Here is a 453078-nt window from a genome sequence, read left to right as displayed (position 1 = left end):
CCGACGCGGTGCGTGTGGCAATGCTGCGCATGCGGCGAACAGGTGCGCGTCGGTGAGCTGACGGAGCTCGGCGCGTATGCCTTCTGGGGCATTGACGATCATCGATTTCAGTTGTGTGACCGCTTCGACGTTGCCGTCGTGGGCCTTCGGTGTGGTGGTGGCCTTTCCGGTCAATGCTGCGCGCGCTGCGGAATGGGCATCGAGTGGGTCGGATTTGCCGTGGAAGCGGCGAGAGCGTCGGTCGGGGCGATCGACATCGACGACCTCGAGCCCGCTCAGGCGTAGCGCAGTGGCCAGAGTCGATCCATAACTGCCGGTACCTTCGACTCCGATTCGCTCGACCTTTCCGGCCGCGGTGATCCAGGCGATCAGGTCCACGTGGCCGGCGGCGGTGGTGGGGAATTCTCGGTCGCCGACCTCGCGTCCGAGGTGGTCGATGATCGCGGCGTGATTGGTGTTCTTGTGTGTGTCGACGCCGACGAAGACGGTGGTGCTGACATCGGGTGGATTGTCGGTCATGCTGGACATGGCTATCCCTTCGTGGTGGTGGCCACGCACCGGCCGGGGACGGCGGACAAGACTGTGATGGGACTCTTTGGACAGGCTCCTATGAAGTCACTTCGCCCCACCGGTCGCGTGTGAGCAGCAACAGCGGGTCGGGTACCGACACATCGTTCGAAGGACAGCCCACCGGGCGTCGGTCACATTGAGAGTCAGGCCCCAACCCACCGCAGATATCCAGTATCACCGGACACATTCATACTCACAGTCACATTGAGTACCCACCGGACCCCGCCCTGGTGGTGAACTCGGCCGCTGTTTCTCCACTACTGTGGTTACTCGTGCTGTCTGTCGTTCCCACACCCGTCGTCGTTCGGGCCCCGTCGAAGGTGAATCTGCATCTCTCGGTCGGTGACCTGCGCCCCGATGGCTTCCACGAGCTGACGACTGTGTTCCAGGCGCTCTCGCTCTCGGACGAACTGTCGGTGATTCCGGCCAAGGCACTCTCGGTTCGGGTGCGCGGCGACGACGCGAGAGTGGTTCCCACCGATTCACGGAATCTGGTGTGGAAGGCCGCGGAGTTGCTGGGGCGTCGGGTCGGGCGGGAGCCGTCGGTGGAGATCACCATCGACAAGGGAATTCCGGTGGCCGGTGGGATGGCAGGCGGAAGTGCCGATGCTGCCGCGACTCTGGTGGCACTGAACGCGATGTGGCATCTCGATCTCTCCCGTGACGAGCTCGACGAGGTGGCGGCCGAGCTCGGCAGCGACGTGCCGTTCTCGTTGCACGGCGGCACCGCGGTCGGAACCGGGCGCGGGGAGAAGCTGCTTCCGGTGCTCTCGCGCAACAGTTTTCACTGGGTGCTGGCGTTGGCGAAGGGCGGTCTGCAGACGCCTGCCGTCTACAACGAACTCGACGAGCTGCGCGCCAAGGGCAATCCGCCTCGCCTCGGCGGCACCGAGGATCTGATGCATGCGCTGGCGTCCGGCGATGCGCGTGCGCTCGCGCCGTTGCTCGGCAACGACCTGCAAGCCGCTGCGGTGTCGTTGATGCCGCAGTTGCGTCGCACGCTGCGCGCGGGAGTCACCGCCGGGGCGTTGGCCGGCATCGTGTCCGGTTCGGGCCCCACCTGCGCGTTCCTGTGCGCCGACGCCGACGCGGCGGTGTCGGTGAGCGCTGAATTGTCCGGTGCCGGCGTGTGCCGCACCGTCCGTGTTGCGAGTGGACCGGTTCCCGGTGCTCGTGTTGTCACTAGCGAATCGATTGGTTTTTCCTGATGGTCAATCTCGTCAATCTCGAAAACGTCAGTAAGTCCTTCGGCGTGAAACCGCTGCTCGACGGCGTCTCTCTCGGCGTGCAGGAGGGTGAACGCATCGGCATGGTCGGCCTCAACGGCGGCGGTAAGACCACGACCCTCGAAGTTCTCGCCGGCATCGAGCCGCCCGATTCGGGACGCGTCAGCCGAGTCAACGGCCTGCGGATGGCCGTCGTCACCCAGCGTGGTGTGTTGCCGCCCGGGTCGACCGTCGGCCAGGTGGTCCTCGACCCACTCGGAATGGCCGAGCACGAGTGGGCCGGAGATTCTCGGGTGCGAAACATCCTGACGGGCATCGGTATTGCCGATCTCGGACCCGCAGGCAGCTCGGGACTCGACGCGCCGATCGACAATCTCTCCGGTGGTGAGCGTCGACGAGTTGCGTTGGCAGCGGCCCTGGTTCAGGATCTCGACCTCGTGGTCCTCGACGAGCCGACCAACCACCTCGACGTCGAGGGCGTGCAATGGTTGGCTGCACACCTGGTCAGCCGTCGCAGTGCGCTGGTGGTCGTCACCCACGATCGCTGGTTCCTCGACACCGTCGCCAATCGCACGTGGGAAGTGGTCGGCGGCGGCGTCGAGGCCTACGAGGGCGGCTACAACGACTGGGTGTTCGCTCGCGCCGAGCGGTCCCGTCAGGCCGACGCGTCCGAGGAGCGTCGACGCAACCTCGCGCGCAAGGAACTGGCGTGGCTGCGCCGCGGCGCCCCGGCCCGTACCTCCAAGCCGAAGTACCGCATCGAGGCGGCCGAGGCTCTGATCGCCGACGTCCCCGCCCCGCGTGACTCCGTCGCGTTGTCCTCCTTTGCTCAGCGCCGACTCGGCAAGGTCGTCATCGAACTCGAGGACGCGCGCCTGGAGACCCCCGACGGCCGCGAATTGGTGAAGGACTTCACCTGGCGACTTGCTCCCGGTGAGCGCGTCGGTCTCGTCGGCGTCAACGGTTCGGGTAAGACGACGATGCTCCGCACGCTCGCCGGTGAACTGCAGCCGGCTTCCGGTAAGCGCATCCAGGGCCAGACCGTCAAGATCGGTTGGCTGAAGCAGGAATTGGACGACCTACCCAAGAAGCTGCGGGTTCTCGATGCGGTCAAGGAAGTGGCCGAGCGGATCACCCTGGGCGACCGAGAGATCTCTGCCGGGCAGCTCGCGGAACGGCTCGGCTTCACCCCGGCGCGGCAGCGCACCCCCGTCGGAGACCTCTCCGGCGGTGAGCGCCGTCGGCTGCAGCTGACGCGCGTGTTGATGGCCGAACCGAACGTGCTGCTGCTCGACGAGCCCACCAACGACCTGGACATCGACACCCTGCAGCAGCTCGAGGACATCCTCGACGGCTGGGCGGGCACTCTCGTCGTCATCAGTCACGATCGGTACCTGATCGAGCGCATCTGCGATTCCACCTGGGCACTGTTCGGCGACGGCAAGCTCACCAACCTGCCCGGCGGTATCGACGAGTACCTGCGCCGGCGGGCCGTCCTCGCGGCCGACGCAACGCCGGACTCGCTGACCACCGGCGGCACACCGCGGAAGGCAACCCGAGATGCCGCCTCCGAACGCGCGGCTCGCAAGGAACTCAGCAAGCTCGAGAAGCTCGTGATTCGACTCTCCAAGCGTGAGGTGGAGCTGCACGCCGAACTCGTCGACGCGTCCACCGAGCCGGGCAAGCTCGTCGCCCTCGACACCGAACTCAAGCAGGTCCTCGCCGACAAGGATGTCGCCGAGGAACGATGGATGGAACTGGCCGCCGAGCTGGAGTGAGCGGCTCCGCCGCATGTGAACGGAACTTCGTAGTCCACTACGAAGTTTCGTGCACGTGCGCGCAGCGCATACTGGAGTCATGACATCGGTCGTCGCGGAAGTACTCGGTTCGGATTTCGCCCGTCTGCATCCCAAGGTCCAGTGGCGTTTCGGATTGCAGTCCTCGGATCATCTCGCTCAGTTCGGGGTGGGCGTGATGGAGGAGATGACCCATTCTCGGCTGGTTCCGCCGCCGTTGCTGTGGGCCGGACGCAAGCGTGGTCTGTTCCCCGCAGGTGTAGGCAAGGACGTGCCGTTCACCATCGCCAACTATGCGTATGTCGACGAACTGGGCCGGGAGACACTGTCTTTCGTGCGTCGCTTCGCCTTCCCCGGTCGCCCGCAGGGAATGAATTCGGTGATGGTGTCCTCCGCCGAGTCCGACGCGTATGCCCTGGACTATCTGGGCTTCTCCTCGGACATGGTGGTGCACACCAGATGTGAGGTGGACGCCGAGGGCGGTCTGATTCTCGAGAGCGAGGTGCCGCGATTCCTCCTCGGCCCTGTGGCACCGAAATTGCCGAAGGTGGCCTCGGCGCTGACCATCGGCCGGGAGTGGTGGGACGCGTCGGAGGAACGGCATCGCATCGAGATCAAGGTCGAGAGTCCCGTGATGGGTCAGCTGTTCCTGTACCGCGGGTGGTTCACTGCGGAGGAGCGGCCCTGTGCGCCTGCCGATATCCCGGGTGACGCGCGTCCGCGGTCGGTCGAGTCTCGCGAATAGCGCTACTGTTACGCGTCGAACGATCTGCGTGTGAAGGAGTCAACAGTGGCCGTTGTCGAAGCCGAGATCGCGGGTGGCGTGGGGCATATCGTCCTGAACCGGCCGGAGGCACTGAACTCCTTGAACGGTGCCATGATCGAGGGCATCCGCGACGCCCTAGAGGCGTGGCGTGACGACGACGCGGTCAGTTCCGTTCTGGTGACCAGTAGTTCGCCGCGGGCGTTCTGCGCGGGCGGAGACATCAAGGCCATTCGGCAGGCCGTCGTCGACGGTGACGACGAGGCAGGTCGGGAGTACTTCGCGGCCGAGTACGACCTCGACGAGGTGATTGCCGGCTACCCCAAGCCGTACATCGCCGTCATCGAGGCTGCGGCCTTCGGTGGTGGGTTGGGTATCTCGATCCATGGCAGCATCCGCATCGTCACCGAGAACGCGGTGTTGGCCATGCCCGAGACGGCGATCGGCTTCGTGCCGGATGTGGGGTCGAGCTATTTTCTCTCGCGCCTACCGGGCCGTGTCGGACGGTACTTGGCGCTGACGGGAACTCGGATCACCGGTTCCGATGCGCTCGCACTGGGTTTGGCGACGCACTTCTGCCCCAGCGAGTCGGTGTCTGCTCTGAAGGCGGACATCCTCGCAGGCGTCAACGTGCACGAGGTGTTGGATCGCTACACCGCCGCACCGCCGACGGCTGAGCTGTCCTTCGACGCGGAGGCGGTGGCGGCAGTGTTCGAGAAGGAATCTCTTGTCGACATCATCGACGCGTTGGTGTGCGACACATCGTGGTCACGGACGACGAAGACTCAACTGGCGACGCTGTCGCCGACGTCCCTGATGGCCACCGACGCGCTGATCGCACGCGGGGCCGACAGTACGTTGCGCGAATGCCTCGATCGCGAACTACGGGTGGCGACGTGGATCATCACCGAGCCGGACTTCGCCGAGGGTGTTCGTGCGGTGTTGGTCGACAAGGATCGAGCGCCGCAATGGAAGCCTCTGGTACTCGAGATGGTGCGACCAGAGGCGTTCCAGCGACTGCTGTGACCGGCAGAGGTCAGCGGTAGCCCTTGGCGGGGTTCTGCAGGTCGAGCACGATGGTCTGGCCGTTGGAGCGAACGTGGATCTCGGGGTTCTGCAGGCCGCCCGAGACGAGGTACTCGCCCAGGAGCTGGAGAAGCTCGTCGGGGCCGACGGAGGTGTCGGGAGTGCGGATGTCGCCGGTGCGGCTGCCGAGCTCGTTCTGGGTCAAGCGTCCTGCGATACGGACCGATGCGACGCCCATGGCGGTGCGACGGTCGGGTGCCTGACCCCGACCGAGCGACGGCGAGGTGCCGGCGCTGGAGCCGTGAGATGTGGAGCGGCCGTTGGTGGGCAGGCCGTGTTCTGAGATCTGATCGCTTGTAGTCACTTCAACCTCGTTCGATTCCGTGGCGGGCTTATCTGGACGACGTCGATCCGCGCGGGTGGGCGCTGAAACGGTGGCGGTCGACGGTGCTGGTGCAGGCGTTGTTGCGGACGCCTTCTCGGTGGACGTGGCCTCTGTCGTCGACTTCTCGATCGAAGAGGTCTCGGCCGCCTTCTCGGCGGGCGCTGCCGCCGAAGAATCGGTGCGACCACTGATGGGTGAAGTGGAATCGGACGTCGGCGGCGTCGCCAAACGATGCGCGGGAGCGCCACCGACCTTGATCCCGGCCAATGGGTAGTTCGATCCCTTTGTCATGTCGTCTTCCACTTCATCGTGATTCCCAGGTGGTTCCGCGCCGAGATGTCACGATCGGATATCGATCAGGACGAGTCGCTCGGCGTCGAGCACGCCAAAACGTACTCTGAGTTTGTTCGGACCCGCTGAGAGTAGCATCACGATTGTTTATGACGCCATTTTTTGACCGATGTATTTGTTCTGGATCCTCAACCACACGGCAAATCCCCAGGCGACGAACGCGGCGTACACCAGGTACAGAGCGGCGGACGGGTAGAAACCGGCGATGATGAGCAGTGGTACGCCCACTACGTCCACTGCGATCCAGATCAACCAGAATTCGGTCAGTCCCCGCGCCATTCCGAAGGTTGCCAACATGGATCCGGTGAAGATCCACGCGTCGGCCCACTTGCCGAACGAGCCGAGATAGCCGAACAACTGCGCGAACACCACCGTGCCGACGATCGCGACGACGACCATCGCCATCCGCTCCCTCGTCGTGCCCCACCGTGGGAGAACGGCGGACCCCGTCTGCTTGGAATCGCGCATCCAGCGCACCAGGCCGTAGACGCTCACGGCGATGAACATCAATTGCCGACCGGCCTGGCCGTACAGGTCCAACGCTTGCGGCGTATGGAACACGCCGCCGAGAAAGACGGTGAACAGCAACGCATTTCCGATGATCCCCACCGGCCACGCCCACACGACGCGTCGCATCCCACCGATCGCGGAGAGCAACCCGAAGCCGTTTCCGACCACCTCACGCCACAGCACCGGGTTGCCGAAGACACTGAATTCGGCGTCGAGCAGCTCGATCAGCACCTGAAGAGGCTACTGATCGCCGGCGGCGACGAGTGGTTCGAGAGTCAGCTCGGGCATCTCTTTCTGGATGTACTGCAGCCGCCACTTGTCGCTGACGAGTGCCAACAGCGCGCCGTCGGTGCGAGTGAACACCTCGACACCGCGTTGGCGACCCAACTCGACCGCCGAGGCCGCGTCGGTGCGTCGGGCCAAGGAGTATCCGAGTGGTTCCATTCGAGCGTCGACGCCGAATTCGGTCTTCATTCGTGCGGTGACCACCTCGAACTGCATGGGTCCGACGGCGGCGAGAACCGGGGACGCATCGCCGCGAATGTCGTTGCGCAACACCTGCACGACGCCTTCGGAGTCGAGCTGCTCGACGGCCCGGCGGAACTTCTTGTACTTGTCGGCGCTGTCGACGCGCAGTGCGGAGAAGTGCTCGGGTGCGAACGACGGGATCGGGGGGAACTCGACCTTCTTGTCGGTGTAGAGCGTGTGGCCCGGAGCCAGGGCGGTCGCGTTCACGAGGCCGACGATGTCTCCGGGGTAGGCATTCTCGACGGTCGTTCGATCGCGACCGAACACCGTCAACGCGTACTTGGTGGTGAACGGCTTCTTGGTCTGCGAGTGCGTGACGACCATGCCGCGCTCGAACACTCCGGAGACCACGCGCATGAATGCCAGTCGGTCGCGGTGGGCGGTGTCCATGCCTGCCTGCACCTTGAACACGACGGCGCTGAACGGGTCGGTGACCTCGCGTACGCCGCCGGAGACGTCGTCACGTGGGCCGGGTGACGGCGCGAGAGCCACGAGGGTGTCGAGAATCTGCCGGACGCCGAAGTTGAGCATGGCCGAGCCGAAGATCACCGGCGACGTCTGGCCGGCCAGGAACATCTCCTGATCGTGTTGCTGACCGCTCGAGATCAGCAGATCGCTCTCCTCGACGGCGGTGTCCCAGTCGACGCCCTCGCGTTCGGCGGCTGCCTCGGCCGACATGAATTCCTCGGGCGCGATGGTTGCACCGCCGGCGGTACGGGTGAAGCGAATGTAGCTGCCGTCCTGCACGTCGAGCAGCCCGCGGAAATCGCCGGCAATGCCGACGGGCCAGTAGAGGGGCGTCGGCGTCAGGCCGATCCGCGACTCGATCTCGTCGAGCAGCTCGAGCGGCGACTGGCCCGGGCGATCCCACTTGTTGATGACGGTGATGACCGGGATGCCGAACTGGCGGCACACCTGGAACAGTTTGAGGGTCTGCGGCTCGAGGCCCTTTGCGGCGTCGATCAGCATCACGGCCGCGTCGACGGCGGTGAGCACGCGGTAGGTGTCCTCGGAGAAGTCGGCGTGGCCCGGGGTGTCGACGAGGTTGATGACGTTGGTGATCTCGGCGTCGGGGGAGGTCTGGTAATTGAACTGCAGCGCAGTCGAACTCACCGAGATACCGCGGGCCTTCTCCATCTCCATCCAGTCCGAGACGGTGGAGCGGCGGCCGGCCTTGCCGTGAATGGCACCGGCCTCGGAGATGACGCGTGCGTGCAGGGCGAGAGCTTCGGTGAGCGTCGACTTACCGGCGTCCGGGTGCGAGATCACCGCGAATGTTCGACGCCTCGCGACCTCGGTCTCGAGCTCCTTGGCCGGGCTCTTGGAGGGGCCGGGCTCGTCGAGCGTTGCCGGTCCGGACCCGTCGAGCGTTGCGTCGACGTCGGGGGTGCTGGACGGGGTACTCACGAAAACCTCATTCTCCTAGCAAGGGCGGCACCGAATCGGTCGCCGGGGCAGAAATCAAGGATACGCGGCCCGTTGTCCCCCTCGGTCGGGGCGGGAGTGCCTACTGTGAACGGTGGGCCGGGAGATCCCTCACGAGGAGATGCGCGTTGAGCAAGTTCACCGAAGAGATGTTCGAGACCGCGAGCACCAGCAAGCACGGTCTGGTCACCGGCGAGCCCGACGAGGCGCTGCGGCAGTCCTGGGGTGAGATCCACGAGCAGGCGCGTCGGATGGCCGGTGCTCTCGCGGACGCAGGCGTCGAACACGGGGACGCGATCGGCATCCTGGCCGGTCAGCCGGTGGACATCGCGCCCGCGTGCCAGGCGACGTGGATGCGCGGGGGATCGGTGACCATGCTGCACCAGCCCACTCCGAGGACCGACCTCGCCGTCTGGGGCGAGGACACCGAGACCGTCGTGCGGATGATCGAGGCCAAGGCCGTGATTCTGGGGGCTCCGTTCGACATCGCCGCACCGGTGCTCGAGGAGCGCGGCATCACCGTGCTGAAGATCGAGGACATGAAGACCGGTCGCGACATCGATCCGGTGCCGACGGCCGAATCCGATATCGCGCTGCAGCAACTCACGTCCGGTTCGACGGGTTCGCCGAAGGCGGTGCGGATCACGCACGAGAACTTCTACGTCAATGCGTACGCGATGATCGACCGCATCGAATTCGATGTCGACTCCGACGTGATGATCAGCTGGCTGCCACTGTTCCACGACATGGGGATGGTGGGCTTTCTGTCGGTGCCGATGCAGGTCGGTGCCGAGGTCGTCAGTATCACTCCGCTGGACTTTCTGCGCTCACCACTGTTGTGGGCCAAGCTGATTCACAAATACCGTGGAACTGTCACGGCAGCACCGAATTTCGCGTACTCGCTGCTGGCGCGGCGCTTGCGTCAGGCCGAGGACGATCTGGATCTCGATCTGTCGACTCTGCGGTACGCCTGGAACGGAGCCGAGCCGGTCGATCCGGACACCATGATCGCCCTCGCCGAGGCAGGTGCTCGGTACAAGCTGAACCCGTTGGCGCTCGCTCCGGTGTACGGCATGGCGGAAACAACTCTGGCAGTGTCGATTCCGGATCCCGACCAGGGGCAGGTGATCGACGTGGTCGACGCGGATCTGCTCGAAACCCTGGGACGCGCCGTCCCGTCCACCCGTGGCAACACCCGATCTCTCGCCACGCTCGGCAAGTTCGTTCCCGGGTTGGAGGGTCGCGTCGTGGACAAGGAAGGGCAGGTGCTGACCGCCCGTGGCGTCGGCATCATCGAGGTGCGGGGCAAGGCCGTCACGCCCGGATACATCACCGTCGAAGGCCCGGTGTCGACGCAAGACGCCGACGGCTGGCTCGATACCGGCGACGTCGGCTACATCACCGAGGACGAACTGGTGGTCGTGTGCGGACGCATCAAGGACGTCATCATCATGGGTGGTCGCAACATCTATCCGACCGACATCGAACGGGCCGCGGGCACTGTCGCAGGTGTGCGGCCGGGCAATGCCGTCGCCATTCGGCTCGATGCAGGCGACAAGCGTGAAAGTTTCGCCGTGGCAGTGGAAACCAACGACATCGACAATCCGGACGAAGTCAAGCGCATCGAACGCGAAGTGATCCACGCGGTGCACTCGGAGGTGGGTGTGCGGCCACGCACCGTTGCGGTGTTGGGCCCGGGCAGTATTCCGAAGACGTCGAGCGGCAAATTGCGACGGGCGAATTCGGTGTCGCTGTTGAACTGACACTGGGGGAGACCTCACACCCTTTGTGCGGGGTGCGCGTGCGCCCTCGGAAGCGAGAAGGGGCGCGCGCCTCAGAAAAAGGGTGTGAGGTTCAGCGAGGGTGCACCCTGTTCTGGGCCGCTTCGAGGCCGGCGGAGAGCAGGAGTTCGGCGGCGTCTGCGGCTTCTTCGACCACGACGCCGAGATCCTTGCGCTCGGCGGCCGAGAACGGCTTGAGCACGAACGACGCAGGATCCATTCGTCCGGGCGGACGTCCGACGCCCACGCGAACCCTCAGGTAGTCCTTGGTGCTCAGATGCTGCGAGATCGAGCGCAGCCCGTTGTGGCCGCCTTCGCCGCCGCCGAGCTTGAGCCGCAGAGAACCGAAGTCGATGTCCAATTCGTCGTGCACCACCACGACGTTCGCCGGGTCGACGGAGAAGAATCGAGCCAAGGCCGCGACCGGCTGGCCCGAGAGATTCATGAAGGTGCGCGGTTTGGCGATGATCACCGAGCGACTGCCGAGGCGAGCCTGCACGATGTCGGAGTTGGACTTCTTGTGCGAGGAGAACGTCGATCCGACGCGTCCGGCCAGGGCGTCGGCGACCATGAATCCGACGTTGTGGCGGGTCTTTTCGTACTGCGGGCCGGGATTGCCGAGGCCTACGATCAGGGCCGGCGCTTCGGGGTCAACACTCACGGTCGTCATTCTCTCATCGGTCATTCGAAACGAACGACGCGCTGCACCCGGCGTGGGAGCAGCGCGTCGTACGCGGTTCGCGGAGCGAGATCAGCTGTCGCTGTCCTTGCTGTCCTTGCTGTCCTCGTCCGAACCCTCGTGGCTCTCCGCCTCTTCCTGAGTCTCGGCTTCGCCTTCCTCGGAGATCGGCTCGGTGCCTTCGCCTTCGGCCTCGAGCTCTTCCTCGGACGGTGCCTCGGTGACGTTGACGAGCAGCTGCTCGGGGTCGGACATCAAGGTGACACCGTCAGGCAGCTGGACATCGCTCGCGTAGTACTGCGTGTCGATCTGGGCGTCCTCGACGGAGATGACGAAGTTCTCGGGGATCTCCAGAGCGTCGGCCTCGATCTCGATGTACGTAGAGTCGGTGACGACCAGGGTGCCCGGAGCGGCATCGCCTTCGACGATGATGTTGACCTCGACGGTGACGCGCTCGCCCTTGTTCAGGACGAGGAGGTCGGCGTGCTCGATGCTGCGACGGATCGGGTGCACGACGATCGACTTGGTCAGTGCCAGCTGCGACTTGCCGTCGATGTCGAGGGTCAGCACAGCGTTGGTGCCATCGTTACGCAGCACGGCTGCGAACGCGCGAGCGTCGAGCGCGAGGTGCTGGGGGTCGGTGCCGTGTCCGTAGAGAACGGCCGGAACCTGGCCGTCACGGCGGGTGCGGCGAGCCGCGCCCTTGCCGAATTCGGTGCGGACCTGCGCGGTGAGATTGTTTACCTTCGATGCCATGGTGCTGAATGCTCCTGATAAAAGTGGTTCGTGCGGCGTACTTCGTCGGGCGGTCAAGCTCGTCGGGGCGGACACGAACGAGCGCGGCCAACGGGGCCGAGCCGCGTCGATAACGGTGGATCCGGAATTCATCGGATCTACCCTCGCCGAGACAACCTGGAAGACAATACACGACCAGGTCATGTGCGCGGAAGTTCGACCCCTGCTACGAACTACCGTGCACGTGCGAGCGCAGCGAGCAACTCGGCAGCTATGCCGCGCGCCACGGAGACCGCATCGTCTCGGCCACCTGCCGTCCCCATCACCACCGCACCCTCGTGCACTACCGACAGTCGGGTTCCCAGCTGCTCGGCATCGGGGTATCCGGCCTCGGCGGCCAGTCGCGCGAACAACGATCTCGTCCAGTTCTTCTCCGACTCGATGATCGCGACCACCGGACTGTCGGTGCCGCCGAACTCGGCGAACGCATTGACGAATCCGCAGCCGCGATGGTTGTCGCGCATCCACAGGTCGAGTGCGTCGTACACCCCGAGGATGCGCGCGTCGCCGGGCTCGAGGGACTCGACGTACTGCGTCACGTGATCGCACCACAGGCCGTATCGGCGGGTGAGGTAGTGCTGTACCAGGCCGTCCTTCGAGCCGAAGCGGTCGTACAGGGTCTTCTTCGTGGTGCCGGCCTCCTCGGCGATGAGGTCGACTCCGACGGCGCGGATGCCGCGGGCGTAGAACAGCTCGCTGGCGACGGTGAGGATGCGTTCCCCTGCGGGGGTGAGCGGCTTGTCGAGCATGACGACCTTTCGAAAGCGCTGGTCAGCGGTAGGTGCACTGCAAGTATACAGACCTGTATGTTTACATCGATTCATGAAAGCAAATGTCGACGTCATCGCGGGTACGGCCCTGGTGGTGCTGTGGAGTTCGGGATTCATCGGTGGCGAGCTCGGTACGGCCCAAGCGCCCGCTCATACCCTGCTGGCCTGGCGATACCTTGCCGCTGCACTGCTGCTGATCGCCTGGTGCGGATACCGGCACCTGACGCCCACCTGGCATGCGGTCCGCATCCACACGGTCATCGGCCTGTTCTGCCAGTTCCTCTACCTCGGTGCCACGATCACCGGCATCGGGATGGGCGTGCCACCCGGCGTCGCCGCCCTGATCGCCGCGCTGCAGCCCCTGGTGGTCGCGATGGCGTCGAGCAGGATGTTCGGTGAACGCGTCGGCGGCCGGCAGACGCTGGGACTCGTCGTCGGGATCGCGGGTGTCTCGTTGGTGGTGGTCGGAGACATGTCCGGTGCCGATCTCGCGTGGCCGGTCTACCTACTCCCCGCCGCGGGGATGCTGGCGCTGTCGGTGGGCACGATCGGTCAACGGATGCTGGCACCGAAGGAGCCGATCGCGCTGGCAATGGCCATCCAATGTTCCATCAGCGCAGTCGGATTCATGACGTGGAGTGCGCTGGCCGGAGACGTCGCACCGCCGATGACGTCGGGCTTTCTCGCGGCTGTTGCCTGGACGGTCGTGCTCTCGACCTTCGGGGCATACAGCGCGTACCTGTTCGTCGTGCGTCGCAACGGACCGACTCGCGCCAGCGTGCTGCTCTACCTGACCCCGCCGACGACCATGCTGTGGGCATTCGTGATGTTCGGCGACGCGATCACCTGGCTCGGAATCGGTGGACTCCTGGTTTCTGCAATCGGTGTGGCTGCCTATGTGAGCGACGGTTCGACGGGTCGTTCCGCCGGCTCCACTCCTGCCGACCCTGCTACGAAGTGTCACTCACGTGCGAGCGCAGCGAGCATCGTGTCCAGTTCGGCGAATGTGACGAAATAGTGGGGAGACGCGCGGACGACGGCGTCGAGTCCCCGGCCCTCCATGTCCACTCGCGTCGAGCCCCGGTGGCTGACCGTCACCGTCACCGAGCTGTCGGAGAGTCGGTCGCGCACGGCCACGGGATCTTCGCCGTCGACGGTGAAGGAGACGATGCCACTCCTGTGATCGCCGAGGTCCCGCACTGTCACTCCGGGAATTCGTCCGAGCCCGGCACGTAGGTATTCGGCGCGTTCGACAACTGCTTCTTCGACGTGGTCGACGCCGAGCTCGAGGAGATAGTCGACGGCAGCACCGAGCGCGAGCCTGGCCGCGACGTCGCATTCCCAGAACTCGAATCGCGTGGCGTCGTCGGCCATTCGATACGTCTGTCGGTCGACCCATTGGGCGCTGTGCAGGTCCAGGGCCGGCGGATGCAGCGTCGACGCCAATCCGGGACGCAGGTACAGGAAGCCGGTTCCGCGGGGGCCGCGAAGCCATTTGCGACCGGTGGCGGAGAGCGCATCGACGCCCAATTCCTCGACGTCGACGCGCATCTGCCCGATGGATTGGCAGGCGTCGAGCAGCACCAGAGCCCCGTGGCGGTGCGCGAGATCTGCGACGGCACGAGCAGGGTTGATCAGGCCCCCGTTGGTCGGCGCGTGTACCACCGAGACCAGTTTCACGCGGTCGTCGAGCATGGTTGTCAGCGCGTCGACGTCGATCCGTCCCGACCCGTCACTCGGGACGATCTCCACCGTCGCGCCCGTGACCTCGGCGCGGTGGAGTGCGGAGATGGCATTGCTGGCGTACTCGGCCTCGCACAGCAGGATCCGATCACCAGGGGAGAGGGGTACCGAGTAGAAGAAGTCCGTCCAGGCCCGCGTCGCAGAATCACTCAGTGCGATGCTCGACGCCGGGGCTCCGATCAGATTTCCGATCGAGGTCTTGACGGCTGCGAGGTCGTCGAGCCGCTCGTTCGCGGCCCGGTAGCCACCGATTTCTGCTTCTCGCCGCAGATGTGCGATCGCGGTATCGAGGACGACGGTCGGGGGCAACGAGGACCCGGCGCTGTCGAGAAACACCCGGCCTGACGCACCGGGGGTGTCACGTCGAATGCGGTCGTGATCGAGCATCGGTGGTCCTTTCGGTAGCGAACTCTCGGGCACCAGAGTTCCACAATCGGTAGCCTCGACAGGGCGCGGGATCGCGGCGTTTTCGATCCCCGCAGCTGGGTACGTTCGGTAGCGAAGAACGTGTTGAGTGCGGAAAGAAGGAATGAGTGTCGTCCAACGAGAAGTCCCTCGAGCTGAGCTCACGCCCGGCAGCAGAGGCATACGTGTCGAAGGTGTGTTTCAAGCTGGGGCCACCGGCCCTGATCGGTGCCGAACTCGAGTGGCTCACCGCCCTCGACGACGGAACGCGTCCCACCCTTTCTGCGCTCGCAGCCGCGCTCGGTGATCATTCCCCGCGCAGTATCGCTCCCGAGTCGCCCGCCCAGGCGTTGCCGGGCGGAAGCATCGTCACCGTCGAACCCGGCGGCCAAGTCGAATTGTCCAGTTCGCCTTATACATCCGTTTCCGATCTCGCGCCGATGCTCGACGCGGATGCCCGGTTGTTGCGCGAGATGCTCAACGGCTCCGGCATCGACATCCTCGCTGTTCCGGCCGACGCGACTCGCGCCCCCGAACGGCTTCTCGCCCTGCCGCGGTACTGCGCGATGGAAAGCCGATTCACCACCATCGGCCCGTACGGCAAGCTGATGATGTGCAACACCGCAGCGACACAGGTGAGCGTCGACGCCGGCCGGGATCGCGCCGACGTTGCCGCGCGTTGGCGGATGCTCCACGTGATCGGCCCTGCATTCGTGGCTGCCTTCGCGCGCTCGCCCGAACTCGCCGGAGCTCCCGATGGAGCGTGGGCATCCCAGCGCATGCGGACGTGGCTCGAACTGGACTCCAGCAGAACGGATTCCAGTAGAACTGCGGTACCGAACACCGGTGACCCGATCGCGGACTATGCCAGCTGGGCACTCGACGTGCCACTGCTCTGCATCCAGGGCACCACGCAGAACTGGGAAGCGCCGGCGGGCACCACGTTCGCTCAGTGGTTGGACGATCCCGACATCGTCGGCCGCACAGCGACTCACGGTGATCTCGACTATCACCTGACCACCTTGTTCCCTCGGGTGCGCGCCTGCGGCTACTTCGAGATTCGCTATCTCGACACCCAGCCGGACGGCCAGTGGGTGGTTCCCGCAGCCGCGTTCGAGGCGTTGCTGTCCACACCCGAGCTGGTGGCTCGCGCCACCGAGATCGGACTTGGGACGGCCGGACGCTGGCTCGACGCGGCTCGCGTCGGGCTGGCAGATCGCGATCTTCGCACTGCCGCAACCGAACTGCTCGATCTCGCAGCGGAGGTCGGCGGGGAGTACTCCGATCACCTCGCTGCGGCATCTCGCCGGTGCAGTTCAGGCGAGCCTCCCAGTGAATTCGATATGGCATCGCCGGATTTTCGGAATCGAAAGGAATCGGTGTGAGCGCCGAACAACTCAGGAGCAGGATCGAAACGGTCCTCACTCGCAGTCGTGCCCGCAGTGCGGCACTCACCGATTGTGTGGACGAGACCGAACTGATGGCACAGCATTCGCCGTTGATGAGTCCGCTGGTCTGGGACCTCGCGCACATCGGCAGTCAGGAAGAGCTCTGGCTCGTCCGTGACGTCGGCGGTCGTGATCCGGTGCGTCCCGATATCGACGAGCTGTACGACGCGTTCAAGCACTCGCGTTCGTCGCGCACGTCGCTTCCGATGCTCACTCCGGACGAGGCGCGCGTCTATGTGCAGACCGTCCGCGACAAGGCCTGGGACGTGTTGGATCGCAGTACGTTTCAAGGTAGGCCCGTCGAGAAGCACGGTTTTGCTTTCGGGATGATTGCCCAGCACGAACAGCAGCACGACGAGACCATGCTCGCGACCCATCAATTGCGCGTCGGGCCTGCGGTTCTGACGGCTCCTGCTCCGCCTGCCTCCACGGTGCCGGTGTCGGGTGAGGCCGTCATCGCCGGTGGCCCGTTCTCGATGGGGACCTCGCTCGACCCGTGGGCACTGGACAACGAGCGCCCGGCTCATGCCGTGCACGTACCGACGTTCGCCATCGACCGAGCCCCGATCACCAACGCGCAGTTCACGGATTTCATCGCCGACGGCGGTTACGAACGCCGTGAACTGTGGACCGAGAAGGGCTGGCAACATCGCGTCGATGCGAATCTGACGGCTCCTCAGTTCTGGGAGACCGATTCCGACGGCACGTGGTGGCGTCGCAGCTTCGGCGTGCGTAAGCCGGTGCGCCCGCATCAGGCTGTGGTGCACGTCAGCTGGTTCGAGGCCGACGCCTACGCCCGCTGGGCAGGTAAGCGTCTGCCGACGGAGGCCGAGTGGGAGAAGGCCGCGCGCTTCGACGCCGCGACCGGCACCAGCCGGGCGTACCCGTGGGGTGACGCCGAACCCACTGCTGCACATGCCAATCTGAATCAGCGGCATCTGGAACCGGCGGACATCGGTGCGTATCCCGACGGTGCCTCCCCCTCCGGTGTGCATCACCTCATCGGTGACGTGTGGGAGTGGACGTCCTCGGACTTCGAGCCGTACCCCGGCTTCGAGGCGTTCCCCTACGCCGAATACTCCGAGGTGTTTCTTCGCGGCGACTACAAGGTGTTGCGCGGCGGCTCGTTCGGAACCGACGAGGTGGCGTGCCGAGGCACGTTCCGCAACTGGGACCATCCGATTCGCCGGCAGATCTTCAGTGGGTTCCGGTTGGCCCGCGACGTCGAGCCCAGCTGAATGTGCCGTCACCTCGGGTATCTCGGCCCTCGCACCTCCGTCGGGGGAGTGCTCACGGACGGCGATCACAGCCTGCGTGTGCAGTCGTATGCCCCCGACGACATGCGCGGCGGCGGCACCATCAACGCCGACGGATTCGGTGTGGCCTGGTGGCAGGCCGGTTCCGTTCGCAGCTACCGCAATCCCATGCCCATCTGGACCGACCCGGCAGTGGATGACGTTCTGCCGCAGCTCGAGTCGACGTCGGTGATCGCCGCGGTGCGATCGGCCACGGTGGGAATGCCGGTGGAACGCTCGGCTTGCGCCCCGTTCACCGACGGCCGCTGGGCATTCAGTCACAACGGTGTGGTCCGCGGCTGGCCATACTCGCTGACCGATCTGTGGTCCGAGGTACCACCCGAGGATGCACTCACGTTGCCGGCTCCGACCGACGCAGCGGCTGTCTGGATAGTGTTGCGGCAGTTGCTCGCAACCCTGGAGCCGGCAGTGGCCCTGGCCACTTTGGTGCGGCGCATCGAAGCGCGGGCGCCGGGCTCCAGGCTCAACTTCCTCCTCGGTGATGGGGAAAACCTGTACGCCACCGCAGTGCATCACGCATTGTCCGTCCGCAGTTCCGGCGACGCCGTCACTATTGCGTCCGAACCCACCGACGACCACTCCGACTGGACGCCCATCGACGACCGCAGTCTTGTCGTCGCCACGGCATCGGATTTCACCGTTTCCCGTCTCGATGAAGAGGAGCACAGATGAGCACTGTCGAGGTACACCTCGCAGACACGGCACTGGTGGACGAATTACGCAAGGACGTGCGGGACGGGCTCACATCCGATCCGAAGTGGCTCTCGCCCAAGTACTTCTACGACGCCGTGGGCAGCGAGTTGTTCGAGCAGATCACCGTCCTGCCGGAGTACTACCCGACCCGAACCGAGCGGGCACTGCTCGAAGAACATGCCCTCGATATCGCCGAGGCAACCGAATCCACGATGTTGATCGAGCTGGGCTCGGGTTCATCGGAGAAGACGAAGATCCTGCTCGCGGCCGGGGTCAAGCATGGCTCATTGCAAACGTATGTGCCGCAGGATGTATCGGTCACGGCGCTGGAAGGTGCAATCGAGCAGCTCTCGCTGGAGTTCCCCGCCCTCGACGTGCGCGGCATCGTCAGCGATTTCACCGACACTCTGAGCAATCTGCCGGACGGCCTTCGGCGGACGATTGCGTTCCTCGGTGGAACCCTGGGCAACCTCATTCCCGAGGAGCGCGACGAGTTCCTGGGGGCTATCGCCGGTGCCCTGGATTCGGGCGAGTACCTGTTGCTCGGTGTCGGGCTGGTCATCGACCCGGACGTGCTGGTCCCGGCATACGACGACGCCGCAGGGGTGACTGCGCAGTTCAATCGAAACGTGCTGTCGGTGATCAACTCTCGGCTCGGTGGGAACTTCGATGTCGATGCGTTCGAGCACGTCGCCCTGTGGAACGCCGAGCAGGAGTGGATCGAGATGCGGCTCCGCGCCACGTCGGCGCAGGAGGTGTACCTCACCGATCTCGATCTGCACGTGCACTTCGATGAGGGCGAGGAACTGCGCACCGAGATCTCGGCGAAGTTTCGACCGGAAGGCATCACCGAAGAACTCGCCGCAGCGGGATTCGACGTCGAGCATCTGTGGTCCGACGCAGATTCCCGCTTCGCGCTCATCCTCGCGCGCAAGGTCTAGTAGCTCGCGCCAAGTGGGCACCAGTGCACGCTACTGCCGCCGATCGACGGCATCCCGTCGATCGGCGTCGGTAGTGCGCAACCCTGCCCGCCACATCCGCGCGTTCACGGGAGTCGACGGTCCGTTGCCGCGATCGACTTTCGGCGACGCCGCACCACGGTGATGATTTCGTCCACGACGCGATCGAGGTCCGCAAGTGCCGTCGCTGCCGAGTATCGCAGCACCAACCAGCCGTCGAGCACCAACTCGTTCTGCCGTCGACGATCGTTGTTGAACGTGGCGGGATCCGTATGGAACTCTCGGCCATCGATTTCGACTATGACTCGTGCGGAAAAGTCGACCAGGTCGCCGTAGAACTTTCCTACGCGCGCATTGATCTCCATTGTGAAGTGGCGAGCCCTCAACGCCCGCGCTACCACGCGCTCCGGCTCGGATTGTGTTCTCGGGCAGCATGTTCGAAGCTGCTTCCGGACGGCAGCCATACCGTGCATTCCCTTCGCCGTGTCACACAATTCGGCGACCCGTCGCCACGGCAGATGATGGTCGATGGCGTTGTCGAAGAACTTCTCGAGATCGGGCGGCGACAACGAGGTCGCGACGTCGACGAATGTCTGTTCCAGTGACACGACTCGCAGGCCTCGGTGGAGTACGGCATCGAGCAGGAGGCGTCGGCGATGGATTCGAATCCAGGGCACCGACCTCGACTGGGTGTTCGGGGCTACCGTGACAGAGACGAGACGCGGTTCGTAGTCGATCAGCCCCCATAACCAGGCCGCACTTTCGTGGCTCAGCACGGCATCCGGTCTCCACAGAGTCGCACCGGTGCACAGGTCGAAGTAGTCCGGTTTCTCAGTCGCGTAGACCTTCGGCAGTAGGCGCACGAGTTCGCCCGACTGCGATCGCCTCGAAATCGTGCTCGTACTGAGCCCTTGCGCCACCAATTGCTGCACCGTGTAAACCCCCATTGGTACACCGTTGCGGTTATGGAGACCCTGCAACAGTGGCAATCTCGCAATTGTGGATAACTCGATGACGCTATCCACAGGCAATGCCCGGCAGAGTGGGCACCAGTGCACGCTACGACCGCCGATCGACGGCATCCCGTCGATCGGCGTCGGTAGTGCGCAACCCTGCCCGAAGCCTCGCGATCAAGCATCCGCCAGCGCAACGACCGGCGAGATCTGATTCGCACGTCGCGCCGGTGTCAGTGACGCACCGAGCGCGAGGAGGCCACCGCACAACACCGTTCCGGCGATGACGGCCCACGGAAGGGTGGGTGCGGTGAGCCCGCGTGAATCCAGGGAACCCAGCAGCGATTGTGCTGCGGCCCAGCCGTAGACGATGCCGAGGATCAGACCGAAGCCCATCGATGCGACCACCATCTGGCTGCTCTCCGAGAGGATCATCGCCCGAATCTGCTTGCGGGTGAATCCGAGAGCGCGGAGCAGACCGATCTCTCGGGTGCGCTGCAGAATGCTCAGCAGCAAATTGTTCACCATCCCGACCGCCGCGATCACAGCCGAGAACCCGATCAGTCCGGTCATGATTCCCACCGTCACGGTGAGGACCTGGTCGACCGATGCTTCGTCGAACTCGTTGACGAGCATCGACCGGTAGCTGTACATCGCGACCGCGAACGTCGTCACCAACGTCACCCCGATCAGCAATCCCACCGCGGTGCGGGTGCTGCGATCCGGATAGCGAATTGCGTTGGCCGAGGCCAATCTCGCCGCTGGTCCGCGGCCGAACAGTCTGCCTACCGCCTTCAGCGTCGCGGGCAGAATTCGGTAGGCACCGACCATGATCCCGGTGAACGACGCGACACCACCGAGGAAGGCGACCAGAACACCGCCCGGGTTGAGCATCCCGACCAAGATCCCGAGCCCGAGCAGCGCTGTTCCGCCGGCGATCAGCACGATCGACAACACCGTCCTGACACGACGTGACCGCGGGGCCTCCACTCCCGTGTCGACGGCACCTCCGGTTGCCTGGACAGGCGTCACGTCCAGGACTTTTCTGGATCCGATGTACGACGCCAACGTCGTCGTCAGCACCACGATGACAACCGGCAGGATCACCAGCGGTTGAACGGACGTGTACTGCACGTCCGGCAGCTGACCGGCCGAGACCGCAACGGCCCGGGCCAGGTGACTCGCGCCGACGCCGAGGACCATACCGACTGCGCCACCGAACAATCCGACGACGAGGCCCTCGCGTGCTACCGATCGGCGCAGGTCTCGAGAGCGGGCTCCCAGCAGTCGAAGTAGTGCGATGGTGCGGGTGCGCCCCGCGACGATCGTCGCGAACGTGTTCGAGGTGACCACCGCCGCGACGTACAACGCGAGGCCGATGAACACCAGCGCCACGCTGTACAGCGCAGTGACGGCTGCACCGTCGGCGTCCCCGAAGATATCGACGAGAAACGCCGTGGCCTGGATCAAGACCACACCGAAGAACGACGCCAGCGAGGTGACCAGAATGCTGGCACCGTGCTCTTTCGACGCCCGAGCAGAAGTCAACGCACTCATCGGACGCTCTCCATTCCCAGCATGTAGCTCGAAATCTGCTCCGCACTGGAACGTCTCAGCTCGTCGACGATGTGCCCGTCGGCGAGGAAGACGATGCGATCGGCGTAGCTGGCCGCGATGGGGTCGTGGGTGACCATGACGATCGACTGGCCGTACTCGCGCACCGCTGCAGCGAGTAGGCCGAGAACCTCACGGCCGGTGCGGGAGTCGAGGTTGCCGGTGGGTTCGTCGGCGAAGATCAGATGCGGCCGTGTGCCCAGCGCGCGGGCGATCGCAACGCGCTGTTGCTGCCCGCCCGAGAGCTGATGCGGGCGGTGGTTCACCCGCTCCTGCAGTCCGAGGGTATCGATGAGCTGCTCGATCCATGCCGACTCCTGCGCTGTGGGCGCACGGCCGTCGAGCTCGAACGGCAGCAGGATGTTGCCCCGAACATCGAGGGTGGGGACGAGATTGAAGGACTGAAAGATGAAGCCGACCTGCTTGCGCCGCAACGTCGTCAGAGCGTCGTCGTTCGCCGAGGTGATGTCTGCACCGGCCAACATCAGGTGACCTGAACTGGCGTTGTCCAAGCCCGCCATGACATGCATCAGGGTCGATTTTCCGGAACCGGACGGACCCATGATGGCAGTGAACTGTCCGCTGTGAATATCGAGAGACACGTTGTCGAGGGCGCTCACCGGATTGGAGGAGTCGCCGAAATACTTGCTGACCTGAAATGCCCGGGCGACCGGGGGATGTGTTGTCGTCATGTCCACAACGCTATGAACTCGGCGGACCGGAGTAATCAGGCGCGAGTCTTCGCCTCGTACATCTGCAGAATGACTTCGGTGTCAGTCCCCAGTGAGTCCGTGCTCGAACGCGTAGACCACCAGCTGCACCCGATCACGCAGATGGAGCTTGGCGAATATGCGGCTGATGTGCGTTTTCACCGTCGCCTCGCTCAGGTACTCCAGCTCGGCTATCTCCGAGTTGCTCAACCCGCGGGCGGTGAGCCTGAAGAGCTCCTTCTCCCGCGCAGTGAGCGTGGCGAACGCACCCGGAACCTTCGGCACCACCGGCGTCGGCGTGAAATGAGCCAGCAAACCCGTCGTCGCGGACGCGGCGATCACCGAATTACCCGCGTGCACCGTGCGGATCGCGGCGAGCAGGAATTCCGGGTCCGCATCCTTGAGTACGAATCCGCTTGCCCCCGAACGAATCGCCCGTGCCGCACTCTCGTCGAGGTCGAACGTCGTCAGGACCAGGATCCGCGGAGGAGTATCGGAGGCAGCCAGAATCTGCTCGGTCGCGGCGATACCGTCGAGCACCGGCATCCGGACGTCCATGAGCATCACGTCCGGAGTCGCCGACGCGGCGAGCTCGACGGCTTCTCGTCCGTTACCCGCCTCGCCGACGAATTCCAGATCGGCCTGCGAGGAGATGAGCATGCGAATGCCCGCCCGGAACAGTTGCTGGTCGTCGACCAGCGCCACCTTGATTCGATCGGCCATCAGTCGATTCCCTTCGTGGACGATCCGGCGGCAGGAAGCCAGGCAGTCACGGTCCACGACGAGCCGTCGCCGGTCGCGGTGCACATGCCACCGGCGAGGCTGGCGCGCTCTTTCATTCCTGCGACTCCGTGACCGGAGGATTCGGGGCTGTCACGCCCGGGGAGAACGCTGTTGCGCACCGTCAGTTCGATGCCGGCAGAATCGGATTCGATGGTCACGGTTACCGGTCGGTCCGGATCACCGTGCCGCAGGGCGTTGGTCAGCGATTCTTGGGCAATGCGATACAGCGCCAAGTGCGTTCCGGCACCCAACGACACTTCGGTGGGGTCGATCGAGGAGTCGATGTTCAGGCCGGTGGCACGCATCTGATCGAACAGGCGCTCCAGATCGCCGGGGCCAGGGGTCGGTAGATCACCCTGACTGTGCCGAAGCTGTCCCAGTAGCACCCGAACGTCGGACAGAGCCTCGCGGGCGGTGTCGGAGATGGTCGTCAGTGCGGTGTCGACGGCAGCGGGGTCCACGGCGCGCACGTAGCGTGCACCGTCGGCCTGAGCGATCACCACGGCGAGCGAGTGCGCCACGATGTCGTGCATGTCGCGGGCAATTCGGTTGCGCTCCTGCTCGATTGCCACTTCGTGTTCGGCGCGGGCCTGATGTACCTCGGCAAGCTCGCGCGCGTGTGCGGATTCGATGGCCGAGCGGCGCGCGTAGGCGAGCCGGCCCAGGGCCCAGGACAGACCGAGCATCGCCCACAGGCCCGCGAGAAGTAGGGCGAACTGTAGGAACCGAGGTTCCTGGTAGACCTCTTCGGTCGGCGAGCCGAATGGATTGCCGTCCACGTAGGCCAGATACAACGCTGCGATCACTCCGCCGCCGACGGCCGACGCCAGCCCGAGGCGTCGAATCACGTTGTCGCCGTACGCGGCCGTGCAATACAGGATCGCGAAGATCGCTGTATCGGCCGAGAGGTCGAGTACCCCGCCGACCATCTGTACGACGGCGAGCACCCAGGCGAGCGCCAACGACAGTCGCGGTGATCGGCGCCGAACTGCCAGTGCGAGGCCGAACCCGATCAGGACAACCACGGCGGGAGAGCCGTAGGGTCCGCTCAGGGTTGACGGCAGCAGCAGAAGAACGAAGACGACGGCGTAGGTGACGTCGAGCACCTGCCGTGAGATCGAACGCTTGCGTAGCACTCGATCAGACTACGTGGATCAGTTCGTGCGGCGACGAGCCTTCTCGAGCGCGGCCAGAGTGGACAGCACGGTTGTCCGCTGCCGTTCGAGATCCTTCATGCGAGCACGTGCAGGCAGGCCCTGCACGCCGTCGAGCGCGCTGATCTGCTCGTCGACGGAGGTGAGCTGGCCGAGCAGCTTCTCCACGCGGGACTGCAGTTCGATCGCATCGATTCCGGTGACACCGGCCTGCGACTTCTTCGTCGGTGCCTTCGCCGGAGCGGACGCCGGCGAGGCCGGTGCGTTCCCTGCGGCAGCGGCCCTGGGACGCAACGCTTTGCGGACGGCAGCCGGATCGGGCAGCTTCTCGAGCCGAATACGGTTGAGCACCTCACGTGCATCCCGAGCGGTGACGCGGTATTCGCGCTCCTCCTCGTCCTCGGACGCCAGCGTGCCGCCCAGAGGGCGCAGGCCGTACATCCCGATGAAGTGCTTGGCCTCGTCGATGACGGCTTCCTTCTCGCGGCACAGACCACAGCGCGGCTCGTTTCGGAAGTCCTCGACGCTGTCGGTGCTACCGCACCAGACGCATCCGCCCGGCGTCCATCGGGCGATTCTGACCGTAGTAGTTCCAGTCGGGCCGTGGGAAGAGTCTGCGTCGATCACGACGAGTCATCTTAGGTGACAACAAAACCCGCCCCACACACCCCCGTCTCGCGAGCTGCATGTTCGGGTCACGGACGTGACGTAGTTCATGCGACGCGGACGGAGAGTGGGCGGGGCGGGTTTCGGATCGAGCGAAACAGACCTGGAGGTCGGGAGTGGAGGCTGCGGAACGACCCAGGCGGTGCTAGGAGTGGAGCCTGCGGAAGGACCCAGGGGTACTAGGCGCTGCCGTTGAACAAGCTTGTCACCGAACCGTTTTCGAAGACCTCGCGGATGGTGCGAGCCAGCAGCGGAGCGATCGAGAGCTCGGTCAGCGTGTCGAAGCGCTTCTCGTCGCTGATCGGCAGGGTGTTGGTGACGACGACTTCCTTGGCACCGCAGTTGGCGAGGCGCTCGGCGGCCGGGTTGGACAGCACGCCGTGGGTTGCAGCGATGACGACGTCACCCGCTCCGGCTTCCTTGAGCACCTTGACTGCTCCGGCGATGGTGCCGCCGGTGTCGATCATGTCGTCGATGAGGATGCAGGTGCGGCCTTCGACGTCACCGACCACGCGGTTGGACTTGACCTGGTTGGGCACCAACGGGTCACGCGTCTTGTGGATGAAGGCGAGCGGTGCGCCGCCGAACGAGTCGGCCCACTTCTCGGCGACGCGCACACGGCCGGAGTCGGGGGAGACGACGGTGATGTGCTCGAGGCTGTACTTACCGCGGATGTGATCGGCGAGCTGGCTGTGTGCATGCATGTGATCGACGGGGCCGTCGAAGAAGCCCTGGATCTGATCGGTGTGCAGGTCGACGGTGATGATGCGGTCGGCTCCTGCTGTCTTGAGCAGGTCGGCGACCAGGCGGGCGGAGATGGGCTCGCGGCCGCGGTGCTTCTTGTCCTGTCGCGCATAGGGATAGAACGGCAGGATCGCGGTGATGCGCTTGGCCGATCCGCGCTTGAGCGCGTCGATCATGATGAGCTGTTCCATCAGCCAGGTGTTGAGCGGGAACGGATGCGACTGCAGCACGAAGGCGTCCGATCCGCGGACCGACTCCTCGAAGCGAACGAAGATCTCGCCGTTGGCGAAGTCACGCGCGGTCTGCGGGGTGACGTCGATTCCGAGTTCCTTGGCGACCTGCTCGGCCAACTCCGGATGTGCTCGACCAGAAAACAACATCAGGTTCTTCTGGTTGTCGATCCAATTAGGGGTGGTCACTGCTCTTCGCCGTCCTTTTGTTCTTGCCGATCACGATCTGCGAGCGCCGCTGCTTTCGCAGCTTCGGTTCCGGGCCTGTTGTCGATGACCCAGCCTTCGATATTGCGTTGCTTGCCACCGGAGACAGCCAGCGCGCCGGGAGGAACATCGTCCCGAACCACTGTTCCTGCACCGGTGTAAGCGCCGTCGCCCACATGCACGGGTGCGACGAACGTCGAGTCGGAACCGGTCCGTACGTGGGATCCGATTTCCGTACGGCTCTTGTTGACGCCGTCGTAGTTGGCGAAGACGTTGGAGCAACCGATGTTGCTGTGGTGCCCGATCGTGGCGTCGCCGACGTACGTGAGGTGCGGAACCTTGGTGTGGTTGCCGATCGTGGCGTTCTTCGTCTCGACGTAGGCACCGAGTTTGCCGCCTTCGCCCAGCACCGTGCCGGGACGAAGGTAGGTGAACGGCCCGACGGTGGCGTCAGGTCCGATCACGGCCTGCTCGGCGTGGGTTCGTACGACCGACGCGCGCTCGCCGATCTCGACGTCACGCAGGGTCGAGTCCGGCCCGACGATGGCGTCGTCGGCGATGTGGGTCTTGCCGTGGAGTTGGACGCCGGGTTCGATGCGGACGTCCGCGCCGAGGGTGACGTCGATGTCGATCCAGGTGGTCGACGGGTCGACGACGGTGACTCCGGCCCGCATGTGCCGTTCGACGATGTGGCGGTTGAGCACGGACGTGACGTGCGCGAGCTGGACGCGGTCGTTGACGCCCACCACCAGATCGGGATCGGCGAGCTGGGTGCCGTAGACGGCTTTGCCGTCGGCCTTGCTGATCTTGACGACGTCGGTCAAGTACAGCTCGTGCTGAGCGTTGGCGGTGCTGAGTTTGCCCAGGGCGGTACGCAGTGCAACGGCGTCGAATGCGTAGACGCCGGAGTTGACCTCACCGATCAGCACTTGAGCGGGGGTGGCGTCGGCGTGCTCGACGATCTCGGCCACTTCACCGTCGTCGGTGCGGACGATGCGGCCGTAGCCGTTGGCATCGTCCGGAAGAAAGGTCAGCACTGTTGCGGCCGCGGGCCGCGGGGCGCTCAGATGCTCGTCGAGCAGAGCTTTGAGTGTGTGGCCGTCGAGCAGGGGAACATCGGCCGCGGTGACGAGGATCGTGCCCTCGAAGTCGTCGGGAAGGGCTGCGAGGCCGCACTGGACGGCGTGTCCGGTGCCGAGCTGGCGATCCTGGACGGCGGTGTGAATCGTGCGACCGAAGGTGGCCGCGAGGTCGTTGACGGCGTCGGTCACTCGCTCGCGATCGTGCCCGACGACGGTCACCAGATGGTCGGGGCCGAGGTCGGCGGCTGCGTGGAGAGCGTGCGCGAGCATCGTGCGGCCGGCGAGGGGATGCAGAACTTTCGGAGTCTTCGACCGCATTCGGGTACCTGCACCCGCAGCGAGAACGACCACGGCGGTCTGCACAGGCATTGAGCTCCTCAGGCGGTAACGCGAAGACGGTATGCACGAATGATGTTGCTCGCTCCGCCGCCAGGACTCGAACCTGAACTATCTGAACCAAAATCAGAGGTGCTGCCATTACACCACGGCGGATAAACGGCCAGCGGTTTCATCAGTGGCCGACGAATCGAACGACTCATTCGTTTGCCGCTGCGCTCCCACTGAGCGCAACGATCCTCGCACGCGAGGTGGTGGTGAGTCGAACCGCGACGTAATAGAGACCACCCGACCCGTTCTCGTACCCGCACTCCCGACGCTCGAAACCGGATGGTTCGGGCATGGTTAGGGTGAAGGAAGGCGTCGAATGCGGCGTCCGACAGTGCACACGGTCGGCAACGGAAGCGGTTTTCCATGACAGGCGCAGCCTCCGAGCAGGAACGCTCACCTCGGGTCCGGATGACAGGGACGCAACGGCGCGAACAGTTGATAGAGGTGGGCCGGACGCTGTTCGCCGAACGCGGGTACGAGGCTGCCTCGGTGGAGGAGATCGCCGGACGTGCGAACGTGTCCAAGCCGGTCGTCTACGAACACTTCGGCGGCAAGGAAGGCCTCTATGCCGTCATCGTCGACCGAGAGATGTCGACGCTTCTCGGCATGATCACCAAGTCACTCGACCTCAATCGGTCGCGGATTCGCGTCGAACGTGTCGCACTTGCACTGCTGACCTACATCGAGGACCGGACCGACGGTTTTCGCATTCTCGTCCGTGATTCCCCTGCCGCTGCCGAGGACGGTAAGTACTCGTCGTTGCTCAACGAGGCCATCGGTCGCGTCGGGCACATGCTGGCCGGGGACTTCTCACGCCGCGGACTGGATCCCGAGTTCGCGCCCATGTACGCCCAGGCCTTGGTGGGAATGGTGTCGATGACGGCGCAATGGTGGCTCGATGTGCGCACACCGTCGAAAGAGGTGGTTGCGGCGCACGTGGTCAACCTGTGCTGGAACGGACTGACGAATCTGGAGGCCGACCCTCGATTGACCGAGGAATGAGACTCGGTTTCGACTCTTGCCTGGGAAAGAGGGGGTATCGTCCCCTTTGTCGGCCGTGAGAGCTCTGTCACTCCCCGCAGGGTTCTCGATCGGACCGATGCATGTTGGCACAAGACGTAAAGCCACTCAGTGGTACCGTTCGGGCGTAATTTGCGCAGTGGCAGTTCTGAACTTGCGAAGGCGGATCCTATGGTCAGGCAGGCTCGCGCTGAAATCACTCGCGACACCGTGCTGGCTGGCGCAGCGAACGTATTCTTGCGCCTCGGGTACGCGAACGCGAGCCTCAGCGAAATCATCTCTCAGTCACAGGTCACCAAGGGCGCTCTGTACTTCCACTTCGGATCCAAGGAAGAACTTGCGCGGGCGGTCATCGACGAGGGTAATTCCCGCCTGATCACTGCATGCCAGCAGTTCAACGACGGCCGCATCCCGGCGCTGGAAGCGGCCATCGGCATCTCCTACATCGTCGTCGACCTCTCGGTCAGCGATCCCATGGTCTCGGCCATGCTCCGGCTGAGCCACCAGATCGGCGACTACCGGGGGACCGAGGGCAACGTCATGGCCGGGTGGAGCGAATCGTTCGACAAGCTCGCCGCCAAGGCCATCGCGCAGGGTGACATCGACCCCAACTCGGACCCCAAGACCATCGGATCCCTCGTGCTCGAGATTCTCACGGGTGTGCACATGGTCGCCGTTGCCACCTCCACCACCGAGGAACTGCCGTCGCGCATGGAGCGCCTCTGGTACTACCTTCTTCCGGCTTTGGTGCCTGCCAACAAGCTCGACTACTTCCGCGAATTCGCAGCACGTCGAGTCATTCGCTTCGGGCCGTAAATCACGAGTTTCTCGAAACGAAGTCCGCAATATCGTCTCGGAGTCGATCCGGGTACGCACCGTTGATCGCAGGCGACGCGATCGTCACCGAGTGCCTGCACGATCCGGGTCACGACTCGGCCGCTGCCGCCGAGTCTCTCGCAGCGATGCTCGATGCAGCTCTGACGTAGCCCGTCCTCGTCTCCCGCCTGCCGGGCAGTCGGTGTACTCCCATAGACTCGGTGGTGACTGTGCGTGAGCAGCCATCGCCTCGAATCGCTTGTAGGAGCATTGCTGTTGTCTTCCGATTCTCTGCCTGCCATTTCTCCATCCGGGCCGGCCCCGATCGTTCCCGACGCGGCGCTGCAACTCTCGGGTCTGGCGAGCGTGGCGCTGACGGATTCGTCGATGGTGGCCGTTGCCGACGCAATCGGAACCGCTGAGCACACGCTCATCGGACCGCACTCGGTTCGCCCATTCGTCGCCGCTGCAATCGCGCAGCACACCCAGCTGTTGATCGTGACCGCCACCGGGCGTGAAGCGGACGATCTGACCGACGAACTCCGCCAGATTCTCGGCGGCGGAGTGGTCATGTTCCCGTCGTGGGAGACCCTTCCGCACGAGCGACTCTCACCGAGCGCCGACACCGTCGGCAAACGCCTCGACGTGCTCCGACGGCTCGCGCGCCCCGGCGACGCCGACTACGGCGATCCCCTGCGCGTCATCGTCACCACCGTCCGCTCGCTGGTGCAACCGATGGCCCCGGGTCTCGGCGAGATCGAGCCCGTGACCTTGAAGGTCGGTCTGGACATCGATTTCGACGGTTTGATCCACCGACTCGTCGAGTTCGGATACGTGCGCGTGGACATGGTCGGCAAGCGCGGCGAGTTCGCCGTCCGCGGCGGCATCCTCGACCTCTTCTCGCCGACGGCAGATCATCCGGTGCGCGTGGAATTCTGGGGCGACGAGATCACCGAGCTCCGTGCGTTCGCAGTCTCCGATCAGCGTTCGTTGCCCGATCACGAGGTAGATCTGGTCATCGCGCCGCCGTGCCGCGAACTGCTGCTCACCCAGGAAGTCCGCGATCGCGCCGCAGTACTCGCAGCCGACAATGCCGGCGACACCGCGTTGGTCGAGATGCTCGACAAGCTGTCCGCAGGCGTCCCGGTCGAGGGCATGGAGGCGTTGCTGCCGCTGCTGCAGCCGGGTGAGCTGCAATTGCTCGCCGATACCCTCCCCGCAGGAACGCACGTGTTGCTGTGCGACCCCGAGCGAATTCGCACGCGCGCAACAGATCTGGTACGCACGGGCCAGGAGTTCCTCGAAGCATCCTGGACGGCTGCATCGATCGGTGGAGCTGCGCCCCTCGACACCTCCACCCTCGACACGTCCAGCCTCGAAGGGGCGTCACTCGACCTCGGGGCCTCGGCCTACCGTTCCCTGCGGCAGGTTCGCGAGTCTGCGCAGATCCACGGCCGTCCGTGGTGGACCATCAGCCCGCTCGCATCCGGAAACGGTGAGGAAGTCGAACTCGCCGTCGATTCGGTTCCGGAGGTTCGGGGGTCCGAGGAGGCGCTGACGGCCCTGTTCGCGACTTTGCGAGCGCACATCGCCACCGGTGGTCGCGCCGTCATCTCCGTGGCAGGCGCAGGTACCGCCACCCGCATCATCGAACGCCTCGCCGAGGCGGAAGTTCCTGCAGCACATCTCGATTCCGGTGCGGTCCCGGCCGCTGACATCGTGAACGTCCTGTGCGGATCGTTGCACGACGGCCTGGTGTTTCCCGACGCGAAGCTCGTGGTCGTCACCGAGAGTGATCTGACCGGCAACCGCGTGGCCGCGGCGGGCGAGGGACGCAAGCTCCCGGCGAAGCGTCGCAATCAGGTCGATCCGCTCGCCCTGGTGGCCGGCGACAGCGTCGTGCACGATCAGCACGGCATCGGCCGATTCGTCGAGATGGTCGAGCGCACCATCGGCGGTGCGCGACGCGAATATCTCGTCGTCGAATATGCACCCAGTAAGCGCGGTCATCCCGGAGATCGACTCTTCGTCCCCATGGACTCGCTCGACCAGCTCTCGCGTTACGTCGGCGGTGAGCTGCCGTCTCTGAGCAAACTTGGCGGATCCGATTGGGCCAACACCAAACGCAAGGCGCGCAAGGCAGTTCGCGAGATCGCCGGAGAGCTCGTGCAGCTGTACGCGGCTCGGCAGGCCGCTCCCGGGCACGCTTTCGGACCCGACACCCCGTGGCAGCTCGAAATGGAAGATGCGTTCGGCTTCACCGAGACGGTCGACCAGATGACGGCCATCACCGACGTCAAGGCGGACATGGAGAAGGCGGTTCCGATGGACCGTGTCATTCTCGGTGACGTCGGGTACGGCAAGACCGAGATCGCGGTGCGCGCCGCGTTCAAGGCGGTGCAGGACGGCAAGCAGGTCGCCGTGCTCGTGCCGACAACGCTTCTGGCGCAACAGCATCTGCAGACCTTCACCGCACGGATGGCGTCGTTCCCGGTGACCGTCAGGGGGCTCTCGCGCTTCACGCACGGCTCCGAGTCCAAGGAGGTCATGGCCGGGTTGGCCGACGGGACGGTGGACATCGTCGTCGGTACGCACCGGTTGCTGCAGACCGGTGTCGCGTGGAAGGACCTCGGCTTGGTCATCGTCGACGAGGAGCAGCGCTTCGGCGTCGAGCACAAGGAGCACATCAAGTCGCTCCGAACCCACGTCGACGTGCTGACGATGTCGGCGACTCCGATTCCGCGAACGCTCGAGATGAGCCTCGCCGGAATCCGTGAGATGTCTACCATTCTCACCCCGCCCGAGGAGCGGCACCCGGTGCTGACCTATGTGGGCGCGTACAACGACAAGCAGGTCGCGGCGGCCATCAGGCGTGAGTTGCTGCGTGACGGTCAGGTGTTCTTCGTCCACAACCGAGTCAGCTCGATCGACAAGGCCGCCAAGAAGATCCGCGATCTGGTCCCCGAGGCCCGGGTGGCGACGGCACACGGTCAGATGAACGAGGAGACCCTCGAGCGCACCGTGCAGGGGTTCTGGCAACGCGAGACCGATGTGTTGGTGTGTACCACCATCATCGAGACCGGTCTCGACATCTCCAACGCCAACACACTGATCGTGGAGCGGTCCGATTCGCTCGGCCTGTCGCAGTTGCATCAGCTCCGCGGTCGCGTGGGGCGTAGCCGCGAGCGTGGCTACGCGTACTTCCTGTATCCGCCCGAGAAGCCGCTCACCGAGACTGCCTACGACCGGCTGGCGACCATCTCGCAGAACTCCGACCTCGGTGCCGGTATGGCCGTGGCGATGAAGGACCTCGAAATCCGTGGTGCCGGAAACGTTCTGGGCGCGGAGCAGTCCGGCCACGTCGCAGGCGTCGGATTCGACCTGTACGTGCGGCTCGTCGGTGAGGCGGTCGAGGCGTACCGCGCGGCCGCCGACGGAAAGCCCATCACCACCGACGAGGCACCCAAGGAAGTTCGTATCGACCTCCCCGTCGACGCCAACATTCCACCCGATTACGTCACCAGCGATCGGTTGCGACTCGAGGGCTATCGAAAGCTCGCTGCGGCAGCCGATTCCGAGGGCATCGACGCCGTCATCGAAGAACTCGTCGACCGGTACGGCCCGTTGCCCGAGGAGGTCGGCCGACTGGTCTCCATCGCCAAGCTGCGCCTGATCGCCAAGGAATACGGCCTCACCGACGTCAACGTTGCCGGAACGCAGGTGAAGCTGGCGCCGATGGACTTGCCCGACTCCAAGCAGATCCGCCTCAAGCGGCTCTACCCGAGCGCTGCGTACCGGGCCACGACCGGAGTGGTCCAGTTGCCGCTGCCGCGCGTCGAAGGGGGCGGCGTGGGGGCGGCGCGCGTACGCGACGTCGAATTGGTGCAGTTCATCGCCGATCTCATCCTATCCTTGGACGGGAAGCCATCTCGGTCGGTGTTGTTGGAGCAAACAGTGGGGGTGTAGCGGTGACGGTAGTTCTGCTCGACCCTGTTCGACCCACACAAGTGCCGGTGGACGCTGTCGAATTCCTCGGCGGCGCGGTGCAATTCACCGAAGAGGTACCGGTGCGGGTGCGGTGGCTGTTCTCGGGAACCGCCGCGCCCGACGCCGTCGACGCAGTGCTGGTGAGCACCGACCCGGCCAACCCCGACGTCCAGGAACGGATCGCGCGCGGCGAACGCGTCGTTGCTGCTGAGAAGCTACCCGGTGACGACGTCATCGCAGCCGTGCAACTCATGGATCGCCTGCGCACCCTCGGCGGTTGGGAAGCGCAGCAGACCCACGAGTCGTTGCGTGGCTACCTTCTGGAAGAAACCTACGAGCTGCTCGACGCCATCGCCGCGGGCAACCTGGTGGACCTGCGCGAGGAACTCGGAGACCTGTTGCTGCAGGTGCTCTTTCATTCCCGGATCGCCCAGGATGCCGCCGAGAACGCGTTCGATGTCGACGACGTCGCTGCCGGACTCGTCGCCAAGCTCACTCACCGCAGCCCGCACCTCGGTCGAACGGATGCCGGTCCCATCGACATCGCCGAACAAGAGCGGGCCTGGGAAGAGAAGAAGGCATCGGAGAAGGCACGCGGGTCCTGCGTCGACGGAATCGCCCTGTCTCAGCCCTCACTCGCACTGGCGCAGAAAGTGATCGGACGAGCCACCAAGGCAGGCCTGCCCGACGAGCTGATTCCCGACGGCCTACGCGTCGTACACATCGGGGTCGATCACTCGCACGGAGGAGACAGTGCCGAGGACCTGCTGAGGCGTCGGGTATTGGATTTCGCAACCCTGATCCGCAATGCCGAAGCGTCGGCCCGCAACGCCGGCATCGAGTCGGGGGAGATGTCTGCACTGGACTGGATAGAGCACTGGGGTCTGCGGGGCTGACACTCCCGTCCGGACCGCCCACCCCCCCGGACGCCCACCCCCCCGAACGCGTCAATGGACCACTGCACTGCCCAGACGTATGCAGTGCGCCATTCACGCGAACCAGGCTGCTGCGTCAATGAACCCTTGCAGCGGTCAGACGCATGCAAGGGTCCATTGACGCGGACGGGGTGGGGTTGGACGGGGACGGGGTGGGGGCGGCGGCCGAACTACTCGAACAGCGTCGAACCCCAGTATTCGGATTCTCCGACGCCGGGTGGGCAGGCGAATACCGCGGATCCCACGTGTTGGATGTATTCGTTCAATGCGTCTTTGCGGGAGAGGGCCAATTGCATCGGGACGAATTGGGTCAGTGGGTCGCGGCAGTAGGCGATGAAGAACAGTCCGGCGTCGAGGTGGCCGAAGCCGTCGGAGCCGTCGGTGAAGTTGTATCCCCGACGCAGGAGCTGGACGCCGCCGAGGTTCTCCTTCGACGCCAGGCGCACGTGCGCGGTCTTGTCGATGAACGTGCCCTCGGGGCCCTGGGACTCGAAATCGAGTGCGTCGAATTCGTCTTTCTGCCCGAGCGGCGCACCAGTTCCCTTGCTGCGGCCGATCACTCGCTCTTGTTCCTTCAACGTGGTGCGGTCCCACGATTCGATCAACATTCGGATTCGACGCGCCACGAGGTACGAGCCACCCGCCATCCACTCTTGATCATCGTCGGCAGAGACCCACACGTTCTCGTCCAGCAACGACGGATCCTCGGCCTTGAGGTTGGCCGTTCCGTCCTTGAATCCGAACAGGTTTCGCGGAGTTGCCTGGGTGGTCGAGGTGGAGGAGGTTCGACCGAAGCCGAGTTGCGACCATTTCACCGACACCGTGCCGAAACCTACGCGAGCAAGGTTGCGGATGGCGTGGACGGCAACCTGCGGGTCGTCGGCGCAGGCCTGGATGCACAGGTCTCCGCCGGAGCGGCGGGGATCGAGGTTGTCGGCCGGAAAATGCTGCAGATCGGCAAGTGATGCAGGCTTTTTCGAGGCCAGATCGAATCGGTCGAACATCGACGGACCGAAGCCGATCGTCAACGTCAGCGACGACGCCGTCAGGCCGAGTGCTTCGCCGGTATCGGCGGGCACGTTGTACTCGCCGCCGTCGACCGCGCCGCCGTCGAATGTCTCCTCGCCATGCACCAACCGCTCGGCCATCAGCGTCCACTTCTTCAGCAGCGCAACGAAGTCCTCGCGAGAATCGGTGGTGATGTCGAACGCGACGAAGTGCATACGGTCCTGCGCCGGTGTGACTATTCCGGCTTGATGGTCTCCGCGAAAGTCGACGACGTCCGATGTGGGCACCTCGGCACCGGAGGCCGTTGCATGTCCTGCGAGGGCCCCGACTCCCACGAGCGCAGCACCGGTCCCGACGGCGCCGAAGAGGCGCCGTCGGGAGAACTGCCCGGTCTTACTGTCCGGCGACGACACCCTGCACCTGACTCACTTCGGCGGACAAGGCGTCGATCTTGTTCGAGAGTTCCTGGCGCTGCGGCTCGGTCACGGTGTCGTAGAACACGAAGCCGTCCCCGCTGCGGTACTTGGCGAGTTCGGCATCGAGCTCGGCGAAGCGGGCGTCGATGGCGGTGCCGAGCTCGGCGTTGCGCTCGTCGAGGATGGGGCGGACGGCAGCAATGGCCGCCTGTGAGCCGTCGACGTTGGCCTGGAAGTCCCACAGGTCGGTGTGCGAGAAGAAGTCCTCTTCACCGCTGATCTTGGTCTTGGCGACCTCGTCGAGCAATCCCTGTGCGCCACCGGCGACCTGGATGGGGTCGATCGTGAAATCCTCGGCCTTGATCTTGTCTGCGAGTTCGGTGATGTCGGCCTCGAGCTGATCGGCCATCGCGTTCGTGTCGGGCTGCATTCCCTGCGTCCACAGGTCCTTCTCGATGCGGTGGAAGCCGGTCCATTCGGCTCCGGGCTCCACGTCGGGCTCACGCAGGTCGATGCGCGGGTCGAGGTCGTCGGGGAAGCTCTCGGCGACTGGCTCGATGCGCTCGTAATAGCTACGCGCGATGGGGAACTGGGCCTTGGCTGCGGCCACGTCCCCGCTCTTGACGGCGGTGACGAACGACGTCGTGGTCTCCTGCAGTGCATCGATCTGGCTGACGACGTAGCGCTTGTAGCCCGCAGCCGCCTCGGTGAGCAAGCCGTCCTCGTCTGTCGAACGTACCGAGTCGCCAGTGACGACGTAATCGGCGCGGATGCCGTCGCCCACCATGCCTGCCTTGCAGGCGGTTTGGTATGTGCCGGGGTCGGGCAGGGCGACGATGAGCTGCCGCGTCAGGCCGGGTCCGATGTTCTCCACTTCGCCCATGACGCGGTCACCCTCGCCGTAGACGTAGAACTCGGTGACCTTGCTGCCGTTGTTGGTGATCTGGAACGTCGAGTTTCCGGTGGTGCCCTCGGAAGCGCCGACGTCGCAGGAGGAGTCGGTTGCGGTGACGGCAATATCGCCCGACGCGGCCTCGGTGGAGGACTTCTCTGTGCATCCGGCCAGAGCCATCGGCAGAACCGCGACGGCGGCCAGAGCGTAGGTGGAACGACGCATGGTGGTGGTGCCTTTCAGGAGGATTGCAGAGCAGGCTCGGGAGTCGCGGGAACGCGAACCGGGCGGAGGAAGAGGTAGAGGACGACCACGATGTAGAGCACCCACGCGATCGCTTGGAACACAGTGGGTTCGGGCCGGAAGTTGAAGATGCCGGCGAGCACGGTGCCGTACCAGCTCGAGGCGTCGAAGTGTGCGGTGATGTCGAAGGCGACAGCACCGCCGCCGGGCAGGATGCCGCCGATCTGCAGCGCGCGGATGCCGTAGGCGAGGATTCCGGCGGCGACCACGATGAGGAAGATGCCCGTGTATTTGAAGAACACGGCGAAGTTGATGCGCACGGCACCGAAGTACAGAAACACCGTCAGCACGGCAGCGACGACGATGCCGAGCAGGAGTCCGAGCAGTGGCCACAGGCTGCCGTTGGTGTTCTCGGCGTAGCCGACCATGAGCAACGCGGTTTCGACGCCTTCGCGGCCGACGGCGAAGAATGCCAGCGTCAGCACCGCGGCGGGGCCGACGGTCAGGGCCTTCTCCATGTTCGCCCGCAGTTCGCCGGAGATGTTCTTCGCGGCAGTGCGCATCCAGAGGACCATCGCGGTCACGATGACCACGGCCACGAGCGATGCTGCTCCGGCGATGATCTCGGCGGTCAATCCGGTGACGGTGGACGTGCCGTAGTGGATCACGAAGAAGATGGCGGCCACCATCGCGACGGCCAAGCCGACTCCCAGCCAGACCCATTTGAGAGCGTCGCGTCGGTCGGCCTTGACGAGGAACGCGACGAGGATCATCACCACGATGCCGGTCTCGAGGCCCTCGCGCAGCCCGATCAGGCCACTGCCGAACATCTGGGTGGCGATCGACGGCGCAGATCCTGCGGCGGCCAGTACAGACACGGATGGTGCTCCTGTTGTGCGTCGAACATTGGTACGCCTTGCCTCGCGAAGGGTAGGCGACCCTCATGCGTGAAGGTTGACAGAAACATACACCCTGGAGCACCGTCCGAATGCACGTTGACCTGGGGTTTTCTCCGCCTTTAGCTTTCTATTACCTTGCGTGTGCAGGATGGTGAGGTGATCTCACGAATCTGCGTGCTCGCCACCGCGTCGGTCCTCCTTGCGCTCACCGCGTGTGGCAGCGGCGACCCGAAGCGTGAGATTCCCGAGGGCATTCCGCCCGGGCCCGGCACCGAGGTGCCTGCCATCGACTTCAATGCCCCGGGCCGGACAGCGGATCTGCTGCTCGCGTGGGCCGAACCTCAGACCGAGGCGCTGGGCATCTCGGTGACGGCCCTCGCGTCGTACGGGCACGCTGCCGCGATCATGACCGAGACCGATGCCGACTGCGGAATAGCCTGGACGACGCTGGCGGGCATCGGATACATCGAGAGTAGACACGGGACCTACCAGGGTTCGTCCGTGCAGCCCGACGGACTCGTCGCGCCGCCGATCCGCGGTATTCCGCTCGACGGCGGGCCGGGCGTGGCGGAGATTCCGGATACCGACGGCGGCGTCATGGACGGTGACACCGTGTTCGATCGGGCCATGGGCCCCATGCAGTTCATCCCGGAGACGTGGAAGAAATGGGGCGTCGACGCCAACGGGGACGGCATCGCAGATCCGGACAACATCGACGACGCGGCGCTGACCGCGGCGCGATATCTGTGTGCACGCGGCGGTGATCTGCGGACAGCGCAGGGCTGGGAGAGCGCCTTGATGGCGTACAACCTCTCGGGTCAGTATCTGCGTGACGTGCGTGATCGAGCGGCCGCGTACTCGGTGGGCACCAGGCCGTAGAAACTCCGTGCATCGCGGGCAGTGCGGGGGAGCGGCTAGTCTTGCACCCGGCACAGTCCGCCGGTCCCCGTTACTAGGAGAAGCATTCGTGGCCATCATTGAGCAGGTCGGAGCTCGCGAGATCCTCGATTCCCGTGGCAACCCCACGGTTGAGGTCGAGGTCGCATTGGACGACGGGACGTTGACCCGTGCAGCCGTTCCCTCCGGCGCATCCACCGGTGAGCACGAGGCCGTCGAGCTTCGTGACGGCGGAGACCGCTACGGCGGCAAGGGCGTCGAGAAGGCCGTGAACGCGGTGCTCGACGAGATCGCGCCCGCGGTCATCGGCCTCGACGCCATCGAGCAGCGCACCGTCGACCAGGCTCTGCTCGACCTCGACGGCACCCCCGACAAGTCCCGCCTCGGCGCGAACTCCCTGCTGGGTGTCTCGCTCGCCGTCGCGAAGGCCGCCGCAGAGTCCACCGGCCTCGAGCTGTTCCGCTACCTCGGCGGCCCGAACGCCCACATTCTGCCCGTCCCGATGATGAACATCATCAACGGTGGCGCACACGCAGACAGTGGCGTCGACGTGCAGGAATTCATGATCGCGCCGATCGGTGCGCCCACGTTCAAGGAGTCGCTGCGCTGGGGTGCCGAGGTCTACCACGCACTCAAGTCCGTGCTCAAGGCCAAGGGCCTGTCCACCGGACTCGGTGACGAGGGCGGCTTCGCTCCCGATCTCGCCGGCACCAAGGCGGCCCTCGATCTCATCCTCGAGGCCATCGGCAAGACCGGCCTGAAGCCCGGCCAGGACGTCGCCCTCGCCCTCGACGTGGCGGCCACCGAGTTCTACACGGCAGGCACCGGCTACGCCTTCGAGCGTGAGACCAAGACCGCCGAGCAGATGTCGGCGTTCTACGGCGAGCTCGTCGACGCCTACCCGCTGGTCTCCATCGAGGATCCGCTCGACGAGAACGACTGGGACGGCTGGGTTGCACTCACCGAGTCGATCGGCGACAAGGTGCAGCTCGTCGGTGACGATCTCTTCGTCACCAACCCCGAGCGTCTCGAAGACGGCATCGTGAAGGGTGCGGCGAACGCGCTGCTGGTCAAGGTCAACCAGATCGGCACGCTCACCGAGACCCTCGACGCCGTCGATCTTGCGCACCGCAACGGCTACAAGACGATGATGAGCCACCGGTCCGGCGAGACCGAGGACACCACCATCGCTGACCTGGCAGTTGCCGTCGGCAGCGGCCAGATCAAGACCGGTGCTCCGGCTCGAAGCGAGCGCGTGGCCAAGTACAACCAGTTGCTGCGTATCGAAGAAGCTCTGGGCGATGCGGCGCGTTACGCCGGCGAGTTGTCTTTCCCCCGGTTCAATTACGAGGGATAGCGAACAGGTACGTATGGCACGAAGTGGAGAGTGAATGATGGCACGGCGCGGCAGGTCCGGGACCAGTCCAGGTGGACGTGATCCCCGACCCCGCGGCCGCTCCTCCTCTTCGAGTCGGTCCAAGGCCGGGGGCGTCTCTCGCGACGGGAACGCCTCCGGCCGGCAGGCCACCCCACCGGAACCTTCCGAGCAGGTGCGCGACGCGGTGGTCGGCGGCAAGGCCGCTCCCCGGCGCGTCGGTGCCCGTCGACCGAAGATGCCCGAACGGACGTTCTTCGGACTGTCCACGGGACGAGCCGTCGTTCTCGGTGTCGTGGTGTGTGCGCTGGCGTTGACGCTGGCTGTGCCGCTGCGCACGTACTTCTCGCAACGCAGTGAGCTCGAGTCCGTGTTGGCCGAGCGGGCAGCGCTGGAGAAGGACGTAGAGGCTCTGCGGGTGCAGAAGTCTCAGCTCGACGAGCCGTCCCGCATTGCGGCCGATGCACGTGAACGACTGCGTTTCGTCATGCCCGGGGAGACGCCGTACCAGGTGCAGCTGCCCGGCGACTACTCGCCGAGCTCCGAGGACCTCGCGGTGGACGACACTCCGACGGGTCCGTGGTTCACCGAACTGTGGAACACCGCGGTCGAGCCCCAGGGTTCGGACGAGCCGCAGGAGCCGACGTCCGCACCGATGCCCCTCGTACAGCCAGAACCCGCACCGGCTCCGCCGCCGGTGCCAGAACCAGAAGGAGGACCGGTCGGGTGAATTCCTCGGCAGTCTCGCAGGAAGATCTCGATGCGGTCGCATCGCAGCTCGGACGTGAACCGCGTGGCGTACTCGAGATCGCGTACCGATCTCCGGACGGCAGGCCGGGTGTGGTGAAAACCGCCCCGAAGCTGCCCGACGGCACGCCTTTTCCCACCCTGTTCTATTTGACGGATCCGCGGCTGACGGCCGAGGCCAGTCGGCAGGAATCGGCGGGAGTGATGCGGGAGATGACCGAGCGTCTGGGTACCGATCCCGAATTGGCTGCCGCATACCTGCGCGCCCACCAGTCCTATCTGGCCGAGCGCGACGAGATCGAATCTCTCGGAACGGATTTCACCGGCGGCGGCATGCCCGACCGTGTCAAGTGTTTGCACGTACTGATCGCGCACTCGTTGGCCAAGGGGCCGGGCGTCAACCCGCTCGGTGACGAGTCCGTTGCGTTGGCAGCCGAGAACTCGTTGCGCGGCAAGGCTATTCCGGCCGATTGGCCGACCATCGAAGAACTACGTGCGGAGAAACAATGACCAGGGTTGCAGCAATAGATTGCGGCACCAACTCGATCCGCCTGCTCGTCGCCGACAACAACGGCAAGTCCCTCGCCGACGTCTCGCGTGAGATGCGAGTGGTGCGGCTCGGGCAAGGCGTCGACGCGACGGGAGCTTTCGTGCCCGAGGCGATCGAGCGCACCCGGGTGGCATTGGTGGAGTACGCAGAGATCATCCGAAAGACTGGGGCGACGGCGGTGCGGATGGTCGCAACCTCGGCCACCCGAGACGCGTCGAATCGCGAGGACTTCTTCTCGATGGTGCGGGAGGTACTCGGCAAGGTCATCCCCGGTGCCGAGGCCGAGGTGATCACCGGAGACGAAGAGGCGCGGTTGTCCTTCGCCGGTGCGGTCGGTGAACTCGACTCTGCTGCAGGGCCTTTCCTGGTCGTCGATCTGGGCGGCGGTTCTACCGAGCTCGTGCTAGGCGACGCCAAAGGCGTGAAGTCGGCGTTCTCGGCGAACATCGGTTGTGTGCGCCTGACCGAACGATTCCTGCATTCGGATCCTCCCACCGCGGACGAGATCAACGGTGCGCGTGAGTATGCCCGCGAGAAGTTGGCGGAGGCATTCGAGGAAGTGTCGATCGGCGACGCGTCGAGCTGGGTGGGGGTGGCCGGCACGATGACGACTATCGCGGCTATCGCCAAGGAACTGCCCGAGTACGATGCAGACGCGGTGCACCTGTCACGTGTGCCCTTCGATCAGCTCTTCGAGGTGTGCGAGCGACTGATCGGCATGACGCATACGCAGCGAAGTGCGTTGGGCCCCATGCATCCCGGACGGGTCGACGTCATCGGCGGCGGTGCAATTGTGTGCAGCGTATTGGCCGAGGAATTCGAGCGACGCGGTGCCGTGAGCTCGTTGACCGTCAGTGAGCACGACATCCTCGACGGCATCGCGATGTCCATCAAGATCTGATCTGCAATTCTGCAGATGCGGTCTGCAGCGATGTAGGTTGCATCGCTGCATGTTTCGGTGAAACCTTGCAGGTGCTGTGGCCCACGTCACGGCTCCCTTCGAGGTGAGGACCACCGATGACGTCACCCGCCGAACAAGCACCGGCACCGGCCGACCAGGCGCCGGCCGAGAAAGGGCTGGCTCGCGTAGCGCAAGCGCTCGCCAAGGGGACCGAGAAGTGGTTCCCCGATGCGTACATCTTCGCCCTCGTCGGCGTGGTGGTCGTTGCCGTCGCCGCCTTCGCCAACGGCTCGTCCCCGCAGAATGTGGTCGACGCGTTCGGAAACGGCTTCTGGGACCTGACTGCGTTCACGCTGCAGATGGCGATGGTCGTTCTGACCGGCTACGTCGTGGCCACATCTCCACCGGTCGCCAGATTGATCACCCGATTGGCGCAGGTGCCTAAGAGTTCCAGTAGCGCAGTCAGTTTCGTGGCTCTGCTGTCCTGCTCGGTGTCCTTCCTGAACTGGGGCCTGAGCCTGGTGTTCGCCGGGCTGCTGGCCCGGGCCATCGCGCGACGCGACGATCTGCGGACGGACTACCGAGCACTCGGAGCTGCGGCATTCATGGGACTCGGAGCCGTGTGGGCCCTCGGAATGTCGTCCTCGGCTGCGCAGTTGCAGGCGACGGCCAGTTCGCTTCCGGCGACGCTGCTTTCGGTGACGGGTGTACTCGACTTCGGAACCACCATTTTCACGTGGCAGTCGTTGCTGATGTGCGTGATCATCATCGTTCTCACGGTGGCCATCGCGCACTTCTCTGCACCCAAGGGCGCGGCGATCAAAACCGCCGAGGACATGAACGTCAGTTTGGACGACACCGTGTCCGAGCCTGCTCCGCGCAGTCGACCAGGGGAATGGCTCGAGTACAGCAGAATTCTTCCACTCTTCGTGGGCGCGATGACCCTGGGATGGCTTGTCTCCCAACTGTTGACGCTGCCGGTGCTGTCGGTGGTCAGTAGCCTCAACGGGTATCTCCTGGTGTTCCTGATGCTCGGGCTCGTACTGCACGGCACTCCGCGGCGCTTCCTCGATTCGGTCAGCAAAGCGGTGCCCGCGACCGCCGGCATCCTGGTGCAGTTCCCGCTCTACGCCGCAATGGCGGCGATGTTGACCGAAGCGGAGGGTCGGGGAGGCGTCACGATCTCCGAGCACCTTGCGAACTTCTTCACCGACATCGGCAGCGGTGGCGGATTCGCCGTGGTCATCGCGATCTATACCGTCGTGCTCGGCCTGTTCGTTCCATCCGGCGGCGGCAAGTGGCTCGTCGAAGCGCCGTACGTCATGCAATCCGCGACAGACGTGCAGATGAACCTCGGCTGGACCGTCCAGATCTACAACGTGGCCGAGGCGCTGCCGAACCTGATCAACCCGTTCTTCATGTTGCCCTTGCTGGCAGTTCTGGGTCTGCGAGCGCGAGATCTGATCGGATTCACGTTCCTGCAGTTCATCTTTCACTTCCCGGTGGTGCTGCTGCTCGTGTGGCTCCTCGGTATGACCTTCGACTTCGTGCCGCCGGTCATCCCGGCGCAGTAGTAGCCCGATATGATCGTCACCGCTGGAGGCAGTCTCCGGCGGTGGCCCCTATAGCCCAATTGGCAGAGGCAGCGGACTTAAAATCCGCACAGTGTCGGTTCGAGTCCGACTGGGGGCACCAGAGTCCATATGGATCCAGATTTCTGAACCAGGACAGTGCTTTTCGGGTGGTAGCGTGGACGTCAGCGGCCAACCATGGATCTGAGTGGACCACTGGGGCAGCGGATTTGAGATCCGCGATGTGTGCAGGTTCTTCGTCCTCGCATCTTGCAATTTGTGCAGCTCAGAGCCGGTTTTTGTGTTCGACGGCCGTGTTCGCGCTTGTCTGGGTGTCACGAGGCTGTCACAACTGGCGTGATTTCCGCGTGTTGTGGACGCGGGGACTACCTGCGGGGAGAGTTGCAGGGACGTGGTCGAGCACGGGATGCATAGTGCGGGTCTAGTCGTTCTTCTGCATGAAAGCGAAGAACGACTCGATCGCGGCATTGTCACTGCACGCCCCGACCTGCCCCACTGAACCTCGTAACCCTCAGCGAGACAGGGAATGCAGGAAATTCCTGGACCGGAACTGACTACGGAGATCCGAGTGTGTGATCGTCCGCACCGAGCCTCATTGCGCCCCAGTATCATTCAAAGCGGAAACCGCCAACGAGGCAATTTTTACTGGCGTCGATCGATTAACCTGCCCTGCCTGTGCGTGCGCGGCAGAGGGATCCCTTCGTGGTCGATGGTCTGATGCTCGCGGCAGGTGTGGTCAGAGGCTGCATCGGGATCCGGCGGGTGGTGTCTCGAGTTGGAGTAGGTAGTTGCTGACGATTCGGTCGACGCATTCGCTGCCGCCTACGAGGTAGGCGCCGTGTTGTTTTCCTTCGACCGTGAGAAGGCTTCCGCCGAGGGCATCGGCCATTTCGATGCCGCCTTCGTGTGGGGTGGCGGGGTCGCCGGTGACGGACACGATGAGCGTTTCGGGTAGGTCGGCTTTGCCCTCGAGCCACGGCTGTTCACGGGTGGGCGGTGCGGGCCACGACCCACACTCGCCGTAGTACTGCCCTCCGGTGAAGGACTCGATGTCGTACATCGGCGCGATCTGCCCATGCTCGCGCGCGGCTGCGGTCTGTTCCTCCGGTGTCAGTCGGGGCCAGTCCATGCAGCGCACGATGTTTTGGGTGTCCAGATCGGTCGTGTAGGTGCCGTCCTCGGTACGGCCGTACCAACTGTCGCGCAGAGCAAGCATCATGTCGGGATTTCCCTTGTCGAGCTCGGTCAGGGCGGAGATGATCTGGGCCAAGTGGCCTCGGAGTACAGTCCGGAGCTGATGCCGTTGTAGACGTCCCAGATGTTGAGTTCTCGGCCGTCCGTGCTTCGAGCCGGCGAGACGACCAACGGTTCGACGATCTCGTGCAGGCGCTCGTTCACCGCTGTGGGATCGACTCCGAGCACACAGTCACTCGATTGCGCGCACAGTGCGGCGAGGTCGTCGAAGCGGTCCTGAAAGGCTGCGAACTGGGCCGCCCGCAACTGCGTCGGTGTCATCTTGGGGGACACAGCACCGTCGAGTACGACTGCACGGACGTTCTCGGGATACCTCTCGGTGTACATCGCGCCGATCTCGGAGCCGTAGCTGTAGCCGAGGAACGTCAACTTCTCGTCTCCGAGGACCTCGCGCATGAGGTCCATGTCGCGAACGACGTTCATCGACCCGGCGTTGACCAGGTTCTCCACACTGCCTGAGCCGTCGATGCAGCGTTCGGCGAACTCTGTTGCCTCCTCGGCGGAATTGATGTCGTTGACTACCCCGAATCGGAGGCCTTTGCCGGTGTCGTACTCCTCGTCGGTGTAGCAGTCCAGCGCGGGGGTGGACCCTCCTATTCCGCGTGGGTCGAACCCGACGATGTCGAAGCGCTCGATGACGGGGCTTTCCTGCCACAGCGTGGAGGTAGATGCAACGAGGCCGGTGCCGGAACCTCCGGGTCCGCCCGGGTTGATCAGTACGGATCCTTCGGATTCACCCGTGGCGGGGATGCGCAGGAGAGCGATCTGCGCCTGGTCACCGTCGGGCTCGTCGTAGTCGATGGGAACCTCGACCGAGGCACACTCGAGGGCAGGGTTGGCGAACAGTTCGGCCTCGGCGCTGTTGCTAGCGGTATCCTCGCACGTGCCCCAGTCGAGTGATTGCTCGAGGTACGCGCCAAGTTCTGCATCGGTTTCGGGCTCGGGGGACGGTGTCGTCGAGGTGCAGGCGGACAGTAGAAGTGCTGCGGTCACGGTTGCAGCGACACCTGCCACCGGATGTCTGCTGGGGTTCTGGTTACGGCGCTGCAGTGGCATTCATTTCTCCTCGGTTGGGGCTACTCGTGGGCGAGGGGCCGGTGGGTTCGAGCGATCCCGGGTTCTTTCGGGGTGGTCATTGGTGCCCCGCCCAGGTGGGGACGTCATGCCTCGATCCCATCGGTGTCGACGTCCAGGAGGCGGTTGTGGCGGAAGGTAAGTGCTCGTTCGATAGCGACAAGACCTGCGGTGACCGTAAGTGCGGAGTTCGTCCATGCCGGCAAGTCGATCGGTGAGCGCAACGGTGTGAATCGGTCCGACCAGAGCGGCAGCTCGGAGATCAGTTCGAGCGCTTGGGGCGCGAGCATGACCAGGTTGACCGTCAGCACGATGACGGCGCACAAGGACAGGGCACGGCTGATTCTCGGGTGTCGACGGTCGAGACGGGCGCGCCAGAATTCAGGCGTTCCGGGTGCCGGGTCGAGGCGTCGCTCACCACCGTCAGCGCGGATCAGGTGAATCCTGTGCATGCCGTATCTGCCCGCGACGACCTCGATGCTGTCAGCCCCGAGCGGGAATCGGACCGGCATAGCGGACGTCTGTGCATGTCGACCGTCTCGGTAGAGCGACGCACTCCCCGACACGTGGTCTACATCGACTATGACTTTCGACGTGCCGGACAGGTCGACGAAAAATCGCGTGCGTTCCAACGTTAGCGACGGGCGAAACGGCGGCAATGTCGCGCCCGGTGCGGGAGCGGGCGTCGACCATGCTCGGTCGTCCCCGAGATCGTCGATTCCACCAGAGTCGCCGGCGTCATCGAGTCCGTCGGCGTCGCGAGAACCTTGTTGCAACGCCCAGGTCCTGGGGTCCAGCCAATTACTCACGTCCGGTCCTCGTTGGCAGCGACGCCGAAGGGCGCAACGTCGGAATTTCTAGCATCGTCATGCTAATAAAACTAGCACGCTTATGCTATCCGCGGCTAGAGTGGAGCAATGCCTCAACGAGTTGACCCGGATGCTCGCCGGGAACAGGTCGCCGACGCCGTGATCGACGAGATCGCTGAACGAGGTCTGCAGTCGGTGACCCTCGCTCGTATTGCCGCACGTACGGGCTTGGCCATCGGGAGCATCCGGCACTATTTCGGCAACAATGTCCGCGAGCTCATGCGGTTCACCTTGAGCGTCCTGATCCAACGCGCAGAAAATCGTGTCCCCGCCCTGTCTCTCGACCCAGCGGCACGGATCGTGGACGTGATCACCTTTACTGCTCCGACCAGCGAACAGGAGCACAAAGAGAACATCGCCCTCGTCCAATACCGAGTGATGGGACGCGTTGACGCTGAGATCGGTACCGAAATCGCCGTCTCGAGCGCCGCGGCTGCGACCGCGATAACCTCACTCCTGCGCGCGGCGCTGGCCGACCGCATCATCGACGAACACGCTTTGCAGCGCGAGACGCTGCTGCTCATCGCTCTGGTCGAAGGCTTCTCGCTCAGCTCCGCCCTGGCCTCCACTCCGTTGCACACAGCAGATGTGCGAGCCATCGCGGAGTCCAGCATGGAACGCCTCCGCGATGCCTATCCGCCATTGCGGAAGGACAAGGCGTGATTCGCGGACATGCCCTCGGAGACCGTTCTCGAGGCGACAGACCGAGCGAGAAACGCGTGCCTGTAGCGATTCGCGTCGATCTCACTCTGTTCGAGCATCCTCGGACGCACGCCCGCGTTGGCAGATGTCATATGCAGACTGCTCAGCAAAACCGTTGACGGCCAGCTCGATACTTCAGGCAATGAACCGCTTGCTCGTGCATCACGATTGCCAAGATGATGCGATCGGGGTTGATCGATGTACGCGGGACGGTCCACCCGACTTGCCCTCGTTCGCGTGACACGCGAACGTCGCCTACGTGCTCGCGCTCGGGGCAGTTCTGGTCCCGGTTGCGCGTGGCGGGCTCCGATGACCGAATCCGTGGACGGAAAGCGATGTTTCGCCGCCTATGCCGTCGACTGCTTCAGTGGTTGTAGTCGCAGAGGACCAAATCGAGAGTCTGTATCTCGAACGGACCGGTGTCTGCGATGTACCACTGTGCTCGAACAAGTTGATTGCCGTTCGGAGTAACGAATCGTGAATGGTGTTGCGTCCGAACTGAAATGAATCATTGTCGCCTCTGGTTAGCGAATGTTCGCAATATTTCAGCCATTTTCGAGGTGTCATCTTGCCTGGTGCACAGGCAGACCGGGGACGGGGCCAGATCTTCGACGGGGACAAAGGTCACGCCGGGGTGGCGGTGAAAGTCGGGAACGTATTGGCTGGTGATCGCGATGGCGTCACCGGTTGCTACGACCTCGAGGAGTTCGTCGATGGTTCGCACCGATGGTCCGTAGGTGACGGGTCGCCCGCTCGGGCGAGGGTCGCAGGCCCACCAGCGCACCCAGTCGGGGTCTGCTTCGGTGTCGCTCACGTGGGGTTCGCCGTCGAGGTCGTCGATCGATACCGATGTTCGCGTAGCGAGAGGATGTGTGGATGCGAGGGCGACGACTCGCTCTTCGGTGTAGAGGATATCGAAGCGCAACCCCCGGTCGTCGGCAACGGGTGGGCGAACGATCGCAGCATCCACGACTCCGCGTCTGACCGCTGGTGCCTGATCGGGCCAGGCAAGTTCGACCAGCTCTAGGGTCGAGCGCAGAAATTCCCGGCGCACTCGATCCAGCAACGGCCCTGTCTGCATTCCGATGGCAGCGGTCATGAAGCCGATACGAAGTCGACCACCTTCATTTGTCGCCTGTACTGCTCTCTCGGCGGCTGCGACGGCCTGTCGGGCGTGCGGAATGAAGTGCGTTCCAATTTCGGTGGGCCTCAACGGGTGCATGGATCTGTCGATCAGTTCGACGCCCAACTTACGTTCGAGTGCGCGGACTTGTTGGGTGAGCGCAGGTGGGCTGATGAAGAGTTTTTCTGCTGCGCGTCCGAAGTGGCCCTCGTCGATCACTGCGAGGAGGCAGGCGACTTGGCGGAGGTTGAGTTCGACCACGCCTGACTCTCTTTCCTCAGTAAGCGCCAACCCCGTGAGTTAAGCGAATGCTTAACACCTCGAGCAAATTCGTAATGTACATCACAGGTCTTGACGCGCGATAGTGAAACGGCCATCACAGTCAACCTCGTCGATTGGGCCCGTTCAGGTTCCGTCTCGGACCGAGCCGGCTTTCGCTTCGTCGCTAATTCAAGGAGGGCACCACCATGCCTGCCACTACTTCCGTCGGCCCCGCGTTCTGGATGACCAATCCGGGAACAACTCCGAAAGGTACTCGTCGAGAGTTCGTGGACCACAACGATATTCCGTGGACCGACTGGCTGATGCCGGGCACCCGGTTCCGTCTGCTGTACGCCAATCTCGTCACCGGAAGCTTCACCGTGGTGCTGCAGGTCGATCCGGGTGTGCAAGCGACCCCGCACTGGCACATGGGCAACGTGCAGGCGTACATCCTCGACGGAGGATTTCACTATCACGAGGACGATCCCGGCTTGACCGGCACATACACCTGCGAAGTTGCCGGCGCCGTCCACGAGCCGATAGCCCCTGAGGGTACGACCATGCTTGCCTTCGTGGAGGGCCCTATCGCTGGCTACATGCCGGACGGCAGCCTCGGCGTCATCGCCGACGCTCGCCTGCACTACTACATGGCTCGCGACAACGACGCCATAGCGCGGGTTCAACTTGTCGACTACGCCACCGACCCTTCGACCGAGCTGCACGACAAGAGCGGCCACTGATGGGGCGACTGGCAGGGAAGGTTGCTTTCATCACCGGTGGTGCCCGCGGTCAAGGCCGCGCACACGCGCTCCGCTTCGCAGAGGAGGGTGCCGACATCGTCGTCGTCGACGCGTGCACCCAGATCGAGACGGTTCCCTACGCACTGGCGACAACGGAGGATCTCGAGGAAACCGTGCGGCTGGTCAAGGAGCGCGGCACCTCGGTGATCGGTGTACAGGCCGACGTTCGTGACCTCTCGTCGCTCGAGCACGCGCACCACCTGGCACTCGAGCAGTTCGGGAAAGTCGACATCCTGGTCGCAAACGCCGGTGTCGGAAGTTTCGGCGGTGCCGCCGAGATCACCGAACGGCAATGGCAGGACGTCATCGATATCGATCTGACCGGAGTATGGAAGACCGCCCGAACGGTCATTCCCGCCATGCGTGACCGCGGAGAGGGAGGATCGCTGATACTGACCAGTTCGGTGGCGGGCTTGGTTGCCTTCTTGAACTTGGCGCACTACACCGCAGCAAAACACGGAGTAGTAGGCCTGATGCGGGCTCTCGCTGCTGAGTTGGCACCCCACAACATTCGGGTCAACTCCATCCACCCCACCACAGTCGACACACCCATGATCGACAACGTCGAAACCCGAGAGCTGTTCCTCCCCGGAGTTGACAATCCCAGTCGGGAGGTCGCATCCGAATTGATGAAAGGCCTCAACGCGCTACCAGTCCCCTGGATCGAGGACATCGACGTCAGCAACGCAGCCCTGTGGCTCGCCTCCGACGAGGCACGGTACGTCACCGGTGTGGCGTTACCCATCGACGCCGGCGCAAGCGCTCCATTCAAGATTCCACACCAGTAACCCCGTGATGTCACCGCCGAAGTAGGACAAAGGAAGTGAGTAAATGAGTACCCTCGACACAGTGCGAACGATCTCTCCACGCTCCTCGTACGAGGATGAGTTCGTTCACATGATGGACGACGTCGATCTGATGATCGACACATTGGACAACCCCCTTCACCGCAAGATCCTCATCAACTACCGACGTCACGGATTACTCGAGGTGTCCGGGCGCTACGAAGAATTGATCTCCCCGTCCATGACGGTGCCGCACCCGCACTACCGTCTCTTCGAAGGCGGGCAGGGCACGATCATCGACGGTAGGGAATCCGTCCGCGCGTTCTACACGCAGCTTGCGAAGATGGACATGTTGGTGATGTGGACCGGGAAACAAAAGATGGCGGTCAACGATTGGGGGTTCGCGGGCGAAGCCGAGTTCAGTCAATTCGTACCAGGACACCTGTTGCGAGAGAACGTCTTCGATGGAATCAAAGAGGGCGATGTGGATGAGGTGTCGACGTACGATTCCAGCGTTTACTACCTCGTCCGGCGCACGCTCGCGTTCGTCTGGCCCTACGACGAGCACGGGAAGATGATCGGCGAGCACGTCTACGAAGATGTCGAGTCGAAAGTTGTGACCGAGGTGAGCATCGACGATGTCATCACTGCACCTCGCGCCGCGGAACTACTTGCACCCATCATCGACAAGTACGGCATCCCGAGCTAGTTCGCGACTACGCAGTCGATCCGGGCCATATCGCGAGCGCCGATGCAGCAGAACAGTTCTGGATCGGTGGCTCGCGGTTGCGACTTGTGGGGCACACCCCTGTTCAGCCGAGGAGGATTTTGCTTTGACGACACGTGCGCCCAGCTCTGCCTGCGGGGCCGGCGATGTTCCTATGTTGCACGAAACGATCGGTGCCAACCTGGATCGCACTGTCGCGCGTTACGGTTCGCGCGATGCGATGGTGGACCTGCGTACCGAACGCCGGTGGACGTACGACGAGTTCGACGCTGACGTAACAGCGCTCGCCGCGGGTTTGCTTGCCCGGGGAGTGCGGACGGGTGATCGCGTAGGCATCTGGGCGCCAAACTGCCCGGAGTGGACCCTTGTGCAGTACGCAACGGCGCGGATAGGGGCAATTCTGGTCAGTGTCAACCCCGCCTATCGATCGCACGAGCTTCGGTACGTCCTGAATCAGGCCGGGGTGTCGGTACTGGTTTCGGCTCGAATGTTCAAGACATCGGACTACGGCCAGATGGTCGAGGCGATGCGCAGCGAGTGCCCTGCTCTCGTTTCGGTCTACTACCTTGGTTCTTCTGAGTGGGACTCTCTGCCGGTCGACGGGCGGGCGGCCTTGAAACAGAACGCAGACATGGTCGCCGACATCGCATCATCACTGTCGACCGACGACCCGATCAATATTCAGTACACCTCGGGCACAACGGGTTTCCCGAAAGGGGCCACGCTGAGTCACCGCAATATTTTGAACAACGGGTACTTCGTCGGCGAACTGTGCGGGTACGACGAACGCGACCGGGTGTGCATTCCGGTGCCGTTCTATCACTGCTTCGGAATGGTCATGGGAAACCTCGCCTGCACAAGCCACGGAGCCGCGATGATCGTCCCCGGGCCGTCGTTCGACCCAGCCGCCACACTCCACGCTGTGCAGGCCGAACGTTGCACTTCGCTGTACGGCGTTCCAACGATGTTCATTGCCGAGCTGGACCTGCCCGAGTTCGAATCGTTCGACCTGTCCAGCCTGCGAACCGGGATAATGGCCGGGTCACCGTGCCCGGTCGAGGTGATGAAACAAGTCATCGACAAAATGGGCATGGTCGAGGTGTCGATCTGTTACGGAATGACCGAAACGTCTCCGGTATCCCTGCAGACCAGACCCGCAGACACAATCGAACAACGCACAGCGACCGTGGGTCGTGTCGGCCCGCACCTCGAGGTCAAGATCGTCGATCCGATCGACGGTGATGTCCTCGGCCGGGGCACACCGGGGGAGCTGTGCACCCGCGGTTACTCGGTGATGCTCGGATACTGGGAGGACGAGGGAAAGACGGCGGAGGCGATCGACGCTGACGGATGGATGCACACCGGCGACCTCGGGGTGATGGACGAGGACGGCTATGTCGCAATTACAGGTCGCATCAAGGACATGGTCATTCGCGGCGGAGAGAACATCTATCCGCGCGAGATCGAAGAATTCCTCTACACTCACCCCGACGTCGCCGACGCTCAGGTCATTGGGGTGCCGGACGCGAACTACGGCGAAGAACTTATGGCCTTCCTTCGATTGCGCGAGGGTGCCCCCGTCATTGACGGCGACGACGTACGTAAATTCAGCGCGGGTAAGCTCGCACACTACAAGATTCCTCGATACGTCGTTATCGTGGAGGAGTTTCCGATGACGGTAACCGGGAAGGTCCGTAAGGTTGACTTGAGAGAAAAGGCGTTGAAATTACTCGGCAGAAGGTGACCATGTCCGATCATGTCAACGACAGTCAGCCGACGTGTTCGAAATTGTGCGGGTTTTAGCGATCATCACGTCTGAACGGCATTGATCCGTCCGTCCCACGACGACAATAAATGTCGGCTTTGTAGCGTCACTTTATGTCACTTCGTCGCAGCTGTGCAGGTCGACAGTCGCGTCCCGAGTCTTCATTTTTACAGGCAGCGCAATATCATTATCGGCGCTGCCTAAATACCCTTAAGAAAGGCATTGATGTCCACTCCAGTTCGAGAATCCCGGCGGGCCCTGGTTACCGGTGCCGCATCAGGCATCGGTCGCGCGATTGCCGAAGCCGTGGTCAAGTCCGGCGGCCGAGTGGTCGCCTTCGACCTCAACGAGGATGCACTCGCCGCAGCCGCCACCGAAATCGGAACGTCATACATTCCGTTCACCGGCAGTGTCGCTGAAGAGGAGGCGGTGCGAAGTGCCGTCGCATTCGCAGATCAGGAAATGGAGGGAATCGACAGTCTCTTCAACGTCGCTGGTGCGCTGCGACCTGCGCCAATCGTCGATATGGCCCAGCAGGACTGGGACTTCACCCTCGACGTCGTGCTTCGTGGCGTGTTTCTTTGCACGAAGCACGTGGCTCAGCGAATGATCTCTCGCGAAGCCTGCGGAGCGATAGTCAACGTAGCGTCGGTGAACGCGCACCTGCCGCTGTACGGCGGCAGCGCTTACTCTGCGGCTAAATCCGGTGTTGAAATGTTCGGGAGAAACGCCGCGCTCGAATTGGGCCGGTTCGGTATCAGAGTCAACACTGTCTTGCCTGGACTGGTCGCAACACCCATGACTGCATTTATCCTCGACAACAAGAGCATCATGGCCGAGTTCAACGCTAACGCAGTACTGAAGCGGCCAGCGCAGCCGTCTGAAATTGCTGGCCCTGCGCTCTTTCTTGCGAGTTCCGCCGCGAGCTATATCACCGGAACCGGCCTTGTTGTCGACGGTGGATACGAAATTGGCGGATATCCAGATCTGAGCAAGTATCTTTGATGCGATTGTCAGGGTTGAACCGTTTCCGGGCCTGATATTCGCGGCCCAGCAACTACAAGACGGATCGAGCAGGCAGTCGGGTCTCGAAATTCCGGCCGCGCAATGGCTGTGACGAATCTTGCCCGTCCGACGCCGAAGTGCGCTGATGCAAAGTCTTCGCAGGATCGCGGGTGCCTGGCCTGGAGCAGTAGTTGTCCAACAAAGTTGTTGGACAACTGCGTGGGGCCCGCAGCTGCACCTTCCCACTGACTCGAGGGCGATATGGGTGCGCGACGAATGAGTCTCGTTGCTTCGAGGCCGCACGGACCGTCGATCGCTAGGACGCCCTCCGTCCCCTGTTACCGTGGCTGTCCGACACCGGTCAGGACTGTTCGGTGCCACAGGATCGGCGGCAGTTCGGTGTCACGAGGCTGTCACAACTGGATCTGACTGACCTGTTCAACCTGCTCGACACCCGCGGCCTCTGATCTTCACTCATCGAAGAATTTGTGACTGTTCCCGCCCCGGTAAGCACGAACCCAGCGATGATGCACAGCCGAGGCGCGCGGCGTTCCATGCCGGTGCGCTACACGCCGATATGATTGCGGCAGTTCGTGATTGAGCGCCGGGACGGTTGAGCCATCGAGCGGATCAGGGCACGTTCGATGGCTCAGCAGGGTCAGATGGTGCAGCGTGCACCTTTAGCCGGTAGTTCGAGGTCTATCAGGTAGTCGGCGATCGCTCCGTCGACACAGGCGTTGGCGGAGATAATCGTTCCGTGCTGGTTGGCCTCGACCGTGAGCAACCGCGCCCCGAGGGTGTCGGCGAGGCTGATGCCTCCTTCGTGAGGTGTTACGGGGTCTCCGGTGGCAGAGACCACGAGCACCTCGGGAAGCCCGTCGATGTCGGTGGCGTAGGGGTAGCCGAGCGTGGGCTCGGCCGGCCAGAACTCGCACCCGTCCTGCGTAGGGGGAGTGGATCCGGGGTCGAGGAACGGCACTGCCTCGTTGAGATCGCGGCCGAGCTGGGCCATCTCTTCCTCGGTGAACCGTTCCTCGTCGAGGCAGTTGATGGCGAAGAGAGCTTCGAACGAATTGCTGTACTCCCCACCGTCGGACCGGCCGTAGTACCCGTCGCGAATCGCGAGCAGAGCGTCGGGTCGTCCGGCTTTCAGTTCCGTCAGCCCCGCGATGATGGCGGGCCAGCTGGCTTCGGAGTATAGGCTGGAGACGATGCCTTCACCGGCGGCGAGGAAGCCGACCTCTCGTCCGTCGGCGGACATCAGCGGCTCTTCCTCGAGAGGTTGGAGGAGCTCCTGCACTGCAGCGGTCTTCTGCGCCGGGTCGGTGCCGAGCGGGCACGCGGCCTGCGTGACGCAGAAGTCTGCGAAACGCTGGAACGAAGACTGCAGTCCTTCACTGAGCTGGATCCTGCGATCCGCGGTGTCCATGAGCGGATCCACCGCGCCGTCGAGAACGAGCGCACGAACATTCTCGGGGAACATCTCGGCGTACACCGAACCGAGTCGAGTGCCGTAGCTGACTCCCGCATAGGTGAGCTTGTCATCGCCGAGTGCGGAGCGGAGCACATCCATGTCGCGAGCGACATCCCGTGTTCCGAGGTGGGCGAGTACCTCTTCGCTTCCGGAGCCGTCGGCGCATTTGTCGACAATGGCACGCGCGGATTCTTCCGTCCACTTACCGAGAGCCGACAGGGGTGCGTCGGCGTCGCGCTCCTCATCGGAGTAGCAGTCGATTGCCGGTGTGCTGAGACCGACTCCGCGCGGATCGAAGCCGACGATGTCGAAGCGTTCGGGGATGGGGCCTCCGGTCCACAGGGCGTTGACGAGCGGGGCGAGCGTCGTCCCCGCCGCTCCGGGACCGCCCGGGTTCAGTAGGACGGAGCCGATCGGGTTGCCGCCGGTGGCGGAAATGCGCGAGATGGCGATCTCGATGGTCGCGCCGTCGAGGTTGTCGTAATCCATCGGCACGGTGAGCATCGCGCATTCCGTCTTCTCTGCCGCCTCGACGACTTGGGGAACGGGAGGCTGGGAGTCCACGATGCTGGCATCGCACGCCCCGAACTCGAGCTCCTGCGCCATGAAACGTTCGAGGCCCACCTCGTTCGCGCTGTCATCATTGTTCGGTGCCGCACCGGAACATCCGGTGAGCATGAGCACTGAGGCAGCCGCCGCCATCACCGACTTCGGCCATCGCCGTCGTTCGTCGTCCTTCGATCGTGAATCTGGGGGAGTCGTGCGGGTCATGGTGGTGTTCCTTCGGTGGGGTTCAGCTGGCGAGTTCGTCGATCCAGCTCGATCGCATCCGTAGAGCTCGTTCCGTGCTCCCGATGACAGCGGCGAATCCGATGATCAGGTTGACGTGGAGCGGCAGTCCGATGGGTGAGGTGAATGTTCCGATCGAGTCGGCGATGGGGGGAATGAGAGAGAGGGATGCGATGATCTGCGGCACCTCCACGCAGAGGCCGCCGATGACGAGCAGGATCGAGATGAGACCGATGACGCGACTCGGACCGGGGTGCCGGTGGTGCAGCCGAGCGCGGCGTCCTTCTGCGGATGCGGGATCGGGAGACAGCTGCTGTTCGGTGCCGTCCTCACGCACGTAATGGCAGCGCTTGAGCCCGAATCCGGTAGCTGCGACCTCGATGCGCCCACCGGGGACGGGGAAGCGGGTCGGCATTTTTGCGTACGACTGCAGTGCGCCGTCGACGTAGAGGCGAGCGCGCACCTCACCGTCCTTCGCGTCGCCCATGTGGCGAACATCGACTGCGTAGACCGATGTTGTGCCGTCGTGTGCGGACAGTGATATGGATCGGAGCGATCTGCCGAACATCTGCCACCAGCGGTACCGGCGGAGCGGTTCACCCGATCCGGCGCGAACGCGGCGGTAGCGCCACTGCTTGATGCCCATCTGCTCGATCCTCGCCCTCTACTAGTACAGCGTGATAGTCGCTGATGACGCTAGCACACTGTGATGGAAAATGGTCACGGAAAAGCAGGCGCGAATGTTGAGTAGAAGCAACCAGGCGCGTGCCCAGATCCGCAGGGCGCAGCGATGCTGGGCGAGACACCCACGGTGTGCTCGAGCATGGCTCTACAGAGCGCAACGCAAGTCGCCGTCGGGAGTGGTGAGATCGACGAGATAGCGTTCGACGATCGAGTTGACGCATGGGTTCGCTGCGGTGGTGGCACCGTGCTGTTCGCCGTCCACGGTGAGGAGTCGCCCGCCGAGGTTCTCTGCCAGTGCCACGCCGCCTTCGTGTGGTGTCAGTCCGTCGCCGGTGACCGATACCACGAGTGTCTGCGGGAGGCCGGTGATGTTCTCGCCGTAGGGATAGTCGAGTATGTGTTCGTCAGGCCAGCCCTCGCATCCGTAATGTGTGTCCACGTCGAAACCTGGGTCCATGTACGGTGCCGCGGAATTGATCTCGGCGACTGTGGATGTCGTGTGCTCCGGTGTCGGTCGTATTTCGTCGAGGCAGTTGATGGCGAGCGTAGCTTCGGAAGAGTTGGTGTACGTTCCGTCGGGTCCCCGCTGCGCCGAGAGATCTCGCAGCGCAAGCAGTACCTCACCACGTCCGGCTCGTAGCTCTGCCAAACCGCGGATGACGCTGTCCCAGGCCTGGTTCGAGTAGAGACCGAGGGTGATGGCCTCGATCGCCGAGTAGTAGGTCAGCCGACGACCGTCAGCAGTCCGGACCGGATTGTCGACAAGTGGTCGAAGCAAGTCCTGGGCCGCATCGGTCGCTCGGGCCGGATCGCTTCCCAAGGGGCAATTGCCTCGTTCGATGCAGTAGCGAGCCAGCTCGTCGAAGGAACGCTGCACGCCGGAAAACGTCTGGATCTGGCGTTCGAGAACATTCTTGCGCGGGTCGACTGCGCCGTCGAGAACCATCGCGCGGACCCGGTGCGGAAACTGTTGCGCATAGATTGTGCCCAAACGTGTTCCGTAGCTGGCACCGAGGAACGTCAGCTGCTCGTCGCCGAGCGCCGCGCGCAGGACATCGAGATCTCGGGCCACGTTCTGGGTACCCATCTGGCCCAGGACATTCATACCGCCGCTGCGTCGAGCGCACTGATCGAGAACCGAGCGGGTCGATTCCGCGCTCCAGGCCAACGCCCCAGCGGGAACTCCGGACACGATGGCGTCATCGTCTCGTTCCTGGTCGGTGTAGCAGTCGATGGCCGGTTGCGAGGTCCCGACTCCGCGTGGGTCCATCGATACGATGTCGAAGTGTTCGCGAGCGGGACCGTTGCCCCAGGAGTCTGCGACCGCGGTCACGAATCCGAGACTCGGGGCTCCCGGGCCGCCGGGGTTGACCACGACCGATCCGACGCGATCGTTCCCGGTGGCTCGAATGCGGGAAATCCCGAGTTCGATGGTGGGCCCGTCGACAGTCGCGTAGTCGAGCGGTACTTCGAGCGTTGTGCACTCGACCCTGTCGTCGGCAATGCCAGTGACAGCAGGGTCGCACGCAGAGAAATCGAGCATTTGCTGTTCGTAAGGTGTCGGTGCAGGCGAAGGCTGCGGCTGAACCGAGGGCGGTGCGCTGCACGAGGTGAGAGCCCACAATCCGGCCATCGTCACTGCGGCCGTTTCGAGCATTGCCGTCCGGCGGCTGTGATCCTTCCGATTCCGGTGGGATCGACTGTGAAGCATCGTAATTCCTCTCTCGGAGGCTCGGCGGCGCAGGTGCGAGCGCTGTGTGGTTCTCTTCCAACGGCGCGACTAGTACGGCGTGATAGTGAGCTCAAGGTATCACGCTGTACTAGAGTCGGGGAGGTGTCGGACAATGTGGAGACTCGAAAAAGCGAACCCAGTACCAAGGACCGAATTCTGATCGCGGCCGCGACGATGGTGTCCGAGGATCCGGGTACCCGGATCAGCGTCCGAGCGGTCGCCGCGCGAGCAGGGGTCAGTACCGGATCACTGCGTCATTTCTTTCCCACGCAGCGAGCGTTGATGGACGAAGTCGCCGCGGGAATCACCGGACTGGTGGCGAGCAAAAATGTCATCGAAGACGGCACTGTGCCTGCCGAGGAGAGACTGTTGGCGTGTATGCAGCAGGTGTTGTCAGCCACCGGGACCGGTGAGCAAGCCCGAGATACGTGGCGACGGACGTTCGGCACGTACCTCAGCGCGGAGCTCAACGCCGATGCCATCGACACGTACCTCGCTTTCAGCGCGGCCGGACTCCGGCACATAGAACACTGGCTGGACGTCCTCGACAAAGAAGGTGCCCTGCCGCCGGGTGACAACACCCAGCGCGCCGCCTACCTCAACGTGGTACTGGACGGGCTCTCCGTAGCACGAGCCCTCCCGACCGACGCTACTCGAATTCGCTCGGAAACAGACGTTCTGCAGCACGCCATTTCGATGCTTTTTCACACCGCTGCACCCATGCCGAAGGGCGACTCGGACTGACTTCGACGACGAGCTTCCGATCCACATCCACTGTGCTTCCGATCATGGCAGACTACGGCCGCCGAGGTGTTGGGCGAGAAATTTCTCCACCTCGCGGTAGTAGCGAATACTGTTCTCCGGGTTGACGAATCCGTGGCCTTCGTCGTCGAACACGAGGTAGTCGACGTCGACGCCACGTGACCGCAGTCGCTCGACGACGTTGTCCGATTCTGCCTTGACGACCCGAGGATCGTTGGCACCCTGCGCAATCAGGAGCGGCGCGCGAATCGCGTCGAGCTTGGAGATGGGTGATCGTGCGAGCATGTCGGCCAGTTGATCGGGATCAGTGGGGTCGCCGACGAATCGGTGCCAGCTGTTGACGATTCCGGGACCGATGAAGGCCGGTTGGGTGCGCATGAAGTTCGACAGGTCCGAGATGCCGACGCAGTCGATCGCGGCGGCAAACGTGTCGGGGGTGAACGATGCGCCCACCAGCGCCGCATAGCCGCCGTAGGAACCACCCATGATGGCCACCCGCTCGCGATCGGCGTACCCCGCCTCGACTGCCCAGTTCACTGCATCGATCAGATCGTCGTGCATCGCGCCCGCAAATTCGCCGACCCCGGCGTTCATGTGCGCTGTGCCGTATCCGACCGACCCGCGAAAGTTGACCTGCAACACTGCATATCCGCGGTTCGCCAGCATTTGCGCGATGGGATCGAAGTTCCATGAATCCCGATACCAGGGGCCGCCGTGCACCACCAGAACCATCGGGAGATTCTCGGGTTCCACGCCGACCGGAAGCGTCAGATACGACGGCAGAGGCAGACCGTCACGCGCCTGGATACTCACCGGCACCATCGGGGCCATGTCTCCGGGATCCAGGTGTGGGTAGGGGCGGAAGAGTCGGCGACTCGATCCCGTGTTGTGATTGTAAAAGTAGGTGACGGACGGATCGCGGTCGTGGACGAAGCTGACAATCCATTTCTGTCCGCTCTCGTCGCAGGACAGTGCTCCGATGTCACCGTCGAACAGTTGCTCCAGATTCTTCAGTATCTCTGCGAAACCCGGTTCCAATGCATGGATCACCTGGCGTTCTCCCAGGTACCGAACACCGATGAGCTCTCCGGTTGCACTGTCGCAGATCAGCGGTGGCGAGGTCTGCTCGACGGCTCGTCGCGCACCGTCGAGTTCGAGTGTCGGGTGACTGTCGACGACGGTCTCCTCACCGGTCTCGAGGTCGAGGCGGATCAGATGGGCCAAGTCGCGCCCACGATTGGAACCGAGCCACATGCCGGTACCGTCTGCGGTGATCTGCATCGGATTGATGCCCATCGGGTAATCGGTGCCGTCGAACGACGCCACCGTGGTTTCTGCGCCGGACCCGTCCAACCGGGTGATGTCGATGGTGCCGTCGGCGGTCATCGCGAAGACGAACACCTTGCCGTCGGAACCGAGCATCGGATACCGGCCGACGCCCGGGCTCTGCCGGATCATCGTCAATTCACCTGTGGCGATCTCGATTTCGTAGAGATCGAACTCGGCGATGTTTCTCGCATTGATCAGGACGGTGTACACCCCTGCCTTGCCCCGCACCGGTTCGATGGCCACCGCGCGAGAACCGGGGAACGGCGTCAGATCGACTGTCGTCGCATCTGGATCCTCCAGGTCGACCCGGAACACGTGGTTGTTCTCGTCACCGCCGGTGTCCTGCAGATACAGCAGCCAGCGAGGGTCGTCCGTCCACCGGAAATCGTGCACACTGCGAGTCTCGTCCGCGGTGACGCAGCGTGGTTCGCTGCCGGGCGCGAGGTCCTCGATCCACACGTTCAGTCGGTTCTTCCACGGCGCGAGAAACGCCATCGTGCTGCCGTCCGGTGACATCGTGGCACCGGAGCGAACGGGTGGGCCGAAGAAGTCCTCGACCGAGATCAGTGGGGGTGCAGTCATGATTCGTCCTTTCGTTCGGCTGCTACAGAGCGCAGCGAGCCTCTGCCGGTGGGGATTGGAGATCGACGAGGTAGTTCTCGACGATGTCGTTGACGCAGGCGCTCGTTGCACCGAACGCCACGGTGTGTTGTTCGCCGTCGACGGTGAGAAGCGAGCCGCCCAAGGTGTTCGCCAAGTTGACGCCTCCCTCGTACGGTGTGGACGGGTCGCCGGTGATCGAGATGGTCAGAGTGTCGGGGAGTCCGTCGATGTCGGTGGCGTAGGGGATGTCGAGAGTCGGTTCTGTAGGCCAGAATTCGCAAGGGTCGCGTGCGCCGTCCGGTCCGAGGCCTGCGTCGGTGAACGGTGCTATCTCCTGGATCTGCCGCTTGAGATCGACTTCTTGTTCCGGAGTGTTGCGCTGTTCGTCCATGCAGTTGATCGCATACAGCGCTTCGGAGAAGTTCGGGACGGTGCCGTCGGCGTCGCGCCCGCCGAAGATATCGTTGATCTTGAGAAGCGTATCGGCCTGTCCTGCTTGGAGTTCGGCGATGCCCTTGGTGATGACCGGCCATGCCGAGGAGTCGTAGAGCCCAGCAATGACGGCACCGTATGCGGCGTCGAAGTCCATGACGCGGCCATCGCCGGTGACAATGGGGTTGTCGATCAGCGGCCTGACGATCTGTTGGAAGTTGTCGACAGCCTTGCTCGGGTCGGTGCCCAGCGGGCAGTCAGGGGCGCTCGTGCATGCCGCGGCCATGTCGTCGAAGGCCTTTTGGAAGTTGGTGTATTGGTAGATCCGGCGCTCTGCGGTGCCCTGGCCCGGATCGATTCCGCCGTCCAGAACCATCGCGCGCACGTTCTCCGGGAACATCTCCGCGTAGACCGCGCCGAGTCGTGTTCCGTAGCTCTGGCCGAGGTAGCTCAGGGTGTCGTCGCCGAGCACTGCCCGGAGAATGTCCATGTCGCGGGCAGCGTCGCGGGTACCGACGTGTTGGAGGACGTCGTCGCCGCCGGATCGTTCGGAGCACTGGCTCACCAGCTGCCGTGCACCGTCCTCGGTGAGGGTTCTCGAGCCGGTGAGTACCGTGGTGTAGGCCTGTCCTGCCTCATACTCCTCATCGGTGAAGCAGTCAATGGCAGGGGTGGACGCACCGACGCCGCGGGGATCGAATCCGATCAGATCGAATTTTTCGGTCAGCGGGCTCTGCGCCCACGTCGCCGTCGCACCTGACGCCGCCATACTCATTCCAGGCCCGCCCGGTCCGCCGGAGTTGAGCAGGAGCGAGCCCACTTTCTCGCCTCGGGCGGGTGCTTTCAGCAGCGCGATCTGCGCCGCCCGCCCATCCGGGTTCTCGTAGTCGAGTGGCACGTCCACGCGGGCGCACTCGAATCCGGGGTCACTGGAAAACAGTTGCTCGTCGGTCGTGGTGGTGCCGTAGCCTTCGCACGGCTCGAATGTCACGCTCTGGTCGTAGAACTGCTGCAGATCGGCCGACGGCTCGGAGTCGGCGTCCGGTTCCGGCGGCGACTGGCTGCAGGCACCGAGCAGCAGCATCGACGCCGACGCTGCAGCGAAGAGTTTCGCTCTCCTGTTGTCGATTAGGGGCATGATCGGTCGACTCCTGTCGAATTGCAGTGTGTTGATGTTCTATTCGGGATCGGCGGCGTTGAGTGCCGCGACCTGTCGCAGCACGTCGCGTTGGGCGGGGTTGTACAGGTCTTCCACGGCGACTGCGAGTGCGCGAGTCACCCGTCGTCTGTCGCCGTCGGTTTCTGTGTCGTCGAACAGGGCCGGGAAACGAGCCGCCAGCTGACGAACATGCGGAGCCATTCGTTCCGCCAGATCCCTGGTGGTGGCGCTGTCGGCGTCGGCCGGGAGGTCGTCGAACTCTGGATCTGTGGGCAGCTGAGGAGTGGACCGCAATAGGTCGCAGTAGGCGTCGAGGGCCGTCGGATTCAGTACAGTGCTGGCGAAGGTGATGAACTGCCGGTCTGCTGTCGTCAGATGTCTTGCAGCAGATCCGAGTTCGGGTGGCAGATCGGTCGGAAGGGAGTCGTGGAGAAGCATCGCGATCTCCAACCGTGCTCGCTGCAGGCGATCGATCGTTGCGCCGAGTTCTGCATCCAGGGTGCGCAGTGCTTGTTCGGGATGGTCGCGCCCATCACCCTGAGCGGCGATGTCGGCCAACGAGAATCCCAGTTCGGTGAGGCGTTTGATCTGCATCAGCCGTACGAGATGCGTGACGCTGTACTGCTTGTAGCCGTTCGAGGCACGCTCGGGCTCATCGAGTAGTCCGACATCGTGGTAGTGCCGCACCGACTTCAGGGTGGTGCCGGCGAGATCGGCGATCTGTCGAGTGCTCCAGCCCATGTCGCTCTCCTCCGGTTCGATCGGGTCGGGATCAGTGTCGACTGTGACCCAACGGCATAGTCAAGTGTCAACTGCGCACAGGAGGTCCTACGCAGGGGTCGAGTGAACCAACTGCGCCGTGGAGCGGCGGAAGGCCCAGACGGTGACGAGCACTGCCGCCGCGAGCAACGGGGTGCCCATTGCGATCCGAGCAAACGCGAGCCACCCGGTGGCGTCGGTGTCGTACAACCAGTCCTGAACGACGTAGCGGGCACCGAACAACACGGCGAATGTCGACGTCGCGATGTAGTGGGCGCGGGCGACCGAGCGATTGGATCGCCAGGCGTACTCGTTGCTGTGCAACGCATTCCATAGCAGTCCGGTCAACGGTCGTCGAGCGAGTATCGAGGCCAGCATCAGCGCAGCTCCGGCCAGGCTCAGCCAGATGCCGATGAGGAAGTAGCCGCCTGCCGACCCCGTCCAGGCGGCGATACCGCCTGCGACGACGACACCCAGTAGTCCGCCACTGGCTTGCGCGGTCGGCTCGCCTCGCTTGACGCGAAGAACAGTGATCACCAGAGCGATGGCGATCGCGACGCCGACGGCGACCGGAAGAGCCACCAGAGCGTTGGCTGTCACGAATGCGACGACTGGAATGGCTGTGTAGATCATTCCGCTGGTTCCGCCGAAGCTGTCGAGCAGAAGCTGTGTGGCATTGACCTTTTCAGTGGTCTTGCCACCGGGAACTGTCTGCGTCTCGTTGTTGTCGGCCGATGTCGATTCCGGCGTGTTCATGGTGCCCTCCTCGTCGATGCGTCGGTTCGCTCTGTGCATCCCCTACTGTCGTCTCGGCGACCGGGGCACAACAGTGCACACAAACATTGGATGTGGTGACAACATCATCGGCAGGACATGACAGATGTCATGTCCTGGCAGTGTGACCGCTAGGTCGGTGGCCCGAGAACAGCGTCGACTGCGTCAGAGAGAATTGGTTTTTTGCTGAACCGCCAGAGCACTCCAGGCGCAACGCGGCTCTGGCGGCTCCGCAACTCCAAGACAGATCAAGCAGGCGGCCGGGTAGCGAAACCCGGCCGTACAAGGGCAGCGACGAAACCTGCCCGTTCGACGCTGAAGTGCGCTGATGCAAAGTCGTCGCGGTGGATCCCGCAGTTGCACAGTCCTACTGAGTCGAGGGCGATATGGGTTCGCGACGAATGAGTCTCGGTGTCACGCGTCGGCACGGAGCGTCGATCGCCAGGGCGCTCTGCGTCCACCCGATACCGTGGCTGTCCGACACCGATCAGGACCGTCCGATGTCGGAGGATCGGCGGCAGTTCGGTGTCACGAGAGTGTCACAAGTCGGTACGTTCGGACCTGGACTCGTCCGGACAACTATGCACAAAAAACGTTGCAAATAAGCAAATATCAGGTCCATTGAAGTTCGTGCAGATCCACTTCTAGGGACTTGAAATCCGCACAGCTTCGGTGCGAGTCCGACTGTGGGCACCGGATTTGCGCGTGGAAGATGCTCAACTGGCTTTTCGGACGATTCTCATTGGACCGCCACAGTACACAACAAGTTCGAGGGAGCTGGTCAACTGAATCATCCCAGGCTCGATGACGATCAGGATGCGATGTGCGCACGGAGTTCGAGGTGTTCGGGCGCGAGGGTGTCGATGACGGCTCGGTCGTGGCTGACCACAGCGAGTCCGGCTCCGTCTGCGGCGAGTGCAGTGAGTAGTCGCATCACGTCGCGGGTGGCGATCGGGTCGAGCATGGACGTCGGCTCGTCGCACAGGATGTACAGCGGCCGTTGCACGAGGATGCGCGCGAGGCATGCGCGTTGGAGTTGCCCATCGCTCACCTGGGCCGGGAATCGCTTCAGTAGAGCAGTATCGAGGCCGACGCGGTCGCACACCGTCTCGAGATCGATCGCCTCCCGGTGAATGGTTGCGGGCTCGGCCACGATCGCGGCCAGGGTCCACCGCGGATTGCACACCAGTCTCGGGTGCTGAGCAAGGAGAGCGATCGACCCTCGCGAGGGCCGTGCCTGCTCATCCCATGTCACGGTGCCTGTGTCTGGCTGCACCAACCCGGCCAGTACCCCGAGCAGTGTCGTCTTTCCGACGCCGGACGGGCCGGTGATGCCGGTTGTCGTGCCGGGGGTAATGGTCACCGAGACCTGTTGTAGGACAGCGGTGTCGTCGTACGTCACGCACACATTCCGAGCTTCGATCATATCCTCACGCCTTCGAAGAGAGCGCGGACGTAGTCGTCGTCGTGCGAGAGGACTGTCGTCGGTGTGGCCTGGAGGACCGTCGTCCCCGCCCTCATCACGGCGATGGATCCACAGGTGCCGGAGCGCATCATCGAGGTCAGATCGTGAGTGACGATCAGCACGGCTCGACCGTCTGCCGCGATGTCGCTCAACAGTGCCCAGACCTGTTCTGCCAGAGCTGGATCGAGTGCCGATGTCGGCTCGTCCGCAATTACCAGATCCGGTGATCCGGCGAGCGCCGCGGCGATCGCGGCGCGCTGCGCCATCCCGCCGGACAATTCGTGCGGGTACAGCCGCGCGGTCGATGGTGGGAGTGCTACCCGATCCAATAGCTCCGACAGGGTGTTTCGGCTTCCCAGGGTTCGCGCGACCTCGGCGAGCTGGGAGCCGACAGTGCGCACGGGTGTGAACGAGGTAGCGGGCGACTGCGGAATCAGCCCGATGCGGTGCCCGCGGAGTATTCGCCAGTCGGCCTCGGTCGGCACCGCGCGTCCGGCTATGTCGAGAGTCCCGGTCGTGTATGAACCCGGCGGCAGCAGCCCGCACAGTGCGGCCGCAACGAGGGATTTGCCACATCCCGATTCGCCGACGAGGGCGGTGACTCGGCCGGAGTCGACGTCGAGATCGACGGAGTCCAGTGTGCGAACGAGAGTGCCTCCGCGGCTACGTGAGTCGATGTCCACGGTGTATTCGCGAAGTCTGGCCGCCGTCACCACACCGAACCCCCGGGTGGAGTGAGTCGTCGTCGCAGCATCGACAGTCCCAGGGTGAACGCGAGCGCCGTCACCACCAGCGCCGTGGCCGGAACGGCGAGTGTCCACCACGCGCCGAGCATCACATCGCCGCGGGCCTGCCCGAGCAGCGTGCCCAGGCTCGCGCGATCGGGTGACAGACCGACACCGAGAAACGACAACGTCGATTCGTGCCAGATGGCGTGCGGGATCAGCATCGCCAGCGCGACCAGAATCTGCCCACCTACCGACGGCGCCAGGTGTCTGCGTGCAACGAACCATCGGGACGCGCCGGCCAGGCGGGAGGTACGTACCCACCCGGAATCTGCCGTCGCCAAGACCTCGGCCCGCACTATCCGGGCAACAGAAGGCCAGTGCGTCAACGAGATCGACGCCACCACGGCAAGTGGTTCACCTCGCCACAGCGCCGCGATGACGATACCCAGCACCAGGTGGGGGAGGGCGTTGACCGTATCGACCACGCGCATGACGACGGCATCGAACCACCCGCCGGCAGCCGCCGAGGCAACCCCGATGACCACTCCGATAGCGCACGCGATCACCGCGCAGAGTACTGCGATCAACAGCGAGATCCGCAGCCCCTCTGCTGTTCTGGTGAGCATGTCGTATCCGGAGTGATCGGTGCCCAGCAGGTTCGAGGCGCTCGGCGGCAGCAGAGCGGAAGCGAAATCCGCGGTCTGCCGACCGGCGATCATCGGGATCAGCACTGCGCCGAGTGTGATCGCGAGAACCACGAACCACGGCGAATCCGGAATGTATCGACGCCGATAGTCGAGCTCATCGTCTCGGGCGGTCATGCAGCGATCCGCACTCGTGGGTCGATCGCGGCGGTCGCTGCGTCGGACAATGCCGATCCCAGCAATACGGCGAGGGCCGCGGCGGTCGTGGTCGCCGCCATCAACGAGAAGTCCAGTGCCGCAGCCGATTGGACCAGCGCCTCGGCCATCCCTGGCCACCCGAACACGGTCTCGACAATCGCAGCACCCGCGATCAGCTCGGGTAGCCGGGTGCCGAGCAGCGCCAGAGTAGGAGCCACCGACGTCGGCAGTACGTGCCCACGCAACAGAGCCCACCCGTAGATCCCGCGTGCCCGCGCCGCGCGCACCGCATCGGAGTCGGCCGAGTCGACAACCGCAGCCCGCATGGACAGAAGAAGCCACGGGATCTGCGACACGGTGAGCGCGATCAGCGGAAGAACGGCATGCGCGGCGATCCCCGCGGCCGAGTACGTAGTGCCCGGTGCCCGTGCACCCGAGGTGGGAAACCACCGGAAGGTCACTGCGAACACCGAGACCAGAACCAGCGATACGACGAACGGCGGCACGGCCGCGAAAGTCGTGGACAGGACCGAGCACGCCCGATCGAGCATGCCGCCGCGGCGCATCCCGGCCGACGAACCCACTACGACGGCGGTCACGGTGGCCAGAATCAGGGCGAGAGCAGACAGTCCGAGCGTGAAGGGCAGACGTTCGGCAAGGACTGTCGAGACCGGGAGGGACTGGGTCGAGGACCATCCGAGATCGCCGTGCAGTAGGTCGGTCAGCCAGGTCCACCATGCGGTGTACCACGGTGTTTCCGTTCCGTACGCGTCTCGAAGTTGCTGCCGCTGAGACAGAGTCGCACTCTGGTAGCTGTCACCGAGGTACGCGGCGAGCGGGTCGAGAGGTGATAGCGACGCGAGTGCGAACATGGCCGCCGAGACAGCGACGACCGTCGGGATCGCGATACCGGTACGGACGGCGAGGATTCGGCCCACTGTCCGGGCTCGAGTTCTACTGCGCACGTGCCCACGCCGCCAGGTGCCACCATGGACCCCACGAGACGCCGTGCGAGTGCGGTTCGAGAATGGGTGGGGTCTGGTTCCAGCCGAGATCGCGATACGCGTATGCATGGTCGAGAAAAGTGAGAAACACCGAGGACGGCTGCTCCACGTAGAGCTGCTGGATCAGCCGGTATCGAGCGTCGTTCTCGGGTCCGGACGCGGAATCGCGAGCTTGCTGCAGTGCTTCGTCGAGACCCGGCGCGGTGAAGTTGCCGGGGTTGGCATAGGGCGAGGAGTCGTCGACGCGGGTGTGCAGGGTGTCGAACACCTGCGAGTCGATGCTGTACGGGGTGTCGCCGCCGCCGAGCAGCACTGCCGAGTCGCCGAGGCGGGTCTCGATCTCGTCCCACCCGGTTCCTCGGGGCCGGACATCGATACCGACGGGTTGCATGGCGGCGGCAAAGGCTACCGCCAGATCCCTCCGCACAGAATCCTGAGCGTTGTAGAGAAGCTCGAACGACGCTGTGGCACCGTCTTTCTGGCGTACACCGCTTGCGCCGACGCGCCACCCGGCGGCATCGAGGGTGGACTCGGCGGCGGAAAGGTCGAACGGGAATACTGCTGTCGGCTCGTAGGCGTCGCCGTAGACATCGGCCACCGGTGTGCTCGCGGGGCGACCGTACCCACCGAGAACGTCGTCGACCATGCCCCTTCGATCGACGGCGAGATTCATCGCGATCCGGGCTTGGAGGTCGGACGTGAACGCATTGCCCGCCGGAAGCGAGACACCGCGCCAATCAGCAGATTTCACGCCGACCGTCTTCACGTCGTCGTTTCCGTCGAGCGCGGCGACGGCAGTCGGAGGCAGTGACGTGCCGGAGACCTCGCCCGTGGCGACGCGCTGCACTCGGGTGTTGTCGTCCGGGGTGTAGGTGATCACCAGTCGCGTCACGTGGGGAGCCTCGCCCCAGTAGTCCTCGCGTGCGGTGAACACGGCCTGATCTGCGCGCAGGCTGTCCAGCATGTACGGCCCGGTTCCGACCGGCTCGGTGTTCAGTAACCAATCGGCCGCGGGTGCCTGCTCGACCCGCTCCGACGGAGCGATGCCGAGCAGGAGGTACGGTGACGGGTCTGCGTCGGTGGTCATCGTTATCACCACGGCATCGGATCCATCGGCGACGACATCGACGATCGGATCGAAATCCGTCGAGATCTCGGATGCGACACTGGGATTCTTCACGGCTTCGTAGGTGGCCACTACGTCCGCGGAGTCGAAGTCGGTGCCGTCCGAGAATGCGACGTCCGCACGCAACGCCACTCGCCACTGCCGCGGTGCAATATTCGTCGGGACCGAGTCGGCCAGGGACGGAACGAGATCGGGAAGCGCGGAGTCGGAATCGGCATCGGGGCGGAGCAACCCCTCGTAGACCGGGGAGACGCCGAGTGCCCCGTAGCCGGACACCGGACTGAACCCGCCGAGTTCCTGGCTGTCGGCCAGCACGATCGCCCCGCCGGAGCTCTCGTCGGACGGTGACGCGCATCCCGCGGCGGTGAGGGCGAGGGCAACAGCTGCACCCAGAATGCGGGCGATGGACGGTGTCACGGACTGCTCCCCGGGTGCATGCTCGATCGAAATATGTGTCCAGGCAGACACATGTTGTGTGCCGTAGCGTAGCAGCAGCATTGGGAACCAGCAGCGCGGGAGAATCGATGACCGATAGCGACGACATCGAGGAATGGTCGACCCGCTTTGCCGTCCTGTCCGATCCGACGCGGCTCCGTCTGGTCAGCTACATGCACGAGAAATCCGGTGCCACTGTCGCCGAACTCGCTGCCGCCGTGGGCATCACCGAGAACGCGGCGTCGCAATCGCTCCGCGCTCTCAGGGCCCGTGGGTGGGTCGAGACCACGAAGTCGGGTCGGACGGTGCACTACCGGGTAGTCGCCGACGCGATCGTGCACCGGATCCTGCACGACATCATGGGCGCGGAACACCGCCATGACTGACACCCTCGACGTCAGTCGTGGTGTTACAGTCGCGCTGCGTTGGTTTCCGGCGGCCCTCTCTGTGAGGTTCGTCGGATCGCAAGAGGGAATCCGGTGTGAAGCCGGAACTGCCCCGCAGCGGTATGTGAAAACGACCGCGGTCAACAGCACTGAGCCCACGGGCTCGGGAAGCGACCGCCACTAGGTTGTCATCGGGAGCATCCGGTGACGTGTTCACGAGTCCGAAGACCTGCCAACGCGGCCGCGCCACCGGTGCGGTCGCTTGTCGACTCCGTGGGACATGGTCGACGAGATGCAGACCGTGTTGGGACAAGTCTGTCGTCTTCGTCTGGGCTCGTGTCATGAGAGCCGCCACGCCTGACGTCGACGACCTGCAAGGAACGTGCCAACGAGATGCGCCGAATGTCGGTGACTGCTCTGACCGCGACCGCCCTCCTGGTGTTGGTAGCGGTGTCGGTGATCGCGTTGATGCTCGGCACCGCACATGTCCCGTGGCGCGAGGTCTGCCACATCGCGTGGGCAGAGATCACCGGTGGCACCATCGCTACGGACGATGTACCCAACTACCGCATCATCGTCGATTCACGCCTGCCTCGGGTGCTGCTGGCCATTCTCATCGGCGGCGGCCTCAGCGCCGTCGGACTGGTTGTTCAGGCGATGGTGCGCAATGCCCTCGCGGACCCGTACGTGCTGGGTATATCCTCCGGTGCGTCCGTCGGCGCGACGTCGGTGGTGCTGTTCGGAACCTTCGGTGCTCTCGGAATCTACGCCCTCTCCACGGCCGCGTTCGTCGGTGCGTTGGCTGCGACGTTGCTGGTGTACCTCATGGCCAGATCTGCGGCGGGGCTTGTTCCTCTGCGGCTGGTTCTCACCGGAACGGCTCTCGGGTACGGCTTCTCGGCCATCACCACTGTCCTGGTATTCCTTGCACCCCACGGCGACGGCGCACGAAGTGTCATGTTCTGGCTCCTCGGAAGCCTGTCGGCGGCGACCTGGCAGATGGTCCCGCTCGCGGCCGTCGTCACCGTAGTGGGCTTGGTGATCATCGCCGCCTGCGCCCGCCGCCTCAACGCATTGTCGATGGGCGATGAAGTCAGCGCCGCTCTCGGCCTCGACGCCTCGAAGTTCCGGCTACTGCTGTTCGTCGTCGCGGCGGCGATGACCGGATGTTTCGTATCTATCTGCGGTGCAGTCGGGTTCGTCGGACTCGTCGTCCCGCATGTCGCCCGAATGCTCGTCGGTGCCGACCATAGGCGCTTGATCGTGGTGGTCCCGGTCCTTGGATCGGTCTTTCTGGTCAGCGCCGACCTTCTCGCCCGAACCTTGGTGCCTCCGCAGGAACTTCCGCTCGGCGCGATCACCGCGGCGGTCGGAGTCCCGGTGTTCGTGCTGCTGATGCGCCGCCGCGGTGCGCTGATGGGTTCCGACTGATGCGGGTCGAGTACGACGCCGTCGACGTCACCATCGATGGTGCCACGATCGTGCACGACGTCACCGTCTCGATCCCGTCGGGACACGTCGTCGGGATCGTAGGGCCCAACGGCAGCGGAAAATCGACACTATTGCGATGCCTCTACCGGGCGCTGACCCCGTCGGCGGGAACGGTGCGGGTCGACGGCGTCGACAATCTGACTGTCAGCATGCGCCTGAACGCTCTGCAGGTGGCCGCGCTTACCCAGGATTCGCCCCTGCAATTCGACTTCACCGCCGCCGAAGTCGTTGCGACCGGCCGACTTCCCCACGGACGCGCATTCTCGCGAGATCGGGCACACGATCACCTGGTCTGTCGGGAAGCGATGCTGCTCGCCGACGCACAACATCTGTCGGAGCGGAGCTTTCTCTCACTGTCCGGCGGGGAGCGGCAACGAGTCCTGATCGCACGCGCGTTCGCGCAGGAACCGAAGGTGCTGGTACTGGACGAGCCGACCAACCATCTCGACGTCCACCATCAATATGCCGTGCTCTCCGCCGCGAAAAAGCTCGGTGTCACCGTCGTCGCTGCCCTGCACGACCTCAACCTCGCAGCCCAGTACTGCGACCAGCTGTTCGTGCTCGGTGCCGGCCGGCTGGTGTGCTCGGGCACCCCCGCCGAGGTCATCACCGTCGACGTTCTGCGCCGATGGTTCGAGATCGGCGGCCACATCATCACCCACCCCCGACTGGGCGTCCCCCAGATCATTTTCGACGAGAAAGAGTACCGATGACACATCCGAGACGGACCTGGGCGCTGATCGCTGCAACCACCCTGGCGCTGAGCGCCTGCGGCGCGGAGGTGGAGACCACAGCAGAACCAGGCGGCGCGACCGTCACCGTCACCAACTGCGACGAGCCGTTGACCGTTGATGGCGTTCCGCAGCGCGTGGTCACCAACGACACCGGAATCACCGAGATGATGTTCGCGCTCGGCCTGGCCGACCGAGTCGTCGGCTTCTCCGCGCAGGCCTCCAAGGACGGGGACATCGAATCCTCGCCCTGGAAAGCCGATTTCGAGTCCACCCCCGATATCGGTGACACCTTCACCCGTGAAGCGGTCCAGGCCGCGAATCCGGACTTCGTCTTCGCCGGCTGGAACTACGGATACAAGGAATCGACCGGTCTGACACCGGACTGGGTGCGCAGCATCGGTGCCACCCCGTATCAGCTCACCGAGGCATGCCGTCAACCCGGCACCACGCAGCGCGGAATCATGGACCCGCTCGACGCGCTGTACGCCGACATCGAAAACCTCGGCGATATCTTCGACGTCCGTGACCGCGCCGACGATCTCGTCGCCGGGTACCGCGAACAAGTTGCGGACGCGAACGCGACAGCACCGGCCGGGCAGGATCCGACGCGAATGTTCTTGTTCGACAGTGCGACCCCGGAACCGTTCACCGCCGGCCGTACAGCAGCCCCATCGCAGATCTTCCGAGAGGCCGGTGGCAGCAACATCTTCGACGACATCGACAACTCGTGGACCACCGCATCCTGGGAGGCCGCGGCTCAGCGCGATCCGCAAGCGATCGTCATAGTCGACTACAACTCGGGCGCGGGGGAGACCGTCGAGGCGAAAATCGAACAGCTACGGCAACATCCGCTGATGTCGGGAACGACCGCGGTCCGCGAGAACAACATCACGGCCCTTCCCTACGCGGCGCTCGTCGAAGGCCCACGCAACCCGCAGGCGGTGACTTCAGTCGCGGATTTTTTGCGGTCGAAAGGTCTGTGACTGCGATCGCGGCAGAGGGCGCTTTTCACCTTTGTGACCGGTACGTCGGAGCGACTCGAAACGCTGCATGTGGATAGGAGATGAACAGAGTGGCAATGGATCGATCCAGACCGACAGTCATCGTATGCCGCGGATGCTGCTGCGGCACTACCGACAAGCATCCGGACATCGACCACGACGCCGAACTCGAGAGTTTGCGTCACCTGGTCGATGGTGTCGGTAACTTTCGCGTCACCGAGTGCCTTGGACCATGCGAACGATCGAACGTTGTCGTGGTTGCCCCATCGAGATGCGGACATCGAACCGGTGGCCGACCAACGTGGCTCGGTTTCGTTCTGGGCGCAGGAATGAAGGAGCAGATTGCAGGTTGGCTCTGCAACGGAGGACCTGGGCTTGCCGAGATGCCGACGTCTCTCGCTTCGCACTGCTTCGACCAGCGTCGAAAATAAGCTCGGGGCGAACGACTTTCCTGTCAGTGTCCTCCCCGTCGCTGCGATCACCCGGTGCCGCATCCGAGTCCGGATGGCATCGGCGCTGTGGGCGCCTGTGCTGCTGTGGACGAACTGCTGGACTCGTGTGTCTCGAAAGTAACGCACACACCACGCCGTCGGCTTTCTCCGCACTGCCGTGGGAGTATTCATCCGGTGGCCTGGAACAGTGAGGTCAAGAGGCCGGCGAAGCAGGGTCGTGATCGGTTCGCGGTGGGGGAGTCAGCTCCGTCGATCGGGGATTGGACGATCTCACGGGAAAGAAGCCTCACTGCTGACCCCGAATACGATGCAGTACAACTGATATCAGATTCGACTGGCAATTCTGAATGTCACGACTGGTCGGACTGTGCAACCTGTTCGGCAGCTCGGAACGCGACTGACTCGCGTCGTGGTCTTGCAGTCGACACCTGATTGTCCGACTCGATGTCAATGGCCGATCATGTTGTCGCCGGTGACTCGAGTCCGCTCGACGTTCCTCCTAGCCGTGGAAGCGATCATCGGAGTGTTCTTCCGGAATGCGACGCGCACTTGATTCCGTCAGGTGCGGGGGAGTTCGATCGACAAGTCGTGCCGGAACAGGTTGCCGGGATCCCACGCCGCCTTGATCTCCTGCAGCCTCGAGTAGTTGTCCCCGTAGTACAGCGTGGACCACGACACCCCCGAGGTGTTCCAGGCGGGATCCTTCAAGTCGGAGTCCGGATAGTTGATGTAAGCGCCGGCGTTGGCGTCGTTCGGTACCGGAACGCCGCCGGTGTCGGCGTAGATGTCGCGATACATGTTTCGGGACCACTCGACATGGGCGGCCTCGTCTGCGGGATTGCGCCAGGCGGTGACGAAGACGGCCTTCATGAACGAATTTCTGGTCGGCATCGCCGTCGCGTCGGCGGGTCGGTCGTTGATTGCACCACCGGCAGGGAAGAGCTCGATTCCCGAGTCCAGGCTCTGAAAACGCGGGTCCGACAGGTACCTGTGCAGGGTGCGCAGCTGCTCGTCGGTGTGTGCCCGACGCAAGTTCGCACTCTTGTATTTGCCCGAGAACGGTGCCCGGCCACGGGGTGCCGACAATTGTGTCGAAACATCCAGAAACGGTCCTTGCGAAGCGGGCACCGCGACGGGTGGTGGCCACACACCCTCGCCCAGTGCGGCGACGAACTCGTCGAGCAGCGCGCGCGAGTTGGGCAGGTCGGCATCGAGCCGTGGGGTGAGCTGGCACAGGTGTGCGCTGGCGAAGAACTGCGCGTACAGGCTCGCGAATCTCGACCCAGGTTCGCTGTTGCGCTCGAAGAATCGCTGAAAATTGCCGACGAACCGCACGAAAGCGTCTTCGCTGACCACGGGCAGTACGACCTGTGTGCTGAGCAGGTTCGCCGGAGGGGTCGGTAGGGCCAGCGTGGGATCCGACCCGTCCGCGTCGTGCGTGCGGAGTAGGTACCGGGTCACGACGCCGAAGTTTCCTCCGCCGCCGCCCGTGTGCGCCCACCACAGATCGGAGTTCCGACCGTCGCGAGTTGCCAGGACGGACGAGGCACGTCCGTCGGCGTCGACGACGACAACTTCCACGCCGTAGAGGTGGTCGACAACAGACCCGAAGGCCCGCGACAGAGGGCCGAAGCCGCCTCCCGCGGCGTGGCCTCCCATGCCGACGCCCAGGCAACTTCCGCCGGGTAGCGACACACCCCAGCCTCGGTACAGCTGCTCGTACACTGCGCCCAGATCCGCTCCGGCCCCGACGGAGAAGGCGTTGTTTTCCGCATCGAACTCCACGGCTGTAAGCCGACTCAGATCGATGATGGCCTGAGTAGAGGCGTTGTCGACGAAGTTCTCGACGCAGTGTCCACCCGATCGGACGGCGATGCGCAGACCGCGCATGACCGCCGTCTCTACCGCGGCCACGGTCTCTTCGGTGTTCACGGGCACAAAAATAGTTTCGGGCTGCGCGAGGAATCGCGGGTTGTAACCGCGCTGCACCAACCGCACGAACTCCGGGTCCGGAGGGCTCAATTCCGTGACGGCTGTCGACGCGACGAGCGGATCGGCGGACGCGCCGAAGGGACGCAAGTTCGGCAAAGCGCCACCGGCCAAGGCGGCTGCACCGAACAACAGGTGGCGTCGCGTCAGTTTGGGCATCGCACGAGTGTACTTCCGACTCGTGCACAATCGGCTGTCGCGCGGCACCGACCGGTACACGCGGCAGGTATTCGTGTGCGCAGTCGCATCCTGAGACCGTCATTGGCAGACTTCGATCACGCAGTTCGACGGTATTCAGCGGTAACACGAGCATGGCCGTCTGCTTGGACGGCATCGAGCTCGGGGATCGGCAACAATGCATGCGCCGACGGTCCGTTCCTCGCTGGTTGTCCAGGTTGATAGAGATTTGGGCGCTCCTGCCGCCAACGAACCGATCCCGTTCGAAGTCCGAGGGGGCGGACAGCACACGGTACAGATGGGCTTTCTACGTGTCGTTCGGTGATGTCGGAACATCGACGGACCGTACCTAGGGCGATGACGAGAGTCATACGCGTGAGGGACCTTCCGCCCTGTCTCTTCCACTGTGTGGTCGCGACAATGGGACCGTGACCTACTGCGACGCTGAGAGCTGACGTCGTGACGGAAATGTCAGATCACAGCAGAGACGGATGGGGCTCGGCTGTGTTCGCCGCTCGAGGCGAACTGGTCCGAAACCGGACCGACCGTGGATGCAAATTCGATTCGACCGCAGGATCCGTCGACGACTCGTGCGGTAGAAGGTGGGCGGTGCGGCAAATCCGTTCCAGTACTGCACGATCGGTGCAACTGTCGTGAGCTGGATGGACGTCGAGCCCTTCCTGGTGGCGCTCGCCATCGGGCTGCTGCTCGGGTTCGAGCGTGAACGCAGCCATATCCGCACGCTCCCGGCCGGGTCGCGTTCATTCGCGCTGTTGTCTCTTGCCGGAGCCGCCGCCGCCAGCTTCGACAACTGGGCAGTCTCAGCCGGCATCGTCGTCGTCGGGCTGCTCATGGCGCTTGCCTACTTCCGCACCAGCGAGCAGGACCCGGGGACCACTACCGAGATCGCCGCGCTGGTGGCCTATCTACTCGGCGCGCTCGCCTATACCGCCCCGTCGGTAGCGGTCGCTCTTTCCGTGATCGTGGCCGGACTGCTGACGTCGAAGTCTCGCATTCATCGGTTCGCCCGTCAGATGGTCAGCGAGATCGAGCTCGAAGACGCCATCAAGTTCCTCGTGGCGGCATTTGTCATCCTGCCGTTGTTGCCCGATCGCGGAATCGGACCCTACGGCGTACTGAACCCGGCCAAGGTATGGCTCCTCGTCGTTCTGCTCACCGGTATCGGATGGATCGGATACATCGGCGTTCGGGCGCTTGGGCCCCAGCGTGGTCTGCTCGTCACGGGTCTGGCCGGCGGATTCGTATCCGCAAGTGCAACAACCGCGTCGATGGGCCGGCTGAGCCGGACGGCCGATGAAATGCGGGCACCGCTCGCCGGGGCGCTCATTGCGAGCCTCGCCACTTTCATACAGTTGCTCGTCGTCATCGGGTTCGTCGAGCCAGAGGTGCTTCGACGACTGTGGCCCCCGGTAGTGGCGGGAGCCATGGTGCTCGTTGTAGTCGCCGCCGCCGTCTACCGCGGTGCCGCAGTGGCTCCACAAGACGCTGAGGTGATCAGCGCAGGTGTCGAGCCGCATACCTCGGCGCGGCCGTTTTCGTTGCGGCCGGCACTCGTCTTGGCCGCTGTTCTCGTCTTTGCCCTGTTTGTCGGCCGATGGGGTGCTGACGTGCTGGGTTCCCGAGGAGCGGTGCTCGCCGCAGCTGCGGCGGGTCTCGCCGATGCTCACGCCGGTGCTCTCGGTGCTGCGAGCCTTGCTGCGAAAGGCACCATCACGGTCGACAGCGCGCTGCAGGCGATCGCCGCTGCGCTCGGATCGAACCTACTGGTCAAGAGCGTGCTGGCCTTCACTTCAGGTGGGCATCGCTTCGGTCTCGGGTTTCTTGCGGCCATGGCTCTGCCGACCGTCGTCTTCTCCGTCGCGATGACCATCGTGGTGACGATGGGATGAACTGCAGCGGACCTTTCCGCTCGTCGGTCGCCGTGTCCGCGCCCCCGGGACACGCCTGTGGCCGGCCTCGCTTGCGCAAGCGTCCTCGGTACTGCGGCATCTCTGAATCTGAAGAAACCTCGCCCTGCCGGCGGGGGTCGTTTCGCCACTCGACCGAATCATCCGTGCGCCCCGCAGCTGGCTTGTATCTCGCTCGCGCAGTGCGCTCGGAGCCGCAACGCGGGGAATGTCTGTCGCTGATGGCGCTCATCACTCACAGCTCATCGATGTTGCCGCGATTGTCAACGCGTTGCGTGCACTACGGAACGATGCGAAGAAGCAGGCCGAACTCCCCACCGTTACCCCGAGATAGTGCGCAGGTTCTCGGCCGAGCAGGTCGCAATGAAACGGTGACCTCGCTCTTCTGCGCAGATCGGCGCAGTTGGGGCGATCGGCCACCTCGACCAAGCCCCTGTTTCGTGACGGATCGTGGACGCATTTCTGTTCGGTACCCGTGCTGCCGCACGAAGCTTGTGCGGCCTGCATTCACTGGTGCGGTTGCACTAGGTGCGAGAGGAGGAGAACTGCTTCACTCTGGTCCACGAGACGAGTCCATGAGTGGTCTTTGTGCTCTCCACAAACCTGAAACCGGGTGCAATCGTGGTTTGTCACAGTGAGGCGCAGAATCGACCGTTGGGGAATGCCATGAAGCCACCGCGCTCGCCATTCAAGCTGGTACTCGTCTCCGGACTGTTCGTCGCTTGTCTATTCGCGGGCGCACCTTTGCTCGTTGTCGTCTTCTTCGGACTCCTGGTAGCAGCACAGGGTCTGCTGGTTCTGACCGATGTCGGTTCGGGATGGCAACAATGATCTGGTCCACACCCTCGACCCGTCCGCTGTCATCACCCACCGATTCGCGATGGGCGAGTTCGTCGAGGGATACCGAGTCTTCGGGAACGCCGCTGTCACAGGGGCATTGGAGGTCACTGCAGTTTTTCCCCGCAGGCCGGGACGATGACGACCGGGATGTCGGCTCGATGGAGTACCGCGCGGCTGGTCGATCCGCCGAACAGCGGTGAGATCGCACCACGGCTCCTGGCCCCGAGGACGATGAGTTGCGCGTGGGATGCGTCCTCGAGAAGCGCGTGTGACGGTCTGTCTTGTGTGGCGTGAGCGGTGACTTCGACGTCGGGGTACTTCTCGGACCACGAGGCGATGAGGTGGTCGATCCACCGCTGTGGAGCAGAATCGACACGCATGCGAGGCCCCAGGTCGATGTGTCGGGTGAACCCGGTTCGCGGTTGTAACGACTCGTACGCGTGCACGGCACGAAGGGGGACGCCGAGACGTGATGCCTGGTCGAAGGCGAGGTCGAGTACTGCATCATCGTTGGGTGAACAGTCGACGCCCACCACTGCGGGAGCGGTCTCGGACTCCGTCGCCGTTCGTGTGAAAGTTTGGGGGACAACGGCAATAGGGCACCGTGCGTGAGTGGCGACATCGGTACTGACCGAGCCCAGTACTGCCCGCGCAACGGTTCCCTTTCGACGAGAACCCAGCACGAGCATCCGAGCTGTGTCCGCGTACCCGTTCAGCACCTCGTGGGGTGGGCCGGGATCCAGCACAGTTTTCACATCGGCGTCGTCGCCCAGGATCGACAGCGCGATGACGCGGGCGGCGGCAAGCGCGGACTGCGCACGAGCGCGAGCACCCGACGCGGTGCCACTGTTCGCGCCCGGTGCTCCGGTGCGCGTGATGTCCTGATCGACACCGGCGTAGACGAGCACCAGTGTGGTGTCTCGGCCGACTACGTCCGTGGCAGCCCAACGCACAGCGTTCCGAGCCGACACGGAGCCGTCGACACCTACTACCGTGAGATTCTTTCGATGGTCGATCGCAGTGGTCATGCATCGATCCTCTGGGGTCGGGTCGAACGGGACGAGAGGCTTCGGACCTGTCGCACGGTGCCGAAGGCCTTGAATTCGGCACGACGGTCTGCACTGCTCGCCGGTTCGATCGAAGGTCCTGACAATCGGGGACGTAATACCCTGGGTTGCCCGATCCACCTGGGATGCAATGGGACTGCGTACCGATGAGTCCGCACGGAGTGGCCGAAATCCTGTCGGACATTCGCCCATCGCAGATCGGAGAGGACACCATGGTTCTGGCCAATCGTCAGCGAGTCGTCGTCGGAGTGGACGGTTCGGAGAGCAGTGACGCTGCAGCACGGTGGGCGGCGGAGATGGCGGCCCGATTGCATTCGCCGCTGCACCTCGTGAGCGCAGTCCGAGAGCCCACGTTCTACATGGCCGAGGAGGCCATGGTCGTGCCCGTCGAGGTGTGGAATCAGCAGAAGGAGAACGCCCGAAAGATCGTCGACGACCTGTCCGAGTCTGTGGTCGGTATTCATCCTCACCTCGAAGTGAGCACCGAAGTCGGCACCACTTCTGCCGCCGCGTTACTGAAAGAGTGCTCACATACGGCGCGATTGGTCGTGGTGGGAAACTCGGGCTCCGGTGCCATCAGTTCGTTCTTGTTGGGAAGTACGGCGAAAGCAGTCACTCACGATGCGGACTGCCCGGTCGTCGTATGGCGGGAGAGTCGCTCGACGTTCGACGCGCCGGTCGTCGTCGGAATCGACGGTAGCGCTGCGAGTGAGTCCGCGGTCGGACACGCATTCGAGGTTGCGTCGGCGTTGGGGGTTGCGCTCGTTGCCGTTCACTCCTGGAACCCGGCGTCCAAAGCCGGCGGAGTCGCACTTCCGGGATTCGTCGACTGGGCCGCCTACGAACGAGAGGAGGCTGCACTACTGTCCGAGAGCTTGGCCGGATGGGCCGAGAAATACCCGGACGTGCAGATCGAACGCGAACTGCGCCGGGGGAATGCCTCCCACGCACTCGTGGATCTTTCCACGCAGTCGCAGCTCGTCATCGTGGGCAGCCACGGTCGCGGATCGATCGCCTCGCTTGTGCTGGGGTCGACCGGTTCCAATCTCGTTCATCACGCGCACTGTCCCGTCATGATCTGCCGCGACGGACGATGACTGGACCTGCGACGACACGAAGCTGACTGGGTAGGACTGGCGCGAAAGAGCCCCGAGGATCCGGTGGTCCCAGAGATCGGCGATGGGCTTGCCATCGCGCGAGCACTGTCGGATCTTGCTCATCAGCTGCTCGAATGCAGTGCGCAAGACCTGGAACAGGTTGTCCACGAACCTGTTCGAGTGAGAATGTGAACGCATTACGCGATCCATCGTGGCTGTCTGCAAGCACACAAGAGGAGGGTGAACGACGTGTCGAAACCGAGCTCGCGATCGTGGAAGGACATGAGCGAACGACGTCGCCGCGGCATCGTCGTTCTCGGCGCGATTCAGGTGGCAATGGCTATGGCCGCTTGGCTCGATCTTGCACGACGCAGTAGCGGACAGGTTGCTGGCAGCAAGCGACTTTGGGCGGCGGTCATATGCGTCAATTTCTTCGGTCCGATCACGTACTTCGTTCTCGGCCGACGGTCGGATCCGCCCCAGCAAGCGTCGCCGCTGTAGCGGTGCTACGTTCGACCGATCGACCCTGCGGCACAGCATATTTCTGGTCTTGACCGCAATTGCGTTGCGCTGGGCCCCATCTACGGACACAGTCGGTGGTGCAACGTCGAACGCGGGCCCGAGTCAGGGGCGCGCCCACACCCGCGACGCGATGCAGACCTATCACGCCGAACTCGGGAGCTGGCGAGCTAGCCCGAACCGTTGACCTCGAATTGCTGTGCAGTCCAACGTAACACGAACGGCAGACCGGTCATGGCACCGATGAAGTGGTCGCCTGCCACGGGCTCGTAGTGCACGTCGGCACCCTTGCTTCGCCAGTGCTCGATCAGGGCGGTCACGCCTGCCTCGGGGATGAAGCGATCGCCGATCCACTTGCTCGCGGAACCGTGGAAGAACGCGACCGGTGCCGAGGGAGCGTCGGCACCCGGGCGGTTCGCGGCGATCACCCGCCGCGCGATGTCGGAGTCGAACGGGTCGGGCTCGGACGCCAAGTCCTCGATTCGCATGCGTGCCAACCCGCCCAAGGCCAGGGGGAGGACGGACATGTCCTTCACCCAGGACGCAAACAGCAGCGCCTTCGGACCGAACAACTCCACCATCTCGGGGTGCTCACGCGCGAGACCCATGGTCGCCGCACCCAGCAGGCCGGCCGCGACGGTGCCGTTCATGGTGTCGAGCAGCATTGAGAAGTCGGTGGGCGTTCCACCGGCGACGGCACCCACCAACTTCACGTCCGGCGCGTACCTCGGCTGCAGCTGCGCCGTCCATGTGGTGGCGATCGCGCCGCCGCTGTAGCCGTAGGCCACCACCTGGCTGTCGGCGAGCTCCGGGGCGACGACCGTCATCCCGCGTAGCGAGTCCAGGACGGCATGCGCGGCCATCGTGCCTTCGGAGTACGACATCCGCGGGCCTTGGTGATCGGCGACGAGGACGGCGTATCCGCGGGCGAGCCAGAGCGGCATCACCGGTGGGAGGTCGGCGCCGACACCGTGCACGAGTCGGTACGACGGCGTGCTCTTGGCTCCGAGGGAATCGATGGCCACGTTGTGGGCGACGACGGGCCGCGGTCCGCGTCCGGTCCACGGCCGCCTCGGGATCAGCAGCGAGGCGGTGACGCCGGCGGGGAGACCCCGTGCGTCGGTCGATCGCACCATGAACTGATGCAGGCCGGTTCGCGGCCGAGGCACCAGACCGCGGGTCGTGCGCTGCCGGATCACTACGCCGGGTGCGAGGTCCTCGATGCCGGGAGGGGTGAGGAAGAAGGCGTCGTTGTCGATCGGGGTCGGAAGGATCGCGGCATGGGGATCGTCCGGAGGCTCCAGGGGCAGTCGTCGAGTCAGGACGCGATCGAGCACACCGAACAGAGTCATGATCCCCCGACATTCATCTCGAGCCGTACCGATCCCCGCGATCACCGTACCGCGTGAGGGCGTCGGTGAACGCAATCATGGAGACGTTTCCGCAGACCACCCCCACGGTCTTCGGCTCCCGTGTCGAGCGGGTTCTCTGACCGCGGCCCGTCGACGACGTGGTGCACCCCGAACCCGCCCGCTGCCGCGTCCAGGTCGACGGTGACCCGGACACAGATCACGAAGCTCGGACTCGAGTTCGGATCGAAAGTGCGTTTGACCGCTTGGGTGGTGTCATGCGCTGTGACAACCTGCCTTACGAATTCGTGCCAATTGGCCGATTCTTGCGACGGACCGCAAGTAATCGCTGAAGAATCAGTGCGACAACAACTGCGCAACATTCTTGGTCGCACTACCGAGGATGGCGTCCCAGATCCCCGGTATTCTCGGATGCCGATTCTGTCGAGTGAAAAGCGTGAGAGGTCCTGCACAGCAACCGATGACAAAGATGTTCGTGGCACTGCTCGCCCCGACTCGGTTCACAAGACGGTGGCCGCATACGCCACGAACACCACGAACATGGCCGCGCCGCCGAGGGCTGCGCCGATCATGGCCTCGCGGCCATTCGTCGCCAGGCCCTCCTCGTCCCGGCCCACGCCGACCCACCCACACACCACAGCGGCGATACCTGTTGGGACAGCGACAAAGTCGCCGATGAAGGGTACGAACGCGCAGAACAGGGCGATGATGCCCAGGATCAGCGCGGCACTGCCGGCACCGTTGCGAAACAGCGGCCGTGTGGAGTGTTCCTCGGCCATGCCGCCTCCCTCTGTGCGGTCTTCATACTCGTCGCACAAGATACGACGAGCAGACCTACCAGAAAGATACCCTCGATATGCGCAGAGGCGCGATGTCACCGAGGCACCGCATCTCGCGACGTGTGCGCCCTCGGGCCGAGGACGCCAGTTAGGCTCGGTCGGTGACGGACTCAACGTGGGACGGGTATGTCCGAGTGCGCGGCGCCACCGAGCACAACCTGGCCGCTGTCGATGTCGACATACCCCGCAATGCATTCGTCGCGTTCACAGGGGTGTCGGGGTCCGGGAAGTCGTCACTGGCTTTCAGCACGTTGTATGCCGAAGCGCAGCGACGCTACTTCGAGTCTGTTGCCCCCTACGCGCGTCGACTGCTTCAGCAAGTGGGCGCACCCCACGTCGCCTCCATCACCGGCCTTCCTCCAGCCGTTGCATTGCAGCAACGCCGGGGTTCGCCCAGTTCACGCTCCAGCGTCGGCACCATCACCACCATGTCCAACCTGCTCCGCATGCTCTACTCCCGGGCGGGTACCTATCCCGACGGTGCGTCGCTGCTGTCGGCGGAAGCGTTCTCACCCAATACCGTCGCCGGTGCCTGCCCGCGATGCGGCGGGTTGGGTGAGTTCCACGATGTGACAACGGAACTGCTCGTTCCCGACCCGTCGCTGAGCATTCGTGAGGGCGCGATCGCGGCGTGGCCGGGTGCCTGGCAGGGTGCAAACCTGCGCAGCATCGTCAGCGGCATGGGTATCGACATCGACGTGCCGTGGCGCACGCTGAAGAAGAAGGACCGAGAGTGGCTTCTCTTCACCGACGAGCACCCCAAGGTGTGGATCGACCCGGAAGAGGGCCGAGTCGACCACAGTTACGAAGGTAAGTTCTGGAGCGCCCGCAGCCATGTCATGCATGTTCTGGCCGACTCGAACAGCGAGCGCATGCGGGACCGCGCTCTCCAATTCACCGAGACCGTCCGCTGCCCGATGTGCTCCGGCAGCGGACTGCGCGCCGACGCGCTGGCCGTCACCATCGCCGGCCGGTCGATCTCTGAGATCAATGCGCTCTCGCTGACAGAACTTGCCGCAGTCCTGCGCCCGGTAGCCGAACAGTCGGGGGAGGCCGCGGAGGTAGCAGTACGCATCACCGCCGACCTGCTGGCCAGAATCGACGTGTTGCTCGAGTTGGGCTTGGGATACTTGGCGCTCGGGCGTAGCTCGACGACGCTGTCGCCCGGCGAGACGCAGCGGTTGCGGATCGCCACTCAGCTTCGTTCCGGTCTTTTCGGGGTGGTCTACGTGTTGGACGAACCTTCCGCGGGACTGCATCCGGCGGATGCCGAGCCACTGCTCGACGTCCTGGACCAGCTGAAGGCGTCGGGAAACTCCTTGTTCGTCGTCGAACACGACATGGACGTGGTCCGGCGCGCCGATTGGGTGGTCGATATCGGACCCGCGGCCGGCGAGGGCGGCGGCAGAGTCGTCTACAGCGGCCCCGTCGCCGGCTTGGAGGAGATCGAGGAGTCGGTCACCGGCAGGCACCTCTTCGGTCGAGCGGAATCCGTGCAGCGGGAGACGCGCCCCACCCAGGGCTGGCTCACGCTGGCCGGAGTCACCCGGCACAATCTGCAGGACTTGACCGCGGAATTCCCACACGCGGTGCTCACGGCAGTGACGGGTGTGTCGGGCTCCGGTAAGTCGACACTCGTCAGCCAGGTCCTGTTCGAAGTGGCACGTCACCGACTCGAGACCGCGGCAGACGAGGACGAAGACGCGCAGATCGAAGTCGACGTGGCCGAGGTGTCCGGAATCGAGACATTCACTCGTCTGGTCCGGGTGGATCAACGCCCCATCGGCCGAACCCCCCGATCGACTCTGGCCACCTACGTCGGAATGTTCGACATCGTCCGTAAACTGTTTGCCGCCACCGATGAGGCGAAGGCCCGCGGATGGGCACCTGGACGGTTCTCCTTCAACGTCGCCGACGGACGATGCCCTACATGCCAGGGCGACGGTTTCGTCGAGGTGGAGCTGCTGTTCCTTCCCGGCACCTATGGCCCTTGCCCCACTTGTCATGGTGACCGGTACAACCCGGAAACTCTCGAAATAATGTGGCGTGACAAGACAATTGCCGAGGTACTCCACATGTCGGTGGACGAGGCTGCGATGTTCTTCGCCGATATCACGGGAGCATCGCGCAGTCTGGAGACCTTGCGCGACATCGGTCTCGGCTACCTTCGACTCGGTCAACCCGCCACGGAGCTGAGCGGCGGAGAAGCGCAGCGCATCAAGATTGCCACCGAATTGCAGCGCACCCGCCGCGGCACTGCCCTCTACTTACTGGACGAACCGACCGCAGGGCTGCATCCCTCCGATGTCGCACTGCTCATGCGTCAGCTGCACCTGCTCGTCGACGCGGGCAACACCGTGGTGATGGTGGAACACGACTTGGATGCCATAGCGTCCGCAGACTGGGTCATCGATCTCGGCCCCGGCGGCGGCGACAACGGGGGCACCGTCGTTGCCACCGGGACGCCCGCCGAAGTCGCGGCGTCCCCGGACAGCATCACGGGACCATACCTGGCCCGACGGCTCCAATCCTGAACTGTCGCTTCGTCTTGTCGTGCTCGAGCTTTCAGCCTGACGGTCGATTCCGGACCGTAGCTGTCCGCGATAGGTCTCATGATGACGTCATGACAATCACTGAAGCTCCCATCCCGTTCGTTGTCGACGTCCCGCAGTCGGAGCTCGACGACTTGGCCCGGCGTGTTCGGGACGCACGTCTGCCCGAACCCCTCGGTGCCGATGACTGGAGCACCGGAGTCCCGATCTCCGTTCTGCGGTCGATGGCGACCAGCTGGGTCGACGACTTCAGCTGGCGAGAGGTGGAGAAGCAGCTCGCGTCGTTTCCTCAGTACGTGGTGGAGATCGACGGGCAGCGCATCCACTACCTGCACGTGCGGTCGTCGCGAGCCGACTCCACTCCTGTTCTGCTGTGTCACGGGTGGCCGGGTTCGTACATGGAGTTCCTCGATCTCATTCCGCTGCTGACCGAGCCGGACGATGTCGATCTTCAGGCCTTCGACGTGATCGTGCCGTCTGTCCCCGGATTCGCCTTCTCCACGCCGCTGTCGGGCGACGGCTGGAGTACCGACCGCGTGGCTCAGGCTTTCGTCGAATTGATGAGCTGCCTCGGGTACGGCTCGTACGTCGTGCAGGGCGGCGACTACGGTGCCGGAGTGGCACCGGCGATGGGTCGTCTCGATCCGGAGCATTGCGCCGCCATTCATGTCAACGGGTCCATCGGTGCACCCTTCCAAGAACCCGACGAGGAGGAGCAGAAGCGTTGCACCGAAACCGAATTGGACCGCTACCGGCGTGTGGGCGAGTTCATGAAGTCGGAGTTCGGGTACATCTCCATCCAGTCGACTCGTCCGCAACTGATCGGTGCTGCTCTGACCGACAGTCCCATCGGTCAGTTGTCATGGATGCTGGACAAATTCCGCGCGTGGACCTACCCGTTCGACGAGGAACCGGATGGTGCTCTCGGCCGTAGCCGGATTCTCGCCCACGTCACCCTGTATTGGTTGACGCGGAGCGCCGGTAGCGCCGCTTATACCGTCTACGCGGCCGATGGAGGGGCCTGGGGCGATCCGCAGGCGAAGCCGTCGCAACCGGTCGGTGCCATCATGTTCGCGCACGACATCGGCATCAGGCACCTTGCGGAACAAGAGTTCGACATCGTGCACTGGACCGAGATTCCGGATCACGGTGGGCACTTCGCGGCGATGGAGGAGCCGGAGCGCCTTGCCGCGGATCTGCGCTTGTTTCTGTCCGCCTTACCGTCGGGTCGCTGACCGGTGTCTTTGACCGGCTCGCGTAAGGCGCTTTCGGATTTCGATGTGGTTGTGCATCAACCGATCCGGCCGGCGAATGCGCGTCCGGTGGAAACAGCGAGACCGAGCAATCCGCGCAACCCTGGCAACGATCCGGCCAGTGACCACACCGTGTTCGTCGACGATTCGTCGGTCGGCTTGCCCGCGAAGCGGTCCGCGAGCCAATTCAGAGTGACGGGGGCTGCGATCGGGTGCAGCGACAGGTGCTCGCTGAGGCGATCGCGGATGTACGTGACGTTCGCTCCGGCAGCGCGATACCGGCGTACTTGCCCGTCCACGTCGTCCACGTCGATCATCGGATCATGCACCGCCTGCACCACCAGAAGTGGAAAGTCGGGTGCCGACTTGCCGGGCTGGATATCTTGGAAGATCTGCACCATCTCGGGTGTCGCCAGGAGGTCTGCCATCGGGATATCGAGGTGCCGCTCCAGATCGTGCATCACCATCGACATGACGGCGTGGACTGTCGTCTTTCGGTGGAGGGATGAGAGTGTGTCGAGCCCCGCAGCGGCGACGTGTTCGCGAACGAGCCGGTCGAGCACGGGGTAGGTGCGTCGCAGGCCCTCCACCACCATCGCGGGCAGCGCCGCGAAGATCGTGCCGTTGAGGCGGGAAAATGCGGACCCGGGATCGCCGACGGGTGATCCGAGCGCAGCGCCGACGATGTCGAGTTCAGGGGCGTAGTCGGCCGCAGCCTCGGCGGCCCATGACGTCGCCAATCCGCCACCCGAGTACCCCCACAGAGCGACAGGGGTGGTGTCGGTGAGGTCGAGCGGCTCGAAAGACAGCGCCGCGCGGACGCCGTCGAGGGCGCAGTAACCGGGCTCGATGGGTGCTCCCCACTGCCCGTCCATGCCCTCGTGATCGGGGAGGGACAGAACCCATCCGCGGCGCAGGGCATACAGGATGATCATGAACTCGAACTGCGGTACGGAGCCGACGGCTCGAGCGCCCGCCCGCAGGACGTAAGACGGGAAGCATCGATCCGACACGGCGTCGATCGCGCACTGGTAGGACAGCAGGGCGCGTTGCGGTCGCTGTCGGTCCCCGACCGGAAGCACCACCGTCGTGACCGCGACACGCGCTGCCCCGTCGAGGCTGGTGGTCCGGTACAGAAGTTGCCAGGCCGACACCTTCTGACGAATGACGCCGAACAACGCGAGGGTCACCTCGCGGGACCGCAACACGGTCCCCGGCTCCGCGCGCTCGAAACCGGCCGGTGCCCGATAGAACGGGTCCATACTCGGAATCGCGATGATCGATTCCGAGTCGGCATGGTCGGCCGTTGCTCGCGGACGAGCGGTCGACGCGGAATCGGGTTCGATACTCATGGTTGATCACTTCCTGGTGCGGGTGCGATGGTGTCGACGAGTTGGTCGATGACTGCTCGGGAGGCTTCAGGTGACGCCGCGTGAGTCAGCAATCCCTCGACGACGAACGTACCGATGCGGAGCATGGCATCGGCCGCCTCACCGGACAGGCCTGCAGCGTCGATATCGGCGGCGAACAGCGATTCCGCGAAGGCATGAAATCCGTTGTGCCACTCATTGATTGCCTCGGACTCGGTCACCCGATCGTGCACGGTGGAGACCAGCGGGCCTACTTTTCTCAGCCGCTCCACCAGCCAGAACAGCCGGTCGGCCAGCGGTAGGTCGACGATGTCGAGATAGTCCGTGGCATCTTCGGCGGCGATGGCCGTCAGGACAGCGACCAGGATGTCGTCCTTGTCTCCGAAGTACCAGTACAGCGTGTTCGCGGTGACACCCGCTGCTTTCGCGAGACGGCTGATCGAGGTGCGATCGAAGCCGTCGGACACGAACATCTCGCGGGCGGCGACCACGATGTCCTCGCGCTTGCTATCCCGGTCGTGAAGTCCGCGATTCCTGGGCATACGACCAACCTTATCTTGAATGGTCTTCAAGACCCTGCTACGGTCCTTGAATACCGTTCAAGAGTGGAGGCCCGTCGATGTCGAAGACCGGAAGAACTGCACTGATCACCGGAGCGTCAGCGGGTATAGGCGCGGCTTTTGCTCGACACCTCGCGGCCGAGGGGCACAACCTCGTTCTCGTCGCGCGGCGCGAGGACCGACTCACCGCACTGGCGGACGAGCTGTCGTCCCAGCACGGTGTGCGATGCGATGTCGTGCCTGCGGACCTCGCCGATCGCTCTGCGCCCCGGGCCATCTTCGAGAAAATGACATCCCTCGGTGTCGACGTCGATATCCTCGTCAACAACGCGGGCATGTCGGGGAACTCCACGTTCGCAGATGCGCCGTTCGACGCACACGCCGCGGAGATACAGGTGATGATCACTGCCGTCACCGAACTCGCTCATCTCACGGTGCCCGGCATGAAAGAACGCGGATACGGCCGAATCGTGAATCTGTCGTCGTTGGCGGCGTTGCTTCCTCCAGGTGCAAGTCTGCTGTACACCGGAATCAAGTCCTATGTGCTCGACATGTCGCAAGCACTCGACATGGAGTTGCGGCCGCACGGCATCCACGTGACTGCGCTCTGTCCCGGTTTCACCCACAGTGAGTTCCACGACGTCATGGGAACTCGAGATGCAGCGACCTCCAAGCTGCCCTCCCTTCTGTGGCAGACCCCCGAGGATGTCGTGCGAGAAGGATGGCGGGCAGTGAACAACGGCACGCCGGTATGCGTACCCGGGATGGTCAACAAAGTGACAGCCGCTGCAGCGAAGCCGATTCCGACTCGCATCGGGTACTACCTCGGTAAAACCCTCAACCCTTTCAAGCAGTGAGATCCGATCACTGCCCCGCCGCAGAACAGAGAGACACACGCATGACCACCGACGAACACGCCGGCTTCACCCGTACCGAAACATCGTTCATGTCGGACGGAGTTCGTTGCGCGGCTACGGTCTTCCGTCCCGACACTTCTGCCGCCAGGGACTTGCCGGCAATCGTGATGGCGCACGGATTCGGCTCTCCCCGGGCGATGCGCCTCTACGCGTACGCCGAGCGTTTCGTTGCGGCCGGCTACGTGGTCTGCGTCTTCGACTATCGGTACTTCGGGGACAGCGACGGCGAACCCCGCCAACTGTTGGACGTGGATTCGCAGCTTGCCGATTGGCGAAGCGCAGTCGACTTCGCTCGCTCGCTCGACGGCGTCGACGAGAACCGAATCGTCGGATGGGGTACGTCCTTCGCCGGCGGCCACGTACTCACGCTGGCGGGCAACGGCGTTCGGTTCGCCGCGATCATCGCCCAGGTGCCCCACATCGACGGCATCGCCGCCGTTCGCGCGACCGGGTTCAGGCAGGCGTTGCGGCTGGCACCGGCCGCCATCAGCGACAGCGTCAGCGCAGTCCTCGGACGATCGCCGCACTACGTCGACAGTGTCGGGCTTCCTGGCACGCGAGCAGTGATGGTCTCACCCGACGCGATGACAGGGCGTGACCGCTTGGTTCTCGAGTCGGGCCTGACCGACGGCGACTACCCGGAGACCGTGGCGGCGCGGATATTGCTGAAGATCTGGCGGTATTCCCCAGGCCGTACGATGTCCGCGATCGACTGCCCCACACTGGTGCAGATCGCGTCCGACGATTCCGTGACCCCGGCTGCCGTCGCACAGCGCGCCGCGGCAAAGGTTCGCAAGGCCACGGTACGGACCTACGACGGTGGCCATTTCGATCCGTACGTCGAGCCACTGTTCTCCTCGGTGATACGAGATCAACTGACGTTTCTGGCCGACAACGTGCCCCTGCAACTCCGGGCCGTCCCCTCCGCCTGACCGAACGGTTCGGTGCACCCCACAGTTCTCGGATTGGATCTCCATGGCCGACGGTACGAACAACTCCGAACTGTGGCTGTTGCGAACATATTTCGATGATGACGACGATATCGCGTGGGCCACCCTGGCGGAGCAGGCCTGTTCAGAGAGGCGATCCGTCGGTCGTGGCCATAGCTCCGGCGACACCGCCGTCTGCGCAGCGGGCGACGGCGACGACGAGGGGGCCGTACGGTGCCCGCCACGCACTGTGCAGGGCGTCGTACGAACCCTGCGGAATCGATACCGTCCCGGTGGCAGCGCTGCCCGTCATGTGGAGCGGCACTCGCACCCCGTCGACGAAAGCCTGTACGTCATCGACGGAACCGCCGTCGATCCGGACGACGAAGGTGAGCTCTTCGCCCGCGGAGCCCGGCTTTATCTGCACGTCGGTCACTGCGATGGCGGCATCCGATTCACCGGCGTGGCCGATACCGTCGAACACTTGCTCGTCGGTCAGTGCCGGGGTGCGTGCGGGTGCCACTCGTCGTGCCCCGAGGGCGTCGACGGAACGAGCGATCTGCAGCAGTGTCGTATCGGAGTAGGCAGCACCGGCGAGGGTCAAGCCGACCGGCATCGACGTGTCGTTCATCGACCCCATGGGAACGGTGACGGTGGGTATGCCGAGGTGGCGGGGCACGAGATTGCCGTTGGCCACCCAGACTCCGTTGCGCCAGGCGATATCGGCGGACGCGACGTCGACATCGGCGTCGGCGGGGCCCACGTCGGCAACGGCAGGAAAGATGACGGCGTCGAACCGATTGTCCTGCAACCACTTCTCGAAATCGACGCGGCGGACCTCTTCCAGTCCGCGCATCCCCGCCTCCACGGACGGAATACGGTCGAACGGCGTCACGCCTGCCGCCGCCATGGGAACGTAATCCGCCAGATCGTAGGACGTGTCGAACGGCAGGATGCCGTAGCGATCGGGTAGCGCGCCGGTGGGGTGGGGGAAAATGCGCGCCCCGTCGGTCTCGGCCAGGCCGCTGAGTCCGGGTTGACCGTTCGCGGCCAAAAAGCTGTCGAACGCCCACACCGAGAGTTCCTCCAGCTCGCGTTCGAGGAACTCGGCGGGAACCAGGCCGCGGTCGACCATGGTCTGCGAATCCGGATGCAGGCCTTCGTAATTCTCCACGACGGGGAAGTCGGTTTCGATGACTTCTGCACCTGCAGCCACCAGATCGTCGCGCATGGTGTGCCACAGAGCCATCACCGAATCGCGGGTGTGGATCGGATACGCACTGTCGGGATCGCCGTTGACGTACAGGCGCGGGACGGCGAGTCGAAGTCCCTGCAGCGGCAGCGGCGGCAGATCGGTGAAGGACGTGGGCCTGACCTCCGACGCCCGGGGGATCGGAACCCAGTCCTGCATACGCCACAGGTCGCCCTCGGTGACCGCGTCGTCGGCCACGACCACGTCCAGCAGTTGCAGTAGGTCGTCGACCGTACGCGCATGTGGCACAACGACATCCATCGTAGGCACCAGCGGCCAATTACCCCGCACCGAAATCACCCCGCGAGAGGGCGTGTAAGCGACGAGAGCGTTGTTCGACGCGGGGGCGCGCCCAGAGGACCAGGTCTCCTCGGCGAGCCCGAAGGTAGCGAAGCTGGCAGCTGTCGCCGTACCCGAGCCGTTGGACGATCCCGAGCCGAATGCCGAGGTGAGAAACTCTGCGGCGTAGGGGCTTTCGGCACGCCCGTAGAGCCCGCGCTGCATCCCGCCCGCGGCCATCGGAGGCATGTTGGTCAGGCCCAGGCAGATCGCACCGGCCGCTCGGAGTTGGGCCACCGCGAACGCGTCGTCGGTCGCGATGAGACCCTCGAATGCGGGCGATCCGGCCGTCGCAGGAAGGCCGCGCACCTTGTAGCTGGCCTTGGCGGTGTAGGGAATTCCGTCCATCGGGCCGAGAGCCTGTCCAGCGCTCCGACGTCGGTCGGCTGCGCGGGCTTCCTCGAACGCGTCGGGGTTGAGTACCGGTACGGCGTTCAGTGCGATTCCGGTGCGGTCGTAGTGGCCGATTCGATTGAGGTAGCGCGCCACCAGTTCGACGCTCGTCACGGTGCCCTCGGCGAGCGCAGCGGAAACTCCGGCGACATCGGCCTCGACCACGGTGAAGGATGAAGAATTCATGACAAAACTAAAACACACACTGTCGGTTTTGGGAACGGGTGAATCGAAAAAATCCTCGACATGCAAGGCTGTCCGTACTCGACGACCGTCAAGGAGGAGACGACCATGGCACGACCACCTCGCGCCATTCTCAGCCGTGACCTGATTGCCCGCACAGCATTGGCGCTGGTCGATCGGGACGGAGCCGAGGGCGCGAGCATGCGGGGCGTGGCGCTGAAATTGGGCGTGAACCCTACCTCCCTCTACAACCACGTCGCCGACCGCGCGGCGATGATCGAAGACGTCCGAGCTCTGGTCTCGGCCCGGATCGACTCGGCACCTCTACGCGAATTGCCCTGGGAAGACGGCCTTGTCGTATGGGCGAGGTCCTACCGATTGGCCTTCGCGGAGCATCACCGCGCCGTTCCCCTCCTCATGGCCACGCGCGCATCGACACCGGTGTTGTTGGCGGAGTACGAGGATTTCTCTGTTGCTGCCGAGGCCGTCGGCTGGGCCAGCAGGGACGTATTGCCTTTGCTGACCGCGTTCGAATCGTTCATCCTCGGCAGTGTGCTCGACATGTCCGGCCCGAGTGTCGTGTTCGATCCGGCGGGCCAGGAGGAGGCTTTCCCGCGATTGGCCGCGGCCTACCAGACGGTGCAGGACGAGGATGCCGACGATCCCATTGCCACCCGCGCCTTCGAGATGGGTCTGGCGATGCTGGTCGCCTCGGCACGCCCGCGGCGGTGAGATCGCCGTAGCCCTTCCCGGCGACGTCGACGAGATCCCGCGCAATCCGACGGGCAAGATTCGCAAGAACGAGTTGCGGGAGCAGTATTCGATACCCGCTCCCGCGTCCGCTCAGTCCGTCTGAGCCTCTGGCTGATTCTGTGTGATGCAGTGAATTCCGCCCCCGCGGGCGAAGAGCGGCCGAGCGTCGACGGTGACGACGCTGCGACCCGGGTACGCCGCAGAGAGAATTGCAGCAGCCTCGTCGTCCGCGGGATCGCCGTAGCTACAGGCGATCACACCGTCGTTGACGACGTAGTGATTGATGTAGCTGTAGTCGACGAAGCCCTCCGCGTCGCGGAGAATCTCCGGTGCGGGAACTTTGACGATGGTCCACCTCTCGCCGCGTGCGTCGGTGCTGTTCTCGAAGATCTCGAACACGGTCTTGCTGACCTCGTGATCGGGGTGTTCGGGGTTGCGTTGGTCGTGCACCAGAACGACGCCGGGCGAGGGAATGGCAGCGACGATGTCGACGTGGCCTCGGGTTCCGAACTCCTCCGCGTCACGGGTGAGGCCTCGGGGAAGCCAGATCACCGTGGTGGCACCGATCGTGCGGGCCAGTTCGGCCTCGATATCGACCTTGGACAGCGTGGGATTGCGACCGGGATCGAGTTGTACCGTCTCGGTGACGAGAACTGTTCCCAGCCCGTCCACCTGAATACCGCCGCCCTCGTTGACGATCGGTGAATCGATCATCTCGGCACCGGACTTCTCGACGACGAGCGCGCCGATCTTCGAGTCCTTGTCCCAACGCGCCCAATCCTGCGCACCCCAGCCGTTGAACACCCAGTCGACGCCGCCGAGACGACCGTCCTCGGACAGCACGAACGTGGGCCCGATGTCGCGCATCCAGGCGTCGTTCAACGGAGCCTCGAGGATGTCGATCGGGTATGCGGTCTCGGACGAGAGGTATGTGCGTGCGACCGCACTTTCGGCGGGGTCGACGACGACGGTGACCGGTTCGAATCGTGCGACCGCCTGCGCGACCTCGGCCCACGTGGTGCGAGCCTCGTGCTGCTCCTCGGGCGTCTCACCGAGCGAATACCCCTCGCGCGGATAGGCCATCCAGGTCCGTTCGTGTCGGATACCTTCCGCCGGCATCGTCCACTGCATCACTGCCTCCCGAACGTCGTGGCCGCAGAGGCGGGCGAATTGTGTTCTGTGACAATGCGCATGTGTGTCCTCGGTTGTAGGTGGAGGGTGTGCTCGTTGCAGTCTCTGTCGGGAGGCGAGCGACCTGGTGTTCGGCGCTATCCGCCGATTCTCGACACGATGTCCGCCGCGGTGCGATGGCCCATACGAACTGCGCCGTCGACGTGTTGGTAGCCCTCCGCGGCAATATCGGAGCAGGAGAAGTGAATCGGGCCGACAGGAGTGCGGCTGTCCTTGCCGTACCGGTGCAGTCCGCCGAGGTCGAAGCTGGCCGCGTACGCCCCGCGGGTCCATTCTTCCGAACCCCAGTCCGACTCGTAGTAGACGACCGGCTCGGTCGCCTTGGGCCCCAGGTAGTGCGCGATGGATTCGAGAATTTTCGTGCGGCGATCCTGCTCGTCGAGTTCGAACATCGCGTCGGCCTTGGCGTCGGACACGAAGCCGACCAGTGTTCCGCGGCTGTCCTGATGATTGGTGTTGTCGTACACCTCCTGCACGATCTCGGAGGCACCGAAGCCGGTTCCCGACAGCCCGTCCTCGCGCCAGAACGGGGTGTCGTAGACGGCGTGAACCTTGATCACCAGTCCCAGCGACTGATGCTGGTGCATCTGATGCTGGCGACGCGGAAGCGGCGGGTCGTAGGAGATGCGCGAGTACAGGTTCGGCGGAACGGCGAGAACGACGCGTTTGGCCTGTACCTCGATGTCGCCGTCGGCGAATACCGTTGCGCCGTCGGGGTTCCACCGCACCGTACGCACCGGCGCGTCGAGGAAGATGTCTTCTCCGAGGGCGGCCGCCATACGGATCGACACCTGCTGCATGCCACCGACGACGCGCTTGTCGAGGATGAAGTTCTCGTCCACCAGGTGGGAGAACGAACCTGCCGATGCGGCCATCAGCACTGCTTGCAGAGCCGAGAACGCGTGCGCAGGTTTGGTCAACATGCCACCGGCGATGAACATGCCGATGTTGCCTCGTGCTTCGGGATCGTCGGACTCACGAATCAGCCACTGCTCGAACGAGATCGTGTCCAGTTCACGCGCTAGCGGGTGCGCCCACGGCTCTTCGGGGCCGACCTGGGCGGCCAAGTCGTCGAGCAGCGCGACGAGTCGGTCCATCTCCTTGTCCGTGGTCTCGTCGACGGGGAACGAGTCACCCGAGTAGCGGGTCCGCTCGCCCGCGGCGGAGATGTAGACGGACTGGCCCTCGCGGTACCGGTCGAACGTTTCGAGGCCGAGTTCGTCTATCAACGCGATCAGTGACTCCTGATCGGGCGAGACCCACTGACCGCCGATTTCGAGGCTCGCGCCGTCGATGGTGTTCGTCCACGTGCGCCCACCGACGCGGTCGCGTGCCTCGAGAACCGCGACGGTCAGCCCCGCCTTGCGTAGTTCGGTTGCTGCGGCCAGGCCGGAAGGGCCGGCCCCGACGATAGCGACGTCGCGTTCGAGGGTGGGCACTGTCGAGCTCCTTTGATCGCGGTACATCGGTTTCGGCCGATAGCACCTCGATTGTGTCCGGAATCCACCCGAGGCGCACACGACGAAGTGGCTACTAAAGCGCAATCCTGCACTCCGTTTCGAACATTCAGGCCTCCACGGGGTAGGAAATCAGTGCTCGAGGGGCGCGATCGCCTCGAGCACGTCGGCGAGGTGGTCGTGTATCGCTTTGCGACTGCGACAGGGCTGGATCACTCGCCCCGCAGCGCCTCGTCGATTGTTGCTCCCACCGCAGCGGCACCGGACGACGTCATGATCGTGCCGGCATGATCGAGTCCCATCATCGGGGTGATGGACGTCAGGTCGAGCGCATCGATGTCCTCGGACGAGTACATCGGTGCCGAGTTCTCCCCAACGCTCCACTGCGCGTGCAGGAATCGAATCGGCATCGTCAGTTCTCGGAACCGCGACTCGCCGAAGAACACATCCTCGGCGTCGGAGACGACCGCATCGGTCGACAGCCGCACCGAGCCGTCGACCAGATCGTGTTCGGCGTACGCCCGGAGGAGCGGATCGGCTGGGTCGAGTAGTGGCAGCGACGTCGACACCAAGAAGTCGACGTATTCGTCGACGGTCTCGAAGTGCTGCTGAGTTCGAGCGATCCTCTCTGCGAACACGGCCCCGACCGACTCCCGGGTCAGGCCGGCCGGCGGTGCCACCGGCACGCCCCCGTCGACGAGAACGAGACTCTTCACTCGAGATGGATACCGGGCTGCGAACTCGACTGCCACGAACCCGCCCATGGACATTCCGCACACGTGCACGGAGTCGAGACCGAGGGCATCCAAGACAGTGGCCAGGTCGTCCGCGTGTCGACCCAACGAGGACGCTCCCGCGACGCCCACGCTGTCACCTCTACCGCGCAGCTCCGGGGCGAGGAGTGTCAGGTGCGGCGACTCCGCCCGCAGCCAACCCCACAACATGCGTTGGCTGGACACTCCGTGCACCACGAGGACGGGCTCACTGCTGCCGGTGTGTGTTTCGACGACGATGTCGCCGCCGGATACCGCTACTCGATCGATGGTCATGATGCCGACAGTATGGGAAGCCGGCTCCGGAGGGCATGGATTGGACACCCACTGCGCACGTAGAAATATGGATGGTTCCTCTGTATCGCGGTGTGGTCTCCGTCACTATCGTCAGTTTTCGACGCTGCAGCAGGCAGTGCTGGTCCGACCAACCGAAGGTGATCGAAGATGATTCCACAGCGCCGACATGTCCGAACGCGATCGATTGCTGCGACGGCGGGAATTCTGCTGGCGCTGACCGCGACCGCATGCGGCGGAACGCAGAGCGCCCCGGCGGCGTCGGAGAACGGACTGACTACCGTCCGTCTCGGCAACGTTCAACTGTCGGACTACGCAGCAGTGTTGCTGGGTGTCGACCAGGGGATCTTCGAACGCAACGGACTGAACATCGAACTCGTCGACATCACGCCGGCGGACCTGGTCGGTGGTCTCCTCAGCGGTCAGGTCGACATGAACCCCAACACCGGACCCGGCGTCGTGATGGCGGCGGGCAAGGGAATCCCCCTCGCCGTGGTCGGCGGCGTCTCCACGTTCCAGGCCGGCCCGGACGGACGCACCGGCTCCACCCTGCTCGTCGAGGCCGGGAGTCCTATTCGCACCGCTGCCGATCTGGAAGGCAAGACGGTAGGGGTGAACCTACTGGCATCGGCATCCGAGTACGGGGTCCGAGGCGTCGTCGACCAAGCAGGCGGTGACGGCAGCGGGGTGTCGATCATCGAGGTTCCGTTCTCCGCCATGGGCGAATCGATCACCGCGGATCGAATCGACGCCGCTCTGATCGGTGATCCCTTCGCCAGTCTCCTGTTGAAGACGGGACAATTCGAGGCACCCCTTGGCGACCCCATCGAGCAGGTCTTCGGCCCCGCGCCACGAGTCGTGGTCACCGGGACCCGCGACTATGTCGAGACCAACCCCGAGGTGGTCGACAAGTTTCGGACAGCGCTCGACGAGGCAGTGGAGTACGCGGACTCGCACCCCGACGACATGCGCGCCGCCATGGTCCAACATTTCGGCACCCCTGCCGACACCGTCGGTGACACCGGGTACCCGGCACTCGAAAGCCGCGTCGACGCAACGGGAATCGACGAGATTGCCACCATTCTCCGCGAGAACGGCGCTCTCGATTCCTCGGCCGACGTCAGTGGGCTCACCCGATGACCGTCGCGGCGCTGCGCACCGTGCCGACGTTCCGCGTGCGAACGGCGATGCCCGCCGCAGCGACGAAGGCAATCGCACCCATCGTGCTGATACTCGGCTGGACCGCCCTGTCGTCGTCGGGCCTGTTCGCCGCCGACACGATCCCCGGGCCCGTTCCGGTGGTCGGCCGAGTACTCGAGATGGCGACGACGTCGTCGTTCTGGACCGATATCGCGTCGACCATGACCGGGTGGGCACTGGGCCTGCTGTACTCGACGATCATCGCCGTACCGGTGGGAATTCTGCTCGGCACGAGCGACTTCGCCTACCGCAGTTGCCGATTCATCATCGAATTTCTTCGGTCCATTCCGACGTTGGGAATCATTCCCCTCGTCGCGCTCATCTACGGAACCACCCGTCAGACGGAACTGACGGTGGTGGTGGCTGCCTGCGTCTGGCCGATCCTGCTCCAGACGATGTACGGGGTCCGTGACGTCGACGGTGCCGCGCTCGAAGCGGCTCGGTCCTATCGCCTGACCAAGTTCCAGGTCATCCGCTTCGTGATCGTGCCGTCCGCTACTCCGTTCGTGGCCACCGGCTTTCGTATCGCCGCGGTCATGGCGATGCTCCTGGCGATCGGCATCGAGCTACTGGCCTCGGTACCCGGTATCGGCAAGACGCTTGCGCAGGCTCAGATGAACGCGCAGATGGTCGATGTGTTCGCGTTGACTCTGGTGACCGCCCTGATGGGTGTCGCCGTGCTGTATCTGTTCGCGGCGGTCGAACGCAGGCTGTGCCGCTGGCACCCGTCGCAGAGGATCCCGTCGTGACCCGCATTCGTTCCCTCGCCGTCGAGGCCTGGCTGCCGATTCTTCTCGTCGGGGTGTGGTGGTTCGCGTCGAGCAACAGTTCGTCGTTCTACTTCCCGTCGCTCGACGAGATCATGACGCGTTTCGCTGACCTGTGGTTCTCCGATGCCTTCGTCGTGCACGTGGTGCCCAGCCTCCGAAACTTCGGGCTCGGGTTCGTCCTGGGCGTCACGATCGGGATTCTGTTCGGACTTGCCTTGGGCTCGATGCCGCAGACACATCGTGCGCTGTCTCCGACACTCGAATTCATCCGGGCCACACCGGTTATCGCCCTCATACCGCTGACGATCGTGCTGCTCGGCACGGACGTCGTGCAGAAGGTGGCCATCATCGCCTTCGCCTGTATGTGGCCTACGTTGCTCAACACCGTCGACGGGGTGCGCGCCGTCGACCCTCTGGTACGCGACGTCACACGGAGTTATCGCGTCGGCGTCTGGGATTCGAGCGTGCGCGTGTTCCTTCGTTCCGCCACACCGCAGATCATCGCGGGAATGCGAACCAGCGTTGCCGTTGCCGTCGTGGCAATGGTGGGCAGCGAGCTGTTCGCGTCGTCCGAAGGCATCGGCTACTTCGTCCTGCAATCGCAGCGCACATATGCGATGACGGACATGTGGGCAGGACTCATCATGCTCGGCCTGCTGGGCTATGGACTCAACCTATTGTTCGCTCTAGTGGAGAGAAGGACCCTTCGGTGGCATCGTCTACGACTGGAAACGACGGCAGCACAATGAACAACCTACCCACGCCCGCAGTGGCCGTTCGTGGACTTTGCAAGACCTACGCCGGTGCACCGGGGCCCGTGCTCGAAAATGTCGACTTCACCATCGACGAACGTGAATTGGTCTGCATCGTAGGCCATTCCGGGACCGGCAAATCCACCCTGCTTCGTGCTGTTGCCGGGCTCACTTCGGCGAGCGGTGAGGTGTCGATCAACGGAAGAACGGTCGACGGGCCACCGGCGGATCTGGCCGTTGTGTTCCAGGACTACGGCCGCTCGTTGCTGCCGTGGATGCGCGTCAGGGAAAACGTGGAACTTCCGTTGCGCCGCACGACAGGGAAGGCAGAGCGGCGTCGACGCGCCGAATCCGCCCTCGAATCGGTCGGACTGGCAGGTCGCGGTGACTACTATCCCTGGGAGATGTCCGGCGGAATGCAGCAACGGGCCGCCATCGCACGGGCGCTCGCGTTCGAGCCACGTGTGCTGTTGATGGACGAGCCGTTCGCATCCGTCGACGCCCAGACCCGCGCCGATCTCGAAGACCTGACGATGAAGGTGCAACGCGAGTTCGGAATGACGGTCATCATCGTCACCCACGACGTCGACGAAGCGGTGTACATGTCCAACAAGGTCATCGTTCTCGGTGGATCACCGGCATCGGTGACGGCTACCGTTCCGGTGCCACTGCCGGATGCACGAGATCAGTTGAGTACCAAGAGTTCGGGCCTGTTCGGCTCACTCCGGATGGACGTACTCCGGCGTATTCGCCCGGATCTCGCCGACCCCGCCGTGTCGGTGGCCTGACAAGAATGGAAGCGAGAGGCGAGTCGATGTCCGACCCCGTCGACCCGAACGGATCGCGGACGCATCGGAGGCTGCCTCGTTGGCGCGAGGTGGCGCCGTTCCTCAAAGTGCGCGCGATGGAGCACGATCCTGTCGAACGACGTCTTTCGCGCGCGCACACCATCGGTGATCTCGCCGAGATTGCTCGTCGGCGTACCCCGAAGTCGGTGTTCGAGTACGTCTCCGGTGGTGCCGAGGGGGAGATCGGCATCGAACGTGCGCGCGAGGGGTACGACAGAGTCGAGTTCAGACCACATGTGCTGCGAGACGTGAGCTCGGTCGACACGTCGACCTCGATTCTCGGCAGGACAGCGTCGCTCCCGTTGATCCTCGCCCCCACCGGATTCACCAGAATGATGCAACACGAAGGTGAAACAGCGGTGGCGAGAGCAGCGGCGGCATCGGGTGTGCCGTACGCGCTGTCGACGATGGGTACCGCGACGATCGAGGACGTGACGAGAACGGCACCGACCGGTGCCACGTGGTTTCAGCTGTATCTGTGGAAGGACAGGGCGGCCAGTAAGGACCTCGTCGAACGAGCAGTCCAGGCCGGGGTCGACGTCTTGGTTCTGACCGTGGACACACCCGTTCCCGGTAACCGCCTGCGCGATGTCCGCAATGGAATGACGATCCCGCCGACGCTCAACATGCGCACCCTGGCCGACATGACGCGGCACCCCAGTTGGTGGATGAATCTGCTGACCACCGAACCGCTGGAGTTCGCGAATCTGACGTCTTTCGAAGGCACCGTCGGCGAACTGGTGAAAAGTATGTTCGACCCCTCTCTGAGGGTGGCCGATCTCGAATGGCTGCGCTCCGAATGGCCTGGAAAGCTTGTGGTCAAGGGGATTCAGGACATCGATGACGCCCGGATCGTCGTCGATGCCGGTGCGGATGCGTTGGTGGTGTCCAATCATGGAGGTCGTCAGCTCGACCGCGCCCCGACTCCTCTCGAACTGCTACCGCAGGTAGTCGACGCGGTCGGATCAGATGCCGAGGTGTACGTCGACACCGGCATCTCGACCGGTGCCGATCTGATTGCCGCAGTGGGATTGGGGGCCACGGCCGGGATGGTGGGGCGCGCGTACTTGTACGGACTGATGGCCGGCGGACAGCGTGGCGTCACCACCGCCCTGGACATCTTTCGGTCGGAGGCGACTCGGACGATGCAGCTGATGGGTGCACAGACACTGACGGACGTTCGGGGACGGGTGACACTGCGGAGGTAGGCCAGGAAGGGGCGACGCCGCACTACCTCAGCGGCGCTGATCTTTTCGCATTGTGACCCGTGGGATACCGCCCGATAGCGCGGTTACGGTGGCCGGCTTTCACGCGGAAGCACCAGGCCGCCCAGACCGGCAGATCGCCGACGTGCGGAATCTTGTTGGACCGCGCGAACGGCAACTCCGCGCGTGGTGCAACCGCAGCCCAGTCGACCCCCAGCCGCGGTGCCGTACTGCTGGGCCGGCGTGCGGTGTGTTTCGAGACGGTACGGTCGAAGCGTGAAAACTTCGATCGTCGGCACCGGTGCCTAGTGAGTATCTCTTCGAGTGACCGTTCATTCCTGGCCCGTGCTGTCGAGTTGGCGGCAGAGGCGGCGCGCACGGGCAACGATCCGTTCGGCTCGGTTCTGGTGTCGGACAGCGGCGAGCTGCTGGCCGAGGACCGGAACAGGGTCGGCGACCTGAACGATCTCACCCAGCACCCCGAGATCGCACTGTCTCGGTGGGCCGCGACCAACCTGAACCCCGATCAGCGTCGATCGGCGACGGTCTACACCTCCGGTGAACACTGCGTGATGTGCTCTGCAAGCCACGGCATAGTCGGACTCGGCCGCATCGTCTATGCCACGTCAACGGCTCAATTGCTCACGTGGCTCGAAGAATTCGGCGCAGCACCTCTTGCGATCACGCCGTCACCGATTCAGCAGATCGTTCCGGGGATCGTCGTGGAAGGGCCGGTAGCCGAGTTCAGCGACGCCGTTCGCGAACTGCACAGACGACGTCACACGTCTGCGGAGTAGTGGGGGAGTGATCGTAAAGGAAGGCGTCGAGATCGGCGGCGTTCAGCGCACGAGAGTGATGACGACTGCGCTCGCACTGACCGGCGGCGTCAGCGTCGGACTCGCATGGCTCGAGTTTCTTCTCATCCGTCAGCAGCTCGTGGTGGGACTGTGGCTCATCGCCGTTGCGGTGGTGGCGATATGCCTTGTCTCGTCGAATGCCGGTAAGCATGTAGCCGTGGGGACTTCGCTCGGGGCCGTCACCGTCGTCACTCAGGTGGCCTGGCTGGTGACGGGTATGCACGCACTGTGGGTCACGGCCTTGGTTGCGTCGATAGCGCTCGGCTTCTTTCTGCTTGCATCGGCGTGGACGGGCCGTTCGGCGGCCTCCACTCGTCGGGCGGCCACCGCCATCCCCGCCGGCCTCGCTGCGGCGATTGCGTTGGTGGGCTCCGCCGCGGTCGTCGGCATGGCGGCAGATCCGGCACCGCTGGTTCGATCGCTGCATGCGTTGGGGCAGAGCAATTCCTTCGAGCCCGACACGCAGACCACGACGACGGTCGTCGACGGTGCACGACTCACCAACGACGTCGAATACGGCTCGACGCTTCCGAATTCGTTTCTCGACATCTACATCGCCGACGACGATCCATCTGTCGGTCGGCCCACGTACGTCACGGTGCACGGCGGTGGCTGGATCGTCGGGGACAAAACGGATGGTGCTCCCAGCGCAGATTCCGACGGCGCATCATGGGCCGGCCCCATGCTCGACGCCGGCTACAACGTGGTGTCGGTGAACTATGCGTTCGCGCCGCAGTACCGGTTTCCCACCCAGACAATCCAACTGGGCCAGGCCATGCAGTTCCTGGAAACGAACGCCGACCGCTACGGACTCGACATGAGTCGCGTCGTGCTCGCCGGAACCAGTGCGGGAGGCCACATCGTCGGCAACTACGCCACTGTGCAGACCAACTCCGATTACGCACGAGCACTGGGCATCGAACCCACCATGGACCGAAGTGCCCTGAAGGCGATCGTGTTCGAGAGTGCTGCCCTCGATGTCGGTAGAGCGGGCGCACCGCAATCACCGAGCCCGTCGAACGGTTTCTTCTTCGACGTCGCCGCCCGAAGCTACCTCGACACCACCGACACAGCATTGATGGCGCAGGCGAACGTCATCGACAATGTCACAGCCGACTTTCCACCGAGCTTCATCTCCGACGGCAACACCGGCACCTTCCCCGACCAGGCAGCGGAACTGAGCGCCGGACTGGACAGAGTAGGCGTCGACAATCGCCTCAACCTGTACAGCAAGAACGAGGCGAGACTCGACCATTCGTTCATGTCGGTGGATTCGGAGTGGACCGACGACTACAGCCGCCTCAAGCTCGAATTCCTCCGCGGCATCGTCTGATTCACAGCCCCTCAGCTCGGTCCGAAACGCTCCGTTCGGATGTTCGCTGCCGAGTGGCCACGCTTCACCAACATGTCGGCCACGGTATCGACGAAGCTCGTGGGGCCGCAGATGTAGCATCGCGGCTCGAACTCCGCCGGCCATCCGTGAGCATCGATGTCGTCCAACGTGATCCGGCCGAGTGGTCGCGCGTTGCCTGCGGGTGCACGCCGCGTGTGAATCATGGTGACGTCCACGCCGGCCGGAGGGCGAGCCCACTCGTCCGCGAAGTAGACCTCGGCGGGTTCGCGCACGGAGTACAGGACTCGGAAGGGCACTCGTCCGCCCGTCGCGGACGCCTGCGCCCGAACCATCGCGCGGAGCGGCACGATGCCGGAACCGCCACCCACCAGCAGAATCGGGGGAGACGGGGTCTCGGAGGGCTGGGACGGCCGCCAGACGAACCATCGACCCACCGGCCCGCGGAGTTCTATGCGGTCGCCGACTTCGACGGACTCGACCAGATACGGCGACACCTCGCCGTCCGGGACGTTCTGGACCGCGATCTCGATGCGCGACGTGCCGTCGGGTGCCGACGCCAGAGAGTAGCTTCGCTGCGCGCTGTAGCCGTCCTCGGCGGTGAGCTTGACGTCCACGTGCTGCCCGGCAAGATGGCCGGGCCATCCGTCGACGTCGAGAACGAGGGTGGACGCGGTGGGAGTCTCTCGCCGCACCGTCTGCACCGTGGCCACGAGCCAGGGTTTCGCCCCGGCCGTCACGGACACGTCAGTCGCCCTGGTACCGCTGCTCGCGCCACGGATCTCCGTAATCGTGGTATCCGCCGCGCTCCCAGAAGCCTTGTTCGTTCTCCAGCGTGAGTTCGATACGTGAGATCCACTTCGCCGATTTCCAGAAGTACAGATGCGGAACGAGAAGCCGTGCCGGACCGCCGTGTTCGCGAGCCAGGGGAGCGCCGTCGAACTCGGTGACCAGCCAGGCCTTCCCGTCCCTGAGATCCTCGAGGGGGAGGTTGGTGGTGTAACCGTCGAAGCCGTGCACCACGACGTACCCGGCATCGGTGTCGAGACCGTCGAGCAGAACGTCCAGGCCCACGCCCTTCCAGGTGGTGTCGAGCTTCGACCACTTGGTGACGCAGTGGATGTCGACGGTCGGGGTTTCGTGCGGCAGTGCCGCGAATTCGTCCCAGGTCCAGCTGCGAGTCTCGCCCCGTTCGGTGGTGACCGAGAACGACCACGTGTCGGTCGCGACCACGGGCGCGGGCCCGATTGCGAGGACGGGAAAATCCTTGGTCAGATACTGACCGGGGGGAGTGCGCCCGTCGTCGTCGCGACGGCGGCCCACGAAGCCCTTCGAGATCAATGCCATGGTGGCAAATTGTGCTCTCGTGGTCGGGAGTCTGACAAGTCGGACGGCACGCCGGGGGTGGAACGGACCGTCATCGATCGCGCCATGATTCGACTGCGGAGAGAAAGTACGAATTCGACGGCCTGCCAGTACAGAATCCCGACAACGATCGACAAGACGAATGCCAACCACGGGTGGTCGTCGCGCAGCGGCAGGTAGACCTGGAAGTGGGTCAGGTAGATGAAGAGGGAGGCGCTCGCCAACGTTCCTGCCACCCGGCTCAGCAACGCGGGGAACGGAATCGACGACAGCCACACCAGCATGCACAGACCGATGGTGACGATGACTTCTCGTTGCGTGTCGCCGAAGAAGAACCCGGGCACCGTACCCACGATGGCCGCCGTCACACTCAGGCGTTGCCGGATCGTGTTCGCCTGCGCCGCAGCCCAACCCACTGCGAACAACCAGAAGACGACCGACGCGGTCAGGATGCGGTTGGGACTGTCGTCGATGTCGATCAGCCCATAGCGGGTCACGAGTCCGAGGCCCACGAGTCCCATCGGGAACCAGAACGGGTGACAGCGCTCGACACGATCGAGAAACGGCACGAAAAGCAGAGCAGCAGCGGCGAGAACGATGTACACGATCGCCTCGACAAACCAGTACCGCCATTCCGCGGACCACCCGTCGGGGCCGAGGATCCCGTTGAGCAGAAATGCACTGGTGATTCGATAGTCCCCGGTGAGGGCGATGACCAACCCGATCCACACCATGCTGGGGACGGCTATCCGGGCAACGCTTCGGAGCACACGTCGCGTCCGTTCGGTGCGATCTGCTGACCCGAGGTGAAAGCGGGCGAAGTTGTAGCCGGCTATCCCGAGAAGAACGTGAGCCCCGCCGAGCACCGCGAAAAGGTGAATGTGCGAGCCGACGATCGCGACGATCGCGAGGGCGCGCAGCAGAACGTTGGTCTCCACTCGGTGCCAACCGCGGCGTGAGCGCGGACCTCGATCGAATTCTTGCACCGGTGTGGTGTGCCAGTTCTCGGGCAGATGGCCGAGCATGGCCTCCAGCCGCAGGGACATACGGACGTACGACAGCGAGTCACCGCCCAGGCTCACGAACGTACTGTCATCCTCCACCTGTGAGCAGTGCAGGATCTCGGCGAACAGCGCTTTCACATCGGCGGTGGTCGGGACGGTGTCCGACGGGTCGAGATCGTGCCGGGCAGCGATGTCCGCAACCGCTCGCAGATCGGGTTTACCGGTGGGTGTTCGCGGAACTTGGTCGACGAGACACACCCGTACCGCTGCAACGGGAAGGCCACTGGTCTGCGCGGCCGTGCGGCGGACTGCGTCGATGTCTCCGTTCTCCATGACGACGACAAGCTCGTCGGTTCCCCCGGCGCAGCACGCCGTCAGCCCGTGCTGAGCGAGCGCGGATTCGACGCGCTGCAGATCGATGCGCAGGCCGAACACCTTCGCGAATCGACTTCGGCGGCCCACCACCTCGTAGAATCCGTCGTCCGTGAGCCGCGCGAGATCGCCGGTGTGCAGTTCGCCGCCGAGGGTGTCACCGAGGCGAAGGTCGTCGGGACCCTCGGCGTAACCGAGCATGACATTCGGCCCCGAGTAGACGAGTTCACCTGTCCGGCTTGGGGAGTCGTCGACGCTTTCCAGGCGGAAGGATCCCCCGGGAATCGCACGACCGATGGTGTGCGGGTGAGTGGCGGCGAGATCGGATGGCAGATAAGCCATTCGGGCGGTTGCCTCGGTCTGCCCGTACATGACGAACAGATCCCATCCCCGACGTCGGCCGAGCTCGGCATATTTCCGGACGCGATCCGGCGGCATCTTGCCACCGGCCTGCGTGATGTAGCGCAGCTCGGGTAGATCCAGCTCGTCGAATCCCGTCCGGTCGAGCAGATCGAAGGTATACGGCACGCCGGCGAACGTGGTTCCGCGCTGGGTCCGCACGAGGGTCCAGAATTCGGGATCGGTGACGGACGAATCGGTCAGAATCAACGCGGCACCGCGTAAGAGGTGGCTGTGCACGACCGACAGTCCGTAGCAGTAGTGCACGGGCAGCGTCGTCACTGCTCGGTCGGTGGCGCGGATGCCGAGGTACTCGGCGATCGACTCGGCGTTGGACTGCACGTTTCGGTGCGAGAGTCGGACGAGTTTGGGTGAACCGGTCGAGCCGGATGTGCTGAGGAGCAACGCGAGGTCGGGGTGCAGGTGATGCTCGGGTCGTCGGTTGTCCTTCTCGATGACGGTGCGGCCGGCGACGGTGCGCACCACCACATCGGGCCTGTAGGCGTCGATCAGGCCGTCGACGTGACCGGAACTGTCGCCCGGAGCCATCAGCACCGGATGCCCGGCCCGCAACGCCGCCAGATACGTGACGATCACGTCGACGTCGTTGGAACCGGCGATCATCACGAGACGACGCGTCGTCCCGAGTTCCGAAGCCCGACGCTCGACGTGTTCGTCGAGGTCACGGTAGGTGAGCGTCTCGTCGGCCGTGATCAGAGCTGGTTCGTCGCCGAAGCGACCGAGTTCGCGCGCGAAGCGCACACCGGGGCGGTCGACGTGGGTCATCTCGCTGAGCACCGACGGAGTCTATATAAGGAATGCCGAACCTAACTAGACGGCATCGCGCTGAATGCTTCCTCAGGCGTCGGATCCGTCGACTGCGCCGGGTGCGGACCCCAACGCGTCGGCGAGCATATGCATTGCCGCGGTGGTGGACAGTGCACGCACACTTGCCCGGTCGCCGGGGAGATGAAGGGTGCGAGTGACGGTCGGGTGGCCGGCGACGGCGATACCGAAGCAAACGGTCCCGACCGGCTTGGTCTCTGTGCCGCCGCCCGGTCCGGCGACGCCGCTGGTCGATACCGCGATGTCGACGTTCAGCCGCTTCAGTGCGCCTTCGGCCATCAGTGCGGCCACCGGCTCGCTGATGGCTCCGTGTCGATCGATGACCTCGGCTGGGACGTCGAGCAAGCCCGTCTTCGCCTCGTTGGCGTAGGACACCACCGCGCCGATGACGTACGCCGACGATCCTGCGCGGTCGGTGAGGCGTGCGGCGATCATTCCGCCGGTGCACGATTCCGCCGTGGCGATGCGATGCCCGGACAAGCGGTTCGCGACGATATCGTCGATGGTGGAACCGTCGGTCGAAAAGACCTGTGCACCATGGCTCTTCTCGATGAGACGTTCGAGATCCGTGTATGCGGTTCTCGCGGATTCGGTGTAACGGGTCACCATCTCGAGCTCGCCGAGACTCAGGCAGGTGGTGATCTCGAGGTCGCCGAATCCCGCGATCTCGCTTTCGGCCGTGCGCAGGGTTGCGGCGAGGTCGGCCTCGGACAGTCGATAGCCGCGAATGGTGTCCTGACGCATCTGCGTGCGGTGGGCGAGAACTGCGGCGACGGGTGCGCTGTCGAGGGCCTCCGACCACATCGCCTGCAGTTCGCGAGGCGGGCCGGGGAGGATGAGGACGGCGGGCAGTGACCTGGAGTCGTCGGCCGGTATCGCGACCCCGGGTGCGGTTCCGGTCGGTGAAATAGACTGCGCGCCTTGGGGAACCATCGCCTGCTTTCGGATACCGGCCCGTAGGGGCTCGGAGTCGGCTGCAGAACTCATCCGGCTTCGCCACCGTTGCACGATCGCGTGGATCCGATCTTCGAGCTCGGCGTCCAGCGTCAATTCGCGTCCGTACAGCGCGGCGACGGTCGGAACGGTGAGGTCGTCGGCGGTCGGACCCAACCCCCCGGTGGTGACGATCAAGTCGACGCGTTGGTCGGCCAGAAACCGAACCTGCGCAGTCAGATCGTCCGGCCGATCACCGCACACGGTGATGTGGGCAACGTCGACACCCATCTCGAGAAGTCGTTGAGCCACCCACGGACCGTTCCGGTCGGTGACCCGACCGGCCAGAACCTCGGTCCCCGTGACCACCACACCCGCTCGCACAGTCATCCTTCGACCTTACTGACTGGGCGCGTGCGGTGACTTTTGCGGTTGGCGCGGGTCCAAGACGTGACATCGACCGCTACCGAGGAGACAGCCATGACCACCACTCGCACTGCCGCACCGGGAAGGACCGCCCAGCGGATCGGCCTCGTTCTACAGGTCCTCGTGATCGCCTTCCTCCTGTTCGACGCGATCAGCCATATTCTGAATCTGCAGGTGGTGAAGGATGCATCGGTCGAACTCGGCCTTCGCGACGAGATGGCACCGATCACCGGGATCGTCATGCTGGTCATCTTGGTTCTGTACGCCGTTCCCGCGACGTCGATCCTGGGTGCCATCGTGCTCACCGGTTATCTCGGCGGCGCGGTGCTGACCAACTGGCGCGTCGAGAAGCCGTTGCTGAGCACCGTGTTCTTTGCGATCTACGTGGGTATCGCAGCGTGGGGAGCGCTGTACCTTCGGGACGAGCGGGTTCGCAACATCATTCCGTTGCGTCGAACATAGAAATCGGCGTTCGATAAGTCCGCGCCGCTACTTGACTGTTCGGGTTGCCGAGGTCGTCCCTGTTCTCCGCAAACGCGCGCGCGTTCGCCATATGCTCGCGAAGTAGTTGACGAGCTCGCGCGCGACTGACGGATGCGCGCGCGTTTGCCGCGAATTCGTTGTTCGCGAGTCGAACTCGTGTTGGCCGCTCGTCCGGATTTCGATAGCGGTGGTGCCGCTGTCATCCACTGGTTGATTCGGCTGCCGCAGACGACCGATACGTCCCTGTCCGAAGGCTAAGCTCCACGTGCGCGAACCGATGTGTGACGCGGTGGGGCGTGGATGGACGTCGCGGTGGTCGTTGCGATCGTGTCCGTCGGAACAGCCGAGCGAGTGGTTGAGCGTGCTCCGGCCGTCGAACACGCTCGTGCAGTTCAGTTTCGGAGACGGAATCGAGGCTGATTCACTCGTCGAGCTCGCGTCGACTCCTGGCTTGGATCTGTGAATCCATGCGATCGAAGGGCGAGGCCCTCGATCCGGACAAGAAAGTAAAGCTTCGAACTCGAACGGTCGCCCAGCGTCGAAGAGACGACTGGGCCAACCGGCGAATGTGCTCGACGTTCGTGATCATCTACCGACCATGGCGTCGAGCAGCGCTTCAGTTTTGCACGTCTCCGTTCTCCGGAGGGTGTGGCACGTTCTCCTCGTCCACGTGCGCGCCCTCGACCGCGTCGGTCTCGGCAGTGTGCTCTCGGGGGCCGTCGTTGCTGCCGTCGGACGGGACTGCATCGCTTGCGTCGGTCGGCATCGTCATGAAGTCTCCACAAGGTCGGGGCGAGGGGTCGCCGTAGGTTGGACAATCTTGGTGTGCCCCGCTGGGCACAGAACTACACCCCCGAGATGCCAGAATGACGACACACCCCATCCCGAGACGGCAAGGACTGTATGAAATCGACAGGTACGCGGGGCTCGGTGTGGTCGACGGTTGCGGTGATCGTGGGCATTGTTGCTGCCGGCACGGTCGTGGCCGGCTTGCTCCACGAACCGCAGCCCGAACCGATCGCGATTCCAGGTTGCGAGGAGGTCATTCAGCCAGAGGACTTGGTGCGAGTGAACTTCGCATTCGTCAGCGAGGGGGACGTCGACAGTTCCGAGGTGCCGTGGAGGTTCGAGGCCAAATCGCAGGCAATGACCGATGCCTTGATCGCGGCGCTACCCGACGGGTCAGTAGTCGAACCCGAGCCGTTCGCACCTGCCTTCGGCTTCGACGCCCTCGCAGTACGGCAGTCGTTCGACGGCGAGGCCCAAGCGTTCGGAACCATTACCGCCGCCGATCGGACCGGCACGTTGGCAGTCACCGTGGGTCTTTCCGACCAGCCTGCCGGTCCGTGCTTTGCGGGCGTCGTCGACGAGCGCTCGACGCAAGCAGACGGAACAGTGCTCGACATTCAGGACGGCACGGACACGACTCGCGTCGTTGCAGTGGCCACCGACGGCACCCGAATCGATGTGAACGCCAACGGCGTACTGACGCTCGAGCACGTCATCGATATCGCACTGGCACCCGGCCTTCGCGCGAGCGCGCCGGCCTGACGGGTTCGGCGCTCACTCGGGCTGCACCTGAGCGTTCACTACCGTCGCCCACCGGTGGCATCCCGCGCATGACGCCCGATCGCGAACACTGACGTCCGCGTGCGTCCGGTGGCCTATCTTGAGTTCGATGCGAATAGCTGTGGTGGAAGACGACGATGGGCTCGGCGAGGCGTTGGTGGACGCGTTGACCGAGGTGGGCCACACGCCTGTCCGCATGCGCCGCGGTGCTGACGCCCTACTCGGCTACCACGAGATGGACGTCGTGCTGCTCGACCTCGGACTACCCGACATGGATGGTCTCGAAGTCCTCCGAAAGCTCAGGACGCTGAGTTCGGTTCCGGTGGTGGTGCTGACGGCGCGGGACGACGAGCGCTCGGTGGTACGGGCCCTGCGCGGCGGTGCCGACGACTACGTCGTCAAGCCGGCTCGATTGGGTGAACTGCACGCGAGACTCGAGGTGGCCGCGCATCGTCGAAGCGCGGCGAGCGAACCCATGGCAGACAGGCTGACACTCGGTGACGTCGTCGTCGATCTCTCCGGCCGTGCCGTCGAAGTCGACGGACGCGCTGTTGCACTGACCACCAAAGAGTTCGACCTGTTGGCGCATCTCGTGACGCGACGCGGCGAAGCAGTGAGCCGGGAACAATTGATGGACGCGATCTGGGGTGACGCCTATGTCGCGATTTCACGAACGCTCGACGTGCACATGACGGCGTTGCGTTCCAAGCTCGCTCGCCCGGGTGCGATCGTCACCATCCGCGGCTTCGGCTACCGCTGGGATACCTGACGTGCGGCGGCGAGTCCTGTTGGTGTTGATGATCTACTCCACCGTCGTCGTGCTTGCTCTGTCGGTTCCTCTCGCGCTGTTGGTCGGCCGCGAACGGGCCCAACGATTCGGCGAGAATCGAGCCGCTGCAGCATCGTTCTTTGCAGAACTCAGCTCGCGAGAAGACGAATCCGGTGTAGCCCGTATCCGAGAATCGTTGCAGCGCTACAACAGTCTCTACGACGAGGGAGTCGCCGTCGTCGATCGCACCGGAGTGGCGCGGGCGGTGTCCGGCCTGGACGTGCAGCGTGCGGACGTCCAGCAGGCGGTGGCAGGAGCGTTGCGCAATCAGCGCGGCGACCTACCGTCGAGCCTGACGCCGTGGTCGGATTCCTCGGTGTTGATCGCCGCCCCGGTCGGTGGGGGAACGCAAGTGGACGGCGCGGTGGTCCTCGCGGCATCCACCGATTCTGCGCGCAGGGACGTCGCACTTGCCTGGGTGATCATCGCTTTCGGTGCCATGCTGATTCTCGCGACGGTGGCGGCGATTGCTGTTGCGTTGTCACGCTGGGTCGTTCGTCCGCTGAGCGCATTGTCCTCCCGAGTCCACTCGTTCGGCGACAAGTTCCACGATCAGGTATCGATCGAAGAATCGCACCGACTCGAGCCGGTGCCCTACGTCGGGCCACCGGAGGTGCGTGAGCTGTCCAGTGCCTTCGAGGCCATGGCCGACGAAGTCGAGGCCGCCACCGCTGCGCAACGTCGATTGGTGGCCGACACTGCGCATGCTCTTCGGAACCCGCTGGCAGCGTTGCGAATTCGGATGGACGTTCTGGGCATGCGGGTGCCGGATTCGGCCACCGATGCGCACCTGCGGACCACACTCGAGGTGGATCGCCTGAGCTCGGTGGTGGAAGGCCTGCTCGTTCTCGCAGCTGCCGAAACACCGGCGAGCACTCGATCTCCGGGTTGTGACCTCGGTGCCGTCGTTGCAGATCGAGTCGAATTCTGGTCGAGCACGATAGTCGTGGCCGGAATGACCGTTCATGTCTCGGAGCCGAATGCCGAGACGGACAGTCGAGTTGCGATGTCCGAGGACGACCTGACTCGAATTCTCGACGCTCTGCTGAGCAATGCAACCAAGTACGCCGGCTCCGGGTCCGCCATCGAGATCGGCTACCGAACCAGTGACGCGGACGTCACGATGTGGCTGTCCGACAACGGGCCCGGTGTGCCAGCAACCGAACTCGACAAGGTCGTCGATCGGTTCTATCGAGCGTCGAGTGCGCACGGCGACGGCACCGGTCTGGGGCTGTCGATCGTCCACGCCCTGACCGAGCGAGCCGGCGGATCCCTTCGAGTCATGGCGAGTCGACCGGTGGGACTGCGGATCGAACTGCGGCTTCCGAAAGTCGTTTCCTAAGGGAGTGTTAGGAAATCCGAAACGGCTTGGTCTCGGGCTGTGCTTGCGGTCACAGTAGGGAGGCTTCGGTTGTCGATCGTTGACCGGCAGCCCAATTGCCCGCTGAATGTGGAAGGACCAAACCATGGCCAACGAGGCCACCTCGATCACCGGTTCGACGCTCCCGAGTCCACCCGTTTCCTCTCGCGCTGCCACCCGCCGTGCCGTCTTCAACACGTTGCGGGGGTCGTCCGGAAATCTGGTCGAGTGGTACGACGTGTACGTCTACACCGTCTTCGCGACGTATTTCGAGAATCAATTCTTCGACTCTGCCGACAAGAACTCCACCATCTACGTGTACGGGATCTTTGCCGTCACGTTCTTGATGCGACCTGTCGGGTCGTGGTTCTTCGGCCGCTACGCGGACCGTAACGGGCGCAGGGCTGCGCTGACATTCAGCGTCTCGATGATGGCGGCCTGCTCGATGGTCATCGCGTTCACCCCAGGGCGGGAGAGCATCGGCGTGTGGGCCGCCGTCATCCTCATCCTGTGCCGTCTGGTGCAGGGCTTCGCCACCGGTGGTGAGTACGGTGCGTCGGCGACGTACATGTCCGAGGCCGCCACCCGCGAGCGTCGTGGATTCTTCTCCTCGTTCCAGTACGTCACCCTGGTCGGTGGGCATGTGCTCGCGCAGGTGACTCTGTTGCTGATGCAGGTGTTCCTCGAGCGCGAACAGATCGAGGACTTCGGTTGGCGCATAGCCTTCTTCATCGGCGGAGTGGCGGCAGTGGTCGTCTTCTGGCTGCGCCGCAGCATGGACGAATCCTTGACCGAGGATCAACTGGACGCCGTTCGCAGCGGTGCGGACAAAGCCTCCGGTTCCTTGAAGGAGTTGGTCGCCAACCACTGGCGGGCGTTGCTGATCTGCTTCATGGTGACGGCCGGCGGCACCATTGCGTTCTACACTTACAGCGTCAACGCACCCTCGATGGTCAAGACCGCGTACGAGGACCGGGGGATGACCGGTACCTGGATCAACCTCGCCGGTCTGGTCTTCCTCATGCTGCTGCAGCCCATCGGCGGAATGATCAGTGACAGGGTGGGCCGCAAGCCGCTGCTCGTGTTCTTCGGCATCGGTGGCGTGCTGTACACCTACGTACTCATCACGTACCTGCCGACGGCGACGTCGGTGGTGCAGTCGCTCGCACTGGTATGCGTCGGCTACGTCATCCTCACCGGTTACACCTCGATCAATGCGATCGTCAAAGCGGAGCTGTTCCCCTCGCACGTCCGCGCACTCGGCGTCGGATTGGGATATGCGCTCGCCAACTCGGCCTTCGGCGGCACAGCGCCACTGATCTATCAAGCCGCGAAGAACGGCGGACACGTGGGTTGGTTCATCCTCTACGTGACGGTCGTGATCGCCATCTCGCTGCTGGTGTACATCTTCGTGCTGCGCAACAAGTCCGAGACCGTGCTCGACAGAGAGCAGGGTCGAGCGTTCCAGTGATTTACAGTGACTGACATGGTCGAGCCTGCAGCGTCGTTCTCACGTAGAACGGCGCTGCAGGCCGGTCTGTTGGCCCTGAGCGCTGCCGTCGTGGGTGCCTGCTCCTCGGACCCGCCGATGCAGCTGCGACTCGCGGCGGGCGAGATCGGCGGATTCTTCTGGGAGTTCGCCGGACTACTCTCCGACGCTGCCGCTGAAACCGATGCAGCGGAGATCGTTCCACTCTCGACGGCCGGCTCCGTCGACAACCTCGAGGCGTTGGGTTCTCGGGAGGCCGAGCTGGCCCTGACGCTCATGGACGCCGCCTACAGCCATCCCAGCGCAGAGCTGGCGGCGGTCGGGTGCGTCTACGAGAACTACTTTCAAGTGGCAGTGCGTGCGGACTCGGCTATCGAGTCCATGGAGGATCTGCGAGGGCGAAACGTGAGCATCGGTGCCCCGGGGTCCGGTGCCACCGAAGTATCGCAGCGAGTCCTGCGGGCAGCGGGTGTGGCGGAAGCAGGTGCTGTAGAACAGGTTCAGCTGTCGATGAGCTCGGCGGCAGATGCCCTGACGACCAACGAAATCGACGCCGTGATGTGGGCGGGCGGGCTGCCGACTCCGGCGTTTGCCGAGCCTCGAACCGGGATCCGGCTACTCGATCTGGGTACCGTCGTTGCTGATCTCAGACGCGAGTTCGGTACCGCGTACGAGGCGGTGCTGGTTCCAGCGAACGTGTACGGCGAGCATCCGGAGGTCACCACAGTCGGTATTCCGAACATTCTGCTGGCGCATCCTCAGGTGCCGGACCGCGTTGTCGCTGCACTGGTGAGCGTGCTTCTCGATCAGTCGTCCGGGCTGGTTCCCGGTCAGGCGATCGGCAGCCAGTTTCTCGACGCGCGGTCGCTCGTCATGACCGGCAGCATCCCCCTTCACCCCGGAGCCGAGCAGGAATATCGAAAACGGCACGGGTGATCTACAGAGCCGGTTGGCGGCGCGCCCATGATTCGCGCACGCGCTGCTATCGGAAGCCCCGGAATACTCCATCGTCGTCTGCACTGTTCGCGAAATCCTCGAAGTCCATGTTCGCGATCGATAGATTGTTTTCGACGCTGGACATTTCCGAAGGAACGACACGAAAGGTCCTGCCGCGTGGTCGTTCCGGCTCGTCGGGGCCGGTATGGACGCAGATGATCGGCTTCTCGGGGTTGCTCATGGTTTCGGCGTCGACCAGAAAGGCGTAGTAGGGCGGCGGTTCACCGATTGCGTCGAGGAGGCCGTCGACGGTCATGCCGTCGTTCTCGCGATTGTCGATGCAGGTCAGGTAGGCCGCGAATTCCGTATCGTCGCCCTGCGGCACCGGTGCCATGGCAGCGACTGCTGTATCGCGCCATGCGACATCATCACTGAAATCGGTTCGTATCAAGAGTGATTCGCTCATCAGATGATTCCTGAGCGAACGTCCGGTACCCAGGGTTGCGAGGACCTCCGCTTCCTGCCGGTCACTCTCCTCGGCAGCGAGCTCGGCTGCGATCTCCTCGGCGTCTCGTGCAGGTGGGTCCACCGCAACGATCGATTCCACAATCCGGGCACAGTCGTCCGGACCCATCTCCTGGTAGCTACGGATCTCGTAAGTCCAGACGCCGATCGACCGCCGGAACCGTTCGGGAGTGCTGTCGTTCGGCCATTCGAGAGCGGTCTCCCCGATCGCGGTGACCCAGCGGCGCAGGTTGAATTGTGGCGACTGGCCGTGGATCGACAACGTGAGCTCGCCGGTGCGAGGATTGCCCGACGTCGACTGGGCGTTGATCTTGGTCGGTAGCCACAACGGCACAGCCTGAGGTATGCCCGCGACTGCGCGTTCTCGTTCTTGCTGTGCACGCTGCATTTTCGCGATTTCGTCCTCGATCGATCGCGCAGGGCCGTCCCACTCGAACAGCGCGGACTCGAATTCTCCGTCCAGGACCGGCTTTTCGAGTTCCAGCGATTCCTGGCCCTGCTGCCAGCGCAACGCGACACCGAGTTCGGCGTCGAACACATAGGTCACCGGCTCGTTCGAGAACTGATCTCTCCCCGTGACTTCCCAACCGTCACGGCCACGAACCGAGACCGGTCGGGGCTCGCTGGGTTCGACGAAGCGCTGCTCGTCGAACCCACGGCCCGGCCGGGGAGGAAAGGCGTCGTATGCGCGCAACAACGCTGCAGGCGATCCGCCGCCGACCGCTACGAACATCGTGCCGTCGGACTTGTCGGTGTGGATCATCGTGCCGTCGGAGTCGCGCGACCAGCTTGCCGACGGGTTCTCGAGGAATGTCGGTTGCCCGGATTCGTCCTCGTAGCGCCACGTCGCCTCGGGGAGATGAATCACCCGTTGCCAGGTCCCCTCCGGTCGGTGGACGATGCCGCTGACGGATCGGCCCATCGTGCCGTAGTTCGAACCTCGGATCTGTTCCCACGTCGGAGCCATGGGTCGAAACGTACCCGACGGTCGCGAACGTCGAGGGCGTTCCGATCGGCGTTCAGAGAAAAGACGTCACAACTTGGCCGCGAGTCGGTGGTACGCCGCGTTCCAGCGCAGTGTCTGCTGGAACCCTCGTGTCGTGGTGCCGGAATCGATAGCGAGCAACTCGACCCCGATCATGTCCGAGAATGCCTCCAGCACAGGCAGACCGATGGCCGTACTCAGAACCGTGTGGTGGGGTGCCCCGGCCGTGAGCCAGGATTCGGCCGACACCGCGAGTGACGGCTGCGGCTCCCACACTGCACACGCCACCGGTAGCTTCGGCAATGCCTGGTCGGGCTCGACCACGTCGATCACGTTGGCCGTCAACCGGAACCGCTCACCTACGTCGGACAGTCCGACGACTACGCCGTGGCCGGGATCCGCCGTGAAGCGCAGTCGCACCGGGTCCTCGCGGCCGCCGATGGACAGCGGATGGATCTCCAGGGTGGGCCGCGAGGTGGTGATGGACGGGCACACCTCCAGCATGTGTGCTCCGAGGATCTTCTCTTCCCCGGGGACCAGGTGGTAGGTGTAGTCCTCCATGAACGACGTTCCACCGTCGAGACCCTCGGCCATCACCTTCATGGCGCGCAACAACATCGAGGTCTTCCAGTCACCCTCGCCGCCGAAGCCGTACCCGTCGGCCATCAGCCGTTGCACTGCGAGCCCCGGTAACTGACGAAGCCCACCGAGATCCTCGAAGTTCGTGGTGAAGGCCTTGAAGCCCCCCTCGGTCAGGAACTGCCGTAGGCCGGCCTCGACGCGGGCACCGTAGCGGAGGGATTCATGACGGTCACCGCCCTTGTCGAGACTCGGTGCGATGTCGTACGACGACCGATACTCGTCGATGAGGTCCGACACCGCCGAATCGCTCACGTTGTCCACTACCGCGACGAGATCGTTGACCCCGTAGGTGTTGACGGACACTCCGAATCGCAACTGCGCTTCGACCTTGTCGCCCTCGGTCACCGCGACATCACGCATGTTGTCGCCGAAACGTGCCAGGCACAGCGACCTCAGCTCCGCGCGACCGAGAGCCGCTCGCACCCACTGCTCCGCACGCTCCAGAACCGCAGGATTGTCGACGTGGCCCGCCACGATCGTGCGCAGAACACCCACCCGAGATTCGACGTGTCCGAACTCACGGTCGCCGTGGGCGGCCTGGTTGAGATTCATGAACTCCATGTCGATCGTCGACCACGGCAACGACATTCCGGCCTGCGTGTGCAGATGAAGCAGCGGGACGTCCAACGCGTCGAGCCCGGCAATCCACATCTTGGCGGGGGAGAAGGTGTGCATCCACGTCACGACGCCCACGCATTCGTCGGCGGCGTTCGCCTCGCGCATGCACCGCAGGATGGACGACGCGTCGAGCAGTACCGGCTTCCACACCACCGAGACCGGAAGTGCCGCATCGAGTTTGTTTGCGATCTCGCGAGACTGGACTGCTACCTGCTCGAGGGTTTCGGGGCCGTACAGGCTTTGGCTGCCGGTGAGAAACCATACTTCGGACATGGAGAATGTACCTTCCGTGGAAAAGATGTGGTGCGCCGGTCAGCGCTGGCCGTAGACGTTCTGGTAGCGGTCGTACAGTGCGTCGACCTTCGAGTTCGGAATGCGAAGTGGTTGTCCCAGTTGGTAGGACAGATGTACCGATCGCGCGACGTCCTCGCACATGACCGCCGCCTTCACCGCCGATCGAGCGGTGGGTCCCACTGCGAACACTCCGTGGTTCTGCATCAACACTGCCGGAGATCGACTGTCCGCGAGGGTGTCGACTATCCCCCGGCCGATCGAGTCGTCGCCGATCGTCGCGAAGGGACCGACCGGAATGTCCCCGCCGAACTCGTCCGCGCACATCGTGGTGACCACGGGAATGGGTTCGCCGCGGGCCGCCCACGCAACGGCGTACGGCGAATGTGTGTGCACCACACCGCCGACGTGCTCGAGGTGCCGGTAGACATAGGCTTGCGCCTCGGTGTCGGAGGACGGTGCATGGTCACCGTCGACCACCTTGCCGTACAGATCGCATACCACCATGTTGCCGGGCGTGAGGTCGTCGTAGGAGACGCCACTGGGCTTGATGACCAGCAGGTCCCGCCCGGGAACCCGCGCCGAGACGTTGCCGGCCGTCCACACCACCAGGCCGTACCGCACCAGCTCGGAGTGCAAGGCGCACACATCCTTGCGTATCTCTTCGACGACCTCGCGGACTTCCTCGACAACCGTCATTTCGCATCCACCTTCCTGGTGAGGGCAGCGCGCCGGAGTGATCGCAGCCGGCGCATCGTCGGTACGTCCCGACCGAAGCGGCCGTGCAGTTCCAGGTAGATCTCGTAGAGCGAGTCGTAGGTCTTCGATCGGGACTCGTCCGGTACGAAGGCATTGCGCCGGACCTTGCCCATCGATTTCGACGCGACCGGCACGTCGGGATAGCAGCCGGCGGCCACCGCGGCATGGATGGCAGATCCCAGCGCCGGGCCCTGTGCAGATGCGATGACGGACAACGGTATTCGCAGGACGTCCGCGTAGATCTGCATGAGCAGCGGGTTGCGGGCCAGACCTCCCGCCACGACGAACTCCTCGACGGGAACGCCGCTGTTGCGGAACGTCTCGACGATGACGCGGGTGCCGAATGCCGTCGCCTCCAGCAGAGCGCGGTAGGTGTCCTCGGGCCGCGTCGCGAGCGTCGAGCCGATGACCAGACCGGACAGCTCGTGATCGACCAGGATCGACCTGTTGCCGCTGTGCCAGTCGAGCGCGACGAGGCCGTGTTCGCCCACGTGTTGCGTCTCCGCCAGTCGCGTCAGATACTCGTGTATCGACTCACCTGCCGCGGATGCCGCCTCGCTGTAGGACGCAGGAACTCCGGTGCGGGTGAACCAACCGAAGATGTCGCCGACGCCGCTCTGTCCCGCTTCGTAGCCGAAGGATCCGGCGATGATGCCGCCGTCGACGACCCCGCACATACCTGGAACGTCCTTCAGGACCGTCGAACTCATGACGTGGCACGTCGAGGTCCCCATGATGGCGACCATCCGGCCTGGTTCCACAGCGCCCGCGGCGGGTGCAGTCACATGCGCGTCGACGTTGCCGACCGCCACGGCGATGCCTTCGGGTAGCCCGGTCCATTGCGCGGCCTCGGCGGTCAAGGAGCCTGCCCGTGAACCCAACTCGCCCAACGGCTGATCGAGCTTGTCTGCGACGAACGAGCCGAAGCCCGGTGCCAGTTCGGTGAGAAAGTCCACCGAGGGATAGTGACCGTCCTGGTAGATGCCCTTGTATCCGGCGGTGCAGGCGTTGCGCACGTAGCGTCCACACAGCTGCCAGACGATCCAGTCGGCCGCCTCGACCCATCTGTCCATGGCCTGGTAGATCTCGGCGTCTTCCTCGTGAATCTGCAAGGCCTTGGCAAATTCCCATTCCGACGAGATCAAGCCGCCGTAGCGGGGGAGCCAACTCTCGCCGCGACGGGCGGCCAGTTCGTTGATGCGGTCTGCCTGGCCCTGCGCCGCATGGTGTTTCCACAGTTTGACGTACGCATGTGGTCGATCGACGAACCGAGGGTCCTCGCTCAACGGGGTGCCGTCCGCGTATGTGGGCACCATGGTGCATGCGGTGAAGTCGGTACCGATGCCGACCACCTGCTCGGGTGCGATGCCTGCGGCGGCCAGTGCGGCCGGAACCGCACGACGCAGGACGTCGCGATAGTCGTCGGGCACCTGCAGAGCCCACGCGTCGGGCAAACGCACCGTGCCGTCGGGCAGCGTCTCCTCGAGCACGGCGTGTCGGTATTCGTGTACGGCAGAAGCTATTTCGGCACCGTCGGACACGCGGACCACGACGGCCCGGCCGGAGAGGGTGCCGAAGTCGACTCCTACCGTGTAGCGGTCAACCGGCATGCAGAACTCCTTCGTGTTGCCACCCACTGTGACGTGTGCAACACAGTGTGAGCGCTAACATCGGGTGAGTCAAGTAGCGCTTATTCCTGGTTCTGCGCAGACGCGCATATGCAAAACTGTGCATACTGGTGTGATGCGGGCCACAGGCGTAGATCGGATCGATGATCCCGGCCCGCTGGTCACCCAGCTCACTCGACGAAGAGGAGAAACCATGGCAGACAACCGCGCAGTGACGTACGCCGGACCGGGCAAGGTGGAGGTTCAGGACATCGCCTTTCCGGGCCTCGAATTGACCGACGGTCCCGGAGTGAACCCGGCGAACGTCGGTCGTAAGTGCGAGCACGGTGTGATTCTGAAGGTCGTCTCGACCAACATCTGCGGTAGCGATCAGCACATGGTTCGTGGGCGTACGACCGCTCCCGAGGGTCTGGTGCTCGGCCACGAGATCACCGGCGAGATCGTCGAGGTCGGACGGGATGTCGAGTTTCTGAAGGTCGGAGACATCTGCTCCGTTCCGTTCAACATCGCGTGCGGGCGGTGTCGAAACTGTAAGGAACGCAAGACCGGCATCTGTCTCAACGTCAACCCTGATCGACCGGGCTCGGCGTTCGGCTACGTGGATATGGGCGGTTGGGTCGGAGGCCAGGCCGAGTACGTCATGGCTCCCTACGCGGACTTCAATCTGCTGAGATTTCCCGATCGTGACCAGGCACTGGAGAAGATTCTGGATCTGACCATGCTGTCCGACATCTTTCCCACCGGTTTCCACGGAGCGGTGACCGCTGGTGTCAAACCTGGTGCGACGGTGTACATCGCGGGTGCGGGACCGGTCGGCCTCGCCGCCGCCGTCGGCGCGCAATTGCTGGGAGCGTCGGTGGTGATCGTCGGTGACATGAACGCCGACAGGTTGGCCCAGGCGCGCACGTTCGGTTGCGAGACCGTGGACGTGGGCAAGGGTGCGCCGCAGGATCAGATCGAACAGATTCTCGGTGTTCCCGAGGTCGACGCCGCGGTGGATGCCGTGGGGTTCGAGGCCCGCGGCCACGGCGGAGACTCGTCCCGCGAGGCACCGGCCACGGTGCTCAACTCGCTGATGGACATCACCACTGCGGGCGGTGGCATCGGCATTCCCGGGTTGTATGTCACCGGAGATCCCGGCGGTGTCGACGAAGCTGCCCAGCGTGGTGCTCTGTCGCTCAGCCTGGGCACCGGTTGGGCGAAGTCGCTCTCGTTCGCCACCGGTCAGTGCCCGGTGATGAGCTACCACCGTGAACTGATGAATGCCATTCTCTCGGATCGGGTTTCGATCGCGAAGGCGGTCAACGCAACCGTGATCTCGCTCGACGACGCGCCACGGGGTTACCGCGAGTTCGACAGCGGTGTCGCGCAGAAATTCGTCATCGATCCACACGGCATGATCGCGAGCTGACACCACCGCGACCACGGCCGCCCTCGCTGCGAAGTATGCGAGGGCGGCCGTGCTGCACCGAGCCCAGCAACGGTCGGGCCACCTATGCTGGAGTGATGTTCCTACTCTTCGGTTTCGGCAGCAAGCGCAAACACGTCGGCTCGGGCGCTACGCGAAACTGCCCGCGGTGCCACAACACCACTCAGTGGGTGCGGATGAAGCAGTACCAGCAATTCACGCTGTTCTTCCTACCCGTCGCCCGCTGGAAGCGCGTCGAATTCGAAGAATGCGGAATTTGCGGTGCTGCCACCGAGGTGTGAGAAACGCACGTCACGCAGGAGCCAACACCACCACCGAGTTGTGTCCTCCCATTCCCAATGACGACTTCACCGTCAATCCTGGCTCTGCTCTGGTGAATCCGTCGAGCAGTAGGTGATGACCATCCGAGACCTGCGGGGCCGCAGGCACGAGTCCACGTTCGAATCCCATGACCGCCGACGCGGTTTCGATTGCCGACGCGGCCCCCTGGCAATGTCCCGTCAACGGCTTCACCGAGTACACCTGCGCGTTGGACCGAAGTACCGTCTCCAACATCGCCGTCTCCGCCGCATCGCATTGCGCGGTGCCGGGGCCGTGAGCGTTGAGGTAGCGCACCTGTTCGGGGACGACATCGGCGTCGGCCAATGCCTCCTCGAAACAGGCCCGTACCCGGGTGAGTGAAGGGTCGATCGAGGTTGCATGAAACGCGTCGTGCGTCATCGATCCGCCCAATACCCGCGCGTATGCAGCATCGCTACGGTTGGTGAGTACGAAAGCAGTTGCTGCTTCGCCCATTCCGAATCCACGACTGCCTTCCTGGAACGGTCGGCAGCCCTCCTGAGGTTCCACGTCCACCACACCGACTCCGAGCTTCACGAAGTGGTCGATGTTCTCCGGAGTGAGAGACAGGTCCGTGGCCACGAACACGACGTCGTCGACGAATCCGGTATCGAGCCACATCTTGGCGGTGAGCAGACCTGCATTGCCCGACGCGCACATCGCCGAGACGTTCATGGCCGGGCCGTGAAAGCCGTATTCCTGCATCAGCAGAGACACCGGAGTGGACGGCATCAGTGTCAGGTAGTCGCGTACACGGCGTTCTCCGCCGTCGCGCAGATAGAAGTTGCGCCACTCGTCCACTTCACCCAGGACGACGGCATGGATCAGACCCACCCGCCGACCCGGCTGCCAGCCCCGCGCCATCGCGTCGTCGACGGCCTCGCGTGCGGCCGCGCGAAGTGCCCGTCCGAATCGGCTGGTGCCGTCGCTCCGGTCCCCGTCGTCGGGGACCTTCGCGAGCCACACCGGATTCTGTCCCGGTCGCGTGTGGTCGTGGTGCAGGCCGGCCGCTGCCTTGCCCGTTGCGAGGCCGTCCCACAGGGCGGACGCACCCCAGCCGTAGCCGGACAGTGCGCCGATACCGGTGATGTCGATGCCGTGAGAGCTCATCGTCGAAATCCGTTTCTTGTCGAGGTATGCGGACCGGATTCGGCTCGCGCCTCGATTTAGCCCCGCAAACCGTCATCAGGTCCAGTCGACAAACGGACATACGGACTGAAACGGACACAGCTCGCCAACGGCACGGTCGTAAGTGGTTCAATCGAGTGTCGACCGTCTGTCTACGAACGTGAGGACCGATCATGGCCCCAGGGGAGCGCGAAGGCGTCGGCGACCCTGAATCACGTTCCGCGTCGCCAGGACTTGCCGACCGCTACCGGGTTCTGATCGAGCATTCACCGGACGCGATCGGTGTCCATCGACGAGGCGTTCTGGTGTATCTCAACCCCGCCGGGATGCAGTATCTGCGCGCCGAGGATGCCGCCGACGTCATCGGACATCCGATCACCGAGTTCATCGCCGCCGAGTCGGTGGGCCCGATGCTCGAACGGATCGCCGCCCTCGACGCACACGGCAGCGCCAGCGCCGCATCGGAGGCGACAGTGCTGGCCCTGGACGGGACGACGCTGACGATGGAAGCGGTCTCGGTGCGCACGGTGTGGAACGGCGAGCCGGCGTACCAGGTCATACTGCGAGACCTCACCGAACACAAAGCGGCGCAGAAGGCGCTGCAGAAGCAAGCCGCACTGGTCCAGCACGTCAGCGATGCCATCGTCGGGGTTTCCCCCGACGGTTTGGTGTCGACCTGGAATCCTGCTGCCGAGTCGGTCTACGGACGACCGGCCGCGGATGTACTCGGTCGCCACGTCTCGTATGCGGTGGGAGTGCCCTGCGATCCGGCGGCGATCCTTGCTGTCGGCGGTCGGCAGTACGAGTCGCATCGGCACGCGGACGGGTCGACGCTGGCGGTGATGGTGTCGGCGGCCCAGATGCCCGACGGCTACGTGTTGGTCTGCGCCGACCAGAGTGCGGTACGCAGAGCCGAGGAACACTTCACAGCGGTCGTGGAATCGCTGGAGGCGGGCGTGGTCGTGCTCGATCACGCCGGACGCATCGAGTCGGCGAACCTCGCAGCGAAGACGATTCTCGACATCCGGGTCGGGGTGGCGACGGCGGGTCAGGCGTCGGTGCTTCCGTTCCGGGTGTACGGCACCGACGAAGGGCCGATTCACCCGCTCGAGCATCCTGTTGCCATCACCAGGAAAACCGGACAGCCCTGCCAAGCGGTGATCGGAATCGAACGCCGCCGGGACGGCCGCAACTTCTGGCTGTCGTTGACGGCGACCATGTTGAACGGGGGCGATCCGGAACCCTCGATCGTCGCGACGTTCGTCGACGTCACCGAGACATACCGGATGAGCATGCAGCTCGAACACGCGGCGACGCACGACGACCTGACCGGTCTGCCGAACAGGCCGCTGATCCTGGCGCGCCTGGACGAAGAACTGGCAAGGCCCGCGCGCGAGGACTCCATCGCCGTGTTGTTCATCGACCTCGACAACTTCAAGACCATCAACGACTTGCACGGACATACCGTCGGCGACGCAGTTCTCGGTGTGGTCGCAGACCGTCTGACGCGAGCCCTCCCGGCCGAAGCCTTCGTGGGCCGGATAGGCGGTGACGAGTTCGTGGCGGTCGTCTCCCGTTGCGTCGGTACCGAGGCCGACGACCTGCGCGCCGAACTGACGACACCCATCGAGACCGCAGGACGAGTGTTGACGGTGACCGCGAGCATCGGCGGTGTCACCGTCGACTGCGGTGACACCCGTAGTGCGCTGGACATACTCGACGATGCCGATCACGAGATGTACCAGGCCAAGCCACTGGGTCAGTACCTCGTGAATCCGTGACGACTCGAATAACGATCGGTTCGTCCCGATGTCGAAGTGACGCACGATGCTGATGGGTCGTACATACTGTCTCGGTGATACCGACCGGTCGTAAGTTCCTCGCCGTACCCATGGTGATCGTCGCTGTCGCCGGACTGTTGTTCTCCGCTGCGGGAACCGGTGCCGCAGCACCCTCCGCGTGGCAGTACACGATGGTGGCGTTCAGCAACGACAGTGACCGTGACATGGATGTCTACGAATCCACCGACGGCACGGACTTCACCGCCGTGCAGAGCGGGGCCTATCGACCGCCGTCCGGGGTGGTCCGTGACGCGAGTATCTTCAGAGCTGCGGACGGTATGTACTACGTGACCTACACGAACGGCGGCGGGGCCGAGATCGGGTTTGCGCGCAGCGCCGATCGCGTCAATTGGACATTCGTGCAGAACCTTCCGATCCCGTATTGCTGCCTACTCCTGCCTGGCACTGGACCAGGAACCGGCTCGGCAGGCTCCTCGGAACTTCCGTCACTGTCGCCGTTCACCACCAAGGCGTGGGCACCCGAGTGGTTCATCGAGGGCGACCGCGTGAGCATCATCGTGTCGTTGTCCACCGGCGGAGGGTTCGTGCCGTACCTCATGACGGCCACCGATCCCGGTCTGACGCAATGGAGCCCGCCGGTTCCGCTGACGGGGATCATCAACGACCACATCGATACCACGGTGGTGAAGGCCGGGGCGCTCTACCATGCGTTCACGAAGGGCGAGAGCGAGAAGGTCATCGAGCATTGGATCGCACCGTCTTTGGGTGGTCCGTACGTTCTGGACCCCACCTTCCGTGACTTCGGCCCCTTGAAGGAAGGACCTGCAGTCGTTCAGTTGCCCGACGGCACCTGGCGGCTGTACTACGACGACTACACCAACCAGAAGTACTTCTACTCCGACAGCACGGACCTGCTCGGATGGTCCGAACCGAAGGAGCTCTCGGGGCTTTCCGGAACCGTGCGCCACATCGGCGTGATGCGGGAGCCTGCCTGACGCAACATCACCCGTCCGATCCCGAGAGCGCTCTGAGCCCGGCTGCGATGAACTCCTGCGTCGCGTCGGCGGCATTGCGGGCTCCGGCACCGGTATCGGAGCCCGACAGTGCTCGATGGGTGATGCCCTCGCCGATCACCCCGAGCTTGAAATTGGCCAACGCCAGGTAGAAGCCCCAGTTGTCCACGTCGCGTCCCGATCGAACGGCGTACTGCTGCACCAGATCCGCTGCCGAGGGATACCGGTCGCTCGTCCACGCGGCATCGGCACCGAGAACGGCGTCGAACACGGGTTGCCGGTACACACACATCAGCGCCACATCGGTCAACGGATCGCCGAGCGTGGACATCTCCCAGTCCACCACCGCTGCAACAGAACTGGGATCCTCTGCGTCGAGGATGGTGTTGTCGACGCGATAGTCGCCGTGCACGATGGACGCGGCCGAGCGGGTGGGCACCGCAGCTTCGAGCGCACGGTGCAGTCGGTCGACGTCGGGTAGCTCACGAGTCTTAACCGTCTGCCACTGCCGAGCCCACGTGGCGACCTGACGGGTGACGAAACCGTCGGGGCGGCCGAACTTCTCGAGACCCACCGACATGGGATCGACGGCATGAAGTGCGGCGAGTACGCGCACCAACTCGGCGGCGTTGCCCGCGACCTGCGTATCCGTCAGATCGTCGAGGTCCTCGCGCGTGCGGACGACTCGCCCCGGAACGAACTCCACGACGGTCATGGGCGCGCCCAGTGCGGAACCGTCACGGTCGAATGCGACGGTCCGCGCGACCGGTACATCGGTGGATGCGAGTGCGTCGGTGACGGCCCACTCGCGGGCCATATCGTGTGCGGAGGGCGTGAGCCCACTGGTGGGAGGTCGACGGACGACCCAGGTGGAGGTGTCGTCGTACGCCCTGTAGGTGAGGTTCGATCGCCCGCCGCTGATCATTTCGACGAGCAACGTGCCGTCGACCTCGATCCCGTTCTCCCGCAGGAACCGTTCCAGCGCATCACGATTCATGCCCGGCAATTCGCTCACGACTGTGCCTCCCGCGCTGCGCGCTTGGCTGCACCGATCGTTCGCTTGGCGATGGCCCACCGGTGCACCTCGGACGGGCCGTCGTAGACGCGGAACGGACGTACCTCACGCGAAAGCCTGGCCAACGGAAGATCGTCGGAAACCCCGAGACCCCCGCACATCTGGATGCTGCGGTCGACGATTCGGAAGATGGCTTCGGCGGCGAACGTCTTGGCGATGGACGTCTCGTTGCTCGCGTGCCCGCCTCGATCCAACTCGAAGCAGGCAACGGTCAGCAGTGCCCGGGTAGCTGCGATGTCGATCTCGTTGTCCGCGACCATCTTCTGCACCATGCCGAGATCCCCGAGCTTTCCGCCGAACCCTTCACGCTGGGCCACCTGAGCGACGGCGATGTCGTGGGCCCGTCTGGAGGCTCCGAGCCAGCGCATCACATGTGTCATGCGAGCGGGCCCCAGGCGCACCTGTGCGTAGGCGAAGCCCTCGTCGACGGCCCCCAGGACGTTCTCGTCGGGGACGAACACGTTCTCGAAGAACACCTCGCAATGTCCACCGATCATCGCTTTGTCGAGAGTGCCGATGTGGCGGCCGACGGCGATGCCCGCGGTGTCGGCGGGTGCCAGGAACATCGTGGCACCGCCTCGGTCGCCGGGCTTGCCGGATGTCCGAGCCATGATGATGAAGAACCCCGCACCGTCGGCACCGGTGATGAACCACTTGTGCCCGTTGATCTTCCAACCACCGTCGACCCGGACGGCGGCAGTGGTGAGGGCAGCGGGATCCGAGCCCGCACCCGGTGCCGGCTCGGTCATCGCGAAGGCCGATCGTTGGTCACCGCGAGCGAGGGGAGCGAGAAACTGCTCCTTCTGCGCTGCAGACGCGATGTGAGCGAGCATGTGGACGTTGCCCTCGTCCGGCGCGCCGAGGTTGAGGGCGATCGGACCGAACAGTGAGTAGCCGGCTTCCTCGAACACAGGCGCGCGGTCGCTCATCGAGAGCCCGTGGCCTCCGTACTGGACCGGCGCATGCGGCGCGAACACGCCGGCATCTCGAGCGGCTGCCTGCATCTCGATGCGCAGCTCGTCGCCGCCGGCGTCGGCGATGTTGCCCAGGAACCGGTCCTCGATGGGGAGTACGTACTCGCGAGTGAACGTCCGAGTCCGATCGATCAGCTTCTCGATGTCGGGGTCGTACGTCAGATCGATGGCCACGATATGCTCCCTGTCCGGTACCGACCGAACACTCGCTCGGTCTCTGGAAGGTTGACACAATCGCTCGATCGGGTCAAGGATTCCGGGGCAGCTACTGCTGCCCGCCGGTCGCAGCACCGACCGTACGACGGGCAATGTCGAGGTAGACCGCCACCAGCTCGCTCGGAGGCAGCGGCCCCTCGGGGCGATACCACGTGGCGACGCCGATGCACATCGTCGTGACGGCTCGACTGGCGTCTCTCGGGTGTGGAGTGTCGAACAGGCCTGCATCGACACCGGCGGCGACGATCGCGTCGAGCAGTCGCTGTTCCTCGTCGCGTTTGGAGATGTAGGCGGCGCGATTCGCAGGATCGAGGCTGCGGATTTCCGTCGAGCACACGAAGGCGGCGTCGCGCCTGTGAATGTGGAACAGCAGCAGGGCTTCGACGACGGCGTCGAAACGGTCACTCGGCGACGAGCCGGCACCGGCCTCTGCCGATCGGGTTCGTTCCAACAGCTCGTCCATCGACGCGTCCATGATGCCGACCAGCAGAGCCTGCTTCGACGGAAAGTGGTGGTAGAGACCGGGAACGGACAGGCCGGCTCCGGCCGCGATCTGCCGTACCGACGTTCCGTGATAGCCCTGCTCGACAAACTTGTTCAACGCCGACGCCAAGGCAGGGGAGAGGTTCGAGCCCTCGTACGTTCGCCAGGTGCCGGTCGCGGTCATGCGCTTACCGTAGATGCCCGGGCGACGGGTGTGGTCCCGGAAGCACCCGGTTGACACTTTCGCTGTGATCCGTAACACTCGAAGAAGTGACCGAGCGAGTGCTCGGTCGGTCGATCTCGGTCAGGTCAATGTTCGATCGAAAGAGTCCTCGATGCCCCTCATCATCCTCGATGCCTGGCGCGCCCGGGTGCGCCGGTCGCCCGATCGGCCCGCGTTGGCGTACTTCGACGCCGTTCTCTCTGCCCGCGAGGTCGACGAGGCCTCGGACGCTCTCGCCGCCGCGTTCGCGGACCGCGGAGTCACTCGTGGCGACCGCGTCGGGATCTATCTGCAGAACGTTCCCCATTACGCCCTGACGTTCTTGGCGCTGTGGAAGATCGGCGCTGTGGCTCTGATCCTGAATCCGATGTACCGCAACAGAGAACTACGGCACCTGCTCGACGACGCGGAGCCCGTCGCCCTCGTGTGCGACGAGGCTGATCTCGAGGCGCTCGAAACCTCGTTGCAGGGCAGTACGATTCGGTTCTTCGTGAGCACAAGCGGACTGGATCTGCAGACTCGCGACGATCCGCGTGTGTTCACCGCGACGACGCGCATCACGCCGACGCCCGAGAACGACCTGCTCGGTCTCGTCGAGGCCTACCGAGGTCGCGTGATGGACGAATTCGCACCGCAGCCGGACGATCTGGCGCTGTTGGCCTACACCTCCGGAACCACGGGGCCGCCCAAGGGGGCTCGGATCTCGCACGCCAACGCGTTCGCGACGGCCTCGGACTTCGGTGAGCGTGCGGGTACGGAGGACGGGGACGTCGTGTTCGCCGTCGCGCCGCTGTTCCACATCACCGGGGCCATGCTCGATGCCGCTGTGGCTATGGTGCGGGACTGCGTGCTCGTGTTCGCTCACCGCTTCCATGCGGGCGTCACGTTGGACGCTTTCGTCGAGCATCGGGTCACGTACACCATCGGGTCCATCACCGTGTTCAACGCGATCTCCGAGAGCCCGGGCGCCGACCGCGCGCATTTTGCCTCGGTGAAGGCGCTGTACTCGGGCGGCGCGCCCATTCCTCCGGCCACCGTCTCCGCGTTCGAGGCGAAGTTCGGGTGCTACATCCACAATGCGTACGGAATGACCGAGACCACCGCCGGTGTGATCGCGGTGCCGCCCGGACTCCGGGCACCCGTGGACACGTCGAGCGGATCGCTGTCCGTCGGACTGCCGCTTCCTCGCGTGCGGCTGCGCACACTCGACCCCACCGGGCGACCCACCGAGCCGGGAGTTGCCGGCGAGTTGGAAGTGTCCGGGCCACAGGTGGTCTCGGGATACTGGAAGAACCCGGAGGCGTCGGCGTCGACGATGCCCGAAGGTCGCCTGCACACCGGGGACGTAGCGGTCATCGACGAACAGGGATGGGTCTATCTCGTCGACCGGCTGAAGGACCAGATCAACGTCTCCGGATACAAGGTCTGGCCCCGAGAGGTCGAGGACGCCCTCTACGAACACCCGACGGTATTCGAAGCCGCCGTGGTCGGTCGTCCCGACACCTATCAAGGGGAGTCGGTGGTCGCGTACGTGTCGGTCCGCAGTGGTTCGGCCGTGACCACCGACGAGCTGATGGCCTTCGCGCGCGATCGGCTCGCTGCCTACAAGCGTCCGAAAGAAATACACATCATCGACGAGCTGCCCAAGACACAGACCGGGAAAATTCGTCGCGCAGCACTCAAACCTGTTTCAGCACTGACTCACTCGAGCGAAAGTGGTACCTCATGACCGTCGGATCACCCCGCGACACACGCTCGACACCGGACATCTCCTCGCGGAAGAAGTCGTTGTTCGCCAGCACGATCGGCAACGTACTCGAGTGGTACGAGTGGAGCGCCTACGCGGTGTTCGCACCGTTCATCGCCGCGGCGATGTTCAGCCAGACCGATCCGGTCTCGGCCCTACTGTCCACGTTGGCGGTGTTCGCCGTCGGATTCCTGATGCGGCCGCTCGGCGGCATCGTGTTCGGACGGATCGCAGACAAGAAGGGGCGCAAGTTCGTCCTCGTCACCACCATGTTGATGATGGCCGCCGGAAGCCTGCTGATCGGCATCATGCCCACCTACGGTGCGATCGGGGCCTGGGCGTCGGTGCTGCTGCTGCTCGCACGCGTCATGCAAGGTTTCGCCCACGGCGGCGAGTCGGCGACGGCCTACTCGTACGTCGGCGAGATCGCGCCACCGAACCGACGTGGGATGTGGGGAAGCGTCGCATTCGTTGCGATCTTCGGCGGCTCGGCACTGGCGTACACCGTCGGTGGCGTCATCACCTCGACACTGTCCGAATCGGCTGTCGGTCAATGGGGTTGGCGTATCCCGTTCCTGCTCGGTGCAGTTCTGGCACTGTTCGCGTTGTACCTGCGCAAGAACATGGACGAGAGCGACGTCTTCGATTCGGAGCAGAACAAGGTGAAACAGGCACCGATCGCACGAAAGACGGTTGTGAAGGCAATCGTGTTGATGATCGGCATGACGTCGGGAATCACAGCGGCGCATTACACCTGGACCTCGTACGTGTCGACATTCGCCATCACGCAGCGCGGGATGAATCCCGATACCGCGTACTGGATGCTCGTCATCGCGCAGTTGATTGCGTTGGTGTCGCTGCCGTTCTTCGGTCGTCTCTCGGACTCGATCGGTCGCCGGCCGATGCTGGCTGCCTTCGCCGTGTTGATGTTCGTTCTGCAGATCCCTCTGACGATGATGATCTCGACGCAGTGGTGGACGTTGCTGCTCCCGTCGACAGTTGCCCTGCTCGTCATCGCCGTCCCGGCTTCGATTCTGTCGTCGACGTTGTCGGAGAGTTTTCCCACCCGACTCCGCACGCAGGCAATCGGATTCGCGTACTCGTTCTCGGTAGCGGTGTTCGGTGGAACAGCGCCCTATCTCAACCAACTCTTCCTCGGCCTCGATCTGGGCTGGGTGTTCGGCGTGTACATCATGTTCCTGGCCGCCTTGACCGGTGTCGCCTGCTTCTTCATGAAGGAAACCAAGGGAATTCGACTCGAGGACGTCTGATTCGACCTCGGCCGATCTTGCTCCTGACGCGACGTGAGGTTCTACCGTCTGGTTCATGAACAGCAAAGGTCCGATCACCTGGGGAATCGGTGACGTCGCGCGTCGAACCGGCGTCACCGAACGCACGTTGCGGTACTACGAAGAACTGGGTTTGCTCGCCCCGGACCGAGACGGAGGGGGTAGGCGTCGGTACGACGGAGGAGATATCGATCGGCTGTACCGTATTCGACTGCTTCGAGAATTGGGAACTCCGCTCGCCGATGTCGATCCGGACGCGGCGGATTTCCAGCACCTGACTCGGCAACATCTGGCCGACCTGGACCGTCGGCTGGCGGAGCTTGCTCGGGTGCGCGAACGGGTTCGTGCGGTCGAGGACCGACTACTGCACGGTGCTCTTCTCGGCGACGACGCGCTGTTGGATCTACTCTCGTGCCTGTCGACCGAAGAGCCGGCGGTGACCGGTCGGACCACGTTGTTGGTCTACCGCGACATCGCAGCGGCCCACTCCTACCTCGTAGACGTGCTGGGACTGGCTCCGGGACCGATCGAATACGACGGTGACCGAGCGGTCCACGGAGAGGTTCACGCCGGTGACGGTGTTGTCTGGTTGCACCGCGAGGCTCCTGAACATCGAATGGTTTCGCCCCTGACCAACGGCATGGTCACCGCCTCGCTCGCGGTCCTGATCGACGACGTCGACGGCCATCACGCTCGAGTGGCCGCAACCGGGGCAGCGATCGACTACGCGCCCGCCGATATGCCCTACGGCGTCAGGGAGTACGGCGTTCGTGATCCGGAGGGGCATCTGTGGTCCTTCCAGACGCCGATCGCAGAACCTGTGGTGTCCTGAACCCGCTCTGCCCCAGCGGATCTATCGGTGATCGAGCAGTGACGTCGATGCCGTGTCGGCGAGGTCACTGCCTCCCAGCAGACGCATGAGCAGAAGGCCGTCGAGCACAGCCACAGCAGCGGCAGCCTCTCTGCGTCGGTAGTCCTGGTCCCCGACGACGAAGCCTCCGAGCCATTCGATCCAGCCCTCCACCAAGTGCGAGGCCACGGATTTGTAAGGCTCGATTCCTGCTGTTGCTTGTCCGATGGCCTCGAAGTAGAGCCCGAACAGCGGATCGCACTCGGGCTGTGCCACCACCGGCCACGCCGTCGCGACGAGTGAGCGGTGGTCGTTCATCGGCATCGAGAACGCGGCGGCCAACACGTGTTGCAGTCGATCTCCGACTACCGACAGAACGGACGTGACGAGCTCGTCCTTCGTCGGGAAGTAGTAGACGACCATGCGATCACTGATCTTCAAACGCGATGCGAGTCTGCCGAAGGTCAAGCGGCTCAGGCCGTCTTCCAGGGCGGCCTCGAGTGCCACGGACAGTATCTCTTCGCGTGAATGTTTCTTGACCACACCTTGATCGTAGTGGTCACTACAGGTACCTTCTCTTGTAGTGACCACTACAACTCGAAGGAGACGTCATGCGTACACGTTCGACTCCCTTGCTCGCACTGTCGGTTCTGCGATCGACCGCCGGACTGATCTCGTGGGCGAGTCCCGCACATTCGTGGCGTGCCTTCGGCCTCGGACCCATGCATCAAGTCGGAAGTGCGGGGGTGGCGACGCGCCTGTTCGGAGTCCGCGATCTCGCGCTGGGAATGGCGCTGCACCACCCATCCGCGGACGTTCGCAAAGCAGCCGTGGAGGCCGGCATCGCGATCGATGTCCTCGACGTCGCGGCAAGTGTGATCGGTCGTCGGGCAGGTGCGCCGGCTGCGAGTCTGGCCGGAGTGGCGGCCGGCGCAACGCTGTTCGTCGTACTGGGCGTGACGATCATCGCGGACTCGGCCGCTTCGTGATCATCCGCATCACCGGCGTCTCGTTCGGGTCGCTGTACTCTCTTGTGCGCGGTGAGGGGCGGTACTGCGGTGTTCTCGCCGTAGTCCATCCGATGATCTAGCTTTGACGGTATGCGTCGGCTCGGCGCGGTGGACCTCCGGCAGAAGGACGCACTCCCATGACCGATGACACGCTGGCCGACTTCGAGCGAACCGAGTTCACCGCGGACGGGCGGACAGCGCCCGTGTATCGCATCGGAACCGGACCGGCTGTGATCGTGATGTCGGAAATGCCGGGCATCACTCCGAGGGTCGCGGACTTCGCGAGAACCGTCGCCGGAATCGGTTGTACGGCCGTCGTTCCGCACCTGTTCGGAGTCGACGGCAAGGATCCGCTGGCTGCGCCACTGGGAGCGCTCGGCACCGTTGCCACCATGTCCCGCGCCATGGTGCCGGCGTGCATCAGTCGCGAGTTCACCATCCTGGCCACCGGGAAATCGTCACGGGTCGTGGTGTGGCTGCGCGCCCTGGCAGCGCAGGAGCACGAGCGCTGCGGCGGACCAGGCGTCGGTGCCATCGGAATGTGCTTCACCGGCGGGTTCGCTCTCGCCATGGCGGCGGACGATCGACTGATCGCACCGGTGCTCTCGCAGCCGTCACTTCCGTTCGCGGCATCGAAGTCCCGCAGTCGATCGATCGACATCACCCAGGGCGACCTGGACAAGGTGAAAAGTCGTTGTGCGGCAGGCGAGCTCACGGTCCTGGGGATGCGTTTCGAAGGCGACAAGATGTGTCCGCCCGCGCGATTCCAGTGGCTGCGTGAGCAACTCGGCGACGCATTCGTCTCGGTGGAATTGCCCGACTCCGCCTTCAACCCGGAAGCATTCGGACCGCCGCATTCCGTCGTCACCGAAGGACTGATCGACGAGCCGGGGGAGCCGACACGGCAGGCGCTGGATCAGGTACTCGATCTGTTCCGTAAGCGGTTGCTCACGACAGATTGAGCAAGCGAACGTCCGGCCGGTGGACCGAGATTCATGCCCAGGGAACGGTGGCCTGTAGAACCGCCTCCGTCAACGCGCCGGTCCGCAGTGCCGTCACCGTCTGATATTCCGGATCGGCCACCATCTCGCTGAATGCCGTGCGCGAGGGGTACTGCACCAGCAGGACCGCATCCCAGGCCTGACCGTCGTCGGCTACCAACGCCGTCGAACCGTCGCCCGCATACAGCACCGTCGCGCCGTAGCGCGGAAGGAACGTCTCGTCCAGTGCTTTCGCATATTCTGCGTATGAATCGCGGCCATCGTCGGCGAACCGCAGCAGGTTGAGCATCACCACAGGACCACCGGGGTCTTCTTCCAGATAGCGCTTGAGGTCTCTTCCACGGGGATCTACAGCCATCGATCGAGTATGCGTCAGCCGACGATCCGATGGAGCAGAAACCACACTCGCAACGACTTACCGGTCGGCGGCGGCGACCCCGAGCGACAGATGTCCCCACGGGCGCAGCAGTCGGGGCCCGGGTAGCCGGTCGGTGTCCAATTCCTCCATCGTGAAGCCGGCGTCCGTCACCAATTCGGGGACATTACGAACGAGGTGGCATCCGCCGGCGACGCGTTGCTCGATGCCGTCGAGGCGACGCTGCCACGCGGCAACGCGTGGGTCCGGGGACAGACCGTGCTCGAGGAAGAACAACTTGCCGCCAGGACGAAGCACGCGTCCGATCTCACGCAGTGCACGAGCGGGGTCTGGCACAGTACACAGCGTGAACGTGCTGACCGCGGCGTCGCAGCTGTTGTCGGGCAGCGGAAGCGACTGTCCGTCGAGTCCCACGAAATGGATCGGAATCGATGACGCAGCAATGCGGTCGGCTGCCAGATGCCGCGCACCGAGAGACGGCTCGACGGCGGCGACGGACGTCACCGCACTCGGGTACACCGGAACGTTGGTGCCGGAGCCGAACCCGATCTCCACGACGTCGCCGCTGAGCCCGGAGAGGGCGCGGGTCCGCAAGCGGTGCACGTAGGACCCGTCGAGCACGACGTCGATCAGTCGGGGGAGTAGGCGGTCGGACCACAAGGCCACGGTGTTTGGCTTTCGTCGTCGGTGCGGTGTCTGTCTGTTCACTGCATCGGTTCCCCGGTGGTATCGAAAACCCAGCACGGACAGCGGCGAAGCGCCACCGGATGCAGATACAACCGACAGTATCGGTGACACCGCTGCGTGACAGCTCCTCGGGGAAACTCGACCAGTCGTTCAGCGAATCGAGCCGCTGTGGGACCCCCGAGACGGTGGTTCCATGGTCAACGGTAGAACTGGAAGAGCGGGAAAACCGGTGACTCGATGAATGGGAAGTGTGTCGTCCATGACCGATGTTGAGAAAGTGACCGTATTCGGAACTGGAGTGCTCGGTTCACAGATCATGATGCAGGCTGCGTACCACGGAAAAACCGTTGTGGGATACGACATTTCCGACGAATTGCTGGCCAAACTGCCGGATCGCTGGGAATGGATGCGCGGATACTACAAGCGTGACCTGAAGACCTTCGACGAGGCGCGCTTCGACGAGGCCATCGAATCCATCACGACCACCACCAGCGTCGCGGAAGCCGTTTCGGACGCCGACCTGGTGATCGAAGCAGTTCCGGAGGATCTCGAGCTGAAGAAAAGTGTCTGGTCGGATATCGGCGCGTCCGCCCCGCCGAAAACCATCTTCGTGACCAACTCGTCGTCGCTACTGCCCAGCAGTTTTGCGGAGGCTACCGGGCGGCCGGAAAAGTTTCTTGCACTGCACTTCGCCAATCTCGTGTGGCGGTACAACACAGGTGAGGTGATGGCAACTGCTGCAACAGATCCCGTTTATTTCGATACCGCATTGAGCTTCGCTTCGGAGATCGGTCTCGTTCCCGTTCCGGTCCGAAAGGAAGTTCCGGGATACGTGTTGAACAGTCTTTTGATTCCGCTGCTGCAAGCAGGAGCCAACCTCTACGTCGGCGGGGTTGCCAATCCGGCGGACATCGACAACGTGTGGCGCATAGCCACCGGGGCGCCCGCCGGTCCGTTCCAGATATACGACACGGTCGGCTTCAACGTCGCAGCACACATCGCCCGCGCACACGGCGGCGAGGATCAGGTCAAGTTCGCCGATCTTCTGCAGAAGGGTATCGACGCGGGAAAGACGGGCCTCGGGGACGGTGAGGGCTTCTACACGTACGATTCCGACGGCAAGCGTCTCGATGCTGTCGAGTCGTGGAACATCAACTGAATCGCTCGATCACTGTCCCATTCAGGTGGACGAGACCGCGAAAAGATTCATGCATGGGTGCCCATTGTTCGACGGTCTCGTTGTCGGTGTCTCCAGCATGCCACCGCTTGGATCGTCGGACATTCGTGCGCCGCAGCGATGGCCGCCGAGCCGGATCAACCGAGTTGCCGCAGTTGAATCGCAGTGTCCAACGCGAGTCGATGCCATGCAGATCGCGGATCTCGGCCGGTCAGTTCCTGGGCTCGGCGCAGTCGGTAGCGCAGAGTCTGCGGATGCACATGCAACTGTGCCGCGGCGGCCGTGGCGGTGCCGGTGGCGATGAAGGCCGAAAGCCCGTCGAGGATATGCTTGTTCGCCGACTCGGTGAGCGAGCCGAGAACGGTGCGCACCACCTCGCTCGTGTCCGCGGTTGACCGTGCGGTCAACAGTGCCAGCAACTGGACGTCGCCACTGTCGAGCACGGCACGGTCGTCGAACGCGTGGTCCGGTGCCGTGTCCAGCGCCTCCGAAGCGAGTCTCCACGCACGTCCGACACCGGCAATGGTCGATCGCACTACCAGGCACCCGCGCAGCATCATCTCGTTACAGGCGGCCTCGACCTCGGTGCGCTCGATGGCATTGGGCAACAACAGGATTGCGCGCTGATCACGCCGAGTGCACAGATGGCTTCGTCGAGTAGACTGTGCCGTGCGGTCGGGTGGGGTGAGTCCCAGTGCGAGAACGAGAGATTCGACGGTGTCGTCGGTGAGTGACCTGCCTGCGTCCATCGGCTCCACCACCAGCACATTCGGGTGAGTAGGCAGCTCGAGGTCCAGTTCGCGGACGCGATCGGCCAGCGCCCCGGGCGAATTCTGCCTGCCTGCCACGAGGTCGTCGAGCAAGAGCGCATGCGCCTGTGCACGATTGGATGTGAGCTGTTCGCGGGCAACGATATACGCGCCGATGATCTCCTCGGATATCGCATCGATGGCGTCGAGCACGCCGAGGCTGAGTTCGGCGATGTCCGGCGGTTCGAGTGCATCGAGATACTCGGTGGTCACGTGCCGAACGAACACGCTCGACGCGACTCGGTACGCTCGGAGCACGTCGGCCAACGGCCGCCCGTCGGCGGCGCGCGCGGCACCGATTGCGCGGAATCTACTGTGATCTCGCTCGTCGATGGTCGAGTCGCCGCCCGCCCACAACGTCATCAGGCGTCGCAACGACCAATACGCGATTGCCTCCACATCGGCCAGTTGAGGCCCGTGCAGGTTGCGGTATACCGGGATTGCGTCGCGAACGGCCTGCACTGCCGACGCCACGACGGCGACCAGCTCCCCTTCGATCTCGGCGACCACCGCGGCTCGGGCTGGGTACATCGCGGCATCGTGTCACAGTTTGTCAGTTGCTGATAGACCGATTCATCATTGGTGCAGATTTCCTTGAGTTACGGTGCTCACGACAGCACAGTCGAGGGAGACAGCCGAGTCGAACAGAAGAGTGGGGCCAATGGACGCAGACGTGATCGTGGTGGGTGCCGGCCTGGCAGGTCTGGTGGCAACCGCCGAATTGGCCGACGCCGGAAAACGGGTCCTCCTCCTCGACCAGGAGCCCGAACAGAACCTGGGTGGTCAGGCGTTCTGGTCGCTCGGCGGTTTGTTCATGGTCGATACGCCGGAGCAGCGGCGCATGGGTATCAAGGACTCTGCAGAACTGGCGTGGCAAGACTGGCTCGGCACCGCGACATTCGACCGCGGCATCGACGATCCCGCAGGCGAGGACTACTGGGGTCACCAGTGGGCGCGCGCGTACCTCGACTTCGCAGCGGGGGAGAAGCGCTCGTGGCTGCATGCACAGGGGATGCGCTGGGTTCCCATCGTCGGATGGGCCGAACGCGGTGGATACCTCGCCGAGGGCCACGGCAATTCTGTGCCGCGTTTCCACCTCACCTGGGGGACCGGCCCCGGCGTTGTCGCACCGTTCGAGCGGCGCGTGCGCGAGGCGGCCGACAAGGGATTGGTGCGCTTCGGTTTTCGGCACCGGGTGGACGAGTTCGTCGTCAGTGCAGGTGCGGTCGAAGGCGTCCGCGGCGCTGTCCTCGAAGCCAGTGCAGCAGAGCGCGGTACGGGTAGTACTCGCGTCGAGGTGAGGGAGTTCGAGCTGCGCGCCGGGGCCGTGCTCGTCACCGCTGGAGGCATCGGTGCCAATCACGATCTGGTGCGGGAGAACTGGCCGGCCCGGTTGGGATCAGCTCCGAAGTCTCTGATCTCGGGAGTTCCCGAACATGTCGACGGCCGGATGCTCGGCATCACCGAGAAAGTCGGGGGCCGTCTGGTCAACAAGGACCGCATGTGGCACTACACCGAGGGAATCAAGAACTGGAACCCGATCTGGAAGAACCACGGAATCCGAATCATTCCCGGTCCCTCGTCCATGTGGTTCGACGCGCGTGGTCGACGCTTCCCGGTTCCGAACTTCCCGGGATTCGACACCCTCGGAACGTTGAAAGCCATCCAGGACAGCGGATTCGAGTACTCCTGGTTCGTCCTCACCCAGAAGATCATCGAAAAGGAGTTCGCGCTCTCGGGATCGGAACAGAATCCGGACATCACCGGCAAGAACCTCAAGCTCGTTCTCAGCCGGGTGTTGCCCGGTGCCAGCGAACCGGTCGAGGCGTTCAAGAAGAACGGCGAGGATTTCGTCGTCGCCGACTCCCTCGGCGACCTCGTCCAGGGAATGAACAAGATTGCCGGTGAGGACCTGATCGACCTCGCCGATCTGCGGCGGCAGATCGAGGCCCGCGACCGTGAGGTCGACAACCCCTTCACCAAGGATCTACAGATCTCTGCTATCCACAACTCGCGTCGTTCGCGCGGAGAGCGGATCGCGCGTACCGCGTCACCCCACAAGATCCTCGATCCCAAGTCGGGTCCGTTGATTGCCGTGCGCCTGAATATCATCACGCGAAAGACATTGGGCGGCATTCAAACCGACCTGCAGGGGCGCGTCCTCGACGGCGACGGACAGGCGATCGAGGGACTGTGGGCGGCCGGTGAGATCGCCGGATTCGGCGGCGGAGGCGTGCACGGATACCGCTCACTGGAAGGAACGTTCCTGGGTGGGTGCATCTTCGGTGGCCGACAGGCCGGACGTGCGCTCGCAGCGCAAGCGTGACGAGCTCTCGCGTCAGCCAGCGGAGTCTCCGATCGACTCGATGATCGTTCGGGCACACAGAGCCGGGTCGTCGATCATCGGAACATGGCCGACGCCGGGCAAGGTGACGAACCGGGCATGAGGGAGCCGCTGCTGGGCAACGGGAACGAATTCCGCCGAGGGGAAGATTCGATCGTGAGCGGCCCACGCGACGGTGACCGGGCACGGTGGATCGACGAGTGGATCCATGCTCTCGCGGGTGTTCAGCAACTCGTACGCCGCGTCGCACCCTACGAGATCCTGGAACGATCGACGGGCCTGCTGCGTCGTCATTCGGTATCCGTGTACCGCGATGTCACGCATGGCAATTCGGCGAACGAGGCCGAACGTCATCAGCGGCGGGGCGAGACGCCGAGTGGCGTCGGCCAACTTCTTGGTGCGGATCAAGGTGGCTCGGCTGGCCCCGGGCTTCCCGTCCTTCGCCCACAGTCCTGCAGGTGAGAAAGCGCAGACCGATCGTGCGCGCCCCCGCCTCGCCAGTTCGACGGCCATCCATCCGCCCATCGAGTTTCCGGCGACGTGAACTGCACCCAGCCCACGCTCGTCGAGTTGGCGTTCAGCAGCGTCGGTGACGGCCGCAATCGTCGCTTCGGTGCCGAGCTCCGGACCTCCGCGGTGACCGGCCGCGGTGGGAACGATGACGTCGAACCTATCGGTGAGAAGCGGCACGACGTCGTCCCACGCTGCTCCCGACATGGTGACGCCGTGCAGCAACATCAATGCAGGTTTGTCGGTCATCGGCTGAACTCGGCCAGTCGAGTCGAAACCTGTTCCGGGAGGCCATTGTTCTGCTTCTGCGCCGCCGTCAGAACATCGAGGTGGTTGTAGCCGGGCAGCGTGATCGGAATGTCGTTCGGGCTGTCGGACGCACCCAGATCCAGACCACCGTCGCCTTGCAGGGTCAGCACGGGGTTGCGGCTCACGCCGTCGCGGTAGAGGTAGTGGGCGGCAATCGACGGCGCGGTCGGTTGCCCCAGATCGGTGGTGATGGCCGTCGGGAAGTACCACTCGGTGAAGTCGAGTGGTGGTTCGCTCAGGCTCCGCGCGATCTGCGAGATGGAGGTGACTTCCTTCGAGGGATCGGTGTACGAGTTCGGGGTCATCTCGTCGTAGTCCTGCCACGTGTAGACGACGGACGGATCTCCGTAGCTCGTCGGTGCTGCCTTGCGGTCGCTGCCGAACACCTGACCCAAGAACGGAATGGTCGCGATCACGTCGTTCGGCATCGGGAAGTATTTGTCCTGAACGGGTCCGTTGCCGATGAAGCCGACGCTGGTCTGCAGAAATCCGAGTGGCTGAGAATTGTCGTCGAGCAACGCGCCGACGACGGCTTCGTTTGTGGCGTACAGCGTTCTGATGTCGGGCAGCCCGGTCGTGGCCATCAAGGTGTCCTTGGACAGCAAGGTCCGTAGTGTCGCATCGAAGTTGAGGCTGCGCGGTAGTCGGTCGACGACGTCGTTGACTCCCGTCGGGTCCAATCGAGCGGCAAGTCCCGCTATCGCAAGCAGATTCGTCGTTTCCGGATTGATGACGGCGGGCAATCGCGTCACCGGGTACACGTCGGTCAAGGTGCCCGACGCGGCCTCGATCGGCCCGGCGAGCGCCGGCGGGAGTTCTGGAATGTCGAGGTTGCGGATGGGGTTCGGAGGACCGGCCTTGATCACGGTGTCGAGTGCGAAGTACCCGGAGCACTGGTTGTATCCGGCATCATCGGTGGTTGCCGGGTTGCCGTCGAAATCCCAGTTCGCGAAATAACCGGTCAGGAATCCACCGAGGGAATGGCCACCGCACAGCACCTTCTGCTTGCGGATGTTCTGGTCGGGGAGTTCGAGACGCAGCACGTCGTACTGGTCGCGCATCGTCTGCACCAGTCCCTGGTCCTTCAACCACGCGGTGCCTGCGCCGTCGGTGTATCCGGCGAAAGTGCGGCCGTCGGCGGTTCCCCCGGCGAAGTAGTAGTCCGTGGCGATGTCGAGGTCGTTCGCGGCGAGTGCCGCCTGGCTTCCGGTGTGATCCTCCAGGCAGTTCGAGCGACGGTCCAGGGCCCAGAATTCGATGTGTCTGCCCTCGGCAGCTGCTGCGGCGACAGTGTTGCGTGCGACGGACTCGAAGGCACCCGCACCTTCGAACACTCCAGGCTGTGCCACGAGCACTCGGTCGGCGTCCGCTGAATTCTCGGGACCGTCCACGGCTCGGTATCGCAGATAGGAGAGCCGATCGCACTCCGCCGGGTGCGGTTCAGAACCCACGGGAAGCGGGGCATCGAGAACGACCACCGACGCGACGACCCCGGTGACGGGTGAGGACGACGAGATCTCGCGTTCGGTGCGGCCCGGCACAGGCGCCGCAGACACTGCGGCAGGTACCACGGCTGAAATCGACACCACCAGCGACGTGCACACGGCACCACGCACGAACGAACGCCGCGCGAATTCCCCCAGAATTGTCATGGCCCCCACCATCGGCATGAATACATCGTGCGTCTGGGAATCTAGCATCGGACCGCGCCGCGGCGAACGGCTATCGGTCAGAGATCGTCGAGGGTGACCAAGCCGTCCTGCAGTGCGCGGGCCACGAGAGACGCTTTGGTGGGTGCCGCTCGCCCGACAGTGGAATACTTCGCGCGAATTCGAGTCAGGTGGGTGTTGACTGTGCCGAGCGCAATGTGCAGAACCGCACACACTTCCTGCTTGGAGTCGCAGCGCAACCACGCACCCAGGACTGCGATCTCGCGCGCGGTGAGGCCAGGATCGGCGAAGTCGGACGTCTTGCCATGTGACCGGGATCTGTCGGTGCTGGGGGTCGAGACGGTCCGAGACCTCATGGTCGATGCGCTGCGGCGTGGTGCAAAGCGCTGCGAGGGCTGAGCCGTCGGAACGGGTATGGGCTGGATCGGTGTGGTGGTAACACCCGAATCCATCGTTCGCATCACATTCGCCCCCGCTGTCCGTGTTGGGTGTTTCGATCATCCGACCACGGCGGAAAACATGAAACAACACCACCGAGTTCGAGCTCGAGCACGGTTTTGTAGCGGGTTATCGGGCATTTTTTATAGAGTTGTAAAACTCATGGCCGGGCAAATCCGGTTGCTATGGTTCGATGTCCACAAGGTCACACATTCGTAGGCGGCTGTCGTTGAGCACGAAATCCACACCACGTGAACAACTGCTCGGGGCGGGGCTGCGTTTGCTGGCCGACCTCGATATGTCGGTGCTGGCCAAATCGTTGTCCATTGCCGCGATCGTGGACGAGGCGGGACTGTCGCATCAGACTTTCCACAACGTGTATCCCGGCTCCTCCCGCGCCGAGGAGCGCGGCGGCAAGGAAGCGTTCGTGGAGGATCTACTCACACACGTGTCGTTGCAGTACTCACCGCCCGATGAATCCGGCGAGCAGCCTTCCGTCGAACTCGCGGTCTATTTCGAGCACCTGATCTCGGGCTTGATGCGGAGAAGGATGATCGGCGGCATGATCGCCTCCGATCATGCCGGGGACCGATCGTCGCTGGCACCGGAATTCGATGCCATGGATCGCGCCGCCGAGAGCACAATCCGCAACCGACTTCGTGCTCGCGGCGGTTCGGTGAAAAGGCCTTTGACGGTAGCCGACCTGTCCACGGTTTTCGTCGCTCTGCTCGACGGGCTTGCCTTCCGGGAGACGCTCAGCCCGGGAACGATCTCCGCGGCACGGGTGTCCGAGGTAGTCGACTCGTTACTGGACTGGGCGGTGGACCCGGTGCACTCGGATCGATGGCAGGGCACCGCGCAGCAGGTCGATACTCCGCCATCACTCGAATCCCTCGATCTTTCCAGGGTCGATATCGAATCCGATGTCATCGCGGCCACCGAGGCGCTGTTCTCGGAACACGGCTATTTCTCGGTCACTCTTGCCGACATCGCGTCGGCCTCCTCTCTGAGCGTCACCGATCTCAAACGATTGTTTCCCAGCAAAGTCGACATCATCGTTGCCGCGCTGACACCCGAGTTCGAGCGGGTCCTCCGACTGGGTCGCGCAGATGCTCGTCTCGAAGTGGAACCGGTTGTCGCCCTTACCCGTACGGTGAACCGGCTGGCGGAGTTCGTGGCGAGTAATCGGGCGATGAGCTCGGGAATGTTGCTGGCGCTGAGTTTCGAGCAGTTTCACGAGCCCGGTACCGTCACCACCATCAGGGAACATCTTCCGGTGCCGTCAGCGCTCATTCCGGTCATCGAAAGCGGGCAGCGCCGAGGTGATTTCGCCACCGATGCGTCTGCACTCGAATTGGCCACGATACTCGCCAACAACGTGGTGATCAGATCTGTGACGCGGTCTGCCGAGCCCCCAGAGGAGGTCGCCGACGTTGTTCTGAGGGTGTTCCTGTCCGGAATGCTGTCTCGGTGATCGAGGCCTGGTGCGATAATCACGCCTCGGCCGAGCTTCAGTCAGGAAGAGGGACCTCGAAGGCGAGCAGTGCGACGTCGTCCTGCAGGCCGTCCCCGAAGGAGGCCAAGAGCGACGTGAGGTCGTCGACGATCTTCGGTGCCGTCGTCGGACCCTTTCCGGCAGCGAAAGATTCGAGGCCACCGTCGTCGTCGAAGCGCGTCCGCCCGGGTCCGACGATCGCCTCGGTCAACCCGTCGGTGTAGAAGGCCATGACGTCACCGGGTCGCAGCGTCACCGATGCAGACGCGAAATGCGGTTCGGCCAATGCTCCGACCAACTGGCCACCGGTGGTGTCGACGAAGTCCACGACCGCGTCGCGAGTGACGCGCAGCGCAGGCGGGTGCCCGCCGCTGGCGAGGTGAACCTCTGCGCCGTCGGGTCCGGGCGAGATGGTGCCGAACACCACCGTGCAGAATCGCGGGTCGTCGCCGTGAAACTCGTGGTGCAGAACGGTGTTGAGGTTTTCCAGCACGGAGATCGGATTGCGGTCGAACACTGCAGCTGCGCGCAGGGTGTATCGGGTCAGCGAGGTGACGGCGGCGGCTCCCGCGCCCTTGCCGCTGACGTCGCCGAGGAAGAATCCCCATGTGTCCTTGTCGAGTGGGAACACGTCGTAGAAGTCGCCACCGACCTCGTCGATCGATGCGGGGTGATAGTGGGCCGCGACGTTCATGCCTGTCGGAGCGGACAGGATCGGGGGCAGCAGGGTGCGTTGCAGGGTCGACGCAAGAATCTGCACCTGCGTTTTCTCCGCCTCTGCCTGCTTGCGTGCTTGTTCCGAGGCGCCGAGTGCGTCCTGTGATCTGTCCAGTGCGGCCTCGGCGGTGTCCTGCGCGGCCTCGGCATTGTCGCGGGCGTCGATCAGATCCTTTTCGCGCACGTGACGCTCGGTCTCGTTGTGCAGCGTCATCGTCACCGTCATGGCCCCCGCGGACGTGCGGAAACTGTTGGCGAGTATCGACACGGCAATTGCGGAGTTGCGTTCGGCGGAGATGGTCAACTTCGCGGAGGCCCCGATCGGAGAGTCGTCCGGTGAGCCCGACGCAACGTCCATCAGCGCCGTCAGTACCGGCTCGAACTCGATCGTGAACAAATCGGTGACCGCTGTTCCTACGAGAGCGTCACGACTGCGTGCAGTGATCCGCGCGGCGGCCGCATTGGCGTACAGGATCCGTGCGGTGGCGACGTCGACCGAGAACACGCCACACGGTGCCGTGTCGAGTAGTTCAGCGGCGGTGGCAGACATGGGCACTCCCTTCGGTCATGACGAGCGGGTGGCAGATCTCGAACGGCCGGCGGAGACCGGGTTCATCCACGTTGCAGTCACGATGGTGCCGAACCCCGGCCGGTGGTCGACGACGAGATCGTCGGCCACCGCAGCAGCGAGTTGCAGACCGTGGCTGCGGTTGGTCGTCGGTGTCGGTGGCCGCCATGTTCCGGTGTCGGAGACCGTGACGGTCAGTGTCTCGTGTTCGTACGCGGCGGTGATGGTCATCGTTCCGGGCTCCGGTGCCGAGCGGTAGGCGTGCTCGACGACGTTGGCGAGTGCCTCGTAGACCCCGAGCACGATGTCGTCGACCAAGGAGTCGCTCACCCCCAGTTCGAGAGCCCAGCTATGCAACCGTCGGCGAACAAATGTCGCTACGGTCGACTCCGCAGGAGCGGTGTGCGTCCAACGCCGAGTCGACGGCGTGGGAGTGACCCCGCTCATGAGCACAGTCCGGACGGGTATCGGCCGTTCATCGAGCGGCCTCGTCGTCGAGGGTCGCCGACTGCACGTGAGCAACCGCATCCGGCACCGTTGTGAACGTGGCCATCACCCGGTCGATTCCACTCAGCTGAACGGGTCGAGTGACGACGCCGTTGACCGCCACCAGCGCCATGCGCGACGCGTCCGGCATGCGGTCGCATACTCGCACCAGCACCGTGATCGCGCTCGACGACAGAAAGCTCACGTCGGTCAGATCGACCACGAGTCCGCCCCTGGCCGTGTCGGCCGCAGGGAAGGCAGTGGCCGACAGCTCCGGGATGGTGTCGAGATCGAGTTCGCCTCGAACGGTCAGCACGGTGGTGGCCTCGTGCTCGGCCGACACGATCTCGAACGGTCCTCCGGTCGGCTCCTCTGACATGCGTTCGACGTTACCTGTTATCGAGTCGGATTCACGACCGAGAGGAATCGACGAACAGCTCGCCCGCGCCCAGCACGTCCAACACCATGCGCACTGATCGTGCGGGGGCAAGTACTCGGATCTTGTCCGGATGCACGTAGGTGGCATCGATGATTGCATTGGCGACGCCGGAGTAGATGAACGACACCTCCGACAGATCGACCGAGACCCGAGTCGATACGGAGGCCAGAAGGTCGAGACTGTGCACGAATTCGGCGCGAGTGGACATGTCCAATTCGCCGAAGGCACGCAGTGTGTTGTGGCCGTTCGGTCGAGTTGTCGTCTCGAGTCGGAACACGCCCTCGTCGTCGCGAATGGAGCGTTCCATGGTTGCGGTGCTCGTCAACATTTGTCTACCTCTTCCCCGAAGCGCTCGTTCCGGTCGGTGACCGCCGGCTGCGAGACGCTGAGTTGTTGTGCAATGAACGATGCCAGTGCGTCATTGCGGAAGGCTCCGTGGTTGAATCTCGAACTGGTAACACAAGGTCACGGTTCGGTAACGGCGCTACCGGGTCAGCGCATCGATGAGGGAACCGGTGATCTTTTTCTTCACCCAGCCGCGCGCACCTCGTTGGCCGAGCGCGGCCCGGGCAGCATTGAGGCCGGCTGCACCGTGCACTCCGCCACCCGGGTGCGCCGATGCCGATCCCAGAAACAGCCCTTCCACCGGGGTTTCCGACCGGCCCAAGCCAGGCGTTGGGCGAAATATCAACTGCTGCTGCAATTGCGCGGTCCCGCCGTTCACCGCACCACCGTGCAGATTGGCATCCGCACCGTGCAGATCGCTCGGGCGTTGCACGACCCGGCCCACGACCGAATCGAGAAAGCCCGGTGCGTGCGCATCGAGGACGTCGTCCACTCGGCCCGCCACGGTGTCTGCCGAGGCATCGTCGACGACGCCCCGCGGGAGATGCGTGTAGGCCCAGGCGCTTTCGGTGCCCTCCGGCGACCTGCTGCGATCGGCGGTGGTCATCTGGCCGAACAGCATGAACGGGCTCTCGGGGAGTACACCGGTGGTGAGATCTGCCGCCCAGTGCACGAGACCGTTGTCGTCCGCACCGAGATGGACGGTGCCGGCATCGGCCAAAGACGGCGAATTCCACGCTATTCGGCGATCGAGAGCGTAGTTCACCTTCACCACCGGGGTGTCCCACTCGAAGGTGCGCAAGTCGTCGTGCACGCGGCGCGGTACGGCGTCGAATGGAAGCAGCGATCCGTACAGCGCCGGTGCGGATACGTCGGCGACGATCGCTCTGCGTGCCCGGAACGTATCTCCGGCCGCGGTGTGCACGGCACGAGCGCGGCCGCCTAGTACATCGATGAGCTCGACCGCTTGACCGCACTCGAGCACCGCACCCGACGCGGCACCACGGCGAATCAACGCGCTCGTCAATGCCGACGATCCACCGACCGGGGCGGGATACCCGACATCCTGGGCCAGCATCGTGAGCAGCCAACCCATCATGCCGCTCACCGGGGCATCGGTCGGGACGTCACCGTGCATCGCGTTACCCAGCAGGAGGCAGCGAGCAGCCTCGCTGTGGAAGAGCTCGTGTGCCATCACCCGGGCGGGGAGGGCCGCGAATCGAGCGAAACGCAGTGTCTCGGGCACCCCGAGGGTGCGGGCGAGGCGAGCCGCGGGGACGACGGGTGGAAACGGGCCGAACAGCGAATTCATGAAGGGCTCGCGAATGCGTTGCCATTGCTCGAAGAGCTCCAGCCAGGTGCGGCCGTCGCGCTTGTCGTGTTCGGAAAGCATTGCCGCAGTGGTCTCCACGTCGTGGTGAACGACCGGTGCGTCGGTGTCCTGCGGAGACAGCGCGTGCCCGTACGCCGCGGGGGAGTGCGACCACTGCAGCCCGTGGCTTTCCAACTCGAGTGCCGTCATGGCAGGCGAGGCGAGAGCCAGTGGGTAGAACGCGCTGAAGAGATCGCTGGTGAATCCAGGAACCAGCGTCGCGCTGCGCACAGCCCCGCCGGGATGTTCGGCAGCCTCGAGGACCACGACGTCCCAGCCGGCGTCTGCCATCGCGGCCGCCGCGACCAAGCCGTTGTGGCCACTGCCGATCACGATCGCGTCGACCTCGGTGGTGGTCATCGGACGGCACTCCTCTGGTCGGTGGTGGTCTTCCCGGTCAGCACGTTACCGGCGACGTACAACGCAACTCCTACGGCGAGGAGCAGTCCGGCACGGAGCCACGTTGCCGCGGACTGTTGAGTCAACAACACAGCGCACGTGATCAGCGCCAGGACGGGGAGCACTGTCGGCGTACGGAAATGGTCGGAGTCGGCCCGATCGCCACGGAGTACGAGCACCGCGATGTTGGTGCTGACGAAGACGAACAGCAGAAGCAGCACGACCGTCTCCGCCAGCGCGGCGACGGAACCGGTGCTGCACAACACCATCGCGACGACCGTGGTGGCGACGATCGCTGCCCACGGAGTCCTGCGGCCCGGCAGAACCTTGGCCAATACGCCCGGAAGCAGACCGTCACGAGCCATGCCGAAGGTCAGTCGCGACGCCATGATCATGGTCAGCAGTGCACCGTTGGCTACCGCTACCAGCGCGACGAGGCTGAAGACCCACGGCGGAATGCCGGCATCGGCAGCGGCGACGACCTCGAGCAATGGGCCGGTCGATTGCGCCAGGGTGTCGGCAGGCACGACCGTCGAGACGGCAAGACCTACGAGCACGTACACCACCCCGGCGATGGTGACGGCACCGAGCAGAGCACGCGGATAGACCCGGCGTACGTCCTCGACTTCCTCGGCGATGTTCGCGGATGTCTCGAATCCTACGAACGAATAGAACGCGAGCAGAGCCGCACCGAGCACTGCGAGCGTCGGAGTTGTCTCGTCGGTGAATTCGAGGACCCTGGACGGCGTGCCGTCGCCCCGGCTCAGGACGAGACCGGCGAGGGCGACGATGAGCACCAGCCCCGATACCTCGACGATCGTCATGGCGAGATTCGCCCGCAACGATTCGGTGATCCCGCGGGCGTTGAGCAGCCCGACCAGTAGCAGGAAGACGACCGCCGCCGGCACAGAAGGCACGTCGAGGAACACGCCCAGGTAGTCGCCCGAGAAGGCGAGCGCCAAGCCTGCGGCGCTGGTGACGCCTGCCGCGAGCATCGAGAATCCCACCAGAAACGACACGAGCGGGCACCCGTAGGCCTGTTGCGCGAACACGGCCGCGCCACCTGCCCTCGGGTACTTGGTGACGAGCTCGGCGTACGAGGCCGCGGTGAGCAGGGCCATCAGCAGCGCCACGAGCATCGGTAGCCAGATCGCTCCGCCGACCTCGCCTGCGATCTCGCCGACCAGCGCGTAGATTCCGGCACCCAGCACATCGCCGAGTATGAACACGAACAGCATTTTGCCCGAGACTGCCTGTCGCAGTGGGGTCTTGCTCATGGAGTCGTGGACCGCTCTGCCAGCAGAGCGAGCCGACGGAGCGCTTCGGCGTTGCGCGGATGTGCCAACAGATATTGCACTCGATTCGGCACCAGGTCGAACGGTGGGGTGATCGCGTGCTCGATGATCTTCATGCGGCAACCGGTGGCAATCGGGTGCAGCCGCACCGTGATCGAGGCCTTGCCGAACGGCAGCGCCCGCGCTTCCAGTCGAAGTTCTCGGTTGACGTGAAGTCCCACCGAACGCGTGACGTCGCTCAGGACCGCGGGCCATGCGCCCACCGAATGGTGGATCGCGGAGCCCGGGGCGGGCCAGGTGTCGTCGACCGCGCGAATACGGGATGCGCCGACCACCCAGGTGGCGTACGTCCATCCGTTCGCGAGAACGTTCCACACGTCCTCGCAACTGGCTGTCGTGTTCCTGCTGGTGGGCACTGTTCGGCCTCCGAACTCTCGTCGTGTCGCGTGATCGCACGATCACAGATCGTGCGCCGCTGCTCCTGGGCTCGAAGTCGATGTATCGCGCGGCGTGGTCGTCGGAGACGACCCGAAGTGGTCATATGCCCCGAAACTGCCGGACCCAATCGGATGCGACCACCTGATTCGCCGTCGATTCCGCGTTGTCATACTGATGGCATGTCGACAATCGCGTATGTCATCGCAGGTTCGGAAGCCACCGGCGGAGCTGGTCTGCAGGCCGATCTCAAGACATTCGAGCGACTCGGGGTGTACGGCGTCGGAACGATCACGTGCATCGTGTCGTTCGACCCCAAGTCGGGCTGGAGCCACCGTTTCGTTCCCATCGACAGCTCGGTCATCGCCGATCAGATCGAAGTGGCCACGGCCGCACACGATCTCGACGTCGTCAAGATCGGCATGCTCGGTACGCCCGGTACCGTCGAGACAGTGGCGACCTCGTTGCGTCTGCAGCCGTGGCGGCATGTGGTGGTCGATCCGGTACTGATCTGCAAGGGCCAGGAGCCGGGCGCTGCACTCGACACCGACAACGCTCTCCGGCGCGACATTCTCCCGCTGGCCACCGTGATCACGCCCAACCTGTTCGAGGCGCAGACGTTGTCCGGAATGGACGCCATCTCGACCGTCGACGACTTGCGCGAGGCTGCGAAGCGCATTGCCGAACTCGGGCCCCGCTACGTGGTGGTCAAGGGTGGTGCAGGGTTGCCCGGCGACGAAGCCGTCGATGTCGTCTACGACGGTTCCGAACTGACAGTGCTGCGCGCCCCCAAAGTGGGCGACGAGCGGGTCTCGGGAGCTGGATGTGTGTTCGCGGCTGCCATCACCGCCGAGCTTGCCAAGGGCGCGGAGGTGCAGGATGCGGTGGCCACGGCCAAGAGCTTCGCGCACGCGGGCATCGTCGGCCGACTGACGAGCAACGCTCCGTTCGCCGCGGTGAGTTGGCACGACTGACAATCGCTTCCGCCGTCAGGTTTATCTCCGGTCTCGAGCGGGCAGCCGTCGTGGACGGTTTGTCTCGATTGGGATGAACGGTCCGCATCCGGAGGGGATCCTTATGTCAGACGAGAACACGAGCGAAGCCGACGCCGGAGCCACTGACGACGATCGGACGACCCGCGGGCACGCGGGTGAGGCGATCGTCGACACGCGGAACTGGCCGGGCTACATCTGCATCGGAGTGGCGCTGGTGAGCCTCGGTCTCACCCTCACCGCAGCTGGTTACGGCTTCACCGGTTGGGTGTGGATCGGGGCAATTGCCGCGACGGTTCTGCTGTTGGCCGGAGTTACCTTGGTGCTTCTGGAGCGTAGGCGCGTCAAGGCTCGGGAGGGCAAATCCCTCACCGACCCGGCGGGTCATTGACCCAGTCCGCGGCCGACGGATCCCGGAGTCGACAGGCCGAGTTGTCGGTGCGACGCCGTAGGCCCTCGCAGCGGAGATCGCCGAACCCGACGATGTTGTCGTTGTCGCGGGCCGAGGCTGCGATACAGAGCAGCCCTACGGCCGAGAACTTGTCGAGTTCGACGATCGAACTGTGCTTCGGGAAGCGTTGAACGATCTCTACCGAGACCCGGCCTGGCCGAGGGTGTGTCGGGATTTGCGTTCCTTCTTGCCCTGCGACTTATCGGCTCGTTTCTGCGCAAATCTGCCGGCCGATTTCAAGCCCTTGGACACGACGTTGTCCTTTCCCGTTCGCTTTTCGAGGCTCTGACCGGCGAAGGCCAAGAGTCGAGCGAGGATCGGTAGGCCGATCGCGACGATGAGGTATCGGTACAGGTACTTGCGTGCGAGCAAAGGAATCATCGGACTGCGCGTCGAACCTTGAGCGCAGCGGTCGCAGTCAGCGTGATGACGGCTCCGACGACTGCTGCGCCGAGTAGGGAGACGCCCTGGGCGAGATCGAAGTTCCAGCCCAGGAAGTTGATGTTCGTGTGAATCGTGTTCTGTAGCACGAAGATCACGAGTGCTGCCACGAGCACGAGCGTGATGAGGAGGGCGAACTTCGAGGCGAATCCGCCGCGACGCTTGGTGGTCTTGGTCGTGTCCGTCGATGTGGTCATGAGGGGAATCCGTTTCCTGGTGTGCAGTGGGTGGGGTGAAAGGCGAGTGCCGCCGATCATCGAGATCGGCGGCACTCGATGAGATCGGGGGTTACTTGAAGGTGTCCTTGATGTTCTCGCCGACCTTCTTCACGCCTGCCGAACCCTGGTCCTTCTTGCCTTCGGCCTCGAGGTCGTTGTTGTTCGTGGCGTCGCCGACAACTTCCTTCGCCTTGCCGATTGCGTCTTCTGCTGCGTTCTTGGCCTTGTCGATGAAGCTCATGCTGTTGCCCTCTCAGGTGGCTGTGATTGTTGGTAACGGATACTTAGTCGGTTTTCACGGCCGAAAACAAACGCTGCTGTGATGTAGCTCACATAACGGCCCTGTCGGTCGGCGGATCAGGTGAGGGAGATCAGCTCGGTGATGTCATCCTGGGGGAGTTCGCCGTCGACCACGGCTGTGACCACGGAACTGTTCAGTGTGATGGCACCCTTGTGGTTGTCCAGGAATGCGGTGTCGGCGGCATCGCGACCCACCGAGATCCGGACCAGTGTCGAGCGAGGTGCCAGGCACGTGGCATCGACGACACGCCACTGCCCGCCCACGAACGCTTCGGCAACAGCGTGAAAGTCCATCGGATCGCAGCCGGGTGCGTACACCGCAACCAGTCGAGCCGGAACGTTGACCGCACGCAGCATGGCGACCACGAGGTGCGAGTAGTCCCGGCAGACGCCCTGTCCGGCGAGCAGCGTGTCGACGGCACCGTCGATCGGATCACTGCTTCCCGGAACGTAATTCAGGCGTGCGCCCACCCAGGCAGAGATCTTGGCCAGCAGTTCCTCGGAATCGGCGTAGTCGCCGAATTCTGTTGCGGCGAAGCCGTAGAACTTGTCTGCTTCGGCGTAACGGCTGGGCCGGAGGTAGAGCGACATGTCGTAGTCGGTGACGGGGGCCGGGGTGGTGTTGCCCAGGATGGTGGCGTCGTACGAGACCTGCAAGTTGCCGACGTCGGCGGGCATGACGTGAATGCGGTTGCCGTGCGGTCCGCTCACTTCCTTCGCCTCGACGGGGTTACCGTCGAGAACGAAGGAGAGCGATTCGGTGACCGTCGTACCGGGGTGCGGTGCGATGGCGATCTGGAATTCGAGAGTGGTGGCGGCGGTGATGTCTACATCGAGGCGCGCGGATACGTCGCGTTTGAGCATGGGGACTCCTGGCAGGTGGGGGCGGGTGAACCTGCTGCCAGTACCCGTATCCGCCGAAACCAATCGCCCATGGTCACCGAGTGATCAACGCCACCCCAGTGCGGGGGCCACGTCGCGCAGCAGTGTCTCCAGAACATGCGCGCAGTATTCGACGCCCAACTGGTTCGGGACGGTGAGCAGCAGAGTGTCCGCGGCGGCGATCGCTTCGTCCGCTGCCAGTTCTTCGATCAGGCGATCGGGCTCTCCGGCGTATGTCTTGCCGAATCGGGCTTTGCCGCCGTCGAGGTAGCCGACCTGATCGTCGCCGCTTCCGTCTCGGCCGAAGTAGGCGCGATCGAGGTCGTTCACTATCGGAAAGATACTGCGGCTCACGGACGTTCGTGGAGCGAAATCGTGCCCGGCGTCGCTCCACGTCTTGTGGAATCGTTCGATCTGCTCGGCCTGCAGCTGATGGAACGGCACCCCGGTGTCCTCGCTCAACAGCGTCGAACTCATCAGATTCATACCCTGTCGTGCTGTCCATTCGGCCGTCTCGCGGGTGCCTGCTCCCCACCAGATGCGCTGACGCAGACCCGGTGCGTGCGGTTCGAGGCGCAGCAGGCCGGGCGGATTGGGGAACATCGGCCGCGGGTTCGGTTGCGCGAAGCCCTTGCCTTCTAGGAGATCGAGATAGATGCGGGTGTGCTCGCGCGCCATGTCTGCATGATCGGAGCCCTCGGCGGGTGCGTAGCCGAAGTACCTGTAGCCCTCGATGACCTGCTCGGGCGATCCCCGGCTGACGCCGAGCTGCAAACGCCCGCCCGAGATGAGGTCGGCGGAGCCGGAGTCCTCGGCCATGTAGAACGGATTCTCGTAGCGCATGTCGATGACACCGGTGCCGATCTCGATGGTGTTCGTCTTGGCACCGACGGCGGCAAGCAGCGGAAACGGAGAGGCGAGCTGGTTGGCGAAGTGATGGACGCGGTAGTACGCGCCGTCGGCTCCGAGTTCCTCGGCCGCGACCGCCAGGTCGATCGACTGCAACAGCACATCCGATGCCGATCGTGTCTGCGACTGCGGGGACGGTGACCAATGTCCGAAGGACAGGAATCCGATCTTCTTCATCGTGTGCTCTCTCGTTGAAGGATCAACTACGTTCGTAGAACTCAGCGCTCGGCGGGGTCGATTCATTCCCAGGTTCCGGCACTACGCTCCGATGCCCGCCGTCAACAACTTCGCCAATTCGAGGTAGGCGTCTCCGTCACTGAGGCCGGTCAGGCGGAACACCTCGCGAGTCTGAATTCGGACCATGACAGAGGAAGCGACATCGCCGACGAAGGCCGCGTGCACATCACGTACTTCGCCACTGGCCACGCCCTCGCTGATCAACTCCTGGACGCGGCGCGCAGCGATCGCGGTATTGCGCTCGTACACCGAGCGGGCGGCCTCGAGAGACGCCAGGTCGGTCATGAATTGCTCGGACGCCGATTCCAGCGCTGCGCCTACCGCAGTCAAGTACGTGGTGATGCGATTGCGGGTGCCGTCGACCTCGGCGACGGCGTTTTCGACCTGGGTCGTCATGGACTTGAAGTAGTGCACGGTGGCCCCGCCGACCAGCTGATCCTTGCTCGACGCCAGGGTGTACAGGGTGGACTTGGAGCACCGAAGCCGGGCCGCGATGGTATCGAGCGTCAGGTGTGCGAAGCCCTCCGCCAGAAACAGGCTGACGAGCTGGTCGAAGAGTTCGGAACGGCGCGCCGTGGCATGCGAGGTCACGGGTGCGTTCACAGAGGAGATGGTACTGCATCGACTTGTGCAGTACTGTGCATCAGTACTGCGGATCATTCTTCAGTACTGATGCCGAACATCCCGGAGGTTCACGTGCCCGTCGATCGTCTGTTGCCCACCGCCGAAGCGCGCGACCTCATCGCGCTGACCCGCGACGTGGCAGACAAGGTGCTCGACCCGATCGTCGACGAACACGAGCGCAGCGAGACCTATCCGACAGGCGTGTTCGCCACTCTCGGTGAAGCAGGGCTGCTGAGCCTGCCGTACGCGGAGGAGTGGGGCGGTGGTGGCCAGCCGTACGAGGTGTACCTCCAGGTACTCGAAGAGCTGGCATCGCGTTGGGCAGCAGTGGCCGTTGCAGTGAGCGTGCACGGTTTGGCCTGCTATCCCGTGATGGCGTTCGGGACCGACCAGCAGAAAGCCGACAAACTTCCCGACATGCTCGGTGGGGCGCAGATCGGTGCCTACTCGCTGTCCGAGGCGCAGGCCGGTTCGGACGCAGCAGCCTTGAGCTGCAAGGCCACCCCGACCGAGGGCGGCTACACGGTGAACGGTTCGAAGGCGTGGATCACGCACGGCGGAGTGGCCGACTTCTACAACCTGTTCGCCCGGACCGGCGAAGGATCGAAGGGCATCTCGTGCTTTCTCGTTCCGGATGGAACCGACGGCCTGAGCTTCGGCAAGCCCGAGGAGAAGATGGGGCTGCACGCGATCCCGACGACCTCGGCGCACTACGACGACGTGCACGTACCGACCGAGTGGCGCATCGGTGCGGAGGGGCAGGGGCTGCAGATCGCCTTCAGCGCGCTCGATGCAGGGCGGCTCGGAATCGCTGCTGTTGCAGTCGGAATCGCGCAAGCCGCACTCGACGATGCTGTGAAGTACGCGCAGGAGCGCACAGCGTTCGGCAAGAAGATCATCGACCACCAGGGCCTGGGATTCGTGCTGGCGGACATGGCGGCGGCAGTGGACTCCGCACGCGCGACGTATCTCGACGCGGCTCGCCGCCGGGACGCCGGACTTCCTTACTCCCGCAATGCTTCTGTGGCCAAGCTGATCGCCACCGATGCAGCCATGAAGGTGACCACCGACGCGGTGCAGGTGTTCGGTGGTTACGGGTACACCCGCGACTTCCGCGTCGAGCGATACATGCGCGACGCCAAGATCACGCAGATCTTCGAGGGCACCAACCAGATTCAGCGTCTGGTGATTGCCCGCTCGCTTGCAACGAACTGACGATCTCAATCTCCCATTCCATACAACGTAGGGGACATCTGCATGACAACGACCGAACCCGATATCCATACCACTGCGGGTAAGTTGGCCGATCTTCGTAAACGTCTCGCGGTTGCGGAGATTCCGTCCGGTGAGGCAGCGGTGGAGCGGGTCCATGCCAAGGGCAAGCTGACCGCGCGGGAGCGGATCACCGCCCTGCTGGACGAGGGCTCGTTCGTCGAACTCGACGCGTTGGCGCGGCACCGCTCACAAAATTTCGGGTTGGCCGACAACCGGCCGTTCGGTGACGGTGTCGTCACCGGCTACGGCACCGTCGACGGCCGCGATGTGTGCGTGTTCTCCCAGGACGCGACCGTCTTCGGTGGCTCGCTCGGGGAGATCTACGGCGAGAAGATCGTCAAGGTGATGGACCTGGCGATCAAGACCGGCCGGCCCCTGGTCGGGATCAACGAAGGTGCCGGAGCCCGCATCCAGGAAGGTGTGGTCTCCCTCGGGTTGTACGGGGAGATCTTCCACCGCAACGTCCGCGCGTCCGGGGTGATCCCGCAGATCTCGGTGATCATGGGACCCGCCGCAGGCGGGCACGTCTACTCTCCGGCCCTGACCGATTTCGTGGTCATGGTCGACGGCACGAGCCAGATGTTCGTCACCGGCCCCGACGTCATCAAAACCGTCACCGGCGAGAACGTCACCATGGAAGAACTCGGTGGCGCACACACCCACATGGAGAAATCCGGGGTCGCGCACTACGTCGCGTCCGGCGAACAGGACGCCCTCGACTACGTCCGAGACCTCCTGTCCTACCTCCCGAGCAACAATCGGGCCGACGCCCCGCGCACCGTGGCGTCGGATCCGATCGTCGGGGCGATCGAGGATTCGTTGACCGCCGAGGATCTCGAACTCGACACCCTGATCCCCGATTCGCCGAACACTCCGTACGACATGCACGAGGTGATCACCCGGATCCTCGACGACGACGAGTTCTTGGAAGTCCAGGAAGGTCGGGCCCGCAACATCATCGTCGGGTTCGGGCGGATCGACGGCCGGTCGGTGGGGATCGTGGCCAATCAACCCACCCAGTTCGCGGGCACCCTCGATATCGATGCCTCCGAGAAAGCAGCCCGGTTCGTCCGCACGTGCGACTGCTTCAACGTCCCGATCATCACCCTGGTCGATGTACCCGGGTTTCTGCCCGGGACGGGGCAGGAGTTCAACGGCATCATCCGGCGTGGGGCGAAACTGTTGTACGCCTACGGGGAAGCGACGGTCGGGAAGATCACCGTCATCACCCGCAAAGCGTACGGCGGGGCGTACGACGTGATGGGGTCCAAGCACATGGGAGCAGACGTGAATTTGGCGTGGCCGACCGCGCAGATCGCCGTCATGGGAGCCTCCGGTGCTGTCGGGTTCGTCTACCGCAAGAAACTGTTGGAGGCCGCGAAGAACGGTGAGGACGTCGACGCCCTCCGGTTGACACTGCAGCAGGAATACGAGGACACCCTCGTCAACCCCTACATCGCTGCCGAACGCGGCTACCTCGATGCCGTCATCCCGCCGAGCCACACACGCGGCCAGATCGTCACCGCGCTACGACTGCTCGAACGCAAACAAGTCACCCTCCCACCCAAGAAACACGGAAACATCCCACTATGAGCGCAGAAGCGAATCATGACGCAGCGAGCGCAGAAGCGAATCATGACGCAGCGAGCGCAGAAGCGAATCATGACGCAGTGAGCGCAGAAGCGAATCATGTTGCTGCGTCGCCCAGTTGGTCGTTTCGTGGACAGCCCACCGACACCGACATCGCCGCCGTGGTTGCTGTTCTGACCGCTGCGCAAACGTCGGTGGTCGCCGAAGCTCCGGCGGTATCGGATCTGTGGGGCCGGCCCGAGGATCAGCATCGCTACGGACTCGCCAGTGCCCCAGCTCTTTTCGTCAATGCCCGATTCGGCCAGTGAAGGACTTCGCACATATGACCACCTCTACCTCCCATAAGAAGATTTCCAAGGTTCTTGTCGCCAATCGTGGTGAGATCGCGGTGCGGGTGATCCGGGCGGCCGCCGATGCCGGGTTGGCCAGTGTCGCTGTGTACGCCGAGCCCGACGGCGATGCCCCGTTCGTACGCCTGGCCGACGAAGCCTTCGCCCTCGGCGGGCAGACCTCCGCGGAGTCGTATCTGGTGATCGACAAGATCCTCGACGCCGCCGCCAAGTCCGGTGCCGACGCCATCCACCCCGGCTACGGGTTCCTCTCCGAGAACGCCGACTTCGCCCAGGCCGTCATCGACGCCGGACTGATCTGGATCGGACCGTCCCCGCAGTCCATCCGCGACCTCGGCGACAAGGTCACCGCCCGCCACATCGCCGCCCGCGCCAAAGCACCGTCCGTCCCCGGCACCTCCGAACCGGTCAAGGACGCCGACGAAATCTTGGCGTTCGTCGACGAACACGGCCTCCCGATCGCGATCAAAGCCGCATTCGGTGGCGGCGGACGCGGCATGAAAGTCGCCCGCACCCGCGAGGAAATCCCCGAACTGTTCGACTCGGCCACCCGCGAAGCCGTCGCCGCATTCGGGCGTGGAGAATGCTTCGTCGAACGCTACCTCGACAAGCCACGCCACGTCGAAGCCCAGGTCATCGCCGACCAACACGGCAACGTCATCGTCGCCGGTACCCGCGACTGCTCCTTGCAACGCCGCTTCCAGAAACTCGTCGAGGAAGCCCCCGCCCCGTTCCTCACCGACGCCCAACGCAAAGAAATTCACTCCTCCGCCAAAGCCATCTGCCTCGAAGCCGGCTACTACGGTGCCGGCACGGTGGAATACCTCGTCGGCCAAGACGGGCTCGTCTCGTTCCTGGAGGTGAACACCCGCCTGCAGGTCGAGCACCCCGTCACCGAGGAAACCTCCGGCATCGACCTGGTGCTGCAGCAGTTCCGCATCGCCAACGGTGAGGAACTGTCCATCACCGAAGATCCCGAACCACGCGGGCATTCGTTCGAGTTCCGGATCAACGGCGAAGACGCCGGGCGCGGGTTCCTGCCCGCCCCCGGACCGGTCACCACCTTCACCGCCCCCTCCGGCCCGGGTGTGCGCGTCGATTCCGGTGTCGAATCCGGCAGTGTGATCGGGGGCCAGTTCGATTCGATGCTCGCCAAACTCATCGTCACCGGAGCCACCCGCGACGAAGCCCTCGCCCGCTCCCGTCGGGCGTTGGCCGAATTCACCGTCGACGGCCTGGCGACGGTCATCCCGTTCCACGCCGCGGTGGTCTCCGATCCCGCGTTCATCGGCGACGGCGACTCCTTCGACGTGCACACTCGCTGGATCGAAACCGAATGGGACAACCAGGTTCCCCCGTTCACCGCCGGACAGCCGATCGACGACGACGAGGTCCTACCCCGTCAGTCCGTGGTCGTCGAGGTCGGCGGCCGACGCGTCGAGGTCTCCCTGCCCGGGGAACTGACCCTCGGCGGCAACAACGGCGGGAATGCCGGTGCGGTGCGCCGTAAACCCAAAGCGCGTACCCGCGGCGGTGCCGGAGCGGGCGCGGCATCCGGAGATTCGGTCACCGCACCCATGCAGGGCACCGTGGTCAAAGTCGCCGTCACCGAAGGCCAGGAAGTCGCCGCCGGTGACCTCGTCGCCGTCCTCGAAGCGATGAAAATGGAAAACCCCGTCAACGCCCACAAAGCAGGCACCATCACCGGCCTGACCGTCACCGCAGGCGACGCCATCACCCAAGGCACCGTCCTCGCCGAGATCAAGTAGGGGAGTGTTCCGATGACTGCCCTCGCTGAATCGTTCGACGGTGGTACCTCGCCGGTGCATTCCACCGAGCTCGAAATCGTGTCCACGGTGCTGCGCATGGCGTCGGCCGCGCGGGTTCGTCTGGCGGAGGCGCTGGACGCACAGGGGCTGAGCTGGGCGAGGTACGAAGTGCTGGAACTGGTGTCCAGGCGAGGGCCGATGTCCTACAGTGCGCTGTCGCGGGAGTTGGTGCGGCACCGGACGAGTATCACCGCCACGACGGCCAGTCTCGTCGAGGCGGGACTGCTGGTGCGGAGCGTCAATCCGCGAAATCGACAGCAATACATGGTCGAAGCGACCGACTCGGGCCATCGCGCGGTGGCGCGGGCCGAGCGTGCGCTCGAGCGCGCTCGGTCGAGGATGGCCGTCGATGCCGATTCTGCTCGGACGCTCGAGGTGCTGCGTGGCATCGAGAAGCAGTGGAACGGTCGGCGCTGATCGACGGGTGACGACACCGGTCCGTCGGCTCTGAAACAAGTACCCCTGGGGTGATACCCCCAGGGGTACTTGCATACCCCGTTGGGTATGTGCGAAGGTGGGCACGTTCGTTCGTTTCGAGGGTCTCGTCTGCCCTGTTCGATACCCCCACCCGTATAGGAGCACAATGTCGCTGCGTGATGCCGAAGTTCTTCGTCCACCGGATGATCGACCTGTAGCCGGGCCGGGCTTGCTCGGTCGCGCGGGTGGCTCGATGGTGACTCACCGACGTTGGGTGTTCGGTGTGTGGCTCATCGTGCTCGTGGGCCTAGGTTCGTTTGCGCCCTCGGTGTTCTCGTCGCTGGCCGGAGCGGGATGGCAGGCGAACGGATCGGAATCCGTACAGGTTCGGGAATTGGCCCAGCAGCACTTCGGCGGTAATTCCTCGGCAGCGGTGCAGGTGGTCGTCCACTCCGACTCGGCACCCATCACCGATCCCGCTGTTCAGGATGTGATTGCCGACGTGTCCGACGTATTCACCGGCGACACCAGATTCGGCGACGTCGTTGCGCCGCAACCGGGTATGACGATCAGCCCGGACGGCCGAACCGGCATCGTCATCGCCGGGGCAAACGGCACCACCGACGAGATGGTCAAAGCCGTCGACGATGTGAAGGAGCGGTTGACCGGGCTCTCGGGTGACGGAATCGAGGTGTATCCCACCGGTTCGTCGGCCCTGTGGTCGGACTTCAACAAGGCGAACCACGATGCGATGATCCAAGCCGAACTGTTCTCGTGGCCGGTCACATTGGCGATCATGGTGCTTGCGTTCGGGTCACTGGTCGCCGCGGGGTTGCCGCTGCTGCTCACCGTCGCCGGGCTCGTTGCGTCCGCTGGTGGTCTCGTTCTACTCAACGGTGTGACGCCGATCTCGGTGTGGGCCATGAACTTCGCGATGATGTTCGCCCTCGCTCTGGGAATCGACTACGCGCTGTTCATCGTCGCTCGATTCCGCGACGCGTTGCGCAACGCCGACCCTCGGGCGGCCGTCGCCGAAACCATGGACACCGCCGGCAAAGCCGTTGTGCTGTCCGGTCTGACGGTACTGGTGAGTCTGTCGGCTGTGCTGCTCGTCCCCGCACCTGCAGTGCGCACCATGGCGGTCGGGATCATGCTGGCCGTCGCCTTCGTGTTGCTGGCGACGATGACACTGCTGCCCGCCGCTCTGGGGGCGCTCGGCCCCAAGGTCAACGCAGCTTCGTTGCCGTATGCCAAGCGTCAGGCGCATCGATCGCCGAAGTTCGCGGCATGGGGCGAGTTGTTGCACAAGCACCCGTGGCCGTTCGCTCTCGTCTCCGTGGGAATTCTGATCGCCCTGGCGCTTCCGGTGCTCGGCTTGAAGGTGGCGATGCCGTCGATCGCGGTGGTGCCCGAGGATGCACCGGTGCGTCAGGGCTACGCGCTCGTGCAGGCCCAGTTCGGGCCGGGTGCACCGGGTGCGTTGCAAGTCGTGGTTCCCGACGCGGATGCCGTCGAGACCGCAACCGTCGCTGCGGGGGTCGACGGGATCTCGATGGTGACGCCGCCGCAGAGTGCCGCTGACGATTCGGGATATGCACTTCTGCAGGCAATTCCGTCGGTGGATCCGTCCGACGAAGCGATGGGTTCCATTCTCGCCGATCTGCGATCGACACTGCCCGATTCGGCACTCGTCGGCGGAGCGCCGGCAGAGAACCTGGACCTGCAGCAGGCCTTGAACGACTATCTGCCGATAGTCGTCGGGATCATCCTGGTCCTCGGATTCGTGCTGCTTCTGGTGGCGCTTCAGGCTCCGCTCATCGCGTTGCTCGGCACCGTGGTGAGCCTGCTGTCCACCGCGGCGGCGTTCGGCGTCGCCAAGCTGATCTTCCAGGACGGTCACGGATCCTCTCTGCTGGGCTTCACGCCTCAGGGATTCCTCGACGGTTGGGGCCCGGTGTTCTTCTTCGCGATGATCTTCGCCATCGCCATGGACTACACCGTGTTCCTGCTGGCCACCGCCAAGGAACACTACGAACGCTCGGGTGACTTCAAGGTTGCTCAGGTCGACGGGTTGGCCCACTCGGGGCGCGTCATCTTTGCCGCAGCAGCGGTGATGGTGGCAGTGTTCTTCACGTTCGCACTGTCCGATCCGTTGCCACCCAAGGAGATGGGCATCATCCTAGGTGTCGCTGTACTGCTCGACGCGTTCCTCGTTCGACTCGTGCTGCTTCCTGTCCTCTTGCGGTTGACCAGGCACGGTGCCTGGTGGTCGCCGGCGTGGCTGCGCGCGGTGCTGCCCTCCATCCGCTTTTCTCACTGACACAACAATTTTCGAGGAGACACCATGAACATCGCATTGTCCACCACGCTGAACGACACCGACTTCGACACCGCGATCGACAGCACGAGAAAAGCGTTGTCGGAGCAGGGTTTCGGAGTCCTCACCGAGATCGATATGCAGGCGACTCTGAAAGCGAAGCTCGACGAGGACATGGAGCGCTACGTGATCCTCGGTGCATGCAACCCGGGACTGGCTCACCGTGCGGTGGGCGTCATGAAGCAGATCGGTCTGCTGTTGCCGTGCAACGTGGTGGTTCGCGAGAACACGGCAGTAGCGGGATCCGTCGTCGTCGAGGCCATGAACCCGGCCATCATGGTCGAGGTCACCGGTGAGTCCGGGTTGGATGCGGTTGCTTCCGAGGCCACGACGAAGCTGCAGGCGGCCATCGCGGCACTGGGCGGTACCGGATCCGATCCCGCCTGATGCCCCCGGGGGTACCATTGGGGGCACTATCACCACCATCGAGGGGATCGACATGATCGGCGACGAAGACAGCATCGCACTGGTATTGAATCGACTCAAGCGCGCGCACGGTCAGCTTGCCGGGGTCATCGGGATGATCGAGAACGGTCGCGATTGCAAGGATGTCGTCACCCAGCTCGCCGCCGTCTCGCGCGCACTGGACAAGGCGGGGTTCAAGATCGTGGCCACCGGTCTGCGCGAGTGCATGACGGGGGAAAGTGCGGGTGAGAAGGAGCCGATGACCGAGGCCGAACTCGAGAAACTGTTCCTGGCACTGGCCTGAGGCCGGGTCGAATCCCACGAGGGAGCGACGGGAGGGCGAACAGTGGGAGTCGTGTTTGCCCCGTGACGACGCTGTTGTGCGACGTCGGGGTCGACATCCGACGAGTTCGGCTGCATACTTGACTTTGTCCAGAAAAGCGGAGGATAGTATTGCTGTGATGCCGATCTCACCGTATGCGGAGCAGTTACGCGCCGCCGATATGCGCGTGACCCGTCCCCGGGTCGCGGTGCTCGAGGTCGTCGGATCCAATCCTCATGCGGACACCGACACGATCCTCGGACTCGTGCGATCGGTGCTGCCCGAGGTGTCTCGGCAAACCGTGTACGACGTTCTCAATGCGTTGAGCACGGCGCGCCTCGTACGGCGAATCGAACCGGCAGGATCTCCTGCTCGGTACGAATCTCGTGTCGGCGACAACCACCACCACGCTGTGTGTCGCGCCTGTGGCGTGATCGCAGACGTGGATTGCGCGGTGGGTGAGACGCCGTGTCTCACCGCATCGGACTCCGTCGGTTTCACGATCGACGAGGCGGAAGTCATCTACTGGGGCTTCTGCGCACAGTGTTCGGCTGCTCGCGAGCAGCCGGCAGTTCCCGTTCAGTTCCCTCCCCGGTCTCGAGCACACCGAAGTTCGTGACCACCGATCACAGCCCGATCGTCACACCCTGGAAGGAAGCACGTGTCTGAAGATCACGTAACACGCGAAAAAGAGATGAACGAGGATCAGCCGCAGGAGAGCGGTGGCAAGTGTCCGGTCATGCACGACTCGATGCCGACTCCCGTCGAAGGCGGAGGCAACCGTGAGTGGTGGCCCAAGGCCCTGAATCTGAAGATTCTCAAGAAGAACCCGGCTGTCGGCGATCCGATGGGTGCGGATTACGACTACGCTGCCGAGTTCAACTCCTTGGACCTCGCCGAGGTCAAGCGTGACATCGAAGCCCTCATGACGAACTCGCAGCCCTGGTGGCCTGCAGACTTCGGTCACTACGGCCCGTTCTTCATCCGCATGGCGTGGCACGCAGCGGGCACGTACCGCAAGCAGGACGGTCGCGGCGGTGCCGGTGCAGGCATGCAGCGTTTCGCGCCTCTCAACAGCTGGCCCGACAACGCGTCGCTGGACAAGGCGCGCCGCCTGATCTGGCCGGTCAAGCAGAAGTACGGCCGCAAGCTCTCCTGGGCCGACCTGATCGTGCTCACCGGCAATGTCGCCATCGAGTCCATGGGCCTGCCGACCTACGGTTTCGCCGGCGGACGCGTCGACGCCTGGGAGCCGGACGAGGACGTCTACTGGGGCCCAGAGCAGACCTGGCTCGGCGACGAGCGCTACAACGGTGATCGCACGAGCCTCGAGAACCCGCTCGCCGCAGTGCAGATGGGCCTGATCTACGTCAATCCCGAAGGCCCCAACGGCAACCCGGATCCCGTTCAGTCCGCGTTGGACATTCGCGAGACCTTCGGCCGCATGGCCATGAACGACATCGAAACTGCGGCACTGGCCGTCGGCGGACACACCTTCGGCAAGACGCACGGTGCAGCGGATCCCGACGAGCACATCAGTGCCGAGCCCGAGGGCGCACCCATCGAACAGATGGGCCTCGGCTGGAAGAACAGCTACCAGAGCGGTGTCGGTGCGGACGCGATCACCAGTGGCCTCGAGGTCATCTGGACTCCGACGCCGACCCAGTGGGACAACAGCTTCCTCGAGACCCTGTACGGATTCGAGTGGGAGCTCACCAAGAGCCCCGCAGGTGCGCACCAGTGGCGTCCGAAGAACGGCGAGGGTGCGGATCTCGTTCCCGATCCCGCCGATCCCACGAAGCGTCGCCACCCGTCGATGCTGACCTCCGACATCGCGATGCGCGTCGACCCGATCTACGAGCAGATCACCCGTCGCTGGCTCGACCATCCCGAGGAGCTCGCGGAAGAGTTCCAGAAGGCCTGGTTCAAGCTCACGCACCGCGACATGGGACCGGTCTCGCGCTACCTCGGCCCCGAGGTTCCGGCGGAGCCACTGCTCTGGCAGGACCCGATCCCGGCCGTCGATCACGAGCTGATCGACGACGCTCAGATTGCCGAGCTCAAGCAGACCATCCTCGGTTCCGAACTGACTCAGGACCAGCTGATCTCGGCTGCCTGGGCAGCGGCATCGTCGTTCCGTGTGAGCGACAAGCGCGGCGGAGCCAACGGTGGCCGTCTGCGCCTGCAGCCGCAGGCCGGCTGGGAGGTCAACGAGCCCGACGAGATCGCACAGGTCATCCGAGTCCTCGAAGGTGTCCAGCAGTCGTTCTCCGGAACGGTCTCGTTCGCCGACCTCGTCGTTCTCGGTGGTGTCGCAGCCGTGGAGCAGGCGGCCAAGAACGCGGGCGTCGACGTCACGGTGCCGTTCACTCCGGGCCGCATGGATGCCACGCAGGAGAAGACGGACGTCGACTCGTTCTCCGATCTGGAGCCCAAGGTCGATGGTTTCCGCAACTTCCTGGGCAAGGGCCAGAAGCTGCCGGCCGAGTTCAACCTCGTCGATCGCGCAAACCTGTTGTCGCTCAGTGCGCCCGAGATGACCGTGCTCGTCGGCGGTCTGCGTGTGCTCGGCGCGAACTACAAGCAGTCGTCGCACGGCGTTCTGACCGACAAGGTCGGCACGCTCACCAACGACTTCTTCGTCAACCTCCTCGACATGGGCACCGAATGGGTTCCCACCGCGGAGGACGGCATCTACGAGGCCAAGGACGCGGCCACCGGTGAGAAGAAGTGGACCGGAACCCGCAACGATCTGGTCTTCGGCTCGAATTCCGAATTGCGCGCTCTCGCAGAGGTATACGCCTGCGATGACGCCAAGGAGAAGTTCGTCCGCGACTTCGTCGCGGCCTGGGACAAGGTCATGATGCTCGATCGCTTCGAGCTCGCTTAGTCTTCACTGCTCCACCGAACTCGGAGCTATGGACGAATCCTCGTCCGTAGCTCCGAGTTCGTCGTTATAGGTCCGTTATCTTTCGTTGCCAATTCGTGTCCTCGGTCCCAGGCTCGCTGCAATTTCCGAGCGGCAGGCTACAAGACATGACACACGACGAGGGGGCGGCGGGAGCCGTCGACAACAACATGGACGAATCGCGCAAGGGAGCCTCCGGGTTCGGATCGTTCCTGGAGATGTTCCAGGATGCCTCTACCGACAAATCCGACTTCGAGCGCTGAATCGTCAGCGAGTCCCGATCGTATTGGTGACCGAGCCGATTCCTTCGATGCTCAGTTCGACGCGATCGCCCGGGGCGATCCAGCGGTCGAGTTCGAGGCCGCATCCGCGCGGCAGCGTGCCGGACGTCAACAGCTCACCGGGGTAGACGTTTTCACCGCGACACGCGTACGAGAGTGATTCGCCGATCGAGTACCGCATGCCTGCAGTGCCGGTCGTCGACCACAGCTCGCCGTCGACCGTGACGGTGGCCGTCAACGAGTCCAGCCGTGGCGTGATCTCGTCGGCGGTGACGATATCGGCTCCCATGGAGCTGGCGAAGGTCTTGGTCTTGACCACCGGTCCGAACGGAGTGCGGCGCTGCTCCTCCCATTGAGTGTCGCGAGCACTGATGTCGTCGAACACCACGTACCCGCCGATCGCAGCGGCGGCCTCGCGCGCGGACACGTCGCGAACGGGCCTGGTCACCACGGCTCCGAACTCCAGCTCGAAATCCAGCGCCCGGCTGTAGGACGGCCACTCGACGGCGGCTTCGTCGGCGACAACGGTGAGGTGGTTGCCGGTGTAGTAGACCGGGTGGTCGTCGAATCCCGGACCCGGGCGGAGTGCCGGAAACGTCGATCGAGTGACGGTCTCGAATCCGCGGATGAAGGGGACGGCTTTCGGAAGGTTGCGGCGAACCAGGTTGTGCGCGGCCAGGTCCCAGTGCGCCTCCCAACCGAGGAAGCAGCGGAGCGACGCCGGGGCGACGGGAAGCGTCGGTGTCGGTCGGTCGACCACCGCGACACCTTCGGAGACCGCGCGCTGCACCACGGCAGTGGCCGCGTCGCGCACGCGTTCACCGGCGTCGAGGAACCCGAGCACGGTGCGGGTGAGTGGGCGCAGAGCCTCGTCGGCACCCAACGTCGACACCGCGGCGTCGAGATCGACCCATGAATTCGTGTCGGGCGCGTACACGGCGAGACGGTCTGCCGAGTCGGCAGCGATCAGGCGTCGTAATCGCACTGGTTGATCCGATCTTCGCGGGAGGGGCTCCACAACGGTTGAGGAACCAGGAGTGTAAACGGCGGTACGGCTGTGGTGTCAAGACCTGCTCGGCGGGGACTAGCGTGGACCCATGAGATCGCCTGTTCCCGAGTACCTTGCTTCCGTGTTGGAGGACTGTCGACGGTTCGACGGAGGGGCGGTGACCGAGGGCAACCCGGTAGTGGCCTCGGCAGATCCCGATACGTTCGCAGTCTCCCTCGCCACCGTCGCGGGATCGCTGCACGAGGCGGGCGATACCGACACCGAATTCTCGATCCAGTCGATCGCGAAGGCGATCGCGTATGCACTGGCCATCGAGGACAACGGCATCGAGGCGGTGCTCGAGGCCGTCGACGTCGAACCCTCGGGCGACTCGTTCAACGAGATCTCCCTGGAAGCGGAAACCGGAAGACCGCGGAACCCGTTGATCAATGCCGGTGCGCTGGCGGTGCATTCGATGATCAGAGGCAGCGGGAGCGAGGAGCGCGCCGCGCGTATGACTGCTCTGCTGTCCACGATGGCCGACCGCGAACTCTCGATCGACCAATCGGTGTACGAGGCCGAACTCGCATCCGATGACCGGAACACTGCCATTGCACACCTGCTGAAGTCGGTCGGCCACCTCGACGCCGAGCCCGCCGATGTCGTCGACGGCTACGCGCGTCAGTGCGCGGTGAGCGTGACCTGTAGCGACTTGGCGAGGATCGCCGCGGTGATGGCGAACGGCGGCAAGAATCCCGAGACGGGTGTGCAGATACTCGACCCGGAGGTCGATCGCCACGTTCTCGCCGTCATGGCGACCTGCGGAATGTACGACGGCAGCGGCAGCTGGCTTGCGAGCGTGGGTATCCCGGCCAAGAGTGGGGTGGCCGGCGCGATCATCGGCGTGCTGCCGGGCCAGGTGGGCATTGCCGTTCTGTCGCCGAGACTGAACGAGCACGGCAACAGTGTGCGCGGGGTGGCGGTGTTCGAGCGACTCTCGCGCGATCTGGGCCTGCACATGATGCACGTGGCACCCAGCGGTGAATCGGCGATCAGGAGCGTGACCGAGAGCGAGGACATGACCAGCGTGGAACTGCAGGGAGATCTGCGGTTCGCCGGTGCGGAGGCCGTCATATCGCGGTTGCTGGCCGCAGTTACCGAAAATCGCAGTGTGGCAATTGATTTCAAGGAGGTTCGGGCCGTCGACGGTGCGGCTCGACGGCTCCTCACCGAAGCGGTCCACGCACTGGAGGACGACGGCCATCGAGTTTCCGTGGAGGACCCCGACGGATTCATGGATTCACCCGACCGGTCAGAGACGACCGGCGAGAATCATGTTCCAGTAGGACAACGGTAGGCCGTATCGGTCGAACGCCCAGGCCGATCGCCTGGGTTTCGGTGAATCGAGAAACGACGGCAACGATGGCGTCAAGGTCCCGGTGCGGTCGAACTCGGCCGCGATCAACTTGTGTGCGCCGACTGCGATGGGGGCGACGGTGTAGCCGTCGTACTCCGTCGACGGTTGCCCGTTGCGAGCTGCGATCAGATTGTCGACGAGAACCGAAACCTGTTTGCGCAGTGCGCCACCCGAGGAGTCGGTGTCGATGGCTGCACCGTCACCCGCGGCCCAGACATTCGGGTACACCCGATGGCGCAGAGTTCGTCCGTCGATGTCCACCACACCGTGCGGCGCAGAGCCGGTCAGATTCGATTCCTCCAACCACGTCGGACCTCGGAACGGCGGTACCAGGTGCAGCATGTCGTAGTTCAGACGCTCGTCGATGCCGTCCTGGTCCGTGACCGTGATGTGCCTGCTCTCCGGGTGCAGTGCCGTCACCGCGGTACGGTTCAGAATTCGCGCGCCGAGCTCGCGGAGCCGCGCGATGACCATGGCGTCGAGTTCCGGCACGCCCAGGAGTCGATGCCGATCCAACACCAGCGTGATGTCGATTCCCGGCATACGCCCGGTACGACTCCAGTGATCCGCGGCGAGAAACAACGGCTTGAGTGTGGTGCCGGTGCACCCGACGGGCGGGCGAGGGACGGTGAACACAGCACTGCTGTGAGCAGGTAGGTCACGCACGAGCTGCCAGGTGCGTTCGGCTCGGTCGAGGTAATTGCTGGCGACACCGGGGAATGCGAGCGCAGCCCACACCCCGGGCAGCGCATCGGTATCGACGACGAGTCCCTGGCCGAGTACGAGATCGCGGTAGCCGTAGTCCGAACCCGACGCACATCGCACCACGCGATTCACCGGGTCGATCGCCACCGCCGAATCCTCCAGCCAGCGGCATCCAGCCGGGATCACCGAACGCTGAGTTCGCTCGGCCTCGGCCAAAGACGCCTGCCCGGAACCCACGTACGAGAGCAGGGGGCGATACGTGTGCACCTGCTTGGGTTCGATGACCGCGACGTCGGAGATGCCCTTCTTCAGCAATCGCGCGGCCGCGCTGATGCCTGCGTTGCCGCCGCCGACAACGAGGACGTCGTACGTTCTGCGCGGGGCGCTCACAGAACCGACCGACGCACCACGACTCGGTCGGTCACGAGACCGACTTCGGATTCCAAGGCGGGTGAAAGCACCACGGTCAGCTGTTGATTCCATCGACCCAGGCGAATGGCGGTGGCGTCGAGCACGGAATGGACACCTGCGGCGACACCTGTCACCGAAGACAGGTCGAGAATCAAGGCTCGGCCACGCTCGGCGACCTCACCGAGCGTTTCGGCAAGTACCGGAACGTCCGAATCGCCCACTGCGCCGATCACTCGCACGACGATGTCGGCACCTGCACTTTCGTCCACTGACAGCCTCATCTCGGTAGCGAGGCTCTGCGAGTCGGTCAGCGACGGAACCACTTCCGCGACCGGGGGCGTAATGGACGGTACGACGATCATGGGCAACTCCTGTGGAGCCGAACCCCTGAGCCTGTGGAGCAGGAGTGCGGCAGTCGACGGTGAGGACTGCGGGCTGCTCCTCAACCGCGCATCCAAGGGCTTACCCCGCTGATCGTGTTCGTAAGCATGTTCCGGGCAACCGGTTTGCGGGACTTCGGGGCGGGAATACGAATCCGACAATCGATACTTGGAGGAACATCCGTGACGACAGCCGAATTCGACTCCGTCCGCTCACTGGCCGGAGTGCACGCTGATCCCGGAGTGTACGAGCCCCAGCAGGATTCACTCCTGCTGTGCGACGTTGCAGCCGAGTCGGGGCTCGTCTCCGGAGCACGCGTACTCGACATGTGTACCGGTAGCGGCGCAGTGGCCATCACCGCGGCACTGCTCGGTGCCCGCGACGTGATGGCCTTCGACATCTCTCCGCGGGCAGTTGCCTGCGCACAGCGCAATGCCCGGTCGGTCGGAGTCGATGTGGATGTGCGTCTCGGGTCGTTCTCGGACGCAGCCGAGGTGGAGCCGTTCGACGTTCTGCTGTGCAATCCTCCATATGTCCCGTCGGAGAACGCGCCCACCGGAATGGGTGTGCATCGCGCGTGGGATGCAGGCGAGGACGGACGAGTGGTGCTCGATCCACTGTGTACGCGAGGCGCGGAACTGCTGGTGCCCGGCGGTGTGATTCTGGTGGTCCACTCGGAGTTCTCGGGTTCGCAGCGGACACGGGAGATGCTCGGTGCTCACGGTTTCGGCGTATCGGACGCGGCATGCCGCACAATCGACTTCGGGCCGGTCATGATGTCTCGCGCCGAATGGCTCGAGGCGAGGGGCTTGCTCGAACCAGGCCGCAGAACCGAAGAATTGGTGGTGTTACGTGGCGACAAGCGATGAGCCGACGGGTGGAGACGCCGCGCCCGCGCGCACTCGGGTGAGACTCGTCCGGGGCGGACCCATGCTGATCGACGGGCCGGTGGAGATCGAACTCGATGACGGCTCCGTCGTCACCTCGGATCGGTTCGTCGTAGCGCTGTGTACGTGTAAGCGCAGCAAGACGTACCCGCTGTGCGATACGAGCCATCGCGCGAAGCGACGGGTGCCTCAGTCCAGCGACGACTGACCGGCGGACCACCGCTGCATCACGTGGTCCGCAAGCTCGTTCTCGACGAAGTCGAGTGCGCGCATACCGAATACGATGTCGGATTCGATGTGTGGTTCCTGACCGATCAGATTTCCCACCACGTCGTGGCGCAGTACCTGCTCGTGTACGGCATCGGCCTCGACATGCTCGGCGTAGAACGCGATGCACGCGGCCGGTGCAGCCAGCCTGCGGAGTCCCTGCACGAACCGTTGCGAACCCGGCGAGGACGTGATCTCCGTGGCGGCGAAATGACCCACGGTGGCACCTCGGCGGCTGCGGTGCAGTCCGAACAACGACATGAGGTTCACCCACGCGAGCGTCTGGGCGGGAACGCGGTCCACGTATCCGAGGTAGGACGCATCGAGGTCGGCGGCCCTCATCGACTCGGCCCACAGATGTTGGTGCACGCGATCGCCCCTGCCACCGCCGTACTCGTCGAATTCCACGGCGACGTACGAGGCTTTGACCTGGCCGGTCAATCGGGGGATCGCCCATGCATGGGGATCTGCTTCCTTGAGGTGGTAGACGGACCGATGAACGAAGTACTCGCGCATCTGCTCCCACGATCCTTCGTCCTGCAGGAACCACGAGGGTCCGGTACCCGACGACGTCTCGATCGACAGGCGATCCATCTCGGCGACGACGTCGTCGCCGGGTTCGACACCCGAACGAACGTAGTCCAGAAACGCGGATTCGAGTCGAGCCCTGAACTGCAACAGAGCCGGATCCCATTCCAAATCGTCGTCGACGCCCTCGAATCCGCGGTAGTGCAGTTCGTAGGTCATGAGCAACGCCAGTTGCAGATCACGCGAGGTCGGATCGGCAGCCGATGCGCTGGGCAGTGCAGTGCCGCCTCCGGTCGAGAGGTATCGGACCACGGCGTCCGACAGCGGACCACAGGGCACCGGCAGGCTAGGCGCTACGAGGGTGCGGGCGATGGCGGGGGTCACGACACTCATTGTTCTCGCCTACCCGCTCCCGGTCACGGTCAATCGTGTCGGTCCAATGCGTTTGCACGCATACGAACGAGGTAATCCGTTTCGTGCGACGCCGAGTTTCGGGGTCGAGCAACAGAGAGGAGCCTCCATGCGCGCAGTGACATGGCAGGGCAAGAGGAACGTCAGCGTCGATACGGTTCCCGATCCGCGGATAGAACTGCCGACGGACGCGATCGTGAAGATCACGACCACCAACATTTGCGGATCGGACCTGCACCTGTACGAAACCCTCGGTGCCTTCATGGACCAGGGTGACATTCTGGGCCACGAGCCGATGGGAATTGTCGAGGAAGTGGGTTCGGAGACAGGCGATCTCGCCGTCGGCGACCGCGTGGTCATCCCGTTCCAGATCTCGTGTGGACATTGCTACATGTGCAATTCGAGTCTGTACACCCAGTGCGAGACCACTCAGGTTCGTGAGCAAGGGATGGGCGCAGCTCTGTTCGGCTTCTCCAAGCTGTACGGCCAAGTTCCCGGCGGTCAAGCCGAGTATCTGCGCGTCCCGCAGGCGCAGTTCACCCACATCAAAGTTCCGGAGGGGCCGCCGGATTCGCGCTTCGTCTACCTTTCCGACGTATTGCCCACCGCATGGCAGTCTGTCGAATACGCCGCCATTCCGGACGGGGGATCGGTGACGGTTCTCGGTCTCGGGCCCATCGGAGACATGGCGGCGCGCATCGCACAGCACAAGGGCGCTCGTGTCATAGCCGTCGACCTCGTTCCCGAGCGCTTGGCGCGGGCCGCGGCCCGGGGAATCGAAACGGTGAACCTGGCCGAGCACAGCGGGGGCGTCGGCGACGTCATCCGCGAGATGACCGACGGCAGAGGCACGGACTCGGTGATCGATGCGGTGGGCATGGAGGCACACGGGTCTCCGGTCGGTAAACTGGCGCAGCAGATAGTCGGCATGCTCCCGGATGCCGTGGCAGCGCCGATGATGCAGAAGGCCGGTGTCGACCGACTGGGCGCGCTCTACTCGGCAATCGATATCGTTCGACGCGGCGGAACCATCTCGATCATCGGCGTGTACGGCGGCATGGCCGACCCGCTCCCGCTGATGACCATGTTCGACAAGCAGATTCAGCTTCGCATGGGTCAGGCGAACATCAAGAAGTGGGTCGACGACATCATGCCGCTACTCGGCGACGACGATCCTCTGGGCGTCGATTCGTTTGCCACGCATGAGCTTTCCCTCGAAGAGGCTCCGCACGCATACGACATCTTCCAGAAGAAGCAGGACGGTGCCATCAAGGTGTTGCTGAAACCCTGACGCACTGCTTCGAATACAGCGATGCGGCCCGGAAGTTCACGGGCCGCATCGGTATTCGCAGAAGGGTCAGTCGATCGAGATGACATCCTTGGCGATGGCTGCCACGCGCGTCTGTCCTGCGGACACGACTCCGTGGCGGTTCTTGTGCGCCTCTTCGTACGTCACGACGGTGCGAACGTCGGTCGGGTTCGTGAGGTCCTTGATGGCGGCAACAGCGTCCGAGACATTGAGGTCGTCGTAGTCTGCGATCGGAAGCTCGTCGGCGTCGAGGATTCCGCCGGCCGACCGCGCGGTGTGGATCGCGTCGGCGACGGTGTCGACTCCCTCGCTACGGGTGACGTCCTCGGCTGCTTCGAGTGCGGCGTCGCGGCTTGCCGTCAGAGTCTTGACGGCCACGTCACCGGCGTGAGCGCCACGGCCCAGGAGCGCTCCGAGGCGGTCCGGGGTGGAGCGAGCCGCGTCCAGCGCGCGATCGAGTCCACGTGCCGACCACGTCGCCGGTGCGTTGACGATCTTCACGGCAGTGCCTGCGGCCGCTTGGAACGGAGTGCGTCGCAGTGCTGCGGGTCCGCCGAGCGCGTCTTCCGCGAGCACCGTCTCCAGCCATTCCACCGTTGCGCTGTGCGCTGTGGCCAGCCGGGTCGCCAGTGCGACGACGGTGGGCTCGTTCGCTGCCGTGGCCAGTGCCTTGATGTACTTGGCGCGGCCCAGCAGTTGCTGCTCGAGTGCGAGATCGCCCAACAGTGCCTCGTCGAACGGCTGTGCCTGCTCTGCGACCGTCTTGACGGCAGCGAGCGTGCGCCCCAGGAACGGCGCGACGAGTTCGGGCAGTCCACCGAGACCGCGAAGGGCCTCCTCGATGGCTGCCGCGCGCTCACGTCCGTTCGCGGCGTTCTGTGTCAACTCCCTGCGTACCGCCTCGGTGCGCGCCTGAACGACGCGAGTTTCCGCGATCTGGATCTCGGTGTTCGTCAGCTGCAGTGCAACGCGCAACTGCGCGATCAACGTGGATGTGCTCATGGTGCTCCCCTTTCGGTCGGGTGGTCGACTGTTTCTGGCCGATGCCTGTGGGTCACAGCGTGATGCCCGGCCCTGTTCGTGTCATTACCCGTGAGTAGGTTCGGTCAAACGGGTGCTGTCGATGTGTGAGCATCGACACGTGGGGCTCCGCGGCAGTCCGAGAGTCCAGTGATCGACGGTTTCGATCGACCGATCACTGGACATTCGACAGGCATGAACACCGAGCTCTACACCGCGACCGTCTCCGCCACCGCGACCGGCGTCACCTCCGACGACGGCGTCCTGTCACTGGGCGTGCGTGAGCCCGAACAGCTGGGTGGGCCCGGAGGGAGCACCAACCCCGAACAGCTGATGGCAGCCGCACTGTCGAGCTGCCTCGTCGAATCCCTTCGTATCGCGCTCGGAACGGTCGGCGGCAGCGTCGACGAACTGGCGGTCAAGGGGACTGTCGTTCTCACCGACTCCGAGGCATCCGGATACGACGCGACGTTCGCGCTCTCGGTCTCCCTGCCCGGTACGGACGACCCCGAAGCGGTACTGGCTCAGGCGACATCGATCTGCCCGTTCCTCAAGGCCATCGACGGGGTCGACGTCACCCTTGCCTGACGCCGCGTCGGGATCCTGTGGCACATTTCCGGCATGACAACGATTCGAACCCGGGTGGCCGACGCTCTCGCCGCCATCAAAGCCGGGTTTGCTCGTGAGGACACCACCCTGATAGCGGGTGGCCTGACGTTCTATGCCGTCATAGCGGTAATTCCGCTGCTGCTCCTCACCATCCGCGCCTGTGCACTACTGGTGTCGGAGGAGTGGGTCCGCGGAGGGTTCGACGCGATGTCGGGGTTGCTGCCGGACGCTCTGGGGGCTCGCGCGGCGGTGGATGGATTGGCCACGGCAGGAATCGAGCTCGGCCCGCTCGGGGTCCTGATCGCCGTCTTCCCTGCGACGTTCTACGGGGAGGGCCTGCGCAGGGCGATCGTACGGTTCGCACCGATTCGAGAATCGTTCACCGGCTGGCGCGGTCGGCTGGCAATGGTGCCGTTCTTCGCCGCCGCACCGGTACTGCTCGCGGGCGTACTCGGCGTGGCTCGATTGCTCGATGCATCGACCGGGGGCGGTGGAATCGGAGACATGGCGCTACGCGTGTTCCTCGGCTTCAATTGCCTGTGGCTCATTCTGTCGGTCCCTCTGGCGTGGACCTACCGAGTGATAGCGCCACGAGCGGTGGGCTGGCGGGCGCTCATCGTCGGATCGCTCGTCACCTCGTCCATCGTCACCGGGTTCGTCCACGGATTCATCTTGTTCCTGGCGATTCCGGTGGATCTGGGTGCACCGTTCGGCGGCCTCACCGCGATCGGCGGCGGAGTAGCAATCATGTTGTGGATGTTCGTGTTCCACGTCCTGGCGCTTGCCGGCTGGCTGATCACCGCGGAATTCGATCGGCCCGCCGACGCAAGCCGAACATCAACTGGGTGAACCCGACCACCGCGAGCGCACACGTGACGGAAACACCGATCGTTGCCGACGTTCCGGCAGCCGCCGGTGCGGCTCCGGCAACCGTTGCCGTGACCGCAGCCGCGATCACCCGCGAAGGACGCTCCCACACCGTCAGAAAGCCGACGTCCTCGATTCCGGAACCCACCGCTCGAGCCCGGGCCATCTCGTGCAGCAACGTCGTCACGCCGACCGCCACCACCAGTGGCATCGGCGCTCCCAAAGCAAGGCCGCTCGCCACGAGGAGCAGGTCGCTGCAGCGATCGGCGACGGTGTCGAGTAGGTAGCCCCACTGGGACTGGGAGCGGCCGATCATCGCGACTCCGCCGTCGATACCGTCGAGCAGGCCGGAGACCACGATCAGCACGGCTGCGATCAGTGGTGCCGAGGTCCCCGGTCTGGACAGAGCCACTGCCGCCCCGGCCACGACAACGGCTGTGAGGGTGACGGCATGGGCGGACACGGACGCACGAACCAGGGGAGCGCTCAGCGCGTACACGATGCGAAGCCAGCCCGAGACCAACGCGGACGAGGACGGATCGATGCCGTTGTGCAGTGTCGACCAGGTCGACAGATACTCCTCGCGCGTCGCCGGCCGTACCGTCGTGACGTTTTGCTTCGCAGAACTGCGCTGATTGACCATCGAGGACCCTTGCTCGGCACCGACTGAGAGGAACTCGACGAGCAGGTGACCGGCGACTGCACGTCGAGACTTCGAAGCGGAGTACCCGTCCACGACGTTCTCAATCCGCACCTCGGTGCCGTCAGTCGTCGTCGGAGTTGCTCGCGCGCCTGCGTGCCTTCAGACGCGAAATCTTGATACCCACGGCCGCGAGCACGATCAGCCATCCCGAGATCAGAACTCCGCCACCGACGAATGCCGCTCGACGCAGCGGATGTTCGTCGGCGTACACGTAACCGACTGTGCCCCAGATCAATGCAACGAAAGCGATGATCGCCATCATCCAGATCATCGAATACAGAGTTCTGTTCATCGTCCACCCGACCTTGCTCTTCCGCCGTCCCCGACGACTGCCGACATGCATTCTTTCATCAATCGCCACCGCACTGTCTTCCCATCACCAGGCCAGGTTCGGCTGTTGTTCACCGGGCGAGATCCCGAATTCGAGTCCCGTGCGGTGCATATGACCGAACAGCGATTCGGCCACGTCCTGGTGTTCACGGCCCAGCGCGCCGGCCCACCTCGCTGCGCGGGCATTCGACCGCGAACTGCGTAGCTCGACGGAGCCGATACCGCCGACGTCTATGGTCAGGCGATCGGCTTCGATTGCCAGCATTCGGCGCAGAGCCTGCTCACCGAACAGCACGAATCCACGCACGTGCACGACGATGTGGCTGCGGCAGGTGTCGCCGGGCCTGCCCAGATGGACGCGTGGGTCGATGTCGCCCCACCGCTGTCGCAACTGCGCCGCGTCCGGCCCGGCTATCCACACCGCGCAATTTCTCTCGTGCAGAACGGATCCGACGGTGACAAGGAGCGACGCAGAGCTGTGCCCGGTCGAATCGACGACGACGACGATCTCGGGGACGGCGTAGACGAGGCCGTGAGTGCGAGCGGCAGGGTCGGTGATCCTGGAGGACAGCATCAGGGCCTCGAGATTCTTTCGTTCGCGATCTCCGCCTGTCCGCTCGGCCCATTCGGGCCCGTCGTGCCATGCGACCGCGTGGGGCAGGTGCGCCAGGACGGCACCGGCGTCGTAGGCGCGATGTGCGAAATCCCAGTCCTCTCCGCCGTATCCGACGAATGTCTCGTCGAATCCGCCGATCTCGGAGAACAGCTCACGGCTGCACGACATCACAGCGCTGATGATGTACCGGTACGAGCGCCGATCTGCGTCGAGTAGGTGGCGTGAACGGCGATACCCGTCGCGGAGCCATTGCGGCTCCGTCAATTCCGGCGGAGCGGCCGACTCTCCGCGGAACCACCCCGCCACGTCCTCGGCGGACCGACCCGTGAGATCGGCGTGCCGCCGACGACCGACGGTGAGGGCGTCGGGCAGGGACGCGAGCAGCCGAACCGATTCCGCGATGTACCCGGGCTCGGGAACGGTATCCGCATCCAGAAAACACAGAATCTCGCCTTCGGCGACCGAGGCACCGAGATTCCGGGCCGCCGCCGCACGAAAGCCGAGATCGGGCTGCCGCACGACGGTGATGTCGAGCGCGGAACGAAAGCCGTCGACGGTCGGTGCTTCGGGGGAGCCGTCGTCGGCCACGATCACCTGAAGTCGGCGGGCCGGGTAGCTCTGCAGGGTCAGCGCGCCGAGGACGAGTTCGAGCTGGCGTTGCTGGCGAAAGTACGGGATCACCACGGACACTCGTGGATCCAGATCCACGGTCTCGGCGAGATCCCACCGATTGCCCGGTACCACCCACCGGCCGTCGGGTAGCCGGTCTGCCGTCTTCGCGCGCTGTTCGTCGAACAGTGCGCGGTACAGCGCGGCGGCCTGGCCCAGCGTGGGGTAGGTGACTACGTCGTCCTGCTGCCATGTCCTGTCGGGATGGCGGAGAGCCTCCGCCATCGCAGCGGCGAGGCCCTCGACCGAATTTTCGTGAATCCACAGTGCCCCGGGAGAATTGGTCTCCATCTCTTCCACGTACCGTCCACGGGGGACGAGTGGGCGACGGCCTGCCGCGATCCAGGAATTGATCGAACCCGATGCCGATACGTGGCGATGGAACGCGACGGGAACTGCAACGGATCGAAGGACCTCGTCGAGCTCGTCGTCGGGGACGAAGCCGGTCGACACGAACGATCGATCGAGTTGATCTGCAGTACAAGCGAGTTCGCCGATCATGGATTCGTGGCCCGGTGACGCGGACCCGATCGACAGAAAGTCGACGTCGCTGTCCAGCGACGTCATGGCACCGAGTACCTCCTCGTGCCCCTTGCCCGGATAGACGAACCCGAGAACACCGACGACTCGTCGAGGGGTGACGCGGTCCTCGATCGACGGCACCGCGCGTCCGATCGGCAGCGGAATCACCCGCACATCGTGTTGCAGATCCACGACGTCGTCGAGCAGCAGTCGCTCGTGCATGCTGGAGACGACGACGGCAGCGGCGCAGTCGATCACCCGCCGGTAGCAGTCCGTACGCACCTCGAAGGCATGGCCGTCCGATGGTTGCGGTACATCGTGCACCGTGACGGTGACCGGCGCGCGGTGCCGCCGTGCGAAGTCGACGAACGCATCCGCGGCCTCCGTCGCGGTGCGGCCGAACAGCCTGTCGGTGAAGTGCACGTGGATCGGCGCGTCGAGGGGGACCTGCTCGATATCGGAGATCACCGGATTCGCTGTTGCAGCGGCCAACTCGCGCGCACAACGCACCACCCCATGTTCGGGTGGGCCGAGGGCGAGGTGCAGAGTAGGCCGGGTCACGGTGCCAGCTCCAGTGTTCGGATCAGTTCTGCATGACGTTCCAGCGCGGCACCGATGAATTCGGGACGTTCGGCGTACCAGAGCAGGTGAGCGCGGTGAACGGAATCCGGCGACAGAGGATTGCCGTCGACCGACCAATTCGCACGCGGCTCGCCGTCCAGGCCGAGTGCGTCCAGCACTCGCCGCTCGACCGGCGCACGAACACCTCCGAGCAATTCGCGCCCCGGATCTCGGACCGTGCTACCGGTTCCCAGATGATCGAGTATCCGCTGGGCCAGAGCAGTGAGCACCGTGTTGGTCGCATGGTTGATCGTGTGGGTGGCGTTGCTCCCGGCTGCGCAGAACAGGTCGGACGCAGCGATGTCGGTGTCCCGGCTCTCGCGTCGCCGCAACTCGTCGAGGCTCGACTCGGCTGCCTGTCGAAGACCGTCGTCCGAGACCGATCGATCCCAGTCCTCATGGCTGCCGAGGCCGCGACGAGCGGCCAGGATGGTGCGTAAGTCGTGGTAGGGCACCGTGTTCGGGACTGCGGACGGGTCGCTCGGATGTCGAACGATGACCTGAAAGGGATGCAGTGCCGCGTATCTCAGCACCGGCCAGCGGATGACGGTGGCGTCGGGTGGGAGCGCTTCGGTGAGATCGGGCACCCCCAGCGGCAGTGAACGATAGCCGGCTCGAACCGGTTGGGTGAGTAGCACCGACGTCCGGCGCACGAGTCGGTCGACGTGTACCAGGTCCGAGGACTCGAGCTCGTGCACGGGGGGAATCCGCACAGTCCGCAGCGGCATGGACGGATCGGAACCGAGAAGGATGCGAAGTGCCTCGGCCTGGCAATTTCCCCAGACGAGCAGGAGGGGTCTGTCGTCGTCGGATCGACCCGGATCGTGCGCTGCTGCGTAGAAATCGCCGTAGTGGCGGGTGCGACCGTCCATGCTTGCCCCGACGTCGTGTGCGTGTTGATGGTGGACCATTCACTCGTCAACGTAGACCCGGTGAACCTGCTGCGCCAACCCCGATTGAACCCCGGCACAAGTGGGTACAGGCCACGTATCGCGTGTCGGGACCAGGCACGATCGTCCTGCCCGTACCCGAAGGAATTCATGATTCGCGTTGCATCGGTTCCGTCCTCGCATGCCTACGTCCAACACCTCCTGCCCGTCCGCTCCGGCTCCGAGCGCGAGCCGCTGTCCGCCGGATCGGTGCAGCTGCTTCCTGATCCAGCACCCGTCCGGGTCGACGTACCCGGGCAGTGGTGGCCACCCCGACTGCTCGATGCCCGGTGGCTCGCCGAACAGACCGAGGTGCACTTCGATGTTCTGCACGTGCATTTCGGATTCGAGTCCTTCGCGCCGGAGGAACTCACGCGCACCGTCGACCATCTGCACGGCCGCCGCCTGCCCTTGGTACTGACGGTCCACGACCTGCACAACCCTCATTTCACGGACAACGTGCAGCATCTGAGGCAACTCGACGTACTCGTGCGGGCAGCCGATGCCGTGATCACCCTGACTCCGGGTGCGGCCGCCTGGATCCACGATCGGTGGGGCGTTCGATCCACGGTGGTGGAGCATCCGCATGTCGTGCCTCTCGATCGAATGGATCGCCCGCGCCCGCCGTCGGAGTCGTTCGTCATCGGTGTCCACGCCAAGAACCTGCGGTCCAACATGGACCCGTTGGCCGTGATGGATGCGGTCGTCGAGGCCGCACGTTCGCTCCCCGACGCAACCGTCCGGCTGGACATCGACGAGGACGTCTTCGAACACTCCAGCCACTGGTACAACCCCACCATCGGCGCGAAGTTGCTGGACTACACCAGCTTTCCCGACGTGGACGTACGCGTGCACGGACGGTTCGACGACGACGCGCTGTGGGACTACCTGTCGGCGATCGATGTGTCGGTGCTTCCGTATCGCTTCGGAACGCATTCCGGCTGGCTGGAGGCCTGCCGCGATCTCGGAACGGCCGTTGTTGCGTCGGACTGCGGGTTCTACGCGGACCAGGCTCGGGTACACAGCTTCCGAATGGGGGTCGACTCGTTCGATCCCGCCACCCTCGTCGCTGCACTGCGCGCATCGCACGCAGATCGCACTCCGGCCGTCGACTCCGGCACCAGAGCGCAACAGCGACAACGAATTGCAGATACCCATGCAGCGATCTATCGAGCAGTGATCAAGGAGATGCGTTGAACGAGAAGCCACTTCGCATCGCGGTGCTGGCGTCATCGAGTTTTCCGGTGGCGCAGCCTTTCGCGGGCGGTCTGGAGGCACATGTCTACAACCTGGTGCGGGCACTCACCGAGCGTGGGCATCAGGTGAGTCTGTTCGCTGCGGACGGGTCGAGTGTCGATCTGGATGCGACGCTGCTACCGGTGCGAACGTTGGACCTGACGCCGATTTCGATCGCGGACGTCGCGATCACTCCCACCGCGATCCGCGAGCATCATGCGTATCTGGCGGTGATGATGGAGCTCGCCGGGACGATGTCTCGGTCCTTCGACATCGTGCACAACCACAGCCTGCACTATCTGCCGCTCGCCATGTCGTCGACGCTGCCGATACCGATGGTGACGACACTGCACACACCGCCGTTCGCGTGGCTCGAGTCCGCGGTGGCGTTGGCCCCGCCAGGTGCCAATACTTTTGCTGCGGTCAGTGAGTTCGCCGCCTCGCAGTGGGCAGATGTCACCACCGGAACCGTCGTGGTTCGCAACGGAATTTCGTTGGAGGAGTGGCCGTTCGGTGTGGGCGGCGACTACGTGGTGTGGTCGGGTCGGGTCGTCCCGGAGAAGGGACTCCACCTGGCCATTGCGGCTGCGAAGGAGGCAGGCCGCTCGCTGCGTATCGCCGGGCCGCTGAGCAATCTCGACTACTTTCACGAGTTCGTCGAGCCGATGCTCGACGAGAACATCCGCTACGTCGGGCACCTCGATCAGCCCGCGCTTGCGGCGTTGGTGGCCGGTGCCGAGGTAGCGCTCGTCTCACCGGTCTGGTCCGAGCCGTACGGCCTGGTGGTGGCGGAAGCACTGGCGTGCGGGACTCCCGTCGCTGCGTTCGCCAGGGGTGGGATTCCGGAGATCGTCGATGCCTCGTCGGGAGTGCTGGTTGCGGCCGACGACGTACACGGGCTGGCCGCAGCGATTCCCGAGGCGGCGGCGCTGAAGAGATCCGACGTTCGTGCGCGGGCGGAGAAGGTGTGCTCCATGCACCGCATGGTGGACGAGTACGAGGCGCTGTACCACTCGACCTTGGCCGCCGCTGCCGACCCGATCGAGGATCGGCTCGCGATCGCATGATCGGCTACTACGCGCACCACCACGGGGTCGGCCACATCACGCGCTCCGACGCCATCGCTCGGTCGATGGCCGAGCCGATGACAGTGCTGTCCTCGCGGTCTCGACCGGCAGGGCATGCGGCGGCCGAGTGGATCACTCTGCCTCTCGATGTCGACGAGGACTCGGACAATGCTTCTCCAGATGATCCTTCCGCTGGAGGCGTACTGCACTGGGCTCCGCACGACGTGGACGGACTGACCGAACGGATGGCGATCATCGCGGAGTGGGTGGCTCGCGAGCGCCCGCGGGCGGTGGTGGTCGACGTTTCGGTGGAAGTGGCGATGTTCCTGCGGCTCATGGGAGTTCGCGTCGTCGTGATGGCGGTGCCGGGAGAGAGGGCGGATCCGGTCCACAGCCTCGCGTACCGGTCGGCAACGCACATCGTCGCGCCGTGGTCGCAGCAGGTCTACGACCCGGCCTGGCTGCATCCCTACAGCGAGAAGACCACCTACGCGGGCTCGATCAGTCGATTCGCCGGACGTGAGCGAACCGCGAGAAACGCCGACCCCACCGTGGTGGTGCTGGGTGCTGCCGGTGGTACGTCGCTGACCGACGATCTGGTGGACTCGTGGTCGGCGGTGGATCCTCGCTTCCGGTTCCGCGCACTCGGCGTCGCAGGCGGCGACTGGGTGGACGACGTCTGGCCGGTGTTGTGCTCGGCAGCACTCGTCGTCACGCACGCCGGGCAGAATGCGATCGCCGACGTCGCCGCGTCGGGCGCGCCCGCCATCGTGGTGCCGCAGGCTCGACCCTTCGACGAGCAGTCGGCCACCGGACGGGCCCTGGCCGACGGTGCGGTGGCAGAAGTGCTCGATACATGGCCGTCCGTCGCGCGATGGCACGCGGCGGCGGGCCGCGCCCTCGAGCTCGGTGGTCGGCGCTGGTCTGCCCTGCGCACCGACGGCGCTCCCGCCCGCGCCGCCCGGGCTATCGAGCAGGCCGCACCTCGAACGGTGCGACAGTGAAGATCGTCGTCGTCACCGTGGTGTCGGGTCGCCACGCACACTTGGCCGCGCAGGTGCGCGGTCTGAACGACTCGACCGGGGGACCGGTCGAGCACATCGTCGTCTCGATGGGCGACACCGCGATCGTCGATGTGCTCGCTCGGGCGGGTTCGACGGCAACGTGCATCGAGATGCCCCAGCAGCACCCGTTGCCGTTGGCACGGGCCCGCAACCTGGGCGCGGCCGCGGCACTGGATCGTGGTGGGGAGTTGCTGGTGTTCCTCGATGTGGACTGCATCCCCGGCCCGGAGATGATCGAGAGATACCGTTGCGCGGCAACGTTGCCCGACAACGAGCGTGCGCTGCTCTGCGGCCCGGTGACGTACCTGAAAGAGAAGGACCTCGGCGCCGAGGGTGAGACGCTGACATTGCTGACTGCGCCGCACCGAGCGCGGCCCGACCCGCCGGCGAACACCGTGGAGCGCGGAGACAACTTCGACCTGTTCTGGTCCCTGTCCTTCGCGATCGGTGCGGCGAATTGGATCGAACTCGGTGGCTTCTGCGAGGACTACACCGGCTACGGCGGTGAGGACACCGATTTCGCGGCCACCGCGGAGGCGTCGGGCATGGGGTTGCGGTGGGTCGGCGGGGCGCATGCGTATCACCAGTTCCATCCGGTCTCCGATCCTCCGGTGGAACATCTCGACGACATCGTCGCCAATGCACGCACGTTCTTCGATCGATGGGGCCGGTGGCCCATGATCGGTTGGCTGGATGCCTTCGCCGCGCGCGGACTCGTGGAGTTCGACGGCTCCGAGCTTCGTCGCTTGCGTCCGACGAGCGTGGATCGACGGCAATGAGGGCGATCGGCGTCGACGGCCGATCGCCCTCATCGGGGGTTGAGCCCTACCGATGGCTATCCGCCGGTGATGGGTGAGTTGTACGCACACGGGATCGACTTCGTGGGGAAGCCCTTCGGATCCAGTGCATTCTTCACGATGCCGATCGCGCGTAGCGAGACCGAGATCGACAGGTGATCGGACAGATCGATTCCGCAGCCGTCCTGCAGGGTGACGTTGTTGACCGTGGCACCGGGACCCGCGGCGAGGAACGTCGTCTTGTACGGGGTGACGACCTCGTCGTACTTGGTGCCGATCACGGTGTATTTGATGCCGGGGTCGGTGTCACCGCCCACAGCCAGTCCCTTGACCAGTGGAGAGTCGATGACCTGGTCCGAGGCCGCGGGGCCCGCGATGGCACCGACGACGCCCAGCACGTTCAGGCCCAGGTTGTTGATGGTGCGACCCAGAGTGCCGATTCCGACGAGAGTCGTGCCGTGGTTCGAGCCGGCGACGCTGACGACAGTGTTCACCTTGTTCTTGGTGGGATCGGCCGGGTTGGCACCGCCCTCGAAGCGAAGGTACTGACGCGTGACGAGGCCACCCTGGGAGTGACCGACGATGTCGACCTGGGCGGAGCCGGTGGCGGCCCGCACTGCGTCGATGTACGTTGCGATTTCCTTGGCGCTGGAGGCAACGGAGTCCGTGCCGCGCAGTGACTTGATCTGACCGACGGCACTCGAATCGGTGTCACCGTAGTTCAGTGCGAAGACGCAGTACCCTTCCTTCTTCAAGGCAGGCGACATACGCGCGAAGTTGTTGAACGCGTTCTCCCAGGTGCCGTGCAGCAGCACGACCGGCCGCGGATGCGCAGCGGACGGCTTGCAGTTCCAGTCGTTGGCACCCTGCGGTGCCACGTTCGGATTGACGACGCTGTACAGGAAGCCGGCGAGGAAGTTCGTGAATGCCGGGCCGTACCCCTTCGTCTCGGCCTGTGGATCGTAGGTGCTGGTCGCAGGAGCTGCGGAATCGATACTCGGGGGAACGATGCCCTGGTCGGCGGCCTTGGGTGACGCCTCGGTCGGTGCGGGCGGGATGACGTCGTCGCCCTGCACGGTGGCGGGCGGGGCGGGCGCGGTCGTGGGCTGAGCGTGGGCTGCAACACCGGAACCGAGGGCAAGCGAGCACGCCATTGCCGCGATCACTGCAGCGCGCACCGTGGTGGCCTTCCGCGTTGCGCGGAAGGTGGACCGAGAAGTGGTCATGAAGGCTGACTTTCGACGAAGGTTGTTGGACAAGGCGGAACAGTAGGCGGCAATTTCGGCCGATTGTGGGCTCCGATCGGGCGTTTGGAATCTGCCCGTAACCGACACGTCATCGGTGAGGGAGCGTCACAAGTGACGCAGGCCCGGCCGAATCAGGATGCAGTGCCGGATATGTTGACCAAAACAATCCCAAGGTTTTATTTTTGTTCTATTGTTCGATGACCACGTTCACTCCGGTGCCGATCGGTGTGGATGTGGGTGTCGAACGTCGAGACCGTGCACGGTGTGCGAGAGATCGGTCCGACTCGACAACAGACCAGAAGTAGCTGTCGAATTCGGGGGGTGGGGTCGGGGTGACGGCAACAGGGAGCGTGCACGTGCCGCAGGAGGAATACGTCAACGGGCGGCGTGCCTCCGACCGTCTGCGGACGCCGCGGGAGACTGCTGCGCGGATGTTGGATCAGTACATCGGCGAACCCGAGGACACGCCACCGCCGCGCGAGTGCGCCCGCGGTGAACTCGACGACATGGCAACGACCTGTTGCCAATTGGCAACAGGGGTGATCGAGTCGGGTCGACTGCCGACACCCGGTGCGTTGGACGTATTTCGCGATGCCGCCACGCGATGGGCTCGCGACGGTGTGCCGCTCGGACGCATCCAGCACGCGATCAGCGACGGCTGTGTGTCGGGGGTGCGCACTGCACCACGTTCGGTCGACGGGGCCGTCCTGGTCATGGAACTGTTGGACGTCCTGACCGAGGCCGTCTCCGATGCATATCTGGCGGAGTTCCGAACGTTGACTCAGAGCGGTCCCCGGCACGATGCGGAACTGCTCGACGCGCTGCTGACCGGAGACGGGACCGCTCGTAAGATCGCCGATCGCATGGGAGCGCTGCTCGCCGAGGACTATCACGTTGTCGCTCTGCACTTCCCGGCTCACGCAGAGGAAGGCGGACGCCGAATCGACGCCACGATGATGGCAGCGCGAAAGCTCCGCAGGATCCACGCTGCGCTGGCAACGGTCGACGCGGCCTGCACTCCCATCGCGTCCCTCAGCCCCACCGGCGGAACCGTGCTGCTGCCCGACGTCCCCGGTGTCGACGTCGGTGACCTCGTCGGTCGACTCGCCGAAGCGGGTGAGGTTGCAGTGACTGCGACAACCGGATCGGCCTCCATCGACGACATCGCCTCGACTGCGCCTCACCTGTACGAACTTCTGAGCCTCGTACGCCGGCTGCGGTACGCCCCCGGGACCTACGATATTTCGGATCTGGTGTTCGAGTACCAGGTGAGCAGGCCGGGTCTGGGCCGCAAACACCTTGTGACACTGATCGATCCGCTCCGCGACTCGGTCGATCTGTTGCCCACGCTGCAAGCGTTCGTCGACTCGGATTCCAACCGAAAGAAAACGGCCACCTGGCTGACGGTGCACCCCAACACCGTCGACTACCGCTTGAAGCGAGTCGAACAGCTCACCGGGCTCGATCCGATGAAGCCGTCCGGGCTCAGACGGTTGCATGCTGCCCTGATCGCCGACCGCCTGGAGGCACGTCGTGTTCCGGTGGGCGAGCGATCACTGTGACCGTGTCGGACGGCGCGGTGCTCGCAGCATCGGCGGCGCTCGATTCGGTGGAATCCGTGGCTGCGATGTTCCAGCCTGTCGTCGAACTGTCCACAGGAACAGTCGTCGGATACGAGGCCCTGGCGAGGTGGCCCTCGCCGAGCCTGGCTCTACCCGAAGACGTGTTCGCTCTCGCTCGAGAACGCGGCATGGTGGGTCGCGTCGACGTCGCGTGCCGGGCGGCGGCGCTCCGGGCGGCGCGCGAGCGCTCGTACTCGCGTCGGGTTCGCTTCTTTCTCAACATCGAGCCGGGGTGCTTCGTCGACGAACGCGATGTCGACACCCACCTCGATGCGATCGGCGACGATCTGGACGTCGTCCTCGAAATCACCGAGAGAGATCTCGACCGAAACGTTCCGATGTTGATGGCGCTGGTTCGAGGAGCGCGGGCCCGCGGAATGGCGGTAGCCATGGACGACGTCGGTGCGACGCCTGCGACGTTGCATCTGTTGGCTTCGGTCGCGCCGGACATCGTCAAACTCGACGCGTCGATCGTCCGGTCACCGTATCGGTCGCGCGCCGCGATGAGGCAGGTGCGCGACTACGTCCGGTCCAGCGACGCAGTTCTGTTGGCCGAGGGAATCGAAACCACCAGGCATCTGCGTCGTGCAACGGCCTTGGGAGCAACGCTCGGTCAGGGCTGGATGTTCGGCCGCCCGATGCCACTGCCGAATCCATCGGTCTGACCGTTCGGCCGGGAACCGACAACGACGAACCCCGCACCCTCGACGGCCTGTGGGCCGGGGTGCGGGGTTCGAATACTTCCGATTCGGAAGATCAGTTCGTGAACTTGTCCTTGATGTTGCCTGCGGCGTCCGAGACGTCGTCGCCGACCTGCTTGGTCTTGCCCGACGCCTGATCCGTTGCGCCCTCGGCAGCAAGATCGTCGTTGTCGGTCTTGTGGCCGATCTTTTCCTTGGCTTCGCCCACGAGCTCTTCTGCCTTGTGCTTTGCCTTGTCGATGAAATCAGCCATGTGAACTCCTCGAAATCGATTGTTCGTTCCGTGCCCGAGAGCTATACCCGCGATCGGAGACGGTAATCATGGGTGGACCGTGCGGATTGTGCCGACGTGATCCGGGTAACCGGGACCCATGGATTCAGAGACCGACAACCCGTCCGCCCCAGACATGCAGTCGCCCGAGCATCGGCGCCCGAGTGGTGTGGACGACGCGACCGTTGCTGCGGCGGGGAAACTGTCCGAGGCACTCGAATGCGTCGAGCGTGCCCGGGGCCACCTATATTCGTTTCATCAACTGATGGGGCACTCCGACCTGCTGTTGGGAGAGGCTGTGGACGCGCTCGCCGATGCCGGCCACGCAACGATCTCGCAGCGGATCGACGCGGACATGATCGGCCGCAACATCGCGCCGGGACGCTGGACGTTTCAGCTCGTCGAGGAATTCGACGACGGCTATTGGGGTCCGCTTCGCGAACATGACCGGGCGGTGCGAGACGAGCTGATGGATGGGCGTCGCCACGTCTTCGAGGCCGAGATGAAGGAACGGCGTCGGACCCACGGACGCAGCGGGCACGAGGCGAGACCGGCCGACTGACGCCGATCGGACAAAGAAAAGCACCGATCTCGCCGGCGAACGGCGAGATCGGTGCTTTGCGGTGAGTTTCTAGCCTGCCTTTTGCGCGGCGTCGACCTCACTGGATGCGTTCGCGGTGGAGAGCTGGCCGCCCGAGTTCTCCAGGTGTGCCCGCACGAACCAGTGGAAAAGTTCGAGCTGCGCGCTCTGTCCGATGAGCATGTCCTCGGTGACGGGGTCGATCTCGCCGACCTCTTCGATGTTCTTGCGAGTGGTCTCGATGACTCCGGTGTAGACGAGGTCGAGTGCTCCGAGGTGCTCGATGGCCGTCGCGCGGCCGATCGAGTAGTCGTCCCAGCTGCGCTCGGAGACGATGGTGCCCGGTGTGCCCTTTGCCGAGGAGCCGAGGGTCGCGATGCGCTCGGCGACGTCGTCCGCGAAACCGCGAACCGCTTCGACCTGAGGATCGAGCATCTCGTGAACCGAGATGAAGTTGGGTCCGACGACATTCCAGTGAATGTGCTTGAGAGTCAGATGAAGATCGTTGTAGGCGTTCAGTCGATCCTGAAGGATCGCGGCGACGCGCGCGCCCACTTCCGAGGTGAGTCCGGGAACGGTGTACGAGTTCTTTTCAGCCATGTGCATGGTTTGCCCCATCCCCCCGGAACACAAACATGCCCCGCCGAATCGAATTCGGCGGGGCACGAGTGGTGAGCGGCTAGGACTTGTCGAGTCGCGGTGAATCCGTGCCCGACGTTCCGGTCGTCGAGGTGCCGGCCGAGGAGCTTCCGTCCGTCGGATCGACGATCGGGCTGTCGGCAGCGACCTCGTCGATCACGTCCGCACCGTCCTCCTCCGGGGGATTCTTCAGGCTCAGGATGATCGAGCCTGCCAGGACCACGATGATGACCACCAGGCTGACCAGCGAGGGGATCTCGGGGATCGACGTGCTGATCACCTTGTGTCCGGCCTGGAGGATCAGCTTGACGCCGATGAAGGCGAGGATGATCGCCAGTCCCTTGGACAGGTAGTGGAACTTCTCGAGCAACCCTGCGAGCAGGAAGTACAGAGCGCGAAGGCCGAGGATGGCGAACGCGTTCGAGGAGTAGACGATGAACGGGTCGTCGGTCACGGCGAGGACGGCGGGAACGCTGTCGACGGCGAACACCAGGTCAGCGGCTTCGATGGCGACCACGACGGCGAGAAGTGGCGTGGCCACCCGCTTGCCGGCTTCCTTGACGAAGAACTTGGTACCGGAGTACTCGTCTTGGACCGGGATGATCTTGCGCAGCAAACGAACCGCGATCGAGTTGCCCGGGTCGTACGACTCCTCCTCGTCCTTCATCAGCTTGTAGGCGCTGTACAGCAGGATGGCTGCGAAGACGAAGAGAACGGCAGCGAACTTGCTGACGATGGCCACACCTGCAGCCAGGAAGATCGCGCGGAAGACCAGGGCGCCGATCACACCGAAGAACAGCACGCGGTGCTGGTACTCACGGGGAACCTTGAAGTAGCCGAAGATCAGTGCGAAGACGAACAGATTGTCGACGGACAGACTCTTCTCGAGCAACCAGGCCGTCGTGTATTCGACTCCCGCCGTGGTTCCCAAGGTGAAGAACACCACGATGCCGAAGATGATGGCCACGCCGACCCACAGTGCGCTCCACCATGCGGCTTCCTTGAAACCGATGATGTGGGCACCGCGGTGCGCCAGCAGGTCGATGGCCAACAGGATGAGGACGACGGCACCGAATGCCGCCCATGCCCACCACGGGACGACGTTCATGAACGGCCACCTCTACTCGTGAATTTGCTGCCGAGTTGCTTCAACTTCGCCTGATTCTCGGGCTTGGTCGCGTACCGACGCGCCTGGTCGATCATCTTCTTGCCCTGTGGGCTGCGAGCGAACGATGTCAACTTCTGTGTCAACGACGCCATCTGTCACACGCTCCTTTTCGTTCTCGTCTGTCTTCGTCTTACCGGTGTTCCGGCCGTGCGTTCGGGCCTCGGCGGAAAACTTCGGGTCATTCCGCAACTACTCCAGTGTGACTGTTCGCTTTCCTGCAGGCATGGTCGTTTTGCGGACACGTTTCGACCGATTTCGTTGCCGGGTTACGGCAACCTCGGCGGCCCCGATGTGTCACGAGGACGAACGAACCTCGGGCCAGTCGAGCAGCTTCGCCCCGAGCACCGCTGTGTGCAGGGCGAACGCCTCGACCGGGTTGCCCACATTCTGCCCGGTCAAATCCTTGATTCGGGACAATCTGTAGGTGACGGCCCGCACCGACAGGTGCATGCGGCGTGCAGTCGACGCGGTGTTTGCGCCCGTGTCGAAGTACGCCTGCAAGGTTTCCAGCAATGGACCCGCTCCGCCTCGCGCGCCCATCAACGGCGTCAGCAACGTGTCGACCAGATCGGCGATCGCCGCGCGATCGCTGATCAGAACGCGATAGACGAGCAGATCCCGAGCATCGACCACGGGCGCGTCCAGTCCGAGCGAGGACGCCAGATCGAGGGCATCGAGCGCTTCCCGGTACGACGCCGCCACACCGACCGCACCGCTGCGGGCACGGCCGACCCCGATCTGAGTCCGGCCGTATTCTCCTCTGCGCCGAAGATCGACCGATTCCCTCGAGGCCGGTGCCGACGACGTGGTGAGGACGCGCCCCACCCGGGTCAATACATGGTCGACGGCCTCGAGGTCGGGAGCCGGGAACACCAGGATCAACCGGCCCTGCTTGGTGGCGACGAGCAATTCCGCGTCGCCCTTGCTGCCCTGCACGCTGCGCTCGACGAGGCCGATGGCAGAACTGGCGTCGGTGAACGGCTTGGACGACGTCACCACAGCTACGACGTGCGGACTCGACAGATCGAGCCCGAACGTCTGCGCTCGCCCGAGCACCCCGGCGACGTCGGAGGTGCCCGAGAGCAGATCGTCGACGAATTCGCGGCGTGCGAGAACCTCGGCTCTGACGAGAGTTCTGCGGGCGAGCTGAAATCCTTCGGCCAGTTCGGCCACCGCGTCGTCGACGGCGCGCAGCATCACCTCGCCCGCCGTGACGACCCCGGCCGGGTCGTCGGCGGCTGCGACCACCGCGGGCAGCTCGCGCCACAGCCGCCACGCGGAGGTCAGGTACAGGTCGAGCAACGCGCGCAGGGCAACGCCCGCGCGCGCCGCGGCGTCCCCCTGCGAGCGAAACTCGCGCAGCTGTGCCCGGCTCAGTGGGACACCCGCGTCCACGGCGTCGGTGAGGACGTCGAGGAAGCTGCCCAGGAGTGCCACGTCGAGCCCGCCGGCATCGGCAGCGGCCCGGGCAGCGACCGAGTCGAGCGGTAGCGCATCCCGCTGTGTGGCCATCTGTTCTCGTGTCTCCCATCCGACTGAAGGTCAATGGTAGGCATCGCGGCGTCGGTGGTGAAACGGATCGCTGTCCGCGTCTTCCGATTGCGCGGCGTGTTCGACGTGCAGGAGCCGGTATCCGGGAGCACAATCACCCGATCCGCACAGTTCGTATCCACGTTGGGAGTGTCGGCCATGACCTCGTCGAACAGGCCTGCAGCGAGTCTGCGGTCGCAGTTGCTTCGCAAGAAACCGATCGTGGATGCAGAGCAGCAGACCGGAGGCTTGCAACGAACCATCGGCACCTTTCAGCTGACGATGTTCGGCGTCGGTGCGACCATCGGAACCGGCATCTTCTTCGTCCTGTCGCTCGCGGTTCCCGAAGCCGGTCCCGCAGTGGTGCTCTCGTTCCTGGCCGCGGGTATCGCGGCCGGTCTCGCGGCTATCTGTTACGCCGAAATGGCATCGGCGGTACCGGTTTCGGGCTCGACCTACTCCTATGCCTACGTGACGATGGGCGAGGTGGTCGCGATGGGCGTCGCGGCCTGCCTGTTGCTCGAGTACGGAGTGTCCAGTGCTGCCGTCGCCGTCGGGTGGAGCGGGTACCTCAACGAGCTGTTGAACAACCTGTTCGGGTTCACCATCCCGCACGCGCTGTCCGCTGCGCCGGGTGACTCCGATCCCGGCATCATGAATCTGCCTGCAGTCGTACTGATCGTGCTGTGCGCCGTTCTGCTCATTCGCGGTGCGAGCGAGTCGGCGGCCGTCAACGCAGTCATGGTCGTCATCAAACTCGGTGTGTTGGCCCTGTTCGCGATCGTCGGATTCACCGCCTTCGACTCCGGCAACTTCTCGGACTTCATGCCGTTGGGCGCAGCAGGGGTGACGGCGGCCGCCGGCACGATCTTCTTCTCGTTCATCGGACTCGACGCGGTGTCCACCGCGGGCGACGAGGTGAAAGATCCGCAGAAGACCATGCCGCGCGCCATCATTGCGGCGCTGATCGTCGTCATCGTGTTCTATCTCGTGGTGGCCGTGGCCGCCCTGGGAACTCAGCCCTGGACCGACTTCGCCGGCCAGGAGGAAGCCGGGCTGGCGGAGATCCTGCGGAACGTCACCGGGCAGGCCTGGCCGGCAACGATTCTGGCCGCAGGTGCGGTCATCTCGATCTTCTCGGTGACCCTGGTGACGATGTACGGGCAGACTCGCATTCTGTTCGCCATGGGCCGAGACGGCATGTTGCCGAAAGCGTTTGCCGAAGTCAGTCCGCGCACGCACACCCCGGTCAACAACACGATCGTGGTCGCGGTGATCATCTCGATTCTCGCTGCGTTCATTCCGCTCGACAAGCTGGCCGATCTGGTGTCGATCGGTACCCTCGTCGCGTTCATCGTCGTGGCGATCGGGGTGATCGTGCTTCGTCGGACGATGCCGGACCTGGAGCGTCCGTTCAAGGTGCCGGGCTATCCGGTGACTCCGGTGTTGTCGGTCGCCGCTTGCGTGTACATCCTGTCCGGTCTGCGGTGGACCACGTGGTTCTGGTTCGGCCTCTGGCTCGCCGTGGTTCTCGCGTTCTATTTCCTGTGGGGTCGGCATCATTCGGCGCTCCGATCGGTTGGAAAGGACGCGGAATGAGCGTTCTGATCGCCTTCGCGCCGGGAAAAGGCAGTGTCGGTGCTCTCGATCTCGGTGCCCAACTCGCTCGGTCGTCGGGCAGCGACATCGATGTGGCGACGGTGGTGCCCAAGCCGTGGTCGACGCCGTCGATGGCACGGGTGGATGCCGAATTCGCGGATTGGGCGGCGGCGACGGCAGCCGAATCGGAGGCGAAGGCGCGGCACTACCTGGAGGACCGGGCTCCCGACATCACCGCATCGTTCCATCGCTTGGCACACCGATCGGTGTCGACGGCGTTGACCGAAGCGGCCGAGAGCATCTCGGCCTCGGTTCTGGTGCTCGGCTCCTCGGGCGACGGCGCTCTCGGACAGGTGGTCGTCGGGTCGACCGCAGACAAGCTGCTGCACTCGTCCCCGGTGACGGTTGCCCTCGCTCCGCGCGGCTACCGCATGCGCGAACGCGCAACTCTGACCCGGATCACCTGCGCCTTCTCCGGTGACAGCGAGGCCTCGCGCGTGGTGGGACCCACCGCGGAACTGGCTCGGGCTGCGGGCATTCCACTGCGCTTGGCCTCGTTCGTCGTTCGCGGGGCGACGATGTACCCGCCCGAGATCGGACTACGCGCCGAGGACGACGTTGCCGCCGAACTCGCCCGAGGGCTGAGTGAGGCGCTGACCGCTGCGGTGGACGACGCTGTCGCGGTGGGACTCCCGGCGGACCAGGTGACGACGGAGTTGGCCTCGGCAGGCAGTTGGCGCGAGGCCCTCGACGAAGTGCAGTGGCAGGACGGTGAGGTGCTGACCATCGGATCGTCCGGGCCGCTGGGGCCGATCGCTCGGGTGTTCCTCGGGTCGCGGGCCACCAAGATCATCCGTCATTCACCGGTGCCGATCCTGGTGCTGCCGCGTCGGTGACGGTCTATCGGTTGAGGGCCAGCACCGAGAGCAGTTCGTAGGCCACGTGAGCCGCGGCGATGCCGGTGATTTCGGCGTGGTCGTACGCGGGTGCGACCTCGACGATGTCGGCACCGACCACGTTCAGGCCGACCAGTCCGCGCAAGGTGTTGAGCAACTCTCGGGACGTCATGCCACCGGCCTCGGGCGTGCCGGTACCGGGCGCGTGCGCCGGGTCGAGAACGTCGATGTCGACCGAGACGTAGACCGGACCGCCGCCGAGTCGTCTGCGCATCCTCTCGACGATGCTGGCCACCCCGTCGACCTCGTAATCGTCGGAGCGAATCACCTGGAAGCCGAGCACACGATCGTCCTCGAGATCCTGCTCGCTGTAGAGCGGGCCGCGAATGCCGATGTGCTGTGAGCGTTCCAGATCGATCAGACCTTCTTCGCTGGCTCGTCGGAACGGGGTGCCGTGAGTGTAGGGGGCACCGAAGTACGTGTCCCAGGTATCGAGGTGGGCATCGAAGTGCAGGACCGCTATCGGCCCGTGATCACGCGCGAGCGACCGCAGGATCGGCAGTGCGATGGTGTGGTCACCGCCGAGGGTGAGAACCGACGAGCCGTCGGCGCGCAGGTCGGTCACCGCGTCGTGCACCGTGTTCAGGGCCTCGGTGATGTCGAACGGATTGACCCCGATGTCGCCGAAGTCCGCGACTTGTTGACGGGCGAAGGGCGACACCTTCAGCGCAGGGTTGTACGGCCGCAACAGTTTCGAGGCCGCTCGGATGTGACCCGGGCCGAAACGTGCGCCGGGGCGGTAGCTGACGCCGGAATCGAACGGGACACCGAGGACGGTCACGTCGGCCCGAGACACCTGGTCCAGTCGGGGCAGCCGGGCGAAGGTGGTCGGCTCGGCGAAGCGGGGGACCTTGGTGGCGTCGACCGGACCGATCGGTGGGTGCTCGGGATTGCTCGGGCTCATCGAGAATTCCTTCCGAAGTGGGGTGACGGGTCGACCAGGTCGCCCGGCAAGCGTTACTCTGATGCACGGTCTTGTCAACATGAGTTTCCTGAGAGGCGAGAACGGTGTCGGTGGCTTCGCAGGTCGACAACGACGCGCCGCGTATCGGCGCGCGGCTGAAAGAGGCGCGCCAGAAGAAGCGGTTGACGCTCGACGCGCTCGCCGATACCTGCGGGGTGACCAAGGGGTACCTGTCCAAACTCGAACGAGATCAGGTGAACGCCTCGGTGGCGTCGCTGGTTCGCGTCTGCGCGGCCCTGGACGTACCGGTCGGCTCCCTGTTCGACGACGCCCCGTCCGGCGAGGTGGTCCGCGCACAGTCGTTACCGCGCATCATGTTCGGCGGTGAGGCGATGACGGAGTACCTACTGACACCGGTGGGGGAGCGTCGCGTGCAGGTGCTGTTGGGCCACATCGACGATGGCGGCGGGAGCGGAGCCGAGGCGTACACCCTTCCGCTCGACGTCACGTTCGTGCACGTGATCGAGGGTGAGTTACGGGTGACCTTCGAAGCCGAGGCGGACGGCACGTTCGCGGGTGAGGAGGTACTGCTCGGTCCCGGAGATGCGTTCACCTTCTCGCCGCGGCGCAGGCACAGCTTCCGTACCGAAGGCAGCGGCGGCGCTCGAGTTCTCTGGGTGCTGGCACCGGCGCTGCCCGAGGAGTTGGCAATGAGGAAACAGGAGTTGCATCGATGACGATCACCGTATCGCTCTTCCAAGGCCCCGAACTGGCCGGCGACGTCGACGCCAACCTCGCGGCACTCGACGACGCCGTCATGCGAGCGGCCGCAGCCGGCGCGTCGATCCTGGTGACCCCGGAGATGTCGGTCAGCGGATACGACATCGGCGATCTCGTGCTCCAACGAGCCGAACCGTTCGACGGGCCGATCTTCGAGAGGGTGGCGGCAATCGCTCGATCTCGCTGCGTTGCAATCGTGTACGGATACCCCGAGCTTGCTGGCGAGACGGTGTACAACGCGGTACAGGTGGTCGACGCAACCGGGTTGTCGGTCGCGCGCTACCGCAAGACCCACCTGTTCGGTGAACTCGACCGCGCGCACTTCACTTCCGGCCCGGAACTGCTGGTGCAGTTCGATTTCGGCGGGCTTCGCTGCGGTCTGCTCACCTGCTACGACGTCGAATTCCCGGAAACCGTTCGTGCGCACGCCGACGCCGGAACGCAGTGGTTGATCGTTCCGACCGGCCTGATGACCCCGTTCGAGATCATCGCAACACACGTCGTCCCGACACGGGCCTACGAGAGCCAGCTGTTCGTCACCTACGTCAACCGCTGTGGCGCGGAGACGAGTCTGACGTACTGCGGACTGACCTGCGCCGTCGCGCCGGACGGCACCGACCTTGCGCGCGCCGGTGGGCACGAACAACTTCTGACGGTGGATCTGGATCCGGCCGAGCTCGCTCGATCCCGCGCCGTCAACACACATCTGGCCGATCGCCGCTATGATCTCTACCCGACAGGGTCCTCGCGGCCCGAGCAGGAGACCGACCGATGAGCACACCCGTCACCCCGGACAGCGCAATCGAATCCGGGGACGACCAGCCGCTGACGATGTTCGGCCCGGACTTTCCGTTCGCGTACGACGATTACCTCGCGCATCCGGCCGGCCTGGGACGTGTTCCCGACGCGGCCCTCGGTACCCGGGTCGCGGTGATCGGCGGCGGATTGGCAGGCATGGTCGTCGCTCGCGAACTGCTCGAGCTCGGTTTGGAACCCGTTGTGTACGAATCGGATCAAATCGGTGGCCGGATGCGGTCGGTGCCGTTCGAGGGGCATCCAGGCGTGGTGGCCGAAATGGGTGCGATGCGGTTTCCGCCGTCGTCGACCGCGCTGTTCCACTACCTCGACGCCGTCGGACTCGACACCACACCGTTTCCGAATCCGCTGGCCGAGGTGACGCCCAGTACGGTGATCGATCTCAAGGGTGAGAGCTACTACGCACGCAAACTCGACGATCTTCCACCGGTGTTCGCCGAGGTCGCCGAGGCGTGGAACCGAACGCTGGAGGACCACGCCGAACTGATTCCGTTGCAGCGTGCGATCCGCAAGCGGGACGTGGCCGAGATCAAACGAATCTGGAACGAGCTGATCGTGAAGTTCGACGATCAGACCTTCTACGGTTTTCTTGCCGCCTCCGAGCACTTCTCGTCGTTTCGGATGCGGGAGTTGTTCGGCCAGGTCGGTTTCGGAACGGGCGGATGGGACACCGATTATCCCAACTCGATCCTCGAGATCCTTCGCGTCGTCATCACGGCAGCGGACGACCACCACCGCGGAATCGTCGGAGGTTCACAGCAACTGCCGATGCGGCTGTGGACCGACTCGCCGGCGAACATGGCGCACTGGCCCGCCGGCACGTCGGTGGCCTCGCTGAACGGCGGCACCACGATGTCGCGTGTCACCGAGATCAGGCGCACCGACGGCGGCACCACGATCCACGACGACCGCGGCAACATCCGCACCTACGCCGCCGCCGTCGTGACCGCTCAGAGCTGGATGTTGTTGAGCAACATCAGGTGTGACGACGACCTGTTCCCCATCGACCACTGGACCGCCATCGAACGGACCCACTACATGGGGTCGACCAAGGTGTTCGCGCTCGTCGATCGACCGTTCTGGAAGGACAAGGATCCGGTCACCGGCCGCGATCTGGTGAGCATGACTCTGACCGACCGGATGAGCCGCGGCACGTATCTGCTCGACCAGGGCGAGGGCCGTCCCGGACTGATCTGCCTGTCGTACACGTGGTCCGACGACTCGCTCAAGCTACTGGCCCTCGACCCCACCGAACGCATGAACATCATGCTGCGATCGCTCGAGGAGATCTATCCCGGTGTCGATTTCCGCAGCCACATCATCTCCACACCGGTGACGTTGTCCTGGGAGACCGAACGTGACTTCATGGGTGCCTTCAAAGCCAACCTGCCGGGCCATTACCGCTACCAGGAAAGGTTGTTCACGCACTTCGTCCAGCACGAGCTCGACCCACGACATCGAGGCATCTTCCTTGCCGGCGACGACATCTCGTGGACTGCAGGCTGGGCCGAGGGTGCTATTCACACCGCACTGAATGCGGTGTGGGGCGTCGTGCATCACCTGGGCGGCACGTCGGCACCCGGTAACCCGGGACCTGGCGATGTCTTCGACGCCATCGCGCCGCTTCGGTTGGGTGACTAGCGCTTCGGTCGCAGCGGCCGGGGGGAGCGCTCGTCGAACACGAACAGCGCCAGCGCGATGGTCAGCATGAGGGCAACCATCCAGATCGCCCGCAGCCCGAACAGCTCGACCGCGACTGCGCCGATCAGTGCCCCGCCGAAGAATCCGGAGATGACTGCGCCGAACCGTCGGGCGCGCGTTCCGGCCTCCAGATCGTGTTCGACCACCCGATGAAATGCGGCCATCGCCATGCTGCGGAGATTCCCGGTCGTCATGGTGGTGTTGAACGGCGAATCCACCAGCACGCGAAAGGTGGTCACCTGCACGCCGGCAACGTGAGCGAGGATCACCGAGACCACGGCGTCGGGCACGGTTCCCGGCAGAAAACCGACGACGAGGACGACCAGGATCTCGAACACCAGCACTGCCCGCACCGGTCGTCGCACGATTTTCGCCACCGCGGGCAACGCGATGAACTCCGCGGTTGCAACTCCCAGCACGAAGGCCGCCAGCGGAGGCAGAAAAGCCAGCGCCTCGACCCACCGACCGCCGGCGACATCGACCCCGAGCAGCACCACGTTTCCGGTCTGCGCGCCGGCGAACACGCCGCCGCGGGTGATGTAGGTGTACGCGTCGAGGAATCCACCGACCGCCGCCAGCAGTACTCCGAGCCGAACCGATTTTGCGGTTGCGACGGCGATGTGGGGCTGCGGCGTGGTCACCGACAGAGCTTGGCACACAGGCATGCGGTCACGAGCGCACTCACGCCTGTACCGCAAGGAGTACGAGCAACAATTCCGCTCGCACCCGCGCCGATGTCAGATCGACCGCGAGCAACTCCTCGCAGCGAGTGATCCGGTTTCGCAGGGTGTGCCGGTGGACGGCGAGATGCGTCGCAGCAGTCTCCCAATGCCCGTTGGCCTCGAGAAAAGCCCGGAGCGAGCCGACCAGATCCGCGGTGTGGGTGCGGTCGTACTCGGCCAGCACCGAGATGGTGACGGCCGCCATGGCGCGCAACGACTCCTGGACCGGTTCGGCGGCGAGCAGCATCGATCCGGTGAATTCGACGACGCGATCGTTCGACCCGGCCGCAGCACACGCGAGAGACGCCTGCTTCGACGCCACGGTGGCATCGGCGATGTGGTGGCTGGAGCTGAGGCCGACATAGACCGATCGGGGCAGTGAATCGAGCAGGTGTGCAACGAAATCGGAGTCGTCCGTACCGCGCAACAACACCACGGCTCCGGTGTCGGTCTTCCGGGCGAACGTCGGACGGGCCCGGGAGCGACATTCCACATCGATCGCCTCGACGATGCGTGCCGACGGTCCGCGGAGCACCGCCACCCTGATCCGCGAGTCGTCGTCGGCGGCCTCGACGAGATAGCTCGGCACCTGTGTGTCGTCGGGGGAGGGCAGGTGCCCGTCGAGCAACAAACCGAGAGCCAGCGTGTTGAGCCGGGACTGCTCGGCGCGCAGCCGCGTGGGCTTTTCGAGTTCGAGAGTCACCAGCGACACGGCATGCCCGAGCAGGATCTGTTCGATGCCCGTCACCGGACCCGTCGTGCGAATGGCGAGAAAACTCGATGCTCCGCCGGAGGCCGCGACGGAATGCAGGGTGACGGTGCAGCCCGGTTCGCTGACCGACACGGTGGCCGGCGACGCAGACGGTCGAATGCTCCGCGCAATCTGGCGGGAACTCTCGACGAGGTCGGCTGCCGCTGCCGGATGGAACGATTCGGTGCGGTTGCCGATCAGCGCCACCGATGTCGAGGTGGCGACGGCCAGCTCACGGACGATCGCGTCGACGCCGCCGTGCAGGGCTGCCCGCGTGATTCGGGTCTGTACCGAGGCGGCCCGCAGCACCTGCTCGTACTCCTGCTCGGCGATCCGCTTCATGACCGATCTGATGACGGCGGCGAACGGGGTGTCGTAGGGAACCTCCACGACGGGAAGTCCGACCTCCTCGGCGGCGTCGAGCAGATGACGGGGAACAGTGCTGTGGGACAACCCGACTCCGAATCCCAGGCAGGCGACACCAGCGGCGGCCAGGGTGCGGACGTACGCGCCGAGTGCCGGACCGTCGGAGTCGAATCCCAGTCCTGTCGTCAGGATCAGTTCGCCGCCGGACAACCACGGACTCGGATCGGTGAGTTCGGTCGCCTGCGCGAAGGTGATGGGTGAAGGACTGCGCTCGGGCCCGCCGCGGTGACTCAGGCGGAGGTGTTGCTGTCTCAGCAGCCAGGACATCTCGATGCTCACCGAACGAACTGTAACGCCCTGGCTGCCGAATTGGAGTGCAATCGAACCCTGGGGTGTACACAATGGCACCGGACTTTCAGGTGGGAGCGGTCGCATACTGACTCGACCAGCCCACACGAAAGGTGCGACCATGGCCTCGATCGAGTACCGACTTCCGCAGGAACGCAGGATCGTCACCGCCTTCCCAGGGCCGAAATCGGCGGCGCTGGCACAGCGCCGCAAGGCCGTCGTGGGTGCAGGGGTGGCGTCGACGCTGCCGGTGTACGTGGCCGATGCCGACGGTGGCGTTGTGGTCGACGTCGACGGGAACTCACTGATCGACCTCGGGGCCGGAATCGCCGTGACGACAGTCGGTGCATCCAACCCGGCAGTCGTTGCCGCCGTGCAGGATCAGGTCGCGCACTTCACCCACACGTGCTTCATGATCGCACCGTACGAGGGTTACATCGAGGTCGCCGAGAAGCTGGCCGAGCTGACGCCCGGCGATCACGACAAGCGCAGCGTCCTGTTCAACAGCGGTGCCGAAGCCGTCGAGAACGCGGTCAAGATCGCGCGGCACGCCACCGGACGCTCCGCTGTCGTCGTGTTCGACCACGCGTACCACGGTCGCACCAACCTGACGATGGCACTGACCTCGAAGTCGATGCCGTACAAGAGTGGATTCGGGCCGTTCGCTCCCGAGATCTACCGCGCTCCTATGTCGTATCCGTTCCGCGAAGGTCTGAACGCCGACGGTTCCGCGGTCACCGGTGCTCAGGCTGCGGCGAGGGCGATCTCCGTCATCGAAAAGCAGGTCGGCGCAGGCAATCTCGCGGCCATCCTGATCGAGCCTATTCAGGGTGAGGGCGGCTTCGTCGTGCCTGCCGAAGGATTCCTGCCTGCACTGGCGAACTGGGCGCGGGAGAACGACGTCGTGTTCATCGCCGACGAGGTGCAGTCCGGATTCACCCGCACCGGAGCTTGGTTCGCGAGCGAGCACGAAGGCGTCGTGCCGGACCTGATCACCATGGCCAAGGGCATCGCAGGTGGTATGCCGCTGGCCGCCGTCACCGGCCGAGCCGATCTGATCGACGCCGTGCACCCCGGTGGACTCGGCGGCACCTACGGCGGCAACCCGGTGGCCTGCGCCGCGGCCATCGCATCCATCGAGCAGATGGAGACGCTCGACCTCAATGCCCGTGCCCGCGACATCGAACGCACCGTGTCCGAGCGACTGAACGCGTTGGCGTCCGAGCTCGGCATCATCGGCGACGTGCGTGGCCGCGGAGCCATGCTCGCGATCGAGCTCGTGGTGCCGGGTGGACGTGAGCCCAATCCCGAGGCCACCAAAGCCGTTGCGGCTGCGGCACTCGAGGCCGGGGTGATCGTGCTGACATGCGGTACCTACGGCAACGTCATCCGCCTGCTGCCGCCCCTGGTGATCTCCGACGAGCTGCTGGACGACGCGCTCACCGTCCTCGAAGGCGCGCTTCGCACTGTGGCACAGGGGAACTGACATGTCGGCCCACGATCTGATCTCCTCGCTGCCCACCGATCTGTGGCTCGGCGGTGAGCAGACCCCGTCGGCGTCGGGTGGCCGATTCTCCGTACTGAACCCGGCGACCGGCGAAGAACTCACCACCGTCGCCGACGCCACCGCGGCCGACGGCATCTCCGCGCTCGATCTGGCCGCTGCGGTGCAACCGCTGTGGGCGGCGACGCCCGCTCGTGAGCGAGCAGAGATTCTGCGGCGTGCGTTCGATCTGCTGCAGGAGCGCGCGGACGACTTCGCTCTGCTGATGACCCTCGAAATGGGAAAGTCGTTGGTGGAAAGCCGGGGTGAGGTGACCTACGGCGGCGAATTCCTGCGCTGGTTCAGCGAGGAAGCCGTTCGGATCGGTGGTCGGTTCACCCCAGCGCCTGCGGGCAACGGCCGAATCATGGTGACCAAGGTGCCCGTCGGCCCGGTGCTGGCCATCACGCCGTGGAACTTTCCGCTGGCGATGGGTACCCGCAAGATCGGCCCCGCACTCGCGGCGGGCTGCACCGTCATCGTCAAGCCGGCCGAGGACACCCCGTTGACGATGCTGCTGCTCGGGCAGGTGTTCGCCGACGCCGGGTTGCCCAGTGGGGTGCTCTCGATCCTTCCGGCCTCCGACGCCGCGGCGGTCACCGGACCGTTGATGGACGACCCGAGACTGAGGAAGGTCACGTTCACCGGATCGACCGGCGTGGGAAAGCTGTTGGTGCGCAACGCAGCCGACCGCCTGCTGCGGACGTCGATGGAGCTCGGCGGCAATGCTCCGTTCATCGTGTTCGACGATGCGGACATCGATGCGGCCGTCGACGGGGCGATGCTCGCCAAGATGCGCAACGGCGGAGAAGCATGCACGGCGGCCAACCGTCTGTACGTCGCGAACTCGGTGCGGGAGGAATTCACCACGAAACTGACCGCGCGGATCGAGGCCCTGACGGTCGGTGCGGGTGACCGAGAGGGCACCGACATCGGGCCGCTCATCAACGACAAGCAGCGTAGAACGGTGACGGCACTGGTGGACGACGCCGTGGCGAAGGGGGCACGGGTACGCACCGGAGGTACGACGCCCGATGGTCCCGGATTCTTCTACACGCCGACGGTTCTCGACCGCATCCCGGCCGATGCGAATCTGTTGCAGGACGAGATTTTCGGCCCGGTGGCAGCGATCATCGGATTCGACACCGAGGACGAGGCAGTGGCCGCAGCCAACGACACCCGGTACGGACTGGTGGCCTACTTCTACACCGAGAACCTCGACCGTGTCCTGCGGGTATCGGCAGCACTGGACACCGGCATGGTCGGGGTCAATCGAGGTGCCATCTCGGATGCGGCTGCTCCGTTCGGTGGCGTCAAGGAATCGGGTTTCGGCCGCGAAGGCGGGTCCGAAGGCATCGAGGAATACCTCGAGACGAAGTACATCGCGCTTCGGTAGTCCTGCACGTGTCGCTCCACTCCTCGACCGTCAGCGCGGGAATTCCCGATCGACGGCCGGAAGTGGAGCGATACGTGCCGGTGCGTTCTCAGCCCTCGGCGGCCGTGATCCGGTCTTCGGCCAGACGATCGGCGGCGGCTCCCAGCAGAATGCCCTCCGCACGCGCGATGGCGAAGATGCCGGCGACGGTGTCGCGGATCTTCCCGATCGTGGCCATCACCTCGGCCGAATCCTTGCCGCGCAGTTCGCCTTCCACCTGGATCAGGCCGCCGGCGTTGGCGACGTAGTCCGGTATCCAGACGATTCCGCGCGCAGCCAGCATCGCTTCGACATCGGGTGTGAGCAACTGATTGTTCGCTGCACCGCACACGATGGACGCCGACAATCGAGCCACCGACGAGGCGTCGAGCGTGGCACCCATGGCGCACGGCGCGTAGACGTCGATGTCGGCACCGATGATGTCGGATCCGATGGTGACCCCCGGGAAGTCCAGGGCGATGCGATCGAGCGCGGGTACGTAGGAGTCGCTGACGATCACCTCGGCACCGGCCTCACGAAGCAGCGCGACGAGGTTGTACCCCACCTTGCCTGCGCCCTCGACGCCGACACGCTTGCCGGTCAGATCTTCCGAGCCCCATACCGATTCGGCTGCGGCCCGAAGCGAGAGAAAGACTCCGAGTGCAGTCTGCGGGCCGCTGTCGCCGGTGCCGCCCGCGGTGGTGTTCTTGCCGACGACGTGCGCCGTCTCCTCACCGATGATGTCGAGATCGTCGCTGTTGGTCCCCACATCGCCCGCCGTGACGTAGGTCCCGCCGAGCGAGTCGACGAACCGGCCGTAGGCGCTCAACAGTGTCGGGGTCTTGATGGCGTTGGGGTTGCCGATGATCACCGCTTTACCGCCGCCGAGGTCGACTCCGGCGACGGCTGCCTTGTACGTCATTCCGCGGGAGAGCCGTAGAACATCGGTCAGCGCATCCTGCTCGGATGCGTAGGGGTAGAACCGAGTTCCGCCGAGGGCAGGACCGAGCGTCGTGGAGTGGACTGCGATGATCGCACGCAGACCGGTGTCACGATCCTGGCAGAACACGACGCGCTCGTGGGCAGAGTCGTGCGGCATGTCGGAACGATCGAAGACCCCTGCCGGCAAGGGATCGATCGAGGTGGGTACGGCGGCGGGGCGGTCGGCAACGACGGACACAGGCAGTCTCTTTCGGTGATGAGGCGGCGGTACCCGGAAATGGATGGTATCCGGGAACATGTCCGTCGAAGAGTGCCGTGAGCATGCACGCTGGTCAACCGCCGCTGCCGAGAACGTGCATGTTGCACGGTGGTGCGTTGATCGACTCGGCAGAGCTGGTCTGGCTGCTCAGCGTCGGCCCTCCTCGGCGAGCTGTTCGAGCAACGGCTTGGTGCGGTACTGGATCAACTCCGACATCGCGATGGACATGTTGGTGCGCTCGACTCCGGGGATATCGAGAATGAGACCCGCGATGCGATACAGGTCGTCGGCGTCGACGGCCGCGATGCGGATGTGCATGTCTGCGGCTCCGGACAGCCCGAACACCTCGAGCACTTCCGGGATGGTGCGCAGGTGCTCGGTCACCGCGGCCAGCGTGTGTTGGTTGACCTGTGCGGTGACGAATGCCTGCAGCGGGCGTCCCAGCGACTTCGGTGGGATGCGGTGATCGATCGGAGTGAGCGACCCCTTGTCGTCCCATCGACCGAGGCGCGCCTGGACGGTGTTTCGAGACAGTCCCAATGTGGTGGCGAGTTCGACGCCGGTGGCTCGCGGCCTCGCGCAGAGGGCGAGCAGAAGTCGAGCGTCGGTCTTGTCCAGATCGGTCATTGCGCACTTCCTGTAGCTCGGTCGTTACCCAATATTGTGCACGCTGCGCAGTTCTGAAGTCATCACTTGTGCAGTGTGGATGCCGGTGGTGTTCTTGTGAAGGACATCACATCAGGACGGAGAGTGCCACGACCATGAACACCAACTCGCTGGTTCAGCTGATCAAAGAATCGGGAACAGTGGTGCGCAACGAGACCTACTCGCCCCTTGTCGCCGATATCGACACAGCCGCGATGATGGAGATGTACCGCGATCTCGTTGTCGTCCGGCGCATCGATTCCGAGGCCACCGCACTGCAGCGACAGGGCGAACTGGGCTTGTGGGCGCCGTTGCTCGGACAGGAAGCGGCACAGGTCGGATCCGCTCGTGCACTCGACACCGAGGACTTCGTGTTCGCCAGCTACCGCGAGCACGGTGTCGCTTACTGCCGCGGAGTAGACCCCACCCAGATGCTGCGGTTCTGGCGCGGATCGACGCTGTCGGGGTGGGACCCGTACGAGTACCGCATGACGACACCGGCGATCATCGTGGGATCGCAGGGTCTGCACGCGACCGGGTACGCGATCGGCATGCAGCTCGAGGGTGCCGAGGGCGCAGCCATCACCTACTTCGGCGACGGCGCAACCAGCCAGGGTGACATTTCCGAGGCACTCGGTTTCGCCGCGAGTTTTCACGCGCCGGTGGTGTTCTTCTGCCAGAACAACCAGTGGGCCATCTCCGAACCGGTGACGGTGCAGACGAAGGCGACGATCGCCGCCCGCGGCGAGGGATACGGAATCCCGTCGGTCCGCGTCGACGGAAACGACGTTCTCGCGGTTCTGGCCGTGACCCGGGCAGCGCTGGCGCGGGCGCGTGAAGGCAGCGGCCCGACGCTCATCGAGGCCGTCACCTACCGCATGGGCCCGCACACGACCTCGGACGATCCGACGCGATACCGCTCGGGTGCCACCGACGACGAGTGGCGCGCCAAGGATCCGATCGACCGAATCGAGAAGCTGCTCAGGCGAATCGGCGTGTTCGACGACGCGTTCGCCGCCTCGGTGAAGCAGACGGCCGACGACGTGGCCGCCGAGCTTCGCCGCGGTTGCCTCGAGACCGTCGAACCGGCCGCGATGTCGGTGTTCGACAACGTCTACGCAGATCCCCACCCTCTCCTGGACGACGAGCGCGCTCAATTCGCCTCGTACCAAGCCGGATTCGAAGGAGCCATGTCATGACCACCCTGGAACGGCCCACCAGTCTTCCGTTGGGCAAGGCCATCAACGCAGGTCTGCGGCGAGCGATGGAGAACGATCCGAAAGTCCTGCTGATGGGCGAGGACATCGGCAAGCTCGGCGGCGTCTTCCGCATCACCGACGGCCTGCAGAAGGACTTCGGACCCGGTCGTGTTCTCGACATGCCGTTGGCGGAATCGGGCATCATCGGTACCGCCGTCGGTCTGGCGATGCGGGGATTCCGACCGGTGTGCGAGATCCAGTTCGACGGTTTCATCTATCCGGCGTTCGACCAGATCGTTTCGCAGGTGGCCAAACTGCACTACCGCACCAGTGGAAACGTGAAGATCCCGATGACGATCAGAGTGCCCTACGGTGGCGGAATCGGTGCCGTCGAGCACCACTCCGAATCCCCCGAAGGCTATTTCGCGCAGACCGCAGGTCTTCGCGTCGTCACGTGCAGCAACGCTGCCGACGGCTATTCGATGATCCAGCAGGCCATCGCCAGCGATGATCCGGTGCTGTTCTTCGAGCCGAAGCGACGGTACTGGGAGAAGAGCCCGATCGACCTCGACGCCGACGCGTCGTACCCACTGCACCGAGCGCGGGTCGTCACCGAGGGCACCGACGTCACCCTCATCGCCTACGGACCACTCGTCGCCACCGCGCGCAAGGCCGCCGAAGTGGCTGCCCACGAGGGACTGTCGATCGAGGTCATCGATCTTCGCTCACTCTCGCCGATCGACTTCGAGACCATCGAGGCCTCGGTGCGCAAGACCGGACGACTGGTCGTCACCCACGAGGCTCCGGTGTTCATGGGCCTCGGCTCGGAGATCGCAGCGCGAGTATCCGAACGGTGCTTCTACAACCTCGAGGCACCGGTGATGCGCGTCGGTGGTTTCGCAACCCCGTACCCGGCGTCGAAACTGGAGAAGTTCTACCTCCCCGACGTCGACCGCATTCTCGACGCAGTCGACCGCTGCCGCTCGCACTGACCTCGCGCTCACCGACCGCCGATTTCGACCGAACAGGATTCGACGATGCCCACGATCAAGAGCTTTCCACTACCCGACCTCGGGGAGGGCCTCACCGAGGCCGACCTGCTGACCTGGCTCGTCGCGGTCGGCGACACCATCGAGCTGAATCAGAACATCGCCGAGGTCGAAACGGCCAAGGCAGCCGTCGAACTTCCGTCACCGTTCGCCGGTGTCGTTGCTGCGCTGCATGTCTCGGAGGGCGATACCGTCGAAGTCGGGGTGCCGATCATAGATATCAGGGTCGGTGCCGACAACGAGGACGGTGTGGAGTCGGAGCCCGCCGCGTCCGAGGTGGACGAGGTGGTTGCGGCCGAGGACGAGGACGAACGCGTACCGGTTCTGGTCGGCTACGGAGTGGCGAAGGAAGGCTCCAGTCGACGCGGCGGCCGTGGAACTGCAGCGGTCACCCCGACACCGACCGCGCAGAACGGAAAACCGCTGGCGGCACCGCCGGTGCGAAAGATCGCCAAGGACAACGCCGTCGACCTCGCCGACGTGCCGCCCACCGGGGACCGCGGCGACGTCACCCGCGACGATGTCGAGTCGTATCTGCACGGAGCCGACACTGCAGGGGAGCAGATCCCGTCCCGGGTCGGCCGCGAAGTGCGCACCCCGATCAAGGGAGTGCGCAAGCACACGGCGGATGCAATGGTGCGCAGTGCATTCACCGCTCCACACGTCACCGAGTTCGTGACCGTGGACGTCACCGAAACCCTGACACTGCTGGAGTCCCTACGGTCCTCGGCTCACTTCGCCGACGTACGGCTGACTCCGCTGGCTCTGGTCGCCAAGGCGGTTCTCGTTGCGCTGAAATCGAATCCGTCGCTGAACTCGTCCTGGGACGAGGCCGCTCAGGAGATCGTCACCAAGTACTACGTGAACCTCGGCATCGCCGCGGCGACCCCGCGCGGATTGATGGTGCCCAACATCAAGGACGCCCACGAACTCTCGTTGGTGGATATCGCGCGCGCGCTGTCGGAGCTGACGCGCACGGCCAAGGAGGGCAAGAGCAGTCCTGCCGACCTGGCCGACGGCACCATCACGATCACCAACGTCGGAGTGTTCGGTGTCGATGCAGGCACTCCCATCCTCAATCCTGGCGAAGCTGCCATCCTGTGCTTCGGTTCGATCCGCCGCATGCCCTGGGAACACGAGGGCGAGATCGCGTTGCGGACCGTGACGACACTGTCACTGTCGTTCGATCATCGGCTCGTCGACGGCCAGCAGGGATCGCAATTCCTTGCGCTCGTCGGCCGGTTGCTGAGTGCTCCCATGGATATGATCGCCCTGAGCTGATGTCCCAGCTCGGCTAGAGGGAGAAACAGGTGCGAGCGTGGCCGAGGCGATCGACGAGTACTTCCTGCAGCAGGTTCGTTCGACCGGACTCAATGGGTCGGTCGTCGCCGAACCGCAGCGACTGATCCGGTACTTCGACGCGCAACTCGCGAGTCGGCATCTCGACTTCGCCGCTCGCTGGTTGCAGTCCACGGGCTCCGGCTATTACACCATCGGTTCGTCCGGCCACGAGGCCAACGCAGCTGTCGGGGCCGCGACCGAGGTGTCCGACCCGGCGTTGCTGCACTACCGCTCCGGCGGCTTCTATGCTGCACGCGCACAACAGTATCCGGGTTCGACACCGATCCAGGATGTGCTGGCGAGTCTGGTCGCCTCGACTCGAGATCCCATGTCCGGCGGACGACACAAGGTGTTCGGGCACCCGGATCTGGGCATCGTCCCGCAGACGTCGACGATCGGTTCGCAGGTTCCACGCGCAGTCGGTCTGGCGTTCTCTCTCGGTCGCGCGAAGGCGCTGCGTCATCGCACTCCGTGGCCCGAGGATGCCATCGTGGTGTGCAGCTTCGGCGATGCCTCGGCCAACCATTCGACGACGGTGGGTGCGCTGAACTCGGCTGCGTACTGTGCGCACCAGTCGATCCCGATGCCGATCCTGTTCGTCTGCGAGGACAACGGCATCGGCATCAGTACCCGGTCGCCCAAGGGATGGATCGAGCAGTCGCTCGGCCGGTTCGCCTCGATCGAGTACCTCCGAGCCGACGGCAGCGACCCTGTCTCGTTGATGCGCACCGTCGATGCGGCCGTCGCGGCCGCGCGGTCGGGGCGCAGGCCGGTGGTTCTGCATCTCGAGACGGTGCGGTTGATGGGCCACGCCGGCTCCGACGCCGAACTCGCGTATCGAACGAGCGCAGACATCGTCGGCGACTACGCGCGAGATCCTCTGCTGGCCAGTGCCCGTGCATTGATCGCTGCCGGAGTGCTGACTGCCGCCGACGTCGAGGGCCGCTACGAGGCGATGCGCGAGACCGTCATGTCCGAGGCCGAGGCGACGGTCCACTCACTGCGATCCGGAGCGTCGACACGCCTCGCGACCGCGGACGCGGTGATGTTTCCGCTCACCGAACGGCGACCGGGAGCGGTGGCGGCAACCGAGCGAAGCCTGCGAGCTGCGCACGGCGAGGAGCGTCTGACTCTTGCCGCGATGATCGGCAGGACGCTCACCGACGTCATGGCGGCGCGACCGGAGGTCCTCGTGTTCGGGGAGGACGTGGCGGTCAAGGGCGGCGTCTACGGAGTCACGAAGGGTTTGCGCAAGAAGTTCGGCGCAGCAAGAGTTTTCGACACGTTGCTCGATGAGCAGACCGTGCTCGGCACCGCACTGGGTGCCGCGCTCGCGGGCTTCGTTCCGATACCGGAGATTCAGTATCTGGCGTACCTGCACAACGCCGAGGATCAATTACGCGGTGAGGCGGCGTCGCTGAGGTTCTTCTCCGATGCGCAGTTCACCAACGGGATGGTGGTGCGCATCGCCGGTCTGGCGTATCAACGCGGCTTCGGTGGGCACTTCCACAACGACAATGCGGTGGCCGTCCTGCGCGACATTCCGGGAATCGTCGTCGCCGTTCCGAGTTCGGCGGCAGAGGCTGCCGGTCTCCTGAGAACCTGTGTGGCACTGGCTGTCGAGGAGGGGCGGGTGTGCGTCTTCCTGGAGCCGATTGCGCTGTACCACCGAGCCGATCTGCACGACGGCGACGGGGCATTGCGGAGCAGGGATGATTCGGACGCCGAATTCGGCACCGTCGCAACCTGTTCGGACGGTCCGGACCTGGCCATCGTCACCTTCGGCAACGGGGTGGTGATGAGCATGCGGGCAGCGTCGAGGTTGCGCGAGAGGGGGATCGGCGTGACGGTCGTCGATCTGCGCTGGATCGTTCCTTTGCCGGTCGACGACCTTCTGCGCCGGTTGGTCGGCTTCGATCGAGTGTTGATCGCGGACGAGACTCGGCACGACGGGGGAGTGGGCGAAGGTGTCGTGACTGCCCTGATCGAGGGTGGATACGAGGGTACGGTCGGCCGAGTGGCGAGCAAGAACTCGTTCGTTCCGCTCGGCGGCGCGGCCGATCTCGTCCTCCTCTCGGAGGACGAGATCGTTTCTGCCGCTGTGGAGATGGCCGAATCGAGGTGACTCAGTGCACCGGCTGTGCCGGAGCGACCTCGTCCCGATCACTGTGAGCCGGGGCGCGAATGAAGAACGACGCTGCCACCGCCACCAGTGACACGGCTCCGCCGTAGAGGAAGGCGGTGTGGATACCGGCCTCGGAGCCGCCCACAGCGGTTGCGCCGTCGGCGATACGGGCCGCTGCGGTGTTCGACATCACGGTGACGAACAGTGCGGTACCTGCGGCACCTGCCAATTGCTGAACCGTGCTGAAGATGGCGCTACCGTGCGAGTACAGCTGGGTGGGGAGCGATCCCAGCGAGGAGGTCATGAGCGGCGTCATGATGAGCGCGAGACCTGCCGAGAGCAGCATGTGGATACCGATCACGAGCGGAAGGGCGGACTGCGCGTCCAGGACGGTCATCGACCACAACGCGGCGCTCACCACCATTGCACCTGGAATGACCAACGGGCGCGGACCGATTCGGTCGAAGATCCGGCCGACGAACGGCGCGAGCAGGCCCATCAGCAGTCCGCCGGGGAGCAGCATCAGTCCGGTGTCGAGGGTGTCGAGACCACGGACGTTCTGCAGGTACATCGGTAGCAGGATCAGAGCGCCGAACAGTGCCATCATCGAGATCGCGATCATGCCGAGGCCGATGCTGAAGGTGGGGGTGCGGAACGGACGCATGTCCAGCAGGGCTCCACCCTGATCCTGCCGGGCGATCTGACGCAGCACGAACACCACGAGTGCGATCGCTCCGACCACCAGTGGCAGCCATACCGGCATGATGGATTCCTCTGCCGAGTGTCCCAGGCTGCTCAAGCCGTAGACGATCCCGCCGAAAGCCAACGCGGACAACACGACCGACGGCGGATCGAACGACGGCCGACTGGTTCGGGTCACGTTCTTCACCAGAGTGGTACCGATGGCGAACGCGACGAGTGCGATGGGGAGCACGAGCCAGAACATCCAACGCCAGTCCAGCGAGTTCAGGATGATTCCGGAGATGGTCGGGCCGACGGCGGGGGCAACGGCGATGACGATCGAGATCACGCCCATCATTGCGCCGCGCTTGTTCGCCGGAACGACGGTGAGCACCGTGGTCATCAGCAGCGGCAGCATGATCGCCGTACCGCTGGCCTGGGTGATGCGGCCGAGCAAGAGGAGCTCGAAGCCCGGGGCGGAGGCCGCGAGCAGCGTGCCGATGGTGAACAGAGTCATCGCCGCCGCGAATACCTGGCGCAAGGTGAAGCGCTGGAACAGGAATCCGGTGACGGGGATGACCACCGCCATCGTCAGCAGAAATCCGGTGGTGAGCCATTGCGCGGTGGTCGCCGTGATGCTCAGGTCGACCATCAAGGTGGGCAGCGCCACGCTCATGATCGTCTCGTTGAGGATCATCACGAACGCCGCGATGACGAGGATGCCGATCAGTAATTTGCTGCCCGGCGCGAGCTGCCCGTCGGGTGCGTGGTCGGTCTCAGGTGTGGTCATGTGTCGAGAACTTTCGCGTATGGGCTCGAAGTATGAAGTGAAATCGTATTGAGACAGCCTGACTCATTGTGACAGTGACTGTCAACTTGAACATTGCTGGTAAGTTGACGGCGAGAATACCGAGGTGTAGTCGATGGTTGGAGGACGATGAGCGAGCACGTACCGGATCTGCGCGAGCGACGTCGTCGAGAAACCCAGCTCGAGATCACCCGCGCCGCGCTCGATCTGTTCGAGACGCAGGGCTGCGCCGCGACGACGGTCGACCAGATCGCGCGCCGGGCCGGTGTATCGCCCAGCACGTTCTTTCGTAGCTTTGCATCCAAGGAAGAATCGGTACTCGGCCTCGCCCCCGAGTTCGAGCTCGATATCGACGCCTGGCTGGCATCGAGGGCACCCGAGGACGTCACCCTCGCTGCAATCGAAGCACTGTACGAGCAATCCGTCGAACGATTTTCCGCTGCACCGGACGAGGCGCGAGATCGCCTGCTGCGTACCCGGCGGCTGATCGGGCGCGACGACCACCTGCGTGCCGCCGCCTTCGCCACCGACGCCATGACGTTGTGTCGCGTCACCGACTCGGTGGCCGCCACGCTCAGTGGCCACGAATCACGTTCGTACGCAAGGTTGCTGATCGAGGGGGCTGGGATGGCGATGCGGATTGCCTTCGACGACTGGGCCGAGCGCATCGACGCCGGGCAGGACGCCGATCTGGTGGACATCTACCGAACCACGCTGCGCGATCTACGACGCGTCGTCGGTAGAGCGGCTGCGCCGCACGTGAGTGGAACTTCGTAGCAGGGGTCGAACTTTCGTGCACGTGGCGCGGAGCGCCTCTACCCGAAGCGGTGCGGAGCCAAGTCGCCTGCCCGTAGCCCGCGCTCGGTGACATCGGCCGGAAGCGGTTCTCCGCGAACGATTGCCGCGCCCACCCGCGCCAGTGCCGCGCACGTCTGGATCCCGTATCCGCCCTGGCCGGCGCACCAGAAGAATCCCTCGACTGCCGGATCGAATCCCACGACCGGAGTGCGATCGGGAACGAAGCTGCGTAGGCCTGCCCAGGACGACCGAACACGGCGCGCCGTCAACGTGGTCGCCTCGGCGATGTCGTCGAACGCACGCGCTATCTCCAACTCGTCGGGGCGGGCATCGCTCGGCTCGGTGGGCGTCTCGTCCGCAGGCGAGCACAAAAGTTGTGCGCCTTCGGGTTTGATGTAGAACTTCTCGTCGATATCGCTCAGTGTCGCAAGCTTCGCGGTGTCGAGATCCTCGGGCGCGGCGACCATGAAGACCGACCGACGCATCGGGACGAGTCCGATCGGATCGGCACCCGCCAGTGCGCCGACCACGTCTGCCCATGCGCCTGCTGCGTCGACGACGAGGGGAGCGGTATGGACCGCACCGTCCGTGGTGTGCACGTGCCACAGTCCGTCGACGCGTGCGATCCGCGTCACGCCTGCCCCGGTGCGGACTCGCCCACCTCGATCGCGTAGCCCCCGCACGAAGCCTTGATGCAGTGCGTGGACGTCGACTTCCATCGAGTGAGGTTCGTACAGTGCACAATCGATCAATTCCGGGCGCAGCGGCGGAAAGAGCGTGCGTGCGTCGGTGGGGGAGACCAGTTGCGCGTCGGGTGTCAGACGGCTGACGTCTGCGTACATCGCCTCGAGAGCGTCACCTCGGCCGGTGGCCGCGAACTGCAACAGCGGACGCGGGGCGAGCAGTTCGGATCGGACGTAGTCCGGCGGGTCGACCAGGAAGGCTCGGCTGGCCGTCGTCAGAGCGCGAATCGCGTTGTTGCCGTATGTTTCCAGGAACAGGGCAGCCGAGCGTCCGGTGGTGTGGAAGGCCAGAGTGGATTCGCGCTCGAGCAGTGTGACGCGTCGGTCGCTCGCGAGTTCGTAGCCGAGCGAGACGCCACCGATTCCGCCCCCGATCACGACGACGTCGGTGGAGTTCTGTTCTCGCTCGGACGTAGTCATGGATTTCTCTCGTTCGTTGTCTCTGCGGTCCACTGCGCGCCGGGGCCGATCGCCTCGTCGAAGATCAGCCAGGTTCGCGTCGAGAGTATCCCGTCGAGTCCCTGCAGTTTGTCGAGAACGAGATGGCGAAGCGCCGACGTGTCCGGAGCGCGCACCAGAACGAGTGCGTCGAAATCCCCGCCCATGAGGCTGACGTGTTCGACGAACGGGAAGGTGCTCAGATCGTCGGCGACGGCGCGCCAGGAATCCTGGCGAATGGACAGTGCCACATAGGCCGACGCGCCGAACCCCGCCTTCTCGTAGGCGATGCGCGCGGTGAATCCCTCGATCACCCCTTCGTCGAGAAGGCGATCGACGCGCACGTAGGCGTGTGCCCGCGAGATATGGGTGGCCTCGGCCAGGGCGCGCATGGACATTCGGCCGTCACGGCTGAGCTCGGTGACGATGCGTCGGTCCACGTCGTCGAGTCGGTACTCGGGTCGGTGTTGTGCCATCCGTCCACTCCAGGTCGTTCACGAGAGGTCTGTGTGGACAGAATGCCACATCGGGCGAATCTCGAGGCCATACATCTACATTTGTGTCCACGATTTGAAAGCCGGTCCACTGGGCCGCATTCTGTGTAGAACAGGTAGGCCGCGACGAACACGTGCAGAAGGGGTACCGCATGACCACGACGGACACGCTCGATCACGTCACGACCTCGGTCGCACGGCGCGTTCGCGAGGGATACGAGGCAGATTTCGTTGACTGGACCGATCGCGGAATGGCACTGGTTCGAACCTTTCCCGGATTTCTCGGTGGCGGTTGGCTGCGCAGCTCCGGCGGTTCCAACGACTATCACGTGGTGTATCGATTCGAGACACACGACAACCTCGACGTCTGGCTGCGCTCGGACGCCCGGCGCAGCTGGCTCGGTACCGGCAGGCCCATCGCCGACGACCTCGAGACTCATCGACTTTCCGGTGTCGAGGGATGGTTCGAGCCGCAGTCCAACCTCACCGACGCGGTTCGGGTCATCGGCGGGCCGCCGCCGCGGTGGAAGCAGGCGGTCTCGATCGGTGTCGCGTTCTACGCCGTCAGTCTGCTCGTCAACATCGTTCTCACTCCGCATCTGACGAACCTGAACGTGGCACTGCGCACTGCCCTCGTGGTGATGATGTGTACGCCGTTGATGGTCTACGTGGTGATGCCGTTCGTCACCGCGCGGCTACGTCGGTGGCTGGTACCGGCCTCGTAGCGCCACCTTCGATAGGGTCGACCCCATGCCTGACGCTCGTGCACACGATCAGTTCGCCCTGGACGGGGCCTGGAACTTCCGCGATCTGGGCGGGGCACGTACCGCGGACGGGGCAACGATTCGGCCCGGATTGTTCTATCGCGCATCCGAATTGAGCGCGCTGACCGAGCGCGGTCAGCAGACTGTCGGCGATCTCGGGATCCGCACGGTCCTGGATTTTCGTAGCGGTTCGGAGATCGATCGAAGTGGCGCAGACCGAGTTCCCGCGGGCGTGGAGTCGATCTCGGTTCCCTTCGAAATCGTTCGAGGCGTGCGCGCCCCACACGAAGCTCCCTTGCAGGACGAGCAGAGCCAAGTGGAGTACATGATGCGGGCGTACGCGTCCTTCTCGGCCCTCGACGGTGCATCACACGCGATCAAGCGGGTGATCGACGCGGTCGTCGAGCGTCGCGGTGGTGTCCTGGTGCATTGCGCGGCAGGCAAGGACCGGGCGGGGTGGACCGTTGCGACGGTACTGCGGGCGGCAGGTGTCAGCGAGGACGACATCGTCGCGGACTACCTACGCAGCAACGACGGGATCGAGCCCCTGCTCTCACACGTCCGCAGAACGTGGGTGGGAGCGACCGACGAAAAGGTCGAACCCACCGAGGCGATACTCGGCGTCCGCGAGTCCTACCTGGAGCACGGATGGGCTTCGATGGAGTCGAACCACGGATCGTTCGACGGATATCTGACGCACTTGGGTATCGATGCGACGTTGCGTCGTCGGTTGACTGCCGCCCTCGTCGATGGCTGAGCGGTAGCCTCGCCCCATGCGTATCGGACATACCGCCCCGGACTTCGAGCTTCCGGACCATTCCGGGGAGCTACGCGCACTCACCGACCTGACTGCGTCGGGGCCTGTCGTCCTGTTCTTCTATCCGGCCGCCAACAGTCCGATCTGCACCGCGGAAGCATGTCACTTCCGGGACCTGGGCTCGGAGTTCGAGAGATTCGGCGCGCACCGTGTCGGCATCAGTACCGATACCCGGGACAGCAACCAACACTTCGCACTGCAACGATCGTTCGACTTTCCCCTGCTGTCCGATTCGGACGGTGCTGTCGCCGAGCAGTTCGGGGTGCGGCGGGGCGGGTGGTTCACCCGGCGGCGTCGGCTCCGGGAGTTCGAACGCGGGCGCGCGCATGCAGCCGAGCGTGGATACGTACGGCAATTGTTGTCCGTGAAGCGGACGACATTCGTGATAGATCGGCACCGAACGGTGCGGATGGTCGTACGGAGCGAGCGCGGTCACGTGCACGCGACCAAGGCGCTGGAGTACCTGCGGTACCTGTCGTGAAGGGCTAGTCGTTGGCACCGCTGAAGAGGGCGGTGTAGACGGCCGGCTTCGTGGTTTCGGCATGTGCATCGGTGGACGCATCGTCGGGATGGCTGAAGAGCGCCTCGTTCTTCTTGTCTTGATGTTCCATTCCCCGAGCATGCCCCTCATTCGCTGCAATAGCTACTCGCCGCGCTGGCTCTGCCGGGCCCCGCGCGGGGGTAAGCCTGCGGAACGACCCTGGAGGGTCACCCACAGCCGGGTGGGATACTGCTCGAGTGCCCGATGAAACCCTGTTCGACGCTTTACGCCGTGAGCCCGACGCCGAGGCACCGAACCTCCATGCCGTGGACGCCGCGGACCGTCTCGTCCTCGATACCGTCGACGAACTCCCCGGCATCGACAAGGCCACACCCATCGCGGTGATCGGCGACCGGTACGGAGCCCTCACGCTCGGGGCCGTCGCCTCGGGGTTCACCACGGTCCGGGTCCATCAGGACGCGGTCACCGGCGTGCGGGCGCTCGAGTTGAACGCCGCCCGGGTCTCGATGGCGGGCACCTACACCCAGCATGCGCTGGATGCCGCACTGCTCGACGGTGTGGGGGTGGTGCTGATGCAACTGCCCAGAGGACTGGCCGAATTGACCGAGATCGCCGAGCGCATCGCTGCACACGCGTCGTCGGACGTCGTCGTCCTGGCGGGCGGACGAGACAAGCACATGACACCGGCGATGAACGACGTGCTGCGAAGGTCGTTCGAGACCGTCACGGCCGGCCGCGGACGGCAGAAGGCCCGAGTCCTCACCGCACGCGGGGCGGTGGCGTCGGGCATGACGTATCCGGTGAGCAAGCGGATTGCCGACTTGGACTTGACGGTGGTCGCACACGGGGCGGTGTTCGCGGGAGCCGGTCTGGACATCGGTACGCGATACCTGCTCGAGTACCTTCCGAAGATGCTGCCGCGTGCTCGTGTTGCCGTCGACTTGGGTTGTGGCACAGGAATTCTCGCCACCGAACTAGCCCGAACGAGGCCCGACCTCGAGGTGTTCGCCACTGATCGCTCGTCCGCAGCGATCTTGTCGGCAGCGGCGACGGCGGAAGCGAACGGAGCGCGGATCTCGGTGGTCGCCGACGACGCGATGTCCACGTTCGAGTCCGAGTCGGTCGATCTCGTGGTCTGCAACCCCCCGTTTCACGAGGGCGCAGCGGTGCACACGGGCGGCGCGAGCAAGCTGTTCGCCGCGGCGGGCCGAGTACTGCGGCCGGGCGGACAGTTGTGGACGGTGTTCAACACGCATCTGAACTATCGACGCGAACTGGCCGACGCCGTCGGCCCCACCGATCAGATGGGGCGCAACGGCAAGTTCACCGTCGCTCGCTCGGTACGCCCGAGCGAGTAACGGTGAGCATCAGGTGACCGGGCCGCCGTCTTCGGGAGTTCCGTCGATCTGTCCCCGGTTGCGTCCGAGGTCCTCGACGAGGGTGCCCTCGACGATCTCGGCCTGACGCTGGCCTTCCGCGTAATCGACGTCGGGGTCCTCGTCCGACTCCTCGACCACGTGATCGACCAGTTCCTCGGTCAATTCGTCGTCCGGGGTCTCGGTGATCGGGCGGTCGAGGTCCTCCTCGACCGCGATGTCGGGTTCTTCCTCGCTGAGCTTGAGATCCAGGCTCTCGCCCTCGGCGGCCTCACGGGCGGTGGTGCCGAAGCTGTTGGCCTCGCTCCAGTGGTCCGGGGGATCGACCACGGTGTCGCCGTCGTCGTTGCGCACCTCGTCGGAGTCGACGCTTTCGCTGGGGTCCAAGGTCTGGTCGGGTCCGTCTTCGATTGCCATTTCCTCATAGTGCCCGTTTCGATTCGGTGTCACACACGCCGTCGTCTCCGCGTGTCGAGGCAGTACCCGGTAGAGTCCGATTTGTCCGTCGTAGAAGTTCTCCTCTCGGGAACTTTTGTCCGGATGTCAGACGTTCTACTGATGACCGACGGGGAGATCCCCGGTGGGGATCAGAACTTACGAAGGGAAGAGACACGGTGCGCACCTCCAGCAACCCGGTGTTCCGCAACCTGCCCAAGCAGCAGGGCGGCGGCTACGCCACATTCGGATCTGCGACGGCTGGAGCCTCGCAGGCCGCAACCTTCGGCCAGCATCCCGGAACGCAGGCCGACCCGTACACCACGCAGCCCGCTCAGCGGGCCATGACCATCGACGACGTCGTCACCAAGACCGGCATCACCCTCGGTGTGCTGAGCGTCACGGCGATCATCTCGTACTTCCTGGTCTCGGGTAATCCGGGCTTGGCCATCCCGTTCGTGATCGGCGGAGGCCTGATCGGCTTCGGCTTGGTCATGTTCGCGACGTTCGGTCGCAAGATGGACAACAAGGCAATCGTGCTTGCCTACGCCGCGGCGGAAGGTGTGTTCCTCGGCGCGCTGTCGCTGATGTTCACCGACATCTCGTTCGGCGGAGTCGGCGGATCTGCACTGATCGGCCAGGCCATCCTCGGTACCTTCGGCGTGTTCTTCGGCATGCTGATCGTCTACAAGACCGGTGCCATCCGCGTCACCCCGCGTCTGACTCGGATGATCGTCGGTGCCCTCATCGGTGTCGTCGTCCTGATGCTCGGCAACCTGGTTGCCAGCTTCTTCATGGACGGTGGATTCGGACTGCGTGACGGCGGACCCATTGCCATCATCTTCAGCCTCGTCTGCATCGGTATCGCGGCCTTCAGCTTCCTGCTCGACTTCGACCAGGCCGATCAGCTGATCCGCGCACAGGCACCGGAGAAGGCTGCCTGGGGCGTAGCCCTCGGTCTGACCATCACGCTGGTCTGGCTGTACGTCGAGATCCTGCGTCTGCTGAGCTACTTCCAGAACGACTAGTACTCACGCGAAAAGCCCCGCCACTCCTTCGAGGAGGGCGGGGCTTTTTCGTTGCCAGGGGTCAGCTCAGGCGTTCGAGCACCATGGCCATGCCCATGCCGCCGCCGACGCACATGGTCTCGACGCCGAACGTCTTGTCGTGTGTCGTCAGGTTGTTCAGCAGCGTGGTGGTGATGCGTGCACCGGTCATGCCGAACGGGTGGCCGATCGCAATGGCTCCGCCGGAGACGTTGAGCTTGTCCTCCTCGATGCCGAGGTCGCGAGCGGAACCGAGGACCTGGACGGCGAAGGCCTCGTTGATCTCGAACAGGTCGATGTCGGAGATCGACATGCCCGCGATCTTCAGCGCCTTGCGGGTGGCCTCGATGGGTCCGAGGCCCATGATCTCGGGCGAGGTACCGGTGACTCCGGTGGAGACGATGCGGGCCAGCGGGGTCAGGCCCAGTTCCTTGGCCTTGGTGTCGCTCATGATGACGAGCGCTGCTGCGCCGTCGTTGAGCGGGCAGGCGTTGCCGGCGGTGATGGTGCCGTTGGGGCGGAAGACCGGCTTGAGCTGGCTGATCTTCTCGTAGGTGGTGCCGGCGCGAGGGCCGTCGTCGGTGCTGACGACGGTGCCGTCGGGCAGGGTCACCGGGGTGATCTCCCTCTCGAAGAAACCGGAGTTGATCGCCTCTTCGGCGCGGTTCTGGCTGCGGACGCCCCAGTGATCCTGGTCCTCGCGGGTGATGCCGGTGAGCAGGGCGACGTTCTCGGCCGTCTGGCCCATCGCGATGTACGCGTCGGGAAGCTCGCCGTTCTCGCGGGGATCGGTCCAGCTGTCCGCGCCCTCTTCCTGTGCCTTCTTGGTGCGAGCTTCGGCGTCGGCGAAGATCGGGTTGTGGCTTTCCGGAAGCGAGTCGGAGCTGCCGTGAACGAAGCTGGACACGCTCTCGACACCAGCGGAGATGAACACGTCACCCTCGCCTGCCTTGATCGCGTGCAGCGCCATCCGGGTGGTCTGCAGCGAGGACGAACAGTAGCGCGTGATCGTCGTTCCGGGGAGCGAGTCGTAGCCGAGCTGAACCGCGACGATGCGGGCGAGGTTGTTGCCCTGCATGCCGCCGGGCAGACCGCAGCCCAGGAGGAGATCGTCGATGTCCTTTGGGTCGAGCGAGGGCACCTTGGCCAGCGCAGCGGCGACCATCTGTGCGGTGAGGTCGTCGGGACGAATGTCCTTGAGCGACCCCTTCATCGCCCTGCCGATCGGTGAGCGCGCGGTGGCGACGATGACTGCCTCTGGCATGTGATCTCCTTCTGATCGAATCTGCTCTGCTACCGCCGAGTAGGCGATGTCTCCTGACCGAACCTACAACCCCGACGAATCGACGTTGTCACGACGTACGAGATCCTCCGACGCAGTGACTATCTCGGCATCGAGCTCGGCGGTTCTTCTGCGCAGGAAGCGGTCGAGTGCGGCCGTGGCGCGGGGGATGGCCTTGCGCGATTCGACGGCCGCGGACACGGTCGGCAACTCGGGCAGCGGACCGCCGTGCCACACACCGAGTGCCGATGCGAGCACCGGCAGAATCTGCTGCGCTGCGAGCTCGTAGCCGGCGGCCGACGGGTGGAAGCGGTCCGCCGAGAACATGGTGTCGGGCGCCGCGAGAAACTCCGGGGAGAGCAGATCCGCCAGCGCCACCGGATGCCCGCCTGCGCTGAGCGTGCGGGCCGTCTGGGCATTCGCGAGGCGTCGACCCCAATTGCGGACGACGGTGCGCAGCGGCTGCGGAATGGCCGTCACGACACCGAGATCGGGACAGGTGCCCACGGCGACCACACAGCCCTTGGCCGTCAGTCGTTCGACCGCGTCGCCCAACCGGGCCGCCGACGCGGCAATCGAGAACTTCTTGGTGACGTCGTTCGCGCCGACGAAGATGACCGCTGCGTCCGGGGGCGGGCCTGCGACGAACATCGCGTCGACCTGGCCTTCGAGCCCCTTCGAGGTAGCGCCGGCAATTGCTTTGGTGCTCAACCGAATTCGTTGCCCGGTTTCCTCGGCAAGTCCGCGGGCGAGCAGCACGCCGGGAACTTCGTCGCCGACGATGCAGCCCACTCCCGCTGCAGTGGAGTCGCCGAAGATCATCAGATGAATATCTGCTGAATTTCCCATCCGCCACCGTTCCGGGGCCGCGCATCCCGCGGTGTAGACGCCGTCGGCCTCCGGTGGTTTGGCGGTGGTGCGCCCGATGACACCCCGGGCCGCAGCGGCCTGTGCCATCAGATGCCGGTACGCGGCCCAGGACGCAGTCCCTGCTCCGGAGCCTGCGAGAACCGTCGCGGCGCTCGCCTTCGCAGCGGTACGCCATCCGCTCGCCGTCACAGATCGATCCCTCTCCTCGCGCCGTCGACACCATCGTATGCGCGGTCTGGACGGCCGTGACCGAGAGTCGAATACCCGCATCTGGGAAGATGGAGCAATGCGCATCGCACAGCACATCACCGAACTCATCGGCAACACCCCGTTGGTGAAGTTGTCCACTGTCGTCGGCGGCAGCGGCGGCACGGTCGCGGCAAAGATCGAGTACCTCAACCCGGGTGGTTCGTCCAAGGACCGCATCGCGGTCAAGATGATCGACGCGGCCGAGGCGGCCGGCGAACTGAAGCCCGGCGGCACCATCGTCGAACCGACGTCCGGCAACACCGGCGTCGGACTCGCACTGGTCGCGCAGCAGCGCGGCTACAAGTGCGTGTTCGTGTGCCCCGACAAGGTGGGTGAGGACAAGCGCAACGTGCTGCGCGCCTACGGAGCCGAGGTCGTGGTCTGCCCGACGGCCGTCGCACCCGACGACCCCAACAGCTACTACAGCGTCTCCGATCGGCTCGTCCGGGAGATCGAGGGAGCGTGGAAGCCGAACCAGTACTCCAACCCCGCAGGCCCGGCCAGCCACTACGAGACCACCGGTCCGGAGATCTGGGCCGACACCGACGGAAAGATCACTCACTTCGTCGCAGGCGTCGGCACCGGCGGCACCATCTCCGGTACCGGTAAGTACCTCAAGGAGGTCTCCGGCGGCAAGGTCAAGGTCATCGGCGTCGACCCCGAGGGCTCGGTGTACTCCGGCGGTACGGGACGTCCGTACTTGGTCGAGGGTGTCGGTGAGGACTTCTGGCCGACCGCCTACGACCCGTCCATCCCGGACGAGATCATCGCCGTGTCCGATGCCGATTCGTTCGACATGACCCGCCGCCTCGCGCGGGAAGAAGGCCTGCTGGTCGGCGGCTCGTGCGGCATGGCCGCCGTTGCGGCAATCCAGGTCGCCGAGCGCGAAGGTCCCGACGCGCTCGTCGTCGTCCTGCTCCCCGACGGCGGTCGCGGCTACCTGGCGAAGATCTTCAACGACTCGTGGATGTCGTCGTACGGGTTCCTGCGTTCGCGGTTGGACGGTACGACCGAGGAGACTTCCGTCGGCGCGGTGCTGCGCGGAAAGTCCGGCGCGTTGCCGGATCTGGTGCACACCCACCCGTCGGAAACCGTGCGCGACGCCATCGAGATTCTGCGCGAGTACGGCGTCTCGCAGATGCCCGTCGTCGGTGCCGAGCCGCCCGTCATGGCAGGCGAGGTCGCAGGCAGCGTCACCGAACGCGAACTGCTCAGCGCAGTGTTCGAGGGACGCGCAGCATTGGCAGATCCGGTTGCGAAGCACATGAGTGAGCCGTTCCCGCTGATCGGTGCCGGGGAAACCGTCTCCGACGCCACCAAGGCACTCGGCGAATCCGATGCGCTGATGGTCGTCGAAGAGGGCAAGCCCGTCGGCGTCATCACTCGCCACGATCTGCTCGGATTCCTCAGCAAGGGTGCCTAGCGGCAGTGGTGTGGTTGAGTGCCCCAGGGGGCACTCAACCACACCACTGCGCGTCAGCGCACCGCGCTCGAGCCGGTCAGGGCCTGTCCGATCACCAGTTGATGGACCTCGGACGTGCCCTCGTAGGTGAGGACGGATTCGAGGTTGTTGGCGTGTCGAAGCACCGGGTATTCGAGTGTGATTCCGTTGGCTCCCAGAATCGTTCGGCATTCGCGAGCAATTTTGATGGCCTCACGCACGTTGTTGAGTTTGCCGAGCGACACCCGTTCGCCCGGCAACTCGCCCTTGTCCTTGAGTCGGCCCAGGTGCAGGGCGAGTAGCTGTCCCTTGCCGAGTTCGAGGGCCATGTTCGCGAGCTTGGCCTGGGTGATCTGATATCCGGCGAGGGGCTTGTCGAAGACCGCGCGGGTCTTGGAGTATTCGACGGCCGATTCGATGCAGTCCCGAGCGGCACCCATCGCGCCGAAGACGATGCCGAAGCGGGCCTCGTTGAGGCAGCTCAGCGGTCCGCTCAGACCGCGGGCCTCGGGCAGCATCGCATCGGCGGGCAGCCGTACGTCGTCGAAGACCAGCTCGCCGGTGATCGAGGCACGCAGCGACAGCTTCTTCTTGACCGTGTTGGCGGTGAATCCCGGAGTGTCGGTCGGGACGACGAAGCCGCGGATCTTGTCGTCGGTCTGTGCCCAGACGACGGCGACGTCGGCGATGGGTCCGTTGGTGATCCACATCTTGCTGCCGTTGAGGATCCAGTCGTCACCGTCGCGCTTGGCGCGGGTGAGCATGCCGCCGGGGTTCGATCCGTAGTCTGCCTCGGTCAGGCCGAAGCAGCCGATCAGCGAGCCCTCGGCCATTCCCGGTAGCCACTGCTGCTTCTGCTCCTCGGAGCCGTACTTCCAGATGGCGAACATCGCCAGCGAGCCCTGCACCGAGACCAGCGAACGGATGCCGGAGTCGATGGCTTCGAGTTCGAGGCAGGCCAGGCCGTACGCCGTCGCCGACGTTCCGGCGCAGCCGTAGCCCTCGAGGTGCATGCCCAGCAACCCGAGTGAGCCGAGTTCCTTGGCCAGTTCTCGCGCCGGTACCGTGCCCTCGTCGAACCAGTCGGCGATGTGCGGACGGATGCGCTCGTTGCCGAATTTGCGCACGGTGTCCCTGATCTGTCGCTCCTCGTCGTCGAGGAGTGAATCGATCGCGAACAGTTCGTCGACGCTCTGGGAGTTGGCCACGGTGCCTCTTTCCGCTGGGGGTTGTCTTCGCAGGTTACCCACGCCCCTGCCGAGCGCAGCAGGCCGATTAGTGTGGAGGTCATGAGTGAGCAGCGCAGCAAGGCAGACAACACCTCCTGGCAGGGCTTTTCCACCAAGGCGGTACACGCGGGTTACGAGCCCGATCCGCTGACCGGCGCGGTGAACGTGCCGATCTACGCCAGCTCCACCTTCGCGCAGGACGGCGTGGGCGGCATGCGCAGCGGATTCGAGTACGCGCGCACCGGCAACCCGACTCGTCGTCCGCTCGAGGCCAACCTCGCGGCCATCGAGTCCGGCACCTACGGCCGGGCGTTCTCCTCGGGCATGGCCGCTACGGACTGCCTGTTACGTTCGGCCCTGCGTCCCGGTGATCATCTCGTCATTCCCAACGATGCCTACGGCGGCACCTACCGATTGATCGACAAGGTCTTCACCCAGTGGGGCATCGAGTACTCGGTGGCCGCGGTGTCGGACGTCGACGAGGTCCGCGCGGCGATGCGACCGAACACCAAGCTCGTCTGGGTCGAGACGCCCACCAACCCGTTGCTCAACGTCGGTGACATCGAGGCGCTCTCGGGTGTCGCGCACGAGGGTGGGGCCAAGCTCGTCGTCGACAACACGTTCGCATCCCCGTACCTGCAGCAGCCTCTGAGCCTCGGTGCCGACGTGGTGCTGCACTCGACCACCAAGTACATCGGTGGTCACTCCGATGTGGTCGGCGGTGCGTTGGTGACCGACAGCGAGGAACTGGATACGGCCTTCGCATTCCTGCAGAACGGTGCAGGCGGCGTTCCGGGACCGTTCGACGCGTTCCTGACCTTGCGTGGAATCAAGACCCTTGCGCTGCGGATGGAACGCCACAGCGACAACGCCGAAAAGATCGTCGAATTCCTCGACGGACATCCGGCCATCTCGTCGGTCATCTACCCCGGACTCGAATCGCACCCGTCCCATGCGGTCGCCGCCAAGCAGATGCGACGCTTCGGCGGCATGGTGTCGGTGCGCCTGGCCGGTGGCAAGCAGGCCGCTCTCGATTTCTGCGCGAAGACCGAGATCTTCACCCTCGCCGAGTCGCTCGGTGGCGTCGAATCGCTGATCGAGCACCCGGGTGCCATGACCCATGCGTCGACGGCCGGTTCGCTGCTCGAGGTCCCCGACGATCTGGTGCGGCTGTCCGTCGGTATCGAGGACGGTGCCGATCTGGTGGGCGACGTCGAGCAAGCGCTGGCATGATCGTCGCACTGATCGACTCGGGGTTGGGAATGCTCCCGACGGCTGCGCGGCTGCGACAAGCGCGCCCCGAGCTCGATCTGGTGCTGATGATGGATCCGGACAATGCTCCGTGGGGACCCAAGCCCGATCGGTGGGTGATCGATCGGGTGGTCGGAACGGCGCAGCATGCCGTCGAACTCGGTGCCGAGGTGGTCGTGCTTCCGTGCAACACCGCCAGTGTGACGGCGCTGGGTCACGTCCGGGCCGCGCTCGGTGACACGGTTCCGGTGGTGGGCACCGTTCCGGCGATCAAACCCGCTGCGGCGGTGAGTGATCGAATTGCTGTCTGGGCGACGGCGGCCACGACTGCCAGCGCCTATCAGGGGCGGTTGATCGAGGAGTTCGCCTCGCACCGGACGGTGACGAGTGTGGCGTGTCACGGTCTGGCGGATTCGATCGATCGCGGAGATGCTCGGGGGATCAGCGCTGCCATCGCCGCCGCCGTGGCAGCCACCCCCGACGACGTCCAATCGATCGTGTTGGGCTGCACGCACTATCCGCTGGTGCGAGGCGAGATCGTCGCACAGCTGCCCACCGAGGTGACGCTGTTCGACAGCGCCGATGCGGTGGCCAACCAGACGGTCCGACGCGTCGACGAGGTCGGTTCCAGCGGTTCGGGAACCGGCCGAGTATCGGTGTGGTTGAGCGGGAGCGAAGGCCGTTTGCCGGCGAGCGCGCAGCGGTATCCCGAGGGGGAACTGCTGTTCGACGACGTACGAGCAGAGCAACACTGATCTTCCGGGAATGCGAGGCGATCCTGCGCGTTGTCTTTCACTGAGCTAAGGATCACTGCAGTGGAAGGAAACACATGGTCGGCGTGGACACTCGGAGTCCAGCGGGACGGACCGCGGCGCGAATTCCGCACCGGTACGCGTTCTGGGTGGTCGGAATTGCCTTTCTGGTCCTGATGGCCTCCGCGTCGGCACCGTCACCGCTGTACCCGGTGTACCAACAGGCCTGGGGATTCAGCGCTCTCACCCTCACGGTCGTCTTTGCCGTGTATGCGGTCGCGTTGCTGTCCACGTTGCTCACCGTCGGTAGTCTGTCGGACCACATCGGGCGCAAACCGATTCTGATCGCCTCACTGCTGCTGCTCGCAGTCAGCTTGGTGCTGTTCATCGTCGCCGACAGCGTCCCGATGCTCATCGCGGCACGCGTCGTGCAGGGAGTCGCGGCCGGCGCGGCCACCGGAGCGATGAGTGCGGCCGTCATCGATCTGCAGCCCAACGCCTCCACCGGGCCGTTGCTCAACAGCGTGGCTCCTTCACTGGGGCTCGCCGGTGGCGCGCTCGGTGCCGGACTGTTGGTGCAATTGGCACCGGCACCGGAGATTCTCGTCTTCGTCCTGTTGATCGTTGCTGCCCTGACGTTGGCCGTCGCGCTGCTGTTCGTGCCGGAGACGTCGGCGATGCGCGGCTTCGACTCTCGCCGTCACCTCGCGGCGACCCTGCTGCCGAGGATGTCGATCCCGAAGTCGGTGCGGGCACCGTTCTTTCTCATCGCTCCCGCTTTGTTCGCGACCTGGTCCCTCGGCGGGTTTCACCTCTCGCTCGGGCCGTCCATCATCGGCACCCTGTTCGGCGTGGACAACCACATCGTGGGCGGGCTGGAGATCTTCGCGCTGTTCGCCACGGGTGCGGTGGCAGCTGCAGTGGTGCGCAATCGGTTCCCCCGTGCGGTGATGATGACCGGTGCGACCGTGTTGGCGGCAGGCGTCGCGCTGACACTGGTGTCGGTGCAGATCGAGTCGATAGCGATGTACTTCGTCGGGGCGGTGATTGCCGGATCGGGCTGGGGGGCAACCTTTCTCGGATCGATGCGCACGCTCGGTGCCTTGGTCCCCGCCGCAGAGCGAGGTGGAGTGTTCGCCACGACCTTCGTCATCAGTTACCTCGCGTTCAGCGTGCCCGCAGTGGTCGCCGGGCTGGCGGTGCACCGACTCGGTCTGAGCACGACGGTGGAGCTGTACGGAGGATTCGTCATCACGCTCGCTCTGATCTCGGTTCTCGGATTCTCGGTGGCACAACGACGAGATCGCTAGTGCGGCAGAGTCTGTGAATCGCCTCTGCCGAGGGTGAGCGAACGGTCCTACCCGATCGGGTAGTTCGCTCGGGTCGTTGGCAGGGTTTGCGCCTTCAGGTGTTCCATCGACGTGCCGGGCGGTGGAGTGTGGTCACCAGTGAGACGCCGATCACAGGTGTAGGCGTCTTGTCACTCACACTCACCGAGGAGACACCGATGGTTATCGAGCTCAATCAGATCTGGGAATTCCCCATCAAGGAGTTCCACCCGCTGCCACGCGCCAAGCTGGGAGTCGGCGCTCACGACATGATCGGCGTCGAAGCCAAGGAACTCGGATTCAAGCGTTCGCTGCTCGTCACGACCGGGTTGCGCGGGTCCGGAATCATCGAGGAACTGATCGGCAAGATCGAGTACCAGGGCGTCGAGGTGGTCCTCTACGACAAGGTCGAGTCCAATCCCAAGGACTACAACGTCATGGACGGTGCTGCGCTGTACCAGAAGGAGAAGTGCGACAGCGTCATCTCCGTCGGTGGTGGCTCCAGCCACGATGCGGCCAAGGGCATCCGCGTCGTCGTCGCCCACGACGGCCGCAACATCAACGAGTTCGAGGGATTCTCCAAGTCCACGAACAAGCAGAACCCACCGCACATCGCGGTATCCACCACTGCCGGAACCGGTTCGGAGACGTCCTGGGCCTACGTCATCACCGACACCTCGGACATGGAGAAGCCGCACAAGTGGCTCGCCTTCGACGAGGCGTCGACACCGACTCTGGCACTGGACGATCCGCTGCTCTACTACACCTGCCCCCAGCAGTGGACCGCGTTCTGTGGCTTCGACGTTCTTGCCCACGGTGCCGAGCCCTACGTCTCGCGTCTGGACTTCGCACCGTCGCTGGGCAACGCGATCTACTCGATCGGCTTGGTGTCCAAGCATCTTCGCGAGGCCGTGTACGACCCGGGCAACCTGAAGGCTCGCGAGGGCATGATGAACGCCCAGTACATCGCCACGCAGGCCTTCAACTCCGGCGGACTCGGTGTCATTCACTCGATCTCGCACGCGATCAGTGCGTTCTACGACAGCGCTCACGGCCTCAACAACGCCATCGCTCTGCCGCGTGTGTGGGAGTACAACCTGCCCTCACGCTACGAGCGCTATGCGGAGATCGCCGTGGCGATGGGTGTCGACACCAAGAACATGACGACGGTTCAGGCCGCCGACGCTGCCGTCGAAGCCGCCATCCGCCTCGCCAAGGACGTCGGCATTCCCGACAACTTCGGATCGATCCGTTCGGCGACGTACGACAAGAACCGGATGAACACCGGCAAGTACGCCGGCAAGGGCGACGTGATCAAGGGCGACGAGAAGTCGGTTCTGAAGATCTCCGAGCACATCCAGGAAGACTGGTGCACCCCGGGCAACCCGCGTGAGGTCACCGTCGAATCGATGATCCCCGTCGTCTCGCACGCGATCAACGAGTCGTACTGATGCTGCGCAGTGGTGCGGTTATGTGCCCCGGGCGGCACATAACCGCACCACTGCGGCTCCGCCGCACCACGAAGGGAAACACATGACCTCGCTGTCGACAGTGCGTAGCGACGACACCGGCACCGTTCGATTCACCGACGCCGCCGATCTGCAGCGCGCGCTCGGCGAGCAGGACTACATCGCCGACGACGACCTCGCCACCGTGGTGCATCTGGCGACAGCGCTCGATCGCCCGCTTCTGCTCGAAGGCCCGGCAGGCGTGGGTAAGACGGAGCTGGCGAAATCCCTTGCTGCGGCGAGCGGTCGCAAGCTCGTGCGCCTGCAGTGCTACGAGGGTCTCGACGACAACCGAGCCCTGTACGAGTGGGACTACGCCAAACAGCTTCTGCACGTGCAGATGCTGCGTGAACACATCGGTGCGCTCACCCAGCACGTCACCGACATCGACGACGCGTCGGCGATGCTCGCGGCCAAGGACTTCGGCCTCTACTCCGAACCCTTCCTCGCCGTGCGCCCCTTGCTGGAATCGGTGCTCTCGGAAGAGCCGGTGGTGCTCCTGGTCGACGAAGTCGATCGCACCGAGGAGTCGATGGAGGCATTGCTCCTCGAGGTACTCGCCGAGAAGCAGGTGACCATCCCCGAGGTCGGCACGTTCACCGCGCGCAGCGATCCGTGGGTGATATTGACCTCCAACGACACTCGTGAGCTGTCCTCGGCTCTGAAGCGGCGCTGCCTGCACTTTCACCTCGATTACCCGACTGCGGCGCGAGAACGCGAGATCGTGACCGCTCGTGCTCCCGAGGTGCCCGCACACATCGCAGCCGACATCGTGGCATTGGCGACGGAATTGCGAGAGCTACCGCTGCGCAAGAGCCCGTCCATCTCGGAGGTGATCGACGCGGCCCGCATCGCGTCGGTGCTCGGACACACCGCCGACACCCGCAAGTATCTGCTTGCCGCGCTGGTCAAGTACTCGTCGGACATGAAGATTGCCATGGCCGGGCCGGTAGCAGAAACATCCTCTGCAGCAACATCACTCGGAGCGGTCGTCAACACGACCGCGACGGCCTTTCGGGGACACGGTGGACGCGACAAGGGCGGCATCGGAATACGACGATGACCGGGAATCAACCGTTCTCGGCATCGGTGGTGCTCGATGTGTTGGCAGCGGTCTTCGGGCGGACGCTCAGGCGCTTCGGAGTGGCGGCGTCGCCGGCCGAGGTCATCGAGGTACGACGCGTCCTCGGTCTCCTCGGGGGCCGTGACCTCACGATTCTGCGTGCCGCACTGCGCGCGACGTGTGCCAAGTACGACCACGAACAGCACGGTTTCGATCTCGCCTTCGAGTCGATGTTCGAGGCCCCCATCGACAGTGCTGTGGACGAGCATCGATCGCCGTTGGGTGCACAGGTCGCGGGCGGACTTCCGACGGACCTGGACGTGGGAGCGGATCAGGAGGCCGCGAAGTACGCCGAGTACAACGAACGAGCTGTCGAGATCGGGGATCTGCTCGACGCGCCCGAGGCAGACAAGGGCTTCAACCCCCACAAGGACGACGACGACATCAGCCTGTCCTCCGAGGACCACGACCTGTCGATCGACACCGACGGCGACATGGGACGGCGTGGCGTCACCTACACCGTCGACCTGGAGCGGTCCGGATCGACGGCGGCAGGGGAGTTGGCGTCGAGCACCAGCGGAGCGGTTGCGGGACAACTCAATTGGGAGGATCCGTCGAGCATCCTGGCGTGGTTCGATGCGTACGATCCGCGCAGCGTCTACGGCGACGGCGGTGATTCGGGTCCGCTGAGTACCGCGATGCTGGATCGGATCACCGATGCCGTCGAGGCATTCGTACAGGCTCTGGGCGAGTTGACGGGAACGATGTCGGCACCGATGCCGGTCGAGGGTGTCGGCCGACCCATCGACAGCCACGCCGAGATCGAGCGTGCGAGTTACGAAGTGCTGCGGCACATGCGCGGTACTCCGCGACCGCGGCCACGCGAGCACTCGCGAGGGCCGTTGGACATGAGGCGCACCGTGCGGTCGAGTCTGCGAACCGACGGAATTCCGTTTCGTCTGGTCACGAAGACACCCGTGCCCGACAAGGTCCGACTCCTGGTGCTTGCGGACGTCTCTCTGTCGGTACGGCCCATCACCGCGTTCACGCTGAGGCTCGCACAAGCGATGCATTCACGTGCGCACCGATGCACCGTCATGGGCTTCGTGGACGCGCCGGTGGACGTGACGACCACCTTGCTCGGTAGCACCGGCGACGGCGCACTGGCTGCCGTGCTCGCGGATGCTCGACTGGACCTCGAAGCCAGCAGCGATTACGGCAGGACCTTCACCGATCTGCTGGACTCGCACGCCGAGGTACTGAACAAGCGCACTGCCGTGATCATCGTCGGCGACGGCCGCTGCAACGGACGCCCGTCGGGGCTGGACGCTTTGGAGAAGATTCGGTCCAAGGTGCACCGCATCGCGTGGATCACTCCCGAGGCCCGCCGCTATTGGGCGCAGGCCGCGTGCTCGATGGAGGACTACGAGCAGATCTGTGACCGAGTAGTGGTGGCGAGGGATGGGGAACAGCTGACGGCGCAGGCGGCCGAACTGGGGCATGCGCTGTCGTGAGCAACGGCCGACCCTGACCGTTCGGATCGGGTACCTACCCGATCGGGTAGGTGGGAACCTGGCCCGGCGCTGGTGGGATTCGACGAACCGCCCTCGTAGGGTTGTAACCTGAATCACATGCCCGGATGTCTCGGGCCGATGGACAGCGAGGGTGTGAACCGTGGACCAGGCAGCTACTGCGAACGTAGGCAAGGCGCTGCACGACCTCGACGATCGACGCAGCCGCTCGGAGGCACCCCGCGTACTCAAGTTCCATGCCCCGGAGATCGTGTTCGGTCAGGATTCGTTGGGTGAAGTGGCGCATGCAACGCTTCGATTGGGTGGAGTGCGTCCGCTGGTGGTCACCGATGCCGGTTTGATCGACAGCGGTTGGGCGGGTCAGCTGATCGATCTGCTCACCGCCCAGGGCTTGTTTCCTCAGGTGTGGAGCGAACTGACGCCCAACCCCAAGGACGTCGAGATCGAAGCCGGATATGCGGCCTACACCGAACTGGGCTGCGATGTGCTGGTGGCCATCGGCGGGGGATCGGTGATGGATGCGGCCAAGGGTATTGCGATCCTGGCCGGCAACGGCGGCAGGATCCTCGACTACGAAGGCGTCGACCAGGCTACGCGTCCGATTCCACCTCTGGTCATGGTGCCGACGACCTCCGGTACCGGTGCCGACGTCTCCCAGTTCTGCATCGTCACCGACACGGCGCGCTCGACGAAGATCACCATTCTCGGCCGGGCTCTGGTCCCCGACATCACCGTGATCGATCCGACGTTGCTGACGACTATGCCTGAATGGCTGAATGCAGCAACGGGTTTGGATGCCTTGACGCACGGAATCGAGGCATTCGTCTCGCTCGGACACAACCAGCTCACCGACCACCATGCCCTGCGGGCCATCACCATGGTGATGTCGCAATTGGCGCGGACCATCGACGAACCCGCCGACATGGTTGCGCGCGGATCGATGGCCCAGGCCAGTCTCGAAGCGGGGCTGGCCTTCACCAACGCGATACTCGGTGCAACGCACGCGATGAGCCACCAGGTGGGCGGACTGCTCGACCTGCCACACGGCGTGATCAACGGGGTGCTGCTGCCCCACGTCATTCGTTTCAACGCAGCAGAGGATCCCTTGCCGTACGTGGCGATAGCGACCAGTCTCGGGCTCGACGAGGGGCGTGCCGGGCCGGAGGAGGCGGCGATGGCCGTTGCCGACAGGGTCGACCGACTCGCTCGGCAAGTGGGTGTTCCTGCGGGCCTGGCCGAGATCGGCGTCAGCGAGTCCGATCTCGATGTGTTGGCTACCAACGCTTTACACGATGCCTGCATGTCCACCAATCCTCGCTCGGCGACGCACCGCGAAATGGTCGAACTGTTCCGGAGCGCGCTGTGACGTCCGGACCCGATCTGTCGCTGCTGACTGGACTGCGCTCGGGCAAGAACACGTTCTATCCCCAGTATCGCGGCGCGGCCGAACGGTTGGAACGCGTTGTCTATGCGCTGGAACTGATTTCGCGGGCGCTGGTGCGGACGGTCGACGGTCCCGAGACGCTGGTGTGCGCTGTGGCCGAGGCTGCACGCGCTCATCTGAGTGCACGCTGGGTCGTGTTCGCTCTCGCCGACGGTGCCTTCCCGGATGCCGGGCCCCGACGGTTGGTGCTCGGACCGGATGCGACTCCGTTCCTGGTCGACAATGTCGAAGGTCCACCGCTGCCGGACGACGTCATCGACTGCCTCGAGTCGATTCGGGCGTCCACCTGCGGGGACGGGCAGACCCCGGTGATCTCGGCTCATCACGCCTTCGTACCGATCGCATTCGACGGAAGAGTCGTGGGCGCGTTCGCGGCGTGGACCGGCGATCAGCGTGTGCTCGACGCCACCGACGCGGCCGTCTTGAGCATCCTCGCCAGCCAGACGGCGGTGGCGCTGCAGAATTCGGCTCTGTTCCAGAGTCGGCGGCAATTGCTCGAACGCACCGAGAGTGCGTATGCGGAGGCAAATCGAACAGCAGCCGATCTTGCCGCCCGCAATGCCGAACTGTTGCTGACGCAGCGGCAACTGGGTGCCGCGCATCGACACCAGGTGCTCGACGACGAACGACATCGTATCGCTCGTGAACTGCACGACAGCGTGACCCAGGCCGTGTTGTCCGCGGGGATGCAGATCGAAGTGTGTCGGAGCGAAATCTCGGCCGAGGAGCGCAGTGACAGGCTGGATCTGGCGAAAGATCTGACGCGTCGAGCTGTGGAACAACTGCGGTCGGCGATCTACGCGCTGAATCACCCGCAGGACGCCGACCGTACGTCGCTTCCCGAAATGCTCGAACAGCTCTCGGTGGTCCACATGCCCGACGAGCTGCAGGTGTCGTTGCGCGTGGAGGGAACTCCCATCGAGTTGAGCAGTGAATGCGAGCACGCATTGCTCCGCATCGCCGGCGAAGCGCTGTTCAACACAGCGGTGCACGCGCACGCGTCGCGGGCAATTCTGCGATTGACCTATACGCCCGATCAGGTGCAGCTGTCGATCGCCGACGACGGTGACGGCGATCCGGCCCACCTGCGCATGATGCTGCACATGGCCGAATCCACCGATGTCGACGGCAGGCACCGTGGATTGGCGAACATGGCGGCCCGCAGTCGCGAACACGGCGGGGCGTTGGAGATCCGCCGAGCCCGAACCGGGGGAGTGCGTGTAGCGGTGCGCATTCCACTCCAGGAACATTCCGAGAAGGGCGAAACACAGTGAGCGTTCCAACTGTTCGCACGGGGACAGGGCAGGTGGTGGCACCGACGGTGCGCATCGTGCTCGTCGACGATCACGCAATTCTTCGCGACGGGCTACGTTCGGTACTCGAACGCGAGTCCGACCTGACCATCGTGGGGGAGGCGTCCACTCGGGAGGAGGGATTGGCCGTCGTCGCGCGGGTGGAGCCCGACATCGTGCTGATGGACCTCAAGCTCTCGGCCAGCTCGGACTACGAGGGGCTTGCGCTGTGTGCGCAGTTGGCGAAGGCGCACAACGGAATCGGTCTGCTGGTGCTCACGACCTTCCTCGACGACCGACTCGTGGTGGAGGCCGTGCATGCGGGAGCGCGCGGGTACGTGGTCAAGGACGTCGACACCACCGAGTTGGTACGCGCGATCCGCGCGGTCTCGCGAGGCGAGAGCGCCTTCGACTCGCGGAGCGCCTCGGCTGTTGTACGTTCTCTCAACGGCACACCGAGCAGCATCGAGCGCCTCACCGAGCGCGAGCTCGAAGTGCTACGGCTACTGGCAACGGGATTGTCCAACAACATGATCGGAACGCGGCTGTTCATCTCCGCCACGACCGTGAAGTTCCACGTCAGCAACATCATGCGCAAGCTCGCGGTGTCCAGACGAGCCGAGGCGGTATATGCGGCGAGTAAGCAAGGGTTGATTTGACGTCTGCGAGGCCCGCCGAGCGGAACACCCGGGCTGATTCCTTCCGGCCTGGCGGACGCCCGCCGTCCGATCAGGCGAACTGAGGCGCAGAGTTCTTGTCGAGCACGAGCCATCCGCCGTGGTGCTCCGACGTCTCGAACTGCGTACCGGACGATCGACCGAGCTCGACCAACGCAGCATCGTCGAACGTGCGAATGTGTCCGTGGCAGGCGGTGGTCTCGGTCTCGAAGGGCACAGCAACGACGACACGGGTGCGCGCGATCCGTAGCGCTTCTTTCATTATGCGCGTGCCGGTTTCGGCGTCGACGTGCTCGAGGAGATGCAGTGCGGTCACGGTATCGACACTGTTGTCTGCGACTGGAACATCGGAAGCATCACACACGACAGTGTCGAGCGTGATCCCGAGATGCGGGGCAACGGTGGCGAGCAGACGCATGGTGCCGGCGGAGAGGTCGGTCGCAGTCACCGAGTGACCCTTCTTCGCCAGTCGCAGCGGAAAGAAGCCGAAGCACGAACCCATGTCGAGCACCGACCCGACGATCAAAGCCTCGGCGCGCGCATGGATGGGAGCGAATTCGGCCGCGCCGGAGAGCAGTTCGTCCAGGGAATTGCGGTAGTAGGTCGTCCAGGCCTCGACCGGATCGGCGACGGTGGTGCGGACGATCCCGACCAACACCGATTCGAACTCCCGCTGGGACAGACCTACATGACGGGCCTGTGCGGTCACGATCGGAACGAGGCGCTCACCGATCTCGGCCGACGTCAGGCCATGGCCGACCTGCACGGTCGATCCTGTTCGGGCTGCGTCCAACTCGAGTCCGGGTATACGACGGACCACGACGTTCTCGTGACCCCACACGTCGTGGGGGCTCGGTGCGAGCGCATCCAGTTCGGTCATCTCGAAAGCCTTCTGTATTCATGCACTAAGGCGGTGGGGTCAAGCCGGACTGCAACGGTGCGATTCCGGCAGTGAGTAGCTCGACCAGACTCGATCGGTCATCGGTCAGCCACTGCTCGTATGCCGAGATTGCCACACCGAGGACCATCCAGCCAACAGTTCGCGGAAAGTGGTCTGTCGGATCGGAAGCGGTTCGTGCGGCAACGTATTCGGCGATGACGGCTCGCCAACCCTCGTACATGACCATCGAATAGCTCTGCAGTGCAGGATTGCTCAGTATCAACGACATCCGTTGTCGGTGAACCGCGGTTTCTTCTTCCGGAAAAGTGTTGAACTGCAACAAGGCCGAACGTAGTCCATCGGCGAGTTCTATGTCCGCGGGTAGGCCGTTCAGATGTCCCCTCAGCGCTGCGAGTTGAGCGTCGAAGTCACCCCAAGGAACCGCATTCTTGGACGGGAAGTAACGGAAGAACGTCCGCCGAGCGATGCCTGCCGCGTCGGCTATGTCGTCGATGCTGGTCTCCTCGAAACCTCGGGAGGCGAACAGTTCGATCCCGAGATCGCTCAGTTCGCCCCGTGTCGTGGACGGGCGCCGACCTACCCGAGTGGACGGTTTCTCACTCCTGGCCATATTTCCCTTCGATCTACTGGTTTTTCTGCACCCAGTGCCATTATGGTGGTGATCCAAGCCACTGTCGATCACGATTGTGGTCCCCAACATCTTTCGGAGGTTTCAGATGTCGAAGAACAACGAGAACCCTGTGGTAGATACCGCCGTCGTCGAATCCGATCTGGTCGAAGAGTCGTTGGTCGAGGAAGTGTCGATCGACGGCATGTGCGGCGTGTACTGATCATGACTGTTGCAGTGCAGGGCGCACTCGATGTGGATGTGCCGTGGGCATTGCATCCGCAGGTGGCGCTGCGTCCCGAGTCGTTCGGGGCGCTGCTCTACCACTTCGGAACTCGCAAGCTCTCCTTCCTGAAGAACCGCACGATCGTGGCGATCATCGAGTCTCTTCCCGATCATCCCGATATGCGCACCGCGATCGCGGCCGCAGGGATCACGGAGTCCGGATCGGCTCCGTATGTGAAGGCACTCGCGACGTTGGCCGACTCGAAGATGATCACGCCCCGCTAAGGACCATTGACCCTCGACACCTTTCTGGACAGGACCGACCCACATGACTTCCACTCTCGAAAGACCCGCTCCGGTAGGAAAACTCGTCGATCAGTTCGAGCTCGGTCTCGACGCACCGATCTGTCTGACGTGGGAATTGACGTACGCCTGCAATTTGTCGTGCGTGCATTGCCTGTCCTCGTCGGGTCGTCGTGATCCGCGTGAACTGAGCACCGAGCAGTGCAAGTCGATCATCGACGAGTTGCAGAAGATGCAGGTGTTCTACGTCAATATCGGTGGCGGTGAGCCGACGGTGCGGTCGGATTTCTGGGAGCTCGTCGACTACGCGACGGCGCATCAGGTGGGGGTGAAGTTCTCCACCAACGGGGTCAAGATCGACAAGAAGGTGGCGGCGCGGTTGGCGGCGTCGGACTACGTCGATGTGCAGATCTCCATCGATGGCGCGACCGCGGAGGTCAACGATGCGGTCCGCGGACCGGGTTCGTTCGACATGGCGTGCCGCGCTCTGGAGAATCTGAAAGAGGCCGGATTCCGGGACGCGAAGATCTCCGTCGTCGTCACCCGGCACAACGTGAGCCAGCTCGACGACTTCAAAGCGTTGGCCGACAAATATGCTGCGACACTGCGCATCACCCGGTTGCGGCCCTCGGGTCGCGGCGCGGATGTCTGGGATGATCTGCACCCGACAGCCGGTCAGCAGCGCGAGCTCTACAACTGGCTCGTCGCCAACGGTGAGGGTGTGTTGACGGGGGATTCGTTCTTCCACCTGTCGGCGTTCGGTGACGCTCTGCCCGGTCTCAACCTCTGTGGCGCGGGGCGGGTGGTGTGCCTGATCGACCCGATCGGTGATGTGTATGCGTGCCCGTTTGCCATTCACGAGAACTTCCTCGCCGGCAACATAGTCCGTGACGCGAAGGACGGTATGGGAGGGTTCCAATCCGTCTGGCAGACCTCGGAGTTGTTCCAGGAGTTGCGCTCCCCGCAGACCTCGGGTGCCTGCACCAAATGTGCCCACTTCGATTCGTGCCGCGGTGGCTGTATGGCAGCGAAATTCTTCACCGGTCTCCCCATGGATGGCCCGGATCCCGAATGCGTCATCGGTAACGGCGAAATGGCGTTGGCAGCGGCGGGGGAGATCCCCAAGTCCAGCGTCGATCATTCTCGTACCGGCCAGCGCAAGACCCCTCGAAAGTCGGTGCCGCTCACGTTGATGATGCGTCCGCCGGCGAAGATCTGCGACGAGAACCCGCTCGCAGGAATGGAACAGGAAGCACAGTAATGGCCAAGAGTGCGTGGTTCGAGACCGTTGCCGAAGCGCAGCGGCGGGCGAAGAAACGTCTACCGAAATCCGTGTATGCCGCGCTGGTAGCCGGGTCCGAACGTGGGTTGACGATCGACGACAACATGGCCGCGTTCGGCGAACTCGGCTTCGCCCCGCACGTGGCAGGGCTGTCTGACAAGCGGGATCTGTCGACGACGGTGATGGGGCAGCCGCTGTCGTTTCCGGTCATGATCTCCCCGACGGGTGTGCAGGCGGTCCACCCGGATGGTGAGGTCGCTGTCGCGAGAGCGGCTGCGGCGCGGGGTATTCCGATCGGCTTGTCGTCGTTCGCGAGCAAGTCCGTCGAGGAGGTTGCTGCGGCGAATCCGCGGACGTTCTTCCAAATGTACTGGGTGGGCTCGCGCGAGATCCTGCTGCAGCGGATGGAGCGGGCCCGCGCAGCAGGTGCGGTCGGGTTGATCATGACGTTGGACTGGTCGTTCTCCAATGGCCGCGACTGGGGTTCGCCGTCGATCCCGGAGAAGATGGACCTCAAAGCGATGGTGCAATTCGCACCGGAGGGCATCACCCGCCCGAAGTGGTTGTGGGAGTTCGCCAAGACCGGCAAGATCCCCGATCTGACGACCCCGAACCTCACGCCACCGACCGGCGGTCCCGCGCCGACGTTCTTCGGTGCGTACGGCGAGTGGATGGGTACTCCGTTGCCGACCTGGGAGGACGTGGCGTGGCTGCGGGAGCAGTGGGGCGGGCCGTTTATGCTCAAGGGTGTCATGCGGGTCGATGACGCCAAGAAGGCCGTCGACGCAGGAGTGACGGCGATTTCGGTGTCCAATCACGGTGGCAACAATCTCGACGGCACACCGGCACCGATCCGGGCGTTGCCGGCGATCGCGGAGGCCGTCGGTGATCAGGTCGAGATCACCCTCGACGGCGGAATCCGGCGCGGCAGCGACGTGGTGAAAGCACTCGCACTCGGTGCGCGTGCGGTGTTGATCGGGCGGGCGTACCTGTGGGGTCTGTCGGCCGGCGGTCAGGCCGGTGTGGAGAACGTACTCGACATCCTGCGCGGCGGAGTCGATTCGGCCGTCCTCGGACTCGGACACACCTCGGTGCACGACCTGTCACCGTCGGATGTGGTGATGCCGGCCGGGTTCGACCGCAGGCTGGGTGTGTGACCGACTGGTTCGAGACTGTCGCCGAAGCGCAGCGGCGCGCGAAGAAGCGGCTTCCTAAGTCCGTGTATTCGGCGTTGGTCGCGGGATCAGAACAGGGAATCACCGCCTCGGACAACACGTCGGCGTTCGGTGAACTCGGGTTCGCCCCGCACGTGGCAGGTTTGTCGGACGCGCGCAATCTGTCGACAACTCTGATGGGGCAGTCGCTGTCGTTTCCGGTGATGATCTCCCCGACGGGTGTGCAGGCCGTACATCCCGATGGTGAGGTCGCCGTCGCGAGAGCGGCAGCGGCACGGGGGATCCCGATGGGTTTGTCGTTGTTCGCGAGCAAGCCCATCGAGGAGGTCGTCGCGGCGAACCCGCGGACGTTCTTTCAGTTGCATTGGGTGGGTTCGCGGGAGTTGTTGGCGCACATGCTCGATCGTGCACGTGCGGCGGGCGCGGTCGGGCTGATATTGACGATGGATTGGTCGTTCTCGGAGGGGCGCGATTGGGGGAGTCCGGTGATACCGGAACGCCTCGACGCCAGGGCGATGCTGCGGCTAACACCCGAAGTGTTGGCGCGGCCGCGGTGGCTGGCGCAGTGGGCGCGGTCAGGCACGTTCCCGGATCTGACGGCACCGAATCTCGCGCCGCCCGGTGGGCCTGCGCCGACGTTCTTCGCTGCGTATCGCGAGTGGAAGGCCACCCCGCTGCCGTCGTGGGAGGACATCGCATGGCTACGCGCGCAGTGGGATGGACCGTTCATGCTCAAGGGTATTGCGCGGGTCGACGACGCACTGCGGGCCGTGGACGCAGGTGTCACCTCGATTTCGGTGTCCAATCACGGGGGCAACAATCTCGACGGTTCCCCGGCGTCGATCCGGGTGTTGCCGGCGATCGCCGAAGCGGTGGGCGATCAGGTCGAGATCGCCCTCGACGGCGGTATCCGGCGGGGAAGTGATGTCGCGAAGGCGTTGGCGTTGGGTGCGCGGGCAGTGCTGATCGGGCGCGCGTATCTGTGGGGTCTCGCGGCGAACGGTCAGGCCGGGGTGGAGAACGTGCTCGACATTTTGGGCGGCGGTCTCGACTCCGCGGTCCTTGGCCTCGGCCGCGCATCGGTCCACGAACTGTCGCCGTCGGATGTCGTCGTGCCGGTGGATTTCAGTCGAGCGAATCAGCCCCCGGTCCGAGATACCCGAACCCGATCGGAGTCCGGGATACGGAACCGAGGAGCTGATTCGGAACGGCCACGGGTGTGTCACCAGTCGGACAGCTGAGTGTGACCGTCCTGTAGGGCACGTGCGAAGAGGGCAGCCTTCGTCGGCGCGTTGCGTCCCACTGCCGCGTACTTCTGACGAATGCGGGTGATGTGCGTGTTGATCGTGCCCACCGAGATGAAGACGGATCGAGCTGCGACCGTCTTCGAGTCGGAGGCGAACCAGGCGAGCATGACCTCGATCTCGCGAGCGCTCAGTGCAGGCTTGCGCCGACGAGGGTCGGGAGGTGTCGGGAACGCACCGGATGTCGGCTGTACCGGCCTCCGGAACCGATGATGTACCGCCGTTGCCAACGTGTGTTCGAGCACGAGAAGTTACCCCCTTGGAGAATCCACCGACAGGCTCATCGTCGGGGGAATTTCCTCGTGGTTCCAGCTCTGCGAGGAAGTCCATACAAGGTCAATACGTAGTGCTTCGCGCTCGATCCAAGCGTCATTCAAACGAATCAACTTGCCATTCTTGCTGCTCAGAGGGCGTTCGAGTGCGTATGCACTTGATTTCCCGGCCTTATAGTTTTCGCCCATGACCTCTGATCGCCCGGATCCCTCGTCGATCTCGGACCGCACCGAATTCGCCGCGGGGCTGCGGGCGATCAGGATCCGGTCAGGTGCCACGGTCCGCGATATCGTCGAGCGCTCCGGTGGGCTGCACGGCACGATCAGTGGCTGGTTCTCCGGTCACCACGTCCCCACCAAAGCCAGTGCCGAGATGTTCTCTGCGGTACTCATCGCCTGCGGTGTCGACAACGAGGACGAGCGTGCACGGTGGTGGGACGCGGTGTCGAGGGTGCGGTCCGTCTCGGGCAGGCGCACGGTCGACCCGGTGAAGGGCGACCCTCCGTACAAGGGCCTGGAAGCGTTCGAGTCCGCCGATGCGGAGTGGTTCTTCGGACGCGACGATGTGATCGAGCGTCTGAGCACGCGCGTCCGCGGAGCCCTCGACGGTGGGGGAGGCATCGTTTTTGTCGTCGGTGCTTCGGGCTCGGGCAAGTCCTCGCTGCTTCGCGCCGGCCTGGCACCGGTGTTCGCTGGTTCGGACATTTTCTCCGGCGTCGGCGACATACGCGCTTTCCCTGCGCGAGCAACGTCGTTCGCACCGGGCTCGGTCGTCGTGCTGGATCAGGCCGAGGAGCTGTGGACGCTCGCGTCGGCGAGTGAACGCGAGAACTTTCTCCGTGCGGCATCGGAGTTGCCGATGTCCGGGTCTGTCCTTGTCGTCGGACTGCGGGCCGATTTCTACCAGGACGCCGTATCCGAGGATGCTCTGCTGGCCGGGCTGTCCGACAACCCGGTGGTCGTCGGACGTCTCACCGAATCACAGCTGCGGCAGGTCATCGTCTCGCCTGCCGCGAAGGCGGGTGTCACTGTCGACGATGCACTGGTGCAGGTGTTGGTCGGCGAGTTGGGTCCGCGCGGATCGCAGTTCGCCCACGACTCGGGTGCCCTGCCATTGCTCTCGCATGCACTGCTGACCACGTGGCAGGTCTCCAGCGGCCGAACGCTGACCGTCGCGGACTATCTCGCAACCGGTGGCATCGGCGGAGCGGTGGGCCAGAGCGCCGAGGAAGTGTTCTCCACCTTGACTGCCGAACAGCAGCGCGAAGCACGCCGCATCTTCATGCGTCTGGTCAATCTCGACGACGACGTGGTCACTCGTCGCCGCGTCGATCGTGTCGAGCTGTTCCACGGCGACGACGATGCCGACGTGGTCACCGACGTCGATGTCGTCATCGAAAGGTTCGCCGCGCGCAGACTGCTGACCGTCGACGAAGAGACAGTCCAGGTCACCCACGAGGCGTTGCTCACGGCATGGCAGCGGCTACATGAGTGGCTCGACGACGATCGTCAATGGCTGGTCGAACACCGTCGGCTCACCCGAGCAGCCGAACTGTGGGAGAACAACGACCGTGACGCGGGCTCGCTGCTCCCGGAGTCGAGGCTGTCATTGGTACAGGAATCCGTCGGACCGGTGCGTCGGCGAGATCTCAATGCCGTCGAGAAGCTCTTCCTCGAAGCAAGCGCGAATCGAGTCGAGGAACAGAACCGAAACGACCGACGTCGACGACGCACCCTCGAAACGCTCGTCACCGCACTCGCGCTTCTGACCGTACTCGCGGTGACACTGGCGGTGACGGCATTCGTTGCCCGATCGGACGCGAACACCAGACGGGTCGATGCCGAACATGCGGAGGCGGTGGCCGTGTCACGCCAGATCGCCGGTGTGGCAGGGCAATTGCGAACGCAGGATCCCGGGCTGGCGGCATACTTCGCGCTGGCGTCGTACGAGACCGAACGAACATCGGAGGCGCGATCGGCGCTGCTCGATTCTTCGGCGATCCATACTCCGGTACGCCTGCGCGGAGTCGAGGGTGAGTCCGTGACCGCGGTGGATCCGCGCGGAAGCGTCGTGGCGACAGCCGGATCCGACGGGCGCGTACGACTGTGGTCTCTCGACGATGGCCACGCCCGGCTCGGTGAGATCGGTTCGCGGGATTCACTTGTGCTGTCGTTCGATCCGCGTGGTCGAGTTCTCGCAGTGGGCGGGTACTTCGGCGTCGAGTTGTGGGACGTATCGGATCCGACGAGGCCGACGACGTTGTCTGTCACGGATGTCACCGGTGTCCGGAGCCTGTCGTACTCGCCCGACGGCCGGTTCCTGATCGTCGGCACCCAGGACGAGAGGTTGCCCCTTCTCGACGTCACAGAACCCACCACGCCCCGCACGATCGGTGAGTTCTCGCAACCCGGTTCGCCCTCGGCAACGGAGTTCAGCCCGAACGGCAGGTTCCTGGTGACGGCCGGTGCCGGCCGCGCGATGCGGTTGTGGGACGCGACGCAGCTGACGGTTCTTCCTGCAGCGCAGCCCGTTCCGCTGCTCGACGTTCCTTCCGACGGGTCGACCTACACCTGGCGACAGTTGGCGTTCTCTCCCGACGGAACGACGTTGATCGCGGGTACCACCGGCCGTGAGGTTCTCCGGTGGGCCGTCGACGATGCCGGCCGACTCACTCCACTGTCTGCGTTGACGGGCTTCACCAGCTACGTCAACGATGTTGCGTTCAGCCGCGACGGGGCTCTGATCGCTGCGGTGAGTTCGGACAACTCGACGAAGGTGTGGAATGCGGCCTCGGGAACGCTGCAACTGACGCTTCCCGGTCCGATCGCGGTCGGTTCACTCGCGTTCTCACCGGATCGCTCGTCCATCGTGACTGCGAGCGGTGATGGAATCACCCGGATCTGGCCCATTCCCGGACCGGTCCTCGCCGATGCCGGTGACACCGTCTTTCAGAACGCCATCGATTCGTCGGGCACCCGCCTGCTGGTAGGTGCCGGTCGCCGCGCCACCGGCACGGTCCTCTGGGACGTGACGGATGTGGAGAATCCGGTGGCGTCGCCGCCGTTGCTGATCGGTGACGGTCTCGAGCAGACAGGTGCCGTGGCACTCACCGCCGACGGCACCCGAGCTGCGGCGGGCACGTCGACCGGTGGATTCCAGCTCTGGGACACAACCGATCTCGACGATCCGGTAGCTCTCGGCACCATTCGAACGGCAACGAGCAGTCTGACTGCGGTGGTGGCGTTCGATAGTTCTGGGACCATGCTCCTCGTGTCGGGCCAGAACTCGAACGACGTGTCGTTGTGGTCACTGGCGGATGCTTCGGCCCCGCGGGCTTTGTCGACCTTCGAGGCAGGAAACTATCCCTCCGCAATGGTGCTGTCTCGTGATGGGTCGGTGCTCGCCGTCGCCAGTGTCGGCGGTGTGGTCGAGTTGTGGGATATCGGCGACCCCACCGATCCGCGTCCGATCACCACGCTCGACGGTTTCGGAAGTGCAGTCCAGGCCGTGGCCATCTCCCCGGATGGGCGAACTCTCGCAGCGGGTAGTGCTGATCGCTCGATTCGATTGTGGGACATGGCAGATCCTGCCGGACCGCAGCATGTGGTTCGACTCGTCGGGCCGTCCAATCCGATCTGGTCGCTCGCCTTCGATCGGTCCGGTACGCGCTTGACCGCAGGCGACGGCGGTTCGACGGTCTGGCTGTGGAATGTCGGTGATCGTGCCGCGCCCGAGCAGTACGCCGCCCTTACCGCGTACGGCCAGCGTGTCTACGCAACGGTGTTCGCCGCAGACGGGCAGGTGCTGTTCGGTGGTGGCACGGCCCGCGATGTCCGCATGTGGCGGACCGAGCCGGAGGACGTCCGCACTCGCTTGTGCGAATCCGGTGGATCCTCGGTAACCGAAGCCGAATGGGCCCAGTACCTACCCGGCGTTCCCTACCGCACGTTGTGCGAGAGCTGATGGGTGGAAGCGCTTACCGGATCGGGTCAGCGGGAGGCCTGCTGAAACCTTCGAGCATCCCCGTGTAGAGCTTGGCTGTCGGCGTGGCGAATTCGCCACGCTTTCCGGTGCTCAGACCCAAGGCGACGAGGGATTGCACGAACAGGGTTCCCGCGGCCACACCGTCGACCACCGGTACTCCGATCTCGGCCGAAATGTGTTGGCACAGATCGGCCATGCCCGCGCATCCGAGCACGACGGCGTCGCTGCCGTCCGTTTCGACGGCGACGCGGCACGCCTCGGTGACGATCTTGCGGGCATCGGGGTCGGTCTCGAGATCGAGGACCGGCAGTTCGCACGCATGGATGCCGAGGCAGTGGCGTCCGAAGCCGTAGTGGTTCGCCAGATCCTGGGCACGCCCGATGGTGCGTCCGAGGGTGGTGACGACGCTGAATCCTCGGCCCAGGAAGCTCGCGGCGTGCATGGCCGCCTCGGCGATGCCGACGACCGGCCCGGCCGCCAGCTCGCGGGCTGCGTCGATACCGGGATCTCCGAAGCAGGCGATGACGTAACCGTCGACACCAGCGGCCTCGCCGCGGGCGATCTCGGCGAGAATGCCGGGGACGCTGAGCGCCTCGTCGACGTGACTCTCGATCGAAACGGGCCCCATCGAGGGGCTGACCGCGTCGACGACCGTGCCCGGGCCTACCACGGCCCGGGCACAATCACCGATCGTTGCGGTCATCGAACTGGTGGTGTTCGGGTTGATGACCTTGATGAGCACGAAACAGATCCTATGCCTTCACTGGAGCGTCGAAGTTGGTGACGGCCAGCTTGGTTCGCGTCGCGAGGAAGTAGTACGAGGCGAATCCGATGCCACAACCGATGAACCAGCTGTACTTGGAAGCGGTGGACATACCGGCGATCTCCAGCCCGTCGACGGCTCCGTTGAACAGCACGGTGAACATCGCCACCGCCGCGCCCGCGACGGTCGCGTACACCGCCGCCGGGTTGTAGCCCTTCGAATACCAGTACAGGCCTGTCTTGGACATCGAGAAGAGTTCGTCGACCGCCACATGCTGCTTACGGATCAGGTAGTAATCGGCGATCAGGATTCCGAACAGTGGCCCGATGAACGCGCCCAGTGTCTCGAGCGTCAGGTGGATGACCTCGGGATTGTTGTACAGGTTCCACGGGGTGATCAGTACCGAACCCACTGCCGCGATCATGCCACCCGCGCGCCAGCTGATGCGTTGCGGGCTGACGTTGGAGAAGTCGAATGCCGGAGCGATGAAGTTGGCGACGATGTTGATGCCGACCGTCGCGATGGCAAAGGTGAGGGCACCGAGGACGATGGCGAAGGTGCTGTCGATGCGGGCGACCGTCTCGACGGGGTCGGTGATCAGCTCACCGAACACCGGCAGAGTCAGCGATGCGGTGACGACGACGAGGATGGAGAAGACCAGGAAGTTGATGGGCAGACCGAGGAAGTTGCCCTTCTTGACGGCGGCGTACGACTTTCCGTAGCGAGAGAAGTCACCGAAGTTGAGCATCGGACCGGAGAAATACGAGACGACGAGCGCAATGGCTCCCAGCATGACGGGAACCGCGCTGAAGCCGGTGTACTCGACGTCGCCGAGGGTCAGATCGATTGCGCCCCAGCCGGCTTTCCAGATGAGATAGCCGCACAACATGAACATCACGACGTAGACGGCAGGGCCGCAGAAATCTATGAACTTGCGGATCGATTCCATCCCGCGCCAGAACACCGCGGCCTGGACGACCCAGAGGAACAGGAAGCTCGCCCAACCGAGCAACGAGAGCCCGGCGAAACCGTAGTCGGCGGTGACGGCGTACGGACCGAGAGACGGGAACAGTTTGATCAGCACGATGTCGAGGGCAGCCGACGCCAAGAACGTCTGAATGCCGTACCAGGCAACCGCTATCAAGCCACGGATGATCGCCGGAATGTTGGCACCGAGCACACCGAACACGCTGCGACAGATGACCGGATACGGAACTCCCGACACCTGGCTCGGCTTGGCGACGAGGTTGCAGAAGAAGTAGACGATCGTGATGCCGACCAGCAATGCGATCAGCACCTGCCAACTGGCCAAACCGAGCGCGAACAGGCTGCCCGCGGTCACGTAGCCGCCGACCGAGTGCACATCGGACATCCAGAAGGCGAAGAGGTTGTACGAGGTCCAGGTCTGCTTCTTCAGCGGAGCGAGATCCTCGTTCGTCAGGCGAGGGTCGTAGCTGTCCTTGATCAGTCCACCACCGACGGGGTGGCCCGCGGCTTCCACGAGATCTCCCGTTTGGGCGGGACCGTGCGCTGTATCTGTCATCGATGCTCCTGACGGCATGGCGTATGAGACGAACGAAGGAGATGAACGAGTGAATGAGGAAAAGTTAGCGGCGAAGTGTTGCGCACTCGTGACGTGAGCGATATATCTTCAGCGGGGCGTTTCCGCGGGCGGATCGGCAAACAATCCGTGATCGTTCGACAGTGTGGAAATGACCGAATTGAGGCGCGTGTGGTGATGCTGTGCTGCGCTGAGCAGTCCCGCGGAATCGCCGGCGAGAAACGCCGTGAGCATGTCGGCGTGGTCGCTGTGCAGAGACGCGCGGTCGGACCCGGCGACATGCACCATGGGTTGCACGGGTTCGGTGATGTTCCAGGCGGATTCGAGCATGTGCAGCAATCTGTGCATTCGGGACGGGCGCGTCAGCGACAGGTGGAATTCACGTGAGAGGCGGTGATATTCCCGCGAGTCGTCCTGGGCGAGGGAGGCCTCGAGTTGCCTGTTGACCTCGATGAGGTGTTCGCGGTCGGTGTCGGTCGCCAGATCGACCGCGACCGGAAGTGCTGCAGTCTCGAGAACCTCTCGCACGATGTACATTTCGCGAAGTTCGGCGGCGGTCAGCTGAGCGACCGTGTAGCCGAGGTTCGGTCGATGATCGACCAATCCCTCACCGATCAGTGTCTTGAGGGATTCTCGCACCGGAATTCGGCTCACTCCGAACAGTTCCGCCACTTCGTTGAGTGGAATCGGGGTATTCGGTGGAGCGTCGCCGGCGAGAATTACCCGCCGCAATTCTCGTAGAATTGCCGGTTGCGGTCCACCGGGAGTCGATATCGACAATTGCGAGAGCAATATGGACCGACGGCGGGGTGGCACGACTCGAACATTAGCGACGGTGTGTTTCGGCGGCGTGACGGTTCCGTTCCATCCGATAGCATCTGCGTCCATGGCCACGGATCCCCTCGGCGCGCAGTACTGGACGGACGTCGACGGTTCGAGGACCCTCGTCGTGCCGGTCGGTTCGATCGAACAACACGGGCCGCACCTTCCCCTCGACACCGACACTCGTATCGCCGACGCCGTCGCCCGCAGCATCCCGGACGCGGTCGTGGCTCCCGCCATCGCATACGGGGCGAGCGGCGAGCACGAGGGTTTTCCCGGCACCGTCTCGATCGGCGCCGCTGCGCTCGAAACGCTCCTGGTGGAGTACGGACGCTCCGCCTGCCGGTGGGCCCAGCGGGTGGTGTTCGTCAACGGGCACGGTGGGAACGGGCCCACCGTGCGATCCGCAGTGCTGCTGCTCCGGTACGAGGGACGCGATGTCGTGTGGTTCCCATGCGCCGTACCAGGAGCAGATGCTCACGCCGGACGGACCGAAACGTCGTTGCTACTGCACCTTTCGCCCGAGGCGGTGGACATGACGAAGGCACAGGTGGGAAATGTGACCGACATTGCCGCGCTGCTCCCGGCACTTCGCGACGGTGGATTGGCACCGATCACTGCCAACGGTGTGCTCGGCGATCCCACCGGGGCCGATTCGGAGGAGGGTAGACGACTGTTCGAGGCCCTCAGCGCCCGCGCCGCCGAGGCGGTGCGCAGATGGAGTCCCTCCGAGCACGGTGTGATCGCATGACCGAATCCGGTGAATCGCCTGCTGGGGGGTCCGTCGTGACGCCGCGAGAAACGGGGGCCAGGTATGTTCCTTCCGATTTCTCGGGTGGCCGACACTCCGGCGGCTTGTCCGCTTACGATCTCCTGATGGGTGAAGGTCGGTTGCCTGACGGCTTCGGGGTGCGAGTCGATCCACGCGTACGCACTTTCTCCGAAGGACGCGTCCTGATCGGTGGTTCACCGACACGCATGCTCAAGCTCGCACCGACCGCTGCGGCGATGATCGGCGACGGATTCATCGAAGTGACGGATTCGCAGTCCGCTCTCGTGGCGCGCAAGCTGCTGGACTCCGGGGTCGGGAACCCGCGGCCGATGTCGATCCCGTCGCCGTCGGACGTCACCGTCGTCGTACCGCTCAAGAACAACGAGGCAGGGCTGGGGCGACTGATCGCGGCGCTGCACGGATTGCACGTGATCATCGTCGACGACGGGTCCGACGTCCCGGTCGCCATGCCGCAGATCTCGTGGAGCGTGGGCAGTGTGACGGTGTTGCGGCACGAGCACTCACGCGGGCCGGCTGCGGCGCGAAACACTGGCTTGCGCTGTGCAACAACAGGTTTCGTGGCATTTCTGGATTCGGACGTCGTCCCGCGTAAGGGGTGGCTCGAGGTGATGCTGGGTCACTTCTCGGATCCGGCGGTTGCTCTGGTGGCACCCCGCATCGTCGCCCTCGAGCCCGAGGGCAGTGCTCTCGCCCGGTACGAACACGCTCGCTCGTCGCTCGACCTGGGCCGCAAGGAAGCGGCGGTGCGGGCAGGTAGCTCGGTCTCGTACGTCCCCAGCGCCGCGATGCTGATCCGCCGATCCGTGGCGATGGACTGCGACGGGTTCGACGAGTCGATGCACGTGGCCGAGGACGTGGACCTGTGCTGGCGATTGCAGGAGGCGGGGTGGCGGCTGCGGTACGAGCCCGTCGCCCACGTCGCGCACGAGCATCGCGTCACCTTCGGCGAGTGGTTCGCGCGCAAGCTGTTCTACGGGACCGGTGCCACACCGTTGTCCGCTCGGCATCCGGGAATGGTGCCGCCGATCGCCATGTCTCCGTGGACGTTGGTGGCCTGCCTGCTTGCCGCCAGTCTGACGCGGCTCGGGCTCGTCGGCGCGGCCGCCACGCTCGGCGTGACGATCGTCCGTCTTCGCAGAATGTTCGTCGGTCTGGATCAGCCCACTCGCATCGCAGCCATTCTGGCGGCAGAGGGTTTCGTGGCGGGTTTGTGGCAACTGGCGTCGGCTCTGTGTCGGCACTATTGGCCGATCACCCTGCTCGCCGTGCTGCTGTCGAGCCGTATTCGTAGAATAGCGCTCGGATTGGCTGTGGCAGAGGCATTCTCGGATTGGTACAAGCACCGTGAACTCGGGGGCCTCGATCCCGTTCGGTATGCCTTCTACAAGCGAGCCGACGACGTCGCCTACGGCGCGGGGCTGTGGCGCGGTGCACTGGCAGCTCGCAGCCTGGACGCGCTCAAGCCTCGACTCGACGGCTGACGTGGTGCGATCCCGGCCGGCCTCGTCGACGGTGTGAACCCCACCGAGTTCGCCGACGTCATCGTCGTCGGAGGTGGCTCCTGCGGCTGCGTCGTCGCCGCACGGCTCAGCGAGAATCCCGATCGGTCGGTGCTGTTGCTCGAAGCCGGACCGGCATTCCCCGGCGTCGCCGATGTCCCGGCGGCCTTGCTCGACGCGTCGACGCTTCCCATCGGCCCCGGTAGCGAATGGGTGGGAACCTATCCGGCCGAACTCGCGGCGGGTGTCTCACGGACGATTGCGCGAGGTCGGGTCCTGGGAGGCTCCGGAGCAGTGAACGGCGGCTACTTCATCCGCGCCGCGCCTGGCGACTTCGACGCCTGGCCGCAGTCGGCGTGGTCTTTCGATCAGGTCCTGCCGTTCTACATCGGCTCCGAAACCGACCTCGACGCCGGAGCGAGGGGGCGGTGGCACGGCACCCGCGGGCCGATGCCGGTCTCGCGCGCTCCGATGCAGGATCGACATCCCCTGACGGCGGCATTCGTGGATTCGGCCACGAACGCGGGCTTTCGATTCCGTGAGGACATGAACTCGCCGGACGCTGCCGCCGGGGGAGTGGGCATCGTTCCGTCGAACGTCTTCGACGGAACACGCGTAAGTGCCGCTCTGGCTTATCTTTTGCCGGTCGCGGGACGAAAGAACTTACGAGTGCAGGGTAATTCGACGGTGTCGTCGTTGATGTTCAAGGGCAACAGGGTGATCGGGGTCGAGATCATCGTCGACGGCGTACACAGAGTCGTCGAGTCGGACACCGTCGTCGTCTCGGCCGGCGCGGTGCACACCCCCGCTCTGTTGCTTCGATCCGGCATAGGACCGTCCGAAGGATCTGCTGCGCTTGGCATTTCGGTCACCGCCGACAGTCCGGGAGTAGGTCACGGTTTCAGCGATCATCCCGAGGTTGCCGTTCCCTTCGTCGCGAAGAACGACAGGTCGACGCCATCGCCTGCGCTGGAGGCGGTTCTGCATGCGGGCGAGGTGGAAATCAGGCCGTACACCAGGAGGTTCGACCAACTGATCTCCGGTCTCTCGCGTGTGCCGCACGTGTTCGGGGTCGGCCTCATGCGCTCGACGGCGCGAGGGAGCATCACGCTGCGCAGCACGGATCCGTTCGAGGCCCCGGACGTGAGATACCGCTATCTCGAATCCGACGGTGACCGGCGGGCGATGCGAGGTGGCGTCGAACTGGCGCGCGAGTTGCTCGCATCGCCGTCCATGGCGGTCGAGGTCGAAGTGCCCGCGATCGACGACCCTCTCGCGGCACTCGGCACGTCGCTGCACATGTCCGGTAGCGCCAAGATGGGGCCCGAGTCCGATCCGGAGTCGGTGCTCGACGATCACTGCCGCGTGCGCGGGGTGGACGGAGTCTTCGTGGTCGATACCTCGGCGTTCCCGGTGGTGCCCAGTCGCGGCCCGCATGCGACGGCCATCATGTTCGCGGAGCGTGCCGTGGCGCTGATGGGAGTGGAGCCTGCGGAATGACCCGGTGGATGGGAGTGGAGCCTGCGGAATGAGGCGGTGTGCAGGAGTTGACCACCGCAGTCGTGTGAAGGCGTAGCGTTCGTGGTCTGGGGACCGTTCAGGTTCCCCAATAGATGGGTTACTGCTATGTCGGACAAATCGCCCCGCAACACGATGACCAAGAAATCCGGCAAATCACTCAAGGACAAGCGCGCCGACAAGCGGGCCAAGTCGAGCGGTGACACCAGCAACGACATCATCACCTCGGCAGTCAAGAAGAAGTAGGCGCTCGCGGTCGGCGGGACCGGCCACCGCCGTTCCGTCGGCCCCGGCTGTATCCTTGCTTGTGAGCTGGGTTACAGCGATGTGGACAGGTCACGGAGGAAGCGTCGAATGGCAAGCCGATCGGACAGTGGCGGCAACCCCTGGGTCGCAGTGCGCCCCGGCGAGGACATCGCTGTGCTCGCGCGCCAAATGTCCAGTGCCCATCAATCTTTCGTCGACGACATTCGTACTCACGGTTCGACGGTTCGCTCGGTCGTACTCGATTCGTGGATGCGTAGTCGCACCAAGGGCGTCGATCCCGACGGCGGAAACGACACTCCCGCGTTGACCGGGCCGGATCTCGAGCGCTACCGCAACGGGCATCCGATGGCCATCATCAGGCCGGTCATCCGCAAGCTGCTGGTCGAGGACGCGTCGGACACCGGATTGCTCGTCGCCATCTCCGACGCCGAGGGCCGGCTGCTGTGGGTCGAGGGTGATTCCGCGGCGAAGGACCGAGCGCTCACGATGGACTTCGCCGAGGGGGTCGACTGGAGCGAGGAGAGCAAGGGCACCAATGCCCCGGGTACTGCGCTCGCGGTCGACCACAGCGTGCAGATCTTCGCGTCCGAGCACTTCTCGCGTTCGGTGCACGAGTGGAGCTGCTCGGCGGCCCCGGTGCACCACCCCACCAGTGGCCACATTCTGGGAGCCATCGACATCACCGGTGGCCCGCGCGTTGCGGTACCCGAGGTGCTCTCGCTGGTCCGTGCCACCGTCGCCGCGGCCGAATCCGAGTTGCGGCTGCATTTGATGAATTCACCGAAATCGTTGGGCGACACAGCTCCCCGGCTCGAAGTTCTCGGATCTGGTCGGCCCGGATTGGTGCGGAGTTCCGGCCGGATACCGCTCTCTCAACGACACGCGGAGATCCTGCTTCTGCTCGGTGAGCATCCCGAGGGCCTCAGTTCCGACCACCTCGCCGTGCTGCTCGACGAGCACGAGCTCGACTCCGTGACCATCCGCGCCGAGATGTCGAGACTACGTAAGACATTCGGAACCGCAGGCCTGGCGTCGCGCCCCTACCGTCTGGTCGGAGAGTTGTCCTCCGACGTCGGCGATATTCGCCGCGCCCTCGATCGCGGCGACGTCGACGCCGCCCTTCGGATCTACTCCGGCCCGGTGCTACCCGGATCGTCCGCGCCCGGTATCGAGGAGATCCGCGAGGAACTGCGGTCTCGAATGCAGGCAGCGCTGCTCCGACTCGGGGATCCGGTGCTGCTGGCCCAGTGGACATCGTCCATTCACGGTCGCTCGGATGTGGTCGCCTGGGAGGCCTACCGATCCACCCTGAGCAGAGATTCCGCGCTCTACGGGCAGGTCAGCGCGCGTATCGATCTGCTCGACCGCGATCTCGGAATCTGACTGCAGGATCCGAGGACCGTCCGGTCGGGCGTAAGCAACCTAGTTGCAACGTTGCACCGCCTAGTGTCATGAATCACACACCGCATCAACTGTGAAGCACGTGTCGATCAGGAGGATTTTCAATGTCCGTCTACGCCCGTCCAGGTACCGCCGATTCCATCATGTCGTTCCAGTCGCGCTACGACAATTGGATCGGCGGCGAGTGGGTACCGCCGGTCAAGGGTCAGTACTTCGAGAACCCGACTCCCGTCACCGGTGAGAACTTCTGCGAGGTCGCCCGCTCCACGTCCGAGGACATCGAGCTCGCGCTCGACGCCGCACACGCCGCAGCCCCCGCATGGGGCAAGACCTCCGCTGCCGAGCGCGCCGTGATCCTCAACAAGATCGCCGACCGTATCGCGGACAACCTCGAGTCTATCGCGCTCGCGGAATCCTGGGACAACGGCAAGCCGATTCGCGAAACCCTCAACGCCGATATCCCGCTGGCCATCGATCACTTCCGGTACTTCGCCGGCTGCATCCGCGCGCAGGAGGGCTCGCTGTCCGAAATCGACAGCGACACAGTGGCTTACCACTTCCACGAGCCGCTCGGAGTCGTCGGGCAGATCATTCCGTGGAACTTCCCGATCCTCATGGCCGTCTGGAAGCTGGCCCCCGCTCTCGCAGCCGGTAATGCCGTCGTCCTCAAGCCCGCGGAGCAGACTCCCGCGTCGATCCTGCACCTGATCTCGATCATCGGTGACCTGCTGCCCGCCGGTGTGCTCAACATCGTCAACGGATTCGGCGTCGAGGCAGGCAAGCCGCTGGCATCGAGCCCGCGTATTTCCAAGATCGCGTTCACCGGCGAGACCACCACCGGCCGCCTGATCATGCAGTACGCATCGCAGAACCTGATTCCGGTGACGCTGGAACTCGGCGGCAAGAGCCCCAACGTCTTCTTCTCCGACGTGCTGCAGGCCAACGACGACTACCAGGACAAGGCCCTCGAAGGCTTCACGATGTTCGCCCTCAACCAGGGTGAAGTCTGCACCTGCCCGTCGCGCTCGCTGATCCAGGCGGACATCTTCGACGAGTTCCTCGCCCTCGCTGCCATCCGCACCAAGGCTGTGCGACAGGGAGATCCGCTCGACACCGATACCATGATCGGTGCGCAGGCATCGAACGATCAGCTCGAGAAGATCCTCTCGTACATCGAAATCGGCAAGGGCGAAGGCGCGCAGGTCGTCACCGGCGGCGAGCGTGCGCAGCTCGGCGGCGACCTCAACGGCGGCTACTACATGCAGCCCACCATCTTCACCGGCAAGAACAACATGCGAATCTTCCAGGAAGAAATCTTCGGGCCGGTCGTCTCGGTCACGTCGTTCACCGACTACGACAACGCCATCGAGATCGCCAACGACACCCTGTACGGGCTCGGCGCAGGCGTCTGGTCTCGCGACGGCGGCATCGCCTACCGCGCCGGCCGCGATATTCAGGCCGGTCGCGTGTGGACCAACACGTACCACCAGTACCCCGCGCACGCCGCGTTCGGTGGCTACAAGCAGTCCGGTATCGGCCGCGAGAACCACAAGATGATGCTCGACCATTACCAGCAGACCAAGAACTTGCTGGTGAGCTACGCCCAGAAGGCACAGGGCTTCTTCTGATGGAGAATGCTCGGCCGCCCGCGCGGCTGAAGACCACCGCCGGGGCGATGGATCTCCTCCGTCGCCTCGGCGGTATCCACGGCGAACTGATGATGCATCAGTCCGGCGGATGCTGTGACGGGTCGTCGCCGATGTGTTATCCCGCAGGGGAATTCATCGTCGGCGACCGCGACGTCCTCCTCGGATACATCGACCTGCGGCTCGGGGTCGGCGAGGTTCCGCAGGACCTCCCCGACGGTGTCGATGGTGTGCCGGTGTGGATTTCGGGTTCTCAGTTCCAGGCCTGGAAGCACACACAACTCGTGCTCGACGTCGTACCCGGCCGGGGCGGCGGGTTTTCGCTCGAATCACCCGAGGGAGTCCGCTTCCTCAGTCGAGGGCGCGCGTACACCCCGGAAGAGAACGAGCTTCTCGCCGCGTACCCACCGCTCGTCGGCGTCGATTGGGAAGAAGGTCGGCGCCCGCCGGTGCCGGACGATCCGCTCGTGGTCGCCGAGGCCGTCGATGCATGTCCCGTCCCGGGGATGCTCCAGGGCTGAGTGCCTGCGGCAGTGGTGCGGTTGAATGCCCCTGGTGGCACTCAACCGCACCACTGCGCGGAGCGCATACAGTGCGAACGATGAAGAGCGCACCGAAGTCCGAGGCGGCCGAGGGCGGCGAGAGCCTCCGCACGGTGGTGATTGCGTTCGTCGCCAATCTCGGTGTCGCGATCGCCAAGACGTTCGCGGCCGTGTTCACCGGGTCGGCGTCGATGGTCGCCGAAGCCGCGCACTCGTGGGCGGATACCGGCAACGAGATCTTTCTGCTCGTTGCCAATCGACGGGGATCGCGTGGACCCGACGATCGCCGGCCGCTCGGTTACGGTCGCGAGACGTACTTCTGGTCGACTCTCGCGGCCATCGGGCTCTTCGTCGCCGGTGCTGCCGTGTCGGTGTGGCACGGCATCACCTCGTTGCTCGCCGGTGAATCGAGCAGCGAGAACTACCTCGTCGCCTACGTGGTGCTCGCGATCGCGTTTCTCCTCGAGGGAGTGTCGTTTCTGCAATCGGTTCGGCAGATTCGCGGTGAAGCAGCCGAGTACCACAGAGACTTTCTCGACTACGCACTCGAGACCTCGGATCCGACGCTGCGCGCGGTGTTCGCCGAGGACAGTGCTGCACTGATCGGCATCGTGATCGCCGGTGCCGGAATCGGATTGCATCAGCTGACCGGTAACGCGGCCTTCGACGCCATCGGGTCCATCCTCGTGGGGATACTGCTCGGAATCGTCGCCTTTGTTCTGATCGATCGAAACCGCCGATTCCTCACCGGCGAACCGGGTTCGAGAGCATTATGGAACGCGGTGGTGCAGCGGATCGAAGGGCTCCCTGAGGTGGCTTCGGTCAGATTCGTGCGCATCGAGTTCGTCGGTCCCAAACAGATCTACGTGGTGGCGAGTGTCGATCTCGTCGGTGATTTCGCAGAATCACGCATCGCGCACACGCTCCGGCGGCTGGAGCGTGAGTTGGAAACCAACAGGGCTGTGGTGGACGCGGTACTGACAGTCGCCGAACCGGACGAGGGAGATATCGGCGACGTCAACGCCGTCGAAAACCTGACGTAATTCGCCTGTCACTCATCGATGACGCGGCGCTTACATCACGGTCCTATCGTGAACCGATTCGCGCGCCACCCGTGTTGTGAATCGTCCCCTCGGGCGTGACCCCGCTCCGAGCGAAATGGATACGAGAGGCTTGCAATGTCCGTAGAAGACCCCCAGTCGTCTCCGCCGAAATCGAGCTCGCACGAGAGCACACAGTCACACGTCGAAGGCGGTGACTACCTGGCCAAGCGAACTTTGAAGAAGGGGACGGCAGGCTGGGTCCTGCTGGCGGGCCTCGGAGTCAGCTACGTCATCTCCGGCGACTACTCCGGCTGGAATTTCGGTCTCGCCGAGGGTGGCTTCGGTGGTCTGCTCATCGCGGCGATCATCATCGCGGGCATGTACCTTGCCATGGTCCTCGGTATGGCCGAGATGTCGTCGGCGCTGCCCGCCGCGGGCGGTGGCTACACCTTCGCCCGCCGCGCTCTCGGACCGTGGGGCGGATTCGCCACCGGCACAGCGATTCTCATCGAGTATGCCATCGCTCCCGCGGCGATCGCGACGTTCATCGGTGCCTACGTCGAATCGCTCGGACTGTTCGGCATCACCGACGGGTGGTGGGTCTACCTGGTGGTCTATGCGGTGTTCATCGGAATTCATCTCTCCGGCGCAGGCGAAGCCCTCAAGATCATGTTCGTCATCACCGCGATCGCCTTGGTCGGACTCGTCGTGTTCGCCATCGCCGCCATCGGACAATTCGACGCGAGCAACCTGACCGACATCGCGCCCACCGACGCAGCCGGAGCTTCGGGATTCCTGCCGTTCGGCTACCTCGGCATCTGGGCTGCTGTCCCGTTCGCCATCTGGTTCTTCCTCGCGATCGAAGGTGTTCCTCTGGCCGCAGAAGAGGCCAAGGATCCGACCAAGAACGTGCCGCGCGGCATCATCGCCGCCATGGGCGTACTGCTCGTCACCGGCGCCGTCGTGCTACTCCTGGTGACCGGCGCAGGCGGTGCCGACGCCGTCAAGGAATCGGGAAATCCGTTGGTGGAAGCCCTCGGTGACGGAACCGCGAGCAAGATCGTCAACTACATCGGCCTGGCCGGACTGGTCGCGTCCTTCTTCTCGATCATGTACGCGTACTCGCGCCAGCTCTTCGCGCTCTCGCGTGCCGGATACCTGCCGAAGACACTGTCCATCACCAACACGCGCAAGGCCCCGACGCTCGCACTGATCGTCCCGGGCGTCATCGGCTTCCTGCTCTCACTGACCGGGCAGGGCGCAATGTTGCTCAACATGGCCGTGTTCGGTGCGGCGCTGAGCTACGTTCTGATGATGGTCAGCCACATCGTGCTCCGTCGCAACGAGCCGAACATGGAACGGCCGTACCGAACCCCCGGCGGCGTCGTGACCACCGGATTCGCGTTGATCGTCGCAGCGCTCGCCGTTGTCGCCACGTTCGTCGTCGATTCCACCGCGGCACTGTGGTGCCTGGCCGTGTTCGTGGCGTTCATGGCCTACTTCGGTATCTACAGCAGGCATCATCTCGTCGCGAACTCGCCGGACGAGGAGTTCGCTGCACTGGCCAAGGCCGAGGCCGAGCTGGAATGACGATCTACACCCAGCAGGTCTCGGGCACCACCTACACCTTCGACGGGCTGGTGGACTTGATGGCCAAGGCGACACCGCTTCGATCGGGCGACGAATTGGCCGGCTGCGCAGCCGAATCGGACGCCGAGCGTGCGGCAGCTCAATGGGCATTGTCGGAGGTCTCGCTCGACGTCTTCCTGCACGATCTGCTCGTTCCGTACGAGAGCGACGAAGTCACCCGGCTCATCATCGATTCACACGACCGCATCGCCTTCGGAGCGGTGTCGCACCTGACCGTCGGCGGCCTGCGGGACTGGCTCCTCCAGGTCACGGCGAGGTCGGACGCGGCGGCGACGTTGCGGTCGGTGGCCGCCGGACTGACTCCGGAGATGGTGGCAGCGGTCAGCAAGATCATGCGAAACCAGGATCTGATCGCAGTGTCGCGAGCCGTGCAGGTGACGTCGGCCTTCCGTACGACGATAGGACTTCCCGGAACCCTCACCACTCGGCTCCAGCCCAATCATCCGACGGACGACCCACGCGGAATCGCCGCGGCCACACTCGACGGGTTGCTCCTCGGATCGGGCGACGCGGTGATCGGGATCAACCCCGCGACCGACTCACCGCAGGCGACGGCCGACCTGCTGCATCTGCTCGACGACATTCGGCAGCGCTTCGAGATTCCCACTCAATCGTGCGTACTCTCGCACGTGACGACGACCATGGAACTGATCGACAAGGGCGTTCCGGTGGATCTGGTGTTCCAATCCATCGCGGGCACCGAAGGGGCCAATTCGAGCTTCGGAGTGAACATTCCACTGCTTCGGGAAGCGAACGAGGCCGGCCGATCACTGCACCGCGGAACCGTCGGGAACAACGTCATGTATCTCGAAACAGGTCAGGGTTCGGCGTTGTCGGCGGGCGCGCACATCGGTACCGGCGATCGGCCCGTCGATCAGCAGACCCTCGAAACGCGTGCGTACGCGGTGGCCCGCGATCTCGAGCCGCTGCTGATCAACACCGTCGTCGGATTCATCGGGCCCGAGTACCTGTACGACGGCAAGCAGATCATCAGGGCCGGCCTGGAAGATCACTTCTGCGGCAAGCTGCTCGGCCTGCCGATGGGAGTGGACGTCTGTTACACCAACCATGCCGAGGCCGACCAGGACGACATGGACACTCTGCTGACCCTCCTCGGCACCGCCGGGGTCGCGTTCGTCATCGCGGTGCCGGGTGCCGACGACGTCATGCTCGGATATCAGTCGTTGAGCTTTCACGACGTGCTCTACGTCCGGCAGGTTCTCGGTCTACGACCCGCACCGGAATTCGAGTCGTGGCTCTCCCGACTGGGAATGGTGGACACCGACGGCCGACTTCTCGAGGTCGATGCCGCGGGATCACCGTTGCGTGCGTTGATGAGTGCGCGATGACCGGTGAATCTGAAGTGGAGTTCTGGGGTGAGTTGAGAGCGATGACTCAGTCTCGGATCGGGTTGGGACGTATCGGTGATTCTCTACCGACCACCCGCGTGCTCGAGTTTCGCTCGGCGCACGCTGCTGCGCGCGATGCCGTGCACATGCCGCTCGAGGTCGAGGAGTTCGTGGCTCGGGTGGAGCAGGTGGGGCTCGGATCACCGCCGGTGGTGACGTCGCTGGCGACGAGTCGTGCGGAGTATCTCCGACGGCCGGATCTGGGCCGGCAGCCGAAGGACCTGTCGGCGGTGTCGCATTCGGAGGACGAGATCGGCATCGTCCTGAGTGACGGGTTGTCTCCGCGTGCGCTGTCCGATCACGGTGTGGCCATGCTGGAGGCGTTGAAAACGGAACTCTCCGATAGCTATTCGATCGCGGCTCCGGTGATCGCGACCGAGGCGCGAGTGGCGCTGGGTGATCACATCGCCGCAGCGATGGGCGTGCGGACGGTGTTGGTTCTGATCGGGGAGCGTCCGGGACTGTCGGTCGCGGACAGTCTCGGTATCTATCTGACGCATCTGCCGAAGCCCGGATGCACCGACGCCGATCGCAATTGCATCTCGAACATCCATCCGCCGGAGGGACAGGGGTACGAGCAGTCGGCCCGGATCGTGGCCGGTCTTCTGGCCGGAGCCCGGAAGCTCGGTCGGTCCGGAGTGGCGCTCAAGGACACGTCGCGAGCCGACGCGCTCGAGTCGGCGGAAGTCCTCACCCTGGAGTGACGTCCCCCTATTCGGGGGTGCCTGTACGTGATCGGCGTCACTACCGTGGAGTTCATGGACAGTTATTCTTCCGGTGCGTCGGACACCGCAGTTCTGGACGATACGATCGGCGCGAATCTGGATCGCAGTGCGGCGCAATACTCCGATCACGATGCGTTGATCGATGTGGGCTCGGGGCGACGGTGGACCTATTCCGAGTTCGTCGCCGATGTCGATCTGCTGGCCGCAGGCTTGCTCGTGGCCGGTGTCGAGGTGGGGGACCGCGTCGGAATGTGGGCTCCGAACTGCCCGGAATGGGTTCTGGCGCAGTATGCGACGGCGAAGATCGGTGCCGTTTTGGTCAACATCAACCCCGCCTATCGCTCCCACGAGCTGAAGTTCGTGCTCGAGCAGGCCGGTGTGTCGGTGTTGTTGTCGGCCACGGAGTTCAAGGGATCGAACTACGCGGCGATGATCGACGACGTGCGCCCCGAGGTGCCGTCGCTGCGTGAGGTCCTGTTCATCGGCAGCATGCAGTGGGAAGCGATGACCGATCGCGGTCACCGAGCGTTGGCGAAGACTCCACACATGATCACCGACGTGTCCGAGCGGCTGAGTGCCGATGATCCGATCAACATCCAGTACACCTCGGGGACAACGGGTTTCCCCAAGGGCGCGACGCTCAGTCACCGCAACATCCTCAACAACGGGTTCTTCGTCGGAGAGCTCTGCCACTACACCGCCGAGGACCGTGTGTGCATTCCGGTGCCGTTCTACCACTGCTTCGGCATGGTGATGGGCAATCTGGCCTGCACATCACACGGAGCGGCGATGGTGATTCCCGGTCCCTCGTTCGATCCGGTGGCGACGTTGACGGCCGTCGCCGCGGAGAAGTGCACCTCGCTCTACGGAGTCCCGACGATGTTCATCGCGGAACTGGCACTGGAGAATTTCGACGACTTCGACCTCGGCAGTCTGCGTACCGGCATCATGGCCGGATCGCCGTGTCCCACCGAGGTGATGAAGCAGGTCATCGAGCGGATGGGTATGGCCGAGGTGTCGATCTGCTACGGCATGACCGAGACGTCGCCGGTGTCGCTGCAGACTCGGAGCGAGGACTCCATCGAGCAGCGGGTGTCGACCGTCGGGCGCGTCGGTCCTCATCTCGAGGTCAAGATCGTCGACCCGATCGAGGGCAGCACACTGCCTCGCGGTGAGGCCGGCGAGCTGTGCACCCGCGGCTACTCGGTGATGCTCGGCTACTGGGAGCAGCCGGAGAAGACTGCCGAGGCCGTCGACGACGAGGGGTGGATGCACACCGGCGACATCGGGGTCATGGACTCCGACGGCTACGTGGCGATCACCGGGCGGATCAAGGACATGGTGATTCGCGGCGGCGAGAACATCTATCCCCGCGAGGTCGAGGAGTTTCTGTACACCCATCCCGATGTCCTCGACGCGCAGGTGATCGGAGTGCCCGACCCGAAGTACGGCGAAGAGCTGATGGTGTGGATCAGGATGAAGGACGATGCCGCACCGCTCGATTCGGCTGCGGTTCGCGAGTTCTGTGACGGGCGGTTGGCGCACTACAAGATCCCGCGATACGTGCACGTGGTCGACGAGTTCCCGATGACGGTCACCGGCAAGGTGCGCAAGGTGGAAATGCGCGAGAGGTCGCTCGGATTGATCTGACGACGATCGCTCGGCTGACATACTCGCGTGTATGGACAGTGCGCTGTGGACGCCGTCGGATTCCGATCTCGCCGCGGCTCGGGTGACCGAGTTCGCGCGGTTCGTGGAGCAACGTCACGAGGTGGAGCTGCCGGACTACGAGGCGCTGTGGCGGTGGTCGACGATCGAACTCGAATCGTTCTGGCGGGCCGTGTGGGATTTCTTCGAGGTCCGTTCCTCCAGCGTGCCCGACACGGTGCTCGCAGAGCGCAGTATGCCGGGAGCACAATGGTTTCCGGGTACGCACTTGAACTACGTGGACCAGGTGATCAGGCACATGCGACCCGGCCGCGCCGCGATCGTCCACGCCCGCGAGGACGGTTCGACGCGGACCGTGACGTGGGAGGAGATGATCGATCAGGCGGGGGCGCTGGCGGGCTCGCTGGCCGACGCGGGAGTCGGCCGCGGCGATCGCGTCGTCGGATACCTGCCCAATGTTCCCGAGGCGGTGATCGCGTTCCTGGCGACCGCGAGTCTGGGTGCGGTGTGGTCCGCGTGTGGGCAGGACTACTCGGCCTCGGCGGCACTCGACCGTCTGGGCCAACTCGAACCCACGGCCTTGATCACGGCAGACGGGTACGTCTACGGAGGGAAGATCCGAGACAAGGCCGCCGATGTCGACGCTCTCACGGCCGGGCTGCCGACGCTGAGACTGGTGGTGACGGTCGGGGAGGCGTCGGGAAATGCAGTGAGTTGGGCTGACGCAACAGCGCAGAGCCGTCAATTGTCCCCGGCAGCAGTGCCTTTCGACCACCCGCTGTGGGTCGTGTTCTCCTCGGGTACCACGGGTCTACCGAAGGGGATCGTGCACGGTCACGGCGGTGTGGTGCTCGAGCATCTCAAATCCGTTGTCCTGCACTCCGATCTGGGGCCCGAGGACGTGTTCTTCTGGTACACCAGCCCCAGCTGGATGATGTGGAACTTCCAGGTCGCCGGTCTACTTGCCGGATCCACGGTCGTGTGCGCCGACGGAAATCCGGCATTTCCGACGCCGGATGCATTGTGGGACATCGCCGGTCGGCTGGGTGTGACGTACCTCGGTACCAGCCCCGGCTATGTACTCTCGTGCATCAAGGCCGACACGCATCCCGGCACCGATCACGACCTGTCGGTTCTGCGAGCGATCGGGATCACCGGGTCCGCGATGCCTGCGTCCTCGTCGATCTGGTTGTCGGAGAACATCGGTGCGCAGATACCCGTCTTTTCCATCTCGGGTGGTACCGACGTCGTATCGGCATTCGCCGGGGGAGTGCGGACTGCGCCGGTCTGGGCCGGAGAGCTGTCGGTGCCGTTCCTCGGCGTGGCGCTCGACGCGTTCGACGAAGCCGGCAACTCGGTGCGGGGGATGGTCGGTGAACTGGTCGTCACCGAGCCCTTGCCGTCGATGCCGCTGTACTTCTGGAACGACGCGGACGGATCTCGTTACCGGGACGCCTACTTCGACACCTATCCGGGAATCTGGCGGCACGGAGACTGGATCACCGTGACCGATCGCGGCAGTGTGGTCGTCCACGGACGATCCGATTCGACGCTCAACCGCAACGGAATTCGCATGGGCAGCGCCGACATCTACCAGGCCGTCGAATCGCTGGACGAGGTCACCGAGGCGCTCGTGCTCGGTATCGAGCTACCCGACGGCGGATACTGGATGCCCCTGTTCGTGGTGGTCCCGGGCGGTGCGACCGACGAGTTGCGTGAACGCATCGAATCCGTCATCAGAACGCAGGCGTCGCCGCGACACGTTCCCGACGACGTCATCGCCACGCCCGCGATACCCCACACCCGAACCGGGAAGAAGCTCGAGGTACCGCTCAAACGTCTCTTTCAAGGTGCCACTGCTGCAGGCACTCTCGATGCGAGTGCCGTCGACGACCCGGCTGCGTTGGCGTGGTTCGTCGACCGGGCGACCGAGTTTCAGCGAGTCCAGCGCGCAAGATAGGCCTTCTCCTCCGGCGCGATGCGGCGCAGGGTCTCGGCACCGACGTCGACCATCGCCATCCGGGTCGTCGCCACCACGGCGGGCGGCGAATCGGGTGCCGCGCCCGCGGCGCGCACCTCGTACCCGATGGTGAAATCGACAGCGCGCACCTTCTCGAACCACAGTGTGACGTCGAGTGGACCGTCCGAGTGCCGGAGCGGCTTCTTGTACGCGATGGTCACGTTGGCGATCAACGCACTCTTGATCAGAGACTCGTTGGCCTCGCCCTCGCTGAGCAGCCATTCGATGCGTGCTTCCTCGAGCAAGGTGACCATCCGTGCATGATTGATGTGCGCGAAGGCGTCCATGTCGGACCAGCGCACCGTGACGGTCGCGTGATATCCGACGGGACCGATCGGCTCTGGTTGCATCGCACCAGGCTCTGTTTTCATTGCTAGAGGATGGCATGCACGTCGGCCGAGACGACGCTCTAGAGTCCCAGGGGTGATTATCGCCAACGTCGCACTGGATGGTTCCGGCGTGCTCTTCGACATCGAACTCGTCGGCTCGGTCATCGAGTCGATCGCCCCCGCCGGCCGTCGACGCGGTAGCGGCGTGGAGGTGCTCGACGGTGGGGGCGGGGTTGCCCTGCCCGGGTTCGTGGACAGTCACGTACATCTGACGCAGTGGGCTGCGGCGCGTCGGCGAATCGATGTGGGGCCGGCCATGTCGGCGGCCGATGCGGTTGCGCTGGTGTACCCCTATGCGCGGACAGCAGGCGATTCGGTGGTGCGCGCCAACGGCTTCCGGGACGCACAGTGGCCCGAGGAACCGCACAAGGATCTGCTCGAGAATGCACTGCCCGGTGCCCGAGTGGCCATGACGAGCATGGACCTGCACACGCTGTGGCTGAGCCCGGCATTGCTCGCAGATCTGGGAATCGATCACCCCACCGGGGTGCTCCGCGATGTCGACGGCCTCGAAGCGGTGATGGCACTCGAGGAACAGGAGGACCCGGCCGAACTGGATCGGGCCGTCCTCGACGCGACTGCAGCACTGGCGGTCCGCGGAGTCACCGGCGTCGTGGATTTCGAGTTCGCGGACAACAAGACGGTCTGGGATCGACGTCTGACGGCCGGTTCCCCTGCGGTACGTGTCGATACGACGGTGTGGCCTCAGTGGCTCGACGAGGCAATCGAGCGCGACGAGCGGACCGGCGACGTCTCGGCGCTCTCGGAACTGATCAGGCGCGGACCGCTCAAGGTGATGCTCGACGGTTCGCTCAACACCAGAACGGCGTGCTGCCACGACCGGTACCCGGGCATCGACGGCGACGACGCGTTCGGTCTGTTACTCGAGACCAAGGAGAGTCTGTTCGGGCTCGTCTCGCGTGCGTCGCGCAGTGGCATCGTGCCTGCGATTCACGCTATCGGCGACCGCGCGAACAGCATCGCACTCGATGCGTTCGAGCGGGCCGGCTGCGGTGGTCGGATCGAGCATGCGCAACAGATACTGCCGGAGGACATCGCGCGTTTCGCTGCGTTGGGCGTCGTGGCGTCGGTGCAGCCGCAGCACGCGATGGCCGATCGCGATATTGCCGAGCACTTGTGGGCGGGACGGCGCTCGGTGGCCTACGGCTACGGAACGCTCCATCGCAGCGGGGCAAGACTGCTCTTCGGTTCCGACGCCCCGGTCAGTCCACCCGAACCGTTGGCTGGAGTCGCCGCTGCGGTGTTCCGAACCGACGACGACCGACCGCCGTGGCGTCCCGAAGATGCCGTCCCTCTCGACGTTGCGCTGCGCGCAGCATGCGGCGGCCGGGGCCCGCTCCGAGTCAGGGATGCGGCAGACATCGCCGTTCTCGTCGAGCATCCTACTCATCGCTCGGTGCAGGATCTCGCCGAGACGGAGATCAGAGCCACGATCTGCGCGGGCGAGCTCACTCACGCGGCTGCGGTGTAGGCGCGAAGCCCGCGGATCGATGTTGTCGGAGGGGCCGCGTAGCGTCACTGAGATGACGTCGATCACCGATCCGCGCGTAGGCGAGTTCCTGTCCGCGGGTACCCGCACCGGCAAGCTCGGATATCTCGCCTCGGACGGCAGACCCCTGGTCGCGCCCGTCTGGTTCGTCGTGGAGGGCGAACAGATCGTGTTCAACACCGGGGCCGACACGGCCAAGGGCCGATCGATTCGCCGTGACCCCCGCGTCGTGTTGACCGTCGATCTCGAAGAGCCGCCGTACGGATTCGTCCAGGTGCAAGGCATCGCGTCGGTCGACGAGGACCCCGTGGAGCTGGTGCGTACCGCAACCGAGATCGGGGCCCGGTACATGGGCCGCGAGCGTGCCGCCGAGTTCGGCGTGCGCAACGGCGTTCCGGGCGAATTGATCGTTCGGGTGACCCCGAACAAGGTCCTTGCCGCTTTCGACATGACGGCATGACGACCGACGCTCCCCGCGCGGTCGGCACTGTAGATTGACCGGGTGCCGAATCGAGTCGAAGGTGTTCGATCGACTCGAAGCGGGTACCGACATGTAACGGTCCGGTACATACATACGGATATGTACTGAAAGGTAACTTCGAGTTGTTTCCGGTGAGAAAATAGAGAACGACGTAAGTGACTTGCTCGATGTGTTCGGTGCCCACCGATCGCTGCCGGTTCGGCGGCCGGTGGGGGCGCGTGTGATTGTGGGAAAGAGAGGCTTCGATTGGACCCGCTAGGTGTGGAAGGTGCTGGACACGACGACGGAGTCGGCAGTCCTGAGCATTCGTCGTTCCCCCTGTCACCGGCCCAATTGGGAATGTGGTTCGCGCAGCATGTGGACCCCTCGGTACCTGCGAACATCGCCCAGTACATCGAGCTGCACGGCGAACTCGACGTGGAGCTGCTTCGTCGGGCCTCCTCGCAGGCTGCGCTCGAGCTGCAGTCCGGATTCGTGCGCATCGTCGAGATCGACGCCGAACCTCGGCAGCTGGTCGATCCGACGCTCGACGACTCGCTGAACTACCTGGATCTGCGCGGCGAGGCCGACCCACGTGCTGCCGCCCTGGCGTGGATGCACGGTGATTACAGCGCGCCGATCGACGTACTCCGAGACCGGCTGATCGCCGCGACCGTGCTACGCCTCGAGGACGACGTGTGGTTCTGGTACGAGCGCGTGCATCACGTGGTTCTCGACGGATTCGGTGCCGTCACGTTCATGAACCGAGCGGCAGAGCTCTATACCGCAGCGGTGGAGGGCGCCGAACCGAGCAAGAACCTGGCATCGGACCTGACCAAGGTCTACGACATCGACGTGGCCTATCGCGACTCGAGCCGCTTCGAGGCCGACCGCGAGTACTGGGCGTCGCGTATCGACGGGATCGACGGAGTCACCACCCTGGCCGGGCACACGGCTGCGCCTGCGGCGAAGAGCCAGATAGACAGCACAGCTCTGTCCACCGCGACCATGACGAAGCTCGAGGCTCTGCGGGCGGAGACCGACACGACGATGGCAACCATCGTCATCGCCGGATTCGCCGCCTACCTGGCCCAGATGACCGGACGCGAGGACGTCGTCCTCTCGCTCCCGGTCACCGCGCGCACCACCGCCGTCCTGCGTCGCTCCGGCGGCATGGTCTCCAACGTCGTACCCCTGCGGCTCGACGTGTCGAGCGAGACCACCGTCGAGACGCTGCTCGCACGTGTCAACGCGGAGGTCTCCGGCGCACTGCGCCACCAGCGATACCGACACGAGGACATCCGACGCGATGCGGGCGCGGCCAGCGGTCAGGCCTCGTTCTTCGGACCGTGGGTCAACATCATGCTGTTCTTCGGCGAGGTGCGCCTCGGTTCGATGGTCGGCGGCATCAATATTCTCTCGACCGGCCTCATCGAGGACTTCGGACTCAACCTCTACACCAGCGTGGCCGGGTCGACCACCCACATCGACTTCGAGTCCAACCCCAACCTGTACGGACCCGAGCAGTCCGGACGAAACCACGAACGATTCGTCGATTTCTTCGGTCGGTTCGTCGCGTCGGGAGCGAAGGACGCGGTCTGGGATCTGGCCCTGACGGACGGTGTCGAACGCGATCTCGTCGTGGCCGAATGGAACGCCACCGAGCACGAGACGGATCCGCGCACGCTGCTGTCGGCCTTCGAGTCCGCCGCAGCCGCGCACCCCGATGCCACGGCCCTCGTGTACGAGGGCGAGGCACTCACCTACGGCGAACTCGCCGCTCGGGTGAACGGCCTCGCCCGCCATCTGATCGACATGGGTGTCGGCCCCGAAGTTCTCGTCGGACTCTCGATCCGCCGCTCGTTCGACCTCGTGGTCGGCATGTACGCGATCGTGGCGGCCGGCGGTGCCTGGGTACCGATCGATCCCGACCACCCCGCCGATCGCACCGCATACATCCTGGACTCTGCACAGCCGAGGTGCGTACTGATCTCCTCGCGCGACGACGTCGCGCTGCCCGACGGAACCGAGACCGTCGCGGTCGATCTCGTCGACTGCACCGCGCGTTCCACGGCACCCATCCGGGACGCCGAACGCACTGCGCCACTGCGACTTTCGAACACGGCCTACGTGATCTACACCTCTGGTTCGACCGGGCGGCCGAAGGGCGTCGCCGTCGAGCACTCGGCAATCGACAACCAGATGGAATGGATGCTCGCGGAGTATCCGTTGAACGCATCCGACGTCTATCTGCAGAAGACGGCGACCACCTTCGACGTCTCGCTGTGGGGCTTCTTCCTGCCGCTGCGGGTCGGCGCGACGATGGTCCTGGCCACCCCCGACGGCCACCGAGATTCGGTGTACGTGGCCAACAAGATCGCCGAGCACCGCGTCACGGTCACCGATTTCGTGCCGTCGATGCTGACGGTCTTCGTGGCCAACGCGCCGGCGAACACCTGCAGTTCCCTGCGCCACGTGTTCGTGATCGGCGAGGCGCTGCCCGTCGAAACCGCAGCGTCGTTCCGCGCGATGTGCTCCGCAGGGTTGCACAATCTCTACGGTCCCACCGAGGCTGCCGTCTCGGTCACCTACCACCCCAGTACTGCGCAGGACACCCGCACCGTACCTATCGGCGTGCCCGAATGGAATACGAAAGCCTTCGTCCTCGACGGTCGATTGCGCCCCACTCCGATCGGCGAGTCCGGCGAGCTGTACCTCGCCGGCGTCCAGCTGGCGCGCGGCTACGTGGGCCGACCGGATCTGAGCTCGGATCGCTTCGTGGCCAACCCGTTCGGTGTCGGCGGGGAGCGGATGTACCGTACCGGCGACCTCGTTCGTTGGCGCAGTGACGGAGTGTTGGACTACATCGGTCGAACCGACTTCCAGGTCAAGTTCCGCGGACAGCGCATCGAGCTCGGCGAGATCGAAACCGTACTGCTGTCTCACGAATCCATCTCGCAGGCAGTGACTCTGGTGATGCAGACGGTCACCGGCGACCAGTTGGTTGCGTACGTCGTTGCGACACCGGGCCGATCCATCGAATCCGCTGCGGCGATCGAATTCGCAGGACATGCGTTGCCGTCGTACATGGTCCCCGCAGCGGTCGTCGTCCTCGACGCCCTCCCGCTGAACACCAGCGGGAAGCTGGATCGAAAAGCGTTGCCGGAACCGGTATTCAGCAGTGCCAAGAAGTACCGAGCTCCGCAGAGTCGCGCGGAACACGTCGTCGCCGGTATCTACGAGGAGCTTCTCGGCGCGTCGACCGTCGGTCTGGACGAGGACTTCTTCGAGCTCGGTGGCAACTCGTTGATTGCCACACAGCTGGTGACGAGGGTCGGCAGCGCTCTCGGAGTTCGCCTGGGAGTGCGCGAGCTGTTCGAGGCACCCACCGTGGGTGCGCTGGCGGCCAGAGCGCAGAACGCGGTGGTCGTCGGCGACTCCACGCCGGAGCTCGAGGCAGGCCTCCGTCCCGAGCGGCTGCCTCTTTCGCTGGCGCAGCAGAGAATGTGGTTCCTCAACCGCTTCGATTCCGACACCGCTGCCTACAACCTTCCCTTCATGGTGCGGCTGACCGGGGCGGTCGACGTGCGAGCGCTGAACTCGGCGTTCACCGATGTCGTCGCCCGGCACGAAACCCTGCGGACGATCTATCCACAGGCAGACGACGCACCCGAGCAGATCATCCTCGTCACTGCCGAGGTGGCACCCGACCTGCAGGCTCGAACCGTCGACGCGCGGTCGCTCGACTCTGAATTGATCGCGCTGGCGCAGCAGGGATTCGATGTCTCTGCTCAGCCACCGTTCCGAATCGCTTTGTTCCAGTTGTCGTCCGACGAGTTCGTTCTCGCGATGGTGCTTCATCACATTGCTGCTGACGGCTCGTCGTTCGGTCCGTTGGCGCGCGACATCATGGTGGCCTACGAGGCGCGTTCGAACGACCGCGAGCCGGCGTGGCAGCCGCTGTCGGTTCAGTACGCCGACTTCGCTGTGTGGCAACGGAAGATGCTCGGGTCGGAGTCCGAGCCTGCATCGCAGGCGGCCAAGCAGATCAACTACTGGATCGGTGCGCTGGACGAACTGCCCGATCGCATCGACCTTCCGTTCGACCGGCCGCGGCCGGCGTCGGCAACCAACGGTGGGGCGAAGTGCAGATTCGAGATCGACGCCGATGTGCATCGGAAGCTGGTCGAGGTAGCGCGAGGTCGACAGGCTTCCATCTTCATGGTTGTGCAGGCGGCATATGCAGTTCTTCTGTCTCGGCTGAGCGGGACCACGGATATCGCTATCGGTGCTCCTATCGCCGGTCGGTCGCACGAGGCGTTGGACGACATAGTCGGAATGTTCGTCAACACGCTGGTCCTGCGAACGCAAGTAGAACCGGGCACTTCATTCGAGGAACTCCTCTCCCAGGTACGCAACGTGGATCTGTCCGCGTTCGCGCACTCGGACATCCCGTTCGAGCGTTTGGTCGAAGTTCTCAAGCCGACTCGATCCACCGCACGGCACCCGTTGTTCCAGGTAGCACTCTCACTGGAGGCAGCACGGGACCGCGACCTCGAGTTCGCCGGACTGACCGCACGGGCCGAGGAACTCGATGTTCCCATCGCGAAATTCGACCTGCAGCTCTGGCTGACCGAACATCACGGTGACGATGGAACTCCGGGCGGTATCGACGCAACGTTCGAGTTCGCCACGGATATCTTCGACACTGCGACCGTCGAGAAGTTCGGGGAGCGATTCGTCCGCATTCTGGACGCGATCGTGGCGGATACCTCGGTACCGGTCGGAGACATCGTCATTCTGGACGACGACGAAGCGAACACGCTCGTCGACGTACGCGGGCGCGAAGTCCACGGGGCTCGGACGTTGCCGGAGTTGCTGACTGCAGGTGCGCGGATCGCACCGGATGGAATCGCCGTTCGCACAAGGGCGTCCGAGGTCGGCTACCGTGAACTGGACGAGCGCTCGAATCGAATGGCGAGGTTGTTGGTCGCCCGAGGCGTAGGTCCGGAATCCATTGTCGCGCTGGCTTTCCCGAGGTCCTTCGAGATGGTCCTCGCGGTGTGGGCGGTGGCCAAGGCCGGTGCAGCGTACGTGCCGGTCGATCCCGATTACCCCGTCGACCGAGTGCGGCACATGGTCAGCGATTCGGCGGCAAGCCTGGGAATCACCACGCGTGATCGGGTAGGTGAACTGCCCCGGGCATGCACCTGGATTGCCATCGACGACGAGAATTTCCAGACCGACGTCGCTCAGCAGTCCGCCGATGCACTCGACGATTCCGACCGGACCGTACCGATTCTGCTGGACAATGCGGCCTACGTCATCTACACCTCGGGTTCGACCGGCATGCCCAAGGGAGTCAGCGTCACGCACCGCGGACTGTCGGGTCTGGTGGACGAATCGCGCGAGTTGTACCAGGTCGACATCAATTCTCGCGTCCTGCATGTTATTTCACCCAGTTTCGACCCTTCGGTGTTCGAGTGGACTTTGGCCGGTTCGGCCGGTGCCATGTTGGTGGTCGTGCCGCCGTCCATCATCGGCGGACCCGAGCTGCGTTCCTTCGTAGCGGACAACGGGATCACCCACGCAATCATCACACCGGCCGTGCTCGGCTCGATGGACTCCGCGGGCCTGGACACACTTCGGTTGCTCTCGGTCGGCGGCGACGCCGCGGCACCGGATCTGGTGGCGCGGTGGGCACCCGGACGAAGGTTCTTCAACGCCTATGGGCCGACCGAAACGACGATCGTCTCCACTCGCGGCGAGCTGTTCGCCGGCGAACCGATCACCGTCGGTGGGCCCGTTCGAGGCGTCGCTGCGCGCATCCTCGACTCGCGACTCCTACCGGTTCCGGTGGGTGTCGTAGGTGAGCTCTACCTTTCGGGCGAAGCCGTGGCCCGTGGCTACCACAACCGACCCTCGCTGACCGCGGAGCGATTCGTCGCCGACCCGTTCGACCCATCCGCCGGGTCGCGGATGTACCGCACCGGTGACGTCGTGCGCTGGACTGCAGACCGAGCGATCGAGTACGTCGGCCGTTCCGACTTCCAGGTCAAGGTGCGCGGCTATCGCATCGAACTCGGCGAAATCGATGCTGCCCTCGAATCACATCCCGCGGTGACGTTCGCGACGACGATCGGGCACGAGTCGAGCTCCGGACACACCGCCCTCGCCTCGTACGTGCATGGGCCTGAACCGATCGACAAGGACGACGTCCTCGCGCATATCGGTCGCACGCTGCCGAGCTACATGGTGCCGACCGCACTGGTGGTTCTGGACGAAATTCCCCTGACGCCGATCGGCAAGCTCGATCGCCGGGCGCTGCCGGAACCGGAGCTGGGAATCAGTTTCCGCCAGTTCCGTGCGCCCACGACCCCGATCGAGGAAACCGTCGCCACCGTTTTCTCGGACGTGCTCGGTGTGCCTGTCGTCGGGCTCGACGACGATTTCTTCGGGCTCGGTGGAAACTCGCTCATCGCCACTCAGGTCGTCGCGCGGCTGGGCGCTGCACTCGATGCGCAGGTTCCGGTCCGAATCCTGTTCGAGTCGTCGACGGTCGCCCAATTGGCGGTTCGCGTCGAGCAAGAAGCGGGTCGCGGTGCTCGAATTGCACTGCGCCGGGAAACAAGACCCGAGCGCATTCCGTTGTCGTTGGCTCAGCAGCGGATGTGGTTCCTGAACCGATTCGACACCGACTCGGCAACGTACAACCTGCCGATCGCCCTGCGCCTGTCCGGCGCGCTGGACGTCGCCGCGCTGCAAGTGGCAATCATGGACGTCATCGATCGGCACGAATCGCTGCGCACGGTTTTTCCGGATTCCGCCGACGGACCGCATCAAGTCGTTCGTGACGCTGCACAGATCGTCCCCAACCTGTTGCCGGTACGGACCACGATGGCGGAGCTGCAGCGGTCGATCCGCCACCTCGCATCCACCGGTTTCGACGTCACCGCCGACGTACCCATGCGAGCTCGACTCTTCGAGATCAGCCCGTCCGAGCACGTGTTGACCCTTGTCGTGCATCACATTTCGGCTGACGGCTGGTCGATGGGGCCGCTTGCTCGCGACATCATGATCGCCTACGCAGCGCGCACCGAATGGGAGTCTCCGGGCTGGGCACCGCTTCCCGTTCAGTACGCGGACTACACGATGTGGCAACGAACGACACTCGGATCGGAAGAGGATCCCTCCTCGTTGATCTCGAAGCAGGTTGCCTACTGGAAGAACACCCTCGCGGGCCTTCCCGATCAACTGGATCTTCCGACCGACCGGCCGCGTCCGAACACGCAGTCGTTCGGCGGGGGTACCTACGAGTTCGAGATCGGTGCCCGTATCCACAGCGGACTGCTCGAGCTCGGTCGGGCTCGCAACGCGTCGTTGTTCATGGTCGTCCACGCCGCACTGGCGACCTTGCTCGCACGCACGTCCGGCACCGATGACATCGCGATCGGTACACCCGTCGCGGGCCGCGGTGAGCAAGCGCTGGACGACATCGTCGGAATGTTCGTCAATACACTCGTGCTCCGGACCAGGGTCGTCGGTCACGAGTCGTTCGACGATCAGCTCGTGCGCGCGCGGGAGTCGGCGCTGGGTGCCTTCGCGCACTCGGACGTGCCGTTCGAGAGACTCGTGGAGGTTCTGAATCCGTCGAGGTCCACTGCGCGGCATCCGTTGTTCCAGGTGATGCTCTCGTTCGAGAACCTGGGACCATCACATCTCGAACTTCCGGCCCTCACCATCGACAGCGTCGAGTTGGACGCCTCGGTGGCCAAGTTCGATCTGCAGTTGACGCTTACGGAACAGATGTCGGCCACCGGCGAGGCCAAGGGTCTGTCTGCCGAATTCACCTATGCCACAGACCTGTTCGACGAGGCGACGGTTGCCGCACTTGCGGAGCGGCTGGAACGAATTCTCGAGTCGGTGATCACGGATTCCACGATTCCGCTGGGCGACATCGAACTGATCGACGTCGTCGAACGTGGACTGATGCTCAGTTCGTGGAACGACACCGAGCACGAGATCGATTCACAGGCAACTCTTCTCGGGTTCTTCGATGAGCAGGTGCAGGTTGCTCCGGACCGGACTGCGCTCGTGTTCGAGGGCGAATCGTTGACATACTCCGAATTCGACTCGCGGGTCAATTCGCTTGCACGCAGGCTGGTGACTCTCGGCGCGGCTCCGGACCGACTCGTCGCGGTGGCCATGCGTCGCTCACTGGACATGATGGTGTCCCTCTACGCCGTATTGCGCGCTGGAGCTGCCTACGTGCCGGTCGACCCCGACCAACCTGCCGAGCGCAACCGCTACATTCTCGACGTAGCCGAACCGGTCTTGGTGTTGACCACAGCACGCGACGACTTCTCGGTCGCCGAGACAGCGCCGACCGTGCTGGTGGACGTCCTCGACGATCGCGACTTCTCGAACGCCCCTCTGGCCGATTCCGATGTCGTCGCGCGCCCTCTGCCGGGTTCGCTGGCCTACGTGATTTTCACCTCGGGCTCGACCGGGCGCCCGAAAGGCGTTGCAGTCAGCCACGGTTCGGTCGTCAACCAGATTTCGTGGATCGTCGACAGGTATGCCATCGGGGCTTCGGACGTCGTTCTGCAGAAGACTCCGTTCACCTTCGACGTGTCGGTGTGGGAACTGTTCGGAGCGTTGGCGTCCGGTGCCGAACTGATCGTTGCCGAGCCGGACGGCCATCGAGATCCGAGCTATCTCGGACGGATCATCGCCGAGCACGCGGTGACGGCCACCTCGTTCGTACCGTCCATGCTCTCGGCATTCGTGTCCCAGGTGACGGTGGAGCAATGCCGAAGCCTGAAGTTGGTCCTCGTCGCCGGCGAGGCACTGCCGAATTCCGTGGTGTCCGACGTGGCGCGAGTCGTGCCCGACGCCGGTGTGCACAATCTCTACGGACCGACCGAATTCACGGTTCACGCCACGGCGCGTCCCGTCGCAGGGGTTGCAGGCTGGTCTCTCCCCGGTACCAGCGCGCCCATGGGGCGCCCGGTGTGGAACTCGCGGGTGTTCGTCCTGGACGCGAGGATGCGACCCGTTCCGGTCGGCGTCGCAGGCGAGCTCTATCTGTCGGGCGTACAGACCGCCCGTGGTTACTTCGGCCGTGCCGACCTCACCGCCGATCGATTCGTGCCCAATCCTTTCGTCGGTGGTCGGTCCACAGGACGCCCCGGCGAGCGGATGTATCGCACCGGCGACCTGGTGCGGTGGACGCGCACCGGAGAACTCGAGTACGTCGGACGAACCGATTTCCAGGTCAAGCTCCGCGGACTCCGCATCGAACTCGGTGAGATCGAAGCGTCACTGGCAGCGCACGATTCGATTGCACAGGCCGTCGTTCTGGTCCGAAACGATCAACTGGTGGGCTACGTCGTGCCTGCGCCTGGCTTCACTGTCGACGTCGGCATCGTCCAGGCCACCGTTGCGTCTGCTCTGCCGTCGTACATGGTGCCTTCCGCCTTCGTCGTCCTCGACTCTCTGCCCGTCGGTGCATCGGGAAAACTGGATCGCAAGGCATTGCCGGAGCCAGTGGTCGAGTCTCGAACATTCCGGGCTCCGACCACCCCGGTGGAAGAAATCGTTGCCGGTGTGTTCGAGGAGGTGCTCGGGGTGCCCCGCGTCGGTCTCGACGACGACTTCTTCGTTCTCGGCGGCAACTCGCTCGTCGCGACACAGGTCGTCTCGAGATTGGGTGCAGCGCTCGATGCTCAGGTTCCGGTACGGGCCTTGTTCGAGGCATCGACTGTCGAGGCTCTCGCCGTGCGTGCGGAATCGCACACCGGCGTCGGGGGACGACTGGCGCTGACCGCACGGGTACGCCCGTCGCGGATCCCACTGTCCCTTGCGCAGCAACGTATGTGGTTCCTCAACCGCTTCGACACGGAATCGGCGGCCAACAACCTGCCGGTCGCGATTCGGATGTCCGGATCGCTCGACGTCGATGCCCTGCAGGCGGCTGTCGGGGACGTTCTGGGTAGGCACGAGGCCCTGCGCACCATCTACCCGGAAACCGATGGGTTGGCCGCACAGGTTGTGCTGTCGACGGCCGAGGCGCTGCCCGTTCTGACTCCGATCACGGTCTCGGAGAACGAGATCATCACGCGGATCACCGAATTCGTCGATACCGGTTTCGACGTCACCCACGAAGTGCCGTTGCGCGCAGAACTGCTGCAGGTCAACGAATCCGAGTTCGTGCTCGTCTTCGTCGCCCACCACATCTCTGCCGACGGCTGGTCGATGGGCCCGTTGACCCGTGATGTCATGGTCGCCTATGCGGCGCGCACGGCGGGTGAACCACCGGCGTGGTCTCCGCTTCCCGTTCAGTACGCGGATTACACACTGTGGCAACGTGAGCTGCTCGGTGACGAGAAGGATCCGGAGTCGATCCTCTCGCGCCAGGCCGAGTACTGGCGTGGTGCGTTGGCCGGAATGCCGGAAGAACTGGGTCTGCCCACCGATCGGCCACGGCCGTCGGTGCAGTCCTTCGTCGGTGCCACCCATTCCTTCACCATCGATGCGGAACTTCACCGTGCCCTTGCAGGTGTGGCTCGTAGCTCGGGCACCACGCTGTTCATGGTCATGCACACTGCGCTGGCGGTGCTGTTGGCGCGACTGTCGGGCACTCACGACATCGCCATCGGCACTCCGATCGCGGGCCGCGGCGAAGCGCAGCTCGACGACGTCGTCGGCATGTTCGTCAACACTCTGGTGTTGCGCACTGCCGTCGATCCCGGTGCCGGGTTCGACAGTGTTCTCGAGGCGAATCGCGAAACCGATCTCAAGGCGTTCGCCAACGCCGATGTTCCGTTCGAGCGACTTGTCGAGATCCTGAACCCGGAGCGATCCACCGCGCGTCACCCGTTGTTCCAGGTTGCCCTGTCGTTCCAGAATCTGCCGATCACCAGCTTCGAGCTCCCCGGCCTGAAGGTCTCTGCAGTCGATTTCGATATCGACGTCTCGAAGTTCGACCTGTCGTTGCTGTTGCACGAACACACCGATGAGACCGGCATGCATACCGGCATTGCGGCCGAATTCACCTATGCACGTGATCTTTTCGACGACCACACGATCGAACGCTTCGCCGAGCGACTGACGCGACTGCTCGACGCGGTCGTGGCGACCCCGACGCGCCCAGTGGGTGACCTCGCGATCATGGACGTGGACGAGTACGAGTGGCTCACCCACGTGCACGGCGACACTGTCACCCATGGCGGGACGCTGGCGGAGATCTTCGACGCCGGCGCTCGGATCGAACCGGACGCGGTGGCGGTGCGCGTGGACGGCCGGTCGATCACCTACCGCGAGCTCGACGTCGCATCCACCCGCATGGCACGTGAGCTCATCGCCCGTGGGGCAGGCCCCGATTCGGTTGTCGCGCTGGCATTCCCGCGCTCCTACGACATGGTGCGTGCGGTATGGGCCGTCGCCAAAGCCGGAGCGGCGCATCTCCCCATCGATCCGACGTATCCGGCCGAGCGTGTTCGCCACATGCTGTCCGATTCGGGGGCGGTATTCGGTATCACCGCGGCGGAGCACGTTGCCTCGTTACCGTCCACGACGCAGTGGACGGACATCGCCGCACCGGACTTCGCCGGTGCTTGCGAGCGTCGATCCGCCGATCCGATCACCGATGCGGATCGTTCGCGCCCGGTGGCGCTGACCGATGCGGCATACATGATCTACACCTCGGGCTCGACAGGACTGCCCAAGGGCGTGGTGGTCACCCACACCGGGCTGGGCGGCGTGCTCGATGCCGCGACCGATCTCTACCACTTGTCGGCCGGCTCAAGGTTTCTGCACATCTGTTCTCCGAGCTTCGACCCGTCCGTGCTCGAATGGATGGCGGCCTTCTCCGAGGGGGCAACCCTCGTCGTTGTGCCCGCGGGGGTCATCGGAGGTGACGATCTGGCCGAGCTGTTGCGGACCGAAAGGGTCACGCACACGATCATCACACCGGCGGTGCTGGGAACAGTCGACCCTGCGGGCCTGGACAGCCTCGAGGTGGTGTCCGTCGGCGGTGACGTCACCACCCCGGATCTGCTGAATCGCTGGGCACCCGGGCGCAAGTACTTCAACGGGTACGGACCGACCGAGACCACCATCATTTCCAGCTTCGCCGAGCTGCGGCCGGGGATGCCGATCTCGGTCGGCCGTCCGATCCACGGGATGTCGGCCCTCGTGCTCGACGAGCGGCTCAACCCGGTTCCGGTCGGTGCGGCCGGCGAACTCTATCTCGCCGGTGGCGCATTGGCTCGCGGCTACCACAACCGCACGGGACTGACGTCGAATCGTTTCGTGTCGAATCCTTTCGGCGAGCCAGGAACCCGGATGTATCGAACGGGTGACGTGGTGCGGTGGACGTACGGCGTCGACGCGGTGTCGACCGACCCGCAGGCGATCAATCTCGAATTCGTCGGACGGTCCGATTTCCAGGTGAAGGTGCGCGGTTTCCGAATCGAGCTCGGCGAGATCGATTCCGCCTTGACCGCCCACGAGCACGTCTCGTTCGCCGCTACTCTCGGGCGAACACTGCCAAGCGGCGCCACAGTTCTCGTGTCCTACGTGCTGCCCACGTCCGGCACTGCGGTCGATGTGGACGAACTGATCGCGTTCGTCGGCCGAACGCTGCCCTCGCATATGGTGCCCTCTGCTGTCGTGGTGCTCGACTCCGTACCACTCACTCCGGTCGGCAAACTGGATCGTGCCGCTCTGCCGGAGCCGGTCATCGAGCAACAGCAATTCCGGGCGGCGACCAACGATCTCGAGACGATCATCGCCGAGGTCTTCGCCGACGTGTTGGGCGTGGCGCAGGTCAGTATCGACGAGTCGTTCTTCGCACTCGGCGGCGACAGTATCGTATCGATTCAACTCGTCTCACGTGCTCGTGCTCGGGGCGTCGCGTTCAGTCCACGGGATGTGTTCGAGCGCAAGACCGTTGCCGGTCTTGCCGAGGTGGCTGCCTTCGTCGGTGCGGCCGAGGAACGCGTTGTCGTCGGAGAACTCACCGGCGGCGGCGTGGGCCCGCTGGCGTTGACGCCGATCATGAAGTCCGTTCTCGAGTCTCCGGGCGGGTTCGGTAGGTTCGCGCAGTCGGTGGCCGTAGGTCTGCCGGTCGGTATCGACCGGGCATTGTTGACCGCGACCCTGGCTGCCGTGGTGGACCACCACGACATGTTGCGCTCGATCGTCGAACGAGCCGAGGGCGGAGAGTGGACGTTCGGTGTGCGCCCCGTCGGTGCCGTAGACGTGTCCGACGCACTTGTGCGAGTGGAACTCGATGCGGCCGTCGGCGACGAGGAGTTCATCGCTCGCTCGGAACGCGAACTCGATTCGGCGAAGGGAAGATTGGATCCCGAAGCGGGCCGAATGCTCGAGCTGGTCTGGTTCGACTTCACATCGGAACAGGGCGCGTCGCAGCGTCCCGGCGTCCTGCTCGTCGTCGCTCATCACTTCGTCGTCGACGGTGTTTCGTGGCGCATCCTGTTGCCCGATCTTGCGGTCGCGTGGAGCCAGGCAGCGGCCGAGCAGCAAGTGCTGTTGCCTGCTGTGGGAACGTCGATGCGCCGCTGGGCGCACGGGCTGGTGGACGCGGCGCACGAAAGCGCGCGCGAGGCCGAAGTTGCGTGGTGGACCGAAGTTCTGGCCGGTGAGGATCCACTGCTCGGGTCGCGTCCGTTCGATCCCCGGATCGATACTCTCGGCACCACGTCCCGCGTGGACGTGGAACTGTCGGAGGCGGTGACCGATGCGGTGACGACGACAGTTCCTGCGCGCTTCAACGGTGGCGTCAACGACGGTCTGCTGGCCTCGTTGGTGTTGGCACTGGCTCGGTGGCGAGCACGCCGCGGCGTCGACCTGCTCGACGCCGTAGTCAAGCTCGAAGGCCACGGCCGCGAGGAAGACATCGTCCCGGGCGCCGACCTGTCTCGAACCGTCGGTTGGTTCACCAGCGCCTTCCCGGTTCGACTCGCGTTGGAGGGGATCGATCTGCGCGACGCCCTCGCAGCGGGCCCAGCCATGGGAGCAACGGTCAAAGCAGTCAAGGAGCAGCTGCTCCGCGTGCCGGACAAGGGCATGGGCTACGGCCTGTTGCGGTACCTCAACGGCGAGACGGCCAAGGTCCTCGAGGCGGTCGGTCTGACGCCTCAGATCAGCTTCAACTACCTGGGGCGGGTGTCGACCGAGGGCATTTCCACCGAATTGACCGGCGGTGCCTGGATTCCGTCCGATGTGCTCGCGGACGTCGGTGCGCCCGGTGATGCCGATATGCCGGCGAACGCCACCATCGACATCAACTCCGCGGTGGTGGACACTCCCGCCGGTCCGCGATTGACCGCGAGTTTGACCTACCCGGAAGGGCTGCTCGCACGATCCGAAGTCGACGAATTCGCGCAGCTGTGGACAGATGCGCTGACGGCGTTGGCGCAGTACTCCTCGGTAGACGGTTCCGGGGGACTGACCCCGTCCGATGTGCCGCTGGTACCGGTGTCGCAGAAGGACATCGACGTGTGGGAAGGCACCTTCGGACGCGTCACCGACATCTGGCCGCTGGCGCCGCTGCAGTCCGGTCTGCTCTTTCACGCGCTCATCGCCCAGACCTCCGTGGATGTGTACACGATGCGTGTGTTGCTTCGGCTCACGGGCACTGTGGATGCCGAGCGTCTGCGCAACGCAGCGCAGGCTCTGATCGATCGGTACGAGAACCTGCGCGCAGCATTCGTGCAGAACGATGACGGGCTGTCGGCGCAACTGGTGCTCGATCGCGTCGAAGTACCTTGGCGCGAACTAGATCTGAGCGGTGTGCCCGAGTCGGACCGCGAGGCTGCCTTCGAGGATGTGCGAGCGCGGGATCTCGCTGAGCACTTCGACCTGACCTCTGCGCCGCTGATGCGCTTCACCCTCGTGCGGATGTCCGACGACGATCGACGATTCCTGGTCTCGAGCCACCATCTGTTGCTCGATGGATGGTCGTCGCCGCTGTTGATGCGAGACCTGCTGGCGCTCTACGCATTACGTGGCGACAGTGCCGCGCTGCCCCGAGTGCGATCGTACCGGTCGTTCCTCGCGTGGGTTGCGGGTCAGGATGCGTCGGCTTCGCGGCAGGTGTGGGCCGAGACGCTTGCCGGCATCGAGGCACCCACCCTGTTGTCGACCGTGGATCAGAACCGAGCTGTCTCGGCCGAAACGGCCGAGCTGTCGCTCGATCTCAGTGAGTCACTGTCCTCGACTCTGCAATCTGCAGGCGCTCGGATCGGCGTCACGCTCAACACGTTGGTACAGGCAGCCTGGGGTCTGCTGGTTGGTCGACTCGTCGGCAGTAGCGACGTGGTTTTCGGCGCCACGGTCTCCGGCCGTCCGGCCGGCCTGACCGGTGTCGAATCGATGGTGGGCCTGTTCATCAATACGCTCCCGGTTCGAGTGCGTTTCGACGGTGCGGAGTCGATCGAGTCGATGCTCGTCCGACTGCAGGGCGAGCAAGCAGATCTGCTCGACCACCACTACCTGGGGCTGAACGAGATCCAGCGTGCCGCCGGTGTCGGAGCCCTGTTCGACACCTTGACGGTGTTCGAGTCCTACCCGGTCGACGAGGCCGGGCTGGCCGCGCAGGCCGAAAACATCGACGGCATGTCGGTGGCCGACGTCGAGCTCGAGGACGCCACACACTATCCGTTGACGCTCTTGATCGCCGTCGACACCCGTGTGCACTTCAAGTTGAAGTATTCGACCGATGCCTTCACCGCCGCCGAGGTTGCATCGATGATGACGCGGCTGGAGACCATCCTGGAGGCCGTCGCCGACGACCGGAGTCTTGCAGTCGGGGATATCGATCTGACCGGTGCGACCGAGCGCTCGATGTTCGCGGAGCTCAACGACACCGCGCGTGATATCGACGCGCACGCAACCCTCGTGTCGATGTTCGATGCGCAGGTGTCGGCCACGCCCGACTCGGTGGCACTGACATTGGGCACCGAATCGCTGACGTATCGAGAGTTCGATCTACGGGCGAACAAGGTTGCGCGGTACTTGATCCGGCAAGGAGTCGGACCGGAATCATTGGTTGCGCTCGCGATGCGTCGTTCGCTGGAGATGATGATCGGCCTGTACGGCATCGTCAAGGCAGGCGCTGGTTACGTGCCTGTCGACCCGGACCAGCCGGCCGAGCGAGTCGGCTACATCCTGGAGACGTCCGGAGCGACGCTCGTCCTGACGACCTCGCGGGACGGCTTCGGTGACGTCGATCATGAGGACGTGTCGGTCGTTCGCTTGGACGAACTGACCCTGGACGCCTACGACGGAGGTCCGGTCGCAGCGGAAGAACTGTCGTCACCGCTCGACCCGGCCAATACTGCCTACGTTCTGTTCACCTCTGGATCCACGGGTCGGCCCAAGGGCGTTGCCATCAGCCACCAGGCAATCGTCAATCGCCTGCTGTGGATGCAGACCAGCTATCCTCTGGACGACCTCGACGTGGTCGTTCAGAAGACTCCGGTGACGTTCGATGTCTCGGTGTGGGAATTGTTCTGGCCCTTGCAGGTCGGTGCACGACTGGTCGTCGCCAGACCGGACGGCCACCGCGATCCCGTCTACCTGTCCGAGTTGATGCACGCCGAACGCATATCCGTGGCGCACTTCGTGCCGTCGATGCTGGCCGTGTTCGCCGCCGAACCCACGGCGCAGCGTGCGGACGCGCTGCGGTGGGTATTCGCCTCCGGAGAGGCGCTGCCGGTGACCACCGCAACCGCCTTCGCTACGGCGGTCCCGGCCGCCCGTTTGGTAAACCTCTACGGCCCCACCGAAGCGGCCGTGGACGTGACGTACCACGAGTTCTCCCCGGCGGACACCGTGAGCGTGCCGATCGGCCGCCCGGTATTCAACACACGCGTGCACGTTCTCGATGCTCGACTGCGTGGCGTCGGGGTGGGAATGGTGGGCGAGCTCTACCTCGCCGGCGTCCAGCTGGCCCGCGGGTACCACTCCCGGCCCGATCTGACCGCAGACCGCTTCGTCGCCGACCCGTTCGATCCGAGTGGCGGCCGGTTGTATCGAACCGGTGACCTCGTCACGTGGTCTGCGACAGGCGAACTGGAATACATCGGTCGCTCGGACTTCCAGGTAAAGCTGCGCGGCTTGCGTATCGAGCTCGGTGAGATCGAATCGGCGTTGGTCTCACACGACACCGTCGCTCAGGCGGTGGTGCTCGTGCATAGCGACCAGTTGATCGCGTACGTGGTGCCCGCTGGCAGTCACGCCGTCGATGTCGACGCGCTACTGCTCGCCACCGGGGCGCTGGTACCCGAGTACATGGTCCCGGCCCAGGTTCTCGTACTCGACGCCCTGCCGTTGAGCCCGTCGGGCAAGCTCGATCGCAAGGCGTTGCCGGAACCTGTATTCGCCAGTGCCGCGGAGTATCGCGGAGCTGCGAACGATGTCGAACGCGTGCTCAGTGACGTGTTCGCGGACGTACTCGGTCTCGACCTGGTCGGAGCCGACGACTCTTTCTTCGCCCTCGGCGGCGACAGCATCGTGTCCATCCAACTGGTAGCGCGTGCTCGAGCTCGTGGCGTGGTGATCTCACCCCGAGATGTGTTCGAGCACAAGACCGTAGCGGCGCTGGCGGCCGTGGCAACGACCGAGGACGCACTCGCCGACACCGCTGTTCTCGACGAACTACCGGGTGGCGGAATCGGCCGAATGCCCCTGACTCCGTTCGCGCAGTCGATGGTCGAGCGGGGTGGGTCCTTCGATCGGTTCGTGCAGTCCATCACGCTGGACCTGCCGGTGGGAATCGACCGGCAGGGTATCGCTGCGACGATCTCGGCAGTGGTGGACCGGCACGACGGCCTACGCGCTCGACTCGTTCACGACGAGCAGGGGTGGGGTCTCGAGATTTCCGAGCCCGGCAGCGTCTCGGTGGACGACTGCGTTGACCACATCCACATCGCTCCCGAAACCGACGATGTCGCTGCACTGGCCACAGCCTCGGCCGCCGTGAACGAATCGATGGCTGGACTCGACCCACGGTCCGGGAGCATGCTCCGATTCGTCTGGCTCGACATGGGTACCGAGGTCGCCGGGCGACTGATCGTGGTGGCGCATCACCTGGTCGTCGACGGTGTGTCCTGGCGAATTCTGGTGCCGGACTTCGTATCTGCGTGGGCGCAGGTGTCCCTGGGACAGAATCCGGTCCTTCCCGAAGTGCGTACCTCGCAGCGTCGCTGGGCCCACGCCTTGAAGGACCGCGCTGCCGAGGCCGACACACTCTCCGAACTGCCGATGTGGCAGCGCGTCACCGATGTTGTCGATTCCACGCTCGGCAGTCGGCCGTTCGATCCGTCCGTGGATGTTCAGTCGACCGTCGATCGGCTGACCGTAGTGCTGCCCGTAGGTGTCACTCGAGCGTTGCTGACCTCGGTGCCGGACGCGTTCCACGGCGGAGTCAACGACGGCCTGCTCACTGCGCTCGCGTTGGCGGTCGTCCGATGGCGCGCTGCCCGTGGCATCGACGAGTTGTCGACGCTGGTCCAGCTCGAGGGACACGGCCGCGAAGAAGAACTGATTCCCGGGGCCGATCTGTCCCGCACGGTCGGGTGGTTCACCAGTGCATATCCCGTACGGCTCGATCTCGACGGAGTCGACATCGTGGACGCATTCGGTGGAGGCGCGGCCTTGGACCGTGCTGTGAAAGCGGTCAAGGAACAGTTACTGGCCATGCCGAACAGGGGCATGGGTTACGGACTGTTGCGCTTCCTCAACGATGCCACCGCAGCCGAACTGTCGGCACTTCCGTCCGGGCAGATCAGCTTCAACTACCTTGGGCGAGTCTCTGCCGGCGAGATCCCGGAAGGAATCGAAGGCTGGCTTCCGGCAAGTGATTTCGATGAGCTGGACATCGTCGGCGACGCGGATCTGCCGGCGAACAGGACCGTGGACATCAACGCGATCGTGCGCGGAGCCGGTAACGAGATCGAGTTGACGGCGACGTTCGCGTACCCGAGCGGCGCCATCGACCGTGACGCCGTGCAGGACTTGGCCGATACATGGGTCGACGCTCTCACTGCTCTCGCGGTTCGCGTCGAAAGCGGGACCGCTGGGGGACTGACCCCCTCGGATGTGCCGCTCGTCGCCGTCGCTCAGCGCGACATCGACGCTGCGGAGAATCGATACCCGGGTGTCACCGACATCTGGTCCCTGGCTCCGCTGCAGTCGGGTCTGCTGTTCCATGCGATGTTGGCCGAGTCGGCTGTGGATGTCTACACCATGCAGATGGTGTTGACACTCTCCGGCGACGTGGATGCACGTCGTCTGCGTGGAGCAGCCCAGGCGCTATTGGACCGCTACGACAACCTCCGGACTGCATTCGTACCCACGGCGGACGGTTCGACCGTCCAGGTCGTCGTGGAAAACGTTGCCGTACCGTGGTTCGAGCACGACTTGTCGCACCTGTCCGACGGCGAGCGCGCCGAAGCGTACGAGCAGCTCCGCAGCGAGGAGCAAGCTGTTCGATTCGACACGGCCGCAGCGCCTCTCGTTCGTTTCACCCTGGTGAAACTGACCGACAGCGACTACCGCCTGCTGTTCGCCAACCACCACATTCTCCTCGACGGCTGGTCGATGCCGTTGATGATGAAGGACCTGTTGGTGCTGTACGCGGTGCACGGTGATGGGTCTGCGCTGCCTCGGGTGCCCTCCTACCGAACCTTCCTGTCCTGGCTCGCCAGGCAGAACCGGTCGGAGTCCGCACGAGTGTGGGCGCGGGTACTTGCCGACGCTCCCGAACCGACGATGGTGGCACCCGCGGCCGTCGGTCGCGAGATCACCTCGAGATCAGGCGCGGTAGAACTACCACTGTCGGGCGAACTGTCCGAGGCATTGGTCGACCTGGGCGCACGCCTCGGTGTCACCGTCAACACGCTGGTGCAAGCCGCGTGGGGTCTGCTGCTGTCCGCGTCGACCGGCCGTGACGACGTCGTGTTCGGCGCTACGGTCTCGGGAAGGCCTGCGGGGCTGCCGGGCGTCGAATCCATGGTGGGTCTGTTCATCAACACCCTGCCCGTTCGGGTGGCCGCCCGCGCCGGCGAGTCGATCGAGAAGGCACTCGTCCGACTGCAGGGCGAGCAAGCAGACCTTCTCGACCATCACTATCTCGGACTCACCGAGGTTCAACGCGCCGCGAACGTCGGCACACTGTTCGACACGTTGACCGTTTTCGAGTCGTACCCGGTGGACGAAGCAGGTCTGGCGGCACAGGCGTCGAACATCGACGGCATGGCTGTGACCGGGGTGGAGAGCAACGACAGCACCCATTACCCACTGACTCTGCTGATCGTCGCGAACGAACGAATCATGCTGACGCTCAAGTACTTCGAGGATCTGTTCGATCGTGACCAGGTGTCGGCGATGCTGGGGCGCGTCGAACGGATTCTGACGGCGTTCACGGCCGATCCGACTGCCGCGATCGGCGATATCGACTTGCTCACCGCCGCCGAACGTTCGCTGCTGCTCGACGAGTGGAACGCCACCGACCGGGATCTTCCGGAAGGGACTCTGCTCGATGCCTTCCGTGCCCAGGTACGCCGTACTCCCGACGCAGTGGCCCTGACGTTCGGCGACGCGTCGATGACGTACGCGGAGTTCTCGGCTCGCGTCAATCGGCTCGCTCGGTACCTCGTGGCCGAAGGAATCGGGCCCGAGTCGACCGTGGCGATCGCCATGCACCGATCATTCGACCTCCTGATCGGTATCTACGCAATCCTCGAGGCCGGCGGTGCCTACGTGCCTGTCGACCCCGAGCAGCCCTCGGACCGCATCGAATACATCGTGGAAACGTCCGCTGCCACCCTGATGCTGACCACCGATGCGGACGCGATCGGCGTCACCGCCGTCGAGCCGGTGGTGCATGTCGACCGGCTCGATCTGAGCTCGTTGTCCGATCTGCCCATCGACGATGCCGAGCGAACGACCGTTCCGGGGAACAGTGCGTACGTACTGTTCACATCCGGTTCGACCGGCCGTCCGAAGGGCGTGACGATCGATCACCGCGCGATCGTCAACCGTCTCGAATGGATGCAGGACCGATATCCACTCGATCGAGCCGACGTCGTGGTGCAGAAGACGCCGGTGACGTTCGATGTGTCGGTGTGGGAACTGTTCTGGCCCTTGCGTATCGGAGCTCGACTGGTCATCGCACTACCTGACGGACACCGGGATCCCGCCTACCTTGCGCGGTTGTTCGCGGCAGAGTCGGTATCGGTGGCGCACTTCGTACCGTCGATGCTCGCTGTGTTCGCCGGTGAGCCGAGCGTCCGAGTCGCGACGAGCCTTCGGACAGTGTTCGCATCGGGAGAGGCGTTGCCGTCGAGTACAGCGGCATCGGTCGTCTCGCAGTTGCCCGAGGTCCGCGTCGTCAATCTGTACGGACCGACGGAAGCGGCAGTCGACGTCACGCATCACGAGTTCTCGGCCCGAGACGTATCGAGCGTGCCGATCGGGCGACCGGTCTACAACACCCGTGTCTACGTGTTGGACAACGCACTTCGGCCGGCACCTGTCGGCGCGGAGGGGGAGCTGTACCTCGGCGGTGTGCAGCTCGCGCGGGGATACGCCTCACGCCCCGATCTCACTGCAGATCGGTTCGTTGCCGACCCCTTCGGACGCGGCCGGTTGTACCGAACCGGCGATGTCGTCCGGTGGACCGTCGACGGTGAACTGGAATACGTCGGCCGTTCGGACTTCCAGGTCAAGCTACGTGGGCAGCGCATAGAGCTCGGTGAGATCGAGTCGGCTCTCGCCGGTGTCGACACCGTGGCGCAATCGGTGGTGGCGGTGCGCGCCGATCGGCTCGTTGCGTGGATCGTCCTGACCACCGAGACGACGGTCGACGCAGTCGCCGCCGACGTGTCGGAGCGCCTGCCGGCCTACATGGTGCCGTCGGCGTTCGTCGTACTCGATGCCCTCCCGCTTACCACGTCGGGCAAGCTCGACCGCAAAGCATTGCCGGAGCCGGCATTCGAGACAGTCGAGTTCCGGGCACCGACCACGCCCGTCGAGCAGATCGTTGCCGAGGTCTTCGCAGATCTACTCGGTGTGGAACGGGTCGGCGTCGACGACGACTTCTTCGCTCTCGGTGGCAACTCACTGATCGCGACACAGGTAGCCGCTCGATTGAGTTCGGCACTCGAGGCTGCCGTACCCGTCCGCGCCTTGTTCGACGCATCGACGGTCGGTGCACTGGCACGCCGCGTCGAGGACCATGTCGGGGCCGGCGGACGGGCAGCTCTCAGAGCTGGTCCGCGGCCCGAGCGCATCCCGCTTTCTCTTGCGCAGCAACGCATGTGGTTCCTGAACCGATTCGATACCGCGTCGGCGGTCAACAACATTCCGGTGGCGATCGAGCTCACCGGCGCGTTGGATGCGGCCGCTCTCCACGCTGCGATCGGCGACGTGGTGGCTCGGCACGAGACGCTGAGGACGGTGTACCCCGAAGTCGACGGGGTCGGTTATCAGGTGATCCGCGAACCCGCCGACGTGCCGATCGATCTGGAACCGGTCGCAGTACCAGCAGGCGAAGTCATGAGCGTCGTGGTGGACATCGTCGGCCGAGGGTTCGACGTCACGCGCGAGGTGCCGGTTCGGGTTCGGTTGCTGCAGTTGGGCAGCGATGAGCACGTCCTGGTCTTCGTCGTTCATCACATCGCAGCCGACGGCTTCTCGATGCGGCCGTTGACGGTGGACGTGATGACTGCGTATGCCGCTCGCGCAGCGGGCGATGCGCCGTCGTGGCAGCCCCTCGAGGTTCAGTATGCGGACTACACGCTGTGGCAGCGTGCGGTGTTGGGTAGTGAGGACGATCCGACGTCACCCGCGTCGGCGCAGGTTGCCTATTGGACTCGTCGATTGGCGGGGGCCCCGGACCAGATCGAGTTGCCGTTCGATCACGTTCGTCCGGAGATCGCGACCAACCGTGGACGCACCACGCAATTCGACGTACCTGCAGCACTGCATACCGCGCTGAACCAGCTCGCTCGGAAGAACAACGCGACTCTGTTCATGGTGGTGCACTCGGCGTTGGCGGTATTGCTGTCGAGGTTGGCGGCATCGGAGGATGTCGCGATCGGCACCCCCATTGCCGGCCGCGGCGATGCCGGTGTCGACGACCTGATCGGTATGTTCGTCAACACCCTCGTGCTCCGGACCGAGGTGTCCCCGTCGGCCGAGTTCGTCGACGTGCTGGCGAACGCGCGTGAGGTGGATCTCGAGGCGTTTGCCAACGCGGACGTGCCGTTCGAGCGACTGGTCGAGGTGCTCGATCCGCAGCGTTCGCAGGCGCGGCATCCGCTCGTGCAGGTGGTGCTGGCATTCCAGAACCAGGGACAGACGTCTCTCGAATTGCCGGGGCTCGCTGTCGAAGCACTTCAGTTCGATGCGGAGATCGCGAAGTTCGACGTGCAGTTCACTTTCGAGGAGGTCCTGGACGGTGGGCTGAGGTGCTACGTCAGCTACGCCACCGATCTGTTCGAGGCGAAAACCGTGCAGGTCATGGGCGATCAGCTCGTCTCGATCCTGAGAGGAGTCGTTGCGGATCCGTCGGCTGCGGTCGGTGATCTCGAGATCGTCGATCCCGTCACGTGTGAGCGCGTGCTGAGCCAGTGGAGTTCATCGGGTCCGGATGTGTCCTCCGGTGCGGGGACGTTGGCGGATCGATTCGACGCTGTCGTCGATGCGTATCCGGATTCGGTCGCAGTACGGTTCGAGGGCATGTCGGTGTCGTACGCCGAGCTCGATGGACGAGTCAATCGTCTTGCGCGAGTGCTTATTTCGGCTGGTGCTGGTCCCGATGCACTGGTTGCGGTTGCGCTGCCGCGTTCTGTCGAGTTGATCGTCGCGTTGCTGGCGGTGGTCAAGTCCGGCGCCGGCTACCTGCCGGTCGATCCGTCGTATCCGGCGGAGCGGATCGAGTTCATGATTGCCGATGCGACACCGGTCGCGGTGGTCTCGACCGCCCAGGTGGTGGCGCAGGAGTCGATGGTCGGTGTACGGGCAGCCTCTGTCGCTGTCATCGACATCGGTGAAGGTGTTGCGAGCGAGTCGAATTCGAGTCCGGTGACGGATGCGGATCGCTCGGTTCCGTTGTCTGCGGACAACGTGGCGTACGTGATCTACACGTCGGGTTCGACGGGGCGTCCCAAGGGCGTATCGGTGCCGCATTCGACGGTGCTGCGGTTGATGGACAACACCGATTCCTCGTTCGGGTTCGGTGTGGACGATGTGTGGACGATGTTCCATTCCTACGCGTTCGACTTCTCGGTGTGGGAGTTGTGGGGGCCGTTGCTCAACGGTGGAACGTTGGTGATGGTCGATTACTTCACTTCGCGTTCACCCGAGGCGTTCCGCGAATTGCTGGTGTCCGAAGGCGTCACGGTGTTGAACCAGACTCCGTCGGCGTTCTATCAACTGGCCGAGCTGGACCGCACGCAGGGTGGCGGTGAGCTGGCGTTGAGGTACGTGATCTTCGGTGGGGAGGCGTTGGAGCCGCGCAGGCTCGAGGGCTGGTTCGCCCGTCACGGTGACGGCAGCGCTACGGGACCGTTGTTGGTGAACATGTACGGCATCACCGAAACGACGGTGCACGTGTCGTTCCGGGCTCTGTCGGCGGCGTCGATCGGTTCGGCATCGGTGATCGGTGCTCCGATTTCGGGTCTGGGTGTGTACGTGCTCGACACGCGTCTGCAGCCGGTCCCTGTCGGTGTTGCGGGTGAACTGTACGTGTCGGGTGGACAGTTGGCGCGTGGTTATCTCGGGCGTGCGGGGTTGTCGGCGACGCGGTTCGTGGCGAATCCGTTCGGTTCGGGTCGGTTGTATCGAACCGGCGATGTGGCGCGGTGGGTCGAGGACGGTTCCGGTGTCGGAGAGCTGGTGTATCTCGGGCGTGCCGATGATCAGGTCAAGGTGCGCGGTTTCCGGATCGAGCTCGGCGAGATCGAGGCAGCGGTGTCGGCTCAGACCGGGGTGTCCGCGGCTGCGGTGATCGTGCGCGAGGATTCGCCGGGTGCGGTGCGGTTGGTTGCTTATCTCGTCGGGTCGGCCGATGTGGAGGCAGTTCGTGCCGGTGTGGCGGAACTGGTGCCGGAGTACATGGTGCCGTCGGCGTTCGTGGTGATGGATGCGATTCCGTTGACGGTCAACGGAAAGCTCGATCGCAAGGCGCTACCGGAGCCGACGGCGGTGGCGGTGGAGTTCCGTGCTCCATCGACGCCGATCGAAGAGATAGTGGCGGGTGTGTTCGCGGATGTGCTCGGTGTGGAGCGCGTCGGCGTGGACGACGATTTCTTCGCTCTGGGCGGTAACTCACTCATTGCGACGCAGGTGGTGTCACGGCTCGGCGGGGCGCTGGATGCGACAGTGCCGGTCCGGTTGCTGTTCGAGGCCTCCTCGGTCGGCGATCTCGCCGCACGGGTGGAGACGGCGGTCGGTAGCGGCCGTACCGAACTGACGGCACGCGAGCGTCCCGCCCACGTGCCACTGTCTCTCGCACAGTCGCGCATGTGGTTCCTGAACCGATTCGACAGCGCGTCGACGGCGTACAACATTCCGATGGCCTTGCGGCTTTCGGGCCATCTCGACGAGGACGCTTTCGCTGCGGCAGTCACCGATCTCGTCGGTCGGCACGAGACGCTGCGAACGGTCTACCCGGAGACCGAATCCGGTGCGATGCAACAGGTTCTGTCGGTCGAACAGGCCGGAATTGCTCTGACAGTGGAGGACGTCGACGCCGGAGCCGTCACCGAGCGTGTCATGGCCCTGGCAGCGACCGCCTTCGACGTCACCACCGAGGTGCCGGTTCGGGTCACTCTGTTCCGTGTAGCGGCACAGGAATTCGTCGTGGCGATGGTGGTCCACCACATCTCCGCCGACGGTTCGTCGATGGTGCCGTTGACCACCGACCTGATGACTGCGTACGCAGCTCGCACGCAGGGACGTTCGCCGGAATGGGCCGCGTTGCCGGTGCAGTACGCCGATTACGCGCTGTGGCAGCGCGAAGTGCTCGGACGCGAGGACGACCCGACGTCGGTCGGTGCGCAGCAGCTCGAGTACTGGAAGGGTGCCCTCGCCGATCTACCCGACCAGTTGACGCTTCCACTGGACCGGCCGCGACCGGCCGACCAGAGCTTCCGCGGGCGGCGTGTCGAATTCACGGTGTCGGCTCGGACCCACGCGGCCGTCCAGGAACTGGCTCGGGCGCACAACTCGACGGTCTTCATGGCGGTCCATGCCGCCTTCGCCGTCGTACTGTCCCGGCTGTCGGGTATGTCGGACATCGCAATCGGCACTCCCATCGCCGGTCGCGGTGAAGCGGCACTGGACGATCTCGTCGGAATGTTCGTCAACACGTTGGTCTTCCGATTGGACGTCGACGGTGCATCGAGCTTCACGGATCTGCTGGCGCAGGCTCGGGAGACCGATCTACAGGCTTTCGCCAACGCCGACGTTCCCTTCGAGCGGCTGGTCGAGGTGCTCAACCCGGCGAGGTCGACCGCACGGCATCCGCTGTTCCAAGTCGGCTTCTCGTTCCAGAACGTCGCGCAGACGTCTCTCGAACTGGGGGACCTCACGGTCTCTCCGGTGGACGCCGACTCGGGTAACTCACAGTTCGACCTGCACCTCATCCTGGCCGATCGTCACGACGCAGACGGTGCACCTGCGGGGTTCGAGGCGCTCGTGACGTACGCGACCGACCTGTTCGACGAATCCACGGTCCGATCGATCGTCGATCGATTCGTTCGAGTCCTGGAATCGGTTGTGTCCGAACCGGATCAGGCTGTCGGAGATATCGTCGTGCTCGAGCACGACGAGCGCGACGACGTGCTGACCGCGTGGAACGATACCGCCCGCGACATCGATACCGACGTCACTCTGGTCGACATGTTCGATGCGCAGGTACGGCGAGACGGCGATGCCGTAGCGATCGAGTTCGAGGGCGAATCGCTGACGTACCGGCAGTTCGACGCGCGCGTGAACCGAGTGGCACGGTCGCTGATCGATCGCGGCGTGGGGCCGGAGTCTCTGGTGGGTCTGGCGATTCGACGATCTGTCGATCTTCTGGTCGGTATGTACGCGATCGTGAAGGCCGGCGGTGCCTACGTTCCGATCGATCCGGATCAACCGGCCGAACGAATCGAGTACATCCTCGACACCGCACGACCCGTCCTGGTGATCACCGTTCCCGGAGTCGACGAAACGGAGTCCGACATGGCCGGGGCGGTGGACCTGGCCGAACTCGAGGTGTCCGGCGAGGACGACACCCCGGTGGTCGCCGCTGAACGATCGGCACCTCTGCATGCGGACCACACCGCATATGTCATCTTCACGTCGGGATCGACCGGCAAGCCGAAGGGCGTGGCGGTGTCGCACGGTGCGATCGTCAACCAATTGGCATGGAAGCACCACGAGTTCGGCATGGATGCATCGGACTCGGTGCTCCTCAAGACCGTGGCGACCTTCGATCTCTCCGTGTGGGAATTCTGGTCGGCCTTGACGATCGGTGCCCGACTCGTCGTGGCGACAGCAGACGGTCACCGTGACCCCGATTATCTGCTCGGGGTCCTGCGTGAGCGGTCGGTGACCACACTGCACGTGGTTCCGTCGATGTTGTCGATGCTGAGCACGGTGGCCGGTGGTTCGCTTCCGTCCACGTTGCGCCGGGTGCTCGCGATCGGTGAGGCCCTGCCTGCGGCGACGGCACAGCAGTTCCGGTCGAACAATTCGGCGGAACTGTTCAACCTGTACGGGCCTACCGAGGCCGCGGTATCGGTGACCTCGCATGCGGTCGCCGATTCCGATGTGGCGTCGGTGCCGATCGGGCGTCCGGAGTGGAACACCCAGGTGTTCGTACTCGACGCACGACTGCACCCGGTACCGGTCGGTGTCAGCGGTGAGCTGTATCTTGCGGGTGCGCAGTTGGCCCGAGGCTACTTCGCGCGTCCGGATCTGAGCGCCGACCGGTTCGTCGCCCTCCCGTTCGCGACCGGCGGTACCCGGATGTACCGCACCGGTGACATCGTGAAGTGGACGGCCGACGGTGAACTCGAATACGTCGAGCGGGCTGACTTCCAGGTCAAGATTCGCGGGTTCCGCATCGAGCTCGGCGAGGTCGAATCGGCTCTGCGAGCGCAGGATCGAGTGCGCGAGGCTGCGGTGACAGTCCACAACGACGGCCGCACCGGCGATCGCCTGGTGGCCTACGTCGTCGGACGTTCCGACGAGTTCGACGTCGAAGCGAGTACCAACGAGCTCGCGGCCGCCCTTCCGTCCTACATGGTGCCGTCGGCGTTCGTCGTTCTCGATGCGTTGCCGTTGAACACCAACGGCAAGCTCGACCGCAAGGCCTTGCCTGCACCGGAACTGGCGTCCGCCGAGTTCGCGGCTCCGACCAACCCGATCGAGGAGATCGTCGCCGGTACTCTCGCGGATGTTCTGGGTATCGACCGTGTCGGCCGTACCGACGACTTCTTCGATCTCGGCGGAAACTCACTCATTGCCACCCAGGTGGTGTCGCGGTTGGGCACCGCACTCGATACTCAGATTCCGGTGAGGATCGTGTTCGAGGCGTCGACCGTGGCGGCCCTGGCGGCCAAGATCCAGCCTCTCGTCGGCGGTGGTGCGAGGCAGCCGCTCGTAGCTCGTGAGCGGCCTGCGGCAATACCGCTCTCGCTTGCCCAACAACGCATGTGGACCATCAACCAGGTCGACACCGCATCGGCGGCATACAACATTCCGGCCGCGATCAGACTCACCGGCGCTCTCGATGTCGGTGCATTCGCAGCGGCGATGAACGATGTCGTGGAGCGGCACGAGGTCCTGCGTACCAAGTATCCTGACTCTGCTGACGGTCCCGTTCAGGTCATCGGGCGGGTTGACGACTCCATCGGCAACCTGACTCCTGTTCGGGTAACGGAGGCCGACGTTTTCGACCGTGTAGGTGAGATTCTCGGCGGCGGATTCGACGTCACCGCGGAGGTTCCGGTGCGGGCGGGGTTGTTCGCCCTGAGCGAGACCGACCACGTCTTCGCACTGGTCGCACATCACATCACCGCGGACGGGTTCTCCATGCGGCCGTTGATTCGGGACGTCATGCTCGCGTACACCTCACGGGCCGTGGGCGATGCTCCCCAGTGGTCACCGTTGCCGGTGCAGTACGCGGACTACACCCTGTGGCAGCGCGAGGTACTCGGCGACGTGACCGATCCGAACAGCGCTATGACCGCGCAGTTGAACTACTGGACGCGTGAGCTTGCCGGAATTCCGGATCTGTTGGCGCTCCCGACCGACCGGCCCCGGCCGGCGCGGCAGTCCACGATCGGTCAGGCGTACGAGTTCACCTTCGGTACCGACATCGCACAGCGCGTGGACAAGGTTGCCCGTCAGCACAATTCGACGGTCTTCATGGTTGTGCACGGTGCCCTGGCAGTGCTGCTCGCTCGACTCAGCGGAACCGACGACATTGCTGTCGGTACGCCCACCGCGGGGCGCGGCGAGGCGGCACTCGACGACGTGGTCGGCATGTTCGTCAACACTCTCGTACTGCGGACAAAGGTCGAGGGTGCGATGACGTTCTCCGAGCTGCTCACTCGAACGAGAGACACCGATCTCGCAGCCTTCGGTCATGCCGATGTTCCGTTCGAGAATGTCGTCGAAGCGATGGGACGGAGTCGGTCCAGTGCGTACTCGCCGCTGTTCCAGGTGATGCTGACCTTCCAGAACGCAGTCAGTGACACCTTCGCGCTGCCCGGACTCGAGGTGTCTGCGCTCGCGGCGGACGAGGATCAGGCGAAGTTCGATCTGCAATTGACGGCGATCGAGCAGTTCGACGAGACCGGTTCGGTGCAGGATGTGCGAGCCCTGTTCAACTACGCGACGTCGATATTCGACAGGTCGACGGTGGAGAAGTTCGCCGACAGGTTCCTGCGAATTCTCGACGCCGTGACGCAGGATCCCTCGGTGACGTTGCGTTCGATCGACATTCTGTCCGAGGCCGAGCGGGCTGCGTTTGCGCCGAAGCGGAAGGCCAGAACGGTCGCAGATCTTCCTGCGCTCGTATCGCAGGCAGCGTCCATCGCGCCGTCCACAGCCGTGCTGAGTCATGAGGGCGTAGACATCACGTTCGAGCAGCTGGGAACGAAGCTCGAATCGGTCTCCAAGGCCATGGGCACGACGCTCAAGCCCGAAGCGCTGGTCACGGTGGCTCTGTCACAGCTCGTGCCCGGCATCCTGCCCGCACTCGGTGCAGAGGGATACGCGACGGCGGTGGCGTCGATGATCGAGGCGGCCGAGGCCGTGATCGATGGTTGAGCCCGAGGAGGGTGTCGTCTGTCGCGTGGTCGGCGGTAGGGATAATCGATCGAACGCGATTTCAGGTGCAGTGAGCGGGAGGATGAAGTAAATGGTTTCTGGTGGGTCCGGTTCGCACTCGACGGCGATCGACGATCTACCGGGACTGGTTTCCCGCGTGGCCCAGGACGAGGGAGATCGCACCGCCCTCGAGTTCGGCGGCGAATCGGTGTCGTACGGCGCTCTGCACCAGGAGCTGACCAACCTCGATACCGCAATGGGCGGTGTTCTCGGTGCCGACGCGCTGGTCCCGTTGGCACTGTCCACGGTCGCGCCGGGTGCCATCGAATCCGTGGCCGGCGGACTCGAGTCGATCGTGGCCCACGTGGTGGCCGACGCACGCGCGGTGTTGGGCGACTTTGTTTCGGCCGCTCCGGCCGCGTCGGCCGAGACCTTGCCCGGCCGCTTTCGTGCGCAGGTGCAGCGGACACCCGACGCGGAAGCACTGCGTTTCGAGGGCCTGTCGTTGACCTACGCCGAATTCGACGCGCGGGTGAACACCCTCGCACGCCGGCTGGTTGATCTGGGCGTAGGACCTGACACTGCCGTCGGATTGTCGATCTCCCGCTCTGTCGAGTTGTTGGTCGCCATGTATGCCATCGTGGAAGCGGGCGGCGCGTACGTGCCGCTGGATCCGGCTCATCCGGCCGACCGCATCTCTTACGTGCTGGACATCGCTCGGCCGCTTCTGGTGCTGACCACCACCGCCGAGAACACTGCGCTGCCGAGCGGCACCTCGATTCTCTACGTCGATACCGAGGACTTGTCCGGGCTGTCACCGGTGCCGATGTCGGATGACGAGCGCATGCGGCCGCTCGAGCCGGAGAACACGGCCTACGTCATTTTCACCTCCGGATCGACCGGTCGGCCCAAGGGTGTGGCGGTGTCGCACGAGGCCATCGTTGCGAACCTCGATTGGCGGCAGCGGGACTATCCGCTGACCGAGGCGGATGTGGTGTTGCAGAAGACTCCGTTCACCTTCGATGTGTCGGTGTGGGAGTTCTTCTGGCCGCTGCAGGCGGGTGCAACGTTGGTCATCGCTGCGCCCGACGGGCACCGCGACCCGGCCTATATCGCCGACGCCATGGCGCGGCAGGGAGTGACCACAGCCCACTTCGTGCCGTCGATGCTCGCGGTGTTCCTCGGTTTGTTCGATTCGGTTGCTACACCCAGCATTCCGAGTCTGCGGCAGGTATTCGCTTCAGGCGAGGCGCTACCCGCAGCGGCAGCGCGAAGATTTCACGAAGTGCTCGATGCGGATCTACACAACCTCTACGGGCCGACCGAAGCGGCAGTCGACGTCACCTATCACCGCACCGACGATTCGGACGGGGTGTCGGTTCCCATCGGAGTTGCGGTGCCTCGCACCGAGTTGCACGTTCTCGACGAAGGGCTCGGCCGGACCCCGCCAGGAGTCCCGGGCGAGTTGTACCTTGCGGGCGTCCAGTTGGCGCGCGGGTACATGGCTCGACCGGACCTCACAGCCGACCGTTTCGTGGCCGATCCAGCCGGCGATGGCACCCGGATGTACCGCACAGGCGACCTCGTCCGGTGGAACTCCGACGGCGTCCTCGAGTATCTGGGACGTACCGACTTTCAGGTCAAGCTACGCGGTTTGCGCATCGAGCTCGGCGAGATCGAGGCCGCGCTCGTCGCCCAGGACGACGTCCGTCAGGCGGTAGTGGTCGTGGTGTCCGACGACTCCGATTCCGGTGTGGACGACCGGCTCGTGGCGTACGTCGTTACCGTGAGCGGAAGCGTGGATGCGGACGCGCTCTCGGCCGGCCTGCGCGGCCGACTTCCCGACTACATGGTGCCCGGTGTGTTCGTCGGGCTCGACGAGCTCCCTCTCAATGCGAGCGGCAAACTCGACCGCAGGGCCCTGCCGAAGCCCGATGCCAGCGTGTCGGCCGCGGAATACCGGGCTCCCGAAACCGACACCGAACGGGCTGTCGTCAGGGTGTTCGAGGACATTCTCGGAGCCGAGCGCGTCGGAGTGGACGACGACTTCTTCGCACTCGGCGGCAACTCACTGAGCGCGACGCGAGCGATCGCCAGAGTCAACGCCGACCTGAAGGTCGGCGTCGATGTGCGCGGGTTCTTCGATGCTCCGACAGTGGTTGGGCTCGCCACGCTCGTAGACGAGTCGGGGGCGTCGGAACTTGCGGTTCGTGAACCGCTCACCCGTCAGAACCGACCTGACATCGTGCCGTTGTCGTTGGCGCAACAGCGCATGTGGTTCTTGAACCGGTTGGATCCGGAGTCCGGTGCGAACAACATTCCGATTGCCGTGAAGTTGACGGGTGCACTGGACGTTTCGTCGATGCAGGCGGCTCTCGGAGACCTCGTGGCTCGGCACGAGACACTGCGCACTGTGTATCCGGAGCAGAACGGGACCGGAACGCAGCTGGTGCTCGACTCGGCCGAGAGTCCGGTGCTGCTGGCAACACAGCCGGTGGCCGAATCGGAGGTCGCCGGCACGGTATTCGCCGCGGCCACTGCCGGCTTCGATGTCACCACCGAGGTCCCTGTCCGGGCATCACTGCTTCGAACCGCCGATGAAGAACACGTACTCGTCGTCGTCCTGCATCACATTGCGGCCGATGGATTTTCGTTCGGGCCGCTGGTTCGTGACCTCATGACTGCATACCTGGCGCGCGCTGCCGGTGGTGCACCGCAGTGGGCACCGCTACCGGTTCACTACGCGGACTACACGCTGTGGCAAAGAGCGTATCTGGGCGACCCACTCGACGGTGGTTCCATTGCAGGCTTGCAGCTTTCGTACTGGTCCGAGCGGTTGGCCGGCCTGCCCGCGCAACTGGAGATCCCGACCGACTTCGAGCGTCCTGCCGTAGCCGCCGGAATCGGGCGAACCATTCGTATGGTGGTCGATTCGGACGTTCGAGCCGGTGCTATCGAGCTGGCACGGCAGTCACAGGTCACCCCGTTCATGGTGATGCACTCGGCTCTGGCAATTCTTGTGGCACGGCTCGCTGCAACCACCGATATCGCAATTGGAGCTCCCACCGCGGGACGCGGCGAGCCCGAACTCGACGCGCTCATCGGAATGTTCGTCAACACCCTCGTTCTGCGTACGGATGTCGACCCCGGCTCGACTGTCGAGGAGCTGCTGGCGGCGGTTCGCAAGACGGACCTCGACGCTTTCGCGAACGCCGACGTACCGTTCGAGAGTGTTGTGGAAAAGCTCGACCCTGCCCGTTCGCAGGGACGGCATCCGCTCGTACAGATTGCGTTGTTCTTTCAGAACCTCGAGGCGGAGTCACTCGAACTACCCGGTGTGGTGATCGGTGCCGTCGACATCGACGCTACCGCAGCAAAATTCGATCTGCAGGTCACTGTTTCGGACGCCGAACAGGGTGGATGGAATCTCGAATTCACCTACGCAACAGATCTTTTCGTCGAGTCGACGATGCAGCGCTTCGCATCCCGTCTGGTCTCCGTTCTGGAGCAGATGTGCACCGACGTGGGAACACGGGTCGGGGACATCGAACTGCTCAGTGAGTCCGAGATCGACATCCTCGTCCGTGCTCGCAACGACACGGCCGACAGCGTGCCGGACGGACTGGTCCTCGACGAATTCGATGCCCGAGTCGCCGCAACCCCAGATGCGCGGGCGGTTGTATCCGACGGCGAGAGCCTGACGTACGCCGATCTCGACGGCCGAGTCAATGCAGTTGCTGCTCAACTGATATCGATGAACATCGGACCTGACGACCTCGTTGCAGTTGCGATTCGCCGGTCTGTCGACTTCGTCGTCGCCATCTATGCGGTCATGCGAGCCGGGGCGGCGTTTGTTCCGATCGATCCGGATCACCCCATCGAGCGGGTCGGCCACATTCTCACCCAGGCGCAACCTGAATGCGTTCTGGTGCGCGGCAGCGACGAATTCTTGCCGCCTGCCGACATCACGGCGGTGGACATCGGTTCGGCTGTCGGCACGATCGAGCGTCCTCGAGTTCGTCGCGTCGGCCCGGACGGCCTTGCCTACGTAATTTTCACGTCCGGTTCGACAGGCAAACCGAAGGGTGTTGCCGTCAGCCATCGTGCGATCGTGAACCAACTGGACTGGATGCAGTCGCAGTACCGTCTCGAGCCGACCGATGTCTATCTCCAAAAAACGGCGACGACCTTCGACGTTTCGCTGTGGGGATACCTGTGGCCGCTTCGCCACGGCACCACGCTGGTGTTGGCGACACCTGACGGACATCGCGATCCCGAGTACTTGGCGTCCGTCATACGACGCGAGCAGGTCACTGTCACCGACTTCGTCCCGACGATGTTGTCGGTGTTCGCATCGGCCGTGGATTCGGTGTCGATCGAGTCCCTCGATCGCATTTTCGTCATTGGTGAGGCGCTCCCCGTAGAGACGATCCGAGCTTTCGGGCGGGTGTCTTCCGCTCGGACCCACAACCTCTACGGTCCGACCGAAGCGGCAGTGTCCATAACCTACGCGGATGTCACCGATCACGCATACGGCAACTCCGTCGACATCGGTGTGCCGGAAGCCAATTCGCAGGTCTACGTTTTGGACTCCCGCTTGCATCCAGTGCCGGACGGTGTCACAGGAGAGCTGTATCTGGGTGGTGTTCAGCTTGCCCGCGGCTACCTGGGTCGTCCCGACCTGACGGCCGGCCGATTCGTGGCCAACCCCTTCGCGACCGACAGTGCGTCGTCGACGCGGTTGTATCGAACCGGTGACCTCGTTCGGTGGAATTCGAGCGAGCGACTGGATTATCTCGGGCGGGCCGACTTCCAGGTCAAGTTCCGGGGGCAGAGAATCGAACTGGACGAAATCGAGGGTGCTCTGGCACTGCAGGACGCGGTGGCCCAAGCTGCCGTGCGCGTCGTGGCCACAGCGACCGGTGATCAATTGGTGGGTTACGTCATTGCCACCCCCACCGCCACCGTCGACGTCGAGTCCCTTCGCGCCGAACTCGGGTCCACTTTGCCCTCGTATATGATTCCTGCCACCGTCATGGTTCTCGACCGGTTCCCGCTCAACACCTCCGGAAAGCTTGACAGGACAGCTCTACCTGAGCCCACACTGTCGGCTGCGCGTTTCGAGGCTCCTGTCGATCCCGTCGAGCAGACCGTCGCCGCGGTCTTCGCCGAAGTCCTGGACGTGGAACGAGTCGGCCGCAGAGACGACTTCTTCGCGCTCGGAGGCAACTCTTTGGTTGCGACACGAGTGGTGTCTCGCGTGAGCGAGGCATTGGGGACCAAGGTCGCTCTGAGAACCCTGTTCGAGGCACCGACCGTCGAGGACTTCGCGGCTCGGATCGAATCCCACACCGGTGCAATGGTGCCGCTTCGGCCGCAGCCCAGGCCGGAACGAATCCCTCTGTCGATGGCGCAGCAGCGCATGTGGTTCCTCAATCGTCTCGAGCCGGAATCCGCCGTCAACAACATCCCGGTCGCGATCCGGCTGTCGGGGCAGTTGGATTGCCACGCTTTGGATCGTGCTGTCGTCGATCTTTTGACTCGTCACGAATCACTCCGGACCGTGTATCCGGAAATCGACGGTGTGGGCTACCAGCAAGTAGTACCTCCGCATTCGGTGGCACCCGATCTCACGCCGATACCCGTCGACGAGTCGCAGTTGATCGCGTCGATCCAGGAGTTCGTGTCGGGAGGGTTCGACGTCACGTCGCGAGTACCACTACGCGCCGGACTGTTCCAGGTGTCCTCGAACGAGCACATCTTGGTAATTGTGGTCCACCACATCGCTGCAGATGGTTACTCGGTCGGACCGTTGGCGCGAGACGTGGTGCGGGCTTACACGACTCGGGAGGAAGGTCTCGATCTGACCTGGGACCCGCTGCCGGTGCAATACGCCGATTACACGTTGTGGCAGCGCGAAGTACTCGGCTCCGAGGACGACCCGGAGTCGATCCTCGGCGCTCAGAAGAAGTTCTGGCAGGTCCAGCTCGATGGACTGCCGGAACAGCTGAATCTGCCATTCGATCGCCCGAGGCCCGCGGTGGCCAGCTATCGAGGTGCCACTCATCGTTTCGTGGTTCCGGCATCCGTTCGGGTCGAGGTGGAACGGCTGGCGGCACAGCAGCGTTCAACCCCGTTCATGGTTGTCCACGCGGCAATTGCAGTGCTGCTGTCTCGGCTGTCGGGTACCGACGACGTTGCAGTCGGTGCGCCGATTGCGGGGCGCGGCGAGGCGGCTCTGGACGGCATGATCGGTATGTTCGTCAACACCCTGGTCTTGCGGACCCGTATAGATCCGAATGCCCGATTCGACGAAGTTCTCGAAAGAATCCGTGTAGGTGATCTGAACGCGTTTTCCAACGCGGACATACCGTTCGAGCGGCTTGTCGAAATATTGGACCCGGCTCGATCGACGGCTCGTCATCCGTTGTTCCAGGTTGCCCTGTTCTTCCAGAACCTCGGTGCCGCGGAACTCGTGCTGCCCGGTCTCTCGGTCTCTGCAGTGGAGTTCGATACCGGAACTGCCAAATTCGATCTACAGATCGCGGTCTCGGATATGGCCGACGATGGCGGTTGGTCTGTCGAGTTCAACTACGCCACAGATCTTTTCGACCCTTCTGGTGTCGAATCGATAGAAGCCAGACTGATGCGGGTTCTCACAACGATCGTCGCAGAGCCGTCGGTGGTTGTGGGTGACATCGATTTGATGTCCAACGACGAACGCGTGCAATTGATACGGTTGGGGACCGGTTCCGAGCATGAGGTCGACACGGTTCTTCTTCTCGATCGGTTCGATGCTGCAGTGGTCGAGTTTCCAGATTCCATTGCGGTCGTGTACGAGAATCAGTCCCTCACCTACCGTGAATTCTCCGCTCGGGTAGACGAATTGGCGGGGACACTTGTCCGCGCTGGCGCAGGTGCTGACAACCTTGTTGCTCTGGCGATGCGGCGATCCATCGATCTGGTCGTCGGCATGTATGCGGTACTCCGCTCGGGGGCAGGTTTTGTCCCCATCGATCCCGACCATCCGGCAGAACGGGTTCGATACATTCTTTCTGCCGCCGACCCGATCTGTGTGCTCTCGAGATCCGAAGACGACTTCAACGCTCCGGAGCCGCTTCCCGTGATCGATGTGCACGATCCGCCACCCACCGCGAGTGCGGTGGAGTCATCGCGTGCGAAGGCGTCACCCGAGTCGGTCGCGTACGTCATTTTCACGTCCGGCTCCACTGGCAATCCCAAGGGTGTTGCCGTCGGTCACCGGTCGATTGTGAACCAGATGGAATGGATGCAGTCCGAATACGGGCTCGCATCAGAAGATGTGTACCTACAAAAAACGGCAACCACTTTCGACGTTTCGTTGTGGGGCTTCTTCTTACCACTGCAGGTCGGAGCGTCCCTGGTTCTGGCAACACCGGACGGTCACAGGGATCCGAGCTACCTCGCTGAGGTCATTGCGCGTCGGTCCGTTACTGTCACCGACTTCGTCCCGACGATGCTGTCGGTATTCGCCGCCGCCGTGTCGCGAAAGTCCATCGAGACCCTGAAGCAGATATTCGTCATCGGTGAGGCGCTTCCGAGTGAAGCCGTTCGCGACTTTGCGAGGGTTTCCGATGCGCGAGTGCACAATTTGTACGGCCCCACCGAGGCCGCCGTGTCGATCACCTACGCCGACGTGACAGACACGGCTGCGGGATCCGCAGTCTCGATCGGTTGTCCCGAATGGAATTGCGCCGTCTACGTTCTCGATTCACGTTTGGCACCGGTGCTGCCGGGTGTCCCGGGTGAGTTGTATCTCGCCGGGGTGCAGCTCGCCCGTGGGTACTACGGCAGAGTCGACCTTACCGCGGACCGTTTCGTGGCCAACCCCTTCACTTCGTCCTCTTCGTCGGCAAGCAGCCGCATGTACCGAACCGGTGACGTCGTCGTGCAGCGACCGGACGGCCGGCTCGATTACGTCGGACGAACGGACTTCCAGGTGAAGTTCAGGGGACAACGTATCGAACTCGGTGAGATCGAATCGGCTCTCGTCGCGCACCCGGCGGTCGCGCTGGCGTCCGTCGCTGTGGTCGCCACCGACGCGGGGGATCAGCTGGTCGGTTATGTCGTTCCCTCGGCAGAAGCGATCATCGACGTGGTCGGACTGCGCGCTGCGCTCACCGAGGCCTTGCCCCGGTACATGGTTCCCAGCGCCATCGTCGCGCTGGACGAGTTTCCCCTGAACACTTCGGGCAAGCTCGACCGCAAGGCCCTGCCCGCACCCAAATTCGAGGCAACGGAATTCCGGGCGCCCACCACCCCGACAGAAGAGGCAGTCGCGAATATTTTCGCCGACGTCCTCGGTGTCGAAAGAGTAGGTCTGGACGACGATTTCTTTGCTCTCGGTGGGAACTCCCTCATTGCAACACAATTCGTGGCGCGGCTCGGCGCAGCTCTCGACTCCCGAGTACCGGTACGCGATTTGTTCGAGGCGTCGACCGTCGAGTCGCTTGCCGCGCGCGTGCAATCCCACACCGGTGGCCACCTCGAGTTGACGGCGATGCCACGGCCGGATCGAATTCCACTCTCCCTCGCCCAGCAGCGCATGTGGTTCCTGAATCGACTCGACGCCGATTCGGCGGTCAACAATATCCCCGTTGCCGTGCGACTCAGTGGCGTGCTCGATGTCGATGCGTTGACGGCAGCGGTGGACGACGTGGTGACACGGCACGAGATCCTGCGCACGGTGTACCCCGAAACTGCGGGCACAGGAATTCAAGTGATCTTGCCCCCGACATCCGTACGGACGGATTTCGCCGTGCAGCAGGTAGACGAATCCGACATGTACGGCACGGTGGTCGACCTCGTGACCGGAGGATTCGACGTCACCCGAACTGTGCCGGTCCGCATTCGTCTCCTCGTGACTGGCGCGACCGAGCATGTCCTTGTGGTCGTCGCGCATCACATTGCGGCCGATGGGTTCTCGATGATCCCGCTCATGCGAGACGTCATCACCGCTTACATCGCACGCATCGACGGAAACGCTCCAGACTGGGCTCCGTTGTCGGTGCAGTACGCCGATTACACCCTGTGGCAGCGAGAGGTTCTAGGGTCCGCGGATGACCCGGCCTCACTGATCGCAGTCCAGGAGTCCTATTGGAAAACTTCCTTGGCGGGCCACCCCGACGAGTTGGTCTTGCCGACGGATCGCCCACGCCCGCCGGCTGCGAGCGGACGCGGGGCATCGCTCACCCGTGTACTCGACGAACGGACGACAGAGGCAATCGATTCCCTGGCCGCCGAGCGCGGTGTCACCTCGTTCATGGTGGTGCATGCAGCGTTGGCAGTGCTGCTGTCGCGGCTGTCGGGTAGCGCGGACGTTGCGGTAGGCACGCCCGTCGCCGGTCGGGGCGAAGCGGCGCTGGACGATGTGATCGGGATGTTCGTCAACACGTTGGTGTTGCGCACTTCGGTCGATGGCTCTTCGACATTCGACGAGGTTCTGGCAGGTGTGCGCGAGGTGGATCTGGCTGCGTTCGCGCACGCCGATGTTCCGTTCGAGCGGGTAGTCGAGGTGGTCGATCCATCCCGTGTACAGGGGCTCCATCCGTTGGTTCAGGTGTTGCTCACGTTCCAGAACTTCGGCAACACCTCATTCGAGTTGCCAGGGTTGACTGCCTCCGCCGTCGACTTCGATGCCGCAGTGGCCAAGATGGATCTACAGATCACGGTCACGGAGCCGCACGAGCAATCCGATGGACGCCGTTCTCGAACGATCGAATTCATCTACGCGACCGATCTGTACGACTCGTCGACCGTCGCACTTATGGCTGATCAATTTCTTACGGTACTTTCCGGTGCCGTGACGGATCCGGCGACCGCAGTCGGCGATATCGACATCGTCGGCAGGGAGGTACGCGAACGTCTGCTCACGCAGTGGAGTTCATCCGGACCTGATGTGCACGTCGGTGGTGCGACACTGGTCGATCGGTTCGACTCGGCAGTTGCCGCGTTCCCGCAGAGTGTGGCGCTGCGTTACGCGGACACCTCGCTGACGTACGCCGAACTCGATGCCCGTGTCAATCGCCTGGCCCGACGGCTGATCGACACTGGAGCTGGTCCGGATTCACTGGTGGCGGTTGCACTTCCGCGCTCGGCCGACCTGGTCGTCGCGCTCCTGGCCGTGATCAAGTCGGGTGCCGGGTATCTCCCCGTCGACCCGTCGTACCCGCGTGAACGTGTTGATTTCATGCTGGCCGACGCTGCTCCCATCGCTGCGGTAACCACGACCGAAGTTCTGTCCGGTGAATCGGCTGCGGGCATTCGCGCCGCGGCTGTGCCGATTCTCGACGTTGCACAGGAGGATTCGAGTCGATCTCCCTCCCGTGTGACGGATGCGGACCGCGTGGCTCCGTTGCGAGGAGACAATCTTGCCTATGTCATCTACACATCCGGATCTACCGGACGACCCAAGGGTGTACAGATCCCGCATCACACCGTTCTGCGGTTGATCGACAACACCGACTCGTTCTTCGGATTCGACCAGACCGATGTCTGGACGATGTTCCACTCCTATGCCTTCGACTTCTCGGTATGGGAGTTGTGGGGACCGCTTTTGCACGGCGGCACAGTGGTGATGGTGGACTACTTCACCGCACGCTCTCCGGAGGCGTTCCGTGAACTACTGGTCCGCGAGGGCGTCACCGTTCTCAATCAGACGCCGTCGGCGTTCTATCAGCTTGCCGAGTCCGACCGAGAGCAGGAGCCTCAGGACGCGAACGCGCTTGCGTTGCGATTCGTCATTTTCGGCGGTGAAGCCCTCGAGCCTCGCCGCCTTACCGGCTGGTTCGACCGTCACGGTGACGGTTCGACCAGCGGACCTCTGCTGGTCAACATGTACGGCATCACCGAAACAACCGTGCATGTCTCTCTGCGTGCCCTGTCTGCAGCTTCTGTCGGCTCTGCGTCGGTCATCGGTGCCCCGATCTCCGGACTCGGAATCTACGTACTCGACAACAGGTTGCTGCCCGTGCCAGTCGGTGTCGCAGGAGAGCTCTACGTGTCGGGCGGTCAGCTGGCGCGGGGATATCTCGGTCGCGCCGACCTGTCGGCAGCGCGATTCATCGCGAACCCGTTCGGTAAAGGACGGCTGTATCGAACCGGCGACGTCGCTCGCTGGGGCCACAGCGAGTCGGGCGGCGGAGACCTCATTTATTTGGGTCGTTCCGACGATCAGGTCAAGGTCCGCGGCTTCCGTATCGAACTCGGCGAGATCGAGGCCGCGGTCTCCGCGCAAGATGGCGTCAGCGCAACTGCAGTGATCGTGCGTGAGGATTCTCCCGGTGCGCAGCGTTTGGTGGCATACGTGGTCGGAACAGCCGACGTGAATGCGCTTCGAGCCGGGGTGGCCGAGCTGGTGCCGGAGTACATGGTTCCATCGGCGTTCGTTGCGGTGGACGAGATTCCGTTGACCGTCAACGGGAAGCTCGACCGGAAGGCGTTGCCCGAACCAAAATTCGAAGGCCGAGAGTTCCGCGAGCCTGCCTCGAATACCGAACGCGTTGTGGCTCAGGTCTTCGCGGATGTGTTGGGAGTCGACAAAGTTGGGCGGGACGACGATTTCTTCGAGCTCGGGGGAAACTCGCTGATCGCTACTCAGGTAGCGTCTCGGGTCGGTGCGGCTTTGGATGCAACTGTGCCCGTTCGCGTCGTATTCGATTCGTCTACCGTCGAAACGTTTGCCGTTGCCATCGGCGAGCTGGTCGGTGGGGGTAGCAGACCCGCTCTGGTGGCGGGCGAGCGGCCGGCGCGGATTCCGCTCTCGCTTGCACAGCAACGCATGTGGGTACTGAACAACCTGGACCCGCGGTCGGGTTCCTACAACATTCCACTGGCCGTCCGGCTCTCCGGCAACCTCGACGTGTCTGCGCTCGAACGTGCGGTGGCAGATGTCGTGGCGCGCCACGAATCGCTACGCACGGTCTATCCGTCCGACACCGACGGCCCGCACCAGAAAATTCTGTCGGCCGCCGAGGTCACGTTCGATCTGACACCGCGTGCTGTGGAGGACGATCGGGGAGCGATTGCGGCAATAGCCGAGTTCGTGTCGGCCGGTTTCGATGTTTCTCGGGCGGTGCCGGTGCGAATTGCCCTCTTCGAGCTGTCACCCGGCGATCGCGTGCTCGCCGTGGTTGTCCACCACATCTCTGCAGACGGTGCTTCCATCGCTCCGCTTGCTCGCGATGTCATGGTTGCGTACGCGACTCGGGCGAACGGGTCAGCACCCGAGTGGTCGGAACTCCCCGTCCAATACGCCGACTTCACTCTGTGGCAGCGTCAGGTTGTCGGTACGGTGGACGATCCGGATTCGATTGCCTCCCAGCAGCTTCGGTACTGGAAGACGGCATTGGCCGGCAGCCCCGACACCGTTGACCTCCCGCTCGATCGTTCGAGGCCCGCGACACGGACCATGCGCGGACACTCCGTCGATTTCTCGGTGAGCGACACGACGCATGCAGGTCTTACGGCGTTCTCGCGGGACCGTGGCACATCGCTGTTCATGCTCGTGCATGCCGCGCTGTCGGTGCTACTGAGCAGGCTGAGCGGTAGCGACGACATAGTGATAGGCACTCCGGTAGCCGGTAGAGGTGCGGCCGAACTCGATGAGCTGGTCGGCATGTTCGTAAACACACTCGCGTTGCGCACCGTCGTCGATTCGGGGGATACGTTCTCGGGTCTGGTCGATCTCGTTCGCACGACGGACCTCGGTGCGTTGTCCAATGCGGACGTCCCGTTCGAGGATGTCGTCGACGCCGTGGTCCCTGCGCGGTCGCAGGCCCGCCACCCGATTTTCCAGGTGGTCCTGTCGTTCCAGAATCTCGAACGCGTACATCTGAACCTGCCCGGACTCACCGTCGAGGGGCTCGACACGGGTGAGCTCGCGGCCAAGTTCGATCTGCAGTTCACTATCGAGGAGCGCATCGACGAGGACGGTCGGCCGCTGGGTCTGTTCGGATCGCTGCTGTACGCAACCGACCTGTTCGACGCAGATACTGCGCGCTCCATGGCCGAGAGACTGACGTACATTCTCGATGCGGTCGCCGAAAATCCCTACGGGATCGTGGGCGATATCGACATCATGACCGTGCACGAACGTCGGGGAGCGGTGGCGCTCGAGCCCGTGGAGACACCACTGGCTCCTGTCACCGGAGGTCGCACACTTGCCCAGACGATGTCGGCCGTTGTCGAATCGGACTCGGACGCACCTGCATTCGTTCGGGCTGGAGATGAACTGCCGTTCTCCGACGTCGAGGGTCGCTCGTCCCGACTCGCGCGTGTATTGATCGAGGCGGGTGTCGGGCCGGGTGACGACGTGGTTATCGCACTGCCCGTGTCGGTCGAATGGGCGGTAGCAGTGTGGGCAGTGGCACTTGCCGGTGGCGTGATCGTGGTCGGTGACAACGTGAATGCGCCCGCCGACTCGACGGAGGCCTCCCGAGCGCAGTTCGTCCTGGGGACCTCGGTCGCGCAAGTACCGGAAGGCGTTCGGCTGATAGCTGTCGACGATCCACTGACAATCGATGCCATCGCAGCAGCGTCGCCGAGACCGGTGGATTATTCGGCCAGAACCCGGATCCTGGGCGCAGCCGATCCTGCGGTCTCGGTGGTCCGCGGCGACGGCCATGTGGCACGGTGGACGAACGCCGAAGTCGTCGACTGGCTCAGCAAATCGAACGCAAGGCTCGGCATCTCGTACGACGGCCGGTTGGCCGCAGATCGCAGCACCGGCGAGGTGTGGCAGTTGTGGACAGTATTGGCGGCCGCTGTGGTGGGCGCTGCCTGGGTGGTGCCCGGTGCGGTGGAGAACGGCGGCGGAAATTCCGACTTCGCCGAACAGCTCGCAGACGAGTGGGTCACTCACGCCGTCGTAGAGGCCGATTTCGCTCGGACGGTGAATGTTGGGGATCTGGAGGACCTGGAAGCCTTGGTCGTCACCGGTGTGAACGACACGTCCGAGGTCTCGAATGCTTCGGCGGAGGTGGAACTCGTTACCGACTTGGTCCCTTTCGATCGTGGGTGATCGGGCGCGGGAGTCGTCTCGGCCGCACAGACGGCTTCCGGAATCGGAGGGCAACCGCTGATGCGCGGACGACACCGAGGAAACTGAACACCATGGGCAACGTGATGGGAAAAGCATGAGCGACAATCGTGATTCGGCGGAGACGCCGCCTCTCGAAACGGTCCAGCCTGTTCGGAAGGAGCGGGCGCGTCGGCCTCGTCGGGTACGCAACACCACTCCCTTGTTGCCGCAGCTGTTGTCCGCCGCGGTAGAGATGGATCCACACCGGGACGCGTTGGTTCTCGGAGACCACACCATGTCCTATGCCGAAGTGGATCGGCGTTCATCACAGATGGCGCGTCTTCTGATCCGGCAAGGCGTCGGCCCCGAGGATGTCGTTGCCATTGCGATATCGAGATCGATCGAATCGGTGCTCGCGTTGTGGGCGGTGGCCAAGTCGGGTGCTGCGTTCGTCCCCGTCGACCCGACCTACCCAGCCGACCGTGTTCGGCACATGTTGTCCGATTCGGGAGCCAGCGTCGGACTGACAACAGGTGAGTTCGTCGATCGCCTTCCGCAGGACTGCACTTGGACGGTGATAGACGACTCCGATTTCGCGACTGCCGTCGCGGGTGTCAGCGCCGACAGGGTCGCATTGACCGATCGACTTGCTCCGCTGCGCGATACCAACACGGCTTACATCATCTACACCTCCGGCTCGACGGGAGTGCCGAAGGGGGTCGTAGTGACCCACGCCGGTTTCGCGAACCTGGCGGCCGAACAACAGGCGCGATACGGAACGTCTGCGACCTCCCGCACACTGCATTTCGCGTCCCCCAGCTTCGACGCGTCGATTCTCGAATTGCTTATGGCCATCGCGGCGGGTTCGACGATGGTCATCGTGCCGACCGGCACCTTCGGAGGACTCGAGCTCTCCGAACTGCTTCGACAACAGCGGGTTACGCACGCCTTCGTGACGCCGGCTGCGTTGGCGTCGATCGAGCCCGACGGGTTGGACACGCTCGAAGTGGTTGTGACCGGCGGAGAGAATTGCCCGTCCGAACTCGTCGAAGTATGGGGGCGCGGCCGAAAGTTCTTCAACGCGTACGGCCCTACCGAAACAACGGTAGTCAGCACGATCTCGCCCCAGTTGTCGCCGGGTGACCCGGTGACTATCGGAGATGCAATAAAAGGAACCACCGCTCACGTCCTGGATCGGCGACTGCGTCCGGTACCGAACGGGGTGGCGGGCGAGTTGTATCTCTCCGGTGCCGGCGTCACCCGCGGTTACGGCGGCAAGCCGAGCTTGACGTCGAACAGATTTGTCGCCGACCCTTTCGCGGACGTACCTGCTCGCATGTATCGGACCGGTGACGTGGTGCGCCGAACGTCTGCGGGAGCAATGCAGTTCGTCGGTCGTAATGACTTTCAGGTCAAGATCCGTGGTTTTCGGATCGAGCTCGGCGAGATCGACAGTGCTCTCGCTGCACACCCGTCCGTCCGCTTCGCGATCACCATCGATCGTCCAGGAGACGGAGGCGAGGTTGCGCTGGTCTCGTATGTACGGCTCGGCCCCGATGCCCAGCCCAGTGTCGAGGAATTGACAGAGTTTGCCCGAAAAGCGCTGCCCAAGCACATGATTCCATCGTCGATAATGGTCGTCGACGAGGTCCCTCTCACTCCCGCCGGCAAGGTGGACCGAGCTCGGTTGCCGGAACCGATCTTCGCCCAGCGCGAGTATCGCGCTCCGGTGACTCCCGCCGAGATCGCTGTCGCTGCGGTGTTCCAGGAGATTCTGGGGGTCGAACGGGTCGGCAGAGACGACGACTTCTTCGAACTGGGCGGCAATTCGCTGTCCGCTACTCGGCTGGCAGCGCGAATCGGTGCGGCGTTCGAGGTCCAGTTCGGAGCGCGCGAGGTATTCGAGATTGCGACGGTTTCGGGACTGGCCACGGTTGTCTCCGAGCTCGATCATGGAGCGTACGAACCGCTCGGACCACAACACAGGCCCGATCGGATTCCACTGTCGTTCGCGCAGCAGCGTATGTGGTTCATCAATCGATTCGACCCCGAATCGCTGGCGTACAACGTTCCCTTGGCGATTCGGTTGAGCGGTGTACTCGATGTCCAGGCACTCACCGCCGCAATCGGTGACGTGATCCGACGGCACGAGGTGCTGCGGACCGTGTACCCGGAGATCGATGGGTCCGGTATTCAGATGGTGCTCTCGCCCGAAGAGGTGACCTCGCAATTTCGGCGCGAGGCAGTCGACGAGGGGGCATTGATCTCGCGACTGACCGACTTCTTCGCACGCGGCTTCGACGTCACCACCGAGGTGCCCCTGAGGTCCGCCCTGTTCGAGATCGACGGTGAGGACGCGGCAGCTGCGAGCGATGCTGTGCTGGTGCTCGTCGCGCATCACATCGCCTTGGACGGATTTTCGCTCGGCCCGTTGACCCGCGACATCATGACTGCCTATGCCCGTCGTGCCGCGGGTGAAGATGGCGGTCTGCCGCAGCTCGACGTGCAATATGCCGATTTCACTATCTGGCAACGCGCGGTGCTCGGCGAAGAAAATGATGCCGACTCCATTGTCTCACAACAGATTTCCTATTGGAAGGCCGCGCTCGTCGGAGTTCCGGAGCTGACGTCCTTGCCCACCGACCGGCCACGACCGGCGTCGGCGAGCGGTGCCGGTGCCGCCCATACGTTTTCGGTGGACGGCGCGGTGTCGACCGCACTGGACGAGTTCGCCCGAAGCCGCAACACCACCCCTTTCGTCGTATACGCGACGGCTCTGGCGGTCTCGCTCGCAACGACATCGGGGACGAACGACATAGTGATGGGAACCGCCGTCGCGGGTCGGGGCGAGAAGGCTCTCGACGAGTTGGTCGGAATGTTCGTCAACACACTGGTGTTGCGCAGCGACATCGACGGGCGGCGAACGTTGGTCGAGACGGTGGACTCTGTTCGCGACACCTCCCGAAGCGCGTTCGCGCACGCCGACATCCCCTTCGAGCGGCTGGTCGAGATCATCGACCCGCCGCGGTCGACGTCTCATACGCCGCTGTTCCAGGTGATGCTGACCCTCCAGAACCTCGAAGCGACCGAGTTCTCGCTGGCAGGACTGGACATCTCGGCTGTCGAATTGGATACGACTACAGCACAATTCGACCTCGCGCTGACTCTTGCTCCCGAACGGCAGGCGAACGACGGGACGATGAGCGGGACTTTCGTTTACGCTGCCGACCTCTTCGACGAGTCGACAGTTGCCTCCTTTGCTGCTCGCTTCGTCAAGGTGCTGCACGCGATCGCGGAGGAGCCCTCGGCCACGATACGTTCACTCGACCTCCGCAGCGCCGAGGAGAAGTCGGCCCTGGCGCGCTGGAACGACACCGCTCGCGCTCCGGCCCTCGGGACTGTGATGGACAGGTTCGACTCGCGGGTCGCCGATTCGCCTGATGCGCCGGCAATCGTTTTTCGCGACAGCACACGGACTTATGCGCAGTTCGCCTCGGATGTCCGTGCTCTGGCTCGCTACCTTGTGCAGGCCGGTGTCGGGCCTGAGATCCCGGTTGCAGTCGTCGGGCACCGTTCGTACGCGATGGTGCAATCCATCTATGCGATTCTGGCTGCTGGAGGCGCGTACGTTCCCATCGACCCGGAATGGCCGGCGGAACGTGTCGACTTCGTTCTCGGCGTAGCGGCACCGGCATTGGTGTTGACGACCGCGGCTGCGCCGGTACCACAAGGCAACCAGGCCGAGCCCCTGTCGATCCGACCACAGGTAGTGCAAGTCGACACGCTCGACTTGTCGGGATTCGCAGGCGGCCCTCTGCAGCCTGTCGAACTCGCCGCCCCGCTCAGGACGGATAATTCTGCCTACATCATCTTCACATCGGGCTCGACCGGTCGACCCAAGGGCGTGACCGTCTCGCACCGAGCCATCGTCAACCAACTCGACTGGTTGCAGGCAGAGTTTCGCGTCGATAAATCGGACCGGGTTCTGCAGAAGACCACCATCGGTTTCGACGCGTCGGTGTGGGAACTACTTCTACCGTTGGTAACCGGCGCGCAGTTGGTGCTGGCCGAGCCCGACGGCCACACCGATCCGCATTACTTGGCCGAAGTGATCGCGTCGCAGCAAATTTCGATTGCTCAATTCGTCCCATCGGTGCTCGCCCTGATGGTCGATACCCTCCGATCGAGTCAGTTCGCTTCCTTGCGCGCAGTGCTGGTCGGCGGTGAGCAGTTCCCGGGGCAGGTTGCTTCGGATATCCGAGCGCTCGGTGTCGCAGACGTACACAATGTCTACGGCCCCACCGAGACTGCCGTGCAGGTTGCTCATCACTCGAGTACCGACGTGGACGAATCCGTCGTACCGATCGGCGTGGCCGTCACGAACGTGAGGTTGCACGTTCTCGATTCCGGGCTTGTCGAGGCACCCGTGTCGGTCGTCGGCGAGCTGTACGTGGCGGGTATCCAGTTGGCGCGGGGGTACGCATCTCGGCCGGGCCAGACCGCGGAGCGATTCGTGGCCGACCCGTTCGGCGCGCCGGGAAGTCGCTTATACCGAACGGGCGATATGGTCCTTCGCCGTGCCGATGGTTCCCTCGTGTACGTAGGACGCCGTGATGATCAGATCAAACTGAACGGATTGCGGATCGAACTGGGCGAGATCGAGTCGGCACTGCGAGCCGATGAAGCCGTAAGCGCTGCTGCGGCGACTGTCGTCGACAACATCCTGGTCGGTTTCGTCGTACTCCACCCAGAACGTTCGTTCGACGAAGCTGCGATACTCGCCACCGCCGCCGCGCGACTTCCGCGCTACATGGTGCCTGCCACGCTCGTTGTGCTCGAACAGCTCCCGCGCGGATCCAGCGGCAAGATCGATCGAAAAGCCCTGCCGGCTCACCACTTCGCTCCTACCGTCACGTATCGGGAACCAACGTCCGATACAGAGACATTGCTGTCTTCGTTGTTCCAGGAAATTCTGGGCGTCGAGAAGGTCGGTGTAGACGACTCGTTCTTTGCGCTGGGCGGAGACAGCATCATGTCGATACAGCTCGTCTCGCGTGCGAAGTCGCGTGGAGTGTCTTTCAAGCCGCGTGACGTCTTCGAGTCGAGAACGGTGGCGAGACTGGCCGAGGCGGCCGTCGAATCGACTCCAGAAGACGCCCAGGTGCTGGTGGAAATCGACGGCGGGGGTGTCGGTGTCATGCCTACCACCCCGATCGTCGAGGCAATGATCGAGCGCGGATCGCAGTATTCTCGATTCACTCAGCAGGCCGCCCTCGAACTACCTGCGGGCATCGAACGAGAGGGAATTCTCGCGACGATTTCGGCCGTGGTGGACCACCACGACATGCTCAGGGCGCGATTGTCGCCCGGCGGCGGGCAGTACGGTATCGAGGTTTCTCCGGCGGGATCGATCGACGTGGACGCCTTGGTGCACCGCGTGGAGTTGGACGCAACCGCGAGCAGCGAGGCCGCTTCTGCAGCAGGATCGCGCGCGCTCGATGCTGCGGTCGCCGAACTGGCTCCGGACCGAGGCGTTGTACTGCAGTTCGTCTGGTTGGATTTCGGTCCGACCCGCCGAGGACGCATTCTGGTAGTGGCGCATCACCTTGTTGTCGACGGTGTGTCGTGGCGGATCCTCATTCCGGATTTCGTCACCGCGTGGGCCCAGTATTCGTCGGGAACCCCACTCGCGCTGGCACCGGTGGGAACGTCGATGCGGACGTGGAGCCATCGCCTGTACGCCGAGGCCAACAGCGACGAGCGCGCGGACGAAATCGCGCACTGGTGCCGAGTTCTGGAGGCGAGTGATCCACTCATCGGAAGCAGACCGTTCGATCCTCTCCAGGACCGACGATCGACCATGAAGTCGGTGTCGGTGTCCGTGCCGGCGGCCGTCACAGCGGGCATCTTGACGGACGTTCCCCGCATCATCAGGGGCGGTGTCAACGACGCTTTGTTGACGGGCCTCGCAATGGCGGTGGCCCAATGGCGACGGCAGCGGAGCGTGGACAGTGCGACCACACTGATCCTGTTGGAGGGACACGGTCGAGAAGAGGGCGTGGTTCCAGGCGCAGATCTCTCTCGTACCGTCGGATGGTTCACCACGGTATTTCCGGTCGCTCTGGATCTGACGAACCTCGACCTGGCGGACGCCTTCGCGGCAGGGGCTTCGGCAGGTGCAGCGCTGAAACGAGTGAAGGAACTACTGGCGTCGCTGCCCGACAAGGGAATCGGGTACGGACTCCTGCGCTATCTCCGACCCGATCCGCCGGCAGCCATGACGCGCACCACGCCACAGATTTCGTTCAACTATCTCGGTCGATACGGGTCGGCAGAGGCGACCGAGCATCTCGACATCGGTTGGGTGCCGGCCTCGGACATGGCGGACATCCAGACGGACCCGGACGATCTGGCCGCTGTAGCGCTGCTGGATATCAACGCGATGGTCGTCGGTGGACCTGACGGTGAGCAGTTGAACGCCAGCTTCGCCTATGCGTCGGGCACCGTGTCCGCCGAGGATGCGGAATCCATCTCGGCGTTGTGGGTCGACGCGCTGACCGCCCTCGTCCGTTTCTCGCACGGCGTCGAATCGGCAGGTCTGACGCCGTCGGACGCCCCGCTCGTGTCGGTGTCGCAGTCTGACATCGATATCTGGGAGGCCAGGTACGGCGCGCTCGACGACATCTGGCCGTTGACTCCGCTCCAAGCGGGGTTTCAGTATCACGCTCTCGCGGCGGGTGTCGACCCGGACGTCTACATGCCCCAGGTCGTGTTGATGCTCGGAGGTACGCTCGATGTCGAACGATTGCGCACTGCGGCGAATGCTCTGATCGCTCGGCATCAGAACCTTCGGACCGTGTTCGTCCAGGACCGAGACGGTCAACCCGCGCAACTGGTGTTACCCCGTAGCGGTGTGCAATTCGACGAATTCGATCTACGAGCCATGTCGGAACCCGAGCGCGATGCCCGCTGTGCCGAGATCGTCGAGGCCGACCGGCTTCGGAGGTTCGACCTCGAATCCGGCCCGTTTCTGCGGTTCGCAGTGATTCGTATGGCGGATGGCGATTACCGTCTGGTCGTTACCGATCACCACATCGTTCTGGACGGCTGGTCGATGCCGATCGTGCTTCGTGAACTGCTTGCCCTGTACGCATTGCGCGGCGACGACTCGGTGCTGCCGCGTCCACGGCCGTATCGCTCTTTCCTGTCCTGGTTGAACAGCCGGGACGATCGCCTTGCGCTCGAGGCGTGGAGCGCGGCGTTCGACGGTGCGACAGAACCGACTCTCGTGGCAGGGAGCGTTCGCACATCCGTGACCGGTTGGGCTTCGGTGCTCGAGGCGAGTGTGCCGGAGACGGTCACGGCAGCACTCACCGAACGCGCGGGACGTCTCGACGTCACCGTCAATACCCTTGTTCAAGGTGCCTGGGCGCTGTTGCTCGCGCGAACCATGGGACGCGACGACGTGGTGTTCGGTGCGACTGTGTCCGGTCGACCCGGCGAGATCGATGGGGTCGAGAACATGGTGGGCTTGTTCATCAACACGGTCCCGGTGCGGATTCGTGTGCGAGCAGGCGACACGGTCGACGAATTTCTGCAGCGCATCCAGCGTGAGCAGGTCGAGCTTCTCGAACACCAGCACGTGAGTCTGAGCGAGATTCGAGGTTCGGTCGGCACTGCCGCCGATTTCGACACGCTCACAGTGTTCGAGTCGTATCCCGTCGACGAATCCGCAATTGCTCAGCAATCGGCGTCGATAGACGGCCTTCGTGTTCTGGGCATGACGTTTTCGGAGTCGACCCATTACCCGATCGCACTCCGCATCACCGCGGGAGCACGGATTCACGTGCGGCTCGAGCATATGAGCGACGTGGTGGATATCGCCGCTGCGAACCATCTGGTCAGGTCTTTCACTGCGATGTTGGAGTCTTTCTCCTCCCCGCACGGAGCCGAGATCGACGCGCTGATCTCGGGACTCGAACCGATCGACGCCCGGCCCTGGCCGGTGCCGACGCATCCTCCGACGTCCGGCACGACAGACGAGGATGACAGGGCGGTATCGAGAGTATGTGCGTCGGTGCTCGAAACCGATCACATCTCACTCGACAGCAGTTTCTTCGAGCTCGGTGGCACCTCGCTCGGCGCAATGGCGCTGTCGAAATTGCTGGGAGAGGCTCTGGGGCGTCCGGTACCACTTCGGGCCGTGCTCGAGGCACCGTCTGTCGGTGCGTTGGCCGATGCCGAGTTCGTTGCGTTCTTCGATCGGTAGGACCACCGAATCCTGGCCCGGCTTTCGACGCACCGGTTTCATCGAAATCCGACCGGTCCGTGTGGCCGGTGGCCGATGCACAAGCGCAGGGACAGTATTCTCGGGAAGTCGAGGGTTATCGGGCCTGGGGACTTGGCCAGACGCTTCTATTCACCGTCGGCCGGGGAGCGGGGAGCGGGGAGCGGGGAGGCTGAACTGAATGGTTGTGGGGAACGGCGCTGATCGAGCTCGGTCGGCCGACGAACTGCGGCAGCTCGTCGCCGCCGCCGCTCGAATGGCGCCGTCCAGGTCCGTCCTGCAAGCGGGTGAGACGTCCGTCAGTCTTGGAGAACTCGACGGAACCCTGGACCGGATTGACGGTGAGATGGGTGGTGTTCTGGGTGCCGACTCACTGCTGCCGCTCGCATTGGCCGAGTTGGGTCTTCTGGACGACGCCGACGGGGCCTACGAGCGAACGATCGCCGAAATATCGACGCAGACCGGGGCAGTGGTCGGCGTCGATCCGACCGGGTGCTCGGACAACCACGACCAACACGTCGTAGAAGCGAATACAACGACCCTCCTTGCCGACTTCGAGCACTGCGTCGCTCGGTGTCCCGACCGGACAGCCGTGACGTTCGAGGATCGTTCGCTCACCTATCGCGAACTGGATCGGGCATCGAACCGCGTCGCTCGCCACCTGCTGGACGTAGGCGTGACTCCCGATCGCGCCGTAGGCCTGGCGATGCGAAGGTCGCTCGATCTTGTCGTGGCCATGTACGGAATCATCAAAGCGGGTGGGGCTTACATACCGCTCGATACCGAACATCCGACCGACCGCCTGACCTACATGCTCGACACCGCTCGGCCCGTCGTCGTCATCGCCGACCGCGACGGTGCTGCAAAGATCCCACCTGTCGCTCCGGTGATCGACATCGGGGCTTTCGAGAACATCGATGACCGTGAGCTGACCGAAGCCGAGCGCCCTGCCCTGAATCCGGACAGTTTGGCCTACGTGATCTTCACGTCGGGTTCGACAGGTCGTCCGAAGGCAGTGGCGGTGTCGCACTCGGCAATCACCGCAAACCTTCGGTGGCGTCAACGCGAGTATGCGTTGGATTCGACCGATGTCGTTCTGCAGAAGACTCCATTCACATTCGATGTATCCGTCTGGGAGTTCTTCTGGCCACTACAAGTGGGTGCGCAGCTATTGCTCGCAGAGCCCGGCGGCCATCTCGACCCGGTGTACTTGGCCGAGCTGATCTTTCGCCGAGGCGTCACGGTCGTGCATTTCGTTCCGTCGATGCTCGCAATATTCGTCGACACATCTGCCGTGTCCTCGCTTGCTTCCCTCCGACACGTCTTCGCCTCGGGTGAAGAACTGCCGTCGGCTACGGCTGCCCGTTTCGAGGCGGTCTCCGGGGCGCAGCTCCACAACCTGTACGGTCCGACTGAAACGGCAGTCGACGTCACTTATCATCCCGTGCACGCCAACGGTTCCGGGCCGGTTCCGATCGGCATGCCTGTCGATGACACCGAACTGAGAGTGCTCGATTCCGGACTGCATCCGGTGCCTCCCGGTGCAGTCGGAGAGCTCTACATCACCGGTGTGCAGTTGGCGCGCGGATACATGAACAGCCCGGTGGCGACGGCAAGCCGATTCCTGGCGGATCCATTCGGATCGGGCAGCCGGATGTACCGAACGGGCGATCTCGTGAGGCAATCCGCGGACGGTGTGTCCACCTTCCTCGGGCGGACAGATTTTCAGGTGAAGCTGCGAGGGCTGCGCATCGAGCTCGGTGAAATCGAATCGGTGCTGGGGGAGCGCGAGGACGTCTCGCAGTGCGTCGTCGTCGTCCGCGAGGACACGCTCGTGGCTTACGTCGTACCGACTCGCGAGTCGACGGTCGACCCCGACGACATCAAAAAGGACCTCGGTCGAAGGCTGCCCGCGTACATGGTGCCCACCTCGGTGCGGGTGCTCGACAGCATGCCGCTCGGGCCGTCCGGAAAACTGGACCGCGGTGGGTTGCCGGCGCTCGAATCTGTACCGACCCGTTTCGTCGAGCCTCGCACCGACACAGAAGCAACCGTTGCGGCGCAGTTCGGCGGAGTCCTGGGTGTCGGTCGGGTCGGGCGCGACGACGACTTCTTCGCGCTGGGCGGAAACTCCCTCGACGCAACTCGATTGATTGCTCGCCTCAACGAGTTGCACGACGTCCGAGTGTCCGTCAGGGATTTCTTCGACTGCTCCACGGTGGCGGGCACAGCTGCACTCATCGAGACCGTGGCAGGCAGCCCCGAGCCGCCGAGGCCCCTGCTCGCGAGTAGGCAGCCCTGGCCTGAGCACATTCCACTGTCCTATCCGCAACAGCGGATGTGGTTTCTTCATCGCCTCGATCCCCAATCCTCCGTCGACAACATCGCGTCGGTAGTGCGATTGACGGGTCGGCTGGACGTCGACTCGTTCGAGAAGGCCGTCGGTGATGTCGTCTTCCGGCACGCCCCGCTTCGCACTCGGTACCCGGAAATCGACGGCCGCGGTTCGCAGGCGATCGAGTCGATCGACGGCGCGGTGATCGATTTCCTGACGTTGCCCATCGACGAATCCGACATTGCCCGCCGCGTCGAAGAAGCCGTAAGAGCGCCCTTCGACTTATCACAGAAACCTCCCTTCCGCGTTCGTCTGCTCGCGATGGACGGATTACGACACATGCTCGTCGTAGTCGTTCATCACATCACCGCAGACGGATATTCGATGATCCCGCTGACTCGGGACGTGATGACCGCCTACGAAGCGCGGACCGCGGGCGAAACACCTGGCTGGCAACCGCTCTCGGTCCAATACCCCGACTACACGCTGTGGCAACGGGACACCCTCGGTTCCTCGGATGATTCCGGTTCCATGCTTCACACGCAGGAGGCCTATTGGGCGTCGGCGCTGTCGGAACTCACCGACCCGGCAATCGTGCCGACGGACCGGCCGCGGCCGGCAGTGTCCTCGGGACGCGGAGCTCGACATGTCCTCACTCTGAATTCGTCTGTTGCAGAAGGCATTGCGGACCTCGCGCGCAGATCGAACGTCACGTCGTTCATGGTTGTCCATGCGGCATTGGCGGTGCTACTGGCTCGGATATCCGACAACACCGACATCGTGGTGGGCACACCTGTAGCAGGCCGAGGCGAGGCTGCGTTGGACGACATGATCGGGATGTTCGTCAATACAGTGGTTCTGCGGACCACAGTCGGGCACGTGTCGAGTTTCGAGCAGGTTCTGGCGAGCGTCCGCGACGGGGATCTGAGTGCATTCGCCAACGCAGATGTCCCGTTCGAGCGGGTAGTGGAGATCGTGGACCCACCCCGGGCCAACGGAATTCATCCGATCTTTCACGTGCTGCTGGCATACGGGGCGGTCGGCGCAAACACGTTCGAGCTCGCCGGACTGGCTGTCGAACCGATAGCCGTAGATGCTGTCTCGGCGAAATTCGACCTCGAAATCACTGTCGGCGAAACTCGAACTCCAGCAGGCGCTATCGGGATCGACGCCACGATCACATACGCGACGGACCTCTTCGATGCGACTTCTGTCGGTGTCCTCGCCGTCCGGTTCGTGCGAGTGCTCGAATCGGCAATCGCCAATCCAGCAGGGCGCGTCTGCGACATCGAGCTGCTCGGCCGCGGCGAGCGTGCCTGGCTCGTGGAAGACCTCAACGCCACCGACCATCCGGTGCCCTCGCAGCCGACTCTCGTGTCGATGTTCGGCGCAAGAGTCGCCGCGTCGCCCGGCGCTCCCGCGGTGACATTCGGGGACACGTCGTTGACCTACGCCGAGTTTGCCGATCGGGTCAACAGGCTGGCGCGACTGCTGATCTCGCGAGGTGCGGAGCCGGAAGTACGCATCGCTGTTGCCCTCGAGCGATCCATGGAGATGCTGATCTCCATCTATGCGATCATCGAGTCGGGTGCCGCCTACGTTCCGATCGACCCTGGGCTGCCGCCCGATCGAATTTCGTACATGCTCGAGACATCCGGATCGGCCCTGGTTCTGGCCGATTCCGATGGGGGGAGCTTCGGGGCGGTTCCGGTTATTCCGGTCGACGGTGTCCGCACGCAGTCGTTTTCTGGCGAGCCGGTCACGGACGAGGATCGTCGTGCGCTCCTGTTGCCCGAGAACGCCGCGTACGTGCTGTTCACATCGGGGTCGACAGGCAGGCCCAAGGGCGTGACCGTCTCGCATGAAGCGATCGTCAATCGACTCGTGTGGATGCAAGCTCGGTACGGCATCGAAGCGCGAGACATAGTGGTTCAGAAGACGCCGGTGACATTCGATGTCTCGGTCTGGGAGCTGTTCTGGCCGTTGCAGATCGGTGCCCGGTTGGTAATCGCGCGCCCGGATGGCCATCGCGATCCCGTGTACCTCGCAGAGCTGATGGGCGACGAAGGCGTCACTGTTGCACACTTCGTTCCGTCTATGCTGGCGGTGTTCGCGGCCGAGCCGAAAGCGGCGCACGTGACTTCGCTGCGATGGTTGTTCTCCTCGGGGGAGGCTCTTCCGGCGACGACGGCCCGAGCTGCGACGGCGGTGTTGTCGTCCGCTGTGCTGGTCAACCTCTACGGCCCGACCGAAGCCGCCGTCGACGTGACACATCATGAGTTCTCCGAAGTCGATGTCGCATCGGTTCCGATCGGCCGGCCGGTATTCAACACCCGCGTGTACGTTCTCGACAGCCGGCTCCGGCCCGCTCCCACCGGCGCACAGGGCGAGCTGTACCTCGGCGGCATACAACTTGCACGAGGGTACGTCGCCCGTCCTGACCTGACAGCCGACCGGTTCGTTGCCGACCCTTTCGGCACCGGGACTCGTCTGTACCGCACCGGCGACGTGGCGCGATGGACCGCGTCGGGAGATCTCGAGTACGTAGGCCGGGCAGACTTCCAGGTGAAGTTACGTGGACTTCGAATCGAACTCGGTGAGATCGAGAACGCGCTGATGGCCCAGCCTTCCGTGTCGCAAGCCGCCGTGACCGTATACGGTGATCGACTCATTGCTTACGTCATTCCCGACGGACCCTCGCTTGTCGACGTCGATTCTCTCAAGAAGCATGCCGCAATCACGCTGCCGGACTACATGATTCCGTCCACCGTGTTGGTTCTCGATACGTTCCCAACGGGGCCGACGGGCAAGCTGGACCGAAAAGCATTGCCGAAGCCCGTGTTCGAGACACGGGAGTTCAGCCAGCCGGTGACCGAAACCGAACGCATCGTCGCCGGCGTATTCGCGGACGTCCTCGGCTCGCCGAGGGTCGGGCGAGACGACGACTTCTTCGCGCTCGGCGGTAATTCACTGATCGCGACACAAGTGGTTGCCCGCGTCGGCGCGCTCGTCGACGGACAGGTGCCGGTGCGCGCTCTGTTCGACGCGAGCACGGTGGCCGGACTTGCCTCGATTGTCGAGAAGACGGCCGGCTCGGGGGGCCGGATACCGCTGGAGACAGGCCGTCGGCCCTCACCCGTTCCTCTGTCGCCGGCGCAACAGCGCATGTGGTTCCTCGATCGATTCGAGCCGGACTCGGCTGCGTACACCATTCCCGTCGTCGTCCGGCTGAACGGGCAACTCGACGTGTCGGCACTGGCCCAGGCCATCGACGACGTCCGTGATCGGCACGAATCGCTTCGTACCGTCTACCCCGAGATCGACGGCGTCGGCCACCAAGAGACCCTGTCACCGGCCGACAGTCCGTCGCGGTTCGACGTCGCCGACTGTTCCGAAGACGAAGCGCACCAGTTGATTCGCGACATGATCATGGGTGGCTTCGATCTTGCCGTCGCTGCGCCCTTCCGCGCAGGGCTCTACCGACTCTCTGATTCCGAATACGTTCTTGCTGTCGTTGTGCACCACATCGCAGCGGACGGGTTCTCCGTCGGGCCGCTGATGCGGGATGTCGTCGGGGCGTACTCGGCGCGGATGTCAGGTTCCGCGCCGGACTGGGAGCCGCTGCCCGTCCAATACGCGGATTACGCGGTGTGGCAACGCGACATGCTCGGTGACGAAGGCGCTGACGACTCACTGGCTCACCGACAGATCCATTACTGGACCGGTGCGCTCGAAGGCATTCCCGAGCAACTCGACCTACCCACGGATCGGCCGCGTCCTGCCGTGCCCAGCGAACGTGGAGGGTTGCACGCCTTCGATATCGGTGCCCACACGCATCGGTCGATCGTCGCGCTCGGCCTCGAGCTCGGATGCACTCCATTCATGGTCGTGCACGCCGCATTTGCGATTCTGCTCGGCCGAATGTCCGGTACCGAGGATGTGGCAATCGGAACACCGATCGCGGGGCGCGGAGAGCGCGTGCTCGACGACTTGATCGGCATGTTCGTCAACACACTCGTTCTGCGTGTTCGCGTTCCCGCCGGAATGACATTCGAAGAGATGCTCACCGAAGTCCGCGAAAGGGACCTCGATGCATTCGCAAACTCGGACGTCCCGTTCGAGCGTCTTGTCGAGATTCTGGACCCGCCACGATCGACGGCACGTCAGCCTCTGTTCCAGGTCATGCTCGCTTTCCAGAACCTCGAGCGCAGCACAGTCGAGTTGCCGGGCATCGCCGCGGCGGGTATGGAATTGGAAACCGGACTGTCGAAATTCGACCTGTACCTGACGATCTCCGAGCGGTTCGACGGCGCGGGGGAGCCGCAGGGAATGATCGGGCAGTTCCTCTACCTCACCGATCTCTTCGACGAAGAGACCGTCGGGGCGATGGGCGTGCGGTTTCTTCGGATAGTCGAGGCCGTTGTGACCGACCCTGCTGTCGTGATCGGCGACATCGATCTCCTCGTCGGCACCGAGCGACGGACCGTGCTGGAAGAGTGGAGCGGTACCGCTACCGAGACAGATCAATCGCTGTCGACCGACGAGCTGCTCCTGGACCGCTTTCAGGAGCGCACCCGTATCGCACCCGACGCCGTCGCCATCAGCTTCGAACACCGATCGCTGTCCTACGGCGAGTTCGCCGCGAGGGTCGACAGGCTAGCCCGACTACTGATTTCGCGAGGTGTCGGTCCCGAAACGGTCGTTGCAGTGGGCACCACACGTTCGGTGGAGATGCTGGTGGGTATCTATGCGGTGCTTGCAGCAGGCGCAGCGTATGTCCCGCTCGACCCCGGCCAACCGTCGGACCGAGTTCGGCGAGTGGTGCGCACAGCGGGTGTCGCTGTGCTGCTTGCGATTCCGGGAGAGCAGTGGGATCTCGACGAAGTCACCGTCATCGAGCTGAACGAGACCGACGATTCACCGGACTCGCCGGCCGCGAACATCGAGCGGAGGGTTCGGACAGATCCGGACTCGGCGGCATATGTGTTGTTCACGTCCGGTTCGACCGGACAGCCGAAGGGCGTGACGGTGAGCCATCGCGCGATCGTCAACCGACTGAACTGGATGCAGACCCAGTACGGACTGGGGCGAGAAGACGTGGTTGTCCAGAAGACGCCCGCGACATTCGACGTGTCGGTCTGGGAACTGTTCTGGCCCCTGCAAATCGGGGCCACTCTGGTCATAGCGGCACCGGGCGGACACCGTGACCCTCGATACCTGGCCGACCTGTTCGAAACCCGGTCGGTAACAGTCGCGCATTTCGTCCCCTCCATGCTGTCGTTGTTCGCAGCCGAATCCACGGCGCTCTCGGGGCTCGGCCTGCGTTGGGTCTTTGCATCCGGTGAGGCGCTACCGGCGTCGACCGCACGCAGGTTGACGGAGCTGCTGTCCGGTGTCCGGCTGGCGAACCTCTACGGACCTACCGAGGCGGCGGTCGATGTCACATTCCATGAATTTCAGACGTGCGATACCGCCGGCGTGCCGATCGGCAGGCCTGTAACCGGCAACCGCGTGTATGTGCTGGATCAGCGTTTGTCTCCGGTACCACCTGGCGTGGTCGGGGAGCTGTATCTCGCTGGAGTTCAACTCGCCCGCGGCTACGCGTCCATGCCGGAGCTGACCGCAGAACGTTTCGTCGCGGACCCATTGGGTGGTCGTGGTGAACGTGCCTATCGCACAGGCGACATGGTTCGGTGGAACCGAGACGGCGAACTCGAATACGTGGGTCGTCGAGATCAGCAGATCAAATTGCGTGGACAGCGCATCGAACTCGGTGACGTCGAAGCTGCATTGGTCGCGCACCCCGCCGTTGCGCAGGCGGCCGCGGTCCTGCACAACGACTCGATGGTCGGTGACACACTCGTCGGCTACGTGGTTGCCGAGACCTCATCTTCCGTCGATCCTGCTGACGTTCGCCGCGTTGCCCTCGCCCGCGTCCCCGCATACATGGTTCCGACGACCATCGGGGTGCTGGCCGCGCTCCCCGTCGGTCCCAACGGCAAGCTGGATCGGAAAGCCCTGCCGGAGCCAGAATTCGCGGTGACGGCTTTTCGGAAGCCGTCGACCCTTATCGAAGAAGCTGTCGCAGAAGTTTTCGCCGACTTGCTGGGCGTACCTCGAGTGGGCTTGGACGATGATTTTTTCGTGCTCGGTGGGAACTCCCTCATCGCTACCCGAGTTGTCGCGCGACTGGGAGTTTCACTCGACACCACGGTGCCCCTTCGGACGTTGTTCGAGGCCCCAGATGTGGCGTCATTGGCAGCGCGGATCGAGAACGGCGGAGGCCGAGCGGGGCGTCCAGCGATCACCGCGCGCAGCAACCCGGATGCGAATGTTCCGCTGTCACTGGCACAGCAGCGAATGTGGTTCCTCAACCGACTGGATCCGGACTCCGCCGTTCACAATGTGCCGGTGACGATACGTCTCGATGGCGATCTCGACGTAGTGGCGTTCAGGCGGGCTTTCCAGGATGTGATCGACCGACACGACATCCTCCGAACCGCGTATCCGGACATCGACGGAATTGGTTATCAGACAATAGAACCCGATCCGAGCGGTCCAGTTCTTCGCGTCGAGGACGTGACTGCGGAGCAACTGCCTGCAGTTGTACGCGCGGAAGTGAACAGCGGATTCGATGTGACGCGCAATGTTCCCATCCGGGCGGTCTTGCTCCGCCAGTCCTCGGTCGCGCACGTGTTGGTGCTTGTGGCGCATCATATTTCGGTCGATGGATTCTCCGTAGGGCCGCTGACCCGTGACCTCGTCCGCGCCTACGCTGCGAGGACGAGCGGGCAGGTGCCTGGATGGGAGCCCTTGGCGCTGCAGTATGCGGACTACGCCGTATGGCAACGTGGCTTCTTGGGGTCCGAAGACGACTCGACTTCCCAAGCTGCTGCTCAAGTCGCTTACTGGACAGAACGGCTCGCCGATCTCCCCGAACAACTGGACCTGCCCTTCGATCATGCGCGCCCCGCGCAAGCAACGGGCGATGGGGCGGCGACCACGATCGCCGTCGATTCCGAGATGCGCTCGAAGGTATCGCAATTGGCGCTCGAAGTAGGGGCAACACCGTTCATGGTCGTACATGCGGCGCTTGCAGTGTTGCTTGCGAAACTTTCGGGCAGCGCAGACATTGCGGTGGGAACCCCGGTGGCCGGTCGAGGTGACACCGAGCTCGACAACATGATCGGTATGTTCGTCAACACTCTGGTGCTGCGTACCGGCATAGATCAGGCGGCTTCGTTCGTCGACGTCGTCGGCCACGTCCGTGACGTCGACCTGTCCGCGTTCTCGAATGCCGATATTCCGTTCGAGAGAGTCGTAGATGCTGTGGCTCGGGACCGGTCGCGCGCCAGGCACCCACTGGTTCAGGTCATGCTCACTTTTCAAAATCTCGGACAGGCACATCTCGAACTGCCGGGTCTGACGATAAGCGGGATTGAACAGGAGGTCACCTCCGCCAAATTCGATCTGCAGGTCACCGTGTCCGATTCTCTACACGAGACTGGTCTCGATCCCGGCTGGCACTTCGAGTTCGTTTACGCTACAGAGCTGTTCGAGCAAAGAACGATGGACGCCATCGTCGCCGGCTTCGTGCGCGTGCTCTCGGGCTTACTCGCATCGCCCAAGCTGCCCATCGGCGACATTGCCGTTGCTGCGCAGGCAGAGCTGGACATGCTCGTGCAGGACTGGCGCTCGAGCGGCACCGATCGACTCCTGGAGCACGACACTCTCATCGACGCATTCGCCGCGACAGCGGCGTTATCACCCGACAGCATCGCCGTCCGGTACGACGGTCGATCCGTTTCATACGGTGAGCTCGTCCGCCGCGTCGACACTCTCGCGCGTCGATTGATCGAAGTCGGAGCGCAGCCCGATCGTGTGGTGGCCGTCTCGCTCCCACGGTCGATCGAGCTCATCGTTGCGCTGCTCGCCGTGTCTGCGTCCGGTGCTGCGTACTTACCCATCGATCCCGCATACCCTGCCGACCGCATCGAGTTCATGGTTGACGACGCACAGCCCGTCGTCGCCGTCACTGCGGGTGCGGCAGCACAATTCGGCTCCGTACCCGTCGTCGACGTCGGCGGCGAATCGACCGGTTCTGCCGATCCCGGATTGCCGTCCGACCTCGACCGAACGGCACCGCTGACGTCCGAGAACATGGCGTACGTGATCTATACGTCCGGATCGAGTGGACGACCCAAGGGCGTAGCCGTCACGCATGGCAACGTTTTACGTCTGTTCGCGAACACGGCGTCGATGTTCAGTTTCGATGCAGACGATGTGTGGACGATGTTCCACTCGTACGCATTCGACTTCTCCGTGTGGGAAATGTGGGGACCGCTGATTCACGGCGGCACACTGGTGATCGTCGATTACCTCACCAGCCGTTCACCCGACAAATTCCACGACCTCGTTGTCGACGAGCACGTCACCGTGCTGAATCAGACGCCGTCTGCGTTCCACCAGTTCGCCGAAGTGGACCGCTCGAAGCCGGCCGACTCGTCGGTTCTGCGATACGTACTCTTCGGTGGCGAGGCCCTCGAACCTCGCAGGCTGCGGGGGTGGATCGAGCGGCACGGTGACGGTTCCACGGTGGGTCCCGGCGCGGCGGCACCGGGCCCGGCACTATTGAACCTCTACGGCATCACCGAAACGACCGTGCACGTCACCACCCGCCGCATCACCTCGCGAGACCTGCGGTCGACTTCGGTCATCGGTGTTCCCATCCCCGGCCTACGCGTCTACGTGCTGGACCGCCGCCTGCGCCCGGTCGCAGTGGGCGTAGCGGGTGAAATGTACGTTGCTGGTGGACAATTGGCCCAGGGATACCTCGGACGCGCCGCGCTTTCCGCAACCAGGTTCGTCGCGGATCCGTTCGATGCCGACGGCGGACGGTTGTACAGAACGGGTGACCGCGCTCGGTGGGTCGCACCCGTCGCACCCGATACACGCGGTGAGCTCGAGTACCTTGGCCGCATCGACCTCCAGGTGAAGGTACGCGGCTTCCGAATCGAACTCGGCGAAGTGGAGGCAGCCGTTGCCTCGCTCGAAGAGGTTTCTGCTGCTGCCGTCGTCGTGCGAGAAGACTCCGTCACCGGTGATTCACTCGTCGCCTACGTCGTTCTCGTGGACACGTCGGCCGACCTCGATCGAGTGCGCCGGGGCGTTGCAGTTCAGCTTCCGGACTACATGGTGCCCTCTTTCTTCGTCGCGATCGATGCCATCCCGCTGACGGTCAACGGAAAGCTCGATCGGAAGGCACTTCCCGCACCTATCAACAGCACGAGCATCTTTCGACCGCCGGCCACCGATGTCGAACGGGCCGTTGCGACGGTCTACGAGGAGGTGCTCGGACTCGACCGAGTGGGTGCAGACGACGACTTCTTCTTGCTCGGTGGTAACTCACTCGGCGCAACTCGGGTTGTGGCTCGGCTGAGCGCGCTGCTGAACACCACCGTGACAGTCCGACTGTTGTTCGAGGCCTCGACGGTCGCCGAACTGGCTGTCCGGCTGTCTGCACATGTCGGCACAGGTGCTCGCCCCGCGCTCACTCGCAAACCCCGGCCCTACATCCTCCCTCTCTCCTACGCGCAGCAGCGCATGTGGATCGCCAATCGTCTCGACCCTGGTTCGACCGCCTACAACATCTCACTTGCACTGCGCCTGAGCGGGAGCCTCGATACGTTCGCTCTCGCCGACGCGCTTCGGGATGTGGTCGAGCGCCACGAAACGCTGCGCACTCGCTACCCCGAGGTGGATGGCGTGGGGAGTCAACAGATTCTGCACGTGGATGACGTCGATCTCGAGCTCGACGCCGAGTCGATCGGCGAAACCGAAGCGGCGCTCCGCATTCGCACTCTCGTTGCGACGACATTCGACGTCACCGCGGCGGTTCCCGTACTGGCCCGGCTGCTTCGAATATCAGGGGTCGAGCACCTGCTCGTCCTCGTCGTTCATCACATCGCGGCAGACGGCTTTTCCATCGGTCCGCTCACCCAGGACCTGATGACCGCGTATTCTGCTCGTTGCGCAGGCCGGCCGTTGCCTTGGCAACCGCTCGAGGTCCAGTACGCGGATTATGCACTGTGGCACCGCAGAGTCTTGGGCGACGATTCGGATTCGAACTCCAACATTTATGCGCAAGAACGGTTTTGGCGTAGGACCTTGGCGGACTTGCCGGAGCAGTCGGGTATCGTGGGCGACCGCCCGCGGACTTCGACGCCGACCCGACGGGGTGCCTCGCACGAATTCGTCTTCGACTCCGAGATCGTCGAGTCGATGACGTCGGTGGCTCGATCACACAACGCGACGTTGTTCATGGCGCTGCACTGCGCCGTCGCGGTTCTGCAGGCCAAGTTGTCGGGTGACGAAGATGTGGCCATCGGCACCCCGGTCGCCGGGCGCGGCGAATCAGCGCTCGACATGCTGGTCGGAATGTTCGTCAACACCCTGGCGCTACGCACACCGGTCCCCGGTGCTGCGACCCTGACCGAGGTCCTCGAGTCGATTCGTGATCGTGATCTGGATGCTTTCGCGCACGCCGATGTTCCCTTCGAGAGGGTGGTCGACCTTCTCGATCCGCCGCGGTCGGTAGCCCGATCTCCATTCTTCGACGTCGTGGTCGCACTTCAGAACCACGAGCCTGCGTTGTTGGATCTCGAGGGCTTGTCGATCTCGGGGCTCGACAGTGGTGAACGAACCGCGAACTACGACCTCCAGTTCATCTTCTCCACTGCGCTCGCCGAGTCTGAACATTCCGTGCTCACCTGCTCACTCGTGTACGCGCAGGATCTGTACGACCCGACCTCGGTCGAGACTCTCGCTCTTCGCTTGACGTCGATCGTGCGTACTTTGGCGCAGGCCCCGGATACTACCGTGCACGATATCGACATCCGCACCGAAGCCGAACGAGAGGAGACAAGGTCCTCGCCGTCTTCGGATGCAATACCGATTTCCTGGACGCTCCCTCAGATGATGGACACCGTGGTGGAGGCCGAGCCCGACGCACCGGCAATCGTCAGTGCGGGAGAGGAATTGCGCTACCTCGAGGTTTCTCAGCGGGCTGCTCGTCTTGCCCGTTATCTCGTCTCGCGACATATCGGCCCGGGCGACCATGTGTCGATCGATATGCCGTTCTCGGCCGACTACGTCGTGACTGCATGGGCCGTGTGGCAGTCAGGCGCATCGATCATGTTGGGAGAGGCCGACAGGCATGACGCAGTTGTCGTTTCCATGGCGTCGACAACACGGGAAAGACCGGACGGGCCGACCATCTCGCTTCGAGATCCCGAGGTAACAGCAGCGATTGCGTTGCAGTCGACGCGGCCGGTGGATTTTGCATCGCGCACCGGACAGCTCGATGCGGATGCAACCGCAGTGCTCCTCGACGGAAGCCTTCGGCGTGTCGTCACGCAGCGCGAGTCGCTGGTCGCGGCCGCGGCGGCAATGAAGAAGTGGTCTGTGACGTACGAGTCCCGTCTGCTCGTTGCGTCTCCTCGCGTCGAATCGGCGGAGCGTTCCGGCACAGATACGGCCGATTCGTCAGCGGACCACACACCGGAGTGGCTCATATTCGCTCTGCTGGTAGCGCTGTCGGCTGGCGCAGCACTGGTCATGGACGAGTCAACGCTGGAGCTTTCCGATGTGATCGAGCAGAACTGGGTGACTCACGTCATCTCGTCAGGGCACGAGGACGTTGGACAACACTGGGAGCTCGAGGGAGTGATCGAAACCGATTCGGCACCGTCGTGGTAGTTGCCAGGACGGGGAACTGCGCTTCGGGTGTTGAGCCGACCGCTGACATGGAGCCCAACTGGCTCCGGTCAGCGGTTGGCCAAAACGTCAGGAGCAGGCGGGCGCGCCCGCCGCTACGTATTCGGGATCGAGTGCCGAATAGACCATCGATGCGACGGTAGGGTCCGACGTCAGCCCGAGATGGGTCGCCTTGCTGGTGGGACATTCGTCCTGAACCCAAAGGTTGTCGACAGACCCCGATGCCGTATTGAGGAACGTACGCTCAGGAGGCGTGACGATCTCATCGAATTTGGTGGCTATCACCGTGTACTTCACATTCGGTAACGCTTCGCTGTTGGCGTTCAGTTTGCTCAGGAACGGCGATCCGATCAGCTGCTGTGAGCCGGCGGTACCGAACAACAGTTGCTCGGAGATAATTTTAGGCAGCCCCAGCGACTTGGCTGCGAGGAACAGTTGCTGCAGGCCGTTGAAGCTCGTGCCGTGGTTCGTCGCCCCGAGGGTGATGAGATTGTCGACCTTGTTCAGGTCAGGGTTGGCAGCGTCGGCACCACCGTCGAACTTCAGGTACTGACGGGCAACAACGCCACCCTGAGAATGGCCGACCATGTCTACCTGGGGCGCGCCCGTAGTGGCGATGACAGCATCGACGAACTCCGAGAGCTCGTCGGCGGAGTCGGCGATGTCGCCGACACCCCAAGCCACGTAGCTCGGATCCCAGAAGGCGGATTGCATGCCGTAGTCGAGCGCGAACACGCAGTAACCCTGTCCGGCCAGCTCAGGTGACAGCGTCGACCACGTGGACGACATGTCCATGTCGGTACCGTGCACAAGAACCACCGGCCGGGGATGCGCAGCGGACGGAATGCAGGACCAGTCGTTCGCCCCGGGGGGCGGCGGGCCCATTCGATCGAACGAGGGCGGCAGCGGCGATGCGGCTGGTTGTGCATCGGCCGTGGAAGCAAACAGTGTGCTGAAGGACAACAAGAGAGACGCCACAACTCCCAAGAGAAGTATTCGGTTCACCTTGTTCACTCTGTATTTGCCTTTCGCTCACTTGAATTGTTCGCGTCTCTTGTGGAGAAGTGGTCGAACAACTGCAAGTGCAAGGGTAACAGGTTCGGCGAGACTGAAAAATTGCCGTAAGTGCGGCCACCAAGGGCCCGCGACGCTTGTTGTATCGGCGAATTGCGGCAAGAGTAGAGGGTGAAACAATCCGAACAACCAGAAACAGTTTTGCCAAACAGGCATAGTGACCATTGCTCCCGAGGGAATGCCGCTCATCGCATCGAGTGCAGCCCACACCGGTCGGGCGGCCACGACGGGCATTCAACTGACGTCGACAGTGGTGGAGAAGGGTCTGCGGACCCTCGACAAGGCATCTTGATCGGATCGAACCCAATTGCGACGAAAAACACCGTATTAGCAGCAATAGCCGCATCGGTGACCATGCGGCCGAGCCAGACGCGGACGGGATGGGCCGGTAGCGTCCAAAAACCTGCCGAGCATGTCGTTCCCGCGTTGTTGCTCGAGTCCGATGGTGCTGGCACTGGCACCTGGGATGGTTTCTACCAGGGCAAACGTGGGCACGATGACAGACCTAGCGAGATCGAAACCGGAGAATGGGCTGTTTACGCCTTATGAATAAATCCATCCGGGTAAATCTGATCCTGGTAAGAAGCCAAAAGACGCTGGCCCGTAATCAACTGTGAAAAATTCAAAGCCTCACCCGTCGAATTTCGGATGAAGTTCCTACCGCGTCTGCTTCGACAGACATGATTGCGCTTGAGGGGAGCTCGAATGCACAAAATTTCACAACCGCCCGCGCAAAGAGGCAGTGAGGCCCGGTGACGTATCTATGGGCCGACTGGCCAGCCGAGATCCTGGTCCAAGTCTGGGGCTGACAAACGATGATTGTCAGCCCGAGGCGGATGCTTTCCTGTACCCACGAATCGCGGGGTAGAGGAAGACCACCACGAGTCCGATGGACCACGCGAGGGTCTGTAGTACAGGAGTCATTATCGGTCCGCCCAACGCCAGGTTGCGCATTGCACCGACCGCGACGGACATGGGTTGCGCGGCGACGAGCGGCTGCAACCACGTGGGGTAGGCCAGAACCGGAACGAAGCCCGCGTTGAAGAACATCAGCAAGGTACAGAAGATGGAGACAACTTCCACCAGCGGAGCATCGCCGGCGACGGTCGCGAGAAACGTCACCATGACGGCGAACCCGATGCCGAACACAATCGGAAGAAGCACCAGAGCAATACCCGACGGGATTCCCTGCGTGAACTCGAATCCGAGAGCCAAACCCGCCGCGACGATGACGAGCGTGGTCACCAACACACGGACCGCCTCGGCAATCATTCGGCCCAGAAGGCCCGAGGCGCGGTGGGTCGGGGTGGTGTAAAAGCGCGACAATAATCCGCTGTTGCGCTCGGCTTTCAACCCGACGGCGCTGACGATCGAACCGAACATCGCCCCCACGAGGGCGATCATCGGGACCTGTCCGAAAATTGCTGGGGTGCCAGTCGCAGCGGAAATCGAATTTCCGAGCACGACGCGAAACATGATCAGCATCAGTGCGGGGTACAGCAGGGCCTGAATCATGGTCGATGGATCGCGCGCCCACCTCGTGAGAAGCCGCCGGGCCTGAATGAGGCTGTGCGTCAGAAGCGCACGAGCGGAGTTCTCGGGCAACGCTAGATTCGGTTCCGGGAACGTCAGATTCGAGACACGCTTGGCCTGGGACTGGACTTCGGTCGACATCGTCATCTCTTCCTCGTTACTCCGGCCTCGAACTGGCCCAGATGGCGAGCGGCACCAAGAACAGGATGAGGCCGCCGATCCACACGAGAGACGGCCACAGCACCTGGAATGTCACGCCGCCGTCGGCCATGTCGCGCATTGCGAACGAGAACTGAGAAATAGGTTGGTTTCTGACGAACGGACGAATTGCCTCGGGAAACCCGCTTTCGGGTACGAAACCACAGGACGCCATTCCAAGAATGAGCTGTGGCAACGTCAACGCCTGGCTGGTTGCCTCGGGGCTCTTCGAGAGGGTGCCGATCGCATCCGCACCCACGGACAGCGTGGTGCTGATCAGCAGGGCAAGTCCGCAGAAGAGCATGGCCTGCCCGAAGCCGGCCGAGAAACGAAACCCGATGATGTGACCGAATCCGAGCGCTGCAGTCAAGGAAACGACAGACCGAACGAAGCCGCTGGAGATTCGCGCGACGAGCGGTACGCCGCGTACGACGGGCATTGTCTTGAGTCGGCTGTTCAACCCGCTGAGTGACTCGAGCGAGGCACGTTGAGCAGCAGAAATGGCGGTGAAGGCCATGGCTTGCAGAACGATGATCGGCATGAGGAACTGGGCGTAATCGATGCCCTGCAGACCCATGACGAATTTCAGTGGCAGATAGAAGCCGATGGTGAAGATTGCTGGTGCAATGACAGCGACCAGTAGCTCGCCCTTGGTCAGCATGGTCCACAGCGCACGGCCGGTGAGGGCCTTCCACTGAACGAGCCCCGACGGCCTCGTCCTGGACCGCCGTTTCGGCTGCTGTGTCGTCGAGCCGACATCGGTTCGCTCCACGATCCGTGCCTGCGTTTTCGGTACGCCCCGCGTAGTGGCCGTCATCAGCTCGAGCTCGCTTGCGAGTGCCCCGTGAGGGTGAGGAACACGTCGTCCAACGAGGGCCTACGCAGTGCGATGTCGGCCAACACGATGCCCTCTGCGTCGACTCGGCGCAGGATCTCGGACAGCGTTGCGGCACCGTCGGGTGCCGGCACCGAGAGGCGGTCGGATGTAGCGGTGATCTCCGCGTGTACGGCCGCAGGGACCATGTCGCCCAATGCGCGAGCGGCCGCTCGGAGCTGACCGGGATCGAGTGGGACAACTTCGCAGTAACTGCCACCGGTCATTGCCTTGAGCTGATCGGACGTGCCCTCCGCGATGACGGTGCCCTTGTCGATGACGATGATGTTGTCGCTGAGGACGTCCGCTTCTTCGAGATACTGCGTTGTCAACAGCACGGTGATGCCCTGTGCCTTGAGCGCCTCGACCAGCGACCACACGCCCTGCCGGCTGCGCGGGTCGAGACCGGTCGTCGGCTCGTCCAGGAACACGACCTCCGGCCGTACGACCAACCCGCACGCGATGTCGATGCGGCGACGCATGCCACCGGAATACCCACGAACCGGCCGCTTACCGGTATCCGAGAGGTCGAACTCGTCGAGCAGAGCCTTGGCGCGCGCCTTGGCGGCCTTCTTGTCCAGACCCATCAGGCGGCCGAACAGCTCGATGTTCTCGCGGCCCGACAGGGTGTCGTCGAGTGCCGCATACTGTCCGGTCATCATGATCGAGCGTCGTACCGCCGGGGCGTCGGCCACTACGTCGTGGCCGGCGACGAAGGCTCGGCCTGTGTCGGGTGCGATCAGCGTGGAGAGAACTTTCACCGTTGTGGTCTTGCCGGCACCGTTGGGTCCCAGGATGCCCAACACCGTGCCCCGCTCCGCGGAGAAGCTGATGCCGCGCAGCGCGTGCACATCGCCGAAGGACTTGTGTACGTCCTCCACGTGTACGGCTGCGTGTTGAGCTGACGACATCGAATCTCCGAGCTGTCGGGGTGAATGGTGGGACAGGACCCCGGGGAGTCGAGGGCCACTACTTGATACCGGAATTCCCCGAGAATGTTACCTGCGGGTCGACACCGGGTGACCTTTGCAGTCAGCCCCAATCGATATCGATACTGTCCTCGACGTCGAGCTTCCGGCACAGAGACCTGAGCCCGCTGTAGTCCTGAACCAACGCACGGCGACTCTTGTCCTGCTCGACGTCGGCCAGCATCTCTTCGGCACCGCGGATACCCTCGAGCTCGAGAATGCGTCGCCAAGTCGAGAAATCGCTGCTCGAGAACGCATCCATGCCGTCGACCAGACCGTCGAGGAACTTCTGTCGGTCGTTGGCTCCAAGGCGATCGAAGACGATCGCGGCCATGTCGTCGGCGATCGACGCATGGCAGTACTCGTCCCGATTGTGCAGTTTCACGGTCGCCCGATTGATGGGCTGAATGACGTCGTCGTCTTCGATCAGGTCCAGATAGGACGTGATGGAGATCTCCGCAACTGTCATGAATGCCAACGAGCTGATCGCAGCGGACCACGAGTCGTCGCTGGTTGCCTGCGCACTACGTTGCCGACGTACCGTCGAGCTGAAGGGCAGGGAACGCTCCGACAGTGCCCACCCTCGCCCGCGCCGTGTCGCCGCGCTCGCATTCAGGTGCATCAGCGTGTGGTACTGCTCGTCGACCATCGCCTGGGTCACCGCGACGGCAAGGGTGTCGCCCATACCGGTCTCGAAGACGTCCTGGGCCAGCAGTGCGAAGCCGGGGTGTACGACGTGCTGCTCGACGTCCATCACGTTCTTGTTGAATGCGATCCAACCCCATGCACGCAGTCGATCCTGCTGCTCGGGGGTCGCGCCGGTGAAAGTGTCGTGTTCGCCGAAGGGGATGAGGGCGTCGGGAAAATCCTGCTTGGTCGTGTCGAACAGATCGTCCAACTCGGGTTCGGGCTTCTTCACCGTTGCGCGCTGCGCCCAGTTCTTCGCCAACCGTGAGACGACGGCACTCTCCACGACATCGGCGGAGTCGAACTCCGGCAACGACGGCTGTTCCAGCATTGCGTGCCTCGCCTCCGAGCTGTTACCAGTGATCATCGGTTACCACTGCTACCTCGAACGATACCGAACATCTCGGCACACACGGCTCGATAGTGATCGCCGCTTCCCGCCAGCGCGGACTCTGCCTCGGTCAACAGTTGCGCGAACTGGGCCTCGGAACCTGAATCGACCGTCTCGCTCACCTGCCGAGCCGCTCGGCGTAGGGCCGCCCTGGCCTCGGCGGCGTGGGGATTTCCGGCCTGGACATCCCAATAGACCTCGGGTTCTCCGCCGGTGATGCGAGCGAGGACTGCGAGCATCGTCGTGTGTGGGGGAGGCGCGACGGCGTTTATCTCGACGGACGGGAGATTCAGTTCGGCCAGTGCCAGGCCGAACGCCAGGGCACTGGCATGCGTCAGAGCCTGCGTCGCGGCAGCGAGGCGATCGTGGCGTTCGGCGTCGAGAACGACCACTCGGCCACCCCACCGCGAGATGCTCTCCAGGAAGGCGTCAACCGGTGGTCCCTGGCGATGCACGACGGCGGCCACCGGGCGTCCGGTCATCCCGAGCGATGGGGCGAACATGGGATTGATCCCCACGATGGAGCCGAGTCGATCGGTCTCGGCCAGGTGGCGGGCGAAGCCGGACTTGACCGACAAGGTTTCCACCAGCAGGGCGTCCGGGCGCACAGCGGACAGGTCGGCTGCCAGCGCCACCGATTCCGGCACCGCCAGAATCACCGTGGCTGCTGCCGCGAGCACCGAGGCGAGCTGGTCGTCGGGATCGATGATGTTGCCGACCGTGATGGGCGACGTGGCGTCGGGACGGGCCTGTATGTCCACGATCGTGACGGGGATGCCGTCGCCGCGCAGCAGGTCGACCATCAGACGGCCGACAGCTCCCGCCCCGCCGACCACCACTACCGAGTTGTCGTGCTCCGATCCCGTCACCGTGTCCATCGGTCGAGTATGTCAACGGGACGCAGCGGACACCCAGATCGTGATGTCTGCGTGCACCACCTCGATGCCTGCGGTGTCGCGGATCGCGACGGGCACGACGAGTTCGAGGCCATCGGTGAGTGAATCGAAATCGGGAATCTCGTCGAGTTCGGCAACGGCGCGCAGCGAAGTGGTGGCCTTCGTCAGGTACTGAACGTTCATGGACTTCGGAATCCATCGGTGCGAGGTCGGTACGGTCGCTTCGGCGAGCATGCCCATGGCAACCTCGGCGAGATTGCAGGCAGCGATAGCGTGAAACGTGCCGAGGTGGTTTCGAATACCGAACCATTTCGGCGCGGTGACCTCGCAGCGGCCCGGCTCGAGTGCAACGACGCGGGGCAGCACCGATGCGAAGTATGGAACCCGGAGACACATGCCGACGGAGAACACGGCGGACCCGATGGTGTTGTTGGGAAGCATCGACCAGGCGCGATAGGTCGCACCGGTGGTGTGCGGGGCAGTGGTCATTGCGCTACCTTACTGCTCGGTAAGATCGGTCGGCGACAAGAGTCGGAGCCCGAGTTGATCTGTTGCCCGGTCTGCGGCATACTGGTCGGGTTGCCTGGACACGGGACGCGCTTGCGTGCGGCCTGAACCAGGTGAGTCGATCGAAAGGTCGGCTGAGCAGAACATGAGACCAGCGCTCCACGTGAGCGCGTCCGGACCACCAGCTCGATCGGTGCGGGTTTCCTCCCTCGGATGGTTGAAGCGAAAGTTTCAGCGCAGAAGAATGAGCGGAATCACGACACGCCCGACCGCGTGGACCGGAGAACCATGACAGATGAAGAGCGGCAACGGATACAGGTCACGCCTGGTCGTCAACGTTTTTCACTGTCGTGTGTGCACGAAGGCAGTTCGAGTCGGAGGGATTCCCCCGGCTCGGGGACTGTGCAGACGAGGTGGAGCAGGCCGAACGGCCCGTTCTACGACCAAGCGGCAAGAAAAGGACACTAAGCGTGGCGGGACAAAAGATCCGCATCAGGCTCAAGGCCTACGACCATGAGGCGATCGACGCGTCAGCGCGCAAGATCGTCGAAACGGTCACCCGTACGGGTGCCCGCGTCGTCGGACCGGTGCCGTTGCCGACAGAGAAGAACGTGTACTGCGTCATCCGTTCGCCGCACAAGTACAAGGACTCGCGCGAACACTTCGAGATGCGTACTCACAAGCGGCTCATTGACATCCTCGACCCGACACCGAAGACGGTGGACGCGCTCATGCGCATCGACCTCCCGGCCAGTGTCGACGTCAACATCCAGTGAGCGCGGAGACAACGATGACTGATAACAAGAACCGGCCTGCGACAGGAATTCTGGGCACCAAGCTCGGAATGACCCAGGTCTTCGACGAGAACAACCGCGTCGTTCCGGTGACCGTGATCAAGGCAGGCCCCAACGTGGTCACCCAGATCCGCACCCAGGAACGTGACGGCTACAGCGCCGTCCAGGTCGCATTCGGTGCGATCGACCCGCGCAAGGTGAACAAGCCCACCACCGGCCAGTTCGAGAAGGCAGGTGTCACCCCGCGTCGCCACATCGTGGAGATCCGCGTTGCCGACGCCTCGCAGTTCGAGGTCGGACAGGAGCTCACCGCTGCAGTGTTCGAGGACGGCGCATACGTCGACGTCACCGGCACCAGCAAGGGCAAGGGCTTCGCCGGAACCATGAAGCGTCACGGCTTCAAGGGCCAGGGAGCGAGCCACGGCGCACAGGCCGTGCACCGTCGCCCCGGATCCATCGGTGGCTGCGCAACACCCGGTCGCGTCTTCAAGGGAATGCGCATGTCCGGACGTATGGGTGGCGACCGCGTCACGACGCAGAACCTCTCGGTCCACAAGGTGGACAGCGAGAACGGTCTGCTGCTGATCAAGGGAGCAATCCCGGGCCGTCGCGGCAACGTCGTGATCGTCAAGTCTGCATTGAAGGGTGGTGCACGGGCATGACCAGCCTCGAGAAGAACACCGAGACCAAGCTGACGCTCGATGTCAAGGAAGCCGGCGGCAAGACCAACGGCACCGTCGATCTCCCCGCGGAGATCTTCGACGCACCGGCGAACATCGCGCTGCTGCACCAGGTCGTCATCGCACAGCTTGCAGCTGCTCGTCAGGGAACCCACTCCACGAAGACTCGTGGCGAGGTTCGCGGCGGTGGCAAGAAGCCGTACCGGCAGAAGGGCACCGGCCGCGCCCGTCAGGGCTCGACCCGCGCTCCTCAGTTCGTCGGTGGTGGCACGGTCCACGGACCGCAGCCGCGCGACTACAGCCAGCGGACTCCCAAGAAGATGAAGGCCGCTGCACTGCGCGGAGCCCTGTCCGACCGGGCCCGCAGCGAGCGTCTGCACGTCATCACCGAACTGGTTGCCGGACAGGTTCCGTCCACCAAGGGTGCCAAGACGTTCCTCGCCGAGATCTCGGACCGCAAGAAGGTCCTGCTCGTCGTCGGCCGCGAGGACATCGCAGCCTGGAAGAGCGTTCAGAACCTGGACGGCGTGCACCCTATTGCACCCGACCAGCTCAACACCTACGACGTGCTCAACGCCGATGATGTCGTTTTCAGCGTGGAAGCGCTGAACACTTTCATCGCTGGGCCTGCAAAGAACGAGGAGGCAAGCAAGTGACCACGATCGCCGATCCCCGCGACATCTTGCTGGCACCGGTCATCTCCGAGAAGTCCTACGGGCTGATCGAAGAAGGCACGTACACGTTCCTGGTGCACCCGGACTCGAACAAGACGCAGATCAAGATTGCCGTCGAGAAAATCTTCGACGTCACCGTGACCAGCGTCAACACGATGAACCGTCAGGGCAAGCGTAAGCGGACCCGGTTCGGTTACGGCAAGCGCAAGGACACCAAGCGCGCGCTCGTAACACTCTCCGCCGACAGCAAGCCCATCGAGATCTTCGGAGGTCCGGTCGCGTAAGCGGCTGGGACTCTTCGGATATAGAGGACGAGAAGACTCATGGCAATCCGTAAATACAAGCCGACAACCCCGGGCCGTCGTGGCTCCAGCGTTTCCGATTTCGCTGAGATCACGCGTTCGACCCCCGAGAAGTCGCTGATCCGCCCGCTGCACGGTCGCGGTGGACGTAACGCACACGGTCGTATCACCACCCGGCACAAGGGTGGCGGTCACAAGCGCGCGTACCGTCTCATCGATTTCCGTCGCAACGACAAGGACGGCGTGCCGGCCAAGGTCGCTCACATCGAGTACGACCCCAACCGCACCGCGAACATCGCACTGCTGCACTTCGCAGACGGCGAGAAGCGTTACATCGTGGCACCCAAGGGCATCGCCCAGGGATCGCCGATCGAGCAGGGTGCCAATGCCGACATCAAGCCCGGCAACAACCTGCCCTTGCGCAACATCCCGACGGGTACGACCATTCACGCGGTCGAACTCCGTCCGGGTGGTGGCGCGAAGATGGCCCGCTCCGCCGGAGCGAGCATTCAGCTCCTCGGCAAGGAAGGCCCCTACGCCACCCTGCGTATGCCGTCCGGTGAAATCCGTCGCGTCGACGTGCGCTGCCGCGCAACCGTCGGCGAGGTCGGCAACGCCGAGCAGTCGAACATCAACTGGGGCAAGGCCGGCCGCATGCGCTGGAAGGGCAAGCGCCCGACCGTTCGTGGTGTCGTGATGAACCCGGTCGACCACCCGCACGGTGGCGGCGAGGGCAAGACCTCCGGTGGACGCCACCCGGTCAGCCCCTGGGGACAGCCGGAAGGCCGTACCCGCAAGAACAAGGCGAGCGACAAGCTCATCGTCCGTCGTCGTCGTACCGGCAAGAACAAGCGCTAGGAGGGAGTTCAGAATGCCACGCAGCCTGAAGAAAGGCCCGTTCGTAGACGATCACCTCCTCGCGAAGGTTGACGTCCAGAACGACAAGGGAACCAAGCAGGTCATCAAGACCTGGTCCCGTCGATCGACAATCCTGCCCGACTTCATCGGTCACACTTTCGCCGTCCACGACGGTCGTAAGCACGTACCGGTGTTCGTGTCCGACTCCATGGTCGGCCACAAGCTCGGGGAATTTGCACCGACCCGCACGTTCAAGGGTCACATCAAGGACGACCGGAAGGCGAAGAGGCGATGACCAACTTCACCCCCACCGCCAATCCGACTGCCAAGGCCGTAGCGAAGCACGTTCGCGTCACGCCGATGAAGGCACGTCGCGTCGTGGATCTGGTTCGTGGGCGCTCCGTCGAGGACGCGCTCAACATCCTCAAGTTCGCGCCGCAGGCAGCGAGCGAGCCGGTCGCCAAGGTGATCGCCTCCGCAGCAGCCAACGCCGAGAACAACCTGGATCTTGATCCCAGCACGCTGATCGTCGCCACTGCATTCGTCGACGAGGGTGCAACCCTCAAGCGATTCCAGCCGCGCGCTCAGGGCCGGGCATTCCGGATCCGCAAGCGCACCAGCCACATCACGGTGATCGTCGAAAGCCTGCCCAAGACCGGCGGAACGTCTCGCAACCGTCGTAAGGGCCAGGCGTCCAAGGAAGGGGCTCAGTAGTGGGTCAGAAAATCAACCCGCACGGCTTCCGCTTGGGTATCACCACTGACTGGAAGTCGCGCTGGTACGCAGACAAGCAGTACTCGGAGTACGTCAAGGAAGACGTCGAGATCCGCAAGCTTCTTGCCACCGGCATGGAGCGCGCGGGCATCGCGAAGGTCGAGATCGAGCGCACCCGTGACCGTGTCCGCGTGGACATCCACACGGCACGTCCGGGCATCGTCATCGGACGTCGTGGTGCCGAGGCCGACCGCATCCGCGGAGCTCTCGAGAAGCTGACCGGCAAGCAGGTTCAGCTCAACATCCTCGAGGTCAAGAACGCCGAGTCCGAGGCTCAGCTCGTGGCCCAGGGTGTTGCCGAGCAGCTCAGCAACCGCGTCGCATTCCGTCGCGCAATGCGTAAGGCCATCCAGTCGGCCATGCGTCAGCCGAACGTCAAGGGCATTCGTGTTCAGTGCTCCGGCCGTCTCGGTGGCGCTGAAATGTCTCGCTCGGAGTTCTACCGCGAGGGACGCGTTCCCCTGCACACTCTCCGTGCCGACATCGACTACGGGCTGTACGAGGCCAAGACCACCTTCGGCCGCATCGGCGTGAAGGTCTGGATCTACAAGGGCGACATCGTCGGCGGACGGCGTGAACTCGCTGCCGCTGCGGCCCCGGCCGCCGGTGCAGACCGTCCCCGTCGTGAGCGTCCCACTCGTCCGCGTCGCAGCGGTGCCTCGGGCACCACGGCGACCAGCACCGAGGCCGGCCGCGCGGCATCCGCAACCGAGGCTCCGGCCTCGACCGAGCCCACTCAGGAGGGCTGACGCATGTTGATCCCCCGCCGGGTCAAGCACCGCAAGCAGCACCACCCGAAGCGTTCGGGTGCCGCCAAGGGCGGAACTCAGGTGACATTCGGTGACTACGGCATCCAGGCTCTCGAGCCCGCCTACATCACCAACCGTCAGATCGAGTCCGCCCGTATCGCGATCACTCGCCACATCAAGCGTGGCGGCAAGGTCTGGATCAACATTTTCCCGGACCGCCCCCTCACCAAGAAGCCTGCCGAGACCCGCATGGGTTCCGGTAAGGGTTCGCCCGAGTGGTGGATCGCGAACGTCAAGCCGGGTCGCGTGCTCTTCGAGCTGTCGTACCCCGACGAGACCATCGCGCGTGAGGCACTGACTCGCGCCATCCACAAGCTGCCCATCAAGGCACGCATCATCACCAGGGAGGAGCAGTTCTGATGGCTACCGGAACCCCAGCCGCAGAGCTCCGCGAGCTCACCGGTGAAGAGCTGGTCACCAAGCTGCGTGAGTCGAAGGAAGAGCTGTTCAACCTTCGTTTCCAGATGGCTACCGGCCAGTTGGACAACAACCGTCGACTGCGCACCGTCCGTCACGAGATCGCGCGCATCTACACCGTCCTGCGCGAGCGTGAGCTCGGCTTGGCATCTGGTCCTTCCGAGGACACTGCAGGTGACGCGGCATGAGCGAGGAAAAGACTGTGACTGAAGAGCGCAACAACCGTAAGGTTCGGATCGGCTACGTCGTATCCGACAAAATGGAGAAGACGATCGTGGTCGAGCTCGAGGACAGGGTCAAGCACCCCCTCTACAGCAAGATCATCCGTCGTACCACCAAGGTGAAGGCACATGACGAGAAGGGCGACGCCGGCGTAGGCGATCGCGTTCAGCTCATGGAGACCCGCCCGCTGTCCGCCACGAAGCATTGGCGACTGGTCGAGGTTCTCGAAAAGGCCAAGTAAGCCTGGTTCTCGAAAAGCCCACTCTCGGACCCGAGGGTGGGCTTTTCAGTTTCGAAGACCTGTGTCGCGCACTGTTCTGTCAGATGTGATTGACTCGCAGTGCCGTTAAAAGTTCGATCGAAAGGGTGATCCTTCTGTCGAGGTCGGGCGTACCGGGCACCGGTGAGGGCAATGGAGAACTTCGTCCGGAGTATCCATCGGTCTCAGTAGTGATTCCCGCGCATAATTCTTGGCCACAGCTCGAGAAACAGCTCGAAGCTATTGCTGCGCAGACATATGTTGGCTTGACCGAAGTGATAGTGGCCGACAACAATTCGGCTGTTCCATTGCAAGAGCAGTGTGGCGATCTCGATATTCCAGGATTGAAATTTGTGGAGGCCGTGGGTGGTCGCGGTGCCGCATTCGCCCGTAATACCGGCGCTCGCCTTGCTACCGGCGATTTTCTGGCTTTCTGCGACGCGGACGACGTGGTTCATCCGACCTGGCTTGATGCACTGATCAGGTGCGCGGCGTGGCACGACGTGGTCGGAACTGCAATTGAAACCGGCTCGATCAATACGGATAGGGCACTGGATAGGACGCCGACGACGCCGCCGGAACAACAGGGGAAGTCGGCTTTTCTCCCGTTCGCGATCGGGGCGAGCTTGGGGTGCTGGGCATCTGTCTATCGGGAACTCGGCGGTATGGATTCCGACGTAAAAGCGAGTGAGGATGTCGAATTCAGTTGGCGCGCACAACTCAATGGATTCAGCCTGGGGTTCGAGCGGACGGCGTTGGTCGGTTACCGTCTCCGCGAGGATCTGAGACCCTTGGTTCGGCAGTCTTACATTCTCGGTTACGGCTTCGCGCAGGTGCAGGGTTTGTATCGGGACAGAGGTTGTCCGCCTGTCAAGATTCGCCGTGTTCTGTACTGGTGGATGATGCTGACCTTGGGGAATCCGTTGATACCGCGGCGCATCACCAAGATATCGCGGGGGCAATGGTTGCGGGCCGTGGCCGCACATCTGGGCGAACTGCGCGGCGGAATCCGCTTCCGTACTTTTGCTTGGTAGCAGGGCTCACCTACCCAACAAGCCGCCGAGCGCCCCGCCGACGCCGGCCTGCTCTCCGCCCCCGGTGCCACCCACCAGCCCACCCGGAGGCTGCTCCGAGGGTTGAACCACGACGAATCCTTGGCCGGCGAACTCGAGGGTGAATCGTTCTCCGGTCGTGCGGCCGATGAGCGTACCGAGACCGAACGAGTCGTTCTTCTTGACCCTGGTCTGCAAGGAGGACGACCATGCGACGGCCGCCTGCGGGTCGGCGAACGTCGGTTGATCGACGTTCAGCACCACCGGAACACCGTCGGTGGTGATGGCAATGCGGCCCCGGCCGGTGAACACGCAGTTGAAGAAGCCCGCATTGCCGCCGGCCGCGGCACCCTGCACCCGTTTGATGTCGTAGCTCAGTGTGGATTCGAAGGCCAGGACGTTGGCACCGTTGATGGTCAGACCGTCCGAGCCGTCCAGGTCGATCAGATGAACGTCCTGGGCGGCGTTGGCGAGAAAGAGGTCCCCCTGGCCGGTGACCTTCATGAGTGGAACACCCTCGCCGGACAACGCCTGCTTCAGAGCCCGGCCGATGCCGCCGGAGCCCTTGGCCTCGAACTGCAGATTTCCTTGATAGGCGACCATCGAACCGGCTCGAGCCATGATGTCGCCGTTCATCCCGATTCGGCACATCTTGCTGCCCTGCTTCTGGATACCCGAGCCGGGGACCTCGGCGTGGGCGGGCGCGAACAGTTCGCTTCTCATGGCCAGAACTCCTTGTCGGGCAGGTGAATTCACGGTCGAATCGGTGATGGGTGAGGGCGACTCGGCGGGCGCAGGTGGCTCGTCCGTTTCGATGCTGATACCGAAGGCCGTGGCCAACCCCGCCAGGCCATCTGCATAACCCTGGCCGACGGCGCGGATCTTCCACTGATCGCCGCGCCGGTAGAACTCGAGACACACCAGGGCGCTTTCGTCCCCGAGCGCATCGGCCGCGAACCCGACCAGCGCGGTACCCGACGCGTCGGACACCGTCACCGACGTCGGACCCGCAGCCGTGAACGTCGCGGGTCCTGTTCCGTCGAGCGATGCCGCTACGGCAACGGTGTCCACACCGGCGGGGACGGCGGTGGCGTCGAACACCAGCAGATGCCCGGCGGGTGTACGGCGATACTCGACGCCGGGAGCGGACGGCTGGTTGTAGAACACCAAGTCCGCATCCGATCGCACCAGGCCGTCAGGCCCGAGAAGGAGCGCGGAGACGTCGACGGAAGTCGACGCGGCGAGGTTCACCGTCAACGGACCGGCCGGAGCGGGGCAGTTCTCCCCGCGAGCGAGGTTTTTCATCGGATCCAGTGTGCCAGGGTCGGCCGGGTGCTGTCAGGAACGCGCGAGTTCGATGACTTCTTCCTCGGTCGGCGGACTCTTCGGGTGGTAAGACAAGCACAAAGGAGTGGCAGTACGGCGGAACTCGGCTCCTTCGACCGCCGCGTAGAACTGACCTGCCGGTAGTCGTCCGACGTCTGGAACCGAACCGCCCTTGACGCGCGCCATCTCCTTGGCCGCCTCGACCTGCGACGGACTGTTCAACAGGCCGTAGAACTGAGTCGACGCGTTGCCTGCGATGCGGTTGTGCAGGCCCTTCGGAGCCTGGGTCGCGAACACCAAACCGAGCCCGTACTTGCGTGCCTGCGACGCGAGGGCGAGGGTGCTGTGTGTCGCCGCGGTCGTCCTGTCCGAAGGCGCGAAGTTCTGCGCCTCGTCCATGACGAACAGTCCGCCCAGTGGCCGGTCACCTGCCGGGTTCTTCTTGATCCACGCGAACAGGCCCATCTGGAGTTGATTGACGAAACTCTGCTTCTGCTCATCGGTGGTCAGACCGGCCAGGTTGATCACCGACACCCTGGCCTTCTTGCCCTCGACAGGCGTCAGTAGGACAGCCGGATCGACCGGTGTACCGGCCCCGGCGAACATCGGATCGTTCGCGGCGGCGGCTTTGAGATTCTCGGCCAAGCCGGCAGCGATGCGAACGGCGTCGCGCATCTCGCTGGCGTCCTCGGGGAATTCCTCCAGCAGGTCGATGAAGTCGGTGAGGTTCCCGCCGTGCGGCCGTCGACCGAACAGATCGAGTGCCGACTTCAGCACGGCCCGACCGTGTTTGGCCTTCTGCGAGGTGCCGAGAACGCCGGCCGCCGGTTCGAGCGATGCCAGTGCGGACTCGACGGAGGCCTCGAACTCGTCGGCGTCGCCGAGGACGCTGACGAAATCGGGAAGTGGCTGGAAGCTGAGCGGGCGACCTGCGGACTTACGCGGCGTCCAGACCACGACATCGGTGTCGCGCAGGTATGCCGTCGCTTTGGCTTCGTCTCCCGGCGGCCACGTTCGCTCGTCCTCCGGCCATGCAGTGCCGAGCCGAGCCAGGTCGTTGTTGACGTCGAGTACGATCGCCGAAACACCCTGCAGGGCGCACTCTTCCACCAGGCGGCGGATCAGCACCGTCTTGCCGGAGCCGGAGCCGGCGAAGATCGCAGTGTGCTTACGCAACGCTTCGAGGGGAACGGCGACATCAGCGCCGGTGCTCAGTTCGGCACCCACCACGATGGACGGCCGACGCGCTGCGGCCGGTGCCGCAGCGGCGATCGGGGTCTCCGGTTCGATGAGGGCCGTGTCGTCGTCGACGACACTCACGGCAGGCAACACCGCCCCGAACAATTCGACGTCGTGTGCCGGCTTGCGCGCGAGCAGCCAGGAGGTGAGCGCGGGCGAATTCTCGCTCAGCAGGATCGACAGTGCCGCCAATGCCCGACGGTCCTCGTCGCTCAACGGCACCACGACGCCTCCGGCGCGACGCAGGGCTGCAATGGTCTGCTCGGTCTTCGCTCCATTGGGCCACGGGTCGTTCCTGATCAGAATCAGCCGCCGTTTGGGCATGTGGACCCGGAGGCCCGCCGTGGTCACCGCGCGCTCCACGCGGGCCAGCGCGGCCCGAGCGTTGCCGGACGTCACCGCGCGGAAGCACCAGTGCTCCTCGTCGTCGGTATCGGTGTCGACGGTGTGGCGGAGCCGGGCGTGCAGGGCAGGCTTGCCGCTCGGGGGCGGGTCCTGGGCCAGGCTGTCGTCGGACGACTGGTGTTCGTGAATCCACGCGGTCAGTCCCGCGGACAGCAGTGTGGGAACGATCGAGTCCTCGCTGTCGGGTCGCAGCGGAACGGAGACGTCCACCTGTTCGCGAAGTTGCCGGTATCGATCGTCGAGGATGTCGAGTTCGTTGATCCGCGCTTTGGGAAGGTCCGACGCATCGGCCGGGCCGGACCGGTCGGTGAAGCTCGTCAGCTCCGACGCGACGCCGGTGTCGAGGCAGTGCCGGATGTGGCGATCGACGGCAATGAGCAGTTGGCGCGGCGTGAAGTCCGGGGCTTGCTCGAACGCGTCGGGTGCCACCGGCCACGTCGGGTGCGGCGGAGTGAATCCGGCTTCGAGGAAGCACGCCGCGAGGCGTCGCCCGAGTAGCAGACGGCCGATGTCAGACGACGGAATCGGCTTGAGCGACTGGGTGACTCGGAAACGGTCTCGCATGGGAGCGACTCCGCGGGCGGCGATCAGTTCCCATGCACTCGACAGAGCCGACAGTACCGAGGCGGTGCGGGGGAGTGTCTCGCGTAGGGACATCAACCCGTGCGCCAGCTGCTCGACGACCTTGTCTTCCTGTGCGTCGGCGAACTCCTGGTCCGATCCGGTGCGCGACTGCGCCACCAGCGTGTCGATCTGGTCGATGGCAAGAATCGTCGGGCCGGTGATGGCGAGCAGGCGAGAGATGTTCTCGGCAATGCCCTGGTGGCCCAGCTCGGCCCGGCGAATGCCCCAGGCGGAGAACTCCTCTGGGTCGACATCGTCGATCGACTGCAGGTAGGCGTCGCCCAGATCCTGAACGGCCGAATCCGGGGCGATGGACAACACCAGCGCGCGCAGCGTGTGCTGCGACGTGCGGCGGTGCCGGGGATGAACCTTGTACACCGCAGTGACGAAAGCGTCGAGGGTCTCGGCGTCGATCATGTTCTCGCCCATGATCTTCGAGCGCTGATCGTCGGAGATCTCGCCGATCTCGCACAGGCGTCTGAGCAGTAGACCGAGCTGGCTGTCGGAGCCGCGGCCCGACGGACGCATCAGGTCGTCGAGCATCCCCATCAGCGTCGAGCGCCAGAAACCGGCGGCGTCGAGCAACCTGATCAGGAAGAAATAGCCGCCCTCGAGCTGCACTTCTTCTCGTACCTGGCCGAGTAGGTGCGTCTTGCCCGAACCTGCGGGGCCGCGCACGACGACGCCGAGTGGGCTGGCGTCGTCGGAGGCCTCCGCGTCGGCGTAGGCATTCATCACCTCGACGAACACGCGCTCGTGCATCCCCGGTACGTGCACGTTGGACTGGGAACGCCATACGTCGTCGGGTGTCGGTGCCCAGCTCAACCGCACCGATTCGAGAGCTCGGATCTGCTCGTTGTCCGTCATCGTCGAGTCAATACCCATCATGGTTCGATCGAGAGAAGGTGGTTCTGCTGATTGCCGACGACGACGGCCGCGGCGCGTTCCTCGTCGGTCAACGTCTTCTGATTCTCCTCGGGAATGAGCGCGACATCTGCGGCGCGGCGCAGGCGCGCCAGGGCGTCGTCCAGATCCGTTCTCGGTATGTCACGCAACTCGTTTCGGAGCCTGGAGAGGCGGACGGTGCTGCCGGGTTCGTGCGCGAGCCGCGCGTAGGCCGTACGAATCGAGGCCTCGATGTCGACGGCCTTGTCGGTCTCGTCGACGGGAGCCGGCTCGTCCCCGCGGGGTGAGAACACCTCTGCTGGGCGACTGTCGGTGCGATCGAGCCATCGACGCAGACCTGCCAGCACGGTGAACATCGCCTTACCGGCTCCGGTCGATCGAGCCGGTGGTTCACCGCCGATGAGGTCGCCGCAGGTGCGCCATCCCTTGTCGGTGAGTTCGAGCGTCATCGGGCGTACCGAGGAATTCACCTCGATCAGACCGGCGTTCTTCAGCTTGTCGCGAGACGGCTTCGCCAATTCGGGGCCCATCGTCTTGAGTTCGGAATTCTTGACCGGACTCGACTCGGCCATCAGGACCAGCAGCACTGCTGCTTCGGTCCCGTTCAGGTCTTCGGTACTCATCGAGGATCCCCCTTCGATCGTCTTCTCGATACTGCCTCGCGGATGGTAGCTACCGCACGGTGCGGGTCGTCGATCACCTGAGCGTTGGTGAAGCGCAACACCAGGTAGCCATGTGTCTGCAGCTGGTTGTCGCGGACGCGGTCCTCGGCGAAACGGTCGGCGGCGCGGTGTTCGTTGCCATCGATTTCCACGACGATTCTCTCGGTGCGCCACAGTACGTCGACTGTGAACGGTCGTGTCAGCTCGCCGAGTCTGATGGTGCGGTTGTGTTCGCGGCCGGCGGCCCATTCGTGGAGGTCGAGTGCCCGGTACAGACGTTTCTCGGGTTCGCTGGCCGGGTGTGGTTGACCCGCGATGGGTGGGTAGCTCACGGGGCGGAAGCGATCGAGGACAGTGCTGACGCCGGCGGGCACCGCGGGTGCGCGCACCGACACGGACGGAAATCTGTCCGTTCCCGACGCCCCACCGCCGGTCACCCAGACCGCTGTCCTCGCGTGGTTGCACAACCATTCCGCCGCAGTCCCGATGACGTCGCCATCCAGTCCCGAGGGCACCACCAACACGAGAGCGGTGGAGCGTCGTTGCTGAGCGGAGGCAAGGATCCGAGCCGACCCCGCTGCTCGGGTCTCGACGGTGAAGGCGTTTCGACGCGGCCGAAGCCCCGCGACCGCGGACTCCGCGAGAGCCGCGACGTACGGACCGAAGTGCGGGGTATCGGCGGCGAGCCGCACCGCGGTGACGCGTGCCGCGCGCCGATCCAACGTCGACGACCCTTCGTGGTGGGCGAACTCCCCGAGCCAGAGCGGAACCGCGTCGACGGCCGCGTTCTCCAGTCCGGTGACGACCGCATCCACGAGGCCGGCGGCGCGATTCGCCGTCGCGGGATCGACCGCGAAGAAAACGATCGAGGGCGCGCCCGACGGTAGAGGGTTCACGGCCTCGGCAAGTTCGTGCTCGGTGGCACCGCGTAGTCGGACGACCCGATCCAGCGGCAGAGACGACCACCAGCCCGCGGCGGCATCGTTCGCGGTCACAGCTGCACCGCGCCCACCCTGACTCGCCCCATGACCGAACCGTACCGACAGGCTCCGACAAGCGGATGGCTACGACGACGATTTGGATCCTGTCCGAGTGTTCCCCTACACTTGACCGGTTGCCTGTGGCAGCGGTGTGTCTTCGTGCGCCCGTGCCAGGCAGCCGACCGCGCGTGTCGGGACGGAAATCCGGCACGTACGTACATCCAGGTCAAGGAGAAGTGAGTGATTCAGCAGGAGTCGCGAGTACGCGTCGCTGATAACACGGGCGCGAAGGAAATCCTTTGCATCCGCGTTCTCGGTGGTTCGTCACGTCGCTACGCCGGAATCGGCGACATCATCGTAGCCACGGTGAAGGACGCCATTCCCGGCGGAAACATCAAGAAGGGTGAGGTCGTCAAGGCCGTCATCGTCCGCACCATCAAGGAGCGTCGCCGTCCGGATGGCTCGTACATCCGTTTCGACGAGAACGCTGCGGTGCTGATCAAGCCGGACAACGATCCCCGTGGAACTCGTATCTTCGGCCCGGTCGGCCGTGAGCTGCGTGAGAAGAAGTTCATGAAGATCGTCTCGCTCGCCCCGGAGGTGCTGTAAATGAAGGTGCACAAGGGCGACACCGTTCTCGTGATCGCAGGCAAGGACAAGGGTGCCAAGGGCAAGGTCATTCAGGCCTACCCCGCTGACTCCAAGGTTCTGGTCGAGGGTGTGAACCGTATCAAGAAGCACACCGCGGTCTCCGCCAACCAGCGCGGCGCATCCTCGGGCGGCATCGTCACCCAGGAAGCTCCGATCCACGTTTCGAACGTCGCAGTGGTCGACTCGGACGGAAACCCCACTCGCGTGGGCTACCGGACCGACGAAGAATCCGGCAAGCGCGTTCGTGTTTCCCGGAAGAACGGGAAGGACATCTGAGATGACTACCACCGAAAACATCGCGGGCGAACAGCCCCGCCTCAAGGCCCGCTACCGCGCCGAGATCAAAGACGCCCTGAACACCGAATTTGCATACGAGAACGTCATGCAGATCCCCGGCATCGTCAAGGTCGTCGTCAACATGGGTGTCGGCGACGCCGCCCGTGACGCCAAGCTGATCAACGGTGCAGTTGCCGACCTCGCTGCCATCACCGGCCAGAAGCCGGAGATCCGCAAGGCACGCAAGTCCATCGCACAGTTCAAGCTGCGCGAAGGAATGCCCATCGGCGCACGCGTCACCCTCCGTGGCGACCGCATGTGGGAGTTCCTCGACCGTCTGGTCTCCATTGCCCTTCCCCGAATCAGGGACTTCCGCGGCCTCTCGGGCACGCAGTTCGACGGCAACGGAAACTACACGTTCGGCCTCAACGAGCAGTCGATGTTCCACGAGATCGACGTGGACAAGATCGACCGTCCGCGCGGCATGGACATCACCGTAGTAACCACCGCAACCAACAACGAAGAAGGCCGCGCGCTGCTCAAGCACCTCGGCTTCCCGTTCAAGGAGAACTGAGTCCATGGCGAAGAAGGCATTGGTCAACAAGGCCAACAAGAAGCCGAAGTTCGCGGTGCGTGCATACACTCGCTGCAACCGCTGCGGCCGTCCCCATTCCGTGTTCCGCAAGTTCGGCCTCTGCCGTATCTGCGTGCGCGAGATGGCACACGCCGGAGAGCTTCCCGGAGTTCGCAAGAGCTCCTGGTGATCTGAGGCCTCCGGGCTTCACCACACCACGCTGATGGGCGTGGGTTCCGACAGGAACCCACGCCCATTTTGCGTTGCTCAGGTCCTGACTTTCACACCGACCACACGTCGTGTCGTAGATCCAGAGAGCGGACCAGATCCACCGCCGCATGATGATCCTGGCTGTCGACGATCAGCAGCAGGCCACGCTCGGACATCGCCGACGCGAGGGCATCGGTGGAGACGGTTCTACATCCAGGCGGCATGTCCGGGTCTCCGAGTTCCCGGTAGGTGTCGGCAATCGCCACTACGTCCTCGACTGGATCGAATCCCCAGACCGTCACGAAATGTCCCACGCTCCAATCGAATTCGGTCAATCCTGAGGTGTGAACATTTGCCACCAGGCCGAATCGGAACTGCACGTCGGCAAGGCGGGTCAGGAGCAGGCGCAGTCTCTCGGCACCGGGCGTCATGATCGGAACGACGGCAACGCGCTGGTCGGTCGCTGTCTCGATGCCCGCCGCGAGACCTGCCGCTGTGGTCCCGGCCTTCTCGATCGATACGGCCCTCGGCAGCACATCCCACCCGTCGGTGAGGCGGGGCGTTCCGGGAGGGCGGGCCGACTCGATCTCTCCCGGCCAGATCGCGGACCCCGATGCGATTGCGAGTTCGTTCACGTTCGGTGCGTCGTCTCGGATCACGGCCGTCAGTGCAACCGATGCCGAGAACGGTCCGCAGAGTTGATCCGGTTGCGGCAGAACATGATCGAGCTCCGTGACAATGGTGGTTGCCCCGGCGAACCTGCGCAGCATCTCAGTAGATCCAACGCAACGATTCGAGCAGTTCGTCCTCGGTATGGCTCTCCGCCCACGTGGCATCGGCGTCCCGGCAGGCGACGAACGCGCCCAGAAGTTCCATGCCCAACACGTCTCGGACCAGAGCTGACGACAGTAGGTTGTCGCGCTGCTGCGCGTGGGTCGTTGCGAGCGGCGAGATTCCCGCGGCATCCCGACGAGCATCGTCCCAACCTCCCACGTCCTCCTGCACCGGTGACGGCAACTGCGCCGAATCCGCCACTCCCGCCAGGCCGGCCGCGATCGTGACGGCCAGAGCCAGATACGGATTGGCGGACGCGTCGCATGCCTTCAACTCGACGTTGGTGTGTTCCGGGCCGAGAAGGGGTGTGGCCGGTACGAGTCGCACTGCAGCCTCACGGTTTTCGACGCCCCAGAACCCGAAGGCACCTGCCCAGTAGCCCGGTCGACGACGCAGCAGCGACCCCGAACTCGGTGCCGTGATGGCAGTGAGTCCCGGGAGTTCTCGAACGAGGCCCGCGATGTACGCCTGCCCGGTGTCGGACAGTCCGTACTCTCCGTCGCCGGTCAGAGCGTTGTGACCGTCGCGAACCAGTGATGTGTGTAGGTGCCATCCGTTACCCGCACTGCTCGACGAGGGCAGGGGAGCGAAGCTTGCCCTCAGGCCCTGGGCTTTGGCCGCTGAGTGGATGGTCTGCCGCGCGAGTACCTGCGCGTCGGCCGCAGCAAGTGGATCGAGTGGACTCAATGCGATCTCCAGCTGGGAGCCGCCGTACTCGGCATGAATCTGCCCGATGTCGAGGCCATTCGCAGACAGCGCCTCGAGCAGCAGTACTACGAATTGATCGACATCGCGGAGTGCGTTCGCCGAGTAGGCAGGTCCGCGATGAGCGGACAGTCCGTCCGACTCGCGAGTCAGGGCGAACTCGATCTCGAATCCGGCCCGTACCTCGAAACCGGCATCGGACGCCTTCTGCACCTGCCTATCGAGAACTGAGCGCTGATCGTAGGGCCACGGTGTGCCGTCCGCCGACAGCTGTCGTCCGTGTGCCCACGCCAGCCCCGGCTGTCCGGACAGAGCGACCACGCTCGACGCGCTCTCGATCACCGGAATCAACCGCACATCGCCGGACGGCGTCGACAGTCCTTCGTGCGCGAATGTGATCCCGTCATGTGAATCGAATACCGCGAACACCGCGGTGACTCCGACTCCGCGACGTGCGGCGGCGGTCAATTCTGCGGTGGGCACGGTGCGTGATCGGACAATCCCGTTGTTGTCGACCCAGCCGATGGTCACCCCCGCGATGTTGCGGTCGCGGAGAGTGTGGGTGAGGTGGTCGATGTCGACTGCCTTCGAGTCCGTCATGGTCCGACGTTAGCGAAGAAGTGGGAGTCGGGTGTCCAACTGGACCAGCGGATTGCAAAATGGCTGGGCTACCCTTGTGCCGCCGCCGAATTGAGCGGCTGCCCGCGCTTGACCGTGTCTGCGGTGGAGTCCAGAGCGGCGTCGACGCGGCGTGGGTCACACGGACGACATTGGAACAGGGTTGGAACGTGCCCGAGGCTTGTATCTGAACCTCCGGGCCGTGTCAGGGCGCGTTGTTATGTCAGGTGCCGAGCGACAGTTTCTCGTTGTCGCCGCGGAATCGTAACTATCTGCCCAAGACTTTCCGGCGTTGTCGGTGCCTGCGCAGCCCCAGTTGCGGTCGAGTTCCGCGGCGAGTTCCGCTATCGCGCCGCTCGATATGGTCTTGGCGCTGCCGTACAGGGAAGCCGCATCGGCAAGGATGTCCGGGTCGACGCTGATCGGGGCCATCAGGGCCACATTCGCTTGTTGTGGTCCACGGCTGCGCGGTAGCGATCATGGGCGCCTCGTGCCAGCGTGCCGAGTTGGGCGAGCGCGGTTCGCGTATCGTTCAGTTCCTGCCGGAGTAGCTCGTGCTTCGAGCGGTGCGCCTCGGCCGCTTCGCCCTCCCATTCGATGCCGAGATCGTTGACCTCGCGCTCGACATCGGCGATCGCGGATTCGATCGTGGCTCCAACTACATGCGCGCGATCGACAAGAGCGAGAATCCGCTCGACGTCGGCGACATAGCGTGCCATCAACGGTCCAACCGCAGGCCGGAATCCATCACGTGCGCGTCGATCTTCTTGTCCGCTGCGGCGTAGTCGATTGCAACGCGATCGAGCAGCGCAGCGTCCTCGGTCAGCGCGCCACACATCTTCCGAGCCGAATCGACCCATTCCGCCCACAGAACTGCATGGGAATCGGCCGCGTTGCCCGTCCAGGAGGACTCCATCAACTCGTCGGCGTCACGGCGGATGAGGTCGATGTCGTCCCACAGCGCATCGGCGAGACCGGACATTCGGGCTGCGGCTCGACGTGTGCGGTCCGGATCGGCTCTCACAGCGTCTTCCGGAACGGACCCGGCCACGTTCGGACGCCGACCGTTTCGAAATGACCATTTGAATGCATCGAACCCCCCCCCGGAGCGATGGAATGATGTCGGAAGGCTACTGCACCGAACCGACGAACGAGGTCGTGTTTGCCGCCTCTCACCGACGGGGTGCCCCTCGAGCACTACCACGATCGATTTTGAGAATGGCACCCGGTTCCCTACACTAGAGCGGTTGCCCGGGCTTCGTCGTGCCTGCACGCGAGTCCTTGCAATACAGAACGCAACCTCGAGTTCTCCGTACGTCAGCATCGAAATGCGGAAGCTCGTAACACCTGGCAGTGCAGCGATGCACTGCTTGGAGCGCAACCCCTGACCGGCAACAGTCGGTCAGGACATGTTCACTTCGTTGTAGGCCCACGATGTGACGAGCCAGGCCCGCCGGGTTTTCGAGAATCCAGGGGCACCAGCTCGCGCGTGCTGCATGGGAACCGCTGCGAGAAAGGTGCACAGGTCACACCATGACGATGACCGATCCAATTGCAGACTTCTTGACCCGTCTGCGCAACGCCAATTCGGCGTACCACGACGAGGTGAAGCTTCCCCACTCGAAGCTCAAGGCGAACATCGCCGAGATCCTCAAGCGCGAGGGCTACATCTCCGACTACCGCACGGAAGACGCCGAGGTGGGCAAGACCCTCATCGTCGATCTGAAGTACGGCCCGAGCCGTGAGCGCAGCCTCGCCGGCGTGCGACGCGTCTCCAAGCCCGGTCTCCGGGTGTACGCAAAATCCACCAATCTGCCCAAGGTTCTCGGCGGCCTGGGCGTGGCGATCATCTCCACGTCCACCGGTCTGCTCACGGAGCGTCAGGCGGCCAAGCAGGGTGTGGGCGGAGAAGTCCTCGCCTACGTCTGGTAGGGGAGGCCACCACCATGTCACGTATTGGAAAATTGCCGGTCCCAGTCCCCGCTGGCGTCGATATCACCATCGACGGCCAGAACGTTGCGGTCAAGGGCCCCAAGGGTGCCCTGAGCCTGACGGTCGCCGAACCCATTCAGATCGCTCGCGCCGATGACGGCACCATCTCCGTCACGCGGCCCGACGACGAGCGCAAGAGCCGCTCGCTGCATGGCCTCTCACGCACTCTCGTCTCGAACCTCATCACGGGTGTCACCAACGGTTACACCACGAAGATGGAGATTCACGGCGTCGGTTACCGCGTGGTACTCAAGGGCAAGGACCTCGAGTTCGCACTCGGTTACAGCCATCCCGTGCTGATCGAAGCACCCGAGGGCATCACGTTCACGGTCGAGTCGCCCACGCGATTCACCGTTGTCGGCATCGACAAGCAGAAGGTCGGTCAGATCTCTGCCAACATTCGTCGTCTGCGGCGTCCGGACCCGTACAAGGGCAAGGGCATCCGCTACGAGGGTGAAGTGATCCGCCGCAAGGTCGGAAAGACAGGTAAGTGATATGAGCCAGCAAACAGCAGACAAGGCGAACGTCGTCAAGCGCACTCCGCGTGGCACCGACGTCTCGACGAAGCGTCGCCTGTCGAAGGCACGTCGTCACTTCCGCCTTCGCAAGAAGATCTCCGGAACGCCCGAGCGTCCTCGCTTGGTCGTCAACCGGTCCTCGCGTCACATCCACGTGCAGTTGATCGACGACCTCGCGGGCCACACGCTTGCAAGTGCATCGAGCATCGAAGCCGATGTTCGCGCACTCGAGGGCGACAAGAAGGCCGTCAGCGCGAAGGTCGGCGAGCTCATCGCCAGCCGCGCGAAGGCAGCCGGCGTCGAGGCAGTCGTGTTCGACCGCGGCGGCAACAACTACAGCGGCCGCATCGCGGCACTCGCAGACGCAGCCCGCGAAGGCGGGTTGACGTTCTGATGATGACAATGACTGACAACGGAAGGACAGCCTGATGCCGGGACGTCAACGGCGTGACGGCGGAAGCGGCCCCGCCGGACAGAACAGTGGCCCCAACGCAGGTGGCGACAACAACCAGCGCGGCGACAACCGCGGTGGTGGCGGTCGCGATCGTCGTGACAACGGCCGTGGCGGCAACGCTGCGGACAAGTCGAACTTCATCGAGAAGGTCGTCACGATCAACCGCGTCTCCAAGGTGGTCAAGGGTGGTCGACGCTTCAGCTTCACCGCCCTGGTCATCGTCGGTGACGGCAACGGACTGGTCGGCGTCGGCTACGGCAAGGCCAAGGAAGTTCCCGCGGCCATCCAGAAGGGTGTCGAGGAAGCTCGCAAGAGCTTCTTCCGCGTCCCGATGATCGCCGGCACCATCACGCACCCCATCCAGGGCGAGGCCGCAGCCGGCGTCGTCATGTTGCGTCCGGCCAGCGCCGGTACCGGCGTCATCGCCGGTGGCGCTGTGCGTGCCGTGCTGGAGTGCGCCGGTGTCCACGACGTGCTGTCGAAGTCGCTCGGTAGCGACAACGCCATCAACGTCGTGCACGCGACCGTCGCAGCCCTCAAGGGTCTGCAGCGTCCCGAGGAAGTTGCGGCTCGCCGCGGCCTGACCCTCGAAGAGGTTGCACCCGCCGGAATGCTGCGCGCACGCGCACAGGCAGGAGCGGTGAAGTAATGGCTCAGCTGAAGGTCACCCAGATCAAGAGCACCATCGGCCAGAAGGCGAACCAGCGTGACAGCCTGCGCACTCTCGGGCTCAAGGGCATCCGCCAGACGGTCGTCCGCGAGGACAACCCGCAGAACCGCGGGCTGGTCAACACGGTGCGCCACCTCGTAACTGTTGAGGAGGTCTAACCATGACCATCAAACTGCACCACCTGCGCCCCGCAGCCGGATCCAAGTCGACGAAGATTCGTGTCGGCCGCGGTGAAGGTGGCAAGCGTGGCAAGACCGCAGGTCGCGGTACCAAGGGAACCGGCGCACGCAAGAACGTGCCGGCACGCTTCGAGGGTGGCCAGATGCCCCTCCACATGCGGCTCCCGAAGCTCAAGGGCTTCACCAACCGCAACCGTGTCGTGTTCCAGGTCGTGAACCTGCGCGACATCGAGCGTCTGTTCCCCGAGGGCGGTCAGATCGGAATCCCCGAGCTCATCGCCAAGGGTGCCGTTCGCAAGAACGAGCCCGTCAAGGTTCTCGGCGACGGAAACCTGACCGTGAAGGTCGAGATCTCGGCCAACAAGTTCACGGGCTCCGCCAAGGAAAAGATCGCCGCTGCCGGCGGTTCTGCAACCGAGGTATGAGCATCGGTTCGATGTGCTGACTAGCAGCGCATCGACCAGCAGTTCGTGACGATGGCCGCAGCCACAGCTCTCGCAGCTGAGCTGCGGCCATCGTTGCCTCGGCACCACGTGCCGTGGTCGACCGAACGGACAGGGTCCAACACTGACCGTCGGGCGGTTCGATACGCACTGTTAGAGTTCTAGAGTTCACAGAAGTTCGTTTCGATGCGGGCGACGCATGTCGCTTGCAGTCCATGCTCGTGAGGCTCACGGGAGCAGCAGTCGCTCCCGACGAAGCACTCGCAGCGTCAATGCAGTCGTGCCAGGAGGATCTTTGCTTTCCGCCTTCGTGTCGGCCCTCAGGACTCCTGACCTGAGACGGAAGATCCTCTTCACGCTCGGTCTGGTCGCCCTGTATCGCTTCGGTGCCACGCTGCCGTCGCCGGGTGTCGACTACGCCAATGTCCGAGCATGCATCGACCAGGTCTCCGGTGGAGATTCGGCGGGGATCTACTCGCTGATCAACCTGTTCTCCGGTGGAGCGCTCCTTCAGCTTTCGGTGTTCGCGATCGGCATCATGCCGTACATCACCGCCAGCATCATCGTGCAGCTGCTCACCGTCGTCATCCCGAAGTTCGAGGAACTCCGCAAGGAGGGGCAGTCGGGACAGGCCAAGATGACGCAGTACACGCGTTATCTGTCGATCGCGTTGGCCATCCTGCAGGCGACCGGCCTGGTGGCGCTCGCCTCACGAGGCCAACTGCTGCAAGGATGCCAGCAGGACATCATCGCCGACCAGAGCATCTTCGGCCTGGTCATCATCGTGCTCGTCATGACCGCAGGTGCAGCCGTCGTCATGTGGTTCGGTGAGGTCATCACCGAGCGCGGCGTCGGCAACGGCATGTCGCTGCTGATCTTCGCCGGAATCGCCTCGCGTATCCCGTCCGAGGGCAACTCGATCCTCGAGAGCCGCGGCGGACTCGTGTTCGGATTCGTCTGTTTCGCAGCGTTCCTGATCATCACCGGCGTGGTCTTCGTCGAGCAGGGGCAGCGTCGAATTCCCGTCCAGTACGCCAAGCGCATGGTCGGTCGAAAGATGTACGGCGGCTCGTCCACGTACCTTCCGCTCAAGGTCAATCAGGCCGGCGTCATCCCGGTGATCTTCGCGTCCTCGCTGCTGTACCTGCCGAACCTCATCGCCCAGCTCACGTCTGCGAGCACCGCGGTCGATCCGAGTTGGTGGCAGCGCATCATCAACGAGTACCTGGTGAACCCCGCGAACCCGGTCTACATCGCGATCTTCTTCGGTCTGATCGTCTTCTTCACGTACTTCTACGTGGCGATCACGTTCAACCCCGAAGAGCGCGCTGACGAAATGAAGAAGTTCGGTGGCTTCATCCCCGGCATCCGTCCGGGCAAGCCGACCGCCGACTACCTGAACTACGTCCTCAGTCGCATCACGTTGCCGGGAGCGGTCTACCTGGGCACCATTGCCGTGCTCCCGAACCTGTTCCTCGACATCGGTAGTTCGGGTGGAGGACAGAACCTCCCCTTCGGTGGCACCGCCGTGCTGATCATGGTCAGCGTCGGCCTGGACACCGTGAAGCAAATCGAAAGCCAGCTGATGCAGCGTAACTACGAAGGGTTCCTCAAGTGAGACTTGTTCTGCTCGGTCCCCCCGGTGCCGGCAAAGGCACCCAAGCCGTCCTCCTGTCCGAGAAGCTGGGCGTTCCGCACATCTCGACCGGCGACCTGTTTCGCGCGAACATCGGTGAGAAGACGGCGCTCGGACTCGAAGCGAAGAAGTACCTCGATGCAGGCGACCTGGTTCCCAGTGAGCTGACCATCGACATGGTCCGCAGTCGTCTCGCCGAGCCGGACGCCGTCAACGGCTTCCTGCTCGACGGCTTCCCCCGTTCGGTGGGTCAGGCCGAGGCACTGGTCGGCATCCTGGCGGATCTCGACGCGAAGCTCGACGCCGTACTGTCCTTCGTGGTCGACGAGGACGTCGTCGTCGAACGCATGCTCTCGCGCGGACGCGAGGACGACAAGGAAGACGTCATCCGGAACCGACTCAAGGTGTACCGGGACGAGACTGCTCCTCTGCTCGACTACTACGAGGGTCAACTCGTCACGGTCGACGCGATCGGTGAGGTGGACGAGGTCAACGCTCGCGCGCTGAAGTCCATCGAGGACCACGGCAAGTAATGGCGTTCGGCCGTAAACGCAAGGTCGTGCCGTTCCGCAGTGCCGGCGAACTCGACGCCATGGCTGCGGCCGGCGCGGTCGTCGGCGCTGCTTTGGTTGCCGTCCGGGCAGCGGCGGTACCCGGTGTGTCGACACTCGAGCTCGACCGAGTGGCCGAGGCGGTCATTCGTGACGCCGGTGCCGTGCCGTCGTTCCTCGGTTACCACGGCTTCACCGGCAGTATCTGCTCTTCGGTGAACGACCGTGTGGTGCACGGCATTCCATCGGCGGACGAACTCTTGGTCGCAGGTGATCTGGTGTCCATCGACTGTGGGGCGGTGCTCGACGGTTGGCACGGAGACTCTGCGTGGACATTCGGTGTCGGCGACATCATCGAGGCCGATGCGATGTTGAGTGAGGCGACGAGGCTTTCGATGGAAGCCGGTATCGCCGCGATGCTTCCCGGCAACCGGCTGACCGACGTGTCACACGCCATCGAATCCGGAACCCACGCGGCCGAGCAGGCGCACGGCCGCACGTACGGAATCGTCGACGGGTACGGCGGTCACGGCATCGGCCGAGAAATGCACATGGAGCCTTTCCTCGCGAACGAAGGCGCGCCCGGTAAAGGACCGGAGCTGGTCGTCGGATCCACCCTCGCGATCGAACCGATGCTGACTCTCGGTACGTACGACACCGACATCCTGGACGACGGGTGGACGGTCGTGACCACCGACGGGTCCAGGTCCGCGCATTGGGAACACACCGTTGCCGTCACCGAGGACGGGCCGCGGATCCTCACGCTGCGTCCCTGAGATTTCGACTGTGAGCTGCCCCTCTGACGCGGTCACCGCGCTGCGATGCAGGTCAACCTAGGCAGCGCACACTTATTTGGCCCCCCGGGTCTTTGCCGGTAACATAGATCGACGGTGCGTCCTGCGTACCGGATGTTTGCGTGCCTCGATGGCCCGCGAGCTGTTCCGGCGACACGCCGTCTCGTTCACTCGGGTCGGTCAGTGGGCATCACGGTAACGGAAACAGATGCAATCAACCAGGCGTGAGAGCCAGGATCGCGGAGGATATGGCCAAGAAAGACGGTGCTATCGAGGTAGAGGGCCGAGTTGTCGAACCGCTGCCCAATGCGATGTTTCGCATTGAGCTCGAAAACGGCCACAAGGTGCTCGCTCACATCAGCGGAAAGATGCGTCAGCACTACATCCGCATCCTTCCCGAGGATCGCGTCGTGGTAGAGCTTTCGCCCTACGACCTCACGCGTGGACGCATCGTTTACCGCTACAAGTAAGAGCTTCCCCGGCCACGTCCGGTCGGGGAGAACCATGCTCGGGGCCACTGCACGCAGCGGGGCCGAGCTACACACAGGAGATCAACGACGTGAAGGTTCAGCCGAGCGTCAAGAAGATCTGCGAAAAGTGCAAGGTGATTCGTCGTAACGGACGCGTCATGGTGATCTGCGACAACCTGCGTCACAAGCAGCGTCAGGGATAACCACCGAGCATTTCGCACGTCGGCTTGGCAAAAGCTAGAAGATGACCTCCCAGCACCAACCGCGACACACGCGTTGCGGCATACCCCCGGCACGGAGGCCGGGGCCCCACTGAGTTGGTTGAAAGACGCTTCGCACCCGAGTGGTGAGAAGGACACAGGGGACGGACTGGGAGCAGACCTCCGGACAAGAAAAGGAAATGCCACATGGCACGTCTCGCAGGTGTGGATCTGCCGCGCGAAAAGCGCATGGAGATCGCACTGACTTACATCTACGGCGTCGGCCGTACCCGCTCCAAGGAAATCCTCACAGCGACGGGCGTCAGCCCCGACCTGCGAAGCAAGGATCTCGGCGACGACGATCTGCGCAAGCTCAGCGATTACATCAACGAGTCCCTCAAGGTCGAGGGCGACCTGCGCCGCGAGGTCCAGGCCGACATCCGCCGCAAGATCGAAATCGGCTGCTACCAGGGTCTTCGCCACCGTCGTGGTCTGCCCGTTCGTGGGCAGCGCACCAAGACCAATGCGCGTACCCGTAAGGGACCCAAGCGCACCATTGCCGGCAAGAAGAAGGCGAAGTAATGCCCCCCAAAGCACGCGGTACCGGTCCGAAGAAGGCGCAGAAGACGCGTCGCAGGGACAAGAAGAACGTTCCGCACGGATCTGCGCACATCAAGAGCACGTTCAACAACACGATCGTGTCGATCACCGACCCCGCCGGAAACGTCATCTCGTGGGCGTCCTCGGGACACGTGGGCTTCAAGGGCTCGCGCAAGTCGACTCCGTTCGCCGCACAGCTCGCAGCCGAGAACGCTGCGCGCAAGGCACAGGAGCACGGCGTCAAGAAGGTCGACGTCTTCGTCAAGGGTCCCGGCTCCGGCCGTGAGACCGCTATCCGCTCGCTTCAGGCCGCTGGCCTCGAGGTCGGCACCATCTCCGATGTCACCCCTCAGCCGCACAACGGCTGCCGTCCGCCCAAGCGGCGTCGGGTCTAGCGGGAAGGAAAGGTTTAGAAAATGGCACGTTATACCGGTCCTATCACCCGCAAGTCGCGTCGTCTGCGCGTCGACCTCGTCGGAGGCGACCAGGCGTTCGAGCGTCGTCCCTACCCGCCCGGCCAGCACGGTCGCGCGCGGATCAAGGAGAGCGAGTACCTGCTCCAGCTGCAGGAGAAGCAAAAGGCTCGCTTCACCTACGGCGTGATGGAGAAGCAGTTCCGTCTGTACTACAAGGAAGCCAACAGGACCGTCGGCAAGACCGGCGAGAACCTGCTGACGATCCTCGAGAGTCGGCTCGACAACGTAGTGTACCGCGCCGGACTGGCACGTACGCGTCGTCAGGCCCGTCAGCTGGTCACGCACGGTCACTTCCTGGTGAACAACAAGCGCGTCGACATCCCCAGCTACCGCGTCTCGCAGTACGACATCATCGACGTCCGCGAGAAGTCCGCGCAGACACTGCCGATCCAGATCGCCCGCGAAAGCTACGGCGACCGTCCCGTCGCCCCGTGGCTGCAGGTCGTGCCCAACCGTCTTCGCATCCTGGTGCACAGGTTGCCGGAGCGCGCACAGATCGATGTGCCGCTCCAGGAGCAGCTCATCGTCGAGTACTACTCGAAGTAAGGCGCAGCACGCATGTGAGTCTCCCCGCGAGGCTCACATGCGTCTTCGCCTCCACACGTGGGCGTCAAATAGCGGACGCCCGTACAGGAGGAACACACAATGCTCATTTCACAGCGCCCGACGTTGACCGAAGAGGTCATCGCCGACAATCGCTCGAAATTCGTCATCGAGCCGCTCGAGCCCGGCTTCGGTTACACACTCGGCAACTCGCTCCGCCGCACCCTGCTGTCGTCGATCCCCGGCGCTGCTGTCACCAGCATCCGTATCGACGGCGTCCTCCACGAATTCACCACCGTCCCCGGAGTGAAGGAAGACGTCACCGACGTCATCCTGAACCTCAAGGGCCTCGTGGTGAGCTCCGAAGAAGACGAACCGGTCACCATGTACGTCCGCAAGCAGGGCCCAGGCGCTGTCACCGCAGGCGACATCGTGCCTCCGGCCGGCGTCACGGTGAACAACCCCGATCTGCACATCGCGACCCTGAACGACAAGGGCAAGTTGGAGATCGAGCTCGTCGTCGAGCGCGGTCGCGGCTACGTCCCCGCCGTCCAGAACAAGGCATCGGGTGCCGAGATCGGCCGTATTCCGGTCGACTCGATCTACTCGCCCGTGCTCAAGGTCACCTACAAGGTGGAGGCCACCCGCGTCGAACAGCGCACCGACTTCGATCGGCTCGTTCTCGACGTGGAGACCAAGAATTCCATCACCGCGCGGGACGCGCTCGCTTCGGCGGGCAAGACCCTGGTTGAGCTCTTCGGCCTCGCCCGTGAGCTGAACGTCGAAGCAGAAGGCATCGAGATCGGACCCTCGCCCGCCGAGGCCGATCACATCGCTTCCTTCGGACTCCCCATCGAGGATCTGGACCTCACCGTCCGGTCCTACAACTGCCTCAAGCGCGAGGGTGTTCACACCGTCGGCGAGTTGGTTGGTCGTACCGAGTCCGATCTGCTCGACATCCGTAACTTCGGGCAGAAGTCCATCGACGAGGTGAAGGTCAAGCTGCACTCGCTCGGCCTCTCCCTCAAGGACAGCCCCGCGTCGTTCGATCCGAGCACCGTGCCTGGCTACGACGCCACCACGGGCACGTGGAGTGACACCGACGCCGGCTCCTTCAGTGATACCGAAGGTGCCGAGCAGGACTACGCCGAGACAGAACAGCTGTAATCAGCTCGCTGGAGCTCTTACTAGGAGATTCATCATGCCCAAGCCCACCAAGGGCCGCCGTCTCGGCGGGTCGGCGTCGCACCAGAAGGCCATCCTGGCCAACCTGGCGACGTCACTCTTCGAGCACGGCCGCATCACCACCACCGAGTCGAAGGCCAAGCGCCTTCGTCCCCACGCCGAGAAGCTCGTCACCCACGCCAAAAAGGGTGATCTGGCGCATCGTCGTGAGGTACTCAAGACGATCAACAACAAAGATGTCGTGCACAAGCTGTTCGCCGAGATCGGGCCTTTCTTCGCCGATCGCGACGGTGGCTACACGCGCATCATCAAGACCGTCCCCCGCAAGGGTGACAACTCGCCGATGGCCATCATCGAGCTCGTCAACGAGCAGACGGTGTCCAACGAAGCCGATCGCGCACGCCGCGTGAAGGCATCGAAGGCTGCTCCCGCCGCAACCGAGGCTCCGGCCGAGGACGCGACCGACGAGAACGTCGTCGAGGCTGTCGAAGCCGACGCGACCGACGCCGAGGTGGCCAACGCCGACGCAGTCATCGACGGCATCGAGGACAACGACGCACACGCGTCGGACGCCCCCGAGGCCGAGGAAGCAAAGAAGGACTAGTCCTTTTGAGCTCCGAGCACGATCGAAGCGGGCCCGCCATTCCCTCAGGGGAAGGCGGGCCCGCTTTTTCGGTACCCACCAGATTTCGGCTCGACATCTCCTACGACGGCACGAACTTCTCCGGATGGGCGCGCCAACCGGGTATCCGCACCGTCTGCGGAGTGCTCGAAGAAGCCTTCTCCACAGTGCTGCGGCAACCGATAGAGCTGACCGTGGCGGGGCGAACCGACGCCGGAGTCCACGCGACGGGACAGGTGGCTCACTTCGATGCCATCGACGTTCCGGTCGATCACGACAGACTGGTCCGGCGAATGGCCCGGTTTCTGCCCACCGATGTTCGAGTGCGGGCCATCAGCACCGTCTCCCGCGATTTCGACGCGCGGTTCTCGGCGTACCGCAGGCACTACGAGTATCGATTCGGCACGGCGCTCTACGGCGTCGACCCCCTCGACGTCGCCGGTGTCGTCTCCTGGCCGAGGCCCATCGATCTGGGCGCGGTGCGGGAGGCATCCGCAGAATTGATCGGTCTGCACGATTTCGCCGCGTTCTGCAAACGACGTGACGGTGCCACCACCGTTCGGGAACTGCAGCGGTTCGACTGGGAGCGCAGCGGCGATCGCCTCACCGCGTACGTCAGCGCCGACGCATTCTGCTGGTCCATGGTCCGTAGCCTCGTCGGTGCCATGCAGGCCGTGGGGGAAGGTCGCCGAACTCCCGACTGGGCGCGGTCGCTGTTGACTCGCCGTGAGAGAGCGAGCGAGGTGACGGTGGCTCCGGCACATGGCCTGTCTCTGGTTGGCGTCGACTATCCGCCGGCCGACGAACTGGCCGCCCGGAACGTGGCCACCCGAGAAGTGCGGTCGGCGATCACTGACGACCAGTGCTGTGGGGGAGAGGGCTGACCGAGCGCTCCCGGGTCTAGTGTCGGAGCGATGCAGCCGATACAGCTCGCGATCGTCGTCGGTAGTGTGCGCGCCGGTCGAGTGGGACCGACCGTCGCGGCCTGGGTACGACGTATCGCCGCCGAGCGCAGCACCGTCGAGGTGGTCGACGTCGACCTGGCCGATTTCGAGTTACCCAATTCCCTCGTCCCGTGCGAGAACTCCGAACGATTCACCAGGACCATCGGCGCTGCCGATGCCTTCGTGGTCGTCACGCCCGAGTACAACCACGGCGTACCCGGTGCGCTGAAGACCGCGCTCGACACGGTCAAGTACGAGTGGCGAGGAAAGCCAGTGGGATTCGTGTCCTACGGCGGGCTCGGCGGAGGTATCCGGGCCACCGAACAACTACGGCAGATCACCGCCGAACTGCACATGGTCTCCGTCCGGGACGCCGTATCGCTGCACCGGATACGGAAGCGATTCGACAGCGAGGGTGGTATCGACGATCCGGCTGCCGTCGATGCCCTCGGTCGACTGCTCGATCAAATCGAGTGGTGGGCCGGCGCACGCCGGCGCACGGACTATCCCGGCTGAGGTCGAGTCAGGCACGGACCGCAGGACGCAGGCTTCGGGGTCGACCGATGAACGCCGTCTCCTGTGGAATCGTGACCAGCGTCAACTCGACATCGACCGGACCGGATCGAACTCGAACTCGATCACCAGACGCGTGAGGTTGGATGATCGTCAGATCCGGCTCCGATGTTGGCGGGCCCTGCTCCTGCTCAATGCTGCCCCTCTGCGGCGCATGCTCGGTCAAGGTCATCACGGTGATACCTGAAAGTTGTTGCTGCGGAGGCGGTGCCGAGCCGTGGGCGAAGTCGATCAGAATCACGTCGTAGGCCGAGCGAGATCGGGAGTCGTTGCCGTCGACGACCAGAAGTCGATCGGGAGCGTTCATCGCGTCCAGGAGTGCGCGCCAGGCATGTGGGCGGTCGGTCCGAACGATGACCCTGGCCCCGGTGGCGACGGCACGGAAGAGTAGCTGCTGAGCGAGATAGAGCTCCCCGGCGATCCGAACCCGAGCCAGTCCCGGGCCGAACAACCTGACCGCGACACCGTTTCCGCGGGCGTCCGATCCCACCAGTTGGCCGCAACCGCTGATCGGAAGCACCAACTCGTTCAACGTCGAGACATCGAGAACTGTGCAGGGAGACAGTGAGTCGAGGGCGGGAATCGCCAGGGGGAGTTGCGCGAACATCCCGTCTCGCTGGCTGCCGCTCATCGAGGTCAACGCGCGAACACGAGGCCGGGCCGGCGCAGTTCGGGTGACGAATCGGCACGATCCAGAGACCCGCACCTTGTCGGTATCGCGGGCCGGCTGCAGCCGGAACGACATCGTGGTCCCCAGGGACGACGTCGCCCACAGAGTCGAGATGTCCTCGGCAGTGATTGCGCTGCAATCGATTCCGAAACCGGTACTCGACACACCGGGCAAGGGTGCCGTCGACCATGTCTGTGTCAGATCCTCGCTGCTGACGCCCCGGCACATGGCCAGCACAGCAGATCGAAGTTCGGCGCCCGTCGACAACTTCGAGTACTGCCCGTGCGCCCGAAGAGCGCGCTGAATGCGCGTGCTCGCCACCACGGCCGTGCGAGCAGCACCTGCTCTGCCGCCGCCTCTGACATCGATCGCCCGAGCATTGGCGCGCAGATCGAGCGTGACTGCCACCCACACCGTTCGGTCCGCGACCGCCGGTAGCGGACCGATGAGACCCTCGTACACCTCGGTGGCGATCGAACCCGGCGCGCTGCGGAATCCGAGTGCGATGACGTCGATGGAACGTATTTCGATGTCGTGTTGCCGGAGACACGACGCCAACGCGTCGACGGCCAGTACGTGCTGCGTCTCGGCGCTCGCCCGGCCGAGGACAGTGGTGGCGTGCTGTGGCGGCAGGAGCTCGATGGTGCAGGTGACGGTGTCGCGCTGCCAGTGAACGCCGACCGGCCGGCCGGCACGGTCGACGTGTTCGGTGGTGACGCCCGCCGCCGGAGAGCGATCGGCGAGGAACCGCCAGATGGCCCGCATCCAGTGCACGACGGGTCTGCGCCGGACGGCGACGAACGGAACGAGCGCTACCGCACCAGCCGCGAGCAGTGCCCACGTCAGGGGCACCTGCGCTGTAGACAAAGCAAGACTCGTTGCCACCGCTGCTGCCTCGGCCGCGATCACGCGTGGGACTGTGGGCGTGACGAACGGAACGGCGGGCCGCCCGCGCCCTGTGGAATTCGTACGGGTCATCGAAACCTTCCCCCCGAAGGTCGCAGTGCCGTCGATCGCCGCCAACGCGGTCGCCGAGGTGTGCGGACGAACTGTACTGTGTCGCGTGACCCGAGTGGGGATCGGGTCGTCAGCAATCCTGGGGGGAATCGTGGCGTCGACGCCGACAACGAAGTGGCAGGTTGGCGGCTACCGCTTTCTGGTGCGCCGAATGGAACACGCGCTGATCAGGCGCGATGCCCGGATGCTGCACGATCCGATGAAGTCGCAGTCGCGGGCGCTCCTGGTGGGCGTCGTGATCGCCTGCATCGGTTTGGCGGGATGCGCTGCGTTGGCGCTGTTTCGGCCCCAGGACAAGATCGGCGACGCCACGATCGTGGTCGGCAAGGATTCGGCCGCGATGTTCGTGAAGGTGGACGAAGTGTTCCACCCGGTGCTCAATCTCGCGTCGGCTCGGCTGATCGTCGGCGCGCCCGACGAACCGTTGACGGTCAAGGAATCCGAGCTCGCGTCACGACCTCGCGGCGCGCTGGTGGGCATTCCCGGGGCACCGTCTGCTCTGCCGCACGACGGCGACGGCATTGCCGCGACGTGGACAGTCTGCGATACCGTCGACCCGATCGCAGGAGTGACCACCACGACCGTCCTGGTGGGTAGCCCTCACTACGGTGACAACGAGGCTGCGCTCGCCGAGTCCGAGGCGTTCCTGTGGACCTCCGGCGGCACCGCCTACCTGGTGCACAACGGCACCAAATCGCCGGTCGACCTGAACAACAGGGCGGTGGTCCGCGCACTGGGACTCGAAGACGCCAGACCGTCTCCGGTCAGTGCCGGTCTGCTCAATTCCGTGCCTGCGTCGCCGCCTGTCGCGGCACCGTTCATTCCCCGAGCGGGCGAGGCACCCTCGTTCCCGTTCGGCGGTCGAACGATCGGTTCGGTCGTCAAGGTCGCCGGTCGCGACGTCCAGCACTACGTGGTGCTCGAGGACGGTATTCAGGCGATCAACGAAACTGCTGCACTGCTCATCAAGTTCACCGATTCGCAAGGCAGCCCGGACATCGCAGCCGTCAATCCCGACGTACTCGCAGGTGCTCCCAAGACATCGATGGGACTGGCGGTGTCGACGTTTCCGGATACGACGCCCTCGATCGTCGATGCCGGTGAGCGCCCCGTCGGTTGCCTGACGTGGGAGCCTCTCGACGTTGCCGACGGCGGACCGTCGGCTCGAGTGGTCGAGTCGGCAGGCCGCGCGTTGCCGCTCGAGTCCGGGGCCCAACCGGTTGCACTGGCTCAGGCGGACGGTGGGGGTGACGCCGTCGATCAGGCTTACCTCGCACCTGGCAGCGGTGGGTTCGTGCGCAGTACCGGCATCTCGACCTCGAGCACCCGTCAAGGCAGCGTCTTCTTCGTGGCCGACACCGGAGTTCGGTACGGAGTCGATGGCCCCGAGGCCGCGTCGGCGCTCGGGTTCGGACCACCGGCTCCTGCACCCTGGCAGATGCTGCAGTTGCTCGGCAACGGACCCACCCTCGGTCGCGGTCAGGCCTTGACGATGCACGACGGGGTTGCCCCGGACCCGGAGGCTGCGGCACTTCCGACCAAGTAACGGTGTCTCACTGGGGCGGACCGCGTCGACGCAGCGGTATCGACAGGGCGAGTCCGAGCGCCAGGACCACCGCCACCAGCATCGAACCGGTGGCCGCTGCTGTTCGCGGACGGTGATCCGGTGCGGGCGGTGGCAGCGGCGCACTCAACGCAACACTGTCCGCAAGGACCGCACGCGGAGCGGGCGTCACGAGATCGGTGACTGCTGCGAGCGGATCGACGACGCCGTGACCGACCAGAGGGTTCCATCCTTCGGCGGGCGCGTGCGCCGTTCGTTGTATCCGGTCCACCACTTCCAGGGCGGACAGCTCGGGCCGGTGGGCGCGCACCAGCGCCGCGACGGCCGCGACCAGCGGTGCCGCAAAGCTCGTGCCGGACATGGGAAGCACACCGTCGGTGCCCAGAACACCGTTCGCAAGTCCGTTGCCCGTCGACGACAGCGAGGTCATGTTCGACCCCGGGGCGGCAACGTCGACCCACGGACCGGCGAGGCTGAACGGGGACGGTGTTCCGTCCGACTCGACCGAACCGACCGTCAGGACGTCGTCGAACCACGCCGGAGTCGCGATGGTTCCGAACGAGGCCCACGGATCCGTGCCGGGTCGGACCGGGTCGGTCATCGGGTTCTGTGTCCGGCAGGCCGCGCTGCCGACGTTGCCCGCTGCGGCCACGACGACAACGTTTCTCTCCCGGACGGCGTACTGAACCGCGGCACCGAGTGGACCGTCGGCAACGCCGCCTCCCGCCGGCACGCAGGCCACCTCGGAAATGTTGATGACCGTTGCTCCCGAGTCAACGGCAGTCCGGATCGCCATGGCCATCGTGCGCACGTTGCCGTAGCCGGCGGCATTCTCCGGCTCGGCGGCCTTTTCTTCCTCCGGTCTGTTGTCGACGATCTGAAATGCATTGCTGGACTGCCGAATCGACAGGATGCGTGCGTCCGGTGCGCCGCCGGCGAAGCCGCTCCCCGGTGCAGTCTGTGCCGCGATCAGACCGGCAACCATCGTGCCGTGCGCATCACAGTCGAACAAGCCGTCAGCTTTACTCACGTAGTCGCCGCCGGACGTCAGACCGGTGAGACGTGGATGAGACGTGACACCGGTGTCGATGACGGCAACCAGCTGTCCTGCCCCGCGGGTGATGGGCCAGACCGACGCGAAGTCGAGCGTCTCCTGCGCAGTCGGCACCTCCTGGGCGTCGATGGCCTCGGAGGGAAGGGCGCAGGCATTCTTCTGCTCAGTGGGTTCGAGCGGACCGGGCGAACTCGGGGGTGGCAGCTGCGCCGGGTCGATCACAGGACGTTCGGCAAACGCCGGGGACACACCGATGACTGCGTTCGACGCCAGGGCGAGTGCAGTGACCCCCGCGATGACGATCCATCGCTGCCTGCGCGGTGTCACAACCCGCGGACGACGCTGTACAGACCGCAGACCCACACTGCGATCGGGATGACCAGGGCAATGGTGGCGTACTCGAGCAGCTCGGCGGATCGCCGCATCACCGGCGAATACGTTCGGGTCGGCACGAGAGCGCCGAAGATCGACGCTGTCACGGCTCCTGCCAGAGCCACACCGAAGAGCGCGAGAGCGTCGTCCGGGAGCGCGACAACGGCACCCACGAGCAGCGCCAGCAGGATCGTCGTTCCGCCGGCCACCAGCGGAACCGCATGCGTCACCACCGCATAGGTACGACCGCGTAGGAGCAGCACAAGCGCACACAACGCCGCAAGCGCCACCGCGGGCCATGGGACGCCACCTCCGGAATCGGCTGCCGCCGCAACGAGAACTCCCGCAACCACGGCGGTGGTGAACGCCAGCAACAGACCGGTCAGACAGCTGCGAGCCCGAGCGGCGGCCACCTGCAGATCGGCGAACGAGATCGCGTCGAGTTCGGCCTCCTCGACCGTGTCCAACGGCGCTCCTGCGGTGGGAACCGCCGGAAGCGGCAACCCGGCCTGCATCATCGACACGCGAGCGGACAGCGCGATTCCCGCGAGCCCGACGAGAGCAGCGGCAGTGCCGATCGACGGTAGCGGCATCGTCGTGAACAGCGTGCATACCGTGGCGACGAACACGAGGAGTGCCGACACGATCGCGGCAGTGAACAGTGCGAAACCGGATCCGCCGATACGCAGGGACAGCAGGGCTGTCGCGCCCGCCATGGCAGAACCCAGCATCAGTTGAGCCGCACCGAACTGCCCGGGTACCAACAGAGTTCCGCCGGTGAACATCAGCGCTACTGCACATCCACCGAAGAGGACAGCGATTGCGTGTTGGTGATACGCCCGCCCCAGAATCATCCCCGTGATCGCGAAGAGGATCGACGCGGTGATTGCCGAGAGTCCTTCGACGACGTTGCCGGTGTTCGCGGCCCCGGCCCGGATCGGCCCGCCCAACACGACTGCACACGCCAGCAACACGAGCGAGCCGGTGACGACCGAACCCACCGTTCGCGCAGTACCTGCCGTCCACTGCGACACGTCGTCACTGCCTGCCAGCGCAACAGAATTCATGAGGTCGTCGAAGAGCGGAACCGGCACGGGCCGCTCGGCGACCCCCAACACGAGCAGCTCACCGTCGCGCACGGACAACTCGGCGAGGGTCGACGTCGGTGACAGCGGTGGGAAGCCGATCCGCGCGAGGGTCCACGCCACGGGCAACCCCTCCGAAGCACCCCCGGCCGCAGGCTCCACTCCCGCTCTCCCGGGTCGTTCCGCGGGCTCCACTCCCGCAATCATGTCGATGATCCCCGGAACGAGGAGCGAGACCGGAACGTCCACGGGCAGCGCCATGTCCACCTGTGTCGACCTCGCCAGCACCGTCACTCGGCAGACTTCCTGCGCACGTACTGAGTGCGTGCCGGACGAGCGCCGACCGGCATCACCGACGGCATTCGATTCCGTCGGAGCAGTAGGTGCAATGCGCGACGGCGCGATACCGGCCGATGGACGGCTCTCGGCACGTGTCATGAAGATCCCCCCGGATGCGTGCGGTTGTACCGATGCCCGCCCCAATGGGCATCGGTGTGCAAACCCTACGACATCGCGGCGACAGGCGATCGCCGGTGCTCAGGCAGGAACGAGGTCACTCACCTGTGCGAGCAACTCGAACGAGCGCAGCCACGACGCGCGGTCGGACACACCGGATGCGACGATCAGCTCGTCCGCGCCTGTTCGCTCGGCGAATCGGTCGAGGTAGTCCCTCACCATGTCCGGTGTTCCCACTGCCGAGTACTTGGTCATCTTCGCGATCTGTTGGCCCGCCGGTGCCTCCAGAACCATGTCGGCTTCCTCGTCGGTGAAGGTTCGGCCCCGGCCCAGCAGCAGGCTGACGCGGCTGCGCTTGGTGCGGAGGAACTGTGCCTGAGCGTCGGCCAGCGAATCGGCCGCGATCACGTTGACACCGACGATCAGGTGCGGCTCCGACAACTGCGCCGACGGGCGGAAGTCACGGCGATAGATCTCGACCGCCTGCTCGAGCGCGTCGGGCGCGAAGTGCGACGCGAAGGCGTAGGGAAGGCCGAGTGCCGCGGCGAGTTGGGCACCGAACAGCGACGAGCCGAGGATGTACAGCGGTACCTCGGTGCCGGCTCCCGGCGTCGCGTTCACTCCTGGGACGAGAGATTCCGCCGACAGGTAGCCCTGTAGTTCCTGGACGTCCTGCGGGAAGCGGTCTGCGGACGCGGGGTCGCGACGCATCGCCCGCATCGTCACCTGATCGCTGCCGGGTGCGCGACCGAGCCCCAGGTCGATTCGTCCCGGGTACAGCGTTGCCAAGGTGCCGAACTGCTCGGCGATGGTCAGCGGCGCGTGATTGGGGAGCATGATTCCGCCGGATCCCAGCCGAATTCGCTGCGTATGGGCTGCGACGTGCCCGATCAGAACCGACGTGGCCGACGACGCGATGGTCTTCATGTTGTGGTGCTCGGCGTACCAGATCCGTCGGTACCCCCAGTTCTCGGCGTGCTGCGCGAGTGTCACGCTGGCGTCGAAGCTGTCGCGGACTGTTTCGCCCTCGCCCACATGGGCGAGATCGAGGATGGACAGGGGTACGGACACGGTCGGGGCCCAGCCTTTCGTTCGTCGAGCACGCGGCCGAAGAGCCGCTTTTCGGTGCAACGGCGTCGGACGCCGTTCTATTTCTCGCAGCCCTGAGGTCCCCCGCGCGAGACCATGAGTGCACCTGTGGACCGCTCGGTCTTCGATGCGTTAGCCTGTCGTCCACGCGGCCTCGGGGGGAGGTCGCTGTACGCAGTAGTGGGGGCGCAGCCGTGGGGGCGGACCGATGAGTACCGTGCGCTTCGTTCGCGTTGCGCGCCGCGAGGTGCCTCGATCGCCGGGCGGTGAGGTGGCCCTGCAGCCGCCACCCGAGATTCCACGCGCGGTGCCGGGCAATCTGCTGATGAAGCTGATGCCACTGGTGATGGTTGCAGCGATGGTCGGCATGGTCGCGCTGATGTTCACTTCCGGCGCGGCGGCGAACCCGATGATGTTGATGTTCCCCGCCATGATGTTGATGTCCATGGTGGGGATGCTGGCCGGAGGTGGAAAGTCCGGTGGAGCGCGCACGGCCGAGGCGAACGAGGACCGCAAGGACTATCTGCGCTACCTCGATCAGCTTCGCCGTGATGTCGCCGACACCGAGCGGGCGCAGCGCAAAGCTCTCGAATGGAGTCACCCGGCCCCCGAAACCCTCTGGTCGATCGCCGGAACCGAGCGGATGTGGGAACGGCGACTGTCGGACCCCGATTTCGCTCACGTGCGAGTCGGTCGCGGGGATCAGCGCCTGGCGACCCGATTGGTTCCGCCCGAGACCGGACCGGTGGAGGATCTGGAACCCGTCTCGGCGGTCTCACTGCGACGGTTCGTGCGGGCGCACTCGGTGGTGGGCGCGCTGCCGACCGCGGTGTCCCTGAGGGGATTCGCTGCACTGTCCATAGCGGGAGATCGTGACGACGCCCGGGCGATGGTGCGAGCAATGTTGGCCTCGCTGTGCAGCTTTCACGGACCCGACCACGTCGCAGTCGCAATCGTCTGCGGTCCGGACACTGTGGAGCAGTGGGAATGGGCCAAGTGGCTTCCGCACACGCAGCACGATGCCCTGCGCGACGGGGCCGGATCCGCGCGAATGATCTTCGGTAGCTTCCTCGAGCTGGAGAGTGCACTGGGCGATGTGCTGGCGATGCGTAATCGGTTCGCGCGCGGCGCGGTTCCGGTCGCCGGTGTCGTGCAGTTGGTGATAGTGGTGGACGGCGGACTCCTCGACAACCGGTCGACCGACCTCACCGATACGGGCCTCGATTCCGTCACGATCGTCGACCTGTCCGGCCTCTGCCCCGGACTGGCTGCGTCCCGTGGCTTGCAGTTGTTCGCCGAGAACGGATCCATCGGAGCGGTCAGCGGAACCACGGTCGAGGTGTTCGCCGTCGCGGACTCGATGAATACCACCCAGGCCCACGCCGTTGCCAGGCGTCTGTCGCCTTTTCGCGTGCCGACGTCCTCGTCGGTCGTCGATGTCGTGGACGACGACGGTGTGCGGATCTCGGGATGGAACAGTCTCGTCGGGATCGCCGACGTAGGTGCACTCGATCCGGACCGGGCCTGGATCACTCGGCGCGGACGCGAGCGGCTGCGGGTACCGATCGGTGTCGCACCCGACGGCAGCACCGTGGAGATCGATCTGAAGGAATCCGCCGAGAGCGGTATGGGGCCTCACGGATTATGTATCGGCGCAACGGGTTCCGGAAAATCGGAGTTCCTCCGAACGCTCGTGCTCGGCTTGGTGTCGACTCACTCACCGGAACAGCTCAATCTGGTACTCGTCGACTTCAAGGGCGGCGCTACGTTCGCGGGACTCGAGGCTGCCCCGCACGTGGCCGCCGTCATCACCAACCTGTCCGAGGACTTGGCGCTGGTGGATCGAATGCGTGATGCCTTGGCCGGCGAGATGAATCGGCGGCAGGAATTGCTGCGCTCGGCCGGGAACTTCGCGAATGTGTCCGATTACGAGAAGGCGCGCGCGGCGGGAGCCGATCTCGCACCGATGCCTGCCCTGTTCGTGGTGGTAGACGAGTTCTCGGAGTTGCTGAGCCAGCAGCCGGAATTCGCCGAGCTGTTCGTCGCGATCGGTCGGCTCGGACGTTCGCTTCACATGCACCTGTTGCTCGCCAGTCAGCGACTCGAAGAAGGCAAGCTACGTGGTCTCGACAGTCACCTGTCGTACCGAATCGGACTGAAAACGTTCTCCGCGAACGAGTCTCGCTCGGTCCTCGGAGTCCCCGACGCTTATCACCTTCCCGCGCAACCCGGTGCGGGTTACCTCAAGTGCGATTCGGCCGAGATCGTCAGGTTCGCTGCGGCCTACGTCTCCGGTCCGTATTCACCGCCGCGCTCCGTTTCCGGGACGCGGACTCTGCCCGGCGCAGACATCAGGCCGAAGCCGTTCACCGCCTTCACTGTGCCCCTCGACGTCATCGACCTCGGCCGCATCGAGGATGCCGGCGCGCCGCCGGTCGAACCGGATTCGGTCGATTCGGAGAGTACGGGTGCGTCGGTTCTCGACGTGGTCGTCGGACGAATTCGAGGTCGCGGAATGCCGGCCCACGAGGTGTGGTTGCCGCCGTTGGACACTGCCCCGACCCTCGACCGGTTGGTGCTCGGATCGGTTCTGACCGAGCGTGTCGCTCCGCTCAGCGCTTTGCGCGCCCCCATCGGAATCGTCGACCGGCCGTTCGATCAGCGCCGCGATCTGTTGACCGTCGATCTGTCCGGCGCAGCAGGCCACGTCGCCATCGTCGGAGCACCGCAATCGGGAAAGTCGACGGCACTTCGGTCCTTGATCCTGGCGCTGGCAATGACGCATTCACCCGCGCAGGTGCAGTTCTACTGCTTGGATTTTGGCGGCGGAACGCTGGCCGGTCTGGCCGATCTGCCACACGTCGGGTCGGTGGCCAACCGGCTGGACGTCGATCGGGTTCGACGCACCGTGGCCGAGGTGGCCGCCGTAGTTCGGCAGCGGGAGAGGACGTTCCGCGATCGCGGTATCGACTCGATGGCCGAGTTCCGACGGCGACGCGCGACGCAACCCGTCGATCCCGAGGACCGGTTCGGTGACGTCTTTCTCGTCATCGATGGCTGGCCATCCATCAGGTCGGACTTCGAGAGTCTGGAACAGCAGATCGCCACCCTGACCACGCAGGGCCTCGCGTTCGGGCTGCATCTGATTCTCACCGCGTCGCGGTGGGCGGAAGTTCGGCCCGCGACCAAGGACCTGATCGGTACTCGGTTGGAACTGCGGCTCGGAGATCCGTCGGATTCGGACATGGGCCGAGCCAAGGCGTCGAGCGTTCCGGAGGGTCGGCCGGGCCGAGGTATGACCAGGGACGGTCTGCATCTGTTGATCGCACTTCCACGGGTGGACGACGTCAGTTCCGTCGACGACCTGTCTCGGGCAGTCGGAGAGTCGGTGGCGGCGATCGCGGCAGCGTCTGCCGGGTTACCCGCGCCGCCGGTGCGAATGCTGCCGGAGCTGCTCGAACGGTCCGCAGTTCTCGATCTGCTCGGTCATTCGTGGCCGCGTACTCGCGGTGCTACCCCGGAGCTGGGAGTCCCGATCGGCATCGACGAGGCAGAGTTGGCACCGGTGGTGATCGACTTCGCAGAGAATCCACACTTCGTCCTGTTCGGCGACAGCGAGTGCGGCAAGACGTCTCTGCTGCGCGGAATCTGTCGATCGCTCGTCGAGGCGAACTCGCCCGACCGCGTCAAGCTCATCATCGCGGACTATCGCCGAACCCTGCTCGGCACAGTCGATTCCGAGCATCTCGCCGGGTATGCGGCGTCGCAGGCGACGCTGACGGCGATGCTCGTCGACCTCGCCGGCCGCATGACCGAGCGCATGCCGGGTGCAGATGTGACGCAGCAGCAGCTCCGCGAGCGGTCGTGGTGGAATGGTCCCGAGGTGTTCGTCGTCGTCGACGATTACGATCTGGTCGCTACGTCGTCGGGGAATCCGCTGGCCCCGTTGGTGGAACATCTTCCGCATGCGCGAGACATCGGGCTGCACGTGATCGTGGCGCGACGTTCGGGCGGGGCAGGCCGGGCCCTGTTCGACCCGGTGATAGGACGGTTGCGCGATCTGGTGACGCCGGGACTGGTCATGAGCGGGAGCCGCGACGAGGGCAACCTGCTCGGGACGGTGCGTCCCAGTGCCTTGCCGCCGGGCCGTGGCGTGTTGGTCAACCGCTCGGGTCAGGCACTGGTTCAGCTCGGACACTCGAGTTGACGAACCCCGCGTGGCGTTATGCCGCAGTGCATCTGGGGTACGCGGAGATCTCCGTCGTCGCCACGAGCGGAGCGTTCGAGGGTCCGAGAGAGAGCGTCGAATCGGCGTTCGCGACAGTGGAGGACGGCGGTCTGGTGTTCGGCCGGCACGCAGCCGGAGCCGAGATACCGCCACTGCTCTGCATCGACGATGCGTCGATCCCGGTGGGGGTCTCGGCGTGGGACCGAACGGCGGTACTGCACGGAATCGTGTGGTCGGCTCTGCACAGTGCAGGGGTGCGCGACCGACTCGACGTGCTCGAAATCGCGTATCCGTCCACGTGGGGAGAAGAGCGCTCGGGCATTCTTCGCGCCACGTTCGCGTCGTCGGCGAGCGAGGTGGTGCTCGTGGAAACAGCCGAGGCGGCCCTGTCGTGGTCGGGTGAACGAGCGCCCGGTGCGGCCGTCGTCATCGAAGTCGGTGCTCTCGATACGTCGGTCGTCGTCCTGGACGAGTCCGGGGCGCACGGCGGGGATACCGGCGCGATCCTGCCCTTCGGAATCGACGACGACTCCGCCTGGCGACGTGCGGTGGGGGAGTACGCCAGGTCGTCGGTCATGCGCTGCCCCGACGAGGTGTACGTGGTGTCGGCGTCGAGCGTCGGACCCGATCCCATCGTCGATCACTCCACGCACTGGCTGACCGGTCTCGATGTCGCCAGGTCGCTGTACCGACGAGCCGGGGCGGATCTCGTACCGACACCACCCGTTCGTGCCTCGACGACGCGATCGGCGGCGTGGCTCGACGACGTCGCCGCGCCCCCGCCGCGGTCGAGGAACCGTCGTTCGGCCCTTTTCGCGACGGTGAGCGCCGTGTCAGCGGTGGTCGTATTCATCTGCGTAGCAGCCTATTTCGCTGTTCGATCGCCCGAGAGCGTCGATGCATCTGCAGCGCAACCCTTTTCGCCGATAGTCGCCCCCACGGTGTCACCGTCTTCGGTCGTCGAACCGACGCCGACGACGGTGCCCGCCGCGCCGTTGCCGGTCGAGACGGTGACGTTCGTGTACGGACGCGTGTCGATGCGGTTGTCGGCCACTTGGACGAAGTCCGACGACCAGGACCGCATGGTGTTGATTCCGCCGACCCCGCCCGAGCGGCGGATCGTCGTGACCGTGGCAGACCTGTTGCCGGGTTCGACTCAGGAGCAGGTGGCCACCGAACTTCGGTCGGCCGTCGATGCTCGGGGTCCGGATTCGAGCATCGGCTCTCTCGAACCCACCCGCGATTTCGGCGGCCGCGTCGGGATCGCCTACATCGAGAGACCGGTCGACGACTCGACGGTGCTCTGGCGGGTGTTCGTGGAGTCCGACCTCCAGGTCAGCATCGGTTGTCAGTTCGAGGGGGAGGACCCGGCAGTGATCGACACCGAATGCGGCCAGGCAACGCAGTCGTTGGACATCGTGCCGGTGTCGTGAGATCGGCCCACAGTTTCTCGGAGACTGCCGGAACCGAATCGAGGGGTTGCTGCGTCAAAGGAGATGTAGGGGAGTGAGTGGGCCGACTACAGGCCGGCTCGGTCGAGCAGCACGCGCGCCGCGGGCGTACGTGAATCGAGTATCGAAAACAAGGAGTCGAAGTGGGATATCCAGGGGGACCGGAAGCTACGGGTTCGTCGAACGGCGTCACCGTCACACCGCAGGAGCTCGTCGCTGCCGGAGCCACGATCGAAGGCCTGAGCGTGTCGATCAACGCGTCCAATTCCGCTGTTCGATCGATCGTCGAGCAGACCGCCGAAGCGTGGGTCGGCAAGGCGGGCAAGTCTTTTCAGGACGTCATGGCGCAGTGGGACACCAGTGCGCAGAAGATGCGGAGTGCGCTGGAGCAGATCTCCGCCGACATCAAGACCAACGGCCACGGCTACTCGGACGCCGACGACGACAACGTGTCGGCCGTGAACCAGGTGGCCGGATCCCTGAACTCGGGACTGTCCTCGTTCAAGTGAACGTGACATCCGGAATCACACGACAATCCACACGACCACGCTCGACCAAGGAGACCGATCCGACATGAAATACGACTTTGCCCAGATCGCGGCGCTGACCGAGGCAATGAACAAGCAGGCGAACGTGACCAAGGACTTGCTCGCGGACGTGGACACCACCGCGAAGCGACTCTACGAGTCGTGGGAGGGCGACGCGATGACGTCCTACTACGAACTTCAGCGTCAGTGGAACTCTGCATCCGACGAGCTCAACCTCATTCTGTCGAGCCTCGTTGCGGCAGCCCGCACCGGTGGCGAGACGATGCACGGCGTCGAGATGGCCAACAAGGCACGGATGGCTCGCTGACCTTTCGTCGAAAACAGGAATGCCCCGACCGCGCAATCGGTCGGGGCATCCGTCTTTTCGAGCGCTCTGTGTCCTGGTTTCGGTGCCTGCCGGGGTGTCTACTGGTTCGGTGACGGACTTCGGAGCAGTACTCGGGGCCGAGCGGTCTCGTGCCGACCACCGACTCGCCTCTCTTCGGGACGAGTTGGCGTCGGTGATCGAAGGATCTCGCTGGACCACCGACGACGACGAACACGATCCGGAAGGGTCGACCATCGCGTTCGAGCGGGCGAAGATCGCGGCCCTGATCGCCGACACCGAATCCGAACTGCGCGACATCGATGCGGCGGAGTCACGGCTCGCGACGGGGACGTACGGTTCGTGCGAGAGGTGTGGCGGCGAGATCCCGGTGATCAGGCTCGAGGCGCTGCCGGCGGCGCGTCGGTGCGTGCACTGCGTGCGCCTGCGGTGAGGTGGAGGCGGGTCGAGGCGTTTTGACCTGGGCGTCCGCTGCCGGTATCGTTCCCCGTTGGCGTGTATGGGCTCGCCATGTACTTGCGTGCATATCGAGCCCTTGTCCTCGGGTCTCAACTGGCCGCCGAGGGCATCCACTCGTCTTGGCCAGCAGCGACATCATGAAGACAGGAATTTTCTGTGTCTACTTACGCCCCGAAGGCCGGGGACACCACCCGGACGTGGCATGTGATCGACGCCACGGACGTCGTGCTCGGACGCCTCGCCGTCCAGGCCGCGACTCTGCTCCGCGGTAAGCACAAGCCCACCTACGCACCCAATGTCGATGGTGGCGACTTCGTCGTCATCATCAATGCCGAGAAGGTTGCCATCAGCGGCAACAAGCTCGACGGCAAGTTCCACCACCACCACTCCGGCCATCCGGGCGGTCTGAAGTCGCGCTCGACCCGTCAGGTCCTCGAGAGCAACCCCGATCGTCTCGTGGAGAAGGCCGTCGTCGGCATGATCCCCAAGAACAAGCTCGGTAGTGCCATCGCGAGCAAGCTGAAGGTCTACGCGGGACCGAACCACCCGCATGCCGCTCAGCAGCCCGTTCCGTTCGAGATCAAGCAGGTGTCCCAGTGACGGCGCCGGAGGGAAATGACGTGACGTCGCAGGAGAACATCGAAGAGATCGCCGCCGACGAGTTCGTGGCAGTCGAAGACCCCGAGGTCGTCTCGGACATCGAAGCTGCAGCCGCTCCGGCACCGATCGTGTTCGATCGCCCGATCCAGACCGTCGGTCGCCGTAAGGAAGCCGTCGCTCGTGTTCGGTTGTCTTCGGGCACCGGCGGATTCAAGCTCAACGGCCGCACCCTCGAGGACTACTTCCCGAACAAGGTGCACCAGCAGCTGATCAAGGCTCCTCTCGTTCTGGTGGACCGCGCTGAGTCCTTCGACATCGTCGCGCTGCTGCACGGTGGCGGACCGTCGGGACAGGCGGGTGCCTTGCGTCTGGCCATCTCGCGTGCACTGATCGAACTCGCACCCGACGATCGCCCGCCGCTCAAGGCCGCGGGCTACCTCACGCGTGACGCGCGTGCAGTCGAGCGCAAGAAGTACGGCCTGAAGAAGGCCCGTAAGGCGTCGCAGTACTCCAAGCGCTGACGCGTCTTACCCGTTTCATCCTCGAGGGCAGGCATCCAGCAGTATCGGTTGCCTGCCCTCGAGGCTTTCTCACCACATTCTCTCCGCTCGAAGGAGTTCTCGGTTCATGGCGCGATTGTTCGGCACCGACGGAGTTCGGGGACTGGCGGGCGGGGTTCTGACCGCCGAGCTGGCGTTGAGAATCGCGCGCGCCGCAGCCGCCGTGTTGGCACCGAATGTCGACGGCACCAGACGTGTGGCAGTGGTCGGTCGTGATCCGCGTGTCAGCGGCGCGATGCTGAGCGCAGCCGTGTCCGCCGGACTCACCGCATCGGGTGTCGACGTGATCGATGTCGGCGTGCTGCCCACACCCGCAGTCGCCTTCCTCACCGCCGAATACGACGCGGCGCTCGGTGTGATGATCTCGGCATCGCACAATGCGATGCCCGACAACGGGATCAAGATTTTCGCTGCCGGCGGGCACAAGCTCGACGACGACGTGGAAGACCGGATAGAAGCTGCCCTCGATCCCGAGGGGCGCTCCCGGAACGACGCGCAGCCGTTCGATGCCATCGGTGCCGCGATCGGCCGCATCGACGTCGCGCACGACGCGGCCGCTCGCTACACGACGCATCTTGCAGACTCGGTGGCGCATCGACTCGACGGTGTCACAGTTGTCGTCGACTGCTCGCACGGTGCCGCCTCGGTCGTCGGGCCCGACATCTACCGACGAGCCGGCGCGACTGTCGTGGCAATCAACGCCGAGCCCGACGGCATCAACATCAACGACGGGTGCGGCTCGACGCATCTGGAGGGATTGCAGAAGGCTGTCGTGGAGCACGGGGCCGACCTCGGTATCGCGCACGATGGAGACGCCGACCGGTGTCTGGCCGTCGACGCGTCGGGTTCCGTGGTGGACGGTGACGCGATCATGACGGTACTGGCCATCGCGATGCACGACGCCGGTCAGTTGACCGACGACACCCTGGTCGCGACGGTCATGAGCAATCTGGGTCTGCACATCGCGATGCGCGAGGCCGGAATCACCTTGCGCACCACAGCCGTCGGAGATCGTTACGTCCTCGAGGAACTGCGACGGGGTGGTTTCGCGCTCGGCGGCGAGCAGAGTGGACACGTTGTTCTGCCCGCGGTCGGAACGACCGGCGACGGGATCGCCACTGCATTGCGACTGATGGAGCGGATGGCGCAGACCGGACGCTCCCTCGCGGATCTGGCGTCGGCCATGCGGACACTGCCGCAGGTGCTGATCAACGTGCGCGTGTCCGACAAAGCAGCCGTGTCATCGGCACCGTCGGTATCGGAGGCCGTGGCGTCGGCCGAGCGCGAACTAGGGGAATCGGGTCGAGTTCTGTTGCGCCCCAGTGGTACCGAACAGTTGGTACGAGTGATGGTCGAGGCATCCGAACTGGACGTGGCGACCCGGCTCGCCGAAGAGCTGGCGGGCCGGGTCGCGTCGGTCTGACGTCTCAGGCAGTCAGTTCACGCAGCGCGGTCAGCTGCGCGACGCGGCCCGCGGTGTTCTCGGCCAGCGGCGCGACATTGAGGGTGGTCACACCCGCTTCGGCGAACGCAGCGACGCGCTCCTTGACGTAGCTTTCCGGACCGATGAGGTTCACTGCGCGAGCGAGCTCGTCGGGGACGGCAGCGGCCGCTTCTTCCTTCTTGCCGGCCAGGTACAGGTCCTGGATCTTCTCGGCCTCGGCCTCGTACCCGTAGCGCTGAGCCAGGGAGTTGTAGAAGTTCTTGCCCTTGGCACCCATGCCGCCGATGTACAGCGCCAGGTGGGGCTTGACCCAGGGCAGGTACTTCTCCGCATCCTCGCCGATGGCCAACGTGGGGCTCGCGAACACTTCGAGTTCGCCGAGCGACGGATCTCGCTTGGCCTTGCCTGCTGCGAGCGAATCGCCCCAGACGTCGGCGGCCTTCTCGGGGAAATAGAAGATGGGCTGCCAACCTTCGGCGATCTCGGCGGTGAGTTCGACATTCTTGGGACCGAGAGCGGCGATGACAACTGGAATACGTTCGCGTACAGGGTGATTGATCAGCTTGAGTGGCTTGCCCAAGCCGGTTCCCTTGTCGGCCGGCAGCGGGATCTGGTAGTGCTTGCCCTGGTACTGCACCTTCTCGCGACGCCATACCTGCCGGCAGATCTCGATGACCTCGCGGGTTCGTGCGATCGGTGCGTCGTACTTGACGCCGTGAAAGCCTTCGACGACCTGCGGTCCGGACGCGCCGAGGCCGAGAACGAAACGGCCGTCGGACACGTAGTCGAGACCGGCCGCGGTCATGGCAGTCAACGACGGTGTCCTGGTGTAGATCTGGAAGATGCCGGACGCGATCTTGATGGTGCTCGTCTTGGCCGCGAGGAACCCGAGTTGGCTGACGGCGTCGAACGAGTAGGCCTCGGGCACGAAAATGATGTCGAGCCCCGCCTTCTCGAGCTCGGCAACCTCGGCAACGGTCTCGTTGAAACCACCGCTGTAGTTCAGCATCGTTCCGATGTGCATGGGACTCCTCGTTCGGTGAGCAGCTGGTGCAGCCGCTTCAGGTACCTGTTACTGACATTTCACATCGGGACGTTACCGCTCCCAGGGGAACCGATGTGAGTCGGCGCACGTCATAGTGAGAAAGGGGCACTTCGAGGGGGAACGGGGACGTATGAGCGGCGGAGTCTGGGTGGACGTGGATCGCGTCCGCGGAGTTGCAGATGCACTTGTGGTGTCGGCCGACGCCCTCGGCGCAGCTGCCGCTTCCGTTGCCGATGCAGGGTTCGGTCCGGCCGGGGCGGGACGGAACTACGGTGACCTGGGCGCGCTGTACATCCAGGCCCACGCCGGGCTCGGCCGTGCCGTCGGGGCATGGAAATCCTCGGTCGACGACATCTCCAGTGCCCTCACGACGTCGATGAACGAGTACGACCGACAGGACGACGCCGCCGCGTTCGTGATCGAGTCGGACCGGTGACGCCTCCCCCGGCCGAACCCGGAGGTGCGGAATCGGTCGACGACATTCTCGACACGAACGCGCACGGCCTGCTGTATTTCGAGCGGTTTCTGCCTCTGGCCTGCCGCGTTTTCGGCGTCGAATTCCCGCCGTACGTCGATGTGTGTGCCGGATACGACGAACAGCGCGGGCTGAACTTGGGTGCGCTCGGTCACGATGCCGACGCCGTCGGAGCACTGTCTACAGTGCTCGGCGAGCAACTCGTGGAGCAGGTTCAGCTGCGGCGGGTTCTGCAACTGAGGTGGCACGGCGAGGCAGGTGAGGCTGTGCAGACGTTTCTTTCGGCCGAACAGGAGGAGGCTGACGCCTTCGCTCGATCGATCGAGGATTCGCATCAGACGATGTGTGCGGCCGTCGACGTTCTCCGCGATGCCGTGACCGACAAGGCAGAGCTCGTCGGAGGACTCTCGGTCGACAATGTGGACGGCAAGGATGCCGACCAGATCGATGCCATCTTGGCTGCGTCGGGGCTCGAATGTCGCCCGGTCGACAGGGCGACGGTGTTCCCGCGGTTGGCGTCCGCTTTCCCGGATCTCACCGATCGAGCGCGCAGCGCCGATGTGTCCGACGAGTTCGCCGCCGAGGTCGGCCAGGTGTGTCGACATTGGATCGAGAACGAGTTCGTACCGCGGGTTCAGGGCACGTACGACGCCATCGTCGGGGCATGCACGGCCACCGACACTGCAGTCAGAGGCTGTCTGAAGTTGGTGGTGGATATTCTGGCCGGTATTCACGAGCCATCGTTCGGCGATCTCGACGAGCGTGGCTGGGCACTTGCGCCCGGCCCGGCAGCGCAGCGGCAGGGGCACGACTGCTCTCCCGTGGGCCCGGCTTCGGCCGGCCCAGGCCCAGCACCAGCACCGGCACCGGCAGCCGTCGGGCCGGCGTCGGTCTCGGATGTCGGCGGCTCCGCTCTCGTCGGAGCCGAGAGCATGGATCCGGCCGAATCGCGTGTCGCCGCCGATCGCGTCGGTGACACGCCGAGAGATGCAATGGATGGGCTCGTGGACCGGGTGGTTGCCGCCATCGTCGACCGCGTCGACAACGCACTGAGCGACACGATCGACGGTATCCAGGACGGCCACGACACAGACGACTCCGACGCCCCTGCGATCGACAGCGCGATTGGCGACGACGAGGCGAAGGGCGAGGACTCGAACCCGTCCCCGGAGGGCGGATCGGCCGTGCCGGCGGGAGGTGACGACCAGCAGTCGCAGTCGGTGCCCGGGCATTCGTCGTCCGCGGCCATCGACGAGCGTGGCCATCTCGAGGCCGAACTCGATGGGCATCGCGCCCGCATTGCGCTCGAACACAACGGTGTCGTATCTCTCGAACTCGAGACTCCCGGACTCGGAACTCGCTCGTTCGAGCTCCGAATCGGACCGTTCGGCCTACCCGAGATAGTCGAAGTTCCCGATGGCACCGACCCGGTGGGCACACCGGCCGTGGCTGCTCCGAAACCGTCCGAACCTGTGCCTGCTGCACAGCCTCCTGTATCCACTACAGAACCTGCGCCGGCTACAGAACCAGTACCGGCTGCGGAACCTGTGGTGCCGTCCGGCTCCGCGTCGGATGCCTCGGCGCAGTGTCCACCCGAGTCACCCGACACGGACCAGCCCGACGCGCAGCTTCCGGTCACTGCCGATCGCCCGGTCACCGATGCTCAACCCGCCGATGCGCAACCCGCCGACGCCGCTACCGGTGCGGGCCTCAGCGAAGCAGGGGAGCTGTGAGCTCCGACAGCGGGTGGCGCACGGAGTTGCATCGAATACGCGACGAGCATCGGGCCGCCATGGCGCGCGCATCCGAGGCTCTGAGCCGGGCTCAAACTCCTACCGACGGGCGCAGCGGACGACGGTCACCGGACGTGAGCGGGTCGGACTCCGACCGCGAGCCGGCGTCGGGTTCGGTGCTGCAACCGGCTCATCTGGATCGGAGAGAGCCCACTCCGCATGTCGAGACCGAACCCGCCGAGCAGCCGCGGACCTGGCTGATCTGACTGTCGATCCGGACTAGCCCCGTCCGAGCAGAGCCTTGATCGACGCGGAGGCCTTGGGCTTGGGCTGGGCATCGAGCGGGGCATGCGGATCGACTGCCCTGGTGCCATCGATCTCGCCCGCTGTTCCGGCCAGTTCTTCGTAGTCGGAGTCGCCGGTCAGATGGAACAGCAGAAAGGCGGTGAGGACGGCGCGGGTGCGCTGTTGGGTCTTGCGATCGGGCTTGTTGATGCCGAGCGCGCCGAGGATTCGGCGGCCTTCGACGAATCCGTCCGCCGTCGAGCCGTCGACTCGGCGCAGGATGGACGGCCCGTGCCAGGCCTGCGCGAGCGCGAGCGAGTTGTCGGTGAGCGAATCGGCGTTCGAGTTGTCTCCGACGACGAGTCCCGGCACCTTCAGGGTTGCGGCAGCCTCTTCCGACGCGGGTGCCGTCGGTGCCGGAAAAAGAGCGGCCACTGCCTTGATGTCGGATCGCCTGGAGGCAGCGAGAACGGCTGTGCCTGCCCCCATCGCGTGTCCGGCGGCGGCGAGCTTGTCCGGATGCACGCTGATGTTTCCGGGGCCCAGACGCACGCCGGTCATGATGTCGAGCACAGTGCCCAGGTCGGTTGCCAGTCCGCGATGCGACGGTACGAGCCCCCGCTCGGTGTCCGGTGCCGCAACCACGATGCCCCAGGACGCCAGGTGCTTCAGCGTGTCGGTGTAGTGGCTGGGCCGCAGCATCCAGCCGTGTGCGAAGGCAACACCGGGCAGGCCGAAGCCTTCGGCGGGTGTGTAGACGACACCGGGCTGCCCGGCGAGGGCCAAGTCGCCTCGGAGCACCTTGTGCGGGCCGCGCTTGGAGAGAGCAGATGCCAGCTTCTTCGGTTTCGCCACGAGAGATGACGCTACCGAACGACGGCGCGTCAGGGGCACGCGGACACGTCGACCCGAGCGAATGGGTCGTGCGCGCCGTGCCGAGTACCCTGATTGACCATGTGCGGAATCGTGGGTTACGTCGGCCACCGCCCAGCTCTGGGTGTGGTGGTCGAAGCGCTTCGGCGTATGGAATATCGGGGTTACGACTCTGCGGGAATCGCGATCCTCGACGGTGCGGGTGCGACCGCGGTCGAGCGCAAGGCGGGTCGCCTGGCCAATCTCGAAGCCGAACTGGACGACATCGGTACCGACACATTCGTCGGCACCACGGGGATGGGTCACACTCGATGGGCGACGCACGGCCGTCCCACCGACCGCAACGCCCACCCGCATCGAGACGCGTCCGGCACCGTCGCGGTGGTCCACAACGGAATCATCGAGAACTTCGGTCCGCTGCGCGCCGAGCTCGAGTCCGTGGGCACCGAGTTCCTGTCCGACACCGACACCGAGGTGGCCGTACATCTCGTCTCGCGTGCCTACGCCGAAGGCCCGACTGCGGGCGACTTCGTGGCCAGCGCGAAAGCAGTCCTGCGTCGTCTCGACGGTGCGTTCACCCTCGTGTTCACCCACTCCGATCACGCGGACACGATCGTTGCGGCTCGTCGCTCCACGCCTCTGGTTCTCGGTGTCGGCGACGGCGAGATGTTTCTCGGATCCGATGTCGCCGCGTTCATCGAGCACACGCGTGACGCCGTCGAACTCGGCCAGGATCAGGTGGTCGTCATCACCGCGGACGGCTATGCCATCAGCGATTTCGAGGGCAACGAGGCGCACGGGCGTCCGTTCCGAATCGACTGGGATCTCGCAGCCGCCGAGAAGGGCGGCCACGACTACTTCATGCTCAAGGAGATCCAGGAGCAGCCGGCCGCGGTGGCGGATACGTTGCTCGGCCACTTCGACAACGGTCGAATCGTGCTCGACGAGCAGCGGCTGTCGGATCAGGAGCTGCGCGACGTCGACAAGGTGTTCGTCGTGGCCTGCGGCAGTGCGTACCACTCGGGTCTGCTGGCCAAGTACGCGATCGAGCACTGGACCCGGCTCCCGGTCGAGGTGGAACTGGCCAGTGAATTCCGCTACCGAGACCCGGTCCTGGATCGATCGACCCTGGTCGTCGCCATCTCGCAGTCCGGCGAGACTGCCGACACTCTCGAAGCAGTGCGGCACGCCAAGGACCAGAAGGCGCGTGTTCTGGCGGTGTGCAACACCAATGGCTCGCAGATTCCTCGCGAGGCCGATGCCGTTCTCTACACCCGGGCCGGTCCGGAGATCGGCGTCGCGTCGACCAAGGCCTTTCTTGCCCAGGTCACCGCGAACTATCTGGTCGGGCTGGCATTGGCGCAGGCTCGCGGTACCAAGTATCCCGACGAGGTAGCGCGTGAATTCGCCGAACTCGAAGCGATGCCCGAGTTGGTGCAGCGGGTGCTCGAGACGGTCGAGCCCGTTCGGGCGCTCGCGCGCGAGCTCTCGACGGCCACGACCATTCTGTTCCTCGGCCGACACGTCGGATACCCGGTCGCTCTCGAAGGCGCGCTCAAGCTCAAGGAATTGGCGTACATGCATGCCGAGGGCTTTGCGGCGGGCGAGCTCAAGCACGGTCCGATCGCGCTCATCGAGGACGGTGTACCGGTGATCATCGTGATGCCGTCGCCGAAGGGTCGGGCGGTGTTGCACTCGAAGATGCTGAGCAACATTCGCGAGATCCAGGCGCGTGGTGCGCGGACGGTCGTGATCGCCGAAGAGGGTGACGAGGCGGTGCGTCCGTTCGCGGACAACCTGATCGAGATCCCGGCCGCGTCGACGCTGCTGCAGCCGCTGTTGTCGACGATCCCACTTCAGGTGTTCGCCGCCGAGGTCGCTCAGGCGCGGGGGTACGACGTGGACAAGCCTCGCAACCTGGCCAAGTCCGTCACCGTCGAATAGGCCTCGCATGCGCGGCTACTACACACCCGAGCAGATTCGCAATGCCGAAGCGCCGCTGCTGAATTCCCTGCCCGACGGCACCTTGATGCGACGCGCCGCGTACGGCCTGGCCACCGTTGTGGCAGGGGAGTTGGCGGCGCGTACCGGAGGTGTCGCCGGGCGTCGCGTGACGATTCTGGTGGGCACGGGCGACAACGGTGGCGACGGTCTGTGGGCCGGGGCGTATCTGCGTCGGCGCGGCGTCTCGGTGTCCGCTCTCCTGCTCGACCCGACGCGGGTGCATGCCGAAGGTCTCGCGGCCCTGCGATCGACGGGCGGACGAGTGGTCACCCACTGCGGGCCTGCCGACATCGTGGTCGACGCCATCGTCGGTATCTCCGGCAAGGGCTCGCTGCGCCCCGACGCTGCTGCCGTGGTGGAGCGGATCACCGCACCGATCGTGGCAGTGGATGTTCCCAGTGGAGTCGACGCGGAGACCGGCGCCGCACCCGGGCCGGCTGTGACGGCCGAGGTGACCGTGACGTTCGGTGCCCGCAAGCCAGTCCACGTGCTGGCCGTACCTCGTTGTGGCCGAATCGAACTCGTGGACATCGGTCTGGACCTGCCGACTCCGGCGATGGAGTCGTTCGAGCCGGCCGAGGTGGGACGGGTGTGGCCGATTCCTACGGCGTCGGACGACAAGTACTCGCAGGGCGTGGTGGGTGTCCTGGCCGGAAGTTCCACGTTCCCCGGTGCTGCTCTGCTCTGTGTGGGCGCAGCGGTCGCGGCCACCTCCGGAATGGTCCGCTACGTGGGAAGCGCAGGCGCAGAGGTCGTGTCGCACTATCCGGAGGTCGTTGCCGCCCCGGATCTCGACGCGGTGGGAAAAGTGCAGGCGTGGGTGGTCGGTCCCGGTTTCGGCACCGACGAGGAGTCGGCGGACATCGTGCGCCGAGTTCTGGAAACGGACCTGCCGGTCGTCGTCGACGCGGATGCGCTCACAATTCTCGCGCACAACGAACGCTGGATCGCCGGACGCGCCGCAGCGACTCTGCTGACCCCGCATGCCGGAGAATTCGCCCGCCTGACGGGAGCCGACCCTGCACCCGACCGAGTGGGATCGGTTCGAGATCTTGCTGCGCGCTGGGGCGTCACCGTTCTCCTCAAGGGACGAGCGACGATCGTCGCCGACGCAGATGGGACGACGTACATCAGCGACGCCGGGGGATCGGCTGCATCGACCGCCGGCTCCGGCGACGTACTCTCCGGCATACTCGGAGCCCTGCTCGCGTCGGGAATGGCACCGTCCACTGCGGCTGCCTGCGGAGCGAAGGTCCACGCACTGGCCGCGGCCCGTGCGGCTCACGGTTCGGACGGAGAGTTCGCGGCACCCATTTCTGCGAGCCCGCTGTGCGAGTCCATCTCGGACGCCATCCGAACCGTGCGCTCGCTCACAGTCTGATTGCGGTCGTGCGTGCCCCACGTCCGATGCTCGATGTGTCAGGAGTTGTGGTGCCCTGATCCGTCGTATCGGCGGCGCGGATGGCACTATCGAATGTTGTGACTATCGGCTGCGACGACGAGAGGACCGATCCTCGGACGGGTTCGGGTGCCGTGGCGTCCGTCGACCTGGACGCAGTGGCGCACAACGTTCACGTGTTGCAGCAGTTCGCCGGGGACGCCGCGGTGATGGCTGTCCTCAAGGCCGACGGATACAACCACGGTGCCGTCGAAGTCGCACACGCCGCAATCGCAGCAGGTGCACAGGAGCTCGGCGTCACCACCATCGGTGAGGCCCTCGAACTCCGCGCCGCGGGCATCACCGTTCCGGTGCTGGCGTGGTTGCACCGAACGGATTCGGATTTCGCAGCTGCCATCGACGCGCACGTGGGAATCGGGGTCTCCACGCTTGCCCAGCTGGACGCCGTGGTCGAAGCGGCACGCCGACTCGGTCGTACAGCGGATCTCTCGCTCAAGATCGATACCGGGCTGAACCGCAACGGGGTCGCGGAATCGGATCTCGATGCCGTCCTCGACGCTACTGCGGCAGCAGTGGCCGACGGCGCCGTGCAGTTGACCGGGATGTTCTCGCACCTGGCCTGCTCCGACGAACCGGCTCACCCCGCCAACGACGCCCAGGCCGAGCGGCTGCGCGACGCGGTGCGGCGCGCCACTCGACGGGGAACGCCTCCCGCCGTCGTGCACCTGTCCAACTCGGCCGCCACGCTGACCAGGCCCGACCTCGGTTTCGACATGGTCCGCCCGGGTATTGCTCTGTACGGCTTGTCGCCGGTGCCCGAGCTGGGAACCTTCGGGTTACGCCCGGTCATGACGTTGTCGGCGCAGGTGGCGAACATCAAGAAGGTGAGCGAAGGTGAATCGGTGTCCTACGGCTACACCTGGACCGCTCCCGCCGACACGGTGGTCGCACTCGTCGCTCTCGGATATGCCGACGGGGTCGTCCGCCGGCTCAGCGGGCGGTTCGAGGTGACCATCGCAGGTCGTCGCTATCCCTCGGTGGGTCGAGTGTGCATGGATCAATTCGTCGTCGACCTCGGCGGCGATCACTCGGGTGTCGCAGTCGGCGACGACGCGCTACTCTTCGGGCCAGGGGACAGGGGAGAGGCGCACGCTCAGGATTGGGCGGATGCGCTCGAGACCATCAGCTACGAAGTCGTCACCGGCGTTCGTGGACGCGTCCGACGACGGTTCGTCGGCGCTCTCGCAGGGGAGGCGACGATCTAGATCATGCTCGGATTGCTGGAGAGTATTGCGATTGTGGTGCGCGAGACGGCGTTCCGGTCCAACAAGGATCCGCTGGCCACTGAAAATCTCGACCTGATGGATGCCGATCGCGGCAGTATCGTCACCGCGGACGACGGCGTGCCGCTCGCAGTGCGCGAAGTGGGCCCGTCCGACGCCGAGACGACCGTCGTGTTCGTTCACGGTTACTGCCTGCGCACGTCGTCGTGGCATTTTCAGCGTCGTGCGCTCGAACAGCAGTGGGGTTCGACGGTACGCATGGTTTTCTACGATCAGCGCGGTCACGGGCGTTCGGGAATACCGAGCCCGGACAGTTGCACCATCGGTCAGCTCGGCCTCGATCTGGACGCAGTGATTCGCTCGGTGGTCCCCAGGGGACGCATCGTTCTGGTCGGGCACTCGATGGGCGGCATGTCGATCCTGTCCATGGCCCGGCAGCGCTCGGACGTGCTGCGTCAGAGAGTCATCGGCGCGGTGCTGATCTCCACGACCGCCGCAGGTCTTGCGCAGTCCGGGGTGGGTCGTAGTCTGCAGAATCCGGCGGTCGACGCCTTCCGTCTCGCCGTACGGACGTCGCCCGGTTTGGTGCAGTTCGGGCGCGGTGCTGTGCGTGCGCTGATCTCCCCGATCCTGCGCGCGGCGTCCTACGGCACCAGAGTCTCCCCGCGACTGGTGGCGTTCTCCCAGTCGATGATCGACGACACGTCCGTCGTCACGATCGTCAATTTCCTCGAGACGCTCGAATTGCACGACGAGTCCGAGGCGCTGCTGGAATTCGAGAACATTCCGGTGTCGGTGGTGTGTGGCGACGAGGACTGGATCATTCCGTTCGCCAGCTCGGAGGCCCTGGCGCAGGCTCTGCCGCGTTCGGAGATGGTGCGGGTCCGTCAGGGTGGCCACCTGGTGCAACTCGAATTCCCGGAACAGGTCAACGGCGCGATCACGCGGCTCGTGGCCCGGGCAACGGAGGCCGCGGGCAAGAAGCGGCGGTGGGGCGTTGTCTGACGACCCTCTGCACCTGCCTGCGACGGCCGAATTGGCCACTGCCGCAGACACTGCCGAGTTCGGTGCGAGGCTTGCACACCTTCTGGTCGCCGGCGATCTGGTGATACTCGACGGTCCGCTCGGGGCCGGAAAGACGGCCATGACCCAGGGGATAGCCGCCGGCCTCGGGGTGCAGGGCCGCGTCACCTCGCCGACGTTCGTCATCGCTCGCGAGCATCGGCCCGGCCCACGTGCCCATGGACTACCGCCGGTTGCGCTGGTCCACGTCGATGCCTATCGACTCGGGATGACCGGACAGTCGGCGGTCGACGAACTCGATGCTCTCGACCTCGATACCGATCTCACCGACGCGGTGGTCGTGGTCGAGTGGGGTGAGGGATTGGTCGAGAAGTTGACGGACGGCCATGTGTCGGTTCGTCTCACGCGTGACCCGGACTCCGATGTTCGACGCGTGACGGTGAGTCGGGTGGACAGCGAGGCGGATCCGAGAGAACGACGCTGACCGGGTACCGGGTGCGCGACCGTATGCCCGGTGACGGGTAATCTGAAATATCGTGCTTGTACTTGCCGTCGACACCTCGACCCCCGCCGTCACCGCAGGTGTGGTGGACCTGACCGAGCCCGCCGACGCCGGTGCGGTTGTCACGACCCTCGCCACGCGGGTTCGGGTGGACGCGCGATCGCATGCAGAAATTCTGACGCCCAACATTCTCGAGTGCCTCGCCGAGGCGGGAATCGTCGCGGCCGAGTTGGGAGCCGTCGTCGTCGGCGTCGGTCCCGGCCCGTACACCGGGTTGCGGGTGGGCATGGCCACGGCTGCCGCGTTCGGTGACGCACTCGGCGTCCCGGTGTACGGAGTCTGCAGTCTCGACGCCATCGCCGCAGATGTCTCCGAACCCGGGTCCCTGTTGGTGGTGACCGATGCGCGGCGGCGCGAAATCTACTGGGCGCGTTACGAAGCGGGAACGCGAGTGGCGGGACCCGACGTTGTCGCCCCGGCCGAATTCGATCCCGTCGGAATCGACGCGGTCGCCGGGTCGGCACCGCACGCTGCGGTATTCGCGCTTCCGATTCGCGATGTCCAGGCACCGTCTCCGGCCGGGTTGGTCGCGGTCGCCGTCGCCGATATCGGCAGCGGTATCGACCCGGGTCCGCTCGTTCCGTTGTACCTGCGCCGCCCCGACGCCAAGACGCTCGACGAGCGCGCCGCGGCGAAGGCTGTGAAGTGACGGTATCGATCGAGCCGATGACGGCGGCAGACGCTGCTCGGTGCGCATATCTCGAGACCGTACTGTTCCCGGGTGACGACCCGTGGGCCGAGGACGCGTTCGTCGCGGAACTGGCGGCGCCACAGAATCATTACGTCACGGCGCGGGAGAACGGCGAGGTCGTCGGTTACGCAGGCATCTCCCTGCTGGGGCAGCCGACCCGCGGTGCCTTCGTCGTCGGTGAGTCCGAGGTGCACACGATCGGTGTCGATCCGGCGCATCATCGCAGAGGGATCGGCGGGCGACTGCTCGACGAATTGCTTCGCGTGGCCGACGAGCACGGTGGACCGGTCTTTCTGGAGGTCCGCACCGACAACGAGCCCGCGATCGAGTTGTACCGACGCGAAGGGTTCGAGATCGTCGGCACCAGAGCACGGTACTACCAGCCGAGCGGAGCCGATGCCTTCACCATGCGTCGGCCCGAGAAGACAGAAGGATCAGCCCGATGATCGTGATGGGTATCGAAAGCTCCTGCGACGAAACAGGAGTCGGGATCGTCCGGTGGGACGCGGCAGGGACGTGCGAGCTGATGGCAGACGAGGTGGCCTCCAGCGTCGACGAACACGCGCGGTACGGCGGAGTGGTGCCCGAGGTGGCGTCGCGCGCGCATCTCGAAGCCATCGTGCCGACCATGCGTCGAGCTCTGGCGGCCGCAGGCATCGATCGTCCCGACGCCGTCGCTGTGACGATCGGACCGGGCTTGGCCGGGGCGTTGCTGGTCGGGGTTGCCGCTGCCAAGGCGTACGCCGCGGCCTGGGGCGTGCCCTTCTATGCGGTCAACCATCTCGGCGGCCACGTCGCGGTCGACACGCTCGAGCACGGCCCGATGCCGTCGTGCGTGGCTCTGTTGGTCTCCGGTGGTCACACGCATCTTCTCCACGTCGATGATCTGTCTCGGCCGATCGCGGAGCTCGGGACCACTGTCGACGACGCAGCCGGGGAGGCCTTCGACAAGGTTGCGCGGCTCCTGGGACTGGGTTATCCGGGTGGTCCGGCCCTCGATGATGCTGCGCGCGAGGGCGATCCGACAGCGATCGCGTTTCCCCGAGGAATGACCGGCCCGCGCGATGCCAGGTACGACTTCTCGTTCTCCGGGGTCAAGACCGCCGTCGCTCGTTTCGTCGAGGCCAGGCACCGTGCCGGAGACCCCATCCCGGTCGCAGACATCGCCGCGTCCTTTCAGGAGTCGGTCGCCGATGTCCTGACGATGAAGGCCGTTCGCGCGGCAACCGACGTCGACGTCGACACGATCGTCCTCGGCGGGGGTGCCACCGCCAACTCCCGCATTCGTTCGCTGATCGAACGTCGTTGTGCCGACCAGGGTTTGACGTTGAGAATCCCGAAGCCCCGATTGTGCACCGACAACGGTGTCATGATCGCCGCACTGGGAGCGCACCTCGTCGCAGGCGGTGCGCAGCCGTCTGCGCTCACCGCCGTGACCGATCCCGGTCTCTCGGTCGCGACCAGTCAGGTGCCCGGCTGAGCGTCCTCGGTGGCAGCGACGGTCGGATCGAACGAACGTGATGTCGACGGAACGGCGGCGGACAGCGGTTCGCTCGAGGGAGCCGATACCGGCGGAGACCACACTGTTGGTGGTGCCGTCAGTTCCGGAGTCTGCTCCGAACCGCTCGCATCCGTGGTCGGCACGCTGATGGATCCGGTCGGTACGGGGGTCGACTCGGGAGTCGCTTCGACTGTGGGCTCCGGGGTCGGACCGGGGACGATCTCGGTGGTGTCGCTCGGTGTCGACGATTCCACCGGTTCGGAGGGCCGAACCGGAATCGTGGTGACCGGGGTCGACGGATCGATCGGGATTCCGGAAGTGACCTCGGGGGATACCGGATTCGACGTGGGATCGACAGGCCACTCGAACGGTGGGAGGTCGGGAGCCGGACGCAGAGTCGGCGTTGTGGTGGGTGCGTCGGTCGTGGTGACACGCGTCGACGATCCGGTGGACTCGATCGTGGTCTGCCTCGGATCGGGTCGGTCTCCGGGTACGCCCTCCGTCGTCGCCGAGTCCTCGTCGGGCGAGTACCCCTCGGCGATCGGCCGACCTGCATCGGTCGATTCGGTGGCGGGTCGGGTGGCACTTCCCGCGGGGGAGACACTCTGATCGTCGGCCGGGGCCATCGTCTGCACTCCGTAGGCGAGCACGAGTCCACCTGCGACGACGGCGGCCGCGATCGCACCGGAGTATCGGCTCATTCGGCCCGCAGTGGTACGCGTCGCCGTCACGAGTTGGTAGCTGCTCCCGACGACCGTTGCGGCGACACCAGCAGCTCCGACGGCCAGAACGGCGTCGGGTTCGGCGAGTCGAATCACCGGGGCGTGGAAGCTATCGGTGAGCGTGGTGGCAAGCACGGGGATCTGCGCTCCGCCGCCGATCAGCACTATGGCCTCGGGTTCGTGCGTGCTTCGGTCGAACACCTCGCGGACGAACCGGGCGGCGGCGTCGACCATCGGGGCGGCGGCGGCGTCGAATGCGCCCCGCGTGACGGTCAGCGGGATCCCGCTGTAGCGCTCGATGCGGACCTCGTCGGCGCGGGAGAGCTGTTCCTTGATCGACCGGTACCGCGCAGAGCCGATGCCGCGGTCGTCGCGAAGGTCGTCCCGCAGGTTGTCTCGGGTCATGTCCTGCACGAGGTTCTTGACGAGCGCGTTGAGTGCGTCGCCGCCGACGACGTCGGACCGGTCGTGAGCGAGCACCGTCTCGGCGGATCGGTCGGTGACCGTGACCGACATACCTGCGGCTCCGAGATCGACGAGGGCGATCGTGTCGTATCGATCGACCAGTCCGGTGGTCGCCAGGTGCGCGAACGCGGCCGCTGACTCGGGTACCAGGCGAACATCGCGGGTGGTGTGGGCCAGCGCCGCGCGAATGCCCGCAGCGTGCTCCTCGGTGCGGTAGGTGACAGCGATCGCGTCGGGCGAGCGGTGCCCGGGGATCAGCGAGGCCATGAGTTCGATGGCAGAGGTGACCAGATCACCGATGTCGGTGTTCGCCTGGCGATCGGCCGAGACGGTCCGGTACTCGACCGTGCGACTGCCGTCGGTGTCGACGGTGACGAGGGCTGCGCACACGACCTCGGATCCGGTGGATATACCCACTCCTATCCGCATGCTGCACCTCCCGCCCCTGTGTATTCGCCCGGAATCGACTGGTCTGTGTGCCGTGTCGCGGCACAGCTGTCGATCGTTATCGTTCGGACAGCTCCGTTATCGTAACGTTACTTCGAGCTCCGACGCGAGCGTAATGTGCCGCTCGGTCGGTTACTCGACAGAGCTTTCTTGCCGCTTACCAGGCTTTTCGATGGATCTGCCGATGCCGGGAAAACAGCGAGAAACGACGCGGAACTTGGGCGTTTCGGGCTCGAATCCCGTCGTTTTCGGGTCGTCGTTGTCGGGTGGGACGGTGCCCGGCCACCCTCGTGTCCGCGCGTGCGACCGCGATGTCGCGAACCTGGCGAACCCAGCCCTTGAGTGCTGGCACTCTCGTGTATAGAGTGCTAGATGGCACCGAGCGAAGTCCCGGCACCCGCGACGACGGGAACGAGCTCAGGCCGCGATTGTCAGAACCGCACGAGAAGTACATACACACAGCTGTCCGGGGATCCGACCCCGGACGCGTACCCCATAACTTTGGAGGGCTCAACGTGGCGAGCGTGAAAATCAAGCCGCTCGAGGACAAGATCCTCGTCCAGGCCAACGAGGCCGAGACGACGACCGCCTCCGGTCTGGTCATCCCCGACACAGCCAAGGAGAAGCCCCAGGAGGGCACCGTCGTCGCCGTGGGCGAAGGCCGTGTCACCGAAAAGGGCAACCGGATCCCGGTCGACGTCAAAGAAGGTGACACCGTCATCTACAGCAAGTACGGCGGCACCGAGATCAAGTACGCCGGCGAGGAGTACCTGATTCTGTCGGCACGCGACGTGCTGGCAGTCATCGCCAAGTAGGCCACAACGCAGCCCGCCCCGGTATCCGATTTTCGTGTCGGTCCCGGGGCGGTGTGCGTTCGATCGAGTTTCTTTACTCGAAGGAGTAACACCGAAACATGGCAAAGCAAATCCAATTCAACGAGGAAGCGCGCCGCGCTCTCGAACGTGGCGTCGACAAGCTGGCAGACGCGGTCAAGGTGACGCTCGGGCCGCGTGGACGCCACGTCGTCCTGTCCAAGGCCTTCGGCGGTCCGACCGTCACCAACGACGGCGTCTCGATCGCTCGTGAGATCGACCTGGAAGATCCGTTCGAGAATCTCGGCGCACAGCTGGTCAAGAGCGTCGCCACCAAGACCAACGACGTGGCAGGCGATGGAACCACCACCGCGACGGTGCTCGCGCAGGCGCTCGTGCGCGGCGGTCTGAAGAACATCGCAGCGGGTGCCAACCCGATCGCGCTCGGCACCGGTATCTCCAAGGCGGCCGACAAGGTCGCCGAGGCGCTGCTCGCTGCCGCAACCCCGGTCGAGGGCAAGCAGGCGATTGCTCAGGTCGCCACCGTGTCCTCGCGTGACCCCGAGATCGGCGAACTCGTCGGCGAGGCGCTCACCCGCGTCGGCGCAGACGGCGTCGTCACCGTCGAGGAGTCCTCGACGCTGCTCACCGAGTTGTCGGTCACCGAGGGCGTGCAGTTCGACAAGGGCTACCTCTCGCCGTACTTCGTCACCGACGTGGACACGCAGGAAGCTGTTCTCGAGGACGCGTACGTACTGCTCTACCGCGAGAAGATCACCTCGCTTCCGGATTTCCTTCCCCTGCTGGAGAAGGTTGCCGAGAGCGGCAAGCCGTTGCTGATCATCGCCGAGGACACCGAGGGTGAAGTTCTCTCGACTCTGGTCGTCAACTCCATTCGCAAGACGATCAAGGCCGTTGCCGTCAAGGCACCGTTCTTCGGTGATCGCCGCAAGGCGTTCCTCGACGATCTCGCAGTCGTGACGGCCGGGCAGGTCATCACCGCCGATGTGGGTCTGAGCCTGAAGGAAGCCGGTCTCGAGCTGCTCGGTCGCGCTCGTCGCGTCGTGGTCAGCAAGGACGACACGACCATCGTCGACGGTGCGGGCACGCAGGACGACATCGATGCGCGCGTCGGCCAGCTTCGCCGCGAGATCGAGAACACCGACTCCGAGTGGGATCGCGAGAAGCTCGAAGAGCGTCTGGCGAAGCTCTCGGGCGGCATCGCGGTCATCAAGGTCGGCGCTGCGACCGAAACCGAGCTCAAGGAACGCAAGTTCCGCGTCGACGACGCTGTGGCTGCGGCCAAGGCTGCCGTCGAAGAGGGCATCGTCCCCGGCGGCGGCTCGGCTCTGACTCAGGCAGCGTTGGCTCTGGCCGATGATCTCGGCCTGACCGGCGACGAAGCGACCGGTGTTGCCGTGGTGCGCACCGCGCTCAACGCGCCGCTGTTCTGGATCGCCTCCAATGCAGGTATCGACGGTTCCGTCGTCGTCAGCAAGGTTGCAGAACTGCCGAAGGGCCACGGATTCAACGCCGCGACCCTGACGTACGGCGACCTGCTGGCCGACGGCGTCGTCGATCCGGTCAAGGTGACTCGCTCCGCTGTGGTCAATGCCGCATCGGTTGCACGCATGATCCTGACGACCGAGAGCGCGATCGTGGAGAAGCCGGAGGAGGCCTCCGAGCCCTCTTCCGGTCACGGACACGCTCACTGACGTTCGGTGACACGAGAAAGCCCCCAACCCGAACGGGTTGGGGGCTTTCTTGCGTGTCCGGAGGACTACACCGCGATGCGGCGACGGTTGTGACGAGCGTGCAGTTCTCGCTCGGTCTCGGACATCCCGCCCCAGATCCCGTAGGGCTCGCTGACATTGAGAGCGTGGGTACGGCATTGTGCGAGTACGGGACAGCTGCGGCACATTTCCTTGGCCCGCATCTCGCGCTGTGCTCGTGCTCGGCCCCGCTCGCCGTCCGGGTGGAAGAACATGGACGAGTCGACACCACGGCACAGGCCGTGCATCTGCCAATCCCAGATGTCGGCGTTCGGCCCAGGGAGATGATTCGGCTGCGGCATGGAAACTCCTAGGGTGGTGTGGCTTGCCGGATTCGTGATCCGAATGCCGACAACGTTATGTGTGTCCACGAAATCGAGTCAATAGTGCTCAACCGTGGGCAAATGCATAGTTATGGGTCCAAGAATTAACACGGGCGATATTTACTTCGACTCGCCCGCATGCGTGGCCTTCCTGTTGAAGAATCCGCCGAGACGGGAGACCATGGAGCGTGCACCGGTGATCCGGCGTCGGAAGCAGCGGCGCGAACCGATGGCGTCCGGCGTTCCCCGATTGACATCTCGCTCGACCGGATTGCACCGTCTCCGTCGGTATTTCCGCTGATCGCGAGCGTGTAGACGAGGTTCGAGGCGGCTCTGCTCCCCGTGTCGGGTCCGAGGTTCGGCCGTCCGGTCGACGCCGCGCGAGGTGTCCGACACGAGCGCGCGGAGCGCGGGGCGACGGCCGAATGGGCGCACGAACGGTACGCGATTCGTCGGTGGCGATTGCGCGCTCGAGTATGCCGATTAACCTATTCGCCACACGGCGTTCAGATTCTCGACTCCGAAGCGGCCGTTGTTCACATTGTTAATTCCTTGAAAACTGCATTCTGTGCGCGCGGAACGATGCAATGAGATCCTTTCCGGACCGATAGTGAATTCACCCCACGGAATTGCGGCGCGTTGCATCGGTGTGACTCGGGCGCGGATCGGCACCGGCGTCGCGAGGCTGTCGTCACCGGGCCCTACCCTTGCGTCCGTGCCATCAGAGCAGAGCTCGCTGTTCACCGCGACGCAGTCCGAACTCTTCGACGCGGCGTTCGGCGGTAGCCCCGGCCGATTCCCGCTTCCCGCGTCCACCGATCCTCGGGAGAGCTGGTACCGGAGTGTCGCGTTGGCCGGCCAGGGGCGGTATGGCGCGGCCGCAGTCGAGCTTAGGCGTCGGCGACCCGACAACGCTGAGCTTGCGTCGCTGCATGCGTCGACCCGGGCGTCGTGGCTGCGCCAAGTCGGCAACCACGAGCGGGCAGCCCACTTCGACGGCAGGGCAGTCTTTCTCGTCGGTCTCACGGGCCCTCCGCAGTCCGGTGATGCGGTCGAGGCCCGCAGTGATGCGTTGACCGGGCTGGCCGCAGATGCTCTGGGTCGCGGACGCTTCGATCTCTCGGAGACCCTGCTGGCCCGCAGTGCCGCGCAGCGGGACGGTCCGTTCGGCAGCGGGTCGTGGCGTCCGGCACTGCGGGCGGCTTGGGTGGCGGCCGAGCTGGCAATGATGCGCGGCGACGGCTCAGGGGCCGTCCGACACGCCGAGTGCGCTCGGGATCTCGCCAACGATGCCGATTCGTTACGCCACCTCGTCAAGACGGACCTGGTGTGCGCAGCGGCGCTGAGCTGCATCGGCGAGATCACCCGCGCCAACGAAGCCGCCGTCCAGGTTGCCTACGCTGCGGGGATGCATGGTCTGCTTCCTTTGCGCTGGGCCGCGACGATGCTGTGTGAGGGAACAGGGGGGCTCGATGCCGGGATGGTCGCGTCCGTCGACTTGGCCGCCGAGATCGATCGTCGCGGTGGTTCGATGACCGACTGACCAGGACCGGGGTCGAGGGCGGACCGAGTGGTTCGGTTCTGGCTTGGTGGTGTCGCTATCCTTGGTCTCGTTCCACCACCACGTGGAAGCGCTCCCAGGCGGGTGCGTACCTGTAACGCGGGGAAAATTGTCGACGATGAACACAGCGGGTGAGGAGTTGGACTCTTTCGTCGTTGCCGCAGCGCAAGGCGATCGACTGGCTCTGTCCCGGGTCTTGGAATTCATCCGACCACTCGTCGTGCGGTATTGCCGGGCGCGAGTCGGTTCGGCTGAGCGCGGTCAGCTTTCGGCCGACGACGTGGCGCAGGAGGTCTGTTTGGCAGTCATGACCGCCTTGCCTCGCTACCAGGACCAAGGTCGTCCGTTCATGGCATTCGTGTACGGCATCGCGGCTCACAAGGTCGCTGATGCCCATCGCAGTGCCTCGCGTAACAAATCGGACCCGGCCGCCGAAGTACCAGATGTCGTGTCGATGGAACACGGACCGGAGCAACGCGCTCTCGAATCCGAGTCGAGTCGACAGATGACTGCACTGCTGGACACCTTGCCCGCCAAGCACCGCGAGATTCTGGTGCTCCGACTCGTCGTCGGGTTGTCGGCCGAGGAAACAGCAGCGGCCGTCGGCAGCACTGCAGGCGCTATCCGCGTGGCTCAGCACCGAGCTATCGCAAAACTGAAGAACGAAGTTGTGAGAGCAGGTGAAATGTATGGCTAGGGACAATGGTCACGGTGGCCCCGATGAGACGCCGCGTCGCGGAATCTCGCGTATCGGTGAGCACGTGAGCCCCGCTGGACCGAATCAGAACGATCCCTATGCCGACATCGGCGCGGACGGTGGTCCGGTGGACCTCGTCGCCGTACGTCGTGACGATGCGTTCATCGACGCGATCAGTGGCGACGGACCGATCGCCACCGATGACGCAGACGAGTACCAACTCGCCCTTCTGCTCGCCAATTGGCGAGCGGACGTGATCACGCCGGCGATGCCCGCCGGCCCCTCCCTCGATGTTGTCGTCGCCTCCGTCGAACGCGAGAAGCTCGCCGCCGACATGGCGCGGTCGAGCTCGGCGAACCGTGGCGGACGGATGCGTTTGTTGCGTCCCATCGCAGGTGCCGCTGCCGCGATCGCCGTGGTGATGGGTGGTCTGGTGGTCATCTCGTACAACTCGACTCCCGACGACCCACTGTGGAGCGTCAAGTCCGTCGTCTTCTCCGAGCAGGCGGATTCGACTGTGGCGCAGATCGATACGACGTCCAAGCTGCAAGAGGCCGAAAACCTCATCTCGTCCGGAGACACCACGGCAGCTCGCGCACTGCTCGACGGCGCGTCGAACAGCAGTTCGGCTGTGCTCGACGACAGTCAGCGCGCCGAACTGGATCAGTGGCTTGCACGCCTGTTGCAGGAACTACAGGCGCTGACGGTGCCTGCGCCGGTTCTGCCCCCGGCTCCGATCCTTCCGGCTCCGGTTCCCAGCCCGGAAGTCCTGTTGCCGCCGGCTCCGGTGGATTCGGTCACGCCCGACGTCACGGGTGTGCCGACCACTCCGGCTCCGACAACGACCACGCCCGAGGTTCCTCCGACGACGACGACTCCGAGTCCGGCCACGACCACGGACGTCACGCCGACGGTGCTCGACGCGCCCGATCAGCCGACGGCGACTGCCGGTGGTACCAGCACCTCGGAGAACCGTGACCGTATGTCGGTTCCCTCCGGCGGTAGCTGACCGGGTTCTCGGCTCCCTCTCGGACAACGAAGAAGCCCGACACGATCACCGTGTCGGGCTTCTTCGTGTGAACAGTAGGTGAGTCAGCTGTCGAAGCCGTCGCCGTGCAGAGCGTCGTTCATGGACGCGTCCGCGAAGCCGCGGCAGTAGTCCCAGGTCACGTAGGCATCGGGAACCGGGTCGTAGGCCGGCTCGTGGGGCCGGACGGTGCCGTCGACCAGGAGCTGCAGCAGGTTGGCGCGCAGCATGTCCCAGTCGTGGTAGTGGTCCTGCTGGCAGTCCTCGCAGCACACGACCAGGCCGCGAATGCCGCGGTGGCCGAGGAGTGCCTCGTAGACGGCCAGGTCCGCCAGATCCTCTTCGACGGCGAGCCGCTCCTGAGGATCCAGAGGTTGGCCGGGCTCGATGGCGTCGAGGGCGGCCGACGGGTCGGCTGGGTCTCCGGCGAACGGATCCGGGGGTAGGCCGGGAGGCAGTTGATCGCGCACGCCTCCACGGTACGCAGGACTGGTGGGTCTGCGCCAGCCGTTCGAATGCGACATGCCGGGCGCGTTCACCCCCGACGACGCTCCTAACCGCGATTTCGGTGTTCGAAGGACACCCACAGCGGGAGGCATTCGCACTGGTGATGCCCTAGCCGATACCATGGTTCACGGCGCTGAACAGATGAGTGCAAGTGCCGAAACTCCATCCGTTCTCCAACACCGCACTGGCGGTGCGCCTGCGAGCTCTCACCGGCCGCACGCCGCGCCGAAGTGCAACCAGGCTCTAGGGAGGGCCAGATTCGCATGAGTAGTCCCGGAGCCCACGTCCGCACAGGCGGCGACGATCCCAACAAGGTCGCGATGCTCGGCCTCACGTTCGACGACGTCCTGCTGTTGCCGGCCGCTTCGGATCTGATTCCCAGCTCGGTCGACACCTCCAGTCAGATCACCCGCGAGATTCGGCTGCGGGTGCCGCTGGTCAGCTCGGCCATGGATACCGTCACCGAGGCGCGGATGGCCATCGCCATGGCCCGCGCCGGCGGTATGGGCGTGCTGCACCGCAACCTGTCGTTGCAGGATCAGGCGTCCCAGGTGGAGACGGTCAAGCGTTCGGAGGCCGGGATGGTCACCGATCCGGTCACCTGCAAGCCCACCGACTCGCTGGCCGAGGTCGACGCCATGTGCGCGCGGTTCCGTATCTCCGGGCTCCCCGTCACCGACGAGACCGGCGCGCTGGTCGGCATCATCACCAACCGCGACATGCGCTTCGAGGTCGACCAGAATCGCCGCGTCGCCGACGTGATGACCAAGGCACCGTTGATCACCGCGCAGGAAGGCGTCACTGCCGAAGCCGCTCTCGGCCTGCTTCGTCGTCACAAGATCGAGAAACTGCCGATCGTCGACGGCAAAGGCGCGCTCACCGGTCTGATCACCGTGAAGGACTTCGTCAAGACCGAGCAGCACCCCGACGCCACCAAGGACCGTGACGGTCGCCTGCTGGTCGGCGCCGCGGTAGGCGTCGGGCAGGACGCCTGGGCGCGATCGATGGCACTGACCGACGCCGGCGTGGACGTCATCATCGTCGACACCGCGCACGGCCACAATTCGCAGGTGCTCGAGATGGTCAGCAAGCTCAAGGCCGAGGTGGGCGACCGCGTGCAGGTCGTCGGCGGCAACGTGGCCACCCGCGCCGGAGCGCTGGCTCTCGTCGAGGCGGGCGCGGATGCCGTCAAGGTGGGCGTCGGACCGGGATCCATCTGCACCACGCGTGTCGTCGCAGGCGTCGGTGCCCCGCAGATCACCGCGATCCTCGAAGCGGTCGCCGCGTGCAAGCCGCACGGTGTTCCGGTCATCGCCGACGGCGGTCTGCAGTTCTCCGGCGACATCGCCAAGGCGCTCGCTGCCGGTGCGTCGACCGCCATGCTCGGATCGTTGCTGGCCGGTACCGCGGAGTCCCCGGGCGAGCTGATTCTGGTGGGCGGCAAGCAGTTCAAGAGCTACCGCGGCATGGGTTCGCTCGGCGCGATGCAGGGACGCGGGGGAGCGAAATCGTTCTCCAAGGACCGCTATTTTCAGGACGATGTGCTGGCCGAGGACAAGTTGGTGCCCGAGGGCATCGAAGGTCGCGTCCCGTACCGCGGACCGCTGAACCAGGTCATCCACCAGCTCACCGGTGGTCTTCGAGCGGCGATGGGGTACACCGGGGCCACCTCGATCGAGGACCTGCAGAAGGCTCAGTTCGTGCAGATCACTGCGGCCGGACTCAAGGAGAGCCATCCGCACGACATCACGATGACCGCTGAGGCCCCGAACTACACCACCCGATAGTCGCTTCGGTCGCTCCTCGGCCGAATCGATTCGCTCTCGAAGTAGAAAGGTGCGCGCGTGCGCGACCTCGTTGAAATCGGCATGGGCAGAGAAGCCCGCCGCACCTACCAGCTGGACGACATCGACATCGTGCCGTCCCGTCGTACCCGGTCGTCGAAGGAGGTCTCGACTGCCTGGCAGCTCGACGCCTACCGGTTCGACATTCCGGTGCTGGCACATCCGACCGACGCTCTGGTCTCACCCGAGTTCGCCATCGAGTTGGGCCGCCAGGGTGGGCTGGGGGTCATCAACGGTGAGGGACTCTGGGCGCGCCACTCGGACGTGCAGGCCAAGCTCGATCAGTTGATCCACATCGCCGAAACCGATCTCGATCCCGACGCACCGATCGCCTTTCTGCAAGAGCTGCACGCCGCGCCGCTGCAGCCGGATCTGCTGGCCGCTGCCGTGGGCCAGGTCCGTGATGCCGGGGTGACCGTCGCCGTGCGCGTGAGCCCGCAGAATGCCCGTTCGCTGACGCCCGCTCTCGTGGCATCGGGCCTGGACCTGCTGGTCATTCAAGGCACGATCATCTCCGCGGAACACGTCGCCCACGGTGAGGACGAGCCGCTCAACCTCAAGACCTTCATCGCCGAGCTCGACGTTCCCGTCATCGCCGGCGGGGTGAGCGATCACCGCACCGCGCTGCACCTGATGCGTACCGGCGCGGCGGGCGTCATCGTCGGTTACGGCTCCGTCGAAGGTGGCACGACCACCGGTGAGGTGCTCGGTATCGGTGTTCCGATGGCGACCGCCATCGCCGATGCGGCCGCGGCGCGGCGGGACTACCTGGACGAGACCGGCGGACGCTACGTGCACGTCATCGCCGACGGTGACATCACCACCTCCGGTGCGCTCGCCAAGGCCATCGCCTGCGGAGCCGATGCTGCGGTTCTCGGCGCTCCGCTGGCCGTCGCTGCAGAGGCTCCCGGCGGCGGTTGGTACTGGCCGTCCGCCGCGGCCCATCCGTCGATGCCGCGCGGAGCGTTGTTGCCCATGTCGGCCGGCGACCGTCCGAGCCTGGATCAGGTGTTGCACGGCCCGTCGCGCGAGTCGTACGGCTCGATCAACCTCGTCGGCGGCCTGCGTCGGTCGATGGCGAAGTCGGGGTACTCCGATCTCAAGGAATTCCAGAAGGTGGGCCTGAACGTCAGGGCCTAGACCGGTCGGCTCCATCGGGGCGCGCACTCCTGTCACACGGGAGTGCGCGCCCTTTCTGCTGTCGGTGGTCCACGTAAGTCGACCCTGGGTTGGTGATACCTCTCGTAACAGCTAGAATCGGTTGTGGCGGTAGTCACACGGGGGTGTGCATACTGTTCCCCAGCAACGGATGTAGCGGAGGTCACCATGGGTTCAGCTGTTCGCGCCACGGATTACGACGTTCTGATCGTCGGTTCGGGCTTCGGCGGAAGTGTCACCGCGCTGCGGCTGGTGGAGAAGGGGTACCGCGTCGGGATCCTGGAAGCCGGCCAACGCTTCGAGGACAAGGACTTCGCGAAGAACAGCTGGGATCTCAAGCGCTTCCTCTGGGCACCGAAACTCGGCCTGTACGGCATCCAGCGCGTGCACCTGCTGCGCGATTGCCTCATCCTCGCCGGTGCCGGAGTGGGCGGCGGATCGCTGAACTACGCGAACACCCTCTACAAGCCGCAGGCACCGTTCTTCGAGGACAAGCAGTGGGCGCACATCACGGACTGGAGCAGTGAGCTATCTCCGTTCTACGACCAGGCCACCCGCATGCTGGGCGTCGTACGCAATCCGCACATGACTCCCGCCGACGAGGTGATGAAGTCGGTCGCCGAGGACATGGGCGTTGCCGACACCTTCATTCAGACGCCGGTGGGCGTGTTCTTCGGAGACGAGCCCGGAAAGACCGTCCCGGACCCGTACTTCGGCGGTGCAGGCCCCGAGCGCACCGGATGTATCGAATGCGGCGAGTGCATGACCGGTTGCCGCCACGGAGCCAAGAACACCCTGCTGAAGAACTACCTCGGTCTGGCCGAGCGCGCAGGAGCCGAGATCGTGCCGATGACGACCGTCACCGGTCTCGTTCCGCGATCCGACGGCACCTGGGACGTCGACACCGAGCGCACCGGTGCTCGGCTCCGCAAGGGCAAGAAGACGTACAGCGCAGCCAATGTCGTATTGGCCGCTGGCACCTGGGGTACGCAGAATTTGCTGCACAAGATGAAGGACACCGGCGCGCTGCCGAAGTTGTCGGACACACTCGGCGAACTGACGCGTACCAACTCCGAGTCGATCGTCGGAGCGGCCAAGCTTGCGGTCGATCCGAAGATGGACCTCACGCGCGGCGTCGCCATCACGTCCTCGTTCCACCCCAGCCCCAACACGCACATCGAACCGTGCCGCTACGGCAAGGGCTCGAACGCGATGGGAATGCTGCAGACCCTGATGACCGACGGCGGCGGAAAGATCCCGCGGTGGCTCAAGTTCGTGTTCGCGTTGATCGCACACCCGGTTCAGTTCGTTCGCGTCGTCAATGTCCGGCACTGGAGCGAGCGCACCATCATCGCGCTGGTGATGCAGAACCTCGACAACTCGATCACCACGTTCACCAAGCGTGGGCCCTTCGGCCGCAAGATCTCCAGCAGGCAGGGCCACGGTGAGCCGAACCCGACATGGATCCCCGAGGGCAACGACGCCACCCGGCGCATCGCCAAGAAGATCGGCGGCGTCGCAGGCGGCACCTGGGGTGAGTTGTTCAACATTCCACTCACCGCGCACTTCCTCGGCGGCTGCGCCATTGCCTCGGATTCGGCGCACGGCGTCATCGATCCGTACCACCGTGTCCACGGCTACCCGACGCTCAGCGTGGTGGACGGGGCGGCTGTGTCGGCGAACCTCGGGGTCAATCCGTCGCTGACCATCAGCGCGCAGGCCGAGCGGTCCGCCGCACTGTGGCCCAACAAGGGCGAGCTGGATCTCCGTCCGGCACAGGGGCTTCCGTATCAGCGGCTCGATCCCATCGCCCCCAACTCGCCCGTCGTCCCGGTGGACGCTCCGGGTGGACTGAGACTGCCGATCGTCAAGATCAGGTCCGGCTCCTCGGCGATGCCCGTCGAGCACTCGGGTGTTGCGTAAGCGCTTCGACAGTCCCACTAGACTGACCCGGTGACCGACTCCTCTGCACACGATCCCTCGCACGCACGGCCGGTTCTGGTCGTCGATTTCGGAGCCCAGTACGCGCAGTTGATCGCCCGCCGGGTGCGCGAGGCCAACGTGTACTCCGAGGTCATCTCGCATACCGCGACCGCCGAGGAGATTGCAGCCAAGGACCCTGTCGCGCTGGTGCTGTCCGGTGGACCCTCCAGCGTGTACGCCGAGGGTGCGCCCGAGCTGGATTCCGCGCTGCTCGAGCTCGGAATCCCGGTGTTCGGTATCTGCTACGGATTCCAGGCGATGGCCCAGGCGCTCGGCGGCACCGTCGAACACACCGGAACGCGGGAGTACGGACGCACCCAACTCAGCGTGGACGGCGGTCGGCTGCACGACGGTCTGCCTGCCACACAGCCGGTCTGGATGAGTCACGGCGACGCGGTCACGGCAGCGCCGGAGGGCTTCACCGTCACCGCGACCAGCGCGGGTGCGCCCGTTGCCGCCTTCGAGAACGAGGGCACGCGCATGGCGGGCGTGCAGTATCACCCCGAGGTCCTGCATTCGCCGCACGGGCAGCAGGTGCTCAGCCGGTTCCTGCACGAGACGGCGGGCATCGCTCCGGACTGGACCGCGGCCAACATCGCCGATGCCCTGGTCGAGGCGGTGCAAGAACAGGTCGGTCCGACGGGCAAGGCCATCTGTGGCCTTTCGGGTGGCGTCGACTCCGCGGTGGCGGCGGCACTGGTGCAGCGGGCGATCGGTGATCGGCTGACCTGCGTCTTCGTCGATCACGGACTGCTGCGCGCCGGTGAGCGTGAGCAGGTGCAGCAGGACTTCGTGGCTGCGACGGGTGCCAAGCTGGTCACCGTCGACGCGGTCGATACGTTTCTCGGTGCGCTCGAGGGCGTCTCCGATCCGGAGGAGAAGCGCAAGATCATCGGCCGTGAGTTCATTCGTAGCTTCGAGGGTGCCGTCGCCGAGGTACTGGGCGAGAACGCCGAGCACGGCGACGCTGTCGAATTCCTGGTGCAGGGCACGTTGTACCCGGATGTCGTCGAGTCCGGCGGCGGATCCGGAACAGCGAACATCAAGAGCCACCACAACGTCGGCGGGCTGCCGGACGATCTGCAGTTCGCCCTGGTCGAGCCGCTGCGTGCTCTGTTCAAGGACGAGGTGCGTGCGGTCGGTCGTGAGTTGGGCCTGCCCGAGGACATCGTCGGCAGGCAACCGTTCCCCGGGCCCGGTCTGGCGATCCGCATCGTCGGTGAGATCACCCGTGACCGTCTGAACACGCTCCGTCATGCCGATTCGATCGTCCGAGAAGAACTGACGGTCGCGGGCTTGGATCAGCAGATCTGGCAGTGCCCGGTGGTGCTGTTGGCCGACGTGCGCAGCGTCGGCGTGCAGGGCGACGGCCGTACCTACGGGCACCCGATCGTGCTGCGTCCGGTCTCGAGCGAGGACGCGATGACCGCGGACTGGACTCGTTTGCCGTACGACGTTCTGGAAACGATCTCGACCCGGGTGACCAACGAGGTTCCGGAGGTCAACCGAGTCGTTCTCGACGTCACGAGCAAGCCGCCGGGCACCATCGAGTGGGAGTAGCGGGGTCAGCTCCTTCTGCTGGGGCCCAGGAGTAGCGCGAAGCCGACGACCACCGCGGCGACCACGAACACCCAGCGGAACTGGACATCGCCCAGAGCCGCGATCGCTCCCTGGCCGATGAGGGCTGCGACCGCGACGACCATGGCGGCCAGCCCGGCGAGAAGCAGTAGTGCCGAGGGTCCGCGTCGGTTCGAGTTGCGATCCTCGGTGGCAGCGTCGTCGTAGTCGTGGCCGACTCGGTCGGTCTTGTTCTTCTTCACTGGTGCACTACCTTCAGGTCTCCGAGTGCCACATCGCCTTCGATGGTCAGCACCGGTGCGTCGGGTCGAGCGGCACTTCCGACCCGTAGACCGGGGGAGCCGCAGTCGGCCGAGCCCAGGACGGTGTCGCATGTCGTCTCGAGGTTCATCGTGTTCGGCACCGTCACGAGCGCACTGCCCAGCGCCACATCAATCTCGACGGTGCGGTCCTCGGTGAGGTCGAGGCCTGTGAGGTCGAGGTCGAGGTCACCGAGACCGACGTCGTAGGTGTCGTCGAGGTCGGCAACGGCGATCGGTGCGATGCGCTGCGTTCCCGACGCACCGTTGCCCATGTCCATCGGACCGACTGCTGACGCCAGGACGACGAAGCCGGCCAGGGGTGCGGCGACCACCAGCAATCCGGAGCCCTTGCGGAGGAATGCGCCGAGCACGAGTCCCACGGAGATGACCGCGAGCGCGACAGCTCCGACGCGGCCCGCCGAGGCCCAGTCCCCGCCGGTTGCGGCACCCACCGCCGCGGTGATGCCGGCAGCGAGCAGAGCCAGGCCGAGAAAGCTTGCCGTCCACCGTGACCGGCGCTTGCGTTCGATCGCCGCAGGCGGGAAAGCGCCGGCCGGTTCGGGAAGATCCCACGCGAACGGGGCCACACCGAGCGGATCCCATGACGGGGGAGTCACGGTGGGCAGGTCGGTGGACGTGTCGTTCGGCTTCTCGGCCGATACGGTCGACTTGCTCAGGTTCACTGTGTGCGCGTCGGCAGAATCCTCGGTGCCGGTGTCCTCGACAGGCTTCGGTGTCGCAACGTAGCTCTTCGGCAGAGTCGTGTATGGGGTGTAGCGCTCGTGCTGGAACTGAGGCGGACGATACTGCGCGGCCGTCCACTGCTCGGCCGACGTGCTCGACGAGCCGAATGGCATCGGCGCGTAGCGGTTACGGGAGAATTCCGCCGTCCTCATATAGGGCGGCGGCTCCGGGCACCGTTGGTGCAGCAACCAGAGTCCGCCGAGCATTGCCACCAGGGAGATCAGTCCCGAACCGCCGAGTCCGACTCCGACCGGGCCGATGGTCGACACCGCGATGACCAATGCCACCGCCACGACCACCATCTTGGTCGACGAGTCGGAGCTGTTCCCCCGACCGACCAGAGACTCTGCGCCCGACGCCGTGTCACCGGCGCGGTTGAGCACCAGCCACGCCGCCAGATACAGGACGATGCCGGTACCGCCGAACAAGGTGGAGACGACGAACGCGATCCGAATCAGAACGGGGTCGACGTCGTAGCGATAGCCGATACCGGCTGCGACACCTGCCACCTGCCCGCGTTGCGGCAAGCGGTGCGGACGGGTGCGCCACATCTGCTGTAGTTGATCCGAGACGGTCACGTTGCTCATGAGAACCATCGTGGTTGCCTCGACCACGAAACACATCAGGGATACCCCTGATCTTCATCCCCGAAGTCGATGACCCCGCTGAACATCAGGGCGAACCCTGATGCGACAACCACCGCATCCGTGCCAGGATCGAAGGCGTGCACCCTGTCGACAACCCACCCGTCGACGCCGCCCGCAACGCACCACCCGTGGCCGGCGTCGCGCCGGCCACCGCTCCTGGTATTCCGGTCGCTCCTGCTTTTCCTGTCGCTTCTGCAGGCTCCGCTCCTGCATTTCCGGTCGCTTCTGCAGGCTCCGCTCCTGTATTTCCTGTCGCTTCTGCAGGCTCCGCTCCTGCCCCCTATCAGCGACGCGGCGGCGGACGCATCGTCGGCGGCGTCGCAGGCGGGCTCGCCGACCATCTCGGCATAGACGTGTTCAAGGTTCGGGTCGCGTTCGCACTGCTGGCAGCATCCGCTGGAGCCGGCATCGCCGCGTACGGCCTGATCTGGATGTTCACCCCCGCGGGTGAGGACACCGCGCACCCGAGTGCCGCCGAACGCCAGCGCGCGCTCGGGTTGGCCGCTATCGGTCTCGGCCTCGCCGTCGGTCTCGCCTGGCTGCTCAGCGGTACCGCTGCATCGGTCATCGTGCCGGTCATCGTCGTGGTGATCGGTGCCGCCCTGGTGTGGCGCGAGTTCGACTCGGAGGGACCGCGAACGGCGTTGGGGCTTCCCCAACACCCGACCGTGTTGAGCTGGGCGAGGGTCGTCGGCGGAGCGACGTTGATCGTGCTCGGCCTCGGCGTGGTGGTGCTCGCCCGCGTCGATCTGGCCGCGCTGCGTTCGTCCTTGCTCGCAGTGGTGGTCACTCTCGTCGGCGTCGGCCTGTTGACGGTTCCCATCTGGTTGCGAACCTGGCGCGCGCTCGGTGCCGAGCGGTCTGCACGTATCCGCAACGACGAACGCGAGGAAATCGCGTCTCACCTGCACGATTCGGTACTGCAGACACTGGCGCTGATCCAGAAGCAGTCCGATCAGCCGCAGGAGGTGATGCGGCTGGCGCGCGGGCAGGAGCGTGAACTACGCAGATGGCTGTTCGACGGCGGCGACACCGACAACTCCAGCTTGGCCGACGCGCTCAAGACCATCTCCGGTGAAGTCGAGGATCAGCACGGCGTGACGGTACGACCCATCACCGTCGGCGACGTGCATCTACTGCCCGACGACGTCGAATCGGGTCTGTCGCGCGAGAGCTTCACCGCTCTGCTGGGTGCCACGCGAGAGGCTCTCGTCAACGCGGCCAAGCATTCCGGTGAGACCAATATCGATCTGTTCGCCGAAACCGAACCGGAACAGGTCAGCGTTTTCGTCCGTGACCGTGGCACCGGGTTCGACGAATCGGAAGTACCCGAGGATCGACGCGGCCTGGCGAAATCCATTCGGGGACGCATCGAGCGCCGCGGCGGCACGGTGCAGGTACGGTCGACCGTCGGCAAGGGAACCGAAGTGCGCATCTTCATGCCCCGCATCGGCAGCGCCGTCACCACCGAACCGTCCGAATCCAGTCAGCAGGAGCAGCCGACGTGACCGAACCCTTCCGCGTTTTTCTCGTCGACGACCATGCGGTGTTCCGCTCCGGAGTGAGAGCCGAACTCGCTCGCGAGGCGGACATCGACGTTGTCGGCGAAGCAGGAGGCGTCGCCGAGGCGGTATCGGGCATCGACTCGACGAAGCCCGATGTGGTGTTGCTCGACGTGCACATGCCCGACGGCGGAGGCGTGGCCGTGTTGAATCGCATCTCCGAGGGGCCGGTATGCCTCGCCCTGAGTGTGTCCGACGCCGCCGAGGACGTGATCGCTGTCATTCGTGCCGGTGCGAGGGGATACGTGACCAAGACCATTTCCGGTTCCGAACTCGCCGACGGTGTTCGACGCGTCGCCGGGGGAGACGCCGTGTTCAGCCCCCGCCTGGCCGGATTCGTCCTCGATTCGTTCACCGGTCGCAGTGCCGTCCCGGAGCCACCGTTGGATCCCGAGCTGGATTCGCTCACGCCCCGTGAACTCGAGGTGCTGCGGTTGCTGGCGCGCGGATACACCTATCGCGAAATCGCCGAGGATCTGTTCATCTCCGTCAAGACCGTCGAGACTCACGCATCGAATGTTCTCCGAAAGACCCAGCAGTCCAACAGGAATGCGCTCACTCGCTGGGCGCACAAGCGTCGAATCGATTAGGTGACCTCCGTCGATCGGGGAAATGTCGCCAGGATCGTCGCGTGACGGAGCAGGAACGTGTGCTCGTCGAGCCTCTTGCGTCTGAGCCACCCGGTCACTTCGCTGTTGTGTTTGCTGGCGTTGCAGGAGGGGCAGGCTGGAACGACGTTGTCGAGTGTGTACCGGCCACCGCGGGAAACCGGCATGATGCAGTCGCGTTGCAGGGGCGCACTCGTCGCTCGACAGTAGGCGCACCCTCCCCATGCATCGAGAAGTTCGGCCCACTGGGATGCGGTGAGGTCGTTGTCCACTCTTGCGAGCCGTCGTCGCCGTCGATTCGTGTAGCGCGCTCGCGTCGCCTTCGGCAGCGCAGCGGCGGGGAGCTTGCGGCGAGGGTGCACAAGGGCGACGATACTTCGGCCGCGGCAGCGCTTCCGTGGTTTGCCCCAGCGCGCCGAATACACCGTTGTCGAGTGTCACCGGAGGACGAGCATGGTGTTCGACATGGCCATACCTGGCCGGGCGCATAGTGCTTGACCTTCGACCAACCCGAAGCCTCAGGATTTCACCATGACTGATTCGGCAGAAGAATTCGTGACCATCGGTGCGTTCGCTCGTTCGAGCGGGCTGACCCCCAGTGCCCTACGGTTCTACGACGACTGTGCGTTGCTCGTCCCGGCGTTCATCGACGCCAAGTCCGGCTATCGCTACTACACGCGTGCACAATCGAAGCGGGCGAACATCATTCGACAGCTGCGCGAGATCGGTATGCCGCTCGATCAGGTGACCTCCGCGCTCGAGGGCGACGGAGCCGCGGCCGTCGAGATCGTGGATCGGCATGTCGAAGAACTCGCCACACGTGCGAGGGCAGCGGCCGAGGCCGCGGTGTCCATTCGCCGGATGTTCGACGAAACATATTGCACCGCAACGGTAGCTGCCGCCGAGTTCGCGTCGGCGGTGAAACAAGTCGCGTCTGCGGCCGGAACGAGCGAGGAGTTTCCGGTGCTGCGGGGCGTGCTGGTCGAGGTGGACGGCACCGCTGTCACCCTCACCGCGACGGATCGGTACCGACTCTCCACCCGCAGCCTCGTGGCGCAGAGCTCGCCCGGTGCACACTGGTCGCGCGTTGCAACGGTCGGCTCTCTCGAGGTCGTACCCGCATCGGGCACCCTCGTACTGACGGCAACCGACGGCGCGATGGCTGTCGAATCCGACGACACCCGACACGAGGTCGATCTCGTCGACGGAGACTTCCCCGATTGGCGGACGATCATGGACGGTTTGGCTCCGACCGTGACGAGGATTGTGCTGCAACGAGATTTCGTTCCCCTCGATGCAGGCACACTGCGGATCGACGCCGGCCCGGACGGCCTGACAGTCGAGGGTGTTGCCGTCCCCGCGCGGGTCACCGGGTCCGAGATGACGGTGTTCTTCGACGCCGCCGTTCTGCAGGCCGCCGTCGCCTCGGCCGTCGGACCGGACCTGATGCTCGATATCGCCGCTCCGGACCATCCGATGCTGGTGCGGTCCGCGGTCGACGGCGCTCTGACGACGTTGGTGATGCCTGTTCTCGGCTGATCGCTGGTCGACAAGATGCTCCGGGAGACGCCACCGACGGTGCGTGGTTCTCCCGGAGCGATCGGATGCTGCGACGGAGATCAGTGCCGCGTTCGGATCGCGATCACCGTGCACGAGTCGCGTTGAGGGCTCGACTACAGCAGAAGGGTAATCACCAGAATCAGAACGATCACCACGGCAAGCACGAGTGCCGCGAGGACGACGGTCGACGGAATCGGCGTTCGGTCGCCGATGGTGTCCTCGATGCGCATCAGAACGTCGTCGATCGGGTTCCTCTTCTTCTTCGTCAGGTCGAACGGTGGTGGCGAATACGTCGAAGGAACCGGATTGGCTTGGCTCTCACCGGGTTGCACGGCCGGTAGGCCGGCGATGGTTCTTCCGAACTCCCTCGACGGACGGCGATTTTCGGACACCGGTGTGGAGCGCCTCGCCCATGCGGGAACCACTCCGTCCGCAGACGTCAGGGGCACCCCGCGCAGCTGAGCAATGGTGCCGCGCTTGCTGATAGCGGCGAGAATGATCTCGTCGCGGGCCTGCGCCATGGTGGGGCGTCGGGCAGGATCGGGCTCGAGCATGTGCAGCAGCGGGCCGGTGAGATCCCCGCTGCGGGTGGGGGCGATGATCTGCCCCTTGGCAACTCGGTGCAACAGTGCGATCGAATCGTGATCGATGTCGAATGGCGGTCTGCCTTCGATAGCGGTGTACAGCGTTGCCCCGAGGGAGAACACGTCGCTGGCCGCGGTGGGATCCTGTCCGCGTGCGACCTCGGGTGCGAAATATGCCGGGGTTCCGGTGATCACGCTGTCATCGGCCTCTTCGACGTCACCCTTGGCCCGGGAGATACCGAAATCGCTGATCTTGACGATGCCCAGATCCTTGCCGCGATCGGCGATCAGAATGTTGCCCGGCTTGATGTCTCGGTGCACGATTCCGGCCTCGTGCGCCTCGGTCAGTGCGTCGGCGATCTGTGCGCCGATCTGAGCGACCTCGAACGGTGGTAGCGAATCGGTGGTGCCGAGTGCCTGCGCGAGACTGCGTGAGGACAGGTATTCCATGACCAACCACGGTTCGCCGTCGACGAGAGCGACGTCGTGCATCGCGATGGCGTGGGGGCTGGAGAGTCGGGCAGCGATACGACCCTCGCGCATGGCCCGGTTGCGTACTTCCACGGCCTGCTGTGGGGTCAACCGAGTGGTGGACGTGACCTGTTTGACGGCCACCTGTCGGTGCAGAAGTGTGTCGGTGGCGAGCCATACCGCGCCCATGCCTCCACCTCCCAGCTTGCCGGCAAGGCGGTATCTGCCGGCCAAGAGGTAGTCGGGCCCGACGCCCCGTCGAACACGCTGCTGATCCGTCACGTCCACAGGTTAGTGGACGATGGCGAGACGTGCCTGCAGCCGCGCAACGGAGGCATCTACCAGGGGCTTCGGCATCACCTTGACGAGTTGCCGTCCGAGCGGCTTTACTGAGTGCAGATCGAAATTGTGTTCGAATACGCCACTTCCCGCGTTCGTCGAACACCGAAGTTTCGGGTCGATTTTCTACGCCGCGAAGGGGAGTGACATGACTGTATCGGGAGCTTCCGTCACGCCGGATGTGCTCGACGGGTTGTCGCTGCCGGAGCGCGTGGCGTTGCTACGTAGCCGGATGGCTGCCGTACCTTCCCGGGGCGAAACGGCGTCGGTGCGCATCGAGAATTCGGACTCCGTCGAGCCCGTGCACCCGGAACCGTCGACGCAGCGTCCCACCCGTCAACGGCCCGTTCTTCCGGTGCCGACTGCGCTGATCGAGGTGCTACCGCACGGCGGCCTGGTGCGTGGAACGGTGGCCTCGGTGTCCGGTGCAGGCTCGCTCCTGATCGGATTGGTGGCTGCGGTGACCGGTGCCGGTGGGCATGTCGCCGTCATCGGGCAACCTCGTTTCGGGATTCTGGCCGCGGTGGAGATGGGCGCACAGTTGAGCAAGCTGGCCCTGATTCCCGATCCCGGTCCCGACCCGGTGGAAGTGGCGGCCATTCTGCTCGACGGTGTCGACCTCGTGGTACTCGGTCTCGGCGGCCTGTCGGTATCGCCCACTCGGGCCAGGGCGGTGGTGGCCAGAGCGCGTAGCAAGGGTTCGACGCTGCTGGTGACCGACGGGCACTGGGACGGGGCAGAGCTACGACTGGACGCATCGGTGCACGGATACGACGGCCTCGGCACGGGCCGAGAGCTCGGCCGCGGCCGACTGCGCGGCGTCCGATTGTCGGTGTGCGCCCGCGGCAAGGCGATGCGGCCCCGCACCGTTCGACTCGACCTCCGTTCGGAGAACGGCCGCATCGAGTGGCATGCCGAGGAGCGCGAGCAGAATCCATTGTCGATCGCGGTCTCGACATGAGCATCGACCGCTCCAGCCGTGTTCTCGCGCTGTGGTGTCCCGATTGGCCTGCTGTTGCAGCAGCGGCTCAGGCCGATCTGCCTGCGACGCATCCGGTGGTCGTCACCTCGGCCAATCGGGTCGTTGCCTGCTCGGCGACGGCACGGGCGTCGGGTATCAAGCGCGGCCTGCGCAGGCGGGAAGCGCAGGCGCGGTGCCCGGATGTGCATGTCGCTCTCGCCGATACCGATCGTGATGCGCGACTGTTCGAGCCCGTGGTCTCGGCCGTCGCCGCCATCGCGCCGGGAGTGGAAGTGCTGCGACCGGGCCTGTTGGTTCTCTCTGCCCGCGGCGTCGGACGGTATTTCGGTACCGAGCATCGGGCTGCGGAACGGTTGATCGACGAAGCGTCGGCTGCCGGTGTGGAATGTCAGATCGGTATCGCCGACGAGCTGTCCACCGCGGTCGTCGCCGCGCGGTATGCGCAGGTGGTGCCGCGGGGCGGGGGTGCAGGCTTTCTCGCGCCGTTGCCGGTGGCAGAACTCTCGGCGGAACCGAGCATGTCCGCTGCCGATCGCGGTGAGCTGGTGGATCTGTTGCGACGCTTGGGTTTACGAACCATCGGCGACTTCGCTGCACTGTCCCCGGGGGATGTGGCGTCGCGCTTCGGTACCGATGCCGTGTTGGCGCACCGCAGTGCCCGAGGTGAGCCCGAACGCCCGCCGTCGGCCAGAGCTCTACCGCCGGACCTGGATGTGGAGTACCTGTGCGATCCGCCGATCGATCGGGTCGACGCAGCTGCGTTCGCCGGGCGCGGCCTGGCCGAGCAGCTGCACACCAAGCTCGCTGCGGCTGCCGTCGCGTGCACTCGTCTGCTGGTGCATGCCAGTACCGGTAACGGCGAGAATCTGTCGCGGATCTGGCGGTGCGCGGAGCCGTTGACACCGGAGGGAACAGCCGACCGAGTGCGGTGGCAACTCGACGGCTGGATCACCGGGCGCAGCGAGAACAAGCCGACGTCCGCGATCACCGTCCTGCGACTCGAACCGATCGAGGTGGTGGCGGCCGGTGAGCTGCAGCTGGGTTTGTGGGGCAGTGTCGGGGACGAGGACGAGAGGGCGCGGCGGGCGTTGGTGCGGGTGCAGGGTCTGCTCGGCGGCGAATCGGTGCTGGGCGGTGTGCTCAGTGGTGGCCGCGGGCCGGCCGAGCGGATCACGCTGCGTCCGCTCGGCGACGAACTGGTGCCGATGTCCGATCCGTCGGATCCCTGGCCGGGACGGCTACCCGAGCCTGCTCCGGCGGCAGTGATCGAGACCCGTCCGACGGTGACGCTGATGAATCGGGCGGGAACCGGAATCGGCGTCACCGATCGTGGTGTGTTCGATACGCCGCCGTCGCGATTGCGCTGGGGCACCAAGGAATGGGAACTGACGGGTCTGGCCGGACCGTGGCCGGTGGACGAGCGATGGTGGGACAGCGGCCACGCGTCGACGGGTCCGACGGCGCGAGCCCAGGTGGTGCTCGACGACGAAAGGGCCTTGCTGCTGGTCTTCGACGAGGGTCGGTGGCGGGTGGAAGGAATCTACGAATAGCGGCACCGCTACATTCGAGGGAATGCAGATGATGTCGGAGACGGTCGACCTCGATGGCGTCGATATCGCGTATCGCTCGTTCACCCCGCAGGGGCATGCGAACTCGAATTCGGCACCGGTGATGCTGGTGCACGGCATGGGCGGTGACAGCACAACCTGGGATCGGTTCAACCGTGCATTGACCACGCACGGCCGCCGGGTGATCACCGTCGATCTGCGCGGGCACGGCAAGAGCGCGCACACGTCGACGTACGAGTTCGACTCTTTCGGCGCGGACCTGCTGGCCCTGCTCGACCACCTCGGGCTCACCGAAGTCGATCTCGTCGGCCATTCCCTCGGCGGATACGCCGTCTCGCTCGTCGCACAACGTCGCCCGCAGCTCGTCCGCCGTCTGGTCCTCGAAGAGCTCCCGATACCGATTCGGCCTGGGGACGCACCGCCGACACTGACCGGCAAGATGCCGTCGGTCACCGAACTCTGGCACGCAGCGACCAGCGTCGTTCTGCATCCCCGCGCGGTACTCGCCTTCGATCGCTCGATGACCACCACCGCGCTCGAGCAGTTCCGTCGGCCGAATTCGCAGTGGTGGGCGTCGTTGGCCGACATCACTGCTCCGACGCTGGTGCTTCGCGGAGGTCCCGGCGGCATGGTCGATCCGATTCGGCTCGACGCGATGGTCGCCGAGATTCCGACCTGCCGTGTCGAAGCGTTTCGCACCGGACACAGCATCCATCGCGACGGATACTCGGCGTTCGAGGCCGCCGTTCTCCCGTTCCTGACGCATTAGGGTCTGCAAGCATGACTCTCGGTTCGCTCGATCGCAGAATGCTGGGCTGGTCGGCGTTGTTCGTCGTATCCCAGGCCAATATCGCCCGACTCCTCGGCCCCGCAGCTCCCAAAGTGCTTGCCGTGCAGACGGCGTGGTCCGCCCAGCGTTACCGGCAGATCCTGGCCAGTATGGACGAGACCGAAATCGCCCGGTTCCGCAGCCACTATCTGCCCGACTTCGTGCATCCGGCGATCTACGCCATCGCACTCAGGGCCGGCGGACGCAGCCTGGCGGCGAAGACGTCACTGAGCCCCGCGGCGACGACGGCATTGGCGGTTGCGCCCGTGGCCTCCGCTGCCGGTGATTACATCGAGAACATCGTCGGACTGATACTGGTCGACAACCGCGATCAGATCACCGACACCCTCGTCCGTGCCACCACCGTGGTCAGCACCGTCAAATGGATACTGGCAATCGGTTCACTGGCGTACCTGAGTCAGGGATTTCTGCGAGTGTGGGCAAAGGCTCTGTTGCGGTAAGTCTCGCCGTTCACCAGCTTGTGCTGATCTCGAACAGCTAGAAGACGAAGGGCACCAATCGTTTCGAGCGTGTCATGTACTCGCCGTATGCGTCTCCCAATCCCTCGAGCATGGCCGTCTCCTCCGATGGGATTCTGCGCACATATCCCCCGGCCAGAAAGGTCACCATGACGGGAGAAAGCCAGTTCCCGTACGCAACACAGAAGCCGAGCGCACAGATCAGTGCGCCGGCATACGACGGGTGGCGAATGAACCGATACGGGCCCGTCCGAACCACGAGTTGCTCAGGGTGCGTGTGGACCACGAACGTGAAGGACTCTCCGAGTGTGCGAGCTGCCGAGATCCGAAGTGCCTGCCCGAGGATTGCGGTGGCCAATCCTGTAACAAAGACGGCTCGTCGGTGGCGGGTGCAGACAGTGGCCGGCGAGATCACGCTGAGAAGAAGGCCTCCGCCATACGAGAGCGCAAGGCCGCGGCCGACGGCGCGACCGGAACCATTGTCTCGGTTCGAAGAGCCGGTCCGCGGTTTCCGCATCCCCATCTTGTATTCCGACCACATGAAGCCGGTGAATGCTGTCGCCAGAACAGCAGCGATCGAACGGTCGGTCACGAACAACGGCAGCTTCTCTGCGATCACGCGAGACAGCTTCTCAGACACCGGACCCGTAACGGAACATCACCCAGACTGACCCCCTCTTCATTGAGTGATGCGATGTCAGCGCGCTGCATCACCGAACAACAGCGTGTCGTAGGAGGATCTATCGAATCGGCCCGACCAACTCGCCCCGAGGGGAGTGCGTACGTGCAGCACCGATCGACCCTGTCTGACGCGTCGTACCACCGCCGCTTCGCGCAGACGCCTGGCATGACGAGCATGTTCTGGATCCGCGTCTGCGTGAGCGGCGAGGATTCTGCGTAGTAGCCACCACCGTGAGTGTCCACTCTGTGCGACCACACACGGGACCGCGATCGCAAATGGAAATTGTGGACACTGGCGGTACCTGGGACTGACTCGTCACCAACTGGTGCCGGGTACCAATCTGCCGACGCGTCGGATCACTTTGCCGATGCGTGCGCTCGGAGCTTTCGGGTCGTACGGTCGCACTCGGTACGGCACTTTCCCGTCCTCGATCGGTATTGCCACCTCGCCCTTGGCGGCAGCGGATTCGGCGAACGTACGGTAGTGCTGGTGCATCGTGCGGTCTTTGCCCTTGGGGGCGAAGATGGCTCCGAATTGCCCGAGTGTTCCCAGCGGTGTGTCGATGCGTTTGGGCTTGTCGCTCAGTGCCCTGATCACGATGGCGGCAGCCTTCTCCGGTGAGAACACGGGGCCGACGTTCTTGTCGCCCGTCGGGGTGATCATCGGTGTGTCCACCAGGGGCATGTGGATCGTCGTGTACGTGATTCCGTCCGAGAGTGTCTCTGCGGCAGCAACATCGGTGAAGCCGTCGAGCGCGGCCTTGCTGGCCACGTAGGCCGAGAATCGAGGAGGGTGTCCCAGGACGGCAGCGCTGGAGATGTTGACGACGTGTCCGAAGCTCCGTTCGCGCATGTGTGGCAACAGTGCCAGCACCAGTCGAATGGCCCCGAAGTAGTTGACGGCCATCGTGCGCTCGTAGTCGTGCAGTCGATCGGTGGATCGATAGAGTGAGCGCCGGATGGATCGGCCGGCGCTGTTGACCAGCATGTCGACGTGATCGTGTTCGCTCAGAACGGTTTTCACGGTCTGGTCAACCGATTCGGTGTCGGTGACGTCGCACGAGTATCCGTGGGCGGTGCCACCCGATTCGCGGATGTGCTCGACCACCTCGTCGAGTTGGTCCTGACCGCGCGCGAGCAGTATGACCACCGCGCCCTTGCGGGCAGCCGCCTCGGCGCTGGCTCGGCCGATTCCGGACGAGCCACCGGTGATGACGATGTGACGGCCGAACAGCGGCCCGCGTGGGTCGTTTCGGCGGTTGCGCTTGGGGTCGAAGTTCTCCCGCCAGTACGTCCACACGCGATCGGCGTACGTTCGCAGTGGTGGTGGCGTGATCGAGCTGCCCTGCAACGCTTTCTGTGTCGATGCCGACTCGAACACGGTGGGCAGAGTCAGGTGTTCGAGCATCACCGGTGGCACACCGACATCGCGGAGGGCGGCGTTGCGCTGTTTGCGCACGGCCCTGGATTTGGGAGAGACGACGGGAGCGACCAGTGCCCCTGGCACGTCGATGATTCTCGCGCGAGATCCGGCTGCCGACGAGAATGCGGCGTAGACCTCAGCCATCGACTGAGGTGCCGGATTGACCAGATGGAACACGCTGCCGGGAGTGGTGTCTCGATGTACGAGCTCGACGATGGCGTCGGCGACGTAGTCGACCGGTACCAGGTTGGTATTGCCCATCTTCGGCACCGTGATCGGTAGCACGGAGGGCAGCTTGGCCAGTTGTGCGAAGAACGGAAAGAAGTAGTAGGGGCCGTCGATCTTGTCGATGGCTCCGGTCTCCGAGTGCCCGATGATCGCAGCAGGCCGGTAGACCCGCCAGTCCGCGGTGCTGTCGCGGACCAATTTCTCCGACTCGAACTTGGTGCGATGGTAAGCCGTCGGAAAGCCTTGCCCGAGATCGAAGTCGTTCTCGGAGAACGTTCCTCGGTAGTCTCCGGCAACGGCGATCGACGAGATGTGGTGCAGGCGGGCCCCGGTCTTCTCGGCGAGGTCGATTACCGCGGCAGTCCCGGCCACGTTGGTCGGGGTCTGCTCGTCGCCTGCGGTCAGGTCGTAGACGGCTCCGAGGTGGAGGATGTGGTCGATATCGGTAGGCACGTCTCGGAGTCCGAGCTCCGGCTCGGTGAGGTCGCCTACCAGCGGGTGGATTCGGTCTCCGCCGTCGAGGTGCTGTGCCAGTCGTTCGAGGCGGGCCACCGACTCCGGACGCACCAGCACGTGGACCGCGGCGAGTGCATCACGTTCCAACAGCCTGGGCAGGATGTTCTTCCCGAGAAACCCGGTACCGCCGGTCACGATGTAGTTCGCCATGCGAGCCGACCTTACTCCGAAGTAAGTTCTGGTGCTAGTGCCCGATACCGGCTTTTTCGTGCACTTTCTTCATCCAGGTGGGTGCCCACCAATTGGCCTCACCCATGAGTTTGACCAAGGACGGAACCAGCAACATACGGATGATCGTCGCGTCGATGATCAGAGCCAGAATGACTCCGACGCCGAGGAACTTCATGATCGACAGACCCGAGATCGTGAAGGCTCCGGTGACGACGATCAGAATCAACGCCGCCGCAGTGACGATGCGTCCGGTGCGTTGAGCGCCGAAGATCACGGCGTCCTCGGTACTCGCTCCAGCCGCGCGAGCCTCGACCATGCGCGACATCAGGAACACCTCGTAGTCGGTCGACAAGCCGAAGATGACCGCGAGAATGAGAACCACGAACGTCGACTCGAGCGGTCCGGGGGTGACGCCGAGCAGGCCGGCGCCGTGGCCCTCCTGGAACACCCACGTGAGTGCGCCGAAGGTGGCAGCCAGGCTCAATCCGGCCATCAGGACCGCCTTGATCGGCAGCACGATCGATCCGAACGCGAGGAACAGCAACACCAGCGTCGAGATCACCATGATGGCGATCATCACCGGTAGCCACTTCGCGATCGCCGCATTGCCGTCGTCGACGTTGGCTCGTCCGCCGCCGACGAGGATCTCGGTGCCGTCCGGGGGAGTGATCGAGCGCAGAGCAGAGACTGCGTCGGATTGGGATTCGGCCTCGCTCAGCCCGTCGGTCGGTTCACTGTACGACGCCTGCAACGTCACGAAATCGTCCTTGGAGCCCAGGAATTCGGCGCGGGCGATACCGGGCGTGGATTCCACGGCGGAGGTCAGTGCCGCGATCGGTGCGCCTTGAGGCTTGACGCCGTCCAGGCCGCGCAGAACCACGGTTGCGCCCTCTCCGGTGGATTCGAAGTCGGAACCGAGAGTCTCGAATGCCATGCGCGCAGGGTTGTCCTTCGGCAGCGCCGTGTAGTCGACCTCGCCGAGTGAGACCTTGAGGATCGGGGTGGCGATGATCAGCAACCCGGCGACGATGACGGCAGCGACGATGCCCGGATGCTTCATCACGCGGGTGACGACGCCGCCCCAGAACTTGTGTGCGCGTGCATCACTGCGATCGGACGCGGTGCGCGACCACGTCCAGGAGTTGATGCGGGTACCGAGAATCGCGAGCAATGCCGGGACCGCGGTCAGTGACAGGACGGCCGCACTCGCGACGGCGGCCATGGCCCCGAACCCGAGGGATCGGATCACCGCCTGCGGGAAGACGAGCATCCCGGCGAACGCGCAGATCAGCAACAATCCCGAGAATACGACGGTCTTGCCTGCGGTGGCGACGGTGCGGATGGTCGCGTCGATCGGCGTCAGTCCACCGCGCAGTTCTTCGCGGAACCTACTGACGATGAACAGTCCGTAATCGATGGCCAGGCCGAGTCCCAGCAACGACGCGACGTTGATCGAGAACGAGCTGACTTCGGTGAACTCGGTGAGCACCCGCAGGATCGCCAGCGAGCTGAGCACGCTCAGAATGCCGACGAACACCGGAACCGCTGCAGCGACCACCCCGCCGAAGATGAAGATGAGCAGCAGCAGTGTGATGGGAACAGCGATGATCTCGGAGCGGATCAGATCGCGTTCGAGGGTTTCGCTGAGTGATACCCCCACCACCGACGCGCCAGCGAACTGCGATTCGATGCCGGGAACGGCGAGCTGCGGTGGAAGCTCGCCGAAGGTGTTGAACGTGACGCCCGAATTCGCTCCGAGAGATACCGTCGCCAGCGCCTTGGTTCGGTCCTTGGAGACCAGGAATTCCCTGCTGATCGGGTCTGCGCTCCAGTACGAGCTGACATTGCCGAGGGTGTATCGACTGCTGAACTCGTCGAGCGTCGCCTGCACCTGCGGTCCGATGTCGTCGATCGTGCTGCCCTCGGGGGCGGTGTAGATCGCAACGATGTCGGGGGTCGGTTGGCCGATGCCCTGCACCAGCCGCGCGACCTCGGACGACTCGCTGCCTGCGTCGGCGTAACCGCCCTCGCTCAGTTTCGAGAAGACACCGAGTCCGAAGACGCCGCCGACAGCGACGACGGCGACAACAACTGCGAGTGCCCATCGTTTGTGCGATACGACGAACGAGGCCCAACGCGTCACGTCTGTGCTCCGGCTCTGTGAAAGGGATTCGGTGGAAAGGGTCAGTGGCGATTCGACTGTAGTTGATCCGTGTCGGACCCTCGTGTTCTCATTAGAACAAGTGTTCGATGAGACGGTGGCGTGAAGGTGGGTGGGCTCGATGGGATGGAACGACGGACCACCCACGTGGTCGGAGATGGAGCGCGTCCTGTCCGGACGTCCCAAGCCGATGGCCGAGGGCGACGGCGGCGACAGCCCGGCCTGGTCCCGGAAACGAGAAGCCTACGAGGGACCTCGCCATCACGAGCCGGTGCGCCCGGCAACGCCGTACGCGGAACTGCATGCGCACTCGGCATTCAGCTTTCTCGACGGTGCCTCGCAGCCCGAGGAGATGGTCGAGGAGGCGGTGCGCCTGGGCCTCGAGTCCATCGCCATCACCGACCACGACGGGTTCTACGGAGTCGTGCGGTTCGCCGAGGCTGCCAGAGCTCTCGGCATCGGAACCGTGTTCGGTGCCGAGCTTTCGCTGGACACCCATCGATCCAGAGCCGGGGAGACGGATCCCGACGGCACTCACCTGCTGGTGCTCGCTCGCGGCCAGGAGGGATATCGCCGGCTCTCGCGTCGGATCGCTGCTGCGCATCTGGCAGGCGGGGTCAAAGGTAAGCCGCAGTACGACCTCGACGAGCTCACCGAATCGGCGGGTGGGCACTGGCAGATCCTCACCGGCTGCCGGAAGGGTCACGTTCGGCAGGCGCTCACGCGTGGTGGTCCGGAGGCGGCAGAGGCCGCGCTGCGCACTCTCGTCGACCGGTTCGGATCCGATCGTGTCACCGTCGAACTCACCCGACACGGCGTCGCGGACGACGACGAGCGCAACGACGCTCTTGCGACGCTGGCTCGGCGGTACGGCCTTCCGACGATCGCCACCACGGCCGCGCACTACGCCAGTCCGCGCAGTAGAAGATTGGCCATGGCGATGGCGGCTGTGCGCGCACGGAGCAGCTTGGACGAGGCTGCCGGTTGGTTGGCACCGACCGGCGGCGGACACCTACGGTCCGGGACGGAAATGGCGGAGCTGTTCCAGCACTATCCGGGCGCGGTGCGCGGTGCCGTCGAGCTCGGTCGCGAGTGTTCGTTCGATCTCCAGTTGATCGCGCCGCGCCTGCCGCCGTTCGAGGTGCCCGACGGATACACCGAGATCAGCTATCTGCGTCGCCTCACCTTCGAGGGAGCCGCTCGCCGGTACGGACCGCAGTCGGCGAACCCGGCGGCCTATTCGCAGCTCGAGTACGAACTCGACATCATCGAGAGGCTCGAATTCCCCGGCTACTTCCTGGTGGTCCACGACATCGTCCATTTCTGCAAGACGCACGACATCCTCTGTCAGGGAAGAGGTTCGGCAGCGAACTCCGCCGTCTGCTATGCCATCGGCATCACCAACGTCGACCCGGTAGCCAACAAGCTGCTGTTCGAGCGGTTCCTCGCGCCCGAACGCGACGGGCCGCCGGACATCGACATCGACATCGAATCCGATCGTCGGGAAGAGGCGATCCAGCACGTCTACGCCAAGTACGGCCGCACCCATGCCGCTCAGGTGGCCAACGTCATCACCTATCGCGGTAAGTCCTCGGTCCGAGACATGGCCCGCGCGCTCGGTTTCTCACAGGGACAACAGGACGCGTGGAGCAAGCAGATCACCCGCTGGTCCGGAATCGGTGATCAGGAAGGTGACGGTATTCCCGAGTCGGTTCTCGAACTCGCGCGGCAGATCGAGGGCTTCCCGAGGCACCTCGGCATTCACTCCGGTGGCATGGTGATCTGCGATCGGCCGATCGCCGACGTCTGTCCGGTGGAATGGGCGACGATGGAGAACCGCAGTGTGCTGCAGTGGGACAAAGACGATTGTGCCGCAGTGGGTTTGGTGAAGTTCGACATGCTCGGGCTCGGCATGCTCTCGGCATTGCACTACATGATGGATCTGATCTCCGAGCACAAGGGCATCGACATCGACCTCGCCTCGATCGACCTGTCCGAGCCCGAGGTGTACGAGATGCTCCAGCGAGCCGATTCGGTGGGGGTGTTCCAGGTCGAGTCGCGTGCGCAGATGGCCACTCTGCCGCGGCTCAAGCCGCGGAACTTCTACGATCTGGTGGTCGAGGTCGCGCTGATTCGTCCCGGTCCGATCCAGGGTGGTTCGGTGCACCCGTACATCAAGCGTCGCAACGGACTCGAGCCGGTGATCTTCGAGCATCCGTCGCTCAAGAAGGCGCTCGATCGAACTCTCGGAGTTCCGCTGTTCCAGGAACAGTTGATGCAGATGGCCATCGATGTCGCCGGTTTCAGTGCCGCTGACGCCGACCAGCTGCGCCGCGCCATGGGGTCGAAGCGATCACCGGAGAAGATGGAACTGCTGCGCGGACGGTTCTACGACGGGATGCGCGATCTTCACGGAATCACCGGTGCGGCAGCGGACCGAATCTACGAAAAGCTGTCGGCTTTCGCCAATTTCGGCTTCCCCGAAAGTCATTCGCAGAGCTTCGCCTCATTGGTGTTCTACTCGTCGTGGTTCAAGTTGCACCATCCGGCTGCCTTCTGTGCCGGTTTGCTGCGTGCTCAACCGATGGGTTTCTACTCACCGCAATCTCTGGTAGCCGATGCCAGAAGGCACGGTGTGCTCGTTCACGGTGCAGATGTGAACGCCAGTCTCGGCCATGCGAATCTCGAGTCGGACGGTCTCGAGATTCGCATGGGGTTGGCGGATGTGAAGTTCATCGGGACCGCAGTGGCCCAGAAGATCGTCGACGCACGAGAGGCACACGGGCCGTACACCTCGTTCCTGGATCTGACGGGACGCGTCGAACTGTCGGTGGCACAGGCGGAAGCGCTGGCAACGGCGGGCGCACTCGGGCGCTTCGGTATCACTCGTCGAGAGGCGCTGTGGGCTGCGGGTGCGGCAGCGGGGGAGCGTCCGGGCCTGCTTCCTGGGATCGGTGCGTCGACGAAAGCGCCTGCGCTACCGGGGATGTCGGATCTCGATCTGGCCTCGGCCGACGTCTGGGCAACCGGCGTGTCACCGGATTCCTATCCCACGCAGTTCTTTCGAGATCGGCTCGATTCGCTGGGCGTGATTCCCGCGAACCGGCTGCTGCAGATTCCTGATGGCGACCGGGTGCTCGTCGGCGGAGCGGTGACGCATCGCCAGCGGCCGGCAACTGCCGGAGGCGTCACGTTCATCAACCTCGAGGACGAGACCGGCATGGTCAACGTGGTGTGCTCGGTCGGGTTGTGGGCCAAGTACCGCAAGCTGGCGATCACCGCTCCGGCGTTGCTGATTCGAGGCAAAGTGCAGAACGCCGAGGGCGCGGTGACCGTGGTGGCCGATCATCTGCAGCTGATGGATCTGCGCGTTGCGTCCAGATCGAGGGACTTCCGCTGACCGAATAGCTCGAATTTGCATAGCCTTGCCTAAGTGCTACTTTACTGCTCAACCAAAGCCCCAGTAAACATCGAGCAACGGAGTACACCGAAGTGAGAACGTTCCGCGCCCCCCGCCTACTCGTCGCAGCCGCCGCGACCTCGATGCTTGTCCTCGGTGCGTGCAGCACCGATTCGACCACGGGCGAGTCTGCCGACGCCGCGACCGTCACCGTCGACACCAACAACGGCAGCATGGAGGTTCCGGCAAATCCGGTGCGCGTGGCAGCACTGGACAACACCTCGTTCGAGACGCTTCGGGCGTTCGGTGTCGAGCCGGTGGCTCTTCCCAAACCCATCATGCCGTCGACGGGCTTCGAGGAGTGGATCGACAACGACGCCATCCTGGACGTCGGCACCCATCGCGAACCGAACCTCGAAGTGGTGAGCGAAGCAGAACCGGATCTCATCATCGGCGGCTATCGATTCCAGGAATACACCGAGGAGCTCGGCCAGATCGCGCCGACCATCGACATCTCGCCCGACGACGAGAACTTCGTCGAGACGCTGAAGACTCAGACCGAGACGCTCGGCGTCATCTTCGGTCTGCAGGACAGAGCGGCCGAGATCATCGCGGCCCTCGACGCGGCCGAGGCTTCTGCTGCGGCGCAGACCACCGGACAGACGGTATTTCTCGCCAACGTCAACGGCGGCAAGATCGACAACGGTGCTCAGCGCATCGGCCGTCTGCTCGAACCTCTCACGCTGACCGACGTGTTCGCCGGTGAGGCAGGCGACGTTCACGGTGATTCCGGTTTGGCACCGGAAACCATCGCCCAGGCCAACCCCGACTGGGTGATCGTTCTGGACCGCGACGCCGCAGCCGGTGAGCCAGGTTCGTCCCCGGCCAAGGCTGTCTTCGAAGCACAGGAAGCGTTCGCCGAGACCACCTTCACCACCGAGGACCAGATCATCTACCTCGATCCGTTCTTCTACACCCGCGAGGGCATCCAGGCGTACACCGAAGCGTTCCAGTCGATCTCGGACGCGTTCGAGAACGCCGCGTAGGCCGGGCGAACTCCGTACGACGGATCACCGACATGACGAACAAGAGACTGCTGCTTGCCGTGATCATGGGGGTAGTGACGCTGCTGACCGTCGCCTCACTACTCGTCGGTGGATACGACATCAGTCTCGCCACGATGATCGACGACCCCGCAGCCAGAAACATGTTCCTGATCTCGCGGGTTCCGCGCACGCTGGCGTTGATCTTCGCAGCCATGGCCATGAGCATCTCCGGGGTGATCATGCAGATGATCACCCAGAACAAGTTCGTCGAACCCACCACCGCAGGCACGGCGCAGTGGGCCGGGCTCGGTGTCCTGGCCACTTTGATCGTGCTGCCCGACGCGCCGCCGATGACCAAGATGCTCGTCGCCACGGTGTTCGCGCTGGTCGGCACGCTGTTGTTCGTCGGCGTGCTCCGGCGGCTGCCGGTCCGGACCACATTGGTGGTCCCGCTCGTCGGCATCATGCTGGGGGCCGTCGTCGGGGCCGTCACCACGTTTCTCGCCGGGACTTTCGATCTCTTGCAGGCGATGTCGGCCTGGCGGTCCGGCGGATTCAGCGGGATAGTGCGAGGGTTCTACGAACCGATGTGGGCGGTGATCGTCATCGCGGTGCTGGCATACCTGCTCGCGCATCGCTTTACCGTGGCCGGACTCGGTAAGGAGCTCGCCACGAACGTCGGGATGAGGTACGAGCAGATCGTTCTGATCGGCGTCGCGATGGTCGCCGTGGCCACGGGCGTCACCACGGTGGTCGTCGGGTTCATTCCGTTTCTCGGACTCATCGTGCCCAATCTGGTGTCGATGATGCTCGGCGACGACGTTCGCAAGAACCTGCCCTGGGTCGCACTCGTCGGCGCAGGTCTTCTGTTGGCCTGCGATCTCGTCGGCCGAACAGTCGTGGCACCCATGGAAATTCCCGCATCGGTTGTTCTCGGAGTTCTGGGAGCAGTGGTGTTCATCGTTCTGATCGTGAGGCAGCGCCGGTATGTCAGTGCTTAGTTCCCGTGTGGGCCCGCGCATCACCGGACCGATACCGCGCGGACCGGAGGCGTCGCGCTTCACACCGAAGATGCGGTTGGCGGTGCTGTCGGTGATAGTGGCGATCGCCGTCGTGTGTTTCCTGTTCCTGTTCGTGCGCGGTTCGTTCGCCTTCGCATTTCCCCGGCGGCTGAACATGGTGGGAGCCATGGCCGTTGCGGCGTTCACGCACGGCCTCGGCACGGTGGTCTTTCACACCGTCACCAACAACCGCATTCTGACACCGTCGATCATCGGGTTCGATTCGCTCTACACGCTGATGCAGACGCTCATGGTGTTCGTCTTCGGTGGCACCGTCATCGCCAACACCGAGGGCATCCCGAAGTTGTTGGCCCAGACGGCATTGATGGTCGCACTCGCCACCGTTCTGTACGGCTGGTTGTTCTCCGGCAAGCTCGGCAGCCTGTTCCTGATGCTGCTCGTCGGCGTTGTGCTCGGCCTGGCATTCGACAGCATCTCGACATTTCTGCAACGCCTGCTCTCACCCACCGAATACGACATGCTGTCGGTCGAACTGTTCGGTCGACTCAGCGCCGTGAAGGGCGACTACCTGCCGTTGGCGTTCGGGGTGTGCCTGTTCGCCGCAGTAGTGCTGTGGAAGCGCCGACGCCACTTGGACGCACTGCTGCTCGGACCGGAGGCAGCCATGGGGATCGGGGTGTCCTACAAGCGCGAACTGATGTCGATGCTGATGCTCATTGCGCTGCTGGTGGCGTTCTCGACGGCTCTCGTGGGACCCATGACATTCTTCGGTTTCATCGTGGCGACGTTGGCCTACCAGGTGACCGGCAGCTAAAAGCACATCTACGTCCTCCCGATGGCGTTCCTGCTGGGCTTCCTGACCTTGCTACTGGGGCAGTTCGTCATGCAGCACATCTTCTACGCCGGCGGGTTCCTCACCGTCATCATCGAATTCGCCGGTGGCATCCTGTTCCTGGTCATGATTCTTCGTAGGGGGACGCTGTGATCGACTTTCGTGATGTGACCAAGTCCTATCAGAACACCATCGTTCTCGGTCCCGTCACCGGTGCCATTGCCAAGGGCGGGATCACCTCTCTCGTCGGGCCGAACGGAGCAGGAAAATCCACCTTGCTGACGGTCATCGGGCGATTGCTCGACCCGACCACGGGGACGATCACCGTGGGCGGGATGGACGTTCGCGTCGCGAAGTCTCGGGAACTCGCCAAGCACCTGTCGATCCTGCGCCAAGAGAACCACATCACCGCGCGATTGACGGTCCGTGAGCTGGTCGGGTTCGGCCGGTTCCCGCACTCGAAGGGAAAACTCGGTCCCGAGGACGAGGCGCGCATCGACGACGCCCTCGAGTTCTTGAATCTGGCTGCCCTCGAAGGGCGATTTCTGGATCAACTCTCCGGCGGGCAACGGCAACGAGCGTTCGTGGCGATGGTGCTGGCCCAGGACACCGAGTATCTTCTGCTCGACGAGCCCCTGAACAATCTCGACCTCAAGCATTCGGTGCTGATGATGAAGCAGTTGCGTCGTGCTGCAGACGAATTGGGCAAGACCATCGTGCTCATCGTGCACGACATCAACTTCGCCGCCGCCTACTCCGACAGTATCGTCGCCATGCGTGACGGCATCATCGTCAACACGGGCACTGCTGAGGAGATGATGCAGGACGACGTGCTGAGCGAGGTGTTCGACACCCCGGTTCGCGTCCACGTCGTCGAGGGACACCGCACTGCGGTCTATGTGCGGTAGTCGATCGACGGCGTGCACAATCGAGTGGTGAAGTTGCTGCTGATTGCCGATACTCACCTCCCGAAGCGGGCTCGCGTACTGCCCGACGAGGTGTGGACCGCCGTCGACGACGCCGATGTGGTGATCCATGCCGGTGATTGGGTGAATCTGGCTGCGTTCGAGGAGCTCTCGCAGCGGTCGCGTCGACTGGTTGCGTGCTGGGGGAACAACGACGGTGACGAGTTGCGGGAGCTGATGCCCGAACGCGCCGACGTGGTGCTCGGCGGGGTTCGGTTCACCGTGGTGCACGAGACCGGTGCCGCGACGGGACGTGAACGACGGATGGCGGCGGCATACCCGGAGACCGACGTGCTCGTGTTCGGCCACAGTCACATCCCGTGGGACACGTTCGCGGACAACGGGCTACGGCTGCTCAACCCCGGATCGCCGACGGATCGGCGGCGACAACCGTTCTGCACGTACATGACTGCGGTCGCCGAGAACGGAGAGCTCGGCGAAGTCGAACTGCACCGCATCGCACCTCGTTAGTGGCAGCCGAGGCGTTCACATACCGCCGGCCACCCGAACGACGGTTCCGGTGGCATAACGAGCATCGGCGGAGAGCAACCACGACACCGCACCGGCAATCTCGTCCGGCACACCGGGGCGGCCGAGGGGGATGCTCGACGCCATCTTCTGCGGCCGTCGTCGATCTCGGTGGAAGTCGGTCTCGATGATTCCGGGTGCCACCGCGTTGACGCGAATGTTCAGCGCAGCAACCTCTTTGGACAAGCCGACGGTCAGTGTATCCACTGCAGCCTTGGCTGCCGCGTAGTGGACGTACATTCCCGGACTGCCCAGGGTCGCGGCAGCGGAGGAGATGTTCACGATCGAGCCACCCGATTCGGCCATTGCCGCGATCGCGTACTTGCAGCAGGTGAGTACCCCGACGAGATTCACGTCGAGGTCCGCTCTGATGGTCTCGATGTCGTTGTCCGCCAGCATCCCTACGGCATGCGCCGAGCCGGCATTGTTCACCAGACCGGTGACAGTGCCGATCTCGGCGGCAGCGCCGAACAGATCGATCACCGCCTGCTCGTCGGTGGTGTCGGCTCGAACGGCGATCACCGTTCTGCTGTCGGTCGACAATTCGGTTGCCACTACTCGCGCGGTAGCGGAATCGGAGCGGTAGCCGATTACCACGTCGTGCCCGTCGGCCACCAGCCGTCGGGACACCGCAGCGCCGATTCCGCGACTGCCACCGGTGACGATCGTCAAGGGAGCGCTCATCGTTCGACAATAGCCACCGCGGAGAGGGCACAATTGCGGAAGCAGCACCCGCGTTCGACGGAAGGAGGTCTGCGGTGATCGATCGACCGGAGTTGGCCGTTTTTCTGCGGCGGCGACGCGAGTCTTTGCAGCCCGAGGACATCGGCCTTCCACGTGGACAGCGCAGGCGAACGCGGGGCCTTCGGCGCGAGGAGGTCGCCGAACTGTGTCATATGTCGACCGACTATTACGCCCGCCTCGAACGTGGGTCCGGTCCTGCTCCGTCCGAGCAGATGATTGCGTCGATTGCGCAGGGGTTGCATCTGTCGCTGGGCGAGCGTGATCACGTGTTCCGCCTCGCCGGGCACGCTCCTCCCGTGCGCGGGGCCTCGAGCGACCACATCAGCCCGGGATTGCTGCGGATTTTGGACCGACTGAACGACACGCCTGCCGAGATCGTGTCCGAGCTCGGTGAAACTCTGCGCCAGACGCCGCTGGGCGTGGCATTGACCGGGGATGCGTCGTTGCGCACCGGGCCGAACCGAAGTCTGGGGTATCGCTGGTTCACCGACCCTGAGGCTCGGCAGTCGTATCCACCCGAAGAGCGCGCCGTGCTGTCTCGGGTGTACGCGTCGGGGCTGCGCGAGATCGTCACCCTACGTGGGCCGGACTCCACAGCAGCGCAACTGGCCGCCGAGCTGCTCGAGGTCAGCGAGGAGTTCCGAACCCTGTGGGAGAAGCGCGAAGTGGGGGTGCACCCACCCGAGTCCAAGCGGTTTCTGCACCCGACGGTCGGTCTGCTGCAACTGAACTGCCAGACCCTTCTGGACCCCGAACAAGCGCATCGGCTTCTGGTGTACACGGCAGTGCCCGGCAGTGAGAGCTACGCCAAATTGGAACTGCTCGCGGTGGTGGGAACTCAGGTTCTGTCCTGACGCGATCGACGGTCCGGCCGTATCAGTGGATCGGGAGGTCCTGGATAAGCCCGAAACGGTAGTCGAACATGGGTTCTGCACGTCCGAGCCGGACGACCACAACACCCGAGGAGCTTGATATGGGCCGCATCGCAGATCTATCCATCCCCGACCTGAACGGGAAGCGCGCCGTCGTCACGGGAGCCAGCGACGGGATCGGCACGGTCATCGCGACGCGTCTCGCTCGCGCCGGAGCAGAGGTCGTCATGCCGGTGCGTTCTGCGGCCAAGGGGGAGCGCGCGGCCGAGTCGATCCGGGCTGCGGTAACCGGCGCGCATGTCAGCACCCGCGAGTTGGATCTGTCGTCACTGAGTTCGGTTGCCACGTTGGCGAGCGAACTCGTCTCCGAAGGCCGGCCGATCGACGTGCTCGTCAACAACGCAGGAGTCATGCAGCCACCCGAGCGCCAAGTCACTCAGGACGGATTCGAGCTGCAGTTCGGAACCAACCACCTCGGTCATTTCGCACTGACCCTGGCCCTGTTGCCGCTTCTTCGGGCCGGTCGTGCTCGAGTTACCCATCAGACGAGCATCGCGGCGCGATCGGGGACCATCAACTGGGACGACCTGAACTGGGAGCGTTCCTACGACGTCATGAAGGCATACAGTCAGTCGAAGCTCGCGGTGGCCCTGTTCGCCCGCGAACTCGACGCACGCAGCAGGGCCGGTGGGTGGGGAATCACCAGCAACATGGCCCATCCCGGAATTTCACCGACCAATCTGCTTGCGGCTCAACCGGGTCTGGGGCGTCCGAAAGATTCTGCCGGAAGACGCCTCATCGGTGTTCTTGCCCGTGTCGGCATCGCGGGAACAGTGGACAGCGCCGCGCAACCGGGTGTGATCGCAGCGGTGAGTACAGCCTCGCGCGGTGATCAGTTCGTCGGTCCTACCCGGTTGATCGGCGGGCCGCCGGCCGAGGTCGAGCTGTGGAAGCCACTGCGCAACATGGACGACGCGCGCCGGTTGTGGGAAGCGTCCGAACAGCTGACCGGGGTGCGCGTGTCGTCCTGAACAGTCGACGGCCGTTCAGTCGGCTCGATCGGCGGTAGGCGTCACTGCGGGGTCGGCGCGGGTTCCCGGGCGTGGTCGACCAGGTCGTGCACCAGACCGATGATGACGTCCATCTGAGCGATCACTTCGACGCGCAATCGGTCCTGCTGGTCCTCCGGCATCTCCGGGGTGTCCGGCCGGTCGAGAGACATCAGTAGATCGATGTTGGTGCGCAGTGCGGTCAACGGTTCCATCAGTTCCGCGCCCGCGTCGACGATCAGCTGGCCCTGGCGTGCTCGTGAACGAGACAGGGACGCCAGCATCTCGTTGAAGCTGTTGGCCAGTGAAGCCAGTTCGTCGTCTCCGTTCACGTCGATGGGCTCGAAATCTCCTGTGCGGGCCACGCGTTCTGTGCCGGCACGCAGTCGTGTCACGGGGCGGAGTCCGGTACGTGCGACTGCGGCACCGGCGACGCCTGCGAGCGCAACGAGAAAGGCTCCGACGAGAACCAGTGCCAGCGTCAGTTTGGCCAGGAGAGGTGACGCGGCGCTGAGCGATTCGGCCACCATGATCGTTTCGCCGGCGTCGGTGCGTTTGGCGGAGATGTAGTAGCCACGTACTTCGCGCAGGGATTGAGTTGTGGTGCCGTCGATGACAGACATTTCCGGGTCGTCCAGAACTCCGTTGGAATTGGTGAACGGCTCCGAGCCGTTCGACGACGTCACCAGAGTGCCGTCGGTCGTCGCGAACGCGACCTTCACCGCGGTCCCCTCGGTGTCCTCGATGCGAAAACCGAGCAGGTTGGCCGGTACCCCCGTTGCGGCGCTCGCAATAATGGCATCGCTGTTGCGTTCGACGCGGTCGACGATCTGCGAGCGCAGGGCCTGTTCCGCGACGAGATAGATCGCCAGAGCGCTCACCGCTACGGCTAGAGCAGCCACGCTCATCGTCAACACCCGGATGCGGCCGTGCAACGTCAGCGCTCGGGGGCGAGCGGTTGCACGTGGATTGCTCATTTCTCGAGTATGCAGGTCTAGGGAAGACAAGAGTTTTGCAGGCCGCGTAGATCCGGTTCGCCGGCACTGCAGGTGGTGCGCCGGCCGTCCCGGGTCTGCCGTGCCGTGGGCTACTCCCCGGAGCGGCCTGTGGTCAGAATGGTGGGTCTTCGGTGTCCTCGGCTGTTGGTTCCGTTTGGGGCTCGTTGTTGTCGGGTGGGTTGGGGTAGGCGATGATGCCGGATCGTTTCGGTTGGGTGGGGATGTGTGGTCTGAGGTCGTTGTCGGGGTTGGGGACGGTGGTTGCGTTGGCGGGCAGGGTGATGCGGGTGGTCTTCGAGATGGAGGTCCAGAGGATGGCTCCGCCGGGGAGCATGACGGCGGTCCAGTAGCCGGCTGTTTTGACGGAGTGGTGGTATTCGCAGAGGCATTGCAGGTTGTTCACGGTGGTCCAGCCGCCGCCGAGTGGGTTGGTGTGGTCGAAGGGGTCGATGTGGTCGAGTTGGCATCGTGCGGCGGGGCGGTGACAGTCGGGGAAGCGGCAGTGTCGGTCGCGGAGTCGGACGGCGGCGGTGGTGAGGGTGTCGGGTCGGTAGATCAGGGCTCGGTCGGTGAGGGGGTCGCGTCCGACGGATGTGCCGAGGGTGGGGTCGGCGGCGATGGCGGCTTCGAGGGCTGCGGCGAGGGAGGCGTTGCCGAGGTGGATGTCGGCGGGTGTGTGGAGGGTGTGGTGGTTCGGCCAGACCATCGAGCGGAGGTCGAGGGCCTTCATGTTGCGGGCGGGGTGTCGGATGTCGTTCAGGTCGAGGGCAGAGCTGTGCCGTGTGCCTCGGCCGACGGGGGTGTGGGTGCAGAACAGGGCTGCGGCGGAGGTCAGCGATTGGGTCCGTCGTTGAGGTTCGTTGCCGCCGCAGTCAGATGGAGTGGGGTCTGCCGCTGGATGGGCAGGGGTGTCCTCCGCCTGACTGTCTTTCGGGGTCGGTGATGTCGTTGTCCTCGGTTCCGACGCGGGGACTGTTCTGTGCGTGGGGCCTGTTGTCGGTGGTGGCCCCGTTGTCGGTGTCGCCGGGGCTGGCCTGGGTTGGTCGGGTTGATCTGGAGCAGTGTGGGTTTCGGGTCGATCGGAAGTAACGCTGGGTGCTGGCTCCGGTGTCGGCGTGGGCACCGGCGCAGGTCCTTGTGCTGGATCGGGCGTTCGAGGTGGTTCCCCGGTCGGGTCGGGTGTCGAACTCGATGCGCCGACCGGGCCTCGCGCCGATGCTGCATGCGACGGTGCGGGATCGGAGCCACGGTCGGGTTCTGTTCCCTGACCGGCAGCGGATTCCGGTGCCGGTGCGGTATCGGTGCTCGCTGTCGTTGCGGTTGCCGTTTCGGTGCTGGTTGCCGTTGTTGCTGTCGCTTCAGTGTTCGTGGCCGTATCGGTATCTGGGTTCGACTCCGAGTCCGACTCCTGCTTCTGATCTTTCGGTGTTCGTTCCCAGTCACCCGTCTCGGTGTTCTGGTGTGCGAGTCCGAGTTTCTCGGCGAGGGTGACTGCTTCGGTGAGCAGGATCTGCCAGTGACTGTTGCGCGCCAACTCCCTCGCCAAATCCGCATCGATGGATCCGTGTCCGGCCAGGTAAGCGGGGTTGGCGAGCAGTCCGAGCAGGGTGGCGATGTCGACGGTGATCATCGTCAACGGAGCCCGACAATCCGGCAATGCCGCATCCTTTTTCGGGCAGTCATCGCGTTGGCACAGGCATGCCAGGTGGGGTTCGCCGTGCATGCGGGCCATGAACGCATCGCACAGGCGTTCTTTCCTGCCGCGCGGGTCTTTCGGGCAGAGGGTGTCGGCCATCTCTTCGAGCAGTTGCCAGGCGGCGGCTGCTTCGGGTGCGGTCAATTCCGCTCGGATGCGGGCGAGTTCGCCGGCGGGGGTGTAGGTGACGGTCCGGAACTTCTTCGCGAACTCCCGTAGCGCTGCCGCTTCCTCGGGTGCGACACGGAGCAGGATGTCCCAGATCTCCTGCTCGAGGGGACCCGGTGACGACCGGCGGGCTGCTTCGACGATCTCGTCCTCGACCATCGTGAGGATCTCGTCGGGGAGGTTGTCGAGGATCCGGCACACCGTCCGTACTCGCGGGAGGTCGATCTCCCCGGACTCGAACGCGCTCTTCACCAGTGGAAGCCGGGTATGCAGGGCAACGCCGACGGACACATACCCCTCGGCGACGGTGGCCGAGCATCCCAACGCCACTGCCATTTCGGTGCGCCCGTACCGGCTGTAGTGCTGGTGTTTGGTGTCGCGGGTGATCCAGTCGCAGTGCACGCGATAGCAGGCGGTGATCTTGCGAGAAGCTTGACGGTTTTCTGCGCGCGCGGCGGCGGTCAACGCCTGCAACGACACAGTCGGTACTGCACCCATCCTTTTCACCCCCCGGTGAGCCGAAACAAGAACGCCTGTTCGAACTGAAAGAAGCGTAACTCGACCCACCGACACAAACGGAAAAATCGCTTCGAGGGGACCGAATCGTCTGGTCAGGGCTGGTGATCGGTCACTTCGGTGTCCTCGTTCCACCGCTGTGCCCATTGCCGGAGTGGTTCGAGTGCCGGCCCCAATTCTTCACCCGGTTCGGTGAGGCGATGTGAGCCGTCGAAGTCCTTGATCAGCACGCTTGCGTCGACGAGGGTGCCTCGATGCGTCTGATGGCCTCCAGTTCGGTGCAGATCCCGGCTACGCGACGAGCATCAATCGCGACGCGCAGGTGGCAATGGCTCGAGCGGTCGCCGACCGCATGGAACCAGGTTCACGAATCGTCTTTCTCACCAGCCATCAGGCGCATTTTCGCGGTAACAGGCCCATTCCCACGGCTGCAGAATTCGCGGCGGCTGTGGTGGACGCTGCCGTCGGGCCGATCGAGAAGTCCGGTCACACCGTGTATGTAGGAGGAGCCGATTACCTTGACGGGTTCGTGTCGGGGTAATCGGCTCCGTTCGACCGAAGTCGTGTTGTGCGATCGGGCAATCAGCTACCGAGGACGCAGAACTGACCGCTCGTGAGGTTCAGTGCCAACGACAGCGGTCCGACACAATCGACACCCCGTGCCTCCGAGGTGGCACCGGATCCCCACCCGGCGAGTGCGAGAGTCGTCTGTCCTGCGTCGGCCCACGAGTGCGCGATTCCTCCGCCGAGTGCCAGTGCGTAGGCCGTGCCCGCATTCTTGCTCGCTCCGAGTGCGACGCCGTAGCCGTTGGCGTAGGTGGTCGTCGCGCCGGGGCCGTCGTTGACGCTCACTGCGGTGCCGCTGTCGGCAGCACCTGCGGTGGCCCGTCCGGTGCCGTTCGAGGTAGCTCCGCAGCTGGCGGTGTCATCGACCTGGATGTCGTTGGCCGACGGCGGAGACACGCAGTTGACGGGGGCTGCCGACGCGGTGGCCGTGCCCGACAGGGCTGCGACGGTCAGTCCGGAGCCCATCGCGAATATTGCTGCGGTGCGGGCAATTCGACTACCGAACCGACTCGACGTGCGCGCGGAGGAGGATGTGGAGGACGAGAGGCGGGGTAGGGAAACAGAGAACAACAGGAAGCTCCTTCACGAGCGAAAACGGGCCGGTGCGGCACACGGTACCCCGCTCTGGGACTCCATGGCAGCAGGCAGGTGCGGATTGTGTAACGGTGCCGCCGGCATCCGGTGACGGATCGTCGTAGAAGTCCGGTTTCTCGCACCCCGGCTGCAGCTGTCGTGGCCGCCCGATGCATGTTCGGGTTGCTGCCGTTCGCTGCGTCCGATGGATCGAGTTCTGTTCCACCGCTTCATTTTTCGGTGGAAGAGGCACGTCCGGTGCTCGCGTTCGAGACGCCCGTCGACTCCGAACGTCGGTGGTCCTCGACACCGTCCGAACGAAAGCAAATCGTTACCGGGCGGCTCTCGATCCTCGCCGGACAGCCCGCATTCCGGCCGATAGTTCGAGGCTACCGCCAGCCCGATCCGGTACCTGGGCGAACTCGACAGGTCGGTGTCACAGAAGAACTACCTCTCGGGCCGGGTCGATTTGTCGACCCTCACAAAGAGTTTCACCTTTGACAAGAAGGCGCACGGGCGACACCCGGCAGCTTCCGGAACGCAACGCGGGCCGCGCTCCCGTGGTTGCCGGCATCGCAGCGGCCGGCTACTGAGCCGTCCGGTTCCGGCAACGATCGAAAACCTGACTTCACGATTGTCACGGACCGGTGGCACCGCCGTACGTTTCAATCTTGTATTCGGTTGCCACCAGCGAGAGTTGCAGTTCGCGGATCCGTCGTCGGACGTTGTCTCGATGCCGGGCGAGCATGTCGAGTCGTTCCGGAACGGTGTGTTCCCCGCCGTCCACCAGTTCGACGTAGTGCTGCAGGTCGCGCATGGGCATCCCCGACAACCGCCTGCGGGTGAGGAAGACGATCCGTCGGACGGCCGCATCGTCGTAGCGCCGATGGTCGAGTCCGTCGCGAGCAACCTCGATCAGGCCGCACCGCTCGTAGTACCGCAGCGTGTGTGGGGAGATATCGAGCAACTCGGAGACCTCGGCGATGCCGAGTGGTTCGGAGAGTTCGCCGGGTTCGATCAACTCGTGAACCAGTTCGACGGTCAACGGTGCCTCCGAATCCGCAACGGCCGCCAGCGCCCTGTTCATCAAGTCCGTCGTCGCCATGAGTACAGAAGATAGTCCGGGCGCAGCCGTCAGACCGGGCGGACGGATTCGGGTACACCCGGGAAGTCCGCGCTGGATGACAGTTCGGCGTGGGTCTCCACAGACACCAGTTCACGACGGTACGACTCGCACAGCCGTCGGACGGCCTCGCGTCCGAGAGGAATACGCAGCGGAGCGGACTCTGCCCCGACCAACTGACGGATGACGAGAGCCGCTCGGTGCGGGTCGCCTTCCTGCCGACCGTCGGCCGCGAGCATGTCCGCCCTGAAATCGCCGAGAACGTCGGCGTACACCTCCACGGGTGTGGCGCGTTCGAGCACGTCGGCACTGTTGAAGGCGGTCCGAAAGCGGCTCGGCTCGACGATCAGAACTCGAATCCCGAACGGTGCGACCTCGCCTGCCAGTGCCTCCGACCAGCCCTC

General features: G+C 64.4%; 375 protein-coding genes, 2 tRNA genes, 1 pseudogene and 1 riboswitch (1 of these 379 only partly in view). Of the genes and pseudogenes, 225 read left to right on the top strand and 153 right to left on the bottom strand.

What is annotated here, in order from left to right:
• A partial coding sequence (locus MTX34_RS03250; RefSeq protein ID WP_243608426.1) for an IS110 family transposase occupies positions 1 to 519 on the bottom strand: 519 nt, incomplete at its 3' end.
• 323 nt (positions 520 to 842) lie between these two features.
• Here MTX34_RS03250 and MTX34_RS03245 point away from each other — a divergent pair.
• The 4 genes from MTX34_RS03245 to MTX34_RS03230 all read left to right on the top strand — a co-directional run bounded on the left by MTX34_RS03245 (position 843) and on the right by MTX34_RS03230 (position 5381).
• Positions 843 to 1778 carry a 4-(cytidine 5'-diphospho)-2-C-methyl-D-erythritol kinase gene (locus MTX34_RS03245; protein ID WP_243608425.1) on the top strand — a complete coding sequence of 312 codons (936 nt, stop codon included), beginning with the start codon at positions 843 to 845 and terminating at the stop codon, positions 1776 to 1778.
• Positions 1778 to 3574, top strand: a complete 1797-nt coding sequence (locus tag MTX34_RS03240; protein WP_243596218.1) for an ABC-F family ATP-binding cassette domain-containing protein — start codon at positions 1778 to 1780, stop codon at positions 3572 to 3574. The genes MTX34_RS03245 and MTX34_RS03240 overlap by 1 nt, the downstream gene beginning before the upstream one ends.
• A 79-nt stretch (positions 3575 to 3653) precedes the next feature.
• Positions 3654 to 4337 carry a DUF4166 domain-containing protein gene (locus MTX34_RS03235; protein WP_243608424.1) on the top strand — a complete coding sequence of 228 codons (684 nt, stop codon included), beginning with the start codon at positions 3654 to 3656 and terminating at the stop codon, positions 4335 to 4337.
• Positions 4338 to 4382: 45 nt separating this feature from the next.
• The gene (locus MTX34_RS03230) at positions 4383 to 5381 is read left to right on the top strand and encodes an enoyl-CoA hydratase/isomerase family protein (RefSeq protein ID WP_243608423.1); all 999 of its coding nucleotides are present in this window, start codon (positions 4383 to 4385) and stop codon (positions 5379 to 5381) included.
• Positions 5382 to 5391: 10 nt separating this feature from the next.
• On the opposite strand, the gene MTX34_RS03225 is transcribed toward MTX34_RS03230, so the two are convergent.
• The gene (locus tag MTX34_RS03225; RefSeq protein WP_243596221.1) at positions 5392 to 5745 is read right to left on the bottom strand and encodes a hypothetical protein; all 354 of its coding nucleotides are present in this window, start codon (positions 5743 to 5745) and stop codon (positions 5392 to 5394) included.
• 70 nt (positions 5746 to 5815) lie between these two features.
• Here MTX34_RS03225 and MTX34_RS03220 point away from each other — a divergent pair, with 70 nt between their 5' ends.
• Positions 5816 to 6040 (top strand): hypothetical protein, encoded by a 225-nt coding sequence (locus MTX34_RS03220; protein ID WP_243608422.1) that lies wholly within the window; start codon positions 5816 to 5818, stop codon positions 6038 to 6040.
• 164 nt (positions 6041 to 6204) lie between these two features.
• Here the strand turns inward: MTX34_RS03220 and pnuC are convergent, their stop codons facing one another.
• Together pnuC and MTX34_RS03210 are read right to left on the bottom strand one after the other, a co-directional pair.
• Entirely contained in the window at positions 6205 to 6858 is a 654-nt protein-coding gene (pnuC, locus tag MTX34_RS03215) for a nicotinamide riboside transporter PnuC (protein ID WP_243608421.1), read from the bottom strand.
• A 9-nt stretch (positions 6859 to 6867) separates the two neighbouring features.
• Positions 6868 to 8562, bottom strand: a complete 1695-nt coding sequence (locus tag MTX34_RS03210; RefSeq protein WP_243608420.1) for a peptide chain release factor 3 — start codon at positions 8560 to 8562, stop codon at positions 6868 to 6870.
• A gap of 146 nt (positions 8563 to 8708) precedes the next feature.
• Between MTX34_RS03210 and MTX34_RS03205 the strand changes: the two genes are divergently transcribed.
• Entirely contained in the window at positions 8709 to 10343 is a 1635-nt protein-coding gene (locus MTX34_RS03205; RefSeq protein ID WP_243608419.1) for a fatty acyl-AMP ligase, read from the top strand.
• A 91-nt stretch (positions 10344 to 10434) separates the two neighbouring features.
• Here MTX34_RS03205 and pth read toward each other — a convergent pair whose 3' ends face one another.
• The 3 genes from pth to MTX34_RS03190 form a co-directional block, all read right to left on the bottom strand.
• A complete protein-coding gene (pth, locus tag MTX34_RS03200; RefSeq protein WP_243596226.1) occupies positions 10435 to 11022 on the bottom strand; it encodes an aminoacyl-tRNA hydrolase in 588 nt (195 codons plus the stop codon).
• A 90-nt stretch (positions 11023 to 11112) separates the two neighbouring features.
• A complete protein-coding gene (locus MTX34_RS03195) occupies positions 11113 to 11796 on the bottom strand; it encodes a 50S ribosomal protein L25/general stress protein Ctc (RefSeq protein WP_243596227.1) in 684 nt (227 codons plus the stop codon).
• Between the two features lie 212 nt (positions 11797 to 12008).
• The gene (locus MTX34_RS03190) at positions 12009 to 12584 is read right to left on the bottom strand and encodes a TetR/AcrR family transcriptional regulator (RefSeq protein WP_243596228.1); all 576 of its coding nucleotides are present in this window, start codon (positions 12582 to 12584) and stop codon (positions 12009 to 12011) included.
• 73 nt (positions 12585 to 12657) lie between these two features.
• On the opposite strand from MTX34_RS03190, the gene MTX34_RS03185 reads away from it, so the two are divergent.
• The gene (locus MTX34_RS03185; protein WP_243608418.1) at positions 12658 to 13623 is read left to right on the top strand and encodes a DMT family transporter; all 966 of its coding nucleotides are present in this window, start codon (positions 12658 to 12660) and stop codon (positions 13621 to 13623) included.
• Here MTX34_RS03185 and MTX34_RS03180 read toward each other — a convergent pair.
• Positions 13566 to 14735 carry an aminotransferase class V-fold PLP-dependent enzyme gene (locus MTX34_RS03180; RefSeq protein ID WP_243608417.1) on the bottom strand — a complete coding sequence of 390 codons (1170 nt, stop codon included), beginning with the start codon at positions 14733 to 14735 and terminating at the stop codon, positions 13566 to 13568. The genes MTX34_RS03185 and MTX34_RS03180 overlap by 58 nt on opposite strands.
• 146 nt (positions 14736 to 14881) lie before the next feature.
• On the opposite strand from MTX34_RS03180, the gene egtA reads away from it, so the two are divergent.
• Genes egtA through egtD form a run of 4 tightly spaced genes read left to right on the top strand, consistent with a single transcriptional unit; the run spans position 14882 to position 19151 of the window.
• A complete protein-coding gene (gene egtA, locus MTX34_RS03175) occupies positions 14882 to 16138 on the top strand; it encodes an ergothioneine biosynthesis glutamate--cysteine ligase EgtA (RefSeq protein WP_243608416.1) in 1257 nt (418 codons plus the stop codon).
• Positions 16135 to 17439, top strand: coding sequence for an ergothioneine biosynthesis protein EgtB (gene egtB / locus MTX34_RS03170; protein ID WP_243608415.1), 1305 nt, complete (start codon positions 16135 to 16137; stop codon positions 17437 to 17439). Before egtA ends, egtB begins: the two co-directional genes overlap by 4 nt.
• Positions 17440 to 18189, top strand: a complete 750-nt coding sequence (gene egtC, locus MTX34_RS03165) for an ergothioneine biosynthesis protein EgtC (protein WP_243608414.1) — start codon at positions 17440 to 17442, stop codon at positions 18187 to 18189.
• Entirely contained in the window at positions 18186 to 19151 is a 966-nt protein-coding gene (egtD, locus tag MTX34_RS03160) for an L-histidine N(alpha)-methyltransferase (RefSeq protein WP_243608413.1), read from the top strand. The genes egtC and egtD overlap by 4 nt, the downstream gene beginning before the upstream one ends.
• 104 nt (positions 19152 to 19255) lie before the next feature.
• Here egtD and MTX34_RS03155 read toward each other — a convergent pair whose 3' ends face one another.
• From MTX34_RS03155 to MTX34_RS03115, 9 genes are all read right to left on the bottom strand, one after another.
• Positions 19256 to 20116 (bottom strand): DUF559 domain-containing protein, encoded by an 861-nt coding sequence (locus MTX34_RS03155; RefSeq protein WP_243608412.1) that lies wholly within the window; start codon positions 20114 to 20116, stop codon positions 19256 to 19258.
• A gap of 183 nt (positions 20117 to 20299) precedes the next feature.
• On the bottom strand, positions 20300 to 21679 hold the full coding sequence (locus MTX34_RS03150) for an ABC transporter permease (RefSeq protein ID WP_243608411.1): 1380 nt from the start codon (positions 21677 to 21679) through the stop codon (positions 20300 to 20302).
• A complete protein-coding gene (locus MTX34_RS03145) occupies positions 21676 to 22428 on the bottom strand; it encodes an ABC transporter ATP-binding protein (protein ID WP_243608410.1) in 753 nt (250 codons plus the stop codon). Before MTX34_RS03145 ends, MTX34_RS03150 begins: the two co-directional genes overlap by 4 nt.
• Positions 22429 to 22509: 81 nt before the next feature.
• Positions 22510 to 23169, bottom strand: a complete 660-nt coding sequence (locus tag MTX34_RS03140; protein ID WP_243608409.1) for a response regulator transcription factor — start codon at positions 23167 to 23169, stop codon at positions 22510 to 22512.
• Positions 23169 to 24365, bottom strand: a complete 1197-nt coding sequence (locus MTX34_RS25935) for a sensor histidine kinase (protein ID WP_243608408.1) — start codon at positions 24363 to 24365, stop codon at positions 23169 to 23171. Before MTX34_RS25935 ends, MTX34_RS03140 begins: the two co-directional genes overlap by 1 nt.
• A gap of 18 nt (positions 24366 to 24383) precedes the next feature.
• Positions 24384 to 25010, bottom strand: coding sequence for a hypothetical protein (locus tag MTX34_RS03130; RefSeq protein ID WP_243608407.1), 627 nt, complete (start codon positions 25008 to 25010; stop codon positions 24384 to 24386).
• A 218-nt stretch (positions 25011 to 25228) separates the two neighbouring features.
• A complete protein-coding gene (locus tag MTX34_RS03125; protein ID WP_308198140.1) occupies positions 25229 to 26212 on the bottom strand; it encodes a ribose-phosphate diphosphokinase in 984 nt (327 codons plus the stop codon).
• Entirely contained in the window at positions 26209 to 27681 is a 1473-nt protein-coding gene (gene glmU, locus MTX34_RS03120; RefSeq protein WP_243608406.1) for a bifunctional UDP-N-acetylglucosamine diphosphorylase/glucosamine-1-phosphate N-acetyltransferase GlmU, read from the bottom strand. Before glmU ends, MTX34_RS03125 begins: the two co-directional genes overlap by 4 nt.
• Before the next feature lie 52 nt (positions 27682 to 27733).
• Positions 27734 to 27804: transfer RNA gene (locus MTX34_RS03115), tRNA-Gln, on the bottom strand.
• A 258-nt stretch (positions 27805 to 28062) separates the two neighbouring features.
• Here MTX34_RS03115 and MTX34_RS03110 point away from each other — a divergent pair.
• The 4 genes from MTX34_RS03110 to MTX34_RS03095 all read left to right on the top strand — a co-directional run bounded on the left by MTX34_RS03110 (position 28063) and on the right by MTX34_RS03095 (position 34418).
• On the top strand, positions 28063 to 28701 hold the full coding sequence (locus MTX34_RS03110) for a TetR/AcrR family transcriptional regulator (protein WP_094613864.1): 639 nt from the start codon (positions 28063 to 28065) through the stop codon (positions 28699 to 28701).
• A 189-nt stretch (positions 28702 to 28890) separates the two neighbouring features.
• Positions 28891 to 29535, top strand: a complete 645-nt coding sequence (locus MTX34_RS03105; protein WP_243596242.1) for a ScbR family autoregulator-binding transcription factor — start codon at positions 28891 to 28893, stop codon at positions 29533 to 29535.
• Positions 29536 to 29922: 387 nt separating this feature from the next.
• On the top strand, positions 29923 to 33501 hold the full coding sequence (gene mfd, locus MTX34_RS03100; RefSeq protein WP_243608467.1) for a transcription-repair coupling factor: 3579 nt from the start codon (positions 29923 to 29925) through the stop codon (positions 33499 to 33501).
• A 2-nt stretch (positions 33502 to 33503) separates the two neighbouring features.
• Positions 33504 to 34418 carry a MazG family protein gene (locus MTX34_RS03095; RefSeq protein ID WP_243608405.1) on the top strand — a complete coding sequence of 305 codons (915 nt, stop codon included), beginning with the start codon at positions 33504 to 33506 and terminating at the stop codon, positions 34416 to 34418.
• Between the two features lie 209 nt (positions 34419 to 34627).
• Here MTX34_RS03095 and efeB read toward each other — a convergent pair whose 3' ends face one another.
• The 3 genes from efeB to efeU are packed head-to-tail and all read right to left on the bottom strand — an operon-like array spanning position 34628 to position 37894.
• Complete coding sequence (gene efeB / locus MTX34_RS03090; RefSeq protein WP_243608404.1) at positions 34628 to 35878, bottom strand: iron uptake transporter deferrochelatase/peroxidase subunit; 1251 nt, start codon at positions 35876 to 35878, stop codon at positions 34628 to 34630.
• Positions 35859 to 36998, bottom strand: coding sequence for an iron uptake system protein EfeO (efeO, locus tag MTX34_RS03085; RefSeq protein WP_243608403.1), 1140 nt, complete (start codon positions 36996 to 36998; stop codon positions 35859 to 35861). The genes efeB and efeO overlap by 20 nt, the downstream gene beginning before the upstream one ends.
• Before the next feature lie 14 nt (positions 36999 to 37012).
• The gene (gene efeU / locus MTX34_RS03080) at positions 37013 to 37894 is read right to left on the bottom strand and encodes an iron uptake transporter permease EfeU (RefSeq protein WP_243608402.1); all 882 of its coding nucleotides are present in this window, start codon (positions 37892 to 37894) and stop codon (positions 37013 to 37015) included.
• Positions 37895 to 38071: 177 nt separating this feature from the next.
• Here efeU and MTX34_RS03075 point away from each other — a divergent pair, with 177 nt between their 5' ends.
• From MTX34_RS03075 to MTX34_RS03045, 7 genes are all read left to right on the top strand, one after another.
• Entirely contained in the window at positions 38072 to 38794 is a 723-nt protein-coding gene (locus MTX34_RS03075) for a lytic murein transglycosylase (RefSeq protein ID WP_243608401.1), read from the top strand.
• A gap of 88 nt (positions 38795 to 38882) precedes the next feature.
• Positions 38883 to 40169, top strand: coding sequence for a phosphopyruvate hydratase (gene eno, locus MTX34_RS03070; protein WP_243596249.1), 1287 nt, complete (start codon positions 38883 to 38885; stop codon positions 40167 to 40169).
• Between the two features lie 193 nt (positions 40170 to 40362).
• Positions 40363 to 40917 (top strand): septum formation initiator family protein, encoded by a 555-nt coding sequence (locus MTX34_RS03065; protein ID WP_243608400.1) that lies wholly within the window; start codon positions 40363 to 40365, stop codon positions 40915 to 40917.
• Positions 40914 to 41444: a DUF501 domain-containing protein gene (locus MTX34_RS03060; RefSeq protein ID WP_032377244.1), complete on the top strand. Its 531-nt coding sequence runs from the start codon at positions 40914 to 40916 to the stop codon at positions 41442 to 41444. The genes MTX34_RS03065 and MTX34_RS03060 overlap by 4 nt, the downstream gene beginning before the upstream one ends.
• Positions 41441 to 42385 (top strand): Ppx/GppA phosphatase family protein, encoded by a 945-nt coding sequence (locus MTX34_RS03055; protein WP_243596252.1) that lies wholly within the window; start codon positions 41441 to 41443, stop codon positions 42383 to 42385. Before MTX34_RS03060 ends, MTX34_RS03055 begins: the two co-directional genes overlap by 4 nt.
• A 116-nt stretch (positions 42386 to 42501) precedes the next feature.
• On the top strand, positions 42502 to 43959 hold the full coding sequence (locus tag MTX34_RS03050; protein WP_243596253.1) for a short-chain fatty acid transporter: 1458 nt from the start codon (positions 42502 to 42504) through the stop codon (positions 43957 to 43959).
• A gap of 44 nt (positions 43960 to 44003) precedes the next feature.
• Positions 44004 to 44080 (top strand) — tRNA-Leu (locus MTX34_RS03045).
• A gap of 324 nt (positions 44081 to 44404) precedes the next feature.
• Here MTX34_RS03045 and MTX34_RS03040 read toward each other — a convergent pair.
• The 4 genes and pseudogenes from MTX34_RS03040 to MTX34_RS03025 form a co-directional block, all read right to left on the bottom strand.
• Positions 44405 to 44563 (bottom strand): annotated as a pseudogene (locus tag MTX34_RS03040) (IS3 family transposase); the annotation flags it as partial.
• A gap of 150 nt (positions 44564 to 44713) precedes the next feature.
• Positions 44714 to 45247 (bottom strand): alpha/beta hydrolase, encoded by a 534-nt coding sequence (locus MTX34_RS03035; RefSeq protein ID WP_243608399.1) that lies wholly within the window; start codon positions 45245 to 45247, stop codon positions 44714 to 44716.
• The gene (locus MTX34_RS03030; protein ID WP_243608398.1) at positions 45223 to 46287 is read right to left on the bottom strand and encodes an alpha/beta fold hydrolase; all 1065 of its coding nucleotides are present in this window, start codon (positions 46285 to 46287) and stop codon (positions 45223 to 45225) included. Before MTX34_RS03030 ends, MTX34_RS03035 begins: the two co-directional genes overlap by 25 nt.
• Positions 46288 to 46391: 104 nt before the next feature.
• On the bottom strand, positions 46392 to 47114 hold the full coding sequence (locus tag MTX34_RS03025) for a hypothetical protein (protein WP_243608397.1): 723 nt from the start codon (positions 47112 to 47114) through the stop codon (positions 46392 to 46394).
• Between the two features lie 108 nt (positions 47115 to 47222).
• Here MTX34_RS03025 and MTX34_RS03020 point away from each other — a divergent pair, with 108 nt between their 5' ends.
• Complete coding sequence (locus MTX34_RS03020) at positions 47223 to 47837, top strand: TetR/AcrR family transcriptional regulator (protein WP_243608396.1); 615 nt, start codon at positions 47223 to 47225, stop codon at positions 47835 to 47837.
• Positions 47838 to 48384: 547 nt separating this feature from the next.
• Here MTX34_RS03020 and MTX34_RS03015 read toward each other — a convergent pair.
• A complete protein-coding gene (locus MTX34_RS03015) occupies positions 48385 to 49260 on the bottom strand; it encodes a LysR family transcriptional regulator (protein ID WP_243608395.1) in 876 nt (291 codons plus the stop codon).
• Between the two features lie 206 nt (positions 49261 to 49466).
• Between MTX34_RS03015 and MTX34_RS03010 the strand changes: the two genes are divergently transcribed.
• The 5 genes from MTX34_RS03010 (at position 49467) to MTX34_RS02990 (ending at position 54342) form a co-directional block, all read left to right on the top strand.
• Positions 49467 to 50000 (top strand): 2,4'-dihydroxyacetophenone dioxygenase family protein, encoded by a 534-nt coding sequence (locus tag MTX34_RS03010; protein WP_243608394.1) that lies wholly within the window; start codon positions 49467 to 49469, stop codon positions 49998 to 50000.
• Positions 50000 to 50848 (top strand): mycofactocin-coupled SDR family oxidoreductase, encoded by an 849-nt coding sequence (locus tag MTX34_RS03005; RefSeq protein ID WP_243608393.1) that lies wholly within the window; start codon positions 50000 to 50002, stop codon positions 50846 to 50848. Before MTX34_RS03010 ends, MTX34_RS03005 begins: the two co-directional genes overlap by 1 nt.
• A 43-nt stretch (positions 50849 to 50891) precedes the next feature.
• Positions 50892 to 51554, top strand: a complete 663-nt coding sequence (locus tag MTX34_RS03000) for a hypothetical protein (RefSeq protein WP_243608392.1) — start codon at positions 50892 to 50894, stop codon at positions 51552 to 51554.
• A gap of 172 nt (positions 51555 to 51726) precedes the next feature.
• Positions 51727 to 53316, top strand: coding sequence for an AMP-binding protein (locus MTX34_RS02995; protein ID WP_243608391.1), 1590 nt, complete (start codon positions 51727 to 51729; stop codon positions 53314 to 53316).
• Between the two features lie 246 nt (positions 53317 to 53562).
• Positions 53563 to 54342, top strand: a complete 780-nt coding sequence (locus MTX34_RS02990; protein ID WP_243608390.1) for an SDR family NAD(P)-dependent oxidoreductase — start codon at positions 53563 to 53565, stop codon at positions 54340 to 54342.
• Positions 54343 to 55000: 658 nt separating this feature from the next.
• Here the strand turns inward: MTX34_RS02990 and MTX34_RS02985 are convergent.
• The 3 genes from MTX34_RS02985 to MTX34_RS02975 form a co-directional block, all read right to left on the bottom strand.
• Positions 55001 to 56587: an alpha/beta hydrolase gene (locus MTX34_RS02985; protein ID WP_243608389.1), complete on the bottom strand. Its 1587-nt coding sequence runs from the start codon at positions 56585 to 56587 to the stop codon at positions 55001 to 55003.
• A 22-nt stretch (positions 56588 to 56609) separates the two neighbouring features.
• A complete protein-coding gene (locus tag MTX34_RS02980) occupies positions 56610 to 57251 on the bottom strand; it encodes a hypothetical protein (protein WP_243596255.1) in 642 nt (213 codons plus the stop codon).
• Between the two features lie 183 nt (positions 57252 to 57434).
• Complete coding sequence (locus tag MTX34_RS02975) at positions 57435 to 58832, bottom strand: alpha/beta hydrolase (RefSeq protein ID WP_243596256.1); 1398 nt, start codon at positions 58830 to 58832, stop codon at positions 57435 to 57437.
• A gap of 291 nt (positions 58833 to 59123) precedes the next feature.
• Between MTX34_RS02975 and MTX34_RS02970 the strand changes: the two genes are divergently transcribed.
• Complete coding sequence (locus MTX34_RS02970) at positions 59124 to 59765, top strand: TetR/AcrR family transcriptional regulator (RefSeq protein WP_243608388.1); 642 nt, start codon at positions 59124 to 59126, stop codon at positions 59763 to 59765.
• A gap of 42 nt (positions 59766 to 59807) precedes the next feature.
• Here the strand turns inward: MTX34_RS02970 and MTX34_RS02965 are convergent, their stop codons facing one another.
• From MTX34_RS02965 to MTX34_RS02925, 9 genes are all read right to left on the bottom strand, one after another.
• Positions 59808 to 61694, bottom strand: a complete 1887-nt coding sequence (locus MTX34_RS02965) for an alpha/beta fold hydrolase (RefSeq protein ID WP_243608387.1) — start codon at positions 61692 to 61694, stop codon at positions 59808 to 59810.
• 22 nt (positions 61695 to 61716) lie between these two features.
• Positions 61717 to 63285: an alpha/beta hydrolase gene (locus MTX34_RS02960; protein WP_243608386.1), complete on the bottom strand. Its 1569-nt coding sequence runs from the start codon at positions 63283 to 63285 to the stop codon at positions 61717 to 61719.
• 39 nt (positions 63286 to 63324) lie between these two features.
• Complete coding sequence (locus tag MTX34_RS02955) at positions 63325 to 64047, bottom strand: MerR family transcriptional regulator (RefSeq protein ID WP_243596260.1); 723 nt, start codon at positions 64045 to 64047, stop codon at positions 63325 to 63327.
• Between the two features lie 87 nt (positions 64048 to 64134).
• Positions 64135 to 64821, bottom strand: a complete 687-nt coding sequence (locus MTX34_RS02950) for a DUF3159 domain-containing protein (RefSeq protein WP_243608385.1) — start codon at positions 64819 to 64821, stop codon at positions 64135 to 64137.
• 829 nt (positions 64822 to 65650) lie between these two features.
• Entirely contained in the window at positions 65651 to 66241 is a 591-nt protein-coding gene (locus tag MTX34_RS02945; protein WP_243608384.1) for an ATP-binding cassette domain-containing protein, read from the bottom strand.
• Between the two features lie 20 nt (positions 66242 to 66261).
• Complete coding sequence (locus MTX34_RS02940; protein ID WP_374638803.1) at positions 66262 to 67017, bottom strand: ATP-binding cassette domain-containing protein; 756 nt, start codon at positions 67015 to 67017, stop codon at positions 66262 to 66264.
• The gene (locus MTX34_RS02935; RefSeq protein ID WP_243608382.1) at positions 67014 to 67853 is read right to left on the bottom strand and encodes an ABC transporter permease; all 840 of its coding nucleotides are present in this window, start codon (positions 67851 to 67853) and stop codon (positions 67014 to 67016) included. The genes MTX34_RS02940 and MTX34_RS02935 overlap by 4 nt, the downstream gene beginning before the upstream one ends.
• A complete protein-coding gene (locus MTX34_RS02930; protein WP_374638802.1) occupies positions 67850 to 68947 on the bottom strand; it encodes an ABC transporter permease in 1098 nt (365 codons plus the stop codon). The genes MTX34_RS02935 and MTX34_RS02930 overlap by 4 nt, the downstream gene beginning before the upstream one ends.
• Complete coding sequence (locus MTX34_RS02925) at positions 68829 to 70421, bottom strand: ABC transporter substrate-binding protein (protein ID WP_243596266.1); 1593 nt, start codon at positions 70419 to 70421, stop codon at positions 68829 to 68831. Before MTX34_RS02925 ends, MTX34_RS02930 begins: the two co-directional genes overlap by 119 nt.
• A gap of 107 nt (positions 70422 to 70528) precedes the next feature.
• On the opposite strand from MTX34_RS02925, the gene MTX34_RS02920 reads away from it, so the two are divergent.
• The 4 genes from MTX34_RS02920 (at position 70529) to MTX34_RS02905 (ending at position 74033) form a co-directional block, all read left to right on the top strand.
• On the top strand, positions 70529 to 70825 hold the full coding sequence (locus MTX34_RS02920; RefSeq protein WP_243596267.1) for a helix-turn-helix transcriptional regulator: 297 nt from the start codon (positions 70529 to 70531) through the stop codon (positions 70823 to 70825).
• A 23-nt stretch (positions 70826 to 70848) separates the two neighbouring features.
• A riboswitch (cobalamin riboswitch) is annotated at positions 70849 to 71077 on the top strand.
• Positions 71078 to 71218: 141 nt separating this feature from the next.
• A complete protein-coding gene (locus tag MTX34_RS02915; protein ID WP_374638801.1) occupies positions 71219 to 72256 on the top strand; it encodes a FecCD family ABC transporter permease in 1038 nt (345 codons plus the stop codon).
• Positions 72256 to 73029 (top strand): ABC transporter ATP-binding protein, encoded by a 774-nt coding sequence (locus tag MTX34_RS02910; protein ID WP_243608379.1) that lies wholly within the window; start codon positions 72256 to 72258, stop codon positions 73027 to 73029. The genes MTX34_RS02915 and MTX34_RS02910 overlap by 1 nt, the downstream gene beginning before the upstream one ends.
• Positions 73026 to 74033 (top strand): ABC transporter substrate-binding protein, encoded by a 1008-nt coding sequence (locus tag MTX34_RS02905; RefSeq protein ID WP_243608378.1) that lies wholly within the window; start codon positions 73026 to 73028, stop codon positions 74031 to 74033. Before MTX34_RS02910 ends, MTX34_RS02905 begins: the two co-directional genes overlap by 4 nt.
• 1028 nt (positions 74034 to 75061) lie before the next feature.
• Here the strand turns inward: MTX34_RS02905 and MTX34_RS02900 are convergent.
• Entirely contained in the window at positions 75062 to 76651 is a 1590-nt protein-coding gene (locus MTX34_RS02900; protein ID WP_243608377.1) for an FAD-binding oxidoreductase, read from the bottom strand.
• A 680-nt stretch (positions 76652 to 77331) separates the two neighbouring features.
• On the opposite strand from MTX34_RS02900, the gene MTX34_RS02895 reads away from it, so the two are divergent.
• Positions 77332 to 78579 (top strand): DUF4010 domain-containing protein, encoded by a 1248-nt coding sequence (locus MTX34_RS02895; RefSeq protein ID WP_243608466.1) that lies wholly within the window; start codon positions 77332 to 77334, stop codon positions 78577 to 78579.
• 962 nt (positions 78580 to 79541) lie between these two features.
• Here the strand turns inward: MTX34_RS02895 and MTX34_RS02890 are convergent.
• Positions 79542 to 80465, bottom strand: coding sequence for a universal stress protein (locus MTX34_RS02890; RefSeq protein WP_243608376.1), 924 nt, complete (start codon positions 80463 to 80465; stop codon positions 79542 to 79544).
• Between the two features lie 185 nt (positions 80466 to 80650).
• Here MTX34_RS02890 and MTX34_RS02885 point away from each other — a divergent pair, with 185 nt between their 5' ends.
• The 3 genes from MTX34_RS02885 to MTX34_RS02875 all read left to right on the top strand — a co-directional run bounded on the left by MTX34_RS02885 (position 80651) and on the right by MTX34_RS02875 (position 82102).
• The gene (locus MTX34_RS02885; protein WP_243596273.1) at positions 80651 to 81601 is read left to right on the top strand and encodes a universal stress protein; all 951 of its coding nucleotides are present in this window, start codon (positions 80651 to 80653) and stop codon (positions 81599 to 81601) included.
• Positions 81602 to 81664: 63 nt separating this feature from the next.
• Positions 81665 to 81793 (top strand): dsRBD fold-containing protein, encoded by a 129-nt coding sequence (locus MTX34_RS02880; protein ID WP_243596274.1) that lies wholly within the window; start codon positions 81665 to 81667, stop codon positions 81791 to 81793.
• Positions 81794 to 81883: 90 nt separating this feature from the next.
• On the top strand, positions 81884 to 82102 hold the full coding sequence (locus tag MTX34_RS02875) for a PLDc N-terminal domain-containing protein (protein ID WP_243596275.1): 219 nt from the start codon (positions 81884 to 81886) through the stop codon (positions 82100 to 82102).
• Positions 82103 to 82290: 188 nt separating this feature from the next.
• Here MTX34_RS02875 and MTX34_RS02870 read toward each other — a convergent pair whose 3' ends face one another.
• Both MTX34_RS02870 and MTX34_RS02865 read right to left on the bottom strand, forming a co-directional pair.
• A complete protein-coding gene (locus MTX34_RS02870; RefSeq protein ID WP_243608375.1) occupies positions 82291 to 83472 on the bottom strand; it encodes a lipase family protein in 1182 nt (393 codons plus the stop codon).
• 518 nt (positions 83473 to 83990) lie between these two features.
• A complete protein-coding gene (locus MTX34_RS02865) occupies positions 83991 to 84269 on the bottom strand; it encodes a hypothetical protein (RefSeq protein WP_243596277.1) in 279 nt (92 codons plus the stop codon).
• A gap of 161 nt (positions 84270 to 84430) precedes the next feature.
• Here MTX34_RS02865 and uvrA point away from each other — a divergent pair, with 161 nt between their 5' ends.
• Together uvrA and MTX34_RS02855 are read left to right on the top strand one after the other, a co-directional pair.
• A complete protein-coding gene (gene uvrA / locus MTX34_RS02860) occupies positions 84431 to 86863 on the top strand; it encodes an excinuclease ABC subunit UvrA (protein ID WP_243608374.1) in 2433 nt (810 codons plus the stop codon).
• Positions 86864 to 86952: 89 nt separating this feature from the next.
• Positions 86953 to 88116: an epoxide hydrolase family protein gene (locus tag MTX34_RS02855; RefSeq protein WP_243608373.1), complete on the top strand. Its 1164-nt coding sequence runs from the start codon at positions 86953 to 86955 to the stop codon at positions 88114 to 88116.
• Between the two features lie 56 nt (positions 88117 to 88172).
• Here MTX34_RS02855 and MTX34_RS02850 read toward each other — a convergent pair whose 3' ends face one another.
• Both MTX34_RS02850 and MTX34_RS02845 read right to left on the bottom strand, forming a co-directional pair.
• A complete protein-coding gene (locus tag MTX34_RS02850) occupies positions 88173 to 89486 on the bottom strand; it encodes a lipase family protein (protein ID WP_243596279.1) in 1314 nt (437 codons plus the stop codon).
• Entirely contained in the window at positions 89483 to 90046 is a 564-nt protein-coding gene (locus tag MTX34_RS02845) for a TetR/AcrR family transcriptional regulator (RefSeq protein WP_243608372.1), read from the bottom strand. Before MTX34_RS02845 ends, MTX34_RS02850 begins: the two co-directional genes overlap by 4 nt.
• 77 nt (positions 90047 to 90123) lie before the next feature.
• Between MTX34_RS02845 and MTX34_RS02840 the strand changes: the two genes are divergently transcribed.
• Positions 90124 to 90921, top strand: a complete 798-nt coding sequence (locus tag MTX34_RS02840) for an SDR family oxidoreductase (RefSeq protein ID WP_243608371.1) — start codon at positions 90124 to 90126, stop codon at positions 90919 to 90921.
• 41 nt (positions 90922 to 90962) lie between these two features.
• Positions 90963 to 91913 (top strand): alpha/beta hydrolase, encoded by a 951-nt coding sequence (locus MTX34_RS02835; RefSeq protein WP_243608370.1) that lies wholly within the window; start codon positions 90963 to 90965, stop codon positions 91911 to 91913.
• A gap of 142 nt (positions 91914 to 92055) precedes the next feature.
• Here the strand turns inward: MTX34_RS02835 and MTX34_RS02830 are convergent, their stop codons facing one another.
• Positions 92056 to 94080 carry an amidase gene (locus MTX34_RS02830; RefSeq protein WP_243608369.1) on the bottom strand — a complete coding sequence of 675 codons (2025 nt, stop codon included), beginning with the start codon at positions 94078 to 94080 and terminating at the stop codon, positions 92056 to 92058.
• 105 nt (positions 94081 to 94185) lie between these two features.
• Here MTX34_RS02830 and MTX34_RS02825 point away from each other — a divergent pair, with 105 nt between their 5' ends.
• Positions 94186 to 94809, top strand: a complete 624-nt coding sequence (locus tag MTX34_RS02825; protein WP_243608368.1) for a TetR/AcrR family transcriptional regulator C-terminal domain-containing protein — start codon at positions 94186 to 94188, stop codon at positions 94807 to 94809.
• A gap of 111 nt (positions 94810 to 94920) precedes the next feature.
• Here MTX34_RS02825 and MTX34_RS02820 read toward each other — a convergent pair whose 3' ends face one another.
• From MTX34_RS02820 to MTX34_RS02810, 3 genes are all read right to left on the bottom strand, one after another.
• The gene (locus MTX34_RS02820) at positions 94921 to 95961 is read right to left on the bottom strand and encodes an agmatine/peptidylarginine deiminase (protein ID WP_243608367.1); all 1041 of its coding nucleotides are present in this window, start codon (positions 95959 to 95961) and stop codon (positions 94921 to 94923) included.
• Between the two features lie 137 nt (positions 95962 to 96098).
• A complete protein-coding gene (locus MTX34_RS02815) occupies positions 96099 to 97487 on the bottom strand; it encodes an NAD(P)/FAD-dependent oxidoreductase (RefSeq protein WP_243608366.1) in 1389 nt (462 codons plus the stop codon).
• 203 nt (positions 97488 to 97690) lie between these two features.
• The gene (locus MTX34_RS02810; RefSeq protein ID WP_243608365.1) at positions 97691 to 98527 is read right to left on the bottom strand and encodes an alpha/beta hydrolase; all 837 of its coding nucleotides are present in this window, start codon (positions 98525 to 98527) and stop codon (positions 97691 to 97693) included.
• Between the two features lie 168 nt (positions 98528 to 98695).
• Here MTX34_RS02810 and MTX34_RS02805 point away from each other — a divergent pair, with 168 nt between their 5' ends.
• The 7 genes from MTX34_RS02805 to MTX34_RS02770 all read left to right on the top strand — a co-directional run bounded on the left by MTX34_RS02805 (position 98696) and on the right by MTX34_RS02770 (position 105510).
• On the top strand, positions 98696 to 99685 hold the full coding sequence (locus MTX34_RS02805) for an ABC transporter substrate-binding protein (RefSeq protein WP_243608364.1): 990 nt from the start codon (positions 98696 to 98698) through the stop codon (positions 99683 to 99685).
• Positions 99682 to 100494: an ABC transporter permease gene (locus tag MTX34_RS02800; protein WP_243596314.1), complete on the top strand. Its 813-nt coding sequence runs from the start codon at positions 99682 to 99684 to the stop codon at positions 100492 to 100494. The genes MTX34_RS02805 and MTX34_RS02800 overlap by 4 nt, the downstream gene beginning before the upstream one ends.
• Positions 100491 to 101264, top strand: coding sequence for an ABC transporter permease (locus tag MTX34_RS02795; protein WP_243608363.1), 774 nt, complete (start codon positions 100491 to 100493; stop codon positions 101262 to 101264). The genes MTX34_RS02800 and MTX34_RS02795 overlap by 4 nt, the downstream gene beginning before the upstream one ends.
• Entirely contained in the window at positions 101261 to 102055 is a 795-nt protein-coding gene (locus tag MTX34_RS02790; protein ID WP_243608362.1) for an ABC transporter ATP-binding protein, read from the top strand. Before MTX34_RS02795 ends, MTX34_RS02790 begins: the two co-directional genes overlap by 4 nt.
• A gap of 116 nt (positions 102056 to 102171) precedes the next feature.
• Positions 102172 to 103323, top strand: coding sequence for an alpha-hydroxy acid oxidase (locus tag MTX34_RS02785; RefSeq protein WP_243608361.1), 1152 nt, complete (start codon positions 102172 to 102174; stop codon positions 103321 to 103323).
• 305 nt (positions 103324 to 103628) lie between these two features.
• Positions 103629 to 104117 carry a nucleoside deaminase gene (locus MTX34_RS02775; protein WP_243608360.1) on the top strand — a complete coding sequence of 163 codons (489 nt, stop codon included), beginning with the start codon at positions 103629 to 103631 and terminating at the stop codon, positions 104115 to 104117.
• Positions 104118 to 104124: 7 nt separating this feature from the next.
• The gene (locus MTX34_RS02770; protein WP_243608359.1) at positions 104125 to 105510 is read left to right on the top strand and encodes an alpha/beta hydrolase; all 1386 of its coding nucleotides are present in this window, start codon (positions 104125 to 104127) and stop codon (positions 105508 to 105510) included.
• Between the two features lie 11 nt (positions 105511 to 105521).
• On the opposite strand, the gene MTX34_RS25930 is transcribed toward MTX34_RS02770, so the two are convergent.
• From MTX34_RS25930 to MTX34_RS02750, 4 genes are all read right to left on the bottom strand, one after another.
• Positions 105522 to 106274: a ferredoxin reductase gene (locus MTX34_RS25930; RefSeq protein WP_243608358.1), complete on the bottom strand. Its 753-nt coding sequence runs from the start codon at positions 106272 to 106274 to the stop codon at positions 105522 to 105524.
• A gap of 1 nt (position 106275) precedes the next feature.
• Entirely contained in the window at positions 106276 to 106875 is a 600-nt protein-coding gene (locus tag MTX34_RS02760) for a sulfite oxidase-like oxidoreductase (RefSeq protein ID WP_243608357.1), read from the bottom strand.
• The gene (locus MTX34_RS02755; protein ID WP_243608465.1) at positions 106866 to 109454 is read right to left on the bottom strand and encodes an AMP-binding protein; all 2589 of its coding nucleotides are present in this window, start codon (positions 109452 to 109454) and stop codon (positions 106866 to 106868) included. The genes MTX34_RS02760 and MTX34_RS02755 overlap by 10 nt, the downstream gene beginning before the upstream one ends.
• Positions 109455 to 109526: 72 nt before the next feature.
• Positions 109527 to 110837, bottom strand: a complete 1311-nt coding sequence (locus tag MTX34_RS02750; protein ID WP_243608356.1) for a competence/damage-inducible protein A — start codon at positions 110835 to 110837, stop codon at positions 109527 to 109529.
• A gap of 90 nt (positions 110838 to 110927) precedes the next feature.
• On the opposite strand from MTX34_RS02750, the gene MTX34_RS02745 reads away from it, so the two are divergent.
• Positions 110928 to 111335: a DoxX family protein gene (locus tag MTX34_RS02745; RefSeq protein WP_243608355.1), complete on the top strand. Its 408-nt coding sequence runs from the start codon at positions 110928 to 110930 to the stop codon at positions 111333 to 111335.
• Between the two features lie 637 nt (positions 111336 to 111972).
• On the opposite strand, the gene MTX34_RS02740 is transcribed toward MTX34_RS02745, so the two are convergent.
• Positions 111973 to 112128: a hypothetical protein gene (locus MTX34_RS02740; RefSeq protein ID WP_243596326.1), complete on the bottom strand. Its 156-nt coding sequence runs from the start codon at positions 112126 to 112128 to the stop codon at positions 111973 to 111975.
• 131 nt (positions 112129 to 112259) lie between these two features.
• Between MTX34_RS02740 and MTX34_RS02735 the strand changes: the two genes are divergently transcribed.
• The 5 genes from MTX34_RS02735 to MTX34_RS02715 all read left to right on the top strand — a co-directional run bounded on the left by MTX34_RS02735 (position 112260) and on the right by MTX34_RS02715 (position 117539).
• Positions 112260 to 112907 carry a hypothetical protein gene (locus MTX34_RS02735; RefSeq protein WP_243608354.1) on the top strand — a complete coding sequence of 216 codons (648 nt, stop codon included), beginning with the start codon at positions 112260 to 112262 and terminating at the stop codon, positions 112905 to 112907.
• A 127-nt stretch (positions 112908 to 113034) separates the two neighbouring features.
• Positions 113035 to 113694 carry a response regulator transcription factor gene (locus MTX34_RS02730; protein WP_243608353.1) on the top strand — a complete coding sequence of 220 codons (660 nt, stop codon included), beginning with the start codon at positions 113035 to 113037 and terminating at the stop codon, positions 113692 to 113694.
• Position 113695: 1 nt separating this feature from the next.
• Positions 113696 to 115096 (top strand): HAMP domain-containing sensor histidine kinase, encoded by a 1401-nt coding sequence (locus MTX34_RS02725; protein ID WP_243608352.1) that lies wholly within the window; start codon positions 113696 to 113698, stop codon positions 115094 to 115096.
• A gap of 124 nt (positions 115097 to 115220) precedes the next feature.
• Entirely contained in the window at positions 115221 to 116585 is a 1365-nt protein-coding gene (locus MTX34_RS02720; RefSeq protein WP_243608351.1) for an MFS transporter, read from the top strand.
• 15 nt (positions 116586 to 116600) lie between these two features.
• Positions 116601 to 117539: a TAXI family TRAP transporter solute-binding subunit gene (locus MTX34_RS02715; RefSeq protein WP_243608350.1), complete on the top strand. Its 939-nt coding sequence runs from the start codon at positions 116601 to 116603 to the stop codon at positions 117537 to 117539.
• 46 nt (positions 117540 to 117585) lie between these two features.
• Here the strand turns inward: MTX34_RS02715 and MTX34_RS02710 are convergent, their stop codons facing one another.
• From MTX34_RS02710 to araB, 4 genes are all read right to left on the bottom strand, one after another.
• Complete coding sequence (locus MTX34_RS02710; protein ID WP_243608349.1) at positions 117586 to 119031, bottom strand: hypothetical protein; 1446 nt, start codon at positions 119029 to 119031, stop codon at positions 117586 to 117588.
• Between the two features lie 66 nt (positions 119032 to 119097).
• Positions 119098 to 120582 (bottom strand): L-arabinose isomerase, encoded by a 1485-nt coding sequence (gene araA, locus MTX34_RS02705; RefSeq protein WP_243608348.1) that lies wholly within the window; start codon positions 120580 to 120582, stop codon positions 119098 to 119100.
• A gap of 39 nt (positions 120583 to 120621) precedes the next feature.
• The gene (locus MTX34_RS02700) at positions 120622 to 121299 is read right to left on the bottom strand and encodes an L-ribulose-5-phosphate 4-epimerase (protein WP_243596334.1); all 678 of its coding nucleotides are present in this window, start codon (positions 121297 to 121299) and stop codon (positions 120622 to 120624) included.
• Entirely contained in the window at positions 121296 to 122969 is a 1674-nt protein-coding gene (gene araB, locus MTX34_RS02695) for a ribulokinase (RefSeq protein ID WP_243608347.1), read from the bottom strand. Before araB ends, MTX34_RS02700 begins: the two co-directional genes overlap by 4 nt.
• A gap of 211 nt (positions 122970 to 123180) precedes the next feature.
• Here araB and fdhA point away from each other — a divergent pair, with 211 nt between their 5' ends.
• Together fdhA and MTX34_RS02685 are read left to right on the top strand one after the other, a co-directional pair.
• On the top strand, positions 123181 to 124398 hold the full coding sequence (fdhA, locus tag MTX34_RS02690; protein ID WP_243596336.1) for a formaldehyde dehydrogenase, glutathione-independent: 1218 nt from the start codon (positions 123181 to 123183) through the stop codon (positions 124396 to 124398).
• Between the two features lie 95 nt (positions 124399 to 124493).
• Complete coding sequence (locus MTX34_RS02685; protein ID WP_243596337.1) at positions 124494 to 124697, top strand: zinc-ribbon domain-containing protein; 204 nt, start codon at positions 124494 to 124496, stop codon at positions 124695 to 124697.
• A 10-nt stretch (positions 124698 to 124707) separates the two neighbouring features.
• Here the strand turns inward: MTX34_RS02685 and MTX34_RS02680 are convergent, their stop codons facing one another.
• The gene (locus tag MTX34_RS02680) at positions 124708 to 125865 is read right to left on the bottom strand and encodes a beta-ketoacyl synthase N-terminal-like domain-containing protein (protein WP_243608346.1); all 1158 of its coding nucleotides are present in this window, start codon (positions 125863 to 125865) and stop codon (positions 124708 to 124710) included.
• Positions 125866 to 126056: 191 nt separating this feature from the next.
• Between MTX34_RS02680 and MTX34_RS02675 the strand changes: the two genes are divergently transcribed.
• Positions 126057 to 127664, top strand: a complete 1608-nt coding sequence (locus tag MTX34_RS02675) for a bifunctional diguanylate cyclase/phosphodiesterase (RefSeq protein ID WP_243596339.1) — start codon at positions 126057 to 126059, stop codon at positions 127662 to 127664.
• Positions 127665 to 127774: 110 nt separating this feature from the next.
• Positions 127775 to 128680, top strand: coding sequence for an arabinofuranosidase (locus MTX34_RS02670; protein WP_243608464.1), 906 nt, complete (start codon positions 127775 to 127777; stop codon positions 128678 to 128680).
• Between the two features lie 7 nt (positions 128681 to 128687).
• Here the strand turns inward: MTX34_RS02670 and MTX34_RS02665 are convergent, their stop codons facing one another.
• The 3 genes from MTX34_RS02665 to MTX34_RS02655 all read right to left on the bottom strand — a co-directional run bounded on the left by MTX34_RS02665 (position 128688) and on the right by MTX34_RS02655 (position 131630).
• Positions 128688 to 129713 carry a phosphotransferase family protein gene (locus MTX34_RS02665; protein ID WP_243608345.1) on the bottom strand — a complete coding sequence of 342 codons (1026 nt, stop codon included), beginning with the start codon at positions 129711 to 129713 and terminating at the stop codon, positions 128688 to 128690.
• Positions 129710 to 130921, bottom strand: a complete 1212-nt coding sequence (locus MTX34_RS02660; protein ID WP_243596341.1) for an acyl-CoA dehydrogenase family protein — start codon at positions 130919 to 130921, stop codon at positions 129710 to 129712. The genes MTX34_RS02665 and MTX34_RS02660 overlap by 4 nt, the downstream gene beginning before the upstream one ends.
• A 91-nt stretch (positions 130922 to 131012) precedes the next feature.
• Positions 131013 to 131630 carry a TetR/AcrR family transcriptional regulator gene (locus tag MTX34_RS02655; RefSeq protein ID WP_243608344.1) on the bottom strand — a complete coding sequence of 206 codons (618 nt, stop codon included), beginning with the start codon at positions 131628 to 131630 and terminating at the stop codon, positions 131013 to 131015.
• 151 nt (positions 131631 to 131781) lie between these two features.
• Here MTX34_RS02655 and MTX34_RS02650 point away from each other — a divergent pair, with 151 nt between their 5' ends.
• From MTX34_RS02650 to MTX34_RS02640, 3 genes are read left to right on the top strand one after another with little or no spacing between them, the layout of a single operon-like run.
• Positions 131782 to 133398: a class I adenylate-forming enzyme family protein gene (locus tag MTX34_RS02650; protein WP_243608343.1), complete on the top strand. Its 1617-nt coding sequence runs from the start codon at positions 131782 to 131784 to the stop codon at positions 133396 to 133398.
• Positions 133395 to 134687, top strand: coding sequence for an MFS transporter (locus MTX34_RS02645; RefSeq protein WP_243596344.1), 1293 nt, complete (start codon positions 133395 to 133397; stop codon positions 134685 to 134687). Before MTX34_RS02650 ends, MTX34_RS02645 begins: the two co-directional genes overlap by 4 nt.
• A 55-nt stretch (positions 134688 to 134742) precedes the next feature.
• Complete coding sequence (locus tag MTX34_RS02640) at positions 134743 to 135537, top strand: MerR family transcriptional regulator (protein ID WP_243608342.1); 795 nt, start codon at positions 134743 to 134745, stop codon at positions 135535 to 135537.
• A 21-nt stretch (positions 135538 to 135558) separates the two neighbouring features.
• Here the strand turns inward: MTX34_RS02640 and MTX34_RS02635 are convergent, their stop codons facing one another.
• Positions 135559 to 136098 (bottom strand): TetR/AcrR family transcriptional regulator, encoded by a 540-nt coding sequence (locus MTX34_RS02635; protein ID WP_243608341.1) that lies wholly within the window; start codon positions 136096 to 136098, stop codon positions 135559 to 135561.
• A gap of 68 nt (positions 136099 to 136166) precedes the next feature.
• Between MTX34_RS02635 and MTX34_RS02630 the strand changes: the two genes are divergently transcribed.
• Both MTX34_RS02630 and MTX34_RS02625 read left to right on the top strand, forming a co-directional pair.
• Entirely contained in the window at positions 136167 to 136544 is a 378-nt protein-coding gene (locus MTX34_RS02630) for a hypothetical protein (protein ID WP_094739627.1), read from the top strand.
• 158 nt (positions 136545 to 136702) lie between these two features.
• On the top strand, positions 136703 to 137527 hold the full coding sequence (locus MTX34_RS02625; protein WP_243608340.1) for a dienelactone hydrolase family protein: 825 nt from the start codon (positions 136703 to 136705) through the stop codon (positions 137525 to 137527).
• A 31-nt stretch (positions 137528 to 137558) separates the two neighbouring features.
• Here MTX34_RS02625 and MTX34_RS02620 read toward each other — a convergent pair whose 3' ends face one another.
• Both MTX34_RS02620 and MTX34_RS02615 read right to left on the bottom strand, forming a co-directional pair.
• A complete protein-coding gene (locus tag MTX34_RS02620; protein WP_243608339.1) occupies positions 137559 to 137924 on the bottom strand; it encodes a DUF1330 domain-containing protein in 366 nt (121 codons plus the stop codon).
• 57 nt (positions 137925 to 137981) lie between these two features.
• Complete coding sequence (locus MTX34_RS02615; RefSeq protein WP_243608338.1) at positions 137982 to 138608, bottom strand: class I SAM-dependent methyltransferase; 627 nt, start codon at positions 138606 to 138608, stop codon at positions 137982 to 137984.
• Between the two features lie 280 nt (positions 138609 to 138888).
• On the opposite strand from MTX34_RS02615, the gene MTX34_RS02610 reads away from it, so the two are divergent.
• On the top strand, positions 138889 to 139788 hold the full coding sequence (locus MTX34_RS02610; RefSeq protein ID WP_243608337.1) for a 3-hydroxyacyl-CoA dehydrogenase: 900 nt from the start codon (positions 138889 to 138891) through the stop codon (positions 139786 to 139788).
• Between the two features lie 155 nt (positions 139789 to 139943).
• On the opposite strand, the gene MTX34_RS02605 is transcribed toward MTX34_RS02610, so the two are convergent.
• Positions 139944 to 141146 carry a CdaR family transcriptional regulator gene (locus tag MTX34_RS02605; protein ID WP_243608336.1) on the bottom strand — a complete coding sequence of 401 codons (1203 nt, stop codon included), beginning with the start codon at positions 141144 to 141146 and terminating at the stop codon, positions 139944 to 139946.
• A 130-nt stretch (positions 141147 to 141276) separates the two neighbouring features.
• On the opposite strand from MTX34_RS02605, the gene MTX34_RS02600 reads away from it, so the two are divergent.
• Complete coding sequence (locus MTX34_RS02600; protein WP_243608335.1) at positions 141277 to 142941, top strand: FAD-binding dehydrogenase; 1665 nt, start codon at positions 141277 to 141279, stop codon at positions 142939 to 142941.
• 12 nt (positions 142942 to 142953) lie between these two features.
• Here MTX34_RS02600 and MTX34_RS02595 read toward each other — a convergent pair whose 3' ends face one another.
• The 3 genes from MTX34_RS02595 to MTX34_RS02585 all read right to left on the bottom strand — a co-directional run bounded on the left by MTX34_RS02595 (position 142954) and on the right by MTX34_RS02585 (position 145804).
• Complete coding sequence (locus tag MTX34_RS02595; RefSeq protein ID WP_243608334.1) at positions 142954 to 143718, bottom strand: alpha/beta fold hydrolase; 765 nt, start codon at positions 143716 to 143718, stop codon at positions 142954 to 142956.
• The gene (locus MTX34_RS02590; protein WP_243608333.1) at positions 143715 to 145430 is read right to left on the bottom strand and encodes a hypothetical protein; all 1716 of its coding nucleotides are present in this window, start codon (positions 145428 to 145430) and stop codon (positions 143715 to 143717) included. Before MTX34_RS02590 ends, MTX34_RS02595 begins: the two co-directional genes overlap by 4 nt.
• Positions 145431 to 145507: 77 nt before the next feature.
• The gene (locus tag MTX34_RS02585; RefSeq protein WP_374638800.1) at positions 145508 to 145804 is read right to left on the bottom strand and encodes a LuxR C-terminal-related transcriptional regulator; all 297 of its coding nucleotides are present in this window, start codon (positions 145802 to 145804) and stop codon (positions 145508 to 145510) included.
• Positions 145805 to 146115: 311 nt separating this feature from the next.
• Here MTX34_RS02585 and MTX34_RS02580 point away from each other — a divergent pair, with 311 nt between their 5' ends.
• Positions 146116 to 147360, top strand: coding sequence for a TetR family transcriptional regulator (locus tag MTX34_RS02580; protein WP_243608332.1), 1245 nt, complete (start codon positions 146116 to 146118; stop codon positions 147358 to 147360).
• Between the two features lie 37 nt (positions 147361 to 147397).
• Here MTX34_RS02580 and MTX34_RS02575 read toward each other — a convergent pair whose 3' ends face one another.
• The 7 genes from MTX34_RS02575 to MTX34_RS02545 form a co-directional block, all read right to left on the bottom strand.
• Entirely contained in the window at positions 147398 to 148648 is a 1251-nt protein-coding gene (locus MTX34_RS02575) for a PP2C family protein-serine/threonine phosphatase (RefSeq protein ID WP_243608331.1), read from the bottom strand.
• Between the two features lie 15 nt (positions 148649 to 148663).
• Entirely contained in the window at positions 148664 to 149113 is a 450-nt protein-coding gene (locus MTX34_RS02570; protein WP_279392724.1) for an ATP-binding protein, read from the bottom strand.
• Between the two features lie 28 nt (positions 149114 to 149141).
• The gene (locus MTX34_RS02565; RefSeq protein ID WP_243608330.1) at positions 149142 to 149531 is read right to left on the bottom strand and encodes an STAS domain-containing protein; all 390 of its coding nucleotides are present in this window, start codon (positions 149529 to 149531) and stop codon (positions 149142 to 149144) included.
• 31 nt (positions 149532 to 149562) lie between these two features.
• Entirely contained in the window at positions 149563 to 149919 is a 357-nt protein-coding gene (locus MTX34_RS02560) for an anti-sigma factor antagonist (protein ID WP_243596358.1), read from the bottom strand.
• A gap of 156 nt (positions 149920 to 150075) precedes the next feature.
• Positions 150076 to 151668, bottom strand: coding sequence for an NAD(P)/FAD-dependent oxidoreductase (locus MTX34_RS02555; RefSeq protein ID WP_243608329.1), 1593 nt, complete (start codon positions 151666 to 151668; stop codon positions 150076 to 150078).
• Positions 151665 to 152984, bottom strand: a complete 1320-nt coding sequence (locus MTX34_RS02550; RefSeq protein ID WP_243608328.1) for an APC family permease — start codon at positions 152982 to 152984, stop codon at positions 151665 to 151667. Before MTX34_RS02550 ends, MTX34_RS02555 begins: the two co-directional genes overlap by 4 nt.
• Positions 152981 to 153418: an SRPBCC family protein gene (locus MTX34_RS02545; protein ID WP_243608327.1), complete on the bottom strand. Its 438-nt coding sequence runs from the start codon at positions 153416 to 153418 to the stop codon at positions 152981 to 152983. Before MTX34_RS02545 ends, MTX34_RS02550 begins: the two co-directional genes overlap by 4 nt.
• Positions 153419 to 153619: 201 nt before the next feature.
• On the opposite strand from MTX34_RS02545, the gene thiD reads away from it, so the two are divergent.
• Complete coding sequence (thiD, locus tag MTX34_RS02540; protein WP_243608326.1) at positions 153620 to 154411, top strand: bifunctional hydroxymethylpyrimidine kinase/phosphomethylpyrimidine kinase; 792 nt, start codon at positions 153620 to 153622, stop codon at positions 154409 to 154411.
• 103 nt (positions 154412 to 154514) lie between these two features.
• Positions 154515 to 154820: a hypothetical protein gene (locus MTX34_RS02535; RefSeq protein ID WP_243608325.1), complete on the top strand. Its 306-nt coding sequence runs from the start codon at positions 154515 to 154517 to the stop codon at positions 154818 to 154820.
• A gap of 198 nt (positions 154821 to 155018) precedes the next feature.
• On the opposite strand, the gene MTX34_RS02530 is transcribed toward MTX34_RS02535, so the two are convergent.
• The 6 genes from MTX34_RS02530 to MTX34_RS02505 all read right to left on the bottom strand — a co-directional run bounded on the left by MTX34_RS02530 (position 155019) and on the right by MTX34_RS02505 (position 158470).
• Positions 155019 to 155261, bottom strand: coding sequence for a hypothetical protein (locus tag MTX34_RS02530; RefSeq protein ID WP_243608324.1), 243 nt, complete (start codon positions 155259 to 155261; stop codon positions 155019 to 155021).
• Positions 155258 to 155518 (bottom strand): DUF1049 domain-containing protein, encoded by a 261-nt coding sequence (locus tag MTX34_RS02525; RefSeq protein ID WP_243608323.1) that lies wholly within the window; start codon positions 155516 to 155518, stop codon positions 155258 to 155260. Before MTX34_RS02525 ends, MTX34_RS02530 begins: the two co-directional genes overlap by 4 nt.
• Before the next feature lie 91 nt (positions 155519 to 155609).
• Positions 155610 to 155780 carry a CsbD family protein gene (locus MTX34_RS02520; RefSeq protein WP_243596365.1) on the bottom strand — a complete coding sequence of 57 codons (171 nt, stop codon included), beginning with the start codon at positions 155778 to 155780 and terminating at the stop codon, positions 155610 to 155612.
• A 116-nt stretch (positions 155781 to 155896) separates the two neighbouring features.
• The gene (locus MTX34_RS02515; protein WP_243596366.1) at positions 155897 to 156703 is read right to left on the bottom strand and encodes a transglutaminase family protein; all 807 of its coding nucleotides are present in this window, start codon (positions 156701 to 156703) and stop codon (positions 155897 to 155899) included.
• A gap of 84 nt (positions 156704 to 156787) precedes the next feature.
• Positions 156788 to 157807 (bottom strand): LLM class flavin-dependent oxidoreductase, encoded by a 1020-nt coding sequence (locus tag MTX34_RS02510; RefSeq protein WP_243608322.1) that lies wholly within the window; start codon positions 157805 to 157807, stop codon positions 156788 to 156790.
• A gap of 81 nt (positions 157808 to 157888) precedes the next feature.
• A complete protein-coding gene (locus tag MTX34_RS02505) occupies positions 157889 to 158470 on the bottom strand; it encodes a TetR/AcrR family transcriptional regulator (RefSeq protein WP_222092734.1) in 582 nt (193 codons plus the stop codon).
• 93 nt (positions 158471 to 158563) lie between these two features.
• Here MTX34_RS02505 and MTX34_RS02500 point away from each other — a divergent pair, with 93 nt between their 5' ends.
• From MTX34_RS02500 to MTX34_RS25635, 11 genes are all read left to right on the top strand, one after another.
• Positions 158564 to 159706, top strand: coding sequence for an acyl-CoA dehydrogenase family protein (locus tag MTX34_RS02500; RefSeq protein WP_243608321.1), 1143 nt, complete (start codon positions 158564 to 158566; stop codon positions 159704 to 159706).
• Between the two features lie 42 nt (positions 159707 to 159748).
• A complete protein-coding gene (locus MTX34_RS02495) occupies positions 159749 to 161359 on the top strand; it encodes an acyl-CoA carboxylase subunit beta (protein WP_243608320.1) in 1611 nt (536 codons plus the stop codon).
• 77 nt (positions 161360 to 161436) lie between these two features.
• Positions 161437 to 161664, top strand: a complete 228-nt coding sequence (locus MTX34_RS02490) for an acyl-CoA carboxylase epsilon subunit (RefSeq protein ID WP_243608319.1) — start codon at positions 161437 to 161439, stop codon at positions 161662 to 161664.
• Between the two features lie 14 nt (positions 161665 to 161678).
• Positions 161679 to 163475 (top strand): acetyl/propionyl/methylcrotonyl-CoA carboxylase subunit alpha, encoded by a 1797-nt coding sequence (locus tag MTX34_RS02485; RefSeq protein WP_243608318.1) that lies wholly within the window; start codon positions 161679 to 161681, stop codon positions 163473 to 163475.
• Positions 163476 to 163487: 12 nt separating this feature from the next.
• Positions 163488 to 163952 carry a MarR family transcriptional regulator gene (locus MTX34_RS02480; RefSeq protein ID WP_243597190.1) on the top strand — a complete coding sequence of 155 codons (465 nt, stop codon included), beginning with the start codon at positions 163488 to 163490 and terminating at the stop codon, positions 163950 to 163952.
• A gap of 253 nt (positions 163953 to 164205) precedes the next feature.
• The gene (locus MTX34_RS02475) at positions 164206 to 166272 is read left to right on the top strand and encodes an MMPL family transporter (protein ID WP_243608317.1); all 2067 of its coding nucleotides are present in this window, start codon (positions 164206 to 164208) and stop codon (positions 166270 to 166272) included.
• Positions 166273 to 166296: 24 nt separating this feature from the next.
• Positions 166297 to 166716 (top strand): DUF302 domain-containing protein, encoded by a 420-nt coding sequence (locus MTX34_RS02470; protein WP_243597192.1) that lies wholly within the window; start codon positions 166297 to 166299, stop codon positions 166714 to 166716.
• Between the two features lie 52 nt (positions 166717 to 166768).
• A complete protein-coding gene (locus MTX34_RS02465; RefSeq protein WP_032397635.1) occupies positions 166769 to 167038 on the top strand; it encodes a metal-sensitive transcriptional regulator in 270 nt (89 codons plus the stop codon).
• Positions 167039 to 167195: 157 nt separating this feature from the next.
• The gene (locus MTX34_RS02460) at positions 167196 to 167675 is read left to right on the top strand and encodes a Fur family transcriptional regulator (RefSeq protein WP_243597194.1); all 480 of its coding nucleotides are present in this window, start codon (positions 167196 to 167198) and stop codon (positions 167673 to 167675) included.
• 75 nt (positions 167676 to 167750) lie between these two features.
• On the top strand, positions 167751 to 169946 hold the full coding sequence (gene katG, locus MTX34_RS02455) for a catalase/peroxidase HPI (protein WP_279392820.1): 2196 nt from the start codon (positions 167751 to 167753) through the stop codon (positions 169944 to 169946).
• A 146-nt stretch (positions 169947 to 170092) separates the two neighbouring features.
• Positions 170093 to 170227 carry a hypothetical protein gene (locus MTX34_RS25635; protein WP_279392721.1) on the top strand — a complete coding sequence of 45 codons (135 nt, stop codon included), beginning with the start codon at positions 170093 to 170095 and terminating at the stop codon, positions 170225 to 170227.
• Between the two features lie 4 nt (positions 170228 to 170231).
• Here MTX34_RS25635 and MTX34_RS02450 read toward each other — a convergent pair whose 3' ends face one another.
• Entirely contained in the window at positions 170232 to 171230 is a 999-nt protein-coding gene (locus tag MTX34_RS02450) for a fumarylacetoacetate hydrolase family protein (RefSeq protein ID WP_243608316.1), read from the bottom strand.
• A 112-nt stretch (positions 171231 to 171342) separates the two neighbouring features.
• On the opposite strand from MTX34_RS02450, the gene glsA reads away from it, so the two are divergent.
• Positions 171343 to 172590 (top strand): glutaminase A, encoded by a 1248-nt coding sequence (glsA, locus tag MTX34_RS02445; protein ID WP_243608315.1) that lies wholly within the window; start codon positions 171343 to 171345, stop codon positions 172588 to 172590.
• On the opposite strand, the gene MTX34_RS02440 is transcribed toward glsA, so the two are convergent.
• A complete protein-coding gene (locus MTX34_RS02440) occupies positions 172546 to 173745 on the bottom strand; it encodes an NAD(P)/FAD-dependent oxidoreductase (protein WP_243608314.1) in 1200 nt (399 codons plus the stop codon). The genes glsA and MTX34_RS02440 overlap by 45 nt on opposite strands.
• Entirely contained in the window at positions 173742 to 174128 is a 387-nt protein-coding gene (locus MTX34_RS02435; protein ID WP_243597198.1) for a hypothetical protein, read from the bottom strand. Before MTX34_RS02435 ends, MTX34_RS02440 begins: the two co-directional genes overlap by 4 nt.
• Before the next feature lie 201 nt (positions 174129 to 174329).
• On the opposite strand from MTX34_RS02435, the gene MTX34_RS02430 reads away from it, so the two are divergent.
• Positions 174330 to 175016, top strand: a complete 687-nt coding sequence (locus MTX34_RS02430) for a HemK2/MTQ2 family protein methyltransferase (protein WP_243608313.1) — start codon at positions 174330 to 174332, stop codon at positions 175014 to 175016.
• A 61-nt stretch (positions 175017 to 175077) separates the two neighbouring features.
• The gene (locus tag MTX34_RS02425) at positions 175078 to 175242 is read left to right on the top strand and encodes a CDGSH iron-sulfur domain-containing protein (protein WP_243597273.1); all 165 of its coding nucleotides are present in this window, start codon (positions 175078 to 175080) and stop codon (positions 175240 to 175242) included.
• On the opposite strand, the gene MTX34_RS02420 is transcribed toward MTX34_RS02425, so the two are convergent.
• Positions 175224 to 176222 (bottom strand): iron-containing redox enzyme family protein, encoded by a 999-nt coding sequence (locus MTX34_RS02420; protein WP_243608312.1) that lies wholly within the window; start codon positions 176220 to 176222, stop codon positions 175224 to 175226. The genes MTX34_RS02425 and MTX34_RS02420 overlap by 19 nt on opposite strands.
• Before the next feature lie 127 nt (positions 176223 to 176349).
• Between MTX34_RS02420 and MTX34_RS02415 the strand changes: the two genes are divergently transcribed.
• Positions 176350 to 177531, top strand: a complete 1182-nt coding sequence (locus MTX34_RS02415; protein ID WP_243608311.1) for a zinc-dependent alcohol dehydrogenase — start codon at positions 176350 to 176352, stop codon at positions 177529 to 177531.
• 66 nt (positions 177532 to 177597) lie between these two features.
• Here MTX34_RS02415 and MTX34_RS02410 read toward each other — a convergent pair whose 3' ends face one another.
• Positions 177598 to 178551: a ferritin-like domain-containing protein gene (locus MTX34_RS02410; RefSeq protein WP_243608310.1), complete on the bottom strand. Its 954-nt coding sequence runs from the start codon at positions 178549 to 178551 to the stop codon at positions 177598 to 177600.
• 213 nt (positions 178552 to 178764) lie between these two features.
• On the opposite strand from MTX34_RS02410, the gene MTX34_RS02405 reads away from it, so the two are divergent.
• Together MTX34_RS02405 and MTX34_RS02400 are read left to right on the top strand one after the other, a co-directional pair.
• Complete coding sequence (locus MTX34_RS02405) at positions 178765 to 179157, top strand: OsmC family protein (RefSeq protein WP_243608309.1); 393 nt, start codon at positions 178765 to 178767, stop codon at positions 179155 to 179157.
• Positions 179158 to 179190: 33 nt separating this feature from the next.
• The gene (locus MTX34_RS02400; protein ID WP_243608308.1) at positions 179191 to 180027 is read left to right on the top strand and encodes a YihY/virulence factor BrkB family protein; all 837 of its coding nucleotides are present in this window, start codon (positions 179191 to 179193) and stop codon (positions 180025 to 180027) included.
• On the opposite strand, the gene MTX34_RS02395 is transcribed toward MTX34_RS02400, so the two are convergent.
• The 4 genes from MTX34_RS02395 to MTX34_RS02380 all read right to left on the bottom strand — a co-directional run bounded on the left by MTX34_RS02395 (position 179975) and on the right by MTX34_RS02380 (position 184378).
• Positions 179975 to 180799, bottom strand: coding sequence for a CDP-alcohol phosphatidyltransferase family protein (locus tag MTX34_RS02395; protein WP_243608307.1), 825 nt, complete (start codon positions 180797 to 180799; stop codon positions 179975 to 179977). The genes MTX34_RS02400 and MTX34_RS02395 overlap by 53 nt on opposite strands.
• Positions 180800 to 180809: 10 nt before the next feature.
• Complete coding sequence (locus MTX34_RS02390; RefSeq protein ID WP_243597206.1) at positions 180810 to 181040, bottom strand: hypothetical protein; 231 nt, start codon at positions 181038 to 181040, stop codon at positions 180810 to 180812.
• A gap of 84 nt (positions 181041 to 181124) precedes the next feature.
• Positions 181125 to 183446 carry a glycosyltransferase gene (locus tag MTX34_RS25925; protein WP_243608306.1) on the bottom strand — a complete coding sequence of 774 codons (2322 nt, stop codon included), beginning with the start codon at positions 183444 to 183446 and terminating at the stop codon, positions 181125 to 181127.
• Positions 183443 to 184378, bottom strand: coding sequence for a WcbI family polysaccharide biosynthesis putative acetyltransferase (locus MTX34_RS02380; RefSeq protein WP_243608305.1), 936 nt, complete (start codon positions 184376 to 184378; stop codon positions 183443 to 183445). The genes MTX34_RS25925 and MTX34_RS02380 overlap by 4 nt, the downstream gene beginning before the upstream one ends.
• 168 nt (positions 184379 to 184546) lie before the next feature.
• Here MTX34_RS02380 and MTX34_RS02375 point away from each other — a divergent pair, with 168 nt between their 5' ends.
• The 4 genes from MTX34_RS02375 to MTX34_RS02360 are packed head-to-tail and all read left to right on the top strand — an operon-like array spanning position 184547 to position 188581.
• Complete coding sequence (locus MTX34_RS02375; RefSeq protein WP_243608304.1) at positions 184547 to 185632, top strand: glycosyltransferase; 1086 nt, start codon at positions 184547 to 184549, stop codon at positions 185630 to 185632.
• Positions 185629 to 186738 (top strand): glycosyltransferase, encoded by a 1110-nt coding sequence (locus MTX34_RS02370; RefSeq protein WP_243608303.1) that lies wholly within the window; start codon positions 185629 to 185631, stop codon positions 186736 to 186738. The genes MTX34_RS02375 and MTX34_RS02370 overlap by 4 nt, the downstream gene beginning before the upstream one ends.
• Entirely contained in the window at positions 186735 to 187742 is a 1008-nt protein-coding gene (locus MTX34_RS02365; RefSeq protein ID WP_243608302.1) for a glycosyltransferase, read from the top strand. Before MTX34_RS02370 ends, MTX34_RS02365 begins: the two co-directional genes overlap by 4 nt.
• Positions 187739 to 188581, top strand: coding sequence for a glycosyltransferase family 2 protein (locus tag MTX34_RS02360; RefSeq protein WP_243608301.1), 843 nt, complete (start codon positions 187739 to 187741; stop codon positions 188579 to 188581). The genes MTX34_RS02365 and MTX34_RS02360 overlap by 4 nt, the downstream gene beginning before the upstream one ends.
• 56 nt (positions 188582 to 188637) lie before the next feature.
• Here the strand turns inward: MTX34_RS02360 and MTX34_RS02355 are convergent, their stop codons facing one another.
• Positions 188638 to 189825, bottom strand: a complete 1188-nt coding sequence (locus MTX34_RS02355) for a triacylglycerol lipase (protein ID WP_243608300.1) — start codon at positions 189823 to 189825, stop codon at positions 188638 to 188640.
• A 377-nt stretch (positions 189826 to 190202) separates the two neighbouring features.
• Here MTX34_RS02355 and MTX34_RS02350 point away from each other — a divergent pair, with 377 nt between their 5' ends.
• Both MTX34_RS02350 and MTX34_RS02345 read left to right on the top strand, forming a co-directional pair.
• Positions 190203 to 191408: a CdaR family transcriptional regulator gene (locus MTX34_RS02350; RefSeq protein WP_243608299.1), complete on the top strand. Its 1206-nt coding sequence runs from the start codon at positions 190203 to 190205 to the stop codon at positions 191406 to 191408.
• Positions 191405 to 192133 (top strand): EAL domain-containing protein, encoded by a 729-nt coding sequence (locus tag MTX34_RS02345; RefSeq protein ID WP_243597215.1) that lies wholly within the window; start codon positions 191405 to 191407, stop codon positions 192131 to 192133. Before MTX34_RS02350 ends, MTX34_RS02345 begins: the two co-directional genes overlap by 4 nt.
• Positions 192134 to 192224: 91 nt before the next feature.
• Here MTX34_RS02345 and MTX34_RS02340 read toward each other — a convergent pair whose 3' ends face one another.
• Positions 192225 to 192422, bottom strand: coding sequence for a CsbD family protein (locus MTX34_RS02340; RefSeq protein WP_243597216.1), 198 nt, complete (start codon positions 192420 to 192422; stop codon positions 192225 to 192227).
• A 118-nt stretch (positions 192423 to 192540) separates the two neighbouring features.
• Here MTX34_RS02340 and MTX34_RS02335 point away from each other — a divergent pair, with 118 nt between their 5' ends.
• A complete protein-coding gene (locus MTX34_RS02335; protein WP_243597217.1) occupies positions 192541 to 193002 on the top strand; it encodes a hypothetical protein in 462 nt (153 codons plus the stop codon).
• Positions 193003 to 193071: 69 nt separating this feature from the next.
• On the opposite strand, the gene MTX34_RS02330 is transcribed toward MTX34_RS02335, so the two are convergent.
• The 4 genes from MTX34_RS02330 to MTX34_RS02315 form a co-directional block, all read right to left on the bottom strand.
• Positions 193072 to 193620 (bottom strand): Dps family protein, encoded by a 549-nt coding sequence (locus MTX34_RS02330; RefSeq protein ID WP_243597218.1) that lies wholly within the window; start codon positions 193618 to 193620, stop codon positions 193072 to 193074.
• A gap of 79 nt (positions 193621 to 193699) precedes the next feature.
• Positions 193700 to 194767: a TerC family protein gene (locus MTX34_RS02325; protein WP_243608298.1), complete on the bottom strand. Its 1068-nt coding sequence runs from the start codon at positions 194765 to 194767 to the stop codon at positions 193700 to 193702.
• The gene (locus tag MTX34_RS02320) at positions 194764 to 194919 is read right to left on the bottom strand and encodes a hypothetical protein (RefSeq protein ID WP_183130214.1); all 156 of its coding nucleotides are present in this window, start codon (positions 194917 to 194919) and stop codon (positions 194764 to 194766) included. The genes MTX34_RS02325 and MTX34_RS02320 overlap by 4 nt, the downstream gene beginning before the upstream one ends.
• Positions 194920 to 195121: 202 nt before the next feature.
• Positions 195122 to 196339: a CdaR family transcriptional regulator gene (locus MTX34_RS02315; RefSeq protein ID WP_243608297.1), complete on the bottom strand. Its 1218-nt coding sequence runs from the start codon at positions 196337 to 196339 to the stop codon at positions 195122 to 195124.
• A 177-nt stretch (positions 196340 to 196516) separates the two neighbouring features.
• Here MTX34_RS02315 and MTX34_RS02310 point away from each other — a divergent pair, with 177 nt between their 5' ends.
• Positions 196517 to 197956: an amino acid permease gene (locus MTX34_RS02310; RefSeq protein ID WP_243608463.1), complete on the top strand. Its 1440-nt coding sequence runs from the start codon at positions 196517 to 196519 to the stop codon at positions 197954 to 197956.
• A complete protein-coding gene (locus MTX34_RS02305; RefSeq protein WP_243608296.1) occupies positions 197953 to 198852 on the top strand; it encodes a universal stress protein in 900 nt (299 codons plus the stop codon). Before MTX34_RS02310 ends, MTX34_RS02305 begins: the two co-directional genes overlap by 4 nt.
• A 4-nt stretch (positions 198853 to 198856) precedes the next feature.
• On the opposite strand, the gene speB is transcribed toward MTX34_RS02305, so the two are convergent.
• Positions 198857 to 199816, bottom strand: coding sequence for an agmatinase (gene speB, locus MTX34_RS02300; RefSeq protein ID WP_243608295.1), 960 nt, complete (start codon positions 199814 to 199816; stop codon positions 198857 to 198859).
• 104 nt (positions 199817 to 199920) lie between these two features.
• On the opposite strand from speB, the gene MTX34_RS02295 reads away from it, so the two are divergent.
• From MTX34_RS02295 to MTX34_RS02285, 3 genes are read left to right on the top strand one after another with little or no spacing between them, the layout of a single operon-like run.
• Positions 199921 to 200553, top strand: coding sequence for a helix-turn-helix domain-containing protein (locus MTX34_RS02295; RefSeq protein WP_243608294.1), 633 nt, complete (start codon positions 199921 to 199923; stop codon positions 200551 to 200553).
• Positions 200550 to 201371: a carbon-nitrogen hydrolase family protein gene (locus MTX34_RS02290; protein WP_243608293.1), complete on the top strand. Its 822-nt coding sequence runs from the start codon at positions 200550 to 200552 to the stop codon at positions 201369 to 201371. The genes MTX34_RS02295 and MTX34_RS02290 overlap by 4 nt, the downstream gene beginning before the upstream one ends.
• Positions 201368 to 203053, top strand: coding sequence for an NAD(P)/FAD-dependent oxidoreductase (locus MTX34_RS02285; protein ID WP_243608292.1), 1686 nt, complete (start codon positions 201368 to 201370; stop codon positions 203051 to 203053). The genes MTX34_RS02290 and MTX34_RS02285 overlap by 4 nt, the downstream gene beginning before the upstream one ends.
• Here the strand turns inward: MTX34_RS02285 and MTX34_RS02280 are convergent.
• Both MTX34_RS02280 and MTX34_RS02275 read right to left on the bottom strand, forming a co-directional pair.
• Complete coding sequence (locus tag MTX34_RS02280; protein ID WP_243608291.1) at positions 203050 to 203754, bottom strand: YoaK family protein; 705 nt, start codon at positions 203752 to 203754, stop codon at positions 203050 to 203052. The genes MTX34_RS02285 and MTX34_RS02280 overlap by 4 nt on opposite strands.
• 40 nt (positions 203755 to 203794) lie before the next feature.
• Positions 203795 to 205291 (bottom strand): PucR family transcriptional regulator, encoded by a 1497-nt coding sequence (locus MTX34_RS02275; protein WP_243608290.1) that lies wholly within the window; start codon positions 205289 to 205291, stop codon positions 203795 to 203797.
• A gap of 130 nt (positions 205292 to 205421) precedes the next feature.
• On the opposite strand from MTX34_RS02275, the gene gabT reads away from it, so the two are divergent.
• A complete protein-coding gene (gabT, locus tag MTX34_RS02270; protein WP_243608289.1) occupies positions 205422 to 206786 on the top strand; it encodes a 4-aminobutyrate--2-oxoglutarate transaminase in 1365 nt (454 codons plus the stop codon).
• 1 nt (position 206787) lies between these two features.
• Positions 206788 to 208239 (top strand): NAD-dependent succinate-semialdehyde dehydrogenase, encoded by a 1452-nt coding sequence (locus MTX34_RS02265; RefSeq protein ID WP_243608288.1) that lies wholly within the window; start codon positions 206788 to 206790, stop codon positions 208237 to 208239.
• An 88-nt stretch (positions 208240 to 208327) separates the two neighbouring features.
• Here the strand turns inward: MTX34_RS02265 and MTX34_RS02260 are convergent, their stop codons facing one another.
• Complete coding sequence (locus MTX34_RS02260) at positions 208328 to 209356, bottom strand: Glu/Leu/Phe/Val dehydrogenase dimerization domain-containing protein (protein ID WP_279392811.1); 1029 nt, start codon at positions 209354 to 209356, stop codon at positions 208328 to 208330.
• A 249-nt stretch (positions 209357 to 209605) separates the two neighbouring features.
• Positions 209606 to 210085: an Lrp/AsnC family transcriptional regulator gene (locus tag MTX34_RS02255; protein ID WP_243597232.1), complete on the bottom strand. Its 480-nt coding sequence runs from the start codon at positions 210083 to 210085 to the stop codon at positions 209606 to 209608.
• A gap of 134 nt (positions 210086 to 210219) precedes the next feature.
• On the opposite strand from MTX34_RS02255, the gene pdhA reads away from it, so the two are divergent.
• From pdhA to MTX34_RS02235, 4 genes are read left to right on the top strand one after another with little or no spacing between them, the layout of a single operon-like run.
• Positions 210220 to 211302: a pyruvate dehydrogenase (acetyl-transferring) E1 component subunit alpha gene (gene pdhA / locus MTX34_RS02250; RefSeq protein WP_243608286.1), complete on the top strand. Its 1083-nt coding sequence runs from the start codon at positions 210220 to 210222 to the stop codon at positions 211300 to 211302.
• A complete protein-coding gene (locus MTX34_RS02245; RefSeq protein WP_243597234.1) occupies positions 211299 to 212294 on the top strand; it encodes an alpha-ketoacid dehydrogenase subunit beta in 996 nt (331 codons plus the stop codon). The genes pdhA and MTX34_RS02245 overlap by 4 nt, the downstream gene beginning before the upstream one ends.
• 45 nt (positions 212295 to 212339) lie before the next feature.
• Positions 212340 to 213632: a dihydrolipoamide acetyltransferase family protein gene (locus MTX34_RS02240; RefSeq protein WP_243608285.1), complete on the top strand. Its 1293-nt coding sequence runs from the start codon at positions 212340 to 212342 to the stop codon at positions 213630 to 213632.
• Positions 213633 to 213669: 37 nt separating this feature from the next.
• Positions 213670 to 215817: a thiamine pyrophosphate-dependent enzyme gene (locus tag MTX34_RS02235; RefSeq protein ID WP_243608284.1), complete on the top strand. Its 2148-nt coding sequence runs from the start codon at positions 213670 to 213672 to the stop codon at positions 215815 to 215817.
• A 1-nt stretch (position 215818) separates the two neighbouring features.
• On the opposite strand, the gene MTX34_RS02230 is transcribed toward MTX34_RS02235, so the two are convergent.
• Entirely contained in the window at positions 215819 to 217288 is a 1470-nt protein-coding gene (locus MTX34_RS02230) for an MDR family MFS transporter (RefSeq protein WP_243608283.1), read from the bottom strand.
• 147 nt (positions 217289 to 217435) lie between these two features.
• On the opposite strand from MTX34_RS02230, the gene MTX34_RS02225 reads away from it, so the two are divergent.
• Positions 217436 to 218083 carry a TetR/AcrR family transcriptional regulator gene (locus MTX34_RS02225; protein WP_243608282.1) on the top strand — a complete coding sequence of 216 codons (648 nt, stop codon included), beginning with the start codon at positions 217436 to 217438 and terminating at the stop codon, positions 218081 to 218083.
• Positions 218084 to 218121: 38 nt separating this feature from the next.
• Here the strand turns inward: MTX34_RS02225 and MTX34_RS02220 are convergent, their stop codons facing one another.
• Entirely contained in the window at positions 218122 to 219267 is a 1146-nt protein-coding gene (locus tag MTX34_RS02220; protein ID WP_243608281.1) for an FAD-binding oxidoreductase, read from the bottom strand.
• Positions 219264 to 219761, bottom strand: coding sequence for an Lrp/AsnC family transcriptional regulator (locus tag MTX34_RS02215; protein WP_243597240.1), 498 nt, complete (start codon positions 219759 to 219761; stop codon positions 219264 to 219266). The genes MTX34_RS02220 and MTX34_RS02215 overlap by 4 nt, the downstream gene beginning before the upstream one ends.
• A gap of 170 nt (positions 219762 to 219931) precedes the next feature.
• Between MTX34_RS02215 and MTX34_RS02210 the strand changes: the two genes are divergently transcribed.
• From MTX34_RS02210 to MTX34_RS02200, 3 genes are read left to right on the top strand one after another with little or no spacing between them, the layout of a single operon-like run.
• Positions 219932 to 220504: an antibiotic biosynthesis monooxygenase gene (locus tag MTX34_RS02210; RefSeq protein WP_243608280.1), complete on the top strand. Its 573-nt coding sequence runs from the start codon at positions 219932 to 219934 to the stop codon at positions 220502 to 220504.
• 25 nt (positions 220505 to 220529) lie between these two features.
• On the top strand, positions 220530 to 221300 hold the full coding sequence (locus MTX34_RS02205) for a tyrosine-protein phosphatase (protein WP_243608279.1): 771 nt from the start codon (positions 220530 to 220532) through the stop codon (positions 221298 to 221300).
• Positions 221301 to 221316: 16 nt separating this feature from the next.
• Complete coding sequence (locus tag MTX34_RS02200; RefSeq protein ID WP_243597243.1) at positions 221317 to 221841, top strand: peroxiredoxin; 525 nt, start codon at positions 221317 to 221319, stop codon at positions 221839 to 221841.
• Positions 221842 to 221845: 4 nt separating this feature from the next.
• Here the strand turns inward: MTX34_RS02200 and MTX34_RS25625 are convergent, their stop codons facing one another.
• Positions 221846 to 221971 (bottom strand): hypothetical protein, encoded by a 126-nt coding sequence (locus MTX34_RS25625; RefSeq protein ID WP_279392719.1) that lies wholly within the window; start codon positions 221969 to 221971, stop codon positions 221846 to 221848.
• Between the two features lie 127 nt (positions 221972 to 222098).
• Here MTX34_RS25625 and MTX34_RS02195 point away from each other — a divergent pair, with 127 nt between their 5' ends.
• On the top strand, positions 222099 to 223220 hold the full coding sequence (locus tag MTX34_RS02195) for a methyltransferase (protein ID WP_243597244.1): 1122 nt from the start codon (positions 222099 to 222101) through the stop codon (positions 223218 to 223220).
• 9 nt (positions 223221 to 223229) lie between these two features.
• On the opposite strand, the gene MTX34_RS02190 is transcribed toward MTX34_RS02195, so the two are convergent.
• Positions 223230 to 223655: a hypothetical protein gene (locus MTX34_RS02190; protein WP_243597245.1), complete on the bottom strand. Its 426-nt coding sequence runs from the start codon at positions 223653 to 223655 to the stop codon at positions 223230 to 223232.
• A gap of 197 nt (positions 223656 to 223852) precedes the next feature.
• Here MTX34_RS02190 and MTX34_RS02185 point away from each other — a divergent pair, with 197 nt between their 5' ends.
• The gene (locus MTX34_RS02185) at positions 223853 to 224701 is read left to right on the top strand and encodes a Bax inhibitor-1/YccA family protein (RefSeq protein WP_243597246.1); all 849 of its coding nucleotides are present in this window, start codon (positions 223853 to 223855) and stop codon (positions 224699 to 224701) included.
• Between the two features lie 61 nt (positions 224702 to 224762).
• Here MTX34_RS02185 and MTX34_RS02180 read toward each other — a convergent pair whose 3' ends face one another.
• Positions 224763 to 225983 (bottom strand): acetyl-CoA C-acetyltransferase, encoded by a 1221-nt coding sequence (locus MTX34_RS02180; RefSeq protein ID WP_243608278.1) that lies wholly within the window; start codon positions 225981 to 225983, stop codon positions 224763 to 224765.
• A 63-nt stretch (positions 225984 to 226046) separates the two neighbouring features.
• On the bottom strand, positions 226047 to 227060 hold the full coding sequence (locus MTX34_RS02175; RefSeq protein ID WP_243608277.1) for an SGNH/GDSL hydrolase family protein: 1014 nt from the start codon (positions 227058 to 227060) through the stop codon (positions 226047 to 226049).
• A gap of 97 nt (positions 227061 to 227157) precedes the next feature.
• On the opposite strand from MTX34_RS02175, the gene MTX34_RS02170 reads away from it, so the two are divergent.
• Entirely contained in the window at positions 227158 to 228543 is a 1386-nt protein-coding gene (locus MTX34_RS02170) for a cystathionine beta-synthase (RefSeq protein WP_243608276.1), read from the top strand.
• A gap of 53 nt (positions 228544 to 228596) precedes the next feature.
• On the opposite strand, the gene MTX34_RS02165 is transcribed toward MTX34_RS02170, so the two are convergent.
• The gene (locus tag MTX34_RS02165) at positions 228597 to 229769 is read right to left on the bottom strand and encodes an acyl-CoA dehydrogenase family protein (RefSeq protein WP_243608275.1); all 1173 of its coding nucleotides are present in this window, start codon (positions 229767 to 229769) and stop codon (positions 228597 to 228599) included.
• An 81-nt stretch (positions 229770 to 229850) separates the two neighbouring features.
• On the opposite strand from MTX34_RS02165, the gene MTX34_RS02160 reads away from it, so the two are divergent.
• The 9 genes from MTX34_RS02160 to MTX34_RS02120 all read left to right on the top strand — a co-directional run bounded on the left by MTX34_RS02160 (position 229851) and on the right by MTX34_RS02120 (position 240619).
• Positions 229851 to 231023, top strand: a complete 1173-nt coding sequence (locus tag MTX34_RS02160; RefSeq protein WP_243597250.1) for a cystathionine gamma-synthase — start codon at positions 229851 to 229853, stop codon at positions 231021 to 231023.
• Entirely contained in the window at positions 231020 to 231796 is a 777-nt protein-coding gene (locus MTX34_RS02155) for a glutamate racemase (RefSeq protein WP_243597251.1), read from the top strand. The genes MTX34_RS02160 and MTX34_RS02155 overlap by 4 nt, the downstream gene beginning before the upstream one ends.
• A 74-nt stretch (positions 231797 to 231870) precedes the next feature.
• On the top strand, positions 231871 to 233103 hold the full coding sequence (locus MTX34_RS02150; RefSeq protein ID WP_243608274.1) for an MFS transporter: 1233 nt from the start codon (positions 231871 to 231873) through the stop codon (positions 233101 to 233103).
• A gap of 197 nt (positions 233104 to 233300) precedes the next feature.
• Complete coding sequence (gene mdo, locus MTX34_RS02145; protein WP_032376592.1) at positions 233301 to 234572, top strand: NDMA-dependent methanol dehydrogenase; 1272 nt, start codon at positions 233301 to 233303, stop codon at positions 234570 to 234572.
• Positions 234573 to 234654: 82 nt separating this feature from the next.
• Positions 234655 to 235692, top strand: coding sequence for a MoxR family ATPase (locus MTX34_RS02140; RefSeq protein ID WP_243608273.1), 1038 nt, complete (start codon positions 234655 to 234657; stop codon positions 235690 to 235692).
• Positions 235689 to 237206 carry a VWA domain-containing protein gene (locus MTX34_RS02135; protein ID WP_243608272.1) on the top strand — a complete coding sequence of 506 codons (1518 nt, stop codon included), beginning with the start codon at positions 235689 to 235691 and terminating at the stop codon, positions 237204 to 237206. The genes MTX34_RS02140 and MTX34_RS02135 overlap by 4 nt, the downstream gene beginning before the upstream one ends.
• A gap of 196 nt (positions 237207 to 237402) precedes the next feature.
• A complete protein-coding gene (locus MTX34_RS02130) occupies positions 237403 to 238590 on the top strand; it encodes an iron-containing alcohol dehydrogenase (RefSeq protein WP_243608462.1) in 1188 nt (395 codons plus the stop codon).
• On the top strand, positions 238587 to 239942 hold the full coding sequence (locus MTX34_RS02125; protein ID WP_308198162.1) for a histidine kinase: 1356 nt from the start codon (positions 238587 to 238589) through the stop codon (positions 239940 to 239942). Before MTX34_RS02130 ends, MTX34_RS02125 begins: the two co-directional genes overlap by 4 nt.
• A complete protein-coding gene (locus MTX34_RS02120) occupies positions 239939 to 240619 on the top strand; it encodes a response regulator transcription factor (RefSeq protein ID WP_308198163.1) in 681 nt (226 codons plus the stop codon). Before MTX34_RS02125 ends, MTX34_RS02120 begins: the two co-directional genes overlap by 4 nt.
• A 70-nt stretch (positions 240620 to 240689) precedes the next feature.
• Here MTX34_RS02120 and mftM read toward each other — a convergent pair whose 3' ends face one another.
• Positions 240690 to 241517, bottom strand: coding sequence for a mycofactocin oligosaccharide methyltransferase MftM (gene mftM / locus MTX34_RS02115; RefSeq protein ID WP_243608271.1), 828 nt, complete (start codon positions 241515 to 241517; stop codon positions 240690 to 240692).
• A 25-nt stretch (positions 241518 to 241542) separates the two neighbouring features.
• The gene (gene mftR / locus MTX34_RS02110; RefSeq protein WP_243608270.1) at positions 241543 to 242148 is read right to left on the bottom strand and encodes a mycofactocin system transcriptional regulator; all 606 of its coding nucleotides are present in this window, start codon (positions 242146 to 242148) and stop codon (positions 241543 to 241545) included.
• 106 nt (positions 242149 to 242254) lie between these two features.
• On the opposite strand from mftR, the gene mftA reads away from it, so the two are divergent.
• Genes mftA through mftD (MTX34_RS02085) form a run of 5 tightly spaced genes read left to right on the top strand, consistent with a single transcriptional unit; the run spans position 242255 to position 246371 of the window.
• Positions 242255 to 242368, top strand: coding sequence for a mycofactocin precursor MftA (mftA, locus tag MTX34_RS02105; protein ID WP_243597257.1), 114 nt, complete (start codon positions 242255 to 242257; stop codon positions 242366 to 242368).
• Positions 242369 to 242370: 2 nt separating this feature from the next.
• Positions 242371 to 242655 carry a mycofactocin biosynthesis chaperone MftB gene (gene mftB / locus MTX34_RS02100; protein ID WP_121870469.1) on the top strand — a complete coding sequence of 95 codons (285 nt, stop codon included), beginning with the start codon at positions 242371 to 242373 and terminating at the stop codon, positions 242653 to 242655.
• A gap of 43 nt (positions 242656 to 242698) precedes the next feature.
• The gene (gene mftC / locus MTX34_RS02095; protein ID WP_243597258.1) at positions 242699 to 243934 is read left to right on the top strand and encodes a mycofactocin radical SAM maturase; all 1236 of its coding nucleotides are present in this window, start codon (positions 242699 to 242701) and stop codon (positions 243932 to 243934) included.
• A complete protein-coding gene (gene mftD, locus MTX34_RS02090; protein ID WP_243608269.1) occupies positions 243934 to 245112 on the top strand; it encodes a pre-mycofactocin synthase MftD in 1179 nt (392 codons plus the stop codon). Before mftC ends, mftD (MTX34_RS02090) begins: the two co-directional genes overlap by 1 nt.
• Complete coding sequence (gene mftD, locus MTX34_RS02085; protein WP_243608268.1) at positions 245109 to 246371, top strand: pre-mycofactocin synthase MftD; 1263 nt, start codon at positions 245109 to 245111, stop codon at positions 246369 to 246371. Before mftD (MTX34_RS02090) ends, mftD (MTX34_RS02085) begins: the two co-directional genes overlap by 4 nt.
• Here mftD (MTX34_RS02085) and MTX34_RS02080 read toward each other — a convergent pair.
• Complete coding sequence (locus tag MTX34_RS02080; RefSeq protein WP_243597261.1) at positions 246353 to 246679, bottom strand: LuxR C-terminal-related transcriptional regulator; 327 nt, start codon at positions 246677 to 246679, stop codon at positions 246353 to 246355. The genes mftD (MTX34_RS02085) and MTX34_RS02080 overlap by 19 nt on opposite strands.
• A gap of 214 nt (positions 246680 to 246893) precedes the next feature.
• Between MTX34_RS02080 and MTX34_RS02075 the strand changes: the two genes are divergently transcribed.
• Complete coding sequence (locus MTX34_RS02075; protein WP_243608267.1) at positions 246894 to 250670, top strand: WD40 repeat domain-containing protein; 3777 nt, start codon at positions 246894 to 246896, stop codon at positions 250668 to 250670.
• A 13-nt stretch (positions 250671 to 250683) separates the two neighbouring features.
• Here the strand turns inward: MTX34_RS02075 and MTX34_RS02070 are convergent, their stop codons facing one another.
• The 3 genes from MTX34_RS02070 to MTX34_RS02060 all read right to left on the bottom strand — a co-directional run bounded on the left by MTX34_RS02070 (position 250684) and on the right by MTX34_RS02060 (position 253831).
• Positions 250684 to 251433, bottom strand: a complete 750-nt coding sequence (locus tag MTX34_RS02070; protein ID WP_308198462.1) for an aspartate/glutamate racemase family protein — start codon at positions 251431 to 251433, stop codon at positions 250684 to 250686.
• A 10-nt stretch (positions 251434 to 251443) separates the two neighbouring features.
• Positions 251444 to 252997 carry an NCS1 family nucleobase:cation symporter-1 gene (locus MTX34_RS02065; protein ID WP_243608266.1) on the bottom strand — a complete coding sequence of 518 codons (1554 nt, stop codon included), beginning with the start codon at positions 252995 to 252997 and terminating at the stop codon, positions 251444 to 251446.
• A 108-nt stretch (positions 252998 to 253105) separates the two neighbouring features.
• Positions 253106 to 253831 (bottom strand): GntR family transcriptional regulator, encoded by a 726-nt coding sequence (locus MTX34_RS02060; RefSeq protein WP_243608265.1) that lies wholly within the window; start codon positions 253829 to 253831, stop codon positions 253106 to 253108.
• 70 nt (positions 253832 to 253901) lie between these two features.
• Between MTX34_RS02060 and mftE the strand changes: the two genes are divergently transcribed.
• The 13 genes from mftE to MTX34_RS01995 all read left to right on the top strand — a co-directional run bounded on the left by mftE (position 253902) and on the right by MTX34_RS01995 (position 269958).
• Positions 253902 to 254588: a mycofactocin biosynthesis peptidyl-dipeptidase MftE gene (gene mftE / locus MTX34_RS02055; protein WP_243608264.1), complete on the top strand. Its 687-nt coding sequence runs from the start codon at positions 253902 to 253904 to the stop codon at positions 254586 to 254588.
• 125 nt (positions 254589 to 254713) lie between these two features.
• Positions 254714 to 256111 (top strand): mycofactocin biosynthesis glycosyltransferase MftF, encoded by a 1398-nt coding sequence (gene mftF / locus MTX34_RS02050; RefSeq protein ID WP_243608460.1) that lies wholly within the window; start codon positions 254714 to 254716, stop codon positions 256109 to 256111.
• Positions 256112 to 256144: 33 nt separating this feature from the next.
• Complete coding sequence (mftG, locus tag MTX34_RS02045; RefSeq protein WP_243608263.1) at positions 256145 to 257629, top strand: mycofactocin system GMC family oxidoreductase MftG; 1485 nt, start codon at positions 256145 to 256147, stop codon at positions 257627 to 257629.
• Positions 257630 to 257755: 126 nt separating this feature from the next.
• Positions 257756 to 257893 (top strand): hypothetical protein, encoded by a 138-nt coding sequence (locus MTX34_RS02040; protein WP_167326762.1) that lies wholly within the window; start codon positions 257756 to 257758, stop codon positions 257891 to 257893.
• 108 nt (positions 257894 to 258001) lie between these two features.
• Positions 258002 to 259297 carry a transcriptional regulator gene (locus tag MTX34_RS02035; RefSeq protein WP_243608262.1) on the top strand — a complete coding sequence of 432 codons (1296 nt, stop codon included), beginning with the start codon at positions 258002 to 258004 and terminating at the stop codon, positions 259295 to 259297.
• A gap of 122 nt (positions 259298 to 259419) precedes the next feature.
• Positions 259420 to 260943 (top strand): aldehyde dehydrogenase, encoded by a 1524-nt coding sequence (adh, locus tag MTX34_RS02030; protein WP_243597269.1) that lies wholly within the window; start codon positions 259420 to 259422, stop codon positions 260941 to 260943.
• Positions 260943 to 261482 (top strand): DUF779 domain-containing protein, encoded by a 540-nt coding sequence (locus tag MTX34_RS02025; protein WP_243608261.1) that lies wholly within the window; start codon positions 260943 to 260945, stop codon positions 261480 to 261482. Before adh ends, MTX34_RS02025 begins: the two co-directional genes overlap by 1 nt.
• A gap of 80 nt (positions 261483 to 261562) precedes the next feature.
• A complete protein-coding gene (locus MTX34_RS02020) occupies positions 261563 to 262546 on the top strand; it encodes a cation diffusion facilitator family transporter (RefSeq protein ID WP_243608260.1) in 984 nt (327 codons plus the stop codon).
• Between the two features lie 135 nt (positions 262547 to 262681).
• Complete coding sequence (eat, locus tag MTX34_RS02015) at positions 262682 to 264136, top strand: ethanolamine permease (RefSeq protein WP_243608259.1); 1455 nt, start codon at positions 262682 to 262684, stop codon at positions 264134 to 264136.
• The gene (locus MTX34_RS02010; RefSeq protein WP_243594710.1) at positions 264133 to 265545 is read left to right on the top strand and encodes an ethanolamine ammonia-lyase subunit EutB; all 1413 of its coding nucleotides are present in this window, start codon (positions 264133 to 264135) and stop codon (positions 265543 to 265545) included. The genes eat and MTX34_RS02010 overlap by 4 nt, the downstream gene beginning before the upstream one ends.
• Positions 265542 to 266309 carry an ethanolamine ammonia-lyase subunit EutC gene (gene eutC / locus MTX34_RS02005; protein WP_243608258.1) on the top strand — a complete coding sequence of 256 codons (768 nt, stop codon included), beginning with the start codon at positions 265542 to 265544 and terminating at the stop codon, positions 266307 to 266309. The genes MTX34_RS02010 and eutC overlap by 4 nt, the downstream gene beginning before the upstream one ends.
• A 54-nt stretch (positions 266310 to 266363) precedes the next feature.
• Positions 266364 to 267980, top strand: coding sequence for an AMP-binding protein (locus MTX34_RS02000; RefSeq protein ID WP_243608257.1), 1617 nt, complete (start codon positions 266364 to 266366; stop codon positions 267978 to 267980).
• A gap of 31 nt (positions 267981 to 268011) precedes the next feature.
• On the top strand, positions 268012 to 269958 hold the full coding sequence (locus MTX34_RS01995; RefSeq protein ID WP_243608256.1) for an acetoacetate--CoA ligase: 1947 nt from the start codon (positions 268012 to 268014) through the stop codon (positions 269956 to 269958).
• Here MTX34_RS01995 and MTX34_RS01990 read toward each other — a convergent pair.
• Positions 269934 to 270389: a thioesterase family protein gene (locus MTX34_RS01990; protein ID WP_243608255.1), complete on the bottom strand. Its 456-nt coding sequence runs from the start codon at positions 270387 to 270389 to the stop codon at positions 269934 to 269936. The two genes, MTX34_RS01995 and MTX34_RS01990, sit on opposite strands and share 25 nt — an antisense overlap.
• 52 nt (positions 270390 to 270441) lie before the next feature.
• Here MTX34_RS01990 and MTX34_RS01985 point away from each other — a divergent pair, with 52 nt between their 5' ends.
• From MTX34_RS01985 to MTX34_RS01960, 6 genes are all read left to right on the top strand, one after another.
• Positions 270442 to 271899, top strand: coding sequence for an amidohydrolase (locus MTX34_RS01985; RefSeq protein WP_243608254.1), 1458 nt, complete (start codon positions 270442 to 270444; stop codon positions 271897 to 271899).
• A gap of 52 nt (positions 271900 to 271951) precedes the next feature.
• The gene (locus MTX34_RS01980; RefSeq protein WP_243594716.1) at positions 271952 to 272377 is read left to right on the top strand and encodes a PPOX class F420-dependent oxidoreductase; all 426 of its coding nucleotides are present in this window, start codon (positions 271952 to 271954) and stop codon (positions 272375 to 272377) included.
• Positions 272378 to 272659: 282 nt separating this feature from the next.
• Complete coding sequence (locus tag MTX34_RS01975; RefSeq protein ID WP_243608253.1) at positions 272660 to 302743, top strand: non-ribosomal peptide synthase/polyketide synthase; 30084 nt, start codon at positions 272660 to 272662, stop codon at positions 302741 to 302743.
• Between the two features lie 91 nt (positions 302744 to 302834).
• Positions 302835 to 316802, top strand: coding sequence for a non-ribosomal peptide synthetase (locus MTX34_RS01970; RefSeq protein ID WP_243608252.1), 13968 nt, complete (start codon positions 302835 to 302837; stop codon positions 316800 to 316802).
• 115 nt (positions 316803 to 316917) lie between these two features.
• A complete protein-coding gene (locus MTX34_RS01965; RefSeq protein ID WP_243608251.1) occupies positions 316918 to 325071 on the top strand; it encodes a non-ribosomal peptide synthetase in 8154 nt (2717 codons plus the stop codon).
• 199 nt (positions 325072 to 325270) lie between these two features.
• Entirely contained in the window at positions 325271 to 339181 is a 13911-nt protein-coding gene (locus MTX34_RS01960) for a non-ribosomal peptide synthetase (RefSeq protein ID WP_243608250.1), read from the top strand.
• 87 nt (positions 339182 to 339268) lie between these two features.
• On the opposite strand, the gene MTX34_RS01955 is transcribed toward MTX34_RS01960, so the two are convergent.
• Positions 339269 to 340084 (bottom strand): triacylglycerol lipase, encoded by an 816-nt coding sequence (locus MTX34_RS01955; RefSeq protein ID WP_279392717.1) that lies wholly within the window; start codon positions 340082 to 340084, stop codon positions 339269 to 339271.
• A gap of 346 nt (positions 340085 to 340430) precedes the next feature.
• Between MTX34_RS01955 and MTX34_RS25620 the strand changes: the two genes are divergently transcribed.
• Positions 340431 to 340565 (top strand): hypothetical protein, encoded by a 135-nt coding sequence (locus MTX34_RS25620; protein ID WP_279392716.1) that lies wholly within the window; start codon positions 340431 to 340433, stop codon positions 340563 to 340565.
• 530 nt (positions 340566 to 341095) lie between these two features.
• Here the strand turns inward: MTX34_RS25620 and MTX34_RS01950 are convergent.
• From MTX34_RS01950 to MTX34_RS01925, 6 genes are all read right to left on the bottom strand, one after another.
• Entirely contained in the window at positions 341096 to 341953 is an 858-nt protein-coding gene (locus MTX34_RS01950) for an ABC transporter permease (protein WP_243608249.1), read from the bottom strand.
• 10 nt (positions 341954 to 341963) lie between these two features.
• Entirely contained in the window at positions 341964 to 342821 is an 858-nt protein-coding gene (locus MTX34_RS01945) for an ABC transporter permease (RefSeq protein ID WP_243608248.1), read from the bottom strand.
• Positions 342821 to 343789 (bottom strand): ATP-binding cassette domain-containing protein, encoded by a 969-nt coding sequence (locus MTX34_RS01940; RefSeq protein WP_243608247.1) that lies wholly within the window; start codon positions 343787 to 343789, stop codon positions 342821 to 342823. The genes MTX34_RS01945 and MTX34_RS01940 overlap by 1 nt, the downstream gene beginning before the upstream one ends.
• A gap of 121 nt (positions 343790 to 343910) precedes the next feature.
• Positions 343911 to 344864, bottom strand: coding sequence for a diiron oxygenase (locus MTX34_RS01935; RefSeq protein WP_243608246.1), 954 nt, complete (start codon positions 344862 to 344864; stop codon positions 343911 to 343913).
• A gap of 32 nt (positions 344865 to 344896) precedes the next feature.
• Positions 344897 to 345802, bottom strand: coding sequence for a prephenate dehydrogenase dimerization domain-containing protein (locus MTX34_RS01930; RefSeq protein WP_243608245.1), 906 nt, complete (start codon positions 345800 to 345802; stop codon positions 344897 to 344899).
• 12 nt (positions 345803 to 345814) lie between these two features.
• A complete protein-coding gene (locus MTX34_RS01925) occupies positions 345815 to 346309 on the bottom strand; it encodes a hotdog fold domain-containing protein (RefSeq protein WP_243608244.1) in 495 nt (164 codons plus the stop codon).
• 488 nt (positions 346310 to 346797) lie between these two features.
• On the opposite strand from MTX34_RS01925, the gene rpsJ reads away from it, so the two are divergent.
• From rpsJ to MTX34_RS01865, 12 genes are all read left to right on the top strand, one after another.
• Entirely contained in the window at positions 346798 to 347103 is a 306-nt protein-coding gene (gene rpsJ / locus MTX34_RS01920) for a 30S ribosomal protein S10 (protein ID WP_003938093.1), read from the top strand.
• A 14-nt stretch (positions 347104 to 347117) separates the two neighbouring features.
• Positions 347118 to 347783 carry a 50S ribosomal protein L3 gene (rplC, locus tag MTX34_RS01915; RefSeq protein ID WP_027496309.1) on the top strand — a complete coding sequence of 222 codons (666 nt, stop codon included), beginning with the start codon at positions 347118 to 347120 and terminating at the stop codon, positions 347781 to 347783.
• Positions 347780 to 348457, top strand: coding sequence for a 50S ribosomal protein L4 (rplD, locus tag MTX34_RS01910; RefSeq protein WP_008718317.1), 678 nt, complete (start codon positions 347780 to 347782; stop codon positions 348455 to 348457). The genes rplC and rplD overlap by 4 nt, the downstream gene beginning before the upstream one ends.
• Positions 348454 to 348759 carry a 50S ribosomal protein L23 gene (gene rplW, locus MTX34_RS01905; protein WP_027496310.1) on the top strand — a complete coding sequence of 102 codons (306 nt, stop codon included), beginning with the start codon at positions 348454 to 348456 and terminating at the stop codon, positions 348757 to 348759. The genes rplD and rplW overlap by 4 nt, the downstream gene beginning before the upstream one ends.
• Before the next feature lie 39 nt (positions 348760 to 348798).
• Positions 348799 to 349635: a 50S ribosomal protein L2 gene (rplB, locus tag MTX34_RS01900; protein WP_008718311.1), complete on the top strand. Its 837-nt coding sequence runs from the start codon at positions 348799 to 348801 to the stop codon at positions 349633 to 349635.
• 13 nt (positions 349636 to 349648) lie between these two features.
• Complete coding sequence (rpsS, locus tag MTX34_RS01895; RefSeq protein WP_008718309.1) at positions 349649 to 349930, top strand: 30S ribosomal protein S19; 282 nt, start codon at positions 349649 to 349651, stop codon at positions 349928 to 349930.
• Complete coding sequence (rplV, locus tag MTX34_RS01890; RefSeq protein ID WP_037188319.1) at positions 349927 to 350349, top strand: 50S ribosomal protein L22; 423 nt, start codon at positions 349927 to 349929, stop codon at positions 350347 to 350349. Before rpsS ends, rplV begins: the two co-directional genes overlap by 4 nt.
• Complete coding sequence (gene rpsC / locus MTX34_RS01885; protein ID WP_027496312.1) at positions 350349 to 351158, top strand: 30S ribosomal protein S3; 810 nt, start codon at positions 350349 to 350351, stop codon at positions 351156 to 351158. Before rplV ends, rpsC begins: the two co-directional genes overlap by 1 nt.
• 3 nt (positions 351159 to 351161) lie before the next feature.
• Positions 351162 to 351578: a 50S ribosomal protein L16 gene (gene rplP / locus MTX34_RS01880; protein ID WP_027496313.1), complete on the top strand. Its 417-nt coding sequence runs from the start codon at positions 351162 to 351164 to the stop codon at positions 351576 to 351578.
• Complete coding sequence (gene rpmC / locus MTX34_RS01875) at positions 351578 to 351823, top strand: 50S ribosomal protein L29 (RefSeq protein WP_027496314.1); 246 nt, start codon at positions 351578 to 351580, stop codon at positions 351821 to 351823. Before rplP ends, rpmC begins: the two co-directional genes overlap by 1 nt.
• A complete protein-coding gene (gene rpsQ, locus MTX34_RS01870) occupies positions 351820 to 352098 on the top strand; it encodes a 30S ribosomal protein S17 (RefSeq protein WP_032397542.1) in 279 nt (92 codons plus the stop codon). Before rpmC ends, rpsQ begins: the two co-directional genes overlap by 4 nt.
• 125 nt (positions 352099 to 352223) lie before the next feature.
• On the top strand, positions 352224 to 353150 hold the full coding sequence (locus tag MTX34_RS01865; protein ID WP_243608243.1) for a glycosyltransferase family 2 protein: 927 nt from the start codon (positions 352224 to 352226) through the stop codon (positions 353148 to 353150).
• 6 nt (positions 353151 to 353156) lie between these two features.
• Here the strand turns inward: MTX34_RS01865 and MTX34_RS01860 are convergent, their stop codons facing one another.
• Genes MTX34_RS01860 through MTX34_RS01845 form a run of 4 tightly spaced genes read right to left on the bottom strand, consistent with a single transcriptional unit; the run spans position 353157 to position 359325 of the window.
• The gene (locus MTX34_RS01860) at positions 353157 to 354473 is read right to left on the bottom strand and encodes an AIM24 family protein (protein ID WP_243608242.1); all 1317 of its coding nucleotides are present in this window, start codon (positions 354471 to 354473) and stop codon (positions 353157 to 353159) included.
• 33 nt (positions 354474 to 354506) lie between these two features.
• Positions 354507 to 357629, bottom strand: a complete 3123-nt coding sequence (locus tag MTX34_RS01855) for an ATP-binding protein (protein WP_243608241.1) — start codon at positions 357627 to 357629, stop codon at positions 354507 to 354509.
• 17 nt (positions 357630 to 357646) lie between these two features.
• Positions 357647 to 358291 (bottom strand): hypothetical protein, encoded by a 645-nt coding sequence (locus MTX34_RS01850; protein WP_243608240.1) that lies wholly within the window; start codon positions 358289 to 358291, stop codon positions 357647 to 357649.
• The gene (locus MTX34_RS01845) at positions 358288 to 359325 is read right to left on the bottom strand and encodes an endonuclease domain-containing protein (protein ID WP_243608239.1); all 1038 of its coding nucleotides are present in this window, start codon (positions 359323 to 359325) and stop codon (positions 358288 to 358290) included. The genes MTX34_RS01850 and MTX34_RS01845 overlap by 4 nt, the downstream gene beginning before the upstream one ends.
• Positions 359326 to 359550: 225 nt before the next feature.
• Between MTX34_RS01845 and rplN the strand changes: the two genes are divergently transcribed.
• The 4 genes from rplN to MTX34_RS01825 are packed head-to-tail and all read left to right on the top strand — an operon-like array spanning position 359551 to position 361001.
• Complete coding sequence (gene rplN / locus MTX34_RS01840; RefSeq protein WP_032397538.1) at positions 359551 to 359919, top strand: 50S ribosomal protein L14; 369 nt, start codon at positions 359551 to 359553, stop codon at positions 359917 to 359919.
• Positions 359920 to 360237: a 50S ribosomal protein L24 gene (gene rplX, locus MTX34_RS01835; protein WP_008718278.1), complete on the top strand. Its 318-nt coding sequence runs from the start codon at positions 359920 to 359922 to the stop codon at positions 360235 to 360237.
• A gap of 1 nt (position 360238) precedes the next feature.
• Positions 360239 to 360811 carry a 50S ribosomal protein L5 gene (rplE, locus tag MTX34_RS01830; RefSeq protein WP_008718275.1) on the top strand — a complete coding sequence of 191 codons (573 nt, stop codon included), beginning with the start codon at positions 360239 to 360241 and terminating at the stop codon, positions 360809 to 360811.
• Positions 360812 to 360815: 4 nt separating this feature from the next.
• The gene (locus tag MTX34_RS01825; RefSeq protein ID WP_008718273.1) at positions 360816 to 361001 is read left to right on the top strand and encodes a type Z 30S ribosomal protein S14; all 186 of its coding nucleotides are present in this window, start codon (positions 360816 to 360818) and stop codon (positions 360999 to 361001) included.
• A 91-nt stretch (positions 361002 to 361092) separates the two neighbouring features.
• Here MTX34_RS01825 and MTX34_RS01820 read toward each other — a convergent pair whose 3' ends face one another.
• The 4 genes from MTX34_RS01820 to MTX34_RS25920 all read right to left on the bottom strand — a co-directional run bounded on the left by MTX34_RS01820 (position 361093) and on the right by MTX34_RS25920 (position 364202).
• Positions 361093 to 361791, bottom strand: coding sequence for a hypothetical protein (locus MTX34_RS01820; RefSeq protein WP_243608238.1), 699 nt, complete (start codon positions 361789 to 361791; stop codon positions 361093 to 361095).
• 1 nt (position 361792) lies between these two features.
• Entirely contained in the window at positions 361793 to 363160 is a 1368-nt protein-coding gene (locus MTX34_RS01815; RefSeq protein WP_243608237.1) for a glutamine synthetase family protein, read from the bottom strand.
• Between the two features lie 449 nt (positions 363161 to 363609).
• Positions 363610 to 363897: a WXG100 family type VII secretion target gene (locus MTX34_RS01810; protein WP_243608236.1), complete on the bottom strand. Its 288-nt coding sequence runs from the start codon at positions 363895 to 363897 to the stop codon at positions 363610 to 363612.
• Positions 363897 to 364202, bottom strand: a complete 306-nt coding sequence (locus MTX34_RS25920) for a WXG100 family type VII secretion target (protein ID WP_243608235.1) — start codon at positions 364200 to 364202, stop codon at positions 363897 to 363899. Before MTX34_RS25920 ends, MTX34_RS01810 begins: the two co-directional genes overlap by 1 nt.
• A gap of 509 nt (positions 364203 to 364711) precedes the next feature.
• Between MTX34_RS25920 and rpsH the strand changes: the two genes are divergently transcribed.
• The 18 genes from rpsH (at position 364712) to MTX34_RS01715 (ending at position 375971) form a co-directional block, all read left to right on the top strand.
• Positions 364712 to 365110 (top strand): 30S ribosomal protein S8, encoded by a 399-nt coding sequence (gene rpsH, locus MTX34_RS01800; RefSeq protein WP_008718266.1) that lies wholly within the window; start codon positions 364712 to 364714, stop codon positions 365108 to 365110.
• A 14-nt stretch (positions 365111 to 365124) separates the two neighbouring features.
• Complete coding sequence (gene rplF, locus MTX34_RS01795) at positions 365125 to 365664, top strand: 50S ribosomal protein L6 (RefSeq protein WP_243608234.1); 540 nt, start codon at positions 365125 to 365127, stop codon at positions 365662 to 365664.
• A 1-nt stretch (position 365665) separates the two neighbouring features.
• Complete coding sequence (gene rplR, locus MTX34_RS01790) at positions 365666 to 366082, top strand: 50S ribosomal protein L18 (RefSeq protein WP_032365631.1); 417 nt, start codon at positions 365666 to 365668, stop codon at positions 366080 to 366082.
• 34 nt (positions 366083 to 366116) lie between these two features.
• A complete protein-coding gene (gene rpsE, locus MTX34_RS01785; RefSeq protein WP_032365630.1) occupies positions 366117 to 366791 on the top strand; it encodes a 30S ribosomal protein S5 in 675 nt (224 codons plus the stop codon).
• The gene (gene rpmD / locus MTX34_RS01780) at positions 366791 to 366970 is read left to right on the top strand and encodes a 50S ribosomal protein L30 (RefSeq protein WP_008718256.1); all 180 of its coding nucleotides are present in this window, start codon (positions 366791 to 366793) and stop codon (positions 366968 to 366970) included. Before rpsE ends, rpmD begins: the two co-directional genes overlap by 1 nt.
• Positions 366971 to 366972: 2 nt before the next feature.
• Positions 366973 to 367416 carry a 50S ribosomal protein L15 gene (rplO, locus tag MTX34_RS01775; protein ID WP_032397532.1) on the top strand — a complete coding sequence of 148 codons (444 nt, stop codon included), beginning with the start codon at positions 366973 to 366975 and terminating at the stop codon, positions 367414 to 367416.
• A 313-nt stretch (positions 367417 to 367729) separates the two neighbouring features.
• Positions 367730 to 369052, top strand: a complete 1323-nt coding sequence (gene secY / locus MTX34_RS01770; RefSeq protein ID WP_032397531.1) for a preprotein translocase subunit SecY — start codon at positions 367730 to 367732, stop codon at positions 369050 to 369052.
• Positions 369049 to 369603, top strand: coding sequence for an adenylate kinase (locus tag MTX34_RS01765; protein ID WP_243594744.1), 555 nt, complete (start codon positions 369049 to 369051; stop codon positions 369601 to 369603). Before secY ends, MTX34_RS01765 begins: the two co-directional genes overlap by 4 nt.
• Complete coding sequence (gene map / locus MTX34_RS01760; protein WP_243608233.1) at positions 369603 to 370397, top strand: type I methionyl aminopeptidase; 795 nt, start codon at positions 369603 to 369605, stop codon at positions 370395 to 370397. Before MTX34_RS01765 ends, map begins: the two co-directional genes overlap by 1 nt.
• Positions 370398 to 370663: 266 nt before the next feature.
• Entirely contained in the window at positions 370664 to 370885 is a 222-nt protein-coding gene (gene infA, locus MTX34_RS01755) for a translation initiation factor IF-1 (protein ID WP_005140011.1), read from the top strand.
• A gap of 89 nt (positions 370886 to 370974) precedes the next feature.
• On the top strand, positions 370975 to 371088 hold the full coding sequence (gene rpmJ / locus MTX34_RS01750) for a 50S ribosomal protein L36 (RefSeq protein ID WP_025347279.1): 114 nt from the start codon (positions 370975 to 370977) through the stop codon (positions 371086 to 371088).
• A 204-nt stretch (positions 371089 to 371292) separates the two neighbouring features.
• Positions 371293 to 371667 carry a 30S ribosomal protein S13 gene (gene rpsM, locus MTX34_RS01745; protein WP_008718227.1) on the top strand — a complete coding sequence of 125 codons (375 nt, stop codon included), beginning with the start codon at positions 371293 to 371295 and terminating at the stop codon, positions 371665 to 371667.
• Positions 371667 to 372080, top strand: coding sequence for a 30S ribosomal protein S11 (rpsK, locus tag MTX34_RS01740; RefSeq protein ID WP_027496331.1), 414 nt, complete (start codon positions 371667 to 371669; stop codon positions 372078 to 372080). Before rpsM ends, rpsK begins: the two co-directional genes overlap by 1 nt.
• Positions 372081 to 372101: 21 nt before the next feature.
• Positions 372102 to 372707: a 30S ribosomal protein S4 gene (gene rpsD, locus MTX34_RS01735; protein ID WP_032397528.1), complete on the top strand. Its 606-nt coding sequence runs from the start codon at positions 372102 to 372104 to the stop codon at positions 372705 to 372707.
• Between the two features lie 99 nt (positions 372708 to 372806).
• Positions 372807 to 373871 (top strand): DNA-directed RNA polymerase subunit alpha, encoded by a 1065-nt coding sequence (locus tag MTX34_RS01730; RefSeq protein WP_243594747.1) that lies wholly within the window; start codon positions 372807 to 372809, stop codon positions 373869 to 373871.
• Positions 373872 to 373905: 34 nt separating this feature from the next.
• Positions 373906 to 374493 (top strand): 50S ribosomal protein L17, encoded by a 588-nt coding sequence (gene rplQ / locus MTX34_RS01725; RefSeq protein WP_243594748.1) that lies wholly within the window; start codon positions 373906 to 373908, stop codon positions 374491 to 374493.
• A 5-nt stretch (positions 374494 to 374498) separates the two neighbouring features.
• Complete coding sequence (gene truA / locus MTX34_RS01720; protein ID WP_279392714.1) at positions 374499 to 375395, top strand: tRNA pseudouridine(38-40) synthase TruA; 897 nt, start codon at positions 374499 to 374501, stop codon at positions 375393 to 375395.
• A gap of 30 nt (positions 375396 to 375425) precedes the next feature.
• Positions 375426 to 375971, top strand: coding sequence for an NADPH-dependent FMN reductase (locus MTX34_RS01715; protein ID WP_243608232.1), 546 nt, complete (start codon positions 375426 to 375428; stop codon positions 375969 to 375971).
• 7 nt (positions 375972 to 375978) lie between these two features.
• On the opposite strand, the gene eccE is transcribed toward MTX34_RS01715, so the two are convergent.
• Positions 375979 to 377607, bottom strand: coding sequence for a type VII secretion protein EccE (eccE, locus tag MTX34_RS01710; RefSeq protein ID WP_243608231.1), 1629 nt, complete (start codon positions 377605 to 377607; stop codon positions 375979 to 375981).
• Positions 377608 to 377806: 199 nt separating this feature from the next.
• On the opposite strand from eccE, the gene eccB reads away from it, so the two are divergent.
• The gene (gene eccB / locus MTX34_RS01705; RefSeq protein WP_243608457.1) at positions 377807 to 379261 is read left to right on the top strand and encodes a type VII secretion protein EccB; all 1455 of its coding nucleotides are present in this window, start codon (positions 377807 to 377809) and stop codon (positions 379259 to 379261) included.
• A 7-nt stretch (positions 379262 to 379268) separates the two neighbouring features.
• Here the strand turns inward: eccB and mycP are convergent, their stop codons facing one another.
• The 3 genes from mycP to MTX34_RS01690 form a co-directional block, all read right to left on the bottom strand.
• Entirely contained in the window at positions 379269 to 380660 is a 1392-nt protein-coding gene (gene mycP / locus MTX34_RS01700) for a type VII secretion-associated serine protease mycosin (RefSeq protein WP_243608230.1), read from the bottom strand.
• Entirely contained in the window at positions 380657 to 382228 is a 1572-nt protein-coding gene (gene eccD, locus MTX34_RS01695) for a type VII secretion integral membrane protein EccD (protein WP_243608229.1), read from the bottom strand. Before eccD ends, mycP begins: the two co-directional genes overlap by 4 nt.
• Positions 382229 to 382327: 99 nt before the next feature.
• Positions 382328 to 383317, bottom strand: coding sequence for an LLM class flavin-dependent oxidoreductase (locus MTX34_RS01690; protein ID WP_243594753.1), 990 nt, complete (start codon positions 383315 to 383317; stop codon positions 382328 to 382330).
• Positions 383318 to 383543: 226 nt separating this feature from the next.
• Between MTX34_RS01690 and eccCa the strand changes: the two genes are divergently transcribed.
• The 8 genes from eccCa (at position 383544) to glmM (ending at position 392929) form a co-directional block, all read left to right on the top strand.
• Complete coding sequence (gene eccCa / locus MTX34_RS01685; protein ID WP_243608228.1) at positions 383544 to 387542, top strand: type VII secretion protein EccCa; 3999 nt, start codon at positions 383544 to 383546, stop codon at positions 387540 to 387542.
• Positions 387539 to 388996 (top strand): type VII secretion-associated protein, encoded by a 1458-nt coding sequence (locus MTX34_RS01680; RefSeq protein WP_243608227.1) that lies wholly within the window; start codon positions 387539 to 387541, stop codon positions 388994 to 388996. The genes eccCa and MTX34_RS01680 overlap by 4 nt, the downstream gene beginning before the upstream one ends.
• A gap of 161 nt (positions 388997 to 389157) precedes the next feature.
• Complete coding sequence (locus tag MTX34_RS01675) at positions 389158 to 389523, top strand: WXG100 family type VII secretion target (protein WP_179273621.1); 366 nt, start codon at positions 389158 to 389160, stop codon at positions 389521 to 389523.
• Positions 389524 to 389587: 64 nt separating this feature from the next.
• A complete protein-coding gene (locus tag MTX34_RS01670; protein WP_243594756.1) occupies positions 389588 to 389869 on the top strand; it encodes a WXG100 family type VII secretion target in 282 nt (93 codons plus the stop codon).
• Positions 389870 to 389978: 109 nt separating this feature from the next.
• Complete coding sequence (locus MTX34_RS01665; RefSeq protein WP_243608226.1) at positions 389979 to 390320, top strand: TraR/DksA C4-type zinc finger protein; 342 nt, start codon at positions 389979 to 389981, stop codon at positions 390318 to 390320.
• Between the two features lie 182 nt (positions 390321 to 390502).
• The gene (gene rplM / locus MTX34_RS01660; protein ID WP_037188282.1) at positions 390503 to 390946 is read left to right on the top strand and encodes a 50S ribosomal protein L13; all 444 of its coding nucleotides are present in this window, start codon (positions 390503 to 390505) and stop codon (positions 390944 to 390946) included.
• Positions 390943 to 391467 (top strand): 30S ribosomal protein S9, encoded by a 525-nt coding sequence (gene rpsI, locus MTX34_RS01655; protein ID WP_032397516.1) that lies wholly within the window; start codon positions 390943 to 390945, stop codon positions 391465 to 391467. The genes rplM and rpsI overlap by 4 nt, the downstream gene beginning before the upstream one ends.
• Before the next feature lie 106 nt (positions 391468 to 391573).
• Complete coding sequence (glmM, locus tag MTX34_RS01650; RefSeq protein WP_243608225.1) at positions 391574 to 392929, top strand: phosphoglucosamine mutase; 1356 nt, start codon at positions 391574 to 391576, stop codon at positions 392927 to 392929.
• A gap of 4 nt (positions 392930 to 392933) precedes the next feature.
• Here the strand turns inward: glmM and MTX34_RS01645 are convergent, their stop codons facing one another.
• Positions 392934 to 393974 carry an LLM class F420-dependent oxidoreductase gene (locus MTX34_RS01645; RefSeq protein ID WP_243594759.1) on the bottom strand — a complete coding sequence of 347 codons (1041 nt, stop codon included), beginning with the start codon at positions 393972 to 393974 and terminating at the stop codon, positions 392934 to 392936.
• Positions 393975 to 394125: 151 nt separating this feature from the next.
• Here MTX34_RS01645 and MTX34_RS01640 point away from each other — a divergent pair, with 151 nt between their 5' ends.
• From MTX34_RS01640 to MTX34_RS01630, 3 genes are read left to right on the top strand one after another with little or no spacing between them, the layout of a single operon-like run.
• Positions 394126 to 394431: a hypothetical protein gene (locus tag MTX34_RS01640; protein WP_243608224.1), complete on the top strand. Its 306-nt coding sequence runs from the start codon at positions 394126 to 394128 to the stop codon at positions 394429 to 394431.
• Positions 394428 to 396203 (top strand): hypothetical protein, encoded by a 1776-nt coding sequence (locus MTX34_RS01635; RefSeq protein WP_243608223.1) that lies wholly within the window; start codon positions 394428 to 394430, stop codon positions 396201 to 396203. Before MTX34_RS01640 ends, MTX34_RS01635 begins: the two co-directional genes overlap by 4 nt.
• Complete coding sequence (locus MTX34_RS01630) at positions 396200 to 396469, top strand: hypothetical protein (protein WP_243608222.1); 270 nt, start codon at positions 396200 to 396202, stop codon at positions 396467 to 396469. Before MTX34_RS01635 ends, MTX34_RS01630 begins: the two co-directional genes overlap by 4 nt.
• Before the next feature lie 13 nt (positions 396470 to 396482).
• Here the strand turns inward: MTX34_RS01630 and MTX34_RS01625 are convergent, their stop codons facing one another.
• Positions 396483 to 397343: a hypothetical protein gene (locus MTX34_RS01625; RefSeq protein ID WP_243594763.1), complete on the bottom strand. Its 861-nt coding sequence runs from the start codon at positions 397341 to 397343 to the stop codon at positions 396483 to 396485.
• A gap of 99 nt (positions 397344 to 397442) precedes the next feature.
• Between MTX34_RS01625 and glmS the strand changes: the two genes are divergently transcribed.
• The 8 genes from glmS (at position 397443) to tsaD (ending at position 405803) form a co-directional block, all read left to right on the top strand.
• Positions 397443 to 399305 (top strand): glutamine--fructose-6-phosphate transaminase (isomerizing), encoded by a 1863-nt coding sequence (gene glmS / locus MTX34_RS01620; RefSeq protein WP_243608221.1) that lies wholly within the window; start codon positions 397443 to 397445, stop codon positions 399303 to 399305.
• A gap of 7 nt (positions 399306 to 399312) precedes the next feature.
• Complete coding sequence (locus tag MTX34_RS01615) at positions 399313 to 400746, top strand: NAD(P)H-hydrate dehydratase (RefSeq protein ID WP_243608220.1); 1434 nt, start codon at positions 399313 to 399315, stop codon at positions 400744 to 400746.
• A gap of 80 nt (positions 400747 to 400826) precedes the next feature.
• Positions 400827 to 402029, top strand: a complete 1203-nt coding sequence (gene alr / locus MTX34_RS01610; protein ID WP_374638799.1) for an alanine racemase — start codon at positions 400827 to 400829, stop codon at positions 402027 to 402029.
• Between the two features lie 3 nt (positions 402030 to 402032).
• Positions 402033 to 403052, top strand: a complete 1020-nt coding sequence (locus tag MTX34_RS01605; RefSeq protein WP_243608219.1) for an alpha/beta fold hydrolase — start codon at positions 402033 to 402035, stop codon at positions 403050 to 403052.
• Positions 403045 to 403554, top strand: a complete 510-nt coding sequence (tsaE, locus tag MTX34_RS01600; protein ID WP_374638798.1) for a tRNA (adenosine(37)-N6)-threonylcarbamoyltransferase complex ATPase subunit type 1 TsaE — start codon at positions 403045 to 403047, stop codon at positions 403552 to 403554. Before MTX34_RS01605 ends, tsaE begins: the two co-directional genes overlap by 8 nt.
• A gap of 52 nt (positions 403555 to 403606) precedes the next feature.
• On the top strand, positions 403607 to 404281 hold the full coding sequence (tsaB, locus tag MTX34_RS01595) for a tRNA (adenosine(37)-N6)-threonylcarbamoyltransferase complex dimerization subunit type 1 TsaB (protein ID WP_243608218.1): 675 nt from the start codon (positions 403607 to 403609) through the stop codon (positions 404279 to 404281).
• On the top strand, positions 404278 to 404769 hold the full coding sequence (rimI, locus tag MTX34_RS01590) for a ribosomal protein S18-alanine N-acetyltransferase (RefSeq protein ID WP_243608217.1): 492 nt from the start codon (positions 404278 to 404280) through the stop codon (positions 404767 to 404769). The genes tsaB and rimI overlap by 4 nt, the downstream gene beginning before the upstream one ends.
• Positions 404766 to 405803 (top strand): tRNA (adenosine(37)-N6)-threonylcarbamoyltransferase complex transferase subunit TsaD, encoded by a 1038-nt coding sequence (gene tsaD, locus MTX34_RS01585; RefSeq protein WP_243608216.1) that lies wholly within the window; start codon positions 404766 to 404768, stop codon positions 405801 to 405803. The genes rimI and tsaD overlap by 4 nt, the downstream gene beginning before the upstream one ends.
• On the opposite strand, the gene MTX34_RS01580 is transcribed toward tsaD, so the two are convergent.
• Positions 405788 to 407440, bottom strand: coding sequence for an Hsp70 family protein (locus tag MTX34_RS01580; protein WP_243608215.1), 1653 nt, complete (start codon positions 407438 to 407440; stop codon positions 405788 to 405790). The genes tsaD and MTX34_RS01580 overlap by 16 nt on opposite strands.
• A 533-nt stretch (positions 407441 to 407973) precedes the next feature.
• On the opposite strand from MTX34_RS01580, the gene groES reads away from it, so the two are divergent.
• Positions 407974 to 408273 (top strand): co-chaperone GroES, encoded by a 300-nt coding sequence (gene groES, locus MTX34_RS01575; RefSeq protein ID WP_008718149.1) that lies wholly within the window; start codon positions 407974 to 407976, stop codon positions 408271 to 408273.
• A 98-nt stretch (positions 408274 to 408371) separates the two neighbouring features.
• The gene (gene groL, locus MTX34_RS01570; RefSeq protein ID WP_243594771.1) at positions 408372 to 409985 is read left to right on the top strand and encodes a chaperonin GroEL; all 1614 of its coding nucleotides are present in this window, start codon (positions 408372 to 408374) and stop codon (positions 409983 to 409985) included.
• 65 nt (positions 409986 to 410050) lie between these two features.
• Here the strand turns inward: groL and MTX34_RS01565 are convergent, their stop codons facing one another.
• Complete coding sequence (locus MTX34_RS01565) at positions 410051 to 410344, bottom strand: WhiB family transcriptional regulator (protein ID WP_027496361.1); 294 nt, start codon at positions 410342 to 410344, stop codon at positions 410051 to 410053.
• A 736-nt stretch (positions 410345 to 411080) separates the two neighbouring features.
• On the opposite strand from MTX34_RS01565, the gene MTX34_RS01560 reads away from it, so the two are divergent.
• The 3 genes from MTX34_RS01560 to MTX34_RS01550 all read left to right on the top strand — a co-directional run bounded on the left by MTX34_RS01560 (position 411081) and on the right by MTX34_RS01550 (position 413632).
• Entirely contained in the window at positions 411081 to 411908 is an 828-nt protein-coding gene (locus MTX34_RS01560; RefSeq protein WP_243608214.1) for a hypothetical protein, read from the top strand.
• A 136-nt stretch (positions 411909 to 412044) separates the two neighbouring features.
• Positions 412045 to 412623: a sigma-70 family RNA polymerase sigma factor gene (locus tag MTX34_RS01555; protein WP_243594773.1), complete on the top strand. Its 579-nt coding sequence runs from the start codon at positions 412045 to 412047 to the stop codon at positions 412621 to 412623.
• Entirely contained in the window at positions 412616 to 413632 is a 1017-nt protein-coding gene (locus tag MTX34_RS01550; RefSeq protein ID WP_243608213.1) for an anti-sigma-D factor RsdA, read from the top strand. Before MTX34_RS01555 ends, MTX34_RS01550 begins: the two co-directional genes overlap by 8 nt.
• 83 nt (positions 413633 to 413715) lie before the next feature.
• Here the strand turns inward: MTX34_RS01550 and MTX34_RS01545 are convergent, their stop codons facing one another.
• On the bottom strand, positions 413716 to 414120 hold the full coding sequence (locus MTX34_RS01545) for a DUF5319 domain-containing protein (RefSeq protein ID WP_032378069.1): 405 nt from the start codon (positions 414118 to 414120) through the stop codon (positions 413716 to 413718).
• A gap of 300 nt (positions 414121 to 414420) precedes the next feature.
• Between MTX34_RS01545 and guaB the strand changes: the two genes are divergently transcribed.
• The 4 genes from guaB to guaA all read left to right on the top strand — a co-directional run bounded on the left by guaB (position 414421) and on the right by guaA (position 420702).
• Entirely contained in the window at positions 414421 to 415944 is a 1524-nt protein-coding gene (guaB, locus tag MTX34_RS01540) for an IMP dehydrogenase (protein ID WP_243594775.1), read from the top strand.
• Positions 415945 to 416001: 57 nt separating this feature from the next.
• Positions 416002 to 417141, top strand: coding sequence for a GuaB3 family IMP dehydrogenase-related protein (locus MTX34_RS01535; protein WP_243608212.1), 1140 nt, complete (start codon positions 416002 to 416004; stop codon positions 417139 to 417141).
• Positions 417142 to 417327: 186 nt separating this feature from the next.
• Positions 417328 to 419082 carry an FAD-dependent oxidoreductase gene (locus tag MTX34_RS01530; RefSeq protein WP_243608211.1) on the top strand — a complete coding sequence of 585 codons (1755 nt, stop codon included), beginning with the start codon at positions 417328 to 417330 and terminating at the stop codon, positions 419080 to 419082.
• 30 nt (positions 419083 to 419112) lie between these two features.
• Positions 419113 to 420702, top strand: a complete 1590-nt coding sequence (gene guaA, locus MTX34_RS01525; RefSeq protein WP_243594778.1) for a glutamine-hydrolyzing GMP synthase — start codon at positions 419113 to 419115, stop codon at positions 420700 to 420702.
• Between the two features lie 5 nt (positions 420703 to 420707).
• Here guaA and MTX34_RS01520 read toward each other — a convergent pair whose 3' ends face one another.
• Positions 420708 to 420962, bottom strand: a complete 255-nt coding sequence (locus MTX34_RS01520) for a hypothetical protein (RefSeq protein ID WP_243608210.1) — start codon at positions 420960 to 420962, stop codon at positions 420708 to 420710.
• On the bottom strand, positions 420959 to 422353 hold the full coding sequence (locus MTX34_RS01515; protein ID WP_243608209.1) for a PspC domain-containing protein: 1395 nt from the start codon (positions 422351 to 422353) through the stop codon (positions 420959 to 420961). Before MTX34_RS01515 ends, MTX34_RS01520 begins: the two co-directional genes overlap by 4 nt.
• 137 nt (positions 422354 to 422490) lie before the next feature.
• Between MTX34_RS01515 and MTX34_RS01510 the strand changes: the two genes are divergently transcribed.
• Together MTX34_RS01510 and MTX34_RS01505 are read left to right on the top strand one after the other, a co-directional pair.
• Positions 422491 to 423921, top strand: a complete 1431-nt coding sequence (locus MTX34_RS01510) for a PspC domain-containing protein (protein WP_374638797.1) — start codon at positions 422491 to 422493, stop codon at positions 423919 to 423921.
• Positions 423918 to 424565 carry a response regulator transcription factor gene (locus MTX34_RS01505; RefSeq protein ID WP_243594781.1) on the top strand — a complete coding sequence of 216 codons (648 nt, stop codon included), beginning with the start codon at positions 423918 to 423920 and terminating at the stop codon, positions 424563 to 424565. The genes MTX34_RS01510 and MTX34_RS01505 overlap by 4 nt, the downstream gene beginning before the upstream one ends.
• Here MTX34_RS01505 and MTX34_RS01500 read toward each other — a convergent pair.
• Positions 424562 to 424912 (bottom strand): HNH endonuclease, encoded by a 351-nt coding sequence (locus tag MTX34_RS01500; protein ID WP_243608453.1) that lies wholly within the window; start codon positions 424910 to 424912, stop codon positions 424562 to 424564. The genes MTX34_RS01505 and MTX34_RS01500 overlap by 4 nt on opposite strands.
• A 202-nt stretch (positions 424913 to 425114) precedes the next feature.
• Between MTX34_RS01500 and MTX34_RS01495 the strand changes: the two genes are divergently transcribed.
• The gene (locus tag MTX34_RS01495) at positions 425115 to 426122 is read left to right on the top strand and encodes a MerR family transcriptional regulator (protein ID WP_243608208.1); all 1008 of its coding nucleotides are present in this window, start codon (positions 425115 to 425117) and stop codon (positions 426120 to 426122) included.
• A 134-nt stretch (positions 426123 to 426256) separates the two neighbouring features.
• Here MTX34_RS01495 and MTX34_RS01490 read toward each other — a convergent pair whose 3' ends face one another.
• Positions 426257 to 427480 (bottom strand): serine/threonine-protein kinase, encoded by a 1224-nt coding sequence (locus tag MTX34_RS01490; protein WP_243608207.1) that lies wholly within the window; start codon positions 427478 to 427480, stop codon positions 426257 to 426259.
• A gap of 205 nt (positions 427481 to 427685) precedes the next feature.
• Here MTX34_RS01490 and MTX34_RS01485 point away from each other — a divergent pair, with 205 nt between their 5' ends.
• From MTX34_RS01485 to MTX34_RS01470, 4 genes are read left to right on the top strand one after another with little or no spacing between them, the layout of a single operon-like run.
• Entirely contained in the window at positions 427686 to 428498 is an 813-nt protein-coding gene (locus MTX34_RS01485; RefSeq protein WP_243608206.1) for a hypothetical protein, read from the top strand.
• Positions 428495 to 430069 carry a DNA polymerase Y family protein gene (locus MTX34_RS01480; RefSeq protein ID WP_243608205.1) on the top strand — a complete coding sequence of 525 codons (1575 nt, stop codon included), beginning with the start codon at positions 428495 to 428497 and terminating at the stop codon, positions 430067 to 430069. The genes MTX34_RS01485 and MTX34_RS01480 overlap by 4 nt, the downstream gene beginning before the upstream one ends.
• Before the next feature lie 22 nt (positions 430070 to 430091).
• Positions 430092 to 430856: an alpha/beta fold hydrolase gene (locus MTX34_RS01475; protein WP_374638796.1), complete on the top strand. Its 765-nt coding sequence runs from the start codon at positions 430092 to 430094 to the stop codon at positions 430854 to 430856.
• 11 nt (positions 430857 to 430867) lie between these two features.
• Positions 430868 to 431377 (top strand): hypothetical protein, encoded by a 510-nt coding sequence (locus MTX34_RS01470; protein WP_243608204.1) that lies wholly within the window; start codon positions 430868 to 430870, stop codon positions 431375 to 431377.
• Between the two features lie 37 nt (positions 431378 to 431414).
• Here the strand turns inward: MTX34_RS01470 and MTX34_RS01465 are convergent, their stop codons facing one another.
• The 3 genes from MTX34_RS01465 to MTX34_RS01455 all read right to left on the bottom strand — a co-directional run bounded on the left by MTX34_RS01465 (position 431415) and on the right by MTX34_RS01455 (position 436557).
• Positions 431415 to 432014, bottom strand: coding sequence for an isoprenylcysteine carboxylmethyltransferase family protein (locus tag MTX34_RS01465; protein ID WP_243608203.1), 600 nt, complete (start codon positions 432012 to 432014; stop codon positions 431415 to 431417).
• 378 nt (positions 432015 to 432392) lie between these two features.
• On the bottom strand, positions 432393 to 434393 hold the full coding sequence (locus MTX34_RS01460; RefSeq protein ID WP_243608202.1) for an SDR family oxidoreductase: 2001 nt from the start codon (positions 434391 to 434393) through the stop codon (positions 432393 to 432395).
• A 34-nt stretch (positions 434394 to 434427) separates the two neighbouring features.
• Positions 434428 to 436557, bottom strand: coding sequence for an MMPL family transporter (locus MTX34_RS01455; RefSeq protein ID WP_243608201.1), 2130 nt, complete (start codon positions 436555 to 436557; stop codon positions 434428 to 434430).
• Positions 436558 to 436696: 139 nt separating this feature from the next.
• On the opposite strand from MTX34_RS01455, the gene MTX34_RS01450 reads away from it, so the two are divergent.
• From MTX34_RS01450 to MTX34_RS01420, 7 genes are all read left to right on the top strand, one after another.
• Positions 436697 to 439975 carry an error-prone DNA polymerase gene (locus MTX34_RS01450; protein ID WP_243608200.1) on the top strand — a complete coding sequence of 1093 codons (3279 nt, stop codon included), beginning with the start codon at positions 436697 to 436699 and terminating at the stop codon, positions 439973 to 439975.
• 92 nt (positions 439976 to 440067) lie between these two features.
• Positions 440068 to 441021, top strand: coding sequence for an ABC transporter substrate-binding protein (locus tag MTX34_RS01445; RefSeq protein WP_243608199.1), 954 nt, complete (start codon positions 440068 to 440070; stop codon positions 441019 to 441021).
• A gap of 32 nt (positions 441022 to 441053) precedes the next feature.
• On the top strand, positions 441054 to 442022 hold the full coding sequence (locus MTX34_RS01440) for an ABC transporter permease (protein ID WP_243608198.1): 969 nt from the start codon (positions 441054 to 441056) through the stop codon (positions 442020 to 442022).
• Positions 442009 to 442857, top strand: a complete 849-nt coding sequence (locus MTX34_RS01435; protein WP_243608197.1) for an iron chelate uptake ABC transporter family permease subunit — start codon at positions 442009 to 442011, stop codon at positions 442855 to 442857. The genes MTX34_RS01440 and MTX34_RS01435 overlap by 14 nt, the downstream gene beginning before the upstream one ends.
• Before the next feature lie 21 nt (positions 442858 to 442878).
• Positions 442879 to 443028, top strand: a complete 150-nt coding sequence (locus MTX34_RS01430) for a hypothetical protein (RefSeq protein WP_243608196.1) — start codon at positions 442879 to 442881, stop codon at positions 443026 to 443028.
• On the top strand, positions 443025 to 443783 hold the full coding sequence (locus tag MTX34_RS01425) for an ABC transporter ATP-binding protein (RefSeq protein ID WP_243608195.1): 759 nt from the start codon (positions 443025 to 443027) through the stop codon (positions 443781 to 443783). The genes MTX34_RS01430 and MTX34_RS01425 overlap by 4 nt, the downstream gene beginning before the upstream one ends.
• Positions 443784 to 443810: 27 nt before the next feature.
• On the top strand, positions 443811 to 444311 hold the full coding sequence (locus MTX34_RS01420; protein ID WP_243608194.1) for a metallophosphoesterase: 501 nt from the start codon (positions 443811 to 443813) through the stop codon (positions 444309 to 444311).
• A 15-nt stretch (positions 444312 to 444326) separates the two neighbouring features.
• On the opposite strand, the gene MTX34_RS01415 is transcribed toward MTX34_RS01420, so the two are convergent.
• Complete coding sequence (locus MTX34_RS01415) at positions 444327 to 445052, bottom strand: SDR family NAD(P)-dependent oxidoreductase (protein ID WP_243608193.1); 726 nt, start codon at positions 445050 to 445052, stop codon at positions 444327 to 444329.
• A 74-nt stretch (positions 445053 to 445126) separates the two neighbouring features.
• On the opposite strand from MTX34_RS01415, the gene MTX34_RS01410 reads away from it, so the two are divergent.
• Both MTX34_RS01410 and MTX34_RS01405 read left to right on the top strand, forming a co-directional pair.
• Positions 445127 to 445966: a helix-turn-helix transcriptional regulator gene (locus tag MTX34_RS01410; RefSeq protein ID WP_243608192.1), complete on the top strand. Its 840-nt coding sequence runs from the start codon at positions 445127 to 445129 to the stop codon at positions 445964 to 445966.
• 119 nt (positions 445967 to 446085) lie between these two features.
• Positions 446086 to 447015: an SDR family oxidoreductase gene (locus MTX34_RS01405; RefSeq protein WP_243608191.1), complete on the top strand. Its 930-nt coding sequence runs from the start codon at positions 446086 to 446088 to the stop codon at positions 447013 to 447015.
• Positions 447016 to 447056: 41 nt separating this feature from the next.
• Here the strand turns inward: MTX34_RS01405 and MTX34_RS01400 are convergent, their stop codons facing one another.
• The 6 genes from MTX34_RS01400 to MTX34_RS01380 form a co-directional block, all read right to left on the bottom strand.
• The gene (locus MTX34_RS01400; protein ID WP_243608190.1) at positions 447057 to 448010 is read right to left on the bottom strand and encodes a HAMP domain-containing protein; all 954 of its coding nucleotides are present in this window, start codon (positions 448008 to 448010) and stop codon (positions 447057 to 447059) included.
• 133 nt (positions 448011 to 448143) lie between these two features.
• Entirely contained in the window at positions 448144 to 450393 is a 2250-nt protein-coding gene (locus tag MTX34_RS01395) for an HNH endonuclease signature motif containing protein (protein ID WP_243608189.1), read from the bottom strand.
• A gap of 113 nt (positions 450394 to 450506) precedes the next feature.
• Positions 450507 to 450641, bottom strand: coding sequence for a hypothetical protein (locus MTX34_RS25610; protein WP_279392711.1), 135 nt, complete (start codon positions 450639 to 450641; stop codon positions 450507 to 450509).
• Between the two features lie 352 nt (positions 450642 to 450993).
• Positions 450994 to 451548, bottom strand: coding sequence for a DUF6764 family protein (locus tag MTX34_RS01390; RefSeq protein ID WP_243608188.1), 555 nt, complete (start codon positions 451546 to 451548; stop codon positions 450994 to 450996).
• Positions 451549 to 452188: 640 nt separating this feature from the next.
• Positions 452189 to 452656, bottom strand: a complete 468-nt coding sequence (locus MTX34_RS01385; RefSeq protein ID WP_243608187.1) for a MerR family transcriptional regulator — start codon at positions 452654 to 452656, stop codon at positions 452189 to 452191.
• A 29-nt stretch (positions 452657 to 452685) separates the two neighbouring features.
• Positions 452686 to 453078, bottom strand: partial view of an SDR family oxidoreductase gene (locus MTX34_RS01380; RefSeq protein WP_243608186.1) — the end only. It continues 483 nt past the right edge of the window; only the last 393 of its 876 coding nucleotides appear in the window; its start codon lies off the right edge, out of view; it ends in the stop codon at positions 452686 to 452688.

Origin of the sequence: Rhodococcus sp. ARC_M5 (genome assembly GCF_022810405.1) — a bacterium.
GTDB classification, from domain to species: domain Bacteria; phylum Actinomycetota; class Actinomycetes; order Mycobacteriales; family Mycobacteriaceae; genus Rhodococcoides; species Rhodococcoides navarretei.
The sequence above is the reverse complement of the archived record's forward strand: the minus strand, read 5'-3'. Positions and strand labels throughout refer to the sequence as shown.

Bases quoted from the DNA above. Each gene is read 5' to 3' on its own strand.
- MTX34_RS03240 (WP_243596218.1), top strand. From the start codon at position 1,778: ATGGTCAATCTCGTCAATCTCGAAAACGTCAGTAAGTCCTTCGGCGTG.
- MTX34_RS03235 (WP_243608424.1), top strand. From the start codon at position 3,654: ATGACATCGGTCGTCGCGGAAGTACTCGGTTCGGATTTCGCCCGTCTG.
- MTX34_RS03195 (WP_243596227.1), bottom strand. From the start codon at position 11,796: ATGGCATCGAAGGTAAACAATCTCACCGCGCAGGTCCGCACCGAATTC.
- MTX34_RS03190 (WP_243596228.1), bottom strand. From the start codon at position 12,584: ATGCTCGACAAGCCGCTCACCCCCGCAGGGGAACGCATCCTCACCGTC.
- MTX34_RS03185 (WP_243608418.1), top strand. From the start codon at position 12,658: ATGAAAGCAAATGTCGACGTCATCGCGGGTACGGCCCTGGTGGTGCTG.
- MTX34_RS03180 (WP_243608417.1), bottom strand. From the start codon at position 14,735: ATGCTCGATCACGACCGCATTCGACGTGACACCCCCGGTGCGTCAGGC.
- egtC (WP_243608414.1), top strand. From the start codon at position 17,440: ATGTGCCGTCACCTCGGGTATCTCGGCCCTCGCACCTCCGTCGGGGGA.
- egtD (WP_243608413.1), top strand. From the start codon at position 18,186: ATGAGCACTGTCGAGGTACACCTCGCAGACACGGCACTGGTGGACGAA.
- MTX34_RS03155 (WP_243608412.1), bottom strand. From the start codon at position 20,116: ATGGGGGTTTACACGGTGCAGCAATTGGTGGCGCAAGGGCTCAGTACG.
- MTX34_RS03150 (WP_243608411.1), bottom strand. From the start codon at position 21,679: ATGAGTGCGTTGACTTCTGCTCGGGCGTCGAAAGAGCACGGTGCCAGC.
- MTX34_RS03145 (WP_243608410.1), bottom strand. From the start codon at position 22,428: ATGACGACAACACATCCCCCGGTCGCCCGGGCATTTCAGGTCAGCAAG.
- MTX34_RS03140 (WP_243608409.1), bottom strand. From the start codon at position 23,169: ATGGCCGATCGAATCAAGGTGGCGCTGGTCGACGACCAGCAACTGTTC.
- glmU (WP_243608406.1), bottom strand. From the start codon at position 27,681: ATGCCTGTGCAGACCGCCGTGGTCGTTCTCGCTGCGGGTGCAGGTACC.
- MTX34_RS03110 (WP_094613864.1), top strand. From the start codon at position 28,063: ATGACAGGCGCAGCCTCCGAGCAGGAACGCTCACCTCGGGTCCGGATG.
- MTX34_RS03105 (WP_243596242.1), top strand. From the start codon at position 28,891: ATGGTCAGGCAGGCTCGCGCTGAAATCACTCGCGACACCGTGCTGGCT.
- mfd (WP_243608467.1), top strand. From the start codon at position 29,923: ATGGTGGCCGTTGCCGACGCAATCGGAACCGCTGAGCACACGCTCATC.
- efeO (WP_243608403.1), bottom strand. From the start codon at position 36,998: ATGCGTCGTTCCACCTACGCTCTGGCCGCCGTCGCGGTTCTGCCGATG.
- MTX34_RS03055 (WP_243596252.1), top strand. From the start codon at position 41,441: ATGACCAGGGTTGCAGCAATAGATTGCGGCACCAACTCGATCCGCCTG.
- MTX34_RS03050 (WP_243596253.1), top strand. From the start codon at position 42,502: ATGACGTCACCCGCCGAACAAGCACCGGCACCGGCCGACCAGGCGCCG.
- MTX34_RS03030 (WP_243608398.1), bottom strand. From the start codon at position 46,287: ATGCCACTGCAGCGCCGTAACCAGAACCCCAGCAGACATCCGGTGGCA.
- MTX34_RS03020 (WP_243608396.1), top strand. From the start codon at position 47,223: ATGCCTCAACGAGTTGACCCGGATGCTCGCCGGGAACAGGTCGCCGAC.
- MTX34_RS03010 (WP_243608394.1), top strand. From the start codon at position 49,467: ATGCCTGCCACTACTTCCGTCGGCCCCGCGTTCTGGATGACCAATCCG.
- MTX34_RS03005 (WP_243608393.1), top strand. From the start codon at position 50,000: ATGGGGCGACTGGCAGGGAAGGTTGCTTTCATCACCGGTGGTGCCCGC.
- MTX34_RS03000 (WP_243608392.1), top strand. From the start codon at position 50,892: ATGAGTACCCTCGACACAGTGCGAACGATCTCTCCACGCTCCTCGTAC.
- MTX34_RS02995 (WP_243608391.1), top strand. From the start codon at position 51,727: ATGTTGCACGAAACGATCGGTGCCAACCTGGATCGCACTGTCGCGCGT.
- MTX34_RS02990 (WP_243608390.1), top strand. From the start codon at position 53,563: ATGTCCACTCCAGTTCGAGAATCCCGGCGGGCCCTGGTTACCGGTGCC.
- MTX34_RS02985 (WP_243608389.1), bottom strand. From the start codon at position 56,587: ATGACCCGCACGACTCCCCCAGATTCACGATCGAAGGACGACGAACGA.
- MTX34_RS02980 (WP_243596255.1), bottom strand. From the start codon at position 57,251: ATGGGCATCAAGCAGTGGCGCTACCGCCGCGTTCGCGCCGGATCGGGT.
- MTX34_RS02975 (WP_243596256.1), bottom strand. From the start codon at position 58,832: ATGCTCGATTTCTCTGCGTGCGACCCTGCTGTCACTGGCATTGCCGAC.
- MTX34_RS02965 (WP_243608387.1), bottom strand. From the start codon at position 61,694: ATGACTGCACCCCCACTGATCTCGGTCGAGGACTTCTTCGGCCCACCC.
- MTX34_RS02960 (WP_243608386.1), bottom strand. From the start codon at position 63,285: ATGCCCCTAATCGACAACAGGAGAGCGAAACTCTTCGCTGCAGCGTCG.
- MTX34_RS02955 (WP_243596260.1), bottom strand. From the start codon at position 64,047: ATGGGCTGGAGCACTCGACAGATCGCCGATCTCGCCGGCACCACCCTG.
- MTX34_RS02950 (WP_243608385.1), bottom strand. From the start codon at position 64,821: ATGAACACGCCGGAATCGACATCGGCCGACAACAACGAGACGCAGACA.
- MTX34_RS02935 (WP_243608382.1), bottom strand. From the start codon at position 67,853: ATGACCGCCCGAGACGATGAGCTCGACTATCGGCGTCGATACATTCCG.
- MTX34_RS02930 (WP_374638802.1), bottom strand. From the start codon at position 68,947: ATGCATACGCGTATCGCGATCTCGGCTGGAACCAGACCCCACCCATTC.
- MTX34_RS02920 (WP_243596267.1), top strand. From the start codon at position 70,529: ATGACCGATAGCGACGACATCGAGGAATGGTCGACCCGCTTTGCCGTC.
- MTX34_RS02915 (WP_374638801.1), top strand. From the start codon at position 71,219: ATGCGCCGAATGTCGGTGACTGCTCTGACCGCGACCGCCCTCCTGGTG.
- MTX34_RS02910 (WP_243608379.1), top strand. From the start codon at position 72,256: ATGCGGGTCGAGTACGACGCCGTCGACGTCACCATCGATGGTGCCACG.
- MTX34_RS02905 (WP_243608378.1), top strand. From the start codon at position 73,026: ATGACACATCCGAGACGGACCTGGGCGCTGATCGCTGCAACCACCCTG.
- MTX34_RS02900 (WP_243608377.1), bottom strand. From the start codon at position 76,651: ATGCCCAAACTGACGCGACGCCACCTGTTGTTCGGTGCAGCCGCCTTG.
- MTX34_RS02895 (WP_243608466.1), top strand. From the start codon at position 77,332: ATGGACGTCGAGCCCTTCCTGGTGGCGCTCGCCATCGGGCTGCTGCTC.
- MTX34_RS02890 (WP_243608376.1), bottom strand. From the start codon at position 80,465: ATGACCACTGCGATCGACCATCGAAAGAATCTCACGGTAGTAGGTGTC.
- MTX34_RS02885 (WP_243596273.1), top strand. From the start codon at position 80,651: ATGAGTCCGCACGGAGTGGCCGAAATCCTGTCGGACATTCGCCCATCG.
- MTX34_RS02875 (WP_243596275.1), top strand. From the start codon at position 81,884: ATGAGCGAACGACGTCGCCGCGGCATCGTCGTTCTCGGCGCGATTCAG.
- MTX34_RS02870 (WP_243608375.1), bottom strand. From the start codon at position 83,472: ATGACTCTGTTCGGTGTGCTCGATCGCGTCCTGACTCGACGACTGCCC.
- MTX34_RS02865 (WP_243596277.1), bottom strand. From the start codon at position 84,269: ATGGCCGAGGAACACTCCACACGGCCGCTGTTTCGCAACGGTGCCGGC.
- MTX34_RS02855 (WP_243608373.1), top strand. From the start codon at position 86,953: ATGACAATCACTGAAGCTCCCATCCCGTTCGTTGTCGACGTCCCGCAG.
- MTX34_RS02850 (WP_243596279.1), bottom strand. From the start codon at position 89,486: ATGAGTATCGAACCCGATTCCGCGTCGACCGCTCGTCCGCGAGCAACG.
- MTX34_RS02845 (WP_243608372.1), bottom strand. From the start codon at position 90,046: ATGCCCAGGAATCGCGGACTTCACGACCGGGATAGCAAGCGCGAGGAC.
- MTX34_RS02840 (WP_243608371.1), top strand. From the start codon at position 90,124: ATGTCGAAGACCGGAAGAACTGCACTGATCACCGGAGCGTCAGCGGGT.
- MTX34_RS02835 (WP_243608370.1), top strand. From the start codon at position 90,963: ATGACCACCGACGAACACGCCGGCTTCACCCGTACCGAAACATCGTTC.
- MTX34_RS02830 (WP_243608369.1), bottom strand. From the start codon at position 94,080: ATGAATTCTTCATCCTTCACCGTGGTCGAGGCCGATGTCGCCGGAGTT.
- MTX34_RS02825 (WP_243608368.1), top strand. From the start codon at position 94,186: ATGGCACGACCACCTCGCGCCATTCTCAGCCGTGACCTGATTGCCCGC.
- MTX34_RS02820 (WP_243608367.1), bottom strand. From the start codon at position 95,961: ATGCAGTGGACGATGCCGGCGGAAGGTATCCGACACGAACGGACCTGG.
- MTX34_RS02815 (WP_243608366.1), bottom strand. From the start codon at position 97,487: ATGTACCGCGATCAAAGGAGCTCGACAGTGCCCACCCTCGAACGCGAC.
- MTX34_RS02810 (WP_243608365.1), bottom strand. From the start codon at position 98,527: ATGACCATCGATCGAGTAGCGGTATCCGGCGGCGACATCGTCGTCGAA.
- MTX34_RS02805 (WP_243608364.1), top strand. From the start codon at position 98,696: ATGATTCCACAGCGCCGACATGTCCGAACGCGATCGATTGCTGCGACG.
- MTX34_RS02800 (WP_243596314.1), top strand. From the start codon at position 99,682: ATGACCGTCGCGGCGCTGCGCACCGTGCCGACGTTCCGCGTGCGAACG.
- MTX34_RS02790 (WP_243608362.1), top strand. From the start codon at position 101,261: ATGAACAACCTACCCACGCCCGCAGTGGCCGTTCGTGGACTTTGCAAG.
- MTX34_RS02785 (WP_243608361.1), top strand. From the start codon at position 102,172: ATGGAGCACGATCCTGTCGAACGACGTCTTTCGCGCGCGCACACCATC.
- MTX34_RS02760 (WP_243608357.1), bottom strand. From the start codon at position 106,875: ATGGCATTGATCTCGAAGGGCTTCGTGGGCCGCCGTCGCGACGACGAC.
- MTX34_RS02755 (WP_243608465.1), bottom strand. From the start codon at position 109,454: ATGACCCACGTCGACCGCCCCGGTGTGCGCTTCGCGCGCGAACTCGGT.
- MTX34_RS02750 (WP_243608356.1), bottom strand. From the start codon at position 110,837: ATGACTGTGCGAGCGGGTGTGGTGGTCACGGGGACCGAGGTTCTGGCC.
- MTX34_RS02745 (WP_243608355.1), top strand. From the start codon at position 110,928: ATGACCACCACTCGCACTGCCGCACCGGGAAGGACCGCCCAGCGGATC.
- MTX34_RS02740 (WP_243596326.1), bottom strand. From the start codon at position 112,128: ATGACGATGCCGACCGACGCAAGCGATGCAGTCCCGTCCGACGGCAGC.
- MTX34_RS02735 (WP_243608354.1), top strand. From the start codon at position 112,260: ATGAAATCGACAGGTACGCGGGGCTCGGTGTGGTCGACGGTTGCGGTG.
- MTX34_RS02730 (WP_243608353.1), top strand. From the start codon at position 113,035: ATGCGAATAGCTGTGGTGGAAGACGACGATGGGCTCGGCGAGGCGTTG.
- MTX34_RS02720 (WP_243608351.1), top strand. From the start codon at position 115,221: ATGGCCAACGAGGCCACCTCGATCACCGGTTCGACGCTCCCGAGTCCA.
- MTX34_RS02715 (WP_243608350.1), top strand. From the start codon at position 116,601: ATGGTCGAGCCTGCAGCGTCGTTCTCACGTAGAACGGCGCTGCAGGCC.
- MTX34_RS02710 (WP_243608349.1), bottom strand. From the start codon at position 119,031: ATGGCTCCGACGTGGGAACAGATCCGAGGTTCGAACTACGGCACGATG.
- araA (WP_243608348.1), bottom strand. From the start codon at position 120,582: ATGTCCGAAGTATGGTTTCTCACCGGCAGCCAAAGCCTGTACGGCCCC.
- MTX34_RS02700 (WP_243596334.1), bottom strand. From the start codon at position 121,299: ATGACGGTTGTCGAGGAAGTCCGCGAGGTCGTCGAAGAGATACGCAAG.
- araB (WP_243608347.1), bottom strand. From the start codon at position 122,969: ATGCCGGTTGACCGCTACACGGTAGGAGTCGACTTCGGCACCCTCTCC.
- fdhA (WP_243596336.1), top strand. From the start codon at position 123,181: ATGGCAGACAACCGCGCAGTGACGTACGCCGGACCGGGCAAGGTGGAG.
- MTX34_RS02685 (WP_243596337.1), top strand. From the start codon at position 124,494: ATGTTCCTACTCTTCGGTTTCGGCAGCAAGCGCAAACACGTCGGCTCG.
- MTX34_RS02680 (WP_243608346.1), bottom strand. From the start codon at position 125,865: ATGAGCTCTCACGGCATCGACATCACCGGTATCGGCGCACTGTCCGGC.
- MTX34_RS02675 (WP_243596339.1), top strand. From the start codon at position 126,057: ATGGCCCCAGGGGAGCGCGAAGGCGTCGGCGACCCTGAATCACGTTCC.
- MTX34_RS02670 (WP_243608464.1), top strand. From the start codon at position 127,775: ATGGTGATCGTCGCTGTCGCCGGACTGTTGTTCTCCGCTGCGGGAACC.
- MTX34_RS02655 (WP_243608344.1), bottom strand. From the start codon at position 131,630: ATGACCGCGACCGGCACCTGGCGAACGTACGAGGGCTCGAACCTCTCC.
- MTX34_RS02650 (WP_243608343.1), top strand. From the start codon at position 131,782: ATGCCCCTCATCATCCTCGATGCCTGGCGCGCCCGGGTGCGCCGGTCG.
- MTX34_RS02645 (WP_243596344.1), top strand. From the start codon at position 133,395: ATGACCGTCGGATCACCCCGCGACACACGCTCGACACCGGACATCTCC.
- MTX34_RS02640 (WP_243608342.1), top strand. From the start codon at position 134,743: ATGAACAGCAAAGGTCCGATCACCTGGGGAATCGGTGACGTCGCGCGT.
- MTX34_RS02630 (WP_094739627.1), top strand. From the start codon at position 136,167: ATGCGTACACGTTCGACTCCCTTGCTCGCACTGTCGGTTCTGCGATCG.
- MTX34_RS02625 (WP_243608340.1), top strand. From the start codon at position 136,703: ATGACCGATGACACGCTGGCCGACTTCGAGCGAACCGAGTTCACCGCG.
- MTX34_RS02620 (WP_243608339.1), bottom strand. From the start codon at position 137,924: ATGGCTGTAGATCCCCGTGGAAGAGACCTCAAGCGCTATCTGGAAGAA.
- MTX34_RS02610 (WP_243608337.1), top strand. From the start codon at position 138,889: ATGACCGATGTTGAGAAAGTGACCGTATTCGGAACTGGAGTGCTCGGT.
- MTX34_RS02605 (WP_243608336.1), bottom strand. From the start codon at position 141,146: ATGTACCCAGCCCGAGCCGCGGTGGTCGCCGAGATCGAAGGGGAGCTG.
- MTX34_RS02600 (WP_243608335.1), top strand. From the start codon at position 141,277: ATGGACGCAGACGTGATCGTGGTGGGTGCCGGCCTGGCAGGTCTGGTG.
- MTX34_RS02595 (WP_243608334.1), bottom strand. From the start codon at position 143,718: ATGACCGACAAACCTGCATTGATGTTGCTGCACGGCGTCACCATGTCG.
- MTX34_RS02590 (WP_243608333.1), bottom strand. From the start codon at position 145,430: ATGACAATTCTGGGGGAATTCGCGCGGCGTTCGTTCGTGCGTGGTGCC.
- MTX34_RS02585 (WP_374638800.1), bottom strand. From the start codon at position 145,804: ATGAGGTCTCGGACCGTCTCGACCCCCAGCACCGACAGATCCCGGTCA.
- MTX34_RS02575 (WP_243608331.1), bottom strand. From the start codon at position 148,648: ATGTCTGCCACCGCCGCTGAACTACTCGACACGGCACCGTGTGGCGTG.
- MTX34_RS02570 (WP_279392724.1), bottom strand. From the start codon at position 149,113: ATGAGCGGGGTCACTCCCACGCCGTCGACTCGGCGTTGGACGCACACC.
- MTX34_RS02565 (WP_243608330.1), bottom strand. From the start codon at position 149,531: ATGTCAGAGGAGCCGACCGGAGGACCGTTCGAGATCGTGTCGGCCGAG.
- MTX34_RS02560 (WP_243596358.1), bottom strand. From the start codon at position 149,919: ATGTTGACGAGCACCGCAACCATGGAACGCTCCATTCGCGACGACGAG.
- MTX34_RS02555 (WP_243608329.1), bottom strand. From the start codon at position 151,668: ATGACCACCACCGAGGTCGACGCGATCGTGATCGGCAGTGGCCACAAC.
- MTX34_RS02550 (WP_243608328.1), bottom strand. From the start codon at position 152,984: ATGAGCAAGACCCCACTGCGACAGGCAGTCTCGGGCAAAATGCTGTTC.
- thiD (WP_243608326.1), top strand. From the start codon at position 153,620: ATGTCGACAATCGCGTATGTCATCGCAGGTTCGGAAGCCACCGGCGGA.
- MTX34_RS02535 (WP_243608325.1), top strand. From the start codon at position 154,515: ATGTCAGACGAGAACACGAGCGAAGCCGACGCCGGAGCCACTGACGAC.
- MTX34_RS02530 (WP_243608324.1), bottom strand. From the start codon at position 155,261: ATGATTCCTTTGCTCGCACGCAAGTACCTGTACCGATACCTCATCGTC.
- MTX34_RS02525 (WP_243608323.1), bottom strand. From the start codon at position 155,518: ATGACCACATCGACGGACACGACCAAGACCACCAAGCGTCGCGGCGGA.
- MTX34_RS02520 (WP_243596365.1), bottom strand. From the start codon at position 155,780: ATGAGCTTCATCGACAAGGCCAAGAACGCAGCAGAAGACGCAATCGGC.
- MTX34_RS02515 (WP_243596366.1), bottom strand. From the start codon at position 156,703: ATGCTCAAACGCGACGTATCCGCGCGCCTCGATGTAGACATCACCGCC.
- MTX34_RS02510 (WP_243608322.1), bottom strand. From the start codon at position 157,807: ATGAAGAAGATCGGATTCCTGTCCTTCGGACATTGGTCACCGTCCCCG.
- MTX34_RS02495 (WP_243608320.1), top strand. From the start codon at position 159,749: ATGACAACGACCGAACCCGATATCCATACCACTGCGGGTAAGTTGGCC.
- MTX34_RS02485 (WP_243608318.1), top strand. From the start codon at position 161,679: ATGACCACCTCTACCTCCCATAAGAAGATTTCCAAGGTTCTTGTCGCC.
- MTX34_RS02480 (WP_243597190.1), top strand. From the start codon at position 163,488: ATGACTGCCCTCGCTGAATCGTTCGACGGTGGTACCTCGCCGGTGCAT.
- MTX34_RS02475 (WP_243608317.1), top strand. From the start codon at position 164,206: ATGGTGACTCACCGACGTTGGGTGTTCGGTGTGTGGCTCATCGTGCTC.
- MTX34_RS02470 (WP_243597192.1), top strand. From the start codon at position 166,297: ATGAACATCGCATTGTCCACCACGCTGAACGACACCGACTTCGACACC.
- MTX34_RS02465 (WP_032397635.1), top strand. From the start codon at position 166,769: ATGATCGGCGACGAAGACAGCATCGCACTGGTATTGAATCGACTCAAG.
- MTX34_RS02460 (WP_243597194.1), top strand. From the start codon at position 167,196: ATGCCGATCTCACCGTATGCGGAGCAGTTACGCGCCGCCGATATGCGC.
- katG (WP_279392820.1), top strand. From the start codon at position 167,751: ATGAACGAGGATCAGCCGCAGGAGAGCGGTGGCAAGTGTCCGGTCATG.
- MTX34_RS25635 (WP_279392721.1), top strand. From the start codon at position 170,093: ATGACACACGACGAGGGGGCGGCGGGAGCCGTCGACAACAACATGGAC.
- glsA (WP_243608315.1), top strand. From the start codon at position 171,343: ATGAGATCGCCTGTTCCCGAGTACCTTGCTTCCGTGTTGGAGGACTGT.
- MTX34_RS02435 (WP_243597198.1), bottom strand. From the start codon at position 174,128: ATGATCGTCGTACCGTCCATTACGCCCCCGGTCGCGGAAGTGGTTCCG.
- MTX34_RS02425 (WP_243597273.1), top strand. From the start codon at position 175,078: ATGCTGATCGACGGGCCGGTGGAGATCGAACTCGATGACGGCTCCGTC.
- MTX34_RS02420 (WP_243608312.1), bottom strand. From the start codon at position 176,222: ATGAGTGTCGTGACCCCCGCCATCGCCCGCACCCTCGTAGCGCCTAGC.
- MTX34_RS02415 (WP_243608311.1), top strand. From the start codon at position 176,350: ATGCGCGCAGTGACATGGCAGGGCAAGAGGAACGTCAGCGTCGATACG.
- MTX34_RS02410 (WP_243608310.1), bottom strand. From the start codon at position 178,551: ATGAGCACATCCACGTTGATCGCGCAGTTGCGCGTTGCACTGCAGCTG.
- MTX34_RS02405 (WP_243608309.1), top strand. From the start codon at position 178,765: ATGAACACCGAGCTCTACACCGCGACCGTCTCCGCCACCGCGACCGGC.
- MTX34_RS02400 (WP_243608308.1), top strand. From the start codon at position 179,191: ATGACAACGATTCGAACCCGGGTGGCCGACGCTCTCGCCGCCATCAAA.
- MTX34_RS02390 (WP_243597206.1), bottom strand. From the start codon at position 181,040: ATGAACAGAACTCTGTATTCGATGATCTGGATGATGGCGATCATCGCT.
- MTX34_RS02380 (WP_243608305.1), bottom strand. From the start codon at position 184,378: ATGGACGGTCGCACCCGCCACTACGGCGATTTCTACGCAGCAGCGCAC.
- MTX34_RS02375 (WP_243608304.1), top strand. From the start codon at position 184,547: ATGATTCGCGTTGCATCGGTTCCGTCCTCGCATGCCTACGTCCAACAC.
- MTX34_RS02365 (WP_243608302.1), top strand. From the start codon at position 186,735: ATGATCGGCTACTACGCGCACCACCACGGGGTCGGCCACATCACGCGC.
- MTX34_RS02355 (WP_243608300.1), bottom strand. From the start codon at position 189,825: ATGACCACTTCTCGGTCCACCTTCCGCGCAACGCGGAAGGCCACCACG.
- MTX34_RS02340 (WP_243597216.1), bottom strand. From the start codon at position 192,422: ATGGCTGATTTCATCGACAAGGCAAAGCACAAGGCAGAAGAGCTCGTG.
- MTX34_RS02335 (WP_243597217.1), top strand. From the start codon at position 192,541: ATGGATTCAGAGACCGACAACCCGTCCGCCCCAGACATGCAGTCGCCC.
- MTX34_RS02330 (WP_243597218.1), bottom strand. From the start codon at position 193,620: ATGGCTGAAAAGAACTCGTACACCGTTCCCGGACTCACCTCGGAAGTG.
- MTX34_RS02325 (WP_243608298.1), bottom strand. From the start codon at position 194,767: ATGAACGTCGTCCCGTGGTGGGCATGGGCGGCATTCGGTGCCGTCGTC.
- MTX34_RS02320 (WP_183130214.1), bottom strand. From the start codon at position 194,919: ATGGCGTCGTTGACACAGAAGTTGACATCGTTCGCTCGCAGCCCACAG.
- MTX34_RS02315 (WP_243608297.1), bottom strand. From the start codon at position 196,339: ATGGCCACACAGCGGGATGCGCTACCGCTCGACTCGGTCGCTGCCCGG.
- MTX34_RS02310 (WP_243608463.1), top strand. From the start codon at position 196,517: ATGACCTCGTCGAACAGGCCTGCAGCGAGTCTGCGGTCGCAGTTGCTT.
- MTX34_RS02305 (WP_243608296.1), top strand. From the start codon at position 197,953: ATGAGCGTTCTGATCGCCTTCGCGCCGGGAAAAGGCAGTGTCGGTGCT.
- speB (WP_243608295.1), bottom strand. From the start codon at position 199,816: ATGAGCCCGAGCAATCCCGAGCACCCACCGATCGGTCCGGTCGACGCC.
- MTX34_RS02290 (WP_243608293.1), top strand. From the start codon at position 200,550: ATGACGATCACCGTATCGCTCTTCCAAGGCCCCGAACTGGCCGGCGAC.
- MTX34_RS02285 (WP_243608292.1), top strand. From the start codon at position 201,368: ATGAGCACACCCGTCACCCCGGACAGCGCAATCGAATCCGGGGACGAC.
- gabT (WP_243608289.1), top strand. From the start codon at position 205,422: ATGGCCTCGATCGAGTACCGACTTCCGCAGGAACGCAGGATCGTCACC.
- MTX34_RS02265 (WP_243608288.1), top strand. From the start codon at position 206,788: ATGTCGGCCCACGATCTGATCTCCTCGCTGCCCACCGATCTGTGGCTC.
- MTX34_RS02260 (WP_279392811.1), bottom strand. From the start codon at position 209,356: ATGCCGCACGACTCTGCCCACGAGCGCGTCGTGTTCTGCCAGGATCGT.
- MTX34_RS02255 (WP_243597232.1), bottom strand. From the start codon at position 210,085: ATGACCGATCTGGACAAGACCGACGCTCGACTTCTGCTCGCCCTCTGC.
- pdhA (WP_243608286.1), top strand. From the start codon at position 210,220: ATGAACACCAACTCGCTGGTTCAGCTGATCAAAGAATCGGGAACAGTG.
- MTX34_RS02245 (WP_243597234.1), top strand. From the start codon at position 211,299: ATGACCACCCTGGAACGGCCCACCAGTCTTCCGTTGGGCAAGGCCATC.
- MTX34_RS02240 (WP_243608285.1), top strand. From the start codon at position 212,340: ATGCCCACGATCAAGAGCTTTCCACTACCCGACCTCGGGGAGGGCCTC.
- MTX34_RS02230 (WP_243608283.1), bottom strand. From the start codon at position 217,288: ATGACCACACCTGAGACCGACCACGCACCCGACGGGCAGCTCGCGCCG.
- MTX34_RS02225 (WP_243608282.1), top strand. From the start codon at position 217,436: ATGAGCGAGCACGTACCGGATCTGCGCGAGCGACGTCGTCGAGAAACC.
- MTX34_RS02220 (WP_243608281.1), bottom strand. From the start codon at position 219,267: ATGACTACGTCCGAGCGAGAACAGAACTCCACCGACGTCGTCGTGATC.
- MTX34_RS02215 (WP_243597240.1), bottom strand. From the start codon at position 219,761: ATGGCACAACACCGACCCGAGTACCGACTCGACGACGTGGACCGACGC.
- MTX34_RS02210 (WP_243608280.1), top strand. From the start codon at position 219,932: ATGACCACGACGGACACGCTCGATCACGTCACGACCTCGGTCGCACGG.
- MTX34_RS02205 (WP_243608279.1), top strand. From the start codon at position 220,530: ATGCCTGACGCTCGTGCACACGATCAGTTCGCCCTGGACGGGGCCTGG.
- MTX34_RS02200 (WP_243597243.1), top strand. From the start codon at position 221,317: ATGCGTATCGGACATACCGCCCCGGACTTCGAGCTTCCGGACCATTCC.
- MTX34_RS25625 (WP_279392719.1), bottom strand. From the start codon at position 221,971: ATGGAACATCAAGACAAGAAGAACGAGGCGCTCTTCAGCCATCCCGAC.
- MTX34_RS02190 (WP_243597245.1), bottom strand. From the start codon at position 223,655: ATGGCAATCGAAGACGGACCCGACCAGACCTTGGACCCCAGCGAAAGC.
- MTX34_RS02180 (WP_243608278.1), bottom strand. From the start codon at position 225,983: ATGCCAGAGGCAGTCATCGTCGCCACCGCGCGCTCACCGATCGGCAGG.
- MTX34_RS02170 (WP_243608276.1), top strand. From the start codon at position 227,158: ATGCGCATCGCACAGCACATCACCGAACTCATCGGCAACACCCCGTTG.
- MTX34_RS02160 (WP_243597250.1), top strand. From the start codon at position 229,851: ATGAGTGAGCAGCGCAGCAAGGCAGACAACACCTCCTGGCAGGGCTTT.
- MTX34_RS02155 (WP_243597251.1), top strand. From the start codon at position 231,020: ATGATCGTCGCACTGATCGACTCGGGGTTGGGAATGCTCCCGACGGCT.
- MTX34_RS02150 (WP_243608274.1), top strand. From the start codon at position 231,871: ATGGTCGGCGTGGACACTCGGAGTCCAGCGGGACGGACCGCGGCGCGA.
- mdo (WP_032376592.1), top strand. From the start codon at position 233,301: ATGGTTATCGAGCTCAATCAGATCTGGGAATTCCCCATCAAGGAGTTC.
- MTX34_RS02140 (WP_243608273.1), top strand. From the start codon at position 234,655: ATGACCTCGCTGTCGACAGTGCGTAGCGACGACACCGGCACCGTTCGA.
- MTX34_RS02135 (WP_243608272.1), top strand. From the start codon at position 235,689: ATGACCGGGAATCAACCGTTCTCGGCATCGGTGGTGCTCGATGTGTTG.
- mftM (WP_243608271.1), bottom strand. From the start codon at position 241,517: ATGACCGAACTGGATGCGCTCGCACCGAGCCCCCACGACGTGTGGGGT.
- mftR (WP_243608270.1), bottom strand. From the start codon at position 242,148: ATGGCCAGGAGTGAGAAACCGTCCACTCGGGTAGGTCGGCGCCCGTCC.
- mftA (WP_243597257.1), top strand. From the start codon at position 242,255: ATGTCGAAGAACAACGAGAACCCTGTGGTAGATACCGCCGTCGTCGAA.
- mftB (WP_121870469.1), top strand. From the start codon at position 242,371: ATGACTGTTGCAGTGCAGGGCGCACTCGATGTGGATGTGCCGTGGGCA.
- mftC (WP_243597258.1), top strand. From the start codon at position 242,699: ATGACTTCCACTCTCGAAAGACCCGCTCCGGTAGGAAAACTCGTCGAT.
- mftD (WP_243608269.1), top strand. From the start codon at position 243,934: ATGGCCAAGAGTGCGTGGTTCGAGACCGTTGCCGAAGCGCAGCGGCGG.
- MTX34_RS02075 (WP_243608267.1), top strand. From the start codon at position 246,894: ATGACCTCTGATCGCCCGGATCCCTCGTCGATCTCGGACCGCACCGAA.
- MTX34_RS02065 (WP_243608266.1), bottom strand. From the start codon at position 252,997: ATGACAGATACAGCGCACGGTCCCGCCCAAACGGGAGATCTCGTGGAA.
- mftE (WP_243608264.1), top strand. From the start codon at position 253,902: ATGGCCACGGATCCCCTCGGCGCGCAGTACTGGACGGACGTCGACGGT.
- mftF (WP_243608460.1), top strand. From the start codon at position 254,714: ATGGGTGAAGGTCGGTTGCCTGACGGCTTCGGGGTGCGAGTCGATCCA.
- MTX34_RS02040 (WP_167326762.1), top strand. From the start codon at position 257,756: ATGTCGGACAAATCGCCCCGCAACACGATGACCAAGAAATCCGGCAAA.
- MTX34_RS02035 (WP_243608262.1), top strand. From the start codon at position 258,002: ATGGCAAGCCGATCGGACAGTGGCGGCAACCCCTGGGTCGCAGTGCGC.
- adh (WP_243597269.1), top strand. From the start codon at position 259,420: ATGTCCGTCTACGCCCGTCCAGGTACCGCCGATTCCATCATGTCGTTC.
- MTX34_RS02025 (WP_243608261.1), top strand. From the start codon at position 260,943: ATGGAGAATGCTCGGCCGCCCGCGCGGCTGAAGACCACCGCCGGGGCG.
- MTX34_RS02020 (WP_243608260.1), top strand. From the start codon at position 261,563: ATGAAGAGCGCACCGAAGTCCGAGGCGGCCGAGGGCGGCGAGAGCCTC.
- eat (WP_243608259.1), top strand. From the start codon at position 262,682: ATGTCCGTAGAAGACCCCCAGTCGTCTCCGCCGAAATCGAGCTCGCAC.
- MTX34_RS02010 (WP_243594710.1), top strand. From the start codon at position 264,133: ATGACGATCTACACCCAGCAGGTCTCGGGCACCACCTACACCTTCGAC.
- eutC (WP_243608258.1), top strand. From the start codon at position 265,542: ATGACCGGTGAATCTGAAGTGGAGTTCTGGGGTGAGTTGAGAGCGATG.
- MTX34_RS02000 (WP_243608257.1), top strand. From the start codon at position 266,364: ATGGACAGTTATTCTTCCGGTGCGTCGGACACCGCAGTTCTGGACGAT.
- MTX34_RS01995 (WP_243608256.1), top strand. From the start codon at position 268,012: ATGGACAGTGCGCTGTGGACGCCGTCGGATTCCGATCTCGCCGCGGCT.
- MTX34_RS01990 (WP_243608255.1), bottom strand. From the start codon at position 270,389: ATGAAAACAGAGCCTGGTGCGATGCAACCAGAGCCGATCGGTCCCGTC.
- MTX34_RS01980 (WP_243594716.1), top strand. From the start codon at position 271,952: ATGACGTCGATCACCGATCCGCGCGTAGGCGAGTTCCTGTCCGCGGGT.
- MTX34_RS01970 (WP_243608252.1), top strand. From the start codon at position 302,835: ATGGTTTCTGGTGGGTCCGGTTCGCACTCGACGGCGATCGACGATCTA.
- MTX34_RS01965 (WP_243608251.1), top strand. From the start codon at position 316,918: ATGAGCGACAATCGTGATTCGGCGGAGACGCCGCCTCTCGAAACGGTC.
- MTX34_RS01960 (WP_243608250.1), top strand. From the start codon at position 325,271: ATGGTTGTGGGGAACGGCGCTGATCGAGCTCGGTCGGCCGACGAACTG.
- MTX34_RS01955 (WP_279392717.1), bottom strand. From the start codon at position 340,084: ATGGGCCCGCCGCCCCCCGGGGCGAACGACTGGTCCTGCATTCCGTCC.
- MTX34_RS01950 (WP_243608249.1), bottom strand. From the start codon at position 341,953: ATGACGATGTCGACCGAAGTCCAGTCCCAGGCCAAGCGTGTCTCGAAT.
- MTX34_RS01945 (WP_243608248.1), bottom strand. From the start codon at position 342,821: ATGACGGCCACTACGCGGGGCGTACCGAAAACGCAGGCACGGATCGTG.
- MTX34_RS01940 (WP_243608247.1), bottom strand. From the start codon at position 343,789: ATGTCGTCAGCTCAACACGCAGCCGTACACGTGGAGGACGTACACAAG.
- MTX34_RS01935 (WP_243608246.1), bottom strand. From the start codon at position 344,864: ATGCTGGAACAGCCGTCGTTGCCGGAGTTCGACTCCGCCGATGTCGTG.
- MTX34_RS01930 (WP_243608245.1), bottom strand. From the start codon at position 345,802: ATGGACACGGTGACGGGATCGGAGCACGACAACTCGGTAGTGGTGGTC.
- MTX34_RS01925 (WP_243608244.1), bottom strand. From the start codon at position 346,309: ATGACCACTGCCCCGCACACCACCGGTGCGACCTATCGCGCCTGGTCG.
- rplC (WP_027496309.1), top strand. From the start codon at position 347,118: ATGACTGATAACAAGAACCGGCCTGCGACAGGAATTCTGGGCACCAAG.
- rplD (WP_008718317.1), top strand. From the start codon at position 347,780: ATGACCAGCCTCGAGAAGAACACCGAGACCAAGCTGACGCTCGATGTC.
- rplB (WP_008718311.1), top strand. From the start codon at position 348,799: ATGGCAATCCGTAAATACAAGCCGACAACCCCGGGCCGTCGTGGCTCC.
- rpsS (WP_008718309.1), top strand. From the start codon at position 349,649: ATGCCACGCAGCCTGAAGAAAGGCCCGTTCGTAGACGATCACCTCCTC.
- rplV (WP_037188319.1), top strand. From the start codon at position 349,927: ATGACCAACTTCACCCCCACCGCCAATCCGACTGCCAAGGCCGTAGCG.
- rplP (WP_027496313.1), top strand. From the start codon at position 351,162: ATGTTGATCCCCCGCCGGGTCAAGCACCGCAAGCAGCACCACCCGAAG.
- rpmC (WP_027496314.1), top strand. From the start codon at position 351,578: ATGGCTACCGGAACCCCAGCCGCAGAGCTCCGCGAGCTCACCGGTGAA.
- rpsQ (WP_032397542.1), top strand. From the start codon at position 351,820: ATGAGCGAGGAAAAGACTGTGACTGAAGAGCGCAACAACCGTAAGGTT.
- MTX34_RS01860 (WP_243608242.1), bottom strand. From the start codon at position 354,473: ATGAAAAACCTCGCTCGCGGGGAGAACTGCCCCGCTCCGGCCGGTCCG.
- MTX34_RS01855 (WP_243608241.1), bottom strand. From the start codon at position 357,629: ATGACGGACAACGAGCAGATCCGAGCTCTCGAATCGGTGCGGTTGAGC.
- MTX34_RS01850 (WP_243608240.1), bottom strand. From the start codon at position 358,291: ATGAGTACCGAAGACCTGAACGGGACCGAAGCAGCAGTGCTGCTGGTC.
- rplX (WP_008718278.1), top strand. From the start codon at position 359,920: ATGAAGGTGCACAAGGGCGACACCGTTCTCGTGATCGCAGGCAAGGAC.
- rplE (WP_008718275.1), top strand. From the start codon at position 360,239: ATGACTACCACCGAAAACATCGCGGGCGAACAGCCCCGCCTCAAGGCC.
- MTX34_RS01825 (WP_008718273.1), top strand. From the start codon at position 360,816: ATGGCGAAGAAGGCATTGGTCAACAAGGCCAACAAGAAGCCGAAGTTC.
- MTX34_RS01820 (WP_243608238.1), bottom strand. From the start codon at position 361,791: ATGCTGCGCAGGTTCGCCGGGGCAACCACCATTGTCACGGAGCTCGAT.
- MTX34_RS01815 (WP_243608237.1), bottom strand. From the start codon at position 363,160: ATGACGGACTCGAAGGCAGTCGACATCGACCACCTCACCCACACTCTC.
- MTX34_RS01810 (WP_243608236.1), bottom strand. From the start codon at position 363,897: ATGGCACGCTATGTCGCCGACGTCGAGCGGATTCTCGCTCTTGTCGAT.
- rpsH (WP_008718266.1), top strand. From the start codon at position 364,712: ATGACGATGACCGATCCAATTGCAGACTTCTTGACCCGTCTGCGCAAC.
- rplF (WP_243608234.1), top strand. From the start codon at position 365,125: ATGTCACGTATTGGAAAATTGCCGGTCCCAGTCCCCGCTGGCGTCGAT.
- rplR (WP_032365631.1), top strand. From the start codon at position 365,666: ATGAGCCAGCAAACAGCAGACAAGGCGAACGTCGTCAAGCGCACTCCG.
- rpsE (WP_032365630.1), top strand. From the start codon at position 366,117: ATGCCGGGACGTCAACGGCGTGACGGCGGAAGCGGCCCCGCCGGACAG.
- rpmD (WP_008718256.1), top strand. From the start codon at position 366,791: ATGGCTCAGCTGAAGGTCACCCAGATCAAGAGCACCATCGGCCAGAAG.
- rplO (WP_032397532.1), top strand. From the start codon at position 366,973: ATGACCATCAAACTGCACCACCTGCGCCCCGCAGCCGGATCCAAGTCG.
- map (WP_243608233.1), top strand. From the start codon at position 369,603: ATGGCGTTCGGCCGTAAACGCAAGGTCGTGCCGTTCCGCAGTGCCGGC.
- infA (WP_005140011.1), top strand. From the start codon at position 370,664: ATGGCCAAGAAAGACGGTGCTATCGAGGTAGAGGGCCGAGTTGTCGAA.
- rpsM (WP_008718227.1), top strand. From the start codon at position 371,293: ATGGCACGTCTCGCAGGTGTGGATCTGCCGCGCGAAAAGCGCATGGAG.
- rpsK (WP_027496331.1), top strand. From the start codon at position 371,667: ATGCCCCCCAAAGCACGCGGTACCGGTCCGAAGAAGGCGCAGAAGACG.
- rpsD (WP_032397528.1), top strand. From the start codon at position 372,102: ATGGCACGTTATACCGGTCCTATCACCCGCAAGTCGCGTCGTCTGCGC.
- MTX34_RS01730 (WP_243594747.1), top strand. From the start codon at position 372,807: ATGCTCATTTCACAGCGCCCGACGTTGACCGAAGAGGTCATCGCCGAC.
- rplQ (WP_243594748.1), top strand. From the start codon at position 373,906: ATGCCCAAGCCCACCAAGGGCCGCCGTCTCGGCGGGTCGGCGTCGCAC.
- MTX34_RS01715 (WP_243608232.1), top strand. From the start codon at position 375,426: ATGCAGCCGATACAGCTCGCGATCGTCGTCGGTAGTGTGCGCGCCGGT.
- eccD (WP_243608229.1), bottom strand. From the start codon at position 382,228: ATGACACGTGCCGAGAGCCGTCCATCGGCCGGTATCGCGCCGTCGCGC.
- eccCa (WP_243608228.1), top strand. From the start codon at position 383,544: ATGAGTACCGTGCGCTTCGTTCGCGTTGCGCGCCGCGAGGTGCCTCGA.
- MTX34_RS01670 (WP_243594756.1), top strand. From the start codon at position 389,588: ATGAAATACGACTTTGCCCAGATCGCGGCGCTGACCGAGGCAATGAAC.
- glmM (WP_243608225.1), top strand. From the start codon at position 391,574: ATGGCGCGATTGTTCGGCACCGACGGAGTTCGGGGACTGGCGGGCGGG.
- MTX34_RS01645 (WP_243594759.1), bottom strand. From the start codon at position 393,974: ATGCACATCGGAACGATGCTGAACTACAGCGGTGGTTTCAACGAGACC.
- MTX34_RS01640 (WP_243608224.1), top strand. From the start codon at position 394,126: ATGAGCGGCGGAGTCTGGGTGGACGTGGATCGCGTCCGCGGAGTTGCA.
- glmS (WP_243608221.1), top strand. From the start codon at position 397,443: ATGTGCGGAATCGTGGGTTACGTCGGCCACCGCCCAGCTCTGGGTGTG.
- MTX34_RS01615 (WP_243608220.1), top strand. From the start codon at position 399,313: ATGCGCGGCTACTACACACCCGAGCAGATTCGCAATGCCGAAGCGCCG.
- alr (WP_374638799.1), top strand. From the start codon at position 400,827: ATGGCACTATCGAATGTTGTGACTATCGGCTGCGACGACGAGAGGACC.
- MTX34_RS01605 (WP_243608219.1), top strand. From the start codon at position 402,033: ATGCTCGGATTGCTGGAGAGTATTGCGATTGTGGTGCGCGAGACGGCG.
- tsaD (WP_243608216.1), top strand. From the start codon at position 404,766: ATGATCGTGATGGGTATCGAAAGCTCCTGCGACGAAACAGGAGTCGGG.
- MTX34_RS01580 (WP_243608215.1), bottom strand. From the start codon at position 407,440: ATGCGGATAGGAGTGGGTATATCCACCGGATCCGAGGTCGTGTGCGCA.
- groL (WP_243594771.1), top strand. From the start codon at position 408,372: ATGGCAAAGCAAATCCAATTCAACGAGGAAGCGCGCCGCGCTCTCGAA.
- MTX34_RS01565 (WP_027496361.1), bottom strand. From the start codon at position 410,344: ATGCCGCAGCCGAATCATCTCCCTGGGCCGAACGCCGACATCTGGGAT.
- MTX34_RS01555 (WP_243594773.1), top strand. From the start codon at position 412,045: ATGAACACAGCGGGTGAGGAGTTGGACTCTTTCGTCGTTGCCGCAGCG.
- MTX34_RS01550 (WP_243608213.1), top strand. From the start codon at position 412,616: ATGGCTAGGGACAATGGTCACGGTGGCCCCGATGAGACGCCGCGTCGC.
- guaB (WP_243594775.1), top strand. From the start codon at position 414,421: ATGAGTAGTCCCGGAGCCCACGTCCGCACAGGCGGCGACGATCCCAAC.
- MTX34_RS01530 (WP_243608211.1), top strand. From the start codon at position 417,328: ATGGGTTCAGCTGTTCGCGCCACGGATTACGACGTTCTGATCGTCGGT.
- MTX34_RS01515 (WP_243608209.1), bottom strand. From the start codon at position 422,353: ATGAGCAACGTGACCGTCTCGGATCAACTACAGCAGATGTGGCGCACC.
- MTX34_RS01495 (WP_243608208.1), top strand. From the start codon at position 425,115: ATGACTGATTCGGCAGAAGAATTCGTGACCATCGGTGCGTTCGCTCGT.
- MTX34_RS01485 (WP_243608206.1), top strand. From the start codon at position 427,686: ATGACTGTATCGGGAGCTTCCGTCACGCCGGATGTGCTCGACGGGTTG.
- MTX34_RS01480 (WP_243608205.1), top strand. From the start codon at position 428,495: ATGAGCATCGACCGCTCCAGCCGTGTTCTCGCGCTGTGGTGTCCCGAT.
- MTX34_RS01475 (WP_374638796.1), top strand. From the start codon at position 430,092: ATGCAGATGATGTCGGAGACGGTCGACCTCGATGGCGTCGATATCGCG.
- MTX34_RS01470 (WP_243608204.1), top strand. From the start codon at position 430,868: ATGACTCTCGGTTCGCTCGATCGCAGAATGCTGGGCTGGTCGGCGTTG.
- MTX34_RS01460 (WP_243608202.1), bottom strand. From the start codon at position 434,393: ATGGCGAACTACATCGTGACCGGCGGTACCGGGTTTCTCGGGAAGAAC.
- MTX34_RS01450 (WP_243608200.1), top strand. From the start codon at position 436,697: ATGGGATGGAACGACGGACCACCCACGTGGTCGGAGATGGAGCGCGTC.
- MTX34_RS01440 (WP_243608198.1), top strand. From the start codon at position 441,054: ATGACGAACAAGAGACTGCTGCTTGCCGTGATCATGGGGGTAGTGACG.
- MTX34_RS01435 (WP_243608197.1), top strand. From the start codon at position 442,009: ATGTCAGTGCTTAGTTCCCGTGTGGGCCCGCGCATCACCGGACCGATA.
- MTX34_RS01430 (WP_243608196.1), top strand. From the start codon at position 442,879: ATGGCGTTCCTGCTGGGCTTCCTGACCTTGCTACTGGGGCAGTTCGTC.
- MTX34_RS01415 (WP_243608193.1), bottom strand. From the start codon at position 445,052: ATGAGCGCTCCCTTGACGATCGTCACCGGTGGCAGTCGCGGAATCGGC.
- MTX34_RS01405 (WP_243608191.1), top strand. From the start codon at position 446,086: ATGGGCCGCATCGCAGATCTATCCATCCCCGACCTGAACGGGAAGCGC.
- MTX34_RS01400 (WP_243608190.1), bottom strand. From the start codon at position 448,010: ATGAGCAATCCACGTGCAACCGCTCGCCCCCGAGCGCTGACGTTGCAC.
- MTX34_RS01395 (WP_243608189.1), bottom strand. From the start codon at position 450,393: ATGGGTGCAGTACCGACTGTGTCGTTGCAGGCGTTGACCGCCGCCGCG.
- MTX34_RS01385 (WP_243608187.1), bottom strand. From the start codon at position 452,656: ATGGCGACGACGGACTTGATGAACAGGGCGCTGGCGGCCGTTGCGGAT.